General features: G+C 59.2%; 418 protein-coding genes, 6 tRNA genes and 1 riboswitch (2 of these 425 running past the window's edge). Of the genes, 269 read left to right on the forward strand and 155 right to left on the reverse strand.

From position 1 onward, the window contains the following. The 3 genes in view from AC5SEM_RS03115 to pcaC are tightly spaced (at most 13 nt apart) and all read left to right on the forward strand, a layout consistent with a single transcriptional unit that may run on beyond the window. Positions 1-1,302, forward strand: partial view of a 3-carboxy-cis,cis-muconate cycloisomerase gene (locus AC5SEM_RS03115; RefSeq protein ID WP_495472152.1) — the 3' portion only. Its footprint begins 63 nt before the window's first position; 1,302 of the gene's 1,365 nt are visible here — the last part of the coding sequence; the start codon falls outside the window, past its left edge; the stop codon is at positions 1,300-1,302. A gap of 12 nt (positions 1,303-1,314) precedes the next feature. Continuing rightward, positions 1,315-2,103: a 3-oxoadipate enol-lactonase gene (pcaD, locus tag AC5SEM_RS03120; protein WP_212622810.1), complete on the forward strand. Its 789-nt coding sequence runs from the start codon at positions 1,315-1,317 to the stop codon at positions 2,101-2,103. A 13-nt stretch (positions 2,104-2,116) separates the two neighbouring features. After that, positions 2,117-2,509: a 4-carboxymuconolactone decarboxylase gene (gene pcaC, locus AC5SEM_RS03125; protein ID WP_025110738.1), complete on the forward strand. Its 393-nt coding sequence runs from the start codon at positions 2,117-2,119 to the stop codon at positions 2,507-2,509. A 107-nt stretch (positions 2,510-2,616) separates the two neighbouring features. Here the strand turns inward: pcaC and AC5SEM_RS03130 are convergent, their stop codons facing one another. The 5 genes from AC5SEM_RS03130 to AC5SEM_RS03150 form a co-directional block, all read right to left on the reverse strand. Continuing rightward, a complete protein-coding gene (locus tag AC5SEM_RS03130) occupies positions 2,617-3,420 on the reverse strand; it encodes a methyltransferase domain-containing protein (protein WP_495472153.1) in 804 nt (267 codons plus the stop codon). A gap of 293 nt (positions 3,421-3,713) precedes the next feature. Beyond that, entirely contained in the window at positions 3,714-4,973 is a 1,260-nt protein-coding gene (locus AC5SEM_RS03135; protein ID WP_495472154.1) for an OprD family porin, read from the reverse strand. Between the two features lie 417 nt (positions 4,974-5,390). After that, positions 5,391-6,851, reverse strand: coding sequence for an efflux RND transporter outer membrane subunit EmhC (gene emhC, locus AC5SEM_RS03140; RefSeq protein WP_137218055.1), 1,461 nt, complete (start codon positions 6,849-6,851; stop codon positions 5,391-5,393). Then, positions 6,848-9,997 carry an efflux RND transporter permease subunit EmhB gene (gene emhB, locus AC5SEM_RS03145; RefSeq protein WP_016982808.1) on the reverse strand — a complete coding sequence of 1,050 codons (3,150 nt, stop codon included), beginning with the start codon at positions 9,995-9,997 and terminating at the stop codon, positions 6,848-6,850. The genes emhC and emhB overlap by 4 nt, the downstream gene beginning before the upstream one ends. Before the next feature lie 3 nt (positions 9,998-10,000). Next, positions 10,001-11,158: an efflux RND transporter periplasmic adaptor subunit gene (locus AC5SEM_RS03150; protein WP_457465575.1), complete on the reverse strand. Its 1,158-nt coding sequence runs from the start codon at positions 11,156-11,158 to the stop codon at positions 10,001-10,003. 266 nt (positions 11,159-11,424) lie between these two features. Here AC5SEM_RS03150 and emhR point away from each other — a divergent pair, with 266 nt between their 5' ends. Beyond that, positions 11,425-12,057: an efflux system transcriptional repressor EmhR gene (gene emhR / locus AC5SEM_RS03155; RefSeq protein WP_077571468.1), complete on the forward strand. Its 633-nt coding sequence runs from the start codon at positions 11,425-11,427 to the stop codon at positions 12,055-12,057. A gap of 482 nt (positions 12,058-12,539) precedes the next feature. Here the strand turns inward: emhR and AC5SEM_RS03160 are convergent, their stop codons facing one another. The 3 genes from AC5SEM_RS03160 to AC5SEM_RS03170 are packed head-to-tail and all read right to left on the reverse strand — an operon-like array spanning position 12,540 to position 15,121. Then, on the reverse strand, positions 12,540-13,589 hold the full coding sequence (locus tag AC5SEM_RS03160) for an alkene reductase (protein ID WP_077571469.1): 1,050 nt from the start codon (positions 13,587-13,589) through the stop codon (positions 12,540-12,542). 28 nt (positions 13,590-13,617) lie between these two features. After that, positions 13,618-14,784 (reverse strand): MFS transporter, encoded by a 1,167-nt coding sequence (locus AC5SEM_RS03165; protein WP_495472155.1) that lies wholly within the window; start codon positions 14,782-14,784, stop codon positions 13,618-13,620. 34 nt (positions 14,785-14,818) lie between these two features. Next, positions 14,819-15,121: an ArsR/SmtB family transcription factor gene (locus AC5SEM_RS03170; protein WP_007917068.1), complete on the reverse strand. Its 303-nt coding sequence runs from the start codon at positions 15,119-15,121 to the stop codon at positions 14,819-14,821. 170 nt (positions 15,122-15,291) lie between these two features. On the opposite strand from AC5SEM_RS03170, the gene AC5SEM_RS03175 reads away from it, so the two are divergent. After that, a complete protein-coding gene (locus tag AC5SEM_RS03175) occupies positions 15,292-15,876 on the forward strand; it encodes an acyl carrier protein phosphodiesterase (RefSeq protein WP_495472156.1) in 585 nt (194 codons plus the stop codon). 104 nt (positions 15,877-15,980) lie between these two features. Here the strand turns inward: AC5SEM_RS03175 and AC5SEM_RS03180 are convergent, their stop codons facing one another. After that, on the reverse strand, positions 15,981-16,775 hold the full coding sequence (locus AC5SEM_RS03180) for a lysophospholipid acyltransferase family protein (RefSeq protein ID WP_495472157.1): 795 nt from the start codon (positions 16,773-16,775) through the stop codon (positions 15,981-15,983). Next, positions 16,775-17,530 carry an L-ornithine N(alpha)-acyltransferase gene (olsB, locus tag AC5SEM_RS03185; RefSeq protein WP_016982801.1) on the reverse strand — a complete coding sequence of 252 codons (756 nt, stop codon included), beginning with the start codon at positions 17,528-17,530 and terminating at the stop codon, positions 16,775-16,777. Before olsB ends, AC5SEM_RS03180 begins: the two co-directional genes overlap by 1 nt. Positions 17,531-17,683: 153 nt before the next feature. On the opposite strand from olsB, the gene AC5SEM_RS03190 reads away from it, so the two are divergent. The 5 genes from AC5SEM_RS03190 to AC5SEM_RS03210 all read left to right on the forward strand — a co-directional run bounded on the left by AC5SEM_RS03190 (position 17,684) and on the right by AC5SEM_RS03210 (position 22,035). After that, complete coding sequence (locus AC5SEM_RS03190; protein ID WP_495472158.1) at positions 17,684-18,562, forward strand: acyl-CoA dehydrogenase middle domain-containing protein; 879 nt, start codon at positions 17,684-17,686, stop codon at positions 18,560-18,562. Positions 18,563-18,729: 167 nt separating this feature from the next. Then, a complete protein-coding gene (locus AC5SEM_RS03195; protein ID WP_495472159.1) occupies positions 18,730-19,809 on the forward strand; it encodes a serine hydrolase domain-containing protein in 1,080 nt (359 codons plus the stop codon). After that, positions 19,806-20,102: an amidase gene (locus AC5SEM_RS03200; protein ID WP_471896394.1), complete on the forward strand. Its 297-nt coding sequence runs from the start codon at positions 19,806-19,808 to the stop codon at positions 20,100-20,102. Before AC5SEM_RS03195 ends, AC5SEM_RS03200 begins: the two co-directional genes overlap by 4 nt. Positions 20,103-20,285: 183 nt before the next feature. Further along, the gene (locus AC5SEM_RS03205) at positions 20,286-20,876 is read left to right on the forward strand and encodes a YceI family protein (RefSeq protein WP_038358250.1); all 591 of its coding nucleotides are present in this window, start codon (positions 20,286-20,288) and stop codon (positions 20,874-20,876) included. A 1-nt stretch (position 20,877) separates the two neighbouring features. Next, positions 20,878-22,035 (forward strand): phospholipase D-like domain-containing protein, encoded by a 1,158-nt coding sequence (locus tag AC5SEM_RS03210; RefSeq protein WP_123594806.1) that lies wholly within the window; start codon positions 20,878-20,880, stop codon positions 22,033-22,035. Positions 22,036-22,171: 136 nt separating this feature from the next. Here AC5SEM_RS03210 and bglX read toward each other — a convergent pair whose 3' ends face one another. Then, the gene (gene bglX, locus AC5SEM_RS03215; RefSeq protein ID WP_495472160.1) at positions 22,172-24,463 is read right to left on the reverse strand and encodes a beta-glucosidase BglX; all 2,292 of its coding nucleotides are present in this window, start codon (positions 24,461-24,463) and stop codon (positions 22,172-22,174) included. A 261-nt stretch (positions 24,464-24,724) separates the two neighbouring features. On the opposite strand from bglX, the gene AC5SEM_RS03220 reads away from it, so the two are divergent. The 4 genes from AC5SEM_RS03220 to AC5SEM_RS03235 all read left to right on the forward strand — a co-directional run bounded on the left by AC5SEM_RS03220 (position 24,725) and on the right by AC5SEM_RS03235 (position 28,316). Further along, complete coding sequence (locus AC5SEM_RS03220; RefSeq protein WP_116028830.1) at positions 24,725-25,333, forward strand: LemA family protein; 609 nt, start codon at positions 24,725-24,727, stop codon at positions 25,331-25,333. Between the two features lie 13 nt (positions 25,334-25,346). Further along, positions 25,347-26,102 (forward strand): TPM domain-containing protein, encoded by a 756-nt coding sequence (locus AC5SEM_RS03225; RefSeq protein ID WP_137218062.1) that lies wholly within the window; start codon positions 25,347-25,349, stop codon positions 26,100-26,102. Between the two features lie 33 nt (positions 26,103-26,135). Next, a complete protein-coding gene (locus tag AC5SEM_RS03230; RefSeq protein ID WP_007916305.1) occupies positions 26,136-26,753 on the forward strand; it encodes a TPM domain-containing protein in 618 nt (205 codons plus the stop codon). A 345-nt stretch (positions 26,754-27,098) separates the two neighbouring features. Then, positions 27,099-28,316, forward strand: coding sequence for a class I SAM-dependent methyltransferase (locus tag AC5SEM_RS03235; RefSeq protein WP_495472161.1), 1,218 nt, complete (start codon positions 27,099-27,101; stop codon positions 28,314-28,316). Positions 28,317-28,381: 65 nt separating this feature from the next. On the opposite strand, the gene AC5SEM_RS03240 is transcribed toward AC5SEM_RS03235, so the two are convergent. Next, positions 28,382-29,287, reverse strand: coding sequence for a DMT family transporter (locus AC5SEM_RS03240; protein WP_137218064.1), 906 nt, complete (start codon positions 29,285-29,287; stop codon positions 28,382-28,384). Between the two features lie 277 nt (positions 29,288-29,564). Between AC5SEM_RS03240 and AC5SEM_RS03245 the strand changes: the two genes are divergently transcribed. The 3 genes from AC5SEM_RS03245 (at position 29,565) to AC5SEM_RS03255 (ending at position 30,989) form a co-directional block, all read left to right on the forward strand. Continuing rightward, positions 29,565-30,146, forward strand: a complete 582-nt coding sequence (locus tag AC5SEM_RS03245) for a DJ-1/PfpI family protein (protein ID WP_095049176.1) — start codon at positions 29,565-29,567, stop codon at positions 30,144-30,146. Between the two features lie 13 nt (positions 30,147-30,159). Then, a complete protein-coding gene (locus AC5SEM_RS03250; protein ID WP_007916314.1) occupies positions 30,160-30,465 on the forward strand; it encodes a ribbon-helix-helix domain-containing protein in 306 nt (101 codons plus the stop codon). Between the two features lie 179 nt (positions 30,466-30,644). After that, positions 30,645-30,989 carry a YegP family protein gene (locus tag AC5SEM_RS03255; RefSeq protein WP_495472162.1) on the forward strand — a complete coding sequence of 115 codons (345 nt, stop codon included), beginning with the start codon at positions 30,645-30,647 and terminating at the stop codon, positions 30,987-30,989. Between the two features lie 129 nt (positions 30,990-31,118). Here the strand turns inward: AC5SEM_RS03255 and AC5SEM_RS03260 are convergent, their stop codons facing one another. Together AC5SEM_RS03260 and AC5SEM_RS03265 are read right to left on the reverse strand one after the other, a co-directional pair. Next, the gene (locus AC5SEM_RS03260; protein WP_495472163.1) at positions 31,119-32,000 is read right to left on the reverse strand and encodes a dihydrodipicolinate synthase family protein; all 882 of its coding nucleotides are present in this window, start codon (positions 31,998-32,000) and stop codon (positions 31,119-31,121) included. A gap of 22 nt (positions 32,001-32,022) precedes the next feature. Next, positions 32,023-32,805, reverse strand: a complete 783-nt coding sequence (locus AC5SEM_RS03265) for an aldolase (RefSeq protein ID WP_495472164.1) — start codon at positions 32,803-32,805, stop codon at positions 32,023-32,025. Between the two features lie 106 nt (positions 32,806-32,911). Between AC5SEM_RS03265 and AC5SEM_RS03270 the strand changes: the two genes are divergently transcribed. Beyond that, on the forward strand, positions 32,912-33,454 hold the full coding sequence (locus AC5SEM_RS03270) for a helix-turn-helix domain-containing protein (protein WP_495472165.1): 543 nt from the start codon (positions 32,912-32,914) through the stop codon (positions 33,452-33,454). Positions 33,455-33,553: 99 nt separating this feature from the next. Here the strand turns inward: AC5SEM_RS03270 and AC5SEM_RS03275 are convergent, their stop codons facing one another. Further along, the gene (locus tag AC5SEM_RS03275; protein WP_495472166.1) at positions 33,554-34,573 is read right to left on the reverse strand and encodes a DUF4917 family protein; all 1,020 of its coding nucleotides are present in this window, start codon (positions 34,571-34,573) and stop codon (positions 33,554-33,556) included. Positions 34,574-34,729: 156 nt separating this feature from the next. Here AC5SEM_RS03275 and yiaY point away from each other — a divergent pair, with 156 nt between their 5' ends. Continuing rightward, positions 34,730-35,878 carry an L-threonine dehydrogenase gene (yiaY, locus tag AC5SEM_RS03280; protein WP_495472167.1) on the forward strand — a complete coding sequence of 383 codons (1,149 nt, stop codon included), beginning with the start codon at positions 34,730-34,732 and terminating at the stop codon, positions 35,876-35,878. Between the two features lie 37 nt (positions 35,879-35,915). On the opposite strand, the gene AC5SEM_RS03285 is transcribed toward yiaY, so the two are convergent. Next, positions 35,916-36,548 carry a hypothetical protein gene (locus AC5SEM_RS03285; RefSeq protein WP_495472168.1) on the reverse strand — a complete coding sequence of 211 codons (633 nt, stop codon included), beginning with the start codon at positions 36,546-36,548 and terminating at the stop codon, positions 35,916-35,918. 220 nt (positions 36,549-36,768) lie between these two features. Between AC5SEM_RS03285 and AC5SEM_RS03290 the strand changes: the two genes are divergently transcribed. Next, the gene (locus AC5SEM_RS03290) at positions 36,769-38,034 is read left to right on the forward strand and encodes an NHL repeat-containing protein (protein WP_495472169.1); all 1,266 of its coding nucleotides are present in this window, start codon (positions 36,769-36,771) and stop codon (positions 38,032-38,034) included. A gap of 9 nt (positions 38,035-38,043) precedes the next feature. On the opposite strand, the gene AC5SEM_RS03295 is transcribed toward AC5SEM_RS03290, so the two are convergent. The 3 genes from AC5SEM_RS03295 to AC5SEM_RS03305 form a co-directional block, all read right to left on the reverse strand. Further along, the gene (locus AC5SEM_RS03295; protein ID WP_495472170.1) at positions 38,044-39,204 is read right to left on the reverse strand and encodes an MFS transporter; all 1,161 of its coding nucleotides are present in this window, start codon (positions 39,202-39,204) and stop codon (positions 38,044-38,046) included. A 15-nt stretch (positions 39,205-39,219) separates the two neighbouring features. Continuing rightward, a complete protein-coding gene (locus tag AC5SEM_RS03300) occupies positions 39,220-39,414 on the reverse strand; it encodes a hypothetical protein (protein WP_495472171.1) in 195 nt (64 codons plus the stop codon). A gap of 85 nt (positions 39,415-39,499) precedes the next feature. Then, positions 39,500-39,763: a hypothetical protein gene (locus AC5SEM_RS03305; protein ID WP_495472172.1), complete on the reverse strand. Its 264-nt coding sequence runs from the start codon at positions 39,761-39,763 to the stop codon at positions 39,500-39,502. A 234-nt stretch (positions 39,764-39,997) separates the two neighbouring features. On the opposite strand from AC5SEM_RS03305, the gene AC5SEM_RS03310 reads away from it, so the two are divergent. From AC5SEM_RS03310 to AC5SEM_RS03360, 11 genes are all read left to right on the forward strand, one after another. Next, a complete protein-coding gene (locus AC5SEM_RS03310) occupies positions 39,998-40,909 on the forward strand; it encodes a LysR family transcriptional regulator (protein ID WP_495472173.1) in 912 nt (303 codons plus the stop codon). 250 nt (positions 40,910-41,159) lie between these two features. Continuing rightward, positions 41,160-42,353 carry a CaiB/BaiF CoA transferase family protein gene (locus AC5SEM_RS03315; protein ID WP_495472174.1) on the forward strand — a complete coding sequence of 398 codons (1,194 nt, stop codon included), beginning with the start codon at positions 41,160-41,162 and terminating at the stop codon, positions 42,351-42,353. Further along, positions 42,350-43,276 (forward strand): hydroxymethylglutaryl-CoA lyase, encoded by a 927-nt coding sequence (locus AC5SEM_RS03320; protein ID WP_212622787.1) that lies wholly within the window; start codon positions 42,350-42,352, stop codon positions 43,274-43,276. The genes AC5SEM_RS03315 and AC5SEM_RS03320 overlap by 4 nt, the downstream gene beginning before the upstream one ends. A 185-nt stretch (positions 43,277-43,461) precedes the next feature. Next, the gene (locus AC5SEM_RS03325; protein WP_495472175.1) at positions 43,462-44,793 is read left to right on the forward strand and encodes an MFS transporter; all 1,332 of its coding nucleotides are present in this window, start codon (positions 43,462-43,464) and stop codon (positions 44,791-44,793) included. A 351-nt stretch (positions 44,794-45,144) separates the two neighbouring features. Further along, positions 45,145-45,879 carry a PA3715 family protein gene (locus AC5SEM_RS03330; RefSeq protein ID WP_495472176.1) on the forward strand — a complete coding sequence of 245 codons (735 nt, stop codon included), beginning with the start codon at positions 45,145-45,147 and terminating at the stop codon, positions 45,877-45,879. Between the two features lie 37 nt (positions 45,880-45,916). Continuing rightward, positions 45,917-46,633, forward strand: a complete 717-nt coding sequence (locus AC5SEM_RS03335; protein ID WP_495472177.1) for a PA3715 family protein — start codon at positions 45,917-45,919, stop codon at positions 46,631-46,633. A gap of 4 nt (positions 46,634-46,637) precedes the next feature. Further along, positions 46,638-47,054, forward strand: a complete 417-nt coding sequence (fos, locus tag AC5SEM_RS03340; protein WP_331695022.1) for a fosfomycin resistance glutathione transferase — start codon at positions 46,638-46,640, stop codon at positions 47,052-47,054. 60 nt (positions 47,055-47,114) lie between these two features. Continuing rightward, positions 47,115-47,753 (forward strand): LysE family translocator, encoded by a 639-nt coding sequence (locus tag AC5SEM_RS03345; RefSeq protein WP_137218079.1) that lies wholly within the window; start codon positions 47,115-47,117, stop codon positions 47,751-47,753. A 79-nt stretch (positions 47,754-47,832) separates the two neighbouring features. Then, complete coding sequence (locus tag AC5SEM_RS03350) at positions 47,833-49,182, forward strand: sensor domain-containing protein (protein WP_495472178.1); 1,350 nt, start codon at positions 47,833-47,835, stop codon at positions 49,180-49,182. Positions 49,183-49,298: 116 nt separating this feature from the next. Beyond that, positions 49,299-49,454 (forward strand): KGG domain-containing protein, encoded by a 156-nt coding sequence (locus tag AC5SEM_RS03355; protein WP_007911485.1) that lies wholly within the window; start codon positions 49,299-49,301, stop codon positions 49,452-49,454. A 76-nt stretch (positions 49,455-49,530) separates the two neighbouring features. After that, the gene (locus AC5SEM_RS03360) at positions 49,531-50,034 is read left to right on the forward strand and encodes a DUF4142 domain-containing protein (RefSeq protein ID WP_495472179.1); all 504 of its coding nucleotides are present in this window, start codon (positions 49,531-49,533) and stop codon (positions 50,032-50,034) included. An 87-nt stretch (positions 50,035-50,121) separates the two neighbouring features. Here AC5SEM_RS03360 and AC5SEM_RS03365 read toward each other — a convergent pair whose 3' ends face one another. Next, positions 50,122-50,532 (reverse strand): low affinity iron permease family protein, encoded by a 411-nt coding sequence (locus AC5SEM_RS03365; RefSeq protein ID WP_034153113.1) that lies wholly within the window; start codon positions 50,530-50,532, stop codon positions 50,122-50,124. A 164-nt stretch (positions 50,533-50,696) separates the two neighbouring features. On the opposite strand from AC5SEM_RS03365, the gene tam reads away from it, so the two are divergent. Next, the gene (gene tam / locus AC5SEM_RS03370; protein ID WP_495472180.1) at positions 50,697-51,467 is read left to right on the forward strand and encodes a trans-aconitate 2-methyltransferase; all 771 of its coding nucleotides are present in this window, start codon (positions 50,697-50,699) and stop codon (positions 51,465-51,467) included. A gap of 208 nt (positions 51,468-51,675) precedes the next feature. Here tam and AC5SEM_RS03375 read toward each other — a convergent pair whose 3' ends face one another. Further along, positions 51,676-52,404 carry a class I SAM-dependent methyltransferase gene (locus AC5SEM_RS03375; protein ID WP_495472181.1) on the reverse strand — a complete coding sequence of 243 codons (729 nt, stop codon included), beginning with the start codon at positions 52,402-52,404 and terminating at the stop codon, positions 51,676-51,678. Between the two features lie 572 nt (positions 52,405-52,976). On the opposite strand from AC5SEM_RS03375, the gene AC5SEM_RS03380 reads away from it, so the two are divergent. Continuing rightward, entirely contained in the window at positions 52,977-53,339 is a 363-nt protein-coding gene (locus tag AC5SEM_RS03380) for a DUF6124 family protein (RefSeq protein WP_495472182.1), read from the forward strand. Positions 53,340-53,415: 76 nt separating this feature from the next. Here the strand turns inward: AC5SEM_RS03380 and AC5SEM_RS03385 are convergent, their stop codons facing one another. The 9 genes from AC5SEM_RS03385 to AC5SEM_RS03425 all read right to left on the reverse strand — a co-directional run bounded on the left by AC5SEM_RS03385 (position 53,416) and on the right by AC5SEM_RS03425 (position 59,901). Next, positions 53,416-54,675 (reverse strand): type II toxin-antitoxin system HipA family toxin, encoded by a 1,260-nt coding sequence (locus tag AC5SEM_RS03385; RefSeq protein WP_495472183.1) that lies wholly within the window; start codon positions 54,673-54,675, stop codon positions 53,416-53,418. Further along, positions 54,668-54,985 (reverse strand): helix-turn-helix domain-containing protein, encoded by a 318-nt coding sequence (locus AC5SEM_RS03390; protein WP_137218086.1) that lies wholly within the window; start codon positions 54,983-54,985, stop codon positions 54,668-54,670. The genes AC5SEM_RS03385 and AC5SEM_RS03390 overlap by 8 nt, the downstream gene beginning before the upstream one ends. Positions 54,986-55,128: 143 nt before the next feature. Continuing rightward, a complete protein-coding gene (locus tag AC5SEM_RS03395) occupies positions 55,129-55,536 on the reverse strand; it encodes a type II toxin-antitoxin system HicB family antitoxin (protein WP_495472184.1) in 408 nt (135 codons plus the stop codon). A 36-nt stretch (positions 55,537-55,572) separates the two neighbouring features. After that, positions 55,573-55,752, reverse strand: a complete 180-nt coding sequence (locus AC5SEM_RS03400; protein WP_242204587.1) for a type II toxin-antitoxin system HicA family toxin — start codon at positions 55,750-55,752, stop codon at positions 55,573-55,575. Positions 55,753-56,031: 279 nt separating this feature from the next. Beyond that, positions 56,032-56,105: transfer RNA gene (locus tag AC5SEM_RS03405), tRNA-Gly, on the reverse strand. 158 nt (positions 56,106-56,263) lie between these two features. After that, entirely contained in the window at positions 56,264-57,148 is an 885-nt protein-coding gene (locus AC5SEM_RS03410) for an alpha/beta fold hydrolase (protein ID WP_077571505.1), read from the reverse strand. Positions 57,149-57,464: 316 nt separating this feature from the next. Then, positions 57,465-58,157, reverse strand: coding sequence for a pseudouridine synthase (locus AC5SEM_RS03415; protein ID WP_454562583.1), 693 nt, complete (start codon positions 58,155-58,157; stop codon positions 57,465-57,467). Between the two features lie 33 nt (positions 58,158-58,190). Continuing rightward, a complete protein-coding gene (locus AC5SEM_RS03420; RefSeq protein WP_108225318.1) occupies positions 58,191-58,421 on the reverse strand; it encodes a cysteine-rich CWC family protein in 231 nt (76 codons plus the stop codon). Then, the gene (locus tag AC5SEM_RS03425) at positions 58,414-59,901 is read right to left on the reverse strand and encodes a sensor domain-containing diguanylate cyclase (protein WP_495472185.1); all 1,488 of its coding nucleotides are present in this window, start codon (positions 59,899-59,901) and stop codon (positions 58,414-58,416) included. Before AC5SEM_RS03425 ends, AC5SEM_RS03420 begins: the two co-directional genes overlap by 8 nt. A gap of 326 nt (positions 59,902-60,227) precedes the next feature. On the opposite strand from AC5SEM_RS03425, the gene AC5SEM_RS03430 reads away from it, so the two are divergent. The 5 genes from AC5SEM_RS03430 to AC5SEM_RS03450 all read left to right on the forward strand — a co-directional run bounded on the left by AC5SEM_RS03430 (position 60,228) and on the right by AC5SEM_RS03450 (position 68,930). Then, on the forward strand, positions 60,228-60,479 hold the full coding sequence (locus AC5SEM_RS03430) for a hypothetical protein (protein WP_137218092.1): 252 nt from the start codon (positions 60,228-60,230) through the stop codon (positions 60,477-60,479). 180 nt (positions 60,480-60,659) lie between these two features. Continuing rightward, positions 60,660-61,067 (forward strand): hypothetical protein, encoded by a 408-nt coding sequence (locus AC5SEM_RS03435; protein WP_034153134.1) that lies wholly within the window; start codon positions 60,660-60,662, stop codon positions 61,065-61,067. Positions 61,068-61,262: 195 nt separating this feature from the next. Next, entirely contained in the window at positions 61,263-62,507 is a 1,245-nt protein-coding gene (locus AC5SEM_RS03440) for a glycosyltransferase family 4 protein (RefSeq protein WP_495472186.1), read from the forward strand. Between the two features lies 1 nt (position 62,508). After that, a complete protein-coding gene (locus AC5SEM_RS03445) occupies positions 62,509-63,363 on the forward strand; it encodes a hypothetical protein (RefSeq protein WP_495472187.1) in 855 nt (284 codons plus the stop codon). 2 nt (positions 63,364-63,365) lie between these two features. Continuing rightward, positions 63,366-68,930, forward strand: coding sequence for a calcium-binding protein (locus AC5SEM_RS03450; RefSeq protein ID WP_495472188.1), 5,565 nt, complete (start codon positions 63,366-63,368; stop codon positions 68,928-68,930). A gap of 66 nt (positions 68,931-68,996) precedes the next feature. Here AC5SEM_RS03450 and dspII read toward each other — a convergent pair whose 3' ends face one another. After that, positions 68,997-70,109 carry an enoyl-CoA hydratase/isomerase DspII gene (gene dspII / locus AC5SEM_RS03455; protein ID WP_495472189.1) on the reverse strand — a complete coding sequence of 371 codons (1,113 nt, stop codon included), beginning with the start codon at positions 70,107-70,109 and terminating at the stop codon, positions 68,997-68,999. Between the two features lie 132 nt (positions 70,110-70,241). Between dspII and ung the strand changes: the two genes are divergently transcribed. Further along, positions 70,242-70,934 carry a uracil-DNA glycosylase gene (ung, locus tag AC5SEM_RS03460; protein WP_007911441.1) on the forward strand — a complete coding sequence of 231 codons (693 nt, stop codon included), beginning with the start codon at positions 70,242-70,244 and terminating at the stop codon, positions 70,932-70,934. Between the two features lie 127 nt (positions 70,935-71,061). Here ung and AC5SEM_RS03465 read toward each other — a convergent pair whose 3' ends face one another. From AC5SEM_RS03465 to AC5SEM_RS03485, 5 genes are read right to left on the reverse strand one after another with little or no spacing between them, the layout of a single operon-like run. Beyond that, positions 71,062-72,096: an AbrB family transcriptional regulator gene (locus AC5SEM_RS03465; RefSeq protein WP_495472190.1), complete on the reverse strand. Its 1,035-nt coding sequence runs from the start codon at positions 72,094-72,096 to the stop codon at positions 71,062-71,064. Continuing rightward, the gene (locus tag AC5SEM_RS03470) at positions 72,089-73,603 is read right to left on the reverse strand and encodes a tripartite tricarboxylate transporter permease (RefSeq protein WP_007911435.1); all 1,515 of its coding nucleotides are present in this window, start codon (positions 73,601-73,603) and stop codon (positions 72,089-72,091) included. The genes AC5SEM_RS03465 and AC5SEM_RS03470 overlap by 8 nt, the downstream gene beginning before the upstream one ends. A gap of 1 nt (position 73,604) precedes the next feature. Beyond that, on the reverse strand, positions 73,605-74,063 hold the full coding sequence (locus AC5SEM_RS03475) for a tripartite tricarboxylate transporter TctB family protein (RefSeq protein ID WP_007911434.1): 459 nt from the start codon (positions 74,061-74,063) through the stop codon (positions 73,605-73,607). Between the two features lie 56 nt (positions 74,064-74,119). Beyond that, the gene (locus tag AC5SEM_RS03480) at positions 74,120-75,097 is read right to left on the reverse strand and encodes a Bug family tripartite tricarboxylate transporter substrate binding protein (protein ID WP_034153137.1); all 978 of its coding nucleotides are present in this window, start codon (positions 75,095-75,097) and stop codon (positions 74,120-74,122) included. Positions 75,098-75,150: 53 nt separating this feature from the next. Then, positions 75,151-76,440, reverse strand: coding sequence for an OprD family porin (locus tag AC5SEM_RS03485; protein ID WP_495472191.1), 1,290 nt, complete (start codon positions 76,438-76,440; stop codon positions 75,151-75,153). A 236-nt stretch (positions 76,441-76,676) separates the two neighbouring features. Here AC5SEM_RS03485 and AC5SEM_RS03490 point away from each other — a divergent pair, with 236 nt between their 5' ends. Then, entirely contained in the window at positions 76,677-77,348 is a 672-nt protein-coding gene (locus tag AC5SEM_RS03490; protein ID WP_007911422.1) for a response regulator, read from the forward strand. Then, positions 77,341-78,726 (forward strand): sensor histidine kinase, encoded by a 1,386-nt coding sequence (locus AC5SEM_RS03495; protein WP_495472192.1) that lies wholly within the window; start codon positions 77,341-77,343, stop codon positions 78,724-78,726. Before AC5SEM_RS03490 ends, AC5SEM_RS03495 begins: the two co-directional genes overlap by 8 nt. 107 nt (positions 78,727-78,833) lie before the next feature. On the opposite strand, the gene AC5SEM_RS03500 is transcribed toward AC5SEM_RS03495, so the two are convergent. Together AC5SEM_RS03500 and ygfZ are read right to left on the reverse strand one after the other, a co-directional pair. Continuing rightward, positions 78,834-79,655 carry an HDOD domain-containing protein gene (locus tag AC5SEM_RS03500; RefSeq protein ID WP_016984704.1) on the reverse strand — a complete coding sequence of 274 codons (822 nt, stop codon included), beginning with the start codon at positions 79,653-79,655 and terminating at the stop codon, positions 78,834-78,836. 35 nt (positions 79,656-79,690) lie between these two features. Next, positions 79,691-80,632, reverse strand: coding sequence for a CAF17-like 4Fe-4S cluster assembly/insertion protein YgfZ (gene ygfZ / locus AC5SEM_RS03505; protein ID WP_495472193.1), 942 nt, complete (start codon positions 80,630-80,632; stop codon positions 79,691-79,693). A 150-nt stretch (positions 80,633-80,782) separates the two neighbouring features. Between ygfZ and AC5SEM_RS03510 the strand changes: the two genes are divergently transcribed. Continuing rightward, positions 80,783-81,037, forward strand: coding sequence for an FAD assembly factor SdhE (locus tag AC5SEM_RS03510; protein WP_053118052.1), 255 nt, complete (start codon positions 80,783-80,785; stop codon positions 81,035-81,037). Next, positions 81,021-81,473: a protein YgfX gene (locus tag AC5SEM_RS03515; RefSeq protein ID WP_495472194.1), complete on the forward strand. Its 453-nt coding sequence runs from the start codon at positions 81,021-81,023 to the stop codon at positions 81,471-81,473. The genes AC5SEM_RS03510 and AC5SEM_RS03515 overlap by 17 nt, the downstream gene beginning before the upstream one ends. Here the strand turns inward: AC5SEM_RS03515 and nadB are convergent. After that, positions 81,442-83,058, reverse strand: a complete 1,617-nt coding sequence (gene nadB, locus AC5SEM_RS03520; RefSeq protein ID WP_077571525.1) for an L-aspartate oxidase — start codon at positions 83,056-83,058, stop codon at positions 81,442-81,444. The genes AC5SEM_RS03515 and nadB overlap by 32 nt on opposite strands. Before the next feature lie 558 nt (positions 83,059-83,616). On the opposite strand from nadB, the gene rpoE reads away from it, so the two are divergent. From rpoE to AC5SEM_RS03535, 3 genes are read left to right on the forward strand one after another with little or no spacing between them, the layout of a single operon-like run. Continuing rightward, the gene (rpoE, locus tag AC5SEM_RS03525) at positions 83,617-84,198 is read left to right on the forward strand and encodes an RNA polymerase sigma factor RpoE/AlgU (protein WP_003172477.1); all 582 of its coding nucleotides are present in this window, start codon (positions 83,617-83,619) and stop codon (positions 84,196-84,198) included. A 30-nt stretch (positions 84,199-84,228) separates the two neighbouring features. Beyond that, positions 84,229-84,816 carry a sigma-E factor negative regulatory protein gene (locus AC5SEM_RS03530; RefSeq protein ID WP_116028859.1) on the forward strand — a complete coding sequence of 196 codons (588 nt, stop codon included), beginning with the start codon at positions 84,229-84,231 and terminating at the stop codon, positions 84,814-84,816. 8 nt (positions 84,817-84,824) lie between these two features. Further along, complete coding sequence (locus AC5SEM_RS03535; RefSeq protein ID WP_077571526.1) at positions 84,825-85,790, forward strand: MucB/RseB C-terminal domain-containing protein; 966 nt, start codon at positions 84,825-84,827, stop codon at positions 85,788-85,790. 14 nt (positions 85,791-85,804) lie between these two features. Here AC5SEM_RS03535 and AC5SEM_RS03540 read toward each other — a convergent pair whose 3' ends face one another. Beyond that, positions 85,805-85,966 (reverse strand): hypothetical protein, encoded by a 162-nt coding sequence (locus AC5SEM_RS03540; protein WP_176091700.1) that lies wholly within the window; start codon positions 85,964-85,966, stop codon positions 85,805-85,807. A 34-nt stretch (positions 85,967-86,000) separates the two neighbouring features. Between AC5SEM_RS03540 and AC5SEM_RS03545 the strand changes: the two genes are divergently transcribed. Further along, positions 86,001-87,434: a DegQ family serine endoprotease gene (locus tag AC5SEM_RS03545; RefSeq protein WP_116028860.1), complete on the forward strand. Its 1,434-nt coding sequence runs from the start codon at positions 86,001-86,003 to the stop codon at positions 87,432-87,434. Positions 87,435-87,515: 81 nt separating this feature from the next. Here AC5SEM_RS03545 and AC5SEM_RS03550 read toward each other — a convergent pair whose 3' ends face one another. After that, positions 87,516-88,949 (reverse strand): M48 family metalloprotease, encoded by a 1,434-nt coding sequence (locus tag AC5SEM_RS03550; protein ID WP_016984698.1) that lies wholly within the window; start codon positions 88,947-88,949, stop codon positions 87,516-87,518. 98 nt (positions 88,950-89,047) lie between these two features. On the opposite strand from AC5SEM_RS03550, the gene AC5SEM_RS03555 reads away from it, so the two are divergent. Both AC5SEM_RS03555 and AC5SEM_RS03560 read left to right on the forward strand, forming a co-directional pair. Next, entirely contained in the window at positions 89,048-89,287 is a 240-nt protein-coding gene (locus tag AC5SEM_RS03555) for a sulfurtransferase TusA family protein (RefSeq protein WP_007911399.1), read from the forward strand. Between the two features lie 32 nt (positions 89,288-89,319). After that, complete coding sequence (locus AC5SEM_RS03560) at positions 89,320-90,390, forward strand: AI-2E family transporter (protein WP_077571529.1); 1,071 nt, start codon at positions 89,320-89,322, stop codon at positions 90,388-90,390. A gap of 130 nt (positions 90,391-90,520) precedes the next feature. Here the strand turns inward: AC5SEM_RS03560 and AC5SEM_RS03565 are convergent, their stop codons facing one another. Next, on the reverse strand, positions 90,521-90,994 hold the full coding sequence (locus tag AC5SEM_RS03565; protein ID WP_095119107.1) for a peroxiredoxin: 474 nt from the start codon (positions 90,992-90,994) through the stop codon (positions 90,521-90,523). A 10-nt stretch (positions 90,995-91,004) separates the two neighbouring features. Beyond that, positions 91,005-91,565 (reverse strand): glycine cleavage system transcriptional repressor, encoded by a 561-nt coding sequence (locus tag AC5SEM_RS03570; RefSeq protein WP_034153153.1) that lies wholly within the window; start codon positions 91,563-91,565, stop codon positions 91,005-91,007. A 330-nt stretch (positions 91,566-91,895) separates the two neighbouring features. Between AC5SEM_RS03570 and dapA the strand changes: the two genes are divergently transcribed. The 5 genes from dapA (at position 91,896) to AC5SEM_RS03595 (ending at position 95,590) form a co-directional block, all read left to right on the forward strand. Further along, positions 91,896-92,774 carry a 4-hydroxy-tetrahydrodipicolinate synthase gene (gene dapA, locus AC5SEM_RS03575; protein WP_077571532.1) on the forward strand — a complete coding sequence of 293 codons (879 nt, stop codon included), beginning with the start codon at positions 91,896-91,898 and terminating at the stop codon, positions 92,772-92,774. 17 nt (positions 92,775-92,791) lie between these two features. Next, positions 92,792-93,907: an NlpB/DapX family lipoprotein gene (bamC, locus tag AC5SEM_RS03580; RefSeq protein WP_495472195.1), complete on the forward strand. Its 1,116-nt coding sequence runs from the start codon at positions 92,792-92,794 to the stop codon at positions 93,905-93,907. A gap of 6 nt (positions 93,908-93,913) precedes the next feature. Further along, positions 93,914-94,675: an MBL fold metallo-hydrolase gene (locus AC5SEM_RS03585; RefSeq protein ID WP_007911390.1), complete on the forward strand. Its 762-nt coding sequence runs from the start codon at positions 93,914-93,916 to the stop codon at positions 94,673-94,675. 28 nt (positions 94,676-94,703) lie between these two features. Further along, positions 94,704-95,417 carry a phosphoribosylaminoimidazolesuccinocarboxamide synthase gene (gene purC / locus AC5SEM_RS03590; protein WP_077571533.1) on the forward strand — a complete coding sequence of 238 codons (714 nt, stop codon included), beginning with the start codon at positions 94,704-94,706 and terminating at the stop codon, positions 95,415-95,417. Between the two features lie 83 nt (positions 95,418-95,500). Then, a tRNA-Ser gene (locus AC5SEM_RS03595) sits at positions 95,501-95,590 on the forward strand. Between the two features lie 106 nt (positions 95,591-95,696). On the opposite strand, the gene AC5SEM_RS03600 is transcribed toward AC5SEM_RS03595, so the two are convergent. Together AC5SEM_RS03600 and AC5SEM_RS03605 are read right to left on the reverse strand one after the other, a co-directional pair. Then, positions 95,697-96,458, reverse strand: coding sequence for a hypothetical protein (locus AC5SEM_RS03600; protein ID WP_240049793.1), 762 nt, complete (start codon positions 96,456-96,458; stop codon positions 95,697-95,699). A gap of 232 nt (positions 96,459-96,690) precedes the next feature. Beyond that, entirely contained in the window at positions 96,691-96,873 is a 183-nt protein-coding gene (locus AC5SEM_RS03605; RefSeq protein ID WP_495473442.1) for a YegP family protein, read from the reverse strand. A gap of 14 nt (positions 96,874-96,887) precedes the next feature. Between AC5SEM_RS03605 and AC5SEM_RS03610 the strand changes: the two genes are divergently transcribed. Beyond that, positions 96,888-97,061 carry a hypothetical protein gene (locus AC5SEM_RS03610; protein ID WP_495473511.1) on the forward strand — a complete coding sequence of 58 codons (174 nt, stop codon included), beginning with the start codon at positions 96,888-96,890 and terminating at the stop codon, positions 97,059-97,061. Positions 97,062-97,311: 250 nt separating this feature from the next. Further along, positions 97,312-100,812, forward strand: a complete 3,501-nt coding sequence (locus tag AC5SEM_RS03615; protein WP_495472196.1) for a glycosyltransferase — start codon at positions 97,312-97,314, stop codon at positions 100,810-100,812. A 146-nt stretch (positions 100,813-100,958) separates the two neighbouring features. Here AC5SEM_RS03615 and AC5SEM_RS03620 read toward each other — a convergent pair whose 3' ends face one another. After that, the gene (locus tag AC5SEM_RS03620) at positions 100,959-101,150 is read right to left on the reverse strand and encodes a YegP family protein (RefSeq protein WP_016984684.1); all 192 of its coding nucleotides are present in this window, start codon (positions 101,148-101,150) and stop codon (positions 100,959-100,961) included. A 276-nt stretch (positions 101,151-101,426) separates the two neighbouring features. Here AC5SEM_RS03620 and AC5SEM_RS03625 point away from each other — a divergent pair, with 276 nt between their 5' ends. The 6 genes from AC5SEM_RS03625 (at position 101,427) to AC5SEM_RS03650 (ending at position 107,137) form a co-directional block, all read left to right on the forward strand. Continuing rightward, positions 101,427-102,392 (forward strand): glycosyltransferase family 2 protein, encoded by a 966-nt coding sequence (locus AC5SEM_RS03625; protein ID WP_495472197.1) that lies wholly within the window; start codon positions 101,427-101,429, stop codon positions 102,390-102,392. A 3-nt stretch (positions 102,393-102,395) separates the two neighbouring features. Next, complete coding sequence (locus AC5SEM_RS03630; protein ID WP_077571539.1) at positions 102,396-103,106, forward strand: class I SAM-dependent methyltransferase; 711 nt, start codon at positions 102,396-102,398, stop codon at positions 103,104-103,106. Then, positions 103,103-103,489, forward strand: coding sequence for a GtrA family protein (locus tag AC5SEM_RS03635; protein ID WP_137218105.1), 387 nt, complete (start codon positions 103,103-103,105; stop codon positions 103,487-103,489). The genes AC5SEM_RS03630 and AC5SEM_RS03635 overlap by 4 nt, the downstream gene beginning before the upstream one ends. Next, on the forward strand, positions 103,486-105,582 hold the full coding sequence (locus AC5SEM_RS03640) for a DUF6311 domain-containing protein (protein WP_495472198.1): 2,097 nt from the start codon (positions 103,486-103,488) through the stop codon (positions 105,580-105,582). Before AC5SEM_RS03635 ends, AC5SEM_RS03640 begins: the two co-directional genes overlap by 4 nt. An 87-nt stretch (positions 105,583-105,669) precedes the next feature. Then, positions 105,670-106,590 (forward strand): LysR substrate-binding domain-containing protein, encoded by a 921-nt coding sequence (locus AC5SEM_RS03645; protein WP_077571542.1) that lies wholly within the window; start codon positions 105,670-105,672, stop codon positions 106,588-106,590. Between the two features lie 181 nt (positions 106,591-106,771). Further along, complete coding sequence (locus tag AC5SEM_RS03650) at positions 106,772-107,137, forward strand: 5-carboxymethyl-2-hydroxymuconate Delta-isomerase (protein ID WP_077571543.1); 366 nt, start codon at positions 106,772-106,774, stop codon at positions 107,135-107,137. 3 nt (positions 107,138-107,140) lie between these two features. Here AC5SEM_RS03650 and AC5SEM_RS03655 read toward each other — a convergent pair whose 3' ends face one another. Then, positions 107,141-108,076, reverse strand: a complete 936-nt coding sequence (locus AC5SEM_RS03655; protein ID WP_034153164.1) for a LysR family transcriptional regulator — start codon at positions 108,074-108,076, stop codon at positions 107,141-107,143. A 176-nt stretch (positions 108,077-108,252) separates the two neighbouring features. Further along, positions 108,253-109,446: a cyanate transporter gene (locus tag AC5SEM_RS03660; protein ID WP_137218107.1), complete on the reverse strand. Its 1,194-nt coding sequence runs from the start codon at positions 109,444-109,446 to the stop codon at positions 108,253-108,255. 415 nt (positions 109,447-109,861) lie between these two features. On the opposite strand from AC5SEM_RS03660, the gene AC5SEM_RS03665 reads away from it, so the two are divergent. The 4 genes from AC5SEM_RS03665 (at position 109,862) to AC5SEM_RS03680 (ending at position 114,135) form a co-directional block, all read left to right on the forward strand. Further along, the gene (locus AC5SEM_RS03665) at positions 109,862-111,511 is read left to right on the forward strand and encodes a phosphoethanolamine transferase (RefSeq protein ID WP_077571545.1); all 1,650 of its coding nucleotides are present in this window, start codon (positions 109,862-109,864) and stop codon (positions 111,509-111,511) included. 163 nt (positions 111,512-111,674) lie between these two features. After that, positions 111,675-112,808 carry a ribonuclease D gene (gene rnd / locus AC5SEM_RS03670; RefSeq protein WP_077571546.1) on the forward strand — a complete coding sequence of 378 codons (1,134 nt, stop codon included), beginning with the start codon at positions 111,675-111,677 and terminating at the stop codon, positions 112,806-112,808. Continuing rightward, a complete protein-coding gene (locus AC5SEM_RS03675) occupies positions 112,805-113,098 on the forward strand; it encodes a YcgL domain-containing protein (RefSeq protein ID WP_007911350.1) in 294 nt (97 codons plus the stop codon). Before rnd ends, AC5SEM_RS03675 begins: the two co-directional genes overlap by 4 nt. 104 nt (positions 113,099-113,202) lie before the next feature. Further along, positions 113,203-114,135, forward strand: coding sequence for a D-2-hydroxyacid dehydrogenase (locus AC5SEM_RS03680; RefSeq protein ID WP_495472199.1), 933 nt, complete (start codon positions 113,203-113,205; stop codon positions 114,133-114,135). Positions 114,136-114,257: 122 nt separating this feature from the next. Here the strand turns inward: AC5SEM_RS03680 and AC5SEM_RS03685 are convergent, their stop codons facing one another. Beyond that, a complete protein-coding gene (locus AC5SEM_RS03685) occupies positions 114,258-114,851 on the reverse strand; it encodes a nitroreductase family protein (protein WP_212622761.1) in 594 nt (197 codons plus the stop codon). Between the two features lie 278 nt (positions 114,852-115,129). Between AC5SEM_RS03685 and AC5SEM_RS03690 the strand changes: the two genes are divergently transcribed. Together AC5SEM_RS03690 and AC5SEM_RS03695 are read left to right on the forward strand one after the other, a co-directional pair. Next, complete coding sequence (locus tag AC5SEM_RS03690; protein WP_034153170.1) at positions 115,130-115,579, forward strand: YcgN family cysteine cluster protein; 450 nt, start codon at positions 115,130-115,132, stop codon at positions 115,577-115,579. Between the two features lie 35 nt (positions 115,580-115,614). Beyond that, positions 115,615-116,844, forward strand: a complete 1,230-nt coding sequence (locus tag AC5SEM_RS03695) for a hypothetical protein (RefSeq protein ID WP_495472200.1) — start codon at positions 115,615-115,617, stop codon at positions 116,842-116,844. Positions 116,845-116,948: 104 nt separating this feature from the next. On the opposite strand, the gene AC5SEM_RS03700 is transcribed toward AC5SEM_RS03695, so the two are convergent. The 4 genes from AC5SEM_RS03700 to AC5SEM_RS03715 form a co-directional block, all read right to left on the reverse strand. After that, positions 116,949-117,326, reverse strand: a complete 378-nt coding sequence (locus tag AC5SEM_RS03700) for a YgaP family membrane protein (protein WP_007911338.1) — start codon at positions 117,324-117,326, stop codon at positions 116,949-116,951. 81 nt (positions 117,327-117,407) lie between these two features. Continuing rightward, positions 117,408-117,878, reverse strand: a complete 471-nt coding sequence (locus tag AC5SEM_RS03705; RefSeq protein WP_007911337.1) for an RNA methyltransferase — start codon at positions 117,876-117,878, stop codon at positions 117,408-117,410. 192 nt (positions 117,879-118,070) lie between these two features. Then, positions 118,071-118,442 carry a YajD family HNH nuclease gene (locus AC5SEM_RS03710; protein WP_007911336.1) on the reverse strand — a complete coding sequence of 124 codons (372 nt, stop codon included), beginning with the start codon at positions 118,440-118,442 and terminating at the stop codon, positions 118,071-118,073. A gap of 48 nt (positions 118,443-118,490) precedes the next feature. Beyond that, positions 118,491-119,177 carry a spermidine synthase gene (locus tag AC5SEM_RS03715; protein ID WP_007911335.1) on the reverse strand — a complete coding sequence of 229 codons (687 nt, stop codon included), beginning with the start codon at positions 119,175-119,177 and terminating at the stop codon, positions 118,491-118,493. Between the two features lie 80 nt (positions 119,178-119,257). Here AC5SEM_RS03715 and AC5SEM_RS03720 point away from each other — a divergent pair, with 80 nt between their 5' ends. Beyond that, complete coding sequence (locus AC5SEM_RS03720) at positions 119,258-119,542, forward strand: hypothetical protein (protein WP_077571550.1); 285 nt, start codon at positions 119,258-119,260, stop codon at positions 119,540-119,542. Here AC5SEM_RS03720 and AC5SEM_RS03725 read toward each other — a convergent pair. Further along, the gene (locus tag AC5SEM_RS03725; protein ID WP_077571551.1) at positions 119,539-120,012 is read right to left on the reverse strand and encodes a cyclic nucleotide-binding domain-containing protein; all 474 of its coding nucleotides are present in this window, start codon (positions 120,010-120,012) and stop codon (positions 119,539-119,541) included. The two genes, AC5SEM_RS03720 and AC5SEM_RS03725, sit on opposite strands and share 4 nt — an antisense overlap. Before the next feature lie 203 nt (positions 120,013-120,215). After that, positions 120,216-122,270: a S9 family peptidase gene (locus AC5SEM_RS03730; RefSeq protein ID WP_495472201.1), complete on the reverse strand. Its 2,055-nt coding sequence runs from the start codon at positions 122,268-122,270 to the stop codon at positions 120,216-120,218. A 226-nt stretch (positions 122,271-122,496) separates the two neighbouring features. Between AC5SEM_RS03730 and AC5SEM_RS03735 the strand changes: the two genes are divergently transcribed. From AC5SEM_RS03735 to AC5SEM_RS03745, 3 genes are read left to right on the forward strand one after another with little or no spacing between them, the layout of a single operon-like run. Then, positions 122,497-122,994 (forward strand): MFS transporter, encoded by a 498-nt coding sequence (locus AC5SEM_RS03735; RefSeq protein WP_077571553.1) that lies wholly within the window; start codon positions 122,497-122,499, stop codon positions 122,992-122,994. Between the two features lie 15 nt (positions 122,995-123,009). Then, on the forward strand, positions 123,010-123,786 hold the full coding sequence (locus AC5SEM_RS03740; RefSeq protein ID WP_008085906.1) for a class II glutamine amidotransferase: 777 nt from the start codon (positions 123,010-123,012) through the stop codon (positions 123,784-123,786). Positions 123,787-123,798: 12 nt separating this feature from the next. Beyond that, entirely contained in the window at positions 123,799-124,341 is a 543-nt protein-coding gene (locus AC5SEM_RS03745; protein WP_495472202.1) for a DUF2937 family protein, read from the forward strand. 109 nt (positions 124,342-124,450) lie between these two features. Here AC5SEM_RS03745 and AC5SEM_RS03750 read toward each other — a convergent pair whose 3' ends face one another. After that, the gene (locus tag AC5SEM_RS03750) at positions 124,451-125,362 is read right to left on the reverse strand and encodes a LysR family transcriptional regulator (protein ID WP_495472203.1); all 912 of its coding nucleotides are present in this window, start codon (positions 125,360-125,362) and stop codon (positions 124,451-124,453) included. 159 nt (positions 125,363-125,521) lie between these two features. Here AC5SEM_RS03750 and AC5SEM_RS03755 point away from each other — a divergent pair, with 159 nt between their 5' ends. The 5 genes from AC5SEM_RS03755 to AC5SEM_RS03775 all read left to right on the forward strand — a co-directional run bounded on the left by AC5SEM_RS03755 (position 125,522) and on the right by AC5SEM_RS03775 (position 129,905). Beyond that, complete coding sequence (locus AC5SEM_RS03755; RefSeq protein WP_034153180.1) at positions 125,522-126,808, forward strand: MFS transporter; 1,287 nt, start codon at positions 125,522-125,524, stop codon at positions 126,806-126,808. A 62-nt stretch (positions 126,809-126,870) separates the two neighbouring features. After that, positions 126,871-127,623: a 5-oxoprolinase subunit PxpA gene (locus tag AC5SEM_RS03760; RefSeq protein ID WP_495472204.1), complete on the forward strand. Its 753-nt coding sequence runs from the start codon at positions 126,871-126,873 to the stop codon at positions 127,621-127,623. Continuing rightward, the gene (locus AC5SEM_RS03765) at positions 127,620-128,324 is read left to right on the forward strand and encodes a 5-oxoprolinase subunit B family protein (RefSeq protein ID WP_495472205.1); all 705 of its coding nucleotides are present in this window, start codon (positions 127,620-127,622) and stop codon (positions 128,322-128,324) included. The genes AC5SEM_RS03760 and AC5SEM_RS03765 overlap by 4 nt, the downstream gene beginning before the upstream one ends. Then, positions 128,321-129,238: a 5-oxoprolinase subunit C family protein gene (locus AC5SEM_RS03770; RefSeq protein ID WP_495472206.1), complete on the forward strand. Its 918-nt coding sequence runs from the start codon at positions 128,321-128,323 to the stop codon at positions 129,236-129,238. The genes AC5SEM_RS03765 and AC5SEM_RS03770 overlap by 4 nt, the downstream gene beginning before the upstream one ends. A 118-nt stretch (positions 129,239-129,356) precedes the next feature. Beyond that, positions 129,357-129,905: a hypothetical protein gene (locus AC5SEM_RS03775; protein ID WP_495472207.1), complete on the forward strand. Its 549-nt coding sequence runs from the start codon at positions 129,357-129,359 to the stop codon at positions 129,903-129,905. A gap of 62 nt (positions 129,906-129,967) precedes the next feature. Here the strand turns inward: AC5SEM_RS03775 and AC5SEM_RS03780 are convergent, their stop codons facing one another. Next, positions 129,968-131,146: a vWA domain-containing protein gene (locus AC5SEM_RS03780; protein WP_007911295.1), complete on the reverse strand. Its 1,179-nt coding sequence runs from the start codon at positions 131,144-131,146 to the stop codon at positions 129,968-129,970. 12 nt (positions 131,147-131,158) lie between these two features. Next, positions 131,159-132,004, reverse strand: coding sequence for an AAA family ATPase (locus AC5SEM_RS03785; protein WP_007911294.1), 846 nt, complete (start codon positions 132,002-132,004; stop codon positions 131,159-131,161). Positions 132,005-132,293: 289 nt separating this feature from the next. Here AC5SEM_RS03785 and AC5SEM_RS03790 point away from each other — a divergent pair, with 289 nt between their 5' ends. After that, on the forward strand, positions 132,294-132,590 hold the full coding sequence (locus AC5SEM_RS03790; RefSeq protein WP_254846332.1) for a DUF2442 domain-containing protein: 297 nt from the start codon (positions 132,294-132,296) through the stop codon (positions 132,588-132,590). Here the strand turns inward: AC5SEM_RS03790 and AC5SEM_RS03795 are convergent. Next, the gene (locus AC5SEM_RS03795; protein WP_077571561.1) at positions 132,550-133,626 is read right to left on the reverse strand and encodes a DUF748 domain-containing protein; all 1,077 of its coding nucleotides are present in this window, start codon (positions 133,624-133,626) and stop codon (positions 132,550-132,552) included. The two genes, AC5SEM_RS03790 and AC5SEM_RS03795, sit on opposite strands and share 41 nt — an antisense overlap. Positions 133,627-133,753: 127 nt before the next feature. Between AC5SEM_RS03795 and cysK the strand changes: the two genes are divergently transcribed. The 4 genes from cysK to AC5SEM_RS03815 all read left to right on the forward strand — a co-directional run bounded on the left by cysK (position 133,754) and on the right by AC5SEM_RS03815 (position 137,437). After that, a complete protein-coding gene (gene cysK, locus AC5SEM_RS03800; RefSeq protein ID WP_495472208.1) occupies positions 133,754-134,728 on the forward strand; it encodes a cysteine synthase A in 975 nt (324 codons plus the stop codon). Between the two features lie 184 nt (positions 134,729-134,912). After that, a complete protein-coding gene (locus tag AC5SEM_RS03805; RefSeq protein ID WP_495472209.1) occupies positions 134,913-135,851 on the forward strand; it encodes an aspartyl/asparaginyl beta-hydroxylase domain-containing protein in 939 nt (312 codons plus the stop codon). Positions 135,852-136,312: 461 nt separating this feature from the next. After that, entirely contained in the window at positions 136,313-136,477 is a 165-nt protein-coding gene (locus AC5SEM_RS03810) for a hypothetical protein (protein WP_162835961.1), read from the forward strand. A gap of 96 nt (positions 136,478-136,573) precedes the next feature. Beyond that, the gene (locus AC5SEM_RS03815; RefSeq protein ID WP_495472210.1) at positions 136,574-137,437 is read left to right on the forward strand and encodes a DMT family transporter; all 864 of its coding nucleotides are present in this window, start codon (positions 136,574-136,576) and stop codon (positions 137,435-137,437) included. Positions 137,438-137,558: 121 nt separating this feature from the next. Here AC5SEM_RS03815 and AC5SEM_RS03820 read toward each other — a convergent pair whose 3' ends face one another. After that, positions 137,559-138,467, reverse strand: a complete 909-nt coding sequence (locus tag AC5SEM_RS03820) for a DMT family transporter (protein ID WP_123594763.1) — start codon at positions 138,465-138,467, stop codon at positions 137,559-137,561. An 85-nt stretch (positions 138,468-138,552) separates the two neighbouring features. Continuing rightward, on the reverse strand, positions 138,553-140,178 hold the full coding sequence (locus AC5SEM_RS03825) for a methyl-accepting chemotaxis protein (protein ID WP_495472211.1): 1,626 nt from the start codon (positions 140,176-140,178) through the stop codon (positions 138,553-138,555). 399 nt (positions 140,179-140,577) lie between these two features. Between AC5SEM_RS03825 and aceK the strand changes: the two genes are divergently transcribed. The 5 genes from aceK to AC5SEM_RS03850 all read left to right on the forward strand — a co-directional run bounded on the left by aceK (position 140,578) and on the right by AC5SEM_RS03850 (position 148,909). After that, a complete protein-coding gene (aceK, locus tag AC5SEM_RS03830) occupies positions 140,578-142,299 on the forward strand; it encodes a bifunctional isocitrate dehydrogenase kinase/phosphatase (RefSeq protein WP_212622745.1) in 1,722 nt (573 codons plus the stop codon). A 270-nt stretch (positions 142,300-142,569) separates the two neighbouring features. After that, positions 142,570-146,481, forward strand: coding sequence for an ATP-dependent RNA helicase HrpA (gene hrpA / locus AC5SEM_RS03835; protein WP_495472212.1), 3,912 nt, complete (start codon positions 142,570-142,572; stop codon positions 146,479-146,481). 327 nt (positions 146,482-146,808) lie between these two features. Beyond that, positions 146,809-147,930 (forward strand): beta-ketoacyl-ACP synthase III, encoded by a 1,122-nt coding sequence (locus AC5SEM_RS03840; protein ID WP_495472213.1) that lies wholly within the window; start codon positions 146,809-146,811, stop codon positions 147,928-147,930. A 137-nt stretch (positions 147,931-148,067) separates the two neighbouring features. Then, positions 148,068-148,679, forward strand: a complete 612-nt coding sequence (locus AC5SEM_RS03845) for an RNA polymerase sigma factor (RefSeq protein WP_077571570.1) — start codon at positions 148,068-148,070, stop codon at positions 148,677-148,679. Further along, positions 148,673-148,909, forward strand: coding sequence for an anti-sigma factor family protein (locus AC5SEM_RS03850; protein ID WP_077571571.1), 237 nt, complete (start codon positions 148,673-148,675; stop codon positions 148,907-148,909). Before AC5SEM_RS03845 ends, AC5SEM_RS03850 begins: the two co-directional genes overlap by 7 nt. A gap of 145 nt (positions 148,910-149,054) precedes the next feature. Here the strand turns inward: AC5SEM_RS03850 and AC5SEM_RS03855 are convergent, their stop codons facing one another. Beyond that, a complete protein-coding gene (locus tag AC5SEM_RS03855; protein WP_311886132.1) occupies positions 149,055-150,377 on the reverse strand; it encodes a putative porin in 1,323 nt (440 codons plus the stop codon). 283 nt (positions 150,378-150,660) lie between these two features. Here AC5SEM_RS03855 and AC5SEM_RS03860 point away from each other — a divergent pair, with 283 nt between their 5' ends. Continuing rightward, positions 150,661-151,785 (forward strand): GNAT family N-acetyltransferase, encoded by a 1,125-nt coding sequence (locus tag AC5SEM_RS03860; RefSeq protein ID WP_495472214.1) that lies wholly within the window; start codon positions 150,661-150,663, stop codon positions 151,783-151,785. A 112-nt stretch (positions 151,786-151,897) separates the two neighbouring features. On the opposite strand, the gene aqpZ is transcribed toward AC5SEM_RS03860, so the two are convergent. From aqpZ to AC5SEM_RS03885, 5 genes are all read right to left on the reverse strand, one after another. Next, on the reverse strand, positions 151,898-152,593 hold the full coding sequence (aqpZ, locus tag AC5SEM_RS03865; protein WP_077571574.1) for an aquaporin Z: 696 nt from the start codon (positions 152,591-152,593) through the stop codon (positions 151,898-151,900). Positions 152,594-152,893: 300 nt separating this feature from the next. Beyond that, positions 152,894-154,726, reverse strand: a complete 1,833-nt coding sequence (locus AC5SEM_RS03870) for an ABC transporter ATP-binding protein (protein WP_077571575.1) — start codon at positions 154,724-154,726, stop codon at positions 152,894-152,896. A gap of 90 nt (positions 154,727-154,816) precedes the next feature. After that, positions 154,817-155,374, reverse strand: coding sequence for a peptidylprolyl isomerase (locus AC5SEM_RS03875; protein ID WP_495472215.1), 558 nt, complete (start codon positions 155,372-155,374; stop codon positions 154,817-154,819). A 3-nt stretch (positions 155,375-155,377) separates the two neighbouring features. Further along, on the reverse strand, positions 155,378-156,181 hold the full coding sequence (locus AC5SEM_RS03880; RefSeq protein WP_495472216.1) for an alpha/beta fold hydrolase: 804 nt from the start codon (positions 156,179-156,181) through the stop codon (positions 155,378-155,380). 14 nt (positions 156,182-156,195) lie between these two features. Beyond that, positions 156,196-157,119: a PA3225 family LysR-type transcriptional regulator gene (locus AC5SEM_RS03885; RefSeq protein ID WP_007914443.1), complete on the reverse strand. Its 924-nt coding sequence runs from the start codon at positions 157,117-157,119 to the stop codon at positions 156,196-156,198. Between the two features lie 49 nt (positions 157,120-157,168). Between AC5SEM_RS03885 and AC5SEM_RS03890 the strand changes: the two genes are divergently transcribed. The 3 genes from AC5SEM_RS03890 to AC5SEM_RS03900 all read left to right on the forward strand — a co-directional run bounded on the left by AC5SEM_RS03890 (position 157,169) and on the right by AC5SEM_RS03900 (position 159,524). Then, on the forward strand, positions 157,169-157,483 hold the full coding sequence (locus AC5SEM_RS03890; protein ID WP_495472217.1) for a 3-phosphoglycerate kinase: 315 nt from the start codon (positions 157,169-157,171) through the stop codon (positions 157,481-157,483). A 230-nt stretch (positions 157,484-157,713) separates the two neighbouring features. Beyond that, on the forward strand, positions 157,714-158,313 hold the full coding sequence (locus AC5SEM_RS03895) for an FMN-dependent NADH-azoreductase (protein ID WP_495472218.1): 600 nt from the start codon (positions 157,714-157,716) through the stop codon (positions 158,311-158,313). Between the two features lie 344 nt (positions 158,314-158,657). Further along, positions 158,658-159,524 carry a carboxylate/amino acid/amine transporter gene (locus tag AC5SEM_RS03900; RefSeq protein WP_495472219.1) on the forward strand — a complete coding sequence of 289 codons (867 nt, stop codon included), beginning with the start codon at positions 158,658-158,660 and terminating at the stop codon, positions 159,522-159,524. Between the two features lie 110 nt (positions 159,525-159,634). Here AC5SEM_RS03900 and AC5SEM_RS03905 read toward each other — a convergent pair whose 3' ends face one another. After that, positions 159,635-160,933, reverse strand: coding sequence for a mechanosensitive ion channel family protein (locus tag AC5SEM_RS03905; RefSeq protein ID WP_116028895.1), 1,299 nt, complete (start codon positions 160,931-160,933; stop codon positions 159,635-159,637). Between the two features lie 191 nt (positions 160,934-161,124). Here AC5SEM_RS03905 and AC5SEM_RS03910 point away from each other — a divergent pair, with 191 nt between their 5' ends. Beyond that, positions 161,125-162,465, forward strand: coding sequence for a DEAD/DEAH box helicase (locus AC5SEM_RS03910; protein WP_007914470.1), 1,341 nt, complete (start codon positions 161,125-161,127; stop codon positions 162,463-162,465). A 52-nt stretch (positions 162,466-162,517) separates the two neighbouring features. Here AC5SEM_RS03910 and AC5SEM_RS03915 read toward each other — a convergent pair whose 3' ends face one another. The 4 genes from AC5SEM_RS03915 to AC5SEM_RS03930 all read right to left on the reverse strand — a co-directional run bounded on the left by AC5SEM_RS03915 (position 162,518) and on the right by AC5SEM_RS03930 (position 165,058). Beyond that, positions 162,518-163,117 (reverse strand): hypothetical protein, encoded by a 600-nt coding sequence (locus AC5SEM_RS03915; protein WP_495472220.1) that lies wholly within the window; start codon positions 163,115-163,117, stop codon positions 162,518-162,520. Between the two features lie 12 nt (positions 163,118-163,129). After that, complete coding sequence (locus AC5SEM_RS03920; protein WP_371044004.1) at positions 163,130-163,714, reverse strand: papain-like cysteine protease family protein; 585 nt, start codon at positions 163,712-163,714, stop codon at positions 163,130-163,132. Positions 163,715-163,974: 260 nt separating this feature from the next. Next, positions 163,975-164,250: a hypothetical protein gene (locus AC5SEM_RS03925; protein ID WP_016985949.1), complete on the reverse strand. Its 276-nt coding sequence runs from the start codon at positions 164,248-164,250 to the stop codon at positions 163,975-163,977. 73 nt (positions 164,251-164,323) lie between these two features. After that, on the reverse strand, positions 164,324-165,058 hold the full coding sequence (locus AC5SEM_RS03930) for a DUF899 domain-containing protein (RefSeq protein WP_495472221.1): 735 nt from the start codon (positions 165,056-165,058) through the stop codon (positions 164,324-164,326). 176 nt (positions 165,059-165,234) lie between these two features. Here AC5SEM_RS03930 and AC5SEM_RS03935 point away from each other — a divergent pair, with 176 nt between their 5' ends. Beyond that, a complete protein-coding gene (locus AC5SEM_RS03935) occupies positions 165,235-165,627 on the forward strand; it encodes a hypothetical protein (RefSeq protein ID WP_007914475.1) in 393 nt (130 codons plus the stop codon). A 122-nt stretch (positions 165,628-165,749) separates the two neighbouring features. Here the strand turns inward: AC5SEM_RS03935 and AC5SEM_RS03940 are convergent, their stop codons facing one another. From AC5SEM_RS03940 to AC5SEM_RS03950, 3 genes are all read right to left on the reverse strand, one after another. Further along, positions 165,750-166,619: a DUF6279 family lipoprotein gene (locus tag AC5SEM_RS03940; protein ID WP_495472222.1), complete on the reverse strand. Its 870-nt coding sequence runs from the start codon at positions 166,617-166,619 to the stop codon at positions 165,750-165,752. Positions 166,620-166,697: 78 nt separating this feature from the next. Beyond that, positions 166,698-167,414, reverse strand: coding sequence for a TorF family putative porin (locus AC5SEM_RS03945; RefSeq protein ID WP_034153217.1), 717 nt, complete (start codon positions 167,412-167,414; stop codon positions 166,698-166,700). Positions 167,415-167,620: 206 nt separating this feature from the next. Then, positions 167,621-167,809 carry a PFL_1563 family small protein gene (locus tag AC5SEM_RS03950; protein ID WP_016985943.1) on the reverse strand — a complete coding sequence of 63 codons (189 nt, stop codon included), beginning with the start codon at positions 167,807-167,809 and terminating at the stop codon, positions 167,621-167,623. 341 nt (positions 167,810-168,150) lie between these two features. Here AC5SEM_RS03950 and AC5SEM_RS03955 point away from each other — a divergent pair, with 341 nt between their 5' ends. The 3 genes from AC5SEM_RS03955 to AC5SEM_RS03965 all read left to right on the forward strand — a co-directional run bounded on the left by AC5SEM_RS03955 (position 168,151) and on the right by AC5SEM_RS03965 (position 170,670). Further along, entirely contained in the window at positions 168,151-168,987 is an 837-nt protein-coding gene (locus tag AC5SEM_RS03955) for a CvfB family protein (RefSeq protein WP_077571586.1), read from the forward strand. Positions 168,988-169,090: 103 nt separating this feature from the next. Further along, a complete protein-coding gene (locus AC5SEM_RS03960; RefSeq protein WP_495472223.1) occupies positions 169,091-169,495 on the forward strand; it encodes a DUF2177 family protein in 405 nt (134 codons plus the stop codon). Between the two features lie 206 nt (positions 169,496-169,701). Beyond that, positions 169,702-170,670: a DMT family transporter gene (locus AC5SEM_RS03965; protein ID WP_495472224.1), complete on the forward strand. Its 969-nt coding sequence runs from the start codon at positions 169,702-169,704 to the stop codon at positions 170,668-170,670. Here AC5SEM_RS03965 and AC5SEM_RS03970 read toward each other — a convergent pair. After that, the gene (locus AC5SEM_RS03970) at positions 170,615-171,796 is read right to left on the reverse strand and encodes an MFS transporter (protein ID WP_495472225.1); all 1,182 of its coding nucleotides are present in this window, start codon (positions 171,794-171,796) and stop codon (positions 170,615-170,617) included. The genes AC5SEM_RS03965 and AC5SEM_RS03970 overlap by 56 nt on opposite strands. A 104-nt stretch (positions 171,797-171,900) precedes the next feature. Here AC5SEM_RS03970 and ptrR point away from each other — a divergent pair, with 104 nt between their 5' ends. Then, positions 171,901-172,794, forward strand: a complete 894-nt coding sequence (ptrR, locus tag AC5SEM_RS03975) for a putrescine utilization regulator PtrR (RefSeq protein ID WP_137218693.1) — start codon at positions 171,901-171,903, stop codon at positions 172,792-172,794. 142 nt (positions 172,795-172,936) lie between these two features. After that, positions 172,937-173,065, forward strand: coding sequence for a PA1414 family protein (locus AC5SEM_RS03980; protein ID WP_007914492.1), 129 nt, complete (start codon positions 172,937-172,939; stop codon positions 173,063-173,065). A gap of 106 nt (positions 173,066-173,171) precedes the next feature. On the opposite strand, the gene AC5SEM_RS03985 is transcribed toward AC5SEM_RS03980, so the two are convergent. From AC5SEM_RS03985 to speB, 6 genes are all read right to left on the reverse strand, one after another. Continuing rightward, a complete protein-coding gene (locus AC5SEM_RS03985) occupies positions 173,172-173,420 on the reverse strand; it encodes a phosphopantetheine-containing protein (RefSeq protein WP_034153223.1) in 249 nt (82 codons plus the stop codon). Between the two features lie 42 nt (positions 173,421-173,462). Continuing rightward, entirely contained in the window at positions 173,463-174,188 is a 726-nt protein-coding gene (locus tag AC5SEM_RS03990; RefSeq protein WP_495472226.1) for an MBL fold metallo-hydrolase, read from the reverse strand. An 86-nt stretch (positions 174,189-174,274) separates the two neighbouring features. Further along, positions 174,275-175,654: a sodium:solute symporter family protein gene (locus AC5SEM_RS03995; protein ID WP_471895408.1), complete on the reverse strand. Its 1,380-nt coding sequence runs from the start codon at positions 175,652-175,654 to the stop codon at positions 174,275-174,277. Between the two features lie 162 nt (positions 175,655-175,816). Then, on the reverse strand, positions 175,817-177,319 hold the full coding sequence (locus AC5SEM_RS04000; RefSeq protein WP_495472227.1) for a purine-cytosine permease family protein: 1,503 nt from the start codon (positions 177,317-177,319) through the stop codon (positions 175,817-175,819). A 56-nt stretch (positions 177,320-177,375) separates the two neighbouring features. Further along, the gene (locus tag AC5SEM_RS04005; protein WP_495472228.1) at positions 177,376-177,798 is read right to left on the reverse strand and encodes a YybH family protein; all 423 of its coding nucleotides are present in this window, start codon (positions 177,796-177,798) and stop codon (positions 177,376-177,378) included. Between the two features lie 10 nt (positions 177,799-177,808). Beyond that, the gene (speB, locus tag AC5SEM_RS04010; protein ID WP_003222717.1) at positions 177,809-178,759 is read right to left on the reverse strand and encodes an agmatinase; all 951 of its coding nucleotides are present in this window, start codon (positions 178,757-178,759) and stop codon (positions 177,809-177,811) included. 395 nt (positions 178,760-179,154) lie between these two features. Between speB and AC5SEM_RS04015 the strand changes: the two genes are divergently transcribed. Then, entirely contained in the window at positions 179,155-180,048 is an 894-nt protein-coding gene (locus AC5SEM_RS04015; protein ID WP_007956593.1) for a LysR family transcriptional regulator, read from the forward strand. An 18-nt stretch (positions 180,049-180,066) separates the two neighbouring features. Next, on the forward strand, positions 180,067-180,663 hold the full coding sequence (locus AC5SEM_RS04020) for a tRNA-uridine aminocarboxypropyltransferase (RefSeq protein ID WP_495472229.1): 597 nt from the start codon (positions 180,067-180,069) through the stop codon (positions 180,661-180,663). A 114-nt stretch (positions 180,664-180,777) separates the two neighbouring features. On the opposite strand, the gene AC5SEM_RS04025 is transcribed toward AC5SEM_RS04020, so the two are convergent. The 3 genes from AC5SEM_RS04025 to AC5SEM_RS04035 form a co-directional block, all read right to left on the reverse strand. Continuing rightward, positions 180,778-182,139 (reverse strand): HlyD family type I secretion periplasmic adaptor subunit, encoded by a 1,362-nt coding sequence (locus AC5SEM_RS04025; protein ID WP_095119047.1) that lies wholly within the window; start codon positions 182,137-182,139, stop codon positions 180,778-180,780. 10 nt (positions 182,140-182,149) lie between these two features. Beyond that, the gene (locus tag AC5SEM_RS04030; RefSeq protein WP_495472230.1) at positions 182,150-184,309 is read right to left on the reverse strand and encodes a type I secretion system permease/ATPase; all 2,160 of its coding nucleotides are present in this window, start codon (positions 184,307-184,309) and stop codon (positions 182,150-182,152) included. A 157-nt stretch (positions 184,310-184,466) separates the two neighbouring features. Beyond that, entirely contained in the window at positions 184,467-185,825 is a 1,359-nt protein-coding gene (locus tag AC5SEM_RS04035) for a TolC family outer membrane protein (protein WP_077571597.1), read from the reverse strand. 532 nt (positions 185,826-186,357) lie between these two features. Between AC5SEM_RS04035 and AC5SEM_RS04040 the strand changes: the two genes are divergently transcribed. The 4 genes from AC5SEM_RS04040 (at position 186,358) to AC5SEM_RS04055 (ending at position 202,778) form a co-directional block, all read left to right on the forward strand. Continuing rightward, positions 186,358-195,708 (forward strand): retention module-containing protein, encoded by a 9,351-nt coding sequence (locus tag AC5SEM_RS04040; protein WP_495472231.1) that lies wholly within the window; start codon positions 186,358-186,360, stop codon positions 195,706-195,708. A 462-nt stretch (positions 195,709-196,170) separates the two neighbouring features. Beyond that, the gene (locus AC5SEM_RS04045; RefSeq protein WP_495472232.1) at positions 196,171-198,207 is read left to right on the forward strand and encodes a hypothetical protein; all 2,037 of its coding nucleotides are present in this window, start codon (positions 196,171-196,173) and stop codon (positions 198,205-198,207) included. A gap of 130 nt (positions 198,208-198,337) precedes the next feature. After that, positions 198,338-200,269, forward strand: coding sequence for a hypothetical protein (locus tag AC5SEM_RS04050; protein ID WP_495472233.1), 1,932 nt, complete (start codon positions 198,338-198,340; stop codon positions 200,267-200,269). A 223-nt stretch (positions 200,270-200,492) separates the two neighbouring features. Then, on the forward strand, positions 200,493-202,778 hold the full coding sequence (locus AC5SEM_RS04055) for an autotransporter outer membrane beta-barrel domain-containing protein (protein WP_495472234.1): 2,286 nt from the start codon (positions 200,493-200,495) through the stop codon (positions 202,776-202,778). Positions 202,779-202,839: 61 nt separating this feature from the next. Here the strand turns inward: AC5SEM_RS04055 and AC5SEM_RS04060 are convergent, their stop codons facing one another. From AC5SEM_RS04060 to AC5SEM_RS04070, 3 genes are all read right to left on the reverse strand, one after another. Next, complete coding sequence (locus AC5SEM_RS04060) at positions 202,840-207,363, reverse strand: immunoglobulin-like domain-containing protein (protein WP_495472235.1); 4,524 nt, start codon at positions 207,361-207,363, stop codon at positions 202,840-202,842. 248 nt (positions 207,364-207,611) lie between these two features. Further along, positions 207,612-208,007, reverse strand: a complete 396-nt coding sequence (locus AC5SEM_RS04065; protein ID WP_495472236.1) for a YbaN family protein — start codon at positions 208,005-208,007, stop codon at positions 207,612-207,614. A gap of 10 nt (positions 208,008-208,017) precedes the next feature. After that, positions 208,018-208,605: a UPF0149 family protein gene (locus tag AC5SEM_RS04070; protein WP_016984205.1), complete on the reverse strand. Its 588-nt coding sequence runs from the start codon at positions 208,603-208,605 to the stop codon at positions 208,018-208,020. Positions 208,606-208,987: 382 nt separating this feature from the next. On the opposite strand from AC5SEM_RS04070, the gene recQ reads away from it, so the two are divergent. The 3 genes from recQ (at position 208,988) to AC5SEM_RS04085 (ending at position 214,069) form a co-directional block, all read left to right on the forward strand. After that, positions 208,988-211,117 (forward strand): DNA helicase RecQ, encoded by a 2,130-nt coding sequence (recQ, locus tag AC5SEM_RS04075; RefSeq protein WP_495472237.1) that lies wholly within the window; start codon positions 208,988-208,990, stop codon positions 211,115-211,117. Between the two features lie 605 nt (positions 211,118-211,722). After that, entirely contained in the window at positions 211,723-212,157 is a 435-nt protein-coding gene (locus tag AC5SEM_RS04080; protein WP_007919713.1) for a MarR family transcriptional regulator, read from the forward strand. Between the two features lie 127 nt (positions 212,158-212,284). Next, on the forward strand, positions 212,285-214,069 hold the full coding sequence (locus AC5SEM_RS04085) for a motility hub landmark protein FimV (RefSeq protein ID WP_495472238.1): 1,785 nt from the start codon (positions 212,285-212,287) through the stop codon (positions 214,067-214,069). 119 nt (positions 214,070-214,188) lie between these two features. Here AC5SEM_RS04085 and AC5SEM_RS04090 read toward each other — a convergent pair whose 3' ends face one another. Next, entirely contained in the window at positions 214,189-216,378 is a 2,190-nt protein-coding gene (locus tag AC5SEM_RS04090; RefSeq protein ID WP_495472239.1) for a patatin-like phospholipase family protein, read from the reverse strand. A gap of 71 nt (positions 216,379-216,449) precedes the next feature. On the opposite strand from AC5SEM_RS04090, the gene AC5SEM_RS04095 reads away from it, so the two are divergent. Then, entirely contained in the window at positions 216,450-216,737 is a 288-nt protein-coding gene (locus tag AC5SEM_RS04095) for an Rdx family protein (RefSeq protein ID WP_116028916.1), read from the forward strand. On the opposite strand, the gene AC5SEM_RS04100 is transcribed toward AC5SEM_RS04095, so the two are convergent. Next, positions 216,731-217,624 carry a DMT family transporter gene (locus AC5SEM_RS04100; RefSeq protein WP_137218680.1) on the reverse strand — a complete coding sequence of 298 codons (894 nt, stop codon included), beginning with the start codon at positions 217,622-217,624 and terminating at the stop codon, positions 216,731-216,733. The two genes, AC5SEM_RS04095 and AC5SEM_RS04100, sit on opposite strands and share 7 nt — an antisense overlap. A gap of 183 nt (positions 217,625-217,807) precedes the next feature. Continuing rightward, on the reverse strand, positions 217,808-218,572 hold the full coding sequence (locus AC5SEM_RS04105) for an AraC family transcriptional regulator (protein WP_137218679.1): 765 nt from the start codon (positions 218,570-218,572) through the stop codon (positions 217,808-217,810). A 133-nt stretch (positions 218,573-218,705) separates the two neighbouring features. Here AC5SEM_RS04105 and AC5SEM_RS04110 point away from each other — a divergent pair, with 133 nt between their 5' ends. Next, complete coding sequence (locus AC5SEM_RS04110; protein ID WP_007919701.1) at positions 218,706-219,521, forward strand: UDP-2,3-diacylglucosamine diphosphatase; 816 nt, start codon at positions 218,706-218,708, stop codon at positions 219,519-219,521. A gap of 117 nt (positions 219,522-219,638) precedes the next feature. Here the strand turns inward: AC5SEM_RS04110 and AC5SEM_RS04115 are convergent, their stop codons facing one another. Together AC5SEM_RS04115 and AC5SEM_RS04120 are read right to left on the reverse strand one after the other, a co-directional pair. Beyond that, positions 219,639-220,229, reverse strand: coding sequence for an HD domain-containing protein (locus AC5SEM_RS04115; protein ID WP_495472240.1), 591 nt, complete (start codon positions 220,227-220,229; stop codon positions 219,639-219,641). A gap of 14 nt (positions 220,230-220,243) precedes the next feature. Continuing rightward, positions 220,244-220,555: an Mpo1-like protein gene (locus AC5SEM_RS04120; RefSeq protein ID WP_160056702.1), complete on the reverse strand. Its 312-nt coding sequence runs from the start codon at positions 220,553-220,555 to the stop codon at positions 220,244-220,246. Positions 220,556-220,719: 164 nt separating this feature from the next. Here AC5SEM_RS04120 and AC5SEM_RS04125 point away from each other — a divergent pair, with 164 nt between their 5' ends. Next, positions 220,720-221,781, forward strand: coding sequence for an AraC family transcriptional regulator (locus AC5SEM_RS04125; RefSeq protein WP_495472241.1), 1,062 nt, complete (start codon positions 220,720-220,722; stop codon positions 221,779-221,781). On the opposite strand, the gene AC5SEM_RS04130 is transcribed toward AC5SEM_RS04125, so the two are convergent. After that, the gene (locus AC5SEM_RS04130; RefSeq protein WP_064119592.1) at positions 221,738-223,192 is read right to left on the reverse strand and encodes a TrkH family potassium uptake protein; all 1,455 of its coding nucleotides are present in this window, start codon (positions 223,190-223,192) and stop codon (positions 221,738-221,740) included. The genes AC5SEM_RS04125 and AC5SEM_RS04130 overlap by 44 nt on opposite strands. A gap of 121 nt (positions 223,193-223,313) precedes the next feature. On the opposite strand from AC5SEM_RS04130, the gene AC5SEM_RS04135 reads away from it, so the two are divergent. Beyond that, entirely contained in the window at positions 223,314-223,880 is a 567-nt protein-coding gene (locus AC5SEM_RS04135) for a nitroreductase family protein (RefSeq protein WP_495472242.1), read from the forward strand. A 337-nt stretch (positions 223,881-224,217) separates the two neighbouring features. On the opposite strand, the gene AC5SEM_RS04140 is transcribed toward AC5SEM_RS04135, so the two are convergent. The 6 genes from AC5SEM_RS04140 to AC5SEM_RS04165 form a co-directional block, all read right to left on the reverse strand. Next, positions 224,218-225,558 carry a sensor histidine kinase gene (locus AC5SEM_RS04140; protein WP_495472243.1) on the reverse strand — a complete coding sequence of 447 codons (1,341 nt, stop codon included), beginning with the start codon at positions 225,556-225,558 and terminating at the stop codon, positions 224,218-224,220. 174 nt (positions 225,559-225,732) lie between these two features. Further along, on the reverse strand, positions 225,733-226,182 hold the full coding sequence (locus AC5SEM_RS04145; protein ID WP_495472244.1) for a Spy/CpxP family protein refolding chaperone: 450 nt from the start codon (positions 226,180-226,182) through the stop codon (positions 225,733-225,735). 225 nt (positions 226,183-226,407) lie between these two features. Further along, positions 226,408-227,085 (reverse strand): response regulator transcription factor, encoded by a 678-nt coding sequence (locus tag AC5SEM_RS04150; RefSeq protein ID WP_016987937.1) that lies wholly within the window; start codon positions 227,083-227,085, stop codon positions 226,408-226,410. A 7-nt stretch (positions 227,086-227,092) separates the two neighbouring features. Next, on the reverse strand, positions 227,093-227,503 hold the full coding sequence (locus AC5SEM_RS04155; RefSeq protein ID WP_038363742.1) for an SH3 domain-containing protein: 411 nt from the start codon (positions 227,501-227,503) through the stop codon (positions 227,093-227,095). Positions 227,504-227,613: 110 nt separating this feature from the next. Next, positions 227,614-227,913, reverse strand: coding sequence for a YciI family protein (locus AC5SEM_RS04160; RefSeq protein ID WP_016987935.1), 300 nt, complete (start codon positions 227,911-227,913; stop codon positions 227,614-227,616). Position 227,914: 1 nt separating this feature from the next. Beyond that, positions 227,915-228,514, reverse strand: coding sequence for a septation protein A (locus tag AC5SEM_RS04165; protein WP_007919675.1), 600 nt, complete (start codon positions 228,512-228,514; stop codon positions 227,915-227,917). An 87-nt stretch (positions 228,515-228,601) separates the two neighbouring features. On the opposite strand from AC5SEM_RS04165, the gene AC5SEM_RS04170 reads away from it, so the two are divergent. From AC5SEM_RS04170 to rluB, 6 genes are all read left to right on the forward strand, one after another. Beyond that, positions 228,602-229,465: a PHP domain-containing protein gene (locus AC5SEM_RS04170; protein WP_034153247.1), complete on the forward strand. Its 864-nt coding sequence runs from the start codon at positions 228,602-228,604 to the stop codon at positions 229,463-229,465. A 13-nt stretch (positions 229,466-229,478) separates the two neighbouring features. Continuing rightward, a complete protein-coding gene (locus AC5SEM_RS04175; protein ID WP_034153313.1) occupies positions 229,479-230,108 on the forward strand; it encodes an L-threonylcarbamoyladenylate synthase in 630 nt (209 codons plus the stop codon). After that, positions 230,109-230,930 carry a segregation and condensation protein A gene (locus AC5SEM_RS04180; protein ID WP_024012074.1) on the forward strand — a complete coding sequence of 274 codons (822 nt, stop codon included), beginning with the start codon at positions 230,109-230,111 and terminating at the stop codon, positions 230,928-230,930. It begins immediately after the preceding gene. A gap of 11 nt (positions 230,931-230,941) precedes the next feature. Continuing rightward, positions 230,942-231,943: an SMC-Scp complex subunit ScpB gene (scpB, locus tag AC5SEM_RS04185; protein ID WP_495472245.1), complete on the forward strand. Its 1,002-nt coding sequence runs from the start codon at positions 230,942-230,944 to the stop codon at positions 231,941-231,943. Positions 231,944-232,086: 143 nt separating this feature from the next. Further along, positions 232,087-232,278, forward strand: coding sequence for a DUF1289 domain-containing protein (locus AC5SEM_RS04190; protein ID WP_422609200.1), 192 nt, complete (start codon positions 232,087-232,089; stop codon positions 232,276-232,278). Between the two features lie 143 nt (positions 232,279-232,421). Next, the gene (gene rluB / locus AC5SEM_RS04195; protein ID WP_038363752.1) at positions 232,422-233,642 is read left to right on the forward strand and encodes a 23S rRNA pseudouridine(2605) synthase RluB; all 1,221 of its coding nucleotides are present in this window, start codon (positions 232,422-232,424) and stop codon (positions 233,640-233,642) included. 207 nt (positions 233,643-233,849) lie between these two features. Here rluB and AC5SEM_RS04200 read toward each other — a convergent pair whose 3' ends face one another. Beyond that, positions 233,850-234,815: a M29 family metallopeptidase gene (locus AC5SEM_RS04200; protein WP_495472246.1), complete on the reverse strand. Its 966-nt coding sequence runs from the start codon at positions 234,813-234,815 to the stop codon at positions 233,850-233,852. 71 nt (positions 234,816-234,886) lie between these two features. Then, positions 234,887-235,024, reverse strand: coding sequence for a hypothetical protein (locus AC5SEM_RS04205; RefSeq protein ID WP_003222780.1), 138 nt, complete (start codon positions 235,022-235,024; stop codon positions 234,887-234,889). 893 nt (positions 235,025-235,917) lie between these two features. On the opposite strand from AC5SEM_RS04205, the gene AC5SEM_RS04210 reads away from it, so the two are divergent. Next, positions 235,918-237,336, forward strand: a complete 1,419-nt coding sequence (locus AC5SEM_RS04210) for an amino acid permease (protein WP_495472247.1) — start codon at positions 235,918-235,920, stop codon at positions 237,334-237,336. A gap of 68 nt (positions 237,337-237,404) precedes the next feature. Here AC5SEM_RS04210 and glyA read toward each other — a convergent pair whose 3' ends face one another. Next, a complete protein-coding gene (glyA, locus tag AC5SEM_RS04215; protein ID WP_495472248.1) occupies positions 237,405-238,754 on the reverse strand; it encodes a serine hydroxymethyltransferase in 1,350 nt (449 codons plus the stop codon). A 532-nt stretch (positions 238,755-239,286) separates the two neighbouring features. Here glyA and AC5SEM_RS04220 point away from each other — a divergent pair. Beyond that, positions 239,287-239,892 carry a helix-turn-helix transcriptional regulator gene (locus AC5SEM_RS04220; RefSeq protein ID WP_077571669.1) on the forward strand — a complete coding sequence of 202 codons (606 nt, stop codon included), beginning with the start codon at positions 239,287-239,289 and terminating at the stop codon, positions 239,890-239,892. Then, a complete protein-coding gene (locus tag AC5SEM_RS04225; RefSeq protein WP_007919658.1) occupies positions 239,876-240,754 on the forward strand; it encodes a queuosine precursor transporter in 879 nt (292 codons plus the stop codon). The genes AC5SEM_RS04220 and AC5SEM_RS04225 overlap by 17 nt, the downstream gene beginning before the upstream one ends. 53 nt (positions 240,755-240,807) lie before the next feature. On the opposite strand, the gene queC is transcribed toward AC5SEM_RS04225, so the two are convergent. The 5 genes from queC to AC5SEM_RS04250 form a co-directional block, all read right to left on the reverse strand. Continuing rightward, positions 240,808-241,506: a 7-cyano-7-deazaguanine synthase QueC gene (queC, locus tag AC5SEM_RS04230; protein ID WP_007919656.1), complete on the reverse strand. Its 699-nt coding sequence runs from the start codon at positions 241,504-241,506 to the stop codon at positions 240,808-240,810. A 372-nt stretch (positions 241,507-241,878) separates the two neighbouring features. Next, positions 241,879-242,280, reverse strand: a complete 402-nt coding sequence (locus tag AC5SEM_RS04235; protein ID WP_495472249.1) for a hypothetical protein — start codon at positions 242,278-242,280, stop codon at positions 241,879-241,881. A 116-nt stretch (positions 242,281-242,396) separates the two neighbouring features. Continuing rightward, the gene (locus tag AC5SEM_RS04240) at positions 242,397-242,948 is read right to left on the reverse strand and encodes an Imm15 family immunity protein (RefSeq protein ID WP_495472250.1); all 552 of its coding nucleotides are present in this window, start codon (positions 242,946-242,948) and stop codon (positions 242,397-242,399) included. Then, on the reverse strand, positions 242,949-247,526 hold the full coding sequence (locus AC5SEM_RS04245; protein ID WP_495472251.1) for an RHS repeat-associated core domain-containing protein: 4,578 nt from the start codon (positions 247,524-247,526) through the stop codon (positions 242,949-242,951). A 115-nt stretch (positions 247,527-247,641) separates the two neighbouring features. After that, positions 247,642-247,905: a PAAR domain-containing protein gene (locus AC5SEM_RS04250; RefSeq protein ID WP_108225915.1), complete on the reverse strand. Its 264-nt coding sequence runs from the start codon at positions 247,903-247,905 to the stop codon at positions 247,642-247,644. Between the two features lie 455 nt (positions 247,906-248,360). Between AC5SEM_RS04250 and arfB the strand changes: the two genes are divergently transcribed. After that, positions 248,361-248,774, forward strand: a complete 414-nt coding sequence (gene arfB, locus AC5SEM_RS04255) for an alternative ribosome rescue aminoacyl-tRNA hydrolase ArfB (RefSeq protein WP_007920134.1) — start codon at positions 248,361-248,363, stop codon at positions 248,772-248,774. Here the strand turns inward: arfB and AC5SEM_RS04260 are convergent. The 6 genes from AC5SEM_RS04260 to phhA form a co-directional block, all read right to left on the reverse strand. After that, positions 248,771-249,958 carry an MFS transporter gene (locus AC5SEM_RS04260; protein ID WP_176091702.1) on the reverse strand — a complete coding sequence of 396 codons (1,188 nt, stop codon included), beginning with the start codon at positions 249,956-249,958 and terminating at the stop codon, positions 248,771-248,773. The two genes, arfB and AC5SEM_RS04260, sit on opposite strands and share 4 nt — an antisense overlap. Before the next feature lie 114 nt (positions 249,959-250,072). Continuing rightward, positions 250,073-250,255 carry a hypothetical protein gene (locus AC5SEM_RS04265; protein ID WP_025113527.1) on the reverse strand — a complete coding sequence of 61 codons (183 nt, stop codon included), beginning with the start codon at positions 250,253-250,255 and terminating at the stop codon, positions 250,073-250,075. Between the two features lie 69 nt (positions 250,256-250,324). Next, positions 250,325-250,456, reverse strand: coding sequence for a hypothetical protein (locus AC5SEM_RS04270; RefSeq protein ID WP_016987951.1), 132 nt, complete (start codon positions 250,454-250,456; stop codon positions 250,325-250,327). A gap of 272 nt (positions 250,457-250,728) precedes the next feature. Further along, on the reverse strand, positions 250,729-251,922 hold the full coding sequence (locus AC5SEM_RS04275; protein ID WP_077571626.1) for an amino acid aminotransferase: 1,194 nt from the start codon (positions 251,920-251,922) through the stop codon (positions 250,729-250,731). Next, positions 251,922-252,278, reverse strand: a complete 357-nt coding sequence (locus AC5SEM_RS04280) for a 4a-hydroxytetrahydrobiopterin dehydratase (protein WP_003222798.1) — start codon at positions 252,276-252,278, stop codon at positions 251,922-251,924. The genes AC5SEM_RS04275 and AC5SEM_RS04280 overlap by 1 nt, the downstream gene beginning before the upstream one ends. A 117-nt stretch (positions 252,279-252,395) precedes the next feature. Next, positions 252,396-253,187, reverse strand: a complete 792-nt coding sequence (gene phhA / locus AC5SEM_RS04285; protein WP_007920123.1) for a phenylalanine 4-monooxygenase — start codon at positions 253,185-253,187, stop codon at positions 252,396-252,398. Positions 253,188-253,574: 387 nt separating this feature from the next. Between phhA and AC5SEM_RS04290 the strand changes: the two genes are divergently transcribed. From AC5SEM_RS04290 to AC5SEM_RS04575, 58 genes are all read left to right on the forward strand, one after another. Next, positions 253,575-255,134, forward strand: a complete 1,560-nt coding sequence (locus AC5SEM_RS04290) for a sigma-54-dependent transcriptional regulator (protein WP_077571627.1) — start codon at positions 253,575-253,577, stop codon at positions 255,132-255,134. A 311-nt stretch (positions 255,135-255,445) separates the two neighbouring features. Next, entirely contained in the window at positions 255,446-256,186 is a 741-nt protein-coding gene (locus AC5SEM_RS04295) for a flagellar basal body rod protein FlgF (RefSeq protein ID WP_007920119.1), read from the forward strand. A 45-nt stretch (positions 256,187-256,231) separates the two neighbouring features. After that, entirely contained in the window at positions 256,232-257,017 is a 786-nt protein-coding gene (flgG, locus tag AC5SEM_RS04300) for a flagellar basal-body rod protein FlgG (protein WP_007920118.1), read from the forward strand. Positions 257,018-257,069: 52 nt separating this feature from the next. Continuing rightward, a complete protein-coding gene (flgH, locus tag AC5SEM_RS04305; RefSeq protein WP_038363773.1) occupies positions 257,070-257,765 on the forward strand; it encodes a flagellar basal body L-ring protein FlgH in 696 nt (231 codons plus the stop codon). A 27-nt stretch (positions 257,766-257,792) separates the two neighbouring features. Beyond that, on the forward strand, positions 257,793-258,881 hold the full coding sequence (locus AC5SEM_RS04310; protein WP_176091703.1) for a flagellar basal body P-ring protein FlgI: 1,089 nt from the start codon (positions 257,793-257,795) through the stop codon (positions 258,879-258,881). Positions 258,882-258,892: 11 nt separating this feature from the next. Continuing rightward, positions 258,893-260,185, forward strand: coding sequence for a flagellar assembly peptidoglycan hydrolase FlgJ (gene flgJ / locus AC5SEM_RS04315; protein ID WP_495472252.1), 1,293 nt, complete (start codon positions 258,893-258,895; stop codon positions 260,183-260,185). A 24-nt stretch (positions 260,186-260,209) separates the two neighbouring features. Then, complete coding sequence (gene flgK, locus AC5SEM_RS04320; RefSeq protein ID WP_495472253.1) at positions 260,210-262,255, forward strand: flagellar hook-associated protein FlgK; 2,046 nt, start codon at positions 260,210-260,212, stop codon at positions 262,253-262,255. 13 nt (positions 262,256-262,268) lie between these two features. Continuing rightward, positions 262,269-263,837 (forward strand): flagellar hook-associated protein 3, encoded by a 1,569-nt coding sequence (locus AC5SEM_RS04325; protein ID WP_077571631.1) that lies wholly within the window; start codon positions 262,269-262,271, stop codon positions 263,835-263,837. 108 nt (positions 263,838-263,945) lie between these two features. Further along, a complete protein-coding gene (locus AC5SEM_RS04330) occupies positions 263,946-267,539 on the forward strand; it encodes a glycosyltransferase (protein ID WP_495472254.1) in 3,594 nt (1,197 codons plus the stop codon). Positions 267,540-267,899: 360 nt separating this feature from the next. After that, complete coding sequence (locus tag AC5SEM_RS04335) at positions 267,900-269,915, forward strand: type VI secretion system Vgr family protein (RefSeq protein WP_495472255.1); 2,016 nt, start codon at positions 267,900-267,902, stop codon at positions 269,913-269,915. Beyond that, positions 269,908-270,783 (forward strand): DUF4123 domain-containing protein, encoded by an 876-nt coding sequence (locus AC5SEM_RS04340; protein WP_495472256.1) that lies wholly within the window; start codon positions 269,908-269,910, stop codon positions 270,781-270,783. Before AC5SEM_RS04335 ends, AC5SEM_RS04340 begins: the two co-directional genes overlap by 8 nt. After that, complete coding sequence (locus AC5SEM_RS04345; protein ID WP_495472257.1) at positions 270,780-274,178, forward strand: toxin VasX; 3,399 nt, start codon at positions 270,780-270,782, stop codon at positions 274,176-274,178. Before AC5SEM_RS04340 ends, AC5SEM_RS04345 begins: the two co-directional genes overlap by 4 nt. Next, entirely contained in the window at positions 274,171-275,358 is a 1,188-nt protein-coding gene (locus AC5SEM_RS04350) for a hypothetical protein (protein WP_495472258.1), read from the forward strand. Before AC5SEM_RS04345 ends, AC5SEM_RS04350 begins: the two co-directional genes overlap by 8 nt. A 48-nt stretch (positions 275,359-275,406) precedes the next feature. Then, a complete protein-coding gene (locus tag AC5SEM_RS04355; RefSeq protein WP_495472259.1) occupies positions 275,407-276,588 on the forward strand; it encodes a hypothetical protein in 1,182 nt (393 codons plus the stop codon). 279 nt (positions 276,589-276,867) lie between these two features. After that, positions 276,868-277,641, forward strand: a complete 774-nt coding sequence (rfbF, locus tag AC5SEM_RS04360) for a glucose-1-phosphate cytidylyltransferase (RefSeq protein WP_077571633.1) — start codon at positions 276,868-276,870, stop codon at positions 277,639-277,641. After that, positions 277,623-278,705: a CDP-glucose 4,6-dehydratase gene (gene rfbG / locus AC5SEM_RS04365; protein WP_141128962.1), complete on the forward strand. Its 1,083-nt coding sequence runs from the start codon at positions 277,623-277,625 to the stop codon at positions 278,703-278,705. Before rfbF ends, rfbG begins: the two co-directional genes overlap by 19 nt. Beyond that, positions 278,702-279,262: a dTDP-4-dehydrorhamnose 3,5-epimerase family protein gene (locus AC5SEM_RS04370; protein WP_116033117.1), complete on the forward strand. Its 561-nt coding sequence runs from the start codon at positions 278,702-278,704 to the stop codon at positions 279,260-279,262. Before rfbG ends, AC5SEM_RS04370 begins: the two co-directional genes overlap by 4 nt. Continuing rightward, the gene (locus tag AC5SEM_RS04375) at positions 279,259-280,485 is read left to right on the forward strand and encodes a class I SAM-dependent methyltransferase (RefSeq protein ID WP_116033119.1); all 1,227 of its coding nucleotides are present in this window, start codon (positions 279,259-279,261) and stop codon (positions 280,483-280,485) included. Before AC5SEM_RS04370 ends, AC5SEM_RS04375 begins: the two co-directional genes overlap by 4 nt. After that, positions 280,482-281,603 (forward strand): DegT/DnrJ/EryC1/StrS family aminotransferase, encoded by a 1,122-nt coding sequence (locus AC5SEM_RS04380; protein ID WP_116033122.1) that lies wholly within the window; start codon positions 280,482-280,484, stop codon positions 281,601-281,603. The genes AC5SEM_RS04375 and AC5SEM_RS04380 overlap by 4 nt, the downstream gene beginning before the upstream one ends. After that, entirely contained in the window at positions 281,600-282,265 is a 666-nt protein-coding gene (locus AC5SEM_RS04385; RefSeq protein WP_495472260.1) for an acetyltransferase, read from the forward strand. Before AC5SEM_RS04380 ends, AC5SEM_RS04385 begins: the two co-directional genes overlap by 4 nt. Before the next feature lie 29 nt (positions 282,266-282,294). Further along, positions 282,295-283,023: a cephalosporin hydroxylase family protein gene (locus tag AC5SEM_RS04390; RefSeq protein ID WP_495472261.1), complete on the forward strand. Its 729-nt coding sequence runs from the start codon at positions 282,295-282,297 to the stop codon at positions 283,021-283,023. Positions 283,024-283,073: 50 nt separating this feature from the next. After that, on the forward strand, positions 283,074-285,998 hold the full coding sequence (locus tag AC5SEM_RS04395) for a glycosyltransferase family 2 protein (protein ID WP_495472262.1): 2,925 nt from the start codon (positions 283,074-283,076) through the stop codon (positions 285,996-285,998). A gap of 30 nt (positions 285,999-286,028) precedes the next feature. Next, positions 286,029-287,030: a UDP-N-acetylglucosamine 4,6-dehydratase (inverting) gene (pseB, locus tag AC5SEM_RS04400; protein ID WP_116033133.1), complete on the forward strand. Its 1,002-nt coding sequence runs from the start codon at positions 286,029-286,031 to the stop codon at positions 287,028-287,030. Further along, positions 287,027-288,184, forward strand: coding sequence for a UDP-4-amino-4,6-dideoxy-N-acetyl-beta-L-altrosamine transaminase (gene pseC / locus AC5SEM_RS04405; RefSeq protein WP_077571642.1), 1,158 nt, complete (start codon positions 287,027-287,029; stop codon positions 288,182-288,184). Before pseB ends, pseC begins: the two co-directional genes overlap by 4 nt. A 31-nt stretch (positions 288,185-288,215) precedes the next feature. Continuing rightward, entirely contained in the window at positions 288,216-288,836 is a 621-nt protein-coding gene (locus AC5SEM_RS04410; protein ID WP_137219393.1) for a pseudaminic acid biosynthesis-associated methylase, read from the forward strand. Further along, positions 288,833-289,528 carry a pseudaminic acid cytidylyltransferase gene (gene pseF, locus AC5SEM_RS04415; protein ID WP_116033141.1) on the forward strand — a complete coding sequence of 232 codons (696 nt, stop codon included), beginning with the start codon at positions 288,833-288,835 and terminating at the stop codon, positions 289,526-289,528. Before AC5SEM_RS04410 ends, pseF begins: the two co-directional genes overlap by 4 nt. Then, complete coding sequence (gene pseG, locus AC5SEM_RS04420; protein WP_495472263.1) at positions 289,525-291,030, forward strand: UDP-2,4-diacetamido-2,4,6-trideoxy-beta-L-altropyranose hydrolase; 1,506 nt, start codon at positions 289,525-289,527, stop codon at positions 291,028-291,030. Before pseF ends, pseG begins: the two co-directional genes overlap by 4 nt. Beyond that, on the forward strand, positions 291,023-292,075 hold the full coding sequence (gene pseI, locus AC5SEM_RS04425) for a pseudaminic acid synthase (protein ID WP_077571646.1): 1,053 nt from the start codon (positions 291,023-291,025) through the stop codon (positions 292,073-292,075). Before pseG ends, pseI begins: the two co-directional genes overlap by 8 nt. Positions 292,076-292,301: 226 nt before the next feature. Beyond that, a complete protein-coding gene (locus AC5SEM_RS04430; protein ID WP_236429598.1) occupies positions 292,302-293,228 on the forward strand; it encodes a ketoacyl-ACP synthase III in 927 nt (308 codons plus the stop codon). A gap of 87 nt (positions 293,229-293,315) precedes the next feature. Further along, entirely contained in the window at positions 293,316-294,605 is a 1,290-nt protein-coding gene (locus tag AC5SEM_RS04435; protein ID WP_123594711.1) for a motility associated factor glycosyltransferase family protein, read from the forward strand. Beyond that, on the forward strand, positions 294,602-294,868 hold the full coding sequence (locus tag AC5SEM_RS04440; protein WP_116033149.1) for a hypothetical protein: 267 nt from the start codon (positions 294,602-294,604) through the stop codon (positions 294,866-294,868). The genes AC5SEM_RS04435 and AC5SEM_RS04440 overlap by 4 nt, the downstream gene beginning before the upstream one ends. 247 nt (positions 294,869-295,115) lie before the next feature. Next, on the forward strand, positions 295,116-295,967 hold the full coding sequence (locus AC5SEM_RS04445) for a flagellin domain-containing protein (RefSeq protein ID WP_077571650.1): 852 nt from the start codon (positions 295,116-295,118) through the stop codon (positions 295,965-295,967). 73 nt (positions 295,968-296,040) lie between these two features. Next, positions 296,041-296,397, forward strand: coding sequence for a flagellar protein FlaG (locus AC5SEM_RS04450; protein ID WP_077571651.1), 357 nt, complete (start codon positions 296,041-296,043; stop codon positions 296,395-296,397). Positions 296,398-296,479: 82 nt separating this feature from the next. After that, positions 296,480-297,940 carry a flagellar filament capping protein FliD gene (gene fliD, locus AC5SEM_RS04455; protein WP_077571652.1) on the forward strand — a complete coding sequence of 487 codons (1,461 nt, stop codon included), beginning with the start codon at positions 296,480-296,482 and terminating at the stop codon, positions 297,938-297,940. 130 nt (positions 297,941-298,070) lie between these two features. Then, positions 298,071-298,466: a flagellar export chaperone FliS gene (fliS, locus tag AC5SEM_RS04460; protein ID WP_064119541.1), complete on the forward strand. Its 396-nt coding sequence runs from the start codon at positions 298,071-298,073 to the stop codon at positions 298,464-298,466. A gap of 10 nt (positions 298,467-298,476) precedes the next feature. Beyond that, on the forward strand, positions 298,477-298,773 hold the full coding sequence (fliT, locus tag AC5SEM_RS04465) for a flagellar protein FliT (protein ID WP_007920054.1): 297 nt from the start codon (positions 298,477-298,479) through the stop codon (positions 298,771-298,773). A 172-nt stretch (positions 298,774-298,945) separates the two neighbouring features. Next, complete coding sequence (locus AC5SEM_RS04470) at positions 298,946-300,421, forward strand: sigma-54 dependent transcriptional regulator (protein ID WP_007920053.1); 1,476 nt, start codon at positions 298,946-298,948, stop codon at positions 300,419-300,421. Between the two features lie 110 nt (positions 300,422-300,531). Further along, positions 300,532-301,740, forward strand: a complete 1,209-nt coding sequence (locus tag AC5SEM_RS04475) for a sensor histidine kinase (protein WP_116033151.1) — start codon at positions 300,532-300,534, stop codon at positions 301,738-301,740. Between the two features lie 5 nt (positions 301,741-301,745). After that, positions 301,746-303,137: a sigma-54-dependent transcriptional regulator gene (locus AC5SEM_RS04480; RefSeq protein ID WP_371043258.1), complete on the forward strand. Its 1,392-nt coding sequence runs from the start codon at positions 301,746-301,748 to the stop codon at positions 303,135-303,137. 128 nt (positions 303,138-303,265) lie between these two features. Beyond that, positions 303,266-303,595, forward strand: a complete 330-nt coding sequence (fliE, locus tag AC5SEM_RS04485) for a flagellar hook-basal body complex protein FliE (RefSeq protein ID WP_077571655.1) — start codon at positions 303,266-303,268, stop codon at positions 303,593-303,595. A gap of 15 nt (positions 303,596-303,610) precedes the next feature. Next, a complete protein-coding gene (gene fliF / locus AC5SEM_RS04490) occupies positions 303,611-305,398 on the forward strand; it encodes a flagellar basal-body MS-ring/collar protein FliF (protein WP_077571656.1) in 1,788 nt (595 codons plus the stop codon). Further along, the gene (gene fliG / locus AC5SEM_RS04495) at positions 305,391-306,410 is read left to right on the forward strand and encodes a flagellar motor switch protein FliG (protein ID WP_007958288.1); all 1,020 of its coding nucleotides are present in this window, start codon (positions 305,391-305,393) and stop codon (positions 306,408-306,410) included. The genes fliF and fliG overlap by 8 nt, the downstream gene beginning before the upstream one ends. 4 nt (positions 306,411-306,414) lie before the next feature. Continuing rightward, the gene (fliH, locus tag AC5SEM_RS04500; protein ID WP_077571657.1) at positions 306,415-307,221 is read left to right on the forward strand and encodes a flagellar assembly protein FliH; all 807 of its coding nucleotides are present in this window, start codon (positions 306,415-306,417) and stop codon (positions 307,219-307,221) included. Beyond that, a complete protein-coding gene (gene fliI / locus AC5SEM_RS04505; RefSeq protein WP_077571658.1) occupies positions 307,211-308,569 on the forward strand; it encodes a flagellar protein export ATPase FliI in 1,359 nt (452 codons plus the stop codon). Before fliH ends, fliI begins: the two co-directional genes overlap by 11 nt. Positions 308,570-308,575: 6 nt before the next feature. After that, positions 308,576-309,028, forward strand: a complete 453-nt coding sequence (gene fliJ, locus AC5SEM_RS04510) for a flagellar export protein FliJ (RefSeq protein WP_077571659.1) — start codon at positions 308,576-308,578, stop codon at positions 309,026-309,028. Between the two features lie 190 nt (positions 309,029-309,218). Next, complete coding sequence (locus AC5SEM_RS04515) at positions 309,219-309,524, forward strand: STAS domain-containing protein (protein ID WP_331695145.1); 306 nt, start codon at positions 309,219-309,221, stop codon at positions 309,522-309,524. Between the two features lie 5 nt (positions 309,525-309,529). Beyond that, complete coding sequence (locus AC5SEM_RS04520; RefSeq protein ID WP_495472264.1) at positions 309,530-311,233, forward strand: ATP-binding SpoIIE family protein phosphatase; 1,704 nt, start codon at positions 309,530-309,532, stop codon at positions 311,231-311,233. Between the two features lie 31 nt (positions 311,234-311,264). Continuing rightward, entirely contained in the window at positions 311,265-311,612 is a 348-nt protein-coding gene (locus AC5SEM_RS04525; protein ID WP_077571663.1) for an Hpt domain-containing protein, read from the forward strand. 104 nt (positions 311,613-311,716) lie between these two features. Next, a complete protein-coding gene (locus tag AC5SEM_RS04530; protein ID WP_495472265.1) occupies positions 311,717-313,090 on the forward strand; it encodes a flagellar hook-length control protein FliK in 1,374 nt (457 codons plus the stop codon). 480 nt (positions 313,091-313,570) lie between these two features. Next, a complete protein-coding gene (fliL, locus tag AC5SEM_RS04535) occupies positions 313,571-314,074 on the forward strand; it encodes a flagellar basal body-associated protein FliL (RefSeq protein WP_007920033.1) in 504 nt (167 codons plus the stop codon). Positions 314,075-314,083: 9 nt separating this feature from the next. Further along, complete coding sequence (gene fliM, locus AC5SEM_RS04540; RefSeq protein WP_038363850.1) at positions 314,084-315,052, forward strand: flagellar motor switch protein FliM; 969 nt, start codon at positions 314,084-314,086, stop codon at positions 315,050-315,052. A gap of 56 nt (positions 315,053-315,108) precedes the next feature. After that, the gene (gene fliN / locus AC5SEM_RS04545) at positions 315,109-315,558 is read left to right on the forward strand and encodes a flagellar motor switch protein FliN (RefSeq protein WP_007920031.1); all 450 of its coding nucleotides are present in this window, start codon (positions 315,109-315,111) and stop codon (positions 315,556-315,558) included. After that, the gene (fliO, locus tag AC5SEM_RS04550; RefSeq protein WP_077571670.1) at positions 315,559-316,011 is read left to right on the forward strand and encodes a flagellar biosynthetic protein FliO; all 453 of its coding nucleotides are present in this window, start codon (positions 315,559-315,561) and stop codon (positions 316,009-316,011) included. Beyond that, positions 316,011-316,769 (forward strand): flagellar type III secretion system pore protein FliP, encoded by a 759-nt coding sequence (gene fliP / locus AC5SEM_RS04555; RefSeq protein WP_003222895.1) that lies wholly within the window; start codon positions 316,011-316,013, stop codon positions 316,767-316,769. Before fliO ends, fliP begins: the two co-directional genes overlap by 1 nt. Then, positions 316,766-317,035, forward strand: a complete 270-nt coding sequence (fliQ, locus tag AC5SEM_RS04560) for a flagellar biosynthesis protein FliQ (protein ID WP_038363854.1) — start codon at positions 316,766-316,768, stop codon at positions 317,033-317,035. Before fliP ends, fliQ begins: the two co-directional genes overlap by 4 nt. A 3-nt stretch (positions 317,036-317,038) precedes the next feature. Continuing rightward, positions 317,039-317,824: a flagellar biosynthetic protein FliR gene (gene fliR, locus AC5SEM_RS04565; protein ID WP_077571671.1), complete on the forward strand. Its 786-nt coding sequence runs from the start codon at positions 317,039-317,041 to the stop codon at positions 317,822-317,824. A 3-nt stretch (positions 317,825-317,827) separates the two neighbouring features. Further along, the gene (gene flhB, locus AC5SEM_RS04570) at positions 317,828-318,967 is read left to right on the forward strand and encodes a flagellar biosynthesis protein FlhB (RefSeq protein WP_137219401.1); all 1,140 of its coding nucleotides are present in this window, start codon (positions 317,828-317,830) and stop codon (positions 318,965-318,967) included. A gap of 178 nt (positions 318,968-319,145) precedes the next feature. After that, positions 319,146-319,820, forward strand: a complete 675-nt coding sequence (locus AC5SEM_RS04575) for a hypothetical protein (RefSeq protein ID WP_495472266.1) — start codon at positions 319,146-319,148, stop codon at positions 319,818-319,820. Positions 319,821-320,014: 194 nt separating this feature from the next. Here the strand turns inward: AC5SEM_RS04575 and AC5SEM_RS04580 are convergent, their stop codons facing one another. From AC5SEM_RS04580 to AC5SEM_RS04610, 7 genes are all read right to left on the reverse strand, one after another. Further along, positions 320,015-320,374: a DUF6124 family protein gene (locus tag AC5SEM_RS04580; RefSeq protein ID WP_495472267.1), complete on the reverse strand. Its 360-nt coding sequence runs from the start codon at positions 320,372-320,374 to the stop codon at positions 320,015-320,017. 685 nt (positions 320,375-321,059) lie between these two features. Continuing rightward, entirely contained in the window at positions 321,060-324,818 is a 3,759-nt protein-coding gene (locus AC5SEM_RS04585; RefSeq protein WP_495472268.1) for an immunoglobulin-like domain-containing protein, read from the reverse strand. A gap of 271 nt (positions 324,819-325,089) precedes the next feature. Beyond that, positions 325,090-325,449, reverse strand: a complete 360-nt coding sequence (locus tag AC5SEM_RS04590) for a DUF6124 family protein (protein WP_495472269.1) — start codon at positions 325,447-325,449, stop codon at positions 325,090-325,092. Positions 325,450-325,988: 539 nt separating this feature from the next. Beyond that, entirely contained in the window at positions 325,989-332,069 is a 6,081-nt protein-coding gene (locus AC5SEM_RS04595) for a beta strand repeat-containing protein (protein ID WP_495472270.1), read from the reverse strand. Positions 332,070-332,344: 275 nt separating this feature from the next. After that, positions 332,345-332,704 (reverse strand): DUF6124 family protein, encoded by a 360-nt coding sequence (locus tag AC5SEM_RS04600; RefSeq protein ID WP_495472269.1) that lies wholly within the window; start codon positions 332,702-332,704, stop codon positions 332,345-332,347. A 644-nt stretch (positions 332,705-333,348) separates the two neighbouring features. Then, the gene (locus AC5SEM_RS04605) at positions 333,349-333,807 is read right to left on the reverse strand and encodes a hypothetical protein (RefSeq protein ID WP_495472271.1); all 459 of its coding nucleotides are present in this window, start codon (positions 333,805-333,807) and stop codon (positions 333,349-333,351) included. A 215-nt stretch (positions 333,808-334,022) separates the two neighbouring features. Next, positions 334,023-334,382 (reverse strand): DUF6124 family protein, encoded by a 360-nt coding sequence (locus AC5SEM_RS04610; RefSeq protein WP_495472272.1) that lies wholly within the window; start codon positions 334,380-334,382, stop codon positions 334,023-334,025. A gap of 632 nt (positions 334,383-335,014) precedes the next feature. On the opposite strand from AC5SEM_RS04610, the gene flhA reads away from it, so the two are divergent. The 14 genes from flhA (at position 335,015) to AC5SEM_RS04680 (ending at position 349,557) form a co-directional block, all read left to right on the forward strand. Continuing rightward, on the forward strand, positions 335,015-337,144 hold the full coding sequence (gene flhA / locus AC5SEM_RS04615) for a flagellar biosynthesis protein FlhA (protein WP_034151515.1): 2,130 nt from the start codon (positions 335,015-335,017) through the stop codon (positions 337,142-337,144). An 11-nt stretch (positions 337,145-337,155) separates the two neighbouring features. Beyond that, a complete protein-coding gene (flhF, locus tag AC5SEM_RS04620) occupies positions 337,156-338,496 on the forward strand; it encodes a flagellar biosynthesis GTPase FlhF (protein WP_008077677.1) in 1,341 nt (446 codons plus the stop codon). Between the two features lie 116 nt (positions 338,497-338,612). Continuing rightward, positions 338,613-339,443 (forward strand): flagellar synthesis regulator FleN, encoded by an 831-nt coding sequence (fleN, locus tag AC5SEM_RS04625; RefSeq protein ID WP_003222917.1) that lies wholly within the window; start codon positions 338,613-338,615, stop codon positions 339,441-339,443. Then, positions 339,440-340,180 carry an RNA polymerase sigma factor FliA gene (gene fliA / locus AC5SEM_RS04630; protein ID WP_007920004.1) on the forward strand — a complete coding sequence of 247 codons (741 nt, stop codon included), beginning with the start codon at positions 339,440-339,442 and terminating at the stop codon, positions 340,178-340,180. Before fleN ends, fliA begins: the two co-directional genes overlap by 4 nt. 166 nt (positions 340,181-340,346) lie before the next feature. Then, a complete protein-coding gene (locus AC5SEM_RS04635) occupies positions 340,347-340,718 on the forward strand; it encodes a chemotaxis response regulator CheY (protein ID WP_161986607.1) in 372 nt (123 codons plus the stop codon). An 18-nt stretch (positions 340,719-340,736) separates the two neighbouring features. Continuing rightward, complete coding sequence (locus AC5SEM_RS04640) at positions 340,737-341,525, forward strand: protein phosphatase CheZ (RefSeq protein ID WP_034151516.1); 789 nt, start codon at positions 340,737-340,739, stop codon at positions 341,523-341,525. Positions 341,526-341,579: 54 nt separating this feature from the next. Beyond that, positions 341,580-343,844 (forward strand): chemotaxis protein CheA, encoded by a 2,265-nt coding sequence (locus AC5SEM_RS04645; protein WP_495472273.1) that lies wholly within the window; start codon positions 341,580-341,582, stop codon positions 343,842-343,844. Positions 343,845-343,893: 49 nt separating this feature from the next. Further along, positions 343,894-345,042: a protein-glutamate methylesterase/protein-glutamine glutaminase gene (locus tag AC5SEM_RS04650; protein ID WP_495472274.1), complete on the forward strand. Its 1,149-nt coding sequence runs from the start codon at positions 343,894-343,896 to the stop codon at positions 345,040-345,042. Next, entirely contained in the window at positions 345,042-345,782 is a 741-nt protein-coding gene (locus AC5SEM_RS04655; protein ID WP_016987476.1) for a flagellar motor protein, read from the forward strand. Before AC5SEM_RS04650 ends, AC5SEM_RS04655 begins: the two co-directional genes overlap by 1 nt. 12 nt (positions 345,783-345,794) lie before the next feature. Continuing rightward, positions 345,795-346,685: a flagellar motor protein MotD gene (gene motD / locus AC5SEM_RS04660; RefSeq protein ID WP_495472275.1), complete on the forward strand. Its 891-nt coding sequence runs from the start codon at positions 345,795-345,797 to the stop codon at positions 346,683-346,685. A 43-nt stretch (positions 346,686-346,728) separates the two neighbouring features. Continuing rightward, entirely contained in the window at positions 346,729-347,517 is a 789-nt protein-coding gene (locus AC5SEM_RS04665; RefSeq protein WP_008077691.1) for a ParA family protein, read from the forward strand. A 105-nt stretch (positions 347,518-347,622) separates the two neighbouring features. Then, on the forward strand, positions 347,623-348,588 hold the full coding sequence (locus AC5SEM_RS04670; RefSeq protein ID WP_137219124.1) for a CheW domain-containing protein: 966 nt from the start codon (positions 347,623-347,625) through the stop codon (positions 348,586-348,588). 90 nt (positions 348,589-348,678) lie between these two features. After that, positions 348,679-349,164 (forward strand): chemotaxis protein CheW, encoded by a 486-nt coding sequence (locus AC5SEM_RS04675; protein WP_007919980.1) that lies wholly within the window; start codon positions 348,679-348,681, stop codon positions 349,162-349,164. Beyond that, a complete protein-coding gene (locus AC5SEM_RS04680; protein WP_102900473.1) occupies positions 349,165-349,557 on the forward strand; it encodes a DUF2802 domain-containing protein in 393 nt (130 codons plus the stop codon). A 123-nt stretch (positions 349,558-349,680) separates the two neighbouring features. On the opposite strand, the gene AC5SEM_RS04685 is transcribed toward AC5SEM_RS04680, so the two are convergent. Together AC5SEM_RS04685 and fliK are read right to left on the reverse strand one after the other, a co-directional pair. Further along, complete coding sequence (locus AC5SEM_RS04685; protein WP_495472276.1) at positions 349,681-350,010, reverse strand: EscU/YscU/HrcU family type III secretion system export apparatus switch protein; 330 nt, start codon at positions 350,008-350,010, stop codon at positions 349,681-349,683. After that, positions 350,007-351,581: a flagellar hook-length control protein FliK gene (fliK, locus tag AC5SEM_RS04690; RefSeq protein WP_495472277.1), complete on the reverse strand. Its 1,575-nt coding sequence runs from the start codon at positions 351,579-351,581 to the stop codon at positions 350,007-350,009. Before fliK ends, AC5SEM_RS04685 begins: the two co-directional genes overlap by 4 nt. 197 nt (positions 351,582-351,778) lie before the next feature. Between fliK and ccmA the strand changes: the two genes are divergently transcribed. The 12 genes from ccmA (at position 351,779) to AC5SEM_RS04750 (ending at position 359,982) form a co-directional block, all read left to right on the forward strand. Next, positions 351,779-352,414, forward strand: coding sequence for a cytochrome c biogenesis heme-transporting ATPase CcmA (gene ccmA, locus AC5SEM_RS04695; protein ID WP_016987486.1), 636 nt, complete (start codon positions 351,779-351,781; stop codon positions 352,412-352,414). Continuing rightward, a complete protein-coding gene (gene ccmB / locus AC5SEM_RS04700) occupies positions 352,411-353,079 on the forward strand; it encodes a heme exporter protein CcmB (protein WP_103306830.1) in 669 nt (222 codons plus the stop codon). The genes ccmA and ccmB overlap by 4 nt, the downstream gene beginning before the upstream one ends. Before the next feature lie 78 nt (positions 353,080-353,157). After that, positions 353,158-353,913 carry a heme ABC transporter permease gene (locus AC5SEM_RS04705; protein ID WP_016987487.1) on the forward strand — a complete coding sequence of 252 codons (756 nt, stop codon included), beginning with the start codon at positions 353,158-353,160 and terminating at the stop codon, positions 353,911-353,913. Beyond that, complete coding sequence (gene ccmD / locus AC5SEM_RS04710; RefSeq protein ID WP_003222944.1) at positions 353,910-354,086, forward strand: heme exporter protein CcmD; 177 nt, start codon at positions 353,910-353,912, stop codon at positions 354,084-354,086. Before AC5SEM_RS04705 ends, ccmD begins: the two co-directional genes overlap by 4 nt. Then, positions 354,083-354,538: a cytochrome c maturation protein CcmE gene (ccmE, locus tag AC5SEM_RS04715; protein ID WP_034151526.1), complete on the forward strand. Its 456-nt coding sequence runs from the start codon at positions 354,083-354,085 to the stop codon at positions 354,536-354,538. The genes ccmD and ccmE overlap by 4 nt, the downstream gene beginning before the upstream one ends. A 3-nt stretch (positions 354,539-354,541) precedes the next feature. Continuing rightward, positions 354,542-356,530, forward strand: coding sequence for a heme lyase CcmF/NrfE family subunit (locus tag AC5SEM_RS04720; protein WP_495472278.1), 1,989 nt, complete (start codon positions 354,542-354,544; stop codon positions 356,528-356,530). After that, positions 356,527-357,063, forward strand: coding sequence for a DsbE family thiol:disulfide interchange protein (locus tag AC5SEM_RS04725; RefSeq protein ID WP_495472279.1), 537 nt, complete (start codon positions 356,527-356,529; stop codon positions 357,061-357,063). Before AC5SEM_RS04720 ends, AC5SEM_RS04725 begins: the two co-directional genes overlap by 4 nt. Then, positions 357,060-357,530, forward strand: a complete 471-nt coding sequence (locus AC5SEM_RS04730) for a cytochrome c-type biogenesis protein (RefSeq protein WP_137219128.1) — start codon at positions 357,060-357,062, stop codon at positions 357,528-357,530. Before AC5SEM_RS04725 ends, AC5SEM_RS04730 begins: the two co-directional genes overlap by 4 nt. Continuing rightward, a complete protein-coding gene (gene ccmI / locus AC5SEM_RS04735; protein ID WP_495472280.1) occupies positions 357,527-358,729 on the forward strand; it encodes a c-type cytochrome biogenesis protein CcmI in 1,203 nt (400 codons plus the stop codon). The genes AC5SEM_RS04730 and ccmI overlap by 4 nt, the downstream gene beginning before the upstream one ends. Before the next feature lie 25 nt (positions 358,730-358,754). Next, the gene (locus AC5SEM_RS04740; RefSeq protein ID WP_016987493.1) at positions 358,755-359,159 is read left to right on the forward strand and encodes a hypothetical protein; all 405 of its coding nucleotides are present in this window, start codon (positions 358,755-358,757) and stop codon (positions 359,157-359,159) included. 206 nt (positions 359,160-359,365) lie between these two features. Continuing rightward, positions 359,366-359,578, forward strand: coding sequence for a type II toxin-antitoxin system HicA family toxin (locus AC5SEM_RS04745; protein ID WP_077571689.1), 213 nt, complete (start codon positions 359,366-359,368; stop codon positions 359,576-359,578). Continuing rightward, positions 359,578-359,982 (forward strand): type II toxin-antitoxin system HicB family antitoxin, encoded by a 405-nt coding sequence (locus AC5SEM_RS04750; protein ID WP_077571690.1) that lies wholly within the window; start codon positions 359,578-359,580, stop codon positions 359,980-359,982. The genes AC5SEM_RS04745 and AC5SEM_RS04750 overlap by 1 nt, the downstream gene beginning before the upstream one ends. 69 nt (positions 359,983-360,051) lie before the next feature. Here the strand turns inward: AC5SEM_RS04750 and AC5SEM_RS04755 are convergent, their stop codons facing one another. After that, positions 360,052-361,239 (reverse strand): MFS transporter, encoded by a 1,188-nt coding sequence (locus AC5SEM_RS04755; RefSeq protein ID WP_495472281.1) that lies wholly within the window; start codon positions 361,237-361,239, stop codon positions 360,052-360,054. 243 nt (positions 361,240-361,482) lie between these two features. Here AC5SEM_RS04755 and AC5SEM_RS04760 point away from each other — a divergent pair, with 243 nt between their 5' ends. Beyond that, the gene (locus tag AC5SEM_RS04760; protein WP_495472282.1) at positions 361,483-362,094 is read left to right on the forward strand and encodes a hypothetical protein; all 612 of its coding nucleotides are present in this window, start codon (positions 361,483-361,485) and stop codon (positions 362,092-362,094) included. A gap of 239 nt (positions 362,095-362,333) precedes the next feature. Here the strand turns inward: AC5SEM_RS04760 and AC5SEM_RS04765 are convergent, their stop codons facing one another. From AC5SEM_RS04765 to gcl, 8 genes are all read right to left on the reverse strand, one after another. Next, complete coding sequence (locus tag AC5SEM_RS04765) at positions 362,334-363,332, reverse strand: sulfate ABC transporter substrate-binding protein (protein ID WP_016771033.1); 999 nt, start codon at positions 363,330-363,332, stop codon at positions 362,334-362,336. 104 nt (positions 363,333-363,436) lie between these two features. Next, on the reverse strand, positions 363,437-364,261 hold the full coding sequence (locus AC5SEM_RS04770) for an ion transporter (RefSeq protein ID WP_038363916.1): 825 nt from the start codon (positions 364,259-364,261) through the stop codon (positions 363,437-363,439). A gap of 21 nt (positions 364,262-364,282) precedes the next feature. Further along, complete coding sequence (locus tag AC5SEM_RS04775) at positions 364,283-365,197, reverse strand: urea transporter (protein ID WP_495472283.1); 915 nt, start codon at positions 365,195-365,197, stop codon at positions 364,283-364,285. A gap of 136 nt (positions 365,198-365,333) precedes the next feature. Then, entirely contained in the window at positions 365,334-366,749 is a 1,416-nt protein-coding gene (gene pyk, locus AC5SEM_RS04780) for a pyruvate kinase (protein ID WP_495472284.1), read from the reverse strand. Then, positions 366,746-368,020: a glycerate kinase type-2 family protein gene (locus tag AC5SEM_RS04785; RefSeq protein ID WP_495472285.1), complete on the reverse strand. Its 1,275-nt coding sequence runs from the start codon at positions 368,018-368,020 to the stop codon at positions 366,746-366,748. Before AC5SEM_RS04785 ends, pyk begins: the two co-directional genes overlap by 4 nt. Before the next feature lie 154 nt (positions 368,021-368,174). Further along, a complete protein-coding gene (locus tag AC5SEM_RS04790) occupies positions 368,175-369,068 on the reverse strand; it encodes a 2-hydroxy-3-oxopropionate reductase (RefSeq protein WP_007919937.1) in 894 nt (297 codons plus the stop codon). 162 nt (positions 369,069-369,230) lie between these two features. Beyond that, complete coding sequence (hyi, locus tag AC5SEM_RS04795; protein ID WP_077571696.1) at positions 369,231-370,013, reverse strand: hydroxypyruvate isomerase; 783 nt, start codon at positions 370,011-370,013, stop codon at positions 369,231-369,233. 138 nt (positions 370,014-370,151) lie between these two features. Further along, positions 370,152-371,927 carry a glyoxylate carboligase gene (gene gcl, locus AC5SEM_RS04800; protein WP_008083509.1) on the reverse strand — a complete coding sequence of 592 codons (1,776 nt, stop codon included), beginning with the start codon at positions 371,925-371,927 and terminating at the stop codon, positions 370,152-370,154. 268 nt (positions 371,928-372,195) lie between these two features. On the opposite strand from gcl, the gene AC5SEM_RS04805 reads away from it, so the two are divergent. After that, a complete protein-coding gene (locus AC5SEM_RS04805) occupies positions 372,196-372,636 on the forward strand; it encodes a GlcG/HbpS family heme-binding protein (RefSeq protein WP_141130012.1) in 441 nt (146 codons plus the stop codon). A gap of 212 nt (positions 372,637-372,848) precedes the next feature. Further along, complete coding sequence (locus AC5SEM_RS04810; RefSeq protein ID WP_116032405.1) at positions 372,849-373,307, forward strand: REP-associated tyrosine transposase; 459 nt, start codon at positions 372,849-372,851, stop codon at positions 373,305-373,307. Between the two features lie 102 nt (positions 373,308-373,409). Here AC5SEM_RS04810 and AC5SEM_RS04815 read toward each other — a convergent pair whose 3' ends face one another. Beyond that, complete coding sequence (locus AC5SEM_RS04815; protein ID WP_077571699.1) at positions 373,410-374,015, reverse strand: TetR/AcrR family transcriptional regulator; 606 nt, start codon at positions 374,013-374,015, stop codon at positions 373,410-373,412. Between the two features lie 135 nt (positions 374,016-374,150). On the opposite strand from AC5SEM_RS04815, the gene AC5SEM_RS04820 reads away from it, so the two are divergent. Further along, on the forward strand, positions 374,151-375,065 hold the full coding sequence (locus tag AC5SEM_RS04820; RefSeq protein WP_495472286.1) for a DUF808 domain-containing protein: 915 nt from the start codon (positions 374,151-374,153) through the stop codon (positions 375,063-375,065). Between the two features lie 182 nt (positions 375,066-375,247). Here the strand turns inward: AC5SEM_RS04820 and AC5SEM_RS04825 are convergent, their stop codons facing one another. Together AC5SEM_RS04825 and AC5SEM_RS04830 are read right to left on the reverse strand one after the other, a co-directional pair. Continuing rightward, positions 375,248-376,036: an MlaA family lipoprotein gene (locus tag AC5SEM_RS04825; protein ID WP_108226817.1), complete on the reverse strand. Its 789-nt coding sequence runs from the start codon at positions 376,034-376,036 to the stop codon at positions 375,248-375,250. Further along, on the reverse strand, positions 376,029-377,327 hold the full coding sequence (locus tag AC5SEM_RS04830; protein ID WP_064117369.1) for a hypothetical protein: 1,299 nt from the start codon (positions 377,325-377,327) through the stop codon (positions 376,029-376,031). The genes AC5SEM_RS04825 and AC5SEM_RS04830 overlap by 8 nt, the downstream gene beginning before the upstream one ends. Before the next feature lie 224 nt (positions 377,328-377,551). Here AC5SEM_RS04830 and AC5SEM_RS04835 point away from each other — a divergent pair, with 224 nt between their 5' ends. After that, positions 377,552-377,920, forward strand: coding sequence for a hypothetical protein (locus tag AC5SEM_RS04835; protein WP_495472287.1), 369 nt, complete (start codon positions 377,552-377,554; stop codon positions 377,918-377,920). A gap of 107 nt (positions 377,921-378,027) precedes the next feature. On the opposite strand, the gene AC5SEM_RS04840 is transcribed toward AC5SEM_RS04835, so the two are convergent. Next, the gene (locus tag AC5SEM_RS04840) at positions 378,028-379,623 is read right to left on the reverse strand and encodes a glycoside hydrolase family 17 protein (RefSeq protein WP_495472288.1); all 1,596 of its coding nucleotides are present in this window, start codon (positions 379,621-379,623) and stop codon (positions 378,028-378,030) included. A gap of 34 nt (positions 379,624-379,657) precedes the next feature. Between AC5SEM_RS04840 and AC5SEM_RS04845 the strand changes: the two genes are divergently transcribed. The 4 genes from AC5SEM_RS04845 (at position 379,658) to AC5SEM_RS04860 (ending at position 382,970) form a co-directional block, all read left to right on the forward strand. Then, the gene (locus AC5SEM_RS04845) at positions 379,658-379,834 is read left to right on the forward strand and encodes a hypothetical protein (RefSeq protein WP_230669391.1); all 177 of its coding nucleotides are present in this window, start codon (positions 379,658-379,660) and stop codon (positions 379,832-379,834) included. 76 nt (positions 379,835-379,910) lie between these two features. Beyond that, positions 379,911-380,762: a glycine betaine ABC transporter substrate-binding protein gene (locus AC5SEM_RS04850; RefSeq protein ID WP_016987515.1), complete on the forward strand. Its 852-nt coding sequence runs from the start codon at positions 379,911-379,913 to the stop codon at positions 380,760-380,762. Between the two features lie 241 nt (positions 380,763-381,003). Further along, positions 381,004-381,315: a DUF485 domain-containing protein gene (locus AC5SEM_RS04855; protein WP_116032387.1), complete on the forward strand. Its 312-nt coding sequence runs from the start codon at positions 381,004-381,006 to the stop codon at positions 381,313-381,315. Further along, on the forward strand, positions 381,312-382,970 hold the full coding sequence (locus AC5SEM_RS04860; RefSeq protein ID WP_038363942.1) for a cation acetate symporter: 1,659 nt from the start codon (positions 381,312-381,314) through the stop codon (positions 382,968-382,970). The genes AC5SEM_RS04855 and AC5SEM_RS04860 overlap by 4 nt, the downstream gene beginning before the upstream one ends. Positions 382,971-384,002: 1,032 nt before the next feature. On the opposite strand, the gene gltA is transcribed toward AC5SEM_RS04860, so the two are convergent. Continuing rightward, a complete protein-coding gene (gene gltA, locus AC5SEM_RS04865) occupies positions 384,003-385,292 on the reverse strand; it encodes a citrate synthase (RefSeq protein WP_003222994.1) in 1,290 nt (429 codons plus the stop codon). Between the two features lie 363 nt (positions 385,293-385,655). On the opposite strand from gltA, the gene sdhC reads away from it, so the two are divergent. From sdhC to AC5SEM_RS04925, 12 genes are all read left to right on the forward strand, one after another. Then, positions 385,656-386,030: a succinate dehydrogenase, cytochrome b556 subunit gene (sdhC, locus tag AC5SEM_RS04870; RefSeq protein ID WP_017127965.1), complete on the forward strand. Its 375-nt coding sequence runs from the start codon at positions 385,656-385,658 to the stop codon at positions 386,028-386,030. Then, positions 386,024-386,392, forward strand: coding sequence for a succinate dehydrogenase, hydrophobic membrane anchor protein (gene sdhD, locus AC5SEM_RS04875; protein ID WP_003222999.1), 369 nt, complete (start codon positions 386,024-386,026; stop codon positions 386,390-386,392). The genes sdhC and sdhD overlap by 7 nt, the downstream gene beginning before the upstream one ends. A 3-nt stretch (positions 386,393-386,395) precedes the next feature. After that, positions 386,396-388,168 (forward strand): succinate dehydrogenase flavoprotein subunit, encoded by a 1,773-nt coding sequence (sdhA, locus tag AC5SEM_RS04880; RefSeq protein WP_129391065.1) that lies wholly within the window; start codon positions 386,396-386,398, stop codon positions 388,166-388,168. A gap of 11 nt (positions 388,169-388,179) precedes the next feature. Further along, positions 388,180-388,884: a succinate dehydrogenase iron-sulfur subunit gene (locus AC5SEM_RS04885; RefSeq protein ID WP_008077942.1), complete on the forward strand. Its 705-nt coding sequence runs from the start codon at positions 388,180-388,182 to the stop codon at positions 388,882-388,884. A gap of 251 nt (positions 388,885-389,135) precedes the next feature. Then, entirely contained in the window at positions 389,136-391,967 is a 2,832-nt protein-coding gene (locus AC5SEM_RS04890) for a 2-oxoglutarate dehydrogenase E1 component (protein WP_077571705.1), read from the forward strand. A 42-nt stretch (positions 391,968-392,009) separates the two neighbouring features. Next, entirely contained in the window at positions 392,010-393,233 is a 1,224-nt protein-coding gene (odhB, locus tag AC5SEM_RS04895; protein WP_123592697.1) for a 2-oxoglutarate dehydrogenase complex dihydrolipoyllysine-residue succinyltransferase, read from the forward strand. Between the two features lie 108 nt (positions 393,234-393,341). After that, complete coding sequence (gene lpdA, locus AC5SEM_RS04900; protein WP_077571707.1) at positions 393,342-394,778, forward strand: dihydrolipoyl dehydrogenase; 1,437 nt, start codon at positions 393,342-393,344, stop codon at positions 394,776-394,778. A gap of 182 nt (positions 394,779-394,960) precedes the next feature. Further along, the gene (sucC, locus tag AC5SEM_RS04905) at positions 394,961-396,127 is read left to right on the forward strand and encodes an ADP-forming succinate--CoA ligase subunit beta (RefSeq protein WP_007919879.1); all 1,167 of its coding nucleotides are present in this window, start codon (positions 394,961-394,963) and stop codon (positions 396,125-396,127) included. Further along, positions 396,127-397,008 (forward strand): succinate--CoA ligase subunit alpha, encoded by an 882-nt coding sequence (gene sucD, locus AC5SEM_RS04910; protein WP_008082972.1) that lies wholly within the window; start codon positions 396,127-396,129, stop codon positions 397,006-397,008. The genes sucC and sucD overlap by 1 nt, the downstream gene beginning before the upstream one ends. Positions 397,009-397,327: 319 nt before the next feature. After that, positions 397,328-398,641, forward strand: a complete 1,314-nt coding sequence (gene brnQ, locus AC5SEM_RS04915) for a branched-chain amino acid transport system II carrier protein (protein ID WP_495472289.1) — start codon at positions 397,328-397,330, stop codon at positions 398,639-398,641. A gap of 265 nt (positions 398,642-398,906) precedes the next feature. Next, complete coding sequence (locus tag AC5SEM_RS04920; protein WP_077571709.1) at positions 398,907-399,644, forward strand: DUF599 domain-containing protein; 738 nt, start codon at positions 398,907-398,909, stop codon at positions 399,642-399,644. Next, positions 399,644-400,045, forward strand: coding sequence for an MAPEG family protein (locus tag AC5SEM_RS04925; RefSeq protein ID WP_077571710.1), 402 nt, complete (start codon positions 399,644-399,646; stop codon positions 400,043-400,045). Before AC5SEM_RS04920 ends, AC5SEM_RS04925 begins: the two co-directional genes overlap by 1 nt. Before the next feature lie 78 nt (positions 400,046-400,123). Here AC5SEM_RS04925 and AC5SEM_RS04930 read toward each other — a convergent pair whose 3' ends face one another. Further along, positions 400,124-400,360 carry a hypothetical protein gene (locus AC5SEM_RS04930; protein WP_007959016.1) on the reverse strand — a complete coding sequence of 79 codons (237 nt, stop codon included), beginning with the start codon at positions 400,358-400,360 and terminating at the stop codon, positions 400,124-400,126. Between the two features lie 158 nt (positions 400,361-400,518). On the opposite strand from AC5SEM_RS04930, the gene AC5SEM_RS04935 reads away from it, so the two are divergent. The 4 genes from AC5SEM_RS04935 to AC5SEM_RS04950 all read left to right on the forward strand — a co-directional run bounded on the left by AC5SEM_RS04935 (position 400,519) and on the right by AC5SEM_RS04950 (position 404,228). After that, positions 400,519-400,995 (forward strand): PaaI family thioesterase, encoded by a 477-nt coding sequence (locus AC5SEM_RS04935; RefSeq protein WP_123592698.1) that lies wholly within the window; start codon positions 400,519-400,521, stop codon positions 400,993-400,995. After that, positions 400,992-401,444 (forward strand): PaaI family thioesterase, encoded by a 453-nt coding sequence (locus tag AC5SEM_RS04940; RefSeq protein ID WP_495472290.1) that lies wholly within the window; start codon positions 400,992-400,994, stop codon positions 401,442-401,444. The genes AC5SEM_RS04935 and AC5SEM_RS04940 overlap by 4 nt, the downstream gene beginning before the upstream one ends. Positions 401,445-401,526: 82 nt before the next feature. After that, the gene (htpG, locus tag AC5SEM_RS04945; protein WP_034156253.1) at positions 401,527-403,431 is read left to right on the forward strand and encodes a molecular chaperone HtpG; all 1,905 of its coding nucleotides are present in this window, start codon (positions 401,527-401,529) and stop codon (positions 403,429-403,431) included. Between the two features lie 68 nt (positions 403,432-403,499). Further along, the gene (locus AC5SEM_RS04950; protein WP_223025697.1) at positions 403,500-404,228 is read left to right on the forward strand and encodes a dienelactone hydrolase family protein; all 729 of its coding nucleotides are present in this window, start codon (positions 403,500-403,502) and stop codon (positions 404,226-404,228) included. A 349-nt stretch (positions 404,229-404,577) separates the two neighbouring features. Here the strand turns inward: AC5SEM_RS04950 and AC5SEM_RS04955 are convergent, their stop codons facing one another. Continuing rightward, entirely contained in the window at positions 404,578-405,444 is an 867-nt protein-coding gene (locus AC5SEM_RS04955; RefSeq protein ID WP_495472291.1) for a pirin family protein, read from the reverse strand. Positions 405,445-405,505: 61 nt separating this feature from the next. Beyond that, positions 405,506-405,922 carry an OsmC family protein gene (locus AC5SEM_RS04960; protein ID WP_127926352.1) on the reverse strand — a complete coding sequence of 139 codons (417 nt, stop codon included), beginning with the start codon at positions 405,920-405,922 and terminating at the stop codon, positions 405,506-405,508. Positions 405,923-406,051: 129 nt separating this feature from the next. On the opposite strand from AC5SEM_RS04960, the gene AC5SEM_RS04965 reads away from it, so the two are divergent. Then, positions 406,052-407,107 (forward strand): amidohydrolase family protein, encoded by a 1,056-nt coding sequence (locus AC5SEM_RS04965; RefSeq protein WP_495472292.1) that lies wholly within the window; start codon positions 406,052-406,054, stop codon positions 407,105-407,107. Positions 407,108-407,237: 130 nt separating this feature from the next. Beyond that, the gene (locus AC5SEM_RS04970) at positions 407,238-408,863 is read left to right on the forward strand and encodes a methyl-accepting chemotaxis protein (protein WP_495472293.1); all 1,626 of its coding nucleotides are present in this window, start codon (positions 407,238-407,240) and stop codon (positions 408,861-408,863) included. Between the two features lie 402 nt (positions 408,864-409,265). On the opposite strand, the gene AC5SEM_RS04975 is transcribed toward AC5SEM_RS04970, so the two are convergent. The 3 genes from AC5SEM_RS04975 to purM are packed head-to-tail and all read right to left on the reverse strand — an operon-like array spanning position 409,266 to position 411,696. Next, positions 409,266-409,979, reverse strand: a complete 714-nt coding sequence (locus tag AC5SEM_RS04975) for a DUF3108 domain-containing protein (protein ID WP_077571717.1) — start codon at positions 409,977-409,979, stop codon at positions 409,266-409,268. Between the two features lie 8 nt (positions 409,980-409,987). Further along, entirely contained in the window at positions 409,988-410,638 is a 651-nt protein-coding gene (gene purN, locus AC5SEM_RS04980; RefSeq protein ID WP_495472294.1) for a phosphoribosylglycinamide formyltransferase, read from the reverse strand. Then, the gene (gene purM, locus AC5SEM_RS04985; RefSeq protein ID WP_008082936.1) at positions 410,638-411,696 is read right to left on the reverse strand and encodes a phosphoribosylformylglycinamidine cyclo-ligase; all 1,059 of its coding nucleotides are present in this window, start codon (positions 411,694-411,696) and stop codon (positions 410,638-410,640) included. Before purM ends, purN begins: the two co-directional genes overlap by 1 nt. Positions 411,697-412,068: 372 nt before the next feature. Between purM and AC5SEM_RS04990 the strand changes: the two genes are divergently transcribed. The 5 genes from AC5SEM_RS04990 to AC5SEM_RS05010 all read left to right on the forward strand — a co-directional run bounded on the left by AC5SEM_RS04990 (position 412,069) and on the right by AC5SEM_RS05010 (position 416,745). Beyond that, entirely contained in the window at positions 412,069-413,127 is a 1,059-nt protein-coding gene (locus AC5SEM_RS04990; protein ID WP_116032361.1) for a DUF2066 domain-containing protein, read from the forward strand. 31 nt (positions 413,128-413,158) lie between these two features. Next, positions 413,159-414,232, forward strand: coding sequence for an AI-2E family transporter (locus tag AC5SEM_RS04995; RefSeq protein WP_102900818.1), 1,074 nt, complete (start codon positions 413,159-413,161; stop codon positions 414,230-414,232). A gap of 207 nt (positions 414,233-414,439) precedes the next feature. Continuing rightward, positions 414,440-415,144 (forward strand): DnaA regulatory inactivator Hda, encoded by a 705-nt coding sequence (gene hda / locus AC5SEM_RS05000; RefSeq protein WP_007919828.1) that lies wholly within the window; start codon positions 414,440-414,442, stop codon positions 415,142-415,144. 226 nt (positions 415,145-415,370) lie between these two features. Further along, entirely contained in the window at positions 415,371-415,988 is a 618-nt protein-coding gene (locus tag AC5SEM_RS05005; RefSeq protein WP_007919826.1) for a C40 family peptidase, read from the forward strand. A gap of 220 nt (positions 415,989-416,208) precedes the next feature. Continuing rightward, complete coding sequence (locus AC5SEM_RS05010; RefSeq protein WP_095050233.1) at positions 416,209-416,745, forward strand: C40 family peptidase; 537 nt, start codon at positions 416,209-416,211, stop codon at positions 416,743-416,745. A gap of 135 nt (positions 416,746-416,880) precedes the next feature. Here AC5SEM_RS05010 and AC5SEM_RS05015 read toward each other — a convergent pair whose 3' ends face one another. Further along, entirely contained in the window at positions 416,881-418,194 is a 1,314-nt protein-coding gene (locus AC5SEM_RS05015; protein WP_495472295.1) for a PQQ-dependent sugar dehydrogenase, read from the reverse strand. Between the two features lie 66 nt (positions 418,195-418,260). Continuing rightward, positions 418,261-418,845 (reverse strand): hypothetical protein, encoded by a 585-nt coding sequence (locus AC5SEM_RS05020; RefSeq protein WP_495472296.1) that lies wholly within the window; start codon positions 418,843-418,845, stop codon positions 418,261-418,263. Positions 418,846-419,008: 163 nt separating this feature from the next. Continuing rightward, positions 419,009-419,239, forward strand: a riboswitch (cobalamin riboswitch). A gap of 81 nt (positions 419,240-419,320) precedes the next feature. Between AC5SEM_RS05020 and cobO the strand changes: the two genes are divergently transcribed. The 14 genes from cobO (at position 419,321) to AC5SEM_RS05090 (ending at position 430,916) form a co-directional block, all read left to right on the forward strand. Next, positions 419,321-419,932, forward strand: coding sequence for a cob(I)yrinic acid a,c-diamide adenosyltransferase (cobO, locus tag AC5SEM_RS05025; RefSeq protein WP_495472297.1), 612 nt, complete (start codon positions 419,321-419,323; stop codon positions 419,930-419,932). Continuing rightward, the gene (locus tag AC5SEM_RS05030; protein WP_495472298.1) at positions 419,929-421,329 is read left to right on the forward strand and encodes a cobyrinic acid a,c-diamide synthase CobB; all 1,401 of its coding nucleotides are present in this window, start codon (positions 419,929-419,931) and stop codon (positions 421,327-421,329) included. Before cobO ends, AC5SEM_RS05030 begins: the two co-directional genes overlap by 4 nt. Continuing rightward, on the forward strand, positions 421,326-421,976 hold the full coding sequence (bluB, locus tag AC5SEM_RS05035) for a 5,6-dimethylbenzimidazole synthase (RefSeq protein ID WP_495472299.1): 651 nt from the start codon (positions 421,326-421,328) through the stop codon (positions 421,974-421,976). The genes AC5SEM_RS05030 and bluB overlap by 4 nt, the downstream gene beginning before the upstream one ends. Beyond that, positions 421,973-422,881 carry an adenosylcobinamide-phosphate synthase CbiB gene (cbiB, locus tag AC5SEM_RS05040; protein ID WP_371043198.1) on the forward strand — a complete coding sequence of 303 codons (909 nt, stop codon included), beginning with the start codon at positions 421,973-421,975 and terminating at the stop codon, positions 422,879-422,881. Before bluB ends, cbiB begins: the two co-directional genes overlap by 4 nt. Continuing rightward, on the forward strand, positions 422,874-423,866 hold the full coding sequence (cobD, locus tag AC5SEM_RS05045) for a threonine-phosphate decarboxylase CobD (protein WP_495472300.1): 993 nt from the start codon (positions 422,874-422,876) through the stop codon (positions 423,864-423,866). The genes cbiB and cobD overlap by 8 nt, the downstream gene beginning before the upstream one ends. Then, entirely contained in the window at positions 423,863-425,314 is a 1,452-nt protein-coding gene (locus AC5SEM_RS05050; RefSeq protein WP_495472301.1) for a cobyric acid synthase, read from the forward strand. Before cobD ends, AC5SEM_RS05050 begins: the two co-directional genes overlap by 4 nt. Positions 425,315-425,462: 148 nt before the next feature. Continuing rightward, a complete protein-coding gene (cobU, locus tag AC5SEM_RS05055) occupies positions 425,463-425,984 on the forward strand; it encodes a bifunctional adenosylcobinamide kinase/adenosylcobinamide-phosphate guanylyltransferase (protein WP_123592711.1) in 522 nt (173 codons plus the stop codon). Then, positions 425,981-427,036, forward strand: a complete 1,056-nt coding sequence (gene cobT, locus AC5SEM_RS05060; RefSeq protein ID WP_495472302.1) for a nicotinate-nucleotide--dimethylbenzimidazole phosphoribosyltransferase — start codon at positions 425,981-425,983, stop codon at positions 427,034-427,036. Before cobU ends, cobT begins: the two co-directional genes overlap by 4 nt. Then, positions 427,033-427,608 carry an alpha-ribazole phosphatase family protein gene (gene cobC, locus AC5SEM_RS05065; RefSeq protein WP_123592713.1) on the forward strand — a complete coding sequence of 192 codons (576 nt, stop codon included), beginning with the start codon at positions 427,033-427,035 and terminating at the stop codon, positions 427,606-427,608. The genes cobT and cobC overlap by 4 nt, the downstream gene beginning before the upstream one ends. Before the next feature lies 1 nt (position 427,609). Next, positions 427,610-428,341: an adenosylcobinamide-GDP ribazoletransferase gene (locus AC5SEM_RS05070; protein ID WP_495472303.1), complete on the forward strand. Its 732-nt coding sequence runs from the start codon at positions 427,610-427,612 to the stop codon at positions 428,339-428,341. 174 nt (positions 428,342-428,515) lie between these two features. Further along, positions 428,516-428,920: a MarR family winged helix-turn-helix transcriptional regulator gene (locus AC5SEM_RS05075; protein WP_007919794.1), complete on the forward strand. Its 405-nt coding sequence runs from the start codon at positions 428,516-428,518 to the stop codon at positions 428,918-428,920. Positions 428,921-428,973: 53 nt separating this feature from the next. Beyond that, positions 428,974-430,182, forward strand: a complete 1,209-nt coding sequence (locus AC5SEM_RS05080; RefSeq protein ID WP_212622662.1) for an MFS transporter — start codon at positions 428,974-428,976, stop codon at positions 430,180-430,182. Then, positions 430,179-430,301, forward strand: coding sequence for a hypothetical protein (locus AC5SEM_RS05085; protein WP_256587114.1), 123 nt, complete (start codon positions 430,179-430,181; stop codon positions 430,299-430,301). Before AC5SEM_RS05080 ends, AC5SEM_RS05085 begins: the two co-directional genes overlap by 4 nt. Positions 430,302-430,355: 54 nt before the next feature. Then, a complete protein-coding gene (locus AC5SEM_RS05090) occupies positions 430,356-430,916 on the forward strand; it encodes a thioredoxin domain-containing protein (RefSeq protein ID WP_116032318.1) in 561 nt (186 codons plus the stop codon). A gap of 228 nt (positions 430,917-431,144) precedes the next feature. On the opposite strand, the gene AC5SEM_RS05095 is transcribed toward AC5SEM_RS05090, so the two are convergent. The 3 genes from AC5SEM_RS05095 to AC5SEM_RS05105 form a co-directional block, all read right to left on the reverse strand. After that, the gene (locus tag AC5SEM_RS05095) at positions 431,145-432,416 is read right to left on the reverse strand and encodes an OmpP1/FadL family transporter (protein WP_495472304.1); all 1,272 of its coding nucleotides are present in this window, start codon (positions 432,414-432,416) and stop codon (positions 431,145-431,147) included. A 146-nt stretch (positions 432,417-432,562) separates the two neighbouring features. Beyond that, on the reverse strand, positions 432,563-433,045 hold the full coding sequence (locus AC5SEM_RS05100; RefSeq protein ID WP_034156219.1) for a hypothetical protein: 483 nt from the start codon (positions 433,043-433,045) through the stop codon (positions 432,563-432,565). Positions 433,046-433,319: 274 nt separating this feature from the next. Continuing rightward, the gene (locus AC5SEM_RS05105; RefSeq protein ID WP_034156218.1) at positions 433,320-433,544 is read right to left on the reverse strand and encodes a hypothetical protein; all 225 of its coding nucleotides are present in this window, start codon (positions 433,542-433,544) and stop codon (positions 433,320-433,322) included. A 207-nt stretch (positions 433,545-433,751) separates the two neighbouring features. Here AC5SEM_RS05105 and AC5SEM_RS05110 point away from each other — a divergent pair, with 207 nt between their 5' ends. From AC5SEM_RS05110 to AC5SEM_RS05120, 3 genes are all read left to right on the forward strand, one after another. Next, positions 433,752-434,078 carry a hypothetical protein gene (locus tag AC5SEM_RS05110; RefSeq protein WP_495472305.1) on the forward strand — a complete coding sequence of 109 codons (327 nt, stop codon included), beginning with the start codon at positions 433,752-433,754 and terminating at the stop codon, positions 434,076-434,078. 429 nt (positions 434,079-434,507) lie between these two features. Beyond that, positions 434,508-434,831 (forward strand): SEL1-like repeat protein, encoded by a 324-nt coding sequence (locus tag AC5SEM_RS05115; protein ID WP_212622659.1) that lies wholly within the window; start codon positions 434,508-434,510, stop codon positions 434,829-434,831. Positions 434,832-435,006: 175 nt separating this feature from the next. Further along, positions 435,007-436,371: a DNA recombination protein RmuC gene (locus AC5SEM_RS05120; protein WP_187677502.1), complete on the forward strand. Its 1,365-nt coding sequence runs from the start codon at positions 435,007-435,009 to the stop codon at positions 436,369-436,371. 108 nt (positions 436,372-436,479) lie between these two features. Here AC5SEM_RS05120 and AC5SEM_RS05125 read toward each other — a convergent pair whose 3' ends face one another. Together AC5SEM_RS05125 and AC5SEM_RS05130 are read right to left on the reverse strand one after the other, a co-directional pair. Further along, positions 436,480-439,950, reverse strand: a complete 3,471-nt coding sequence (locus AC5SEM_RS05125) for a hybrid sensor histidine kinase/response regulator (protein ID WP_495472306.1) — start codon at positions 439,948-439,950, stop codon at positions 436,480-436,482. 222 nt (positions 439,951-440,172) lie between these two features. Next, on the reverse strand, positions 440,173-440,715 hold the full coding sequence (locus AC5SEM_RS05130; protein WP_123592717.1) for a TetR/AcrR family transcriptional regulator: 543 nt from the start codon (positions 440,713-440,715) through the stop codon (positions 440,173-440,175). 91 nt (positions 440,716-440,806) lie between these two features. Here AC5SEM_RS05130 and AC5SEM_RS05135 point away from each other — a divergent pair, with 91 nt between their 5' ends. From AC5SEM_RS05135 to AC5SEM_RS05150, 4 genes are all read left to right on the forward strand, one after another. Further along, on the forward strand, positions 440,807-441,994 hold the full coding sequence (locus AC5SEM_RS05135; protein ID WP_116032299.1) for an MFS transporter: 1,188 nt from the start codon (positions 440,807-440,809) through the stop codon (positions 441,992-441,994). Between the two features lie 51 nt (positions 441,995-442,045). Next, positions 442,046-442,357 carry a cupin domain-containing protein gene (locus AC5SEM_RS05140; RefSeq protein WP_116032295.1) on the forward strand — a complete coding sequence of 104 codons (312 nt, stop codon included), beginning with the start codon at positions 442,046-442,048 and terminating at the stop codon, positions 442,355-442,357. 105 nt (positions 442,358-442,462) lie between these two features. Further along, positions 442,463-443,614: a TDT family transporter gene (locus AC5SEM_RS05145; protein ID WP_495472307.1), complete on the forward strand. Its 1,152-nt coding sequence runs from the start codon at positions 442,463-442,465 to the stop codon at positions 443,612-443,614. Positions 443,615-443,713: 99 nt separating this feature from the next. Further along, positions 443,714-445,588 carry an MFS transporter gene (locus AC5SEM_RS05150; protein ID WP_495472308.1) on the forward strand — a complete coding sequence of 625 codons (1,875 nt, stop codon included), beginning with the start codon at positions 443,714-443,716 and terminating at the stop codon, positions 445,586-445,588. Positions 445,589-445,685: 97 nt separating this feature from the next. Here the strand turns inward: AC5SEM_RS05150 and sugE are convergent, their stop codons facing one another. From sugE to rdgC, 3 genes are all read right to left on the reverse strand, one after another. Then, positions 445,686-446,000, reverse strand: coding sequence for a quaternary ammonium compound efflux SMR transporter SugE (gene sugE / locus AC5SEM_RS05155; RefSeq protein ID WP_077571744.1), 315 nt, complete (start codon positions 445,998-446,000; stop codon positions 445,686-445,688). Between the two features lie 120 nt (positions 446,001-446,120). Further along, complete coding sequence (locus AC5SEM_RS05160) at positions 446,121-447,086, reverse strand: bile acid:sodium symporter family protein (protein WP_077571745.1); 966 nt, start codon at positions 447,084-447,086, stop codon at positions 446,121-446,123. A 148-nt stretch (positions 447,087-447,234) separates the two neighbouring features. Continuing rightward, positions 447,235-448,155, reverse strand: coding sequence for a recombination-associated protein RdgC (gene rdgC / locus AC5SEM_RS05165; protein ID WP_007919763.1), 921 nt, complete (start codon positions 448,153-448,155; stop codon positions 447,235-447,237). Between the two features lie 159 nt (positions 448,156-448,314). Between rdgC and AC5SEM_RS05170 the strand changes: the two genes are divergently transcribed. The 5 genes from AC5SEM_RS05170 (at position 448,315) to AC5SEM_RS05190 (ending at position 450,412) form a co-directional block, all read left to right on the forward strand. Continuing rightward, positions 448,315-448,390 (forward strand) — tRNA-Val (locus AC5SEM_RS05170). Between the two features lie 19 nt (positions 448,391-448,409). Then, positions 448,410-448,486 (forward strand) — tRNA-Asp (locus AC5SEM_RS05175). Positions 448,487-448,677: 191 nt separating this feature from the next. Next, positions 448,678-448,753: transfer RNA gene (locus tag AC5SEM_RS05180), tRNA-Val, on the forward strand. Between the two features lie 19 nt (positions 448,754-448,772). Further along, positions 448,773-448,849: transfer RNA gene (locus AC5SEM_RS05185), tRNA-Asp, on the forward strand. Positions 448,850-449,053: 204 nt separating this feature from the next. Next, positions 449,054-450,412, forward strand: coding sequence for a hypothetical protein (locus AC5SEM_RS05190; RefSeq protein WP_495472309.1), 1,359 nt, complete (start codon positions 449,054-449,056; stop codon positions 450,410-450,412). Here the strand turns inward: AC5SEM_RS05190 and AC5SEM_RS05195 are convergent, their stop codons facing one another. Continuing rightward, complete coding sequence (locus AC5SEM_RS05195; RefSeq protein ID WP_495472310.1) at positions 450,413-451,576, reverse strand: catalase family protein; 1,164 nt, start codon at positions 451,574-451,576, stop codon at positions 450,413-450,415. Continuing rightward, complete coding sequence (locus AC5SEM_RS05200; RefSeq protein ID WP_495472311.1) at positions 451,573-453,381, reverse strand: di-heme-cytochrome C peroxidase; 1,809 nt, start codon at positions 453,379-453,381, stop codon at positions 451,573-451,575. The genes AC5SEM_RS05195 and AC5SEM_RS05200 overlap by 4 nt, the downstream gene beginning before the upstream one ends. 269 nt (positions 453,382-453,650) lie before the next feature. Here AC5SEM_RS05200 and bamJ point away from each other — a divergent pair, with 269 nt between their 5' ends. From bamJ to AC5SEM_RS05230, 6 genes are all read left to right on the forward strand, one after another. Next, positions 453,651-454,367, forward strand: a complete 717-nt coding sequence (bamJ, locus tag AC5SEM_RS05205; protein WP_007919751.1) for a BamJ family beta-barrel-assembly machinery protein — start codon at positions 453,651-453,653, stop codon at positions 454,365-454,367. A gap of 294 nt (positions 454,368-454,661) precedes the next feature. After that, the gene (locus AC5SEM_RS05210; protein WP_077571749.1) at positions 454,662-455,117 is read left to right on the forward strand and encodes a YkvA family protein; all 456 of its coding nucleotides are present in this window, start codon (positions 454,662-454,664) and stop codon (positions 455,115-455,117) included. Between the two features lie 112 nt (positions 455,118-455,229). After that, positions 455,230-455,571 (forward strand): helix-turn-helix domain-containing protein, encoded by a 342-nt coding sequence (locus AC5SEM_RS05215; RefSeq protein ID WP_495472312.1) that lies wholly within the window; start codon positions 455,230-455,232, stop codon positions 455,569-455,571. Continuing rightward, positions 455,568-455,939 (forward strand): hypothetical protein, encoded by a 372-nt coding sequence (locus tag AC5SEM_RS05220; protein WP_077571751.1) that lies wholly within the window; start codon positions 455,568-455,570, stop codon positions 455,937-455,939. The genes AC5SEM_RS05215 and AC5SEM_RS05220 overlap by 4 nt, the downstream gene beginning before the upstream one ends. Next, entirely contained in the window at positions 455,940-456,347 is a 408-nt protein-coding gene (locus AC5SEM_RS05225; protein WP_495472313.1) for a tetratricopeptide repeat protein, read from the forward strand. A gap of 240 nt (positions 456,348-456,587) precedes the next feature. Further along, positions 456,588-458,506, forward strand: the beginning of a protein-coding gene (locus AC5SEM_RS05230) for an RHS repeat-associated core domain-containing protein (RefSeq protein ID WP_495472314.1). The gene runs 2,839 nt beyond the window's last position; 1,919 of the gene's 4,758 nt are visible here — the first part of the coding sequence; the start codon lies at positions 456,588-456,590; the stop codon falls past the right edge of the window.

The raw sequence follows: 458,506 nt of genomic DNA on the forward strand, positions 1-458,506 counted from the left end.
GTGTTCTGCGATCAGGGCCGTGTGCAGGCGATGCTCGACTTTGAAGCCGCATTGGCCCGGGCCGAAGCGCGGGTTGGTTTGATTCCTTCTTCGGCTGTCGCATCGATTGCTGCGGCGTGTAACGCGGGGTTGTATGACTTCGCGGCGCTGGGCGAGGCGATTGCCACGGCCGGCAATTCGGCGATTCCGCTGGTCAAGGCGTTGGGCAAACAGATTGCCTCCACCGATGCAGAAGCCGAGCGTTATGTGCATTTGGGCGCGACCAGTCAGGACGTAATGGATTCCGGTCTGGTGCTGCAATTGCGTCAGGCACTGGATTTGATCGAAGGCGATCTGGCGCAACTGGCTGACTCTCTCGCTGTTCAAGCACAACGCCATGCGGCGACGCCGTTGGCCGGACGCACCTGGCTGCAACACGCGACGCCGGTGACCCTCGGCATGAAAATCGCCGGATGGCTGGGCGCTGTGACTCGCAGCCGTCAGCGCTTGCGCGAACTCAAGCCGCGTTTGCTGGTGCTGCAATTCGGTGGCGCCTCCGGGACCCTCGCCGCGTTGGGCGAACAGGCCTTGCCGATTGCCGAAGCGCTGGCTGAAGAACTGCAACTGACCTTGCCGGAACAGCCGTGGCACACCCAGCGTGATCGCGTGGTCGAGTTCGGCGCGGTGCTCGGTTTGATCGCCGGCAGCCTCGGCAAATTTGGCCGCGACATCAGTCTGTTGATGCAGACCGAAGCCGCTGAGGTTTTCGAGCCTTCAGCGCCGGGCAAGGGTGGTTCGTCGACCATGCCGCACAAACGTAATCCGGTCGGCGCGGCGGTGTTGATCGGCGCAGCGACGCGGGTGCCGGGTCTGGTCTCGACGCTGTTCAGCGCGATGCCGCAGGAACATGAACGCAGCCTCGGTTTGTGGCATGCCGAATGGGAAACCTTGCCGGAGATTTGCTGCCTTGTTTCCGGTTCGCTGCAACAGGCTCGGTTGTTGGCGCAAGGGCTCGAAGTCGACGCTGAACGTATGTCGCGCAATCTCGAACTGACCCAAGGGCTGGTGCTGGCTGAAGCCGTGAGCATCGTCCTCGCCCAGCGGGTCGGCCGCGACACCGCGCATCATCTGCTTGAGCAATGCTGCAAACGCGCGGTGGCCGAGCAGCGTCATTTGCGCGCCGTACTCGGTGACGAACCGCAGGTCACTGCCGAGCTGAGCAACGCTGAACTCGATCATCTTTTGAACCCCGCCCATTACCTCGGTCAGGCGAAAACCTGGGTCGAGCGCGCGGTGGCCGAACACAACGCATTGTCTGACTGAAAGGAGAGGGCTGTGGCTTTCGTTCAACTCGCCGATGGCGAACTGCACTATCAAATCGAGGGCCCGGTCGATGCGCCGGTGCTGGTGTTGTCCAACTCGCTGGGCACTGATCTGCACATGTGGGACGCGCAGATGCCGGCGTTTACCGAGCATTTTCGCGTGCTGCGCTTCGACACCCGTGGCCATGGCCAATCACTGGTGACGCCGGGCCCATACAGCATTGAGCAATTGGGCCACGATGTACTCGGTCTGCTGGATGCACTGCACATCGAGCGTGCGCATTTCTGCGGACTGTCGATGGGCGGCCTGATCGGCCAGTGGCTGGGGATCAATGCTGGTCATCGTCTGCACAAGCTGATCGTCTGCAACACGGCGGCAAAAATCGGCGATCCGTCGGTGTGGAATCCACGCATCGAAACCGTGCTGCGCGACGGCGCTGCGGCGATGGTTGCCCTGCGTGATGCGTCGATTGCCCGCTGGTTCACACCGGACTTTTCGGCGGCGCATCCGGCGGCGGCCAAGCAGATTACCGACATGCTCGCAGCGACTTCGCCTGAAGGTTACGCGGCCAATTGCGCGGCGGTGCGTGATGCCGATTTCCGCGAGCAACTGGCGTCGATCAACGTGCCGTTGCTGGTGATCGCCGGCACTGAAGATGCGGTGACGCCGCCGTCTGGTGGGCACTTTATTCAGGAGCATGTACGCGGTGCCGAATACGCCGAGTTCTATGCGGCGCATCTGTCCAACGTGCAGGCCGGTGCAGATTTCAGTGATCGTGTTCTGGCGTTTCTAAACGCCTGATAAGGGGATTTTCGTGGACGAGAAACAACGTTACGACGACGGCATGCAAGTGCGTCGCGCGGTGTTGGGTGATGCGCATGTCGATCGCAGCCTGACCACGCTGACCGAGTTCAACTCGGAGTTTCAGGAGATGATCACCCGGCATGCCTGGGGCGATATCTGGACGCGTCCGGGCTTGCCTCGGCACACGCGCAGTTTGATCACTATCGCCATGCTGATTGGCATGAACCGCGAAGGTGAGCTGAAACTGCATCTGCGTGCGGCGGCGAATAATGGCGTTAGCCGTGGTGAGATCAAGGAAGTGATCATGCAGAGCGCGATTTATTGCGGAATTCCGGCGGCGAATGCGACGTTTCATCTGGCCGAGTCGGTTTGGGATGAGTTGGGTGTCGAATCCCGGGAATAGTCGTTGGCCGGGCTGACGCCATCGCGAGCAGGCTCACTCCTACATTTGGAATGCGTTCCCCCTGTAGGAGTGAGCCTGCTCGCGATAGCGGTAGCGGCCGTGACGAATCAAACCGTGGCAACAATAAATATCCGCTTGAACGCAAACAACGTACGCCCATCCCCCTCCTGCGGATAATGCTCATGCACCCGCATCAGGTAGTGATAAATAAACCGCGTCTGTTCCTCTGGACTCAGCGCCTGCATCACCGGCCGTAGCGCCGAGACCTTCACCCAGTCATACACCGGCGATTTGCCGTCGACCACTTGCAGTTGCTCGGTCTCCCAGATATCCAGCGACGTGGTCATGGGCGCGAGCAACCGGTAGTAATCCTCCAGTGCCAACAACGGCCGCGCCGCCATGCGCTGACGCAGTTCAGGTGTGCCCATCGGCGTGCCGCCGGGGCCGCCGTCTTCGAGGGTGTCGAGCATCAACCGATACCACAGCGCATCGCGCCAGTCCGGCATGTGCGCTGCCAGACAACCACCGGGGTTGATATGGACGAGCAGGCGCGGCAGCAAGGTGTCATGGCCATCGATAAAGTGCAGCACGGCGGCAGCGAGCAGCAGATCCGCCGGTTGCTCCGGTTGCCAGTCGAGCAGATCGCAATGTTTCCACAACGCTTTGACCGGCAGACAGCGCGCTTCGTCGAGCATCTGCGCGGAGCTGTCGATTCCCTGCAACTGCGCGCGCGGCCAGCGTTTGGCCAGCAACTGCGTGGCAATGCCGGTGCCGCAGCCGAGGTCGTAAATGCGTTGAGGGTTTTGCAAGTCGACACGGTCGAGCAATTCATTGACCGGGCGTTGCCTGAGACGGAAAAACTGCTGGTACGCCTTGGCGTCCCAGTCGGGTGTTGCGAGACGAGAGATCATTGAGGTGGTCCTCCGGTGATCGTTGGTGTCTTCCGATGACAACCTGGCTCCCAGCTTGAGGACCGACTACGACGACGGAAGCGGAAAGGTGAAGCACCTGAGTCCTTCAGGTTTTGTCACTTTACCTGCCGGCCGGCAAATCACCACTTCTCCTGACCAATGGCGATAACTGCCTGTAGGAGATCAAATGTGGGAGCGAGCCTGCTCGCGAAGGCGCCGTGTCAGTCGGCATATGCTTATCTGACACACCGCTTTCGCGAGCAGGCTCGCTCCCACAGGGGAATATCAGTGTTTTACAACAGGCTGATCGGATAGCTGACGATGAGGCGGTTCTCATCGAACTCGTTATTGCTGAAGTCGCGACGCATGGTCGAGTTGCGCCACCGGACGTTCAGATCCTTCAGCGCGCCGCTCTGCACGGTGTAGCCCAGTTCCGATTCGCGGCCCCATTCCTTGCCGTCGGTGATGGTCCCGGTGTGCACGTTGTCGCCGCTGATGTAGCGGTTCATCAACGTCAGGCCCGGCACGCCCAGCGCGACGAAGTTGTAGTCATGGCGTACTTGCCAGGAACGCTCCTGCGCATTGTCATAACTGGCGTTGTAGCTATCGTTGGCCAGCGTGCCGCCGCTGGTGCCGTTGACGCGCATCCAGGCGCTGTCGCCGGTGAGCTTCTGCAGGCCGACGTAGAAGGTGTTGCCGCCGTACTTCGCCGAGAACATGCCGGACCAGGTCTTGTTGTCGAGATCGCCGGCGCGGGCGCTGCCGTCATCCTTGCCGTAGAAGAAGCCAAGGTTGGCGCCCAGGGTCCAGTCGCCCAGCGGTTGGCTGTGGATCAGGTTGACGTATTGCTGGCTGTAGATGTCTTTGAGTTCAGCATTCCACAGGCCGATCTGCGTGCGTTTTTCGTTGAAAACGTATTCACCGCCCTGGAAGTTGAAGCGATCAGACGTGAACGCCGCTTTGCCGGTCATCGACATGTCGCTCATGCTGCTGTCGTCGCGCGGGCTGTTGGCGCGGAACTGGCCGCCGTAGAGGGTCAGGCCGTCGATTTCCTTCGAAGTGATCTGCCCGCCACGAAAGGTCTGCGGCAGCGAGCGGCCGTCGTCCGAACGCAGGATCGGCAGCACCGGCATCCACTCGCCGACCTTCACTTCGGTCTGCGAAAGTTTGGCTTTGAAGGCGACGTTGGTGCGGCCGAAGTTGTCGGCCGGACGACCGTCTCGATCCAGCGGCAGCAACTGCGTGCCGCCCGTGCCTTTGCCGCCATCAAGCTTTACCGAATACAAACCCAACACGTCCATGCCGAAGCCGACGGTGCCTTGGGTGAAACCGGATTTGGCGTCGAGGATGAAGCTCTGCGTCCACTCTTCAGCCTTGCCCTGAGCTTTGGTCGGATTGGTGAAGTTGCGGTTGATGTAGAAGTTGCGCAGGTTCAGGTTGACCTTGGCCCCTTCGATGAAACCGGCCTCTTCAGCCGCAGCGGGCATTGCCGCGCCGGCCAAGGCCAGGGCGATCAGACCGGGAAATGCGTAAGGCGCAGGGGAGGTTGTCATGGGCTCGGGTCTCTCTTGTTTTTTTAAGGCGAACGGGGGCGCTGCCACCGGTTTTCGGGGTGCAGACATGAAAAGTGTTCAGGGGTGAAACGAAGGCAATCAGCCGGACGGGGCAGGGCGCGGGAGCATGGTATCGAACCTGTTGTTATTGGTTTTGTGGAGCGAATGGTGCGGGGCGCGGATGTTTTGATTCAATTGGTAAAAGCGGGTTTTGGGCGATTATCGAACGCAAGATTCAGTTGGATTTTATGGTGTCTGTGAGGGCCTCTTCGCGAGCAGGCTCGCTCCCACAGGGGATCGCATTCCAAATGTGGGAGCGAGCCTGCTCGCGAAGGGGTCAGCCCAGGCAACACAACTTTCAGGCAGGCAACAAAAAGCCCACCAATCGGTGGGCTCCTTGTGTTCACCTGATGATGATCAGAACAACTTCATCTTCGGTGCTTCTTCTTTCAGCGGTTCGTTCTGCGCGGTTTGCGCATTCCAGCCGCCACCCAGGGCCTTGTACAGGTTGACTGCACTGGTCAGTTGCGCGAGGCGGTCGGTGATCAGCGCTTGTTGCGCGCTGAACAGCTGACGCTGGGCATCGAGGAAGGTCAGGTTGCTGTCGACGCCGATGCGGTAGCGACGCTCGGCCAAGCGGTAGTAATCCTGGTTGGCCTGAACGAAGTCACGCTGCGCTTGCAGCTGCTCGGTGTAGGTCTGGCGGGCGGCCAGGCCGTCGGCGACTTCCTGGAAGGCCGTTTGAATGGACTTCTCGTAGTTCGCCACGCCAATGTCCTTTTGGATCTTGGCATAGTCGAGGCTGGCGCGCAGGCTGCCGGCGTTGAAGATCGGCAGGTTGATCTGCGGCTGGAACAGCCACGTTCCCGAACCACCCTTGAACAGACCGGACAGGTCCGGGCTCAGGCTACCCGCGTTGGCGGTCAGGCTGATGCTCGGGAAGAACGCTGCACGGGCCGCGCCGATGTTGGCGTTGGCCGCTTTCAGGTTGTATTCCGCTTGCAGAATGTCCGGACGACGTTGCAGCAAGTCCGAAGGCAGACCAGCCGGTACATCGCTGAGCAGGTCATCCGCCAGCGGTTTGGCCGCTTGCAGGTTGGCCGGGATACCGGTGCCGAGCAGCAGGGTCAGGCTGTTTTCGTCCTGCGCGACCTGGCGGGTGTAACGCGCCAGTTGTGCCCGGGCGTTTTCCACGGAAGTGCGCGACTGCGCCAGATCCAGCGCCGAAGCCACACCGACTTCGTTGCTGCGGCTGGTCAGCTTGTAGCTTTCTTCAAAGGCACCGAGGGTGTCTTGCGTCAGCTTGAGCAGTTCCTTGTCCGCTTGCCAGGTCAGGTAAGCATTGGCGACGCTGGCGACCAGACTGATCTGGGTGCTGCGGCGTGCTTCTTCAGTGGCGAAGTACTGTTGCAACGCTTGTTCGCTCAGGCTGCGAACGCGACCGAACAGGTCGAGTTCGTAAGCGCTGATGCCGACGGTGGCGGAATACGAACTGCTGATCATCGAGTCGCCAGTCGTCGATGCGCGAGCCGGCAGACGTTGACGGCTGCCGCTGGCGTTGGCCGAAACCGCCGGGAACAGATCGGCACGCTGGATGCGGTATTGAGCCGCGTAAGCATCGATGTTCAGCGCCGCGACACGCAGGTCACGGTTGTTTTCCAGGGACACCTGGATCAGCTGTTGCAGCGCCGGGTCATGGAAAAACTGCTTCCAGCCTTGCTCGGCAGCGGCCTGCGCCGGAGCCTGGGCCGGCGAGTACGCCGGCCCCTGCGGGAACTGACCTGCGACCGGAGCCTCAGGCTGCTGATAGTCAGGTATCAGCGAGCAACCGCTCAGCACGAAGGCGGCGACTGCGATGGAGAGTAGCGACTTGCTCATTGGCCAGCCTCTTTAGGAGTTTCAGTAGCTTCATCCTCGTCAGCGATCTTACGCTGGCCGATGGACGAAACCGTAACGAAGAACAGTGGGACCCAGAAGATCGCCAGGATCGTGGCCGTGAGCATACCGCCAATCACACCCGTACCGATCGCATGTTGACTGCCTGAACCTGCGCCGGTGGAGATCGCCAACGGTACAACACCGAGGACGAAGGCCAGCGAGGTCATGATGATCGGTCGCAGACGCATGCGGCAGGCTTCGATCGCCGCATCACGCAGGCTGCGTCCCTGTTCATGCAGTTCCTTGGCGAACTCGACGATCAAAATGGCGTTTTTAGCCGCCAGACCGATGGTCGTCAACAGCCCCACCTGGAAGTACACGTCGTTGGACAGCCCGCGCAGGCTGGTAGCGAGCAGCGCACCGATGATCCCCAGCGGTACCACGAGCATAACCGCGATCGGAATCGACCAGCTCTCGTACAGCGCCGCCAGACACAGGAACACCATCAGCAGCGACAGGGCGTACAGCGCCGGCGCTTGCGAACCCGACAGACGTTCCTCATAGGACAGACCGGTCCAGGAGATACCGACACCGGCCGGCAGCTTCTTGGCAATCGCTTCGACTTCGGCCATCGCTTCACCGGTGGAATAACCCGGCGCTGGCGAACCGAGCACCTCCATCGCTTCCACGCCGTTGTAACGGGCCAGTTTCGGCGAACCGTAGATCCACTCGCCTTTGGCGAACGCAGAGAACGGCACCATGGTCCCGGCGTTGTTGCGCACGTACCATTTCTTCAAGTCTTCAGGGCTCATGCGAGCACCGGCCTGACCTTGCACGTAAACCTTCTTCACGCGACCACGGTCGATGAAGTCGTTGACGTAGCTACTACCGAAGGAGATCGACAGCGTGCTGTTGATGTCGGTGAGGCTCAAGCCAAGGGCCTGGGCTTTCTCGTCATCGATTTCCAGGTGGTATTGCGGTTCATCGTTCAGGCCGTTCGGACGCACCTGATAGAGCACCTTGCTCTGAGCGGCGAGGCCGAGGAACTGGTTACGCGCTTCCATCAGCTTTTCGTGCCCGATACCGGCGCGGTCCTGCAGGAACACGTCGAAACCGGTGGCGTTACCCAGCTCCAGTACCGCGGGTGGGGCGAAAGCGAACACCATGGCATCGCGGAAACTGAAGAAGTGCTGCTGGGCACGTTGGGCCAAGGCAAACACGCTGTTGTCCGAGTTACGCTCGTCCCACGGTTTGAGCATGATGAACGCCAGACCAGAGCTCTGACCGCGACCGGCGAAGTTGAAGCCGTTTACGGTGAACACCGAGGACACTGCGCCTGCTTCTTTATCCAGCAGGTAGCTGCGCATTTCGTCGATCACCACCTGAGTACGCTCGGCACTCGAACCGGCCGGGGTCTGCACCTGGGCGAAGAGTACGCCCTGGTCTTCTTCCGGCAGGAACGCGGTTGGAATGCGGGTGAACAGCCAGATCATGCCGACCACGATCAGCAGATAGGCCAGCAGGTACGGTGCTTTGCGCGACAGCATGTTGCCGACACCGCGCTCGTAGCTCTGCACACCACGGTCGAAATTGCGGTTGAACCAGCCAAAGAAACCCTTCTTCGGCGTGCCATGCTCGCCTTTCGGAATCGCCTTGAGCATGGTGGCGCACAGCGCCGGGGTGAAGATCAGTGCAACCAGAACCGACAGGGCCATGGCCGAAACGATGGTGATCGAGAACTGCTTGTAGATCACACCGGTGGAACCGCTGAAGAACGCCATCGGCAACAGTACCGCCGACAGAACCAGCGCAATACCGACCAGTGCGCCCTGGATCTGGCCCATGGACTTCTTGGTCGCTTCCTTCGGTGACAAGCCTTCTTCGCTCATCACCCGCTCGACGTTTTCCACCACGACGATGGCGTCGTCCACCAGCAAACCGATGGCCAGCACCATACCGAACATGGTCAGGGTGTTGATGCTGAAACCGAACGCCGCGAGGATGCCGAACGTACCGAGCAATACCACCGGCACGGTCATCGTGGTGATGACGGTGGCGCGGAAGTTCTGCAGGAACAGGAACATCACCAGGAACACCAGCACGATCGCTTCGACCAGGGTTTCAACCACACCTTTGATCGATTCGGTCACCACCGGAGTGGTGTCGTACGGGAACACCACTTCCATGCCTTGCGGGAAGAACGGCTTGAGGTCGTCAATCGTCTTGCGCAGCGCCTTGGCGGTGTCGAGGGCGTTGGCACCGTTGGCCAGTTTTACCGCCAGACCAGAAGCCGGGCTGCCGTTGAACTGCGCGGAAATGCTCGAGTTCTCACCGCCCAGACCGACGTCAGCGACGTCGCCGACACGCACTTGCGAGCCGTCCTGGTTAACCTTCAGCAGAATCGCCTTGAACTGCTCGGCAGTCTGCAGACGGGTCTTGCCGATGATCGTTGCGTTCAACTGCTGGCCCGGCAACGCCGGCAAGCCGCCGAGTTGACCGGAAGACACCTGGACGTTCTGTGCCGAGATCGCGGTGCTGACATCGCCCGGGGTCAGGTTGTACTTGTTCAACTTGGCCGGGTCGAGCCAGATGCGCATCGCGTACTGGGCACCGAAGACCTGGAAGTCACCGACACCGGCGGTCCGCGAGATCGGGTCCTGCATGTTCGACACGATGTAGTTGGACAGGTCGTCCTTGGTCATGCTGCCGTCACGCGATACCACGCCGATCACCAAGAGGAAGTTTTTCACTGCCTTGGTCACGCGGATACCTTGTTGCTGCACTTCCTGCGGCAACAGCGGGGTGGCGAGGTTCAGCTTGTTCTGAACCTGCACCTGCGCGGTGTCGGAGTTGGTGCCTTGCTCGAAGGTCGCGGTGATGGTCATGCTGCCGTCGGAGTTACTTTCCGAGGACACATAACGCAGATTGTCGATACCGTTGAGCTGCTGCTCGATGACCTGGACCACGGTGTCCTGCACGGTTTGCGCCGAAGCGCCCGGGTAGGTCACGGAGATCGCAATGGCCGGCGGCGCAATGCTCGGGTACTGGTTGATCGGCAATTTCAGGATCGAAAGTGCCCCGACCAGCATGATCACCAGGGCAATTACCCAGGCGAAAATCGGACGGTCGATGAAGAATTTTGACATGGATTACTCCCCTTTGCCGCCGGCGGCTTTGTCAGCTGCCTGAGCGGGGGCCGGGTTCTTGTTGCCGACATTGGTGGCTTCGGACGGGTTGACCTGAACACCCGGGCGCACGTATTGCAGCCCTTCGGTGATCAAGCGATCTCCCGCTTTCAAGCCGTCTTCGATCAGCCACTGGCTGCCGACGGTACGGCTGGCCTTGAGCTGACGCAGTTCGACCTTGTTGTCGGCGCCGACGACCAGCGCGGTCGGGGTGCCTTTGAGGTCGCGGGTCACGCCTTGTTGCGGCGCCAGAATGGCCGCAGCGTTGACGCCGGCCTGCAACTGAGCGCGGACGAACATGCCCGGCAGCAGGGTGTGATCCGGGTTCGGGAACACCGCGCGCAGGGTTACCGAACCGGTAGTCGGGTCGACCGTGACTTCGGAGAATTCCAGCTTACCGTCGAGCTTGTACTGGCTGCCGTCTTCCAGGGTCAGTTTGACCGCTGCCGAGTTTTCACCGGATTTTTGCAGGCGGCCGCTTTCCAGCTCGCGGCGCAATTCCAGCAGCTCAACCGAAGACTGGGTGACGTCGACGTAGATCGGGTCCAGTTGCTGGATTGTCGCCATTGCGTCGGTCTGGCCGTTGCTGACCAATGCACCTTCGGTGACCGAAGAACGGCCGATGCGCCCGGAGATCGGCGCGTACACCTTGGTGTAACGCACGTTGATCTGCGCGGTCTGCAGCGACGCTTCCGATTCCATGCGATTGGACACAGCGGTGTCGTATTCCTGACGGCTCACGGCCTGCTCGTCGACCAGTTGCTTGTAGCGATCGGAGATCGACTTGGTCGATCGCAGGTTGGCTTCGGCGCTTTTCAGGGTCGCTTCATAGACCGACGGATCGATCTGATACAGCTGCTGGCCGGCTTTGACATCGCCGCCTTCCTTGAACAGACGCTTGAGAATGATGCCGTTGACCTGCGGTCGAACTTCCGCAACGCGGAACGCACTGGTGCGACCCGGCAGTTCGGAGGTGAGGGTAAAGGCTTGTGGTTGCAGGGTGACGACGCCGACCTGAGGCGGTGGAGCGGCCGGTGCCGCTTCTTCCTTTTTACATCCGCTGAGCAGCGATGCCAGGGCGACGGCAGTGACCAGAGCGGTAACAGCTGGCTTGAATTGCATGAAAATCCTCGGGTCAGGCGCGCAAAGAGCGCACAAGAAGTGTGTAAGGGTAAAAAAAGGATACCGGGTGGATAAGTAGCTTGCTAAGGAATATACTTACGTTCATGGTTGTTTGTAAATACCTTTGCCGCGTACCCAACCCGTTACAAAAGTCGTTGCAAGGTTTGAAATTGTAGGCCGGGGAGCCGATCCGCGAGAGATCGCCCCCTCTTTATTCAGCGGATATTCAGCCATCCCTGAAACATCCTGTTTGAGGTTTTACTGTCATGGTCCGTCGTACCAAAGAGGAAGCTCAAGAAACCCGTAGCCAGATTCTGGAAGCGGCGGAGAAAGCCTTTTATGAAAGGGGCGTCGCCCGTACGACGCTGGCCGACATCGCGACAATGGCCGGTGTTACGCGCGGTGCCATCTACTGGCATTTCAGCAACAAGGCGGATCTGGTCCAGGCCATGCTGGATTCGCTGCGTGAGCCGCTGGATGAATTGGCCAAGGCCAGCGAAAGTGAGGATGAACTCGATCCGCTGGGCTGCATGCGCCAACTGCTGATTCATTTGTTTCATCAAGTTGCGCTGGACCCGAAAACCCGGCGTATCAACGAAATTCTGTTTCATAAGTGCGAGTTCACCGATGAAATGTGCGATTTGCGCCAGCAGCGCCGGGACGTCAGTCTCGATTGCAATGAGCGCATCGCTCTGACGTTGCGTAATGCGGTCAATCGTGGCCAGTTGCCGGAAGATCTCGACACCGCCCGCGCGGCCATCAGTATTCACAGCTATATCGATGGCCTTCTGTATGGATGGCTTCTGGCGCCGGACAGCTTTGAGCTGCATGCCGAGGCCGAGCGTTGGGTCGATACAGGGTTGGATATGCTGCGCCTGAGCCCCAGTCTGCGCAAATGAAACAAAATGCGTAATTGGCACAGCTTATGTCAGTTGGCCTGGCTTTAAATAGCTTCGCAGCGGGGGGAGTTTAAACGTAGCGAGCTGGGCATTTTGTAGGGAATTTGTGTCTGCTGTGTGAATGAGTGTGAGCCGCTTGCCCTCACCCTAGCCCTCTCCCAGAGGGAGAGGGGACTGACCGAGGTGTTCTTTCGAGTTACGCCGACCTGAAATATCCAGCCGAACTCTGGTTTCAAACATCCCCCGATCGGCTCCCTCTCCCGGAGGTAGAGGGGACTGACCGAGGTGTTCTTTCGAGATACGCTGACCTGAGATATCAGGTCGAACTCCAGATTTGAAACGCACACAAATCGGCTCCCTCTCCCTCGGGAGAGGGCTGGGGTGAGGGGCTACGTACGAAAACGCGCAATCGCTCTCCAGGCGAACACAAAAAAGCCCCCGACTCTCACAAGTCGGGGGCTTTCGCGTTTCTGCGTGATGCCTTACAGCGCTGGATAGTCGATATAACCGACCGGGCCTTTGCCGTAGAAGGTTTCCGGGTGCGCATCATTAAGCGGCGCATCCGCCTTCAAACGAGCCGGCAGATCCGGGTTGGCAATGAACGGCACACCAAACGCCACAGCATCAGCCTTGCCGCTGGCCAGCCATTCATTGGCGCTGTCCTTGGTGAATTTTTCGTTGGCAATGTACGGGCCACCGAACGCTTCTTTCAGTTGCGGGCCGAGGCTGTCGGCGCCTTCTTTCTCACGGGAGCAGATGAACGCGATGCCGCGCTTGCCCAGTTCACGAGCCACGTAAGTGAAGGTTTCCGCCAGGTTGTCGTCGCCCATGTCATGGGAGTCGGCGCGCGGTGCCAGGTGCACACCAACGCGACCAGCGCCCCAGACTTCGATCGCGGCGTCAGTCACTTCCAGCAGCAGGCGCGCACGGTTTTCCAGCGAGCCGCCGTAGTTGTCAGTGCGCTGGTTGGTGCTGCTTTGCAGGAACTGGTCGAGCAGGTAACCGTTGGCACCGTGGATTTCCACGCCGTCGAAACCGGCGGCTTTGGCGTTTTCGGCGCCGGTGCGGTAGGCGTCGACGATGTCGGCGATTTCAGCGGTTTCCAGAGCACGTGGGGTTGGGTAGTCGGCCAGTGGACGCACCAGGCTGACGTGACCTTTCGGCTGGATCGCGCTCGGTGCCACCGGCGCTTCACCGTTGAGGTACGACGGGTGCGAGACGCGACCGACGTGCCACAGTTGCAGGAAGATCTTGCCACCAGCGCCGTGGATGGCTTTAGTCACGTTGGCCCAGCCGCGCACTTGATCGTTGGACCAGATGCCCGGGGTGTCCGGGTAGCCAACGCCCATTGGCGTCACCGACGTGGCTTCGCTGAGGATCAGGCCGGCGGAAGCACGCTGTACATAGTATTCAGCCATCAGCGCGTTCGGCACACGGCCTTCGTCGGCGCGGCAGCGGGTCAGCGGGGCCATGATGATGCGGTTGGCCAGCTCGACGTCGCCGAGTTTGATCGGATCAAAAATAGTTGCCATGTCTACAACCCTCGTAAGTGGAAAGTAATCAGTTAGTTGCCGGGGCCAGATCGGCATTGCCGTTCTGACGGAAAATAATCAGGGTCACCAGCAGGGCGAGCACGGCCAGCGCGGCGGCTGCCAGCGGTACGCTGGTCAGGCCGTAGCCGTGGGCGATGACGCTGCCGCCGACCCAGGCGCCGAGCGCGTTACCGACGTTGAAGGCGCCGATGTTCAGGGTCGACACCAGGTTCGGTGCAGCTTTGCCGAAGGTCACCACGTTGACTTGCAGCGCCGGCACGGCGGCGAAACACGCGGTAGCCCAGAGGAACAGAGTGATTTCAGTCGGGATCAGCGCGACGCTGGTCCAGGTCAGTACGGTGGAGACCACGGCCATGGCGATGAACACGCCGATCAGCGTGGCGGCCATGCCTTTGTCGGCGAGTTTGCCGCCGATGATGTTGCCGACGGTCAGGCCCAGACCGATCAGCATCAGCGTCCAGGTCACGCCACGTGGCGACACGCCGGTGACTTCGCCGAGCAGTGGTGCGACGTAGGTGAACAAGGTAAATACCGAAGCGGCGAACAACGCGGTCATGCTCAGCGACAGCCAGATCCCCGCACCTTTGAGGGCGGCGAGTTCGGCGCGCATGTCGAGTTTCTCTTCGTCACGCTTGGCCGGCAGGAAACGGATCAGGCCGATCAACGCAATCACGCCTATGACAGTCACCGCCCAGAAGGTCGAGCGCCAGCCGTATTGCTGACCCAGCGCAGTGCCCAGCGGCACACCGAGGACGTTGGCCAGGGTCAGGCCGGTAAACATCAACGCCACCGCCGACGCACGCTTGTTGGCCGGCACCAGATTGGCCGCCACTACCGAGCCGATACCGAAGAACGCACCGTGACACAGCGCAGTGATCACGCGGGCAAACATCAGCACGTTGTAATCACTGGCAATCGCACACAGCAGGTTGCCGACAATAAAGATGCCCATCAACGCGACCAGTGCTGCTTTACGCGGCAGTTTGGCCGTGGCCATTGCCATGAACGGCGCACCGATCGCCACGCCGAGGGCGTAACCGGTCACCAGCCAGCCGGCGCCGGGGATCGACACACCGAGGTCGGCCGCCACATTGGGCAGCAGGCCCATGATGACGAATTCGGTGGTGCCGATGGCGAAGGCGCTCAAGGCGAGGATGAGGAGCGAGAGGGGCATGCAGGTTTCCTTGTCGGCTGGCTGACGTTAAGGGTCAGAGCTCTTTACTGAGGGTGCTGAGGAACGCCTGGATCACGTCCTCGTTACGTTTGAAAAAGTGCCATTGACCGGCCTTCTGGCTGCTGATCAGACCGGCGCGTTGCAACGTCGCGAGGTGTGCCGAAACGGTCGACTGCGACAGGCCGCAGCGCTGATCGATCTGCCCGGCGCAAATGCCGTACTCGTGGTTGTGCAACTGTTCCGGAAATTCGTTCTTCGGGTCTTTCAGCCAGTTGAGGATGTCTCGCCGTACTGGGTGCGCCAGGGCTTTTATTATTTCGTCGAGGTCGAGGTTCATGGCAGGGTGCTCACAATGTGTACAACGCTATATCGCGATGTGGCGAAATATAAATCGTTAGATCGCGATACACCAATATGATTTTGATCTGACGTCAGCATAAATTGGTATATCGCGTTATAACGATACATGGGTGTATGGCTTATGGGCCGCAGTGCTAAGCTGCGCCCATGAACTATCTCGCACATTTACACCTCGGTGGCCAGCGCCCCGGGCAATTGCTCGGCAGTCTGTATGGCGATTTCGTCAAAGGCCGGCTGCAAGGGCAGTTTGCGCCGGAGGTCGAGGCGGCCATTCAACTGCATCGCCGGATTGACGTGTTCACTGACCGTCATCCATTGGTGGACATCGCGCTGGGGCGATTTTCCGACACGCGCCGGCGTTACGCCGGGATCGTGCTCGATGTGTTTTTCGACCACTGCCTGGCGCGGGACTGGAAGCTGTATGCCGATCAGCCGCTGGAGGTTTTCACCGCTGATGTGTATCGGGTGCTGACCCACGAGCGGCAACTGCCCGAGCGACTGGCGAGGATTGCCCCGCACATGGTTGCCAATGACTGGTTGGGTTCATATCAGGAGTTTGAAGTGCTGGAGCAGGTGTTGCGCGGGATCTCGCGGCGACTGAGCCGGCCGGAAGAGTTGGCGGGAGCAATGGAGGAGTTGCGGCGGTTGTATGAGCCGCTGAGTGACGACTTCCGCTTGTTCTACCCCCAACTCCAGGACTTCGCCCAAAACCCCCAGACACAGAAAATCTAATGTAGGAGTGAGCCTGCTCGCGATAGCGGTGTGTCAGTCGACATTAGTATTGACTGACACAGCGCTATCGCGAGCAGGCTCACTCCTACAGGGGATTTGTGTTTTCAGGCGGCAATCAATTCGCCTGCACGACGCGGTTCGGCCGGTTTCGCCACTTCGCCAAACAACGCCTTCTGCACCGCTTGCTGCGCTTCAAACGCCAACGCCGCACGCTCGCGCCCCTGACAGGCAAGCGGCTTGAGCAGGTGCACTTCAACATCGCCGCAGTCATTGCTGAACAGGCGCATCAGGTGCGACAGCAAATCATCATCACCAATAAACGGCGCCAGCCCATCGATTTCGCCATCGCGCAGATAACGGATCGCCACCGGTTGCAGCATCACCTCGGAATCAATCGCCGCCGCCAGCAAACGGCCGTGAAAGGTGCGCAGCGAGCGGCCATTGGTGGTGGTGCCTTCCGGGAACATCAGCAAGGCGTGATCGGTTTGCAGGTGACGGGTCATCTGCTTGCGGATCAATTGGCTGTCACCTGAACCGCGACGGATGAACAGGCTGCCAGCCTTCGCCGCCAGCCAACCGGCCACCGGCCAGGTGCGCACTTCGGCCTTCGACAAAAACGACAACGGCGTGAGCATGCCGAGCAGCGGAATATCAGTCCACGACACATGATTGCTGACCCACAGCATCGGCTGTTTCGGCAGCTCACCGTGCACGGTCACGCGAAAGGGCAGGGCATTGCTCAGGCGCGCCATGAAGAAGCGCGACCAGCGCTGACGCCGCTCCATCGAATGCGCCAGACCGATGCGTTCAAATACGCCGAACACGCTGGCCATGGTCAAGCCCAGCGACACCACCAGCAGCACCCGCGCGATCCGCGCGTACACCCGCAACCGGCTCATCACACGGCCGCCTTGAAGTGTTTGGCGTAGCGCGGGCAGAGTTCGTCGCGCTTGAGCAGGATGAACACGTCGGCGACCTGGAAGTCTTCGTCCCAGCATGGCTCGCCGCAGATCTTCGCGCCCAGGCGCATGTAGGCCTTGAGCAGCGGCGGCATTTCCGCGATTACGTTCGATGGAATATCCAGCGTCGGCAGCGGATTTTTCGGCTCGGCGCGCAGGTTTTCGGTGCACAGATAACGTTCGCGCAGGCGCTGCATGATCGCGTGGGCCTGAATACCGCCGTCCTGCATCGGGATGCTCGCGCAACCCATCAGATAACTGTAGCCACCCTGATTCAGCACTTCGGCCAACTCGCCCCACAACACGGCGATGGTGCCGCCGTTGCGGTACGCCGGGTCGACGCAGGTACGGCCGATTTCCAGAATCGGGCCTTGCAGATGCGCGAGGCCGTGCAGGCTGAATTCTTCTTCGCTGTAGAACTTGCCGAGGCTGCTGGCGGCGGTGTGATCGAGCAGACGCGTGGTCGCCACCAGACGGCCGGTGTTCAAATCACGCACGCCGATGTGGCTGCAGTGAACATCATAATCATCCATGTCCAGACCCAGTTCCGCGCCTTTCAGTTTGGCGTTGAACTCGCCGCTGAAGACGTTGAAGCGCAAGGCCTGGGCTTGCTGCAAGGCCTCGGCGCCGATCAGGCGTTCGGCTTGCAGGCGGCGTTCATTGCCGGTGTCGCTGATGCGGGCGATCTGAGTCATGTGAATCTCCGTACGGGCCTTTAACCCGTCGTGGGTTGCAGCCGATCGACTTTCTTTATGCAGCCGTGTTGTGCAAAGTCAGGCTATGTAGCCCCGGTGTCATCGCCATGAACGTTCGGTGATGCTTATATGACAGCCCACAAGGAGCCTCCTATGTCCTGGCCAGATCTGCTGCACAGCCGTGAACGATTGCCCGCCGTTGCTGACCTGGCCGAGGGTTTTGCGACGTTGTTGCAGCAACTGGGCAACGTCACACCGTTCGAATTGGCGGTCGCGGGCGGGCGGCGGATGGCGACGCCGGGGCTGGCGTTTCTGGTTGGTTATCAGGCGGCATTACGCATGTTGTGGCCGAGCGCGCCGCTGAGCCTCGGTGCGTTGTGTGCGACCGAACAGCGCAGTTTGCGTCCGGCTGATATGCAGACGCGGCTCATCGATTTACGCCTGAGTGGGCGCAAGGATTTCGTCACCGCCGGCGATGCGGCGGATTGGCTGTTGATCGCTGCGCGCAGTGAAGAACCCGGCGAAAGTCCGCGTCTGAGTCTGGCGGTTGTGTACCCCGGCGAGCCTGGCGTAACCGTAGAGAAACTGCCAGCGCTGCCGTTGATGCCGGACATCAGTCATGGCCGGTTGCTGCTGGATGGCGCGTTGTGTGAGTTGCTGGCGGGGGATGGCTGGGATGCTTACGTCAAACCGTTTCGCACGCTGGAAGATGTCTATGTGCTGAGCGCGATGACCGCGTGGCTGTATGGCGTCGGACAGGACAGCGACTGGCCGCAAGCGCTGCAATTGCGTTTGCTGGCGCTGTTGGCCGGGTGCGCGGAGGCGAGTCGGCAACCGCCGAACAATCCCGCCGGGCATGTGTTGCTGGGTGGGTTGTTTGCGCAGTTTGAGGCGCTGGAGGGGGAGGTGAGTCAGGCGTTGGCTGACGGGCCGGCAGAATGGGCCCAGATGTGGCAGCGGGATCAGGGGGTGATGCAGTTGGCGGCGGGGGCCAGGGCAAAGCGGTTGGCCAAGGCTTTGGCGGCGGGCTGAAGGGGGCTAATCGCGAGCAGGCTCACTCCTACAGTTGATCGAGTTTCGTCAGTTGAAATGCGATCCCTTGTAGGAGTGAGCCTGCTCGCGATAGCAATCTAAATAACACCGCATACTTGTCATCAACCCCGACTAGTCTCAGCAGGTTCATTCCCAGAGCCCTCACCATGCGCAAAGGCCTGTCGCTGTTTCTGCTGCTGATCTGCTGCACCGTTCAGGCCGAACCATGGCCCGCTGAACAATGGTCAACCGGCCCGAAGGTCACCGGCCCGACCGTTGAGGCGCTGGATAATTACGCCTTCCCACCCCGCGACGACGCCACCCGCCAAGGCATCCGCACCGATGCCCTGCTGATCATCCGCGACGGCCAGATCATCTACGAGCGCTACGCCGGCCCGACCACAGCACAAACCCCGCACCTGACCTGGTCAATCAGCAAAAGCCTGATGGCCAGCGTGCTCGGTGTGGCCTACGGCGAGGGGCTGTTCAAACTCGAAGATCCGGCCACGAAGTTTTACCCGCCACTGACCAAACACCCGGCGATAAAAATCGCCGACCTGCTGCACTGGGCCTCCGGTATCGATTGGCAGGAAGACTATGAATACGCCCCGCTGAAATCCTCGGTGGTGGCGATGCTCTACACCCGTGGCCATCGCGACATGGCTGCATTTACCGCCGATCACGATGCCTACGCCGAACCGGGGCGGGCCTTCCGCTATTCCAGCGGCGACAGCAACCTGCTCGCGGCCGCGTTGAAAAATATCGTCGGCCCGCAGCGTTATGCGGATTATCCATGGACGGCGTTGTTCGAGCCGCTGGGCATCCGTCACGCCGTGTGGGAAACCGATGTCAGCGGCACGTTTGTCGCTTCTTCTTATGTCTATCTCACTGCGCGGGATCTGGCGCGAGTCGGATTGCTGATGGCCCGTGACGGGCGCTGGAACGATCGGCAATTGCTGCCCAAGGACTGGGTCGACTTCAATCGGCAGCCCTTCGCCGGCTACAAGGCTCATCAGGACGAAGCGGTGCCCGGCGGTCAATGGTGGCTCAATCGCCCGGCCGATGGCGCCTTGTCACCGTGGCCCGATGCACCGCCCGACACCTTCGCCGCGCTTGGCCATTGGGGCCAGGCGCTGTACGTAATCCCCAGCGCCAACCTGGTGATCGTGCGCTACGCCGATGACCGCGACGGCAGTTATCGACACAACGAACTGCTCAAACGCGTGCTGAAGGCGGTGCAGCCATGAAGCGCTTTTTGCTATTGCTGCTTGTTTTGTTGCTCGGCTGGGTCGTTTACGAGCGCGAAAATCTGTGGGCCTTCCCCGACATCATCAGCGCCTACACCGCCAAGGAATATTGTTCGTGCCGGTATGTGATGAACAACGACGCCGAGTATTGCCGTGGTTATGTGAAGCAGTGGCTGCCGACCAGCCAGTTCACCGATGACCCTGCCAGCAAAACCATTACCGTCAGCGGCATGGGCCGCAGCAATCGCGCCCAGTGGCAAAGCGAACGCCAAGGCTGCCGCCTGAATCCCTGAAACACCCGATGGTTTTTTGTGGGAGCGAGCCTGCTCGCGAATGCAATAGCAGACGCACCTACTCTGTTGAGGCCGATGACGTCTTCGCGAGCAGGCTCGCTCCCACCGGGTGCGATCTTCAGTTTGCAATAACGGCGGGGGCGGTTAAGGTTCGTGCAGGTTTATCGGCCCCACGAGTGTTCAATGTTCAACCGCTCCCTCTGTGCAACCCTGTCCAGCCTGTTGCTCGCCGCCGTCGCGCTGCCGGCACAGGCCAATTGGTACCTGGACGGCGAGTCGTCGCGGCTGTCGTTCGTCAGCACGAAAAACGCCAATGTCTCCGAAGTGCAGCGCTTTCTGGTGCTGCACGGCAAGGTCGACCCTAACGGTCGCGCCGAAGTCGAAGTCGAGCTGGATTCGATCAACAGCGGTATCCCGCTGCGCGATGAGCGCATGCGCAAGGAGCTGTTCCAGATCGAGCAATTCCCCGAAGCGACCATCACCACCCAGATTGACCTGCGCCCGATCAACGATCTGGCCCCCGGTGCGCAGCTGGAGTTGCGTCTGCCGCTGACCGTCAACCTGCACGGCAAGCAACATGAATATCCGGCCGAACTGCTGGCGACGCGTCTCGATGACCGGCGCTTTCAAGTGGTCACGCTAGAGCCGCTGGTAATCAACGCCGAGGATTTCGATCTGCTGCCAGGGCTGGAAAGCCTGCGCAAACTCGCCGACTTGTCGGCGATCAGTCTGTCGGTGCCGGTGGGTGCGGTGCTGATCTTCACGGCGCGCTGACATGCGCGGCGCGGTGTTCCCGTGGCGGGACGGCAACCGGTTCGAGCTGTTGATCGACGGCCCGCAATTCTTCCCGCGCATGCTCGAGCAGATTGCTGGTGCGCAGGAGCAGATTGAACTGGAGTTGTATCTGGTCGAGGCTGGCGCCTGTGCCGAAACCATCGTGCAGGCGCTGGTGCTGGCGGCCGAACGTGGTGTGCGTGTGCGCTGCCTGTTCGATGATTACGGCAGCCTCGCGTTCACCCTCAATCTGCGCCAGCGTTTGACTCATGCCGGGGTCGAACTGCGTTTCTACAATCGGCTGAACTGGCGGCGCTGGGTCGGTAATTTCTATCGTGATCACCGCAAATTGTTGCTGGTCGATCAGCGTCTGGCGGTGGTCGGCGGTACTGGCGTCACTGATGAGTTCTGGACGCCGGGCCACGATAGCAGCGAGTGGCACGAAGTGATGGTCGAGATTAGCGGCCCTTTGGTGATCGACTGGCAATTGCTGTTTGATCGTCAGTGGATTGCCAACCGCTATCGCCGCGCCTGGCGCCCGGCCGCGCATTTTGGTCTGCCGCGTTTGCCTCGGGTGCCGGACAAGGGCGAGGGCATGGGCCGTGTGGCTTACGCCGATGCCCGCCAGCACCGCGACATTCTGCAGTCGTTGTTCCGCGCCTTGAACAGTGGGCAAAAACGCATCTGGATGGCCACGCCGTATTTCCTGCCAACGTGGAAAATCCGCCGCTCCCTGCGCAAGGCGGCGGCGCGCGGAGTCGACGTGCGACTGCTGCTGACCGGGCCGCGTACCGATCATCCGTCGGTGCGTTACGCCGGGCATCGCTACTACCCGCGATTGCTCAAGGCCGGCGTGCAGATCTTCGAATACCAGCCGTGCTTTCTGCATTTGAAAATGGTCTTGGTGGACGATTGGGTGAGCATTGGTTCGTGCAACTTCGATCACTGGAACCTGCGCTTCAATCTGGAGGCGAATCTGGAGGCGCTGGACCCGTCGTTGACGGCAGCGGTAGAGGCGAGTTTCGTGAAGGACTTCGGGCTGAGTCAGCAGGTGAGTCTGGAAGAGTGGCAGCGCCGACCGTTGTGGCGACGGGTCAAGCAGCGGGTTTGGGGCTGGGTCGATCGAGTGGTCGTCAACATACTCGATAGACGCGGCTAGTCGCTCACCGTTGATCGTTCCCACGCTCTGCGTGGGAATGCAGCCCGTGACGCTCCGCGTCACTGGACGCGGAGCGTCCCTTGAGGCATTCCCACGCGGAGCGTGGGAACGATCAGCAAGGGGACTGCGTTGTCAGTTACAGCAACTCAAAGCTCTGCTGCGTGACGTCCTGCGAATCCAGGCCGATCTGCACGTTGAACTTGCCAGGCTCGGCGGCGTATTTGAGCTGGGCGTTGTAGAACTTCAGGTCATCCTCAGTGATGGTGAAGTGCACGACTTTCTGTTCGCCGGCCTTGAGCATGATTTTCTGGAAGTTCTTCAGTTCCTTCACCGGTCGGATCATCGAACCGGTGACGTCCTGGATGTACAACTGCACCACGGTTTCGCCGTCACGCTTGCCGGTGTTTTTCACCATGACACTGGCGTCGAGCTTGCCGGTGGCGTTGAGGGTGGTCGACGACAGCGCCATGTCGCTCAGGGCGAATTGCGTGTAGCTCAGGCCATACCCGAACGGGAACAGTGGCCCGGTGGTGTCATCGAAATACTGCGAGGTGTAGTTGCCCGGTTTGCCCGGCGTGAACGGCCGGCCAATGCTCAGGTGGTTGTAGTAAGTCGGGATCTGGCCCACGGAGCGCGGGAAGGTCACCGGCAATTTGCCCGACGGGTTGTAGTCGCCGAACAGCACGTCGGCGATGGCGTTGCCGCCCTCGGTGCCGCTGAACCAGGTTTCCAGAATCGCGTCAGCCGACTGGTTCTCTTCGAGAATGGTCAGTGGACGGCCGTTCATCAACACCAGCACCAGCGGTTTGCCGGTGGCTTTCAACGCGCGGATCAGCTCACGCTGGTTTTCCGGGATGTTCAGGTCGGTACGGCTGGAGGATTCGTGGGACATGCCACGGGATTCACCTACCGCTGCAACGATCACGTCAGCGTCTTTTGCAGCTTTCACTGCTTCGTCGATCAGCACGTTGGCCGGGCGCGGGTCATCGACCACTTCCGGCGCATCGAAGTTGAGGAAGTTCAGGTAATCCAGCACTTTCTTGTCGCTGGTGATGTTGGCGCCACGGGCGTAGATCAGGTTCGCCTTGTTGCCGATCACCGAGCTCATGCCATCGAACAGCGTCACCGATTGCGCAGGCTTACCCGCTGCAGCCCAGCTGCCCATCATGTCGATCGGTGCTTTGGCCAATGGGCCGACCAGTGCGACTTTTGCGTCTTTCTTCAGCGGCAGGGTTTCGTTCTGGTTCTTCAGCAGCACCAGACTGCGGCGCGCCACTTCGCGGGCCTCGACACGGTGCAGACGGCTTTCGGCGTAGGTGTCGGCCGGATCATTCTCAGCTTTGCCGATGCGCAGGTACGGGTCCTTGAACAGGCCCATATCGTACTTGGCGGCGAGCACTTCGCGCACCGCGTTGTCGATGTCTTTCTGCTCGATCTCACCGGACTTGAGCAGGCCCGGCAGCTCCTTGCCGTAGAGGGTGTCGTTCATGCTCATGTCGATGCCGGCCTTGATCGCCAGCTTCGCCGCTTCCCGACCGTCGCGGGCGACGCCGTGCTTGATCAGTTCGAAGATCGCGCCGTGGTCGCTGACCGCCAGGCCTTTGAAACCCCAGTCGCGGCGCAGCAGATCGTTCATCAGCCAGGTGTTGGCGGTGGCCGGAATGCCGTTGATCGAGTTCAACGCAACCATCACACCACCGGCGCCGGCATCAATCGCGGCGCGGTACGGCGGCAGGTAATCCTGATACATCTTCACCGGACTCATGTCGACGGTGTTGTAGTCGCGACCGCCCTCGACCGCGCCGTACAGAGCGAAGTGCTTGACGCTGGCCATGATGCTGTCGGCGGCGCTCGGGGTGGCGCCCTGATAGGCACGAACCATGACGCTGGCAATGCGCGAGGTCAGGTAGGTGTCTTCACCGAAACCCTCGGAGCTGCGGCCCCAGCGTGGGTCGCGGGAGATGTCGACCATCGGCGCGAAGGTGATGTCGAGGCTGTCGGCAGCGGCTTCCTTGGCGGCAACGCGGCCGGACTGGCCGATGGCGTCCATGTCCCAGCTCGAGGCGAGGGCCAGCGGAATCGGGAAAATCGTACGGTGACCGTGGATCACGTCGTACGCAAAAAACATCGGAATCTTCAGCCGACTGCGCATGGCCGCGTCCTGCATCGGACGGTTTTCCGGACGGGTGATCGAGTTGAACGTGCCGCCGATATTGCCGGCAGCGATCTCTTTGCGGATCAGCTCGCGAGGCATTTCCGGGCCGATGCTGATCAGGCGCAACTGGCCGATCTTTTCATCGGGGGTCATTTGCTTCATCAGGTTGCTGATGAACGCGTCCTTGTTTTCCAGGGGTACCGGGGTCGTGGCGGCCAATACTTGATGACTGGCCAGGCTGACGAACAGACCCAGCAAACACAGCTTCTTCATGAATATTTTTCTCAAGGGCCCAAGCGGCAATGCAACGCCGGCCAGCCAAAATTTAGGGAGCGACTATTGTTGTTCGGGTACAGGCTCAAAGAAACAGAGCCAAAAACGGCAGCCGACACTTGCCAGCATGATCACGCAGGGCACTTTTTAGCCCATTGCCCCGTCGTAATCCAGCGACGCGGCCGATTATGCCCCAAGAGCCCGCTGAGAATGTTTCGCGCTCGGTTTTTATAATGATATGTGCCAAGGAGCATCACCGCGATGAATGTAAGCCCAACCAATCGCTCGCGTTTGCAGGTCGCCACGCTGCTGGTGCTGGCCACGCTGTTGACTGCGTGCGGCATCAACAATATCCCGACCCTCGACGAACAGGCCAAAGCCGCATGGGGGCAGGTGCAGAACCAGTACCAGCGCCGCGCCGACCTGATCCCCAATCTGGTGGAAACGGTCAAGGGTTACGCCAAGCATGAAGAGGAAACCCTGACGGCAGTGATCGAGGCGCGGGCGAAAGCGACGTCGATCCAGGTCGATGCCAGCACCCTCGACAATCCCGAGAAGCTCAAACAGTTCCAGCAGGCGCAGGATCAGCTGACCGGTGCGTTGAGCCGCTTGATGGTGGTCTCCGAGCGCTATCCGGATCTGAAAGCCAACCAGAACTTCCTCGCCCTGCAATCGCAACTCGAAGGCACGGAAAACCGCATCGCCGTGGCGCGTCGCGATTTCATTCTGGCGGTGCAGAAATACAACACCGAGATCCGCACTTTTCCCGGTCGTCTCTGGCACAGCGTGATGTACAGCGACCTGCCGATCCGCGAAACCTTCGAAGCCACCACGCCCGGCGCGGAAAAAGCCCCGCAAGTGAAGTTCTGATTCGAGGTTGTCCATGCGCGTGTTGAAAATGGGTCTGGTGCTGATGCTGTGGTTGTTCGCCCTCAGCGCCCGGGCCGAGTTGACGTTCCCGGCGCTGAGCGGCCGGGTGGTGGATGAAGCGCAGATGCTCGAGCCGTCGGTGCGCGCGCAACTGAGCCAGCAATTGCAGGCCCATGAGCAGGCGACCGGCGAGCAATTGGTCGTGGTTACCGTGCCGGATTTGCAAGGTACGACCATTGAGGACTTCGGCGTTCAGCTCGGTCGACATTGGGCCATCGGGCAAAAGGACAAGAACAACGGCGCGCTGCTGATCGTTGCCCGTGACGAGCGCAAACTGCGCATCGAAGTCGGTTATGGCCTCGAAGACCGGCTGACCGACGCGCAGACTTCAGTGATCATCCATCAAGTCATCACGCCGGCGTTCAAGGCTGGCAACTTCAGCAAAGGCATCAGCGATGGCGTCGCGGCGATGCTGGTGGTGCTCGGCGGTAATCCGCTCGACGAGCCGTCGACGGTGTATGAGTCCAGCGGTGATCCGTCCGATGATTTCATCTCGCGGCATCCGGCATTGTTCGTGTTTTTGGTGATGTTGTTCATCCTGACGGTGTTTGTCTGCCAGATGCTCGGTATCCTGCCTGCCGGCCGTGGCGGCTCCGGAGGAGGGGGCGGCTTTGGCGGTGGTGGCGGATTTGGCGGCGGCGGTGGAGGCGGAGGCTTCAGCGGCGGCGGGGGCAGTTTCGGCGGCGGTGGTTCGTCCGGCGGCTGGTGATATCAGAAGAATAATGAGCAGGCACTTTTCAACATGGCACTACTGACCGAACACGAACAACGCAAAGTCGCCGAGGCGATCGCCCGGGTCGAGCGCGACACCGACGCCGAACTGGTGACGGTGCTGGCCGCCCGCGCCGACGATTACGCGTACATCCCGCTGTTGTGGGCGAGCCTCTTGGCACTGGTGGTGCCGGGCGTCGTGCACTACCTGACCGGGTGGCTGACCCTGCGCAGTCTGCTGTTGGTGCAGTGGGGTGCGTTTATCGTGCTGTGCCTGCTGTTTCGTTTGCCGAAAATCACCACCCATCTGATTCCGCGCCGCGTGAGGCATTGGCGCGCGTCGAACCTGGCGCGGCGGCAGTTTCTCGAACAGAACCTGCATCACACGGTGGGCAGTACGGGGATGCTGATTTTTGTTTGCGAGGCTGAGCGGTATGTGGAGATTCTGGTGGATGAGGGGATTTCCAAACGGCTGGACAATAAATCCTGGGATGCGATTGTTGCGGCGTTTACCGAGCAGGTGCGGCAGGGGCGCACGCTTGAGGGGTTTGTCACTTGCATCGAGGCGTGTGGGGAGTTGCTGAAAGTGCATGTGCCGGTGACGCAGGTGAGGAATGAGTTGCCGAATCGGTTGGTGGTGTTGGGCTGAAGTACTTTCTTCCTGTTCTAGATCCAAACCCTCACCCCAGCCCTCTCCCAGAGGGAGAGGGGGCCGACCGAGGTGTCTTGTGCTCGACGTCGACCTGAAACACCGAGTCGATTATGGATTAACAGATGATCGTTTGATTTGATGCTTTTAATACCTGAGTTCGGCTCGGTATTTCAGGTCGGCGTAACTCGTGAAAACACCTCGGTCAGTCCCCTCTCCCTCCGGGAGAGGGCTAGGGTGAGGGCGCTTCTAACAACCGTTGGGTAAATAAGAGCGTGTCCCCAACCCCCATCCCCCCTAAAATACCCGCCATTCCCGATATCGCCCGTCCGAGGCCGCTTTTTCATGTCCGTTACTGCCCCTGCCAGCAAGCCTGCGCCCGATCACCACGCCCAGTTCATCGAGCTGCTGCAAACCAGCCTCGAACAGAACGGCTTCATCAAACTGGTGCTGGCCAAGTACGTCGGTGAAGAGGCGGATCTGCAGCGGGTCATCATCAAACCGGTAACGGTCAAGGCGCAGCCGAATCTGTCGTTCGTCTATCGCTACAAAACCCGTGACATCACCAAAAACCTGCCCTTGGTTGACGGTGTGACGGCGATTGCCGAGTTGTTGCCTGCCGCGTTCAAAAATGCCCATTTGCTCGCGGTGACTGATGAAGCGCAGCTCGAATACAGCAAAAAGGGCAAGAGTTCGCTGTTCAAAAGCAAACCTCAGCAATTGCGTGAAGCTCCGTCCGCTGAGCACAATCGCGAGAAAAACCGCTTCCTTGAGCTGAGCCGACCGTTCCTCAAGGACCTCGGCGTGACCAATGCGCAGCACGAGCTAATTCCGGCGATGTCGCGAAAGTGGAAGCAGATCAACAAGTTCATCGAAGTGTTCAGCCACGCCCTGACCTCGTCGCCGCTGGCGCTGGACAAACCGGTGCGGGTGGCGGATTTCGGTTCGGGCAAGGGCTATCTGACGTTCGCTATTCACGATTACCTGCGCAACACGCTCAAGGCTGAAGGCGAAGTCACTGGCGTCGAACTGCGTGAAGAAATGGTCAACCTGTGCAACGCCGCGGCGGCAAAACTCGATCATCCGGGGCTGCTGTTCAAGTGCGGTGACGTACGCAGCGTGGCGCCGAGCGAACTGGACGTGATGATCGCCCTGCATGCCTGCGACATCGCTACCGATTACGCGATCCACACCGGCATCCGTTCCGGCGCGTCGATCATCATGTGCTCGCCGTGCTGTCACAAACAGATCCGCCTGCAGATCCAGAGCCCGGCGTTGCTCAAACCGATGCTGCAATATGGTTTGCACCTCGGTCAGCAAGCTGAAATGGTCACCGACAGTTTGCGTGCGCTGTTCCTTGAGGCCTGCGGTTACGAGACCAAGGTCTTCGAGTTCATCTCGCTGGATCACACCAACAAGAACAAGATGATTCTGGCAGTGAAGCGCGCCGAGCCGGTGGACCCGGCTCAGCTGTTGGTGAAGATCGAAGAGTTGAAAGCCTTCTACAACATCAGCGAGCACTGCCTGGAAACCCTGCTGCGCGCCGACGGTTTCCTGGCCTGACCTAGACCCTGTGGGAGCGAGCCTGCTCGCGAAAGCGGACTGACAGTCAACGATGATGTTGGCTGTTACGGACCCTTCGCGAGCAAGCTCGCTCCCACATTTGATTTCACCGCAGTCTTGCGGCCGAGCATGACGGTGGCAATCACGCCACACGCAAACACCCAGGTAATCGGCTCGACATGTTCGCCAAAGAACAACGCCGAAAACGCGATGGTGAAGAAGATCTGCAACAACTGGATCTGACTGACCCGGGCGATGCCACCCATGGCCAGCCCGGCGTACCAGGCAAAGAAGCCGAGAAACTGCGAAAACAGCGCCACATACCCGAACGCCCACCAGGCCTTGGCCGACACCGCGCCCTGATGTTGCAGCGCCAGATACAGCACCGGCCCGATCAACAACGGCGTCGACAGCACCAGCGCCCAGCAGATCACCTGCCAGCCGCCCATCTCCTTGGCCAATCGGCCGCCTTCGGCGTAGCCCAGCCCCCCGACGGCAATCGCGCCGAGCATCAGCAGATCACCTGCTTGAATACTGCCGGCTCCGGTGTACAACGCATAACCGAGCACCAATGCACTGCCCAACGCCGCGCAGGCCCAGAAGGCTTTTGACGGCCGCTCGTGGGACAACCATGCGGCATATAGCGCCACGCACAGCGGTTGCAGCCCGTTGACCAAGGCACCGTGCGACGCCGGCAGCGTTTGCATGGCCCATGCCGACAACACCGGAAAACCCAGAATCACCCCGGCGATCACCAGACTCAGGCCTTTGACTTGCTGCCACGTCGGCCATTTCTCGCGGCGCCATAACAACAGCGCCGCCGCCGGGATCGCCGCGAACAACGCGCGGCCCAAACCGTTGAGCAGCGGATGCAGTTCCTGCACCACGATGCGAGTGAAGGGCAGGGTGAGGCTGAAAATCACCACGCCGAGCAGGCCGAGGGCCATGCCGGTGTTTTCGCGCGAGGACATGATGGGAACCGGAATTGAAGGTGGTTGGGAATGACCTTCATCAAGCCATAAACCGGGCGGTTCGGGCTGTTACAGCTAGGCACAGACTTAGGCGTACAGTTTGAGGGCCTCTTCGCGAGCAGGCTCGCTCCCACAGGGGAATGCATTTCAAATGTGGGAGCGAGCCTGCTCGCGAAGAACGATGACACGGTCTCAGGTAGTAGCCGGTTGTTACCCGACCTCGCGGATAAGTTCTACCTTGAACACTCCCAAGCGTTCCCCCAGAGGAGTCCTCCCCATGGCCGCGAAAAAGATCCTGATGCTGGTCGGCGATTACGTCGAAGACTACGAAGTGATGGTGCCGTTCCAAGCCCTGCAAATGGTCGGTCACACCGTCCACGCCGTGTGCCCGGACAAGGCTGCCGGCAAGACTGTGCGCACCGCGATCCATGATTTCGAAGGCGATCAGACCTACAGCGAAAAGCCCGGTCACCTGTTCGCCCTCAACTTCGACTTCGCCAAGGTCAGCGAGGCCGATTACGACGCGCTGCTGATCCCCGGCGGCCGTGCCCCGGAATACCTGCGCCTGAACGAAAAAGTCCTCGATCTGGTGCGCGCCTTCGACAAGGCCGGTAAACCGATTGCCGCCGTCTGCCACGGCGCACAACTGCTGGCAGCGGCGGGCGTGCTTGAAGGTCGCGAATGCAGCGCCTATCCGGCCTGTGCGCCGGAAGTGCGACTGGCGGGCGGTACGTACATCGACATTCCGGTGACGGACGGCCACGTTCAAGGCAATCTGGCCACTGCACCGGCGTGGCCGGCGCATCCGAACTGGCTGGCCGGTTTCCTTGGCTTGCTCGGCACCAAAATCACCCTGTAACGAGGATCCGCCGATGTGCGAGCTCTACGTCAAGGCTGACCCGATTCTCTACGAGTCACGCTCGCGCTCGCTGCGCATCTGCGGCGTGGTGACCACGTTACGCCTGGAGAATCAGTTCTGGGACATCCTCAGCGAAATCGCCGAAGTCGATGGCATGACCACCAACCAATTGATCGCCAAGCTGTATGAAGAGGTGATGGATTATCGCGGGGAGGTCGTGAACTTCGCCTCGTTCCTGCGGGTGAGTTGTATGCGCTATCTGAGTCAGCGGCGGGTGAGTGCGCCGGAGTTGTCGGTGGTGCGGGCGGTGGTGAAATAGCCGGCACCGAGTTGCCTCATTCGCGAGCAGGCTCGCTCCCACAGTAGTTCTTCAGTGAACACTCAGTATCCAGTGTGGGAGCGAGCCTGCTCGCGAAGGGGCCGGTACAGGCGACAGATAATCAGGACTGGTCTTTACTCTGAAGCGCGAAATCTCTCAATCGCCAAGGAGCAACGAGCATGTCCGGATGGTACGAACTCAGTAAAAGCAGCAACGGCCAGTTCAGGTTCGTGCTGAAAGCGGCAAACGCCGAAACGATTCTGACCAGCGAGCTGTACACCACTCGCGCAGCGGCCGACGGCGGTATCGCTTCGGTGCAAACCAACAGCCCGCTGGATGAACGCTACGAGAAGAAGTCGACGAAGGACGGCCATCCGTACTTCAATCTGAAAGCGGCCAATCACCAGGTCATCGGCAGCAGCGAAGCGTATTCATCGGATGCGGCGTGCGATAAAGGCATTGCCAGCGTCAAGGCGAACGGGCCGAGCAAGGTGATCAAGGACAAGACTTTGCCGGTCCTCTAAATTCACCACATCCCCCTGTAGGAGTGAGCCTGCTCGCGATAGCGGTGGGTCAGTCGATACATGCTCAGCTGATCCACCGCTATCGCGAGCAGGCTCACTCTTACATTGTTTTTTGTGGTGTCAGTAAGATCAGCGCAGGGTTTTCAGGATCGTTTGCAGCTGAGTCTGGCCCGCTTCACTCAGCGGAAATACCGGCAAACGTGGATCGCCCGATTCAAGCCCGGTCTGCCGCAACCCGGCCTTGATCGTCGCCGGCAACCCACCCTTGAGAATGAAATCCAGCAGCGGCAATTGGCGGTAGAACAGATCCCGTGCCCGATCCAGATCGCCCGCCATGGCCGCCTCATAAAGATCCAGGTTCAACTGCGGAATAAGGTTCGGCGCCGCTGTGCACCAGCCCTTCGCCCCGGCGGCAAACGCCTCCAGCGCCAGCGGATTGCAGCCGTTGTAGAACGGCACCTGGCCTTCGCCGAGCAATTGCAGCTTGTGCATGCGCTGAATATCGCCGGTGCTCTCCTTGACCATGGTCACGTTTTCCACGCCATTGACGATGCGTAGAATCAAATCCACCGACATGTCGGTGCCGCTGGTGGCCGGGTTGTTGTAGAGCATGATCGGCACGCCGATGCTCTCGCCGATGGCGCGGTAGTGCGCGAGGATTTCCGCTTCAGTAAGTTTCCAGTACGAAGCCGGCAGTACCATCACCACGTCGGCACCATGGGCTTCAGCAAAACGTGCGCGGCGTACGGCTTTGGCGGTGGTCAGGTCGGAAACGCTGACGATGGTCGGTACGCGTCTGGCCACGTGCTTGATGCTGAATTCGGCGACCTGATCCCACTCCGCATCGCTCAGGTAAGCGCCTTCGCCGGTGCTGCCCAATGGCGCGATGGCGTGGACGCCGCTGGCGATCAGGCGATCGATCGATTGACCGAGAGCGGGCAGATCCAGCCCTTCGCCGTTGGCGCCGAACGGGGTGATGGTGTAGCCGATGATGCCGTGAATAGTGGACATGGGAATCTCTCCGTAACAGGTTTCAGTTCAGGCAATCGGCGTGTTGGCGCAGGTTCTGCCGGGCGTAGTAGTTGAAGGCGGCGGCGTGGCGTTTCGGCTTGGCGATCCAGTCATGAGCTTCGCGGCCCAGTTCGGGAATGATCGGTTTGATCGTGCCCGCCGCCATCGCCAGCAGTTGCAGCTTGGCCGCGCGTTCGATCAATTGGGCGATGACACACGCCTCTTCAATCGTTGTGCCGGTCGACAGCTGACCGTGGTGCGAAAGCACAATCGCGCGTTTGTCGCCCAGTGCACCGGCAATCAACTCGCCTTCTTCGTTACCCACCGGTACACCCGGCCAGCCTTCGAGAAACGCGCAGTCGTCGTACAGCGGGCACAGATCCATGTGGGAAATCTGCAGCGGCACCTCCAGCATCGACAGCGCAGCGACGTGGGTCGGGTGAGTGTGGATGATGCAGTTCACATCCGGACGGGCGCGGTACACCCAGCTGTGGAAACGATTGGCCGGGTTGGCCATGCCGTGACCTTCGAGGACTTCCAGGTCTTCGTTGACCAGCAGCAGATTGCTTGCAGTAATTTCGTCGAAACCCAGGCCCAATTGCTGAGTGTAATAGGTGCCGGGTTGCGGCCCACGGGCGGTGATTTGCCCGGCCAGACCTGAGTCGTGACCGTTCTCGAAGAGAATCCGGCAGGTCAGGGCCAGCTTTTGCCGATCGGTCCACGTATTATCCACGAGGCTTTTTTGCATCTGGGTCAGCGCTTGCTTGACCAGTTGGTCTTTGGGTAGTGCTAATGTCTTGGCCATGTCTGTGTCCTTTGGGTGATTGCAAATGACACGAAAGAGTCTATATGACACAAAGTGTCATTGGCAAGCACAAATCGTCGCTTCCTTGCTGGAATAACCGCTGCGCATGTCTATCCGTTTGAAATTATTGAGAAAAAAACTTGGCGTTACTCTTGAGGCACTGGCCGAAAAATCCGGCATGACCAAGAGTTATCTGTCCAAAGTCGAACGCGGGCTGAACACCCCGTCGATTGCTGCTGCGTTGAAACTGGCGAAAGCGCTGAATGTGAAAGTCGAGGAATTGTTCTCCGAAGACAACGTCAGCCTCGACAGCTACAGCCTGGTGCGCAGCCACGAGCGTCAGTCATTGGCGGCGAATGATCAAAGCCCGGGGTATGCCGTGCTGGCGCATCAGGTCAGCGAGCGCAACCTGCTGCCGTTCATCATCTACCCGCCAAAAGAGTTCAGCGACAAGACCTTCAAGGAGCATTTGGGCGAGGAGTTTCTGTTCGTCCACGAAGGGCAGGTCGAAGTGGATTTCATGAACGAGAAGGTGCTGCTGGAGCGCGGTGATGCGCTGCATTTCAATGCGCAGAAACCGCACCGGATCAGATCGGTGGGGGATGTGCAGGCGCAGTTGCTGGTGGTGGTGCATAGCGCTGAAGATTGAGGCGCGCCCAAAAGCTTCGCGAGCAGGCTCGCTCCCACAGGGGAATGCGATCCAAATGTGGGAGCGAGCCTGCTCGCGAAGGCGTCAGTCAGGCCTGCATCAAACCTCGACGGGCACCGACAACTTCGGATTCCCCAATGCATGGCTCTTCGCATCAAAAAACCGCAACTCAACCCCCGTCCCCTCAAACACCTGCGCGTAATGCCGCTTCTGATGCTGAACAAACGCCGCACTGCGCGGGTAAATCGAGATCGCCACCGTCGCAGGTTTCGCCAAGCGCAGCGCCCGAACGATATGCGCATCCTGCTCGCCCAACGCATGGCCAAAAATGCACAGACTGCCGCCATGCCCGAGCAATTGCTCATAACAGAACGACAGATAATCCGAACTGCGAATGGTCTTGAGCTTGTCTGCACTCGGCCCTTCGGTAACGAACAGCGGCACGTCATCCAGCGTCTTGATCGTATTGTTGATCGCGAAACTGCCGAGCAGCGTGCCTTCGGTCGAGGTCAGCTTGCGCGCGGTGCCGTCCTGGTTGCGCACCAGATGCAGACCACCGTGCAGGTACAGCAGGCGCGGTTGGTCGGTGGCCGTTTCGCTCAGATCGAAACTCGCATTGGCGCCGTTGAACAGATCGTCGATGGCATCGCTTTGGTGTTGCAGCGCCCAGTAGTTGAGCAAGTCGTAATTGGTGGTGAACACCGTGCGATAGCGCGCCAGTTCTTCGTTCAACGTCGCCAGCGTCGAAGGCTTCACCAGTCGCCAAGGAATGTGCACCGCGTGCACGGTGTTGATCAGCGCTTCCTTGATCGCGTAATAGCGGTTGCGCGGCGCCGCTGAGCTGATGGCCAACGCCTTGTTGACCCGGCTGGTGGTTTTCAGCGCGCCGAGGACCTGCTCGAAGCTGCGCGTCTGCATCGCGTCGAACACCGCCAGTTCCGACGGGCTCAGTGGTTTTTCTTCCACGGTACGGGCGTTTTCGAACAGCGAGTCGTAGCCGAAATCGTCCCACACCGCACGACTGGCACCATTGCCCACCAGCAAGCCGTTGAAGTCGGTCGCGGCGCGCAGGGTGTTCCAGTCTTCAAGGCTGGCGTCGACATCGAGAAAATCGGTCATTGCGTAGGCGGTCTCAAAACAAAGGGGCTGATGGGCGGCGACTTTATCACGAGCGGGCATTGAGCCAGATCAACATCGCTCGTGACCGATCGGTCGATGCTGTGTCTATCCGCCGAACCGGAGCAGTCGATTCGGCCCCAGTCAGGAGACGCGCGCATGACCAGTACCTTTTTCATTCCGGCGGTAAACATCATGGGCAATGGTTGCCTCGACGAAGCCATGGTTGCCATTCGCAACTATGGTTTTCGCAAGGCGCTGATCGTCACCGACACCGGGCTGGCCAAGGCCGGCGTGGCAACCATGGTCGCAGAGAAACTGGCGATGCAGGACATCGATTCGGTGATCTTCGACGGCGCCAAACCCAATCCGAGCATCGCCAATGTCGAGTCGGGCCTGGGGCTGCTCAAGGAAAGTCGCTGCGATTTCGTCGTGTCGCTGGGCGGCGGTTCGCCCCACGACTGCGCCAAGGGTATTGCGCTGTGCGCGACCAACGGCGGTGAGATTCGCGATTACGAAGGCGTCGATCAATCGAGCAAACCGCAATTGCCGCTGATCGCGATCAACACCACCGCCGGCACCGCCAGCGAGATGACCCGGTTCTGCATCATCACCGACGAATCGCGCTACGTGAAAATGGCCATCGTCGACCGCAACGTCACGCCGCTGTTGTCGGTCAACGATCCGGAACTGATGGTCGCCATGCCCAAAGGCCTGACCGCCGCCACCGGTATGGATGCGTTGACCCACGCCATCGAAGCCTACGTCTCGACCGCTGCCAACCCGATCACCGATGCCTGCGCGCTGAAAGCCATGACCCTGATCAGCAACAACCTGCGCCTGGCCGTGCGTGACGGCAGCGACCTCGCCGCGCGGGAAAACATGGCGTACGCGCAGTTCCTCGCCGGCATGGCGTTCAACAATGCCTCGCTCGGTTACGTGCATGCGATGGCGCATCAGTTGGGCGGGTTTTACGACTTGCCCCATGGTGTGTGCAACGCCGTGCTGCTGCCCCATGTGCAGACGTTCAACGCGCTGGTTTGCGCCGATCGCCTGACCGATGTCGCTCACGCCATGGGCGCTGATATCCGAGGTTTCAGCCCGGAGGAGGGCGCGCAAGCGGCGATCACTGCGATCCGTTGCCTGGCCAAAGATGTCGAGATCCCCGGTGGCCTGCGTGAACTCGGCGCCAAGCTCAGTGACATTCCGTTGCTCGCCACCAATGCGCTGAAAGACGCCTGCGGTTTGACCAATCCCCGGGCGGCGGATCAGCGCCAGATCGAGGAGATTTTTCGCAATGCGTTTTGAGCGAGTTTGGCTGGGTGAACGGCCTTAGCGGGGCAGTTCACCCTTTTTTTTGTACAGCGACAACCGTGAATGTGCGGACACGTGCCCAGTCTGATTTTTTGCCGTTGGCACGGTGGATGGCTGAAATTCGATGCTCGCCGAGGGAAAAGCTTACGGGTTTTTCTGTGGCCCAATGTCCCTTCGCGTTGACCACTGCGTAAGCAATCCAGAGGTCCCTGTCCAGATCAAGGATGTCGACCATGCCACCGGGTTGTTGCACGTCTCCTTTGAGAATCACATGTTGACCCAGCGCTTCACCCTCTCGGGGTTCTGCAATCGCCGGCACGTCAAGCCCCGTCTCAAGATCCACGGCGAATGAGCGATCTTCACTCCAGGACGACGCAACGTCATTGTAGGTCTGGCGGGCCTTGATCACATGTAGCCCTACCGCCAGGTCACCGCTGACGCTGAATGCCCAGCGCCCGTTTTTGTTGATTTTACCTTTGCCGTGTAATTGGGTTTCGTCGCTGCTCCAGACCTCGACATCGGCCTCAGGGATACCGCTGCCGAGCAGAAGTGTTGACGGTTTGCGGGTTTCTCCCTGTTCGGGATAGGTCATGTACGGTGCGGGCCACGGCTCGACAGGCGCTTGCGCTTCCAGTTGCATTTTACTCTTTTTGCTCACGTTCATGTCCGCCTCCTGTTACAGACTGATTTGAAGGGAAAGACTGGCATGGGTTTCTTTATTTCGAACCTGTAAAAACTACTAGTTTTTTAGCTTTTTTTGCTTGGTAGGTAATTTCATTTTTGTCTAAAAAACTGTCATTTCTGTCAGTTGTCTAGCGTGGCTTCCTGGGATCGAATGCTCTGACAACGGAGGGCGACTCCGGTCCTTTGAGGAGCACATGAACATGCCGAAAGCCAACGCACGTAAAGCACAATCAGCGGGAGAGTTGGACAGCTCCTTTGGTCTGCGAACACTGAAATTTCCAGGAGCGAGCAAGACCATTGGCACAGCTGTGGCGACGACGCCGTCGGGACAGATTCTGGTCAGCGCAACCGTTGAGGAAGCGGGCCATGCGTATTACGGTCTGGCACGTCTGGATGCCGATGGAAATCCAGACCCGACCTTTGGCAATGCCGGCTACCGTCAGGAGCAATTCGGCAACGGCGTGCCTTCACAGGGCGGACCGTTGATCGTCGACAACAACGGCCGAATCTGGATGTGTGGCCTGATCAACAGAACCGCCACCGATTACCAACAGGTCATCGCTCGATTCAAGCCTGACGGCTCCCTCGATCCTGAGTTTGGTGATGACCAGACAGGCTATAAAATCGTGCCCATGCGTATTCCTGCGCTGACCAATGCGTTTAAAAGCAGCCTGGTTCTGGCAAAATCCGCCCCACAGGTGGCAACGCCAGATCGGTTGCTTTTCGTCACATCCAGAGGGGGCGGCGGGTTACTGACGCGGTTCTTTCTTGATGGTGCGGAAGACGTTGCGTTTGCTGGCAAAGGCTGGATTCATCTGACGCTTCCTGATGTGGCAATTACGTTGCATGGCGTCACGCAGTTGAGCGACGGGGGAATTCTGGTACATGGCAAGACATTAGGGATCAACCAAGGGTTGGTCATGGCTTTTGACAGCGCTGGGGAGGTTGCCAGGTCGTTTGGCCAGAACGGTACTTTGCTGCTGAATTTGCGCCATGCCGGCGCACCGCTCGAAAGCTCGGTGAATCGTATCGTTGGGCAATCGGCGCAGCGTTTGTTGTTGATCGGATCTGCCGTCGAGTCGTCCGCCGGGGAAAAGCGTCAGCATGGCTTCATCAGCGGGATCAACCTCGATGGTCAGTCTGATCCAGCTTTCAATCTCGGCTTGCCGGTGATTACCCCAGCGACGCAGCCACTGGATCTGAAAAGCTGGAGCGCAGGGTTTGCGCTGGATGACTTCCCCGGGCCGCGAATTGTCACGGTCGGCCAGACCTCGGACGGCGAACGACGCTTACTCACGGGCGGCTTTTTGGTCGATGGTGCCGTGGATCCGGCATTTGCTGTCGAAGGCGCCGCCGGTATCGAGTGGATTGCGCAGGACGCCTGTCTGCAGGGTTCGTCAGTGCTGGTGCTGGGGCAGAGAAATGAAGCCGCTCACCTGGTGCGATTGCTGACAGCGGCGAGCTGACCGGTAGGTTCATCGCATTTGCGGCGCCAACCGCACGCAGAGCATCGTACCGACAGCCAGCAACGTACACAGCAGCGACAGGGGCCAGGCTTGTGGGCTGGCGATCAGACTGGCTATCGCACCGATGATCGCTGCCATCAATTGATGAATGAACCCGCTCAGCGCCATCGCATAAGCCCCGGCAATCGGCGCGCCATCGTTGGCGCGGGACAGGCTGATCGGGTAGTTCAATGATTGGCCAAACACCGCCACGCAATACGGTAGCCAAAACAGTAACGCGATGGAACTGGCTGTCAGACTGCCCAGCAACATCACGCTGCTACCTGCCAATACCAAACCTGCGCCGACGGTCATCAACCACGCCTGACCGGTACGCAGCACAAAGTGGTTGACCGCCAGCGCGCCGAGAAAATAGGCAGCGCTGATCGGCCAGCCGAGCAGGCCGTAATCCACCGACGACCACGCGAACGGCCCCTGCAGAATCAGTGGTGCCGCCGTGTTGAAAGCGATGATTACGCCGTAGCCCAAACCACCGGCCAGAGCTGGCAGCAGAAACGCCCGGTGCAAAAAAATCTGCCGATAAGCTGACCACGATGAGGCGCTGGCCGGTTCGTCAGCCATCGCCGGGAAAGCGATTCGCGACACAATCAACGCCATCAACAGGCACGTCACGCCGAGCAAATGGAAAATCGCCTGCCAACCCAGTGTCGCCTCGATGAGCGAACCCACATATTGGCCGATGCCCAGCGCAACCACGAAGGAAATCGAAATCCACGACAACGCCTTGGCCAGCAGATCGCCGCGAAAGCTGTCGCGGATCAGCACCCGCGCCATCACCGAAATACCGCTGGCACCGACGCCTTGTAACAGGCGCAACAGCAAAAACGATTCAAGCGTCGAACCTCGCGGCAACGCCAGATTGGCCAACCCGTAAATGACCAGCGCTGCCAATAACACCGGTTTGCGTCCGATGCGCTGAGCCAGACTGCCCCAGAACAACATCGGCAGCGCCATGCCGATCAGGTACAGCGACAACCCCCACGACACCTGTGCAGGTTCCGCACCCAGGTAAAGGGCAATCTCCGGCAACGCCGGCAAATAAATACTCATGCCCAACTGGGCGAGGAAAACCGTGCAGCAGGTGATCAGGAGGGTGACGCTGGCGTTCATGAGTCGTCCCTGTTTTCAGTCGTCGAGATCGCAACGGTGGGCGCGTAACAGACTGGTGATCACCTCACAGAAGCGCCGGATCAGTGCCGGCTGCATGTCCGCGCGCAGCGTAATACGGATGGCTGCCTTGCCTTGTGCGACCACCGGGAAAAAGACCGCGCTGGCGAAAAATCCCTGTCCGGCCAATTCACTGGCAATGCGATTGGCCACGGCAGCCTGTCCGCATTTGATCAACCGAATGGCCATGTTGCTGTGGCATTGATCGGTGGCGATCAGACTGTCGAAGAGGCGAATATTAACCTGAAGAGCTGCCTTTTACGCGCAGGGCGGTGATGGCGCCTTCGAGCAGGGCGGGGTGATGATCGAGCCCAAGGTATGAGGTCGTACAGAAATGGTGAAACTCACGTCCGTACTGATCAAGCAGGTGGTTGGGACTCTGCACTGCAACATTGAGACCGGCGACGTTGCTCTGTTCGGCGATGTCCCAATCGAAGTCGGCCAGGGCGATGATTTTGCGAAAATTGGAATACAGATCGGGCGTGTGCAACGGAAGATTCACAGGCGACAGTCCTTGAGTGTAGCGATCCATAGGGTGTTGCAATTTGTGTGTGTTGCCAGACTTTACAGAGCGCAAAGTCCGGCAAAAATCGGCTGTTTCCGCGAATCCTGAGAGGCGACGGAGTTTTGTTTGTAGGGCGAAGCCTCGAAAATCTGTCGAGCAATCATCTGTCTGACTTGGCTGAAAATCGGGCTATCCTGCCGATACTGACCAACCCAAGTCATTGAGCCTCCCATGCTGCAAAAAAGCCTGATCCGCCGCCTCGACCTGATCACCCTGCAACTGTTTGTCGCCGTCCACGAAGAGGGTACGCTGACCCGCGCGGCCTCGCGCGAAGCCATCGCGGTGTCGGCGGCCAGCAAGCGCCTGATGGAGCTGGAAGAGGCGCTCGGGATCAGCCTGTTCGTGCGCCAGGCCAAGGGCATGACGCTGACCCCGGCCGGGGAAACCTTGCTGCATCATGCCCGGCAGATGCTGTTCAACGTCGAGAAAATGGGCCTGGAACTCGGCGAACACAGCCACGGTGTGCGCGGTTATGTGCGCATGCTGGCGAACCTGTCGGCGATCATTCAGTTTCTTCCCGAAGACTTGCGCGACTTCTCCGCGCAGCACCCGCAGGTAAAGACCGACCTTGAAGAGCGGCCCAGCGCCGGAGTGATTCAAGGCGTGCTCGATGGCGTGGCAGATCTCGGTATTTGTTCCAGCGACAGCGACACCAAAGGCCTGCACAGCGTGTTGTACCGTCAGGACAAACTGCTGGTGGTGATGCTGCCGGAACATCCGTTGGCGGCGCGCGAGTCGGTGGCGTTCGCTGAAACGCTCGACAGCGACTACGTCGGACTGCATGCCGCCAGTTCGATCAACATGCGTACTCACGCGGCGGCGCGACAGGCCGGCAAAGTCCTGCGCATTCGCATTCATGTGCCGGGGTTCGATGCGGTGTGCCGGATGGTTCAGGCCAACATGGGCATCGGCATCTTGCCGCAGCGTGCTTATGAACTGTTTGGTCAGGCGTTGGGGTTGCACGCGGTGCCGTTGACGGATGACTGGTCGGATCGCGCGTTGATTGTGGTGGTGCGCGATGAGGCGGGATTGTCGCCGGTGAGCCGGATGTTGTTTGAGCATTTGCGGGGGCAGGGCGCATAGATCTTCAGTGAATGTCCCGGCCTCTTCGCGAGCAGGCTCGCTCCCACAGTGGATATGTGTTGAGCACAGAATCTGCAGCCGCCACGAAACCCTGTGGGAGCGAGCCTGCTCGCGATGACTGACTTGAATTCACCACATCACCTTTGAGCGTTCGCATTTGGCGAACGCCCATTGCCGAGAGACGGCTGGATTGCCCGATCATCGTTCCTCTAGCCTTGGCGCATATTCCAAGAACAAGAGGTACCCCGCGATGACTGCCCCTTTGAGTGCGATCAAAGTGATCGAGATCGGCACGCTGATTGCCGCGCCGTTTGCCGCGCGCATGCTCGCCGAGTTCGGCGCCGAGGTGATCAAGATCGAAGCCATGGGTCAGGGCGACCCGCTGCGCAAATGGCGCAAGCTGCACCAAGGCACGTCGCTGTGGTGGTACCTGCAATCACGCAACAAGAAATCGCTGGCACTCAATCTGAAATCCGCCGAAGGCATCGAGTTGGTCAAGCAACTGGCCAGCGATGCCGACGTCATCATCGAAAACCTACGCCCCGGTGCGCTGGAGAAACTTGGCCTCGGCTGGGACGTGCTCCACGCGCTGAACCCCAATCTCACCCTCGTGCGCATTTCTGGCTATGGCCAGACCGGCCCGTACCGCGATCGCCCTGGTTTCGGCGCGATCGGCGAGGCCATGGGCGGCATTCGTTACACCACTGGCACCCCCGGTTCGCCACCGGCACGGGTCGGCGTCAGCCTCGGCGATTCGCTGGCCTCGCTGCACGCGGTGATCGGCGCGTTGATGGCGCTGCTGCGGGTCAAGACCGGGCAGGGCGGCGGGCAGATTGTCGATGTGTCGCTGGCCGAAAGCGTGTTCAACGTCATGGAAAGCCTGGTGCCGGAATACGACATGCTTGGCCATGTCCGCGAACGCAGCGGCGGCGCCTTGCCAGGCATTGCACCGTCGAACACTTACCTCACGGCGGATGGCGCTTACGTGGTGATCGCCGGCAACAGCGACCCGATCTACAAACGTCTGATGCAAACCATTGGCCGTGATGACCTGGCGCAAGCAGCAGAATTCGCTCACAACGATGGCCGTGCGGCCAAGAGCGGTTTGCTCGACGCCGCGATTACCCATTGGACCAGCAGCCTGCCGATCGACGACGTGCTCGCGGCGCTGGAGGCCGCTGAAGTGCCGGCCGGGCGCATTTATTCGGTGGCCGACATCGTTGCCGACCCGCACTATCAGGCACGGGACATGCTGCTCAACGCCGAACTGCCCGGCGGTGCAACAGTGAAGATGCCCGGCATCGTCCCGAAACTCTCGGAAACCCCCGGCGGCGTGAACTGGTCGGGGCCAAAACTCGGCCAGCACACCGACGGTATTCTTGCCGGCCTCGGCCTGACTGAACTCGACATCGAACGCCTGAAAAGCCAAGGGGTGGTGCAATGATCACGGACTATTCGCAAACCCTGATCGTCCAGGAAGTCTCGCCGCGCGATGGTTTGCAGATCGAGCCGACCTGGGTGGAAACCGCTGACAAGATCGCCCTGATCGATCAGCTGTCGCTGGCCGGTTTCAGCCGGATCGAAGCCGGCTCGTTCGTCTCGCCGAAAGCCATTCCGGCGCTGCGTGACGGCGAGCAAGTCTTCACTGGCATTCAACGACAGTCGGGGGTGATTTACGTCGCGCTGATTCCCAACCTCAAAGGTGCGCAGCGTGCGTTGGCGGCGGGTGCCGATGAACTGAATCTGGTGATGTCCGCCAGCCAGACGCACAACATGGCCAACATGCGCATGCGCTGCGAGGATTCGCTGGCGGCGTTTGCAGAGATTGTCGCGTTCGCCAGCGGTTCCGGCGTGCGCCTCAACGGCAGTATCGCGACGACGTTCGGTTGTCCGTTCGAAGGCCAGATCGACGAGGATCGCGTACTGCAAATCGTCGATGCTTATCAGGAACTCGGCATTGCCGGCATCACCCTCGCCGACACCACCGGCATGGCCAATCCGCGTCAGGTGGATCGCCTGGTGCGGCGGGTGTTGCAGCGGGTTTCACCGGCTGATCTGACCCTGCATTTCCACAACACCCGTGGTCTGGGTCTGTGCAATGTGCTGGCGGCCTATGAGGCGGGGGCGCGGCGTTTCGATGCGGCGCTCGGTGGTCTCGGTGGCTGTCCGTTTGCGCCAGGCGCGTCGGGGAATATCTGCACCGAAGATCTGGTGAACCTGTGCGATGAGATCGGTATTCACACCGGCATCGATTTGCCGCTGCTGCTGAAACTCTCGCGTGGCCTGCCGGATCTGCTGGGCCACGAAGTCCCCGGCCAACTGGCCAAGGCCGGACGCAACTGCGACCTGCACCCGATCCCCACCTGACAACACCAATCCACTGTGGGAGCGAGCCTGCTCGCGAATGCGTCGCGTCAGTCGACATCAAAGGTGAATGACACATCGCCTTCGCGAGCAGGCTCGCTCCCACAGAAAAGCGCTCCACAGTGAGTGTGAAAACCAGACAACAAAAACAATCGGACGCCCACCGGCAGTCCGTCTGGAGAAAAGCCATGAGCCTCAATGTAATGGAGGCGGGCGCAAGTCCGTCCGTCGATCACGACGCCGAAAAAGCCCTGGTCAGCAAAGTCGCCTGGCGCCTGATGCCGCTGATCATGGTCTGCTACCTGTTCGCCTTTTTCGACCGCATCAACATCAGCTTCGCCAAGTTCCAGTTGCAGACCGACCTGAGCCTGAGCGACACCGCGTACGGCCTCGGCGCTGGGCTGTTCGTGGTCGGTTACGTGCTGTTCGAAGTGCCGAGCAACATGATGCTGTACAAGGTTGGCGCGCGCCGCTGGATTGCCCGAATCATGATGTCCTGGGGCGTGGCGACGGCGGCGATGGTGTTCGTCAACAGTGAATGGCAGTTTTACGCGCTGCGCTTTGTGATTGGCGCAATGGAAGCCGGGTTTGCCCCAGGTGTGCTGTATTACCTGACGCTGTGGTTTCCGCAGCACTTCCGTGGCCGCATCACCTCAATGCTGTTTCTGGCTTCGGCGTTTGCCGGGCTGGTCGGCGCGCCGTTCTCCGGGCTGGTGCTGGAGCACCTCGACGGCGTGCTGCAAATGCGCGGCTGGCACTGGCTGTTCCTGCTCGGCGGCGTACCGTGCATCGGTCTCGGTTTTCTGGTGCTGATGCTGCTCAAGGATCGTATCGAGGATGCGCACTGGCTGACGGCTGACGAGAAAAAATTGCTCTCCAGCCGCATCGCCCAGCATGAGCCGCACAAGAGTGGTGGTTCGTTGCTCGCGGCGTTGAAGATTCCCGGTTTTCTGACCTTGGGTCTGATCTACTTTCTGATTCAGGTCGCGTCCTACGGTTTGAATTTCTGGGCGCCGCAATTGATCCGCAGCGCCGGCACCGAGAGTCCGGTGATGATTGGTCTGCTGACGGCGATTCCGTACATTTGCGGGGCGATCAGTATGGTGGTGATCGGGCGTTTGTCGGATGCCACCGGTGAGCGGCGCAAGTTTGTCGCCGGGTTGGTGATCGTCGGCGCGATCGGCTTTTTCAGTGCGGGAATTTTCGCCAGCCACACGACGTTTCTGATCGTCGCTCTTGGCTTGCTCGGCGCCGGGATCATTGCCTCGATTCCGAGCTTCTGGACCTTGCCTCCGAAGTTGCTCGCCGGTGCTGGCGCTGGTGCGGCGGGCGGGATTGCGGTGATCAACACCCTTGGGCAATTCGGCGGAATTGTCAGCCCGGTGATGGTCGGGCGGATGAAGGATCTGACCGGTAGCACCACGCCGGCGCTGTATGTGATTGGCGTGGCGGCGCTGATTGCGGCGGCGTTGCTATTGTGGGGATTGCCGCAGAAATTGCGCACGCTAGACAAGTTCTGATATTTGCGGCGCCTGCAATGACGCTTTCGCGAGCAGGCTCGCTCCCACATGTGATCGCATTTCTCCAGTTGGAATTCGGCCCCTGTGGGAGCGAGCCTGCTCGCGAAGACTGACTTCCAGACACTGATAAATCACGGATTGATTCCATCAGTTAACAGCCACCCCATTTTTCTCAAACACACGAATCGACACCACCCTGGCAATCGCCAACATCGCCAACATCGCCCGCAACGCCGTCAACGACTTCTCGCTACCAAGCGGGAAATGCACTTTGGTTTACTGATGATTCGGTTGAAAGGGCCGATACAGCAGGGGATAGTGCGCGGCTGAAAAGTGCTCAAGGAGCGGGAAGTGACAGTGAAGTCTGGCTGGATCGGGTGTGCGGTATTGTGCGGGTGGTTGCTGGCGGGGCAGGCTTTGGCCGATTGCACGCCACCAGCGGTGTCTGGAAACTGGGACTTTGGCCAGTGCAAGGATTGGCCTGCTTATCCAGGGCTGACCATTTCTTCGCTATTGAAGTTTGAGCCGGATCCAGTTGACGCCGATGGCGATAAGATTGGCTCTTACGATTTAGGTTTATCCGTTTTATCGGCAGACGACCCAACCCCCATCGCCACTTACCATCAACCTGCTGCATTTTTTTCTGATGCGTTCGCGCTGGATAGCGTGCAGATCGACACCGCGCGTTACAAACTCACGCCTGAACTTCGTGCGTTTGGTATTCGGGCAAATTTCAAAGGCTCGTCTCGCGTTAATCCATTGGATGAAACCGTGCTGTCGCTCTATGTGAAAGAGGGAAGCAAACTGCGTCCTGTGTTGGATCGATTAGTGGTTTACCGCTTCAGTGGTGAATGGGACGGCAATTGCGCGGGAGAACGCGCGACCACTGTTCGCACGCTCGAAATGGGTAAAACCAGCTCTCATGGTTTTGCCGACCTTGTCGTTAAATCAGTCACCACCGGTCTCGTCGGAGAAGGATCGCCTGACAATTGCGAAATGAAGACTACGACCGACAAACCCGTGCTGACCACGTTCCGCTACGACGGAAAAGCTTACGTCCTGCCGCAAAGCTTCAAAGGCTTGTAATCGGCCTGCTCAACACGACTTTTATCAAGGAAGAACAATGCTCACTCCAACCAGACTTCTGATTTCCCTTGGTTTGCTGGCCATCACCACCCAAACCCAAGCCGCTTGCACCACCCAGGGTTTTGACGGCAAATTCATGTCGCGTTGCAATGTCTGGCCGGCTTTCCCGAGTCAGGCGATTTCGGTCAAGTCCACCTACCTGGCTGATGCCGGCGGGGACGATGCCGGAGCCTTCGATCTGGATCTGGCAATCCTCAATGCCAGCGACGCCAGACCCATCGCTACTTATCGTAAGCCGGGCGCCTACAACTCCGATGCCGTGCGTCTTGAGGATGTGCGCATTGATACGGCTCGCTACCGTCTGACGCCGGACGTCCGGGCCTTTGGTCTGCGCTCAAAGTTTTCTCACAGTTCCCACGCCATTCCCTACGAGAAAACCGACCTGGCACTGTACATTCGCGAAGGCAATGAACTGCGTCCGGTGCTGGAGGGCTTGGTGGTTGCCAAGAGCAACGGTGAGTTCATGAATGATTGCGAAGGCTACACAAAGACGATTCGCCGAACCGTCGAGATCGGCCCTTCCAGTCATCATGGTCTGGCCGATTTGATCGTCACCACCAACGGCAACAAAATGAAAAACACGCAGTCGGGTAAAGAGTGTCTTTCCAAGACCACCCGCCTGAAGCAGAAACAGATCACCCTGACCTACGACGGCCAACAATACATCGTCCCCGAAGACCTCAGAGGCTACTGACCCGATGCTCACCGGCCTCAACCACCTGACACTCGCGGTCAACGATTTGCAGCGCAGCCTGGCGTTCTATTGCGATGTGTTGCAGTTGCGCGTCGAAGCCACGTGGGACGCCGGTGCCTACCTGTCGCTGCCGGGGCTGTGGTTGTGTCTGTCGCTTGATCCGCTGCGCTCGAGTCAACCGTGCGCCGATTACACCCATTACGCGTTCAGCCTCAATGCAGCCGATTTCTCCACGTTCGTAGCAAAGCTAAAAGCGGCGAACGTGCAGGAATGGCGCGATAACCGTAGCGAAGGTGCCTCGTTCTACTTTCTCGATCCCGACGGCCACAAGCTCGAAGCGCATGTCGGCGATCTCACTTCACGACTGGCAGCGTGTCGGCAAAAACCGTACGCCGGCATGCGTTTTTACGACGAGTCATGATCAGACACATTTGTCTGTTATAGACTGGCGGCCACGCGTTCTGGCGCTTGCAGGTTTTCCATGACTCCATCGTTGCTAATGGCCGTGCTGGCCTCGGGTTTCATTTACGGGATAACGCCCGGGCCGGGTGTACTGGCGGTGTTCGGCATCGGCGCAGCCCATGGGCGGCGGGCCGGGGCGGGGTTTCTTTGCGGGCATCTGCTCGGCGATGTGGTCTGGTGCAGCACGGCGCTGATCGCGATTGTCGGCGCCCGGGAAATCGGCAGCACTGCGTTTGATGTCCTCGGTGTGCTCAGCGGCTTGTACCTGTTCTGGCTCGGCTGGCGCGCGGTGCGGGCCCAGCGTCGCAATGGTGACGAACCCCAGGGCGCGGCGCGCAATCCGTTCTGGCACGGCATTCTGTTCGGCTTGACCAACCCCAAGGCCTATCCGGTGGCGGTCGCAACGTTCACCGCGCTGCTGTCGAGCCGCGCCGAACTGCTCAACTGGTCGATGCTGCCGGCGCTGATTGCGCTGAGTTTCCTCGGTGGCTTGCTGGCCTACGCTATTCTGATTGGCGTGGTTGGCGCGCAGCGGGTTCGGACCCTGTATCAGCGTCATGAGCTGCTTATCACTCGTTTGTGCGGCGTGATGTTCATCGGTTTTGCCATCAACGCGCTGCTGCATGCGCTGCCGGGGCTGATGCCAAACAAGGCTTGAAGATGTGCGCAGGGATGCGCAATCAAGAGGTCAGGGACGGTTGATCAGTGCTGCATTGCCCGGACACCCACGCTGAACCATGGAAAGCCGAAATTCTGCGCCGTTGGCGAGTTTTATCGACCTCTTGCTGGACGCTGTTTGCGCGGTCGACAAGCAGGGTCGTTTCGTTTTTGTCAGTGCCGCCTGCGAACGGGTTTTCGGTTATTCGCCTGAAGAGTTGATCGGCCGGCAAATGATCGAGCTGGTGCACCCGGCGGATCGTCAACGCACCCTCGCCGCCGCCAACGAAATCATGGGCGGCGAACCCAAGCTCAACTTCGAAAACCGTTACCTGCGCAAGGATGGCAGCGTCGTGCATATCCTCTGGTCGGCGCGCTGGTCGGAAGTCGATCAACTGCGTATCGCCGTGGCGCGCGACATCACCGAACGCAAGCAGGCCGAATCGCGCCAGGCTGCGCTCTATGCGATATCCGAAGCGGCCCATGCCGCAGAAGATCTGCTGGCGTTGTTCAAGCGCATCCACCTGATCATCGGCGAATGGCTGCCAGCGATGAATTTTTCCGTGGCGCTTTACGATGAGCACTGCGCACAACTGAATTTCCCCTATCACGTCGACGATCACGAATTGCAGCCCGAGCGACCGGGCACCGTCACCGGACGTCTGTGTGCGGAAGTGATCCGTAGCGGCCAGCCGATTCTTCTGACACCGGACAGTGCGGATTCACCAGCCGATTTCGCCGAACTGGTGGCCGGGCAGAACGCGCCGTGCTGGCTCGGCGTGCCGTTGAATTCGAAAAACGGCACCATCGGCGCCTTGATCGTCAAAAGCCTTTCCGGCGGCGAGCGCTACACCGAGCAGGACAAGGAACTGCTGCAATACGTTTGCGCCCAGGTCGCCACGGCCATCGAGCGTCAGCAATTGCACGCCCGGCTGCGACGCATGGCGCAATACGATCAACTGACGCAACTGCCCAATCGAGAGTTACTGCGTGATCGCTTGAAGGCTGCGTTGGCCGGCGCTCGCGAGCAATCCGGACACATGGCCTTGTTGTATGTCGACCTGGATCGCTTCAAACAGGTCAACGACACCTTCGGTCATGCCGTCGGCGACATGCTTCTGCAAACCGTGGCCAACCGTCTCAAGGGCTGCGTGCGGGAAACCGACACCGTGGCTCGAATTGGCGGTGATGAATTTGTCGTGCTGCTGCACAGCGTTCAGGCCTCGGAAGATGCTGACAGCGTGGCGGAAAAAATCCGACAGGTGCTGGTGCAACCAATGCGCCTCGATGGGCACAACCTGTACATCGAACCGAGCATAGGCGTCGCCCGCTATCCAGAGCACGGCCGTGAGGAACAACAACTGTTCCGCCATGCCGATCAAGCTATGTATGCCGCCAAACGTTTGAGTCAGCTCTCGCTCAGTAGTTGATCAGACGGCGCCGTTCGTCGCGACAACTGCAACTTTTCTAAACCTTTGCCCGCCATAAAATTCTCAATCTAGGCGGGCACCTGCTCGCCACGATCATTACCAAGAGGTAGAGAATCATGCCTAATTCAAGAAACTCGAACTCGGGAAACTTCGCCAACGATCGAACCAAGGCCTCTGAAGCGGGTCGCAAAGGTGGGAAAACCACCACAACGACCGTCGACAAAGAGCCAAAACCAGACATGGGCCGCAAGCCCGCTCAGAAATCGAAGTAGTCGGTGAAGGTAGTTTTGATTGAGAGGCGGGGGCGTAAGCTCCCGCTTGAATTTCGCAAGTAAGGAGGGCGCGACCATGAGCCGGATGGCCACCCGTATACGCACCATGAGTTTTGCATCGCTGTTGGGCCTGTGTGCCAGCAGTGCTTTTGCCCAGTCGCCCGCCGATTTCATCAACGATGCCTCGGCCAAAGGCATGGCCGACATCGAGGCCAGTCGTCTGGCCCACAGCAAGGCCGAATCGAAAGAGGTCAAGGACTACACCATCATCGTCATCAACGACCGCACCACCGCCAACCAGCATCTGGCGAAAATCGCCAAGAAGCTCGATCTGCCGATTGCGCCGCGCGAGGAACTGGCCGGCAAGGCTAAAGAATTGATGCCGCAAGTAACAGAAGGCGCATCCTTCGATCAGGCCTACGCTGCCAGTCAGGTTAAAGCCACCGAAGAGGCCATCGAGCAGATTCAGCAGGAAGCGCAGACCACCGACGTGCCGGAGATCAAAGCCTTCGCCGACGAGACACTGCCGAAGCTGCAGAGTCATCTGGAAAGGGCTCGCCAGTTACAGGCCAGTCGCTAATCAAGATCAAAGGATCGCAGCCTTCGGCAGCTCCTACACCTGTTTCTGCAGGAGCTGCCGAAGGCTGCGATCTTTTGATTTCAATCCTCAACACTCATTCAAATCCTGCTTGGTCTTGCTCTTCTCGCCCAACCCCTCAAGATTAAAAACCTCACCCTCGCCCAACGAACGGTAGTGCCTGCGCAACGCCTCCAACTGCTTCAGATCCAGCGCCTCCAGCCCAAGCATCGCGTTCTGCGCCTCTTTGGTCACCAAGAGCAATTCATCGATTTTCAAATGGAGAATATCGGTATCGCGGTTCTGCGTGTTCTGGATCAGGAACACCATCAGGAAGGTGATGATGGTAGTCGAGGTGTTGATGATCAGTTGCCAAGTGTCGTTGTAATGAAAAATCGGCCCGCTCAAGCCCCACAGACCGATCAGGATCAATGCGCCCATGAAGGTCTTGGGACTACCGGCCACCATCGCGAGCTTCTGGGAGATTTTTGCGAATTTCATAGCGGTGTTCCTTATTGGGAAGAGTCTTGAAATTCAGACATCTGTGGCTGGTGGAAAATTCTAATTACAAATCCGCCCACGTCACCGGACGTTGGTAGGGCAGGCAGGCGCGCTAGATCGCGGTATCGTGTCGAGCCGCCAAAATGTCCCGACAGGAGAACGCAATGAGTTGGTCCGCCAAACAATACGTCGCTTTCGAAGATGAACGCTCCCGCCCGGCCCGCGATCTGCTGGCGGCGATTCCCACGCCTGAAGCGCGAACAGTGGTCGATATCGGTTGCGGTCCCGGCAATTCGACGGAGCTGCTGGTGCAGCGTTTTCCTGGGGCGAAGGTCAGCGGGCTGGACAGCTCGGCAGACATGATCGACGCGGCTCGCAAGCGCTTGCCGGATTTGCGCTTCGCTGTCGCCGAGATTGATAAATGGGCCGATGCCGGGCCGTTTGATGTGATCTTCGCCAACGCCGTGTTGCAGTGGGTGCCGGATCACGCGATGTTGTTGCCGGCGTTGGCCCGCAAGTTGTCGGCAGGCGGCAGTCTGGCGATCCAGATGCCGGATAACCTCAATGAACCGTCTCACCGTTTGATGCGTGAAGTCGCTGCGAATGGTCCGTGGGCGAGCAAGCTTTCCGGCGCTGCGGGGCAGCGCACCGACATGGCGAGTGCCAGCGATTATTTCTCGATGCTGCGACCACACTGTACGCGGGTCGATGTGTGGCGTACGACCTATCACCATCAACTGTCAGGCGGGGCGGCGGGGGTGGTGGAGTGGTTCAAGGGCAGCGGGTTGATTCCGTTTTTGAGTCCGCTGACCGAGGCGGAAAAGGCGCAGTACCTGGAGCAGTATCTGGCGGAGGTTGAGAAGGCTTATCCGGCGCTGGCGGATGGTTCGGTGCTGTTGCCATTTCCACGCTTGTTTATCGTTGCGACTCGCTGAAATAAATTGGACCATTGTTCGGCTGGAGATTTTGGGTGCGGTTGCGGACTCCCCCTCACCCCAGCCCTCTCCCGAGGGAGAGGGAGCCGATGCGTGTCGCTTCCAAAACCTGAGTTCGCCTCGATTTCGCACGTCGGCGTAGATCGTACTGACACTGCGGTCAGTCCCCTCTCCCTCTGGGAGAGGGCTAGGGTGAGGGGCTTTAAGGTCACCGCTGCACCGCCACCAACATCATCATCGGCCGCTCCCGCTCTTCCGCCAGCGCAGGTTGCGCCGCGACCTCCGCTTCGCTCGGCCCCCATTCATTGACATGTCGAATCGAGAACCCCGCATCGATCAGCGAATTGAGCAATGTCCCGACCGTACGATGCTGCTTGATCACGCCCTCAGCCAGCCAGTTCGTCACCCGCTCACCCTCCAACTGATAACTGTCCAGCGGCCAACGCTTGTTACCTTCACTATCCACAAGCCAACCCGGATTACGCGGCGCCATAAAGATTGGATGCTCAATGGAAAACACAAAGTGCGAACCCGGTTTCAGCGCCGCGTACAGGTGCGCAAACAGCGCCGGCAGATCCTTGATGTAGTGCAGCGCCAGTGAGCTGTAGGCCAGATCAAAACTGCAGGCTGACAGATCGAGCTGTTCCAGATCGGCGCGCTCATAGCGAATATTCGCCGCCGTCGTGGTTTCCCGCGCGCGCCCCAGCATTTTCTCCGAGACATCCAGCCCCAAGACACTGGCCGCGCCATTCTCAATGGCCCAGCGACTGAACCAGCCATAACCGCAGCCCAGATCCACCACGTTCAAGCCGTGCATGGATGGCAACAGCGCCTTGAGCGCCGGCCACTCCGGCGCCGCGTCGAGGCCGCCGATGGAGCGGTTCATCTGGCTGTAGCCCTGGAAAAACTCGGGATCGTCGTAAATGTTTTGCGTCATGGTGAAGTGCTCTTTTGAGTTCGATCGTCAGCGGCAACGTGGCCGCGATTGGAATCCCTCGAAAGTGATGGCGCGTATTCGTCGATGGCCGCGCAGGGGGAGGGTGGTGGCTGATAGGGAAATGCTAGTCGGTCGAGAGGAAGGTGAAAAACGATGGAGTGTTGTGGATCTGTAATGTCAGAAAATGCTGCAAGGTTTTTGGTTGCTTAAACGCATTCGGTGGCCAGTGTTTATAAGTGTTCGGTGTTACGTCCTGAAGCCTACAAATCCTTGCGCCGTTGCCTACCGCTACGCCAGAATCCGCCGGCTTGTGCGCTTTAGGAGCGGTCGGTAACTTGGTTCGCGTCACTGATTTCCAGTGATCGGGTTTAGTAGCCCGGAATCCCCCCTAAATGGCTGCACAAGTACCATTCAAACAGGCAATGCTTGTACTCGATGGTGGCTGTGCGCATGGCGCCCTCGGGTGCGCCGGATTTAGGGTTTGGGGTCCGGTCTACTAACTTGCGCACAGCTGCCTCCCATCCGTTTAGTAGCGAGATTGGTTGCGGCCCCTATTGATAGGTACCAAGCCCATGTTCAAAGTAACGCCAAATCCGCCGGAAACCGATCCGGCATCCCCCTACGAATCACCCAACTCAAAGAAATTCCACGAAGCCGCCGAACGCGCCCTCGACCACTATCTCAGCCCTACGGCCAGAATCATGGGTTCCACCCACGAACCCGAACCGATGTACCTCGCCAACCCGAAATACGACACCGAATCCCTGTTGGCCAACGCCAGCGAAACACTCGGCTCGGCCACCACCATGCTCAACAACTTCGCCGCGCTGCTCGACACCTCACACCGCAAGACTGCACTCGGCATCGCGCAGGTGGTCATGTTGGGTGAATTAGCGGTGAATCAGGCACTGGATAAGATTGTGCCGGCGGATTAACCCTAACGCTTTAAGAAGCCAAAGAAACCGGCCAATTAGCGCCGGTTTCTCGAGACTGCAACGTGGCAGCACGAATTCAGGCAAGTAGCCCGATGTTTTGGTCGATGCGTTGTTGAATGGTGCGCAAGGTTTCCTGGGTGATCACACCCGGATACAAACTTTCAGCCATGGCTGAGAATCGGCTAGCTACCTCGCAAAATCTGTCAATGATGTCGGCGGCCGTAGCGGCGTTTACTTCAGCCTCCACTGCAAGGTTGAGCAGGTTTTTTCTGCCAATTTCCAAGGCTTCACCCATCACGTCCATCTGGTGATAGCCTCCCGGCCCCTCGCAGAACGTGACGTCATAGGCCGGCGCTAATTTCCAGTCTCCGCCTGGCGACATGATGTAAGCAAAATTCTTTGGATGGTCGTCTCGGTTGTTGAATGCGACATTGAAGACGACCCGCTCAAACGCTGCGGCTTTCTCTCGTACGTCATTGCTGCACTTATGAGTCGCACGCAGGAAGTTGACGTAGTCCAGCGCCCCGGGGGATCTGAAATCCGCACCGGTAAAGGCTGCAAGACTCTGCATGGGCACCCGCAAGTCGTTTTGTCGGTCAAAGCGTTTGGTGGCAAAAGCGGCCATTCCCTCAGACAGACTGAAATAACGAGTGTCAGGAGTCTGGATACCGCACAAGCGTAAACATTCGGCATAGACCATTTCGATGGCGCACACCTCGGGATGTTCTTGCTGAGCCGGAAACTTCACCAACCAGGCTTCGAAACCGGGAGTGGCAGCCGTAGTAAAGGCGTCAGTGTGCGGATCGCGATACACCAGCGCTTTGGGTCGGGCGCCCTGTGGAGAGCCTCCGATCAGTAGCAGTTTCTGGAGAAGCTCTCCACCTTTACCTTTGAGTACCTCCTGCACTTCGCACGCAAGCAACTCGATGGGAACATGCATTTGCGGTTCCAGCGCCTCGGGTGCAACAGGTTCAAACGACATGGCCCCCATGGCATTGTTGCCAATGTAGGCTAGCCGCTCCAAGGGGCCTACGCGCGCGGGGTTGAGGCCTCGACGTTTGAACAATCGGTCCATCAGTAACATGCCCCAGCCATCCGGCAGCGAGTCATAAACCGGCCCAGGCAGTCCCAACTGATGTGACGGGAAATCCCGGTTTAACCTGGCTCCCTGTAATGGAAGCCTCAAGGACGAGAGTTCCAGCCCTCTGTTTTTTGCCTCATCGCTGTACTCAAACATGACCTGCGGGCGACCGGTCAGGGCTTTCGTCGTAGCAAGAGTGCCCCACCGCCAACGTTCACCCCAGCCCGCGTAGTAGACGTCAACTTGTTCAAGCATTGTCGGCTTTCCTTTTGATGCGATGACGCTTGGCCGTTTTTTCGTAGCGAATGATATCGTCCAGAGTTTCGAGCCTTGGCAGAAACAACCCTTCGAGTTCCTTTTCGCGCCCGAGAACCATCGCCACTCGCACCATGTTGTCGAAACTCACATTACGACCGGCTTCAAGGTTTGACACCGTATTCGTCGCAATGCCCGCGCGAGCGGCCACGTCTGCTTGTGTCATCTCCAAGGCCAATCGTTCTGTGCGCAGGCGTTGGCAAATCCGTTTGACGATCTCGCTCGCGGTAGTGAGGCTTACATCCAGCATGTCGTGTGTACCGTCGGCGTTCAGTTTTGATTACCAGTACACAATATACTGTGGATTAAACCTAAAAATACCATTTAACTCACAGGGAAATGTAATTAGGGTTAATGGGTAGGATAGGCCAGCACGGGTTGACGCGCCAAGGTTCAACCCTGCTGCAAAACTTTCAGAGCCGCCGACGCCAGAAAGCCCGAGCGGCTTTTTTCTTCCGGGTGATGCAACACATATTCATCAATGCGGTTGAGCAAGTGCCCCGGCAGGGTGATGTTGAGTTTCTGGGCTTTGCCCAAGTACTTCACGACATCTATATCGACCACGGCCCATGCACAACCGGCGTATTTCGGGTTGGCCACGTGCAGGCTCAGCTTGCTGGCCGCTGGAATGGGAGCGCCGTCGTCCGCGAGAATCTCGAAATGACCTTCGATGGCTTCGCGAGCCATGGCGACGGCATCATCCAGATCATCGCCAGCCGAAAAGCAGCCCGGAATGTCCGGCACCTCCACGCCCCAGGCGTGTTCCTCATCACCTATTGAAATCGCAATCGGGTAGAGCATATTCGTTTCCTCCATCGCGCCGATGACCTGAACAAGTCAGAGCAGCGCTTGTTGCAAAATACTGATGGCCGTTTTCTTCAACAGATCTTTCTTCGGATGCGGCACAGTGACCAGTCCAGGCTTGACCGGGTGTTTGAAGTGATGGTGGCTGCCTCTGACTCGCACTAAATACCAACCGTCTGCGACGAGTTGGCCGATTAAAAAACGGCTATTCACAACACCTCCTTGTGGTGTGCTTGGTGGGTACTATACCTACTTGGCTTTTGCGATCAACACTATAACCACCAAGTGGTCATCGTCCGTCATTCGGCTCAGCGGTGTGAATCAGTCTAGATAGGGAGGCAGCGCAGGGATTCAGAGTGTGTTGCAGGTTTTTGCATTGTTTCGAAATGCAGCATCGGATTTTTTCAGGCACAAAAAAACCGGCCATCAAGGCCGGTTTTTTCTGTTCCTGCATCCCCCGTCAAAAAAACACAACGTGAGACAAAAATTGAGTGGAGCGGGTAGAGGGGATCGAACCCTCGTCGGAAGCTTGGGAAGCTACTGTTCTACCATTAAACTATACCCGCTCAGAGCGGCTGACTTTGTACCAGACTCGGCCACGGATTTGAAGTTTTTCTTTTACTCATGAACGCTTTGAATCACTGAAAACGGTCAATCGCGGGCGAGCACTGCGGTGCGTAAAGCAGAATCTCAACCCCACAGCCTCGCTCGCGACGACACCCTTTCAAATAGCCAATGCATGTTGATCCTGAACAAACGAGTAACGCGTTCGGCTGGTCTGCTGCGCCGGTTTCAGAAAACCGAGCAAGGCGTTCTGGCTATCGCGGCACGCCGCCTTGTGTTCCATGTCGAGAAAGTGCCCGGTGGCTTGCAGCGTGGTGAACGTGCTCTGCGCCACATGATTGCCAAACAGGCGCGCGTCTTCGGCTGCGGTGTATTCGTCCCATTCGCCGTTGAGAAACAGCACCGGCACGTTGATCTTTTTCGCCGCATTCAAGTAGCACTGCCGATCGCTGTGCAGTACGTCGCTGATGTGGAAGTGCATCTGCCCGTATTCGTGCTCGGCGAGGCTGCTGACGTGGCGATAGTTGAAGCGTTTGAACAGTGACGGCAGGTGTTTGCCGATAGTGTTGTTGACCAGATGGCCGACGCGGTCGCCGTCGCGCTGACCGAGGTAGTCGACGCCGCGTTCGAGGTAATCAAGCATGTGCGCGTTGATCACCGGCGAGAACGAGCTGATCACCGCCCGTTCGATGCGCCGTGGCTGCTGGGCGAGGGCGACCAGGGTCGCGGCGCCGCCCCAGGAGAACGACAGCACGTGTTCGGCGGCGAAGTGGTCGATCAGCTCGAGCAGAATCTGCCCTTCGACGTCCTTCGTCAGATGTTTCTCATGGCGGTTGTGGGCTTTTGACCGACCCGCGTAGGGCTGGTCGTAGCAGACCACGTTGAATTGCGGGTGCAGGTTTTTCACAGTCTGTGCAAACGACGCAGTCGTGGCCATCGAGCCGTTGACCAGGATGATGGTCTTTTCTGCGGCGTCTGCGCGATAGAACTCCGTGTAAACCCGATACTGACCCTGTATATCCAGCACAGCGATTTCTGGCCTCATGTCATAAGACTCCTGGCAAGCAAGCGGGTATGCGCGCAAATAGAGATTGCACGAGCTTTGTGACAGGTAGGCATACGCCTGGAATTTGCTTGGCCCATGTCGATCCATGACTGCGGTCGACGGGTATTGTTATTGGCGGGCAGTCTGCCGGCTGAGGCGGAGCCTTGAAGGCTCTCTACCGGCAAAAAGTTTCTTGGATGTCTATTGTGACTCATCGGTCACAATCTGGCCGACGTCCTGATTCAAGCAGGGGAGTCGGGATCGCGCAAGTGCCGTTGGTAAATTGTTCGACAACTTCTGCTGAGCGGTCGCCGGCTTAGAACAAATGGATCTCTTCGGTGCGCAAAGCGCGGTACTCGCCCGGTTTTAGCGCGTTATCGAGCAGCAGCGGGCCCATCGATTCGCGGTGCAGACGCAGGACTTTGTTGTTGAAGAAACCAAACATGCGCTTCACCTGATGGTAGCGCCCCTCGACGATGCTCAACCGCGCCGACCGTGGCCCGAGCAGCTCCAGTTGCGCCGGCTGCGTGGTCAGGTCCTCGAAGGCGAAGTAGATGCCCTCGGCAAAAGTGCTCGCATATTGCGCGCCAATCTCTTGCTCGGTCTCGACGTAGTAGACCTTCGGCAGTTTGGTCTGCGGCTGGGTCAGGCGGCGCGACCACGCGCCGTCGTTGGTGATCAGCATCAGGCCGGTGGTGTTGAAGTCCAGGCGTCCGGCGATGTGCAGGTCATCCTTGTCCGGTTCATCGATCAGGTCGAGCACCGTCGGATGTTGCGGATCGCGGGTGGCGCTGACGCAGCCCGGCGGCTTGTGCAGCATGAAGTAGCGCGCCGCTTTGCCGACTTGTAGCACTTCGTCATCGACTTCGACACGGCTGAATTCCAGCACTTCGCTGTGCGGATCGCTGACGACTTTTCCGTCAATTCGCACGCGCTTTTCCACCAGCAACAGACGAACCTGCTGACGGTTGTAGCGGGGCAGGTTGCTGAGGAAACGGTCGACGCGCATGTTCAGGTTTCAGTGAGTGGCGGGGCGCGCATCTTACGGGATCGGCCGCCTGGCCGCTTGCAGTTGCGCCTCGACCTGCGCGCAACGCGGGCACAGGCAGGATTGGTTTCGCAGTTCTGGCGGCAGCGCTTCAAGCACGGCCGGGTCGATGCTCACGCCATAGCACCAGCATTCGCGGTCGGCGGTGCGCGGGTCGGCGAGGCTGCAGTCGTTGCGGGCGCCGCAGGCCGGGCAATGGTCGGGTTTAACGTCGGAGTCAGGCATAAGTCGAGTGAGGCATTTCCACGCAGGTGCGGTTGCGGCCGGTTTGTTTGGCTCGGTACATCGCATGATCGGCCCGCGACAGCAGGCTGTGCAAGGTGTCATCGCGTTGCAGGGTGGTGGCGCCGATGCTTACCGTCAGATTGAGGCGGTGGCCGTCGTAGGCATATTCGTGTTGTTCGACGTGTTGGCGGATCTTCTCGGCAATTTTCTGACCGGTGTCGCCGTCGGTGTCCTTCAGTAAAACGATAAATTCCTCACCGCCCCAGCGGCAGACAATGTCGGCATGGCGCAGGCAACTTTGCAGGTCGCGGGCAAAACCGATCAATACCTGATCGCCGGCCATGTGTCCGTAGGTGTCGTTCAACACCTTGAAATGATCGAGGTCGAGCAGCAACGCCGTCAGCGGTTTGGTTTCGCGTTGCGCTTCGTGCAGGGCCTGTGCGGCGAGAATGTCGAAGCCTCGGCGATTGGGCAGTTCGGTGAGGCTGTCGAGAGTGGCCTGCGCCTGGATTTTGCTTTGGTAGCGTTTGATTACGCGGTTGAGCAACGCCAGCACAATCAGCGTCACCAGTAGGCAAATCAGCAGATTCAGGTACAGCGACTGACGGATTTCACTCAGCGCGCCGTCTTCGCGTTTATCGACAAACAGGTACCAGTTCAGCTCCGGGATAAACCGCACGTTGAGGAAATGCCCCTGACCGTGGGCAGAATATTCGTAGCTGCCGCTGTGCGGTTTCGGCAACTGGCTGACCAGACTTTTCATGCTATCGAGTTCGCCGAGACTCTTGCCGATTTGCGCACCTTCCGGACCGCCCTCGGCGCCGGTCAATACCAGTCGACCGAAGGTGTCGACGAAATACACGCTGCGTTGATAGCGCTGTTGATACTTGTCGATCAGCTTGATCACCGCGTCCACGGTCAGACCGACGCCCGCCGCACCGATGAAGCGGTTGTGGTAGTCGTACACCTTGTAGTTGATGAAGAAGGTCAGGTTGTCCTTGTTGGCCAGATCCGGATCGACGTTGATTTCGTACGGATCCTTCATGTCACGCACGCGGAAGTACCAGGCATCGCGCGGTTCGTCGACCTTGACCTGCTTGAGCACGCCTTTGGCGTGGTAGTAGGTGTGCGTGCTGTTGGAGACGAAGAACGCGGTGTAGGCGCCGTAATGGGTCATGACTTCGTCGAGGTAGCGGGTCATCTGCTCGGGATTTTGTTCGCCATTGACTACCCAGTCGCGCATGAAGGTGTCGCGGGACATCATCGAGGAAATCAGGATCGGTCTGACGAGGTCTTTCTGGATTTCCGAGTAGACCGTGTCGGATGTCAGCGGCAGTTCGGTGTTGACGATGTTGTCGCGGATCGACGCGCGGGAGGCGTAGTAGCTGAGCAACGACGTGGCGAGAAACCCGGCGCCGAGCAGGGCGATCAGCGTCAGGACCAGCGAGCGTTGCGAGTACAGGGGAGAACGAAGCGGCATGGCAGTTCCGTTGGCAGTGGCCCGATGGCATGCATTCTAGTGGCACTGCCTGGAAATAACTGCACCATGTGCGGCGCGAATGATCGTTCCTGACGCAAAGCCAACCTTGTAGGAGTGAGCCTGCTCGCGATTGCAGTGTGACATTCAGTGAAGATGTGGCTGATACACCGTCATCGCGAGCAGGCTCACTCCTGCAAGGTTTTTCGATGGGCTGAACACCGCTGATCTGAAGCCAAGCGGGACTTGGCACTTGATTGATCCGCGCCAGTCAAACGTGTGTCGGCTGCTCTGTTCCGTTGCGGCCGTGGGTCTTTCAGGAGGCCGCCATGCGTGTTCACAAAGTGTTGCTCGGTGCAGTTCTGGTTTTCGGTATTTCCGGCTGTTACTACTACGCCGGTCCCTACGATGCTTATCCCGCCACCTACTACTCTCCCGGCTATTACTCACCCTATTACTACGGCGGATATTACGGTCCGCGCTATTACGGCGGTGCGCGTTATTACCATGGTGGCTACGGCTATCGAGGCGGTTACGGGCGGGGTTATCACGGCGGCGGATATCACGGTGGCCACCATTAATCAGCGGCTGAATGACAGCGTTTTCCAAATGAACAGGATTTCATCAATCACTTGTTTCAACTTGTTGCAGGAACGCACCAGATGCCGAAAACGCTGTCTGATTTTTCGACAGTCACCGATTAAATGACTGTCGCCTGCCAGCGTCGCTGGTGTGGCCAACCCGCGGTCCAGGAGGCCGCCATGTATAGACGAATTCTTCTACTTGCTGCGTTGATGTTTTCCGTTGCCGGTTGCGTCCCGTACTCCTACGCGGACTCGTATTACAGCTCAGAGGTCTACACATCACCCGCACCGGCCTACTACAACACGGGCGGCACGTATTACAACGGTGGCAGCACGTATTACGCGCAGCCACGCTACTACCAGCCAGCCCCGCGGTATTACCAGCAACCGCGCTATTACCAATCGGCGCCGCGTTACTATCAACCGGCCCCGCGCTATTACGAAAGCCGTCGCTGGCACGACAACGATCGCGGACGCTGGGATGGCCACCGTCGCGGCGGTTGGGATAACGACCACCGCGGTCGTGGCAACTATGACCGACACAGTGGACGCGGCGACCACAATGGACGTGGCAACCGCTGGTAAATCCACGCAAATGAAAGCGGCGCAATTAGCGCCGCTTTTTTATGCCCGTCGAAAAATCGTCCCATTAGCCATCTCCTAGGGCATTCCCAGACGCTTCCTACAGTTTCATTTCCTTGCATTTGTTAGCGTCTGTTCGTGCCGATCAAGGTGAGCAAAACTCAGTTCAACAGCGGCGAATAAAAGGACGATGCCGCTATGAAGCTTCTTGTTATTCACCAAAACTTTCCGGGCCAGTTCCGTCATATGGTGCTGGCGGCGATTGACAGGCGTTATGAGGTTTTGGCGATAGGTCGGGATACGGCGCCGGGTATCGCAGGGGTGAAAATATATCGATACCGCGCTGCCAGCCGAGCACCGGGCGGTATTCACCCCTACCTGACCCGTTACGAACAAGCGGTGACTGATGGACAGAAGGTTTTTGAAATTCTGAGCCGGCTGAAACATTCGGGTTATCGGCCGGACGTGATTCTCGCTCATCCCGGATGGGGGGAAACGCTCTTCGTCAAGGATGTCTATCCTGACGCGCCGCTTATTCACTATTGCGAATATTACTATCGGGCGCAGGGCGCAGATTCCGGGTTCGACCCTGAATTCCCGCGCGCCACAAGAGAGTCATCAAGGCTGCGAGTGCTCAATTCGCTGCATCTTTTGAATCTCGAGCAATGTGACATTGCCATTGCGCCCACGCGGTGGCAGCGCAGTCTGTTTCCGGCCGCTTATCAGTCGGCCATTCGGGTTATTCACGAGGGCGTCATTCAAGGTTCTTGCTTGGCGAAAGTTGGGGGCGTCAGGTTGCCCAATGGCGTCGAACTGAGAGCCGGGCAGCCGATCGTTACTTATGTCGCGAGGAATCTTGAGCCTTATCGCGGGTTTCACAGTTTTATGCGAGCGATCCCACATATTCAGGCTGAGTGTCCCGATGCGCAGATAATCATAGTGGGCGGTGATGACGTCAGTTATGGGGGTAAGCCGGTTGGCTATGCAAATTGGCGCAGCAGGATGGAGGCAGAGGTAAGTTTCGATCATTCCACCGTTCATTTCACAGGGAAGCTTCCTTACCGGACTTACCGGGCAGTTCTGGAATGTTCGAAGGTTCATGTTTATTTGACGTATCCGTTTGTTTTGTCGTGGTCGTTACTGGAGGCGATGGCGTCTGGGTGTGTGGTAGTAGCGTCGGATACGGCTCCGGTAAGGGAGGTGATCGTTGATGGTCACAATGGGTTGCTGGTGGACTTCTTCGATCATCACGGTATTGCCAAACGTATTGCCAGGGTTCTTGATTCCGTTGATGAGTACGACTGCCTTCGCAGCGCCGCGAAGTTGACGGCGAGCAGATTTGATGTGGAGTACGGCACGAAACAATACTTTGAGGTATTTGAAAGCGCGACGTCCGGGCATCTGAAGAAACAGCCTGCTCCTCAGTTTGACAGGGAGATTTGAAATGCTCTGGATGTCGCGTAAGCAATGGGTTAAATGGTTTAAGAAGTTGTTGAAATACGGCTTGTTTATTTATGTCTGTTATTGCGTGGTGGATTTTTATATCCGTGAAGAAGAAGTGGCCGAGGCGATGGCAATCTATTACGCGGATCAGGAGGCCTGTCAAAAGAAGCTGGCGAGCATGAAGCAGGTGCCCATACTGGGCGGCAGCTATGTGGATAAGACTCTGGTGCCGGAGTTTTATGTGGGCATGCCTGAATTGTCGAATAAGAAATCGTGCCTTGCCAATACGCTCAAGGGACATTTCTGGTGGACCGGGACGGGTTTGCACCGGTACCAGGATCAGAGCCTGAAGTCGATCCCGGAAAGTTGGCGTCTTTATAAAGTTACCGCCGGGCTTTATACAAGAAAAGAGACTGCCGAGCCCCATGAGCGGGGTTATCGGCACGTCAACTGGCCGGATGAGTTGATTGTGAAGTTGACTAATTATCCGGGGTTAGAGATTTGGCTGGATGCTCCGCCGCCGCATTTCAAGAATGTGGATTCCGTCAGAACGTTTGTCATTACTGGCTGGCCGCGGCGTGATGGCACCCCTCGGTTGATAGGCTGTGGCGGTTTGATTCGCCCGGCTTCCGAGGAACAACTGACTGACGAGAAATTGGCAAGACTCAGCAGAGCAGAATTGGAAAATCTGGATTTCGGCAAGTTGAACTTTTTCTGCACTGTCAATCTGGATAGCTTTGACTTTACTGGGGGGCACGGCAGCGTAGACCTCGGTCTATCGTCATTACGCGAAGCACCTGAGATGCTCAAGTTTCTCAGTGATTATCTTTCACGCTCAGTTATTACAAGGAAGTAACGATGAGTTATGTTTTTAGCGATGTGGAAAAAACAGCGATCTTTAACGCAGCCAATATTTGCAAAGGTATGAGGCTTCTCTCAAAAAAAATTGAGTACGAGGCACTGGGAATAGTGGGGGCTAGCTGCGCTCCCCTGTATCAAAAGCTATTCGATATTATCGGCAGAAGAGTTTCTGAGGTTACCGTTGTCGATTATGAAGCGGGGAAAATTCTGAAAAGCGCCAGGCTCTGGCTTGCCGTGGCCATTGATGCCAACGGTGGAAACGGTGCCTACTCCGCCCTGATTCGCGGCTACACCTCGCGGCAAGGTGAACTGAGATTGAATAAAATCTTCAGTGAAAACCTGATGCAGCTGTCATCGAATCAGGTCGCCGCCAATTTCATCAATACCTTGATCGACGGATCCCTCGCGGGTCGGCTGGCACCCTGGACGGTTCCATCCATCAGCCAGATTGCAGAGATTGATGCCAGTGCGATCGGCAAGGCACTGTTTAGTGAGACTTGCGGAGAGAAGGATACAGCCGTGAGCCATAACGCCGGCTGGTCAGGGACAGTCGGATTCAGCCTGTTGGGTGGAGCCCCGCCCTATGAAACCTGGAGACTGATCTCCGCTGGTGATTCGCAAGGGGAAGATGGCGGCCCGCCGACTCAAGCAAAAGCCAACAGGCTCGATGACTATAAAAATATTCTGTTCGCCATCGATTCATACAGTGTCGGCCTGCGAGCGGCGCTCAGCAATTTCGGCGTCAGTCCATTGCAAAGTCTGCTTTCCGTCGTACCGGAGCAAATCAATATCGCGCTCGCCAGTGGCAGCCTGAATCCGCTGATTCAGCATGTGGTCAAAGGCACGCCGATTTCCGTCGTGGTCGACCTGATATTGCGCTATGGCCAGAATGAATTCCTGGACATGTTCAAGCGCACCTACGACGGCGATTCAGCAGCGTCACCTACCACCGATGAAACCTTCGCCTCCAACGCCTACGCATTCTTCTCGGCATTTTCACCAGAGCAGTCCCAAAGCATCGTCACCCGATCAATAGGTGAATACGGAAACGCGAATTCATGGGCAAAACTGGCTGGCGAGTCGACACCCATCGGCCTGGCGCTGCGCAATTCCCTTAAGCAGCTCAGTGAAATCGTCATAGAACGCGATGACGGTTATCCCGGACGCGGACTGGAGCTCTACGATCCGCTGACCGGCGAAGGTTTCATCACCGCGCAATGGCTCGCCGATCGTGCGCAGATGTTGGCCCGGTTGATTGCTCGAACCCAGGGCACGTTTGGAGAACACTCGCTGCAGAAGTTTTCCTACTCCGATCTCGCCTCAGCCAAACAGGCGCTGATGACCACCGGTGTGTTGAACCCGCTGGTGATGTTCGGTGATGACGGCGCGCGGTCTTTCGCGGGCGGTGCGAACACGGATCATCTGTATGGCGGCGCGGGCAATGACACGATCAACGGGCTGGCAGGTCACGATGTCATCGAGGGGGGACGCGGCAACGACTTGCTTGCCGGAGGCGACGGCAATGATGCGTTGCACGGAATGGCCGGTGATGATGTTTTGCTCGGAGGAAAGGGTAACGACACTTTGATCGGTGGCGAAGGCAGCGACCGCTATGAGTTTTCCAGCGGTGATGGGATCGATGAAATCTTCGACGCCAACGCCAATGGGCAGCTGTGGATCAACGGCGCGCCGATTCCTTCACTCAAACGCCGCGCCCCTTTGAGCGATATATGGTCGACCGAGGATCAGGCCATTACCTTGACCCTCATCGAGGAACTCACTGAACCCACGCTCAACATCAAATATGGCCTGAACGATCTCGTCGTTATCAAGAACTTCCGCCCCGGGATGCTGGGTATCCGACTTCCTGAACACCAAGCCCCTACGTTCTCTGCTGCCGATCTGGTTCTCCAGGGCGACTGGAAAGCGAAAGATATCGACCCCAATGTTCCCGGTGATCAGTTCTCATACGATGAGTTGGGCAACGCCTTGCTATTGGCCAACGTAAAACAGAGAAACAAGGCCGATGTGCTTTACGGCTCTGTAAAAGACGATGTCATTCTCGGACTTGGCGGATCAGACCGATTGTTCGGTAAGGACGGAAACGATCAGTTGTTTGGGGACAAACAGACGACGCTCGAAAAAGCCATGGCCGCTGGCGACTCTAAAGGGAAAGCAACTCGCGGCGATTGGCTTGATGGTGGTGCTGGTCACGATTTGCTCATCGGTACGGCATCCCAGGACGTGCTTCTAGGCGGTAACGATAGGGATACGCTGATTGGAGGTGCGGGGGATGACATTTTATCAGGGGATGAAACGACCGGCGCGCTGGAGCAGAAATGGGGATTCACACGCGTCAAAGTGCTTATAGACGGTGGTGTCACCAGTCACCGAACTGTCTTTTCAAAGGCCTCCTTCAATAGTTCGACGGAGGGCGATAACGATGTTCTCTACGGCCAGGGCGGTCGCGATGTTCTCAATGGCGGATGGGGTGACGATCTGCTTGATGGTGGAACTGAAGATGATCTTCTTGGAGGGGATGGCGGGAATGACACGCTGGCCGGAGGAAGTGGTAACGACACAATGATGGGCGATAACCTCGATTGGGGCGGGGGACTGCAAAGCAAACACCATGGCAACGATGTATTGGACGGTGGCAGTGGCGATGATTGGCTCGCTGGTAACGGTGGAGCCGATGCGATTTATGGTGGCTCTGGCAATGACACTCTCCACGGGGATGACGATGTACTGAACGGCGTTGCCGGTGACGCCGCCCACTTTTTTGGAAATGACCTGCTGGACGGTGGTGCGGGAGACGACACACTTTTGGGGGGCGGGGCGGATGATCTGCTGTTCGGAGGTGAAGGTAACGACGCGCTGGCCGGGGACAATGCTGAGCATCCGGTTCGTTATCACGGTAATGATTTACTTGATGGTGGAGCGGGCGATGACACACTTCAGGGAATGGGTGGCTCCGATACTCTGATCGGCGGGGCAGGAGCTGACGCGATGGATGGCGATGTGTCCAACCTGCAGTCAGGTGGAATCAACAATGATTACCTTCAAGGCGATGAAGGAAACGATACCCTTTTGGGCGGCTTGGGCGCCGACACGCTTTATGGCGGCGCTGATGATGACATTTTATCCGGCGACTACGCGCAGACAGCCGAAGCCGAACATGGCGCAGATTATCTGGACGGTGGTTCAGGCAACGATACCTTGCTCGGCGGTGGTGGCAACGACACGTTGTTGGGCGGGGAGGGTGTAGACCATCTTCGTGGCGATTCCGGGAATAACGTTTTTGATGGCGGGGCCGGTAACGACGTGATGGAGGGCCATGACGGCGCTGATGTTTACTATTTCGGGGTGGGTGATGGGCTTGACGTTATCACCGATTCCGGTGGCTGTAATGCCATCAAGTTCGGTGCCGGGTTCTCTGCGGAAAGTTTGAAAGCCGACATTATTGATGTTTCCGTAGGCCGGGTATTGCGGCTGTTCAATGGTGAGGGGGACGCCATCCTTATCAGGAATTATGAAGAATGGAAGAATTCAACGTTCACGTTTAGCGATGGTGTCATTCTCGGCTATCAAGAGGTCATGAAAAAAACGCTGCCAGCTGTAGAGATCATCGAGCCGCCAGCAGGGGATGGAGTGCTGGCCAAAGAAGAAGATAAAGACATTATTGCAGACGAAGAACAGGTTGCTGTTCCGGACCAATCAGGGATCGTTGTTCCTGGCGAGGAACGAAGTAATGCCATTGATCATGATGTTGGCTGGACAGACAGGTTCCTGGCGGAGCTCAAAGCAAAGCGCTCCGCAAGCAGGCATGCAACAGGCTTTACCTTGAGCAAACCAGGTGTCTGGGTTCGTAACCATATAACCACCAACGATACGGGTTATATCACCCACACTGATGTGATCGATGAAAGCATCGAAACGGGGGTATTGTCTGAAACGCCTCAATGGATGGGGTCTGCCACTGGCGATGCGGTATTTAGCGAAAGACAGTCAAGCTCTACATCCCAATCCAGTTTTCGAGAGGTAAAGAAAGAGGGCATTACGTCGCCGTTATTACTGGAGCCACGTTATTTTCGATCTGGCACTGCCAGCGGTTTTTCATTCAAAGTCGGCGACGTAATTATTGCAGATAGAACAGATTCAGGTGCTATCGAAGGATGGTACATCTATCCTGCTGAAAGTTTCACGGCGGGCGAAACTGTCCGCAAGGAATTTCGGCGGGATGTCACAACTGAAGCGATCAAACATAAAGTTGTCCACGGCGACGATGTCGGTGGGCGAGTTAATGTCGAAGTCGGCAATCTTTTCCAGGGTGGTGCAGGCGATGACCTGATCGTCGCCTATTCTGGTGTTCTACTTGATTACGACTATATTAATGACAGGATACCGGGTGCCTTTCTGTCCGCCGGGGCGGGCAACGATACCCTGCTCGGTTCTGAAGGCGCTGATTATTTATTGAGCGGCGCTGGGGATGACTACCTGTACGGTGAAAACGGTGCCGATACTTACATCGTGCAGGCACATGTTGGCGCAACGACCATTATCGCGGATGTGCTGAATCCGGTTTTTCTCCGACCTGAAGTAGGTGTTGCCGGATGGAAGGACGAGTATGGATTAGTCGATCAAGATACTGTCGTGCTTCCAGAGGACGCGACGCAGGAGAATTTGCAGCTCAGTTGGGGCGCAACACTCATTGAAACAGTGAATGTTGAGTTGGCACCTGATCCGCGTCGTGATGCCTATCGCCATCCGCCTCGGGCGCAAATGCTCTATTCGACACTTGATATTAATTGGGGTGGGGCGCAGAAGATTCGTATTGTTCTACCCAATGCCGGAGATATCGAGGGTTCCGGTATCGAGGTTATAAAGTTTGCAGATGGCTCAAGCCTTACTCTCAAAGAACTGTTTGGCTCCAGTCAGCTGGGTCCTGCCCCGGATACTTATCACAATGGTCTCTTGGTCGATAATGCGGCCAGTGCCAAATCCATGAGAGATGGCCAAGCGCTCCCACTGGTGGGAAGTCACGGTAATGACACGCTAAGCGGCGCAGGTGAAATCAGAGGTATGCAGGGACATGATGTGCTGATGGGGAGTGTCGACGATGATGTGCTGCTCGGGGGTCCCGGTAATGACACATTGTCTGGTGGTGCTGGCAACGATCTCTATAAATACGATGGTCTTGGAAGAGACTTGATTGACAACACCGGGGGTGGAATCGATGGAATCGATTTTTCTGGTGTGGATCTACCTATTGAACAATTAAGGTTTCATCGCGATCAGGATGATCTTGTCATAGTGGTCAGTTATGGCATGGGCCCCAAGATTCGAGTGGCTAATCATTTTTCTGGAGGCGAAAGCGCGATTGGGTTCATAAGGGTTAGCGGTGAAGGAAAGACAGTTCAAGACTACACCGCAATGCAAATTGCCGAACGACTGCATCCTCTTCCGCCACTGCGTGATGTGGAGGATATTCTAGTAAAAGAAAATGAAGAGTCGCGGCTCGCGTTGGCCGAGATAATTCAGTTCTACGAACTGAACATGTGACCGCAATAACTTCAGATTGAGGGAACCGCGATGGGACCAAGAGGTGATCATCGCGGGCAATCAATCTCAATACTGCGTCAAATCCGCCAACGGATGCCGCCCCTCCCAAACCTTGTGAAAGTGCGCCTCGACCACCGCATCCGGCACGTTGCTGACGTCCGGCCAGTGCCAGTGCGGTTTCTGATCCTTATCGATCAACCGCGCGCGAACCCCTTCGCTGAACTCCGGATGCCGGCAGCAATTGAGGCTCAGGGTGTATTCCATCTGAAAAACTTCGGCCAGCGACATATGCCGGGCACGGATGATCTGTTCCCACACCAGATGCGCCGTCAGCGGCGAGCCTTCGCTCATGGTTTTCGCCGCGCGGGCGATCAACGGATCACTGCTGTCGCGTTGCAGGCTGATGGCCTTCCAGGCGCAGGCCACATCGCTGACGTCGAGCAGTTCGTCGATCTGCTGACGACGCGGCAGCCACTGCGCCTCGGGCATCTGCGCTACGGCTTCCTGTTGCAGCGCTTTGAGCAGGCTATTGAGCTGCCTGTCGGTCTGCTCCTGCCAATTCAGCTGCAACAGGCCTTCGATCAATTGTGGCTGCTGTTCGTCGAGCAGGAAGCGGTCGGCCAGATCCAGATCGATTGCATCACGAGCGTTCATATGTGCGCCGGTCAGGCCCAGAAACAAACCGAGCTTGCCCGGCAGCCGCGCGAGAAACCAACTGGCGCCGACGTCGGGATACAGACCGATGGTGATTTCCGGCATCGCCAAGCGGCTGCTCGGCGTGACGATCCGCGTACTGGCACCTTGCAGCAAACCCATGCCGCCGCCGAGCACGTAACCATGACCCCAGCAGATCAACGGTTTTGGATAGGTGTGCAGGCTGTAATCCAGGCGATATTCCGCGCTGAAAAACTGCGCGGCCAGCGGTGGTACTTCGCCGGGGTGAGCGCGACAGGCTTCCACCAGGCTGCGCACCTCGCCGCCAGCGCAGAAGGCCTTGGCGCCGTTGCCGCGCAGCAGCACGCAGACGATTTGCGGATCCTTGGCCCAGGCGTTCAGCTTGTCGCTGAGGGCGTTGATCATCGGCAGGGACAGCGCATTCAGCGACTTTTCAGCATCCAGGCTGGCGATACCGATGCGGGCGCCGTCGGTGCCGGTGAGTTCTTCGAAGTGCAGATTCATCGTGACCTCGATCGGGAATTTGAACGATCAGTATGATCGTTGTGTGGGAAAGTGCCGGATCTGCGTCAGATCAATTGACAAGCGTGGTCGGCTTTCCTAGGGTTCGCCCCATTGTTTTTGCCGGGTATGACCATGACTGCTGACGACCGTATCAAACTCGAACCGAGCTGGAAGGAGGCACTGCGTGCTGAATTCGACCAGCCTTACATGGCAGAGTTGCGCCAGTTTCTGCAGCAGGAGCGGGCGGCCGGCAAGGAAATCTATCCGCCGGGACCAATGATTTTCAATGCGCTGAACTCGACGCCGCTGGATAAAGTGAAGGTGGTGATCCTCGGCCAAGACCCGTATCACGGCCCGGGGCAGGCGCATGGTTTGTGCTTCTCGGTGCAACCGGGTGTGCCGGCGCCGCCGTCGCTGGTCAACATCTATAAAGAGTTGAAGCGCGATCTGAACATCGATATTCCCAATCACGGTTACCTGCAGAGCTGGGCCGATCAGGGCGTGTTGATGATCAACACCACCATGACCGTCGAGCGCGCCAACGCCAATGCGCACAAGGACAAGGGCTGGCAGTTTTTTACGGATCGGATCATTGAGCTGGTCAGTGAGCGCCAGCCGCATCTGGTGTTCATGCTCTGGGGCGCCCATGCGCAGAGCAAGCAGAAGCTGATCGACGCGACCAAGCACCTGGTGCTGACGTCGGTGCATCCGTCGCCGCTGTCGGCCTATCGCGGGTTTTTGGGTTGTGGGCACTTTAGCCGCACCAACAAGTTTCTTGAGCAGAATGGCGAGACGCCGATCGAGTGGCGTTTGCCGCCGATTTGATGGGCTGACTGAACCGGCCCCTTCGCGAGCAGGCTCGCTCCCACAGGGTTTTGAGGTGTACACATAATCTGTGGCACCCACAAGAACCTGTGGGAGCGAGCCTGCTCGCGAAAAGGGCGACGCGGTCTCACTCCGGATTACGATTCCAGTACTTGAACAACGGCTCCGCCAGAAACAGCACAAACAGCAACCGCATCACCTGCATCGCTGTCACCAGCGGCACCGACAATTGCAGGGTCTCCGCCGTCAGACTCATCTCGGCAATCCCGCCGGGCATCATGCCGAGCGTTAGCGAACGCAAATCCAGATGGGTCAAAGCACTCAGCCCCAACGCCGCCAACGTCGCGATCAACATGGTCAACGCCGTGCCGATCAACGTCCGTCCCATGAATGAAGGCGCGCGGCGGAAAAACTGCCGGTTGAAGTGACAACCCAAACCACTGCCAATCAACCACTGGCCAATCTGACTGCCACCATTGGGCAAACCAATGTGCAGATCCCAGCCAATGCTCACCGCCGCACTCACCAGCAACGGTCCGAACAGCCACGGATTGGGTTGGCGCAAACGCTGCCAGAGCCAGGCGAGCAGACCGCCCGCCGGAAACAGAATCGCCAGCCAGCGCCAATCGACGCTGCCGGCATGAGAAATCGGATTGCCATCGCCGAGCAGATACTTGAACGCCGCTGGCACACACAGCACCACCACCAGAACACGCAAACTTTGCCCCGCCGCGACGTGGCTAAGCATCGCGCCATTACGCGCACCGAGGTTGACCATCTCCCCGGAACCGCCGGGCATGCTCGAGAAAAATGCGGTGGCGCGATCCTCACCGGTGCGGCGCATCAACCACACGCCGACCACTGCCGACAGGCTAGTGACCAGCGCACCAAAGAAGATCAAACCAAAATGACTGAGCACCTGCTCCATCACCACCGGGGTGAAGTGCAGGCCGATGCCGATGCCGACGATCCACTGGCCGCACTTGCGGCCGCCAGGGATTTCCGTGAGTTGCCACGGGGTCAGGCAGCGCACGAGGATGATCGCCAGCAACGAGCCGACCATCCACGGCAGTGGCCAGCCGATCTGGCTGGCGATGTAGCCGCCGAGCAGACCGACCAGCGGGGTTCCCCACCAGGATTTCAGTGAGGCGCGATCAAACATCGGCGATGGCGCGACGCGCGACCGAACGTTTGCGCCAGATGCGCAGCAGCGGCATCAGCAGCATGATCGCGGTCAGCACCCAGACACCGAAGGTGATAGGGCTCGACCAGAGGATCTCCAGCGCACCGTTGGAAATCGACAGTGCCCGACGCAGGTTCTGCTCCATCAGGCCGCCGAGGATGAAGCCCAGCAGTACCGGCGACAACGGGAAGTCGAGCTTGCGCAGGATGTAGCCGAAGATGCCGATGCCGACCATCAGGAACAGGTCGAAGGTGGTGGCGTGCACCGCGTAGACGCCAATCCCGGTGATGATCGCGATCACCGGCACCAGTGCCCAGTTCGGCACGGCGAGGATGCGGGTGAAGATGCGGATCATCGGAATGTTGAGGATCACCAGCATGATGTTGGCGATGAACAACGAGGCGATCAGGCCCCAGACGATGTCCGGTTGTTGCTGGAACAGCAGTGGGCCCGGGGTGATGTTGTACAGCGATAGAGCGCCGATCATCACCGCGGTCGTGCCCGAACCTGGAACGCCGAGGGTCAGCATTGGCACCAGTGCGCCACAAGCCGAAGCCCCGATGGCAGTTTCCGGCGCGGCGAGGCCACGGGCATCACCCTGACCGAATTTGCCACTGGCACCGGCGATGCGTTTTTCGGTCATGTAGGCCACGGCGCTGGCCAGCGTCGCGCCGGCACCCGGCAGCACGCCCATGATGAAACCGAGCAGGCCGCAACGGATGTTCACCACGAACACCGACGACGCTTCCTTGAAGTTGAACATCATCCGCCCGGTGGCTTTCACCGCTTCCTGGCCGCGATGGGTTTTCTCCAGCAGCAACAGAATCTCACTGACCGAGAACAGACCGAGCACCAGCACAACGAATTGAATGCCGTCAGTCAGGTGGATGTTGTCACCGGTGAAGCGGTACACGCCGCTGTTGGCGTCGATGCCGACACTCGACAGGAACAGGCCGATCAACGCCGCGATGAAGGTCTTCAACGGTCGATCACCGGCCATGCCGCCGAGGCAGACAATCGCAAACACCATCAACACGAAGTATTCCGCCGGACCAAAGGCAATCGCCCATTTCGCCAGCAGCGGGGCGAACAGGACCATGCCGCAGGTGGCGATAAACGCACCGATAAACGAGCTCCACGCCGACAGCGACAGCGCCACACCGGCAAGGCCTTTACGGGCCATCGGGTAACCGTCGAGGGTGGTCATCACGGTGGATGCTTCGCCGGGAATGTTCAGCAGGATCGAACTGATCCGTCCGCCGTATTCACAGCCCAGATACACCGCTGCCAACAGAATCAACGCCGACTCCGGCGGCAGGCCGAGAGCAAAAGCGATCGGAATCAGCAGGGCCACGCCGTTGATCGGGCCGAGGCCCGGCAGCAGGCCGACGACAGTGCCGATCAGTGTGCCAGTCAGGGCCGTAACCAGGTTGTACGGGCTCAGCGCGACGCCGAAGCCTTGACCCAAATAACCGAGGGTATCCATATCAGTTCTCCAGCACGTCGAGCAGGCCAAGGGGCAGCGGAACGTCCATCACACGGTCGAACAGCAGGTACAGACCGATGGCCATCAGCGTGGTCACCACGATGCTCGGCATCCAGCGACCGCCATACAGGCGCGCCATTGGAATACCGATAAGGATGCTGCTGAGGATGAAACCCAGCGGTTCGAAGAGACCGGCGAACACCAGCAGCAGTGCGACGCAAATGGCGATTTTGGTCAGGGTTTCGCGATCCAGTGGCGGCTCGTCTTCACTGTGTTTGATCGGCGCCGGGCGAAACACCATGTACAGCAGCGCCGCGCCCATCAGGCCGAGCATCAGCAGAGGGAAGGCACGCGGGCCGACCGGTTCGTAGGAAAAGGCCGCTTGGTACGGCCACGCCATCAGTGCCAGGCCGGCGCAAACCAGCAACAGCACGGAGGCGAAAATGCGTTGAATAAGCATGGGAGCTCCTGTGCCGCGTCCCCGCAAACGGGAACGCAGCCGCTAGACAGAGGCGATCACTGGATCAGGCCGAACTCTTTGGCCAGCACTTTGTAGTCCGCTACCTGTTTCTTCACGTAGGTGTCGAGTTCCGGGCCGGTCATGGCGAACGGGAACAGTTCACGCTGATCGCGCAGCTTGGCGAACTCGTCGGAGGCCAGCAGTTTGTCGAACGAGTCTTTCCACCAGGCGTAGTCTTCGTCGCTGACTTTTGGCCCCAGGTAGAAGCCGCGCACCACCGGCCAGACGATGTCGTAGCCTTGCTCGCGAGCGGTCGGGATGTCTTTCATTTCCGGCTCGTCGAGACGCTTGTCGGCGAACACTGCGAGCAGACGCATGTCACCGCTCTGGATGTGCGGCATGGAGTCGGAGATGTCGGTACTGCCGACCTGGATGTGACCGCCGAGCAGGGCGGTGGCGATTTCGCCGCCGCCTTCAAGCGCAACGTAACGCAGGTCACGCGGGTTGATTCCGGCAGCCTTGGCGATCAGTGCGGTTTGCATCCAGTCCTGGCTGCCAACGGTGCCGCCGGAACCGATCACCACGGAGCTTGGATCTTTCTTCAGTGCCTGAACGAGATCGTCGAGGGTCTTGTAGGGCGAATCGCTTTTCACCGCGATGGCACCGTAGCTGGTGCCGACCGCTGCCAGCCAACGCACGTTGGTCTCATCGAAGCGACCGAACTTGCCCTGGGCCAGGTTCAACAGCGAACCGCTCGACCACGCCACCAGCGTGCCGGCATCCGCCGGACGTTGCGCGACCACGGCGTTGTAGGCCACCGCGCCGACTCCGCCGGGCATGTAGGTCACACGCATCGGTTTGCTCAGCAGTTTCTGATTGACCAGTGCGCTCTGCACCAGTTTGCAGGTCAGGTCGAAACCACCGCCGGGGGAGGCCGGGGCGATACATTCCGGACGTTTCGGTTCAGCCATCAGTTGGCCGGCAAACAGGATGCAACTGGCGGCCAGTGCAACTTTACGCAGTGACAGGTTCATTCGATTCTCCACGGGCATTGTTGTTATTCGACGTGTTTTTCACTTACGGGCATTTACCAAAGGGCAACGCTGTAGCTCACCAGCAAACGCACTTCGTCTGCATCGCGAGCCGAGTAGTTGGAGCGGTAAGTGGCATTGCGTAAACGCACGGCGACATCCTTCAAGGCGCCGCTTTGTACTACATATTTGATCTCGGTGTTGCGTTCCCACTCTTTGCCTTCTTCACCGTTCTTGAGCTTGATGTTGTCACCGCTCAAGTAGCGACTCATGAAGCTAAGACCGGGGATGCCGAGTTTGGCGAAGTCGAAGTCGTAGCGAGCCTGCCAGGAGCGCTCTTCAGCGCCGGCGAAATCGTTGATCTGCACGAAGTTGACCAGATACGGGTCGCTGCCATCGACATACGGGAAGGCGCTGTCGCCGGACATGTGCTGATAACCGGCGCTGAACTTGTGCCCGCTCAGCGCGTAGCTGACCAGACCGTTGAGCGAGCGGTTGTCGATCTCGCCGCCACGGGCCGCGCCTTGGTCATCGCTGACGGCAAAACGCAGATCGGTGGCAAACGTGCCCGGGCCCATCGGCCGCGAGGCGACCAGGCCGAAGAAGTGCTGGTTGTAGACTTCGTCGAGTTGGGCGAAGTGGTAACTGCCGGTGATCTTGTCGGTGAACTTGTAGTCCACACCGCCAAAGTCAAAGTGCTTGCCGGCAGCGGTGCCAGCGAAACGGCTGTTCTTGTTGTTGAGGGCGATGTCTTCGAAATCGGTGCTGTCGCGATCCTTGGCTTTCTCCAGACGGCCGCCGGTGAAGGTCAGGTTCTTGATCTCTTTGGAGGTCAGCAAACCCCCTTCAAAGGTCTGCGGCAGGATGCGCCCGTCGTTGGGTTTGAGGATCGGCAGTTCAGGAATCAGGCTGCCGATTTTAAGTTCGGTGGCAGAGATTTTCACTTTGCCGGTCAGGCCGACTTTCGAGTACTCGTCCGCCGCGCGTCCGTCATCGTGGGTCGGCAGCAGGCCGGTGCCGGTGCGGTCAGGGCTTGAATCGAGTTTGACGCCAAGCATGCCTAAAGCATCGACACCGAACCCCACGGTGCCGTCGGTGTAACCCGATTGCAGATTGAGCATGAAGCCCTGAGCCCATTCGTCACGCTTGGATTGCTGGGCGCTGGTGCCATCGCGAAAGTCGCGGTTGAAATACATATTGCGGGTTTCGAAGGTGGCGCTGCTGTCCTCAATGAAGTCGGCAAAACTCAACGGCGAAAAACCGGCAAGGGCGGCACTGACGAGGGCGGTGTGGCTGAAACGGGAAGGGCGAACAGGCGTGGACGCCTGAGGCTGCATGGACGGCATGCGGGTGTACTCCGTTTATTGTTCTTATTGGTCGAAAACGCTTCGAGGCGTTTTTCTTTGCGCTGTGTGGCATCAGCGACGGCAGTCGGAACTGTCCGTGGGCTGACTGTAACGAGCTAACCTTTCGCTAACCTTTCAGCAGACTTTCAAGGTTTTCGGGCTTCACAGCGGCGGTTGCGGCTGTAAACTCCGCGGCAAAGCGTGGCGTTGGCCATCCCTGAACGAGGTAAAAATCCATGCGTGTCCTGCTCGTCGAAGACCATCTGCAACTGGCCGAAAGTGTCGCTCAGGCGCTCAAGAGCACCGGTCTGACCGTGGATGTGTTGCACGATGGCGTGGCCGCCGATCTGGCGCTGGGCAGTGAGGAATACGCCGTGGCGATCCTCGATGTCGGCCTGCCGCGCATGGATGGTTTCGAGGTGCTGGCGCGTTTGCGCGCTCGCGGCAAGAATCTGCCGGTGCTGATGCTGACCGCGCGCAGCGATGTGAAGGATCGCGTCCATGGCCTCAATCTGGGCGCCGACGATTACCTCGCCAAACCGTTCGAACTGACTGAACTGGAGGCGCGGGTCAAAGCCTTGCTGCGCCGCAGTGTGCTCGGCGGCGAACGCCAGCAACGTTGTGGCGTGCTGGCCTATGACCTCGACACCCGGCGCTTCACCCTTGGCGAAGAATTGCTGACCCTGACATCCCGCGAGCAAGCGGTGCTGGAAGCACTGATCGCCCGGCCGGGGCGGGTCATGAGCAAGGAACAACTGGCGTCCCAGGTGTTCGGTCTCGACGAAGAAGCCAGCCCCGACGCAATCGAAATCTACGTCCACCGTTTGCGCAAGAAACTCGACGGCCAACCGGTGGCGATCGTGACCTTCCGCGGCCTCGGTTACCTGCTGGAAAGCCGCGATGCATAAGCCCAGCAGCCTGCGCTGGCGCTTGCTGTGGAATCTCGCATTGCTGCTGGTGGTGTTGATGCTCGCCAGTGGTTTGAGCGCTTACTGGAACGGTCGCGAAGCCGCCGACACCGCGTATGACCGCACGTTGCTGGCCTCGGCGCGGACCATCGCCGCGGGTCTGTCGCAACGTGACGGCACATTGAGTGCCGATGTGCCTTACGTCGCACTCGATACCTTCGCTTATGACAGCGCCGGGCGGATTTACTATCAGGTCAATGACATCCATCAGAAGCTGATTTCCGGCTATGAAAACCTGCCCGGGCCGCCGCCGGGGACGCCGCGCACCGACAGTTATCCCGCGTTGGCGCGGTTCTACAACGCCACCTACAAAGGGCAGAACGTGCGCGTGGTCAGCCTGCTGAAAGCAGTGACCGAACCGAACATGAACGGCATGGCGGAAATTCGCGTCGCCGAAACCGACGAAGCACGGGTGAGCATGGCGCGCAGTCTGGCGGCCGATACTTTGCTGCGCCTGGGCATGTTGGCGATCGGAGCGTTGCTGCTGGTGTGGTTTGCGGTCAGTGCTGCTTTGCGCCCATTGGAGCGTTTGCGCACAGCAGTGGAAGAACGTCAGCCCGATGACTTGCGGCCGCTGCCATTGGTTGAAGTGCAGCATGAGCTGTGGCCCTTGGTGCGTGGACTTAACCATTTCACCGAGCGCTTGCGTGGTCAGTTCGAACGGCAGGCGCAGTTCATCGCCGATGCAGCCCATGAGTTACGTACGCCCTTGGCGGCCCTGAAAGCGCGACTTGAATTGGGCCTGCGTTCGAACGAGCCCGAGACGTGGCGCATGACATTGGAATCCTCGGCGCAAAGCACCGATCGCCTGACCCATCTGGCCAATCAGTTGCTGTCGCTGGCGCGCGTCGAAAACGGTGCCCGGGCGATTGCCGAGGGCGGCGCACAGTTGCTCGATCTGAGTCAGTTGGCCCGGGAACTAGGCATGGCCATGGCGCCATTGGCACACAAGCGCGGGGTGGCGCTGGCGCTGGAAGCGGATGAGCCGGTGTGGTTGCGCGGTGAACCGACGTTGCTCAACGAGTTGCTGAGCAATCTGGTGGACAACGCTTTGGCGCATACGCCGCCGGGCGGCAATGTGATTTTGCGGGTAACCGCGCCGGCAATACTTGAAGTGGAAGATGACGGGCCGGGCATTCCGCTGGAGGAGCGCGATCGGGTGTTCGAACGTTTCTACCGGCGCAATCAGCAGGTGGCGGGTTCTGGATTGGGTCTGGCGATTGTCGGTGAGATCTGCCGGGCGCATCTGGCCCAGATCAGTTTGCATGATGGCGAGCAGGCGGGGTTGAAGGTGCGGGTCAGTTTTATCGCCGGGTGACTTGCAGTGTTTTTGTTGGCCTCATCGCGAGCAGGCTCACTCCTACACTGGAACGCGTTCTCCTGTAGGAGTGAGCCTGCTCGCGATGGCCACAATAAGGTCTCGGATCAGTAAAACATCGTCCGCGACTCTTCCAGATCTTCACACAGCGCTTTGTTCTCAGGATCAATCCCGAGCTTTCTGAACGCCGGAACTGTCATTGGATCAATCCGCGCAAAAGGGTGATCGGTGTCCTTGTGGCAATACAGGCTCGCCACCTGCACCAGATCGACATAGTCAATTGCAGTCGAGTCGCGCTTGAAGTCCTGATAGCGCCCCGGCAATTCCACCAGTCGCTCCGGGAACTCCCAGACGCGCAGCAACTTGTCACCCAGTAGCGGATGAATGTGATCGATCACATGGTTGAGGCTGACCGGGTCCGACAGCAGTTCATAGTGGTCTTCGGCATAGGTCAGAATCGGCAACACGCCGATCTGGTGCACCAGCCCGCCGAGCGCTGCCTGATCGGGCTTGAGCTGCGTGTAGCGGCGGCACAGCGCATAACTGACCCCGGCAATTTCCAGGCTCTTGCGCCAGACTTCGCGCATCTTTTGTTCGACCACCTCGGAGCGGGCGTGGAAGATCTGCTCCATCACCAGACCGATCGCCAGGTTGCTGCTGTAGTTGATGCCCAGCCGGGTGATGGCCGTGTGCAGGTCGGTGACTTCCTGTGCGGCGCGCAGCAACGGGCTGTTGACCACTTTGATCAGGCGCGCCGACAGCGCCGTGTCACGGCCGATCACTTTGCTCAGGTCGCTGACGCTGATCTCCGGGTCTTCAGCGGCCTTGCGAATCTGCAAGGCCACTTCCGGCAACGTGGGCAGAACCAGGTCATCGTTATCGATGGCCTCAACCAAATCCTGTTGGACTTTTTCCGCCAGTTCGCTCATTTAAACTCTCTAGGGTGTTGCAACAAATGCTGCGATCAGCGCTGGATTTCGCGGTCGCGATCCAGTTCATAAGGCAGGTCGAGCAGATGCAGCGCCGGGCCTTCAAGAGCGCCCAAATGCAAATCACCGGCTTCGGCAGCTTCGGCCTGCAGCACCGCCAGGAGTTCAATGTTTTGCCCGGTCTTGGCGGCCAGCACCACTTCACCAATGGCGCTGTTGTGGCTTGGCGCAAACAGTTGTGTGCCAGGCTCCGGCAAGTCAGCGGCGTCCAGGCTCAAGCGATACAGACGACGCTTGAGTTTGCCCAGGTACTGCATGCGCGCAACGATTTCCTGGCCGGTGTAGCAGCCTTTCTTGAAACTCACGCCGCCGACGGCTTGCAGGTTGAGCATCTGCGGGATGAACAGCTCGCGGGTGCTCGGCATGACCTGGCCGATACCGGCGCGGATCTGGCCCAGCAACCATTGATTCAGCTCGGTTTCAGGCAGGGCCGCGGACAATTTTGCTTTGATCGCGTCAGCCTGATCGGCCGGTACCCAGAGTTCGGCGCGATCCGGCGAGACGCGAATCGCAATCAGGCCTTCGTGACGCACGACGCTGTCGGTTTCTGCTGGCAACTCCAGGCCGAGGCTGGTCAAGGCGTTGTCGCCATGGGCCAGACCGAAGCGCACCCAAGCGGCACTTTCGTCGGTCAGTTTCGATTTGGAGAACACCGCGTACTTTTTCAGGTCCGCCAGTTGCGGCTCCAGCAGCTCACTGGCCATCGCCAGAACCACACCGTCACTTTCGAGCAGAATGCGGAAGCTCGACTGCATCCGGCCCTTCTGCGTGCAACGGGCGCCAAGGCTGGCACGGTTGTCGCTGAGGTAATTGAGGTTGCAGGTCAACTGGCCTTGCAGGAATTTTCCGGCATCCGCGCCGCGAACCGCGAGAACGCCTTCATGAGACAGGGTGCAGAAAAAAGCAGAATCGGCCATGGGTCATCGCAGGGTAAATAGACTGGGGCACATCATAAGGGCGCGTTGTTGAAATGGGTAGTTGATAAAGGATCGGTGGTCCCCGACCAAAGCCGACTGTGCGACCCGCCTCGGGCCTGTATACTTGCCGCCAAATTTGAGGAGGGCTCCATGGTCGAACAAGTTGAACTGAATCGCCTCTTTTGGCACAGCCGTCGCGGCATGCTTGAGCTTGACGTGTTGCTGGTGCCGTTCGTGAAGGAGGTCTACGCGACGTTGAACCAGGTGGATCGCGATCTGTATGTGCGTCTGCTGACGTGCGAGGATCAGGACATGTTCGGCTGGTTCATGGAGCGCAGCGAGTCTGAAGATCCGGAACTGCAGCGCATGGTTCGCATGATCCTGGACCGTGTCCAGCCCAAGTAACACGTTCGAATGCCGCTGGCATGCCTCACGGCAGTTGCTGGCGGCTTATCTGTTGGCCCAGGCGTTCGCGCTGGGCGCTCTGTTTCTGCTTTCGATTCCACTCTGGGCCAGCGTGCTCGGGGCTTTTGGCTGTCTGCTGCATGGCTTTTGGGCGTTGCCAAGGCAGATTCTGTTGAATCATCCCAAGGCGTTTCGTGGATTGCGTCGGGACGTCGATGGTTGGCAGGTGTGGAATCAGGCTGATGGTTGGCAAGCGGCGCAGTTGCGTCCGGACAGCCTTGCGCTGCCATTGATTGTGGTTCTGCGTTTTCGCTTGCGCGGCGAATGGTGTGTCAGATCGATCTGCGTGCCGCGAGACTCACAGACGGCCGACTTGCACCGGCGCCTGCGAGTACGGCTCAAGTTCAGCCGACGTAGGTGGGCGGCACCAGAATAGTGTCGAGCGCCTCGGGCAGCATGTCTGGATAGTCGAGGGTGTAATGCAGGCCGCGACTTTCCTTGCGTTCCATGGCTGAGCAGATCATCAGTTCGGCGACTTGCGCCAGGTTGCGCAGCTCGATCAGGTCACGGCTGACTTTATAGTTGCTATAGAACTCGTCGATCTCGTCCAGCAGCAGGCGCACGCGGTGTTGCGCCCGTTGCAGGCGCTTGTTGGTGCGCACGATGCCGACGTAGTCCCACATGAACCGCCGCAGTTCATCCCAGTTGTGCGCGATGATCACGTCTTCGTCGGAATCGGTCACCTGGCTGGCGTCCCACGCGGGCAGGGCGTTTGGCGCGGTGACATCGTCCAGTTGCGCGAGGATGTCCGCCGCGGCCGAGCGCGCATAAACAAAACATTCCAGCAGCGAGTTGCTGGCCATGCGGTTGGCGCCGTGCAGGCCGGTGAAGCTGGTTTCACCGATGGCGTACAGGCCGGGCACATCGGTGCGGCCATTCTGATCGACCATTACGCCGCCGCAGGTGTAATGCGCGGCCGGTACGACCGGGATCGGCTGCTTGGTGATGTCGATGCCGAAACCGAGGCAGCGCTCATAAACAGTCGGGAAGTGACTTTTAATGAACGCTTCGGGTTTGTGGCTGATATCGAGATAAACGCAATCGACACCCAAGCGCTTCATTTCATGGTCGATGGCGCGGGCGACGATGTCGCGCGGCGCCAGTTCGGCGCGCTTGTCGAAGCGGGACATGAAGCGTTCGCCATTGGGCAGCTTCAAATGCGCGCCTTCGCCGCGCAGGGCTTCGGTGATCAGAAAACTCTTGGCCTGCGGGTGATAGAGGCAGGTCGGGTGGAACTGGTTGAATTCCAGATTCGCCACCCGGCAGCCCGAGCGCCAGGCCATGGCGATGCCGTCACCGCAGGCGCCATCGGGATTGCTGGTATAGAGGTAGACCTTGGCGGCGCCGCCCGAGGCCAGAATCACAAAGCGTGCGCCGTAAGTGTCGACTTCACCGGTCTTGCGGTTGAGTACGTAGGCGCCGAGGCAGCGCTCGCCGTCCATGCCCAAGCGTCGTTCGGTGATCAGATCAACGGCAACTCGCTGCTCCAGCAACTCGATATTCGAACGCTCTTTGGCCTGAGTCAGCAAAGTTTTGAAGATTGCGGCACCGGTAGCATCGGCCGCATGGATGATGCGACGGTGGCTGTGACCGCCTTCGCGGGTCAGATGGAATTCGAACCCGCCATCTTCAGTGCCGGATTGATCGTCGCGGGTGAACGGAACACCTTGGTCGATCAGCCACTGGATGGCTTCGCGGCTGTGCTCCACGGTGAAGCGCACGGCATCTTCATGGCACAGACCGCCACCGGCGTTCAGGGTGTCCTCTACATGGGATTCGACAGTATCGGTGTCGTCGAGCACGGCGGCAACGCCACCCTGGGCCCAGAAAGTCGAACCGTTGGCGAGATCGCCTTTACTCAATACGGCAATGCGCAAATGACCCGGCAGGGTCAGCGCGAGACTCAAACCGGCAGCACCGCTGCCTATGACCAGAACATCATGTTGGAATTGTTGGCTCATTACAGGATTCCGCTCAAAGCGACCCGGGTCGGGGGTGGCGCAAGACAGCTGGATCGGCGAGTCAAGACAGCCACACAGCCCACTAGTATATAGAGGGGTGGGGCGGCACAATAGCCGGGCCGATATGGCATTGTGAAACTACTGTGAAGGGAAAAAACGGGTGCTTCGTCGGAAGTTTTTTTCCTCCGTTTGGGGAAAAGGCGACTGTATCGGCGCTGAAACAGACTTTTTCAGCACAGGGTTGCCCAATGTCGGGTGGTGGCGACTATAAATAATTGGAACTTTTGCCAAAGGCCCAAGATCAATAGTCGGTGCCAGAGATAAGGGACAGTGTCGGCTTCAGTGCGGAATCTGCGGTTGGATTCCTGCCGGCGAAACCGATGACAAGATTATTCGCGCAGCCGGTTTATCCCGAGCTGCGTTTTTCGTGCGTGCCAAATCAGAGCCCGCAGGAAACTTGCCTTGAGGGGGAGAACTTTTGCGAAAAGCCCGAGTCTATGTTTGCAAGTCTGGTCGTTTAGTTATGCAAGTCTCCTCCGGGCTTATCGAGGAGTGTTCATGCTAACCCAGGAAGAGGATCAGCAGCTGGTCGAGCGCGTTCAACGCGGCGACAAGCGAGCTTTCGATCTGTTGGTGCTGAAGTATCAGCACAAGATTCTCGGGTTGATCGTGCGTTTTGTGCACGACACCCATGAAGCCCAGGACGTGGCTCAGGAAGCCTTTATCAAGGCGTATCGAGCACTTGGAAACTTTCGCGGCGACAGTGCGTTTTATACGTGGCTGTACCGTATTGCCATTAACACGGCGAAGAATTACCTGGTTTCACGCGGCCGCCGGCCGCCGGATAGCGATGTAAGTTCCGAAGACGCAGAGTTCTACGATGGCGATCACGGCCTCAAGGATCTCGAGTCACCAGAACGTGCACTGCTGCGGGATGAGATCGAAGGCACCGTCCATCGAACCATCCAGCAACTGCCAGAGGATTTGCGTACGGCTTTAACTTTACGTGAATTCGATGGTCTGAGTTACGAGGACATTGCGAGCGTCATGCAATGTCCGGTGGGTACCGTGCGCTCCCGGATTTTCCGCGCTCGGGAGGCCATCGATAAAGCCCTGCAGCCGTTGTTGCAGGAAAACTGAGACAGCGGCGACAGCCAAGAGAGGAACGCCATGAGTCGTGAAGCCCTGCAGGAATCGCTGTCCGCAGTGATGGATAACGAAGCGGACGAACTGGAATTGCGTCGAGTGCTTAATGCACTGGATGATGTTGATACCCGTGAGACCTGGGCTCGTTACCAGATCGCTCGGGCAGCCATGCACAAGGATCTGCTGCTTCCACGTCTGGATATCGCTGCGGCAGTGTCTGCTGCACTGGAAGACGAAACGGCTCCGGCCAAAGTATCTCGCAGCCCATGGCGCAACCTCGGCCGTCTGGCTGTTGCTGCCTCGGTGACTGTTGCCGTTCTGGCCGGTGTTCGCCTGTACAACCAGGACGAAATCGCTGGCGTCGAACTGGCTCAGCAATCCAGTCAGACAACCCTGGCGACCCCGCAGGTCAAAGGTCCGGCTGTTCTGGCAGGCTATAGTGAGAGTTCGGAAGCCACTGGCCCTATGGCCAACGGCGTACTGCAAGGTCAGCCAGGCTGGCACGATCAGCGTCTGCCAGGTTACCTGCGCCAGCACGCTCAACAGGCTGCACTGAAAGGCACTGAAAGCGCACTGCCATACGCACGTGCAGCAAGTCTGGAAAACCGTTAAGGAGGATCATGCGCGCCATACCTCTACTTTCGCTTCTGCTCAGTGGCTGGTTCATTGTTCCAGCCCACGCTGATGAGGCCCAGGACTGGTTGACCCGTCTGGGCCAGGCCGAGCAACAGCAAAGCTTTCACGGCACATTCGTTTACGAGCGTAACGGTAGCTTTTCTACCCATAACATCTGGCATCGCGTCCAGAATGGCCAGGTCCGCGAGCGTTTACTCCAGCTCGACGGTTCGGCGCAGGAAGTCGTGCGCATTGATGGACACACTCAATGCGTCAGCGGCACCCTGATTGCCGGGCTGGGGGATTCTCCCAACTCAGCCGCTCGTCCTCTCGATCCGCAAAAGCTGAAAAACTGGTATGACCTTGCCGTCATCGGCAAATCGCGCGTGGCTGGGCGAGACGCAGTGATTGTATCGCTGACGCCTCGCGATCAGCATCGTTACGGGTTTGAGCTGCATCTGGACAAGAAAACCGGCTTGCCGCTGAAGTCGTTGCTGCTGAACGACAAGGGGCAGTTGCTTGAGCGCTTCCAGTTCACCAGTCTTGATACTGATGAAGTCCCTTCGGACAAGGACTTGCAGGCCGACGCTGACTGCAAGGCAATTACGCTGGACAGTGACAAGGCTTCGGCGGTCAAGACCGCTCAAGTCTGGCACTCGGACTGGCTACCGCCGGGTTTCGAGCTGACCAGCAGTAACTCGCACAAAGATCCGGAAACCAAGACTCAGGTCAGCAGCTTGCTATATGACGACGGTCTGGCGCGTTTCTCGGTTTTCCTTGAGCCATTGAACGGCGCAACCGTCACCGACACTCGGACTCAATTGGGCCCGACCGTTGCCGTTTCACGCCGCCTGACCACGCCTCAGGGCGAAATCATGGTGACGGTGGTCGGCGAAATCCCGATTGGCACCGCCGAACGAATTGCTCTGTCGATGCGTAACACTGATGGCACTGCAACCAGCAAGCAGTGAGCTGATTTCAGTCATTACCACTTCTTCGTCGAGACGTAGATGAAATGTTTGCTGAGCATTTTCATTTGCAAATACCCCGGAAATTTTTTATAGGTCAGAGCCTCACGGCTCTGGCCTTGTTTGTTTTTGCCGGAACAAAAATGCCGGTCGGTGGTTTCCGGCGTTCCTTGCTCCATATCGCTTAACCCTGCTCGTCGTAACGGGAGCTGTATGTCGATACCAAGTTTGAAATCTTATCTCTCCATTTTCGCCACCGTGCTGTTGCTCGGTCAGGCAGTCCCTGCTGCACAAGCGGCCGATCTGCCTGACTTCACCCAATTGGTCGAACAGGCGTCGCCAGCCGTGGTGAACATCAGTACCACGCAGAAACTGCCGGATCGCAAAGTGAACCAGCAGATGCCTGATCTGGAAGGTCTGCCGCCGATGCTGCGCGAGTTCTTCGAGCGTGGCATGCCGCCTCAACAGCGCTCGCCGGGCGGTGGTGGTCGTCAGCGTGAAGCGCAGTCGCTGGGCTCGGGCTTCATCATCTCTCCGGATGGCTACATCCTGACCAACAACCATGTGATCGCTGATGCTGACGAGATTCTCGTGCGTCTGGCTGATCGCAGCGAAATGAAAGCCAAGCTGATCGGCACCGACCCGCGTTCCGACGTGGCCTTGCTGAAAATCGAAGGCAAAGATCTGCCGGTGCTCAAACTCGGCAAATCCCAGGACCTGAAGGCCGGCCAGTGGGTCGTGGCAATCGGTTCGCCGTTCGGCTTCGACCACACCGTGACCCAAGGCATCGTCAGTGCCGTCGGCCGTAGCCTGCCCAACGAAAACTACGTGCCGTTCATCCAGACTGACGTGCCGATCAACCCGGGCAACTCCGGTGGTCCGCTGTTCAACCTGAACGGTGAAGTGGTCGGCATCAACTCGCAGATCTACACGCGTTCGGGCGGCTTCATGGGCGTGTCGTTCGCGATCCCGATCGACGTGGCGATGGATGTGTCCAATCAGCTGAAGAGCGGCGGCAAGGTCAGCCGTGGCTGGTTGGGCGTGGTCATCCAGGAAGTGAACAAGGATCTGGCCGAGTCGTTCGGTCTGGATAAACCAGCCGGCGCGCTGGTTGCCCAGATTCAGGATGACGGCCCGGCAGCCAAAGGTGGCCTGCAAGTCGGCGACGTGATCCTGAGCATGAACGGCCAGCCGATCGTCATGTCTGCGGACCTGCCACATCTGGTCGGTGCACTGAAAGCTGGCGCCAAAGCCAATCTGGAAGTGATTCGTGAAGGCAAGCGCAAGAACGTCGAGCTGACCGTTGGCGCCATCCCGGACGAAGACAAAGAACTGGATGCACTGCCGAAGTCCGGCGCTGAAACCACCAGTAACCGTCTCGGTGTTGCCGTGGGTGAGCTGACCGCCGAGCAGAAGAAAACCTACGACCTCAAAGGTGGTGTGGTGATCAAGGAAGTGCAGGACGGTCCTGCGGCCCTGATCGGTCTGCAGCCAGGTGACGTGATCACGCACCTGAACAACCAGGCCATCGGCTCCACCAAGGAGTTCGGCGAGATCGCCAAAGCGCTGCCGAAGAATCGTTCGGTGTCGATGCGCGTTCTGCGTCAAGGTCGCGCCAGCTTCATCACCTTCAAACTGGCTGAATAACCCAGCGCAAAGGTAAAAAAGAAACCGCCTCTAGAGAGGCGGTTTTTTTATGCCTGAAGCTTTTGTCCCGGTGGGTAACGATCAGCCCATCATGTCCTTGATCATCCGCTCCTGCTCCATCAGCTCACGCTGGCGGGCATCGATTCGCGAGGATAGCGGGAAGTTGCTGCCAGCCTTGCGCTTGGCAAAATCGAGCTGCTGGATCGCCTGACGATAATCGCCAACCAATGCAAAGTACTCGGCGCGCGCCTGATGCAGGCCGATGATATTGCCGGACAAGCCACGGGTTTCGGCGACCTGATACCAGACGTCCGGGTCATCCGGGCGGGATTTGAGTAACGCTTCCAGGGCCTTCTCGGCATCCGGCGCGCGATTCTGTTTCAGCAGCAGATCCACACGAACCTGATTCAGCGGATAGTTGCCGGGATATTGCGTAAGCATCCGGTCAACCCGCGATTGCGCATCCGGCAGGCGATTATTGGTGATGTCCAGATCGACCTGGGCGAGGTTGTAGATGATTTCGTTAGGCGATGTTGCCAGCAATTGCTTGAGGTTCTCGCGAGCCTCGTTCAGCTGGCCGCCCTTGATCTGAGCGATCGCCAGACCGTAACGCGCCACATCGTTTTTCGGGTTCTCGTCCAGTTGCGCACGGAAACGCTTGGCGCCCAGGCCAGGGGTTTCTTCATAGATCAGCTGCACGCGCGCGCGGATCAACTGATAGCGCTTGGAGTCTTCAATACCGCCCGGTTTGGCCTGTTCGGCACGGTTGCGGGTGTCGGCGATACGCGATTCGGTCACCGGGTGAGTCAGGAGGAATTCCGGTGGCTTGGCGTCGAAACGATATTGACGCATCAGACGCTCGAACATGGTCGGCATCGAGCGCGGGTCATAACCGGCCTTTTCCAGATTGAGGATACCGATGCGGTCGGCTTCCTGTTCGTTCTGTCGGGAGAAGGTCCGTTGCGATTGAATCGCCGCTGCCTGCGTACCGGCAATTGTTGCGATGCCAGCGTCACCGCCACCGGCCGCCGCGATAACGATCCCGGCCAGCAGCGCAGCCATCATCGGCACCTGCATCCGCTGCGAAGCCTCGACGCCGCGAGCGAAGTGGCGTTGTGACAAGTGCGCCAATTCGTGGGCGAGTACCGAAGCGTATTCGCCCTCGGTCTGCGCATTGAGGAACAAGCCACCGTTGACCCCGACCACGCCCCCCGGCGCCGCGAAGGCGTTGAGCTGCGGGCTGTTGATCAGAATGAACTCAAGACGCCGGTCAGTGACCTGGCTGGTCTCCACCAGCTTGTACACGCTGGATTCGACGTAGTCCTTGAGCTGCGGATCGTTGAGCTGGGAAACCTGGCTGCGCAGCATCGCCAGCCAGGCGCGGCCGAGCTGGTATTCCTGTTGCGGCGAGACAATGGCAGAACTGGCGTCGCCGAGTGACGGCAGATCGTCGGCAAAGCCTGGTGAGGCGAGCAGGCAAGCGAGCGTCAGCAGGGTAGGGCGCAGAAAAGTCATGCACAAAGCCTTAGAAGACAAAGACCTTACTGTAGCCGGACACCGGAGCTGCGACCAGATATTCTAGGCAGCTCGACGACCCGAACCGGAGTGACGCAATGACTGACGCTGTAGCCCATGACGTGGAACTGGACGCCAGTGGCCTGAATTGTCCGTTGCCGTTGCTCAAGGCAAAAATGGAACTCAACAAGCTCCAGAGTGGCGCCGTCCTCAAGGTCATCGCGACCGATGCAGGCTCGCAGCGCGACTTCCGCACCTTTGCCAAATTGGCCGGTCATACCCTGCTGCGCGAAGAAGACGAAGCAGGTGTTTACCGTTACTGGTTGAAAAAGGCCTGAAACCGACAGCGTAAAAGACCTAAGGATTATTGATGTTCAAAGTGTTACGCGACTGGATTCAGCGCTACTTCTCCGATGAAGAAGCCGTGGTGCTGGCGGTGCTGCTGTTTCTCGCCTTCACCGCAGTGCTCACCCTTGGCGGCATGCTCGCGCCGGTGCTGGCGGGGATGGTGCTGGCGTATCTGATGCAGGGCCTGGTGGTCACGCTGGAACGCCTGCGCGTGCCGGGTGGGGTGGCGGTGGGGTTGGTGTTCGCGCTGTTCATGGGCGTGCTGATGCTATTTATCGTCGTGGTGTTGCCGTTGCTCTGGCATCAGTTGATTACCCTGTTCAATGAACTGCCGGGCATGCTCGCCAAATGGCAATCGCTGCTGCTGTTACTGCCGGAGCGCTATCCGCATCTGGTGTCCGACGAGCAGGTGTTGCAGGCGATCGAAGCAGCACGGGGCGAGATCGGCAAGTTCGGCCAATGGGCACTGACATTCTCGTTGTCGAGTCTGCCATTGCTGGTGAACATCATGATCTATCTGGTGCTGGTACCGATTCTGGTGTTCTTCTTCCTCAAGGACCGGGTCATGATCGGCGAGTGGGTGCGTGGCTACTTGCCGCGTGAGCGTGCATTGATCACCCGGGTTGCGCAGGAAATGAACCGACAGATCGCCAATTACATTCGCGGCAAGGTCATTGAAATCGTTATTTGTGGTGGCGTGACCTACATCGCTTTTGTGGCGCTCGGACTGAATTATGCGGCGCTGCTGGCGTTGCTGGTCGGCGTCTCGGTGGTGGTGCCGTACGTTGGCGCGGTGGTGGTGACCGTGCCGGTGTTGCTGATTGCGTTGTTTCAGTGGGGCTGGAGTGATCAGTTCATCTATTTGATGGCGGTCTACGGAATCATCCAGACACTGGATGGCAACGTGCTGGTGCCGTTGCTGTTCTCGGAGGCGGTCAACCTGCACCCGGTGGCAATTATCTGCGCGGTGCTGTTGTTTGGCGGGTTGTGGGGATTCTGGGGCGTGTTCTTTGCGATCCCGCTGGCGACGCTGTTCAAGGCTGTGCTGGATGCGTGGCCGCGCCAAGAGCCTGCGGTGGCGCCACTGCTGTAGCGGCTGAGCCAGATTTTTATGAAGGCTATTCGCGAGCAGGCTCGCTCCCACATTGGATCTGTGGCGTTCACAAGTTCAATGTGGGAGCGAGCTTGCTCGCGAAGGCGTCAATGAGGGCGACGCAAAACCATCAAGCTTTATTCAGATCCTGAGCAGCAGCCAGAACCGCATCCACATGCCCCGGCACCTTCACACCGCGCCATTCCTGACGCAGCACACCGTCCTTATCAATCAGGAACGTGCTGCGATCAACGCCCAGGTATTCCTTGCCATACAGCTTCTTCAACTTGATCACGTCGAACAATTGGCAGACGGCTTCGTCCTTGTCGCTGATCAGCTCAAAGGGAAACTCCTGCTTGCACTTGAAGTTCTCGTGGGACTTCAGGCTGTCGCGGGAGATACCGAAAATCTCGGTATTGGCGGCCTTGAACGCGGCGTATTGATCACGAAAGCCCTGACCTTCTGTAGTGCAACCCGGGGTGCTGTCCTTCGGATAGAAATAGATCACCACTTGTTTGCCCTTCAGGGCAGACAGGCTGACGGTCTGCCCGCTGGTGGCAGGTGCTTCGAAATCCGCAACCGGTTGGTCGATGACAACGGCCATGAAAGCTTCCTTACATTGGGTTTTGTGGGCGCCAAGGCTCGATCAGTGCATCGAGGTTCATCGCGTCGGAGAAGTCGAGGAACTGGTCGCGCAGCCAACTGATCTGGGTGCCGGCCGGCAGGGTCACGGTGAACGTGGCGTTGAGCATGGTGCCGCCGGTCTGCGGCGCCTGATACGTGTCGCAGGTCAGGTTTTCCAGTTCGACGTTGTGATCCATGAAGAACTGGCACAGCTCATTGATGATGTCCGGACGATACGCCGAGCTGACATAGGCCACGTACGGCAGCGCCTGCGGACGATTTTCCAGCGGCGCGCTACGCACCACGTTAGCCGTGAAGGCATGTTTCTTGGCCAGGCCTGGCAGGCTGCCCTCCAGGCGGGCGAGGGCGTCCCAGCTGCCGGAGACCTCAAGGACCAGCGCACTGCACTCGCCGTGGCGAGTCAGGCGCGAAGTAACCACGGCGCAGCGATTTTCATGGCTGGCGCGGCACAGGACGTTAGTCAGCTCCATGGGGTTGGCGCCAAGGGCACTGATAACAAGGAATTGTTCGCGAACTGTGGGGGTGGACATGCAGCATTCCTAAAGCGATGAGCGGTCGGTAGGGTTACGGGCATTGGCTGCCGGGGAGTGCCTGTTCTGGCTGTCCATAAAAAGAGGCCCGGCCAGCGCTCGCGGCTCGCTCCACTATAGCGGGAGCGCGTCGATGCGACGCAGGAACGGGGTCTGGGAGGCCGTAAAGGGAGGCTGGAACCCGGCGTACAAGCTGATCAGTACCGATCAAAGTCTGAAGGGTAGCGAAAAGCGGCGCCAAGGGGAATGGCGGCAGCGCAGTACTTCGCTTGTGCAAGCATCTTGGCGCCAGTACCATTACCGCTCTCTTTTTCCGGCAGGAGCGGTTTCATGATTGCGGGCAGTATGGTGGCACTGGTCACTCCCATGGATGCACAAGGGCGTCTTGACTGGGACAGCCTCAGCAAACTCGTGGACTTCCATCTCAAGAACGGCACCCATGCCATTGTCGCGGTCGGTACTACCGGCGAGTCGGCAACCCTTGATGTCGAAGAACACATCGCCGTCATCAAAGCCGTGGTCAAACAGGTTGCCGGGCGCATTCCGGTCATCGCCGGCACTGGCGCCAACTCGACCCGCGAAGCCGTCGAGCTGACCCGCAACGCCAAAGAAGCCGGCGCCGATGCCTGCCTGCTGGTTGTTCCGTACTACAACAAGCCGACTCAGGAAGGCTTGTATCAGCACTTCAAACACATTGCTGAATCGGTCGACATTCCACAGATTCTCTACAACGTTCCGGGCCGCACGTCGTGCGACATGCAGGCCGAAACCGTGATCCGCCTGTCCACGGTGCCGAACATCATCGGCATCAAGGAAGCCACTGGCGACCTGAAACGCGCCAAAGCAATCATCGATGGTGTGAGCAAGGATTTCATCGTGCTGTCCGGCGATGATCCGACCGCCGTTGAACTGATCCTGCTGGGCGGCAAAGGCAACATCTCCGTGACTGCCAATGTTGCGCCACGCGAAATGGCTGATCTGTGCGAGGCCGCGCTGAAAGGCGACGCCGACACCGCACGGGCGATCAACGAAAAACTGATGCCGCTGCACAAAGACCTGTTCATCGAAGCCAACCCGATTCCGGTGAAGTGGGCTTTGGTTGAAATGGGCCTGATGCACGAAGGCATCCGCCTGCCACTGACCTGGCTGAGCACACCTTGTCATGAAACGCTGCGCTCGGCTCTGCGCCAGTGCAACGTCCTGGTTTAATTGAGGAAGTACAACGCATGAAGCGAATGGCCGGACTTTCCGCACTTGCCTTGATTATCTCCAGCACCAGTGGCTGCGGATGGGTCTGGGGCCCGGAAGGTTATTTCCGTGACCGTGGTAGCGATTACCTGGAAGCGCAACAGACTGCACCGATGCAACTGCCACCGGAGGTCAGCACCTCCAAGCGTCTGGATCCGCTGTTGCCGATCCCGCGCAACGTCGCTGATGACACCGCCAAGGGCGAATACATTGTGCCGCGTCCTCAGCCGCTGTCGGCCGTTGCCGATGCCAGCGATTACTCGCTGCAGAAGAGCGGTGATTCGCGTTGGGTCGTGGCCCAGCACCCACCGGCCGAAGTCTGGCCAGTGGCGGTGCAATTCTTCCAGGACAACGGTTTCCGTCTGGACGAGCAGCGCCCGCAAACCGGCGAATTCACCACCACCTGGCAGCATTCCGATGAACTGTCCGCGTCCATGGCCAAGCGCCTGAGCGCAGCCGGCATTGCCAGCGACAGCGAAACCCGTGTGCGTGTTCGCATCGAGCCGGGCGTGCAGCGCAACACCAGTGAAATCTACGTGGTCAGCGCCGAGCGTCCTGCCGGCACCACGGCCGACGTGGCCTTCACCAACCGTTCGGTCAACACTGGCCTGGACGCAGCGCTGGTCGACGACATGCTCGCGAGCATGAGCCGGATCTCCGAGAAGGGTGGTTCGGTGTCGATGCTCGCTTCGCGTGATTTCGATACGCCGAGCCGTGTCAGCCTCAGCGAAGACGGCAGTGGTAACCCGGTGTTGAACGTCGGTACCGATCTGGACCGTGCCTGGTCGAGCGTTGGCCGTGCACTGGAACAAGGCGAATGGCGCGTTGAAGACATCAACCGCAGCCTCGGCCTGTACTACATCAACCTGGCCGAAAAAGCCGAGAAGAAAGACGACAAGCCTGGTTTCTTCAGCAGCCTGTTCGGCAGTGCGCCGAGCAAGGAAGAAGTTGAAGCCCGTGCCGAGCGTTATCAGGTTCGCCTGAGCAAGGTTGGCGAGAACATTCAGGTCACCGTCGAGAAAAACATCAACACCGTCGCGCCGGCTGAAGTGGCACGCAAAGTGTTGAGCGTGATTCAGGACAACCTGGGCTGATCAACCATGCGTTTTGCCGTTCTCGGCAGCGGTAGCCAAGGGAACGGCACGCTGATCGCCAGTGCTGATACGTATGTGCTGGTGGATTGTGGTTTTTCCCTGCGGGAAACCGAAAAACGCCTGTTGCGCCTGGGTGTGAACCCGGCGCAACTGAGCGCGATACTCGTAACCCACGAACATGCCGACCACGTGCATGGCGTGGGTTTGCTGTCTCGGCGCTACAATCTACCGGTCTACCTCAGTCGCGGCACACTGCGCGGGATGCGCAAACCGATCGAACCCGCAGGCTTTCTGGCTGGCGGCGAGCAACTGCAGATCGGTGCACTGAACATCGGGGTCATTGCCGTGGCCCATGATGCGCAGGAACCGACCCAGTATGTCTTCAGTGATCACGAGCAGCGGCGCTTCGGCCTGCTGACCGACCTGGGGTCCTACTGCGAGCGGGTGCTGGACGGTTATCGGGACCTCGATGCTTTGATGATCGAGTCCAACCATTGCCGCGACATGCTGGCCCGTGGTCATTACCCGTACTTTCTCAAGCAGCGGGTGGGCGGCGAGCTGGGACATTTGAACAACCATCAGGCGGCATTCCTGGTGTCCGAGTTGGGCTGGCAGGGTTTGCAACACCTGGTTCTGGCCCATCTGAGCAGCAAGAACAACCTGCCGCAGCTGGCCCGGCAATGTTTTGTCGACACCCTCGGGTGTGACCCGGACTGGCTGCAACTGGCCGATCAAGATTCAGGGCTCGACTGGCGCCACATCGCCTAGCCCACCTACTTAGCAAGCGGAGCCCATCATGGAAAAACGTGAAGAACTCTACCGCGGCAAAGCCAAATCGGTTTACAAGACCGACGACGCTGACCGCTTGATCCTGCTGTTTCGCAACGACACCTCGGCGTTCGACGGCAAGCGCATCGAGCAGCTCGACCGCAAAGGCATGGTCAACAACAAGTTCAACGCCTTCATCATGCAGAAACTCGAAGCGGCCGGCATTCCGACCCAATTCGACAAACTGCTGGCCGACAACGAAGTCCTGGTGAAGAAACTCGACATGATCCCGGTCGAGTGCGTCGTGCGTAACTACGCTGCCGGCAGCCTGGTCAAGCGTCTGGGCGTCGAAGAAGGCCTGAAGCTCAATCCTTACACCTTCGAACTGTTCCTCAAGGACGACGCCAAGGGCGACCCGTTCATCAACGAATCCCACGTTGTGGCATTCGGTTGGGGCACTGCCGAGCAACTGGTTCGCATGAAAGAACTGTCGCTCAAGGTCAACGAAGTCCTGAGCAAACTGTTCGACGACGCCGGCCTGCTGCTGGTCGACTTCAAGCTTGAGTTCGGCGTGTTCAGCGACGGCTCGATCGTCCTCGGCGACGAGTTCAGCCCGGACGGCTGCCGTCTGTGGGACAAGGACACCAAGAAGAAGATGGACAAAGACCGCTTCCGTCAGGGCCTCGGTGACGTCATCGAAGCCTACGAAGAAGTCGCCAATCGTCTGGGCGTACCGCTTTAATCGACGCAAGCATCTGATAGCACGAAGAAATTTTCGAAAGAGGGTTTGCTTTCGGTAAAAGTGTTGTTATGATGCGCGCCGTTGGAGAGATGCCAGAGTGGCCGAATGGGACGGATTCGAAATCCGTTGTACCTTCACCGGTACCTAGGGTTCGAATCCCTATCTCTCCGCCATTACATAGAAAAAGCCCCGTAGCTGAGAAGCTACGGGGCTTTTTTGCATCCGCTCGATTGTCTCAGCCAGCCGAGCGAAAATTTGATGATGTAGGTACCGACAGCATCAACGCATGTCGATCTCGCTGAATTTGAGGGTGAGGGGCTCATCATTCAAATCCTTGAATACGAGCTTGATGGCAGGGGTCTTGGTCAGCTTGTCGTTGCTTTGCTGAAAATTCAAAGTGACGCGCGTAGGGAGATTGCGGATAAGTTGGAATCTTGCCCAAGGGCGATCTTCCACCTGGCCTACTCGAATCGATTCAAATTTCAGAGGTCCTCCCGATTCATCGAACAGGCGTGTGCTCTCATCGAAACGGAAACTGCGATCCACATTCAGGTTTGTCAGTTCAAATGTGCACGTAGGCAATCGACCGATATTTTCGCAGCCATCCAGCTCAATACGAACGTTGTCCAAGACTTCCAAGCGCTTGCCGAGCAGATTGCTCCCTTCGTTCTCAACGATTTTTGCCTGGAGTTTTGCAAATTCGAATGAGGGTTTGGCGTACTCAGTACCCAGGATAAAAAAGCCGAATGACATCCCGGCGATGATGAGAAACTGCAAGCTGCCTCTAAGCAAGGGCGTGAAATGTCGAATTTGCCATTGGATCGAAACCGCACCGAGAAACATAAAGGTGCTGACCAGCAAGACCACGTTTTTCCAACTGATGAAACTAAAGCCAAACACGCTAGGGTCTGGCACTGCGTAGGTGATCAGTGCCCACATGGCGCCTAGCAGAACACCAAGCCCGGCCATGCCTCGCGTTATCAGGGTAGTGAACTTCTGTGTCCGGGAAAGGGGAGCTGTTAAATCCTGCGAAGGGGTCAAAGTTACGAACTCCTTGTTTCGTAGCCTGATCATGTATCCATGATGGTGAATGTCGGGCCGATAGGATGAGAATCCCTGGATTCAGGGACTGGCGAATTGTGGCAGGTTGCCATTATCCATCTGCGAAGGTCTGGGTAAAGCCGTATGTTGATTGCCGACTAGTCTGACGGGGCGGGTTTCAGAGGTTTTACGACTGGATGCTGCCTATATCCATAGTCAGCATGTTCATTTGTTAAATCTCCTTGGCCGGCGTCTCCCCAGCCTTGATCAGCCCGATCACATGCAAGCAATCCGCCTTGTTCACATAAGACTCGCCATTGGCGATGGTCTCGTGGTTACCCGCCCTCAGTCTCCAGCGCCACTGCCCTTTGCCGGTGCTCGGGGTGCATTTGGATTGCCTGGACGAGGAATGGATGAGGAATGCGAGGTATGGGACAGATTTATTTTCATCTGATTTCTCTTTCTCCGCCATTACATGGAAAAAGCCCCGTAGATGAAAATCTACGGGGCTTTTTCGTTTCTGCGAATCCAGTCTTCGTGGCGATAGCAAAGGCGCTGAAGCGTGTCTTGCACGGTGAGGTCATCGGCATAGAGGCAATTTAAGTAAGCACAGCCTCTGCCGACATTAGAGAAACGACGCTCACAGAACTCGCCGACCCATTGAATGCCGTGCTCGCAGAGTAGAGGCTGTCATTATTGGCAGCAATCAGCCGCCAGATCGCCCCTGTCGTCGTTTATCCTCTGTCCAGCCAAGAGGCCAGCGCTCTCACTAAAGTGGATACTTGCTCACCTCGGCTGCGAAAGGCGCATCCAGCGAGTTCCAGCCTCGCTTCCTATTTGAATTGGTTTGAACATGATAATTCCACCATCAGCCCAAGGTGCTCACCGCGTTTCTGAACGTCAGTCCGTCAAGTCAGGCAGCAGCGCCGCTCCCCACGTCGACGGGTGCGAAGTACTGGTTGCGCAGCCGCCAGTATTCGAGGATGGCGAGCCGCCAGTCGGCGTGGTTATCCATGCGTATTACCCCGAAGTGCTGCAAGATATCCTGCGCCGTTTGATCAAACTGCCTGAACGCCTGCATCTCTACGTAACCTGCGTAGCCGGTCGTGACGATGCGGTCTGTGCTCAGCTGACGGCCAGTACATTGAGTTTTTCGCTATACCGGGTGCCGAACCACGGCAGGGACGTTTTGCCGTTTCTGCGGGTGCTGCCGTTCTTGCGTGCCGATAATATCCACACGCTGGTCAAGCTGCACACCAAGCGTTCGCTGCACTTGGGCGGGGAGAACGACTGGGGCGTTGAACTGTTCGATGATCTGCTGGGCCCGGTACGATTCAGTCGAGCACTGGAGCATCTTGCCGACCCGGTGCACGTTCCAATGCTGGGTCCCCAGCGATACCTGCTGCCAGTCACCCGATCCCTCAGCGAAAGCAGTCGCGCCTTGCTGGTCACTCTGGCCGAGCGTGGCGGCATTGATCCGCAAGGCATCAACGAAGCGGATTATTTTGCCGGCACCATGTTCTTTGCGCGCACTGAAGTGTTTGCCCCACTGGAGCGGATGCAACTCACGGGCAACGATTTCGAAGCGGAAAGCGGCCAGCTCGACGGCACCCTCGCACACACCCTGGTGCGATTTTTCGGTGTTCTGGCGAATGTTGGCCGTCAGCAGCGCAATCTCGACCTTTATCAGCGCTGGCTGGCGAGTCGGCAACTGGCTGCTGTCGAGGTCGAAGGTTTACCCGCGCGACTGGCGAGCTGGCCACGGCAACCGGACGTGTTGTTGGTGTTGACCGACACTGCGGGTGACATCGGACTGTTGCGTTCCAGCCTGGCAAGCATCGATCGTCAGCTTTATCAGGCGGCGGCCATCGTGGTGCTCTCCAACGCCGAACCTGTTGGTGTGACACCGGCGGCCAATCTGGTCTGGCTACCGCTGGCTGAATCCTGGCCGAGCCAGCTCAATGAGCTGTTGCAGGAGATCGAGGTTGACTGGTGGTACCTGTTAAGGGGCGGAGACGAACTTGATCCCCACGCGCTGCTTTTGCTCGCCGAAGGCATTGCACTGAATCCCGGTGTCAGCGCTTGCTACAGCGATGAAGACTCACTGACCGCGGAAGGCTGCCAGGGTCCGGTATTCAAGCCGGATTTGAATCTGGACATGTTGCGCAGTTATCCGTATGTCGGCCGCGCACTGTCCTTCAGTCGCGAGGCCGCGCTGTCTGCTGACGGCTTTGATCCTGCCTTCAGCGAACTGGCGCCCCACAATTTGCTTTTTCGGCTGATTGAAACTCACGGTCTGGGTACTGTCGGGCACCTCGCGGATGTGCTGGTGCATCAGGCCATCAATTTCCCCCAGTGGCTCGGTGAACCCCAAGTCATCGCGAACTCGGCAGCCATCGTCGGGGCGCACTTGCAGCGCCTGGGCGTGGCTCATGAACTGCAGGCCGGACCTTTGCCAATGGCTAACCGTGTGGTCTACCGACATGTGGAGCAGCCGCTGGTCTCGATCCTTATTCCCACCAAGGACTGCCTGCCGATGCTGCTGCGCTGCATCGAAAGCATCATGGAGAAAACCAGCTATACGAATTACGAACTGATCATCGTCGACAACAACAGCGAAACCGACGAAGCCCGGGACTGGTTCAACGGTATGGAGCTGTTGAACGACCCCAAGGTGCGCATCCTGCGTTATCCGCACCCGTTCAACTATTCGGCGATCAATAATTTTGCCGCCAGCCATGCCCGCGGCGATTACCTGGTGCTGCTCAACAATGACACGGCGATCATCGATGGCGACTGGCTTGGTGCGCTACTGCATCACGCCCAGCGGCCAGAAGTGGGGATAGTGGGCGCCAAGCTGTTATTCCTCGACGGAACTGTTCAGCATGCAGGCGTGGTACTCGGGTTGCGCGGCGTTGCAGACCACCCGTTTATCGGCGATTCAATGCAGTCCAACGGCTACCTTCACCGCTTGCATCTTGATCAGAACTACAGCGCGGTCACCGCCGCCTGCCTGATGATCAGCACCGAGCTGTACCAGCAAGTGGGTGGAATGGACGAGGTCGGCCTGGCCGTTTCCTTTAACGATGTGGATCTGTGCCTGAAAGTCGGCCAGGCTGGACGGCTGATTGTCTGGACGCCTTATGCGCTGCTCGTTCACGAAGCCAGTGTGAGCCAGACCAACGTCGACACGACCAAGGAGCAAGCCAAGCGTAAACGGTTCAAGGGCGAACAGTCGGTGATGTACCAGCGTTGGCTTGCGCAAATCGCCAACGATCCGGCCTACAATCGCAACCTGACCCTGGAGGGCAGTGGCTTCTCCTCCAAATACCGCACCGATACTGACTGGCACCCGTTTGCCCGTCGTGAGTTGCCACACGTGCTGTGTCACCCCCTCGACTCTTTCGGCAGCGGACACTACCGCGTGCGTCAGCCTTTCGCTGCCCTGAAAGCCGCGCAGCTGATCGGCGGAACGGTGAGCGACGAGGGACTGCAACCGACAGAGCTGGAGCGCATTGCTCCGGACACGATCATTTTTCAGGGGCAGCACACAACGCCTCATCTGGAGTACATGCAGGACACCAAGGCGTTCTCCAGGGCGTTCAAGGTTTACGAGCTGGATGACTATATTCTTGACGTGCCCGCTGGCAACTTGAACCACGAATTGCTGCCCAAAGACATCACCAAACGCTTGAAGAAAGCGGTAGGGCTGTGCGATCGCTTGGTGGTGTCGACCGAGCCGCTGGCCAATGCGCTGAAGGGGTTCAGCGCCGATATCCGGGTGATGGAAAACCGTCTGCCGAGCCATTGGTGGAGCGACCTGACCAGCCAGCGCCAGCAAGGCCGCAAGCCTCGGGTTGGCTGGGCCGGCGGCTCGAGTCACAGCGCCGACCTGCAAGTCATCGCCGAAGTGGTTCGTGCGCTGGAAGGCGAAGTTGAATGGGTGTTCATGGGCATGTGCCCACCAGCACTGCGCCCCTATGTCCATGAGTTCCATAGAGGGGTGAGTATCGAAAAATACCCGCAAAGACTGGCCGGCCTGAACCTGGACCTGGCTTTGGCTCCTCTGAAAGACAACTTTTTCAACGCCTGCAAAAGCAATTTGCGCTTGTTGGAATATGGCGCCTGTGGTTTCCCCGTGATCTGCTCGGATATCGTTTGTTATCAGGGTGATTTCCCGGTGACGAGGGTCAGGAACCGTTCGCAAGACTGGATTGCCGCTATTCGCGAGCATCTTGCTGACGCCGATGCCAGCGCCAAGGCTGGAGAGGCCCTGCGCAGCGTTGTCCTCGATCACTGGATGCTCAAGGACGAACATCTGTTGGCGTGGCGAAACGCCTGGCTGGCGGACTGAACAACAAGCCTGCTTTGCAGGCGGGTCTTTGAGGTTTTTCACGCGGTCGCGCAAAGCGCCCAGGCTTGTTCGATACCGGCCCGAAAAAAGCCTCACAGTCTCTGAACTGTGGGGCTTTTCCATTTTCGCAGGGTCGTGCAGAGCGACTAAATCTCCTTGACCGGCGTCTCTCCCTGCACAGCCTTGATCAACCCGATCACATGCAAACAGTCCGCCTTGTTCACATAAGACTCGCCACTGGCGATGGTCTCGTGGTTACCCGCCCTCAGTCTCCAGCGCCATTGCCCTTTGCCAGTGCTCGGGGTGCCTCTGGATTGCCTGTAAATCTCGAAATACATTCAGTTCGCTCCATGCGATTCATTGTGCGACAGCCTGTGTGGCGCATGCTCGCAAGCCTAGCGCAGACGGTTTTTTTGGCTATCGGACATTTGTTTCCAATCGTTCGCGGATGTTTCTGAAGGGCGCGGGCCAGAGCGTGTGGATAGGCCTCTGGATTGGCCAATATGACGCCGTCTGCACCTTGCAACGCCGTCGACGCTCCTGCTTAATACGGGACGGCTCATGGCGTCGAATATCGTTCGGCGACCGACAAACACTATAAGAAGAGCACTCCTTTGACTGAGCACGGAACGCAACAGGCCGGGCAGGTGACGTTATCGCTGGTGGTCCCCGTTTTTAACGAGGAGGACAGCCTCGACACCTTTTTGCGGCGCATCAATGAAGTCTTTCAGGCACAGGCGTTGATCGATCTGGAGCTGGTGTTCGTCAACGACGGCAGCACAGACGCGACCCTCGAACGCCTGCTCGAACATCAGCATCAGGATGTGCGCCTGCGTATCGTCGACCTGAGTCGTAACTTCGGCAAAGAAGCGGCGCTGTCCGCCGGTTTGCAGATCGCGACCGGACAGATCGTGGTCCCGATCGATGCTGACTTGCAGGACCCGCCGGAGGTCATTTTGCAGATGATCGAGCGCTGGCGAGAAGGCTTTGAAGTGGTGCTCGGTCACCGCATCAGCCGTCGCAGCGACACCTGGGCCAAGCAGACGTCCGCTCACTGGTTCTATCGCCTGCACAACAAGATTGCCGAACAGCCTTTGCCCGAGAACGTCGGCGATTTTCGTCTGATGGATCGCTGCGTGGTCGACGCCTTGCTGACCTTGCCCGAATCCCGGCGCTTCATGAAGGGCCTGTTCGCCTGGGTCGGCTTTCGTACGACCCACGTCGATTACGAACGCCCGGAGCGGGTGGCGGGGCAGAGCAAGTTCAATGGTTGGCGCCTGTGGAATTTCGCGCTGGAAGGCATCACCAGTTTCAGCACCGAGCCGTTGCGGATCTGGACGTATGTCGGCGCATTGGTGTCGCTGGTGTCCTTTGCCTTCGCCATGTTCATTGTCTTGCGTACGTTGATCCATGGGGTCGACATGCCCGGTTACGCCTCGCTGATGGTGGCCGTGACCTTTCTCGGCGGCCTGCAATTGATTGGCATCGGGGTGCTCGGTGAGTACCTGGGCCGCACCTATATCGAATCCAAACGCCGGCCGGTTTTTCTGGTGCGTCGCGTCTACGACCCCAAGGACTGATACATGGATCTCAAGGAAACCGACATTCTCGGCGACAGCATCGGCGAGCATTGGTATTACTGCTCGAAAGCCGCAGCCACCACGCGGTTGCTCGGTGCGGCACCGATCACACGGATCCTCGATGTCGGCGCTGGCTCGGGGTTTTTCTCCCACCATTTGCTGACGCATACCGATGCAAGGGAAGCGTGGTGCGTGGATATCAGCTATCCCGCCGACTCCAGCGCGACCACCGCCGGCAAGCCGGTACATTACCGTCGCGGGATCGAAACCATCGATGCCGATCTGGTGTTGTTGATGGATGTGCTTGAGCATGTCGATGACGACCTCGGTCTGCTCAAGATGTACGTTGATAAAGTGCCATCGGGTAGTCGATTTCTGATGACAGTGCCGGCGTTCCAGTTCTTGTGGAGCGGGCACGATGATTTTCTCGAGCACAAGCGCCGCTACACGTTGGCGCAATTCGAAACACTGGCGCACGATGCCGGTTTGACGGTGCAGCGCGGAGCCTACTATTTCGGTGCAGTGTTTCCGATTGCGGCGGCGTTGCGCTTGTTGCCGCAAGGCGCGCAAGCGCAACCGCCGCGTTCGCAGCTCAAGCGTCATCATCCCCTGGTGAACACGCTGCTCAAGACACTTTGCAGCCTGGAGCTACCGTTGATGGGCATGAATCGTCTGGCGGGTTTGAGCGTTTTTGTGCTGGCGCAAAAACCGTGACTTCAGCCGAGAAATCAGCGCTGATCCAGCGCGGTGTGCGTTTCGCCGTGACCGGGCTGTTCGTTACGGCCCTACATGCACTGGTCGCGGTTTTGTTCATCAACTTCATCAGTCCGCTACCGCCCCTCGCCAACGGCGTGGCTTTTGCCGTGGCGACGCTCGTGTCGTATGTGATCAACACCACCTGGAGCTTCTCGGCACGATTGCAAGGCCGAACCCTGCTGCGGTTTCTGCTGGTTTCGGTCTGTGGGTTTTGGCTGGCGATGTTCGTCGCCTGGGCTGCGCAAATAGCGGGTTTCCACTATTTGCTGGGCATCGCTGCGGTGGCGCTGACGATCCCGGCATTCACCTTCGTACTGCATAACTTCTGGACGTACCGATGAGGGAATTGAACAAGCACCCAGCCCTCGCGCTGCTGCCGTTGTTGTTGGGTGTGCTGGCGTTTTTTCTGGTAATCGGACCGCGAGCGCTGGATCCGCAGAACATCGCCTGGCTCAAGGAGGGGGATCCGGCGACGCACTATCTGGGCTGGTTATATTTTCGGCATGCGCCCTGGGCGTTTCCGCTCGGACTCAATCCGTCTTATGGACTGGAGCTGGGCAGTGCGGTGATTTTTTCAGACTCCAATCCGCTGCTGGCACTGCTGTTCAAACCGTTTAATGGCTGGTTGCCGCAAACGTTCCAATATTTCGGCTTATGGCTGCTGGCCTGTTTTGTTTTGCAAGCCTGGTTTGCCTGGAAACTGCTCGGCCTGATTACCGATAACCCTGTGCTGCGCTTATTGGGTACCGGTTTGCTGGTGTTTTCGCCGCCGATGTTTTTGCGCACCGGCGGGCACCTTTCCCTCGCCGGACACTTCCTGATCCTCGCTGCCCTCTATCTGGCCCTGCATCCGGCGCTTGCGCGGCGACGGCGGGCATGGGGCGTGTTGCTTGCAGCTACGGCGCTGGTGCACGCCTACCTGCTGGTCATGGTGGCTTTGCTCTGGGTTGCCGACCTTTTTGCCAAAGTCATGATCGGCAAGCTGACCCGTCGTCAGGGGCTGATCGAGTTCGGCAGCCTGTTTGCCCTGGTCAGCTTGTGTTGCTGGCAGGCGGGTTATTTCAGCATTGTCGACGGAGCGGGAGGGGGCGGTTTCGGTTGGTATCGGATGAATCTGGTCTCGCTGTTCGATGCGGATGGATGGTCATTCGTCTTGCCAGGTTTTGCCAAGGGCGGTGGAGACTATGAAGGTTTCAACTATCTGGGCCTCGGAGTGCTGCTGCTGGTGCCGGTGGCGGGTTTCGCCATGTTGCGCGGCAATATTCGCGTCAAGGCGTTGCTGAGTCGTTGGCCATGGCTACTGTTGGCGATGGTTGGGCTGAGCCTGTTTGCGTTGTCCAATCAAATTGGTCTGGGCACACAGACGTTCAGTTATCCGCTACCGAAGACGGTCGAGGGACTGGCAAGCATCTTCCGCGCCTCGGGCCGTATGTTCTGGCCGGTGTTCTACGCCATCGTTTTGCTGATTACGTTTCTGGTGGTGCGTGGCTATCGACCGCAGATCGCCATGGGGCTGCTGGCAGTGGCGCTGACGGCCCAAGTCATCGATACCCGCATTGCCTGGGCGGGCTTGAGAGCGGCAAAAATGGTTACGCAAACTTCGACCTGGGCAAGCCCCATGCACGATCCGTTCTGGAGCAGCGCGGCGGCGCACTACAAGAACATCCGTGCGTTGATCCCCAAAAATCAGGCGGACCAGTGGCAAGTCATTGCCGACTTTGCTGCCGTTCATGGCATGAAGACCGATGCTGTTTATATGGGGCGCATGAGCCCCAAGGCGCTAGACATCGCTCAACGTGACGCGCAACGCCGGCTGAGTTCGGGGCAATACGAGGCCGATTCGCTGTACATCCTCGACGATGATTCGCTGGACCTGGCCATCAGGAACGTTCACAGCGATACCGACCTGCTGACCAGAGTCGACGACTTTGTCGTACTGGCACCAGGCTGGAAACGCTGTGATCAATGTCTGGCGATGGTTGATGAGGGGCGCTCAATGTCAGCTGTTCCCTTGAGCCAGCCGGGGCGGGTGCAAGCGTTCAATCGCAAGAGCCGACAGTTGGTCAAAGGTTGGGCCGCTCCGGAAACCTGGGGTACCTGGAGTGAAGGGCAGGACGCGGAAATTGCGCTGCGGGTTGCGCCACAAGCCTCTTCGATCGTGATCGATGTTCTGGCGTTCGTCATGCCGCCCAAGTTGACGCAACGGGTCATCGTCAGCATCAATGGCGTTGAAGTCTTGTCGACGCGGTTGACGCAGGTTGAGGGCAATCTGCTGGAAATCCCGCTCGATGCGGCCGTGCGCGAAACACTGGTCGATGGCCGGGTGTTGAGTATCCAGGTGCATTTGCCTGACGCCACCAGCCCACGAAATCTGGGCTTGAACGATGATGCGCGAGTGATGGGGTTGGGGTTGAAATCGCTGACCGTTCGCTAAGACCTCGCTCGGCGCTGCAAAGGTTGATGGACGCCAGCCCCAAGGCCTTTCTACACTGCCGGTATTCCGGGGGGCAGGGGGCAATGGATGAACCGCAATGAACTTCGCAAGGCCGACATCAACCTGATGGTGGTGTTCGAGACCTTGATGCTCGAGCGCAACGTGACCCGCGCGGCCGAGAAGCTGTTTCTCGGCCAGCCAACCATCAGTTCGGCGCTCAATCGCTTGCGCACGATGCTCAACGATCCGCTGTTTATCCGCGTCGGCCACCGCATGGAGCCGACCGCCCGCGCCGAAGATATTTTTCGCCATCTCAAGCCTGCGCTGGACTCGTTATCGGTGGCGCTGAGCCTGACCCGCGACTTCGACCCGGCCGTCAGCACCATGACTTTTCGCATCGGCCTGTCCGATGACGTCGAGTTCGGTCTGCTGCCGCCGCTGTTGCGTGCGCTGCGCCAGGAGGCGCCGAACGTGGTGTTTGTGGTGCAACATGTCGATTACTGGCGCATTCCCGATCTGCTCGCGGCGGGCGACATCACGGTCGGCATCAGCCAGACCCGAGGCCTGCCGGCCAATGCCAAGCGCAAACTGCTGCGGCATATTCAGCCGAGCATCCTGCGCGCCGACGCCAGTGATACGCCGCTGACGCTGGATGAATATTGCGCGCGCCCGCACGTACTGGTTTCGCACACGGCCAATGTCAGTGGTTTCGCTGATGAGTGGCTGGCGGAGCTCGGTCGCACTCGTCAGGTGGTGCTGTCGGTGCCGCAATACAGTGCGTTGCCGGCGCTGCTGGCCGGCACCGACCTGATTGCCAGTCTGCCGGATTACACGGCGGCGGCCATGGCCACTTCGGGGCTGCTGTTCAAGGAACCCTTTCCGTTCAAGACCCCGACGCTGGATTTGTCGATGGTCTGGCTTAGCCATGTGGACAGCGATCCGGCGGAGCGCTGGTTGCGTTCGCGGCTGGAGCAATTCATGAGCGAACGGCCATTGACCGCAGCCTGATGAGCATCACATACCGTGTGGGAGCGAGCTTGCTCGCGAAAGCGGTGTATCAGGCACCTTAAGTGTCGCTGAACGACCGCATTCGCGAGCAAGCTCGCTCCCACATTGGAAAGTCACCGGGAGGGTTGGACAGAGCTGTGCTATATGTACGACCTTTCTGCCAACTCATCGGGGATCTGCAATGCCACACCTGCACATGGAATACACCGCCAATCTGCCGCAGTTGAACGCCGACGTCGCGTTGATCCGCCTCAACAACACCCTGGTGGGCTCCGGTCAGTTCGCGGCGGAGTTCGATATCAAAAGCCGTGCAATTAAAGTCGAGACCTTCAAGGTCGGCACCGCCATGGCCGAGCGCGCCTTCGTCTATGTGAAGCTGGCGCTGCTCAGCGGGCGTTCGCCGCAGATCAAGAAGCAGTTGTCAGAAAGCCTGTTGGCGGTCTTGCAGGACCTGTGCGAATGGCCGGCCGGCGTCGAAGTGCAGCTGTGTGTCGAACTGGTCGATATGGATCGCGAGTCCTACAGCAAAACCGCGATTGGTGTGTAGGACTCAGGCCGCTTCGAGTTCGCTGCACACCTTGACCACTTGCTCGCGTAACCAGAGGTTGGCGCTGTCCTGATCAACGCTCTGGCTCCACTGCATGTCGAGGGTAAAGCCCGGCAAGCCGTTCGGCGCCTCACAGTGATTGAACACCGCCTCGTTGGTCAGCAAGCGCTGGATGCGGCGGGGCAGGGTGAGGATGAAGTCGGTCCCGGTGATCATTTTCAATGCCGCGCTGTAGCTGTTCGAGCGCGCGACGATCTGGCGCTTCTGCGCCTGCCGCGCCAGCCAGCCATCGACCATGTTGGTGGTTGACGTCCACGGTGTCGGGAACACATGTCGGCGTTCGGTAAAGGCCTGCAGGCTCAGGCGCGGCTCCAGTGGCGTGGCGCGTTTGTCGAAGACGCAGACCAGATCATCCTCCAGCAGCATCCGCGATTTCAGGTCAGTGTGATGGCGGTGGAAGTTGGGGCCGAAACTGATCACCAGATCGAGGCTGCCGTCGCGCAGCTCATCCGCCGGGACGTCGGTCTCGAACTTGTGCATGTTGACCATCACCGGCAAATCATCGAAATCGAAACGCTTCAGCAGGCGCGGCAGAATCAGTTGCTCGAAGTATTCCGGGGCGCAGATGTTGAAGGTGACGGCTTGTTGGGTCGGGTCGAACGTAGGGGCGCCGGCGTGGCACAGGTTGATGCTTTCGAGGATCTTCTGCACATGGCCGTACATGGTGCTGGCCTTGTAGGTCGGACGCATGCCGGTGCGGGTGTTGATGAACAGTTCGTCTTCGAAACTGGTGCGCAGTTTTTTCAAACAGTAACTGACGGTGGACTGGCTGACGAACAGGGTTTCTGACACATCGGTGACGCTGCTTTGCTCATAAACGGCGATAAACACCATGAGATCCTGCATGTCGAGCTTTCGAAGCAAGTTACTGTTCAGCATCCGTACTGTCTCGCTGTGCTTCTTGCGCTGAATCCGCGCAAACGTGTGCGAACGATCGTAGCGGAACGATGGTGCCAGGACAAAGCCCTGTAGGACGTTTCACAGTCAGTTGTGGGACAGAAAGTTTTACGAACACGACGTCGCCGACAAAACCGCCGAAAAGTGGCCAGAAGCCTTTATCTCGACGAGTGAAAGTGTCGGGCGTAATGCCTGGGATCGAAGTGCCACACCATCAACAGCATCACTCCCATCACAGCGGTCAGCGACCACCAGGCCCACTCGAAACTCCCGAGCCAATCGCGGATCATTCCGGCCAGCAGCGGCGAAAGGCCGGCGATCAAGTAACCAATGCCCTGCACGAACGCGGTCAGCCCACCGGCGCGTTGCGGGTTGTCGAGGTGATCGAGCGAGACGATCAGGCTCATCGGAAACAAACCGCCAATGCCCAGCCCCAACAGGCACGGCCACAGCAGGCTGAGCTGTTGTGGGCTGAGGATCAGGCCGCAAAATCCGGCGATGATCAGCATCAGTAACACCATCAGAATCACGCGTCGATCGCGGCTGCGATTGGCGATTGCGGGAACCACCAAGCCGGAAATCACCTCCATGGCCGTCAGAAAACCCAACAACAGCCCGGCGTTTTGTTCGCTCCAGCCTTTTTCCACGTAGTACGGCGCGAGCCAGGCCAGCACGCAGGTGTAGGACGCTGTCCCCAAACCAAAGAATATTGCCAGTAACCAGGCGCGGGAATTGGCGAAGAACGAATCTTTTCTGGCTGCCGTCATCTCCGCGGAGGGTTGCTGGCGGCGTTGGAACCACCAGAACACAAACGCGAGTAAAGCCAGAATCGCCCAGAAGGCCAGACCACTGCGCCAGCTCCCGGTTTGCACCATCACCAGCGGCGCGAGCGACGCGGCAAGTGCAGCGCCACCCATGATCGACGTGACGTATAGACCCATGCACAAGGCGACGTTGTCAGCGAAGCGCGATTTGATCAGCGCCGGCATCAGCGCCTGAATCAGTGCTATGCCGATGCCGGCCAGCACGGCGCTTGCAATCAATTGGGCAGCAGAGTCGATAAACAGTCGTGACAACGTCGCCAGACCGATGATCAGCAAGGACAGCAATACCGTCCGTTGCTCACCCAGCCGTTGACTGATGCCTATGCCGAAAAACATCGCCAGCCCCATCGCCATCACTGGCAGCATGGTCAGCAGTGAAGCGACAGTGAAGCTCAGCGGGATGTCGCCGCGAATGGCCGACAGTAACGGACCGACCGCCGCCATCGACGGACGCAGATTGAGTGCGACGAGAATGATTGCGAGCATCAACCAGACGGCGGGGCGAGCGGTGGTGCGAACGTTTTCCATCATCAGACCTTTGGGCTGGGCGGATGATTAAGCGCGAAGCGGTCCAGTCCGGGCAAACCAGAAAATCCACAGCCCTTTTTAAAAAGTCGATAACCCCGCCATCCCCTGTGGGAGCGAGCCTGCTCGCGAAAGCGGATTGTCTGTCACCAAAAATGTTGAATGTGCCGGCCTCTTCGCGAGCAGGCTCGCTCCCACAATATACAGCCGAGTTGTTTTTACTGAATCAAAGCTGAACCATTCTCAAATACTTCACAAGTTTCATCACATTGCCAACGGCCAACTAATCGTTGGCGTCTTTTTCACAAAAAATTGATGGTTGCCTGCTTAAAGTTTGTCATGCCTTGGTTAATGAAATTTTCACAATTGAATTTTCTCTCATTGACCGAGGCTCTTCTTTTCAGGAATCGCCCTTTCTATGTTGAAGTTAAAAGCCGTGCGCCCGGAATGGGTGACGTTGATCGCCAGCGCCTTTCTTTTAATCGGCTGCAATGTTGTCCTCTGGCAGCACCTGTTCGAGATCACTGCCGCCGATGGCAAGGGCATCGCCATGCGCGTGGCTTTCGGGGTGATGATCCTTGCGGCATTCAATATCGTGCTGACGGTTCTGGCTTTTCGTCCGTTGCTCAAACCGCTGTTGACGCTGATATTTCTGATCAGCGCCGGGGTGGCTTACTTCATGAGTCAATATGGCGTCATGATCGATGCCGGCATGTTTCGAAACCTGGCCGAAACCAATGCAACGGAAGTGCGTGATCTGCTCTCGTTGAAGTTGTTTGCTTATATTCTGTTGCTCGGTGTCTTGCCATCATTTTTGTTGTGGAAGTTACCGATTAATTATCGTCGCTGGCACCGTGAGTTGTTCAGTAAAGTTATTGTCAGTGTCGCCTCGGCAGCGGTAATCGGCGGCGTGGCCCTGGCCAACTATCAGGGCTTGTCTTCACTGTTTCGCAACCATCACGAAATTCGCCTGATGTTGGTGCCGAGCAACTACATCGGTGCGTCGGCCGGCTACCTGCGTGAGCAAGTGGTTTCGGCGCAGCAACCGTTCGTCAAGATCGGCGAAGACGCCCAGCGCAATCCCGATCTGAAACTCCAGCCACGCAAATCCCTGACCGTACTGGTTGTGGGTGAGAGCGCCCGTGCGGAGAATTTCGGCATCCTTGGCTACAACCGCGATACGACGCCACAACTCGACAAGGAAACCGGGTTGATCGCCTTTACCGATGTACATTCCTGCGGCACGGAAACGGCTGTTTCGGTGCCGTGCATGTTCTCCAACATGGGTCGCAAGAATTACGACGCCAGCAAGGCGAAGAATGAAGAAGGTTTACTCGATGTGCTCAAGCGTGCCGGTATCGACGTGATCTGGCGTGACAACCAGTCTGGCTGCAAAGGCACCTGTGATCGAGTCACCCTGCAGGATGTCAGCAACCTGAAAGACCCTGCGCTGTGTGCCAACAGCGAGTGCCGCGACGAAATCCTCCTGCAAGGCCTGCAAGGTTTTATCGACCACTTGGACAAGGACACTGTTTTAGTCCTGCACCAGATGGGCAGTCACGGCCCGGAATACTTCAAGCGTTATCCGAAGGAATACGAGCACTTCACCCCGGTGTGTGAAAGTAACGCGCTGAACAATTGCAGCCGCGAAAGTATCGTCAACGGGTACGACAACACACTGGTGTATACCGACCATGTGCTGTCGAGCCTGATCGATGTATTGCGCAGCAATCAGGACAAAGTCGATACCGCCATGTTGTATCTGTCGGACCACGGCGAGTCGCTGGGCGAGTACAACTTGTTCCTGCACGGTACGCCTTACATGCTGGCGCCTGAGCAACAAAAGCATGTAGCGATGCTGGCATGGTTTTCCGATAACTATCAGAAGGCTTATTCGGTCGACACCCATTGCCTGCAGATGAGCCGCGACAAACCCCTGAGTCAGGACAACCTGTTCCACTCGATGCTTGGCCTGCTCGAGGTCAAGAGCAAGGTCTATCAGCCGGGTCTGGACATGTTTGCCGGTTGCCGTGGCGCGGTGATCGACGGCGTGCTGGCCAAGGACTGAGGCCAATCGGCTCCGTCGTTCTGACGCGACGGGGTCGTCTGTTTCCTCTGTAAGACTATTCTTGTCCTTTGGCAGGACATTTCGTTACAGCTCTTGCCCTTCGCAGGCGCGTAAATCGCCGGTGGCGATATATACTGCGCGCCATTCTTCAAGGGAGAGCCGTGTGGCCATCGATATTCACTGGATTCGCGACAACGAAAGCCTCGCGCAGTTTTGCGCCGAGTGGCAGCAGCTGCCGTTCGTTGCCCTCGACACCGAATTCATGCGGGTCGACACCTTCTACCCGATTGCCGGCCTGCTGCAGGTGGGCGACGGCAAACGCGCCTACCTGATCGATCCGCTGACCATCAACGCCTGGCAACCGCTGGCCGCACTGCTGGAAAACCCGGCGGTGCTGAAAGTCCTGCATGCCTGCAGCGAAGACCTCGAAGTGCTGTTGCGCCTGACCGGTAGCCTGCCGGCGCCGATGTTTGACACGCAACTCGCCGCCGCTTACCTGAACCTCGGGTTCTCGATGGGCTATTCGCGACTGGTGCAGGAAGTGCTCGGCATCGAGCTACCGAAGGGCGAGACCCGTTCCGACTGGTTGCAGCGCCCGTTGTCCGACACGCAAATCAGCTACGCCGCCGAAGATGCGGTGCATCTGGCGGAAGTTTTCGTACAACTGCGGCCGAAACTGTCTGACGACAAATTCGCCTGGGTGTTGGAGGACGGTGCCGAACTGGTTGCCAACCTGCGCCGCGAAACCGACCCTTACGAGGTCTATCGCGAGGCCAAACTGGCGTGGAAACTGTCCCGTGCGCAACTGGCCGTTCTGCGTGAGTTGTGCGCCTGGCGTGAAAAAGAGGCCCGTGCCCGCGATCTGCCGCGCAACCGTATCGTTCGTGAGCATTCGCTGTGGCCGCTGGCCCGCACGCAACCGGACAACCTTGCGGCGCTGGGCAAGATCGAAGACATGCACCCGCGTACCGTGCGTCAGGACGGCCAGTTTCTGCTTGATCTGATCAAGCGCTCTGGCAGTGTGGGCCCTGATCAATGGCCGCCCGCCGTAGCGGAGCCATTGCCGATCGAAGCCGCTGCGTTGATCAAACAACTGCGCGCATTGGGCCAGGCTGAGGCCGAGCGCCTGGGCATTGCCCCGGAACTGATGCTGCGCAAGAAAACCCTCGAAGCCCTGGTCAAAAGCGGCTACCCCGAGGGTCCTTACCAATTGCCTGAGTCGCTGCGTGGCTGGCGCCGCGAACTCATGGGTCAGAAGCTGCTCGACAGCCTGGCCACCGCCGGAGAACAGCCTTGAAACGTATTTGTTCCATCTACCAAAGCTCCAAGCGCAGCGGCATGTACCTTTACGTGCTCAAGAGTGATGCGCTGGAGCGCGTGCCGGAAGCGCTGATGCTGGCCTTCGGCAAGCCGAAGCATTCCTTCGATCTGGTGCTGTCGCCTGAGCGCAAACTGGCCAGTGAGGACATCGTCGTGGTCCTGGAAAACCTCGACAAGCAGGGCTATCACCTGCAAATGCCGCCGGCCGAGGACGAGTACATCGAGCACTTGCCCGAAGAGTTGCTGCGACGCAACGACCCGGTCTGATCGGCGAGACTCTGTTCTGAGTCTCGATTTACCCTGGAACGGTTTTTACCGCGATGGCCGCCCGAATCCGGCGGCCGTCTGCACGGTTTGCGAAAGGTTTGAAGATGCGCGTTCTGATTGCTGAACACGACCACGCGATATACGCCCGGCTGCTGCGTCAGGCAGCGCCCGAGGTTGAAGTACTGACCAGCGGCGACTCCGCCGAGCTGGCCCGTCAGGCCGCCGATTGCCCGGTGTGGCTCGGCCAGCCCGATCTATTGGCGACCCTGCTGCGTCAGGGTCATCAACCACAGTGGCTGCAATCGACCTGGGCCGGCATCACGCCGTTGCTCGCTGACGGTTTGCGCCGCGATTACCGTTTGACCCGTGCGGTGGGGATTTTCGGTCAGGTGATGGCCGAATACGTACTGACCTACATCCTCGGCCATGAGCGCGAAGTGCTCGCGCGACTGGTCAGCCAGGTCGAACGCAAATGGGACAACCGCAGTGGCCAGAGTCTGGTCGGGCGCAAGGTGTTGATCGTCGGCACCGGTGACATTGGCCAGAGCGTGGCGCAGTTCCTGCTGCCATTTGGCATTGAACTGTACGGCATCGCCAGCAGTGCCCGCGAGCAGGCGCCATTTGTCGAAGTCGGTTCGGTGGCCGATCTGCCGCGTCTGGTGGGCGAGGTGGATTACGTGGTCAACCTGCTGCCGAACACCGAGCACACCCACGATATCTACGACGCGGCGCTGTTCAAGCAATTCAAGCCGACCGGGTTGTTTATCAACGCCGGACGCGGGGTTGCGGTGGTCGATGCCGATCTGGTGGACGCGTTGAAGGAAGGCCATCTGGCGGGGGCGGTGATTGACGTTTGCCGTCAGGAACCACTGCCACAGCGCCATCCGTTCTGGACCGCGTGGGGTTTGCTGCTGACCGGGCACAGCTCGGCACCGACGTCGCCGGCGTTGATGGTGCAGCTGTTTGTCGAGAACCTGAAGGCGTATCAGGCGAGCGAAGCGTTGCGCGGGGAAGTGGATTTCAACCGCGGGTATTGATACACCGCAATCAATGTAGGAGTGAGCCTGCTCGCGATAGCGGTGTGTCAGACAGTATTAATGTCGACCGACACACCGCTATCGCGAGCAGGCTCACTCCTACAGTTGTTTTACGGTGTGGCTTAGAGGGTGAAGTCGCCTTCCGCGGTCAGTTCGTTCAGCGGGCGACGCGGGCTCGGCTCTTCGCGAGCCTGCAGGTATTCAGCCAGCGTTGCCTTGTCACCGAGTTTGCCGACTGCCACCGCCGCGTGCAGCGCATAACCTTCAGGAATATTCAGCTCCTTGCGCGTCAGCTCCTGATCGAAACCCGCCATGCCGTGGGTGTGCCAGCCACTGATGCTCGCTTGCAGCGCCAGATGGCCCCACGCCGAACCGGTGTCGAAGGTGTGCCACAACGCCGGGGTTTCTTCGGTTGCACCCGGTGCGGTGAACGTGGTTTTCGAAATCACGATCACCAGCGCCGACGCATGCTGCGCCCAGCTACGGTTGAACTCATTGAGCAGACCCAGATAACGCTCCCAGTTCGGCGTATCGCGACGCGCATAGAGGAAACGCCACGGCTGCGAGTTGTACGCCGAAGGCGCCCAGCGCGCGGCTTCGAAGAAGCTCAGCAGGGTTTCTTCCGGGATCGCTTCGCCGGTGAAGGCACGCGGCGACCAGCGGTCGGTGAATTGCGGGTGAATGGCGTAATCGGCAACGCGAGGGTTGGCACTCATGGAGAGATTCCTTGCTACGGTTGAGTCAGGGATTTGCATGAAAACCCGGCGGGATCAGTTGCGCTGAACGATGGGGTTTTCCGAGCCTGAGGGTTCACCACAATGCAACGCGGTCGAGCGTTATGGCTTGCGGGCAAGGCTCCTTGCGACTGGCAAAGCTACGCGCCGCCACAAAAACTGACAAGTCCCGCACAACCGGCAGTCGCCAACGCTTGGCCCGCCGGGCCTTGGGCACTAGACTGGCGGCCTTTTCACCACCTGATGTTGATGCTTGAGCCATGGCCGCCAAAGTCGAACCGTTCTGGATACGCAAAACCCTCGATCAACTGGATCACCAGGAATGGGAATCGCTGTGCGACGGCTGTGGTCTGTGCTGCCTGCAGAAACTCGAGGATGAAGAGGACAACAGCGTTTATTACACGCGCATCGCCTGCAAACTGCTCGACCTGAAAACCTGCCAGTGCAGCGATTATCCGAATCGCATCAAGTTTGTCCCGGACTGCATCCAGCTCACCCCGGGCCAGGCCGAAGAGTTCAAATGGCTGCCGCCGACCTGCGGTTATCGGCTAGTCAGTGAGGGCAAGGATCTGCCGTTGTGGCACCACCTGGTGTGTGGCGATCGCGACGCGGTGCACCATGAACGTATTTCCCAGTCCGGGCGCATGCTTGCCGAAGGCAGCGTGCCGGAAGATGACTGGGAAGATCACCTGATTTTCCGCGCGGGCTGAGCGTCCGCCGAATCAAGCTTTACCAAGGAGTGCGTATGGCTGTCGGATTGCCGCAAGCGCTGATGGTTGCGCTGCTGGCGTTGAGCGTGCCGGCATGGGCGGCGAAGAAAGTCGATCTGGATTATCACGTGCGCCTGTTGCCGCAAAGTGATCAGGCCGAGGTGCGCCTGACCTTGGCCAAGGGCGAAGCGGTGCGCAGTCTCGATTTCGATCTTGGCGACGGCAGCCATTACAGCGACTTCAAGGCTGACGGCCAGTGGCTGCTGAGCCCGGGCAAACAGGCGCGCGGGGTCTGGCGCCCCGCCAGCGAAAAGTCCAGCCTGACCTACCGCGTGCGCATCAGCCACGGCCGCAAGAACGGCAGCTTCGACACACGCATGACCCCGACTTGGGCGTTGATGCGTGGCGACGAACTGGTGCCGCCAGCCAAACTCGATCAACAGGACGGCACCGAACTGGTCGCGCGTCTGCAATTCGAATTACCCGACGGTTGGAAGAGCATCGAAACCGCTTGGCCGCGCATCGGCAAAAACAAATTCCGCATCGACAATCCTTCGCGGCTCTTCGATCGACCGACCGGGTGGATGCTCGCCGGACACCTCGGCAGCCGCCGCACCCGGCTGGGCGAAACCGAAGTCACCGTGGCCTCGCCGCAAGGGCAGGGCATGCGGCGCATGGACGTGCTGACGTTGCTGACGTTCGTCTGGCCGCAGGTGCAGGCGGTTTATCCACGCCATCCGGCCAAACTGTTGATTGTCGGCGCCAACGATCCGATGTGGAGGGGCAGCCTCGGTGCGCATGAATCCATTTACGTGAATACGCGATTGCCGCTGGTCAGCGAAAGCGGTAGCAGCGCGCTGGTGCGTGAGCTGGCGCAGGTGTTCGGGCGGATCAACGACGAGCAGCGCAGCGACTGGATCAGCGAAGGTTTTGCCGAGTATTACGCGATCGAACTGGTGCGCCGCGCCGGTGGCATGAGCGATGAGCGTTATCAGGCGCTACAGGCGAAATTGGCCAAGGACAGCCAGAAGGTCACGACGTTGCGCGGCGAGCAGATCAGCCCGGCGCAGGTAGCGAAAGCAGTAGTTGTGTTGCAGGAACTCGATCGCGAGATTCGCTTGAAGACGCGCAACAAGCGTTCGCTGGATGATGTGTTGCGTGGGGCGATGCATCTGGGGACGGTGAGTACCAAGGCGTTTGTGCAACTGGCCGAGAGCGTTCTTGGCGAGTCGTCCAAAGTCCTTGATACCGGGTTACTTCAGTAATACCGCTATTCGCGAGCAGGCTCGCTCCCACAGGGGAATGCATTTCAAAAGGTGGGAGCGAGCCTGCTCGCGAAGGGGTCATTAGCCCCACCGCAAATCTCGGATCAAACCCCGGCTTTCGGCGATTTCACCGAATCATTGCCGGTCACGGTGGCGGTGCTGGTCGCCGCCTCGGCATTGGCTTTGAGCTTGCTCAACTCTTCCCCGGCCCGCTCGATCTTCGCCCGCACGTTATTCATGTCCTGACGGCTCTTCTCGATCAGGCTTTTCACCGAACTGTGTCCGGTAATCCCGCGCGCCATGGCCACGCCGCCGATCGCCACCTGAATCAACCCGAACACACCGCCACGGCGCAGGCCTTTGCCGACCATGATCACGCCGCCCGCGAGCGAGCCGATGCGTTCCCAGCCTTCGACGTTCTGCTCGGAACGACTCTGGAACGGGGTGGATTCGATACGTTCGACACGTTTGAGCTCGGTCATGATCTTTCTCCAGGCAATGAGTAATCGATAAACAAGCTGACTGCCAGAGCGGTCAGCTTGTTCCATCGGATGTGCGACGCTTTAGCGGAATTTTGGCCCGGAGCGGGTGTTCAAGCCCTTGGCCATGCGGTCGTAGAGCACGACATTGACCGTGGCGGCGAGGTTCATGCAACCGGTGGTCGGGATGTACACGACGTCTTCGCACCAGTCGCGGATCTCTTTATCCAGCGAGCCGTCTTCTGGGCCGAAGATGTACAGGGCGCGATCCGGGTGAGTGTATTCCGGCAGCGGGCGGGCGCCCTCGACCAGTTCCACGGCGACCGGCACGCAGTTGAGCGGGAGGATCTTTTTCAGATCGTCGATGCCGATCAGCGGGATGTCGTAGTGCACGCGTTTGGTGTCGGTGACGAAGTCGGCGGCGCGTTCATAACGCTTGCCGGTGTAGAACACCGACGCCACGCCATAGCAGCCTGCGGCGCGCATCACCGAACCGACGTTCTCCGGTGATTTGGGGTTATACAAACCAATGCAGCTGTACCGTTTGTCTGCCACGAGCGGGGTGCCTTCGGGAAAAAGAGCGCGATTATACGGGGATTGGGAGAGGGCGGGCAGATTCGAGATATGTGGTGTCTGGCCGGCCGCCTTCGCGAGCAGGCTCGCTCCCACATTGATTTCGTGTACACCACCAATCAAATGTGGGAGCGAGCCTGCTCGCGAAGGGGCCAGTTCAGGCGCTGAAGATCATCAGTCTTCTTTTTTCATCAACCCGGCCAGCGCGGCAAACGGGTTGTGCGTTGCCTTGGCAATCTTCGGCGTGCTCAGCGAGCCTTCGCTGAAATACTGCTGATCGGTATAGCGCGAGTGTTCGTTGTCGTGGCAATACAGGCACAACAATTCCCAGTTCGAGCCGTCCTGCGGGTTGTTGTCGTGGTTGTGGTCGCGATGGTGCACGGTCAGTTCGCTCAGGCGTTTGCCGGAAAACTCACGGGTGCAGCGGCCACAGACGTGCGGGTACATCTTCAGGGCCTTGTCGCGGTAGCCCATTTCCTTGTCGCGCTGGTTGTCGGCGAGGATGCGATCCAGCTTCGACGTGTTGGTTGGGGTGGACGAACTCATGGGTTCACCTTTGTAAAAGACTAATGACGGTTATGCGCAGAGTTTAGCTCAGCCCTTGAGCTTCTCGGCAATCCAGATCGTGTGGCGGGTGCCCTTGTTGCCGTGGGCGAAGACCTGGACTTCTTCGGCCTTGAAACCGGCCTTCTTCAATTTGTCGGAAAACAGCCGGTCGGCGCTGGCCGACCACACCGCCAGCACGCCTTTCGGGCGCAGGGCTTTGGCGCAGGCATTCAGACCGGCGGCCGAATACAACCAGCTATTGGCCTTCTGGGTCAGGCCTTCGGGGCCGTTGTCGACGTCGAGCATGATCGCATCGAAGCCGTTCGGTTCGCTTTGCAGCACTTTGGCCACGTCTTCCTGACGGATCACCGTGCGCGGATCGAGCAGCGGTCGACCGGACTTCTCGCCGAGCGGGCCACGGTTCCACTCGACCACGCCGGGCACCAGTTCCGCGACTACCACTTCGGCAGTCTTGCCCAGATGTTTGAGCGCCGAGGCGAGGGTGAAACCCATGCCCAGACCGCCGATCAGCACCCGCGAATCCGGCCGCCCAGCGACCTTGCGGCACGGAATCTCGGCCAGTGCATCTTCGGAACCGTGCATGCGCGTGTTCATCAATTGTCCGCCGTCGCCGCCCTGGATCTTGATGACAAAATCCTCGCCATATTCGAACAGGCACAGGGCACCGCCGCTTTCAGGGATCGGGGTGGTGTCGAGCAGAACGAAACGTTTCATGGAAATCTCTACAAGGGGGAAGGCAAGCAGGCCCGTTGGGAGTAGCCTGAGCGCAGACTAGAGGCCAAACGGAGCCCTTGATGAAGCGCACCATTCTAACGGTCATTGCCCTGGCCGCGCTCTCGATTACTGCAGTGCAGGCGCAACAGATAATTCCGGTCAGCCCGGCGCCGCAACCTGGCTCGCCCGGGACAGCGACACCGACGCCTTATCCGCAGATCACGCCGATCAACATTCCCAAGTCCGGTGCCGGCAGTGGCAGCCCGCCGCTGGTGCCGATCGAAATGCCTAGCCCGCCGAGCAAGGATCAGCCGGTGCCGGGTATCGAACCGACCGGCACCAAGGCAAAATCTCCCGGCGGTTAAACCTGTTGCGCCGCCAGTTGACCGTCGGCCATGCGCAGGCGTTTCGACAGCGATACGGCGAGGGCGCGGATGATTTTCGCGGCGATCTTCGGCGCGTCGTTGAGCATTTTTTCCAGCGAGTCCTTGCCGAGGTTCAATAGCTGGCAGTTAGTCGCAGCGACGCAGGTGGCCGAGCGGCGTTCACCGTCGAGCACGGCCATTTCGCCGAACGCCCGACCGCTGCGCAAGGTGGCCATGGTGATCACCTGACCATCGGGCCCGGTTTTTTGCACGGCGACCTGGCCGGTGTGGAGGATGCACATGAAACTGCCGGCATCGCCCTCGCGGAAAATCGCCTCGCCTTCAGCCACGGTGCTGATGCTGAAGTAGCCGGAAGCGGCCGCAAAGTCGGCCAGCTGCAATTGATCGAACAGGCCGCAGTCCATCAGCCAGTCGCGGATTTCGTTGTTCAGTAAGGTCGGTTCTGACATGTCGTCACGGTCTTTTTGTTTTCACTGTTTCAGGCTTCACACGGTCCCTTGTAGGAGTGAGCCTGCTCGCGATAGCGGTCGGTCATTCAAATCATCTTTAACTGACATACCGCTATCGCGAGCAGGCTCACTCCTACAGGATATCTGTGGGGATATCGGCCTCTTGGGTCTGCAATTAAGACCCAAGTGACCGACGGAGTTCCTCAGGCCAGGCCCAAAACCTTGAAAACAAATGCGTATTCGAGTGCTACGTCACGTAATTCCTGATAACGCCCGCTCATCCCGCCATGCCCGGCGCCCAGTTCAGTCTTGAGCAACAGCACATTGTCGTCAGTCTTGGTCGCGCGCAGTTTCGCCACCCACTTGGCCGCTTCCCAGTACTGCACGCGGCTGTCGTTGTAGCCGGCGATCACTAGCGTCGCCGGATAATCCTGCGCACTGACGTTTTCGTACGGCGCGTACGCCTTGATTCGCTCGTAAACCTCCGGCTCTTCGGGATTGCCCCATTCGTCATATTCGGTGACGGTCAGTGGCAGCTCCGGGTCGAGCATGGTGTTGAGCACGTCGACGAACGGCACTTCGGCAATCGCCACGCCGAACAGATCCGGGCGCTGGTTGAGCACCGCACCAATCAGCAAACCACCGGCGCTGCCGCCACTGATCGCCAGTTTTTCAGCGGTGGTGATGCCGTTAAGGATCAAGAACTCGGCGCAGGCAATGAAGTCGCTGAAGGTGTTGTGCTTGTGTTCCTGCTTGCCGGCGCGGTACCAGGCTTCGCCCAATTCACCGCCGCCACGCACGTGAGCAATGGCGAAGGCCATGCCACGATCCAGAAGGCTCAGGCGCGCGTGGGAGAACCACGGATCAAGGCTCGAGCCGTAAGCGCCGTAGCCATACAGATACAGCGGCACCGCTTTGCCAACCATTTCGCGTTTCATCACCAGACTGATCGGCACTTGCGTACCGTCCGGCGCCGTCGCCCACAGGCGCTGGCTGACGTAGGCGTCGGCGTCGAACGGGCCGAGCACCGGGGTTTCTTTCAAAACGGTTTGTTCGCCGCTCGCCAAGATCAACTGGCGCACCTGTGCCGGGCGATTCAACGCTTCGTAACGTAGACGAATACGGTCGCTCTCGAACTCCAGGCTGTTTTGCACATACAGGCTGTAGGCCGCGTCCGGCAATTGCACGCGATAAGGCGTCAGACCGTGTGGGTGAACTTCGATGATCGGCAGGCCACCCTCGCGCAGGCTCAGGGTCATGGCCTCGGTGTTGAGGCTGACGCCATCGAGCATCACCGTGTCGCTGTGGGGGATCAGGTTTTGCCAGTCGGCTTCGGACGGCGCGGTGCCGGTGTCCGGGGCCTGATACAGGGCGTAGTTGATGCCGTCACGATTGGTGCGGATGAACCACGTCCACACGCCATCGAGCAGACCGTGATCGACATCGTATTCATGATCCTCGACCCGTGGCGCCAGGCAGGTGAACGGCAGGTGCGGCTGATTGGCATCCAGCGCCCAGACTTCACTAGTGGTCTTGCTGCCCAGCGACAGCAGCAATTGCTGCTCGGAGCTGGAACGGTAGCAGTGCAGGAAGAAACGCCCGTCCGGCTCGTGGAACACCTCTTCGGCAGCGGTGCCATCGAGGCGATAGCGGAACAGTTTGTGTGGGCGATGGGTGTCGTCGAGTACGCCGAAAAACAGCGTCAGGCTGTCGTTGGCCCAGGTCATGCTGCCGTCGCAATCTTCGAATTCCAGTTCGCTGACTTTGTCGTTGGCCAGTTCCTTGACGAACAGCGTGTAGATCTCATCGCCCGAGGCGTCGACGCTGTAGGCCAGGCGCTGATGATCGGGGCTGATGCTGAACGCACCAAGCGAGAAGAACCCGCCGTTGGCCAGCACATTCGGGTCGAGCAGCAATTGTTCGCGGCTTTCGTCGAGGCTCAGGCTGTCGTCCGCCGGGCGTGGGCAGCGGTAGTGCCGGGCGTATTCGTCGCCCGCCGTGGTGCGCGTGTAATACAGGTACGGGCCCCACGGCGAGGGCAGGGACAGGTCGGTTTCCAGAATCCGGCCCTTGATCTCTTCGAACAGGTTTTCACGCAATTCAGCCTGATCGGCGGTTTGCGCTTCCTGGTAGGCGTTTTCGGCCTTTAGGTAATCGAGCACCGCGTCGGTGTCGCGCTCCTGCAGCCAGGCATACGGGTCGGCGCCGGCGGCCTTGTGGGCAATCGGGGCACTGATGACGTTGGCGGATTGGGGCATGGAAGGCTCTCGGACAATGTACGGAATAAGGGTTTTCGCAGCGCTTGAAACCGCCGCAGACCCTGTAGGAGTGAGCCTGCTCGCGATAAGGCCGGCACATTCAACATCAATGTTGTCAGGCTGTCCGTCATCGCGAGCAGGCTCACTCCCACAGGTCGCATGTCTATTGGGACAAGCCGCACGGGCGAAAAGTCGTTACTATAAGCGCCTCTTTGCCTGCCTTGCCATGGACACCATGACCGAGAACGACTATCTGATCGCCTGGGGCCTCTACGCCTTTGCCGCTGTGGGCTGCCTGTTGGTATGGATGCGCCTGACTACCTGGATGTGGCGCTGGTTGCGCGAACCGCTGCGCGTGCTGATGGCGGTGTTGCTGTTCAGCCCGACCATCATTGATCCGGTGAAAGCCAAGGTTGCGCCGTCCATTGCCATCACCGCGCTCGACCTGGCCTTCAAGGTCGGCAACAACGCCTGGCGGGCAGTCTCCGATCTGTTCATGTACGGCATGATCGCTTTCGCGATCTACCTGATTTTCGTGGCGATCCGCTTCCCGATCGAGCGTGCTTCGCGTGCGCGTCGTGAACAGGCCGAAGCCGCCAAAGCCGCCGCTCGCGCCGATGATCGCGATGACGATCAACCGTTTGGCGGCGCCGGCGATGACCGCTACGGTCGTCCTCCATTGCCGAATAATCCGCAGCGCATGCGGGTCGAGCCGCGCCTGTAACCCGAGAGTCCGCACATGTGTGAATTACTGGGCATGAGTGCCAACGTGCCGACCGATATCGTGTTCAGCTTCACCGGCCTGATGCAGCGCGGCGGCCGCACCGGCCCGCACCGCGACGGCTGGGGCATTGCCTTCTATGAAGGCCGTGGCTTGCGCCTGTTTCAGGACCCGGCCGCGAGTTGCGAGTCGGAAGTCGCCAATCTGGTGCAGCGCTATCCGATCAAGAGCGAAGTGGTCATCGGCCACATCCGCCAGGCCAACGTCGGCAAGGTCTGCCTGTCCAATACCCATCCGTTCGTCCGCGAGCTGTGGGGGCGCAACTGGTGTTTCGCGCACAACGGCCAGCTCGCCGATTTCACCCCGATCAAAAGTTTCTACCGCCCGGTCGGCGATACCGACAGCGAAGCGGCGTTCTGCGATTTGCTTAACCGTGTGCGTGCAGCATTCCCGGAGCCGGTCGATATAGAAGCGCTGCTGCCGGATCTGGTCGCCGCCTGCGCCGAATACCGCAGCAAAGGCGTATTCAACTGCCTGCTCAGCGATGGCGACTGGCTGTTCTGCTATTGCTCGACCAAACTCGCACAGATCACCCGCCGCGCACCGTTCGGCCCGGCGCGTCTGAAGGATGTCGACGTGATCGTCGATTTCCAGGCGGAAACCACGCCCAACGACGTGGTCACCGTGATCGCTACCGAGCCTTTGACCGAAAACGAAACCTGGACCCGCTACGAACCGGGCCAATGGAGCCTGTGGCGACGCGGCGAATGCGTCAGTCAAGGCAAGACCGAATAAGGATCTACCCCGATGTTGCTCAGTTATGTACGGCTGGTGTTGTTTGCGGCGGGCCTGTTGATCGGTGTCCAGGTGCCGGGTTTCATCAATGATTACGCCAAACGCGTCGAGGCGCATCTGATTGAAGCGCAGACCGGTCTGCGCGGTTTTCAGGGCACCGCCGAGCAGTTTTTCAAGGGTGATATGCAGGCGCTGGTCGCGCATTACCGCGCCAGTGAAGATCTGGTGTTTCGCAGCGATGCCGACAGCCTGAGCACTTTGCTCAGCCGTCAGATCGCGCTGGACAAGCAGTTCCAGGCGATGCAAGGCCCGTGGTACATCCGCTTCCTGCAAGTGGTGCTGGCCGCTGACCCGGATATTCGCAAGGAAACCTGGAACGGCTACAGCTACCAGATCCTGCTGACCCCGGAAGCGATGATCTGGGGCATGAGCGGCGCGTTGCTGCTGTCGTTCGGCATTGAATGCCTGTTCCGCTTGATCGATTGGGTCGTGCTGGGTGGCCGACGTCTGCGCCAGAGCCGGCCGATTGAAGACCGCGACGTGCGTGGCCTCTGATGATCGTTCCCACGCTCCGCGTGGGAATGCCTCAACGGACGCTCCGCGTTCGGCTTTCGAGGGACGCGGAGCGTCCCGGGCTGCATTCCCACGCGGAGCGTAGGAACGATCAACTTAAAACGATGTAGTCCTTGCCCACCTTGATCGCATATCCCTCCAGCACCTGCTGACACAACGTCACAATCTCCTCGACCCACTCAACGCCCACCCGCCACGACACCACCACCTGCAAGTTCGGTGGCCGTTGATCAATGTCCAGCAAGGTCAATTCACCCCGCGCCAGTTCCTCCGCCACCAACACCGGCGGCAGTACACCAATCCCGAATCCATCACGCAATAACCGGGTAATCGCCGACACCGAATTCACGCAGTTCAAGCGTGGCGCCAGCACCCCGTTGGCCTGCATCAGTGCCAGAAGATCCTGATGCGGTCGGGAGTTTTTCGAGTAGGTAATGATCCGTTCCTGCGCCAGTTCGGTGAGGTCGGCGTAGTCGCGGTTGTAGATCGAATTACTGGCAACAATCCAGCCCAGCGGATGGCTGGCCAGCTCCAGACTGCGCACGCTTTCATGGCGCACCAGATCGGTTTGCAGAACGATATCGAGAAAGCCTTTTTGCAACTGATCGCAGAGGTTCAGCGAAGTATCCGCCACCAGCTCGATTTCCACCCGTGGATACAAGTCGGTCATTTGCGCCACCAACGGGCTGAGCCAGGTGTGGATTACCGTGTCCATCACGCCAATGCGTACGCGCCCGACCTTGCTCGAGCGGGTCTCAATCGACTGTTTCAGCGCTGACATCGTGTCGAGCATCTGCTCGGCATATTCCAGCACTTTCAACCCTTCGGGCGTCAGGCTGACACCGCGTGAATCGCGCAAAAACAGCTTCACCCCCAGCTCACCTTCCAGCACCGCGATGCGGCTGGAAATCGACGCCTGGGTGGTGAACAGCTTGTCGGCGGTCAGGCGAAAACTCTTCAGGCGGGCGACCCAGACAAAGGTCTCGAGAAACTTCAGGTTCATGGGCAAGGCTCGGGTGACAAATTTTTCTTATGGCTAAGGCGGGTTTTTATTCGTTGGACGCAGCAGGGCCGCGCGACGAAAAATCGACGCATCCGGTCCCCACGATAGGCGTCGTCGGGGCTACGAACAAGACCAATAAAAAACCTGCGGAGATAAGCCATGCGTGCTCCCGACACCCTAGAAGTACCCAAGGCAACGGCGCGTCCGGGGCCGTTTGACTGGTATCGCAACATCAACCAGCAGGAGCGCCGAACGTTCTGGAGCTGCAAGATCGGCTACGGTCTGGACGGCATGGACACGCAGATGCTCAGCTTCGTCGTGCCGACACTGATTGCGATGTGGGGCATCACCACCGGCGAAGCGGGGTTGATTCATACCAGCACGCTGATTGCTTCAGCGATTGGCGGTTGGGTTGCCGGGATTCTCTCTGACCGCATCGGTCGTGTGCGCACCCTGCAACTGACCGTACTGTGGTTCGCCTTCTTCACCTTCCTCTGCGGCTTCGCGCAAAACTACGAACAATTATTGATCGCTCGCACCTTGATGGGCTTCGGTTTCGGCGGCGAATGGACCGCCGGTGCGGTGCTGATCGGTGAAGTGATCCGCGCCAAGGACCGTGGCAAAGCGGTGGGCATGGTGCAATCCGGGTGGGCGTTGGGCTGGGGACTGACGGCGATTCTGTATGCGTTGCTGTTCTCGGTATTGCCGCCGGAAGATGCCTGGCGGGCGCTGTTCATCCTCGGCATCGTGCCGGCAATTTTCGTGATTTTCGTCCGTCGTCTGGTCAAGGATCCGGAGATCTATCGCGAGGCCAAGGCCCAACAAACGCCGGAGACTCAGTCGAAGTTTTACGAGATCTTCGCCCCCGGCATGCTCTTCACCACGTTCCGCGCTTCGCTGCTGACTACCGGTGCTCTGGGCGGTTATTACGCGATCACTTCCTGGCTGCCGACCTTTCTGAAAAACGAACGCGGCTTGAGCGTACTCGGCACCGGCGGCTATCTGGCGATGGTGATTGTCGGCTCCTACGTCGGTTACGTGATCAGCGCCTACCTGACTGACCTGCTGGGGCGGAAAAAGAACTTCATCCTCTTCGCGGTCGGCTCGTTCACCATCGTTCTGCTCTACACGCAGCTGCCAGTGAGCAACGGCGTGATGCTGTGGCTGGGCTTCCCGCTGGGCTTCTTTGCTTCAGGGATTTTCAGTGGCATGGGCGCGTTTCTGACCGAGCTGTTCCCCACGCGAATTCGCGGTTCGGGGCAGGGCTTTTGCTACAACATCGGTCGGGCGCTGGCGGCATTGTTTCCGCTGCTGATTGGTCTGCTCAGCCAGAAAGTACCGTTGAGCGTAGGCATTGGTGCCTTTGCCGCAGTGTCTTACGGCGTGGTGATTATCGCGGCGCTGAGCCTGCCGGAAACCCGTGGCAAGCAACTGGACGCGCAGTAACTGATAACCTGCGCAGCACAGTCCTACAGATAAAAAGACAAGCACCTACAGGAGTGTTCACCGTGAGCCGCCTGCTATTGAATTGCGACATTGGCGAGAGCTTCGGCAGCTGGACCATGGGTCTGGACGCCGAGGTCATGCCCTTCATCGATTGCGCCAACGTGGCCTGCGGTTTCCACGCCGGTGACCCGAGCATCATGCGCAAGACCGTCAGCCTGGCGTTGAGCCATGGCGTGCAGATCGGCGCACACCCGGCTTACCAGGATCTGGTCGGTTTCGGTCGCCGCTCCATGGCGTATTCGGCGCAAGAGCTGCAAGACATCCTGCATTACCAGATCGGAGCCCTCGACGGCATTTGCAAAGCCCAGGGCGGGCGCGTCAGTTACGTCAAACCCCACGGCGCGATGTACAACGACATGATGGCCAACCCGGCGCAACTGCGTGCGGTGATTCAGGCCGTGGCCGCTTACGACCGCAGCCTGCCGCTGATGCTGATGGCTACTCGCGACAATTCGGCTGCGCAGCAGATTGGCGATGAGTACGGCGTGACGTTGTGGTTCGAAGCCTTCGCTGACCGCGCTTACGACAGTGTCGGCAAACTGGTTTCACGACAACTGCCGGGCGCGGTGCATCACGACCCCGAGAAGATCATCGAGCAAGCGTTGACCATCGCCCGTGGCGACAGCCTCAGCGCCAGCGACGGCAGCGCCTTGCTGCTGCACGCCAATACCCTCTGCGTGCACGGCGACAACGCCAGTTCGGTCGCCGCCGTGCAACGCATTCGCGAGGCCTTGAATCAGCAGAGCGCGCCATGAACCCAAGGATTGAAGTGGTGGCACTGGATTGCCTGATGCTGCGTCTGTTCGATGAAATCGCCGAAACCAACATGCCGTGGATGCTCGCCGCCAGTGAGCGCTTGCGTACGGCATTCGGTGAGCAACTGATCGATCTGGTGCCTTCCTATACGACGCTGATGGTGCATTACGATTTGACTGCACTGAGTCCGGGTCAGGCGCGGGAATTGATCGCCGAAGCGTTGATCGACCTGTCGCCAAATGCGCGAACGGCTGGCCAGTGCCATGTGCTGCCGGTCTGGTATGACTTGAGCGTCGGCCCTGAGTTGAGCTTGCTCGCCGAGCGCAGCGGTCTGGCGGTGACGGAGGTGATCCGGCGCCACAGTGCGCGGGAGTATCAGGTGTTCGCCCTGGGTTTCGCACCGGGGTTCGCCTTTATGGGACTGGTAGAAGAGATTCTGGCCGCGCCACGTCTGAATACCCCACGAAAAAAAGTTGCTGCAGGCAGCGTCGGGATTGCCGAACGGCAAACGGCGGCCTATCCGGTAGTGTCCCCCGGTGGCTGGAACCTGATCGGTCGCACGCCAGCGAAATTGTTCGACCGCAATCGCGATGGTTACAGCCTGATGCAACCGGGCGACACGGTGCGATTCGAAGTGGTCAGTCACGCCGAATTCGTCAATCTGGGCGGCGATGACACGCCACTGGAGGTGCAGGCATGAGCCGACTGACGATTGAAGCGAGTACACCGCTCTGTCTGTTGCAGGATGCAGGACGTTTCGGCGTGCGCCATCTGGGCGTTACCCAGGGCGGCGCGGCGGACTGGTGCTCAATGAGCTGGGCCAACTGGTTGCTGGGCAACGGACTGGATGTGCCGGTGATCGAAATCACCCTCGGCGGCTTTGCCGTCATCGCGGAGGAGGACTGCTTGCTGGCGCTGGCCGGAGCTGATCTTGGCGCGCAGATTGAGGGGCAACCGCTGGCGCCGTGGCGCAGTTTCAAGTTGGGTAAAGGACAGAAGTTGCTGTTCACGCAACCGTTGCTCGGTGCCCGGGCTTATCTGGCGGCGCCCGGTGGCTTCGAGGCCCCCAAGGTCTTGGGCAGCAGCGCGACAGTGGTGCGCGAAGAGCTCGGTGGTCTGGATGGCCTGGGTTTGCCGCTGGCCAAGGGGGCAGGGCTGAGCTATCGCGGTGAATCGCTGTCGCTTCGCGAAGTGCCTTTGGCATTACGGCCTGATTTGAAATCGAATGCAGCGCTGGATCTGGTACTCGGCGCGCAGATCGGCCAGTTCAGCGGGCAGAGCCTGTTTGATGTGTTCAATACATCCTGGTCACTGGACAGTCGCGCAGATCGCATGGGCATTCGCTTGTTGGGCAGCGCCTTGCACTATCAAGGGCTCCCGATGATTTCCGAAGGCATTCCACTCGGCGCAGTGCAGGTGCCGCCGGACGGGCAGCCGATCGTCTTGCTCAATGATCGCCAGACCATTGGTGGTTATCCACGCTTGGGCGCGTTGACGCCGTTGGCGCTGGCGAGGCTGGCGCAGCGTCTGCCGGGTGACAAGGTGCGCTTCACACCTGTCATGCAAGAGCGTGCATGGCTCGACCATATCAACTACCTGAAGTCCTACTTGTAATTGACCGTATTTCGGACTGAAGACCGAGACGTTTCCTGACGCTTTGGTAAGTCGCCCTACATCATGCGTCGAGGAGGTGTGGAACTATCGGTCTTCATCTTTTACAAGGAAGTTACAGATGCGTTTTATGAAAGTGATGGCCCAGTCAGAGGGCGAGTGTGCGGACCGTGTCGATGGGCACATTGTCGGTTTTTATGAGGATGTGGGCAGCGTGCCGGTTTATCGGGCGAGCGTCGATCGTTTCTACAATGTGCAACGACTGGACGCCGAATATGCCGGTCATCAGGACATCGTTGCGCGTATCGAGACATTCATGTCCACCGCAACCGTCGACATGATGCGAATGTTTCACTGGAATCACCGCACAGAGGCAGGTGGTCAATCCATGGAACTGATTGCCGAGGGGAACAACAGTGAAACGGAGGCGACCCGGGTCAGGTTTCGTTTTCTGTCGCCAGAGGGCGAGATGAAGAGTGAAACGACCCTGAGTTCTGAAACGGATATTGAGAAAGCTCGTAGGGTAGAGCTGGCAAACGGCGGGACGAAAGTGGTCGCCAAAGGGAAAACGAGACGTCGCGGGCAAAAAACCGCCTCTGTCGGGCCGGCGATTCAGGACACCGTCTTTATGGACAGGCTCTGCAATTCCTATCTCGCAACAGGTTGGTAAAACGGCCGCCGATTCCGTACGGAATTGAGGGTTCCCACGCTCACGTGGGAACCCTTTGGCCGTTATTTGGACAAAAACCGCATCCCTTCCTCAAGCCCGCGCAACGTCAACGGATACATCTGATCCTCGATCAAGTCCCGCACGATATTGGTCGATGAGGTATAGCCCCAGGTATCTTTCGGATACGGGTTGATCCAGATGAGCTTCTTGTACTTCTCCATGAAGCGCTGCATCCACACGTAGCCCGGCTCTTCGTTCCAGTGCTCGACACTGCCGCCAGCCTGGGTGATTTCATACGGCGCCATCGCCGCGTCACCAATGAAGATTACCTTATAGTCAGCGCCGTACTTGTGCAGCAGATCCTGGGTCGACGTGCGCTCGGAGGTGCGGCGCATGTTGTTCTTCCACACCGATTCGTAAACGAAGTTGTGGAAGTAGAAATACTCCAGATGCTTGAACTCGGTCTTGCAGGCCGAGAACAGCTCCTCGCAGATCTTCACGTGGGCGTCCATCGAACCGCCGATGTCGAACAGCAGCAACAGCTTCACCGTGTTGCGGCGCTCGGGGCGCATCTGGATGTTCAGCAGGCCGGCGTCCTTGGCGGTGTGGTCGATGGTGCCGTCGATGTCCAGCTCTTCTGCCGCGCCTTGGCGGGCGAATTTGCGCAGTCGGCGCAGGGCGACTTTGATATTGCGCGTGCCCAGTTCCACCGAATCGTCGAGGTTCTTGTACTCGCGCTGATCCCAGACTTTTACCGCTTTGCCCTGGCGCTTGCCAGCATCGCCGACCCGAATGCCTTCCGGGTTGAAACCACCGGAGCCGAACGGGCTAGTGCCGCCAGTGCCAATCCATTTGTTGCCACCGGCGTGGCGTTCCTTCTGTTCTTCCAGACGTTTCTTGAACTCTTCGATCAGCTTGTCCAGACCGCCGAGTGACTGGATCTGCGCGCGTTCCTCGTCGCTTAATGAGCGCTCGAACTCCTTGCGCAGCCAATCTTCGGGAATCAGCGCCTGCAAGTGGTCATCGAGCTTTTCGAGGCCATTGAAGTAGGCGCCGAACGCGCGGTCGAACTTGTCGAAATGGCGTTCGTCCTTGACCAGAATCGCCCGCGACAAGTAATAGAACTCGTCCATGTCGGCGAAGGTCACGCGCTGTTTCAGCGCGTTGATCAGGTCGAGCAACTCGCGCACCGACACCGGCACCTTGGCGGCACGCATTTCATTGAACAGGTTGAGCAACATGGCATCAGCCTCTTAGCGGGTGCCGCGACGGCTCATGAACGCCAGGCGCTCAAGCAGCTGCACGTCCTGCTCGTTCTTCACCAACGCGCCGGCCAGCGGCGGAATCGCTTTGGTCGGATCGCGCTCGCGCAGCACCGCTTCGCCGATGTTGTCGGCCATCAGCAGCTTCAGCCAGTCGACCAGTTCCGAGGTCGACGGCTTCTTCTTCAGGCCCGGCACCTTGCGCACATCGAAGAACACGTCCAGCGCTTCGCTGACCAGATCCTTCTTGATGTCCGGGTAGTGCACGTCGACGATTTTCTGCAGGGTGGTGCGGTCGGGGAAGGCGATGTAGTGGAAGAAGCAACGGCGCAGGAAAGCGTCCGGCAGCTCTTTTTCATTGTTGGAGGTAATGATGATGATCGGGCGCTTTTTCGCCTTGATGGTCTCGTCGATCTCGTAAACGTAGAACTCCATCTTGTCGAGTTCTTGCAGCAAGTCGTTGGGGAACTCGATGTCAGCCTTGTCGATTTCGTCAATCAACAAAATGACCCGCTCTTCGGACTCGAACGCTTCCCAGAGCTTGCCTTTTTTCAGGTAGTTGCGCACGTCGTGGACTTTTTCATTGCCCAGTTGCGAGTCGCGCAGGCGGCTGACCGCATCGTACTCGTACAGGCCCTGATGGGCCTTGGTGGTGGACTTGATGTGCCAGGTGATCAACTTGGCGCCGAACGATTCGGCCAGTTGCTCGGCGAGCATGGTCTTTCCGGTGCCCGGTTCGCCCTTGACCAGCAGCGGCCGCTCCAGGGTGATGGCGGCGTTGACCGCCAGCTTCAGGTCATCGGTGGCGACGTAGGCCTGGGTGCCTTCGAACTTCATCTGCTAATCCTCGAACGGTAACGCCGACCTGAACGGGCAGGGCGGGGGCGAAATAATCGGATGCCCGACTATAACGCGCAGGCCGGTCGACTGTGAACGCAGACGGCTTATTCAGTCTCTGAATGGGGCGTCACATGTTGACTCAGTCTCGGCCGATGGCCAGTATTCAGGCCTCGTTGATTTGACGATAGCCTTCAGGATGTCCACTGAATCTGTGGCGAGGGAGCTTGCTCCCGCTGGGCTGCGAAGCAGTCCCCATGTGCCCGGAGGCGCTGAATTGATGCTATCCATGAAACGACCACGCTTGGCGGCTGTTACTGCACTCTCTGATTGCCGGCTTGCACTGGACTTTGTTGATGGTCGAGCGCTGACACTCGATTTGAGTCGAGATATTCAAACGTGTAAGCAGTTGCAGCCCTTGCTTGATCCCCAAGTCTTTGCGACTGCCATCTTGGGCGATAAAGGTTGGACCGTTGAATGGCCGGCCCCGGATATTCAGATTGGCGCCGATACTCTATATCTGGATGCTTTTCCAGAGATGAACTCTAACCCGCGTCCGGCTTCGGCCGCTCATACCGGGCATTGAATGCCTGTACGAAACCATTGCGCAAAATCTGCAAAAACGCTTCGAATGCGCTGATATTTTGCTGATGGACGTTGCCGCTGAGTTCGACCTTGGTGGCGAACTGGTTTTTCGCCTGGTTCTTCAGCACGGTTTCCGAGCCGCCGACGATGGCCTCCCAGACCGAGCGGAAGATGCTCTTGTTCTTGTTTTCCACATCTTGCTGCCAGTTGAACACTTCGACGTCGCGCAGCAGCGGCTTGATGTAACCGTTGACCTGGGCCTTTTTGGCCTGGGCTTCGATCACCACGTCACCGTGGCCGGCGTTGAAGTCGAACTTGCCGTAAGCCGAGGCGAAGTCGTTCATGCTTTTGAGTTCGATGTCTTTGGCGCGCAGGCGGAACTGGAAGTCTTCGAAATTACTCAGCGGATCGAAGGTGGCAGTGGTTTCCAGTGGGGCATGCCCGAGCAAAAGCGCTTTGCCCTCGAAACGGGCGTCACGTTTGCCCTGCTTGTCGACCACATTGGTCAGGTTGTAGATGCTCGCGTCGACGTTGGTGGCGTTCATGTTGACCGGCGGTTTTGAATTGAAATTGCGGAAGCTGATCTTGCCGTCGTGAATCTGCACTTCATCGAGGGTAATCGGCAGCAACTTGCCCAGTTGCGCACGCCAGTCAGTGCCCTGACCGGTCTGGGAGTTCTGCTTGTTGGCCCCGCCATCGACGAAATTGATCTCGGGATTGACGAATTTCACTTGCGCCACGACCGCATGGTCGTACCACAGCGAATGCCAGCTGACCGCAAGATCGATCAGCGGTGCATTGACGAACGGCACCGGCACTTTGCCGTCGACCTTGACGATTTTCAGACCGTTGATTTTGTAGGCGCCGCGCCATAGGGCCAGATCGACATCAGTGATCTGACCCCGGTAGTCACCCATGTCCGCCAGTTTGCCGTTCAGATAGTCGCGCACCATGTAGGGCAGGGCGATGTGCAGCGCGATCAACAACACAACGACGACGGCGAAAATCCCTAGTGGCCAACTGTAGCGACGCTTCATGACGGCAATTCCCAGACGATGTAAGCGATTGACTGTTACGCCGCGCAGACGTTCGACCCGACTGGACTGCGCCAGGCAACAGGCATACCTTGGAAGGCTGAATTCAATGCTGCATAAGGACCCAGCCATGAGCCGTATTTTTGCTGACAACGCCCATTCCATCGGCAACACGCCGCTGGTGCAGATCAACCGTATCGCGCCGCGCGGCGTGACTATCCTGGCCAAGATCGAGGGGCGCAACCCCGGTTACTCGGTCAAGTGCCGGATCGGCGCCAACATGATCTGGGACGCCGAAAGCAGCGGCAAACTCAAACCGGGCATGACCATTGTCGAGCCGACGTCGGGTAACACGGGGATCGGTCTGGCATTCGTCGCCGCCGCTCGTGGTTACAAATTGATGCTGACCATGCCGGCCTCGATGAGCATCGAGCGTCGCAAGGTTCTCAAGGCTCTGGGCGCCGAACTGGTTTTGACCGAGCCGGCCAAGGGCATGAAAGGCGCAATCGAGAAGGCGGCCGAAATCGTTGCCAGCGATGCTGACAAATACTTCATGCCATCGCAGTTCGATAACCCGGCCAACCCAGCCATCCATGAAAAGACCACCGGTCCGGAAATCTGGAACGACACTGACGGCGCCGTCGATGTACTGGTAGCGGGCGTTGGCACCGGCGGAACCATCACCGGTGTTTCGCGGTATATCAAGAATACCCAGGGCAAACCGATTCTGTCGGTGGCAGTGGAGCCGATGTCATCGCCAGTAATCACCCAGGCGCTGGCCGGTGAAGAGATCAAACCGAGCCCGCACAAGATTCAAGGGATCGGCGCCGGGTTTTTGCCGAAGAACCTGGATCTGTCGATGGTCGACCGGGTCGAGCAGGTCACTGACGAAGAGTCCAAGGCCATGGCCCTGCGTTTGATGCAGGAAGAGGGGATTTTGTGCGGTATCTCCTGCGGTGCCGCAATGGCGGTAGCGGTGAGACTGGCAGAGACGCCGGAGATGCAGGGCAAGACCATCGTCGTGATTCTGCCGGACTCCGGTGAGCGTTATCTGTCGAGCATGCTGTTCAGCGATCTGTTCACTGAGCAGGAGACTCAGCAGTAATCCAGTTGATTCAGGTCAGCCAGGGTTCAGGATCGTTATGCTAATAAATGCTTTGTTGCGCAATTCTTAACACTGAATCTTGTGTAAGGCGGGTTTTGCCCGGCGCCGGTAGTGTTTATCATGGCCGGCTGCCATGCCGGGTAAAGGGCATTGCGCAGCGTTGTCTTTATTCAAGGAGTCGTTGATGACCTTTTCGTTAGCCGCCAAGATATTGGTGCTGCTGCTGTTTGTGGGCAGCATCCTGTATGTGCATTTGCGCGGCAAGGCGCGTTTGCCGGTTCTGCGCCAGTTCGTCAACCACTCGGCGCTGTTCGCCCCGTACAACGCCTTGATGTACCTGTTCTCCGGCGTACCGTCCAAGCCGTACCTGGATCGCAGCAAATTCCCGGAACTGGACGTACTGCGCGACAACTGGGAAACCATTCGCGACGAGGCCATGCACCTGTTCGACGAAGGCTATATTCGCGCGGCGGAAAAGAACAACGACGCCGGTTTCGGCTCGTTCTTCAAGAAGGGCTGGAAGCGTTTCTACCTCAAGTGGTACGACAAACCGCTGCCGTCGGCTGAAACCCTGTGCCCGAAAACCGTGGCGCTGGTCAGTGCGATTCCCAACGTCAAAGGTGCGATGTTTGCGTTGCTGCCGGGTGGCAGTCACCTGAACCCGCACCGCGATCCGTTTGCCGGCTCGCTGCGCTATCACCTCGGTTTGTCGACGCCAAACTCCGATGATTGCCGGATCTTCGTCGATGGTCAGGTGTACGCCTGGCGTGACGGCGAAGACGTGATGTTCGACGAGACCTACGTGCACTGGGTCAAGAACGAAACCGACCAAACCCGCGTGATCCTGTTCTGCGACGTCGAGCGTCCGCTGAGCAACCGCCTCATGACTCGCATCAACCGCGCGATCAGCGCCTGGCTTGGCCGTGCCACCGCACCGCAAAACCTTGATGACGAACGCGTCGGCGGGATCAACCAGGCCTATGCCTGGAGCAAGAACTTCAGCGACAAGTTCAGCGGCGTGGTCAAACAGTGGAAACGTCGTCATCCGAAAGCCTACCGCGTGATGCGGCCGGTGCTGGCGGTGGTGGTGTTGACGTTGTTGGGGTATTGGCTGTTTGGTTAAGGCTGGATGTTGTAATAAAAAACTGCTCCTTGTGAGCGGTTTTTTATTATGAAGAGAAGGTGAACGAGGCGCCAGCGAGGACGCCTCCTGGCTCTTCCGCGGCTGGATTCACCAATGCTTCTCTGATTCGGTGCAACTCCCGTTCAGACAACCTTCCGGAGGAGCGTTTTCTATCAGCTTTTATCGATCTGGCGCCTGGCGCCTTTTTTTCAACGGCAGCCTTCATGGTGTCTCCGGCATTGATCATTAAATGAGCAGTTGTCCGATACTAGTCTTACCAAATTAGCCCTTGTCCCCCATGGTTGGGTGTCGCGATTGCAATCCAGCCTATTCACCTTGCGGCCAACTGTCCCTGCTGGCCCTTTGTCCAAATCATTGCAATCCATGTCTCACGCTGGTTATAGTCGGCGCTCGTGAGTCGTATGCCTCACCTTCCACCCTCTCAAAAAAGATCTGCGCAAATGCCTGCATCCCTCATCAACGCGGTAGTCGATTCAGCGGTCAACGCTGGCGTCGTGCCGTGCGGGAATCAGCAGCCCAAGCAGATCAGTCATTACCCCCCACCTGTCAGTAGCACGCCGGTGTGCGCAGTCGTATCACCGCCGGGCGTTGGCGTTTCGGGCTGATCAGCACTGTCTGCTGAGTCCTGCCGCCCGCCAGAAAAACCTACTGAATTTCAGCTTCGGCTGAGTTGGCTTCTTGCCTGACTACAGGTGGTATTCATGTTTGTCCTGTCGAAAAAATCCGCGCTCGCGGCGACGTCCACGAGCCTGTTCGTTCTGCTGTGGAGCAGCGGGGCGATCTTCTCCAAATGGGGTTTGGCCCACGCTTCGCCGTTTGCCTTTCTGTTGATTCGCTTTGTGATCGCCTTGTGTGGGCTGATGCTGTTGGCGCCGCTGCTGAAGCTGAAGCTGCCCAAGGGCGGCAAACCGGTGATGTTTGCGATTGCCACGGGTGTGGTGTTGTTGGGGGCCTATCAGATCTTTTATCTACTGGCCCTGAACAGCAAAGTCACTCCAGGCGTGATGGCGACCATCATGGGCGTGCAGCCGATTCTCACCGTGGTGTTGATGGAGCGGCAGCGCTCGGCGAGTCGGATGTTCGGTCTGGCCTTGGGATTGGCGGGGCTGATCATGGTGGTTTACCAAGGCATCGGTCTGGCCGGGATGTCCTTGGTGGGAATGCTGTTTGGTCTGCTGGCGCTGGCGAGCATGACGCTGGGCTCGATCATGCAGAAACGCATCACCGACAATCCCCTCGGCACACTGCCGGTGCAATATCTGGCCGGGCTGTTGTTGTGCGGGATCTTCGTGTCGTTTCAGCCGTTCCATTTTGAACACAGCACAGGTTTTATCGTGCCGGTGTTGTGGATGGGGCTGGTGGTCTCGGTGCTGGCGACGTTGTTGCTGTATCGGCTGATCGCGCGGGGCAATCTGGTGAATGTCACCAGTCTGTTTTACCTGGTGCCAGCGGTGACGGCGGTGATGGACTATCTGATTTTCGGCAATCGCCTGGCGGCGTTGAGTGTGCTGGGGATGTTGTTGATTGTGGTCGGCTTGGCATTTGTGTTTCGTGAAAGGGGGTAACAGATCGTCAGGTGGCGGCTTTTAGGCCGCCGATCGCGAGCAGGCTCACTCCTACAGGGGAACGCATTCCAATTGTAGGAGTGAGCCTGCTCGCGATAGCCATTTCAGCAGCGCCAGAAGTCTAGCGGGCTGTTACCTGCGAAGGTTTCACTACCGCCGGCTTCAACACCAACCACAACGCCGCAGCAATCAACACCCCGCCATAAATGTGCGCCATCGACAACGGCTCATCCAGCAGCAAAGCCCCCCACAGCACCCCGAACGGCGGAATCATGAAGGTCACGGTCATCGACTTCACCGGACCGATCGAGCTGAGCAGGCGGAAGTAAATGATGTAGGCAAACGCCGTGCAGCCCAGACCCAGGCCCAACAGCGACAACCAGACATTCCAGCCGCCCCAACTGACCGGCGGTGACGTGATCACGCTGTAGCCGAACAACGGCAACAGGAACAACGTCGCACCGAGCATGCTGCCCAGCGCCGACAATCGGCTGTCCAGTCCACCGGCCTGATCCAGCCAGCGACGCGCGAGGAAACCGGCAAAACCATAACAAGTGGTCGCCAGCAAGCAGGCGAGGGCGCCCATCAATAGCTGCATGTCAAATGCCACGGGACCGGCGCGGGTCAGCACGCCAACACCGAACAGGCCGAGGAACACCCCGCCGAGTTTGGCTGCGGTGAGTTTTTCACTGAAGAACAACCCGCCAATCAGCACGCCCATCAGCGGCGTGGTGGCGTTGAAAATCGCCGAATAGCCGGCTGGCAGTACTTGGGCGGCAACCGAATACAGCGTCGCCGGAATGCCCGAGTTGATCACGCCCAGCAGCATCACGGTTTTCAGTTTGCCTTTGAAATCCCAGCGCACGCGCATCAGACCGAGGATCACCAACAGGCCGGCGGCAGCGATGGACACGCGAAAAAATCCGGTCGGAATCGTGCCGATCACTGGCGCAATAATGCGCATGAACAGAAAACTTGCGCCCCAGATGGCCGCCAGCGACAACATACGGAAAATATCGACAGGGCTCACGGCGGGTCTCCTTCCTTGATCGGGACGAGAGTGTTGCCGAGCGCCCTGACGAAGGCAACCGCTATTCGGGCATGCAACTTATCGGTCAGATCGCAAAGCGTGTCACCAGATCGTTGAGATCGACCGCCAGACGCGACAGTTCCTGGCTTGCAGCCGAGGTCTGAGTGGCGCCAGCGGCGGTTTGGGTCGAGAGGTCACGGATGGTCACCAGATTCTGATCGACCTCACGCGCCACCAATGCCTGTTGCTCGGCCGCGCTGGCGATCACCAGGTTGCGTTGGTTGATCTGCGAGATCGACGCGGTGATTTTTTCCAGTGCCTGACCGGCACTGTTGGCGCGGCGCAACGTCTGACCCGCCTGCTGGGCACTGCTCTGCAAAGCGCCAACGGTTGCCCCGGTGCCTTGCTGGATGCTGCTGATCATCAGCTCGATTTCTTCGGTGGAGTTCTGCGTGCGTTGCGCCAGCGAACGCACTTCATCGGCGACCACGGCAAAACCGCGCCCGGCTTCACCGGCGCGTGCCGCTTCGATCGCCGCATTGAGCGCCAGCAGATTGGTCTGCCCGGCAATCCCGCGAATCACCTCCAGCACTTTACTGATGTCCTGCGCCTGAGTGGCCAGGCCCTCGGCTTGTGCGGAAGCACCGAGTACCGCATCGACCAGCTCCTGAATCGAACTAATGGTTTCGCTGACCTGCACGTGGCCGTGCTTGCTGTCCTCGTTGGATGCGGCAGACGCCTCGGCGCTGGACACCGCATTGGCCGCGACTTCGTCCACCGCCGTGCTCATCTCGGTGACCGCGGTGGCGGCTTGTTCAATCTGATCGTTCTGCTGCTGCAGGCCGCGGGTGCTTTGCTCCATCACCGAACTCATTTCCTCGGCAGCGGAAGCCAGTTGCTGTGCCGATTCGCTGATACCGCGAATGGTCGAGCGCAGATTGCCCTGCATCTCGGCGAGGGCTTCGAGCAACTGCGCGGCTTCATCTTTACCGCTACTGATAATTTCGCCACTGAGATTGCCGGCAGCAATGCGCCGCGCGACATCCAGTGCCTGATTGATCGGGGTGGTGATGCTGCGGGTCAGCAGCCAGGCCAATAGCAAGGTGGCAATCAGGGCGACCACGATGATCGACGCGACGATCCACAATGCCCGTTCATACATGGCTGCGGCGGCATCGGCGGCGTCGTCTGCACCTTGTTGATTGAGGCTGATCATCTGCTCCAGCGTCTTGTCGAGCACTGTGCCCTGCGGTGCCAGTTCGTTGCTCAAACGCGTGGCAGCCTGCTCGTTCTGCCCCGCGTCAATCTGGCTGACAATCTGGTCGAGAATGCTCAGGTATTTGCCGACGGCCGCGTTCAAGCCGTCGAGCATCGCCTGTTCCTGATCACTGGCGATCAAGGCTTTGTGGTCGTTGAGGCGTTTGAGCAACTCCTCGCGTTGCGCCTTGAGGATGCCTTTGCTTCGGTCGCGCACCGCAGGCTGGGAGTTAGTGATCAGACGCAACGATTCGAGGCGGATGCTGGCGATGTTCGCCGCCGCGTCATGAATGCTCTCGATGCTGGGCATCCATGATTCTTCGATCACTGCCGCACTTTCGCGCAGGGTTTTCATCTGGCCCAGACCGAACAGGCCGACCACCACCAGCAGACTGGCCAAAACGGCAAAGCTCAAACTGGCGCGCAAACCTATGCGCAGATTCCGGATAGACATCAGTGTGCTCCTTGATCTTTGAGGGGGAGAGGTCGTCCTCGTGGACCGAGGATCTTGTTGTGAGGCGGGTGATGGCGGGCTATATATCAAAGTGCCACTATTTTGGTAAGACCAATCTGGCGTCGTCGCTGAGGGTGCGTGAATTTGCAGCAAAGCCACGGCCTAGACGCGTCTGCTTTCTATTGGATCCGAAGCCCAGAGAATTCGCGGGCTGGCGCAGGATGAGAGGCAGCACCGCTCAGGCGCTTAACTGACCGAACGGTCGATTAAAAAAACTTTGCAAAAACGCTGTTGGCGTACAACCCCGGCGCAGATTTGGCAGAAATTGCACTTCACCTGTGCGCGCATCCGTAGCTAAGCTCAGGCACAGATTTCCAAACGCACGCCGAGGTCTTATCTATGCCGCAGCAATGGCCAGCCACCGACATCGCCCGCATGATCCTCGATGGCTTTGACGATTACCGCGAGCATTTCCGGCGCATCACCGACGGCGCCCGGGAGCGTTTCGAGCAGGCGCGCTGGCAGGAGACGCAAACCGCGTCGGCAGCGCGGATCAACCTCTACGAAGACAAGGTCGGCGAAACCATCGCCCGTCTGCGCGAATACTTCGACGACGAAACGCTGATGAATGTCAGCTGCTGGCCGCTGGTGAAAAGTGCCTACATCAGCGTCATCGACCTGCGATTCGACGATGAGCTGTCCGAGACCTGGTACAACTCGATTTTCTGCGGGCTGTTCAGCCATGACCTGATCAGCGACGGCTGCATGTTCATCCACACCACGCGCCCGAGCCTGCGCCGCGCCCGCGCCGCGCAAACCCGTACCTACAAACCGCAAGGGCAATTGTCGGGGATGCTCGCGAGCATTTTTGCCGACTACCGTTTCAGCGAGGATTACGCCGATCTGCCCGGCGACTTGCTTCGCCTCGAAGCGCAGCTGCGCGAGAACCTGCCGGACTGGGTGTGCAAAGATCCTGAGCTCAGCGTCGAGCTGTTTTCCTCGGTGCTGTACCGCAACAAGGGCGCGTACCTGGTCGGGCGCATTTACACCCGCGACGAGCAATGGCCGCTGGTGATCCCGCTGCTGCACCGCGAAGGGCGCGGGATCCAGATCGATGCGCTGATCACCGACGAAGCCGATGTGTCGATCATCTTCTCGTTCACCCGTTCGTACTTCATGGTCGATGTGCCGGTACCGGCGGAATTCATCGGTTTCCTGCGACGCATCCTGCCGGGCAAACACATCGCCGAGCTGTACACCTCGATCGGCTTCTACAAGCACGGCAAGTCCGAGTTCTACCGCGCACTGATCAACCATCTGGCCAATACCGATGACCAGTTCATCATGGCCCCGGGTGTGCGTGGCATGGTCATGAGCGTGTTTACCCTGCCGGGTTTCAACACCGTGTTCAAAATCATCAAGGACCGTTTCTCGCCTTCGAAAAACGTCGACCGTGCCACGGTGATCGAGAAGTATCGATTGGTGAAAAGCGTCGACCGGGTAGGGCGTATGGCCGATACCCAGGAGTTCGCCGACTTCCGTTTTCCGCTGAGCAAATTCGATCCGGCGTGCCTTGAGGAATTGCTGGAAGTCGCGCCATCGACGGTTTCAGTCGAGGGCGACACCGTGTTGATCCGGCACTGCTGGACCGAACGGCGGATGACCCCGCTCAATCTGTATCTGGAAAACGCCAACGATGCGCAGGTACGTGAGGCGCTGGAGGATTACGGCCTGGCGATCAAGCAATTGGCGGCGGCGAACATCTTTCCCGGTGACATGCTGCTGAAAAACTTCGGCGTCACCCGGCACGGGCGGGTGGTGTTTTATGACTACGACGAAATCTGCTTCCTGACCGAGGCCAACTTCCGTCACATTCCCGCGCCGCGTACGCCGGAAGACGAAATGGCCTCCGAACCGTGGTATTCGATCGGGCCGCTGGATGTGTTTCCTGAGGAGTTTCCGCCGTTCCTGTTTGCCGATTCGGGGCAGCGCAAGTTGTTCGATCAGTTGCATGGCGAGTTGTATAACGCCGATTACTGGAAGAGCCTGCAAGAGGCGATTCGTGCCGGCAAAGTCATAGACGTCTTTCCCTATCGGCGTAAAGGGTTGGATAACGAGTAAGGCCTGAAACCCTCACCCCAGCCCTCTCCCAGAGGGAGAGGGGGCCTACCGAGATGTCTCAAGTCAAACGCCGACCTGAAAGAGCTTGGCGATTATGGATTCGGCAAAGCTCTTTCAGGTCGATGTACCTTTGAAGCATCCCCCAATCGGTCCCCTCTCCCTCCGGGAGAGGGCTAGGGTGAGGGCAGCAATCCCCCAGACACGCCACAAATCCGCCAAATCTGCGACAATCCGCCCCCTGCATAAATAGACGACCGAATTGCCTACCCGATGACCGACGAATCGCCCTCCATCGACAAACTGCTGAAAAACCTCGATCACGCCATGCTCGCCGACCGTCACCGGCTGCGGCGGCAGTTGCTTGAGCTGCGCAAGAAACCCGACGAGGCCAAACTGGCTCAGTGGGTGACGCGCATGCAGGCGTCCTGTGATCAAGTGCTGGCGCGCAAGGCCAGCCTGCCAGTGATTCGTTACGACGACAGCCTGCCGATCGCGGCCAAGCGCGCCGAGATCAAAAAGGCGCTGGAAAAACACCAGGTGCTGATCATCGCCGGCGAAACCGGCTCGGGCAAAACCACCCAGTTGCCAAAAATCTGTCTGGAAATCGGTCGCGGTCAGCACGGTCTGATCGGCCATACGCAACCACGCCGAATCGCTGCTCGCAGCGTCGCCAGCCGCGTCGCCGAAGAACTCGGCACGCCGCTCGGTTCGCTGGTCGGCTATCAGGTGCGTTTCGAAGATCAGAGCGATTCCAACACCCTGATCAAACTGATGACCGATGGCATCCTGCTCGCGGAAACCCAGAACGATCGCTACCTCGAACGCTACGACACGATCATCGTCGACGAAGCCCATGAACGCAGCCTCAACATCGATTTCCTGCTCGGTTACCTGAAAACCCTGTTGCCGCGTCGCCCGGATCTGAAAGTCATCATCACCTCGGCGACCATCGATCTGGAGCGTTTCTCCAAGCACTTCGATGATGCGCCGATTGTCGAGGTGTCCGGTCGCACCTTCCCGGTGGACACCTGGTATCGCCCGCTGACCCTGGAGCAGGACGAAGAGGGCAACCGCGTCGAGGATGACCTGACCGTCGATCAGGCGATCCTCGCTACCCTCGATGAAATTGCCGCTTACGAACGCAGCGAACGCCGCAGCCCCGGTGATGTGTTGGTGTTCCTGCCCGGCGAGCGTGAGATTCGCGACGCCGCTGACATGCTGCGCAAGGCCCAGATCAAACACACTGAAATCCTGCCGCTGTACGCGCGCTTGTCGCCCGCCGAGCAGCAGCGGATTTTCCAGTCGCACCCGGGCCGTCGCGTGGTGCTGGCAACCAACGTTGCCGAGACTTCGCTGACCGTACCGGGCATCCGTTACGTGATCGACAGCGGCACCGCGCGCATCAGCCGCTACAGCTATCGCGCCAAGGTGCAGCGTCTACCGATCGAAGCGATTTCCCAGGCCAGCGCCAATCAGCGTAAAGGCCGTTGTGGTCGGGTCGAGCCGGGCATTTGCATTCGGCTGTACAGCGAAGAAGATTTTAACGGCCGCCCGGAATTCACCGATCCGGAGATTCTGCGCACCAACCTCGCCGCCGTAATCCTGCAGATGCTGCATCTGCGCCTCGGCGAGATCACCGCATTCCCGTTTATCGAGCCGCCGGATGGCAAGGCGATCAGTGACGGTTTCAACCTGCTGCAAGAACTCTCGGCGGTGGATCGCAACAGCCAGTTGACCCCGCTCGGTCGCCAACTTGCGCGCCTGCCGGTCGACCCGCGCATGGGCCGCATGTTGCTCGAAGCGGCCAAGCTCGGCAGCCTGCAGGAAGTGCTGATCGTCGCCAGTGCCATGTCGATTCAAGACCCGCGCGAGCGTCCGCCGGAACGTCAGCAAGCGGCCGATCAGGCTCACGCACAGTGGAAGGATGTCGATTCGGATTTCGCCGGTTTGGTAAATCTGTGGCGTGGTTTTGAAGAGCAACGCCAGGCGCTGACTGCGAGTCCGCTGCGCAACTGGTGCCGGAAGAACTTCCTCAATTATCTGCGTCTGCGCGAGTGGCGTGATTCCCATCGCCAGTTGAGCCTGATCTGCCGCGACATGCAGTTGAACCTGAATAAAGAGCCGGCGGATTACCCGAAACTGCACAAAGCCGTGCTGGTCGGTCTGCTCAGCCAGATCGGCCAGAAAACCGAGGACGGCGATTACCTTGGCGCGCGTCAGCGACGCTTCTGGATTCATCCGTCGTCGGGCATCGGCAAAAAACGCCCGCAATGGCTGATGACCGCCGAACTGGTGGAAACCACCAAGCTATACGCGCGCATGGTCGCCAAGATCGACGCCGACTGGATCGAGCCGCTGGCCGGGCACCTGATCAAGAAAAACCATTTCGAACCGCACTGGGAGAAGAAGCGCGGCCAGGTCGTGGCGTTCGAACAGATCACCCTGTTCGGGCTGATCGTGGTCGGCCGCCGGCCGGTGCATTACGGCCCCGTGGACCCGGTGGGTTCCCGCGAGCTGTTTATCCGCGAAGGTCTGGTGCGTGGCGAGATTCAGTCGAAAGCCAAGTGTCTGAGCGCCAACAAACAACTGCTGGAACAGCTCGACGAACTGGAAGCCAAGGCTCGTCGCCGCGACATTCTCGCCGACGAAGAAACCTTGTACGCGTTCTACGATGCGCGGCTGCCGGCGGAGATTCATCAGACCGCGACCTTCGACAGCTGGTACCGCATCAACAGCCAGAAGAACCCGCAATTGCTGATCATGCGCGAAGAGGACGTGCTGGCCCGCGAGGCCAGTGAAGTCACCGCGCGCGATTACCCGGACACGTTGCACATCGGTGATCTGGAACTGGCGCTTACCTATCACTTCGAACCCAATCACCCACGCGACGGCGTGACCCTGCGCGTGCCGGCACCGCTGTTGCCGATGCTGCCGCCGGAGCGCTTGGAGTGGCTGGTACCGGGGCTGATCGAGGCCAAGTGCATCGCCCTCGTGCGCAACCTGCCGAAAGCGCTGCGCAAGAATTTTGTGCCGGTGCCGGACTTCATCAAGGCTGCCTTGCAACGCATGACCTTGGCCGAAGGCTCGTTGCCGCAAGCGCTGGGCCGCGAATTACTGCGCATGACCGGCGCGCGGGTCAGCGATGAGGCGTGGGCAGAAGCCGAGCAAGGCGTCGAAGGGCATCTGCGGATGAACCTGGAAATCGTTGATGGCCAGGGCAAATTCCTCGGTGAAGGTCGCGATCTGGCCGAGCTGACCGCGCGGTTTGCCGAAGCCAGTCAGGCCGCACTGGCCGTGCCGCAAAGTGCGAAAAGCCAGCAACCGGTGGAGGCGAAGGTCTTTGCGCCGGTGGCGGAAAAGACTCAGCAGAAGATCGCCGGGCTGTCGATGACGGTGTATCCGGCGCTGGTCGAAGAGGGCGGAACGGTCAAGGAAGGGCGCTTCTCGACCCCGGCCGAGGCCGAGTTCCAGCATCGTCGTGCCTTGCAGCGCTTGTTGATGCAGCAACTGGCGGAGCCGGCCAAGTTCCTGCGCAGCAAGTTGCCGGGGCAGACCGAACTGGGCTTGCTCTATCGCGAGCTGGGCCGCGTTGATGCGCTGGTTGAAGACATTCTCCTGGCGAGCCTCGACAGCTGCATTCTCGAAGGCGGAGACCCTTTGCCCCGCGACGGCGCCGGGTTGGCGGCATTGGCCGAGCGCAAACGCGGCAACTGGACCGAGCATGCCGAGCGCGTGGCCCGGTTGACGCTGGAGATTCTCAAGCTCTGGCACGGTCTGCAAAAACGCTTCAAGGGCAAGATTGATCTGGCGCAAGCCGTGGCGCTGAATGACATCAAGCAGCAAATCAACAATCTGGTGTATCCGGGTTTTGTCCGCGAGACGCCGATGCAGTGGCTCAAAGAGTTGCCGCGTTACCTGAAAGCGGTCGAGCAGCGTTTCGAAAAGCTCGGTGCGCAGGTGCAGAAGGATCGCGTCTGGAGCGGCGAACTCGCCGGCCTCTGGGCGCAATACCAGACCCGCGCGGCGAAACATGCGCAGGAAGGCAAACGCGATCCGCAGCTTGAGCTGTATCGCTGGTGGCTCGAGGAATACCGGGTGTCGCTGTTCGCCCAGCAGTTGGGCACGAAAACGCCGATTTCTGACAAACGCCTGAACAAGCAGTGGACTCAGGTCGAGCACTGACCTTGAGCCATACGCAATCCCCTGTAGGAGTGAGCCTGCTCGCGATTGCGGTGTGTCAGTCACATTATCACTGGCAGACAGACCGCTATCGCGAGCAGGCTCACTCCTACAGGGGGATCGCGTTTAGCAGGAGAAAGGCGCCAAAAGTCCACGTTTATGGCAAACTTCGCGACCATAAACGCCGGTTTCGCGACCCAGAGCCTTCGGCCAGGTCGCGCGACGGAATAAAGCGATGCCAGGTTTGCGTCCCCCGGATGGGAATAGACCCTTTGTGTGTTGGTACGACGGTTCCAGCACTTTCTGCCTGAACAGATTAGAGAAACGACCATGCATAACGTCGTCATCAGCGGCACCGGCCTGTACACCCCGGCCAACAGCATCTCCAACGAAGAGCTGGTGCAGTCTTTCAATACCTACGTCGCCCAGTTCAACGCCGACAACGCCGACGCGATCGCCAGCGGCGAAGTCCAGGCCCTGACCGAATCCAGCGCTGCGTTTATCGAAAAGGCTTCCGGCATCAAGAGCCGCTTTGTCATGGACAAGGACGGCATCCTCGATCCACAACGCATGGCCCCGCGCCTGCCAGAGCGTTCCAACGACGAATGGTCGGTGCTCTGCCAGATGGCCATCGGCGCTGCCGAACAGGCCCTGCAACGCGCCGGCAAAACCGCCGCTGACATCGACGGCGTGATCGTCGCCTGCTCCAACCTGCAACGTGCCTACCCGGCCATCGCCATCGAAGTCCAGGAAGCTCTGGGCATTCAGGGTTTCGGTTTCGACATGAACGTCGCTTGCTCCTCGGCGACCTTCGGCATTCAGGCCGCGGCCAACAGCGTGCAACTGGGCCAGGCCCGGGCGATCCTGATGGTCAACCCGGAAGTCTGCACCGGTCACCTGAACTTCCGCGACCGCGACAGCCACTTCATCTTCGGCGATGCCGCGACTGCGGTGATCATCGAGCGTGCTGACACCGCGACGTCCAAGCACCAGTTCGATGTAGTCAGCACCAAACTGCTGACCAAGTTCTCCAATAACATCCGCAACAACTTCGGCTTCCTCAACCGCGCGGCTGAAGAGGGCGTCGGTGCACGCGACAAGCTGTTCGTGCAGGAAGGCCGCAAGGTGTTCAAGGATGTCTGCCCGATGGTTGCCGAGCTGATCGGTGAGCATCTGCAAGAGAACCAGCTCAACGTCGGCGACGTGAAGCGCTTCTGGCTGCATCAGGCCAACCTGAGCATGAACCACCTGATCGTGCGCAAGCTGCTGGGCCGTGACGCCACCGAAGAAGAAGCGCCGGTGATTCTCGACACCTACGCCAACACCAGCTCCGCAGGTTCGGTGATTGCTTTCCACAAATATCAGGACGATCTGGCTGCCGGTTCGCTGGCGGTGTTGAGTTCGTTCGGTGCTGGCTATTCGATCGGCAGCGTGATTCTGCGCAAGCGTTGAAAAGAGGTTTAATTTCCTCTTAATCGCGCCGACCTTTCCTACATCCGAATCGGCTCAAACGCTGTAATTTTTCGGAAATGGCGGCAGGTGAGGACCTGCCGTCGTCATTTTCGAAATCGGCACAAGGAAATTTTTGGATGGCGGCTGACGACACCCAACTGCTTGCGCGCCTGCTGGCCGGTGAGCAACAGGCTTTCAAGGAACTGGTGACGACGTATCAGAGCGCCATGCGCGCCGTAGCGTATGCGATTGTCGGGCAGCGCCATGTCGAAGAAGTGGTGCAGGACGCCTGGCTTTCCGTGGTGCGCCATATCGCCAGCTTCGAGGGGCGTTCCAGTCTCAAGACCTGGCTGTTGACCATCACTGCCAACTCGGCAAAAAGTCGCTACAAGCAAAATCGCCGGGAAGTGTTGATGGATGATTTGCCATCGCCCCATGGCACCATCGATGACGACCGCTTTTCTCCCGGTGACGGCCATTGGCTGGTCGCCCCGTTCGCCTGGCACCAGGACACCCCTGAAGCCCTGCTCACTGAAGACGAATTGCGCGAGTGCCTGGAGCATACGCTGCTGAGCCTGTCAGAACTGCAGAGCAGTGTTTTGCTGTTGCGCGAACGGCAGGGGCTGGAGCTGGAGGAGATCTGTAATCTTCTGGAGATCTCGCTCTCCAATGTCCGTGTGCTGCTGCATCGTGCGCGGCTGAAAGTCTTCGCGACCGTGGAGCATTTTGAGGAGACCGGAGAATGTTGACCTGCAAGGAGCAAGTGGCACGCTCCAGCGATTATCTCGATGACCAATTGAGCTTTGGTGAAAAGTGGATGGTGCGTCATCACCTGATGTTTTGCCCGAACTGCCGGCGTTTCATTCGTCAGATGCGTTTGATGCAAGCCACCTTGAAGGCGATGCCGGAGAAACCGGAGGACGGGGTGGATGCGCTGGCTGAGCGTCTGGCGGCGCAGCGGCGGGACGATAGCCCGTGAAAAAACACAGCCCGATACAGCGCCAGCGAACGGATGATGGGGATCGCTGTAACTGGACCGGGCTGCAGGAAAATCAGCTTCGATCGACAAGTCGCAAGGGGAGCGGTGACTTGCAGCTTGTCGCTCGAAGCTTGTAGCTGTTTTCTTAGAACTTGGCTTCCGCATCCAGCTGCAAGGTGTTGGCATCAGCGTCACGCTGGGTACGGCTGGCGAAGTCGGCCTTGGTCAGGAAGTACGTGGCACCGATAGCGAAGTTCTTGTCGATGTCGTAACCGACCTTGAACTTGTGGCCACGGGAACCAGTGGTGCCGTTGGCGAAGTCGGAGTCGGTGAAGGCGCCGACCACGGCATTACGCTGCACGTCACGATAGTTGTAATCGAGGTTCAGGCCGAAGACTTTCGACTTGGCGCCCAACAGCCACGCAGTGTCCTGATCGGTCACGGCGTCGTTGTTCTTCACGTACTGACCGTAGAACGACAGTGGCATCGGCAGACCGCCGATGTCGACCTGGCTGAACCCTTCATACAGACGGAATTCGTTGTTGGCCGAGTTGCCGTTGACCGCCAGCGCACACGGTGTGGAAGTGCCGGTGCAGCGGCTGTCTTCGTCGTTCTGGTAGGCGTAGACACTGCCGCCCACAGTCACTTTCAGGTTGTCGGTGATGTTGAAGCGGCTACCCAACTGGCCAGCGGTCAGACGCAGGTCGTGACGGAATTGCACGCCATCGCCGTCAACGTTGTCCTTGAGGTTGTAGTTACCCAGGCTGCCGAACAGTTCGGCGCTGCTGCCCAACGGGTATTTGTAGGTCACGGCCAGACCTTCCGGGTTGATGTCGCTGTCCCAGATCACGTCGCCCATGCTGACCCACGGCTGAAGCATTTTGCCGCCGATGATGTGCAGGTTCTTGATCTGATCCGGGTGGTAGTCGATGTAACCCAGGTCGAGCCAGATCTGCTTCTTGTCGAAGTAGTTGTCCTGGTCCTGGTTGGTCGAACGGGCATCGTCGCCGCCGCCGGTGGCGATACGGATGCCGGTGTCGACCTGTGGGTTGATCTCGGTGTAGGCGCCCAGACGGGCACGGATGCGCTGACGATCCTTGTCGCGGCCGCCGTTGTTCGGTTCGCCGTCGATCTTGATGGTTTCCTGACGGATACGCACATCGCCTTTGAACTGGGTCTTGGCCGCCCAGGCGAGTTTCTGGTCGAAGACGCTTTGTTCGTTGGTTTTCTTCGCAACAGCGGCGACTTGTTCGTTGGTCTCTTGCTGCGCCTGCTGCGCGATTTGCTGAGCCTTCTGATCCTTGGCCAGTTCAGTTTGCAGTTCGATGTACTGCGCCTGGGAAATGGAACCGTTAGCCTTGAGCATGTCGAGCAGTTTGGCGTCGACTGCAGCACTGGCCGGAACACTCATGGCCAGCAACAAGCCACCGCACAGGGCCGCCGCAGTTTTCGTGGAAGCAAGACGCATAGCAATCTCCGAAGATGAGAGGGGATGGCACAGCCATCCGGGGCACAACCGACGATTCGAGCGTCGGAAAACAGTGTCCGGGTAGAACCCGGCGCTCTAAAAACAGGCGCCAGTATCGCGATGGTTTATGACAGAGCAGTGGCACAGTGATGGCAGGTTGATGACGATATCGATTCGCCCTGAACTATTGATCTAGAGCGCTGTCGGCCGATTGCGGGTGTGCAATGCCGCGCAATCGGCGATACTCGCCGGGCGCTGAAGTCCTGTTGTGGAGAGCTTGTTGATGCCGTTGCAACGCCTGCAAAACCTGTCGGAAATTGCCCCGGCAAGCTGGGATGCGCTAGTGCCTGAAAGCCAGCCATTTTTGCGCCATGCCTTTCTCAGTGCGCTGGAAGACAGCGGCAGCGTTGGCCCTCACACCGGCTGGCAACCTGAGCATTTGCTGCACATCGAAGAGGGGCGTCTGATCGCCGCGTTACCCAGTTATCGCAAGTGGCATTCCTACGGCGAGTACGTGTTCGATCACGGCTGGGCCGACGCCTGCGCCCGCGCCGGCATCGATTACTACCCCAAGCTGTTGACCGCTGTGCCATTCAGTCCGGTCAGCGGCCCGCGCTTGTTGGCGGCCAATGTCGAAGACGGTTTCGAACTGCTCAAGAGCCTGCCGGGCTACCTGGAGATCGAAGGGCTTTCCAGCGCGCACATCAATTTCACCGACGCTTTCACCGATGCTGCGATGGCCGAACAGCCGGGCTGGCTGCAACGCATTGGCTGTCAATATCACTGGCAGAATCGCGGTTATCGCGACTTTCAGGATTTCCTCGACGTGCTCAGTTCGCGCAAGCGCAAGCAGATGCGCAAGGAGCGCGAGCAGGTGGCGGGGCAGGGCTTTGAGTTTGAATGGCTGGAAGGGCGGAAGCTGGACGAGGCACAGTGGGATTTTGTCTACGCCTGCTATGCCAATACCTATGCGGTCAGGCGCCAGACGCCGTATTTGACGCGGGAGTTTTTCAGTCTGCTGGCCGAGCGCATGCCCGAGGCGATTCGCGTGGTGCTGGCGAAACAGGGCTCACGGCCGGTGGCGATGGCCTTCAGTCTGGTCGGGGGCGACAGTTTCTACGGCCGCTATTGGGGGTGTCTGGCGGAGTTTGATCGACTGCACTTCGAGACCTGTTTTTATCAGGGGATGGATTATGCGATTGCCCAGGGTTTTCAGCGTTTCGACGCTGGCGCCCAAGGCGAGCACAAGCTGATTCGCGGGTTCGAACCGGTGATCACCCACTCGTGGCACTACTTGCTGCATCCGGGGCTGAAAGCAGCGGTGAAGGATTTCCTGCAACAGGAACGGGCCGGCATCCTCGCCTACGCCGAAGAAGCAAAAACAGCCTTGCCCTATCGCCAAACATAAGTCCCTGTGGGAGCGAGCCTGCTCGCGAAGGCGTCGTGTCAGACGACATATACGTTACTGACACAATGTCTTCGCGAGCAGGCTCGCTCCCACAAAGGGATTTCATACGCCCTCAGGTTTCTTCCTTGCCCAGCCATCGATAGATCCCGCCACCGACCACCGCGCCAATCAGCGGTGCGACCCAGAACATCCACAGCTGCGCAATCGCCCAGCCGCCGACCATCAGCGCCGGCCCGGTGCTGCGTGCCGGGTTCACCGAGGTGTTGGTGACGGGAATCGAGATCAGGTGGATCAACGTCAGGCCCAGGCCGATGGCGATGGGTGCCAGCCCGGGTGGTGCGCGTTTATCGGTGGCGCCGAGGATGATGATCACAAACATCGCGGTCATCACGAACTCAGTGACAAACCCCGCCGCCATCGAGTACTTGCCTGGCGAATGCTCACCATAACCGTTGGATGCCAGGCCTGTGGCGATGTCGAAGCCCTCCTTGCCGCTGGCGATGTGGGCGATCAGCGCCGCCGCGAGAATCGCGCCGAGCACTTGGGCAATGATGTAAGCGGGTAACTCCTTGGCCGGAAACCGACCGCCGACGAACAGACCGACCGAGACGGCCGGGTTGAGGTGACAGCCGCTGATGTGGCCAATGGCGAATGCCATGGTCAGCACCGTCAGACCAAACGCCAGGGCCACCCCCAGCACCCCGATTCCCAGTGGTGAAGACGCGGCGATCACCGCGCTGCCGCAACCACCCAATACCAACCAGAACGTACCCAACAACTCAGTGACTGAACGTTTGAACAGAGACATGAGAGGCGTCCTTGATAGCCCTGCTATCGAGACTGCATCGCGTTGTGCATCCTTGCAGACTTACGACAGGCTCCCTTCCGGAACCTTGGCTGAGTACAGCAGGCTTTTGGTGGATTTCCAGCGGCCACAAAAAAACCGCCAGCGCCCGTGGTTGGCGGGTTGTGGCGGTGATCGTTCCCACGCTCTGCGTGGGAATGCTTCAAGGGACGCTCCGCGTCCAGTGACGCGGAGCGTCACGGGCTGCATTCCCACGCAGAGCGTGGGAACGATCTTGGACAGGTTTCGCGTTGGGCAGAACTGTCAATCGATGCCGACAAACCCCCCGGTCTGGTGCGCCCACAGCCGTGCATACAAGCCACGGTGAGCCAGCAATTCAGCATGGGTGCCGCTCTCGGCAATCTTGCCGTTCTCCAGGACCACCAGCCGATCCATGCGCGCGATCGTCGAGAGACGGTGCGCAATCGCGATCACGGTTTTCCCCTGCATCAACGTTTCCAGGCTTTCCTGAATCGCTGCCTCGACTTCCGAATCCAGCGCCGAAGTCGCTTCGTCCATGATCAAAATTGGCGCGTCCTTGAGCAGCACCCGCGCAATCGCAATGCGCTGACGCTGACCACCGGACAATTTCACCCCACGCTCACCGACATGCGCATCGAAACCGGTGCGGCCCTCAGCGTCCGACAACAGCGGAATGAACTCATCGGCGCGCGCCTTGTGCACCGCGTCCCACAACTCGGCATCAGTCGCATCGGGTTTGCCGTACAGCAAGTTGTCGCGGATCGAACGGTGCAGCAGCGAGGTGTCCTGGGTGATCATGCCGATCCGCGCGCGCAGGCTTTCCTGACCGACTTCGGCGATGTTCTGGCCGTCGATCATAATCCGTCCGCCTTCGACGTCGTACAGGCGCAGCAGCAGGTTGACCAGCGTTGATTTGCCGGCACCTGATGGCCCGATCAAACCGATTTTCTCGCCCGGTTTGATGTTCAGGTTGAGGTCGCCGATGATCCCGCGCTTCTTGCCGTAGTGAAAATCCACGTGCTCGAAGCGCACTTCGCCACGGGCCACTTCCAGCGGTCTGGCTTGCTCGTGATCGGTGACGCTGACCGGTTGCGAGATGGTGCGCAGACCGTCCTGAACCATGCCGATGTTTTCGAAAATGCCAGTGACCACCCACATGATCCAGCCGGACATGTTGACGATGCGGATCACCAGTCCAGTAGCCAGGGCAATTGCGCCGACGGTAATCAACGACTGCGTCCACAGCCACAGCGCCAACGCGGTCGTGCCGACGATCAGCAGGCCGTTCATGGCAGTGATCGCCACGTCCATGCTGGTGACCACGCGACCGGCCATTTGCGCTTTGACGGTCTGTTCTTCGATGGCTTCCTTAGCGTAATGCTGTTCGAAGTTGGTGTGGGCAAACAGCTTCAGCGTGGCGATGTTGGTGTAGCCGTCGACGATGCGGCCCATCAGTTTCGAGCGCGCGTCGGAGGCTTCCACCGAGCGCTCTTTCACCCGCGGTACGAAGTAATACAGCGCGCCGATGTAGGCGACAATCCACGTCAACAGCGGGATCATCAAGCGCCAGTCAGCCTCGGCGAACAACACCAGCGAACTGATCGCGTAGATCACCACGTGCCACAGCGCATCGACCGCTTGCACCGCCGAATCACGCAGCGAGTTGCCGGTCTGCATGATGCGTTGGGCGATGCGCCCGGCGAAGTCGTTCTGGAAGAAATTCAGGCTCTGTTTGAGCACGTAGCTGTGGTTCTGCCAGCGGATCATGCTGGTCATGCCTGGGCTCAGGGTCTGATGCACCAGCAAGTCGTGCAGGCCGAAGAAGATCGGTCGCAGCACCAGGGCAACCACCAGCATCCACGTCAGTTCGAGGGCGTGGTCGCTGAAGAAATTCGGGTTGGGTGTGCCTTGGGCCAGGTCGATGATGCGGCTCAGGTAACTGAACAGCGCCACTTCGATCAGCGCGGCGAACAGGCCGACGACGAGCAGGGCGGCAAAACTCGGCCAGACCTGCTTGAGGTAATAGGTGTAGAAGGGGAGAACGCGGTCCGGCGGAGACGCCGTCGGGGCTTCACGGAATATGTCGATCAGTTGTTCGAAACGGCGATAGAGCATCAGATAACCGCCCGGAGTACGGGCTCTCCTTTTATCGGTGTGAGCGGCGCGCGGGATCAGGCCGGCGCCGCTCGATACGCCCTGTACAGCTTAGTCGATGACTTTGGCCGACTTGATGAACACAGGGTCGGAAGGCACATTTTGCATGCCTTGTTTGGTGGTGGTCGGCGAGTTGACGATGATGTCGACCACGTCCATGCCTTTGACCACTTTGCCGAATACTGCGTAGCCATCGCCCTGGTCGAGGAAGTCGTTGTCCTTGACGTTGATGAAGAACTGGCTGGTCGCCGAATCAGGTACGGAAGTGCGAGCCATGGACAAGGTGCCACGAACGTTAGCCAGACCGTTTTTGTGTTCGTTCTTGATTGGCGCCTTGGTTTCTTTCTGCTGCATCTGTTGGGTGAAACCGCCGCCCTGAGCCATGAAGCCCGGGATCACACGGTGGAAAATCGTGTTGTTGTAGAAGCCGCTGTTCACGTAATCGAGAAAGTTCTTGGTACTGATCGGCGCTTTGACCGGATCCAGCTCGATTTCGATTTGGCCGTTGGTGGTGTCCAGCAGCACGTGCGGTGCCTTGGCCGGCGTGGCAGCCATCAGGTTGGCGGCAAACAGCACAGTACCAGCGGCGAGGGCGAGTTTTTTCAGCATGGGTCAGTGATCCTGAGATTGAGTATCGGCTGCGGCGAGAAACTCCAGCAGCGTTTGATTGAAGCGTTCGGGTTGATCGAGCGGGGTGGCGTGGCGCGAATCGGCGATTACCACCAGCCGCGCATCGGGCAGCAGTTTTACATAGGTTTCTTTCAGTGCCACCGGTGTGTAATCACGGTCGGCGCTGATGACGAGCGTTGGACAGGTCACCCGGGAAAGTCGTTCCTGAACGCCCCAGCCAACAATCGCATCGAAGCTGGCGAGATAAGCACGTTTGTCGTTTTTTGCCCAGCGTTTGGCCATTTTCTGCCGCAGATCGGCTTGTTCCGGCTTGGGAAAAAGTTTGCCGCCGAGGGCTTTGCCAATGGTCGCGAGACTCAGCACGCGCATCAGGCTCCAGCGTTTGAACCACTGCCAATAATCGTCGCGGCTGCGGATTTTGACTTCGGGCGCGCTGTTGACGATGGTCAGGCTCTTGAGCATTTGCGGATGATCGACGCCGAACTGGAAGCCGATCATGCCGCCCATCGACAGTCCGACGTAATGTACCGGGCCGAGGTTCAAGTGCTCGATCAGCGCCAGCAGGTCGGCACTGAAACCGGCAATGCTGTAGCGCTCGCGTGGTTTGTCCGAGCGCCCGTGGCCACGGACATCCGGGACGATCACCCGGTAATGCGCGGCCAGTGCCGGGATCTGCATTTCCCAGTCCAGCGTGCTCGAACCGAGCCCGTGAACCAGTAGCAACGGCGTACCGTGGCCATATTCCTCGTAGTGCAGGTTGCAACCATCGTGCTCGAAATACGCCATCGGTGAACTCCGTGTCAGGCTTGTTCAGGGGCGGCGAACGGTGCGTCCAGCGGCAAGGTGTCGAAGGTACGCAGCAGTTCGATGAGGATTTGCGTGGCCGGGCCCAAGGGTTTGTCCTTGTTCGAATACAGATAGAAACTGGAGTTGCGGTTGCCGCCCCTGTCCAACGGTAGCAGCTTGAGCGAGCCATCCTTCAGTTCCCGCTCGATCATGTGCCGGGGCAGCCAGGCAAAACCGAGCCCGCTGCTGACAAACGTAGCGGCCGTGGCGAGGCTGCCGACGGTCCAGCGCTGTTCGGCGCCGAGCCAGCCGACGTCCCGTGGTTGCTGGCGGCCGGAGTCGCGAATCACCACTTGCATCTGGGTTTCCAGATCCTGAAAGCTCAATTCGCGATTGAGCCGATGCAGCGGGTGATCGGGGTGGGCGACAGCGACGAACTCGACGTCGCTCAGTTCCGCACCAAGGTAACCGGGAATGCTCAGACCGGTGATGGCCAGATCAGCCACGCCTTCGAGCAGCACTTCCTCGACCCCCGACAATACCTCCTCACGCAGACGCACGCGGCAGCCGCGACTCTGCGGCATGAACGCGGTCAACGCGCGGACGATGCGCGCACTCGGGTAAGCAGCGTCAACCACCAGCCGCACCTCGGCTTCCCAACCTTGCTCCATGTGATGGGCAAGGTCTTCCAGTTGACTGGCCTGTTTCACCAGTTGCCGCGAACGGCGCAGCAATACGCCACCGGCTTCGGTGAGCACGGCTTTGCGCCCGTCGATGCGCAGCAACGGCACGCCGAGCTGGTCCTGCATGCGGGCGACGGTGTAACTCACCGACGATTGCGAACGGTGCAAGGCCTCGGCGGCCTGGGCGAATCCGCCGTGGTCGACCACGGCCTGCAATGTTCGCCATTGATCAAGGGTCACGCGGGGCGCTTTCATCAATAGCTCCTCTTGTCCTAAGCTGGCCGTCCCTCATGGAGACTGCCGAATGAAAAAATTCTGTTGTGTGCTGCTGGCGCTGCTTCCGCTGACTGCTTTTGCGTACCCGATCGATGTGCAGAAAGACCTCAACGGCATGAAGATCGATTACGAGACCTTCGACACCGATAACGACATCGGCTCGATTCGGGTGGCCAACTACGGTGATGTCGATGCGACGTGCAAAGCGGTGTTCAGCAATGGCCCGGAAGCACCACGCACCCGCACGATCGATGTACCGGCCGGCAAACACAAAAACGCCACGGCCAAGTTCACCCGCGAGATCATCAAGCTGCGCATCAAACTGAGCTGCACCCCGAAATAATACCGATCCCCTGTAGGAGTGAGCCTGCTCGCGATAGCGGTGTGTCATATACATCTGTGTTAACTGACACACCGCTATCGCGAGCAGGCTCACTCCTACAGGGGTATGCAACAGCATCTAAACGAATTATTCGATACTTTGCAGCAATTATTTGCGCTTTTTCATCGATTAGACTCTGTTTAACCTTCACTCCATCGACCTACAACATTCTCGGATGGAGGCTACACACCATGTCCCGCGTTCTGATCATCGAAAGCAGCGCCCGCCAGCAAGACTCGGTATCCCGTCAACTGACCCAGACCTTCATCAGTCAGTGGAAAGCGGCGCACCCTGCCGATCAGATCACCGTACGTGACCTCGCCACGAACCCGGTGCCACACCTGGACAGCAACCTGTTGGGCGGCTGGATGAAACCTGCGGAGCAGCGCAACGCCATCGAGCAAGCGTCGCTGGACCGCTCCAACGAACTGACTGATGAACTGCTCGCCGCCGACGTGCTGGTGATGGCAGCGCCGATGTACAACTTCGCCATCCCGAGCACCCTCAAGGCCTGGCTCGACCATGTGCTGCGTGCCGGCGTGACCTTCAAGTACACCGAAACCGGCCCGCAAGGCCTGCTCAGCGGCAAACGTGCCTACGTGCTCACCGCTCGCGGCGGCATCTACGCCGGCGGCCCGGCGGATCATCAGGAACCGTACCTGCGTCAGGTCATGGGTTTCATCGGCATCAACGACGTGACATTCATTCACGCGGAAGGCATGAACCTCGGTGGCGACTTCCAGGAGAAGGGCCTGAATCAGGCCAACGCCAAGCTCTCCCAGGTCGCTTGATATGTTAATCGCCAGATAATCGCCGATTGTTTAAGTGACCTGGCGCAACCCCTTCAAGGCTCTACGCGCATCGAACCTCCCTTTGCACTTGTTGCTCCTGAGTGCTGTAGCCCGATTGAACGCATTAGCGAGATCGGGCTTTTTTTTGCCTGTGATTCACAGAACGACGTAGATCCCTGTAGGAGTGAGCCTGCTCGCGATAGCGGTGTGTCAGTCAATGCTGATGTGTCTGAACAACCGCTATCGCGAGCAGGCTCACTCCTACAGGGGATTTGTGTTGTTGGAGGGTTCGCGGTCTTGCGCAAAAACCGCTATCGTCGCCGCCATTCGATTTCGAGGCGAGCATGGGCTATCTACTTTTTGTCACGCTGATCCAGGCGTTTTCCTTCAGTCTGATCGGCGAATACCTGGCCGGTCACGTCGACAGTTATTTCGCGGTGCTGGTGCGCGTCGTGCTGGCGGGGCTGGTGTTCATTCCGTTGACCCGCTGGCGGTCGGTGGAACCTTCGTTCATGCGCGGCATGCTGGTGATCGGCGCGTTGCAGTTCGGCGTGACCTACGTCTGTCTGTATCTCAGCTTCCGCGTGCTGACGGTGCCGGAAGTGTTGCTGTTCACCATCCTCACGCCGCTGCATGTGACGCTGATCGAAGACGCGCTGAACCGGCGCTTCAATCCGTGGGCACTGATCGCTGCGCTGGTCGCAGTGGGCGGGGCGGCGGTGATTCGCTTCGACAGCGTCAGTCCGGATTTCTTCATGGGCTTCCTGCTGCTGCAACTGGCCAACTTCACCTACGCCGCCGGCCAAGTGATGTACAAGCATCTGGTGGCCAAGCACCCGAGCGACCTGCCGCATTACCGGCGTTTCGGCTTCTTCTATCTCGGCGCGCTGGCGGTGGTGCTGCCGGCATTCCTGATGTTCGGCAAAGCCAACTTCCTTCCGGAAGCGCCGCTGCAATGGGGCGTGTTGCTGTTCCTCGGCCTGGTCTCGACCGCGCTGGGCATGTATTGGTGGAACAAGGGCGCGTGCATGGTCAACGGCGGCACGCTGGCGGTGATGAACAATCTGCATGTGCCGGTGGGGTTGCTGCTGAATCTGCTGATCTGGAATCAGCATGAGGAGCTTGGAAGATTGTTCCTCGGTGGCAGCGTCATCCTTGCCGCTGTATGGATCAGCCGGTTGGGCATCCGCAAATCCCCGGTCACTGCATAACCCCCTGTAGGAGTGAGCCTGCTCGCGATAGCGGTGTATCAGTCAATATGGATTTGTCTGATACACCGCTATCGCGAGCAGGCTCACTCCTACAGTTTTGATCGGTGGGGTTACATGAGGTGTTTCTGTGGTTCGGGAATGCTCGCCGCGCCGAGCACCGCCGGCAACAGGCCAGAGCGCAAATCCCCGCCACTCGGCTGCTGATACAGGCTCAGCCCAAACTCCGGCAACACCGCCAGCAGATAATCGAAAATATCCCCCTGAATCCGTTCGTAATCGGCCCACACCGTGGTGCGGGTGAAGCAGTAAATCTCCAGCGGAATACCCTGCGCCGTGGTCTGCATCTGCCGCACCATACAGGTCATGTTCGGCTGAATCTCCGGATGGCTCTTCAGATACGCCAGTGCGTAGGCGCGAAACGTGCCGATATTGGTCATGCGTCGGCGGTTGGCTGACATTGCCGCGACATTGCCCTGCGCCTCGTTCCACGCCTTGAGTTCGGCTTTCTTGCGGCTCATGTAGTCGGTGAGCAGGTGCACCTGGGAGAGCTTTTCCTCTTCGTCATCGCGGATGAAACGCACACCGCTGGCATCGATGAACAGGCTGCGCTTGATCCGCCGTCCGCCGGATTGCTGCATGCCGCGCCAGTTCTTGAACGACTCGGACATCAGGCGCCAGGTCGGGATCGAGACGATGGTTTTATCAAAATTCTGCACCTTGACCGTGTGCAGAGTGATGTCGACCACGTCGCCATCGGCGCCGACCTGCGGCATCTCGATCCAGTCGCCGACGCGCAGCATGTCGTTGCTGGTCAGTTGCACGCTGGCGACAAACGACAGCAGTGTGTCCTTGTAGACCAACAGAATCACCGCCGACATCGCACCCAGACCGGAGAGCAGCAACAGCGGTGAACGGTCGATCAACGTCGCGACGATGATGATCGCGCCGAACACATACAAGACCATTTTCGCCAGTTGCACGTAGCCTTTGATCGAGCGCGTGCGTGCATGCTCGGTGCGCGCATAGATGTCGAGCAGGGCATTGAGCAGGGCGCTGACCGAGAGCAGCAGGAACAGGATGGTGAACGACAACGCCACATTGCCGAGGAAGGTCATTGCGGTTTTGCTCAGTTCCGGCACCAGATGCAGGCCGAACTGTATCACCAGCGACGGCGTCATCTGCGCCAGACGCTGAAACACCTTGTTGTGGCGAAAGTCATTGATCCAGTGCAGCGCCGGCTGGCGGCCGAGCATGCGGCTGGCGTGCAGGATCAGGTATCGCGCCACTCGTCCGAGCACCAGCGCGATGACCAGCAGCAGCGTCAGGGCGAGGCCGGCCTGCAAAAGTGGATGCTGTTCGAGGGTGCCCCAGAGGTCCTGGGCGTTGAGCCAGAGCTGTTTGAAATCCATATGAGCAACGATTCTTCTGTAAGACGCGATGGGTGATTAGAGCATTTAAGCCGCCGTGTATTACCGTTGGAGACAAATCGAGCAACAAAAAAGCCACTGATTACGTCCGTTTGTATAAAGAAACTCGGCCTGAGCGCTCGAAACCGGTAACCTATGCAGCTGTTTTTTTGCATATCTTCGAGGTAGCACCCGTGTTTTCCCAATTCGCCCTGCACGAACGCCTGCTTAAAGCTGTGGCCGAGCTGAAATTTGTCGAGCCGACGCCTGTGCAAGCCGCGGCCATTCCGCTGGCGCTCCAAGGGCGTGATCTGCGGGTGACGGCGCAAACCGGTAGCGGCAAAACCGCCGCTTTCGTTCTGCCAATCCTCAATCGCCTGATCGGCCCGGCCAAGGTTCGCGTCAGCATCAAGACGCTGATCCTGCTGCCGACCCGCGAGCTGGCCCAGCAGACGCTGAAGGAAGTTGAGCGCTTTTCGCAGTTCACTTTCATCAAGTCCGGCCTGATCACCGGCGGTGAAGACTTCAAGGTCCAGGCAGCGATGCTGCGCAAAGTGCCGGACATCCTCATCGGCACCCCAGGCCGGATGATCGAGCAACTCAACGCCGGCAACCTCGACCTCAAAGAAGTCGAAGTGCTGGTGCTCGACGAAGCCGACCGCATGCTCGACATGGGTTTCGCCGAAGACGTGCAGCGTTTGGTTGACGAATGCCCGAACCGTCAGCAGACCATGCTGTTTTCCGCCACCACCGGCGGTTCCGGCCTGCGCGACATGATCGGCAAGGTGCTGAACAACCCTGAGCACTTGCAGCTCAACGCGGTCAGCCAGCTGAACTCGACCACCCGTCAGCAAATCATTACTGCCGACCACAATCAGCACAAAGAGCAGATTGTGAACTGGCTGCTGGCCAACGAGACCTATCAGAAGGCCATCGTCTTCACCAACACTCGCGCCATGGCCGACCGTATCTACGGCCGTCTCGTGGCTCAGGAATACAAAGCGTTCGTACTGCACGGCGAGAAAGACCAAAAGGATCGCAAACTGGCGATCGACCGTCTGAAGCAGGGCGGCGTGAAGATTCTGGTCGCTACCGACGTCGCGGCCCGTGGTCTGGACGTCGATGGTCTGGATCTGGTGATCAACTTCGACATGCCCCGCAGCGGCGACGAATACGTTCACCGCATCGGTCGTACTGGCCGTGCCGGTAACGATGGCCTGGCGATCTCGCTGATCTGCCACGGCGACTGGAACCTGATGTCGAGCATTGAGCGCTACCTGAAGCAAAGCTTCGAGCGCCGCACCATCAAGGAAGTCAAAGGCACCTACGGCGGACCGAAAAAGGTCAAGGCTTCGGGCAAAGCCGTTGGCGTGAAGAAGAAAAAGACTGACGCCAAGGGCGACAAGAAGAAAACCGCTGCCAAGACGCCAACCAAGCGCAAGAGCGCCAACCGTCCGAAACCGGACTCGTTGGTAAGCAGCGACGGCATGGCGCCGCTCAAGCGTCGTAAGCCGGCAGAGCCTGCGGCTGAGTAAGTTTCAAGCGCGCATAAAAAACCCGGACAGTGTCCGGGTTTTTTTTCGTCCATCAGTTGCCGAGCTGACCACTGGTGTCGGCGTCAAAGCGCCGCTTGGCCTGATCGGCCGCCGGCTTCAATGCTGTGAGCAAGGCTGCCTCGCTGTACAACCGAGTGGTCGCCAGATCCTTCGGCGTTGGTTCAATCGGGATCAATACATCCTCTCCGTCGGCATGCAGCCAGATTGCGACAACGTGCAGTGCCGAGACAAACAGCACGCGCAGTTCAACGGTTTTGCCCTGAAGTTGCGGCGCTTGTTCTGCGAGTTTCAGCGCACCCACCGTAGCAGCGGCGTGATCGCCGTGATTCAACGAGGCGAACTCGACATGCCCGCGCACCTCGGCCAATTGCGCATCGGCAATCGTCACGCCGTCGGCAAATACCAGGTAATGCCAGTCGCCGAGGCGGGCATCTTTCAGACCTTTGCCGCTGCTCAGGTCATCCAGACTTAGCGAATAGCCCCGGTAGGCTTCGCTGAGGCTGATCTTCGCAGGTGCTGCGTTGGCGAATTGGCGATTAGCGCCAAAGCCCTGGGTTTGCAGTGCGGCTTGCAGCGCCGGGCGCAAAGTCTGAACGCCGTTGGAAGGCGCCTTTGGATAAGTCAGTTGCATGATGTCGCCCTCCTAGTTTTTCACAGTGAAGTAAGTGTGGGTCCAATTGCCGCCGCCGTTGTAGGCGCGGGGGAAGGCGTTTAGTGCGCGGGTCGAATAGCCGTAGATCGAGTCCGCGACCAACAGGTAATCGCCATTGGTGCCGTAGATCGTCAGGAAATGCGCCCCACCGCCGTACCAGGCGCAGCGCAAGCCGACCGGGCGGCCCATGCTGATCTGGTTCTGGATGGCCGACATCTGCAGCGAGCCCTGATTCATACCGTTGTAGCTACGGGTGGTTTGCAGGGCCGAATCCAGATAGCCGTAAACGTTGCACGGTCCCGGCTGATTGCAGCAGTTGCGGTCGAGCTGGGTGCTGGCGACACCGCACTGCGTCCAGTTGCCGGTGCCGTAATAGTTGCCGACCGAGGCGGAAACGGCGGCCCAGCACCAGTTGGTCTGGGTCTGTTTCTGCATGTTGAAGTTGAGGCTGCCGGCGGCGAGGGCACTGAGTTGTTCAGCGGCTTCGACTTCGGCGAGTTGCGGGTCGAGCAGGTGACCGGCCAGGCACCTTGGCAGTGATTCGCCGGTGAATTGTGTTGCTGCTGTGGTTAACATTTTTCAATCCTCCATGAGTGAAAACAAGCGTCCAGCTTGTGTGGGTGTAGCGGTGTTGCCGAGCGATCGGTGCTTAACGGTTGCCATCTTCTGTGGCCGGTTCCGATCTCCTTGCTCGAGGTAACCCTAGTCAGAGATATGCATTAATGCAAATAAATAATGCATTAATGCAATTTCAGTGGCAAAAGATCGCAGCCTTCGGCAGCTCTACAGGGGTTTATGTAGGAGCTGCCGCAGGCTGCGATCTTTTGATCTTGCTGTTAGCCCTCGGTCTTCTTCTCGGCAGAATTCAGTTCTTTCAACCGCTGATCAATCAACTGGCACTTGTCCGGCAGATCCTTGCTAGCCGTGCCCAGATCCATCTTCTGCAATTCGGCATTGATCTCTTTGGCCTTGGCCGGATTCTGCTCGGTCAGCTTCGAGACTTCCTTGGCCAATTGTTCGCGCTTGGCGGTGGCTTCTTCCGGCGTGCAGGCCCAGACGGGCAGGGCGCAGGCCAGGGTGGCGGCGAGGGTGAGCTTGATCAGGGTTTTCATCGGGGCAGGCCTCAGTTCCGGTTAAGGCGGTTAATCGGTTGAGGCCTTGAGCGGGAGAAAAGTTCATTGCTCATCACTCAGAGTGGCAGCAGCTCGACCTGGAATAGCCTTCATAACGATCATGATGCCGCACCCATTCCATGATTTCGTCCTCATTCCTGCCCTTGGGCGTGAGGTCTAGATAGTTGTAGGCACCGACCAGCATGTCGAGACCACGCGCATACGTTGAATAGGTGTGGAAGATGTCGCCATTCGTGTCGCGATAAAACACGCTCAGCCCGGGCATTTCTTCCTCGGCGCTGTCAGTCTTTTCGTAGTTGTACGTAGCCTTTCCCGACGCGACATCCTCAGCCCGTGCGCAAACGCCGAAGTCATAGTTGAAGTCGCAACCCTCTGATGACACCCAGTCAAACTTCCAGCCCATGCGCCGTTTAAAGTCCTGGAACTCGTTGAAGGGGGCGTGAGAAACAGCCACAACGGCGATGTCGTGATGCGCCAGATGCTGATTGGCACCGTCGATATGGTCGCTGAGGAAAGAGCAACCCTGGCACCCTTCCTCCCAATCCTTGGCAAACATGAAGTGGTAAACCACCAATTGGCTGTGTTTGCCGAACAGGTCAGCCAGCTTCAATCTGCCGTTGGGCCCCTGAAAGTGGTAGTCCTTGTCGACCTTTACCCACGGCAGCGCGCGACGTTCAGCGCTGAGGCGGTCGCGTTCCTTGGTGAAGGCTTTTTCGTCGGCGAGGTGTTGCTTACGGGCGGCGAGCCATTCTTCGCGCGATACAACCGGATGATTCTCAACGTTCATGATGATTTCTCCTGCGGGGGTTGAAACCGTCTGTTTCAGACTAGTCGTTTAACCCTGCTGGAAATCGACAGACCGCCGGTCGGTCGCTGCGGGAAATGCGGCTGAACGGCTGCGAGCCACTCCGGTCACAACCTATGAACGCGCCATTAATCACGCGCACCGGAGGTTGTATCAGGATGACGACTTATAACTGGGATTTGATTGAACGCTTGCTCCATGAAGTGCAGAACAGCGCCGGCCATAGCTTTGCCCCTCGCGCCTACGCCGAAGACTATGCGGCGGCGAAGGCCAGCGCGGGCGAGCCGATCGAGAACCTTGATCACCTGAAAACGCTGGCGTGCGACTATGAAAGGTTGTTGCTCCTGCGCGGTTACATTGCACCGCGCCCGGATGAGGAGGGCAGCACCGGAAACAATTTTGTCCTGACCCCACGCGGTTCCAGCTTGTTGAGCCTGATCGACAGCAGCATTCCCGGCAATGATCACCCGCGTCAGGTGCTGGATGAGCAGGAGGATGCGCTGGCCGAGGCGACGTTTGATGAAGTGGCTTCCAAAGCCCAGATCGCCTGAGTTTACGTAGATCCCCCTGTAGGAGTGAGCCTGCTCGCGATAGCGGACTTCCAGTGACATCAATGTTGACTGGAAGACCGCTATCGCGAGCAGGCTCACTCCTACATTGGATTCGGGTATGTTCAGGTTTTTTGCGCGGCCTTGAGGCACTTGAGGTCGTTGAAGTCTTTACGCACACCCTCGATCTTTTTCAACAACCGCTGACGCTGTTGCGGCGTACTTTCGGCGATCAAATCCACCGCCAGAGAGCGTCCCTGCGCTTCAGTATCGGCGAAGGCCTTGCGGTAATCCGCTGTCCATAAACTCTCGCGATTGACCAGAAGCGTCTCGATTCTCTGTGGGAATTCGGGACTTTTGCGTTGTGCGACGGCGGCACTGAATTGCTTCTGCCAATGGGCGCGGTTGGCAATCCATTGCGTGTACTGATCGCCCAGCGCGGTCGACCACGCCATGACCCGCTGTTCCTGGGTGGCGCTCAAGGGGCCGAGCCAGTCATTCAAGCGTTTAACCATTCGTGCGCCACGCTCGGCAATTTGTTGATCAAGCGGTGGTTTCAGGTATTCCTGCTGACGCTTGCGCAGATCCTTGGCAAACGCGTCATTCATTTCGGCGACCTGTTTGTCATCCAGCCCTTGCAGCAACTCGATCGCCGACGGGGTGATCTCTCGAGCGGTTTCGGCAATGGCCTGCTTGGCTTCCGTAGTGCGCGCCTGCAACGCGGCATCGGTGATCTGATTGGTTTCGACCATGGTCTGTAGGCGATCAAGCCAGTCCAGATAGCCCGGCAATTGCGTGGTGCAATGCCAGCTCAGGTGGTCCTTGAGGCGCTCGTTGAACCAGTCTTTCTGCTCGCCGTTCATGTCCAGATAGTCGCCGAGCGTCCACGGAATGATCACGTCGAGATTGCGATAGGCCAGGCCGACGCGACTGCAAGCGCCGAGGGCGAGGGTGAAAATCAGTAGGGCGGCGATGTGCTTGAACCAGCGAGACATGGGCGAATCCTTGCGTGAGCCTGGCTTCGAGGGACTGATTCCTATGTGAACGCAGAATGAACCCGGCAGTTCAGCCGATCAATAGAACGCGCGGGCAGCCTTGAGGGTGACGAGACCGTCGCACTCGCTGTTGTGCCCGGAATAGGCTGAGCAATCACTGCCGCTGAGGCTGGAGTTGCTGTAGATCAGGTCGAGATCGACACCCATGAACGGCCGGGACAATTTCACCGACCAATCGGTGAAACTGCCGACATAACCACCGTCCACGGCGACGGGCGTGTTCAGTTGGTGGGTGGTGTATTTCATACTGACGCCGATGCCGAATGGCTGGTTGCCGCCAAGATCGGCAAACAAGGTGTTGTTCTGTTTGTCCGGGTCGTTGCTGAAGGCCACGCCGAAACGACTGCCGAGCAAGGTCAGGCCACCGAACAGCTCCTGGCTGTCGAGAGTATCTACCTTGGGATAGCTGTAGTGGATCATGCCGACTTCGTAGCCAAGGGTCTGATCGAAAGGCTGTTTAAAGCCGACGTAGGAGTCGATCTCGAGGTTCTTGCCAGGGCTGATGCCCATACTCGGTGCGTACTGGCCGACATAGAGGCCGCTGTCGTGGCTCAGGTCGAGGCCGCCGTGGAACGAGCCGACGGCTGCCGGTTTGACCAGACCCTGGGCCATGCTGCGCGTCGGTGTGGTGCCGAGTTTGAGATCGAAGTCGCCCAGTTCACGCTGGAAAATCTGTGCGTGCGCGGTCGAGCCGGCCATCAGGCTTGCGAGCAATAAACAGGAAGATTTGCGCATGCGTCACTCCATGAACGGCGAGCGCAGGACGGCGGGCCTGCTGAAACGCTTGATCTAGACGCGTGCAAGGATACCGGCGAATGATCGGCATTGAAGGCCGTTCGTCGATTTACAAGGATTTTTGTTTAAAAGGGAGGGATGTTGCGCGGTGCCAGTCCAGACGCTTCGAAGCTCAAAGCGCCTCTGGACGGGTGTAAAACCGGGTGTTACTTCTTGCCCAGGCTGATCTGCTTGGACGGGCCGAATGTCTGGCCACTGACGCCTTTGGCAATTTGCTGGATCTCGCCACCAGACTTGAGGAACGCTGCGATCTGATCGTTGATCGATTCGCTGGTTTCAACGGCTGGAGCTGGCTTTGCTTTGCTGGTGGATGCTTTTACACGCATGGCGGCCATTAACCTGTAGAAAAGTAACTCGGCCAGGCATCGTACAGGAATAACTTGACAATTGCTTGGTAAATATCCCCGGGAATAACCCAGCGCTGCACTGCATTATTCTCGATTGAATATTCGATATATCCGCCTAACCTGCTGTTTTAAATAAGAACATTTAGTCGCCGGCGCATTGAATTGTTCCACCGCTAGCGTGAGTGCCTCCCTGACGAGCGGCACCTCAGCCCAGCCGCACACAAGGAAAATCAAGGCGTTGCGCAGAATTCCGACGCGTGCGGATCTGCCGCCCGACGGCCAGCACAAAAACGGGTAGAATGCCGCCCACGCAATGAGGGTTTCGGAAAATGGCTTTAGTCGGGCGTTACAACAGTTTGCAAGTGGTTAAACACACTAACTTCGGTTTATATCTGGACGGCGGTGCCGACGGCGAGATTCTTTTGCCTAATCGGTATATCCCGAAAGATATTCCGACCGAAGATGAAGATTGGCTCAACGTATTTGTTTATCTGGACAGCGAAGACAAACTTCTCGCTACCACGGAAAAACCGAAAGTTCAGGTCGGCGAATTTGCCAGTCTGAAAGTCGTTGAAGTCAACAGCATCGGTGTGTTCCTCGATTGGGGGCTGCCGAAGGATCTGTTGCTGCCGTATTCCGAAGAAAAGCGCCAGATGACCGCCGGCGAATACTGCGTGGTGCATGTCTACCTCGACAAGCACACCCGCCGCATCACCGCTACCGCGCGTCTGGATCGCTACCTCGACAAGACCCCGGCCAACTACAGCCAGGGCCAGGAAGTTGATCTGCTGGTTGCCGAAGCCACCGACATGGGCTTCAAGGCGATCATCAACAACAAGCACTGGGGTTTGATTCACAAAAATGAAATCTTCAAGTTCATGCGCGCCGGCATGATCGAGAAGGGCTACATCAAGGAAGTCCGTGCCGACGGCAAGATCGCCCTGAGCCTGCAACCGGTTGGCCAGGAAGCGGCCAGCAGTCTGAACTCGAAGATCCTCGCCAAGTTGCGCGACAACAGCGGCACGCTGCCGGTCAGCGACAAGAGCGATCCGGCGCTGATCAGCAGCCTGTTTGGCGTCAGTAAAGGCAACTTCAAGAAGGCCATCGGTGCGCTGTACAAGGAAGGCAAGATCGTCATTCATGCTGATCGCATTGAACTAACCTGAGACACCGCTGGCCCCATGTAAGAGCTGCCGCAGGCTGCGATCTTTTGACTTTGAAGATCAACAGATCGCAGCCTGCGGCAGCTCCTACATGAGGGCGGGTGTGATGAAGAAGTCTCTGGTTGCCTATGTTGCGACGCTGATTGCGTTTCTGTTGCTCGACGGTCTCTGGCTCGGCCTGTTGATGGCGCCGACCTATCGCGAACTGCTCGGTCCGCTGATGCTCGAAAAACCGCTGCTGGTTCCGGCAGCGGTTTTTTATTGCCTGTATGTTTTTGGCTGCGTGGTGTTTGTGGTGACGCCGGCCGTGACATGGCAATGGGCGGCGAAGCGGGGCGCGTTGTTAGGGCTGATAGCTTACGGCACCTATGACCTGACCAATTGGGCGACGTTGCGCGGGTGGTCGGTGCAGGTGACGCTGATGGATTGGGCGTGGGGGACGTTTGCTACTGCTGTGGCTTGTATTGTCGGGTTTTTGGTGAGCAAAAGGTTTGGCAAGTCTGCTCGGTAATGTGAGTTGGCAGTGCCGGCCTCTTCGCGAGCAGGCTCGCTCCCACAGGGGAACGCACTCTAAAGTGGGAGCGAGCCTGCTCGCGAATGGCGGCGCAGCCGATAGCCATTCACCATTGCCGCCACTGAAGCACTAAATGTCTTTTCCAGACGCCTTTTTTCCGCCCGACTGATTGATAATCTCCAGCACTGTTTTCTGACCATTGGATGGCCTGCCATGTTGTGTGTGTTCGAGGTGTTGCGGTGATTGTCGAGCGGCGCAATGCCGACAGTTTTGCCTTGCAGGTGATGATCGGCCTCTGCCTGATCTGGGGCGTGCAGCAAGTGATGATCAAATGGGCGGCGCCGGACATCGCGCCTGTCATGCAAGCGGCCGCGCGCTCGGGGATCTCTGCGTTGCTGGTGGCGTTGCTGATCTGCTGGAAGGGCGGCTGGGATCAGGTCGGCAACACTTGGCGCGGCGGCTTGCTGGCCGGTGCGCTGTTCGGTCTGGAATTCCTTTTTATCGCTGAAGGTCTGCAACTGACCACGGCTGCACACATGTCGGTGTTCCTCTACACCGCGCCGATTTTCACCGCGTTGGGCGTGCATTTTCTGCTGGCCAGTGAGCGCCTGCGACCGCTGCAATGGCTGGGTATTCTGCTCGCGTTCATCGGCATTGCAATTGCCTTCGCCGGCGGTGTGTCGTGGGACAACCTCGACCGGCGCATGCTGCTCGGCGATGCCTTTGGCGTGTTGGCTGGCGCCTGTTGGGGCGCGACCACGGTGGTGGTGCGCGCCTCACGGCTGTCGGAAGCACCGGTGACGCTGACCTTGTTCTATCAGTTGATCGTCGGCTTCCTCGGCCTGCTGCTGATTGCGCTGTTCAGCGGCCAGATCACCCACGTCAGCCTGACCCCCGTGGCGGTGGCCAGCGTGCTGTTCCAGGGCCTGGTGGTGTCGTTCTTCAGCTACCTGATCTGGTTCTGGCTGCTGCGCCGTTATCTGGCAGCCAACCTCGCGGTGTTTTCGTTTATGACGCCGCTTTTCGGCGTGACCTTTGGCGTATTGCTGCTCGGCGAACAATTGACGGTTAACTTCGTCCTCGGCGCCGTGCTGGTGCTGCTCGGCATCACGTTTGTCAGCGCCGAGCAGTGGCTGCGTCGGCGTTTGCGCAAAGCGCTGGGTCAGCGTTAGTCGATTGCATCGCCAGACCGCCGGCAATCAATAAACCGCTGCCGGCGATCACCAGCGCCGGATGCAGGCCACCGCTGAAATGGCTGCTCAGCGCTGCCAATAGAGGGCCGCTGAGTTGGCCGACGGCGAAGCAGGCGGTAAGCATCCCGGCATTGCGTTGCGTGGCATGTGGCGCCAGTTCCCGCGAGCGCTGCATGACTAATTGCATGCAAGCCAGAAATGGCGTGCCGCAGAGGATCACCCCCAGCGCGAGGCCGAGGCCGCTGCCCAGCAGGCAGCAAAAGACGCCGGCCGCTTGCAGCCACAGCGTCGCCATCAACCAGTGACGGGTGGTTTCTGGATCGTGACGCCGCAAGCTCACCAGCAACACGCCGAGCGCGGCGGCCAGACCGAAGCAAGGCCAGAACAGATCGGCCTGCCACTGCCCATGAAACTGCGCATTGGCCATTTGCGACAGGAAGGTCGCCGGAATGATGTAACCGACGCCGTACAGCGCATAAATCACCGCCAACCGCCCGATACCCCGATTCGATGGACTGACCGGCGCTGCAACCACCGTCGCCGTTGCGACAGGCGTTGGCAGCAGTCGCCAGACCCCCAGCATCATCACCAACGCAGCCGCGGCATAAATCAGCCACAACGTCGCGGACGTCTGATTCAGCAGATGTGAGACCAGCGCCAACAACCCCGTCAGAAAAATCCCCAAACCCGGTCCGGCAAATACCAGAGCGCCCAATCTCGGACGACCTGCTGCCGCCGCCAATGGTTGACTCAACGAAGTGATCATCACCAGTACCCAGGCACTTGCTACCCCGGTGCCGAAGCGCAGCAGCAAGTGCGACCAGAAGCCATTGGCCCAGAACGACGCCAGTGTCAGCAGCACGCACAACCACAGTCCGCCGTGCAGGCGCCGCTGAACCTGATGCGGGCGATGGGCGAACATTGCGTCCACCGCGCCGAGCAGGTAGCCGAGGTAGTTGGCCGCCGCAATCAGACCGGCGGCCGTCAGGTCGATCTGGCCTTCGCTGAGCAGGTGCGGCATTTGCGGGGTGAGGGCGAAACGCCCGATGCCCATGGCCATCATCAAGGCAACGAAGCAAGCGGATAAGCGAATCAGAGGCGACATGGTCGGGATTCCTTGGAAGGATCAATGACCGTCAGGCTAGGACTGATTGACTTTCTTTAAAATTGAATAATAGTGAGCAACTTGTTCTGTTATGGAGAAGGGTTGTGGAATTCAGCCAACTGAGGATCTTTCAGGCCGTGGCCGAGGAGGGTTCGATTACCCGCGCCGCCGAACGCCTGCACCGGGTGCCGTCGAACCTGTCGACCCGGCTCAAGCAGCTTGAGGAACAACTCGGTGTCGAACTTTTCGTCCGTGAGCGTCAGCGTTTGCAGCTATCGCCTGCGGGAAAAGTCCTGCTGGACTACACCGGCAAACTCTTCGCCCTGCGCGATCAAGCCAGTGCCGCGGTAATGGGTGGCAAACCGGCCGGCGACTTCGCTCTGGGCACCATGTACAGCACGGCGGCGATCCATTTGCCGGCGCTGCTGGCGCAGTATCACAAGCAGTATCCGGCAGTGAATCTGCAGGTGCAGTCAGCGCCCAGTGGAGAGTTACTGGAAGGCTTGCTCACCGGTCGTCTTGATGCCGCGTTGGTCGATGGCCCGCTGGAACTGGCCGGGCTCGACGGCGTGCCGTTGTGCGAGGAGCGCCTGGTGCTGATCACTGAAATCGATCATCCGCCGGTACGCAGTGCCCGGGATGTCGAAGGGCGGTCGGTGTTTACCTTTCGCCGGGGTTGCTCCTACCGGATGCGTCTGGAGGCGTGGTTTTCGCACTATCAAGCGACCATGGGCCGGGCGATGGAGATCGAGTCGTATCAGGGCATGCTCGCCTGCGTGATTGCCGGCAGCGGCGTGGCGCTGATGTCGGAGTCGATGCTGGCCAGTCTGCCGGGCCGCGACAGCGTGGCGATGCATCCGTTGGCCGAGCCATTTGTGGGTGCGACAACGTGGCTCATGTGGCGCAAAGGTATGCTGGGCGCCAACCTTAATGCGTGGATCGAGGTGCAGCAGGCTGTCTATCCCGCGGCTCAGATCGAAACCCGGGAAACAGCTTGAACCACTGTCCGCGAACTCTGTTCAATTCAGTAACAGATCATTGCGGATTTGGCCGAGCATTGCGTAGGACTTCGGACTATTATCAGTGCGAAGCGGCCTCAGAATTCCGGCCGCTCAGCACCACCCTGAAGGGGGCATGACGATGAAAGAGAAAATTCAAAATTGGCTGCACGATTTGGGTGTTGCCCTCGGTTTGATCGAACCGCCTCTGCAACCTGTACCGATCCGCACCGATGACGAGCAGCGCCGCCGTCAACAACGGCGCCGGTAACGCCCCCGATCCGAGATCAACGGATTCAAGATCAAGAGATCGCAGCCTTCGGCAGCTCCTGCATAAAACAGTGTAGGAGCTGCCGAAGGCTGCGATCTTTTGATTTTCAGTGCCGCCCGATTTCCAGCAAAAACCGGCTCAAGTCATTCGCCGTCTTCGCGGTCTTGAGCATGCGGTCTTCCTCGGCGGTGAACGCCGTCAGCCCGAATTCATCTTCCAGATGAAAGATCAGATCCTCGATGTCGGCTTTCTCCAGGCCCAACTGCACCAGACTGGTGTTGTCGTTGAATTCGCGGGTTTCCAGCAGACGCCGGATATATCGATGCACGGCGGCACGTACGGCAGCTCTTCTCATGGCAGATTTTTCTGATTGTTGTCTGCTTGAGTGAAGCAGGCCTCAGGCGTGGCCGCGCAACCACTGGTCAATCATCGAGCGCAAATGCTCCCCGGAAAAACTGCCGAAATGCCCGCCATGCACGGTGCGGATCGGCAACGCCTGCAAACGTCGCAGACTGGCGGCGTAATCCTCAAGATTGGAGTGGTAGGCGTCTTCGATCAGCGGCCCGTCGTAGATGATGTCGCCGCTGAACAGGGTTTGCGTCGCCGCCTCATACAGGCTGATCCCGCCCGGCGAATGCCCCGGCGTGTGCAGCACTTGCAGCGTGCGATTGCCCAGATCGAGCACATCACCGTCCTCGACAAACCCGGTGGCCGGCGCGGCTTTCACCCGGTATTCGGCGTAGCACAACGGGCAATCCGGATGCGCTTCGAACATGTCATCGCCGACGAACGCGCGGCTCAAATCATTCTCGCCATCCGGCGCCGCCAGAATGTCAGCCTCGGCGGGATGCACCAGCCGTTCAGTAAATTCGTGATGCCCGGCGATATGGTCGAAATGGCAATGACTGGCCACCGCCACCAGCGATCGCTCGGTGATCCACGGCAATTGTTCGCGCAGGCTCACCAGCCCCGAACCGCTGTCCAGCAACAGGTCTTTGTCGCGACCCTGAATGTGCCACAGGTTGCAGCGGTAGAACGGCCGGATATACGGTTCATGAATCAGCCGAATACCGTCACTCAAGTGCTGCACTTCAAACCACTGATCGCGAGAAACGATCTTCATCAGTCATTTTCTCCAGACGTAAAAAAACGGGTGTGGCAACCGACGCCACACCCGTCGAAGAAAGCATCAAGTCGTTACATCAGAGCTTAGATCGCACTCGCCACCGTCGCCGGGCGAGGGGAGACCAGACTCACCACCACAAAACTCACCAGACCCACGGCCAGGCTGTAGTAGATCGGCGTGTTGGCATCCAGACCGTCTTTGAACATGAACAGCAGCGCGGTGGCAAAACCCAGGCCCATGCTGGCGATGGCGCCGGCGGTGGTCGCGCGTTTCCAGAAAATTGCACCCATCAACGGAATCAACATGCCGCCCACCAACAGGTTGTAAGCGAGAGTCAGCGCACTTATCACGTCGTTGACCACCAGCGCGATACCCAGCACGACAATACCGGTGAGCAAGGTGAACAGGCGGTTGATGCCCAGGCTCGACGGTTTGCCGCCACGCAGCTTCGGCAGCAGGTCTTCAGTCAGAGTAGTGGCCGCAGCAAGGAGGCCGGCGCTGGCGGTGGACATCATCGCCGCCAGTGCAGCCGCGATCACCAGACCCCGGATGCCGTCCGGCAGCGACAGTTTGACGATGGCGGCGAAGGCGTTGTTGACGTTGTCCAGATCCGGGATCAGCACGTGCGCGGCCATGCCGATCAGCGCGCAGGCCAGGCCGTAGACGATGCAGTAGATGCCGGCGATGCTGCCGGCGTATTGCGCGACTTTGGCGGTCTTGACGGTGAACACCCGTTGCCAGATGTCCTGACCGATCAGGATGCCGAAGAAGTAGATCATGAAGTAGGTGATGATCGTGTCCCAGCCGATGGTGGTGAAGCTGAAGGCGGTCGCCGGCAGTTTCAGCACCAGTTCGTCCCAACCGCCGACGCGGTACAGGCAGATCGGCAACAGGATGAACATCAGGCCCACGGTCTTGATGATGAACTGGACGATGTCGGTCAGGGTCAGCGACCACATGCCGCCAATCGCCGAGTAGATCACCACCACGCCACCACCGACGAGTACCGAAACCCAGAATGGCAGGTCAAACAGCACTTGCAGGACGGTGCCGATCGCGAGGATCGAGGTCACGCCGATCATCAGTGCGTAGGCCAGCATGATTGCCGCGCTCGCCGAGCGGGCCATCGGGTTGTAGCGTTTTTCCAGGACCTGGGTAACGGTGTAGATCTTCAGTTTCAGCAGCGGTTTGGCGAGGAACAGGTTCAGCGCGACGATGCCGCAACCGAGTGCCGCGCACAGCCAGAAACCGGAGATGCCGTGCACGTAGCCCAGACGTACGGTGCCGACCGTGGACGCGCCACCGAGCACGGTCGCGGCCATGGTGCCCATGTACAGGCTTGGGCCGAGGTTTCGACCGGCCACGAGAAAGTCCTCGTTGGTCTTAGCCTTGCGCATGCCGAAGTAGCCGAGCAAGAGCATGCCGGCGGCGTAGATGAGGACGACGAATAAATCCAAAGCCATGATGGCGTGTCTCCGATTGTCTTTTTTATGTTGAAACAAATTTGGTTCAGCAAGGCTGCCCACTGTGGGAGCGAGCCTGCTCGCGAAGGCGTCAGCACATTCAACAAAGACGTGACTGACAGATTGCTTTCGCGAGCAGGCTCACTCCTACAGGGATCGGCGTCAGGCGGCCTGGCGCAGTTCAGGTTTTTCCACGATTTGGCTGCGTGCATCCTTCGGACCGAACACTTCGCGCGGTTCCGGGAACAGGCTCAGCAGCGTCAGGTACACCACCGAAGCCAGGCCCAGGGTCACCGGCAAACTGATGTCGATGCCACCGGCCATTTCACCCAGCGGGCCGACGAACTGCCCCGGCAAATTGACGAAGCACAGGCCAACCGCCGCGCTCGGGATCCATGCACCCAGACCGCGCCAGTTCCAGCCGTGGCTGAACCAGTAGCGTCCGCCCTGTTCGCCGCGCGTGAACACTTGCAGGTCATCCGGGCAATAGAAGCCGCGACGCATCAACAGGCCGATGATCATGATCACCATCCACGGCGTGGTGCAGGTGATGATCAGCACAGCGAAGGTCGACACGCTCTGCACCAGGTTCGCGGCAAAACGGCCGATGAAGATGAAGGCAATCGACAGCACGCCGATCAGCAGCGTCGCTTTTACGCGCGACAGCACCCGCGGAAACACGCTGGACATGTCCAGCCCGGTGCCATACAGCGAGGTGGTGCCGGTGGACATGCCGCCGATTACCGCAATCAGGCATACCGGCAGGAAGAACCAGCTCGGCGACACCGCCAGCAAACCACCGACATAGTTGTTCGCCGCGATGTAGTCCGGCGCCTTGATCGCGACGATGGTCGCGGTGCTCAGGCCGAACAGGAACGGGATGAACGTGGCGATCTGCGACAGCACAACGGCGGCCATGATGCGTTGCTTGGAGGTGTCACGCGGGATGTAGCGCGACCAGTCGCCGAGGAACGCGCCGAAGGAAATCGGGTTGCTCATCGCCACCAGCGCAGCGCCGATGAACGCGGCCCAGAAGCCCGGATGACCGAGGCTCACCGTACCGGCGTAGTTCACATCGAAAGGACCGGCGAAGGCGAAGATGCCCAGCAGGAACAACAGGCTGGCGCTCCACACGGCGATCTTGTTCACCCACAGCAAAAAGCGGAAGCCGTAGATGCACACGGTCAGCACCAGAATCGCGAACAGACCGTAGGCTAGGCCCAGGGTCAGGTCGGTTTCCGGCAGACCGATCAGGCGTTTTGCACCACCAATCAGCGCATCGCCCGAACTCCACACCGAGAGCGAGAAAAACGCGATAGCGGTCAACAGCGACAGGAACGAACCGACGATCCGCCCGTGCACGCCGAAGTGCGCACCGGACGACACGGCATTGTTGGTGCCGTTGAGCGGGCCGAACAGGCCCATCGGTGCGAGGATCAGCGAGCCGAGCAGCACGCCCAGCACAATGGCCCAGACGCCGGCCTGAAATGACAGACCGAACAGTACGGGGAAACTGCCGAGCACGGCGGTGGCAAAGGTATTCGAACCGCCGAAGATCATCCGGAACAAGTCCGTCGGGCCAGCAGTGCGTTCGTGGTCCGGGATCTGTTCGACCCCGTGGGTTTCAATCTGCGTAAGGCTTTGGTCGTTGTTGTTGTTATTCATGATCTGCTCCGATCATAAAGGCGCGCCTCATCGTGCGTGAGGCGTCACCTGTTTGGCTAAGGGGATGGCAGCCCTTCCGGCATTGCGGACAAATGTTCGTGGCAGGCCAGCCAAAGGCCTTGTTGTTCTAGGCTCGACGCTTGTTTCTTGAAAACAATCGTCTCGCGCTCCTGGCTGAAGTGTTGCTCCCCTTGCATGCGCAGCTCGGTGGCCACGTCATGGATGAAAATCGCTACGTCACCTTGCAGGCTGACGAAGGCGTTGCTCGACGTGCACGAGAGCACTTCGAAGCCATCCTCGGCGCGCCAGTTGTCCCACAAGGCCTGATAGGCATCGCGCGACAGCAACGGCTGTTCGAGGGTGTAGAAGACGAAACTCGCATCGGCGCTGAACGCGCCGAAGTAAGCCTCGCGATCGTTACGGGCGAAGGCGGCCACCAGCTCGGCGGCCGCTTGCAAAACCTGATCACGTTCGTTCATGACCCGACCCTCAGCGATGGACCACGCCAGGCAGTACGCAGAGCATTTCGTACAGCAGGTTGGCGGCCAGCAGCGAGGTGTTGCCGGTGGTGTCATAAGCGGGCGAGACTTCTACCAGATCGCAACCGATCAGGTCGAGGCCTTGGCAGCCACGGACGATTTCAATCGCCTGAATGGTCGTCAGACCACCGATTTCCGGGGTGCCGGTGCCAGGTGCCCAGGCCGGGTCGATGCCGTCGATGTCGAAGCTCAGATACACCGGGCCACCGCCGACTTTCTCGCGCACTTCGGCCATCAGTGGCGCCAGCGACTTGTGCCAGCACTCTTCAGCCTGAACCACGCGGAAGCCCTGATCGCGGCTCCAGTTGAAGTCGTCAGCGGTGTAACCCTGTGCGCGCAGACCGATTTGCACGACGCGGTCGCAGTCCAGCAGACCTTCTTCGACGGCGCGACGGAAGGTGGTGCCGTGGGCGATCTTCTCGCCAAACATGTGATCGTTGACGTCAGCGTGGGCATCGATGTGCACCAGACCGACCTTGCCGTGCTTCTTGTGAATCGCCCGCAGGATCGGCAGGGTGATGGTGTGGTCGCCACCCAGGGTCATCGGGATCACGTTGTGCTCGAGGATGTTGTCGTAGGCTTCTTCGATGATGCGCACGGCGTCGAGCAGGTTGAAGGTGTTGATCGCCACGTCACCGATGTCGGCAACCGACAGCGAGTCGAACGGCGCAGCGCCGGTGGCCATGTTGTACGGGCGGATCATCACCGATTCGGTGCGGATGTCGCGCGGCCCGAAGCGGGTGCCGGGGCGCAGCGAAGTACCGATGTCCAGGGGCACGCCAACGAAGGCAGCGTCCAGGCCGGCAGCGGTCGGTACATGGGGGAGTCGGAGCATGGTGGCGATGCCGCCGAAGCGCGGCATTTCGTTGCCGCCCAGTGGTTGGTGAAGAATCTTGTCCACGGGTAAGGCCTCATCGTCTTTGTTTTATTTATGTCGGCGCGCCGTGGAGCAGGGGGGCGGGCGCCGCTGTGGGGCCGATGATGCGAAATGTAGTGCGGCGGAAGAATCGCTACGGGCAAAAACTTAGTTCAGATTTTTCTAAACTAATGGGCGAGGGGCGATTAGACTTTGTCGTGTTCGGGTCGTGTGATCGGCAGGAGATCGTTGCCCTCACCCCAGCCCTCTCCCTCAGGAGAGGGGGCCGATCTCCATTGCTTTTTAATTTTGAGTTCGACTCGATATTGCAGGTCGGCGTAAATCCTCATAACCGCTCGGTAGGCTTCCTTTCCCTCGGGGAGAGGGCTGGGGTGAGGGGCTTTTCCCACAGACACACAGTTGCAAAGCCCGGAGTAGACATGGCCAACGCTTTACCCGACCTGAAACTATTACGCATTTTCGTCAGCGTCGTGCGTCATCAGGGTTTCGCCAACGCCCAACAGGAACTCAACCTGTCGACCTCGGCGATCAGCACCTACATGAGCCAGCTCGAAGCCGCACTCGGCCTGGTGCTGTGCCATCGCGGGCGCGGCGGCTTCAGCCTGACCAGCAAGGGCGAGCTGTTCCATCAGGAAACCCTGCGCCTGCTCGCCGAACTCGAAGGTTTCGAGCAATACGCCGCCGCGCTCAAGGGCGAACTGCGCGGCACGCTCAACCTCGGTGTGATCGACTCCACCGTCAGTGACAAGGCCTTGCCGTTCGCCGAAGCCATCGGCGCCTACAGCCAGGAACACCCGGCGGTGCATTTGCATCTGTCGGTGATGAGCCCGTACGAACTGCAACTCGGCGTGCAGGACAACCGCCTCGATCTGGCCATCGGTGCGTTTTCCACGCGCATGAGCGGTCTGGTCTACATGCCGTTGTACCGCGAGCAGCACTGGCTGTATTGCAGCAGTCGTCACCCGTTGTTCAACGAACGGCGCATTCCCGAGCAAGTCATCACCCAGCAACGCATGGTCGGACGTGGTTACTGGAGTCAGGCCGAACTGGCGCGCCACGGCTTCAAACACAGCGCGGCGACGGTGGAAAGTATGGAGGCGCAGCTGATTCTGGTGCTGTCCGGCGCCTACATCGGTTACTTGCCAGAACACTACGCTCAGGCGTGGGCCGACAAGGGTGACCTGCGCGTGCTGCTGCCGGCGACCTTCGGTTATCAGGCGCCGTTTTCGATGATCATGCGTCGCGGCCGTAGCCGCGAACCGCTGATCCAGACCTTCCGTGATTTGCTCAAAGCTCAGCTCAATCAGGCGTAGCTGGTAGGGAAAAGAAGTATGTCCAGAATTCAATGCCCGCGCTGCCTGCGCCCCCAAACCCATTGCCTTTGCCCGCTGATCCCCAGCCTCGACAGCCGCACGCGAGTGTTGCTGTTGCAGCATCCGAGTGAGGTTAATCATGCGTTGAATACCGCACGGTTGGCAGCGTTGGGGCTGAGCAATGCCGAGCTGATTGTTGGTGAAGTATTCGAGGATTTACCGGCGCTGTTGAACCGGCCGGGCTATCGGGCACGGTTGTTGTTTCCGGCTGATGATGCGCAACCGATGCAGGCTTATGGCGAGTCCGATGAACCACTGTTGCTGGTCGTTCCGGATGGCACCTGGCGCAAGGCGCGCAAGATGTTGCACCTCAATCCGCTACTGGCGGCGTTGCCACGGGTGACGCTGGCCGAAGGTGGCGTGTCGCGCTATCGCTTGCGCAAGGCACCGGGACCGGGGGCGTTGTCGACCATCGAGGCGATTGTGCAGGCGTTGCAGACGCTGGAGGCACCGGCGTCATTCGAGCCGTTGCTCAAACCGTTCGAGGCGTTGATCGAGGGGCAGATTGCGGCGATGGGGGAAGAAACCTTCCAACGTAACCATGGCCACAAATGATCGTTCCCACGCTCCGCGTGGGAATGCATCCAGTGACGCTCTGCGTCACAGTCGCAAAGGGACGCGGAGCGTCCCGGGCGGCATTCCCACGCGGAGCGTGGGAACGATCATCGGCTAGCGTTCGCGCATCGCCTCGGTCCGGGCTTTCAGCACTGGCTTGAGCAGGTAATCCAGCACACTTTTCTCCCCGGTAATAATGTCCACCGTCGCCACCATCCCCGGAATAATCAGCAACGGTTTCACATCCCCGCCCAAGTGGTTTTTATCGGTGCGCACCTGAATCAGGTAGAAGCTGTTGCCCTTGTCATCGGTAATCGTATCCGCACCGATCAGCTCAAGCTTGGCGCTCAGCCCGCCGTAAATCGTGTAGTCGTAAGCGCTGAACTTGACCATGGCTTTCTGGCCCGGATGCAGGAACGCCACATCCTGCGGCCGCACTTTGGCTTCGATCAACAGGTTGTCTTCCAGCGGTACGATTTCGACCATGTCGCTGCCCGGCTGAACCACGCCGCCGATGGTGTTGACCTTCAATTGTTTGATCACCCCGTGCACCGGTGAAGTCACCGTAGTGCGGGTGACGCGGTCGTCGATAGCGATGCTGGTCGCGGTGATTTTCGACAGGTCGGTGCGTTTCTCGTTCAGCTCTTTCGCCGCCTCCGAACGGAAGGTTTGCTCGGACTCGTCGATCTTGCTGCGGATCTCGGCAATCGCCGATTCGGCGCGGGGGATAGCCAGCGTTGTCGCGTTCAATGAGCCGCGGATTTCTACCGCGCTGCGTTTGAGTCGGAGGATTTCCACCGGTGATACCGCACCGGTTTTTACCAGCGGTTCGGACATGTTCATTTCTTGCTGCAGCAGCGCCAGACTGGAACTGAACTGGCCTTGCTTGGAGCGAAACTCGGCGAGTTCCTGAGTCTTCTGCCGCAGTTGTTCGCTCAACGTGCGCTGCTCGCTGGCCAGCCGGCGCTGACGTTGTTCGTATAGCGAACGCTCGTCTTCGGCGACTTGCGGCGCTTTGGCGATGACTTCATCGGAGAGCTTGAACGGCCGGCCCTCGGCCTCCGCCGACAGCCGTTCGACCTGCGCGGTCAACGCATAGCGATCCGCCTCGCTCTCGCCTTTGTTCGAGCGAAAGCGTGTGTCATCCAGACGCAGCAGCGTGTCGCCCTTGTTCACCATCTGCCCTTCACGAAAGAAAATCTCGGTGACGATGCCGCCCTCAAGGTTCTGGATCACCTGAATCTTGCTCGACGGAATCGCCTTGCCTTCGCCCATGGTCACTTCTTCGAGTACGGCGAATTTGGCCCAGACCACCGCGCTGATCAGCAGCGCCGCCGCCAGCCACACGGTGATCCGCGACCAGCGCGGCGAATCCTGCAAGGACGCGCCGGCGGTTTCCGGCATGAATTCGGCTTCGGCGCTTTTGCCGAAACTGTCGAAGTAGCCGCGCTCTTTGCTATCGGAGGAAGCAGACATGGGGCAACTCCTAGACCGCCGCCGAGCCGACACGGCCCTTGCGCAGTGCATCGATGACCGCTTCTTTCGGACCGTCGGCGACGACCCGGCCGTTGTCCAGCACCAGCAAGCGGTCTACCAGGCTCAGCATCGAAGTGCGGTGGGTGACCAGCAGCAAGGTCTTGCCTTGCACCCAGCCGTGCAGCTTCTGCCGCAGTTGGTCTTCGCTGCTGTTGTCCATGGCGCTGGTGGGTTCGTCGAGCAGCATGATCGGCGGATCGAGCAACAGCGACCGCGCCAGCAACACCGCCTGACGTTGGCCGCCGGAGAGCAATTGCCCGCGTTCGCCCACCGGACGGTCGAAACCTTGCGGATGTTGGCGAGCGAGTTCGGTAACGCCGGTCAGTTCGGCCACTTCGAGCATGCGTGAATCGCTGATGTAGCGTGCGCCAAGGGTCAGGTTGTCGCGCAAACTGCCGGCCAGCAGCGGCAAGTCGTGGGCGACATAACCGATTTGCTGACGCAGGTCGGCGACGTCGAGTTGGCGCAGGTCGAGGCCGTCGAGCAACAGCTGGCCTTCCTCGGGTTCATAAAAGCCCATGACCAATCGCGCCAACGTGCTTTTGCCCGAACCGCTACGACCGATGATGCCGACCCGCTCACCCGGTTTCAGACTGAAGCTGACATTGCTCAGCGCCGGCGCATTCTGGCCGTTGTAATGAAAGGTCACGCCGCTGACGTCCAGCGCACCTTGCAGTTGAGTGCGCTCCAGCGGCCGCTGTTTGCCGTCACGCTCTTGTGGCAGGGCCATCAGTGCATCGGTGCTTTTCATGGTCAGTTGCGCTTGCTGATAGCGGGTGATCAGCCCGGCAATCTGCCCCAGCGGCGCGAGCACGCGGCTGCCGAGCATGTAGCTGGCGACCAGCGCACCGACGCTGAGGTTGCCGGCGATGATGCTGTAAACCCCGGCAACAATGGTCGCCATCCCCGAGAATTGTTGAATGAACAACGTGCCGTTAGTGGCCAGCGCCGACAGATTGCGTGCGTGGCTGTCGAGGCGGGTGAGGGCGCCGTGGGTGCTTTCCCATTTGTGCTGGCGCTCGCTTTCGGCGCTACAGGCCTTGAGGGTCTCCAGGCCACCGAGGGTTTCAATCAGCACCGCTTGACGTTCGGCGCCTAGGCTCAGGCTCTTTTGCACGGTGTCCCGCAGGCGCACCTGAATGATCATCGCGAAGACGATGGTGATCGGAAACGCCAGCAGCGGAATCACCACCAGCCAGCCGCCGAGCAGGCCGATCACCACCAGCATCAGCACCACGAAGGGCAGGTCGATCAGGCTGGTCAGGGTTACTGCCGTGAGGAATTCACGCAGGCCCTGAAAGTCATGAATGCTCTGGGCGAAACCGCCGATGGTCGCTGGCCGCGCCTTCATCGACATGCCGGTGATGCGTTCGAACAAAGTCGCGGAAAGGATCACATCGGTTTTCTTGCCGGCGGTGTCGAGCAGGTGCGCACGCACCACCCGCAAGACCAGTTCGAAACCGGTGCCGATCAACAGTCCGATCGACAGCACCCACAGGGTCGACGTCGCCTGATTCGGCACCACGCGGTCGTAGGTCTGCATGACGAACAGCGGCACCATCAGGCCTAAAAGGTTGATCAGGAAACTGGCGAGAATCGCATCGCTATACAACCATTTCGACAGCTTCAGGGTGTCGCGAAACCACGCATGCACCCGTGGCACCAGCGGTGATCGCAGGTCTTCGAGTTCATGGCGCGGACGGGCGAACAAGGCCTGGCCGCTGTAGTGTTCAGTGAGTTCGTCGCGGCTGATCCATTGCTCACCGCCATCGGCTTCGCTGGGCAGGATCAGCGCTTTGCCGTCGTCACCGAAGCGCCGTAAAACAGCAGTGCGACCGTCGTTGAGCAGCAGCAGAATCGGCAGGTTGAGTGGTGAGATGTCTTTCAGCTCGCGGCGCAGAACCCGCGCCTGTAACCCGGCCCGGGCAGCGGCGCGCGGCAGCAAGTCGAGGCTCAGGCGTTGTTTGTTCAGCGGCAGCCCGGCACTCAGGCTGGCGCGACTGACCGTTGCGCCATGCAGTTTGCAAAGGATCAACAGACCGTCGAGTAACGGATCATCGAAGCTCAGCCGCGGATCGATCCCGGTGTGGCCGGGTTCCATGCTGGTCATATTGATCGCCTCTGTTGAACGGGCACGGGAATCCACACATTGATCGTTCCCACGCTCCGCGTGGGAATGCAGCCCGGGACGCTCCGCGTCCCAAAGCGGACGCAGAGCGTCCATTGAGGCATTCCCACGCAGAGCGTGGGAACGATCAACAGGGGACTTATTTCAGCTCGGGCAAGCGCGCTTCGTTTTTGACCTCAGTCGCAGCGATCGCATCGGCTGGCAGCACCACCCGTTGTTTGCTCAACAACTGGCCCATGTTCGCCAGCACGCGGTACATCGAATACTCCTCGGTGTAGCGGATTTCGGTGTAGCGACGGTTGGCGTTGTACAGCTCGTTTTCACTGTCGAGCAAGTCGAGCAAAGTCCGTTGACCAAGGCCGAACTGATCCTGATACGCGGCACGCACGCGTTTGGTGGTTTCGGCGTATTCGCGGGCAGTCGGGGTCTGCTTCTTCGCGTTAACCATAGCGTTCCAGGCCAGACGGATGTTCTCGTTGAGCTGGCGCAGGGCGTTGTTGCGGATGTCCATTGCCTGGTTGATCTGGTGCGCATCGGAGGCCAGGCGCGCCTTGTCGCTGCCGCCGCGGAACAGGTTGTAGTTCATCACCACCCCCACGCGCCATTCGTTGTCGTGGCCTTCATCGCCCTGCACATTGTTGTTCGCACCGACGGCCGCTTCCGCGTCGAAGCGTGGATAGAACGGCGACTTGGCGACTTCGTACTGGCTCTCGGCCGATTGCACGTCAGCCTGGGCGGACTTCAGATACGGGTTGTTGTCGACCATGCTCTGTTGGGCTTCACGCAATTCGGTCGGCAGTTCGCCGCGGGTCGAGGCTGGGGTTTCCAGCTCATCGGGCATGCGCCCGACCACGCTGTAGAAGTTGGCTTCGGCGTCGGCCAGATCGACTTCGGCGGTGTCGAGGTTGTTTTGCGCCAAGGCCTTACGGGCTACCGATTGGTCGGAGTCAGCGGTGCTGCCTACGCCACGCTCGGTACGCAGGCCGATCTGGTCGTTGACGCGCAAGTGCGCCTGCAGGTTGTTCTTGGCCAGAGTCACCAGCTCGCGACGTTTGAGCACTTCGAGGTAGACCTCGATGGTGCGCAGGGCCAGATCCTGAGCGGTGCCTTGCGCGTAATATGCGCGGGAATTGGACACGCCTTTGGTGCGCTCGACTTCGTTGGCGGTGTTGAAGCCGTCGAACAGCATTTGTCGCAGGCGCAGCTCCGACTGGGTGTAATTGAGGATTTCGGTGTGGTGATTACCGAAGGCCCGGGTGTTGGTGTTATCGCTGTAGCCACGGCCATACGCGGCGTTCAAATCGACGGACGGATAGAAGCCGCCCTTGGCCACTTTGACTTGTTCATCAGCGGACAGGCGCGCGTCCACGCGCGAGGCCAGTTCCGGGTGAGTGGCGATGGTGCTTTGAATGGCCTCGGTGAGGTTCATGGCCTGGGCTTGGGAAGTGCAAGCCATGGCCAGCAAAACCGCGCTGCAGAGGGGGGTTAGAACGCGCATGGGTGCATCTCCCTGAGTCCTGATGGTATGTTACTGTCGCCAAATATTTGACGATATTTTTAGGTGCAAGCGTTTCACTCTTGTAACAACAGAGCTAAGAACATCCTGAAGCGTAGCTAAGAAAAAATTTTCATAAGGCTTATGCCGAAAAAAACTTATGCGCTTTGCAAAAACCGGCACATTGTTCAGCACGAAAGCCTTTGTTTTATGCGCTTTAGGGAGCGCAGGAAGGCTTGAGGAAAGTTCCACTCACTTTGCGACATACGGCGAAGTACTGCTGAAGGGGAGGGACGCGTAGCAGCTGATGGGTGACATTTTTTTGTCACTCGAGTGATTCATCAGCGTTACGTAGCGTTAGTGGGCGTATTGCTTTGATCGGGATGCGGAAGTGCTTGATAGCACTGAAGTTTCCGAAAGAAGCTACCTGCGAAACGAACTGTTGAAGGTGCGAGCGTCGCCTCCAACAACCCGATTGAGCCATGGGCTGCTTCGCTTACCAGTGCCGACGGTGGTCGGCAGCGGAGGATTTCACATGGCAACGCTCATCGGCACAGTCACTAAAGTCATTGGCCAGGTTTTCGCCCAGTCAGCCGACGGTACCAAACGCGCATTGGTTGAGGGGGATCGCCTGTATGCCGGCGATCAACTGATCACCGGCGCAGAGGGCGCCGTCGCCGTCCATCTGCAAAACGGCCAGGAACTGACCCTCGGACGCGGCAGCAGCATGACCATGACCGGTGAACTACTGGCGGGTCAGGCGGTGCATGTAAATGCCGCTGAGGCAGTGACTCCGAGCGACGCGCAACTGACCGACGTCGAGCAGATCCAGAAAGCCATTGCCGCCGGTGACGACCCGAGCAAAACCGCTGAAGCCACCGCGGCCGGTCCGAATGCCCCGGGCGGTGCGCCCGGAGAGGCGGGCGGCGGCCACAGTTTTGTCCTGCTGACGGAAGTTGGCGGCCGGGTTGATCCGATCATCGGTTTCCCTACTGCCGGATTCGGCGGTATTCCCGAATTCCCTGAAGAACGCCACAACGCGGTGATCGACAGCGGCGATGACACCCCGGCTGCCGTGGTGCCGCCACCGGTGAACAATCCCGTGACCCTCACAGGCCTGAACGTGGCTGGCGGCGAACTGAACCTCAGTGAAGCCAATCTGCCTGACGGCTCGGCGGCCAATCCTGGTGCACTCACGCAAAGCGGCAGCTTTACCGTGTCGGCGCCGGACGGTCTGACCAGCCTGAGCATCGGTGGCATCAACGTTATCGTTGGCGGTGTGCCGATCGGCTTCCCGCAATCGATCACCTCGCAGTTGGGCAACACCCTGACCATCACCGGTTACAACCCGGCGACTGGCGTTGTCAGCTACAGCTACACCCTCAACGGCAACGAAAGCCACGCGGCCGGTGACGGCGCCAACAATCTCAGCGAACAGTTCACGGTGATTGCCGGCGACAGCAATGGCGACACCGCGACCGGCACGCTCGACGTCAACATCACCGACGACGTGCCCAAAGCGTTTGATGACAGCAATGGCACCGCATCGGAAACCCTGCTGACGCTGACCGGCAACGTCCTGACCAATGACGTGCAAGGCGCTGATCGCGTGCCAACCGGTCCGGTAACCCCGGGCACTTTCACTGGCACCTATGGCACCTTGGTTCTGAATGCCGACGGCACGTACACCTACACGCTGAACACCAGCGACGCGGACTTCAAAAACCTCCATGGAGGCGGCAACGGTACCGAGACCTTCGCCTACACGATCACTGATTCGGACGGTGATACCAGCACTGCCAACCTCGTCCTGCAGATCCACAACAACGATGATCCGGTGGTCATCAATGGCCTGAACGTCGAAGGCGGCGAGCTGACGGTTTACGAGAAAAACCTCAGTGACGGCAGCGCGTCGGACTCCACTGCGTTGACCCAAAACGGCACGTTCACCATTACCGCTCTGGACGGCGTCACCACCCTGACCGTCGGCGGCATCGCCGTGGTCACCAATGGTGTAGCCGCAGGCTTTCCGCAATCGGTCACCACGCCATTGGGCAGCACACTGACCATCACCGGTTTCAACGCCACCACCGGCGTAGTCAGCTACAGCTACACCCTGGTCGACAACGAAGCGCATCCAACCGCCAACGGCGCGAACAATCTGCCTGAGCAATTCGCCGTCACCGTGGTCGATGACAACGGCACCACTGCCAACGGCACCCTCGACGTAAACATCGTCGACGACCTGCCAAAAGCCGTGGATGACAGCAACACCGGTACCGCGTCGGAAACCTTGCTGACACTGAGCGGCAACGTCCTGACCAACGATGTACAAGGCGCTGACCGCGTACCGACTGGGCCGGTAACCCCAGGCACTTTCACCGGTACTTACGGCACGTTAGTGCTGAACGCCAACGGCACCTACACCTACACGCTGAACACCAACGACGCAGATTTCAAAAACCTCCACGGCGGTGGCAACGGCACGGAAACTTTCGCCTACACCATCACCGATTCCGACGGTGATACCAGCACGGCGAATCTGGTGCTGCAGATCCACAACAACGACGATCCGGTGATCATCAACGGCCTCGACGTGAATGGCGGCGAACTCACCGTTTACGAAAAAAACCTCAGCGACGGCAGCGCAGCGGATTCCTCCGCGCTGACTCAGAGCGGCACGTTTACCATCACCGCACTCGATGGCGTGACGACCCTGACCGTCGGCGGCATCGCCGTCGTCACTAATGGCGTAGCAGCAGGTTTCCCCCAATCGGTCACCACCCCGTTGGGCAGCACGCTGACCATCACCGGTTTCAACGCCACCACCGGCGTGGTCAGCTACAGCTACACACTGGTCGACAACGAAGCGCACCCCACCGCCAACGGCGCGAACAATCTGCCTGAGCAGTTCGCCGTCACCGTGGTCGATGATAACGGCACCACTGCCAACGGCACGCTCGACGTGAACATTACCGACGACGTGCCCAAAGCCGTTGATGACAGCAATGGCACGGCGTCTGAAACGCAACTGACACTGACCGGCAACGTGCTGACCAACGACGTGCAGGGCGCGGACCGCGTGGTGACCAATGAAAGTGCCGGGCCGATCACCGCCGGCACATTCACCGGGACTTACGGCACCTTGGTGCTCAACGCCAACGGCACCTACACCTACACGCTGAACACCAACGACGCCGACTTCAAAAACCTCCACGGCGGTGGCAACGGCACGGAAACTTTCGCCTACACCATCACCGATTCCGACGGTGATACCAGCACGGCGAATCTGGTTCTGCAGATCCACAACAACGACGATCCGGTGATCATCAACGGCCTTGACGTCAATGGCGGCGAACTTACCGTTTACGAGAAAAACCTCACTGACGGCAGCGCACCGGACTCCACCGCGTTGACCCAAAGCGGCACGTTCACCATCACTGCACTCGATGGCGTCACCACGCTGACTGTCGGCGGCATCGCCGTGGTCACCAATGGTGTAGCCGCAGGCTTTCCGCAATCGGTCACCACGCCATTGGGCAGCACACTGACCATCACCGGTTTCAACGCCACCACCGGCGTGGTCAGCTACAGCTACACCCTGGTCGACAACGAAGCGCACCCGACCGCCAATGGCGCGAACAACCTGCCTGAACAGTTCGCCGTCACCGTGGTCGATGACAACGGCACCACTGCCAACGGCACCCTCGACGTAAACATCGTCGACGACCTGCCAAAAGCCGTGGATGACAGCAACACCGGTACCGCGTCGGAAACCTTGCTGACACTGAGCGGCAACGTCCTGACCAACGATGTACAAGGCGCTGACCGCGTACCGACTGGGCCGGTAACCCCAGGCACTTTCACCGGTACTTACGGCACGTTAGTGCTGAACGCCAACGGCACCTACACCTACACGCTGAACACCAACGACGCAGATTTCAAAAACCTGCACGGCGGTGGCAACGGCACGGAAACTTTCGCCTACACCATCACCGATTCCGACGGTGATACCAGCACGGCGAATCTGGTGCTGCAGATCCACAACAACGACGATCCGGTGATCATCAACGGCCTTGACGTCAATGGCGGCGAACTTACCGTTTACGAGAAAAACCTCACTGACGGCAGCGCACCGGACTCCACCGCGTTGACCCAAAGCGGCACGTTCACCATCACTGCACTCGATGGCGTCACCACGCTGACTGTCGGCGGCATCGCCGTGGTCACCAATGGTGTAGCCGCAGGCTTTCCGCAATCGGTCACCACGCCATTGGGCAGCACACTGACCATCACCGGTTTCAACGCCACCACCGGCGTGGTCAGCTACAGCTACACCCTGGTCGACAACGAAGCGCACCCGACCGCCAATGGCGCGAACAACCTGCCTGAACAGTTCGCCGTCACCGTGGTCGATGACAACGGCACCACTGCCAACGGCACCCTCGACGTAAACATCGTCGACGACCTGCCAAAAGCCGTGGATGACAGCAACACCGGTACCGCGTCGGAAACCTTGCTGACACTGAGCGGCAACGTCCTGACCAACGATGTACAAGGCGCTGACCGCGTACCGACTGGGCCGGTAACCCCAGGCACTTTCACCGGTACTTACGGCACGTTAGTGCTGAACGCCAACGGCACCTACACCTACACGCTGAACACCAACGACGCAGATTTCAAAAACCTGCACGGCGGTGGCAACGGCACGGAAACCTTCGCCTACACCATCACCGATTCCGATGGCGATACCAGCACCGCGAATCTGCTGCTGAACATCCACAACAATGATGATCAGGTCTACCTCAATGGCCTCGACGTCAATGGCGGCGAACTGACGGTCTACGAGAAAAACCTCAGTGACGGCACCAGCCCCGACACCCCGGCGCTGACCCAAAACGGCACCTTCACCGTCACCGCGCTCGATGGCTTGCAAACCCTGACCGTGGGCGGTATCAGCGTGGTGACTGGTGGCGTGGCCGCAGGCTTCCCGCAATCGATCGTCACGCCGCTCGGCAGCACGTTGACCATCACCGGTTACAACCCGGCGACCGGCGTGGTCAGTTACAGCTACACGTTGGTCGACAACGAAACCCATCCAAACGCCAACGGCGCCAACAGCATCACCGAGAACTTCAACGTCGTCGCCACCGACACCGATGGCAGCACCGCCAGCGGCCAGATCAACGTCAACATCGTCGATGATTTGCCGAGCGCCCACCCTGACGCCGCATCGGTGGCGGAGGGCGGCACGGTCAGCGGCAACGTGCTGAACAACGACATCGGTGGCGCTGATGGTCCGGCCGTAACCGGCGCGGTGGTCGGCGTGCGCGCTGGCTCCGATACCTCGACCTCGGCCATCGGCGGCCTCAACAGCAACATCAACGGCACCTACGGCTACCTGACCCTGGACGCCAACGGCAACGCCGTCTACCACAGCAATCCCAACGTCGTGAACGGCCCGGGCGCAGTGGATGTGTTCACCTATACCGTGCGCGATTCCGACGGTGACGAAAGCACCACCACCATCACCATCGATGTCGCCAACAGCAAGCTGTGCGCGACCAGCGACACCGACGTCACCGTCTTCGAGAAAGCCCTCGACCTGACCAAGGACGGCGCGGATCTGGCTCCCGGTACAGTCACTGGCAGCGACCCGACCAACACCGGCGAAACCGCGTCCGGCACCCTGGTCGGTTCGGTCACCGGGGCGGTCGGCGCGATCAGCTATGCACTGGTCGGCAGCGCCACCGGCAACTACGGGCAGATTGTCCTCAACCCCAACGGCACGTACACCTACACGCTGACCTCGCCGGCGAGCACCACGCCGCATGCCGACGACGGCGCCAACACTCTGACCGAAACCTTTACCTATCAGGCCACTGATTCACTGGGCAACATCGTCACCAGCACCATCGTCGTCAGCATCGTCGATGACGTGCCGAAAGCCGTGAACGACAACAACGCCAACAGCGCTTCGGAAACGCAACTGACCTTGACCGGCAATGTGCTGAGCAACGATGTGCAAGGTGCTGATGTGGTCGCGACCGGACCGAATGCCGGGCCGATCACCGCAGGCACCTTCACCGGTACTTACGGCACGCTGGTGCTCAACGCCAACGGTACTTACACCTACACGCTGAACCCCAACGATGCTGACTTCAAAAACCTGCACGGCGGCGGCAACGGCACCGAGACATTCACCTACACGCTGACTGATGCCGATGGCGACACCAGTACCGCCAACCTGGTGCTGAATATCCACAACAATGACGATCCGGTGCTGCTCAATGGCCTCGACGTCAATGGCGGCGAACTCACCGTTTACGAGAAAAACCTCAGCGACGGCACCAGCCCCAACAACCCGGCGCTGACCCAAAGCGGCACCTTCACCGTCACTGCGCTCGATGGTCTGCAAACCCTCACCGTCGGTGGCATTGCCGTGGTCACTAATGGCGTGGCCGCAGGCTTCCCGCAATCGGTGGTTTCGCCGCTGGGCAGCACCTTCACCATCACCGGTTACAACCCGGCAACCGGTGTCGTCAGCTACAGCTACACCCTGGTCGACAACGAAACTCACCCGAACGCCAACGGTGCCAACAGCCTCACCGAGAACTTCAACGTCGTGGCGACGGACACCGATGGCAGCACCGCCAACGGCCAGATCAACGTCAACATCGTCGATGACCTGCCGACTGCCAAACCCGACACCGGCTCGGTGGCGGAGGGCGGCACGGTCAACGTCAGTGTGCTGGGCAATGACGTCAGCGGTGCCGATGGCGCGGCGACGGTGGTCGGCGTGCGCGCCGGCAGCAACACTGGCACTTCGGCCATCGGCGGCCTCAACAGCAACATCAATGGCAACTTCGGTTACCTGACCCTCGATGCGGCGGGCAACGCTGTCTATCACAGCAACCCGAACTCGGTGAGCCCACCGGGCGCCACCGACACTTTCACCTATACGATCCGCGACAGCGACGGTGATGAAAGCACCACGACCATCACCATCAACGTCGCCGACAGCAAACTGCTGGCCTCGGTCGATCAGGACGTGACGGTCTATGAAAAAGCCCTCGACCTGAGCAAGGACGGCGCGGATCTGGCCCCCGGTACGGTCACCGGCAGCGATCCGAGCAACACCGGCGAAACCGCCACCGGCACGCTGGTCGGCGCGGTCACTGGCGGCACAGGCGCGATCACCTACACCCTGGTCGGCAGCGCCACCGGCACCTACGGGCAGATCCAGCTCAACGCCGACGGCACCTACACCTACACGCTGACCTCGGCGCCGAAAACCTCGCCGAGCGCCAACGACGGGGCGAACACTCTGAGCGAAAGCTTCACTTACCAAGCCACTGACGCGCTGGGCAACAGCACTACCAGCACCCTCGTGGTCAACATCGTCGACGACGTGCCAAAAGCGGTGGCGTCGGATCGTTCGGTGGCGGCGGTGGAGATCGATTCCAACATCCTCATCGTCCTCGACATCTCCGGCAGTATGGCCGACGCCTCCGGCGTACCGGGCCTGTCGCGACTGGCGCTGGCCAAACAGGCCATCAGCGCCTTGCTCGACAAGTACGATGACCTCGGCGATGTCAAAGTGCAGCTCGTCACCTTCAGCAGCAACGCCACCGACCGGACGACGGTGTGGGTCGATGTGGCCACGGCCAAGACCCTGCTGGCCGGCCTCACCGCTGGTGGCGGTACTAACTACGACGCTGCCGTGGCGACCATGTACAACGCGTTCAACACCTCGGGCAAACTCACCGGGGCGCAGAACGTCGGTTACTTCTTCTCCGATGGCAAACCCAACGAGGGCGATATTGGTACTGCCGACGAAGCGACGCTCAAAGCCTTCCTCGATGCCAACAACATCAAGAACTACGCGATTGGCCTGGGCAGCGGCGTGAGCAACGCCAACCTCGATCCGTTGGCTTACGACGGCATCAGCCACACCAACACCAACGCGGTGGTGGTCACCGATCTCAACCAGCTCAACTCGGTGCTGTCGGGCACCGTGCAGGGCGCGCCGGTCACCGGTTCGTTGCTGGGCGAGGGCGGCACCTTTGGCGCCGATGGCGGTTTCATCAAGTCCATCGTGGTTGACGGCACCACTTACACCTACGACCCGAAAGCCCTCAGCGGCCAAGGCTCGTTGACGCCAAGTGGCGGCATCAATCACGGCACCTTCAACACCGCCAACAACACCTTGAGCATCGCCACCAATAATGGCGGCACATTGCTGATCAACCTCGACAGCGGCGACTACACCTACACCTCGCAGAAAACCACGGCCGTGGTCATCACCGAGAACATCGGCTTCACCGTCAGCGACAACGACGGCGACCTCGCCAGTTCGACGCTGACCGTGAAAGTGATCCCCAACGCGCCACCCGTGGCAGTCGACGATCACGTCATCACCAACGTGCTGTCGGGCAATATCGTCGTGCCGGGCGAACTGCTGCTGGCCAACGACACCGATCCGAATGGCGACACGCTCAACGCCACGCCGACCACCTTCAACACCGGTTGGATAGCGAAGGGCGCGGACTTCACCGGTACCGGCGCGATCACGTTCAACGGCAACAACAACACCGCCGCCAACCAGACCCTGGCCGATGTGCGCAATGCGTTCGCCGCCAACACCGCAGCGATGACCGCCGTGCTGGTGATCAGCGGCTACCTCGGCGCGGTGACCAACGCCAATGCCAATGATGAAGACCTGATCACGGTCAAACTGAAACAGGGCGAAACGCTGAACCTGGATCACAACCTGGCAGCCGGGCACATCACTCTGGAGTACTCGCTCAACGGTGGCGCGTTCGTCGCGATTGCCGATGGTGGCACGATCACTGCCAGCGCCGATGGCACCTACCAGATCCACGTCACCAACATCGCCAATCCCAGCGGCGGCGGTAACCCCAACGCGGCGGAAAACTATCAACTGACCATGACGGTCAACTACGCCGGGGCCCACGATGTCACCCCGGACTTCCACGGCACTTACACCGCCAACGACAACCATGGCGGCAGCGACACGGCCAATGTGAGCATCAGCTATCAGGATGGCCACACCCTCACTGGCACCTCGGGAGATGACGTGCTGGTGGCCGGCAGCGGCGACAACATCCTCAACGCTGGCGATGGCAATGATGTGCTCAGCGCAGGCTCAGGCAACAACGAGATGCACGGCGGCGCCGGCAATGATTTGCTGTATAGCGGCCCGGGCAATGACCTGCTCGATGGCGGCACTGGCATCGACACCGCCAGCTATGCCCACGCCACCGCCGGGGTGACGGTCAACCTCGGCCTGCTCGGTGCACAAAACACCCTCGGCGCCGGCACTGACACCCTGACCGGCATCGAAAACCTCGTCGGCTCGAACTTCAACGACACCCTGACCGGCGACAACAATAACAACGTGATCAACGGTGGCCTCGGTAACGACATCCTCAACGGTGGCGGCGGTGACGACCTGCTGATTGGCGGCATGGGCAACAACACCATGACCGGCGGCTCAGGGGCCGACACCTTCCAGTGGCTCAAGGGCAACAGCGGCCATGACCTGATCACCGACTTCACCCCCGGCACCGACAAACTCGACCTGTCGCAACTGCTGCAGGGCGAGAACGGCACCACGGCGTCGCTGGATGACTACCTGCACTTCACTGTCAGCGGCAGTGGCGCTTCGGTGCTCACCAGCATCGACGTCAGCGCCATGGCCGGCGCAACGCCGAACCAGACGATTGATCTGGCCGGCGTCAATCTGGCCAGCCATTACGGCGTGACGCCGGGGGCGGGCGGGGTGGTGGCTGGCGGGCATGACACGGCGACGATCATCAGCGGCATGTTGAATGATCATTCGTTGAAGGTGGATACGGTGTAAGCGACGCCTGAAACGACAAAACCCGCCGTCCCGTTCAACCGGGGCGGCGGGTTTTGTCTGCCTGAAGGCAGGGCGTTGTTCTTCCGGCGCTTTCGCGAGCAGGCTCACTCCCACATTGGAGCGCGGTTAACCGTGGGAGCGAGCCTGCTCGCGAAGCGCCGGATCTGACTCCGAATAACTCAGCGGTTGATCACACCTGTATCAACCCGGCGGATTCTGGCGTAGCTGTAGGCGATGACGCGAGATCGTGTAGCTCGATTTTTTGCCTGCACGTTTTTGATAAACGCACATGATTAAGCCCCCTGCGTACGAGCATTGATTCCGACGAACGGTAGCAAAACCTGTAATTTCTGACAGTAGGCAGCGCCCGCCTTTGCGCATTAAATCGAACCCATGCAGCGGCGGTATCACCCTGTTGATACCGCACACCAACGTTTGGTTAATTGTCGCGGAGCGTCCTCCATGCAGCCCTCGGAACACACACAAGGCCCGCACAGTGCAAATCCGCAACCATCAGGAGTCACCGCTTTGCCGGTTCCGCAAGTGCCGGTCATTCTCAAGGACGAACACGGTGCAGAAAGTCCCGACGGGCTGTTGCCGCGTACGGAGTTGAACCGTGATCTGCAGTTGATTGTTCCAGCGTGGAACTTCACGACCGATCCTGATCTCGGGCCGGACATTGTCAAAGTGGGATTTCGCCCGCTTGGGGATGCCTTTCGCGAAGTCAATGAATTTAAGTTCCCTTTTCCCATCGAACCTGGGGACAAGTATGTATCAGTCCCCAGGGACTATCTGGACAATGGCATCTACGACCTGTCTTACATCCTGATCCAGGGGGGCAACCCTGCTGAGTCCGAAAAAAAACGTATTACTGTGGACAGGGTGGCCCCGGATGATGGTCAGGAACCCGCCTTGCTGGAAATGCTCGATGTCGTCGGCGCTATCACCGACGACTACTTGAAGGAACATGGACAGGTTCGTTTTCAAGTGCGCAGTTATGTGGGAATACAAGCCCGGGACAGAGCCATTTATTTCTGGACCGATACGGATAAACCTTCCGACTCGGAAACCGAGATTGATGAACAGGAATTCAGTCAGACAGACATTGACCTTGATGAACTGTTTATCACCATGCGCGAACAGGACATTCGTGATCGGGGTGAGGGGCCCCGTTATATCTACTACCGTCTACGAGACTGGGCGGGTAATAAAGGCCCCAGATCAGAACTGTTGCAACTGTTTGTCGATCTGCTCCCGGCGCCCGGAAATCTCAAACCGCCTCGCGTGCCGTTGTCGGACCGAGGGTTGATTGACCGCCAGCATGCCCGTGAAGGTGCGGTGGCTCAGGGTGCCGTGACGGTAGAAATCGATCGTTATGACAATCCAGGTAGTGACAACGAAATTCTGCTCGACTGGTATGACACACTGCTAGCGCCGGTGCCGGTTGATCCTTCCCGCTTTCCCGTGGTCGTGCCAGTGCCTTGGTCAGCCCTGACAGCTAAGGGGCTGGGGCCCTTGACGGCGTCGGTGACTTACAAAGTGCGACGTCCTTCAGGCACCACACAACCTTCTCTGGGAACCCGGGTCGCCGTGGATCTGACCCTCGCAGGGCAGGACCACGCCAATGCCCCGGCATTACTCAACCCTGATCTGGCAAAAGTAGAAATATACGGCGTCAATTCGAAACGCCTCAACACGCTGACGTCGGATGATTTTGGCGAGCCTGCCGAAGGGATTCTCGCGCTGTTTGATGCGCCACTTGCCGGGCAGACAATCAGACTGTTCTGGGGAGCAATCGCCACCCCTGCAGCACAATATATCGTCCAGCCCGGTGATGTAGCCGGTAAGCAAGTGCCGTTCACCATTCCTTGGTCGATCATTGACCAGGACCGGGAGAACCCTGCATTACCGGTCTATTACACGACCAGCAACAACGTCAATCTGCAACAGGCTCTGACAACATCAGTCAATGTATCGATTGTGGTGATCGAAAACCTGAAGGAGCCATCCTTTCCGCATGCGAACAAAAATGGTGTTCTTGACTGTTGTGCATGTCCGCGACTGTGGAAAGGGGTCTGGGTGAAAATCGACGGGAATGCCGCCTTCGACAAAGATGATGAAGTGACTCTGCATTGGCAAGGATGTAAAGGACTGAATGGTTCTGAACCTATTCCCGGAGTGACAGACAAGTTCCCCACGATATTGAGTGACGCGCAAGCGCGTGATGGTTTTGAAGTGCATGTCGCGGACTTTGAACGTTTGATTGCCCCTATGGTGGATGACGGCTCTGCACTGTGTCATTACACACTTAAGAAAGCCAAGGGCGGCGTGGGCAGTTCAAAAGAGGAATTCGTCATTATTAATAGAACCCTGCCCAGCGGTATTGTCTGCTCCGATAAGGAGGGCGAGGATTACTGCGGTTCGCCCTGCGAGAATTCCGGATGGGGTCAAAAGTTTGCAGAACACTTGTCTGCGAAGTTGCCAGGCTTGTTGAAATAAGCAGTTCCTGAATTTCACGTTTCTCGTGTCTGACTCAAGTAATGCCTTTCAGTGACAAGAAGTTTAACCAGTGCCAAACGTATGCCTGCGTGGTTGCGTATGCGTGGGCGTCCTCTCCAGGAGCGATAAAATGACCGTTTATAAAAAACTCAACTCTGCACAGCAAAGTCGACTGGATTACATGAGAATCCGCCTTGCAGCCCCGCAGATGGATGCAGAGCCCCCTCAAATACACCCTGATAATCCCTTGCTGCCGAATCAAGATGGTGATGGCAAGAATCAGGTTCCGCTTTCATTACAGGGCTTGGTATTGAAAGTAAATGTGCCTCGGCCTCCACGAGCAGGTGATACGCCCTCCGTGTCGGGGCTTATTGATCTGATGTGGAATGGCACGAGGTTGCCACAAACGCGATATAGCTACAGCACGCCTCTTGACTCTGCCATTCTCTTGATCCCTATGACGCTGCCGGCCAACCTGACCGACAAAGAGGGTAAACATGAATTGAGCTACTACCTCAGTCAAGGCGGGAACATCGGTGTCGTAACACCCGTTGAGATTAATGTTGACAGAACTGCGCCGCTGCCGATAACAGAGGTCATTGTTCCACCCGAAGTAGAGCGTGACGGTATCACTAAAAAATATCTCGACGATAATGGTCATGTGCTGATAACTATTGAGGAATATGCCGGCAACATGCTCAATGATAAGGTTGATTGTTTTATTGGCACTTCCGTACCTTTGCCGACGTTGATTGGATCCCTTACGCGTACGGATCTGACTACGCCTCTGGAATTTCGACTGACCGCGGCAATGCTGGACGATGAAGAGGGAGTAAGGGCTATTTATTGGCAGGTGACGGATCGCAAGGGCAATAAAAGCCTTCATTCACCTTATAAACGCTTGAACGTCACGCTGACAGATCCTCCTGCAGATTTGCGGCCGCTGGATATTCCCCTGTATAGCGACAACCTGATTGATCTGGAAGATGCTCAGCAGCCGATTGGCGTCGGGATTAAAGATAAATACACCAACTTCATTGATGGCGATCAGTTGGAAGTCACTTGGGATGGCCAGTTACAGTCGGCTATCACGATTCCCGGGTTTCCTTTTTATGTCAATGTGCCCTTCCGCGATGTCTTCAACGGCAATGCCGGCCTGAAGACTGTTAAAGCCAGTTATCAGATACGGCGCAAGGGTGTCGCTCATCCTCTTGTTCCGGTCGAGCTGAACAACATTAGCGTGGATTTGCGCAAGCCAGGCGCGCCAATAGATCCAGACAAGCCAGGCAACCCTAACCCTGATCTGCCAACAGTGTCAGTACAAGGCGCCGCTGGCGGGGCTCCCAATCAGTTGAGGGAGGCTGATAACACCGGCCCGGTAAGTGTAAAGGCTGCGCTCTACACCGGGGCCAAGGAGAATGACAAGGCACAACTTTACTGGAAAGGTGAGCCGGTAAGCGAGTTAGACGGCGGGGTTGTAACAATCGGTGCTCCGCCTCCAGCCGAATTGGAATGGACTGTTCTATGGAGGGTTTTCGAGGACGCAGGTAACGGTAATCCGATCAAGACCCATTATGTAATCAGCCACGATGTAAACGATAACGTGGATGTTTCGCTCGCGACGGATGTTGATGTACTCATTCGTGACGGTGTCGTCCCGGAGGTGAAGTTCCAACACCTCGATGACGACTTCGGCTTGCTGAATTGCTTGTCTTTGCGAAGGGATAGCGTTGCCGGCGTTGTAGTAGAAGTGTTGGTCGCGGGGGGCGAGCCTCAATTGGCAGATCAGGTATTGACGTTCACTTATCAAGGCTACAGTGACAACGGAAGCACAACTAAACCCGGTACCGAAGCCAAAGTTACCTACACCCCCTCCAGTCAGGAAGCAACCGCCGGGTTCATTGTAAAGGTTCCCTATGATCCGGCGATCCTGACCACGGAAAACGCGTGGGGAGGCATAAGCTACTCGGCTGTTATTGATGGGCGCGACACACCGTCTGCAGAACATGTGGTAAGGGTTTATATGGTTGATCCGGCGGGTGGTTCATGCCCCCTGCCTTAAGAAGGTGCTGAAGTCGCAAGGGAAGGTACTGCATGTACCTTCCTTTTTAAATATGTAACGAGTAGCCAGTGGAAATGGTTACTATTTTTTTAAGGACTTTTACCCTGTGAACTTCAGAAAAATCCTACGTTGGTTGGGTTGTGGCAATCGGTATCGTTCGACGCTGAATTGTCTGGCGGGTAAACAAATTTGCCGGAGTTAATTAATCGAAGGATAGTCAATCATGAAACCCGAAGTCTTTTCATTCTGCAGAATCGCTTCCAGCGGAAGCTTTCGAATGCTGGTAGCGATACCGGCATTTTGTATGTTGGGGTCACCTGCGTTCGCGGTCATCGTCGATAACAGTACGCTGGATGTGGACTCGACAGTGCCGCCCACTGATTACCTGGTGCGCAATAACGGAGTACTGAATCTTGCCCAGGCCATGACTCATACCCTGAATGTGATTTCCGGATCGACGCTGAACATCAATGGCGCCACGGTGAATGCTGAAAGTGGCATTGAGGGGATTTCCATCACGGCCAGTCGAGGCAATCTTGTGCAGGCCGATGTCACCAGCGACTCGATAGCAATGATGGTCAATCGATCTTTCTCTTCGACGCAAGGGTCGACTGTCACCGCGACTGACAGTCAATTCAGGGGGGGCGAAGCCGGGATACAGATAACCGCGTTAAGCAACCTGACACTGATCGACAGTGAAGTGACGGGACAGGCCGCGGGCAGTGTCGGCCTGAATATGATCGGCGGTGAAGTGCACGCTACAGACGGTACTCGTATCAGCGGCGACCGGGCGGGTGTGCGGATGGTCAATGACTCGTCCGTTTCAGGCAGCAATACGCTGGTACTGGACGGTGCCAGTGTAGAGGGGCGCAATGGGCCGGCGATAGAGGTTGCCGGTGGTGCAAACGTCATCATCGAGGTGCTGAACAACTCCACTTTGCAAGGTAGCGCTAATCAATTGCTGGCGGTTCAAGAGGCTTCGACCGCCGCTGTAAAGGTTGGCAACAGTACGTTGATTGGCAACTTTTCAGTGACGGGTGCCAGCACGGCTGATTTCATTTTCGACCGAGGCCATATGACCGGAGACATGCTGGTTGAGGACGGCTCGACGGCCAACGTCACCCTGCAGAACCAGTCGCAATTCACCGGTCGCCTGGACAAGGTCGCCAGCGTCAACATCAATGACAATTCAAACTGGACCCTGACTGGCGATGACTTTGTTGGCGCAATGCGCCTGGAGGGCGGTCGGGTTGTTTTCGGCGCAGCGCAGGCACCCGCGACGTACTTTGAACTGACGGTCGGCTCACTCGCCGGTACCGGCACGTTTGAGATGAAAGGTGATTTTGCCAGCGGGCAGAGGGATTTCCTCAATGTCCTTGGTCAGTCAGAGGGGCAGTTCGATCTCGCTGTGCAGGCTTCGGGGCTGGATGCGGCGTCGCCTCAGCAATTGACGCTGGTGCGTACTGGTACAACCGATGGAGCGAATTTTGCGCTGGCCGGCGATCAGAGAGTGGATGTCGGCACATGGTCCTACGGCCTGGCCAGTCGGGAAATCGAGGGAGGCGCGAAGGAGTGGTTTCTCGACCCGACCACCGAAGTCATCAGCCCCGGCGCGCGCTCGGTACTGGCCTTGTTCAACACAGCCCCGACCGTCTGGTACGGCGAGTTGAGTTCGTTGCGCAGCCGCATGGGCGAATTGCGTTTCAACGGTGGCCAGGCCGGCGGCTGGATCCGCACCTACGGTAACAAGTACAACGTTGCCGATGGCTCGGGCGTGGGTTATCAGCAGACGCAACAGGGTTTGTCCCTTGGCGCCGATGCCCGGGTGGGCGAAAGCCAGGTGCTGGTCGGGGTGCTCGCCGGCACGAGCGAGTCCGATCTGGACCTCAATCGCGGTACGTCGGGAACGGTGAAAAGTTACTACGTCGGGCCTTATGTCACCTGGCTCGACAGTGATACCGGTTATTACTTTGACGGCGTGCTCAAGTTCAACCGCTTTCGCAACGAGTCCAAGGTCAACCTGAGCGACGGCAGCCGCACCAAAGGTGATTACGACAACTGGGGGGTAGGCGGTTCCGCCGAGTTCGGTCGGCATATCAAACTGGCGAACGGCTACTTCGTCGAACCGTCCGTGCAACTGTCGGCCGTGCAGATCCAGGGCAAACACTACACGCTGGACAACGACATGGACGCCGACGGTGATCGCATGCGCTCACTGCTCGGCAAGGCCGGTGCTACATTCGGGCGTAACTTCGGTTTCGCTAACGGCGCAGTCGCCCAGCCTTATGTGAGCGCGGCGGTTGCTCATGAGTTCGCGTCGAACAACGAAGTGAAGGTCAACAACAACGTGTTCAATAATGACCTGTCAGGTTCCCGGGCGGAGTTTGGTGCGGGGGTGGCGGTGGCGATGTCCCAGCGGTGGCAGATGCACTTCGACCTGGATTATGCCAAGGGGAAGCATATTGAACAGCCTTACGGGGTGAATCTGGGGTTGCGGTACTTTTGGTAAAAAAGCCATCAGGGTGCTCCCTGATGAATGCGCCTCACGATTTGTGAGGCGTTTTTCATTTCTAAGGGTCAATGCCAACTCCCAGGCATGATCCATTGAACTGGTGGTGCCCTTCTTCTCCATTGACCAGATTTTTGAACCAGTACCGAGGCCATGGCCAGCCACCTGCGGAGTCAGCGGCCCAGTACCAATAGTTCCCCATCGGCCAACGGCCACCCCAAGCGTTATGGATTTCCCGCAACTCACCCATTGACGGCAATCGCTTTCCTCGGGCTGCTGCCCTGTCTCTGATGGTGTTCCAGGTTCCACCGTCCAGTCCCACAACGAATTTCACCCCTGTGACATGAACGTTGTAGCCCTTGGACTGGCTTGCGTTGTCTATGACAGTGATCGTTGCGACCCCATTACCTCTGACAGTCACCAACCCTGAACCGTCTTCTACTGCAGCGACATTGTTGTTACTCGACGAGTAACGATAGGGGGGGACGCCGCCGTTTGCCGTGTGCTGTACATATGTGCCCGGACCAAAATTTGGATATGCATTCCAGCCAGGAATGAGGTAACACCTGCCACTCAATGTCACGCTGGCCGTATTGAAATTCAGCGGCGGAATCGGCGAGATCACAGTGAAGTTCCGCGTATTGGAGTCCTGCTGAGTACTCACCGCTCTTACTTTCACCGCATGCCCGTGCAAACCCACCGACAAGGTAGTGTTCCAGGCGCTGCCCACGGCAGTCACCGTGTGCCTTGGGCTGTTGTTGTCGTAAATCTGGACCTGATGATTCGGGGTGACCGTACCGCGCAGGGTCACCGAAGTGCTTTTGGTTTGCCCGCCATTGCCGATTTCACTGATGCCGTCATGCACAGACGTCAACGTCGGCGCGATGTGCGCGGCGACTTTGAAGTCTCGCGCCGGGCTTTCCACCGGAACCGCGGCATACAAGGCCCGGGCCTTGAGGCTTTGGTCGCCGATCGTCAAACCAGTGACAGACGCCGTCCATTGTTTATCGGCATTGACGTTGACCGGCGAACCGACGGCAGTGCCTTTGTTGTACATCTGGATCTGCTCGCGCGGGGTGGCTTCGCCTTTGACGGTGACCGCGTTGTCATAAGTCGTTTCATTCGGCCCCACCGCGCCGACCGAGTCTGTGACCGTGGTAATCGTCGGTGAAACAAAGGCTGCAACAGAAAAGACTCTGGGCGGGCTGGACTCTGGATTGCTGCCATAGTCGCCCCGCGCGGTGAGGCGGTAAGTGGTCGACGGGCTCAGGTTATTGAAAACGTATCCCCAATCGCCGCTGCCGGTGACATCTATCGTATCGATGGCCGTGTCGGCGTTGCGCAGAATAATCTTTTCATTCGGACTGGCCTTGCCCGTCAGGGTGACGGTTCGGTAGTAAGTGGTGCCATTGAGGGCGATTTCACCGCGGATATCACTGACCCTGGAAATCGTCGGCGTAACCGCTTGTGCCACGTTGAATGTTCGCGGCGGGCTCAGCGCGGGATCGATATCGTATAAAGCCTTGGCAACGATGCTGTAGGGCTGCACTTTGAGGTTGTTGAAGCGGTGGTTCCAGTTGCCCTTGTCACCGACATCAAGGGTTGGGCCTGGCTGATTATTCTCCTGTAACTGAATCTGCAGGTTTGGCGTCGCGCTGCCAGCCACCAGGACACTGTTGTCATAGGTGGTCGCCCCTTCAGCGACGGTTCCTCGCGAGTCAGTAACCGAGAGAATTTCCGGGGTCTGGGCGAATTTGACGGTGAACGTTCTGGGCGGGCTGGACACCGGGTCGGCGTCATACAGGGCCTTGGCGGTGATGCTGTAGGGTTTCTCGGTCAATGCACCGATCTCGCGGCGCCAGATACTGTCGGCTCCCACCAGCGCGGTGCCCATTGATACCGTCGCATTATCGAACAGCTCGACCGATTCGCCCCGGGTGGCCGTGCCGGTGACGGTGACCTTTTCATCGCGGGTTTTGCCGGCTTCTTCGACATCGCCCCGCGAGTCCGTCACGCCGGTGATGACCGGTTGCACGTAGTCGTAGCGGGTTCTGATGGTCAAGGGCAGTTGTGGAAAGATGCAGGCGTTGTCCTCCTTGATATCGCCATCGAAGGCCACTTTGCAGATCACGTTGGCGGGTGTGGAATGGCCCAGTTTCATCAGCTCGCTTCTAAGCAAGGTCTCGCTCAATCCGTTGCTGACTTGCGTCGGGGTTATTTCCAGACCGGTGATCAGTGGGAGAGTCAGTGGGGCGCCTGAGGTGGTTTGTCCTGTCAGGTAGAACCAGAGGCGCTGTTTCAATGCAATGTAGGGCCATGTCGCGAGCAGTGCTTTTGCATCCCCGCTGAAGGTCATCAGATCGAGGACATTGTTCTGTGCCTGAGGTATTTGCGGGTGGGGCAGTTCGTTTTCGGGGTCCTGGAAGTCTGAAACATACAAGTCCAGCATTTGCGAAGGCGTTGTGATGGTGTATCGCGTTACTTCATATTCAACTGACACTCTTCTACCAATATTGGCGCCGACCACCGAATGGGGTAAATGGAATTGAACGGTGCCAGTGGCACTGCCCGGCAACTCCAGATCATCAGAGGTGCCTGCGCCGGGCGTTCCTAACCACTTTAAACGGATCGTGTCCCGGTCCGGGTTCATGCTGGAGTAACTGGCGTTGATGTCTACGCCATTCAACCCGTCCATTGGGTTGAGCGTCTTGTCGGGTGCCTGTACCACCTCGGGCGGCGGCAACTCGCCGACGAGTTCGCCTATGAGCAAATTGAGCGTGTCCGAGTACTCGTACTGTTTGTTCGAGGCACGCAATAACACGTAGCGCACTTTCACGTATTGGCCGATATTGTTCGCCACAAACTCTGCATCCACCGGAAACCGTACCGGTTGACCAGCAGTGACTGTGGTGATGGGCAACCAGTCGCTGGTACTGGCAAAGGGATTGAGACTGCGCCAGTAATAAGTCAGTACATCACCTTTGAGGGTGTTCGCTTCGGCGATCAGTACATGGACAATATCGAACACCTTCGACGGATCCAGTACATCCGGCGGATCGGCCTCCTCGACGACAGGTTTGGGCAGCGTCGCCCGGATCTTATCGACCTTGGCCAGCAGCCGTTCGGATTCCCGGATGTCGAGGAGGCCGGGTGCATCGTTCGCGACCACGTAGTAAACGTCGAGCCTGCCTTTATCAAGCACGATGATGTGCTCGGCATCGATGTAGAACGTGACCAGGCCTTCCTTGGCTTCGTTGTCGCTGACGATATGCGGAACTTCATGCAGATAGTCATCGCCATTGGACTTGATGCCGGTCCATCTCAGACAGATCAAGTCGCCATTTTTCATGTCGTAGCGCACTTCGACAGTGGCGTAAAGCTCGTCCGGTTCGAGGGTATCGCCTATCAATTCTCGAATGCTCGGTTCCGGGAGGATGTTGACGTCGCCGTCTACATCCGCAAAGGCGCGCTTGGAAGACAGCGGGTCGCCACCGGCCTTTTTGTAGAGGATATACGACGCATCGGCGCGACCCCGGGCGATGGCCCTGATCAACTCATAGGGCACCGGGATTTCCATCACCGAGGGGACGTTGTCAATGACGCGGGTTTCTCTGCAGATGATCGGCTCAGCGTTATTTGGCGGCGTGCCGATGAAGGTCATTTTCACGCTGTCGCCCACAGCGAATTCCGGGCTGCTGACAGGGATCTGGATCGTCACCGGCAGTTTGTTCAAATCCCTGATGGTAATGACGCCGTTGACGGCGTCCTTGATGATGGGGGCCTCCAGGCGCCAACCGCCCGCGTCCACCTCGATGGAGGTGCGTTTTGAGTGGCGGTCGGCCCAGTTCCAGACTTCGTCATTGATGAAGTATTTGATTTCCCGTTCGAGACCGTCGCCGGCCCCGAGAATGGCGTCTTGATCGATGAGGATTTCGATCGGTTGCTGGCCTTCGGCTTGCGCCTGCGTGATGCGGTGCGCGGGGAGCCAGTAGTCGCCCAACTGTAAACGGACCTGATCGTTGCGCGTGCTAAACACATAATGAGGGATTGTGGCCCGCACACCTCTTTTGGCCCATTCGGCGTCTATCACGTCCTGTTGGACCAGCTCGGGCGGCAGTTGCACGATGGCCAGCCGTGAATGGCCGTCGGGATCTTGCGGGTCCCTGTCGAAGTCACCCGGCTTGTAAAGCTTGACCCATATCCGCAAGGCCGCCGAGGGCGGGTCGGGTACAGTTGTGCCCACGCGGGTCAGCACATAGTGGCAGTTTTCAAGCCACCCCGATTCTGTGGGCGTCGGTAGATGGAAGAACACCCGCTGGTTGACTTCGTCGGCCTCGACGAATCGTTCGCACACTTTCGTGCCGTTGCAATAAATCTCGAGTTTGTCACCCTCGCTCATGGGGTGCCCATAAGGGTTGATGACGCACTGCAAGCCGTCAGGGTCGCTGGTGGCGGTCTGGATATTGATACCGCCATCGCCATCCTGCACCGGCTCGTGCATTCCTGGAATCAGCAGGGGACGGAGTGCCAGTGTTGTGTTGCTTTCCGTGAGGGGAGGGAAGCGGAAATTCTTGTGAGAAGGCATCAGGCAAGTCCTCTTGAAGGGAATTCAGGCGTCGCGTGGGGACGACCGCTGAAGTCAGGCTCAGTGAGGATCAGAGCGCTTTCAGGCTCGGGGGCGTTGGCGAACATGGAAATGCACTCCAGTCGGTTGATGGAGTGATTGAACCTGTGTGGATCGATTTGCGCACCTGTCAGATCTGACAGGTGCGTGGGGGAATCAGACGAGTGGTATCAACCAGGCGCCGTTTTCCGCTCGCCATTCAGCGGCGTTCAAGGCTTGCGAAGTGTCTTTTGCCGCACGATATAAACCGTCACCAACACCGCGCTGGTCAACATGAACCCCCGCGCCCACGGCAGTGGCACCAGGTAACACGAGAGCAGAATGCTCGCCCACATCAGCCCGATCGCGTAGACCTTGCCCTTGAGCGGAATGCCGTTGCCATCGAGGTAATCGCGGATCCATGGCCCGAGTCGTGGATGCTCGACCAGCCATTGATAAAAACGCGGAGAGCTGCGCGCGAAGCAGGCTGCGGCGAGCAGAAGGAAAGGGGTGGTGGGCAGGACGGGCAGGAAAATCCCGATCACCCCCAATGCCACGCTGAGCCAGCCGACGGCCAGCAAGAAGTAGCGCAACATCAGGGGGCGGTTGCCTATGGGGTTGTCCATAGGCTGGATCTTAGTGGTGACGTGGCTTGAGGATCGCCGGTTTTTCGTCAGGCGCCTGGCACAGCAGGTACAGCGCGGTGAGGGCTTCCGGGATCTGCACGATCATGTCGTCCATCAGGTTGGCGTCTTTGGCGATGTCTTCGAATTCCGGCTGTTCGTCGAACAGGCCCGAACCGACCATGATCGGCAGGAGCATTTCGCTGACTTCTTCTTCGGCGGTTTCGAACCAGGCCGCTTCACGCAGGAACACGCCTTCCATGAAACCGATGCACCAGCCGCGCAGTTCGGAATCGTCCGGCTCGTCGCCCAGATCCAGTTCGCATGGCAGCTCGAATTCTTCATCCGAGGCCAGTTGACGGGCGATGTGCGCCTTGAGGCCGATCAGGGTGGCTTCGATCTCTTCGCGCTGGGCGTCGCTGCTGTAATGCGGCTCTTCGGCGAACAGGGCGTCGATCCACTCACGCTCCGGTACGTCTTCAGCGCAGATCGACAGCGCGGTCAGGTAGCCGTGAGCGGCCACGTAATCCAGCGCCTCGTCATGCAGCTCGTCGGCGTCGAGGAAAACTTGCAGGCGGGTCAGTTGCTCAGCGAAGGACATTACGGGGCTACCTTGGGGAATAAACAATGCGGGAATTCTAGGCCTTCTTGCGCGCTCAAGCCAGCCGCATGGCAGATTTGCCGCAATTGCCGGGCTGCATACAAATCCTGTGGGAGCGAGCCTGCTCGCGAAAGCGGCGTATCAGGCAGCTTTGTCTTGACTGACCCAGCGTATTCGCGAGCAGGCTCGCTCCCACAGGGGATTTATCTGTGTCTTATCAGCGGCACCCTGCGCAGGGGAGGCCTCGGGTATACTGCCGCGTTTTGCGATCCCTGCCCGCATTACGCGTGTCACGTAATGCGTTCTTACGTTTTGTTTAAGCAGCCCCGGCTGTTCTGAACCAGCCTGCGCAGGGATGTATCGGTAGATTTTTGGAGTTTTTATGCTCGAACAGGCTCAACGCGTCCTCAAGGACATCTTCGGCTACGACAGTTTCCGTGGCCGTCAGGGTGCGATCATTGAGCGCGTGGCCAGCGGCGGTGATGCGCTGGTGCTGATGCCTACCGGTGGCGGCAAGTCCCTGTGCTTTCAGGTGCCGGCGCTGTTGCGCGATGGCCTCGCGGTGGTGGTGTCGCCACTGATCGCGCTGATGGACGATCAGGTCGCTACCCTCGAAGAACTGGGTGTGGCCGCTGCCGCGCTGAACTCCACCTTGAGCGCCGAACAGCAGCGCGACCTCGCCGCACGGATCAAGCGTGGCGAAGTGAAAATGTTGTATCTGGCGCCGGAGCGCCTGGTGCAGCCGCGCATGCTGTCGTTCCTGCAAGGTCTGAACATCGCCCTGTTCGCCATCGACGAAGCGCACTGCGTGTCGCAGTGGGGCCACGACTTCCGTCCGGAATACCTGCAACTGGGCCAGTTGGCCGAGATGTTTCCCGACGTGCCGCGCATCGCCCTGACCGCCACCGCCGACAAGCGCACCCGCGAAGAAATCGTCACCCGCCTGCATTTGCAGAATGCCGAGCGCTTCCTGTCGAGCTTCGACCGCCCGAATATCTTTTACCGCATCGTGCCCAAGGAGCAGCCACGCAAACAGTTGCTGGCGTTTTTGGCCGAGCGGCGCAGCGATGCCGGCATTGTCTATTGCCTGTCGCGCAAGAAAGTCGAAGAAGTCGCAACGTTTCTGAGCGAGCAGGGCTTCCCTGCGCTGCCGTATCACGCCGGTCTGCCCAACGATCTGCGTGCCTTCAACCAGAAGCGCTTCCTCAACGAGGAAGGCCTGATCATGGTCGCCACGGTGGCCTTTGGCATGGGCATCGACAAGCCCAACGTGCGCTTCGTCGCTCACCTTGATCTGCCGAAATCCCTTGAGGCGTATTACCAGGAAACCGGGCGCGGCGGCCGTGACGGGCTGCCGGCGGATGCGTGGATGGCCTACGGTCTGCAAGACGTGGTGATGCTCAAGCAGATGCTGCAGAACTCCGAAGGCGACGAGCGGCATAAACGTCTGGAACAGCACAAGCTCGACGCCATGCTGTCGCTGTGCGAAGAAACCCGTTGCCGTCGTCAGACCCTGCTGGCGTACTTCGATGAAGACATGACTGAGCCGTGCGGCCATTGCGACAACTGCGTCGACGGGGTGCAGACCTGGGACGCTACCGAACCTGCACGTCAGGCATTGTCGGCGATTTTCCGCACCGGTCAGCGTTATGGCGTCGGCCATCTGGTCGATGTGCTGTTGGGCAAGGAAAACGAAAAAGTCCGCAGTTTCGGCCATCAACACCTGTCGGTGTACGGCGTCGGCAAAGCATTGAGCGAAAGCGAATGGCGCTCGCTGTTCCGGCAATTGGTCGCGCGCGGTCTGGCGGATGTCGACCACGAAGGCTATGGCGGTTTGCGTCTGAATGATAGTTGCCGGCCATTGCTCAAGGGCGAAGTCACGCTGGAACTGCGCCGCGACCTCAAACCGCAGGTCACCGCCAAAACCGCCAGCAAGAGCCCGGCCAGCCAACTGGTGCGTGGCGAAGAGCGCGAACAGTGGGAAGCCCTGCGCGCGCTGCGCCGCAAACTGGCCGAAGAGCATGGTGTGCCACCGTACGTCATCTTCCCCGACTCGACGCTGCTGGAAATGCTCCGCAGCCAGCCAACCTCGCTGGCGGAGATGGCCCGGGTCAGCGGTGTCGGCGCACGCAAGCTGGAACGCTATGGCGATGCCTTCCTCGAAGTGCTTGGCGGCGAAGTCGAGGCACCGAAAGCGGTGGCCGACGTGCGCCACGAACTGATCACCCTGGCTCGCGCGGGCATGACCCCGCTACAGATCGCCGGTCAGTTGCAGTGTTCGGAAAAGAACGTTTACACCATGCTCGCCGAGGCGATCGGCAAGCAGCAGTTGTCGTTGGAACAGGCGCTGGATTTGCCTGAAGAGTTGATGGGTGAAGTGCAGGACGCGTTCCTCGATGGCGAAGGTGAGTTGCCTTCGGTCGCCGAAGTGGCCGAGCTGTTTGCCGGGCGGGTGCCGGAGGGCGTGCTGTATTGCGTGCGGGCTGCATTGCAGTCGGAATTCGAGATGTAATTGGCGGCCTACCCTCACCCCAGCCCTCTCCCAGAGGGAGAGGGGGCCGACCGAGGTGTCTTGCGCTATACATCGACCTGAGAACCCGAGTCGATTATGGATTCACCAAAGCACGTTCAAGTCGCTGAATATCCCGAGCATCCCCCCATTCAGTCCCCTCTCCCTCTGGGAGAGGGCTAGGGTGAGGGCCTGCCAATTCTGGATTCAGCAAAGCACTCCCAAGTCGCTGAATATCTAAAGCATCCCCCATTCAGTTCCCTCTCCCTCTGGGAGAGGGCTAGGGTGAGGGCCTGCCAATTCTGGATTCAGCAAAGCACTTCCAAGTCGCTGAATACCTAAAGCATCCCCCATTCAGTTCCCTCTCCCTCTGGGAGAGGGCTAGGGTGAGGGCCTGCCAATTCTGGATTCAGCAAAGCACTTCCAAGTCGCTGAATACCTAAAGCATCCCCCATTCAGTCCCCTCTCCCTTTGGGAGAGGGCTAGGGTGAGGGGGGCCTCGAGATGTAACGATTCAGTACAGACCGCCACTTGCCTATAACTGCAGCTCATGCTTAGCTGGCTAATAATTAGATTTTCTTTATTTTCAGTCTAACCGTGAGTGTTTTATGCCGTTAACCGATCAACACCGCTTTGGCATGCAACTGGCCCAGATGTCCCGTGGCTGGCGTGCCGAACTGGATCGCCGACTGGCCGGGCTGGGGCTGTCCCAGGCGCGCTGGCTGGTGCTGCTGCATCTGGCGCGCTTTGAAGAAGCGCCGACCCAACGTGAGCTGGCGCAGAGCGTCGGCGTCGAAGGTCCGACCCTTGCGCGCTTGCTCGATAGTCTGGAAAGCCAGGGTCTGGTGCAACGCCAGTCCGTGATGGAAGACCGTCGGGCGAAAAAAATCGTCCTCTGCGCACCGGCCCTGCCGCTGATCGAGCAAATCGAAACCATTGCTACACAACTGCGTCACGAGTTGTTCGAAGGTGTCGACGAGGCGGATTTGAAGGTATGCATGCGGGTTCACGGGCACATTCTGGCCAACCTGGAAAAATCTTGAGGCACATCCACGTGCCGTATCTTTGAGAGATCACGCTGAGCCGACTATAAGAACTACTGGGCAATATCGTGTTCGTACCGGATGTGCGAACGCATAGAAGTCGGTTTTGCTTATTTAAGGGATGCTCATGCTCGCAAGTCGGCACGTGGTACTGCACGGTGGCGCCAAATGGCTGCTGGTCGCCGGTGTTTTCAGCTATTCGGCCTGGTCGATGGCCTTGGGGCTGGGTGACATCACTGTTCATTCAGGCCTCAATCAGCCACTCAAGGCTGACATCGCTTTGGTCGATGTCGGCGGGCTGACGCAAAACGATCTGGCGGTGCGTCTGGCCACGGCGGATGAATTCGCCGAGGCCGGCGTCGAGCGGGTGTTCTTCCTCAACGACCTCAAATTCGTCCCGATCCTGCATGGCAATCGTCAGATGATCCGGGTGACCTCCAGCAAACCGGTCAACGAACCGTTCCTGAATTTTCTCGTGCAGCTCGATCAGCCCAACGGCCGGTTGCTGCGTGAGTACACGGTGTTGATCGATCCGCCCGGTTCGCCGGGTATTGTGCCGGCCACCGATGAGCCGGATCCACGTGCGCAATCATCCGCGTTTCCTACTGTAGAGCCTGTCGTGGCGGCACCACAGGCGCCTCAAGCCAAGCGCGATACCGTGCCAGCGCCGACGCCGGCAACTTCGCCCGTCAACGATGCACTGGCCGAACAATTGGCGGCCAGTGTTCTGCTCAATCAGCAACAGCAGAAGACCATCGATGAACTGAACGCAAAACTGCAGACACAGGATGTGCAGATTGCCGACGGCAAAAAGCAGATCAGTGACCTGCAAACACGCTTGGTCGAGCTGCAGAAAACGCCGCCACCGACCGTGGTGACCCCGGCACCGGCACCGGTATCGACTCCTGCGCCGGCTGTGGCGTCAGCCGAATCCAGCGATGACGGTTTGAACTGGCCATTGCTCGGCGGCCTGTTGCTGTTGTCGGGGGCGTTGGTCGGGTTGTTGCTACACCGTCGACGGCAGCAACAGCAGCAAGTGGCCGAGCCGCTGCTCCAGTTGCCGCAAGGCAATGAGGTGGACGTCGCTGAGGCAGAGAACGCCGATCCCGTCAGATCCCACGCTTCAGCCGAACACCGGGAAGAGCCGGCGGCTGGCGATGTGCTGGAGGCGGTGGGGATCTATCTGGCCTATGGTCGACTGGGCGAAGCGGCGGGTTTGCTGCGCGATGCCTTGCACAAGCAGCCGGAGCGCAGCGATATCGGATTGCAGTTGCTTGAAGTGCTGGGGCGCCAAGGTGACAGCGCCGCGTTTGAGCAACAGGAAAGCCATTTGCGTGAGCAGGGCGTGGATGCCCAGGCGTTGCAGGATGTTCGCGCGCGGCATCCGAAACTGGCGGTTGCGGCACCGTTGGTCGCGGTGCCGCCGATTATTGCAGCAGCCCCGCTGGTCGCTGCCCAACCGGCACCTGAAGATGATTTCGAGCTGAATCTGGGCGAGCTGTCGATGGATTCCAATTGGGATCTGGAAGACAGTCGCCCGACTTCCGATGAGCCACAGACAGACACCTCGGCGCTCGGCTCCGGGCTGCAAGTCCTGCCTCAGGATTTCGAATTGCCCGAGTCCAGCGAAGTCGCCGAACTCGAGTGGATCCCTGAATCGGACACCGAGCCGCTGGATGAGGATTTTCTCAATGAGTTTGCTGATCCCGAGCCATCACTGGCGCTGCAACCACTGGATTTGCAGACACCAGAGCCAGTCCACGACGAAAATTCCGGCAAGCTCGAACAGGCGCAGACGTGCATTGATGACGGCGATATCGACAGTGCGATTGCGTTGCTCAATGAATTGCTCAAGGAAGGGGATGAGCCGTTGAAGCAAACGGCGCGGACGTTGCTGGCGGGGATTCGCTGAACCCGATGGTTTTGCGGTGTATTTTATGCCGCTATCGCGAGCAGGCTCACTCCTACAGGGGAACGCATTCCAATGTAGGAGTGAGCCTGCTCGCGATAGCGGATTGTCAGGCGCCGTGATCAGAAGGTCTGCCCCAGATTCAGATAAACCGCCTGCTCATTCGCATCGTTCAAGCCATAACTGAAATTCAACGGCCCCAGTGGCGTGTCAAAACCGATAAACACGCTCGCGGCGTTGATGTAGCCACTGTCGAACTCATTGTCGTTGTTCCATGCCCGTCCACGCTCCAGCGAGGCGCCGGCGTACAGCGGAAAATCCAGCGGCAGGTACGAACGTGGCGTCAACCGGCGGTAGTACACCGCGCGCATCAGGCTGATGTTCTGTCCGGAAATCGCGTCTTCACGGAAACCCGAGAGCTGCCGCGCACCGCCGAGCAGGAAACTCGATGTCACCACGTTGGCGTCGTTCAGCGTGCGCCCGTAGCGCCCGCCGAGAATCAGCGTATCCGGGCCATGGCTCATGGCTTTATCGATTTTCAGATCCCACTGTCGATAACGCGTGTCCGACCCCAGCCCCGGTTCGAATTGCATCAGCGTCAGGCTGACGTCCTTGCCTTCGTGAGGGAAATACACGTTATCCAGCGAGTCGTACGAATACTTCAGCGCGTAGAAGCCTTCGTTGAAGTTTTCACTCGGCAGGTCCTGATCGCCAATCCGTACATCGGCCTTGCCCCAGGCCTCGCCGACACCGAAACGCACCTCGCCGTTGTTGCCGATCTGGCGGCCGAAGTTGAGGCCGAAACCGTAGCGCTCGACGCGATACTGCGCGATCGGGTCGTTGTCGAGCACCGCTTCAACGTTCTGCGCTTCGAACGAGGCGTATGGCGCGACGAAGTAACGCGAACCGACGTCCAGCGGTTGATAGAACTCGGTGTACAGCTCTTGTTTGTCGCCAATCTGCGCACGGGTCAGCCATTCCGCGCCGAGGCGGTTGATGCCGTTGATGCGGTAGCTGGCGCCGAGGTTGAAGGCGCTGTCGCCGCGCATGTCGTCCGACAGGTTGAGGCCGACCCGCAAGTAATCGGTGCCGCTGCGCTTGCCCCGAGCACTGATCACCAGTGTGTGATCCTGGCCCTTGTGCACCACGCGGTATTGCACCTGCTCGAAGTAGTCGAGGCCATACAAGGTGCCCATGTCCGAGTGCAAACGCCCCAGATCCAGCGGCTCGCCGATGTGCTGGCGGATGTAATAGCGAATGATATCGTCGTCGACCTTCGAGTCGTTCTCGACGCGGATCGCGGTGATGACCGGCGTACGCTGCCCCGGTGAGCGCGCGGCGTTCAGCTCGGCGTCCTGAGACTCGACGAGTTTGAGCTGCGCGAGGCGCGCGTCGAGGATGCGGGTGGCGCGGTAACCGGCGTCGATCATCTCCTGAGCCTTGCCGAAATCGGTGACACCGAACGCTGCCAGCGCGGGCTGAATCAGTACGTCGGAGGATTTCAGCGCGGCCAGTTGTTCTTCGGAGTTACTGCGGGTCATCAGGGTGATCGACTGGTTCAGCACATCGACCACGGTGGTCAGTTGCTTGCGATTACGCAGCGGTGTGCCGATATCGACGACGATGGCCACGTCGACGCCCATTTCCCGCGCGACATCGAGGGGAATGTTGTCGGTCATGCCGCCGTCCACCAGCAGCCGGCCATCAAGTTCGACCGGGGCGAACACCGCCGGGATCGACATGCTGGCGCGGATCACCTGAGGCAAGTGGCCTTTGCGGAACACCACTTTTTCGCCATTGGAAATGTCGGTGGCGACGGCGCGGAACGGGATCGGCAGTTTGTCGAAGTCGCGGGTGTCGCTGGTATGCGCCAGCAGGCTTTCCAGCAGCAGCGCGAGGTTCTGCCCCTGAATCACGCCCAGTGGCAGGCCGAGACTGCCGTCGTCGCGAAAGCTGAGTTTCTGTTTCACCAGAAAATCGCGGTCATCCTGTTTGCGCCGAAACGGCACGTCTTCACGCGGCGGGGCGTCGGACAGCGCAGCTTGCCAGTCGATGTTCAGCGCGAGTTTTTCCAGCTCATCGATCTTGTAACCCGAGGCGTACAGGCCACCGACCACCGCGCCCATGCTGGTGCCGGCGATCGCATCGATCTTGATGCCTTGCTCTTCCAAGGCCTTGAGCACGCCGATATGCGCCAGCCCGCGCGCGGCACCGCCGGACAGCACCAGGCCGACTTTCGGTCGTGACGCCTCACTGGCATGGACAAGCAGAGGAAGGAAACCAAGCAGCAGGCAGAACAGCAGACGGCGCATTGTGAGTCTCGGGGCAAGCGTTAAAGCCGGCTATTATAGCGGCGCCCTCTGTCTCAGGAGTTTCAGCGAACATGACTGTCGCAAAAGCAGAAGTTGTCATCACTTATTGCAGCCAATGCCAGTGGCTGTTGCGCGCCGCGTGGCTGGCGCAGGAGCTGCTCAGTACCTTCGGCGATGACCTCGGCAAAGTCTCGTTGGTGCCAGGCACCGGCGGGGTATTTCACATCACCTGCGCCGGCGTGCAGATCTGGGAACGCAAGGCCGACGGCGGTTTTCCCGAGGCCAAGGTGTTGAAGCAGCGGGTTCGCGATCAGATCGATCCTGACCGCGATCTCGGTCACAACGACCGCACTCAGTGAGACGTGGCCTCGGCGGCGACGGTTTTCTTGTCGGCATGGCCGGACATCCGCGCTGACACAACGATGGCGACAATGATCAACGCACCGCCGATCAACATCTTCGGCGTCGGGTTTTCATTGAACAACAGCCAGGCGACGGTGATGCCGTAGACCGGCTCCAGCGCAAACACTACCGCCGCCGTACGCGCCTTGATCACCGCCAGACTTGCCACAAACAGGCTGTGCGCGACGCCGGTACAGAACACCCCGAGCAGCGCAATCCACAGCCAGTCGAGTGCGCGCACTTCGCTCAGTTGCGGTGCTGCAACTGGGAGTAGACACAGCGCCACCACGACGTTCTGGCACAGCGCCGCTTGCACCGCCGGAATCCGCCCGGAGCTGGCGCGGTTGGTCAGTGACAACAGCGAGAACAGCAGTCCCGACAGCACCGACCAAAGCAAACCGATGGTCGCGCCGCTGCCCAGGTCGAAGGCCGGGGTCACCAGAATCAGGCCGATGCTGACCAACACCACCAGCACAATTTCATTGGCACGGATGCGTTCGCGGAAAATCAGCCCTTCGAGAATCACCGTGAAGGCCGGGAAACTGGCAAAGCCCAATGTTGCGATGGCGACACCGGCGATCTTCACCGACAGGAAGAAACTCACCCAGTGCCCGGCCAGCAACACGCCGCTGAGGGCCAGGCGCCGCCAATCCACGGCCTGAAGTTTCTGCCAGCCGTGCTGACTGGCAAAACGGGCGAAAAATGCCAGGGCGAGCACGGCGAACGCGGCGCGACCGAAGACGATCACGGCGGGGGACGCGGCAGCGAGTTTGCCGAACACGCCGGTCAGGCCAAACATCAAAGCACCGATATGCAGAGCGCCGAGGGCGGTACGCGGAGTCATTGCAATCCTTAATCCAGACACGGTTTCTTGTGATTGATCGTTCCCACGCTCTGCGTGGGAATGCCTCTAGGGACGCTCTGCGTCCAGTGACGCGGAGCGTCACGGGCTACATTCCCACGCGGAGCGCGGGAACGATCAATAAGTCCATTGAACCCTGTATCGGCCTACAAGTCTGTCGGCGGACTATCGTCTTTTGTCGCAGGAGTCGCGACGAAGCTGCCCGGGCGATGCGCTGAACTCACGTAGGATCGCGGCCGAGAAAGCACTCTGCGAGCTGTAACCGACGCGACTGGCAATTTCACCCATCGGCAACAGCGTGTCGCGGAGCATTTGCACGGCCAGATGCAAGCGCCGGCTGCGGATGTAATCCATCGGCGTCTGCCCGCATTCGGCCATGAAGCGTGCATGCAGGCGCGCGCTTGAGAGCCCGGCAACCCGCGCCAGATCGGCGACTTGCAGCGGATAAGCGGCGTGTTGTTCGATGTGCGCATCCAGCGCGGCATAGGGCAGGCGTCGGGCCGCCAGCTCGGCCGGCCGCGCCTGATTGAGGCTGGCCAGGAGCAACACTGAACCTTGCTGGGCGATCAACGGATCGCTGACCGGGCTGTTCGCCAGCCAACTGACCAACTGACTCTGCCCGGAATCCAGCGACAGGCGCGCGGGCTGATCAAGCAAGCGGCGGCTGGCGTCGGCATGATCGCCCAACGAGTCGACCAGCCATTGCCCGTCAGGAATATCCATCACCAGACAGCGGCTGCCATCGGGACTTCCGCAAGCGTGATGCGCACCCGAAGGGATCACCACAAAACTCTGCTGACGTATCTGGCTGCCACAACCCTCGACCTCGAAATCCAACGCACCGGACAGCCCGAACACCAGTTGCGCGTGGTCGTGGCTGTGCACGATCAGATCGTGGGTGTACTGACGCAGGGTGAGAATCGGGCGCATGAACAAGTCTCCGGGCAGGGCTGCAGTCTACACCGACCCGCATCGGGTGCGTTGTCACACGACTGACTCACGCTTGTCATGGTCGATTAACCGGACAAGCGCACTCTGGCGAAAACATCGCAGAGGGTTGCCCATGACCAGCGCCGAGCTCGCCAGACCCAGTCGCAAACAACGGGTGCGAACCCTGTGGATCTCCGACGTGCACCTGGGCACACGGGATTGCCAGGCCGAGCACTTGTCGCAATTTCTCAAGGGCTACCATGCCGACAAGATTTACCTGGTCGGCGACATCATCGACGGCTGGAAACTGCGCGGCGGCATGTACTGGCCGCAGGCGCATACCAATGTGATCCGCCGCTTGCTGACCATGAGCAAGCGCGGCACCGAAGTGATCTACGTCACCGGCAACCACGACGAATTCCTGCGGCGATATTCGAAGCTGATTCTGGGCAATATCCAACTGGTCGACGAGGCGGTGCATGTCACCGCAGACGGGCGGCATCTGCTGGTGATTCACGGCGATCAGTTCGATGTCATCACCCGCTATCACCGCTGGCTGGCCTTCCTTGGCGACTCCGCCTACGAATTCACCCTGACCCTCAATCGCTGGCTCAACCACTGGCGTGCGCGCTATGGTTACGGCTATTGGTCGCTGTCGGCGTACCTGAAACACAAGGTGAAAACCGCGGTGAGTTTCATCAGCGACTTTGAAGAAGCCATCGCCCATGAATGCGTGAAGCGCGAGTTGCATGGCGTGGTCTGCGGGCACATTCACCATGCCGAGATCCGCAAGGTGGGGGAGGTGGATTACCTCAATTGCGGTGATTGGGTGGAGTCGTGCACGGCGCTGATCGAGCATTGGGACGGCACGATCGAGTTGTATCGGCTGGCGGATGCGCAGGCGCGCGAGGCGGAGCTCAAGGCTGCCAAAGTCGCTGAACTCGCATAACGCTCTGGTGATTGAGAGGGCCTCATCGCGAGCAGGCTCACTCCTACAGGGGGTACGCATTTCAACTGTAGGAGTGAGCCTGCTCGCGATGAACCGCGCAGCGGTTCCCGAGGATGATTACGCTGGCGAGTGTTCCTCCATCGCCGCCTTGTAAATCGAGTTCTTCGGCTGCGCAAACAACCGTTCCATCATCGGCTCAAAGAAACTCAACGGCAGCGTGTCATAGCCAGGATCAAACGCCGCCGCATCATATTTGGCACAGAACTCGGCGGTCGCCTGAAACTGCGGATGCTCCTTGAACTGCTCACGCAGATGCCGATCCATGCCCAGGTGATGAAAGAAGTAGTACCCCTGAAACACCCCATGCTTCTCGACCATCCACAGATTCTCGGCACTGACGAACGGCTTGAGAATCGCCGCAGCAATGTCCGGATGGTTATACGAACCGAGCGTGTCACCAATGTCATGCAGCAACGCGCAAACCACATATTCCTCGTCGCGCCCGTCACGAAAGGCGCGGGTCGCGGTTTGCAGCGAGTGGGTCAGGCGATCCACCGGGAAACCGCCGAAATCGCCTTCGAGCAATTTCAGGTGCGCCAGGATCCGTGAGGGCAACTGTTTGGCGTAGGCACTGAAGTCGGCGGCGATGATCGCCCAGTCTTCCTGCGTACCGTCCTTCATATGGGTGAAGCGGGCATTGGCATTCATTGGCTGACCCTCATTCAGAACGCCACGCGACCCAGAATCATGTCGCGGTACATGACGAAGTCGCCGAGCAGGCTGTACAGCGGATGCTGGAAAGTCGCCGGGCGGTTCTTTTCAAAGAAGAAGTGCCCGACCCAGGCGAAGCTGTAACCGGCCAGCGGCACCGCCAATAACAGCAGCCAGGCGCCCTTGGCGATGGTCATTGCCAGTATGAAAATCACCAGTGTGGTGCCGATGAAATGCAGGCGCCGGCAAGTGCTGTTGCTGTGTTCGCTGAGGTAATACGGATAGAACTCAGCGAAGCTGTTGAAATGCTTGATGTTTTCCACGACCGCGTTCTCTGTGGTTATTGTTCTGGCGACGAGTTGTTCTGCGGGTAGCTTATTTGAGTCTAGAGTGATCATTGGCGTGGGCCAGTGACAATCGGCGCCACTTTAGTATCCTTCGCAAATCAGGCCGTAACATGCGGCCCCTCATGTAAAAGAAAAACGCCATGAGCGAACGAACGACTTCTGCAAGCTGGGCGATGGGGATTGTCAAAGCATTGGAGATGGACGGCCTGGATTGCCGGGTTCTGTTCAAGCAACTGGGGCTCGATTACACGGCTCTGGATGATCCGGATGCGCGCTTTCCGCAAGATTCCATGACCCGACTCTGGCAACGGGCGGTCGAACTGTCCGGCAACCCGGCGATTGGCCTGAACATGGGCAAGGTGGTGCGACCGGCGTCGTTTCATGTCGCCGGCTATGCACTGATGTCGAGCAATACGCTGGCCGAAGGCTTCCAGCGGCTGGTGCGTTATCAGCGCATCATCGCCGAAAGTGCCGACCTGAGCTTCCGTCTGCTGGAAGAAGGTTACGCGCTGATTCTGACCGTACACGGCGACCACCTGCCGCCGACCCGGCAAAGTGCCGAAGCCTCGCTCGCCTGTGCGTTGGGACTGTGCGGCTGGCTGACCGGGCGCACGCTGCATCCGGTCAAAGTGCTGGTGCAGGGTGATCAGCCGGAAAATCTGCAACCCTACAAACAAGCCTTCCACGCGCCGTTGGTGTTCAACGCGCCGTACGATGCGCTGATCTTCGAACGCGCCGACATGGAGGCGCCGCTGCCCACCGCCAACGAGGCGATGGCGCTGTTGCATGACCGGTTCGCCGGGGAATATCTGGCGCGGTTTTCCGAAAGTCGTGTGACCCACAAGGCGCGGCAGGTGCTGTGCCGGTTGCTGCCACAAGGCGAACCGAAGCGCGATACCGTCGCGCAGACCCTGCATTTGTCGCAGCGTACTTTGCAGCGCCGCTTGCAGGAGGAGGGCACGAGTTTTCAGCAGTTGCTCGATGACACCCGTCGCGAACTGGCCGAGCAGTATCTGGCGCAACCGAGTATGACCTTGCTGGAGATTGCCTATCTGTTGGGCTTTGCCGACCCGAGCAATTTCTTTCGCGCGTTCCGCCGCTGGTTTGACACCACGCCCGGTGATTACCGGACGCGGTTGTTGCAGGCGCCGGGTGCCGTCAGTGACGCCAAAAGGCCGGAATACACAGCACAAACACCGTAATGATCTCCAGTCGGCCGAGCAGCATGCCGAACGACAGGATCCACTTGGCCGCGTCCGGCAGGGTGGCGAAGTTACCCGCCGGGCCGATGGTTTCGCCCAGGCCCGGGCCGACGCCGGACACAGTGCTGGCGGCACCGGTCAGTGCGGTCATCCAGTCGACGCCGAGCAGCGACAGCAGCAGCGCGATCACGCAGATGGTAATGGCGAAGAAAAACGAGAACGTCAGAATCGAGCGTACGATTTCTTCGTCGAGGCGGTGGCCGTTGTACTTCTGCTTGATCACCGCGCGCGGATGAATCAGCTGATTAAGGTTGGCCTTGAGCAGGATGTAGGCGACCTGGAAACGGAAGATCTTGATCCCGCCCGCCGTCGACCCGGAACAGCCACCGACAAAGCCCAGATAGAAAAACAGCATCAGCGAGAAGTTGCCCCACAGGCTGTAGTCGCCGAGGGCAAAACCGGTGGTGGTGACCACCGAGGTCACGTTCAGCGCCACGTGGCGTAGGGCGTCCAGCCAGTGCAGGTTAGTCGTCCACCAGTACCACGTGCCGAGCACCAGCCAGGTTACCAACAACATCCCGAGCAAACCCTGCACCTGCTGATCCTTGATCAGCGCCTTGCGGTTGCCGCGCAACGTCGCCACGTACAGGGTGAACGGCAGGCTGCCGAGAATCATGATGACCACCGCGACCCAGTGCACCGCCGGTTGCGTCCACTTCGCCAGCGACTGATCAGAGGTCGAGAACCCGCCGGTGGAAATCGCCGACATGGCGTGATTGATCGCATCGAACGGGCTCATCCCGGCCCACCAGAACGCCAGGCTGCCGAGGATGGTGATGCCGACGTAGGCCGCCACGATCAGCCGCGCCACCATGTGCGAGCGCGGCATGACCTTTTCCGAGCGGTCCGAGGATTCGGTCTGGAACAGGCGCATGCCACCGATGCGTAGCAACGGCAGAATCGCCACCGCCATCCCGATAAAGCCGATGCCGCCGATCCAGTGCAGCAGCGAGCGCCACATCAGAATGCCCGGAGACATGGTGTCGAGGCCGTTGAGCACGGTTGAGCCGGTGGCGGTGATGCCGGACATGCTCTCGAAAAACGAGTCGGTGTAGCTGATGTGCTGGGTCAGCAGAAACGGCAACGCGGCAAAAATACACACCACCAGCCAACTGCTGACAGTCAACAGGTACATGTCGCGCGGGCGCAGGTGAATGTGTTCCGGGCGGCCGGGAATCACCAGTGCTAGGCCGGCGACGAAGGTGATCATGCTCGCCCAGAGGAACGACGGCAGGTCGCCGGTGCGTTCGAAAATCACCAGGGTGGCCATGGGCACGACCATGGCGACAGCCAGGGTGATCAGGAAGATGCCGATGATGAAACCAATGATCCGTAAGGTCGGCAACGCCATGAAGTCCGCTCGGGCTGATGTGAGAAGGGCGCCATTCTACCCGTGAGGCAGGGCATGTAAACCGGCATCCTGTTGGCAGATACCGCTAGAATAGCCGCACATATTTTTCAGGAGGTGGCCGATGCAGGCTCTCGACGCGTTGCTCAACCGTGTTTCCGTTCCACGTCTGGTCGAACCGGCCCCCACTGCCGAGCAGCGCGAAGCTCTGTTTGGCGCCGCATTGCGCGCGCCGGATCACGGGCATTTGCAGCCGTATCGCTTCCTGACCATCGAAGGTGCGGCACGCGAGCAAATGGGCGAGTTGCTGGCCGAGGCTGCAAAGATGCAGGAAGGCGAAGTCACCGAAGCGATGATCGACAAGGCCCGCAACGGCCCGCTGCGGGCACCGCTGGTGGTTGTGGTGATTGCCAGATTGCAGGAGCACGTTAAATATCCGAAAGCCGAGCAGTTGCTGGCGGCGGGGTGTGCGGCGCACGGGATTTTGTTGGCGGCGTATGCGCAGGGGATTGGTGCGGTTTGGCGTACGGGGGATTTGGCTTATTCCGAGCATGTGGCCAAAGGTTTGGGCTTGGCGGAGGGTGAAGAGGTGATTGCGTTCCTTTACCTCGGCACGCCGCAGAAAGAACCGCGTGTGGCGGAGAAGGTTGATCTGGCTGAGTTCGTCAGCGCTTGGCCCGGTAAGGCGTAAAGCGAAGAGCCCCTCACCCTAGCCCTCTCCCAGAGGGAGAGGGGACTGATTGGGGGGATGCTTTAAAGGTACGCCGACCTGAAAGTGCTCAGCTGAATCCAGAGTCGATAACGGCTCCAGTGCATTTCGAGCTCGGAGTCGATAACGGTTCCGATGCATTTCGAGCTCGGAGTCGATAACGGTTCCGATGCATTTCGAGCTCGGAGTCGATAACGATTCACGTGCCTTCCGGGCGCATAATCAACTCGGTTCTTCAGGTCGATGTATGACGCAAGACACCGCGGTCGGCCCCCTCTCCCTCCGGGAGAGGGCTGGGGTGAGGGTAGCTTTTAGGCTCTTAAAGTTGCACCACAGCTCCCGGTACAAGCGGCAATTCCAGACTCGCAACAAACCCGCCCTGCGGATGATTGGCCAGCGTCAAACTCCCGCCATGCCGTTCCGCCGCCCGCCGCGCAATCGCCAGCCCCAAGCCATGCCCTGCCGCCGTCTGCCCCGGAGCGCGATAAAACGGCTCGCCCAACTGACTCAAATGTTCAGCCTGCACCCCCGGCCCATGGTCGCGCACGCTGACGATGATTTTTTCACCCTGACGCGAAGCCTGCATCTCAATCGCCTGACCCTCCGGGTTGAAGCGCTGGGCATTGCGCAACAGGTTATCGACGGCGCGCTCGATCATGGTCGGCCAACCCTTCAGATTCAGCTGCGGTTCGGCATCAAGACGCACCATCTGCTCGGGCGATGCAAGTTTCGCATCCTTCTGCAGCGTGCCGAGCAGGGCATTCAAATCCACGTCTTCAGCGCTGGCGTTGTCGGCATCAACCCGCGCCAGCACCAGAATTTCACTGATCAACGCTTCCAGCCGATCACACTCGCGGGTCAGCCGTGGCCAGAGTTTCTCGCGTTCCTCGGGGTTGGCCCGTTCCGCCAACGCCAAGGCAATCCGCAACCGCGCCAGTGGTGAACGCAACTCGTGGGAGACATCACGCAGCAACTGGCGCTGGCTGCCAATCAGGCTTTGCAAACGCGCGCCCATGCGATTGAAGTCATTGGCCAGTACGCCGAACTCATCGCGCCGGTTGGCCAGTTTCGCCAGGCTGTTTTGCTGATAGGTAGTCTGCCCGAGGTCATGCACCGCGCCGCGCAAACGGCTGAGCGGGCGGGTGATGGAGAAGGTCACCAGCAGACTGAAGAGGGTCAGCACCACCAGCGCGATGCCCAGCGCGCTCAGTGGCCAAAGCAGACTTTCGCGGTGCCAGGCGTCGAGTTCCGGGTGTGGGATGCGGTAGATGAACAGGTAGGTGTCACCGGTTTTTTCACTGGTGAATTCGTCGGTCAGACGCCGCCATGGCAGACGTCGGTCATCATTGTTCTGCCGCGCTTCGAAGGCGGCGGCGCGACGCGGGAAGGTGCCGCGCACCACCGGGTCGCCGGATTCGTTGAGCACCTGAACGTCGATGTGATATTGGCGTTTGCGCTGTTCGAGGATGTCCTGGGCGGCTTCTTCGCCCTGCGCTTCATAGGTTTGTGTCCATTCGCCGGCGAGGCTGTTGAGGCCCGGATGGCGGCTGAGGATCCACGCGTCCTGGTTAAGCATGTGCCCGAGCAGAATGGACAACCCGGCCACCAGCGCGATGGCCAGCCAGAAGCTTGCGAGAATACGCCAGAACAATGAACGCACAGAAAATCCTCAATCAAACACAAATCCCTGTAGGAGTGAGCCTGCTCGCGATAGCGGTGAGTCAGACAAGTATCCGTTGACTGACACACCGCTATCGCGAGCAGGCTCACTCCTACATTGGATCGGTGGAAAAAGACCCGGCGGTGTTTAGCCGTCGGGTCCGGGGTCAGAACATTATTGCGCCTTTTGCGCCTTTTGCGCCTTCCACGCCTTGAACTCGGCCCATTCGGCGCGACGTTCGGCCTGTTTCTTCTGGATCTCGTCGAATTTCTTCTGTTGATCCGGTTTCAACACGGCGCGCACATCGGTTTCGGCTTTCTTGTGGTTGGCCGCCATCTCGTCTTTCATGGCTTTCTGGTCAGCCGGCGAGAGTTTTTCCAGGTACTTGTCGACCACTTGCTTACGCTCGTGCATCTGCTCGCCCATGATCTTGCGGATCTGCTCGCGCTGTTCGCGGGACAGGTCGAGTTGGCTGTACGGGCCTTTGCCGTGCATGCCGTGCATCTGACCGCCGTGGCGTGGGCCGTCGAGCGGACCACCCATCGGGCCGCCGTCTTGCGGCATGGCCATGGCGACGGTTGGCAGAGCGGCAGCGAACATCAGAGCGATAAGAGTCTTGCGCATGGTGTATCTCCTTGTCTCGTTCCCGGTACGTTCCGGATGAGTTCAGATTACGGAGATCAAGGTCAGCGGCGGTCAGCACTGCGTAAATCTTCGGTAAAGACACTCGAGCGCGGACCTGACAAACACACCCTGAGTGAGCCTGCTCGCGATAACGGTGTATCTGGCAAGAACATCTCGACTGACACACTGCTATCGCGAGCAGGCTCACTCCTACAGGTGGGAGGTTCAGAGGCTATAGAAGTAACCGCGGCTACGCAGGGCAACGATGCGTGGACGGCCGTCGGGGTGCGGGCCGATCTTTTTGCGCAGATTACTGACGTGCATGTCGAGGCTGCGGTCGTACAGGGTCAGCTTGCGACCGAGGGCGAGCTGCGCCAGTTCCTGTTTGTCCAGCGGCTCGCCCGGCTGTTTGAGCAGGGCTTCGAGCAGGCGGCTTTCGGAAACGGTGAGGGTCAGTTCTTTCTCGTCGATGCTGACCACGCCGCGCACCGGACTGAAACTGAGGTCGCCCAGTTCAAGCTGCGTCGAGACGGCCGCCGGATGGCTGCGACGCAATACGGCGCGCAGGCGGGCGGTCAATTCGCGCGGGTCGCACGGTTTGGCCAGGTAATCGTCGGCACCCAGTTCCAGGCCGAGGATGCGATCCAGCGGTTCGCCACGGGCCGAGAGCATCAGCACCGGCAGGTCGGCGTGGTCGTTGCGCAATTGCTTGAGCAGTTCCAGACCACTGCCATCGGGCAGCATCACGTCCAGCACCACTGCCGCCGGGGCCGTTTCGGCCAGCGCCTTGCGGGCGCTCTGGCCATCGTGGCAGGCGCGCACATGGAAGCCTTCCTGGCTCAGCCAACTACTCAGGAGTTCGCACAACTCCTGGTCATCATCAATCAGTAACAGCTCGCTCATGACTCACTCAATTTAGCCATTGCCGACGTTTTCGGCTTGCTCCACTGGCAAAGATACCGCAGAGCAGCGCCAATAGCGCTACTCCGGCGCCCGTGACGAACCACTGCTGCTGATCGGTCAACAGACGCGGCAGCGGGCTGGCCTGGGCTTCCTTGAGTTGCAGCTTCAGGCGCTGGTTCTCCTGGCGCAACCGGGCAAGCTGGGCGCTTTCGCGGGTATTGTCGGCATTTTGCAGTTGTTTGCTCAGTTCTTCCCGTTGCTGCTCGCTGGCCTTGAGGCGCTGCTGCAACTCGGTGATCTGGCTGCCGGCGCTTAACGACAATGGCGTGGAGCTGCCGCCTTCGGTGGTTTCCTCACCATGGGCGGGCGCCATGATCGACAACGTGACCAACATCAGACACAACGGACCCTTGCGCATCGCGACACCTGTTTCCAAATGGATATTGGGCAGGTTGTCGGCAGGCAAACGAGAATAATGAGCGATTGAGAACGCGATGAACCGAGAAGGTTCATCGCGTGGGGATAGCGTTACGGCAGGACTTGCTTGAACGGCTTGACGATCACATTGGCGTAGACGCCAGCGGCAATGTACGGATCGGCATCGGCCCATGCTTGCGCAGCACTCAGCGAATCGAATTCGGCAACGATCAGGCTGCCGGTGAAACCCGCTGCGCCCGGATCATTGCTGTCGACGGCCGGGTGCGGGCCGGCCAGTACGATGCGGCCTTCGCCCTTGAGCGCTTGCAGGCGTTCCAGATGCGCCGGGCGCGCGGCCAGGCGTGCTTCCAGCGAGTTGGCGACGTCGGTGGCAATGATGGCGTAGAGCATGTCAGTCCTCGGTTTTTGGTGTTGTTGTGGTATCGGCATCGTGCAGGTGACGCGACAGGTAAATGCCCTGTGCGACCAGGAACACCAGAGTCATGCCCAGGCTGCCGAACACCTTGAAGTCCACCCAGTAGCTCTGGAACGTGAAGGCGACGAACAGGTTGGCAGCGCCGCAGAACAGGAAAAAGGCGATCCAGGCGATGTTCAGGCGGGTCCAGACCGGATCCGGCAGGGTCAGCGCGTGGCCCATGATGCGTTTGATCAGCAGACGGTCACCGATGAAGTGACTGCCGATGAAGGCCACGGCGAACAGCCAGTTGACCACCGGCGCTTTCCACTTCAGGAAGGTCTCGCTGTGGAAGGCCAGTGTCAGGCTGCCGAACACCAGGCAGGCGATCAGGGTCAGCCATTGGCTCTTTTCCAGCTTGCGCTGTTTGATGAACAACGCGCCGTACACCACCAGGGAACTGATGATCAGCATCGCCGTGGCGCTGTAAATACCGCCTACAGTCACTTCATGGCCAGCGATGTCGACGACCCGTGGATCAAGTTTGTAAACGATGAAGAACAGCAGAAGCGGGATGAAATCGATGAATTGTTTCACAGTGAGAGCCAGAAGCTGGATGTGGCGGCATAATAACAAACATATGGGCGCGCGATAGCGCCAGCTGATTTGAGGTTACAACTCCCCGTGAATGTTGATTTGCACTGCCATAGCACGGCCTCCGATGGCGCCCTGGCGCCTGCGGTTCTGGTTGCGCGTGCGTTCGAGAACGGCGTGCGAGTCCTGGCGTTGACCGACCACGACACCCTTGAAGGTCTCGCCGAAGCGCGCACGGCGGCCAACGAGTTGGGCATGCAACTGGTCAACGGCGTCGAATTGTCCTGTACCTGGGGCGGCGCGACCATTCATGTGTTGGGCTACGGCTTCGACGTCAATGCGGCACCGTTGGTCGAGGCGATTGCCAAATTGCACGATGGTCGCTGGCTGCGGTCGGAAGAAATAAGCCGCAAGCTCGCCCTTAAAGGCATGCCCGGTGCCCTCGACGGCGCGCGGAAAATCCAGCAGGAACTGGGCGACAGCGGCAATGCGCCGGCCCGTCCGCATTTCGCCGACTGGATGGTGCGTGAAGGGTTTGTAAAGGATCGAGCCGAGGCATTCCGCAAATGGCTTGGCGCCGGCAAGCTGGGTGACGTCAAGTTGCACTGGCCGACGCTGGAAGACACCGTCGGCACGCTGCGCGCCGCCAATGCCTGGGTCAGCCTGGCGCATCCCTGGCACTACGATTTCACCCGCAGCAAGCGCCGAAAGCTGATTGCCGACTATATTCAAGCAGGCGGGCATGCAATCGAGGTGGTCAATGGCCATCAGCCTGCGGAACAGGTCGGCAGCCTGGCAATCCTTGCCCGTGAGTTCGGTCTGCTGGTCAGCGCCGGCAGTGACTTCCATGGCCCTGGCGGCTGGTCCGAGATCGGCCAGTACCGGCCGGTTCCCGAGGACCTTCCACCCCTGTGGTGTCGGTTCAAACATGACACAGATATTGCCGCCGTCTGAACAGGTAGAGAATGTGAGTCAATTTTTCCAGATACATCCGGAAAACCCGCAAGCGCGCCTGATAAAACAGGCGGTCGAGATCATCCGCAAGGGCGGGGTGGTGATTTATCCCACGGACTCTTCCTACGCGATCGGTTGCCAGATCGGCGATAAAACCGCGATCGAGCGCGTGCGTCGCCTGCGTCAGCTCGATGAAAAGCACAACTTCGCGCTGATCTGCAGCGACCTGTCGCAACTGGGCAATTACGCCAAGATCGACACCGGCACCTTCCGCATTCTCAAGGCGCATCTGCCGGGGCCGTACACCTTCATTCTCAACGCCACCCGCGAAGTGCCGCGTCTTTTGCTGCATCCGAAGAAGCGCACCATCGGCCTGCGTGTGCCGAGTCATCCGATTGCGCTGGCGCTGTTGGCCGAACTCGGCGAGCCGCTGATGAGCGTGACCCTGATCATGCCCGGCGATGAAGACCCGCTGAGCGATCCGTACGAAATGCGCCAGTTGCTCGAACATCAGGTGGACTTGATCGTCGACGGCGGCTTCGGCGGCATCAAGGCCTCCACCGTGATCGACTTGACCGGCGACGACCCGGAAGTGGTCCGCGTCGGTTGCGGCGATCCGACGCCGTTCATGGTCGAGGCCTGAATGTCCGCAGTGGAAACCGTTGTCGATCCCCAGGCCGGCGCTCAGCAAGAGCTGCCGTTTGCCATGGTCTATGGCCAGGCGGTCATGGAAATGCCGCTGGACCTGTACATCCCGCCGGATGCGCTGGAAGTCTTTCTTGAAGCGTTTGAAGGCCCGCTCGACCTGTTGCTGTACCTGATCCGTAAACAGAACATCAACATCCTCGACATCCCGGTGGCGGAAATCACCCGCCAGTACATGGGTTATGTCGAGTTGATGCAGTCGGTGCGTCTGGAGCTGGCCGCCGAATATCTGGTGATGGCCGCGATGCTCGCCGAGATCAAGTCGCGCATGCTCCTGCCACGCGCCGAAACCGTCGAAGACGAAGAGGACGACCCGCGCGCCGAACTGATCCGCCGCTTGCAGGAGTACGAGCGCTTCAAGGCTGCCGCTGAAGGCATCGACGGCTTGAGCCGGGTTGGCCGCGACGTGATCGTGCCCAAGCTCGACGCCCCGGAAGCGCGGGCGCGCAAGCTGTTGCCGGATGTCGCGCTGGAAGAGATTTTGATGTGCATGGCCGAAGTGCTGCGCCGTGGCGATATGTTTGAAAGCCACCAGGTCAGCCGTGAGGCGCTGTCCACCCGCGAGCGCATGAGTGATGTGCTGGAACGGCTCAAGGGCGGCGGTTTTGTGCCATTTGTCGAACTGTTCACCGCCGAAGAGGGCAGGTTGGGTGTGGTGGTGACCTTTATGGCGATCCTTGAACTGGTCAAGGAATCCTTGGTCGAGCTGGTGCAGAATGAGCCGTTCGCTGCGATCCACGTGCGAGCCCGAGCCGAATAACGAGTCGAAACATGAACCTGACTGAACCCCGCGAGCTGGCACCCCTGCTTGAAGCCTTTCTGTTGGCCTCGGGAAAGCCGCAATCCCTTGAGCGCCTGTTTGAACTGTTCGAAGAAGGCGAGCGGCCCGAGCCTGCGGTCTTCAAGAAAGCCCTGACCCTGTTGGGCAAGTCCTGCGAGGGCCGTGCCTTCGAGCTCAAGGAAGTCTCGTCGGGCTATCGCTTGCAGATTCGCGAGAAGTTTTCGCCATGGGTTGGCCGACTCTGGGAAGAACGCCCGCAGCGTTACTCCCGTGCTTTGCTGGAAACCATCGCGCTGATCGCCTATCGCCAGCCGATTACTCGGGGCGAGATTGAAGACGTGCGCGGTGTGGCGGTGAACAGCAACATTGTCAAAACCTTGCTGGAGCGTGAGTGGATTCGCGTCGTTGGCTACCGCGACGTGCCGGGCAAACCAGCAATGTTTGCCACCACCAAGATGTTTCTCGATCACTTCAACCTGAAGAACCTCGAAGACCTGCCGCCGCTGGCCGAACTGCGCGAAATGGAAACCGACCCGGTGCTCGATTTCGACGACGCGCCGGTGCCGCAAGGCTTGCAGGAACTCGCCGATGCCAGCGCCGAGCCGGAGGAGGAGAAGGAAGAAACCAGCTTCCATACGTTGTTGCTGGAACTGGACAGCATGGAGGAGGGGATCAAGACCGACTTCGACGATTTACTGCGGGATGCGGCTGATGGTGAAGTGCCGACGGTTGATGCAGAAACCGAGACTGAGCCTGAACCTGAGCCGCAGATCGCCGAGCCAACCATCGAAGTTGAACTTGAAGCTGAGCCAGAAGCCGAACCGGAAGAGGACATTCTTGGCGTCGCCGAAGCCCGCGAAAAGCTGTTGGCCGCCGTCGCCGCCCTCGAACAACCGGCGCCAGAACCCGAACCGGAGCTAAGCGAAGAAGAAGCCGAAGCCCGCGCCCTGGCCGAAGCCATCGAAGCCGAACGCCGCGAATTCGAAGACTGACCCGCCCTCAAAACCACCGCGATCCCCTGTAGGAGTGAGCCTGCTCGCGATAGCGGTGTATCTGCCAAGAAGATGTTGACTGACACACCGCTATCGCGAGCAGGCTCACTCCTACAGGGATTTGTGTGTTTCTGGAGACTGCGATGAGTTCCACCAAAGACCCGTGCATCAGCCTCTGCAAATTCAGCGACGACATCTGCCTCGGCTGCGGCCGCAGCAAGCGCGAAATCAAAGCCTGGAAGAAACTCGACAAGGACGACAAGCGCAGCGTACTGGCCGAAGCCGCGTTGCGCCTGATCAAACTCGGCGGCGCCGGTCGGCGGAAAAACAAATAACTGTCGATCGATCAGCTAGTCTCTGATGCGCGACGGCGCACATCCGCGTATGATTCGCGACCCTTCGCCGATCCCTTCGGCTGAGTACCCAGATTTCAATGCTTCAGGCGCCGCCTGAACAGACCACACCGGGAGGTGCCCAGATGAGCGACATCATTCAGAAAGACGACCAGGAAATCGGCCCAGCAGGCGAAAAGCTGCAGAAAGTCCTCGCCCGTATCGGCGTCGGCTCGCGCCGTGACGTGGAGTCCTGGATCAGCCAGGGCCGGATCAAGGTCAATGGCAAAGACGCCACCCTCGGTCTGCGCGTCGACATGCACGACGCCATCACCATTGATGGCAAGGTGATCAAGCGCGAAGAGGCGGCCGAATCGGTACGCCGCGTGATCATGTACAACAAACCCGATGGCGAGATCTGCACCCGTGACGACCCGGAAGGCCGTCCGACCGTGTTCGACAAGCTGCCGCGTCCGAAAGAAGGTCGCTGGATCAACATCGGTCGTCTCGACATCAACACCACCGGTCTGCTGATGTTCACCACCGACGGTGAGCTGGCCAACCGCCTGATGCACCCGTCCTACGAGATGGACCGTGAGTACGCCGTGCGCGTACGTGGTGAAGTCGACGACGAAATGATCGAGCGTCTGAAGGCCGGCGTGGTGCTGGAAGACGGCCCGGCCAAGTTCACCGACATCAAGCAGGCACCAGGTGGCGAAGGCTTCAATCACTGGTATCACTGCGTGGTGATGGAAGGCCGTAACCGTGAGGTTCGTCGTCTGTGGGAATCGCAAGGTCTGGTGGTCAGCCGTCTGAAGCGCGTGCGTTTCGGTCCGGTGTTTCTCAACTCCGACCTGCCGATGGGTCGCTGGCGCGAAATGAGCCAGTACGAAGTCGACATCCTCAGTGCTGAAGTCGGCCTCACGCCGGTTGCCATGCCGCAGCTGAACGCCAAGAGCAAAGACAAGCTTGAGCGTATGCAGCGTAAATCGTCGCGTCCGATGGGCAAGACCGAGCGCGTACGTACGCTGCGTCCAGCCGCTGGCGCGCCGACCGGCCCACGCCCAAGCCGTGAGCCGCAGATCGAAGGCGAGCGTCCAGGTCGCAAGCCGGTTGCCCGTGATGGCGAGCGCGCTCCGCGTCCAGCCAACGGTCGTACTGAACGTGGCGAGCGTGGCGCGCCTGCCGGTCGTGGTACGCCAGTGGCGGATCGTCCAGCGGACACCACCAACAAGCGCCCGGCCAAGCCTGCGCCGAAGCGTCCGGGGATCAAGCTGGTTGACGGTGACAAGCCGTCGGGCAAGCGCCGTGGCGCGCCGGCCGGTTCCGGTCAGCGTCCGGGTTTCGGTCGCAAGAAACCGGAATAAGGCAGCTGTGAGCTTCTAGCGGCAAGCTTCAAGCCAAAGCAGAAACGCCAACCTCAGGGTTGGCGTTTTTTTTTCGTCTGGCGAAAGAGTTGTGGTGGTTGAGAGATTGCTATCGCGAGCAGGCTCACTCCTACATTTGAAATGCGTTCCCCTGTAGGAGTGAGCCTGCTCGCGATGACGTCGGTGGCATCAACACAAAGCTTAAAGTCAGAACACAAACCGTCCATCAAACACCGGCTTGTCATCCAGCGCCAACACCCCGCCAGAAAAGATCAGATCCAGATGATGACTACCCTTGGCGCCACCACCCAACCCAAGGTGCAAACCACAATGCCGTTCCTCAAACCCGGCATTGCGCGCATACAGATCCTTCACACCTTCGTTGGTACCAATCCCCAACTCCTCAATCCGCCGGTTCGACGGATTCGCATCCAGGTACTTGTTGAAATCATGCTCCAGCCCCGGCACCTCGGTGGCGATGCGGCTGATGGTCGAGTTCTCGATCCACAGTTCCAGCGGTGATTCCAGCACGCCATATTTGCGCGCAAACGGGATGGTGCTGAGGAACGTGCCCTTGAATTTCACATGGCCGTTGATGGCTTCGCTGTGCGTGGCGATTTCGCCGGGCGCGAGGTCGAAGTTGCCGACACCGTTGATGTCGGTCCACTTCTTGATGCTGCTCAGCGGTGTTTCAAACCATGAGCCGTTATCGTCCTTGAAACTCAGCGTGGTCGCCTGGGACATGCGCTGAATCAAGTGACTGTTGAGCCCGGCAATCCGCTGCGGGGTGACGCTGAAGGTGTCGTAGAAATACTCGCCGTAATCTTTGAACAGCAGCGACTTCTTCCAGTTTTCTGCCATCACGCCTTGCAGCGCGCGGACGAATTCCGGGCCGTCGGGGCGTGGGTTGGGCAGGGTAGAAGAGTCGTAGAAGAAAATGTACAGATCGCTGTCGGTGATTGCCGAGGTCAGCGTTGCGGTGCTTTCCAGGTCCAGACGTAGGGCGCTGAACTGGAAACGAGGATGATCGCCGGCCTGTTCGGCGATGGCGCCGGTCAGCGCTTGGTAATCAGCCGTGTGGCCGAGCAGTACCTTCGCCGAGTCGAGGCCGGCAAGGGCAGGGTGGTGTTCGAGGTAGTAAAGGAAATGCGAGATCGCGCGGGGCTTATCCATGAGTCCTCCCTGACTGACCGTGAAGAAAGCGGCAGGCACGACCGGCCGGATCGTGCCTGCCCGGGGATGTCTTACAGAGGCCACATCGCCGTGCCGAACGGAACCACCGCGTCGGCTTGCATCATTTCTACAGCCGCCTCGTGGGTCGGTGCTTCAAACCATTCGTCCAGTTGCAGTTCGGTATCCAAGTCTTTTTCCAGTGCTTGCATGGTCGATCTCCTAGATGACTTTCACGGTTGTGACTGGCCGGTCGAGGTGGCCGGCAAGACGTGAAGAACCTAGTTCACGGATTTTTGTAATGCAAAAAATTATTCATTTAATTTTTAAATAGACTTTTTATTCTGTTTTTTCACTGGGTTTTTCTTATTTGAAAACAAAAAACTAAGTCGTGTTTTTCATTAGCAAGCTAGCGACCGTCAATTTGCAGACGTCTGACAGATATTTCTGAAATGGAAACTCTGCGTTACGCATCGTAAAGAAATATTTACGAAAAACCCGATAAAACCGAGTGAAACCAACCCGTCATGCCCGCTGTAAGGAAAAGCTGCCGAAGCCTGCTCCGCCGCGGGCCGGGCAGGGCTCTGGCACGCTTGTTTCAGCGCCGTTTGCAGGGTGAGATGCGCCCCATGCCTGTCGTGCAGGTGCATAACAAGAAGGAGGCGCAATGAACGCCGTGACTGATCTCCACCTCTCTCCGTGGGACGGTTTTTTCCTCGTCCACGCCGATGGCCTGCAAAGGCCTGACTCAATTTTTGCAGCCGCTCGAGTATCTCGAGGCGGACACACGCAATCCCGGCAACCATCACGCTGATCCAGCGGGGTCTGGCAGCAGGGGGTTAGCGGTGTACAATGCGCCGCGTTTTAACTGTGACCCTCTGCGTAATCGCGCAAATCTCAAGGCTATCCGCCTTGTTCACTCCGTGGCGCCACAAGCGTTTCGGGTTCGATTTCGTCACAGATAAAAACAAACAGGTGACGCATGACCGTTGTAAACAAGCTGAACTCCTGGTGCCTGCGCTGGGGTTTGATCGGGGCTGCCTGAAATCGCAACCTTGCAGCAACGTCTACTGAACACCATCAAACCTTGCGTGAGACCTTTTTCATGAGTGGACAACCCTCGCAATCAGGCGAGCTGAAACGCGGCCTGAAAAATCGCCACATTCAACTGATCGCCCTCGGTGGCGCGATCGGTACCGGATTGTTCCTCGGCTCGGCCGGGGTACTGAAATCCGCCGGCCCGTCGATGATTCTCGGCTACGCCATCTGCGGCTTCATCGCCTTCATGATCATGCGCCAGCTCGGCGAGATGATCGTCGAAGAGCCGGTGGCCGGTTCCTTCAGCCATTTCGCGCACAAGTACTGGGGCGGCTTTGCCGGCTTCCTGTCGGGCTGGAACTGCTGGATTCTGTACATTCTGGTGGGCATGTCGGAGCTGACTGCGGTCGGCAAATACATCCACTACTGGGCCCCGGACATCCCGACCTGGGTCTCTGCGGCAGTCTTCTTCGTGCTGATCAACGCGATCAACCTGGCCAACGTCAAAGTCTTCGGTGAAGCCGAGTTCTGGTTCGCGATCATCAAGGTCGTGGCGATCGTCGGCATGATTGCGCTCGGCAGCTACCTGCTGGTCAGCGGCAACGGCGGCCCGCAAGCGTCGGTCACTAACCTGTGGTCGCACGGCGGGTTCTTCCCGAACGGGGTGAGCGGTCTGGTGATGGCCATGGCGATCATCATGTTCTCCTTCGGCGGTCTGGAAATGCTCGGTTTCACCGCCGCTGAAGCCGACAAGCCGAAAACCGTGATCCCGAAAGCGATCAACCAGGTGATCTACCGGATCCTGATTTTCTACATCGGTGCACTGGTGATCCTGCTGTCGCTGACCCCATGGGACAGCCTGCTGGAAACCCTCAACGCGTCCGGCGATTCGTACAGCGGCAGCCCGTTCGTGCAAGTGTTCTCGATGCTCGGCAGCAACACCGCCGCGCACATCCTCAACTTTGTGGTCCTGACCGCAGCGTTGTCGGTGTACAACAGCGGCACCTACTGCAACAGCCGTATGCTGCTGGGCATGGCCGAGCAGGGTGATGCGCCGAAAGGTCTGGCGAAGATCGACAAGCGCGGCGTGCCGGTGCGGTCGATCCTGGCTTCGGCTGCAGTGACACTGGTTGCGGTGCTGCTCAACTACCTGATCCCGCAACACGCGCTGGAACTGCTGATGTCGCTGGTGGTTGCAACGCTGGTGATCAACTGGGCGATGATCAGCTTCTCGCACTTCAAGTTCCGTCAGCACATGAACAAGACTCAGCAGACGCCGCTGTTCAAGGCGCTGTGGTACCCGTACGGCAACTACATCTGCCTGGCGTTTGTTGCGTTCATCCTTGGTGTGATGCTGCTGATCCCGGGCATTCAGATCTCGGTGTATGCGATTCCGCTGTGGGTCGTGTTCATGTGGGTCTGCTACGTGATCAAGAACAAGCGCGGTGCGCAGCAGGCCGTGCACACGGCAGGTGCTGCCAAGTAAGCGCTGACGCAGAAACACAAAACCCGGCCTGAGCGCCGGGTTTTTTTATGGCTGCAAATGTTGAAGCGCTATTGATAGTCGGCCAGAGGATAGTCCCTGCACAGGGTTTCGACCTCTGAGCGAAACTGCGTGAGGAGCAGCGGTTCCAGGGTGTAATCCTGTTCGCCGAGCGGCGCTACCGTATTCAGAATCCGCACGATCAAATCGACGATCTGGCGGCTGCCGTGGACATCGACCCGGCGTTGCGCCAGCGCGCCCGTGCCGATACGCATCCCGCTGGTAACCAGTGCCGAGCGGGGATCCTCGGGTACGCGATGTTTGTTGACGATGATCCCGCAGTGCCCCAGCGCTGCCTCCGCGATAGCGCCGGTCATGCCGCCACGCAAGCGAACCAGCACCGTGTGGTTCTCACTGCAGCCGCCGACCACTTCATACTCCTTGGCCTGAAACGCTTTGGCCATTTCATCCGCCGTACTGCGGATCTGTGCCATGCAGGCATCGAATGCTGCGGACATTGCGTAACCCAGCGCGGCAGCCTTCGCAGCGATCATGTTGGCAGCAGGCGCGCCTTGCATTCGCGGGTAAACGGCTTGATCCAGCAGGCGACTGAAGGTGGTCCGCAAACCGGGAATCTTGGTGTTCGCATCAGCACCGCTGAGAATCACGCCACCGCGAGGCCCGGCGAGTTGCTTGTGCGTGCAGGTGACTGTGACATGGGCGGCGTCGATCGGACTTGGATGGCGCCCGGTGGCGACCAGCCCGGCGATATGCGAAATGTCGGCGAGCAGGATGGCCCCGGCTTCATCGGCAATTTCGCGAAACCGCTTGAAGTCCACTTCGCGCGAATAGGCGCTGGCGCCGCAGAGGATGACGCGTGGGCGATGGGCGAGTGCGAGCAGGCGTACCTTGTCGTAATCGATCAGGCCGTCTGCTGTCGTGCCGTACTGGATCGCCTTGTAGTAGGCGCCGGAAAACGCGGCGAGGCTGCCATGCGTGAGATGACCGCCGTGTTCCACCGCCATGCCCAGCAAGGTATCGCCGGGCTCAAGCAAGGCCGTGAGCACTTGGTAAACGGCGTTCGACGCTGAGTGTGGCTGCACATTGGCGTATTGCGCGCCGAACAGTTGCCGCGCCCGGCGGATGGCCAGCGATTCGACCAGCTCGACATTTTCGCACCCAGCGCTGTGACGCTTGCCGGACATGCCTTCAGCGGTCACGTTGACCAGCACGGAAGCGGAGGCCGCCAAGGTTCGCGGCTGGACTGCGCAGGAGGAGGAGACCAGTGAAAGCGTGTGCTGTTGACGCGTGACTTCAGCGTCGAGAATCGCCGCCAGTTCGGCGTCTTCTGCGCGAAGATCCGCCAGGCCGCGTCGCAGCAAGTCAGCCTGGTTCTTGAGCGGTTCAGTAATGACTGCCATTGCTTGATTCCTTCCCTGGTTTTGCGTGATTTGCGCATGTCCTTGCTTGCCAGATCTGTACAGGCGAATCCGTGTTTTGGCCGCTGTGCGTGCAAAACTAAACCCTGTACAGGCCTCCCGGTTTTTCGTTATTTCACTCTTGAGAATGCGACGCCGGATTGACGCATCATAGATTTTTCAGTGAGGAACGCCACAGAATTAATCAAAAAAATGAACATTCTTCAAAGAAAATGATTCTTTTTGTGGTCGCGTCGGGTGTAAAACAGGCACTGCCCGGGGCCGATTTTCAGGCCAGGGGTGGAAGTCGACAGGAACTGACGAGTCATTAGCGAGGCTGAAATAGCCCCGCATGTTGGCGGAAGCAGCCTGTGAAAGCTGACTTTTTATACCGATCCCAGGGAGGGAGAATGCTATGATCCTGCGCGGCACTGACAGGGATATAACTGCAATTTCCTACCTCACTTGTGTATGTCCGGAATGATCATTCGGGACGTGACATTGATTGCAGTTAAAAATGGATGATAAGCATGTGATGCACAGAAGAGAAAGATCGGAGAATCTGAAGAACAACATCAAATATCTGATAAAGAGTCGCGGGGAGACGCAACTGTCCTTGTGCAACTCCAGTGGTTTGACCCGAACGACCATCTACAACATCCTTGAAGGCAAGGTGGTCAATGTCCAGCAGTCCACTGTGCGCAAGATTTCTGATTTCTTCGGCGTGTCTTACGAAGAAATAGAGACGATTGATTTTGAAGAGAAGGAAATCATCGAAAGCAGTATTTCGCCACAGGGGAACATGAATCCGGCGGCGGTGCCTGTCATCAAGGAAAGTATGCTGCTGCAAAGTCTGGATAAAAGAATTGGCGAGTTGGCCACGATCCATCCACTGACTTACTATTTTGGCGCGTCCTTTAACCTGATTGGCGTGTTGCTGGAAAACGAAATCAGCGGCATGAATGAACCCGGCGATCTATTGATCGTGCAGAAAGGAGCATCGACCAGCGACAGGGAAAAGCTGGTGTATGACAAAATCACAGCGAAGTTATCTATAAGCCATGAAGGCAGCTTTGATACGGATCGTGTATGCGTGATCGGAGATGTAATCGAGGAACGATTTAATGGATTGCAGTGTTGAGTTGGAAAACAGCAAGTACAAGTTGCTGGGGTTCGAAAATGGAAAAAGCCTGGCCGTCATCATGGTCATCGCGACAGGCAAAATAATTAAAATAAAGCTAAGTGAAGTGTTGAATAGTGAGATTATGGATAATCTGAATAAAATCGAAGTGAAAAACCTCTACAAGAAGTTTTACTCCCAGGGCGGAGCACTCACCGCTTACGAAATAAATGACCGTCATGAGAGTTCCTGGATGATCTACATCATCCTGAACCTGATGCTGTTCACGCTTTATATTTTCACCAGTATTGCTGCGACAAAACCGATCTATCTGGAATATTTCGATATTGTCGTAACGCCGGGTACCTTCCTCTATCCGCTGACGTTTCTGATCGTTGACTTGCTCAACGAAACGTTTGGCCTGAGGCTCGCGCGAAAAGCGATTCTGTTCGCGTTCATCAGCAACGCCGCGATCATCATTCTGCTGGCCATTACGACCCATCTTCCGGGGCTGCCGGGCTGGAAGCTCGATGGTGCTTACAATGATGTTATCAGTCAGTTGTCCGCAGTTCTGGTAGCGTCTTCTATATCGTTTCTGGTTTCCGAGAACATAAACTCGTACCTGTTGTGCAAGATTAAAGAACTCACAAACTCCAGGTTTCTGTTTTTGCGAGTGTTTTTAAGCACATTGTTTGCCGTGATCATCGACAGTTTTCTGTTCTGCTACATCGCTTTTTACGGAACGATGGAAAATAGCGCGATACTGGGCATGATCTACGTTCAGATCGCAATCAAGGTAGGTTTTGCCTTCTTTAATATCTTGCCGGCCTACGGCGCAAGATCATTGTTCAAGAAATACCTGACGGGTGCGCAGACGCAATAAAGAGGGGAGGGCGCTCACTCGGCATGCTTGAGTGAGCGCATCTTGTTGAAGTATTACTTTAAGCCAAGTTTCTCTTTCAAACGTTGAGTCACCTGTACTTTATTGTTCAGGAATTCATTCAAGCCTTTTGCGCGAAGATTGCAGGCATCACAATCGGAACATCCAGTGCCTTTGATGCCGTTGTAGCAAGTCAGTGTTTCTTCGCGAACCAGATCCAGTTGATGGTGGTAATCAGCCAAGGCCCAGGTTTCTGCCTTGTTCAGCCACATCAATGGCGTATCCAGTTGCAGCTTGTAATCCATGCCTAACTCAAGGGCTTTATTCAAGGCCTTGACGAACTCATCCCGGCAATCGGGATAGCCGGAGAAGTCGGTTTCACAGACACCGGTAATGACCGTTTTGGCCTGGACTTGATAGGCATAGATAGAAGCCAGCGTCAGAAACAGAATGTTCCGTCCCGGAACAAAGGTGCTTGGCAGACTCTCGCCGGAGCTGTTAACGGTCGGGACCGGAATGTTATCGCGGGTCAGGCTGCTGATGGCTAGCTCATTGAGCAAGGACACATCCAGCGTTTTATGCACGGTCACGCCGAGCTTTTTCGACAGCTGCTGCGCCACTTCAATTTCCGCATGATGACGCTGACCATAGTCAAACGTGATGCAGTGGACTTCATCGTAGTGGGTCAGGGCGTGGATCAAGCACGTGGTGGAGTCCTGCCCGCCGCTGAATACGATAACTGCTTTGTTGGTCATGGTTATGCTTCCTGCATTGAGGTCTTGAGGGCAAAGGGGGAGATGATACTCGAAATAGGGATGGAGTTCGGTGCCGAGTCCAGATGCGCTCGTGAGTCCGTGAGCGGCTATCTTAAGGTGGTGTGAGGCTAGTCCCCGAGGATTTCCTCTCCTTGCAGGTGCTCAAAGGTGCAAACGCTAGATCGCGGTTAGCGCGTCCCGTGGCGGATGCTCACGCGGGATGAAGTTCCGCAATGGTTCGATATAGCTGACAGGCCAACCGGCGGCCAAGAACATTGGGACGCGCTTAGGCGTAGGCAGCTTTGATGGAATATAAACATGGAACGCTTTACCAAAATTTTAGGTTGGGAGCAATGTGGTCTTATCCCTCTGCTAAAGTTGGGAAATATCAATTTTGTTTTTACTGAGAATTAATGACATGTTCTCTATGAACTTCGCTGGTAGATCAGTTGGTGCGCCATACAAATCAACTATCCCGACCTCGACTGCGCTATCCACAATCTGGCAAAAATCGTCAATATCTTGTGGTGGTATCGATTGAGTAAGGTCTGATGGCATATCATCGCCCCTCCCATTAAGTGGCAACAAAGCGCCAATTTTTTCCCATTCATTCAGGTTATGGGTTTCAGGATAATTGTTCAGGTGTGCTATCAAATTGTTGATGGCGCAGTGCTGAAAAGACTTGGCTGTGCAATAAGTCTGCAAAAGTTTTGACGCATAAAGTTGTAGGTCTCTCGGGGAGAACATGGAAAGTTCGCTTGAAATCTCTGACATCAATATCTCCCTCCGCAGTCTTTGAAAAAACTCAAGACCGTTCCCATTGTAAGAAAAAATCTAGCTTCGCGACTACTCGCCGCGCTTTCAGAAACCAACTATTGGTAAATGGCTTCTTAAGGCTCGGAGCTTAAAGAGTTTGACTCTTTAATTTTACTGCTCGATATTTTTGGGACGGCAAAAATCCTAACAATTTCATCTTTGGATGCGGAGTCATAAAACCTGCTTTCATGAAAGTCAAAAACAGTCTCAAAACCTAACATATCAAAGATCTTTTTTACTTCTTTCATTTCTCGTGACACTGCTTTTATTTTTTTTACGCGTATCTTATCCACAAACCCGTTTGAAGCAGGCCCTGGATAAACAAAAATATTTGGGATAATGACATCGCCCACATCCAGTCCATCAAAATCGGTGAAAGTAATGGCGTAGAAATCTGGCTTGTCTGTTGGCCCCATTATTTTTATAGAATTCATTAAAAAGATAGCGGTGCTCACTAGGAGCTCCGAAACTTTATCGTTATTCATTTCCTCTTTTAAAAAATCCAATCGGCTGTATCTGGATACGATCGGTATCTCTTCGAAGTTTTCGTAGCTTTCAAAGAATACGTTCATATTGTTGTACGGTTCTTTACTTATGATTTTGTTATAAAGTTCAACCAGCTTCATTTAAGGAATACTCCATCCATGATCGTTTAGCCATTCTTTTGTTTTCTTGGAAAAAGTCACGTCCCCTTTTCCTTTATCATGTATTGACCCATCAAGATTGTATCCGGACCCGCACTTGCAGTGTGCATGCCATTGGCTGCTAGGTACACTCTGTTCAGGCTCGTCAATTCGAGTAATCTCCGCAGGTGCTTGGCCTCTTCTAACCTTTGATTGAGCCTGTTTGGGTGTGCCTCCAGATTGAGAGCCTTTTTTAGCCAATCCTAATGGATCGACCCAGTTCGAAGGATTCGGAGCGTACTCGAAGAGGTTCAATCCTCCTGCGTAGCCAATCGGGTCTTGGCTGATAAAACGACCTACGCTTGGATCGTAATAACGATACCGATTGTAATGCAGCCCCGTCTCATGATCGTGATACTGCCCCTGGAACCGTATCGGGTTCATCACGCCATGCTGCCGCGCCCATTCCGAGCGCTGTTCCGTCACCTGCCCCCACGCCTTGTACTGCGCGGTCCAGGCAAGGTTGCCTTGCGAGTCCGTCAATTCCTGCGGCGTGCCGAGGTGATCACATTGGTACCACGCCAACGCATCAAACGGTAATGCCGTTGCCTTGTGATTCCACACCGGATCTTCATCAAGGCTGTATTCACCACTGTAATCCGGCAAACCGATCAGATCGATTGGCGCATGCCGCACAGCCTGAGCGATCGGGACGAAGGTGTCTGGCTCGTAGACATAATGAACCGTGCGGCCGGGCTCGCCATCGCTTTGCGCTGGGCTGCTTTCCCAGGCGAGGTTGTCGCCATCCCAGCCGTACAAGGTGAAGCCGCAACCCAGCTCGCGCTGTTTGCGCGCGTGTTCGTTTCTGTTCCAGAGAGAGCCTGCTTCAGGACGCTGTTTGTAATGCGCGCGCGAGTTTTTGTGCAGGCGGCGTCCCAGTGCGTCGTAGGCGAAGTCAACGCTCAGACGCGGGTCTTCGAAATGCACCAGTCGATCAAACAGGTCCCAGCGCAGGTCGCTGCGTTGGCCGTTGTGCCAGCGCTGGATCTGGTTGCCGCGTTCGTCGTAGTCGTAGTGGGTGCCGGCGTATTCGCGCAGCAGGTTGTCAACCAGTTTGCTGCGCGGTGGTGTCAGGTCCAGCGGGCGGCGAATTTCTGTCGCTTTGTCGTCGAGCAGGTTGCCGGCCGGGTCGAAGGCGAAGGTTTCCACGCCTTGACGTGTGGTGGCGCTGAGCAGTCGACCGACCGGATCGTAGCGATAGGCGAGCGGCCCGCGACGGCTGTCGTTGATGTCGGTCAGTTGGCCGGCGGCGGCGTATTGGTACTCGCGTTTGAGCAGCGTGGATTTGTCGTCGCTGCGTCCCAGCAACTGTTCCTGCAAACGGCCGGCTGGGTCCCAGCTCTGGGTTTGCAGCAGGTGGTTGCCTTGATGGCGGGCGACTTCGCGGTGCAGGTCGTCGCGTTCGTAGCCGATCAGTTCGTGTTCATCGAGGCGCAGGCCGAGCAGGTGGCCGCTGCCGTAAGTCAGCCAGCTGACGCGGTGGCCGTCGGGGCGCACGCTGGCGACTCGTTGGTTGAGCACGTCGTACTCGTGCTGCCAGATCGCGACGGTGGGTTTTTCCAGGCCGAGATAATGCTGGTGTTCGCGCAGCAGATTACCGGCCGGGTCATGGAACCATTGCAGGCGGCTGTCGGCGTTGTCGGCCAGCACCAGGTTGCCGTTGCCATCGTAGGCGAAGGTTTCGCTTTGCGACTGGTCGCCCAGAGTGGCGCGACGCTCGGTCAAGCGGCCCATCGGGTCGAAGCTCAAAGAGATGACGCGTTGGCCATTGATCGATTGCGCGAGGCGGCCGGTGAGTGGGTCGTACTGATAGCGCGTGCTGCGGCCGTCGAAACCGCGTTCCTCGAGCAGACGACCGACCGGGTCGTAGTGGAAGTGCGCGCGTTGTTCGTTTTCGTTTTCCAAAGCCGTTAACCGTCCGAGACGGTCCCAGCGGTAGCGCAGGGTTTGTTCGGCTGCGTCGATACGTTCGGCGATCAAACCAGCCGCGCTGTAGCTCCACGTGGTGCAGCGATCGAGAGCGTCGACATGCGCCAACAGCCGACCTTCGGCGTCACGATCAAAGCGTTCTTCGGTCTTGTCCGGGTGCTTGATCAGCACCAGTTGGCCGGCCTTGTATTGGTATTCGGTGGCGTTGCCGGCGGCGTCGGTGAAGCAGACCATTTGCCCGAGTTCGTTGTACTCCCACGCGCTGGTTTTGCCCGAGCAATCGACGTATTCCACCAGTTGCCCAGCATCGTTGTAATCGAGGGTTTTTTCGTTGCCGTTGGCGTCCTTGATCGCGGTGGGCTGGCCGGATTTGTTGTAGGCGTATTCGGTTTTGTTGCCCAGCGGATCGAGCGCTTCAACCAGATTGCCTTGGTCGTCATAGGCGCGCTGCCATTGTCCGCCCTCCGCATCGCTGATCTTGATCAGCAGATCCTGATCATCGTAGGCGTAATGCATCACCGTGTGATCGGCGCGAATGTGTTCGAGCAGGTTGCTGCGTTCATCGTAGCTGTAGCGATCCGTGCTGCCATCGGCATTCACGCGACGCACGATATTTTTCGCCTCGTCGCGGAAGAACCATTCCGAACGCTCGTCGGCGTAGCGGATGCGGTAGGTGTAGCCAAGGATGTCGTAGTAGTGCCAGGTCTCGTTGCCGAGCGCGTCGGTGACGTAGGTCAGACGAATGTTCTCGTCCCACTCCAGACGCGTGTCGAAGCTGCCGTCATCGGCCCATTCGCGCACGGCTTTGGCCTTGGCGCTCTGGCCATCCCACTGCAGATTCATGCCACGCCCGGTGCGGTCGGTGTAGCGGGTGATCAGGTGATGCTCGAACTGATACGACCAGACGGCGCCGTTCTCGTCTTGTGCCTGAATCAGGTCGCCATAGGCGTCGTACTGATAGGCGCAGAGCTGGCGCAGCGGTTCGCCGTCAACGATCTGCCAGAGGCCGATAAACCGGCCGTGATCGTCGATCATCGTGCCCAGGTGCAAATGGACTTTGGTGAAGTCGTTTTCCTGATAGGTGATCAGGTCGGAGAGCAGCGAGTGTTCGCCGTGACGATGCTCGTAATGCAGCATCACTCCGGCGCCGTTGCGCAGCGAAATATTGCTCAGCACAAAACGCTGACCACGGCGGACATAGTTTTCCTTGCGCTCGAAACCACGGCATAGCAACAGCTGATCTTCGCTGTTGCGGACCAGGGTGATGTCTTCGATGGCGTCGTAGTGGAACAGGCCGACTTTTGGCAGTGGATAGCTGTGGTCGCGGCCGTCAGCGCCGTAGAACGTCAGTCCATCGTCCACGCAGTCGAAACGCGTGGTGAATTCGTTGATCCAGCGAGCGCCGAGTTCGCTCTGATCGTAGGCGTCGAGGCGTGAGTTGTAGGTGCGCGTCCATTCGATCGGGAAGGGGCCGGGCAGGCTGAAATCGGTATGGCTGAGGCTTTCCGAACCCAAGGCAAAATTGATGCTGAATTCAGTGGCGCATTTACAGGGACCTTTCTCCGGATTGGGCGCACTTTTCGCTGGAACTTGCTTGTTGTTAGCGCCCAACTCGCCCTCCGCAGCCGTGTGGGTCGCCTTGCCGGTCTTCTCCGTATGGACCGCGGCGTTCTGGCCATGGGCATTGCGCTTGCGCCACAGGGTCACGGCGCTGGAGAGGATCTGCAGCAGCCAGCCGATGGAGTTCTGCACATTTTTATCGTCGAGCTTGCTCAACTGCGTGCGCAGTTCCGGGCCCATCGCGCGCAGTTTGCCGGTCTCGGTGGTGATCTGTGTCTGTAACTTGGTCGACACCAGATTCTGCGCGACGCTGTTGGCCAAGCCCTTGCCTGCCGCTTTCAAGGCGCTGTTGGCGGCCGCTAAAAAGTTGTCGGCCGTCGCGAGGGGGTCGTTGAGCAGTTGGCCGCGGCCGACGCTGGCTCTTGCGCTGGCTTCCTCCAGATCGCCCTTGGCATCCAGCCGGCCAAGGGCCGTTGTTTCGATACCGGTGGCAATCTCGTTGATGATTTGTTCGCCGAGCTTGCCAGCGTCCGCCAGAATCCCCGGCAACTTGCCTTTGGCTTGCTCAACAAAGTCATCGAGGGTGCCGATAATCGAGGCGTTCAGGTGACCGACCAGCACCTCGATCACGGAGGTGCTGAGCAACAACTTGCTGCTGGCTCTCATCTCCTGACGCACCAGAAACAGCGTCGGCCGCAGGGTCATGCGCGCTGCGGCCATCGACGGTGGCAACGGCAAGACGCCGATCAGGTTGATGCCAAGGCTGGCCCACGTGAGCAAGTCGCGTTGCTTGGCGTCCGACAGGGTGACGATGTCACTCAGTGCATCGACCAGTGCCATGATGTTGCCGACCACCGGCAAGAAACCGGCGTAGTTCTTGATTCGATCAAGCGTAACCACACCATCGGTGGCGGATTGCAGCCAGGCATCGAAAGCCGCCGCACTGCTGGCGACGTCCTGAACGTCGATGGCATTGAGTGGAACGATGGCAGCTTGGGGCTCACGTTTTGCGACAGCAGTTTCAGTGGTCATCACGGCATCTCACCCGCCAACAAGGGCCGGGCTTTGCGGGCAAAAATTGAAGACCTCAACGAGCGGGCGACAACAAGCCGCCTCTCGGAGGTACGCATCAAAATCAAAAACGGGATTAGCTGACGACAGCGCCTTTCGGGCCACTGGCGATCAGTGCGGCGCCGCAGGCGGTTTTCATGCCGTCCAGTGCGATGGGGGTGCCATCGACGGTGTAGGTGCTGCTGCCCTCGGCAATCGGGAAAACCCCTTTGCACAGCGGGCAGCTGACCTTGTGCCCGACCCCGGCAATCGGCTTGCCGTTGAGGTCGGTCTGGGAGAAGGCTTCGAGGACTTTGCCACCGTGAGTGGTGGAGTCGCCCAAGCGAATTGCGTCTTTCATTGCGTCATTCCTTTGACCGAGGGTGGCTGGCTCGGCGAGCGACCCTGTCGTTCCTGCCTGCGTTCAGCAGGCGTTAGTGCCGATTTGATATCAAAATCCGTGCCAGCCACTATATGGCCATTACTCAGTAAGGGTTTGCGCCGGATGCCTGTGGGATAAATCGATTTTTACTGGGGAAACCGCGTCAAAGTGCGCAAGAAGTTGCGCAGTGCTGTGCAACTTCTTGCGCACTCGGCTACAGGGCCCGTGTGACGTGGGCTGCAGGCGATTGGCGGGCGCTTTTTCGAAGGCAGGTGCGCAAGAAGTTGCGCACTTGGGCGGCTGATCGATTTCTGCCAAATCGATGGCGATTGCACTGACCTCAGCGTGAACAGGCGAAGGTCTGCAGTGGATCTTCAGCAGGTTGTGGGTCTGTTTCGCGGTATCCTGCGCGTTCTGATTACGGACGTTTTTCCATGCTGGTGATTTCCAACAACGTGCATCTGCCGGATGCCGAGATCGAACTGACCGCCATCCGCGCGCAAGGCGCCGGTGGGCAGAACGTCAACAAGGTCTCCAGCGCCATGCACCTGCGCTTCGACATACCGGCCTCGTCGTTGCCCGAGTTCTACAAGGAGCGGTTGCTGGCGCTGCGTGACAGTCGCATCACCAGCGACGGCGTGTTGATCATCAAGGCCCAGCAATACCGCACGCAGGAAGCCAACCGTGCCGACGCGCTGGAGCGTCTGGTCGAGCTGATTCTCAGCGCGACCAAAGTCGAAAAGAAACGCCGTCCGACCAAACCGACCCTCGGCTCAAAGAAGCGCCGACTCGAATCGAAAACCAAGCGCGGCAGTATCAAGGCCGGGCGCGGCAAGGTGGATTTCTAGTCTTCGCGATACTTGGCGGTGTGCTTGTACAGATACACGCTCAGCGCCAATCCGCTTAGCGAGGCGAGGGCAGCGAAGAGGAAGATCGAGGCGAAACCGAAGCCCGCCGCAATCGCCCCGGCCAATGGCCCGGTGATCCCCAGCGACAAGTCGATGAACAGCGAGTAAGCGCCGACGGCTGCGCCGCGACTGGAGGCCGGCACCAGATTCACCGCTTCCACGCCCAGCGCCGGGAACACCAGCGAGAAACCAAACCCGCTCAATGCCGCTCCGGCCAGCGCCCAATGTGCGTCCGGCGCCAGCCACAACAGCAGCAGACCAAGGGTTTCCACCGACAGACAGGCAATCGCCACACGAAAGCCGCCGAGGCGGTTGATCAGGTTGCCGAACAACAGGCGCGCACCGATGAAGCTGGCGCCGAACAGGCTCAGGCACAGTACGGCGTTGTCCCAATGCTGGGTCGCGTAATACAGGGTGATGAAGGTGGCGATGGTGCCGAAGCCGATCGAACCCAGCGCGAGACCGCAGCCATGGGGAAACACTTTACCGAGCACATGCATGAACGGCAGACGCTCGCCGGCGACAATCGGTGCCGGCGTTTTCGGCCAGGCTAGCAACAGGCCCAGCGCGGCGAGCAGGATGATGCTGACGCCCATGCTCCACAGACCCAACTGGCCGACCAGCCACACACCGAACGGGGCGCCGACCGCCAGTGCGCCGTAACTGGCGATGCCGTTCCAAGAAATCACCTTGGCGGTGTTTGCTGCGCCGACCCGGCCAATGCCCCAGCCGATCGAGCCGGAGCCGACAAGGCTTTCCGCGCTGCCCAACACCAGCCGGCCGATCAACAGACTGATCAAACTGAGCATCGGCATGCTCGGTGTCCACGCCGAAATCAGCATGAACACACCGCTCAAACCACACCCGGCGAGGCCAATCATCACCGCGCGTTTGCTGCCTTGGTTGTCGATGATCTTGCCGGCGTACGGGCGGCTGAGCAGGGTGGCGAGGTATTGCACGCTGATCACCAGACCGGCAATCACCGCACCAAAGCCCAGATCACTGTGCACATAACCCGGCAACACCGCGAGCGGAATGCCGATGTTCAGGTAACCGATAAAGGTGAAGAGGACGATGGAAACGACTTGCAGCGTAACCGCCAGGGGGCGCTGGGGTTCTGGCATAGAGGATGACATGGGTAACGATCCACGGGAGCGGCAGATTAGATAGGCTGCTTATGATACCGGCGCGGACGGATCTGGGGCGGGAAAAGTAAAACTATTTGCCGGGAGGCTACTTCAGGATTTGGCCGGGGCAACCAGTTGTGTGGTGACCAGCGCCGCCAGGGCATTTTCTTCGCTGCCGAAACGGGCGAGCAGGGCGGCTTGTTTCTCGGGCGAGAGACGGTTCCAGATCTCGATCATTTTCTCGGTGGCGCCGATCAGTACGGCAGCTTGGCTTTCGGAGAATTCGTCGGTCATGGCGGGCTCGGGTTCAGGCAGTGTGGAAAGCGCATGTTAGCGCTTTCCACACGGTCTGTACGACGGGTCTTACTCTTCGTTGTCGGCCGGGCGGCTCTCAACGGCTTCTTTCGGCTCGGGCTGCCCCGCGCCGGCTTGTTGCGTGGTCGTCTGCTCAGGTACGTGCAGGCTTGGGAAGGGGAGATTAGGAATCTCGTGCATGGTTGCGCTCCTCGCTAAGTCTGTTGATAGATCTGGTAGATCCGCGCTTTTAGAAAGCCTGCGCAGGATACAGCAGGAAAAATGACAATCAGACTTTTAATTCAAATTAATGCGACAGATGGCCGCAGGGGGCGCAAAAACGAAAGGTCACCACAAAACAAATGTAGGAGTGAGCCTGCTCGCGATAGCGGTGTATCAGTCAACTAAGATGCTGGCTGATACACCGCTATCGCGAGCAGGCTCACTCCTACAGGGGTACTGCGGTGCTTTGACTATTTGCAGACGCTGGCGATGGCTTCGGCCAGCAGCGCGAGGCGGGTGGCGTCGATACCGGCGACGTTCGCCCGGCCCGAGCTGACCATGTACACGCTGTGATGCTCGCGCAGTTGCTTCACTTGCTCCGGCGACAGGCCGGTGTAAGAGAACATGCCGCGCTGCACACCAATGTGTGCAAAACGCTCGCGCAGGCCATGCGGTTCCAGCGCTTCAACCAGGCCGCTGCGCAGTTGCGCAATGCGCAGACGCATGGCTTCCACTTCATCGGCCCAGCGCGCTTTCAGCTCCGGGTCGGCGAGGATGGTCGCGACCACTGCCGCGCCGTGATCCGGCGGCGTCGACCACAGGTTGCGGGCGATGTTGGCCAGTTGGCTGCGGATGTCGATGAGCTTGTCGGCGGTTTTCGCGCAGACGATCAGCGCACCGGTGCGGTCGCGGTACAGGCCGAAGTTCTTCGAGCAGGAACTGGTGATCAGCAGCTCAGGCACCTCGGCCGCGAACAAGCGGGTCGACCACGCATCCTGCTCCAGACCGTCGCCAAAACCCTGGTAGGCAAAGTCGATCAGCGGCAGCAGGTTGCGGCTGCGCACCACATCGAGCACACGCTGCCAGTCGTCATGGCTCAAGTCAAAACCGGTCGGGTTGTGGCAGCACGCGTGGAGCAGCACCACATCACCTTTCGGTACTTCGTTGAGTACGGCGAGCATGGCGTCGACGTCGAGGCGGTTGTCACTGCCCACGTACGGGTAGTGACTGACCTTGACCCCGGCCGCGGCGAAAATGGTTTCGTGGATCGGCCAGGTCGGGTTGCTCAGCCATACGCCTTTGCCCGGCAGGCACTGGGCGATGAAGTCGGCAGCCAGACGCAGGGCACCGGTGCCGCCCGGGGTCTGGGTGGCGCCGGCGCGCTGTTCGGCGATCAGCTTCGAGTCGGCGCCAAGTACCAGCTCATTGATGACTTTGCCGAACAGCGGGTTGCCGTGGCCACCGATGTAAGTCTTGGTGTCCTGGCTTTCGACGAGGCGCGCTTCAGCGATTTTCACCGCTTCCGGGATCGGCGTCAGGCCCTGGGCGTCCTTGTAGACGCCAACGCCCAAGTCGAATTTGCGCGGGTTGCTGTCCTGCGCATACGCCTCCATCAAGCCGAGGATCGGGTCGCCGGGTACCCGGCCGATGGCGTCGAAATGCATTACTTGCGTCCTTCTGCAGTCTTGGCCACTTCGTCAGTGCGCGCGGCCATGATGAAGTCGTTGCGGTGCAGGCCTTTGATCGAGTGGCTCCACCAGGTCACGGTGACTTTACCCCACTCGGTCAGCAGGCCCGGATGGTGACCTTCGGCCTCGGAGATCTCGCCGACCGCGTTGGTGAAGGCCAGCGCGTGCTTGAAGTTCTTGAACAGGAAGACCTTCTCCAGTTGCATGATGCTGTCACGTACTTCGATGTTCCAGTCAGGGATCTGCTTGATCAGAATCGGCAGTTCCTCGTCGCTGACTTGTGGCGCATCGGCGCGGCAGGCTTCGCAGTGGGCTTGGTTCAAAGTGGACATGGTGTATTCCTGAAATCGAGTGTGTTTTTTTTATTAAAGCGTTTGAGCCGTCAATGCCGTCACGCTAAACCAAAGTGGCGGCGACTGACAGGCTCAATTGTCAGCAAAAGTCGCGGTTCACGCGGCTTTCGGTTTCGGCGGAAATTTCGGTGCGTGCAGGCCCAGCTGCATGCCTTGGCGAACCATGGCCATGATGTCTTCATGGGCCACGTCGAACAGACGCTTGAGGTTCGGCAGGACAAAGTACAGCGGTTGCAGGATGTCGATGCGATACGGCGTGCGCATGGCTTCGAGCGGGTCGAAGGCCTGATGTTCAGGCTCGTCCGACAGCGAATAAACGGTTTCTTTCGGCGAGGACAGGATGCCGCCACCGTAGATGCGTTTGCCCTGCGGGGTGTCGACCAGGCCGAACTCGATGGTCATCCAGTACAGACGCGCCAGATAAACGCGTTCTTCCTTGGTGGCCTGTAGGCCGAGCTTGCCGTAGGTGTGGGTGAATTCGGCGAAGTACGGGTTGGTCAGCAGCGGGCAGTGACCAAAGATCTCGTGGAAAATATCCGGCTCTTGCAGGTAGTCCAGCTCTTCGCGGGTACGAATAAAGGTCGCGACCGGAAATTGCTTGCTGGCCAGCAGTTCAAAAAACGTCTGGAAGGGGATCAGTGCCGGAACGCGGGCGACCTGCCAACCGGTGGTTTCGCCGAGCACCTTGTTGATCTCGCCGAGTTGCGGAATGCGGTCGTGGGGCAGACCGAGTTTTTCGATACCGTCCAGGTACTCCTGGCAGGCACGCCCTTCGATCACTTTCAACTGGCGAGTGATCAGCGTGTTCCACACCGCGTGTTCTTCGGCGGGGTAGTCGATAAAACCTTGCGCATCGGGCTCGCGGGCCACGTATTGCGTCTGCTTCATACTGCTCTCCTGCTAGGGGAATTCGTTCTTGTTATGTCCAGCGATGGATTCAGAATTACCTGAGAGCGGGTTGATGTGCAGCAGGTTGAATGGCCTGTGCGTAGGAAATTTCTCTGTAATTCGTAAAGTTATCGTTACGGTTTGACCGCCGTCGCGCATTTTCGGTGATTTTCAGGTTTGAAAAGCCTGGTGCCTGTCACATAATCTTGACAACTATCTACGCGCCTCGGCAGAAAAGTCGTGGCGCTATCCCTTGTGCGAGCGAGCCTGCTCGCGAATGCGATTTGTCTGACACATTAATGTTGAATGTGCCGCCGTCTTCGCGAGCAGGCTCGCTCCCACAGGTTTTGTATTTAACCTTATGACTGGTTTAGCGGGTTTTCTCCTATGCGCATCAAAGTCCACTGCCAGAACCGCATCGGCATCCTGCGCGACATCCTCAATCTGTTGGTGGCGTACGGGATCAACGTCGCGCGCGGTGAGGTCGGTGGTGAGCACGGCAATGCGATCTACCTGCACTGCCCGAATCTGATCAATATCCAGTTCCAGGCGCTGCGACCGAAATTCGAGGCGATCGCTGGGGTGTTCGGCGTCAAGCGGGTAGGGCTGATGCCCAGCGAACGACGGCACATGGAGTTGAACGCCTTGCTCGGCGCGCTGGAGTTTCCGGTGTTGTCGATCGACATGGGCGGCTCGATCGTCGCCGCCAACCGCGCGGCGGCGCAGTTGCTCGGTGTACGGGTCGATGAAGTGCCGGGGATTCCGCTGTCGCGTTACGCCGAGGATTTCGATTTGCCAGAGCTGGTGCGCGCCAACAAATCGCGAATCAACGGCATGCGGGTCAAGGTCAAGGGCGACATCTTTCTGGCTGACATCGCGCCACTGCAATCGGAGCACGACGACAGTGAAGCGATGGCCGGCGCGGTGTTGACCTTGCACCGCGCCGACCGCGTAGGCGAGCGCATCTACAACGTGCGCAAGCAGGAGCTGCGTGGCTTCGACAGCATCTTCCAGAGCTCCAAAGTCATGGCCGCCGTCGTGCGTGAAGCGCGGCGTATGGCCCCGCTGGATGCACCGCTGTTGATTGAAGGCGAAACCGGCACCGGCAAGGAATTGCTCGCGCGTGCCTGTCACCTCGCCAGCCCGCGCGGGCAGTCGCCGCTGATGGCGCTCAACTGCGCAGGCCTGCCGGAGTCGATGGCCGAGACCGAGCTGTTCGGCTACGGCCCCGGCGCCTTCGAAGGGGCGCGGGCCGAAGGCAAGCTCGGCCTGCTGGAATTGACGGCGGGCGGCACGCTGTTTCTCGATGGTGTTGGCGAAATGAGCCCGCGCTTGCAGGTGAAGTTGCTGCGCTTTCTACAGGACGGTTGTTTCCGTCGCGTTGGCAGTGATGAAGAGGTTTACCTGGATGTGCGGGTGATCTGCGCCACCCAGGTGGACTTGTCCGAACTGTGCGCACGCGGCGAGTTTCGCCAGGATTTGTATCACCGCTTGAACGTGCTCTCGCTGCACATCCCGCCGCTGCGCGAATGCCTCGACGGACTGACGCCGCTGGTCGAGCACTTTCTCGATCAGGCCAGTCGGCAGATCGGTTGCTCGCTGCCGAAACTGGCACCGGCAGCGATGGATCGGCTCAGTCATTACCACTGGCCGGGCAACGTGCGGCAGTTGGAAAACGTTTTGTTCCAGGCGGTTTCACTGTGCGATGGCGGCACGGTGAAGGCCGAACATATTCGGCTGCCGGATTACGGCGTGCGTCAGCCGCTTGGTGATTTTTCGCTGGAAGGTGGCTTGGACGAAATTGTCGGGCGCTTCGAGAAAGCGGTGCTGGAGCGGTTGTATTCCGAGCATCCGAGCAGTCGGCAGTTGGGTAAGCGACTTGGGGTTTCACACACCACCATTGCCAACAAGCTGCGTGAATATGAAGTCGGCAAAACCGAGTCGTAGCCCAAACATGTGTGGGTAGTGATGGCCTCTTCGCGAGCAGGCTCGCTCCCACATTTGAAATGCATTCCCCTGTGGGAGCGAGCCTGCTCGCGAAAGCGATAGTCCAGGCAACACCAGCGCCAGACTTTGCCACCTACCGGCATAACACCGCCGGTTTTTCGACTTCGATACATTTCCAATTCCCCCGCAAGATCCTCCAAGTCCTTTGTTTACCGGGTCTTTGTGCGCCAGAAAAAAGTTGGTCTGCAAATTGCTTATGGCTCAGCAGTACAGCGGTGGGCGGCAAACGTCCGGCATGCAGAGGAAAGAGTGTGGACAAGTACCTTTATGTGGCAATGACCGGCGCCAGCCAGAACGCACTGGCGCAGAAGGCTCATGCCAACAACCTGGCGAACATCTCCACCAACGGTTTTCAGCGCGACCTGGAGCAGGCGCGTTCGATGCCGGTGTTCGGTGACAGCTTTCCGGCGCGTGCGTTTGCCATGAGCGAACGGCCCGCCACTGATTTCACCCCAGGCTCGCTGGTGCAGACCGGTCGTGATCTCGACGTCGCCGTGACCGGCAACGGTTTCATTGCCGTGCAGAACCCGAACGGCGGCGAAAGCTACGTGCGCACCGGCAGCCTCAACGTTGACGCCCTCGGCGTTCTGCGCGCCGGCAACGGCATGCCGGTGATCGGCAATGGCGGTCCGATCGCCGTGCCGCCCGAGCAGCAGATCGAAGTCGGTGAAGACGGCACCATCAGTATTCGTGCGATGGGCGAAGGCCCGCGTGTCATGGCGGAAGTCGACCGGATCAAACTGGTCAACCCGGACATCAAGAACATGAACAAGGGCCTCGACGGCTCGATCTACACCAAGGACGGCCAGCCGGCGCCGGCCGATGCCAACGTCAAACTGGTGTCGGGTTTCCTTGAGTCGAGCAACGTCAACGCCGTCGAAGAGATGACTTCGGTGCTGGCATTGGCCAAGCAGTTCGAGTTGCACGTCAAGATGATGAACACCGCCAAAGACGACGACCAGGCCATGGCTCGGGTCTTGCAGATCAGCTAATTATCAGAACGTCGCGCCGAAAATCAGGCGCACGAGGAGAATCGAATGCTTCCGGCTCTATGGGTTGCCAAAACCGGTCTGTCCGCCCAGGACACCAACCTGACCACCATTTCCAACAACCTGGCGAACGTGTCGACCACGGGTTTCAAACGTGATCGCGCCGAGTTCCAGGACTTGCTCTATCAGATCAAGCGTCAGCCAGGCGCTCAGTCGACCCAGGACAGCGAACTGCCGTCGGGTCTGCAACTGGGTACTGGTGTGCGCATCGTCGGCACTCAGAAAAACTTCACCGCCGGCAGTCTGCAAACCACCGAGCAGCCGCTGGATATGGCCATCGACGGTCGCGGTTTCTTCCAGATTCTGCAGCCGGACGGCACCACGTCCTACACCCGTGACGGTACCTTCCACCTCGATTCCAACGGCCAGATCGTTAACGCCAGCGGTTTCGCTCTGGAACCGGCCATCGTCATTCCGAACGATGCCCAGACCTTCACCGTCGGCCGTGACGGCACGGTGTCCATCACTGTCGCTGGCAACGCCGCGTCGCAGGTGATCGGCAACCTGCAAACCGCCGACTTCATCAACCCGGCCGGTCTGCAAGCCGTGGGCAACAACCTGTTCCTGGAAACCGCCGCTTCCGGCGCGCCGCAAGTCGGCACCCCGGGTCTGGCCGGTTTCGGTACCACCCTGCAGAACACCCTGGAAACCTCCAACGTCAGCACTGTTGAAGAGATGGTCAACATGATCACCACTCAGCGCGCTTACGAGATGAACTCCAAGGTGATCTCCACCGCTGACCAGATGCTCTCGTTCGTAACGCAGAATCTGTAATCAAGTCTATGAGGCGGCCATGAGGTCGCCTGCAACACCGTGAGGTAGGGTCATGAATCGCTTTGTATCTGTTCTGGCATTGAGTGGGGTCGTCTCGCTCGCGGGCTGCGTCGCCCCGACGCCCAAGCCCAATGACCCTTACTACGCCCCGGTGTTGCCGCGCACGCCGTTGCCGGCTGCGGCCAATAACGGCTCGATCTATCAGGCCGGCTTCGAGCAGAACCTGTACAGCGACCGCAAGGCTTTCCGGGTCGGTGACATCATCACCATCACCCTGAACGAGCGCACGCAGGCGAGCAAGAACGCCAACTCGCAGATGGACAAGAACAGCGACAACAAGGTCGGTCTGACCTCGTTGTTCGGCTCCAGCCTGACCACCAACAACCCGATCGGCGGCAACGACCTGAGTCTGAACGCCGGCTACAGTGCCGACCGCTCGACCAAGGGCGACGCCAAGTCCGGGCAGAGCAACAGCCTGACCGGTTCGATCACCGTGACCGTCGCTGACGTGCTGCCCAACGGCATCATCGCCGTGCGTGGCGAGAAGTGGCTGACGCTGAACACCGGTGACGAACTGGTGCGCATCGCCGGTCTGGTGCGCGCCGATGACATCGCCACGGACAACACTGTGTCGTCGACCCGGGTCGCCGATGCACGCATCACCTACTCGGGTACCGGCGCGTTTGCCGATACGAGTCAGCCAGGCTGGTTCGACCGTTTCTTCCTCAGCCCGCTGTTCCCTTTCTAGGTGGCTACGTTGAATTTCAAGAGCCTCATGCTGGCTGCGGCGTTGATGTCCGCAGCCTTTGGTGCCCACGCCGAGCGGCTGAAAGATATCGCCAGCATTTCCGGCGTGCGTTCCAACCAGTTGATCGGTTACGGCCTGGTGGTCGGGCTTAACGGCACCGGTGACCAGACGACGCAAACCCCGTTCACCCTGCAGACCTTCAACAACATGCTCTCGCAGTTCGGCATCAAGGTGCCGCCGGGATCGGGCAACGTGCAGTTGAAAAACGTCGCGGCAGTGTCGATCAGTGCTGACTTGCCGGCGTTCGCCAAGCCTGGTCAGCAGGTCGACATCACGGTGTCCTCGATCGGTAACTCCAAGAGCCTGCGCGGCGGCACACTGCTGCTGACCCCGCTCAAGGGTATCGACGGCAACGTCTACGCGGTCGCTCAGGGCAACCTGGTGGTTGGCGGTTTCGACGCCGAGGGCCGTGACGGTTCGAAGATCACCGTCAACGTTCCGTCGGCCGGTCGCATCCCTGGCGGTGCTTCGGTGGAGCGTTCGGTGCCGAGCGGTTTCAATCAGGGCAACAGCCTGACGCTGAACCTCAACCGTTCCGACTTCACCACGGCCAAACGTATCGTCGACAAGATCAACGACATGCTCGGCCCTGGCGTTGCGCAAGCCATCGACGGCGGTTCGATCCGGGTCACCGCGCCGCTCGATCCGAGCCAGCGCGTCGACTACTTGTCGATCCTGGAAAACCTTGAAGTCGATCCGGGTCAGGCAGTGGCGAAAGTCATCATCAACTCGCGTACCGGCACCATCGTCATCGGCCAGAACGTGAAAGTGTCGCCAGCCGCCGTGACCCACGGCAGCCTGACCGTGACCATCACCGAAGACCCGATCGTCAGCCAGCCCGGCCCTCTGTCCAATGGTCAGACCGCTGTCGTGCCGCGCTCGCGGGTGAATGCCGAGCAGGAAGCCAAGCCGATGTTCAAGTTCGGCCCGGGTACCACCCTCGACGAGATCGTCCGTGCGGTGAACCAGGTCGGCGCGGCACCGGGTGACTTGATGGCGATCCTTGAAGCTCTGAAGCAGGCCGGCGCGTTGCAAGCCGACCTGATCGTGATCTGAGGCCGACCCTTATGGACATGCGCAAAAGCGGTCTGGTCAGCAGCAGCGATTCGGGTTCCTACTCGGACCTCAATCGCCTGAACCAGCTCAAGGTCGGCGACAAGAACAGCGATGCGAACCTGCGCAAAGTGGCGCAGGAATTCGAATCGCTGTTCCTCGGCGAGATGCTCAAGTCGATGCGCTCGGCGACCAACGCCTTGGGTGAAGACAATCCGCTGAACACGCCGGCGGCCAAGCAGTATCAGGAAATGTACGACCAGCAACTGGCCGTTTCCATGTCCCGCGAGGGCGGTGGTATCGGTCTGGCCGACGTGCTGATGCGGCAGATGTCGAAGAACAAACCGCTGGCACCGGGTGAGGCTGCGGCCGCGTCCGCTGCCAAGCAGGAAGAGGCCAAGGCGAAAGCTGCGGCCGTGGTCACACCGGTTGCCGCTGGCACCGTTGCTACCAACGGCTCGTTGTCGCGTCTCAATGGCGAGCGCCCGTTGTGGGCATCGCGTTCGGTGAACGCGCCGAACACGCAACTCGCTCATCGCAATGACATGGAAATGATCAACCAGCGTCGTCTGGCCTTGCCACCGAAACTGGCCGATCGTTTGCTTGCCGGGCTGGTGCCCTCAGCTACGCCGGCAGCCGCCACGCAGTTGCCGCCGCGCGCGACCACCGCCGCCACCACCGGCGCCGGCCCGTTGTACAACGGCGACTGGCTGGCGCGCGCCGAGGGCGAAAAAGCCTCGGGCGCACAGATGCAGGTCTACGGTCGCGCCATGGCGCAGATTCCGCTGGCACCGGCGAAAAAAGCCTTCAGTTCCGCCGACGAATTCGTCAACACCATGCTGCCGATGGCCAAGGAAGCGGCCGACCGTATCGGCGTCGATCCGCGTTATCTGGTGGCGCAAGCGGCGCTGGAAACCGGTTGGGGCAAGTCGGTCATGCGTGCCCAGGATGGCAGTAGCAGCCACAACCTGTTCGGCATCAAGGCGAGCAGCAACTGGAAGGGCGATTCGGCCCGGGCGATCACCAGCGAGTTCCGCAATGGCGAGATGGTCAAGGAGACGGCCGAGTTCCGTTCCTACGCCTCGTACAAGGACAGCTTCCACGATCTGGTGACTTTGCTGCAGTCCAATAATCGCTATCAAGATGTCGTGAAGTCTGCCGATAACCCAGAACAGTTTGTACGCGAGTTGCAAAAGGCCGGTTACGCCACCGACCCGAACTACGCAAGCAAGATTTCGCAGATTGCCAAGCAGATGAACAGTTTCCAAAACTACGCTGCGGCGGGTGTCTCCACCACGCCTTTATAAGGCACAAGGTATAAGGTCTGAACCATGAGTTTGCTCAATATCGGGATGTCGGGACTGACGGCCAGCCAGTCCTCTTTGGCTACGACAGGCAACAACATTGCCAACGTCGACACCGCCGGTTATTCACGCCAGCAAACCGTGCAGGGCACCAAATCCTCGCAGCAGTACGGCACCGTGTTTATCGGCACCGGCACGACCCTGGCTGACGTTCGCCGGGTCTACAACTCTTACCTGGAATCCCAGCTGCACACGGCAACTTCGCTCAACAGCGAAGCAGCGTCATACCTCGCGCAGGCGACGCCGCTGGACTCCACGTTGTCCGACACCAACACCGGCCTGACCGGTGTGCTGCAAAAGTTCTTCACGACGATGCAGGGCGTGTCGACGTCTGCGACCGATGACACCTCGCGTCAATCGGTGCTGACCGGTGCGCAAGCGCTGACCAGCCGCTTCAACTCCATCGCCAAACAGCTCAACGACCAGAACACCACCATCAACGGCAGCCTTGGCGACATGGCGGCCCAGGTGAACAAGCTGGCCACCTCGATTGCCAACCTGAACCAGAAGATCGGTGAGATCTCCACCAGCGGTGGTGCGCCGAACGATTTGCTCGACAGCCGTAACGAAGCCGTGCGCCAGTTGTCCGAGCTGACCGGCGCGCAGGTCGTCGAGCGCGGCAGCAGCTTCGACATCTACGTCGGTAGCGGCCAGCCCCTGGTCATTGGCAACTCCGCCAACTCCCTGAGCACTGTGCCGCTCAAGGATGATCCATCGCGCATGGGCATCCAGATGGATCGCGGCTCGAGCACCATCGACATCACCTCGGTGATCAGCGGTGGCGAAATCGGTGGTCTGCTGACTTATCGCAAAGAAGTTCTCGATCCGTCGCTCAATGAGCTGGGCCGTGTGGCCCTGGTGATCGCTGATCAGGTCAACAGCCAGCAAGCCCAGGGCATCGACAAGAACGGTGACTTCGGCGCAGCGCTGTTCAACAACATCAACAGTGCCGCGCTGATCAGCCAGCGCAGCATCGCGAAGGATGGCAACAGCGCAGGTTCGGGCAACCTCGATGTGACCATCAAGGACAGCGGCAAGCTGACCACCAGCGATTATCAGGTCACGTTCACCAGCGCCACCGACTACTCGGTCAAGCGCTCCGACGGTACCGATCTGGGCACCTTCAGCACCACCACCAATCCGCCGCCAGTGATCGACGGTTTCACCCTTGCGCTCAAGGGTGGGGCGTTGAGTGCCGGTGACAGCTTCAAAGTGACGCCGACCCGCAATGCGGCCGCGAGCATCCAGACGGTGCTCACCGATCCGAAGAAAATTGCTGCGGCCGGTCCGTTGACCGGTGTGGCCAGCGCCAACGGTCTGGGCAATTACACCCAGCCGACACTCAGCTCCAAAATCGATATCTACAACCCGACTGCCCAGGCTGACATGCAGGCGGCGCTGAAAAACTCGACGCCGGTCAAACTGGTGTTCGGTGCGGTCTCCGGGGGCAGCCAGTCTTACACTTTTGTGGATGCCAAGGGCGGCCTCATCAGCAGCGGCACCATCGTTCCCGGTCAATCGAACACGCTGGACCTGAAAGTCGGCATCGTCGATGCCAGCGGCAACCCGGTACTGGACACCAGCGTCACGCCGAACGTGCAGAAAACCTTCTCGGTGCAGACCACCGTTGGCGGCACGCCGAAGCCGGGCGAAACCTTCACCATGAACCTGACCGGTGCGGCGTCTTCGGACAACCGCAACGCGCAAGCGCTGGTTGGCCTGCAAACTGCGCAGACCGTCGATACCGGTTCGGCGAGCAAGGGCATCAGCCTGACCGACGCCTACAACAAGCTGGTGACCAACGTCGGTACCAAAACCGCTCAAGGCAAGTCCGACAGCACCGCGACCACAGCGATACTGGATAACGCCAAAGGCGCGCGCGACTCGCTGTCCGGGGTCAACCTGGATGAAGAAACCGGCAACCTGGTCAAATACCAGCAGTACTACACAGCGTCCTCGCAGATCATCAAAGCTGCGCAGGAAACTTTCGCCACGCTGATCAACAGCCTTTAAGGAGTCGTAATTCATGCGCATTTCCACCGCCCAGTATTACGGCACGCAAGCGTCGGACTATCAACGTAACTTCAACAAGGCTGTGGCTACCGCCAGCGAGGCGAGCAGTCTGCAGCGCATCACCAACGCCTCCGATGATCCGATCGGCGCCGGTCGGTTGCTGCAACTGGGCCAGCAGGCCGCGATGCTGGATCAGTACAAGACCAACGTCGACACCACCAAGAATTCGTTGAATGTGCAGGAGTCCACGCTGGATTCCATCACCACCGCACTGGCGCGCGCCAAGGAACTCGCCCTGGCCGCCAACACCGGCACGCGTACCGACAAGGATCGCCAGGCTTACGCTGCGGAACTGAGTCAGATCCAGCAACAAGTGCTGGGCCTGATGAACTCCAAGGATGCCAACGGCAACTACATGTTCTCCGGTTCGAAGACCGATACCGCGCCGTACTCACAGAATGCCGACGGCACTTACACCTACAACGGTGACCAGACCACGATCAACCTGGGCATCGGCGACGGTATGACGGTCGGTACCAACACCACCGGTTGGGATGCCTTTCAGCAGACCATCAACACCGGCCGCACCAGCACCAACATGACGGCTCCGGCAGTGGATGACGGCCGTGTCGTGCTGTCCAGCGGTACCGTTGGCAATGTTGCCACGTACAACTCCAAGTTCTCCGGTGGTCAGCCGTACACCGTTAGCTTCGTCAGCAGCACCCAGCTGCAAATTACCGACGCGCTGGGTAACGACGTGACGGCCGAAGCCAGCCAGAATGGCGCGATCGTCAACACCACCGGCACCAACCAGACGGTCAGTTTCCGTGGTGTCGACCTGAAGCTGAACATCAACCTGAAAGCGGGTGACACCAACCCGGACGCGGTCATTGCCGGACACAGCTTCCAGTTGTCGACCCAGCCGGATTCGTTCACCACCGCGCGCAGCCCGGGTAACCCGTCTACTGCGGTGATTACCGGTTCGACCATCACCGACCAGTCGGCCTATACAAACGCCTTCCCGCAAGGCGGCGCGGTGCTCAAGTTCACCAGCGCCACGGCGTTCGATCTGTATGCGGCGCCAGTCACTGCGGACAGCAAACCCGTGTCGTCCGGCACCGTGGCTGGCGGCAACGCGACCGCTGCGGGCGTGACTTTCGCGCTGGGCAACACGCCGGCCGCTGGCGATCAGTTCTCGATCCAGCCGAACAATCACCAGACCCAGAACGTGCTCGACACCCTGGGCCAGATGATTACGGCGTTGAATATGCCGATCGACGGTGATGATGTTGCCAAGCAGAAGTTTCAGGGTGTCATGGAGTCGGGTCTCGGCAACATCGACGCCGCCACCAACCAGATTGGCGCTTCTGTCACCACCATTGGTGCCCGTGGCCAGGCGCTGGAGATGCAAACCGCGACCAACCAGAGCCTGAGCACGGCGAACACCACGACCCAAGGCTCGATCCGTGATTCGGATCCCGCCGAAGTCATGACCCGCCTGACCCTGCAGCAGACCATGTTGCAAGCCGCGCAGTTGGCGTTCAGCAAGATCAGCCAGTTGGGTCTGTTCAACAAGATCTGACGGTTAACGGGCGTGTGAGCGCCCGTTTGCTCTATCCCTCAAGTAATGTTTTTTGCGGTTTCAAGGGCTCGCTTTACCGAGCGGGCTCGTACCGCCTGTGAGCCCGCCGTGAATTCACTCCCTCTCGTCAGCCTTGTCATTCCCGCCTTCAATCCACGCTTTTTCGAGCGTGCGTTGCGCAGCGCCGTCGGCCAAGGCTATGGCCATCTGGAAATCATCGTTTGCGATGACAGTCGTGGCATCGAGATTGAAACCATCGTCTCGAATGTCGGCGAGGAGACCGGCGTCGCCGTGCGTTATGTACGCAACCCGCGCACGTTGGGACTGGTCGGCAACCTGAAAGCCTGCCTGGATCAGGCGCAGGGCGAATTCATCAAGTTTCTGTGTGACGATGATCTGCTCTATTCCGCCTGTATCGAGCAGCAGGCGCACGAGATGCGCCGCGCCGAGGTCAGTCTGGTGCTGGCCCAGCGACTGCTCTGGGACGCGAACGACATCATCCTGCCTGCGCGTCTGGAAAACACTTCGCTGTCGCCGGTCAGTGGCCTGTTCAAGGGTGACGATCTACTGGCGATATTCGAAAAATTCCCGGTCAACGTTCTCGGCGGATTCAGCAACGCGCTGTTTCGCCGCGCGGACGTCGCCGAGCTGCTGCCGGCATTGACCGAGGAGGGCGGCTGCTTCGTCGCGAGCCTGGATTTCGCCTTGTATATCTGCCTGCTGCGCCGCGGCAACCTGGCGGTGTCGAACAATGTACTGAGCGCCGAGCGCCTTTATCCGGAGCGGCTGAGTGCGCAACAACCGATGAAGGACGCGATGGACGTCGAGCGCGAGTGGCTCTCGCAAATGCTCAAAGTCCGCAACGGTGAGTCGGCGCCGGCGCCAGGCTGGGTGCGTTACATCCCGCTGGCAAAGGCTGATGAGTCGCCAAGGGTTTGGGATGAGCTGCCGTTGAGTCGCACCCTGGGTTCCCGGCAGAGCCGCCAGGAGTGTGGCGTCGGGGTGGACAGCCTGAGTTTCGGCGAGCTTTATGCGCAATGGCTGGAGTGCCGGGTGCTGACCGAAGGGCAGCGCAAGATGCTGCCGGAAACCATCGCCGGTTGGTCGCACCAGCCGCGAATCGTGCCGGTCATCATCGACGACAAAGGCAGTCGCGCCGGTGTAGAGCGTACGCTGGAGGCCCTGGCCAATCAGGATTACCCGGCGGAACTGGTGCTGGTACTGTCCGCCTCCTGCTCCGAAGCGGAGCTGGATGGCCGTGTGTTTCGACTGCCGCTGCAAGACGACGGGCTGGAGCAGCTCAACACCTTGCTGCCGCAACTGGAAGGCGCCGACTGGTTCTACCTGCTGCAACCCGGTGATCGCCCGGTGGCTACGGCGTTGCTGATCATGGCTGACCGGATCGCGCATTCGCGGACTTTCACTTGCCTGTACAGCGACGAAGGCAGTCTGCGCAATGGCGAGTCGGCAGAGCCTGCGTTCAAGCCGGATTTCAACCTCGACCTCATGCGCAGCTACCCCTACGTCGGGCGGGCGCTGGCGTTCAAGCGCGAGCGGGTTCTGGAGTTGGGAGGGCTGGCGTCTGACTTTGCCCAACTGGCGCCTCACGACCTGCTCTGGCGGATGGTCGAGAACGACGGCACTCAGGTGGTCGGGCATATCGCCGAAGTGTTGCTCGAATCGAAATTCGATCTGTCCCAATGGCTCACCGATGCGGGTGTGCTGGAACAGAATCCACGGCTGCTCGATGCGCATCTGCAGCGTTTGGGGATTGCCTACGAGACCCGGCGTGAGGGCCGTGAGCTGCTCAATCGGGTCGATTATCGTCACGCCCGCCGCCCGTTGGTCTCGGTGATCATCGTCGCTCAGGATCAGACGGCAGCCTTGCAGCGTTGTGTCGAAACGCTGCTGGAAAAAACCGCTTACACCGAGTACGAAATTCTCCTGGTCGATAGCGGTAGTGAAACCGCCGAGGCGCGGGCCTGGCTCGACGGCATGGGACAGTTGGGCGGTGAGCGGATTCGTGTGTTGCGCTGCCTGCAAAAGAACAACCCTGCCGCCATTCACAACTTTGCCGTGAGCCAGGCGCGTGGCGAGTACGTGTTGCTGCTCAACGCTTTTGCGGTGATCACTCAAGCCGATTGGCTCGACGAATTGCTCAATCATGCGCAGCGCCCGGAAGTCGGAGTGGTCGGCGCCAAGTTGTTCGATCCGGACGGCGGGATCTTGCATGCCGGCCTGATTCTCGGTTTGCAGGGGCCGGCCGGGCTGCCGTTCCTGGGGCAACCGATGCAGTCGGAGGGCTATATGTTCCGACTGCAGGCGGTGCAGGATCTGAGCGCCGTCGGCGGTGACTGCCTGATGGTTCGCAAGTCGGTCTTCGAGGAGGTCGCGGGGCTCGACGAGCAGGACTTGAAGATCGCGTACAACGTCGTGGATCTGTGCCTGCGTATCGGCCGCGAAGGTTACCTGGTGGTGTGGAATCCGCATGCCAGGCTGGCGCTGGGCACACGCCCGAGCGCCGTGGCAACGAGCGAAGAGCAACAACAGCACGAGCGCGAGCAGGATACTTTTTACCAGCGCTGGTTGCCGCTGATTGCGCGCGATCCGGCCTACAACGTCAACCTTGCGCTACAGGGGATCGGGGCCACCAACTTCAGTCTCGAACCGGGTCTGCTGAGCGGCTGGCGTGCGTTTTCCAAGTCGAGTCTGCCCAACGTGCTCGTGGTACCGATCAACGCCTCTGCCATCGGCCATTACCGCATGAGTCAGCCGATGATCGAGCTGGAGGCGGCCAACCGGGTCGAGGGGCGCATCTGTTACGGCTTGCCGTCGATCGTCGACATTGAGCGTCAGGCGCCCGACGTGATTGTGCTGCAGGGGCGCTACTCGGAGCACGCCATCGATGAAATCCCGCCCCTGAAGAAGTATTTCAGCGCCCGGCGTATTTTCGAACTGGATGACTATGTCATCGACGTTCCTCATCGCAATGCCCACATCCGCAACATGCCGAACAAGCAGGACATGGAGCGCATGGTGCGTCGAGCGATCGGCCTCTGCGATCGGGTGGTCGTGTCGACGCAGCCACTGGCCAATGCGCTGTCGGACATGCACCACGACATTCGTGTGGTGCCGAACATGCTCGCCAAAGACCTCTGGAGCAACCTGCGCAGCCAGCGGCGTACGTCGAAAAAGCCACGGGTCGGTTGGGGCGGTGGTACCAGTCACCACGGCGACCTGGCCGTGATTGCGGAGGTGGTTCGCGAGCTGGCCAATGAAGTCGACTGGGTGTTCTTCGGCATGTGCCCGGATGACCTGCGTCCGTACATGCATGAATTCCACGGGGTGATCCCGCTTGACGTGTATCCGGCGAAACTGGCCAGCCTCAACCTCGATCTGGCCCTCGCACCGCTGGAGTTCCACATCTTCAACGACTGCAAGAGCAACCTGCGGCTGCTGGAGTACGGCGCTTGCGGCTACCCGGTGATCTGCACTGACACCGAAGCCTATCGCGGCTACCTGCCGTGTACGCGGGTCAAGACCAACACCACCGATGAGTGGCTGCAGGCGATCCGCATGCACCTGGCCGATCCGGATGCCAGCTATCGCATGGGCGACGAGTTGCGTGAGGTGGTGTTGCGCGATTACGTGCTGCGTGGCGATAACCTGCGCTATTGGGAAAATGGCTGGCTGGCGGACTGATCCGCCCGCAGGTATCAAAAACTCGACCTTTAAAGTGAATGCCAGTCAGCCTGTCTGACTGGCATTTTTGTTTCTGATCGGACGCTTCTGTGCTTTTAACCGGATGGCCGAGGGTACGCACGCTCCTCACATCGGTGCACAGCACTTGAGACCTTGGTGTGCTGAGTGGCTCATTCCGATAGTCATCACAAATCGCTTTTATTGCGCAGGCGTAATCAGCGACCCGTCTTACAGGTACCAGAGATGCGCCTTACATAAAATCATCGACCCTCTTGATAGCGTGCTGGCAAGTTCTCGCGAGCACAGACCAAGGACGGTTTGAACGCCGCGCTTTTTTCCTCTTTGCTTAAGGATAAGCGTATGTTCCGGTCGGCCAATGCGGCGCATTTTGCGTTGCACATTCCTGCTATCCGTCACGACTTCAAGGTGCTGGCCTTCAGCGGCACCGAAGCGATCAGCACCCTCTACGGCATTCACATTGAACTGGTCAGCGAATATCCGGATTTCGATTTGGAGAGCTTGCTCAGCCAACCGGCGTTTCTGCAATTTGGCCACAACGGTGAAGGCATTCATGGGCGTATCGAAGACGTCCTGGTCGGTGAGGCCGGCAAGCGCCTGACCCGCTATCACCTGACACTGGTGCCGGCGCTGTATTACTTGCAGTTCAGCCACGATCAGCGGATTTTCCAGCAGCGCACGGTGCCGCAGATCATCGCGCAGGTGCTCAAGAAACATGGCATTCAAGGTGATGCATTCACCTTTCACGTTACTGCGAACCTGCCTCGTGATTACTGCACTCAGTACGCGGAATCAGATTTTGAATTCATCCAGAGGTTATGCGCGGAGGACGGCATCGCCTGGCATCACCAGCACTCGGCGGACGGCCATTTGCTGGTGTTCACCGATGATCAAGTGTTCCTGCCCACACTCGGTGCCACGCCCTATCAACAAGACTCCGGCATGGTCGCCGAGCACTCGGTGGTCAGCCGCTTCAGTGTGCGAACCAGCACCCGCACCAGCACCATCACCCGTCGCGACTATGACCTCAAACGCCCGAGTCTACTGCTCGAAAGTAGATTCACCGCCGACTTCACTCCGGCGCTGGAGGACTACCGATACCCGTTACTGATCGAGAACGAAAAGCGCGGCAAGCAGTTGGCCCGGCAGGCGCTGGAGCGCCATCGCAGCGACTATGAATTGGGCGAAGGTCAAAGCGATCAAGCGAACCTGCGTAGCGGGCACTTATTCGAACTGACCGAACACCCGCGTAAAAGCTGCAATGATTTATGGCTCTTGCTCAGCGTTACCCACGAGGGCCGACAGCCCCAAGTGCTGGAAGAGTCCGTCACCAGCGACGTCAAAGCCGCCGATGGTTTCACTCAGGGTTATCGCAACACCTTCAGCGTGATTCCCGCCGAGGTGGTGTTTCGCCCACCGTTGCCAGCACCACGTCGGTCGCTGGTCTGCCAGACGGCAAAAGTGACGGGGCCGCCCGGCGAAGAAATCTACTGCGATGAATTTGGCCGCGTGAAGTGCGAGTTCCATTGGGATCGCGCCGAACTCAACAGTGAAAGCAGCAGTTGCTGGCTTCGGGTTTCGACGAGTTGGGCGGGTGAAAGCTTCGGTTCGGTGACTGTTCCGCGCATCGGCATGGAAGTGCTGGTGACCTTTCTTGAAGGCGATCCCGATCAACCGCTGATCACTGGCTGCATCGCCAACAAGGTCATGGCCACGCCGTACACCTTGCCCGAGCACAAGACCAGAGCCGTACTGCGCAGCCACAGCTCACCACACACCGGCGGCTACAACGAAGTGATGATCGAAGACCGTGCCGGCCAGGAAAAAATCTACCTTCGCGCCGAGCGTGATTTCGAACAACTGATCCTCAATGACAGCCACAGCCTGATCCGTCATGACCGCATCGAACAGGTCGACAACCACAGCACCAGCCTGATCAAGGCTGATGAACGGCACACCACTGAGGGTATGCGTAACACCGTCATCGGCACCGACGACGTGCTCAGCATCAGTGGCAATAGCAGCACCACGGCGGACGGCACGCTGGTGATTCAGGCTGGCCTGCATGCACGCGTTACGGCCAGTCATGTGGTGATTGATGCCGGTACGAGCCTGACGCTGTCGGCCGGCGGTCATCACATCGTGATCAATTCGGGCGGGATCTTCAGCAGTGTCGCCATCGTCGAGGGCGGGGCGCCAGTGGTCGGAGTGGCGGCGTTGTCTGCGCTGCCAACTGCCGCAATCACCCCTCAAGCCCCCGTATTAGTGCAATCGCAGCGTCTGGCCCTGTTGGCCAAAAGACCGATCTGCGCTGTTTGCGAAGCCGCTCAACAACAGCGCGGAGATGCCGATGCTTGAATTTCCTTCCTTACCCGATGATCTGCCATGGTCGGTGCCGGCTTACTTGCTGCTGGATGGGGTCAGTGTCCCCAACCTGCCGCAATGCCTGCGCCGCTGGGACAACCCGGTTTATTGCCTCTACCAAGGCACACGCTGGCAGGAGCTGGCAGATATCTCGCCGTACTTGATCACGCTCAAAGGCGCAGACGATCCGCTGCTGACGTACTTTCAGGAAAACGCCGCGCTGGAATGGGGCTTTCTGCTATTCAGCGATGTCGATGCGCTAACGCTCTGCAAACACTGGCGTCGTCTGCTCACCGTCAAACATCCGAGCACAGTGGAAGTCATGCTGCGCGTTGCGGATCCAGCGGTCATGCATCCATTGCTCGACCTTGCGCAGCAGGTCAACAGCGCACGCTGGTTTGGTCCGGTCCAGCACCTGTGTCTGCCCGATGGGCTTCAGGCCATCTGGCTTCAACATCAACGTGCAGATCATGCAGCTTCCGACACCTGCGATATCTATCAGTTGACCGAACAGGAACTCACCGCTCTGGGAGAGGCGCAGTTTCATCAGTCGGTGCTCAGCCTCAACAATCACTTGCAGCGGTATTTCCCCGGATTCATGGCGTCCTGCTCAGCCCGGAAGCGCCTTCGATTTGCCGAAAAAACAGCACAGGACGCCTATCAACAAGGCTTCACCTCAGAACAGGAAGTCACTCTCTACGCCAATGTATTGGGCTATCTGGCCGGGCAACCCTTGCAGAACCATCCGGACATTGTCGAGCTGCTGACAGTGCCGTCACCGCAATCCTCGATGAGCCGCGTGCAACGCGCTGCCGAGCTGGCGCATGAGCGCTCGATTCAGCAGCCGGGAGACTTGCCATGACAGCCGCCGCCAATATCGCTGCCCTCACCAAAAGCGCCCAAGACATCCGCTCACCCATGGGCCAATGTTCCTTGATGAGCGAAAAAGTGCAGTTGCTGCCGCTGCGCTACGGTCTGGTTGAAAACCTCGATGCCTCAGCCGAACTGAACGTACCGCTCAAGCTCGACAGCCAGCCTTTGGGCATACGGCTGCTGCGTGACGGTTACCTGTACATCATCGATAGCGGCAGCGGTTATCTACATGAATACCGCATTGAACAAGGGCAAATCAGCAAACTGGTGTGGAAAGGCCAGGAAGTGGCCAGCGACACACGCACCACGTCGGTTGGCGAGCCGCAATTGGTTTTCCCCCGGCAAGACACGTTGTTCGCCAGCTATTCGGAAATTCAGTGGACGGCCTACAAATGTTCGCAAGTGCTCAAGGACGCTACTGAGCGTGAGCACTGGATGCAACGCGTTGAACTGGCGAGTGCCTGTCCGGACAAGGGCGGCACGAACCTGCTGAGCCAGCGTCAGACGAAAACCTGGCTGGCCGAGGTCGCTGAAAAACCCGCGACAATCGATCTGCCCGAAGGCGCCAACCCACAAGAGCGCCAGCCCTACGTCTGGGAGGACACACCACTGTTCAAGGGCACGGCAATAGAAACCCTCACCAGCCAGGTGCTGGGGGCTTATCAGAACGATTACCTGTTTCTGGTTTTGCGCGACGACTTCGGCGTGATGCGTGATCTGGCCAGCGCCCAGCTGAACGTCGCGGACTGGCTCGATCAATGGAGCAGCGATGATGCCGCCCAGCGCCAGTACCTCACTGGCGCCTACATTCAGTCGTTGTACGAAATGAGCCCGGCACGCCTTGAAGCGCTGGCCAGCACCGACCCCGATGTCAAAGCCCTGAAGGATGAAACCAACGCTGAGCAGCAGGCGGCCGTTCAGGACTACCTGCGGGCCAAGCGTGACCATGCCGGGCCGCCAATCTTTGGCGACGAGGCTCATTGGCGAAAAGCGGCGATGAGCGATCCGTACGCCCGCGCCGCCGTCGACCTGCAGGACGCATTAGGTCAAGTGCTTTGGCAAAAACACCAGGGCACGATCACCGCACTGCACTTGCAAACCTGGGAGGCGCTGTTCGGCAGGGAAATCGGCCAGCGTGGCATCGACCACCTGATCAACCGCAGCGACATGCAGGCGTTCGTCAGCCGGCAGCAGACGCTGCTGAGCCATTGGCACAAGCGCCTGCAGGCCATTCGTGACGATCGCCTGAACATGATCGTCGCCGGCCACTTTCATCGAGCGGCGTGGTACTACGACTTTCACAACGACGAGCAGATCCGCCATCGCCTCGAAACCGAATTCCTCTGCGTGGCCGCGCTGTGCTGGAACCGCGAAGCCACGGAAAAACTGGCGATCTATCTGGAAAGCAACCTGCTCACCGTCGTGCCGGGGCTGGAGACCCTGACCCTGGCTGATCAGATGGATGTGAGTAAAAAACTCATGGACCTGAGTAACTTCTCGATCAAGGCCGCGACCGCACCGGACAGCCTGGCCGCTGTGGAGGTGCTGACCAACCAGTTCAGGATTTTGATGAATGAGCGGTTGCCGAACTTTGCGGATTTGAATACGCGGTTCAGTGGGCTGCAGAGTTTGTTGGATGGGGCGTATAACCCGGCGAGGCAGCTCAGCATTTCGGACGAGTTGGACACGGCTCATACAGCATTCAGGCAGCGACAAAACGTCGACCCCAACAGCTTCATCCGTGGCCTTGGCATTTCAACGCGCCTGCAACTGTTGCGCGAGTTTTCTCGTAGCGGCTTGACCCTGCGGGCGGCGTCGGCGTCCGAATTCCAGGCGTTCAACCAGACCCGTGATGCTGCGCTCGACCTGCGTCGTCAGCTCAAGGACAGCTACAAACTGCGTCAGCGCGAGTTGTCGCGGCAAATCCACGGCCTGGCCCCGCCCGGCAGCGAGCAAGTGCACAACCAGCGCATCAATCAGCTCAGGGTCGCGCTGGTGCCGCTGGAGGAAAACCTCAGCCGCGCCCTGACCGTCGGCTCCAGCGGGCCGGGGCAAATCGGCACGGTGATCGATGGCATGGCCCCGGCGTTGCGTGAAGAAATGCAGCGTACCGTGCGTGATTTCCGCGCGACGGGGACGTTTGGCAAGCCGATGGCGAGTGCGCTGAAATCCAAGGGCGACGGGATTGCGTTGTTGCTGTTTGTTTATCAGGGGCAGAAGTTTGTTGAGGCGCTGAGTTCAATACTGAAAAAGGATGATCGTTCATTAGCTGATAAGGCGGTTTTCGCTGAATCCTTGATTGGAGTGTCGGCGGCAGGTTTTGCGGCGGTACAGGGGCTGTCGGTGACGATCCTTCAGGCGCATATCGAGCAAATGGACAGTGCCGCTGGAAAACTCAACACCATGAGCCGTCTGGGGCGTTGGGCCGGTATAACCGGCGACGCTGCCTTTATAACAGGTGGTCTGGCTGCGATCTTCGACCTTGGTAAACACTCCTTGCAATGGACCAAAGCATTGGCTGATGGCAACCATCAGGTTCTCGCGGCAACAACCTTGCAAATCGCCGGTGACGGCGTTCTTGTGGGCACCAACACTTGGGGGGCCAAGCACACAACGTCGATTATCAGCGAGATACTTAAAAAACCTACTGAGCTGCGGGCGTTAGCTTGGGCCGAAGCCAGCCCTCGGCTGTTGAGCATCGCCGCGCAAGCCAACCTCGTAGGCTTGATCGGCACCGCCCTGCAACTGCTTGGCGAAGGGCTATATAACTACTTCCATCTGGATGCCCTGCAAAAATGGCTACAAGCCAGTGCTTGGGGTACGGCCAACCTGCGACGTAGCCTGCCAGAGGACTGGAGTGCATTGGCAACGGTGGTCCAACAACCGACCTGCGAACTGATTCGCGAGGGGAAGCGTACTTTCTTGCAACTGAGATTACCCGGCGTGCGCACCCGTGAAATGGACAGCCGCAAAATGCAACTGTTGGCCTATCAGCAAACCCGCGGGACACTGATCCCCGGCCCCTACAACAGCCAGTTGTCACCCCGGCGCTGGCAGGAGTGCAGCGCCGCATGGGCCGCAGTCGCCGTGGTCGTCAGTCAGGAAGACGAGGCACTCACCCTGCAGTTGCCAATCGCCGATGCCTTGCAAACGACGGACTTCGCTCTGGCCCTGAATATTGGATACCAGTTGGAAGCCGAGCGTGATCTGATCCATCGCACTTGTTTTGTCCTGCGTGATCTGCGCATCGCCACTGAGCGTGGTGTACGGTTGCCGGCCCAAGGGCGGTTTACACTCGACCCTGTTGAAACCTTGCCCAACGGATTCAGCAAGACCCCGTACTGGTTGTTCACCCGAGACGAAATGGCGACTGTCGATGTTTAGCAAACTGTTCAAACGCAAAAACAAACCAGAAACCACAAAGCCGGCGCCGGACATTCGCAGCCAGCGGCCCAGTGCTGGAGAGTTAAGGGTTAAAGGTTTTAATGAAACGTTGTTCCTTGCGCCGTTGCCGGTTTACACCGGACAAGCGCAAGTGTCTCGGCGTAATTTTTCGGAGATGAATGAGACTTTTCTGGAGTTGGGGGGAAGCAACTGCGGAATGGTTGAGTTAGGGAAGAGATTGGCGATTCAAATCTGGCTTGTATTGTTTATCGCCTTTATAGCACCGAGCCTGCTCGTCATGTACGGGGCGCTCTTTTATCCAGAAAACTTCAGGGACCCTGTTCATGAGCTACTAACTTTCTTTCAAGTTGGCGTCGTGGTTTGCCTTTTATCCATGATCCCCCTTGGTGGCTTCATCTACGGCATGCTGTCCAACGTCCGCACCCTAGCCAAAAGCTATCCGGTGCGCTTCAACCGCCAACGCCGCGAAGTCTGCTACATCGACGACACCACCCATCGCGTCCTCATCGTGCCGTGGGAAAGCGTGGTGGCGTGGGTCGCTCGCAGTCAGGGTGTCACCAGCTACGGCGCCACGCGCGATTACACTTTCGGCATGGGGTTGGAGGACGACGAGCACGACACCGTACAATTCATCCTCTCGGCCCAACCCAGTGACGCGCATGCACTGGGCATGTGGACGTCGATTCGCAATTACATGGAAGACGGGGAGTTGGTGGATACACCAAACCCCATGCTCGCGGCGCTGGGCATCACTTTGAGCGAAGACGAACTCAAACCGTATGAAGGGTTGCATACGTTTGAAATCGAACGCCTCGACGCCAGAGCATTGGGTCGATTGGACGACGGCGGTGGGCACCTGACTGCCGAAGAACGAAAGCGTTGGGGCTACTCCAAGCGCACGCCATGGCCCCTGCGCTGGTGGTACGTCCGCCGCGTGCTGACGTTCTGGAAAATGCCCTACCTGATCGCCGAGTGGGCCCACCGAAAGGGCCGCCCGACCCTGCCGCAAAGCGTGCAAGCCTGGTCGCAACCCCTGCCGCCCGAGCAATGGGCCAAACCCAGCGCGGCCCTGCAAAAAGCCAACGCCCAAGTCAAAACTGCCATGGATAAAAAGGGTGTCAACTTCGTCGATGCCTGCAAAGCGGCCGGGTTGCATTGAGCAAGGCCCCGTACTGATTGTTCACCCGCGACGAAATGGCGACTGTCGATGTTTAGCAAACTGTTCAAACGCAAAAACAAACCAGAAACCACAGAGCCGGCGCCGGACATTCGTAGCCGACGGCCGAGTGCGGGCGAACTGCGGGTCAGGGGCTTGAACGAAACACTGTTTCTGGCGCCGTTGCCGGTTTACACCGGGCAGGCACAGGTGTCTCGTCGTACTTTCTCGGCGATGAACGAGATCTATCTGGAGCTAGGCGGAAGTAATTTCGGAATGGTTGAGTTGGGAAAGAGATTGGCCATCCAAATATGGTTCGCCTTCGCCTTAGCTTTTATCGCGCCTGTACTCATTTGTTTATGGCTCGTTATTGCAAGTCCTCCAGAGATTGACCGTAAGTTTTTCGACATTATTTGGGATGTAGCACAAGTGTTCGCGACAGGTTCGCTTTTACTCATCATTCCCATCGGCGCCTTCATCTACGGCATGCTCTCCAACGTCCGCACCCTAGCCAAAAGCTACCCCGTGCGCTTCAACCGCCAACGCCGCGAAGTCTGCTACATCGACGACACCACCCATCGCGTCCTCATCGTGCCGTGGGAAAGCGTAGTGGCGTGGGTCGCTCGCAGTCAGGGTGTCACCAGCTACGGCGCCATGCGCGATTACACCTTCGGCATGGGGCTGGAGGACGACGAGCACGACACCGTGCAATTCATCCTCTCGGCCCAACCCAGTGACGCGCATGCACTGGGCATGTGGACGTCGATTCGCAATTACATGGAAGAAGGGGAGTTGGTGGATACGCCAAGCCCCATGCTGGCGGCGCTGGGCATCACTTTGAGCGAAGACGAACTCAAACCGTATGAAGGGCTGCACACGTTTGAAATCGAACGCCTCGACGCCCGATTTATGGGCGATCTCGATGACGGCATGGATGATGACTATCGCAAGCGTTATGGATACCCACAACCCACGAGATGGCCCCTGCGCTGGTGGTACGTCCGCCGCGTTCTGACGTTCTGGAAAATGCCCTACCTGATCGCCGAGTGGGCCCACCGCAAGGGCCGCCCGACCCTGCCGCAAAGCGTGCAAGCCTGGTCGCAACCCCTGCCGCCCGAGCAGTGGGCCAAACCCAGCGCGGCCCTGCAAAAAGCCAACGCCCAGGTCAAAACTGCCATGGATAAAAAGGGTGTGAATTTCGTCGATGCCTGCAAAGCGGCAGGGTTGCATTGAGCAAGGCCCCGTACGGGTTGTTTCAATCGCTCAACGCCCATGGCGTGGCTCAATGAAAGGAATGAATCCACCGCCGGATTCATTCTTTTTTTTGCTTCATCTTCCGCTGACACAATACCTGTCGAGCTGGCGCGTTTCCTGCAAGTCCCCCTCAAATCGCCATAAAACGAGCGCTCGCGGTCATTGCCCCTGCGCCCGAAACGGCAGAAAGGTTTAGCCAGAAGGCCGCAACGCTCAAGAAAGCGACGCGCAGCGCTGTGACGAACGAGAGGGGAGAGGATGAAGGCAGTTATTTTGGCGGGTGGTCTGGGCACGCGCATCAGTGAAGAGTCGCACCTCAAGCCCAAGCCGATGATCGAGATTGGCGGCAAGCCAATTCTCTGGCACATCATGAAGCAGTACTCCGCCCATGGGATTCACGACTTCGTGATTTGCCTGGGCTACAAGGGGTACGCGATCAAGGATTTCTTCGCCAACTACTTCCTGCACACCTCCGATGTGACCTTCGACATGCGTGAAAACCGCATGGACGTTCACCAGAATTACAGCGAGCCATGGCGTGTGACGCTGATCGATACCGGTGAAGAAACCATGACCGGTGGCCGCCTGGGGCGAGCCGCGCGCTATCTGGAAGATGAGGAAGCCTTCTGCTTCACCTATGGCGACGGCGTTTCCGATTTGAACATCAGCGCGTTGGTCGATTTCCACCTGACTCACGGCAAACTGGCCACCGTCACCGCCGTACAACCGCCGGGACGCTACGGTGCGCTGGATCGCGAAGGCGACCGGGTGCTGGGTTTCACCGAGAAGCCACGCGGCGACGGAGGCTGGATCAATGGCGGCTTTTTCGTGCTGTCACCCAAGGTCCTGCCGCTGATCGAAGGCGATTCGACCTCTTGGGAATCCGGTCCACTGGACGGCCTGGCCGCCCGCGGTGAGCTGATGGCGTTTCAGCACGACGGTTTCTGGCAACCCATGGACACCCTGCGCGACAAGAACCACCTCGAAGCCCTGTGGCAGAGCGGGGAGGCCCCATGGAAGCAATGGGACTGAGCGCGGATTTCTGGCGCGGCAAACGCGTTCTCGTCACCGGACATACCGGTTTCAAAGGCAGCTGGCTGACCCTGTGGCTGCAAAGCCTCGGCGCGCAAGTCAGCGGCTTTTCTCTGGATCCGTCGACCGAGCCGAGCCTGTTCGAACTGGCGCGGGTGCACGAAGGCATCAACGATCAGCGCGGTGATCTGCGAGATCTCGGCGCCTTGCTGGAAATCATCGCCGACACCGAGCCGGAGATCGTTCTGCACCTGGCCGCGCAGCCGTTGGTGCGCGAAGGCTATCGCGATCCGCTCGGCACTTACTCCAGTAACGTCATGGGCACGCTGAACCTGCTCGAAGCGATTCGTCAGGTCGGTTGCGTGCGCGCCTGCGTGCTGGTGACCACCGACAAGGTCTACGCCAACAAGGAATGGCTGTGGCCGTACCGCGAAGACGAAGCCCTTGGTGGCCACGATCCTTACAGCAGCAGCAAGGCCTGCTGTGAACTGCTCGCACAATCCTATGCCGCGTCGTTTTTCCCAGCGGACAAGTACGCCGAACACGGTCTGGCCCTGGCCACCGCGCGTGCCGGCAACGTCCTCGGCGGCGGCGATTTTGCCCCTGAGCGACTGATTCCCGACGTGCTCAAAGCGTGGACCGCCGACGAGCCGGTGACCTTGCGCTACCCGCAGGCCGTGCGCCCGTGGCAGCACGCGCTGGAGCCGCTGGCCGGTTATCTGCAACTGGCCGCCGGCCTCTACGAACAAGGGCCGGAGTACGCCGGGGCGTGGAACTTCGGCCCAGGCGAGGCGGACATGTGCAGCGTTGGCGAAGTGGTCGAACTGCTTGCCAGCCGCTGGCCGCAGGCGCGCGGTCTGCGCATCGAGAAAAGCGAACTGCACGAAGCGGGACTGTTGCGTCTGGACAGCAGTCGCGCGCGCCAAGTGCTTGGCTGGCAGCCACGCTGGACCTTGCAGGCCTGTCTGACCCAAACCCTCGACTGGCACCTGGCGTGGCAGAACGGCGATGACATGCGCACCGTCACCCTCGGCCAATTGAACCTGTACCGAGGCGCGCTGTGAGCGAGTTTTCCCTGAAGGCGTTGCCGCTGGCCGGACTGTTCAGCGTTCAGCACAAGCGTTTCGAAGATCAGCGCGGGCACTTCGCCCGGCTGTTCTGCGAGGGCAGTCTGAGTGCGTTCGGCAGTGAATTTCATATCCGTCAGATCAACCATTCCTGCACCCGCGAGAAGGGCAGTGTGCGTGGCCTGCATTATCAGAATGGCAACGCCCCGGAAGCGAAACTGATCACCTGCCTGCGCGGTGAAGTGTGGGACGTGGCGGTGGATTTGCGCCCCGACTCGGAAACGTTTCTGCACTGGCACGCCGAGCATCTGAAGGCCGGTGACGGTCGCAGCCTGTTGATCCCTGCCGGGTTCGCCCACGGTTTCCAGACCCTCACCGAAGATGCCGAATTGCTTTACCTGCACAGCGCCGATTACGCACCCGAGCACGAGGGCGGTCTGTCGGTGAACGATCCACGGCTGGCGATTGCCTGGCCGTTGCCTGTCAATAATTTGTCAGCGCGTGATTCCAGCCATCCCGCGCTCGATCAACACTTTGCTGGAGTGCGTCTATGAACTGCCGTGGGTGCGCCGCACCGCTGAGTCTGCCGCTGATCGACCTCGGCACCTCGCCGCCGTCCAACGCCTACGTCCACGCTGATCGCCTGGAGCAGGCCGAGCAGTGGGTGCCGCTGAAAGTCGCGGTGTGCCAGCAATGCTGGCTGGTACAGACCGAGGATTACACCAGCGCCGACAGCCTGTTCGACGCCGAGTACGCTTACTTCAGTTCGTTCTCCAGCACGTGGCTGGCCCATGCCGAGCGCTATGTCGCCGAGATGGTCGAGCGCTTCGGCCTGAGCGCCGACAGCCGCGTGGTGGAAGTCGCCGCCAACGACGGCTACCTGCTGCAATACGTCGCCGCGCGTGGCATCCCGTGCCTGGGTGTCGAGCCGACCCGCAGCACCGCACAGGCAGCGCGGGAAAAAGGTCTGCAGATTCGTGAGCTGTTCTTCGGTCGCGACACCGCCGCGCAGTTGCAAAGCGAGGGCTGGGGCGCTGATCTGATGGCAGCCAACAACGTGCTCGCGCATGTGCCGGACATCAACGATTTCCTCGGCGGTTTCGCGACGCTGCTCAAGCCGACCGGCGTGGCCACGTTCGAATTCCCGCAACTGCTGACGCTGATGGCGGGCGCGCAGTTCGACACGCTCTATCACGAGCACTATTCCTACCTGTCGTTGACGGCCGTGCAGACCCTGTGCGAGCGCAATGGTCTGGAAGTGTTCGACGTCAGCCAGCTACCGACGCACGGCGGCTCGCTGCGGGTGTTCGTGCAGCGCAAGGACGGCCAGCGTCGCCCGGTGCAAGCGGCGGTGCAGCAGCAACTGCAGGCCGAACTCGCTGCCGGGGTGAAAACCGCTGAGTACTACGCCTCGCTCGCCCCTGCGGCAGAAAGCATCAAGCATCAATTGCTGCGCTTTCTGTTACAGGCCAAGGCTGAAGGCAAGCGTGTGGTCGGTTATGGCGCTGCCGCGAAGGGCAACACCTTGCTCAATTACGCTGGGGTCAAAGCGGATTTGCTGGCCTGGGTGGCCGATGCCAACCCGCACAAGCAGGGCAAGTTCCTGCCGGGCAGCCGCATCCCGATTGTTGCGCCTGAGCGGATTGCCCAGGAGCAGCCGGACTACATTCTGGTGTTGCCGTGGAACCTGTTGAGCGAAGTGACGCAGCAACTGTCTGCGGCCAAGGCATGGGGCGCACGCTTTGTCGTCGCCGTTCCGGAGTTGAGCATCCAATGAGCAGAATTCATTACACCAAACCCAGCGTTGGCGAACTCGAAGCGCAGTACGCCCTGGACGCCGTGCAGAACGGTTGGGGCGCACGTTGCTACGAATACCTGACACGTTTCGAGCACGGCTTTGCCGAGCATCTGGGCGCCACCTACGCCATCGCCACTTCCAGTTGCACCGGTGCGCTGCACATGGGCATGGCCGCGCTGGGTGTCGGCGCTGGCGACGAAGTGATCCTGGCCAACACCAACTGGATTGCCTCGGCGGCACCGATCACTTACCTGGGCGCCACGCCGGTGTTTGTCGATGTACTGGCGGACAGCTGGTGCCTGGACCCGCAGATGGTCAGAAAGGCGATCACCCCGCGCACCAAGGCGATTCTTGCGGTGCATCTGTACGGCAATCTGTGTGACATGGACGCGCTGCTCGCCATCGGTCGCGAGTTCGGCATCCCGGTGATCGAAGACGCGGCGGAAGCCATCGGCTCGCAATGGCGCGGCAAGGCTGCCGGTTCGCTGGGGGCTTTCGGCGCTTTTTCGTTTCATGGCACCAAGACCATGACCACCGGTGAGGGTGGCATGTTCGTCACCTCGGACAAGGCTTTGTATGAGCGGGTCCTGACCCTGTCCAACCATGGTCGTGTGGCAGGTTGCACCAAGCAGTTCTGGCCGGAGTTCGTCGGCTTCAAATACAAGATGAGCAATCTGCAGGCCGCTGTCGGCTGTGCCCAGGTCGAGCGAATCGATGAGTTGATCGAACGCAAACGGGCGATTTTTGCCAACTACGCGCGGGCGCTCGAAGGCGTACCGGGTGTGTCGCTCAATCCCGAACCGGCCCATGGCCGTAATGGCTACTGGATGCCGACCGTGGTGTTCGATGCCGACACCGGTATCCATCGCGAGCAAATGATCGCCGCCTTCCAGGCCGCCGACATCGACGCGCGGGTGTTTTTCTGGCCGCTGTCGTCGCTGCCGATGTTCAGCGCATACGCGGTCGACACGCCGCTGGCGTTTGCCTTGCCGGAGCGCGCCTTCAACCTGCCGAGCTATCACGACATGACCGACGCCGATCAGCAGCGTGTGGTGCAAGTGGTGCTGGATCTGCTGGCTCGCGGGCACACAGTGTGAAGCTGTATCTGCTGGGGGCCGCCAACCCGGAAGCGGTGCGCATGCTGCACGCCGTCAAGCGCAGCTCGCCGAACGTCGAATTCGCCTTCCTCGACAACGATCCGCGCAAGCACGGCACGCTGTTTCATGGGGTGCCGGTGCTCGGTGGTTGCGAACTTGTCGGCGAGCTCAATGGCGAGGACGTGCGCTTCGTCAATCTGATCACTGGCAGTACCCGGTTACGCTACGAAACCACCTGTCAGCTGGTGGATGCCGGTGCGTGCCTCGGTCAGTTCGTTCATCCGGGGATCGACCTGAGCATGATCCGCATGGGGCAGGGCAGTTATCTGCAGGAAGGCGTGCTGATGCAGGCTGAAGTGACACTGGGCGACAACACCAGCATCAGCGCCGGCAGTGTCGTGGGGCATGAAGGGCAGATCGGCCACTCGGTGTTCATGGCGCCGGGTGTGTGTATCGCCGGTTGCGTGGAAATCGGCGACGGGACCTTTATCGGCACCAACGCCACGATCCTGCCGCGCCTGCGCATCGGTCGCTGGGTAACCATCGGTGCCGGTGCGGTAGTGACCAAAGATGTTCCGGATTTTTCGGTCGTGGTGGGCAATCCCGCCAGGATCATCAAGACCAATGCAGTGCCTTACCCGGATGCCAGGGTGTTCAGGTAAGCCGTTTCCCGAATTTTTGGAGAGTTGCAATGAATCCGCATGAACAGTTTCGCGAAGAAGTAAAAGCCAACATCGAAGGCCTGCAGAAAGACAAGGCCTTGCAGACCGAGTCTCTGAACTGGGTCGGCACCACGGCCAAGCACAAGTACACCTACAACTTCAGCTGGATGGGCCGGCCGATCATTCAGTTCCCGCAGGACATGGTCGCGATGCAGGAAATCATCTGGAACCTGCGTCCGGACGTGATCGTCGAGACGGGTATCGCGCACGGCGGTTCGCTGGTGTTCTACGCCTCGATCCTGGAACTGATCGGGCATGGCGAAGTACTGGGTATCGACATCGATATTCGCGAGCACAACCGCGAAGCCATCGAAGCGCACCCGATGTTCAAACGCATCAGCATGATCCAGGGTTCGAGCATCGATAACGCCATCGTCGATCAGGTGCGCGAGCGCGTGCAGGGCAAAAAAGTGCTGGTGGTGCTGGACTCCAACCACACCCACGAGCATGTCCTCGAAGAACTGCGTCTGTATGCACCTTTGGTTTCGGTGGACAGCTATTGCGTGGTCATGGACACCGTGGTCGAAGACATGCCGGCCGATGCGTTCCCGGATCGTCCGTGGGGCAAGGGTGACAACCCGAAAACCGCGGTCTGGGCTTACCTGGAAGAGAATCGCGATTTCGAGATCGATCAGGCGATTCACAGCAAATTGCTGATCACAGTCGCGCCGGATGGTTATCTGCGTCGCGTGCGTTAATCGACACAACAACGATGAGTTTTCGGCGACGCGCCGTTTGTGGGGAATATATGCAAGGCAAGAACACTTCAGGAACCGATCTGGCACTCAACGAACAGTTGACCGTCGTGCTGATCTCCCACGAACGCCCGGCGTTTTTGCGTAGAGCCATTCGCTTCTACAGCAGTTTGCCGTGCAGGATTCTGGTGCTGGATTCGTCGGCGGTGGCGCTGACGGGCATCCCTGCCGAATTCACCCACGTGGATTATCAGCACTTGCCGCAGTTCGGCTACTGGGGGATTCGCGCCAAGCTGGCTTACGGTGTCGAGCAGCTGCAAACGCCTTACATGGTGTTTGCCGCCGACGACGACTTCCTGGTGCATGATGCCCTGCACGAAGCCGTGGCATTCATGGAGGCCAACCCCGATTACAGCCTGTGCCACGGCTACAGCCTGATGTATCTGGCATTCGCCAACAGCGTCAATTACTTCCGGCGGGACAAGAAAGTCTGCGAAGACTACTCCGCCGATCAGGCCGAGGAGCGTCTGCTCGATTACATGCATCAGTACCTGCCGCCGTTCTATGCCGTGCAGCGTACGGCGATCTTGCGCGACTGGTACGCAGCCATGCCGCAAGACACGATCTTCCAGTGGCAGGAAGTCGGTCACACCTTTTACATGCTGGCTCGGGGCAAGGTGCGGATTCTGCCGATTCCTTATGTCGTGCGCGAAATCAACTATGGCCAGTCCGATCACAACACCGAGATTTATCACACGCTGGCCTATATGGACGCCAAGAGCGTGGCCGGACGTGAAGCGTTTGCCGAATTCCTCGCAGGGTTGCCGACCCAGCTCCAGCATCAGGATCCACAGCAGGGCAAACAGTTTGCTCTGAAGAGTTTTGCCACGCTGGCCGACAGCCTGAAGAACTATCGGGCACTCACCGCCGAGTTGATTTTCGAGTCGACCTGGGTCGATATCGCGACGGACCCGCAGCGTCGGTTCGGTCCGAAGCAATACGTGGAAATGCCGTTCTACAATCAGGTGTTTTTCGATCAACTGACGCAATTCGAGTTTCTGTTGCACGCGATGCCTGCCGGACGCGTTCAGCTCCAGGAACTGGAAGGTATCTGGGCTCGCCAGCAGAGCCTGATGCTGGCACGCAACAATGACACCCCGCAAAGCGTGCTTGACCGCTTGTGGCAGGCGCACGACGCCAACGTGTTCAATCGCGCGGTGATCAAGCAACTGATCGCGCAATTGCAACCGCTGGACGAGGAAGACGACGTGCCCGTCCTGCGCGACTGGGTCGCGCGTCTGGACACGGTGTTGCTCGAAGGTCATCAGCCGACATTCGCCAAGATGCTCACCGGCCGACTGCTCGAGTGGCTCGCTGCACGTGAGCCGGATACCGAGCAGGCCGCGGCGATTGCCGGTCACCTGGCAGACAATGCCGGTGGTCCGCAGTTCGGCATTTTCCTGCTCGATCTGGATAACGACATCGACAAGTTGCAGATCACCCTGGACAGCTTGCTCGAAGGTCACAGCAAAGCCTTCAAGGTTGTGGTCTTCACCACGGGCGAACCGCCGGCGGCAACCACTGCACAAAATACCCTGCACTTTGTGCGCGTGACCCAAAGCAACTTCGTCGACAAGCTCAACCAGAGCGTTAATCAGTCGACCAGCGACTGGCTGCTGCTGGCTGAGGCGGGTGAAGAGTTCACGGCTGCCGGCCTGCTGCGGGCCAGTCTCGAACTGATGGCTGCGCCGGGTGTGCGTGCGGTTGCCACGGATGAGATCCAGCGCCAGGAAAATGGTGCGCTGGTGGATATGTTCCGCCCGGGCTTCAACCTCGATCTGCTGCAGAGCGTTCCGTCACTGATGGCCCGGCACTGGTTGATTCGTCGTGAAGTGCTGACGGGGCTCGGCGGTTATCAGGCCGATTTCAGCAAGGCGCTGGAACTGGATGTGCTGCTGCGCATCATCGAGCAGAGCGGCCTCGATGGCCTCGCCCATCTCGATGAACCATTGCTGATTACCCGGGCGCCGGAGCTGGCAGAAAATCCTCACGAGCGTCAGGCGCTGCTGCGGCACTTGGGCAATCGTGGTTACAAGGCTCAAGTCACCTCGACGCAGCCTGGCACCTGGCAGATCGACTATCGCCATGTCGAGCGGCCGCTGGTCTCGGTGATCGTGCCCGCTGGCGACGATCTTGGCGCATTGCAACGTTGCCTGGATGGCGTGCTGCTCAGAACCCGTTACACCCGCTATGAGTTGCTGGTGGCGGTCAACCCGAATCAGTCGGCCGAGATCAATGACTGGCTGGGAACGCTGCATAACGCCAAAGTGCGGGTGCTGCATGCTGATCGTCCGCTTGACCCCGTGGCGCTGTACAACGCGGCCAGCCAAGAGGCGCAGGGCGAATATCTGGTGCTGCTGGCCACCGACAGTGAAGTGGTCAACCCGAACTGGATCGAGTCGTTGCTCAATCACGCGCAGCGTCCTGAGGTCGGCATCGTTGGTGCCAAACTGGTGGACCGCGACGGCAAGATCGCCCAGGCAGGTTTGATTCTCGGGCTGAATAACGGTGTGGCTTCGGCCTTCATCGGCGAGAAACACACTAACGCGGGTTACATGCAGCGCCTGACGGTCGAGCAGAACTATTCGGCGGTGTCGAGGGTGTGCCTGATGGTGCGCAAAGAATTGTTCAACGCACTGGGTGGCCTGGACGAAGTGACCTTCGCCGACGGCTTCAGTGACGTTGATCTGTGTCTCAAGGCCGGGCAGGCCGGTTACCTCACCGTGTGGACGCCGCTGGTGCAGGTGTTGCACACCGGCGAGTTGCCGCAAACCCCTGAAGCATTGGCTGCATTGCGTGAGAAGTGGAGCGCGGCTTTTGCCCAGGATCCGGCGTACAACGCCAACCTGGCGCTGACCGGCAAAGGTTTTACCTTGGGCGAAAGTGCCCCGATCAATTGGGCGCAATTGCTCGGCTAAGCGTGGCGAACAGGACACAGGAATTCAGACATGTTCAACGGTAAATCGATTTTCATCTCCGGCGGCACCGGCTCGTTCGGGCGCAAATTCATCGCCCGACTGCTGGAGCAATACCAGCCCAAACGCGTGGTGGTGTTCTCCCGTGACGAGCTGAAACAGTACGAGATGCAGCAGACGTTCAATGCGCCGTGCATGCGTTACTTCATCGGTGACGTGCGCGATGCTGATCGCCTGCGGCAGGCCATGCGCGGCATTGACTACGTGGTGCATGCCGCCGCGTTGAAGCAGGTGCCGGCAGCGGAATACAACCCGACTGAATGCATCCGTACCAACGTCAACGGCGCGGAAAACATCATTGCCGCCGCCATCGACAACGGCGTGAAGAAAGTCGTGGCACTGTCGACCGACAAGGCGGCCAGCCCGATCAACCTGTACGGCGCGACCAAGTTGCTCTCGGACAAGTTGTTCGTCGCCGCCAACAACATTGCCGGCGAGCAGCAAACCCGTTTTGCCGTGGTGCGCTACGGCAACGTGGCGGGCTCGCGTGGCTCGGTGGTGCCGTTCTTCAGCAAGCTGATTACCGATGGCGCTACGGAGTTGCCGATCACCGACGAGCGCATGACGCGGTTCTGGATCACCCTCGACCATGGCGTGCAATTTGTCCTCGACAGCTTCGCGCGCATGCACGGTGGTGAAGTGTTCGTGCCGAAAATTCCGTCGATCCGCATCGTCGATCTGGCGCGGGGCATGGCCGAGCATCTGCCGCACAAGAACGTCGGCATTCGTCCAGGCGAGAAGCTGCATGAATTGATGGTGCCGCTGGACGATGCGCGGATGACCCTTGAGTTTGAGGATCACTACACCATCCAGCCATCGATCCGCTTTACCAGCGTCGATGTCGATTTTGCCGTCGACAATCTTGGCGAGCAGGGGCGTGCCGTGAGCGAGGATTTCGAATACCGCTCCGACACCAACCCGCACTTCCTCTCGGTCGGACAGATCACTGACCTGCACGCGAAGCTCTCGGTATGATTCCCTACGGTCGGCAAAGCCTCGATCAGGCAGACATCGATGCGGTTGTCGAGGTGCTGCAATCAGACTGGCTGACCCAAGGGCCGACCATCGAGCGCTTCGAGCAGGCGATGGCCGAACGTTGCCAGGCGGACTTCGCCGTCGCGGTGTGCAACGCCACGGCGGCGCTGCACATTGCCTGCCTGGCCGCGGGCCTGGGGCCGGGCGATCGTTTGTGGACAACGCCGAACACCTTTCTCGCCTCGGCCAATTGCGGGCGTTATTGCGGCGCCGAGGTCGATTTCGTCGATATCGATCCGCTGACCTGGAACCTCGATGCCTTCGCCCTAGAAGCGAAACTCGATCAGGCCGAACAGGACGGCAACCTGCCGAAAGTGCTGGTGGCGGTGGCGTTCTCCGGGCAGAGCTGCGACATGCGCCGCATTGCGCAACTGGCCGAGCGCTACAACTTCACCGTGATCGAAGATGCTTCTCACGCGGTCGGTGCGTCGTACGCGGGACGCCCGGTGGGGTGCGGCGAGTTTGCGGCGATGACGGTGTTCAGCTTTCACCCGGTGAAGATCATCACCAGCGCTGAAGGCGGCATGGTGTTGACCAATCGCCCGCAACTGGCTGAGCGCCTGCAGCGTTTGCGCAGCCACGGCATGACCCGTGATGCGCAGCAGATGACCGAGCCGAGCCACGGCCCGTGGTATTACCAGCAGATCGAGCTTGGCTTCAATTACCGCATCACTGATTTGCAGGCGGCGTTAGGCCTGTCGCAACTCGGCAAACTGGACGATTTCATCGCCCGTCGCCGCGAACTGGCGGCACGCTACGAGCGCTTGCTGGCGTACTTGCCAGTGACGTTGCCCAGCCTTCAGCCGGAGGCAGAATCAGCTTGGCACCTGTACGTGATTCGCTTGCAGACTGATCGCATCAGTCTCAGTCACCGGCAGGTCTTCGAAGGCTTGCGCGCGGCGGGCATCGGCGTGAACCTGCACTATATTCCCGTGCATCTGCAGCCGTACTATCGCGACCTGGGCTTCGCCGAGGGCGACTTCCCCGAAGCCGAGCGTTATTACGCTGAGGCGATCAGCCTGCCGATGTTCCCGCTGCTGAGCGATGAACAACAGGATTACGTGGTCGAGCAATTGCGTCGGCTGACCGAATAATTGCCGCTGCGGCGATGGATGGGTATCTGCAATGCGTGATCTGAGTGAGCAGGAAAAATTCTGGCAGGGCGATTTCGGTAACCAATACGTTGAGCGCAATATCGGTCAGCCGCTGGTGGCCGCCAGTCTGGCGATGTTCGCCAAGGCCCTGAGCCGCGCCGGGCGCATCGACAGCGTGGTGGAGCTGGGCACCAATGCCGGTAACAACCTGCAAGCGTTGCATCAACTGTTGCCGCAAAGTGAACTGTTCGGCGTCGAGATCAATGAAAGCGCCTGCGCTCAGGCCCGGGCGCTGGGCATTGCGCAGATCTGGCAGGGCTCGTTGTTCGACTTTCCCCGCGAGCGAACCTACGATTTGAGCCTGAGCAAAGGCGTGCTGATTCATCTGGCGCCGGAGTTGCTGGCGACTGCGTACGCGCAGTTGTATGCGCTGAGCCGGCGTTACATTCTGATCGCCGAGTACTACAACCCGGCACCGGTGGAAGTGCCTTATCGCGGCAACAGCGGCAAGCTGTTCAAACGCGATTTCGCTGGCGAGATGCTCGATCGCTATGCCGATCTGCACCTGCTCGATTATGGTTTCGTCTATCACCGCGATCCGCAATTCCCGGCGGACGACATCACTTGGTTCCTGCTGGAAAAACGCCCTTGAGCAACGTCGCAATCATCCCGGCCCGTGGCGGCAGCAAACGCATCCCGCGCAAGAATCTTGCGCTGTTTGACGGTGTGCCGATGATTGTCCGTTCGATTCGCACCGCGCTCGACTCCGGGTTGTTCGATCAGGTGGTGGTCAGCACCGACGATGCCGAGATTGCCGACGTTGCGCGAGCGCACGGTGCGCAGGTGCCGTTTATGCGCCCGGCGGCGCTGGCCGATGATTTCACCGGTACCGCAGCGGTGATCGTGCACGCCCTGCAGCAATTGCCTGGCTTTGATTACGCCTGTTGTGTGTATGCCACGGCGCCGCTGTTGCAGGCACGTTATCTGCGCCAGGGCATCGAGTTGCTGGAGCAACGTCCAGACAAGTCATTCACGTTCTCCGTGTGCGGTTTTGGTTTTCCGGTGCAGCGCGCATTGACGCTGGATGCGCAGGGCGCCTTGACGGCGTTGTATCCCGAATTTCGCAACACCCGTTCGCAGGATCTGCCCGAAGCGTTTCAGGACGCCGGCCAGTTTTACTGGGGGCGCAGTGACGCATGGTTGCGTGGCGAAGTGCTCTATTCGCCAGCCAGTCTGCCGGTGATTCTGCCCCGACATCTGGTGCAGGACATCGACACCCTTGAAGACTGGAAACGCGCCGAATATCTGTACGCCGCGCTCAAGGCCGGTGGAGAGCTGCAATGAGAGTGCTGATTCGTGCCGACGCCTCGCCAACCATCGGCAGCGGCCACATTGCCCGCTGTCTGACGCTGGCGCGAGTGTTGCGCGGGCAGGGCAGCCACGTCGCGTTTGCCTGCCGCTGTCTGCCGGGGCATCGCCTTGCTGCCTTGCGCGCCGAGGGCTTCGAGACTTTTGCGCTGCCTGAGCGCTATACCGCGGAAGACCCACAGCAGGCCATCGAATCGATGCTGCCGTGGCAGGCCGACATCGACGCGTTGGCGGCGGTGCTCGAGGGGCACGCCGAATTCGACTGGGTCATCGTCGATCACTACGGCCTCGATCACCAATGGCAAACGGCTGCTCGACAGTGGGCGCCACGGATTGCGGCAGTGGATGATCTTGCTACGCGGCGCTACAGCGTCGATCTGCTGCTCAATCAGAATCTCTCGGGCCTGCACGAAAATTATCGGCCGCTGTTGCCGGCAGGGTGTCGCACCTTGCTCGGCCCACGCTATGCCATGTTGCGTGAAGAATTCCGCTGCCCGGCCATCGAGATCAAACCCACGGCGCGAAGGGTATTGGTCAATTTCGGCGGTTTCGATGCCGCGATGCAAACCCATCACGCGATGCTCGCGCTGGCGGATTTTCCCGAGTTGCAGGTGGACTTCGTCGCTGGCGCCGATAACCCGGCATGGGCGCAGATGCAGGCCTTGTCCGAGACACCGCCGAACTGGCGTCTGCACAGTTTTGTCAGCGACTTCTACCAGCGCATGACCGAGGCTGATCTGTTTATCGGCGCCGGGGGCGGCACCAGTTGGGAGCGGGCGGCGATGGGGCTGCCGACGATCTGTATTGCCGTGTCGAACAATCAGCAGGCCAACGGCGAAGTCATGGCGGCAGCAGGCGCGCATGTGTTCATGGGCGCCCGTGAACAGGTCAGTGTCGAGCAATTGCGCGACGCTATCGGCTTTGTCACCGGCAATCGTTATTTGCGCCAGAGCCTGGCCGAACGCTCGCGACGACTGGTCGACGGGCGGGGTGCCGAGCGAGTTGCGGTGGCACTGGCCGGTGCGGTGCTCAAGGTGCGCGCGGCGACCCTGGACGATGCGCAGTTACTGTTCGATGGGCGTAATGCCGAAACGGTACGGCGCTGGTCGCTGGACGGCGGCGTGATCGACTGGCCGCAGCACCTGAACTGGCTGACGGCGAGTTTGCGCAATCCGCAGCGCCTGTTGTTGATCGCCGAGGCGGACGACGGCGCGGTCGGCGTTGTGCGTTATGACCTGCGCGGGTTTGAAGCCGAAGTCTCGATCTACCTGCTTGAAGGGCGGATGGGCCTGGGGTGGGGCAGGGCGCTGTTGGCCCATGGTGAGGCGTTTGTTGCTACGCACTGGCCGCAACTGCAGGTCATCACCGCTCAGGTGTTGCCGGACAATCGTCCCTCGTTGAATGTGTTTCGTGACGCCGGGTTCACTCAGAGTGCCTGTGCGTTCACCCGTGTTTTGAAGGATCACCCGCATGACTAGTTTCAAGATCGGCAACCGCTTGATCGGCGCCGACGCGCCGCCATTCATCATTGCCGAGATGAGCGGCAACCATAACCAGTCGCTGGACGTCGCCCTGCAAATTGTCGAGGCAGCGGCCAAGGCCGGGGCGCATGCCTTGAAACTGCAAACCTACACCGCCGAAACCATGACGCTGGACCTGGCTGAAGGCGAGTTCTTCATCAAGGATCCGGGCAGTCTGTGGGCCGGCACTTCGCTTTATGCTCTGTATGAAAAGGCCCATACGCCGTGGGAATGGCACGCGCCGATTTTCGCCCGAGCGAAAGAGCTGGGCATGCTCGCGTTTTCCACGCCATTCGACGACAGCGCCGTGGACTTTCTCGAAAGCCTCGATGTGCCGGCCTACAAGATCGCCAGTTTTGAAAACACCGATCTGCCGCTGATCCGTCGCGTCGCGGCCACCGGCAAACCACTGATCATCTCCACCGGCATGGCCAGCATCGCTGAACTGGATGAAGCCGTGCGCGCTGCCCGCGAGGCGGGGTGCAAGGATCTGGTGCTGCTCAAATGCACCAGCACCTATCCGGCGACACCGCTCAACAGCAACGTGCGCACGATCGCGCATCTGCGTGAGCTGTTCGGCTGCGAAGTGGGGCTGTCGGATCACTCGATGGGCGTCGGTGTGTCCGTAGCTGCCGTGGCGCTCGGCGCGACGGTGGTGGAAAAACACTTCACCCTCGACCGTTCAGCAGGTGGCGTCGATGCGAGCTTCTCGCTGGAACCAGCGGAAATGGCCAGTCTGGTGGTGGAAACCGAGCGCGCCTGGCAAGCCATGGGCCAGGTGCATTACGGCGTCACAGAGGCTGAGCGCAAGTCGCTGGTCTATCGCCGCTCGCTGTACGTCACCGCCGATATGGCGGCCGGTGACACCTTTACCGGGGACAATCTGCGCGCCATTCGCCCCGGCCTCGGTCTGCCGCCCAAGCACACCGACGCCGTCCTCGGCCGCCGCGCGCGCGCGCCGATCAAGCGTGGCACGCCGCTGGACTGGTCGTTGGTCGAATAAGCCGATCTGCACCGATTCGGCAAAATAGCGTGACCTGCGAGTCATAACGCGCATCTTCACTGTATTGTATTGATCGGGGAGATGGCGCCTGGCTCGTTTTCGATTCCAGTGATAGCCCTTTGCGCTCCCCGTGGCTGCCCGTTGTGGCGGCCGTTTTCTGTTTGTCGGCGCCCCTCGAAATCCTTGCGAGCGGTGGTCTTGGGCTGTTTTTTATTGGGAAGCCGTAATGATTGGCATAAAAAGCATTGCGAGCTACGTTCCTGTAGCCGGCGTGGACAATTACGCACAAGGTGCAAAATTCGAGAAGGATGAAGAATTCATCCTTGGCAAGATCGGCTCGGCGTTCCTGCCGCGCAAAGACGCTGAACAAGAAACTTCCGATCTGTGCGTGGAAGCGGCCAATGCGCTGTTTGCCAGTAACCCTGGACTGAAACGTGAATCGATCGACGCCTTGATCGTCGTCACCCAGAACGGTGACGAAGAAGGCCTGCCGCACACCGCCGCGATCGTGCAGGACAAACTCGGTCTGCCGACCAACGTGGCGGCGTTCGACATTTCCCTGGGCTGTTCCGGTTATGTCTACGGCATCTACGCGATCAAGGGCTTCATGGAAGCCGCCGGCCTGAAGAACGGCCTGCTGATTACCGCTGACCCGTACTCGAAAATCGTCGACCCGGAAGACCGCAACACCACCATGCTGTTCGGCGATGCCGCGACCGCTACGTGGATGGGCGAAGATCCGGTCTGGGCGCTGGGCAAGGCCAAGTTCGGCACCGACGGTTCGGGTGCACCGCACCTGAAAGTCACCGATGGCGTGTTCTTCATGAACGGTCGTCAGGTGTTCAACTTTGCGTTGCTGAAAGTCCCGGCACACTTGCACGAGTTGCTTGATGACTCCGGTCTGAAGGCCGATGATATCGATGCCTTCTGCATCCACCAGGGCAGCGCGGCAATTGTCGACGCCGTGGCGCGGCGCTTCGAAGGCGAGCCGGAGAAGTTCATCAAAGATATGGTCGAGACCGGCAATACCGTGTCGTCGAGCATTCCGTTGCTGCTGGAAAAACACGTCATCGATTCCGATTGGCAGCGTATTGCGCTGAGCGGTTTTGGTGTCGGTCTGTCGTGGGGCTCGGCGATCATCTACCGCCCTTGAGCCAGAGCAAAAACGGCGGATACAAAAATAGCGTTCAAGGTTAACCTTGAACGCTATTTTTTTGCCTGTAAGGGAGCGCGAGGCGCCATGAGCGAGTTTTTCCAAGCCAATGCCGAGGTGTTGCAGCGGCGCTGGCCGGCGCTGTTTGCACGATTGCTGGCTGAAGACACTTCGGTCATTCACGCCGAGCTGGTGCAAGGCCTGGGCTCTACGCTGAGTGTCGACGGGATTCAACTGACCAGTCGTCACGACCGGATCCACGAGGCCCGGGTCCAGGCAGCCAGCCTGGCGGAAAAACCTCGGTTGCACGTCTACGGCACCGGCCTTGGCGACCTGCCGTCGGTGTTGCTGGAGCGCGCTGCACTTGAGCGGTTGTACGTGCACATCCTCAACGGCGCCTTGTTTGCCCTGGTTCTGCAGTTGCTCGATCAGCGGCAATGGCTTGAAGACCCCAGAGTCGAGCTGATGTATGCCGGCGATCATGCAGATATCTACACGCCGTTTTTTGCGCTGCCCGCGGAAATGCTCCTGGCCGATGACTTCAGCGCGAAGATTCGTGATCGGCTGGTCAATGAGGTTCACCTGAGTTTCAACAATCGCGAGTTCGATCCGCAATTGCCGGCGATCCAGCAGCGCTTGCGCGATAGCCTGGAGGTGCTGCTTGCCGATGATGACGTGGCGCGACTGTTTGGTACCTGTGTCGGCCGCGAAATCTATGTGATCGGCACCGGGCCGAGCCTGGAAGGCCATTTTGAACGACTGGCGGCGGTCCGCGCTCAGGCCGAGCGGCCGCTGTTCATTTGTGTCGACACGGCTTATCGGCCTTTGCGTCAGCACGGGATCATCCCCGATCTGGTGGTGACGATCGATCGGTTGATCAGCTTTCGGCACTTGCCTTTCGAGGAGTCGGACGGCATCCCGCTGGTGTACCTGCCCATGAGCTCGCCGACGGTGTTGAAGGCCTGGAAGGGCAAACGCTATGGCGCCTATACCGCCAGCCCCGTCTACGCCACGTTGCGTCAGCAACACCCACGAGCCGAATTGAATGCCGGCGGCAGCGTGATTCACCCCGCCGTGGATCTGGCCGTGAAAATGGGCGGCACGCGCATCACGCTGTTCGGCGCCGACTTTGCCTTCCCGATGAACAAGACACATGCCGGCTGGGACGATGGCGATCTGGGGCCAGCGCTGGAGCAGGCTCGGCACTGGGTGCGTGACGGCAATGGCGAACGTGTCCGGACGCAGTTGAATTTTCGTGGCTACCTGTGCGTGCTGGAGCGTTATATCGCGTTGCATCCAGAAGTCAGCTTCCTTAACAGCAGTCGGGCGGGCGCGATGATCGTGGGCACACAATTCAATCCGGAGTTTGTGCAATGAGTGCGCAAGTGAATTGCATCAGCGCCTGCCGGCAATGTGCGGGATTGTTTCGTTTGGGCCGTGATGTCGAAGCGGCGCTGACCATGGTCGATGTGTTCGATGAGGCGCAGCAGTTTTTTTCGCTCGCCCGTGAGGATGTCCAGCAGTCGTGGGCACAGGTGCTGACACACATCCTGGCGTGTCAGGAACGCCAGGATTGGCTGGGGCTCGCCGATTTCATCGAGTATGAGCTGATTGAATTGCTGGACGGTGCGCAGCGCTGAGGGCGGGGGGGGCGACCGCTCTGGCACAAGGGTTGTTGGTGTGGGCAGTTTTATGGCGTCATTTTTTCGTGGGCGGGGCGCGCTAAGCCCTTGTTTTTTTGGGAGTGGCAGGGTGATGGCAAATTTTTTTCAAAAAGCCCTCAAGCAACCTGCAAACCCGACGATAACTATTACGAAGGTTCTCTAGGCCATACCCGGCGGTTGCCAGGGCCGGAAGCCGCAGTACCCAACCAACGAGGAATTCGTCATGGCTTTAACAGTAAACACCAACACCACGTCGTTGAACGTTCAGAAAAACCTGAACCGCGCTTCCGACGCTCTGTCGACTTCGATGCAGCGCCTGTCTTCCGGCCTGAAAATCAACAGCGCTAAAGACGACGCCGCTGGCCTGCAGATCGCTACCCGTATGACTTCCCAGATCCGTGGTGGCAACCAGGCGATCCAGAACGCCAACGACGGTATCTCCGTTGCTCAGACCGCTGAAGGCGCTCTGCAAGCTTCGACCGACATTCTGCAGCGTATGCGTGAACTGGCTGTTAAAGCCCGTACCGGTACCAACGGCAGCATCGACCAGAAAGCAACGAACGACGAATTCGCCCAGATGTCGGACGAACTGACCCGTATCTCTGCTTCCACCAACCTGAACGGCAAAAACCTGCTGGACGGTTCGGCTGGTACTGTGACCCTGCAAGTGGGCGCAAACACCGGTTCGGCTAACCACATCGACCTGGTACTGAGCTCCAAGTTCGACGCCGTCAGCCTGTCCGTAGGTAGCGGTACTGTAGTTCTGACCGGTGCAAGCGTATCGGGCGCTGCTGCCAACATCGACAACGCAATCACCGCGATCGACGCTGCAATTGCCGCGATCAACAGCACTCGTTCGAGCCTGGGTGCTTCGCAAAACCGTCTGACCAGCACCATCTCCAACCTGCAGAACATCGTTGAGAACACCACCGCTGCTCAGGGTCGTGTACAAGACACCGACTTCGCCGCAGAAACTGCTAACCTGACCAAGCAGCAAACTCTGCAGCAGGCTTCGACCTCCGTTCTGGCTCAAGCCAACCAACTGCCTTCCGCTGTACTGAAGCTGCTTCAGTAATATCGGAACAAGTTTGGGCGGGAGGGTGCGCTGGTCGTGCTCTCTCGCCTTTTTACGTTAGGAGGTGATGAGCATGGACATGAGCGTCAAGCTTAACCAGTCTTATCCGGCTCCCAAGCCAGTAGCGCCGGTTGCTGACAAACCGTCAGAAACGCCTAAGGTTGCCAAGACTGAAGCTCCGGCCACTGCCAAGAGTCAGGATACGGACGATGCCAAGTTGAAGCTGGCCGTGCAGGAGATCGAGAAGTTTGTTCAATCGATCAAGCGCAATCTGGAGTTCTCTATCGACGAGCATTCCGGGAAGGTCATCGTCAAGGTGATCGCAAGCGAGACGGGTGAGGTCGTTCGACAGATTCCCTCCGCAGAAGCTCTCAAGCTGGCAGACAGCCTGGCCAATGCAAGCCACGTGTTGTTCGACGCCAAAGTCTGATAGCTGGCATGAATAATGTTTGTCCATTCTCAGGACGCGGGTAACGGTCAAAAGAATGGCAACAATCTGAAGGGAGATGCAAATGGCAAGTCCAATTCTACCGGGTTCCGGACTGGGTTCCGGCCTGGACATCGGTGCGATCGTCACTGCGCTGGTCAACGCCGACAAGGCGCCGAAGCAGACGCAGATCGATACCGCGACCAAAGCCAATACGCTGAAGATTTCCGGCGTCGGTTCGCTGAAGAGTGCATTGACCACGTTCCAGACGGCGATGACCAATCTGGGCAGCAAGACCAATCCTGCCTTTGCCGGCTTCACCGCGACTTCGAGCAATACCAATCTGAGCGCGACGTCCGACAGCACCGCAGTGACGGGCAATTACAACGTCGTTGTCAGTCAATTGGCCACTGGCTCGAAAATCGCCAGCGCCTCTTTCGCCGGCGGTGCCGCCAGTGCCATTCCGAGTGGTACCCTGAAAATCAGTCAGAATGGCACTGATTACAATGTCGACATTCCGGCAAATGCCACGTTGCAAACCACCCGCGACGCCATCAACAAGGCTCAGGGCGCCAACGGGATTTCCGCCAACATCGTGACCGACAGCTCCGGTTCGTCGCGCCTGGTGATCAGTTCGAGCAAGACCGGCGAAGGCTCTGACCTCAAAGTCAGCGGTATTGCCGGTCTGGAAATCGATGGCACCCAGAAGATGGGCGCTAGCCCGGCTGCAGGCGCTTCAGGCGCTGTCAACGACGTTGCGGGAAACGCCAAGCTGACCATCGATGGCCTTGAAGTCACCAGCAAAAGCAATACGGTGACCGGTGCAATCAGTGGCTTGACCCTGAATTTGACGACTGTCAGTCCTGTCGTGGGTAATGCTGCGACGCCGACTGTGGTCAGCGTGGACGCCAACACCAAAGGCCTGCAGACATCGATTCAGTCGTTCGTCGACGCTTACAACACGTTGAAGACCACCATCGATACGCTGTCCAAGGCGACGCCGGATGCCGATGGCAAGCTGACCGTGCAAGCGGCGTTCACCGGCGACGCGATGCCGCGTGCACTGATTGCCGATATTCGTGAACAGTTGACGGCAACAGGCGCTGGCGGCCCGTTGTCGGTGCTGTCGCAGTTGGGTGTGATGACCGACCGCGACACCGGTAACCTGAAGTTTGATACCGCTGCTTTCACCAAAACCATGGCGCAGCCAGGCATGACCGGCCAGGTTCAGCAGTTGTTTACCGGCACCGACGACACCAATGGTCTGCTGACGCGCATGAGCAAGGTGGTTGATCCGTATCTCAAGCCGCCAGCGGGTAGCATTAACGGCGTCGGCTTGCTTGATCAGCGCATGGCCATTCTCACTAAAAACACCAGAAACCTGACCGACCAGCAAGCGGCGCTGGACCTGCGTGTCGAGAACCTGACCAAGACGTTGACTGCCAAGTACAACGCCATGGACTTGCTGGTAGGCCAGATGAAGGCGACGGCGAGTAACATTACGTCGTTCTTCAGCTCGCTGAACGCTCAGCAGTCCGCGAAGTAACAGACAGGCACGACAAAAACCCGGCTACGCTTTATCGGCGTGTGCCGGGTTTTTGTCTTTTTGATCTAAAGTTCTCTGATTCGTTGGCGATACACTGGTTATACGAGTCAATGTGGCAATGAGGTAGAACATGAATCCGATGTTAGCCCTTCGGCAATACCAGAAAGTCGGCGCACATGCACAGACGTCCGAAGCGAGCCCGCACCGCCTGGTGCAAATGTTGATGGAAGGTGGCCTGGGGCGTATCGCTGAGGCCAAGGGCGCGATTGAGCGCAAGGACATTGCTGCCAAGTGCACGGCCATCAGCAAGGCCGTGGGCATCATTGGTGGCTTGTGTGAAGGTCTGGATCTGGAAAACAGCGCCGATTCGGTTGCTGAGCTCAACCAGCTCTACATCTACATGATGAAGCGACTGGCTGAGGCCAACATCAAGAGTGATCCGAAGATTCTCGACGAAGTTGCCGGGCTGCTGCGCACCGTGAAGGAAGGTTGGGACGGCATTGCTCCGCCAGGCCCCCAGTTTTAAGGAGATCACCATGAGTCTTGTATTGCAGCGAATCGCCGATACCCGTGAAGCGTTGGTCACAGCCCTGGCCGAACGCAATTGGGAAGCCATTGGCGAGCTGGATCTGGCTTGCCGTTCCTGCATGGAAGACGTCATGGCTGAAGCTGCACTGGATGAAGACGCGTTGCGCAACAATCTTGAGGAGTTGCTCCATGTCTACAAGGAGCTTCTTGAGGTGGCGATGGGTGAGCGGCAGGCGATAGCCAACGAGATGTCGCAGATCACCCAAGCGCAAAAGGCGGCAAAGGTTTACCATCTGTTTGGTTAATTAACCTCCAGTTAATCCAGACATGTGCGCCATAAATTTGACTGTGCACGGTTTTTTGACTTAACTAGTGGCTGTTTTCAGATTTCAGGCGTCTACAGGCACATGGTGTCCTGCAAGCGTCTCGCTTGCCCCTTATTTTGGGCATTGAGTTGACTAGGGAAGTTGCTATTGCATGTGGCGTGAAACCAAAATTCTGCTGATCGATGACGATAGCGTCCGCCGCCGCGACCTGGCGGTGATTCTAAATTTTCTTGGCGAAGAAAATTTACCCTGCGGCAGCCATGACTGGCAGCAGGCAGTCGGCTCTTTGTCGTCTAGTCGTGAGGTCATTTGCGTACTGATCGGGACGGTTAATGCTCCTGGTGCGCTTTTGGGCTTGCTAAAGACACTCTCAACCTGGGATGAGTTCCTTCCGGTTTTGTTGATGGGCGATAATTCTTCCGTTGACCTGCCTGAAGATCAGCGTCGCCGCGTGCTTTCGACCCTCGAAATGCCACCCAGCTACAGCAAATTGCTCGACTCCCTGCACCGTGCCCAGGTCTATCGCGAGATGTATGACCAGGCCCGTGAGCGCGGTCGTCATCGCGAACCCAATCTGTTCCGCAGCCTCGTCGGCACCAGTCGTGCGATACAGCACGTGCGCCAGATGATGCAGCAAGTGGCCGACACCGACGCCAGCGTGCTGATCCTCGGCGAGTCCGGGACCGGCAAGGAAGTGGTTGCGCGCAACCTGCATTACCACTCCAAGCGTCGCGATGCGCCATTCGTGCCGGTCAACTGCGGGGCGATCCCGGCAGAGCTGCTCGAAAGCGAATTGTTCGGCCACGAGAAGGGCGCCTTCACCGGCGCTATCACCAGCCGTGCCGGCCGTTTCGAACTGGCCAATGGCGGTACGCTGTTTCTTGACGAAATCGGCGACATGCCGCTGCCGATGCAGGTCAAACTGCTGCGCGTCCTGCAGGAGCGCACCTTCGAACGCGTGGGCAGCAACAAGACCCAGAGCGTCGATGTGCGCATCATTGCCGCAACGCACAAGAATCTCGAAAGCATGATCGAGATCGGCACCTTCCGCGAAGACCTCTACTATCGCCTGAACGTGTTCCCGATCGAGATGGCGCCGCTGCGTGAGCGCGTCGAAGACATTCCGTTGTTGATGAACGAGCTGATCTCGCGCATGGAGCACGAGAAGCGCGGTTCGATCCGTTTCAACTCGGCGGCGATCATGTCGCTGTGCCGTCACGGCTGGCCGGGCAACGTCCGCGAACTGGCCAACCTGGTGGAGCGCATGGCGATCATGCATCCGTACGGGGTGATCGGCGTGGTCGAGCTGCCGAAGAAATTCCGCTACGTCGATGACGAAGACGAGCAAATGGTCGACAGCCTGCGCAGCGATCTCGAAGAGCGTGTGGCGATCAATGGCCATACGCCGGACTTCACCGCCAATGCCATGCTGCCGCCGGAAGGCCTGGACCTGAAAGACTACCTCGGCGGTCTGGAGCAGGGCCTGATTCAACAGGCGCTGGACGATGCCAATGGCATTGTCGCGCGTGCCGCTGAGCGTCTGCGTATCCGTCGTACCACCCTGGTCGAGAAGATGCGCAAGTACGGCATGAGCCGCCGCGATGGAGATGAACAGGCGGAGGATTGACGCCTGTTTTTCAACCGCTTCATTTATAAGCGGTTTTTTTTAGGCACGGGTATTGCTACAGCCCTCGCAACGTTCCGTTTAACTGACGGTCAGCCAAGCGAGAAAGCACAATGCCCCAAGCCCAGATGTCTTCTGCCTCCAGTCCCGAGGGGCAACCGTCCTCCGTAGAGCAGGCAAGCCGACAGGGCCTTGAGCAGGCATTCGAGCTGTTCAGCCAGATGTCCAGCCAACTGACAGATTCCTACAGCATGCTTGAAGCACGGGTGACCGAGCTCAAGGGGGAGCTGGCGGTGGTCAGCGCCCAGCGTATGCAGGAGCTGGCGGAAAAAGAACGTTTGGCCAACCGTCTGCAAAACCTCCTTGATCTGTTGCCCGGTGGCGTCATCGTCATTGACGGTCACGGCATGGTGCGTGAAGCCAATCCGGCCGCCATCGAACTGCTCGGTCTGCCGCTTGAAGGCGAGTTGTGGCGCCAGGTGATTGCGCGCTGCTTCGCCCCGCGTGAAGACGACGGTCATGAAATTTCCCTGAAAAACGGTCGACGCCTGTCGATTGCCACCCGCTCGCTGGATGCTGAGCCGGGGCAATTGGTGCTGCTCAACGACCTGACAGAAACCCGTCATCTGCAAGACCAACTGGCGCGCCATGAGCGTTTGTCCTCACTGGGCCGCATGGTCGCCTCGCTGGCCCATCAGATCCGCACGCCGCTGTCTGCCGCTTTGCTCTACGCCAGTCATTTGACTGAGCAGGAATTGCCGGTGGCCACTCAGCAGCGTTTCGCCGGACGCCTGAAAGAACGTCTGCATGAGCTTGAGCATCAAGTACGCGACATGCTGGTGTTCGCTCGCGGTGAATTGCCGCTGACCGATCGCCTGACCCCGAATGCCTTGATGCAGGCGCTGCAAGCGGCGGCGTTGACCCATGTGCAGGATCTGCCAATCCGCTGGCAGTGCGACAGTCATGCCGGTGAATTGCTGTGCAATCGCGACACGCTGGTCGGCGCGCTGTTGAATCTGATCGAGAACGCGATTCAGGCGAGTGCCGGCAACGTCCGTCTGAAAGTCCATTGCTACACCCGCGACAACAGCCTGCGCTTGAGCATCAGCGACAGTGGCAGCGGCATCGAGCCGGCGATTCTGGCGCGGCTCGGCGAGCCATTTTTTACCACCAAAGTCACCGGCACCGGTCTGGGCCTGACCGTGGTCAAGGCAGTGGCCCGGGCGCATCAGGGAGAATTGCTGCTGCGTTCGCGGGTCGGGCGCGGCACGTGCGCGCAGGTGATCCTGCCGCTGTTTTCCGCTGTACACGGAGCTGAGTAAAAGACATGGGCATCAAGGTTTTGCTGGTCGAGGATGACCGCTCATTGCGCGAGGCGCTGGCCGACACGTTGTTGCTCGCCGGTCACGATTACCACGCGGTCGGGAGCGCCGAAGAGGCGCTGACGGCGGTGGCGCGCGAAGCGTTCAATCTGGTGGTCAGTGACGTCAACATGCCCGGCATGGACGGTCATCAATTGCTCGCCCTGCTGCGCGCCCGCCAACCGCAATTGCCGGTGTTACTGATGACGGCGCACGGTGCGGTCGAGCGCGCGGTCGATGCGATGCGGCAGGGCGCGGCCGACTATCTGGTCAAACCGTTTGAACCCAAGGCTTTACTGGATCTGGTGGCGCGGCATGCGCTGGGCAATCTTGGCGTGAGCGACAGTGAGGGCCCTATCGCCGTCGAACCGGCCAGTGCGCAATTGCTCGAGTTGGCGGCGCGGGTGGCGCGCAGTGATTCCACGGTGCTGATCTCTGGCGAATCCGGCACCGGTAAGGAAGTGCTGGCGCGCTACATTCATCAGCAGTCCCATCGCGCCAGTCAGCCGTTCATTGCGATCAACTGTGCGGCGATCCCGGACAACATGCTCGAAGCCACGTTGTTCGGCCACGAAAAGGGTTCGTTCACCGGCGCCATCGCGGCGCAGGCCGGCAAGTTCGAACAGGCCGACGGCGGCACGCTGCTGCTCGACGAAATCTCCGAAATGCCCCTCGGTCTGCAAGCCAAACTGCTGCGTGTGTTGCAGGAGCGCGAGGTCGAGCGCGTGGGTGCGCGTAAACCGATTGCTCTGGATATTCGCGTGGTCGCCACCACCAACCGTGATCTGGCCGGCGAAGTGGCGGCGGGACGTTTCCGCGAGGACCTTTTTTACCGTCTGTCGGTTTTCCCCCTGGCCTGGCGTCCACTTCGCGAGCGCACTGCCGATATCCTGCCGCTGGCCGAAAGGTTGCTGGCCAAACACGTCAATAAAATGAAGCACGCCGCGGCGAAACTTTCGCCTGATGCGCAAGCGTGTCTGACCGCGTACCCGTGGCCGGGCAATGTGCGTGAGCTGGATAACGCCATTCAGCGTGCGCTGATCCTGCAGCAGGGCGGTTTGATTCAGCCGCAGGATTTCTGTCTGGCCGGTCCCGTGACGTACACCGCGATGCCCGTCGCCGCGCCGCTGTCATCGGTGATTCGCGAGGTGGAAATCGAAGCGGATTCGGCCGGCGCACTGGGCGATGACCTGCGCCGCCGGGAGTTTCAGATGATTATCGACACCCTGCGCGCCGAGCGCGGCCGACGCAAGGAAGCGGCGGAAAAGCTCGGTATCAGCCCGCGCACCCTGCGTTACAAGCTGGCGCAAATGCGCGATGCCGGGATGGACGTCGAAGGTTATCTGTTCGCCACCTGACGTCTGGTGCAACGATTTGAAAACGCTTTTCTGAAAGGGGTGCCCATGAGCTGGCACCCTTGTTGCTAATACCTGTGTACCCGCCGAGTGAGTGTCAAAAAATTGCGGGCCGCCCAAGAGAGTAGACCATGAGCCAAGGTATTGAATTTAATCGGTTGATGATGGACATGAAGGCCATGAAAATGGACGCCATGTCTGCACCGAAATCGACGACCGCTGTCCCTGAACTGGCGGGCAGCAGCTTTTCCGACATGCTCGGTCAGGCGATCAATAAGGTCAGCGATACCCAGACCGCGTCGACTCAGTTGGCCAACGCATTCGAAGTGGGCAAAAGCGGCGTCGATCTGACGGATGTGATGGTCGCTTCGCAAAAAGCCAGCGTGTCGTTCCAGGCTCTGACCCAGGTGCGCAACAAGCTGGTTCAGGCTTACCAAGACATCATGCAGATGCCGGTTTAAGGACGAGATTGAGTCATGGCAGAAGCAGTCGCCGATAACGTTCCGGCCAAGGCCACCCCGATAGACGGCAAACCGCCGTTGTTCGGCCTGTCCTTCCTGGAAAACCTCTCCGAGATGACCATGCTGCGTCAGGTGGGCCTGTTGGTCGGCCTGGCTGCGAGCGTGGCGATTGGCTTTGCCGTGGTGCTGTGGTCGCAGCAGCCGGATTACCGTCCGTTGTACGGCAGCCTTGCCGGCATGGACGCCAAACAGGTCATGGACACCCTGGCCGCCGCCGACATTCCTTACAACGTCGAACCGAACTCCGGTGCCTTGCTGGTCAAGGCCGATGACCTGTCCCGTGCGCGGATGAAACTCGCCGCTGCTGGTGTCACTCCCAGCGACGGCAATATCGGTTTCGAAATCCTCGACAAGGAACAGGGTCTGGGCACCAGTCAGTTCATGGAAGCGACGCGTTATCGTCGCGGCCTCGAAGGTGAACTGGCGCGGACCATTTCCAGCCTGAACAACGTCAAGGGTGCCCGCGTGCATCTGGCGATTCCGAAAAGCTCGGTGTTCGTCCGTGACGAACGCAAGCCAAGTGCTTCGGTTCTGGTTGAGTTGTACTCCGGTCGTTCGCTGGAGCCGGGTCAGGTGATTGCGATCATCAACCTGGTGGCGACTTCCGTTCCCGAGTTGAGCAAATCGCAGATCACCGTCGTCGACCAGAAGGGCACTTTGCTCTCCGATCAGGCGGAAAACTCCGAAATGACCATGGCCGGCAAGCAGTTCGATTACAGCCGCCGCATGGAAAGCATGCTCACCCAGCGCGTGCACAACATTCTGCAACCGGTGCTGGGCAACGATCGCTACAAGGCGGAAGTTTCCGCTGACATCGATTTCAACGCTGTCGAGTCGACCGCCGAGCAGTTCAACCCGGATCAACCGGCGTTGCGCAGCGAACAATCGGTCAACGAACAACGCACCGCCAGCAATGGCCCGCAAGGTGTGCCGGGTGCCCTGAGCAACCAGCCGCCGTCGCCAGCCTCGGCACCGCAAACCACCGGTGGTGCCGCAGCGCCAGCCGCCATGGTGCAGCCAGGTCAGCCGTTGGTTGATGCCAACGGTCAGCAGATCATGGACCCGGCCACCGGCCAGCCAATGCTCGCGCCGTACCCGGCCGACAAGCGTCAACAATCGACCAAGAACTTCGAACTCGACCGTTCCATCAGCCACACCAAACAGCAGCAGGGTCGCCTGAATCGTCTGTCGGTGTCGGTGGTTGTCGACGATCAGGTCAAAGTCAACGCGGCCAACGGCGAAACCACCCGTGCGCCATGGAACGCCGACGAATTGGCGCGCTTCACCCGTCTGGTTCAGGACGCCGTCGGTTTCGACGCCAGCCGTGGCGACAGCGTCAGCGTGATCAACATGCCGTTCTCCGCCGAGCGCGGTGAAGTGATTGCCGATATTCCGTTCTACTCCCAGCCATGGTTCTGGGACATCGTCAAACAAGTGCTGGGTGTGTTGTTCATTCTGGTGCTGGTGTTTGGTGTGCTGCGTCCGGTGCTCAACAACATCACCGGCGGCGGCAAAGGCAAGGAGCTGGCCGGTCTTGGCAGCGACGTGGAACTCGGCGGGATGGGCGGCCTGGACGGCGAACTTTCCAACGACCGCGTGAGCCTCGGTGGTCCGCAGAGCATTCTGTTGCCGAGCCCAAGTGAGGGTTATGACGCGCAACTGAATGCAATCAAGAGTCTGGTGGCAGAAGACCCGGGTCGCGTGGCCCAGGTCGTGAAAGAGTGGATTAACGCAGATGAGTGATAACCGAGCCGCTGTCGCTAAACTGTCCCGGGTCGACAAAGCCGCAATTCTGCTGCTGTCCCTGGGTTCGACCGATGCTGCGCAAGTGCTGCGCCACATGGGCCCGAAAGAGGTTCAGCGTGTGGGTGTGGCCATGGCCCAGATGGGCAACGTCCATCGCGAACAGGTCGAGCAGGTCATGAGCGAGTTCGTCGACATCGTCGGCGACCAGACCAGCCTCGGCGTCGGTTCCGACGACTACGTGCGCAAAATGCTCACCCAGGCATTGGGCGAAGACAAGGCCAACGGCCTGATCGACCGCATCCTGCTCGGTGGCAACACCAGTGGCCTCGACAGCCTGAAATGGATGGAGCCGCGCGCCGTTGCCGACGTGATCCGTTACGAACACCCGCAGATCCAGGCAATCGTGGTCGCGTACCTCGACCCGGATCAGGCCGGTGAAGTGCTGGGCAACTTCGACCACAAGGTGCGTCTGGACATCATCCTGCGCGTCTCGTCGTTGAACACCGTACAGCCAGCGGCATTGAAAGAGCTCAACCAGATTCTCGAGAAGCAGTTCTCCGGCAACTCGAATGCCTCGCGCACCACCCTGGGTGGCATCAAGCGTGCGGCGGACATCATGAACTTCCTCGACAGCTCGATCGAAGGCCAGCTCATGGACTCGATCCGCGAAGTCGACGAAGACCTGTCCGGTCAGATCGAAGACCTCATGTTCGTGTTCAACAACCTTGCCGATGTCGACGACCGTGGCATTCAGGCGTTGCTGCGCGAAGTGTCTTCCGACGTGCTGGTGCTGGCCCTCAAGGGTTCGGACGAAGGCGTCAAAGAAAAGATCTTCAAGAACATGTCCAAACGTGCCGCCGAACTGTTGCGCGACGACCTCGAGGCCAAAGGCCCGGTGCGCGTCAGCGACGTCGAAACCGCGCAGAAGGAAATCCTCACCATCGCCCGCCGTATGGCCGAAGCCGGAGAAATCGTCCTCGGTGGCAAGGGCGGCGAGGAAATGATCTAAGCCCATGGACAAGCACGACGACGATGTGACGGATCTGATCCGTGCCCGCGATGTCCGTGGTTTCGAATCCTGGGCCATGCCCAGCTTCGACCCGCCGAAGCCGGAACCCGAGCCCGAGCCGGAACCCGAACCGCCGGAAATGGAAGAAGTGCCGCTGGAAGAAGTCCAGCCACTGACTCTTGAAGAACTCGAAAGCATCCGTCAGGAGGCTTACAACGAGGGCTTCGGCATCGGCGAAAAAGAAGGTTTTCACAGCGCCACGCTCAAGGTCCGTCAGGAAGCTGAAGTGGCGCTGGCGGCAAAACTTGCCAGTCTTGAGCAGTTGATGGCGAACCTGTTCGAACCCATCGCTGAGCAAGACACGCAGATCGAAAAATCGCTGGTCGACCTCGTGCAGCACATCACCAAACAGGTGATCAAGCGCGAACTGGCCATCGATTCCAGCCAGATCGAACACGTCATGCGCGATGCGCTCAAGCTGTTGCCGCTGGGTGTGGAAAACGTGCGTCTGTACGTCAATCCGCAGGACTTCGAACAGGCCAAGGCCTTGCGCGAACGTCATGAGGAAACCTGGCGCATCGTCGAAGATGAATCGCTGTTGGCGGGTGGCTGCCGGGTTGAAACCGAGCACAGCCGCATCGACGCCAGCATTGAAACCCGCGTCGCTCAGGTCATGGCGAAATTGTTCGATCAGTTGCACGAACAGGCTTTGCACCCGGCTGAAGCGGATCTGAGCCTGGACATTCCAGAAGACGTAAAACCGGCGGCCGCACCCGAAGAGCCGCTCGCGGACGACCCCGATGCGCCTTGAACGCACCAGTTTCGCCAAGCGCCTGAGCACTTACGCTGAGGCCACCGAGATTGCCGGCGCGCCGATTCTCGAAGGCCGCCTGCTGCGCATGGTCGGCCTCACCCTTGAAGCCGAAGGCTTGCGCGCGGCCATGGGCACGCGCTGCCTGGTGATCAATGACGACAGCTATCACCCGTCGCAGGTGGAAGCGGAAGTCATGGGTTTTTCCGGCAGCAAAGTCTTTCTGATGCCGGTCGGCAGTGTTGCCGGCATCGCCCCCGGCGCCCGCGTGGTGCCACTGGCTGATACCGGTCGTTTGCCGATGGGCATGAGCATGCTCGGTCGCGTGCTCGATGGCGCCGGACGTGCGCTGGACGGCAAGGGCGGCATGAAGGCCGAAGACTGGGTGCCGATGGACGGCCCGACGATCAACCCGCTCAACCGTGACCCGATCAGCGTGCCGCTGGACGTCGGCATCCGTTGCATCAACGGTTTGCTGACGGTCGGTCGTGGTCAGCGTCTGGGTCTGTTTGCCGGTACCGGTGTCGGTAAATCGGTACTGCTGGGCATGATGACGCGGTTCACCGAGGCCGACATTATCGTCGTTGGTCTGATCGGTGAGCGGGGTCGAGAAGTTAAGGAATTCATCGAGCACAGTCTCGGTGAAGAAGGCCTCAAGCGTTCCGTCGTGGTTGCTTCGCCGGCGGACGATGCGCCGTTGATGCGTCTGCGCGCAGCGATGTACTGCACGCGCATCGCCGAATATTTCCGCGACAAGGGCAAGAACGTCCTGTTGCTGATGGATTCGCTGACCCGTTTCGCTCAGGCGCAGCGGGAAATTGCTCTGGCCATCGGCGAGCCACCAGCGACCAAAGGTTATCCGCCATCGGTATTCGCCAAATTGCCGAAACTGGTGGAACGCGCTGGTAACGCGGAGAAGGGCGGTGGTTCGATCACCGCGTTCTACACCGTACTGTCCGAAGGCGATGACCAGCAGGACCCGATTGCCGACTCGGCCCGAGGCGTACTCGACGGCCACATCGTGCTGTCCCGGCGCTTGGCCGAAGAGGGACACTATCCGGCCATCGACATCGAAGCGTCGATCAGCCGGGTAATGCCTGCCGTGGTCTCGCCGGACCACATGCAGCGCGCGCAATACTTCAAGCAGTTGTGGTCGCGTTATCAGCAGAGCCGCGACCTGATCAGCGTCGGCGCCTACGTTGCCGGTGGCGACCGCGAGACCGATCTGGCGATCTCCCTGCAACCGCAGCTGGTCCGGTACCAGCGTCAGGGCCTCAACGACAAAATCAACATGGGCGAAAGCCAGGCTTACCTCGAAACCCTGTTCGCCCCTGCGGCGGGCGGCTAACCGCTCATGGCCGCCGTCAGTCGAGCCGCGCGTCTGGCGCCGGTGGTGGACATGGCCGAACAGGCCGAGAAAACTGCCGTACAACGGCTGGGCTATTTTCAGGGCCAGGTGAAGGTCGCTGAAAGCAAACTGGCCGACCTCAATGCCTTTCGTCTGGATTACTCGCAGCAATGGATCGTGCGCGGCAGCACCGGCGTGAGCGGGCAATGGCTGCTCGGTTTTCAGGGCTTTCTGGCGCAGCTCGACACCGCCGTCGACCAGCAGCGGCAGAGCCTGGTCTGGCACCAGAACAAGCTCGACAAGGCCCGTGAGGAATGGCAACAGGCGTTTGCCAAGGTCGAAGGCCTGCGCAAACTGGTGCAGCGTTATCGCGAAGAGGCGCAACGCCTTGAGGACAAGCGCGAGCAGAAATTGCTTGATGAGTTGTCCCAGCGTTTGCCACGACAGAATCCCTTCTAAAACGCACCGCCAGACCCTGTGGGAGCGAGCCTGCTCGCGAATGCATTCGGTCAGTTGACTCAATTGTTGACTGGCACGACGCCTTCGCGAGCAGGCTCGCTCCCACATTTGTTCCTGCGTTGCGCCTTGCTGCAACCCTGTGCAAGTGCTAAACCTTGTACAGGTTCGTCAATGACAAGGAAGCCAGTCAATGTCAGTCGTTACAGAAGTCTCTCCAGATGGTCAAAAACTGACGATTTCGGTCAGGGGGCGGTTTGATTTTGGTCGCCATCAGGAATTTCGCGAGTCCTATGAGCATCTTGCCAAGAAGCCTGACTCCATCGTGGTCGACCTGAAAGAGGCCACCTACCTCGACAGCTCCGCACTGGGCATGCTGCTCCTGCTGCGCGATCACGCCGGCGGCGATAGCTCGGACGTGCGCGTGGTCAACAGCAATTCCGACGTGCGCAAGATCCTCGCCATCTCCAATTTCGACAAGCTCTTCGACATCAGTTGACGGCCATGCTGGCTCAAGAGCCGCTGACCATCCTGATCGCCGAAGACAGTGCTGCCGATCGTTTATTGCTGTCGACCATCGTCCGCCGCCAGGGTCACGAAGTCCTGACGGCGGCCAACGGTGCCGAAGCGGTCGAGCTGTTTCGCCGGCAGCAACCCGATCTGGTGCTGATGGACGCGCTGATGCCGGTGATGGACGGCTTCGAGGCTGCGCGGCAGATCAAGGCGCTGGCGGGCGAAACCCTGGTGCCGATCATCTTCCTCACCTCGCTGACCGAAAGCGAAGCGCTGGCCCGTTGTCTTGAGGCCGGTGGTGACGACTTTCTGGCGAAGCCTTACAACCAGGTGATCCTCGCCGCCAAAATCAAGGCGATGGATCGCTTGCGCCGCTTGCAGGCAACTGTCTTGCAACAGCGCGACTTGATCGCTAAACACCATGATTACCTGCTCAACGAACAGCGCGTGGCCAAAGCCGTGTTCGATAAGGTCGCCCATTCCGGTTGCCTGAGTGCGCCGAACATTCGCTACCTGCAATCACCTTATGCGCTGTTCAACGGTGACCTGCTGCTGGCAGCCTACACGCCGGCCGGTGACATGCATGTGCTGCTCGGCGATTTCACCGGTCACGGGCTGCCGGCAGCAGTGGGCGCCATGCCGCTCGCCGAAGTCTTCTACGGCATGACTGCCAAGGGCTACGGCCTCGCCGAAACCCTGCGCGAGATGAACGCCAAGCTCAAACGCATCCTGCCGGTGGACATGTTCTGCTGCGCCACGCTGCTGTGCCTGAGTTTTCAGCGACGCTCGGTCGAAGTGTGGAACGGCGGCATGCCTGACGGCTATCTGCATCGGATTGCCACGGGCGAGCGTGTGCCGCTGGCGGCGCGGCATTTGCCGTTGGGCGTGCTGAGCGCGCAGGCGTTCGACGACCGTACGGAAGTGCATCCGATGGCCGTCGGTGATCGGGTGTTCGTATTGTCCGACGGGGTGATCGACACCAGCGATGCCAGTGATCAACTGTTCGGTGTCGAGCGTTTGCAGCAGGTATTCGCCACCAACCGCGAGCCTGATCGCTTGTTCGAGGACATTGAGCAGGCACTGCGGGATTTTCGCGGCGAGGCGCGCGACGACGTGAGCATGGTCGAGGTCAGCCTGCTGGAGCCGGCGCAGGTCAAGCCGTCGGCGCCGGTGTATTCCGACAGCGGCCAGTCGTGTCCGCTCGACTGGTCGGTGAGCTTCGAATTCCGTGGTGCCACGCTCAAGCGTTTCAATCCGTTGCCGTACCTGTTGCAGTTGCTGCTTGAGGTGCATGGGCTGCGGGCGCAGAGTGGTGCTTTGTACAGTGTGCTGGCCGAGTTGTATTCCAATGCGCTGGAGCACGGCGTGCTGGGTCTGGATTCCAGCCTCAAGCGCGATGCGGCGGGTTTCGCTCGCTACTATCAGCAGCGCAATGATCGGCTGGAGGCGCTGCAGGACGGTTTCGTACGCGTGCATTTGCAGGTGCAGCCACAAGGCGAGGGCGGTTGTCTGGTGATTCGTGTCGAAGACAGCGGCAAGGGTTTTGATGTGGCGCGGGTCATGGAGCGGCCGCTGGACGGTGTCCGTTTGTCGGGGCGCGGCGTCAGTCTGGTCCGGCAATTGGGGCGCAACGCCAGTTGGTCGGACGAAGGTCGTAGTGCCCGCGTGGAGTTTTCCTGGGAGGTTGAGGCATAATCCGCGCAATTCTTGATCAAGGAGTGAACAAGTGACTGACAAACATATTGATCGCGAGACGCTGAGCGTACTGCGCGAAGTCATGGAGGAGGGTTATCCGGAGCTTCTGGACACCTTTCTGACGGATTCCGAAAGTCGCTTGGGCGAGTTGCAAAAGACCTCTGATGCCAAGGTGTTGTCGGAAGTTGCCCATAGTTTCAAGGGCAGCGCCAGCAACATGGGAGCTGTCCGCTTGGCGGCGCTCTGCCAGGAACTCGAATCGGACGCCAAAGACAAGAGCCCGGCGGAAATAGTCAAACTGGTCGCTGAGATCAGTGGCGAATTTGCTCAAGTTCGCCCGGTTTACGAAAGCGAAAAACATCCCGCTCACACTCACTGATCCCGCCGTCCGGCGCTTTTCTGAGGCGCCGGACAAAACTGGCCCGGCACTTGCAGATATCTCCGCAACTGTACCTACGATCCCAGTGCAGCGGAGACCGTTTCATGCCTGCGACCCCCAACATCCTTCTTCAGAATGCCGCTCAGGCCAAGGCGCAAGCTGCCTCTGCCAAAACGTCGGCCATGGCCGTAGACACCGGGGATAAAGCCTCAAGCTTCGCGAAAGTGTTCGCCGATCAGGGATCGAGCAAGCCTGTTGCGGCTGCGGACAATTCGCCCAAGGCGTCGCGCGACAAGGTCGCAGACAACAGTGGCAAAAAGGATGTTGGCAAGGATCAGTCTGCCGCTGCGCAGCCGGCGGTTGCCGATAGCGGCAACGACTTGCCTGCCGACAAAACCGCCGCGACCGATGACACCACCGCCGCCAGCAGCGACGACAGCACCGACACTCCTCAGACCCCAGTGGTTGATGCCGCGCCGGTTGACCCGGCGCTCGATCCGGCGTTGGCCGTCGCTGTGCAGCCGGTGGTCGCGGCCCCCGTGGCGCAGGCCTCGGCTGCGGTTGCCCCGGCCCAGCCAGAAACCGAAACCCCGGCACTTGCCGCATTGCCGGGTGTGGTCAAAGATCCGACGCCGACCACCGACAGCGATTTCGACCCTTCGGCTGATCCCCTCGACTCGATGCCGGCCGTGCGCATGGCGATGGAGCAGGGCGGGCACATTTCCGCCGCCAGCCAGGCGCAACCGAAGGCTTCGCCGGCTCAGGCTCAGGCCGACGGCGAATTGACTGCAGCGCAAAACTTCGCCGCCGGCATGGCCAGCATGCTCGACGTGCAAGCCGATAAGGACAGCACCAGTCAGGGCGGCGACAAAGCCTTCAGCGGCTTGATCGACGACGGCCTCAAAGACCTTAAAAATGCGACCAGCGATACCCGCGTGGATGACTTCGCCAACCGTCTGGCGGCCCTGACACAAGCTGCCACGCCGAAGACTGCAAACGCGGTGCCGGTGAACCAGCCGATCGCCATGCATCAGAGCGGCTGGACTGAAGAAGTGGTCAACCGCGTCATGTATCTGTCGAGCGCCAATCTCAAGGCGGCGGATATTCAGTTGCAACCGGCCGAACTGGGGCGTCTGGATATCCGCGTCAACATGGTTCCGGATCAACAGACGCAAGTGACGTTCATGAGTGCACACCCGAGCGTGCGTGAAGCGCTGGATGGGCAGATGCATCGTCTGCGCGAGATGTTCAACCAGCAGGGCATGGGCCAGGTCGACGTCAATGTCTCCGACCAGAGCCGTGGCTGGCAGGGTCAGCAGGGTCAGGAACAGGCGCAGCAGGGCCAGAGTGGTCGCACCCGCGCTGCCGGCGGTCGCCTCGATTCGGCGGATGAAGAATTGGCGCCTGCCACCATTGCTGAAGCCGCTGCGCAAACCACCAGCGTGATTGGCAGCAGCGCGGTCGACTATTACGCCTGATCAAAATCAAGAGCCCCTCACCCTAGCCCTCTCCCGGAGGGAGAGGGGACTGATTGGGGGATATTGGAGATTTACACCGACTTGAAATAGCGTCTGTGAATCCATGATCGCCAAGACTTGATGGAGGACTCCCTAATCGACGCGGTCTTTCAGGTCGATGTTTGACGTCTGACACCTCGGTCGGCCTCCTGAAAACCCTCACCCTAGCCCTCTCCCAGAGGGAGAGGGGACTGATTGGGGGATGCTCGCGAGTTACGCCGACCTGATGCTTGTGCTGTGAATCCATAATCGACTCGGTCTTTCAGGTCGACGTATCACGACAAAGCAACTCGGTCGGCTCCCTCTCCCTCCGGGAGAGGGCTGGGGTGAGGGTGCCTTTGACTTTAGCAATGTCTCCACCATCACCGACACTTCTGGCATAACACTTGCTCTTGCCTTGCCGTGCGACTGTGAAAACCCGAATAGTGACGGATTATTGGCATGGCGAAGAGCGAAACCGCAGCAGTGAAAGACCCCGCAACCAAAGGCAAACTCAAGCTGATCATTGTGATCGTGCTGGCGTTGCTGCTGGCCATTGGTGCATCCGTGGGGGCGACCTGGTTCTTCATGCACAGCGCCCAGAGCAAGCCTGCCGAGGCCGCCGATGCGGCGCCTGTCGGCAAGCAGCCAGCGATTTTCGAGCCGATGGCGCCGGCGTTTGTCGCCAACTACAACCAGAATGGCCGTCAGCGCTACATGCAGGTGAGCATCACCATGCTGGCGCGTAATCAGGCCGATCTGGAAGCGCTCAAAGTGCACATGCCGGTAATCCGCAACAACCTGGTGATGCTCTTCTCCGGTCAGGATTTCGCCACCTTGGCGACCCCGGTCGGCCAAGAGATGTTGCGCCAGAAGGCCACAGCCAGCGTCCAGGAAGTGGCGCAGAAAGAGCTGGGCAAAGTGGTGATCGAACAGTTGCTTTTCACTAATTTCGTACTGCAGTAGGAACACGACATGGCCGTGCAGGATCTGCTGTCCCAGGATGAAATCGACGCGCTGTTGCATGGCGTCGACGATGGTCTGGTACAGACCGATAACGCTGCCGAACCCGGCAGTGTCAAAAGCTACGACCTGACCAGCCAGGATCGCATCGTCCGTGGACGCATGCCGACTCTGGAAATGATCAACGAGCGTTTTGCCCGTTACACCCGCATCAGCATGTTCAACATGCTGCGCCGCTCGGCAGACGTTGCCGTCGGTGGCGTGCAGGTGATGAAGTTCGGCGAATACGTGCACTCGCTGTACGTACCGACCAGCCTCAACCTGGTCAAGATCAAACCGTTGCGCGGCACCGCGCTGTTCATCCTCGACGCCAAACTGGTGTTCAAGCTGGTGGACAACTTCTTCGGCGGTGACGGCCGTCACGCCAAGATCGAAGGGCGTGAATTCACCCCGACCGAACTGCGCGTGGTGCGCATGGTGCTGGAGCAGGCCTTCGTCGATTTGAAGGAAGCCTGGCAGGCGATCATGGAAGTCAATTTCGAGTACATCAACTCGGAAGTGAACCCGGCCATGGCCAACATCGTCGGCCCGAGCGAAGCGATCGTGGTCTCCACCTTCCACATCGAACTCGATGGCGGTGGCGGCGATCTGCACGTGACCATGCCGTACTCGATGATCGAGCCGGTGCGCGAAATGCTCGACGCCGGTTTCCAGTCCGACCTCGACGATCAGGACGAGCGCTGGGTCAACGCCCTGCGCCAGGACGTGCTCGATGTCGACGTGCCGATTGGCGCCACTGTGGCTCGCCGCCAGTTGAAGCTGCGCGACATCCTGCACATGCAGCCGGGGGATGTGATCCCGGTCGAGATGCCGGAAGAAATGATCATGCGCGCCAACGGCGTGCCGGCCTTCAAGGTCAAGATGGGCTCGCACAAAGGCAACCTCGCGTTGCAGGTGATCGAGCCGATCGAGCGTCGCTGAAGCGGCGCTCCAACCCCCAAGCATTTAACTGAATTTTTGCCCGCCGAGGACAAATGATGAACGACGATATGAACGCCCAGGACGACCAGGCACTGGCTGACGAATGGGCTGCTGCCCTGGAAGAAACCGGTGACGGTCAAGCTGACATCGACGCCCTGCTGGCCGCCGACGCAGCCAGCGGCTCGCGTCTGCCGATGGAAGAGTTCGGCAGCGTGCCGAAGAACAACGATCCGGTGACCCTCGACGGCCCGAACCTGGACGTGATCCTCGACATCCCGGTATCGATCTCGATGGAAGTGGGCAGCACCGACATCAACATCCGCAACCTGCTGCAACTCAACCAGGGTTCGGTGATCGAGCTCGATCGTCTGGCCGGCGAGCCGCTGGACGTGCTGGTCAACGGCACGCTGATCGCGCACGGTGAAGTGGTAGTGGTCAACGAAAAGTTCGGCATCCGCCTGACTGACGTGATCAGCCCAAGCGAACGCATCAAGAAGCTGCGCTGAGTGAAACGGTTTCTCTGGGCTTTGCTGGCCTTGCCGCTGAGCGTGCTGGCCGCCGAACCGTCGACCGCCACCACCGTGCCCGCCGCGACCGCGCCGATGGTTAGCAGCGGCGTGGCCGGGCAACTGACGCAACTGGTGTTCGGCCTGTTGCTGGTGCTGGGGTTGATCTTCTTCCTCGCCTGGCTATTGCGCCGGGTGCAGCAGGCAGGTCCGGCCGGCAAAGGCCAGGTGATCGAACTGATCGGTTCGCGCGCGCTCGGTCCGCGTGACCGTTTGCTGCTGGTGCAGGTTGGCAACGAGCAGATTCTGCTGGGCCTCAGCCCCGGCACGATCACCGCGCTGCATGTGCTCAAGGAACCCGTGCCGGTGCCGCACACCAGTGAAAAAGCCACTCCGGATTTTGCCCAGCAGTTGCTGAAGATACTCGGCAAGGATCAGAAGGATACGAAGTAATGGGTGCGTTACGCATCGTCTTGACGCTGGCCCTGATGCTGGCCGCGCCGCTAGCGTTCGCCGCCGATCCGTTGTCGATCCCGGCGATCACGCTGGGCACCAACGCCGATGGCGCGCAGGAATATTCGGTCAGTCTGCAGATCCTGCTGATCATGACCGCCCTGAGCTTCATTCCGGCGGCCGTGATTCTGATGACCAGTTTCACCCGGATCATCATCGTCTTCTCGATCCTGCGTCAGGCCCTTGGCCTGCAACAGACGCCGTCGAACCAGATCCTCACCGGCATGGCGCTGTTCCTCACCATGTTCATCATGGCCCCGGTGTTCGACCGGGTGAACAACGATGCGCTGCAACCGTATCTGGCGGAAAAACTCACCGCCCAGCAAGCGGTAGAAAAAGCTCAAGTGCCAATCAAGGACTTCATGCTCGCCCAGACCCGCACCAGCGATCTGGAGCTGTTCATGCGCCTGTCCAAGCGCACCGACATCGCCACGCCGGATCAGGCGCCGCTGACCATTCTGGTGCCGGCGTTCGTCACCTCCGAACTTAAAACCGCGTTCCAGATCGGCTTCATGATCTTCATTCCGTTCCTGATCATCGACCTCGTCGTGGCCAGTGTGCTGATGGCGATGGGCATGATGATGCTGTCGCCGCTGATCATTTCGCTGCCATTCAAGATCATGTTGTTTGTGCTGGTCGATGGCTGGGCGCTGATCATCGGCACCCTGGCCAGCAGTTTTGGAGGTGTCTCGCCATGACGCCGGAAGTTGCGGTCGATATCTTTCGTGAAGCCCTTTGGCTGACCACATTGATGGTCGCGATTCTGGTGGTGCCGAGCCTGTTGGTCGGCTTGCTGGTGGCGATGTTCCAGGCCGCCACGCAGATCAACGAACAGACCCTGAGCTTCCTGCCGCGTCTGCTGGTGATGCTGGTCACGTTGATCATCGGTGGTCCGTGGATCGTGCAGACGTTCATGGAATACATCATTCAGTTGTACAAAAACATCCCGATGGTCATCGGCTAAGCCATGCAATCGCTGCTTCAGCTGACCGACACCCAGATCAGTACCTGGGTGGCGTCGTTCATGTTGCCGCTGTTTCGCGTCGCCTCGATGCTGATGGTGATGCCGGTGTTCGGCACCACGCTGATACCGCGCCGTGTGCGCCTGTATTTCGCCGTGGCGATCACCGTGTGCATTGCGCCGAGCCTGCCGCCGATGCCGGCGGTCAGCCCGCTCGACCTGAGTGGCTTGATGTTGATTGCCGAACAGATCCTCGTCGGCGCCGTGCTCGGGTTTTCCCTGCAGCTGTTTTTCCAGGCGTTTGCCGTCGCCGGGCAAATCGTCGCCATTCAGATGGGCATGGGTTTCGCTTCGATGGTCGACCCGGCCAACGGCGTCTCGGTGGCAGTGATCGGGCAGTTCTTCACCATGCTGGTGACGCTGTTGTTCCTGTCGATGAATGGCCACCTGGTGGTCTTCGAAGTGCTCACCGAAAGCTTCACCACGCTACCGGTCGGCAGCGGTCTGATGACCGCGCACTACTGGGAGCTGGCCGGCAAACTTGGCTGGGTCCTTGGTGCGGCGTTGCTGCTGGTATTGCCGGCGGTCACCGCGCTGCTGGTGGTCAACATCGCCTTCGGGGTGATGACCCGCGCGGCGCCGCAACTGAACATTTTCTCCATCGGTTTTCCTTTGACCCTGGTGCTCGGCCTGTTCATTGTCTGGGTCGGTCTGGCGGACATTCTCAACCAGTATCAGCCGCTGGCCACTGAAGCCTTGCAGCTGTTACGCGAACTGGCACGGGCGCGCTGAGTCATGGCAGAGAGCGAAAGCGGTCAGGACAAAACAGAAGACCCCACGGAGAAACGTAAAAAGGACTCCCGTGAGAAGGGCGAGATTGCCCGTTCCAAAGAACTCAACACCCTGGCCGTGACCATGGCCGGTGCCGGTGCGCTGCTGGTGTTCGGCGGCATGCTGGCCGAAGACCTGATGGAACTGATGCGCCTGAACTTCACGCTGTCGCGCGAAGTGATCATGGATCAGGGTTCCATGGGCGCGTTTCTGTTGCAGTCGGGCCAGATGGCGCTGTTGGCGATCCAGCCGATCATGATCACCCTGTTGCTGGCGGCGCTGATCGGGCCGATTTCCCTCGGTGGCTGGCTGTTCGCGGCGGGCTCCATGGCCCCCAAGTTCAGCCGGATGAACCCGGCGGCAGGCCTGAAACGGATGTTTTCGTTCAAGTCAGTGATCGAGTTGCTCAAGGCGCTGGCCAAGTTTCTGATCACTTTGGGTGTGGCGTTGGTGGTGTTGTCGGCGGACGTCGATGACTTTCTGCGGATCGCCCACGAGCCGCTGGAAATGGCGATCATCCACAGCGTCACGCTGGTCGGCTGGAGCACCTTGTGGCTGGCCTGCGGCCTGATCATCATCGCCGCTGTCGACGTGCCGGTGCAGCTCTGGGAAGCACACAAGAAACTGCTGATGACCAAGCAGGAAGTGCGCGACGAGCACAAGGATCAGGAGGGGCGCCCGGAAGTCAAACAGCGCATCCGCCAGACCCAGCGCGAGATGTCCCAGCGGCGCATGATGGCGGCGATTCCCGACGCCGACGTGGTCATCACCAACCCGACCCACTACGCCGTCGCGCTCAAGTACGACTCGGAGAAGGGCGGCGCGCCGATGCTGATCGCCAAGGGCAGCGACTTCCTCGCGCTGAAAATCCGCGAAATCGCCGTGGCCAACAACGTCATGCTCCTCGAGTCGCCGGGGCTGGCGCGCTCGATCTACTACTCCACCGAACTGGATCAGGAAATCCCAGGTGGGCTGTACCTGGCAGTTGCTCAGGTCTTGGCCTACGTCTACCAGATCCGCCAGTTCCGTGCCGGCAAGGGCAAGCGCCCAGATCCGCTCAAGGATGATTTGCCGATTCCGCCGGATCTGCGCCGCGATACCTGATGGTTACCGTCTGTCTGGAAAACCTCTGAACCTGTCAAGTCTGACAGTAGACGGCTGTGCCCATCGGCGCTCTCATTGCCATGGGAATTCTCCCGGCATTTCCCTGCATTGGTCGCTCTGATCATCTGAGACGAGTACCAGGGATCGGCGCCTGCATAAGGTTTCAGAGGAAGCAATCATGGCAGACCAGCCCTACAGAAAGTTGCAAGGTATGGAGGTTGAATTCGTCTCGGGAGTGTTGGAGCAGCGCACAGCCGATCGCGCAATCGGTTACACCGTGACTTTCAAGTTGATGCTGGACTTCACCCATTTCAAGCAGATGGCCAACGCCTACAGCGCCAATTATCTGGAAGTGTCGAGCAACGCGATTCGGCCGGAGCTGGAGGGTTTGGCGTACCACAATAACTACAGTGAGATTGGTGGTTCTGCAGGAAAAATCGTCTCCAGCGCGATGCTTTTCGAACTCTTCACCGACCCGGATTTGTACCTGGATGGCTGGATCAACAATGAAATGGAGAGGCGATTTGGCAAACCGGAATTCGTCATCGAGGGAGATGCGCTTTTGATAACGGCGCGGCAGGACTTTCGTTGGGAAGATCCGCAGCGCGAAATCAAGATCGAAGATCTCCCCATCATTTGGTTTGATTGGGCTCTCACCCTCATAGAGCAGCGGACAAAAGTGTCTTGGGGGCTGCCGGAGCGTACGACGCCGGTATCGGTGGTGACGTTTATGTACCCGCAGGACGAGGTCGTTGTTATTGAGGGTAAGGAGCTGCTCAAGGGCGCGCGCTATATCAACGGCAAGGAGCTCAGTTTCGGCCCGATTACGCCTGAGCAGGTTTTAACGGCGTAGTGATCTGCAACCCGCCGCCCCGATTGAAACGGGGCGGCGGGTTTTTCTGCTTCAAGCTTTGTGTTGCTGGTGAGCCAGTCTTCGCGAGCAGGCTCGCTCCCACTCTGGAATCCGCTCAACGGTGGGAGCGAGCCTGCTCGCGAAGGCGTCAGAATTGACCCTGGATCAATCAGCAGGTGTCCCCAGTGCCTGCGTCAACCCGGCAACTCCAGATTATCCATCACCCGATTCACCGCCAGCTCGCCGAGCATGATCAGTTGCGCGATCCCCAACAGCGTCCTGCGCTGCGACGTGGGGATGAGATGGGCGAAGTCATGGGCGATGGTTCTGGCGGAGGCGAGTGTTTCGCTGGCATCGGCCAGCAGCTCCTCGTTTTTGAAGTCTGCGGTGACGGCGTACATCCGGCGGGTCTTGCGTGGAGGTGGTGTGGAGCCGGGTGGGCAGAGGTAGTGATCGAGGGCGCGGTCGGCGGCGTCGTGGAGTTTTTTGGAATCGAGGGATTCGTAGGGGGAGGTGGGGTCGGTTTCGGGTGGGTTGGGTGTTGGTTTGATCATGGTGAGACTCCTTTGAAGTGGAGCCGCTACAACCTGTCGCTAAACAGGAGGGGTGGCGGCTGTACGCAGGTTAGCGAACCGGTCAAAGGCACCCGGCAGACCCGAGGGTCTCCCGCATACAGCCACCATGACGAAATCGCGAAAATACAGATCCGCAACGAAGCCTGGAACGCTGATGCACCTTTGACTTGAATTCGAGTCGCTAAACCCGATCGCTGATTCGTCAGCGACCGCACCACAATAGAACCCGCCCCCAAGGCGCACAAGCCGGCGGATTCTGGCGTAGCTGTAGGCAATGGCGCAAGAATTTGTAGCCTGAAAGGCGTGTCTGGAGGTGTCTTTTAAACACCTGAGTTTAAAAGGCAATTTTCACTGACTTCACTGGCCCCTTCGCGAGCAAGCTCGCTCCCACATTTGGAATGCATTTCCCTGTGGGAGCGAGCCTGCTCGCGAAGGGGCCGCTTCGGCCAGTAGAAAACTCACGGGTAAAACCCCTCTGTTTAAAACTGACAAAAACTGGAAAGCTTATTGCGGTAGCCGTGAGCTTGCTCTGGGCGTCAAAAGTTTGCTTAAACGGAAGGGGGTGGTAAATAAATGCGTCCCCTTTATCCTTTCCGTCCCCTTTATCCTCTTATCCTCGGTGTCGTCCCCTTTTCTGTCTATCAAAGCACCTCGGCTCGACTGTTTATGATGGCAAACAGATTATGGGGAGTAAGTCCGCGGAAGTGGGGGATCCTCCAGATTGGAATCCTATAAAGGGGTGTGTGTTGGGGGGGGTGTTAGCTCGGAACATGGCATGCAGGTTGAGTGCGGTGTGTCGGCCTGCGTGAAAATGCTGTTGTTGACCGTTCGCTTTGTATTTTTGGCTTAAACTTGCTGCGATCGTGGGTCCGGTTTCCTGGTTTATACGCACTCCGTGGGCGTCGATCCATTGCATGGCTAGAATGTGGTGGGTTCGTGAGGGTTGGATGAGCAATCGGGTCACGTTGGTGCATGTGACCCGGATGGTTTTTGATTGACCCAGAGTGTCGGATACGGTGATGACGGCCTCTCCATTACCTTCGCTTCGGATACATCCTGCACAGTCGACTGACGCGATTACGGGTGCGCTTGTGGTGAATGAGTAGGGTGGTACGCCTCCGCTCACTGTCCGGGTTTCTGACGTGCTCGCTGGATCGCTTTCGGTCCTCAACCAACCGAGTGCTACGTGGTCGATTGAGTAATTCTGTCCGTTTAAAATGATAGGCGTCGTATCTACGATCAGCCCGCTGATCACTGTCACATGACGCACATTCGAAAGGACTGAACCGCTGTGATACAGGGACTTTGCATACAGTCGGTGTGCAAGCTCCTGCGCTCCAACTTCGATGTCCCATACCCAATCACCGTTAACGTCAACCGAAGCGATGCCTTTGGACACCGCGCTTGCTTCGTCACCATCGAAAATCTCGACCTTCTGGCCGTAGCTTGCCGTGCCCTTGAGTTTCAACTGGGTGCTGACGGTGGATTGACGATCAGGCACCTCGATGCCTTTGTCATCCTGCACGCTGTCCAGCGTCGGCACTACCGATGCCACCACGACAATATTCCAGGTATTGGACAGCGTGCCGTCCTTGCGTCTGGCGCTCAGGCTGTAGGTAGTTCCGGCAATCAGAGCAGTCAGTGTGAAAGTCCATTCTCCCTTTGAATCTACTTGAATTTCGGTATTCGGCATCAGCGTGCCGTTATTGGCCAGATCGATTTTTGTGTCTGGAGTGGCCGTGCCCGACAGGATAATGGTCGTTTCTACGGTCTGGCCGCCGGCGGGAATGTCTTCATTGCGGGATGAGCCTTTGACTGAGTCAATGGTCGGGAGCACCTCTACGAGGTTTTTAACGGTATAGGTCTGCACCGGAAAACTCAGCGCCAGGCTTTCTTCCGTGCTGCGATCCGGAGTGGCCTTGAAGGTCACCGTCAATGGGCTTTGATCCTTCAACGACTGCAGATCAGCCAGTGACAAGGTTGCATCGAGATAGCCCTGCGATATCCAGAGGGCATTCACGGCATTGTTCGGGCCTTGCCACACTTCGCGCTTGTACTCGGTACCGTCTTTTTTAGTGCCTGACACGACCATCCATACGCGCTGGTTGACGGCAATGTGCGGCCAGAAACCGCCGCGAAGGGTGGCCGGTCCGGTGAGCGTGGAGACATCCAGTTCATTGCCGTCACCCCCGTTGGCGGCTTGGGTGATCTTCGGTGAGTGGGCAAGCACCACGCGCAATTGCAACACTGCCAGCGTGCGCGGCGGCGACTCTTTCGGTTCCTGACTGCCACGTGTCACGGTACAGCTCAACGTGATTGACTTGACGAGGTTGAAGGGGATCACCGACACGGCCAATGGAATTTCTTGCCGGCCAAGGGTGGTGACCGGCCATGGCGCGGTGGTGTGCGAGCCGGCGGGGAGCGAGCCGGGAGCGCCGGTCCACGTGACGATAATCGTGTCGCCGAGGAGCAGGCCTGCGGAGTCAACCACGGCTGTCAGTGCGCTCTGGGCATCGAGCGGGTCAAGGCTGGTGTCGTTCGGTGCATCTTTGATCTTCGGCGCTTGCAGATCCAACGCCACCCCGACACTGAACTTCAACGGCTCGGCATAACTCATCCTCCCGTCCGCACGCTTGATTTCGTATCGGGCGGTCACCGTTCCGCCTTCATTGCCCTTGATCACCGACGCCGGAATGGTGAACGGCACTCTCTGGCCGGCGGTGAACTCGTTCAGTTTGATCGAATCGGGGTATTCGCCGGTGATCGAGCCGACCCAGAACATGAACACTTCATCGTCTTTGACCGTTTCGATGTACGGCACGGTCAGGGTGGTGCCGGCGGTGTCGGCAGGCAGGACGCCGTCCACCACGCCGGCCACTTCCGGCTCGGGCAGTTCCAGGCGAGTTTCGCCGACTTGCAGGATGGCGGTGTGGATCGACTCGCGGATTGCGCGCGAGGCCTCAAACGGGTCCAGCGTGGCGAGCACCGCCTCGGCAATCAATTGCTGGTAGTAGAACTCCGCGGTGCCACCGTTGACCGGGGCCAGGTGTTTGCCGTCGATGTTGTACAGCAGTGGTTGTGCTGCGACGATGTCGTTGTGGGTGATGGGGCGCGTTGGCAGAACAGGCAGGTACGGCTTCAGGCCGGGGGTGGTGCCCAGCATGATTGGCTGGAGGACCTGGCCTTCGGAAAAGGATTTGTCGAATGGGATTTTCAGGCGTACCTGGGCCAGCGTGGGGTCCAGTGCGCCGGAATCTTCGTCCAGCATGATCGGCGCGGCCAGCCGCTGAACTTCGCCGATGGCGCGGATGAACTGGCTTTTGGAGCGCAGATCGGCGGAGCCGTCGGCTTTTTCCAGGCGGTAGGACAAGGTGATCTGGGACTTGGCCAACTGGCGCAGCACGGCGTTGGGGGCCTTGAGTTCAATAACGCTCGGCACACTGGTCAAAGCAGTACCTTTTACTTCCAGATCAATCGGCGCACCTTCGACCGGCGTGCCCTTGATCTTGATGAACGGGATGTCACCGATTTTGAAGTGGGTCGTGTCTGTGGCGATGATTTGCACGGTGCCGTCGGCGTCGCCCAGTTTGTCGACGTCGAGTACGTTGTTCTGCGTTTCCTTGAGCAATGGCGCGATCAGCCGGGTCGCATCCACCGCCACCACCACACGCTGTTCGGGGCTCCAGTCTTCAGAGCGGTTGAAGACCTTGTCGAACACCTCGAACACCACGGCCACACCGGGACTTTCCGCATCACCGGCCTCACGAATGATTGCTTCGGTGATGGCCACGATGATCGGCGTCTTGCCTTCGGCCTGCTCCTGGGTCAGCGGACTACTGGACACGAAGATCCCGCCCCAACTCATGCGACAAACATCGCCGGCTGCGGCGTAGGGATAGGGCGGCGTGCCGTCGGCCTTGCCAATGCTGATCTTCACGCCTGCGCCCACGTTCTCCTGGTGGATGCCACCGTCAAGAATGTCCTGGGGAATGCTCATGATCAGCTTGGAATGCCCGCCGTCCCCGTTGTCATCGTGCCCGCCCGGGCGAGTCAGTTTCACCAGCACCTGCATGACGTCGGACGGTTGATCTGTGCCGCCCAACGGCTTGACGACATAGGACACCGCGAACCGGCCATCGACCATGTGCTTGAAAGGCACGAACATATGCAGTTGCGTGTTGACCTCGGTCTTGTCGACGGTCTCTACCCAGACGTTCTGCCCGCTGCCCCAAGAGATCCTCAGCGTGTCGCCAATCGCCATGTTCCCCCACGGCCCCGCCCGGCACAGCAGGCCATGAAGCGGAAAGTTGCCCAGCGCCGCGGCGATGTTGATACCCCAGATTATGGGATTGTTCGACACCGGGCCGGTCCGCCCGGGGATGTCGAGTTCCTTGAGTGCTACGGGGGTGTTTGGGGTGGACATGGCAACGACTCCGGTCGGGAAGGTGACGGAGTGATTGAACGGCTAAATAGCGATTTGCGCACCTGTCAGATCTGACAGGTGCGGGCCGAAATCCGACGGGTGGTGATTTTGGGAGAGGTCGAGTCGAAGCTGAAAAGCCTTAGAGATCGATCGTTCCCACGCGCAGCAAAGGAATGCAGCCCGGGACGCTCTGCGTCACTTCAAAAGCCGAACACGGAGCGTCCGTTGAGGCATTCCCACGCGGGAGCGTGGGAACGATCATCGCGTGTCGCTACTGCGGCAACTCCAGATTATCCATCACCCGATTCACCGCCAGCTCGCCGAGCATGATCAGTTGCGCGATCCCCAACAGCGTCCTGCGTTGCGACGCGGGTATGAGATGAGCGAAGTCATGGGCGATGGTTCTGGCTGAGGCGAGTGTTTCGCTGGCATCGGCCAGCAGTTCCTCGTTTTTGAAGTCCGCGGTGACGGCGTACATCCGGCGGGTTTTACGCGGCGGTGGCGTGGAGCCGGGTGGGCAGAGGTAGTGATCGAGCGCGCGGTCGGCGGCGTCGTGGAGTTTTTTGGAATCGAGGGATTCGTAGGGGGAGGTGGGGTCGGTTTCGGGTGGGTTGGGTGTTGGTTTGATCATGGTGAAGCTCCTTTGAAGTGGAGCCGCTACAACCTGTCGCTAAACAGGAAGGGTGGCGGCTGTACGCAGGTTAGCGAACCGGTCAAAGGCACCCGGCAGACCCGAGGGTCTCCCGCATACAGCCACCATGACGAAATCGCGAAAATACAGATCCGCAACGAAGCCTGGAACGCTGATGCACCTTTGACTTGAGTTCGAGTCGCTAAACCCGATCGCTGATTCGTCAGCGACCGGACCACAATAGAACCCGCCCCCAAAGCGCACAAGCCGGCGGATTCTGGCGTAGCTGTAGGCAATGGCGCAAGAATTTGTAGCCTGAAAGGCGTGTCTGGAGGTGTCTTTTAAACGCCTGAGTTTAAAAGGCGATTTGCGCTGACTTCACTGGCCCCTTCGCGAGCAGGCTCGCTCCCACATTTGGAATGCGTTTCCCTGTGGGAGCGAGCTTGCTCGCGAAAGGGCCATCCCGGTCAGCAGAAAAATCTCGATCAAGCCCCGCTGTTTAAATCACTGCTTAAATAAATCCGTCCCCTTTGTAGTCGTTAAGGGGCTCCGACGATCTCGAACCCAAAATTGTTGTTGCCACTTAGGCTATTGTCGTACGCTTCAGCGTAAAGGATGGGGGCGAAACTAGGGGCAATGTCTCGAGTGGGCGGAGCGGCGATTCGCCGCCGCCCGCCCCCTGAGACGAGGATCGTTCCGGTAAAATTGTATCCCGCAGGTATATTTTTTACCTCGACCATCAAAGGCCGGTTCGCGGGTCCGTCGCCGAATTCTACTTCCACCTCGAACGTGACGCTGCGCTGCTTTAGTACATTCTGCCCCGCTATCATCAACACACCGTTCGCATATACACCCACGATTTTGGGACGCGTTAAAGTTGCCAGGGTCAGCCTCCTAGCTGCCGATGTTGCGCCCGAGCCATACAAGGCTTTGGCAGTAAAGCTGTTGTCGCCGAGGGTCAACCTGGTGGTCAGCGTCCAGATCCCGGTTGCTGGATCGGCGGTGGGTTCTCCTTTGGGCGTTGTGCCGTTGAGCACCTCTACTTTCTGACCTTTGGCGGCCACGCCGCTTAATGTCACATCTATTTCAAATGTGCGACCACCGTCGGGAATTTCGACACCGCTTGGCGATCCCTTCACAGAAGTCAGTGTCGGTGCGGTGGCGGCTGTGACGGTCAGTGTCCTGGCGGCCGACACGGCGCCAGAGCCGTACAATGCCTTGCCGGTAAAGCTGTGCGCTGCCACGGTCAGGGCACTGACGAGCAACGTCCATACACCGGTTGTGGCATGTGCAGTTGCCTGCCCTTTGGAGGCAGTGCCGTCAAAGATTTCGACCTTCTGGCCTTTGGCCGCGACGCCGCTTAGGGTGACGGCTGTTTCCACCGTGACCCCGCCTTGGGGGATTTCGACACCGCTGGGTGAGCCTTTGACGGAGGTCAGCGTCGGTGCGGTGGCGGCTGTGACGGTCAGTGTTCTGGCGGCCGACGTCGCGCCGGAGCCGTACAACGCCTTGGCGGTAAAGCTGTGTGCTGCCACAGCCAAAGCACTGACGAGCAACGTCCAGACACCGGTTGTGGCATGTGCCGTTACCTGACCTTTTGAGACGGTGCCGTCAAAGATTTCGACCTTCTGGCCTTTGGCCGCGACGCCGCTCAGGGTGACAGCCGTTTCTACTGTGCTCCCGCCTTGAGGGATTTCGACACCGCTGGGAGAGCCTTTGACCGATGTCAAAGTGGGAGCGGTGGCGGCTGTGACGGTCAGTGTTCTTGCCGCCGACACGGCACCCGAGCCGTACAAAGCCTTGGCGGTAAAGCTGTGTGCAGCCACAGCCAGGGCACTGACGAGCAACGTCCAGACACCGGTTGTGGCATGTGCCGTTGCCTGACCTTTGGAGACTGCGCCGTCAAAGATTTCGACCTTCTGGCCTTTGGCCGCGACGCCGCTCAGGGTGACGGCTGTTTCCACCGTGACCCCGCCTTGGGGGATTTCGATACCGCTGGGAGAGCCTTTGACCGATGTCAAAGTGGGAGCGGTGGCGGCTGTGACGGTCAGTGTTCTTGCCGCCGACACGGCACCCGAGCCGTACAAAGCCTTGGCGGTAAAGCTGTGTGCAGCCACAGCCAGGGCACTGACGAGCAACGTCCAGACACCGGTTGTGGCATGTGCCGTTGCCTGGCCTTTTGAGACGGTGCCGTCAAAGATTTCGACCTTCTGGCCTTTGGCCGCGACGCCGCTCAGGGTGACGGCTGTTTCCACCGTGACCCCGCCTTGGGGGATTTCGATACCGCTGGGAGAGCCTTTGACCGATGTCAAAGTGGGAGCGGTGGCGGCTGTGACGGTCAGTGTTCTTGCCGCCGACACGGCACCCGAGCCGTACAAAGCCTTGGCGGTAAAGCTGTGTGCAGCCACAGCCAGGGCACTGACGAGCAACGTCCAGACACCGGTTGTGGCATCCGCAGTTGCCTGGCCTTTTGAGACGGTGCCGTCAAAGATTTCGACCTTCTGGCCTTTGGCAGCGACGCCGCTGAGGGTTACGGCCGTTTCCACTGTGCTCCCGGCTTGGGGGATTTCGACACCGCTGGGAGAGCCTTTGACGGAGGTCAACGTCGGTGCGGTGGCGGCTGTGACGGTCAGTGTTCTGGCGGCTGACGTCGCGCCGGAGCCGTACAACGCCTTGGCGGTAAAGCTGTGTGCTGCCACAGTCAAGGCGCTGATGAGCAACGTCCAGACACCGGTTGTGGCATGTGCCGTTGCCTGACCTTTGGAGACCGTGCCGTCAAGGATTTCGACCTTCTGGCCTTTGGCCGCGACGCCGCTCAGGGTGACGGCTGTTTCCACCGTGACCCCGCCTTGGGGGATTTCGATACCGCTGGGAGAGCCTTTGACCGATGTCAAAGTGGGAGCGGTGGCGGCTGTGACGGTCAGTGTTCTTGCCGCCGACGTCGCGCCCGAGCCGTACAACGCCTTGGCGGTAAAGCTGTGTGCTGCCACAGCCAAAGCACTGACGAGCAACGTCCAGACACCGGTTGTGGCATGTGCCGTTGCCTGACCTTTGGAGACTGCGCCGTCAAAGATTTCGACCTTCTGGCCTTTGGCCGCGACGCCGCTCAGGGTGACGGCTGTTTCCACCGTGACCCCGCCTTGGGGGATTTCGATACCGCTGGGAGAGCCTTTGACCGATGTCAAAGTGGGAGCGGTGGCGGCTGTGACGGTCAGTGTTCTTGCCGCCGACACGGCACCCGAGCCGTACAAAGCCTTGGCGGTAAAGCTGTGTGCAGCCACAGCCAGAGCACTGACGAGCAACGTCCAGACACCGGTTGTGGCATGTGCCGTTGCCTGGCCTTTTGAGACGGTGCCGTCAAAGATTTCGACCTTCTGGCCTTTGGCCGCGACGCCGCTCAGGGTGACGGCTGTTTCCACCGTGACCCCGCCTTGGGGGATTTCGATACCGCTGGGAGAGCCTTTGACCGATGTCAAAGTGGGAGCGGTGGCGGCTGTGACGGTCAGTGTTCTTGCCGCCGACACGGCACCCGAGCCGTACAAAGCCTTGGCGGTAAAGCTGTGTGCAGCCACAGCCAGGGCACTGACGAGCAACGTCCAGACACCGGTTGTGGCATGTGCCGTTGCCTGACCTTTGGAGACTGCGCCGTCAAAGATTTCGACCTTCTGGCCTTTGGCCGCGACGCCGCTCAGGGTGACGGCTGTTTCCACCGTGACCCCGCCTTGGGGGATTTCGATACCGCTGGGAGAGCCTTTGACCGATGTCAAAGTGGGAGCGGTGGCGGCTGTGACGGTCAGTGTTCTTGCCGCCGACACGGCACCCGAGCCGTACAAAGCCTTGGCGGTAAAGCTGTGTGCAGCCACAGCCAGGGCACTGACGAGCAACGTCCAGACACCGGTTGTGGCATGTGCCGTTGCCTGACCTTTGGAGACTGCGCCGTCAAAGATTTCGACCTTCTGGCCTTTGGCCGCGACGCCGCTCAGGGTGACGGCTGTTTCCACCGTGACCCCGCCTTGGGGGATTTCGATACCGCTGGGAGAGCCTTTGACCGATGTCAAAGTGGGAGCGGTGGCGGCTGTGACGGTCAGTGTTCTTGCCGCCGACACGGCACCCGAGCCGTACAAAGCCTTGGCGGTAAAGCTGTGTGCAGCCACAGCCAGGGCACTGACGAGCAACGTCCAGACACCGGTTGTGGCATGTGCCGTTGCCTGACCTTTGGAGACTGCGCCGTCAAAGATTTCGACCTTCTGGCCTTTGGCCGCGACGCCGCTCAGGGTGACAGCCGTTTCTACTGTGCTCCCGCCTTGGGGGATTTCGACACCGCTGGGAGAGCCTTTGACCGAGTCGAGGGTCGGGAGCACCTCTACGAGGTTTTTAACGGTATAGGTCCGCACCGGAAAACTCAGCGCCAGGCTTTCTTCCGTGCTGCGATCCGGAGTGGCCTTGAAGGTCACCGTCAATGGGCTTTGATCCTTCAACGACTGCAGATCAGCCAGTGACAAGGTTGCATCGAGATAGCCCTGCGATATCCAGAGGGCATTCACGGCATTGTTCGGGCCTTGCCACACTTCGCGCTTGTACTCGGTACCGTCTTTTTTAGTGCCTGACACGACCATCCATACGCGCTGGTTGACGGCAATGTGCGGCCAGAAACCGCCGCGAAGGGTGGCCGGTCCGGTGAGCGTGGAGACATCCAGTTCAGTACCGTCACCACCGTTGGCGGCTTGGGTGATCTTCGGTGAGTGGGCAAGCACCACGCGCAATTGCAACACCGCCAGCGTGCGCGGCGGCGACTCTTTCGGTTCCTGACTGCCACGTGTCACGGTACAGCTCAACGTGATTGACTTGACGAGGTTGAAGGGGATCACCGACACGGCCAATGGAATTTCTTGCCGGCCAAGGGTGGTGACCGGCCATGGCGCGGTGGTGTGCGAGCCGGCGGGGAGCGAGCCGGGAGCGCCGGTCCACGTGACGATAATCGTGTCGCCGAGGAGCAGGCCTGCGGAGTCAACCACGGCTGTCAGTGCGCTCTGGGCATCGAGCGGGTCAAGGCTGGTGTCGTTCGGTGCCTCTTTGATCTTCGGCGCTTGCAGATCCAACGCGACGCCGACTTGCAGGATGGCGGTGTGGATCGACTCGCGGATTGCGCGCGAGGCCTCAAACGGGTCCAGCGTGGCGAGCACCGCGTCCGGGAGCCATTGCTGGTAATAGAACTCCACCGTACCACCGTTGACCGGGGCCAGATGTTTGCCATCGATGCTGTATGCCAGCGGTAGTCCGGCGACGATTTCGTTGTGGGTGATGGGACGTAAAGCCAGGTCAGGCAGGTAGGGTTCGAGGCCAGGCGTGGTGCCGAGCATGAATATCTTGAGAGCCTGGCCTTCGGCAAAGGATTTATCGAATGGAATCTCCAGGCGTATCTTGTCCAGTGCGGGGTCCAGTGCTCCGGAGTTCTCGTCCAGCACCTTCGGCGCGGCCAGCCGCTGGACTTCGCCGATGGCGCGGATGAATTGGCTTTTGGAGCGCAGGTCGGCGGTGCCGTCGGCTTTTTCCAGGCGGTAAGACAAGGTGAACTGGGACTTGGCCAACTGGCGCAGCGCGGCGTTGGGGGCCTTGAGTTCAATAACGCTCGGCACACTGGTCAAAGCAGTACCTTTTACTTCCAGATCAATCGGCGCACCTTCGACCGGCGTGCCCTTGATCTTGATGAACGGGATGTCACCGATTTTGAAGTGGGTCGTGTCTGTGGCGATAATTTGCACGGAGCCGTCGGCGTCGCCCAGTTTGTCGACGTCGAGTACGTTGTTCTGCGTTTCCTTGAGCAATGGCGCGACCAGCCGGGTCGCATCCACCGCCACTGCCACACGCTGTTCGGGGCTCCAGTCTTCAGAGCGGTTGAAGACCTTGTCGAACACCTCGAACACCACGGCCACACCGGGACTTTCCGCATCACCGGCCTCACGAATGATTGCTTCGGTGATGGCCACGATGATCGGCGTCTTGCCTTCGGCCTGCTCCTGGGTCAGCGGACTACTGGACACGAAGATCCCGCCCCAACTCACGCGACAAACATCGCCGGCTGCGGCGTAGGGATAGGGCGGCGTGCCGTCGGCCTTGCCAATGCTGATCTTCACGCCTGCGCCCACGTTCTCCTGGTGGATGCCACCGTCAAGAATGTCCTGGGGAATGCTCATGATCAGCTTGGAATGCCCGCCGTCCCCGTTGTCATCGTGCCCGCCCGGGCGAGTCAGTTTCACCAGCACTTGTATGACGTCGGACGGTTGAGCTGTGCCGCCCAACGGCTTGACGGCATAGGAGACCGCGAACTGGCCATCGACCATGTGCTTGAAAGGCACGAACAGGCGCAGTTGCGTGTTGACCTCGTCCTTGAGGACGGTCTTGCTCAGCACGTTTTGCGCGAGGCCCCAAGAAATCGTCACCCCGTCGCCAATCGCCATGTTCCCCCACGGCCCCGCCTGGCATAGCAGGCCGTGCAGAGGAAAGTTGCCCAGCGCGGCGGCGATGTTGATGCCCCAGATTATGGGATTGCTCGACACCGGGCCGGTCCGTCCGGGGATGTCGAGTTCCTTGAGGGCCACGGGGGTGTTTGGGGTGGACATGGCAACGACTCCGGTCAGGAAGGTGACGGAGTGATTGAACGGCTAAATAGCGATTTGCGCACCTGTCAGATCTGACAGGTGCGGGCCGAAATCCGACGGATGGTGATTTTTGGAGAGGTGGAGTCGAAGCTGAAAAAGCCTTAGAGATCGATCGTTCCCACGCGCAGCAAAGGAATGCAGCCCGGGACGCTCTGCGTCACTTCAAAAGCCGAACGCGGAGCGTCCGTTGAGGCATTCCCACGCGGGAGCGTGGGAACGATCACCGGGGGGACGTGCTACTGCGGCAACTCCAGATTATCCATCACCCGATTCACCGCCAGCTCGCCGAGCATTATCAGCTGCGCAATCCCCAGCAGCGTCCTGCGTTGCGACGCGGGTATGAGGTGGGCAAAGTCATGGGCGATGGTTCTGGCGGAAGCGAGTGTTTCGCTGGCATCGGCCAGCAGCTCCTCGTTTTTGAAGTCGGCGGTGACGGCGTACATCCGGCGGGTTTTACGGGGCGGTGGCGTGGAGCCGGGTGGGCAGAGGTAGTGATCGAGCGCGCGGTCGGCGGCGTCGTGGAGTTTTTTGGAATCGAGGGATTCGTAGGGGGAGGTGGGGTCGGTTTCGGGTGGGTTGGGTGTTGGTTTGATCATGGTGAAGCTCCTTTGAAGTGGAGCCGCTACAACCTGTCGCTAAACAGGAAGGGTGGCGGCTGTACGCAGGTTAGCGAACCGGTCAAAGGCACCCGGCAGACCCGAGGGTCTCCCGCATACAGCCACCATGACGAAATCGCGAAAATACAGATCCGCAACGAAGCCTGGAACGCTGATGCACCTTTGACTTGAGTTCGAGTCGCTAAACCCGATCGCTGATTCGTCAGCGACCGGACCACAATAGAACCCGCCCCCAAAGCGCACAAGCCGGCGGATTCTGGCGTAGCTGTAGGCAATGGCGCAAGAATTTGTAGCCTGAAAGGCGTGTCTGGAGGTGTCTTTTAAACGCCTGAGTTTAAAAGGCGATTTGCGCTGACTTCACTGGCCCCTTCGCGAGCAGGCTCGCTCCCACATTTGGAACGCGTTTCCCTGTGGGAGCGAGCTTGCTCGCGAAAGGGTTAACCCGGTCAGCAGAAAAACCTCGATCAAGCCCCGCTGTTAAATAACGGGTTAAATAAGTCTGTCCATTTTCGCCCTCTTTTCGCCTGATTGAAACGTGTTTCACTGGGCAAAAGTGAAGGCGATTGAACTGCGTATTAAGAGACATGTAAAAGTCGGTTGTGCTTGATTGCGATTGTGCGGGGTCATCTTTTTGGCTTTACCTTGATTTCATGTATGGCCATTGCCGCTCCTGATGGGGGTGTATGGATGTTTATTCGCAATGTGCTCTCTTGGTTCGGTGCTACCGTAAATTCACCACTGAGTTCAATAACGTTCACAGAATCTATTAAGGTTGGAGGGGTGATGTCTATGTCGTTGACGTTCAATACCACAGTACTTGGATTGCCGGCAGTTTCTTGACCGATATTGATGCTGAAAATATAGGTCGCGTCACGTAGTGTGAAATATTTGTATGTTCGGATAAAAGCAGTTCCGCTTATTGTTTCTTTTGGGTTTGGGTCAATATTAAGCCGGTCGTTGTATGTATAAATATGCCAGTTCTTTTCTGGAGTGCCCAGCCTCCAGGTAGGCCAATTTTCATGTGGTATTTCATTTTCAAACGTAAGTGTTTCCTCGAAGTCTGCTCCGCTTGTTGCATTCATGATGAATCTCCATGTTTCGGGAAGAGGCAGTTCATAAAAACAGGTTAATGCAGAACGCACACCTGTCAGGTCTGACAGGTATAAAGAGATATCCGACGAGCGGTTCTGATGCAGTACAGTTGATTGAAATACCTGTATTCGGCATACGGATCCCAATACCCGCACTCACCATATGTTGATCGTTCCCACGCTTTGTATGCTTCAGCCGGCCTGCATCAGCCCGGCAACTCCAGATTATCCATCACCCGATTCACCGCCAGCTCGCCGAGCATGATCAATTGCGCGATCCCCAACAGCGTCCTGCGTTGCGACGCGGGTATGAGATGAGCGAAGTCATGGGCGATGGTTCTGGCTGAGGCGAGTGTTTCGCTGGCATCGGCCAGCAGTTCCTCGTTTTTGAAGTCCGCGGTGACGGCGTACATCCGGCGGGTTTTACGCGGTGGTGGGGTGGAGCCGGGTGGGCAGAGGTAGTGATCGAGCGCGCGTTCGGCGGCGTCGTGGAGTTTTTTTGAATCGAGGGATTCGTAGGGGGAGGTGGGGTCGGTTTCGGGTGGGTTGGGTGTTGGTTTGATCATGTGAAGCTCCTAGAGTCATTGGAGCTGCCAACGTTCGCTGCGAGACGAATGAGGGTGGCAGCTATACGCGGGTCGCAGACCGGGACTCTAGAACCGGCAGACCTGAAGGTCTCCCACGTACAGCCGCCATAAAAAAGCGGGTGTTGTGCGTCCAGAGATCGACGGGCTGCGAGACCCGATCGCTGATTCGTCAGCGACCGACCCACAATAGAACCCGACCCCAAGGCGCACAAGCCGGCGGATTCTGGCTTGGCTGTAGGCAATGGCGCAAGGATTTGTAGCCTTGAGACAGTGTCTGCAGGTGTCTTTTAAACAGCTTCGTTTAAATCGAAAAAATTGTGCCGGACATAAGGGCCCCTTCGCGAGCAGGCTCGCTCCCACAAGAAACTGCATTCCAAATGTGAGAGTGAAATGCACACCAAATGTAGGAGTGAGCCTGCTCGCGATAGCGGAGTGTCAGTTGACGAATTTTTTGGATGACACGCCGCTATCGCGAGCAGGCTCACTCCTACAGGGGGCATGTTTTCTCTCCCGATTTCACTCCTTGGCAAAAGTTGGAAAGCTTCTTGCAGTACCCGCCGTGAGCCCGCTCTGGGCGTCAAAAGTTTGCTTTAAAGGAACGGGGAAAACCGGTGGATCGCTCTCAGTTATTCAACACTGCTCGCACAAACGTTGCCGACCTCAGTCGAGGCAATCTGGGCGTGCCGTTGTTGCTGCTGGTCATGCTGGCGATGATGATGTTGCCGGTGCCGCCGTTCCTGCTCGACGTGTTTTTTACCTTCAACATTGCCCTGTCGATTGTCGTCCTGCTGGTCTGCGTGTATGCGCTGCGACCGCTGGATTTCGCCGTGTTCCCGACGATTCTGCTGGTCGCGACGTTGTTGCGGCTGGCGCTGAACGTGGCCTCGACGCGGGTGGTGATGCTCCACGGTCAGGACGGCCACGCCGCTGCCGGTAAGGTGATTCAGGCCTTCGGTGAGGTGGTGATCGGCGGTAACTACGTGGTCGGTATCGTGGTCTTCGCGATCCTGATGATCATCAACTTCGTCGTAGTGACCAAGGGTGCCGGGCGGATTTCCGAAGTGAGCGCGCGGTTCACCCTCGATGCGATGCCCGGCAAACAAATGGCGATCGACGCCGACCTCAACGCCGGTCTGATCGACCAGAACCAGGCCAAGGCGCGTCGTCAGGAAGTCGCCCAAGAGGCTGAGTTCTACGGTTCGATGGACGGTGCCAGCAAGTTCGTTCGTGGTGACGCCATCGCTGGCCTGCTGATTCTGTTCATCAACCTTATCGGCGGTATGGCCGTGGGTATCTTCCAGCACAACATGAGCTTCGGTGATGCCGGTCGGGTTTACGCCTTGCTGACCATCGGTGACGGTTTAGTGGCGCAATTGCCATCACTGTTGTTATCGACAGCGGCAGCGATCATGGTGACCCGTGCTTCCGGTTCTGAAGACATGGGCAAGCAGATCAATCGTCAGATGTTCGCCTCGCCGAAAGCGCTGGCGGTGGCGGCCGGTCTGATGGCGGTGATGGGCCTGGTGCCGGGCATGCCGCACTTCTCGTTCCTGAGCATGGCCGCGCTGGCCGCTGGCGGCGCGTACCTGTTCTGGAAGAAGCAGAACGTCGCCAAGGTCGTGGCACTGGAAGAGGTCAAGCGCCAGCAGGAGCTGCTGCCGTCGCCGGCTCGCGCCATGGAAACCAAAGAGCTGGGCTGGGACGACGTGACGCCCATCGACATGATTGGTCTGGAAGTCGGCTATCGCTTGATTCCGCTGGTGGACCGCAATCAGGGCGGGCAATTGCTGGCGCGGATCAAGGGCGTGCGCAAGAAGCTCTCGCAGGATCTGGGCTTCCTCATGCCGACCGTGCACATTCGTGACAACCTCGATCTGGCGCCAAGCGCCTATCGCCTGACCCTGATGGGCGTGATTCTGGCCGAAGCCGAGATCTACCCGGATCGCGAACTGGCGATCAACCCGGGCCAGGTCTACGGCACGCTCAACGGTATCAACGCCAAAGATCCGGCTTTCGGCCTGGAAGCGGTGTGGATCGAAATCAGCCAGCGTGCGCAGGCACAATCGCTCGGTTACACCGTGGTCGATGCCAGCACCGTGGTCGCGACCCACTTGAACCAGATTCTGTACAAGCACTCCAGTGAGCTGATCGGTCACGAAGAAGTGCAGCAACTCATGCAATTGCTGGCCAAAAGCTCGCCGAAACTGGCTGAAGAGCTGGTGCCGGGCGTGGTCTCGTTGTCGCAGTTGCTCAAAGTGCTGCAAGCGCTGTTGGCTGAACACGTGCCGGTACGCGATATCCGCAGCATTGCCGAAGCCATCGCCAACAACGCCGCGAAGAGTCAAGATACCGCCGCGTTGGTGGCTGCGGTGCGGGTTGGCGTATCCCGTGCAATCGTCCAAAGCATTGTAGGCACTGAGTCCGAGCTGCCTGTGATCACCTTGGAACCAAGGTTGGAACAAATATTGCTCAATAGTCTGCAGAAGGCAGGACAAGGCTCGGAAGAGGGTGTTCTGCTGGAGCCAAGCATGGCCGAGAAGCTGCAGCGTTCGCTCATCGAAGCGGCGCAGCGTCAGGAAATGCAAGGTCAGCCAGTGATCCTTTTGGTCGCTGGCCCGATCCGCGCGATGCTCTCGCGCTTTGGCCGCCTCGCAGTCCCTGGATTGCATGTGCTGGCCTACCAGGAAATACCGGACAACAAGCAAGTGACCATCGTTGCGACAGTAGGGCCCAACGGCTGAGGTAGTGGTTTATGCAAGTTAAGCGTTTCTTTGCCGCCGATATGCGTCAGGCCATGAAGCTGGTTCGTGATGAGCTGGGCGCTGATGCCGCCATCATTGGCAATCGCCGCATTGCCGGCGGTGTCGAGCTGACGGCGGCACTGGATTACAAATTGTCGGCGCTGGCGCCACGGGTTCCGAACATGGAACTCGAAGACGAGCTGCGCAAGACCCAGTCGCGCATCGTCACCGCTCAGGCCGAGTTGAGCCTGCGTGGCGAAGCTGATGGCAATAGCAATCGCCAGATCTTCGCCGGGCTGCCGTTGACGGCTGGCCTGCCGCTGACCGCTGCCGAACCGCTGAGCGAGCCGACTTACGCCGCACCGGCGCGTCCGGCCCCGGCGCCGGCGCAGTCTTCCGGCGGCGTTGATCCGCGTGCACTGGATTCGATGCGTTTTGAATTGAACAGCCTGCGCGAGCTGATGGAAGTTCAGCTCGGCACCCTGGCCTGGAATCAACTGCAAGGCAGCCGTCCGGCGCAAGCCAATCTGTATCGCCGTCTGCAACGTATCGGCCTGTCCGGTCCGTTGTCGCGCGATCTGCTGGCGATGATCACTGATATCGAAGAACCCCGTCAGGCCTGGCGCATGTTGCTTGCGCACCTGGCGCGGATGATTGCCGTACCGGAAGTCGAGCCGCTGGAAGAGGGCGGTGTGATTGCCATGGTCGGCCCTGCCGGCATGGGCAAGACCACCACGCTGGCCAAGCTCGCCGCGCGTTATGTGCTGAAATACGGCGCGCAGAATGTCGCGCTGGTGAGCATGGACAGTTTCCGTATCGGCGCTCAGGAACAACTGAAGACGCTGGGCCGCATTCTCAATGTGCCAGTGACTCACGTCGATCCGGGCCAATCGCTGGTGCAGGCGCTGGATCCATTGCTGCGCAAACGCGTGGTATTGATCGATACTGCCGGCCTCCAGGCCAGCGATCCTGCGCTGCGCATGCAGCTGGAAAGTCTGGCCGGACGTGGCATTCGTTCAAAAAATTATCTGGTCTTGGCAACCACCAGCCAGAAACAGGTTCTAACCGCCGCTTATCACAGTTACAAGCGTTGCGGGCTAGCCGGGTGCATCCTGACTAAACTGGATGAAACGGCCAGCCTTGGCGAAGTGTTGAGCCTGGCGATCAGTCATGAATTGCCGGTCGCGTACCTGACCGATGGCCCACGGATTCCGGATGATTTGCATCTGCCGCGCCGTCATCAACTGGTCAGCCGCGCCGTCAGCGTGCAAATGCAGGAAGAACCCAGCGAAGAAGCCATGGCTGACATGTTCGCTGATATCTATCACAGCCCGACCAAGCAGGTAGGCTGAGGTATTCATGAACAGTTTTTGTACCTACATCGATGGTCTGCCATGCATTGTTCCGGTTGTGAACGCGCAGCCAGTAATGTGGCCTCCGTCTATGCAAGACAAGGTAAAGAAATAACATGGGCAGCATGCATCCCGTACAGGTGATCGCGGTGACCGGCGGCAAAGGTGGCGTCGGCAAGACTAACGTGTCAGTGAACTTGTCGCTGGCGCTGGCAGAGCTTGGCCGTCGGGTCATGCTGCTGGACGCCGATCTGGGACTGGCGAACGTCGACGTTTTGTTGGGTCTGACCCCTAAACGCACACTGGCCGACGTGATCGAAGGCCGTTGCGAATTGCGCGACGTGCTGTTGCAAGGCCCCGGTGGCATCCGCATCGTCCCGGCCGCGTCCGGCACGCAAAGCATGGTGCACCTGAGCCCGGCGCAACATGCCGGTCTGATTCAGGCGTTCAGCGACATCGGCGACAATCTCGACGTGCTGGTGATCGACACCGCTGCGGGTATTGGTGACTCGGTAGTCAGTTTTGTACGCGCCGCGCAAGAAGTGTTGCTGGTGGTCTGCGATGAGCCGACTTCCATTACCGACGCCTACGCACTGATCAAACTGCTCAACCGCGATTACGGCATGAACCGCTTCCGCGTGCTGGCCAACATGGCGCAGAGCCCGCAGGAAGGGCGCAACCTGTTCGCCAAGTTGACCAAGGTCACGGATCGTTTCCTTGACGTCGCTCTACAATACGTCGGCGCCGTGCCTTACGACGAAAGCGTGCGTAAAGCGGTGCAGAAGCAGCGTGCGGTGTACGAAGCCTTCCCGCGTTCCAAGTGCGCGCTGGCGTTCAAGGCGATCGCGCAGAAGGTCGACACTTGGCCGCTGCCCGCCAACCCGCGTGGCCACCTTGAGTTTTTCGTCGAGCGCCTCGTGCAGCAAACGGCAGGGCCCGTGCTATGACCGCAAGCGGTATGAACTACTACAAGAAGTCGGCACGTGACGCGCAGTACGAACTGATCGAGCGTTACGCGCCACTGGTTAAACGCATTGCCTACCACTTGCTGGCGCGCTTGCCGGCGAGTGTGCAGGTCGAAGATTTGATCCAGGCCGGAATGATCGGCCTGCTCGAAGTCTCGACCAAATACGACGCCAGCAAAGGCGCCAGTTTCGAAACGTACGCGGGCATACGAATCCGCGGCGCGATGCTCGACGAAGTGCGCAAAGGGGACTGGGCGCCACGCTCGGTTCACCGCAATACCCGGATGGTCAGCGACGCAATTCGCTCAATTGAAGCTAAAACCGGCCGTGATGCTAAAGATCACGAGGTTGCGGCCGAACTCCAATTGAGTCTCGACGATTACTACGGGATTTTGAATGACACCTTGGGCAGCCGCCTGTTCAGTTTCGACGACCTGCTGCAGGACGGCGAACACGAAGGGCTGCACGAGGATGGCGCGAGTGCTCATCTTGAGCCGTCACGCGATCTGGAAGATGAACGTTTCCAGGCGGCGTTGGCGGACGCGATTGCCAATTTGCCGGAGCGTGAGCGACTGGTGTTGGCGCTGTACTACGACGAAGAGCTGAACCTCAAGGAGATCGGTGAAGTCCTTGGCGTCAGTGAATCGCGGGTCAGCCAGTTACACAGCCAGTGCGCGGCCCGTTTGCGGGGGCGTTTGGGGGAGTGGCGAGCGCGCTGAAGGCAGTGTGGGGACACTGCGAACGAGGCTGGTGCGGTGATGAACGGCACCGGTCTTGCTCTGTTGTGCTCCAGACAGTCTTCGAGTGCTGCGCCGATTGATTGAAGTGGCGCGTCCAGGTGCTGGGCGCGTTTAAGACTGCTTGGAGGTCGAATTGAACAAAGACATGAAAATCCTCATCGTTGATGACTTCTCAACGATGCGGCGGATCATCAAGAACCTGCTGCGCGATCTTGGGTTCACCAACACCGTCGAGGCTGACGATGGCGTGACTGCCATTCCAGTGCTCAACAGCGGCAGCATCGACTTTCTGGTAACGGACTGGAACATGCCGGGCATGACCGGTATCGACCTGCTGCGTCACGTGCGTGCCGATGAAAAACTCAAGCACCTGCCAGTGCTGATGGTGACTGCAGAAGCCAAGCGCGAGCAGATCATTGAAGCCGCTCAGGCCGGTGTAAACGGCTACGTAGTCAAACCTTTCACGGCTCAGGCGTTGAAAGACAAAATCGAGAAGATTTTCGAACGCATCGGCTGATGAACGCGCGGGGGAGCTATGGAGCATAACGAATCTTCACAGGGCGATTTCGAGTCGACCCTGAAAAAACACGCGGTCGAACTGGTCGAAAGCCTTGAAAAAGGCAGGTTCGGCGACGCTGTGCAACTGATCCATGAGCTCAATCAGACCCGTGACCGTGGCCTGTACCAGGAAGTGGGCAAGCTCACACGTGAACTGCACAGTGCGATCGTCAACTTCCAGATCGACCCGAACATGCCGCAGGCCGAGGAAGTGTCGCAAATCACCGACGCCACCGAACGCCTGGGCTATGTGGTCAAGCTGACGGAAGCCGCGGCCAACCGCACCATGGATCTGGTGGAAAGCGCTACGCCGGTGGTCAATGGTCTGGCTGACGAAGCCCAGACTTTGAGCGCCGATTGGGGTCGCTTCATGCGTCGCGAGGTCGGGGCTGAAGAGTTCCGTGAACTGGCGCGCCGGGTCGACGGTTTTCTGTCACGCAGCAGCACGGACAACCGTGCGGTGTCGAGCAATCTCAACGACATCCTGCTGGCCCAGGATTACCAGGACCTGACCGGTCAGGTGATCAAGCGTGTGACCCAACTGGTCACCGAAGTCGAAAGCAATTTGCTCAAACTTGTGCTCATGGCCAGTCAGGTCGACCGCTTTGCGGGCATCGAACATGACCGCGCCGCGATGCTTGCAGAAAAAGATCCACAAAAACATCTCTCGCAGGGTGAAGGTCCGCAGATTCATGCCGATAAACGAGAAGACGTTGTGTCCGGTCAGGACGATGTGGACGATTTGTTATCCAGCCTCGGGTTCTAGAGTTTTGGAATTTTAGGTTTTTTGGGTTTTTAGACCTGTAGGAGCACCCCATTAATGAGCTTCGGCGCCGATGAAGAGATCCTTCAGGATTTCCTGGTTGAGGCCGGCGAGATTCTTGAGCAACTGTCCGAACAACTGGTCGAGCTGGAAAGCCGTCCGGATGACGCAGATCTGCTCAACGCAATTTTTCGCGGTTTCCACACTGTAAAAGGGGGCGCCGGCTTCCTTCAGCTCAATGAGCTGGTGGAGTGCTGTCACATCGCCGAAAACGTGTTCGACATCCTGCGTAAGGGTGAGCGTCGCGTTGATGCAGAACTGATGGACGTTGTCCTCGAAGCACTGGACGCGGTGAACAGCATGTTCACTGAGGTTCGTGAGCGTGCTCCGATCACCGCCGCCACCCCGGAACTGCTGGCCGCCCTGGCGCGTCTGGCCGAACCGCAATCGGCGGACGCAGCCCCGGCTTCGCCGGTGGCCGAGATGATCGAAGAACTGGTCGTCGAAGGCGACTCGGGCGACATCACCGATAACGAATTCGAACAACTGCTGGATTCGCTGAACGCCGTCAAGGCTGAAGCTGAAGCCCCGGCCGCTGCTGCGCCTGCGCAAACGGCCGCTGAAGCAGCGAGCGATGAAATCACCGATGCCGAGTTCGAGTCGTTGCTCGATCAACTGCACGGCAAGGGCCAGTTCGCGGTGGACGCGGTTGCGCCAGCGGCGGCAGCCCCTGCGGCTCCGGCCAAGGGCGACAGCTCTGACATCACCGACGACGAATTCGAAGCTTTGCTCGATCAGTTGCATGGCAAGGGCAATTTTGCCGTGGATGCGCTGGAGTCGGCGATTGCTTCGGCACCGGCGCCGGCTGCTCCAGCGGCCGCCGCTGCCGGCAGCGACCTGATCAGCGATCACGAGTTCGAATCGCTGCTCGACGAATTGCACGGCAAAGGCAAGTTCACCGAAGTCGGCACTGCCGCTGCTGGCAGTGCTTCGACCGTCGCCACACCGGCTGCCAAGGCACCGGCCGCTGCTGCAGCGCCCAAGCCTGCCGCCAAGCCTGAGCCAAAAGCCGAAGCGCCAAAACCGGCTGCTGCTGCACCGGCTCCGGCCCGTGCGCCGGCGACACCGCCACCGGAAAAACCGGCGAGCGAAGCCGAAACCACCGTGCGCGTCGACACGGCACGTCTCGACGAAATCATGAACATGGTCGGCGAGTTGGTGCTGGTGCGTAACCGTCTGGTGCGTCTGGGCCTGAACAGCGGCGATGAAGCCATGCAAAAGGCCGTGTCGAACCTCGACGTGGTCACGGCTGACTTGCAGACCGCCGTAATGAAGACGCGGATGCAGCCGATCAAGAAGGTCTTCGGGCGCTTCCCGCGTCTGGTTCGAGATCTGGCGCGTCAGCTCAAGAAAGAAATCAACCTGGAACTGGTGGGTGAAGAAACCGACCTCGACAAAAACCTTGTCGAGGCCCTGGCCGACCCACTGGTCCACTTGGTGCGCAACGCGGTCGACCACGGCATCGAGTCGCCGGAAGAACGCGAAGCGTCGGGCAAGGCCCGTGGCGGTCGCGTGGTACTGGCGGCCGAGCAAGAGGGCGACCATATCCTGCTGTCGATTTCCGATGACGGCAAAGGCATGGACCCGAATGTCCTGCGCGCCATCGCGGTAAAACGCGGCGTGATGGACAAGGACGCGGCCGATCGCCTCAGCGATACCGAGTGCTACAACCTGATTTTCGCCCCGGGTTTCTCGACCAAGACCGAGATCTCCGACGTCTCCGGACGCGGTGTCGGCATGGACGTGGTGAAGACCAAGATTTCCCAGCTCAACGGTTCGATCAACATCTACTCGACCAAGGGCCAGGGCTCGAAGATCGTCATCAAGGTGCCGCTGACCCTCGCGATCATGCCAACCCTGATGGTCATGCTCGGCAATCAGGCGTTTGCGTTCCCGTTGGTCAACGTCAACGAAATCTTCCACCTCGACCTGTCGACCACCAACGTCGTCGACGGTCAGGAAGTGGTGATCGTGCGGGACAAGGCGCTGCCATTGTTCTACCTCAAGCGCTGGCTGGTCAGCTCCGCCGCTCACGAAGAGCAGCGTGAGGGCCACGTGGTGATCCTTTCGGTAGGCACTCAGCGGATCGGCTTCGTCGTCGATCAACTGGTCGGTCAGGAAGAAGTGGTCATCAAGCCATTGGGCAAAATGCTGCAGGGCACTCCGGGCATGTCCGGCGCCACCATTACCGGTGACGGCCGCATCGCGCTGATTCTCGATGTTCCAAGCATGCTCAAGCGTTACGCCGCACGGCGTATTTGAATCCGGGGCGGCGGGGCGACAACGTCCCGCTGCACCTAATGGAGTGTTTATGGCAGTCAAAGTCCTGGTGGTGGACGATTCGGGTTTTTTCCGCCGCCGCGTCTCGGAAATTCTTTCAGCGGATCCGAGCATTCAGGTGGTCGGCACCGCTACCAACGGTAAAGAGGCGATCGATCAGGCCCTGGCACTCAAGCCGGACGTGATCACCATGGACTACGAGATGCCGATGATGGACGGCATCACGGCAGTGCGGCACATCATGCAGCGCTGCCCGACCCCGGTGTTGATGTTCTCTTCGCTGACCCACGAAGGCGCCCGGGTGACCCTCGATGCGCTGGACGCCGGCGCGGTGGATTTCCTGCCGAAGAATTTCGAAGACATCTCGCGCAACCCGGAGAAGGTCAAGCAGTTGCTGTGCGAAAAGGTCCATAGCATTTCGCGCAGTAATCGTCGTTTCAGTGCTTATAGCGCGCCGGCTCCAGCCGCAGCGCCAACGCCTGCACCGGCTTCGGCGCCATCCAGCTTCAGCAGCCACAGCACCAGCGCACCGGCACGTCCGGCACCCGCGCCTGTGCATGCACCTGCTCCAAGCCGTGCTCCGGCTGCCAGCGCGTCGTCGCCGGCACCGAAACGCAAAGCCTACAAACTGGTTGCCATTGGTACCTCGACGGGCGGCCCGGTTGCCTTGCAGCGCGTGCTGACTCAGTTGCCAGCGAACTTTCCGGCGCCGATCGTGCTGATCCAGCACATGCCGGCAGCGTTCACCAAGGCGTTTGCCGAGCGTCTCGACAAGCTCTGCCGCATCAGCGTCAAGGAAGCCGAGGATGGCGACATCCTGCGTCCGGGCCTGGCGTTGCTCGCACCGGGTGGCAAGCAAATGATGATCGATGGCCGTGGCGCGGTGAAAATCCTCCCGGGCGACGAGCGTCTGAATTACAAGCCGTGCGTGGACATCACCTTCGGTTCGGCGGCGAAATCCTACGGCGACAAAGTTCTGGCGGTGGTGTTGACCGGCATGGGCGCCGACGGCCGTGAAGGCGCGCGTCTGCTCAAGCAGGGCGGTAGCGCCGTGTGGGCGCAAGACGAAGCCAGCTGCGTGATCTACGGCATGCCGATGGCCATCGTTAAAGCCGACCTCGCCGACGCGGTGTACAGCCTCGACGACATCGGCAAGCACATTGTCGAGGCGTGTATCTGATGGATGTTTTAAGCCTTATCGGGATCATCATGGCGTTCGTCGCCATCATCGGCGGTAACTACCTTGAAGGTGGTCACCTCGGTGCGCTGGCCAACGGCCCGGCGGCATTGATCGTACTGGGCGGCACCATCGGTGCCGCACTGCTGCAATCGCCGATGAGCGCGTTCAAACGCGCCATGCAGATCCTTGCCTGGATTCTGTTTCCGCCACGGGTCGATCTGGCCGGTGGCATCGATCGCGTCGTCAACTGGAGCCTCACCGCACGCAAGGAAGGCCTGCTGGGTCTGGAAGGCGTGGCGGATGCCGAACCCGACAATTACTCGCGCAAAGGCCTGCAACTGCTGGTCGACGGTGCCGAGCCGGAAGCGATCCGCAGCATCCTCGAAGTGGATTTCTACACTCAGGAAGCGCGCGATATCGAAGCGGCGAAAGTCTTTGAAAGCATGGGCGGCTACGCGCCGACCATCGGCATCATCGGTGCGGTAATGGGCCTGATCCACGTGATGGGCAACCTGGCTGATCCGACGCAGTTGGGCAGCGGTATCGCCGTAGCCTTCGTCGCGACCATTTACGGCGTGGCCAGTGCCAACCTGGTGTTGCTGCCGATCGCCGCCAAGCTGAAGTCAATCGCGTTGCGGCAGTCGCGTTATCGCGAAATGTTGTTGGAAGGGATCCTGTCGATCGCCGAAGGTGAAAACCCTCGCTCCATTGAGTTGAAGCTGCAAGGCTTCATGGATTAAGGGAATAACCTCATGGCCCGTCGTCGCCACCAGGAAGAGCATGTAAACCACGAACGCTGGCTGGTTTCCTACGCTGACTTCATCACGTTGCTGTTCGCGTTCTTCGTGGTCATGTACTCGATTTCGTCGATCAACGAAGGCAAGTACAAGGAGATTTCCGAAGCGCTGGTCGGGGTCTTCAAGGACTCCGACCGCGCGCTCAAACCGATCCCGATCGGCGACGAGCGACCGAAAACCGTGACCCCGGCCAAACCGCTGGTCAAGGACGCCGAGCAGATCGACGCCGGTATCGCCGGCGCCAGCGATCCGCTGAAAAGCATCGCCGATGACATCAGCGCCGCGTTCGGTGACCTGATCAGTTCCAACCAGATGACTTTGCGCGGCAACGAGCTGTGGGTCGAGATCGAACTCAACTCCAGCCTGCTGTTTGGCAGTGGCGACGCCATGCCGAGTGACATTGCGTTCAACATCATCGACAAGGTTGCAGCGATTCTGAAACCGTTCGACAACCCGATTCACGTCGAAGGCTTCACCGACGACCAACCGATCCGCACCGCGCAGTACCCGACCAACTGGGAACTGTCTTCGGCGCGTTCGGCGAGCATCGTGCGCATGCTGGCCATGCAGGGCGTAAACCCTGGCCGATTGGCATCGGTGGGTTACGGCGAGTTTCAACCGGTGGCCAACAACGCTACCGCTGAAGGCCGGGGGAAAAATCGCCGGGTGGTTCTGGTGGTCTCGCGCAATCTCGATGTACGTCGCAGCCTCACGGGCACCGGAACCGCCAATGCGCAACCGGACGCTGCATTGAAGCGGGCTGGCACACAAACTGCACCGACCCCGGTCAAGACGCCGGGACGCGAGAGTGCCGTCAATTCTCCGTCACCCGCATTAACACGCTGAGCTATGTCTCGGTCGAGCATATCGGCCGGGAGGAACGAACTGAATGAGAGTCTGGGCAGTCGCCAATCAAAAGGGTGGTGTCGGTAAAACCACATCTTCCATCGCTTTAGCCGGATTGCTGGCCGAGGCGGGCAAGCGCGTGGTCGTGGTCGATCTCGACCCGCACGGCTCGATGACCAGCTATTTCGGCTACGATCCCGACAGCCTGGAACACAGCAACTACGATCTGTTTCTGCACAAGGGCAGCGTGCCGCAAGGCCTGCCGGGGCAGTTGCTGTTGTCGACCAGTGACGAACGCATTTCCCTGCTGCCATCGAGTACCGCGCTGGCAACCCTTGAGCGGCAGTCGCCGGGGCAGAGTGGCTTGGGTCTGGTAATCGCCAAGAGTCTGGCGCAGTTGTGGCAGGACTTCGATTACGCGGTGATCGACAGCCCGCCGTTGCTCGGCGTGCTGATGGTCAACGCCCTCGCGGCGAGCCAGCAACTGGTGATCCCGGTGCAGACCGAACACCTGGCCGTCAAAGGTCTGGAGCGTATGGTCAACACCCTGGCGATGATCAACCGCTCACGCAAACAGGCGCTGCCGTTCAGCATCGTGCCGACCCTGTTCGATCGCCGCACACAAGCATCGATGCATACCTTGCGCGTGCTGCGTGACAAATTTCCCGACGAGATCTGGCAGGGTTACATCCCGGTCGATACCCGTCTGCGCGACGCCAGCCGAGCCGGTGTCACGCCTTCGCAATTCGACGGCAAGAGCCGTGGCGTGCTGGCCTATCGCGCGCTGCTCAAGCACCTGTTGGCGCAACAACTTGTTCCGCAGGTGGCTTGAGATGAACCTGTCCCGATCACGCCTGCCTGACTTGCACAAATCCTGTGGGAGCGAGCCTGCTCGCGAAGCAGGCGACGCGGTTTCCCTGTCCGGCGCTGTTGACCGATGAACCGCCCAGTCAAGCTCACATCGCGTCCGCAATTGGCGCTGCAGTCTTATCTGGATAATTTGCTGCTGGAAATGCCTGAAGAGCTGCCGCCGGTCATTGAGGCGCAGCCTGAAGTTGTGGAAAGCAGCGAGGCGCTTGACGAGTTCCAGGCTGCGGTGCTGGAAGAGCAGGCGCGTGATGCGCAGAAGGCTGCCCGGCCTGCTGCGCCGGTTGCCGCGCCTGCCGCCGCAGCGGTGACCAAGGCACCGCTGGCATTGATCGAAGAAGCCGAGCCGGTTCGCGCATCGGTGTCGACACTGGCACCGCTGCTGCAAACCCAATTGCTGAAAACCGCGCCGGAACCGGCCGTGGTCGAACCGGCTCCAGCACCTGCTCCAGTTGCACCCGCACCCGTCGAGCAGACGCTGGTGCCGCCATTGGTCGAAGTGCATCTGCCGCCGAACAACACGCCGCCACCGGTGGAAACCGATGGTCGCCCGGCCTGGGCCTCGGAAGCCTTCGAATGCCTGCTGTTCGATGTCGCTGGCCTGACGCTGGCGGTGCCGCTGGTGTGCCTCGGCTCGATCTATTCGCTGGCCGGCCACGAGCTGACGCCGTTGTTCGGTCAACCGGAATGGTTCCTCGGGATCCTGCCGAGCCAGGCCGGCAACCTGAAAGTCTTGGACACCGCGCGCTGGGTCATGCCGGATCGCTATCGCGATGACTTCCGTCAGGGCTTGCAGTACGTGATTTCGGTACAAGGTTACGAGTGGGGCCTGGCGGTGCATCAGGTCAGCCGCTCGTTGCGTCTGGACCCGAATGAAATCAAATGGAGAAGTCACCGGGGTCAGCGGCCATGGCTCGCCGGCACCGTGATTGAGCACATGTGTGCATTGCTTGACGTTTCCGCACTGGCCGAGTTGATCGCCAGCGGTGGGGCAAAGCACCTCAGCGGCCACAAGCCGCTACATAAACCGACATAGCAGCCGACATAACAATCAGGCGACGGCATTGTTGAATGCCGCCACACAGAACACACACCGCCCAGAGCGGTTTTTTCGAGGGGTCAGGGTATGAGTAGTCAGGCGACGAATGCAAAAGGTTCTGAAGATCCGATCCTGCAATGGGTAACCTTCAAACTGGACAACGAAACCTACGGCATCAACGTGATGCGCGTTCAGGAAGTGCTGCGCTACACCGAGATCGCTCCGGTGCCGGGCGCGCCAAGCTACGTGCTGGGTATCATCAACCTGCGCGGTAACGTGGTCACCGTGATCGACACCCGTCAGCGCTTCGGCCTGAACAGCGGCGAGATCAGCGACAACACCCGTATCGTCATCATCGAAGCCGACAAGCAAGTCGTCGGCATCATGGTCGACAGCGTGGCCGAAGTGGTTTACCTGCGTCAGTCGGAAATCGAGACGGCGCCGAATGTCGGCAACGAAGAGTCGGCCAAGTTCATCCAGGGCGTGTGCAACAAGAACAACGAGTTGCTGATCCTGGTCGAGCTGGACAAGATGATGAGCGAAGAAGAATGGTCGGACCTGGAGAATATCTGATTGATTCTCGAGGTCGCGGTCATTGTCCTGTTCCTCTTCTGGGCAGGCACGCTGGCAATGTTTGTGTCGTACATCAAGGCGCAGCGGGTAATCGCTGCGCAACAGGCTCAGGGCGATGCGCTGCGTGATCAGCGCATCAAGGACCTGGCCAAGCGTGTCGACGATTACCAGAACGGCAACGTGCGCATGGGCGAAGCCCTGCACGAGCTGCGCGCGGTAGTCAGTCCGTTGCCGGACAAAATCGTTCAGTTGGAACAGCGCGACCCGTCGAGCCTGTCATTCGCCCAAGCGGCGAAACTGGTGGGGATGGGCGCAAGCGTCGATGAACTGACTCAGTCCTGCGGGTTGACCCAGGCTGAGGCGGAGTTGATGCGCAAACTTCACAAGAACTGATTGTCGTACCGGGATCGTTCCTACGCTCTGCGTGGGAATGCATCTTGGGACGCTCCGCGTTCCGCCTGTGAAATGTGACGCAGAGCGTCACGGGCGGCATTCCCACGCAGAGCGTGGGAACGATCAGTAATCATCCCCGCGATCGGTGACGTCCCTCTCGACCATCGGCGCATTCGGATCCTGTCCCTCGGGAAATTTTCCCTTCAGATTCCACGCAAACGCGATGATTTCGGCGATGGTGCGATACAGCTCCTCGGGAATACTGTCGCCCAATTCCATCCGCGCCAACAGCCGCACCAATTCGGCATTTTCGTAAATCGGCACTTCGCAATCGCGAGCGATGCGCAGGATTTCTTCGGCCAGTTCGTCATCACCTTTGGCGGTGAGGGTCGGGGCGTGGTTGCCGTCGTATTTGAGCGCGATGGCCTGGCGTGGGGCAGTGGAATCGTTCATGCGGTTTCGTCGACCCAGCGGTGTTCGAGACGGGTTTGGTTGCCCTGCGGCGGGGTGCCGAGGTGGCAGTCGATGTCGCCGACGTTGAGCCCGCGATCAAGGAGGCGCTGGCGCAGGGCGAACAGGTTGTTTTCGATCAGGTCTGCGGTGTACGGCCGTTCGGCCCACAGTTGGCTGGACAGGCTGCCAGCGATCAACTGCGCCTGAATCTGCATCGGCCCGAGCGGCTCCATGTCGAATGCCAGATCGACGCGCCACAGTTGCTGTTTGGGCTCGCGCTCATCACGACGTTCGTTCGGTTGCGGCTCTCGCTCCGGCGCCTCTTCACGCTGGAACTTGACCTGCAACGGCACGATGTCCTGCAGGTTGCGCATGGGGATTTCCAGTTGCCAGGTGCTGAGCAGGCGTCCGTCGTCGGTGACGCCGGTCTGTTCCAGGCTCGACAGTTGATGGCTTTGCAGACGCGAAACGGCGGCAGCAGCGAGGCGCAACAACTGTTCCAGATCGCCTTCGCCGTCCAGGCTTTGCAGCAGGCGGTCGGGCAGCGGGAAGCTGCTCGGTACCGGTTTCGCGCTGACCTGGCCGAGCATGCCGAGGGCGTTGCGGACGAAACTCGGCAGCGCTTGCGCCAGGGTGTTGGCGGCGATGATCGCGTTGAAACTGGTGCTGCTCGGCAGGCCCGGGGTCAGTTGCGCGATCAGCTTGAGCAGGTCGGCTTTCATGTCCGGAGCCAGCGTCGGGTTCTGGCCGGTCAACAGTTTGGCTTCGAGGAACGCGCCGCTGTTGGCCAGCGCCAGTGCCACGCCCTTGGCGGTGCTCAGTTGTTGCACGTCCGGCAGGCTGGCGAGCAGTTTGTCGACCACGGCGCGCAAATCCTGCGATGTCTGATCGCTATCGCTCGGCAGATTTTGCAACGCGTTCAGTAACCCCGTCAGGGACGCCTGACGACTTTGCTGGCCAACCAGTTGCTGACTCACGGCGAGTTGTTCCTGGCGGCTGCTCATCGGCAGGAACTTGAGGGTTTGAGCGTCTTCCACCAGCGCCGAAAGCAGGGTGCCGATGCGTAGTGGCTGCGGGCTGTCGATGGTCAGTGTGCTGCCGCTCTGTGCGGTGTTGAGCAGAGTGACCAACGAACGGAATACCGCCGCTTGCCCGGGCGTCTGCGGCAGCGCCTGCGAGGTCAGCACCTTGCCTTGCAGCAGCGTGCCGACCGGCAATTGTGCGGTGTCGATGCGGGTGAGGGCGGCGACGCTGCTGGCGATGGCCTGCTGCACGGTAATCGCCAGATTGCCCGCCGATGGCTGAGTGATCGCCAGGCTGGTGCCTTGCGGCAGCGGCAGATTGCTGGTCGCCTGCACGGTGGTCTGGCGGCCGCCATCGACGGTCACCTTGAGCAATAACTGAAAAGTCTGATCCGCTTGTTTGAGCGACAACACCTCGGCTTTGGCGCTTTGCCCGGCGCCGATCAGGCCTTCGACCGGGGTCAGCAGCTTGAGCAGCTCACCGACCTGCGGGCGAACGGTCGCCGGGGTGGTGGGCGGGAGCGGGAGGATGTTCATTTCGCCTGTCATACGCGGACACAACCTGAGGAAAATGCACTCTTGAGAGTAAGGCACGGCATGTATAATGCCGCCCGTCTTGCGCTTCGTTCAAAAAACATAGCAATTGTTTGACCCAGCTCTCTAGATCGAGCCGTCAATGCATCTATGCTGCATCTCTTTAACGGCCGCGCCAGAGCCGACTTGAACCGTATAAGGCCCGTGATCCCTTGACCAGTCCTGTCCTGCAAACCGTTGCCCTCGCGTGTGAACGTGATCTGCGGCTGCTCTTCGAAAATCTCGAATTGAGACTGGCCAGTGGCGATATGGTGCAGATCAGCGGCCCCAACGGCAGCGGTAAAACCAGCCTTTTACGCCTGTTGTCCGGTTTGATGCAGCCGACCGCCGGGCAAGTCCTGCTCAATGGCCAGCCGCTGACCGAACAACGCAGCGAACTCGCCCGCAACCTGCTGTGGATCGGCCACGCCGCCGGGATCAAGGATTTGCTGACCCCGGAAGAAAACCTCTCCTGGCTCTGCGCCTTGCATCATCCCGCCGAACGCGAGGCCATCTGGCAAGCGCTGGCAGCTGTAGGATTGCGCGGTTTCGAAGATGTTCCCTGCCATAGTCTGTCCGCCGGTCAGCAACGCCGTGTGGCGCTGGCGAGGTTGTATCTCGACAGCCCGCCGCTGTGGATTCTCGATGAGCCGTTTACCGCGCTGGACAAGCAGGGCGTAGCGCAGCTCGAAGAACACCTGGCCGGGCACTGCGAACGCGGCGGTCTGGTGGTGTTGACCACGCACCACACGCTGAGCCGGATGCCGGCCGGTTATCGCGACATCGATCTGGGGAACTGGGCAGTATGAGTGTGTTTGGCCTGCTGGTTGCCCGTGAATCCCGACTGCTGTTTCGCCGCCCGGCGGAGCTGGCCAATCCGCTGATTTTCTTCGCCATCGTCATCGCTTTGTTCCCGCTGGCCGTCGGCCCGGAAACTCAGGTGTTGCAAAACCTGTCCCCCGGGTTAGTCTGGGTGGCGGCGCTTTTGTCGGTCCTGCTCTCGTTGGACGGGCTGTTCCGCAGTGATTTCGAAGATGGCTCGCTGGAGCAGTGGGTCCTTTCGTCGCACCCGCTGCCACTTCTGGTCTTGGCCAAGGTACTGGCACACTGGCTTTTCTCCGGTCTGGCACTGGTTCTGCTCTCACCGCTGCTGGCGTTGATGCTCGGTTTGCCTACCGCCTGTCTGCCGGTTTTGCTGCTTTCGTTACTGCTGGGAACACCGGTGCTGAGCTTGCTCGGCGCGGTGGGCGCGGCGCTGACGGTCGGTTTGAAGCGTGGCGGCCTGTTGCTGGCGCTGCTGATTCTGCCGTTGTACATCCCGGTGTTGATCCTCGGCAGTGGCGCCTTGCAGGCCGCCTTGCAAGGCATGCCGGCGACCGGGTATCTGCTGTGGCTGGGTAGCCTGACCGCCCTGGCGATCACCCTGACACCTTTTGCAATAGCTGCTGGCCTGAAGATCAGCGTCGGCGAATAATGAGGTCTGGTTAAAATTTAACCAGCAAAGACCCTGAGACTGCTCACACCGATGAGCGGCACCCGTGATGGAAACAGTATGAACTGGACCTGGTTTCACAAGCTCGGCTCGCCCAAGTGGTTCTACGGCATCAGCAGCAAGTTCTTGCCCTGGCTGAGCATCGCAGCGTTGCTGCTGATTGGCGTCGGCGTGGTTTGGGGCCTGGCCTTCGCGCCGCCGGATTATCAGCAAGGCAACAGCTTTCGCATCATCTATATTCACGTGCCTGCCGCGATGCTCGCTCAGTCGATCTACGTGATGCTGGCGGTGTGCGGTGTGGTCGGGCTGGTGTGGAAGATGAAACTGGCCGACGTCGCTCTGCAATGCGCCGCTCCGATTGGCGCGTGGATGACCGCTGTAGCGCTGGTCACCGGGGCGATCTGGGGCAAACCGACCTGGGGCTCGTGGTGGGTCTGGGACGCGCGCCTGACCTCGATGCTGATTCTGCTGTTTCTGTATTTCGGTGTGATCGCGCTGGGCAATGCCATCAGCAACCGCGACAGCGCCGCCAAGGCCTGCGCGGTGCTGGCCATCGTTGGTGTGATCAACATCCCGATCATCAAATACTCGGTGGAGTGGTGGAACACTCTCCACCAGGGCGCGACCTTCACCCTCACCGAAAAACCCGCGATGCCGGCGGAAATGTGGCTGCCACTGCTGCTGACGGTGCTGGGTTTCTACTGTTTCTTCGGCGCCGTGCTGTTGCTGCGCATGCGTCTTGAAGTGCTCAAGCGTGAAGCCCGCGCCAGTTGGGTGAAAGAAGAAGTGCAGCACAGTCTGGAGGCCGCTCGATGAGTTTTGCTTCATTCGGCGACTTCCTCGCCATGGGCCATCATGGCCTGTATGTCTGGTCGGCCTACGGCATCTGTCTGGCGGTGCTGATCCTCAACGTGGTGGCGCCGATCGCGGCCCGCAAGCGCTATCTGCAACAAGAGGCGCGTCGTCTGCGCCGGGAGAACGGCAAGTGAATCCGCTGCGCAAGAAACGTCTGATCATCATTCTGGCCATTCTGGTCGGGGTCGGCGCTGCCGTCGGCCTGGCCCTCAGCGCCCTGCAGCAGAACATCAATCTGTTCTACACACCGACCCAGATCGCCAATGGCGAGGCGCCGCAAGACACGCGCATCCGCGCCGGCGGCATGGTCGAGAAGGGTTCGCTGCAACGCTCGCCGGATTCCCTCGACGTCAAATTCGTCGTCACCGACTTCAATAAATCCGTGACCATCGCCTATCGCGGCATCCTCCCGGATCTGTTCCGCGAAGGGCAGGGCATCGTCGCCCTCGGCAAGCTCAACGCTGACGGCGTGGTGGTGGCCGATGAGGTGCTGGCCAAGCACGACGAGAAGTACATGCCGCCGGAAGTGACCAAAGCCTTGAAAGACAGTGGTCAATCCGCCCCAACGCCTGCGAAGGAGGGTTGATCGATGACCTCGGCGATTTTTATTCCTGAGTTGGGCCACCTGGCGATGATTCTGGCGCTGTGTTTTGCGCTGGTGCAGGCCGTGGTGCCATTGGTCGGTGCCTGGCGCGGCGACCGTTTCTGGATGAGTCTGGCCCAGCCAGCGGCGTGGGGGCAGTTTGCTTTTCTGCTGTTCGCGTTCGGCATTTTGACCTACGCGTTCATGACCGATGACTTCTCCGTCGCCTATGTCGCGAACAACTCCAACACCGCGTTGCCGTGGTATTACAAATTCAGCGCGGTGTGGGGTGCCCACGAAGGGTCGTTGCTGCTGTGGGCGCTGATTCTCGGTGGCTGGACCTTCGCGGTGTCGGTGTTCTCCCGGCAGTTGCCGCAGGTGATGCTCGCCCGCGTGCTGGCGGTGATGGGCATGATCAGCACCGGTTTCCTGCTGTTTCTGATCCTCACGTCCAACCCGTTCAAACGCATCCTGCCGCAAATACCGAGCAATGGCGCCGACTTGAACCCGTTGTTGCAAGACATCGGCCTGATCGTTCACCCGCCGATGTTGTACATGGGCTACGTCGGCTTTTCGGTGGCGTTCGCCTTCGCCATTGCCGCGTTGATGGGCGGTCGCCTCGATGCTGCGTGGGCGCGCTGGTCGCGTCCATGGACGATCGTCGCCTGGGCCTTCCTCGGCATCGGCATCACCCTTGGTTCGTGGTGGGCGTACTACGAACTCGGCTGGGGCGGCTGGTGGTTCTGGGACCCGGTGGAAAACGCTTCCTTCATGCCTTGGCTGGTCGGCACCGCGCTGATTCACTCGCTGGCAGTCACGGAAAAACGTGGCGTGTTCAAGAGCTGGACGGTGTTGCTGGCGATTGCCGCGTTCTCGCTGAGCCTGCTCGGTACGTTCCTCGTGCGCTCCGGCGTACTGACTTCGGTGCACGCGTTTGCCTCTGATCCTGAGCGCGGCGTGTTCATTCTGATCTTTCTGCTGTTTGTGGTCGGTGGCTCGCTGACGTTGTTCGCCCTGCGTGCACCGGTCGTGAAAAGTCAGGTCGGCTTCAACCTGTGGTCGCGGGAAACCCTGCTGCTGGGCAACAACCTGGTGCTGGTGGTGGCGGCGTCGATGATTCTGCTCGGCACGCTGTACCCGCTGATTCTCGATGCCCTGAGTGGCGCGAAGATGTCGGTCGGCCCGCCGTACTTCAACGCGCTGTTCATTCCGTTGATGGCGTTGCTGATGATGGTGATGGCGGTCGGTGTTATCGTCCGTTGGAAAGACACCCCGGTGAAATGGCTGGCCGGCATGCTCACGCCAGTGCTGCTTGGCAGCGTCGCGCTGGCCGTGGTGGCCGGTGTCGCTTACGGCGATTTCAACTGGGCGGTGATCGCGACTTTCCTGCTGGCCGCGTGGGTGTTGCTCGCCGGTGCGCGCGACATCGTCGACAAGACCCGTCACAAAGGCCTGATCAAAGGCCTGCCGACGTTGACCCGCAGCTATTGGGGCATGCAGATCGCCCACCTCGGAATTGCTGTTTGCGCGCTGGGCGTGGTCTTGTCGAGCCAGAACAGTGCCGAACGCGATCTGCGTCTGGCGCCGGGCGAGTCGATGGACCTGGCCGGTTATCACTTCATCTTTGAAGGCGCCAAGCACTTTGAAGGGCCGAACTTCACGTCTGACAAAGGCACCATTCGGGTGATCCGCGACGGCAAGGAAATCAGCGTACTGCACCCGGAAAAACGCCTGTACACCGTGCAAAGCTCGATGATGACTGAAGCCGGTATCGACGCTGGTTTCACCCGTGACCTCTACGTTGCCCTCGGTGAACCGCTGGACAACGGCGCGTGGGCGGTGCGCGTGCACGTCAAACCGTTCGTGCGCTGGATCTGGTTCGGCGGCTTGCTCACTGGTTTTGGTGGATTGCTGGCGGCGCTGGATCGACGTTATCGGGTCAAGGTGAAAGCCAAGGTGCGTGAAGCGCTGGGCATGACGGGAGCGGCGGCATGAGACGTTGGTTGATGCTGGTGCCACTGGCGGTTTTCCTGCTGGTGGCGGTGTTTCTTTATCGCGGTCTGTACCTCGATCCGGCGGAGTTGCCGTCGGCGATGATCAACAAGCCGTTCCCGGAGTTTTCCTTGCCCAATGTGCAGGGCGACAAGAGCCTGACCAAGGCTGACATCCTCGGCAAACCGGCGCTGGTCAACGTCTGGGGCACCTGGTGCATTTCCTGCCGGGTCGAGCATCCGGTGCTGAACAAACTCGCCGAGCGCGGTGTGGTGATCTACGGCATCAACTACAAGGACACCAACGCCGATGCCTTGAAATGGCTGGCCGAATTCCACAATCCGTATGCGCTGGATATTCGTGACGACGAAGGCTCGCTGGGCCTCAACCTCGGGGTTTACGGCGCGCCGGAAACCTTCTTCATCGACGCCAAGGGCATCATCCGCGACAAGTATGTCGGCGTGATCGACGAGCAGGTCTGGCGCGAAAAACTCGCTGCCAAGTATCAGGCGCTGTTCGATGAGGCCAAGCCATGAAGCGTTTTTTAGCCGCTGTGGTGTTGGGCTTGAGTCTGGTCGGTGTGGCCCATGCCGCCATCGACACCTACGAGTTCGCCAAAGAAGGCGACCGTGAGCGTTTCCGCGAACTGACCAAGGAACTGCGCTGCCCCAAGTGCCAGAACCAGGACATCGCCGACTCCAACGCGCCGATTGCTGCTGACCTGCGCAAAGAGATTTTCCGCATGCTCGGTGAGGGTAAGGACAACCAGCAGATCATCGACTTCATGGTCGATCGCTACGGTGATTTCGTCCGCTACAAACCGGCGCTCAATGCCAAAACGGCGTTGCTGTGGTTCGGCCCGGCCGGTCTGTTGCTCGGTGGTGTTGTGGTGATCGCGGTGATCGTCCGCCGTCGTCGCGGCCAGCGCGCCGAGACTCCGCAAGCGCTGTCCACCGAAGAGCGTCAGCGCCTCGACCAACTGTTGGATAAAAACCAAGAATGATTGATTTCTGGCTTGCCGCAGGGCTGTTGCTTCTGGTCGCCCTGAGTTTTCTGCTGATCCCGATTTTGCGTGAACGTCGCGCCCAGCGTGAAGAGGATCGTACTGCCCTGAACGTTGCGCTGTATCAGGAGCGTGTCGCCGAGTTGCAATTGCAACAGGCTGAGGGCGTGCTCGACGCTGCACAAATGGACAGTGGTCGTGCCGAGGCGGCGCGTGAGTTGCTGGCGGATACCGAAGGCGTCAGCGCGCCACGGGTTTCCCGACTGGGTAAACCGTTGCCGCTGTTGGCCGCTGTGCTGGTGCCGGTGTTGGGCCTGGGTCTGTATCTGCATTTCGGCGCTGCCGACAAAGTCGAACTGACCCGCGAATTCGCCCAGGCACCGCAGTCGATGGAAGAAATGACCCAACGTCTGGAACGCGCCGTCGCGGCGCAACCGGATTCTGCCGAAGGCCTGTATTTCCTCGGCCGTACCTACATGGCGCAAGAGCGTCCGGCGGACGCGGCGAAGATGTTCGAACGCGCCGCCAATCTGGCCGGTCGCCAGCCGGAACTGCTCGGCCAGTGGGCCCAGGCGCAGTATTTTGCGGATGGCAAAAAGTGGTCGGCGAAGATTCAGACGCTGACCGACGAAGCACTGAAGGCGGATCCGAAAGAAGTCACCAGCCTCGGTCTGCTCGGCATCGCTGCGTTTGAAGGCGAGCGTTATCAAGAAGCCATCGATTACTGGAACCGTCTGCTCGCTCAACTACCGCCGGAGGACAACTCCCGCGCCGCACTGCAAGGCGGGATCAAGCGTGCCGCCGAACGCCTGGAAGCCAGCGGCGGCAAAGTCGCTCAGGCACCGGTAGCCGCGAAAGCCGCGCTGTTGAAAGTCAGCGTCGATCTGGCCAGCGAACTCAGAAGCAAAGTGCAACCGGGCGACAGCGTGTTCATCTTCGCTCGCGCCACCTCCGGCCCACCGGCACCGCTGGCAGCCAAGCGCCTGACCGTGGCCGATCTGCCAGTGACTGTCGAACTGGGCGATGCCGATGCAATGATGCCGCAGTTGAAACTGTCGAACTTCCCTGAAGTCCAACTGGTTGCGCGCATCTCACGGGCAGGTCAACCGACCGCTGGTGAGTGGGTCGGTCGCAGCGGCCCTCTGGCCAGCAGCACCACTGCGCTCCAAAAACTGACCATCGACAGCCCGGACCAATAGCCGGACACAACAGGAAAGCACCGCCATGCACACCATCGCCCGAATCACAGTCCTCACACTGGCCCTGGGCTTGAGTGCATGTGCGGTGCAACGACCGGAACCGACCACCAACCTGCCGCCGATTCCGCCGTCGCAACCAAGCCCGACCCCATCGACCTCACCAACACCGGGAAAAAGCATCCCGGCGAAACCAGCCAAACCAGTTCCGCGCACCTCGGCCAGCTTCGCACCGCCACCGGGCGGCAACAGCCACTGGGATCAGAAACTCGGCGTCTACGTCCTCGACGACCAGACCAACACCTTCTACCGCCAGCGTACCTACTACCGCTGGAACAACGGCTGGAGCCGGTCCGTCAGCCCGAACGGCCCGTGGGAAGACACCAACATCCACGGCGTGCCGCCGGGGTTGGGTAAGCAGTTCGGGCAGTGAATGAAACGGCGATCTTTGGATCGCCGTTTTGCTGTGTGCCTGTTGGGGTCGCACGGAAATTGCTCAAGGAAATGCTGCGCAAAGCTCAGGGTCTAGCGTTTCAATCACACTCTGTAAAACAACCGGGCGTCGCTTCCAGAATTTCTGTGCTTGAGCAAAGGTAACTCTAGAGTTATTTTTATGAGGCCCAGGCAAGGAGGCGGTTGGTGCAGAGCAGGCAATTGATCAAGGAGTTGGAGGAGGCGGGCTGGACGCTGGATCGGGTCACTGGCAGTCATCACATTTTCAGGCACCGTTACAACCCTTACACGATTCCCGTTCCTCATCCGAAAAAGGATTTGCCGTTGGGGACGGTCAAAAGCATCAGGAGGCGTGCCGGGTTGTACAACCCGCCAGCCAGTTATGAAGGAGATCCGTAATGCAATATCCAATCTGCATCGAATGGGGTGACGAAAATACCGCCATCGGTATTCAGATCCCCGATATTCCCGGCGCCGTTACTGCAGGGGATAGCTTTGAAGATGCCTACAAGGCGGCGGTCGAAGTCGCCCACATCATGCTGCAGGAGATTGCGGCGGACGGGGAGTCGATTCCTATGCCGACTTCGGCATCCGCTCATCGCAGTAATCCGGACTTTGCCGAGATGGGCTGGGGCATGCTTGAGCTGGACATTTCGCCCTATCTCGGCAAAACCGAAAAGGTCAACGTAACGCTGCCCGGTTATGTGATTCAGCGAATCGATCGTTATGTGCGCGAGCACAACGTCAAAAGCCGCTCCTCCTTTCTGGCGGATGCGGCGATGGAGAAACTGGTTCGTTATTAAGCTTCCTCGCTCCCCCAGGCTCAGTGAATAGCCTGTGGGAGCGAGCCTGCTCGCGAAGTTTTTGACGCCTTACGCCGCTGCCAATGAACCACGCTGCGAAACACTCAAAAACCGCAACAATGCCAACAGCGGAAACACACTCCCCACAATCACGATCCACAACCAGCCGCCATGCTCATACACCGCACTGGCCACCGACGAGCCGAAGGCGCCGCCGATGAAGATGCTGGTCATGTACAGCGCGTTCAGCCGGCCACGGCTTTTTGCGTCCAGCGAGTAGACCGCGCGCTGGCCGAGGACCATGTTCATCTGTACGCAGAAGTCGAGCACCACGCCGGTCACGGCCAGGCCGATGACGCTGTAAGCCGGGTGGATGAAGGCGGGCAGGAAGCTCAGGCTGGCGAACAGCATCGCCAGCAGCGAGGCGATGCGGGTGTGGCCGGCGTCAGCCAGACGTCCGCTGATCGGCGCGGCGATGGCACCGATGGCGCCGACCAGGGCGAAGATGGCGATTTCGCTTTGCGACAGACCATGGTTGCGCGCCAGTTCCAGCGGCACCGCCGTCCAGAACAGGCTGAACGTGGCGAACATGCAGCCCTGATAAAACGCGCGTTGGCGCAATACCGGTTGTTGGCGCAGCAATGTCCACAGTGAGCCGATCAATTGGCCATAAGTAGCGCTGTGATCAGGCTGCCGCTTGGGCACGGTCAGCGCCAGCACCACGCTGATCGCCGCCATCAGTGCGGCGGCAATCATGAACATCGCGCGCCAGCCGAGATGGTCAGCGACCACGCTCGACACCGGTCGGGCCAACAGAATACCCAGCAATAAACCGCCCATGATCCCGCCGACCACACGACCGCGAGACTCTTCCGGCGCCAGATGCGCGGCCAGTGGAATCAGGATCTGCACCGATACCGAACTGAAGCCCACCAGCAACGAAATCAGCAGGAACACATTGGGCTGATCGGTAAACGCCGCCGCCAACAGACTGGCAATCGCCACTACCGTGGTGATGATCATCAATCGGCGGTTCTCCAGCAGATCGCCCAACGGCACCAGGAAGAACAGGCCCAGCGCATAACCGATCTGCGTCAGCGAGACGATGAAGCTGGCCATGGTGTCGGAGAGACCGATGTCCGGCGCGATCAGACCGATGATCGGCTGTGCGTAGTAGATGTTGGCAACGATGGCGCCGCAGCAGAAGGCGAACAGCAGCACCATGCCTCGGGTCATTGCGTGAGTGGTTGTGGTCATAAGGTTTCTCGATCCAGCGAAAGGGAATGCGGTGAGGCTATGGGACAAACCCGATGGGCAGAAGGCACCTTCGGTTGATATCAGTTATTCCGTTGCGGAATGACCGGGTGCTATCGGTTTGTCATCCATCGGCAGACCTTGCGTCCGACCGTTGGGGGTCGATGATACATTCACTTACATCCTGTTCGATAGCGTGCTTATGTTTGTATTGGCTTGTTCAACATTCATGACCGGAGGATTGCAATGAAGCTTCGTCTTATCGCAACGATTGTCCTGACTAGCCTGCTCGGCGCGATGAGCGTGCAGGCCGCCGACGCACCGGGGATGCGCCTCGGCGTGCGCGGCGAGATCACCGGGGTCAGCGCCGAGACCTTGAAAGTCCACGTCAACAGCGGCGAGAACGTGGTGATCCAGTTGACCGGCGACACCAAGGTCCGCGCGGTCACCCTGGCCAATATCGAAGACATCAAACCCGGCAGCTACATCGGTTCGGCGGCGATACCGCAGGAGGATGGCACGCTCAAGGCGCTGGAAGTGCATGTGTTCCCGCCGGAACTGGCGGGCAGTGGTGACGGGCATCGACCGTTCGATCTGGCCAAGGGCAGCAGCATGACCAATGGCAGTGTCGGCGATCTGGTGGTGAGCAACGGGCGGGTGCTGACGGTGAACTACAAGGGTGGGCAGCAGAAGATACTGGTGCCGGAGGATGTGCCGATTGTGAATTTGGTGCCGGGGGATCGGAGCTTGCTGAAGGTTGGGGTGAAGATCGTTACGTTCGTCACGCAGAGTGCGGATGGCACGCTGACGGCGCAATCGATTTCTGCGGGGAAGGATGGCGTCACTCCGCCGATGTAAAAGCCCCTCACCCTAGCCCTCTCCCGGAGGGAGAGGGGACTGATTGGGGGATGCTTCAGAGGTACGCTGACTTGAACGTGCTTTAGTGAATCCATAATCGATGCAATCTTTCAGGTCGATGTTTGACCCGAGACACCTCGGTCGGCCCCCTCTCCCTCTGGGAGAGGGCTGGGGTGAGGGTAAAGCGGCCACAAAAAAAGGCGACCTTAGTAGGTCGCCCTTTCATACCTGCTTAAACCTTACTGCCCGCTATAAATCTGATCGAAAACCCCACCATCATTAAAGTGAGTCTTCTGCACCGTACGCCAGTCACCAAAGGTCTTCTCAACCGACAAGAAATCAACTTTCGGGAAGCGATCGGTGTACTTCGCCAGCACCGCCGGATCACGCGGACGCAGGTAGTTCGCCGCCGCAATCTCCTGACCTTCCGGTGACCACAGGTACTTCAGATATTCATCAGCCGCCGCACGCGAGCCTTTCTTGTCGACGACTTTATCGACCACGGACACCGGCGGCTCAGCTTCAGCAGAAACGCTCGGATAGATCACTTCAAACTGATCACGACCAAACTCGCGGGCAATCATTTCCGCTTCGTTTTCGAAGGTCACCAGCACGTCGCCGATCTGGTTGGTCATGAACGTGGTGGTCGCTGCTCGGCCACCGGTATCGAGCACCGGCGCTTGCTTGAACAGTTTGCCGACGAAGTCCTTGGCCTTGTTTTCGTCGCCACCATTCTTCAGCACATAACCCCAGGCCGAAAGGTAGGTGTAGCGGCCGTTACCCGAAGTTTTCGGGTTTGGCACGATCACTTGCACGCCGTCCTTGAGCAGGTCCGGCCAGTCTTTCAGGGCTTTCGGGTTGCCTTTGCGCACGATGAATACGGTGGCCGAGGTGAATGGCGCGCTGTTGTTCGGCAGACGCGTAACCCAGTTGTCCGGGACCAGTTTGCCGTTGTCGGCGAGGGCGTTGATGTCGGTGGCCATGTTCATGGTGATGACGTCAGCCGGCAGGCCATCGATCACCGAGCGCGCTTGCTTGCTAGAGCCACCGAAGGACATCTGCACGGTGATGTTTTCGTTGTGCTCGGCTTGCCAGTGTTTCTGGAACGCAGTGTTGTAGTCCTTGTAGAAATCGCGCATCACGTCGTAGGAAACGTTAAGCAGCGTCGGGGCTGCCTGAGCGATGTTGGCCAAGGCCAGGCCGGCGGCGAGAAGTGAGGCGCCAAAGAGTTTTTTCACTGCGCATTCCTTGTTTTATCTGTGTAGGAGCAGGGGGTGATGTTCAATTGCCACTGACTATAACGGGGCGCGCATAGTCGTTTAAAGATTAAAAAGCTCTGTGCTTATTCCAATTTCTTGAACAACGCATTGCCACATCGCGAGCAAAACGCCGCGCCGTGTTCATGGCTGTTTTTCTTGCACACCGGGCAGTCGTGTTGCAGCTGTTCGCCGCGCATGGCGTTGGCCAGCTCGGCGGTGAAAATCCCGGTCGGCACGGCGATGATCGAGTAACCGGTGATCATCACCAGCGACGAAATCACCTGGCCCAGCGGCGTCTTCGGCACGATGTCGCCGAAGCCCACGGTGGTCAACGTGACGATCGCCCAATAGATGCCTTTGGGAATGCTGGTGAAGCCGTGTTCCGGGCCTTCGATCACATACATCAAGGTGCCGAACACCGTCACCAGGGTGCAGACGCTGACCAGAAACACGACGATTTTCTGCTTGCTGCCACGCAGCGCCGACATCAAGTAATTGGCTTGTTTGAGATACGGGCTGAGCTTGAGCACGCGGAAAATCCGCAACATGCGGATGATCCGGATGATCAGCAGGTACTGCGCATCGCTGTAATACAGGGCGAGGATGCCGGGCACGATCGCCAGCAAATCCACCAGCCCGTAAAAGCTGAAGGCATAACGTAACGGCTTCGGTGAGCAATACAGACGCAGGATGTACTCGCCGAGAAAGATGATCGTGAAGCCCCACTCGATGTAGGCCAGCACGTTCGCGTAGTTCTGGTGAATGCTGTCGATGCTGTCGAGCATCACGATCACCAGACTGGCGAGGATGATCAACAGCAGGATGCCGTCGAAGCGACGCCCGGCGCGGGTGTCGCTCTGGAAAATCATCACGTAAAGCCGTTCGCGCCAACTGTTGCTGCTGTCCATGGATAACGCCTGAATCGAAGATCAGCGCAGCCTAGGTTGATTCTCCCCGTGAGCGCAAGGCGCACGCTCGACGACGGCTTTGCCGAGCATCTGAATCCCGGCGCGGATCAGCCAGCCCGCGAGGATGAACGGCGCGGTCAAAGTAGCGAGGCCGACTGCGTCAAACAGTGGCGTGACCAGCAGCGCCAGCACGATGCCGAGCAGTGGCAGCCACGGTTGTTGGCGTTGCGCGGAGAAGGCAAGGGCGGCGAGCACGGCGTTATAGCTGCCGAGACCGAGCAAAGCGGAGCCGCTTTCGTGATGCAGCAGGCTGGAGCCGAGGCCGATTGCCGAGGCGAGCATTGCCCAGCAAAACGCCCGGCGATCAGCGATCAACAGACCGATGGCGATCAACGCGCCGGCCAGTGGATGACCCAGAAACATTACCTGGCCCAGACCGCGCAGTTCAGCGGCGAGCAGGTTCAGCGTGTTCATCTCGATGTGTGCCATCGGCGCCGACGGTTCGGCGAACAACAGCAGGATCCAGCTCAGCGCCACGAACGGCGAGGTGTAGGCCGGAATCGAGCGGCTGCGGTACACATGTTTGAGCCATTGTTGCGTGGCCATCGCGCTCAGTCCGCCGGCTGCGAGAATCAGCGGCGGCAACAAGGGTGACCAGGGGAAATACAGGCTCAGCAGCAAGCCGAGCAAGATGCCGTTGTAGCTGAACAACCCAGCCTGGCGATCAGCCTTGGCGTAGTTGCGCCGTTGCGCGGTGAGCAATCCGGCGACGGCACCGAGCAGCGCACCGGCGAACAGCACCGGTGCGGTCAGCAGGATCGCCAACAGACACAGCAGGCCGCACAGCGGATGGCGCTGGAGGAATATTTGACTGAAACCGTTGAGCAAAGCCTCGGCCCAGTCGGGGCAGTGGGTGTTGAAATGATTGGCAGGCATGGCAAGTCATTCGGTACTGATCGTTCCCACGCTCTGCGTGGGAATGCCTCAAAGGACGCTCTGCGTCTGCTCTTGGGACGCAGAGCGTCCCGGGCCGCATTCCCACGCAGAGCGTGGGAACGATCATGGTAGGCGGTTAGATCAATGTTTCGATCCGCAGCGAGTTAGTCGATCCGGGCTGCCCGAACGGCACACCCGCAGTAATCAGCAGCGTGTCACCACGCTCGGCCATACCCTGCGCCTGGGCGATTTCCAGCGCGGTCGAGCAAACCTCATCAACCTGACGCAGGCGATCGTTAACCACCGAGTGGATCCCCCACGCCACGCTCAAACGCCGCGCGGTTTGCAGGTTCGGTGTCAGGTTGAGGATCGGCGCTTTCGGCCGTTCCCGCGCCGCACGCAGACTCGATGCACCGGACTCGCTGTAGTTGACCAGCACCGCCACCGGCAGCACGTTGCTGATGCGACGGATCGCGCAACTGATCGCATCGGAAACGGTCGCTTCAGCTTTCGGCCGACTGACGTCGAGCTGAGTCTGATAATCCGGGCCGTTTTCCACCTGACGAATGATTTTGCTCATCATCTGCACGGCTTCCAGCGGGTACTCACCGGAGGCAGTTTCTGCCGACAGCATCACCGCATCGGCGCCTTCGGCCACGGCGTTGGCAACGTCGGTCACCTCGGCGCGGGTCGGGGCAGGGGAGAAGCGCATCGATTCCAGCATCTGCGTCGCCACCACCACCGGTTTGCCCAGTTCGCGGCAGGTGGTGATGATGTTTTTCTGAATCTGCGGCACGCTCTCGGCTGGCACTTCGACGCCGAGGTCGCCACGCGCCACCATGATCGCGTCGCTCAGTTCAGCGATTTCACGCAGTTGTTCAACCGCCGAAGGCTTCTCGATTTTCGCCATCAAAAAGGCTTTGTCGCCGATCAGTGCGCGGGCTTCGATGATGTCTTGCGGACGCTGTACAAACGACAGCGCGACCCAGTCCACACCCAGCTCCAGACCGAAGCTCAGGTCGCGGCGATCCTTGGCGGTCAGCGGGCTGAGGTCGAGCACCGCTTGCGGCACGTTGACGCCTTTGCGGTCCGACAGTTCGCCGCCATTGAGCACGGTGGTGTCGATCGCATCGTCGTACTTGGTGACCACGCGCAGACGCAGTTTGCCGTCGTCGAGGAGCAGATCCATGCCCGCTTCCAGCGCGGCAATGATTTCCGGATGCGGCAGATTCACCCGGCGCTCATCGCCCGGTGTCGCGTCCAGATCCAGGCGGAAGGCCTGACCGCGGTGCAGTTGCACCTTGCTGTCAGCGAACTTGCCGACGCGCAGTTTCGGCCCCTGCAAGTCCATCAGAATGCCCAGCGGATAGTTGAGCTGGTGCTCGACTTCGCGGATCCACTGATAGCGCTTGGCGTGGTCGGCGTGATCGCCGTGGCTGAAGTTCAGGCGGAAGATATTCACCCCGGCCTCGACCAGTTCACGGATGTCTTCGATGCCATCGACGGCAGGCCCGAGGGTGGCGAGGATTTTGACCTTTTTATCAGGCGTCATGATTTGCAGCTCTCAAGGATCAGAATGGCGCGGAAGTCGTTGACGTTGGTGCGGGTCGGCTCGGTGACGATCAGCGCGTCGAGCACCGCGAAATAGCCGTAGCCGTTGTTGTTATCCAGCTCGTCGCTGGCGCTCAAACCGAGGGCGGCGGCGCGGGCGTAGCTGTCCGGGGTCATGATCGCGCCGGCGTTGTCTTCCGAGCCGTCGATGCCGTCGGTGTCACCCGCCAGGGCATAGACGCCGGGCTGGCCTTTGAGATTTTCGGTCAGGCTCAGAAGGAATTCGGCGTTGCGTCCGCCACGGCCATTGCCGCGCACGGTCACGGTGGTTTCGCCGCCGGACAAAATCACGCACGGCGCTGCCAGTGGCTGACCGTGGTTGATGATCTGGCGGGCGATACCGGCGTGGACTTTCGCCACTTCGCGCGATTCACCTTCGAGGTCGCCGAGGATCAGCGTGCTGAACCCGGCCTGACGGCATTTCACCGCCGCAGCGTCCAGCGATTGCTGAGGACGGGCGATCAACTGGAAGTGGCTGCGCGCCAGGGACGGATCACCGGGTTTGACGGTTTCCGACTCAGGGCTTTGCAGCCAGTTGCGCACCGACGCCGGAATGTCGATGCCGTAGCGCTTGATGATTGCCAGCGCCTCAGCGGAAGTGCTTGGGTCGGCCACGGTCGGGCCGGAAGCGATGACCGTGGCGAGGTCGCCCGGTACATCGGAAATCGCGTAGGTATAAACAGTGGCGGGCCAGCAGGCCTTGCCCAGTCGTCCGCCCTTGATCGCCGAGAGGTGCTTGCGCACGCAGTTCATCTCGCCGATGGTTGCGCCGGATTTCAGCAGGGCTTTGTTGATCGATTGTTTGTCGGCGAGGGTGATGCCTTCGGCCGGCAGGGCCAGCAGGGCAGAGCCGCCACCGGAGAGCAGGAAGATTACGCGGTCGTCTTCAGTCAGGTTGCTGACCAGTTCGAGCACGCGTTTGGCCACGGCCAGACCGGCAGCGTCCGGGACGGGATGCGCGGCTTCGACCACTTCGATTTTTTCGCACCGGGCGCCGTGACCGTAACGGGTCACCACCAGGCCAGACACTTCACCTTGCCAGCTGCGCTCGACCACTTGCGCCATCGCGGCAGCGGCTTTGCCGGCACCGATGACGATCACCCGGCCGCTGCGGTCGGCGGGCAAATGGGCTTCGAGGACTTGGTGCGGATGGGCCGCGTCGATGGCTGTGGCAAACAGCTCGCGCAGCAGTTGTTGCGGATCGACCGACATGGCGGGCTCCCGGAATTCTTGTTATTCGAAAGGGCAACTCGGAACCCTTGTGGGAGCGAGCCTGCTCGCGAAGGCGGTGTGTCAGCCAACATGGATGTTGAATGTGCAACCGCTTTCGCGAGCAGGCTCGCTCCCACAGGGTTTGGTGCAGGGCTTATTTGTTGTCGCGAATCGAGAAGTTGGCCATGTGTTCCAGACCTTTGATCAGCGCCGAGTGGTCCCAGTTGCTGCCACCGATCGCTGCGCAGGTGCTGAACACTTGTTGGGCGTTGGCGGTGTTCGGCAGGTTGATGTTCAGCTCTTTGGCGCCTTGCAGGGCCAGGTTCAGGTCCTTCTGGTGCAGGCTGATGCGGAAGCCTGGATCGAAAGTGCCTTTGATCATGCGCTCGCCGTGCACTTCAAGGATCTTCGAGGAGGCGAAACCGCCCATCAGTGCTTCACGCACCTTGGCTGGATCGGCACCGTTTTTCGAAGCGAACAGCAGGGCTTCAGCAACGGCCTGAATGTTCAGGGCGACGATGATCTGGTTGGCGACTTTGGCGGTTTGACCGTCGCCATTGCCACCGACCAGGGTGATGTTCTTGCCCATGGCCTGGAACAGCGGCAGAGCGCGTTCGAAGGCATCGGCGTCGCCACCGATCATGATGCTCAGGGTCGCGGCTTTGGCGCCGACTTCACCGCCGGAAACCGGGGCATCGAGGTATTGCGCGCCTTTCTCGTTGATCTTCGCTGCGAACGCCTTGGTCGCGGTCGGCGAGATCGAGCTCATGTCGATGACGATTTTGCCTTTGCTCAGGCCGGCGGCAACGCCGTCGGCGCGGAACAGCACGTCGTCGACCTGTGGGGTATCCGGGACCATGACGATGATGAATTCAGCTTCCTGCGCGACTTCGCGCGGGTTGGCCAGGGCGACGGCGCCAGCGGCTACCAGGTCGGCCGGGGCGGCGTCGTGGTGCGCCGACAGGAACAGGCTGTGACCGGCTTTCTGCAGGTTCGAAGCCATTGGGTGGCCCATGATGCCGGTGCCGATAAATCCGATTTTAGCCATGAGAAAATCCTCTTGTTTTTATTGCTGCTTCAAGCAAAAAGGGAGCTGCTTTTATGTGGGAGCGAGCCTGCTCGCGAATGCGATATGCCAGGCGCCACTGATGGTGAATGTGCCGGCCTCTTCGCGAGCAGGCTCGCTCCCACAGGGTTTTTGCAGTGTTCTTTAGATTGCGTTGTGGGTTTTCAGCCAGCCGAGTCCAGCCTCGGTGGTGGTCAGCGGCTTGTATTCGCAACCCACCCAACCCTGATAACCGATGCGATCGAGGTGTTCGAACAGGAAGCGGTAGTTGATTTCACCGGTGCCTGGTTCGTTACGGCCCGGGTTGTCCGCGAGCTGCACATGGTTGATCTCGCCAAGGTGCGATTGCAGGGTGCGGGCCAGATCGCCTTCCATGATTTGCATGTGATAGATGTCGTATTGCAGGAACAGGTTGGCACTGCCGACCTGCTCGCGAATCGACAGGGCTTGCGCCGTGTTGTTCAGGTAGAAACCCGGGATGTCACGGGTGTTGATCGCTTCCATCACCAGTTTGATGCCCGCTGCCTGCAGCTTGTCGGCGGCGTATTTCAGGTTGGCGACGAAGGTCTTTTCCACGGTGGCATCGTCAACGCCTTGCGGACGAATACCGGCCAGGCAGTTGATCTGGGTGTTGCCCAGCACTTGTGCGTAAGCGATGGCCAGATCGACACCGGCGCGGAACTCTTCGACCCGATCCGGCAGACACGCGATACCGCGTTCGCCCTTGGCCCAGTCACCGGCCGGCAGGTTGAACAGCACTTGGGTCAGACCGTTGGCGTCGAGCTTGGCCTTGATTTCGGCAGAGCTGAAATCGTACGGGAACAGGTACTCGACACCGCTGAAACCGGCCTTGGCGGCGGCGTCGAAACGGGCAAGGAAATCCTGTTCGGTGAACAGCATGGACAGGTTGGCTGCGAAACGCGGCATGGTGGTCTCCCGTTCTAGATTCTCGTTCCCACGCTCTGCGTGGGAATGCCTCAATGGACGCTCTGCGTCCGCTTTGGGACGCAGAGCGTCCCGGGCTGCATTCCCACGCAGAGCGTGGGAACGATCAGCAGTCAGCAATCAATCAAGCAGCGAAATCGCCGTTGGCGCATCGTTGCCGACCAGCGCCAGGTCTTCGAATTCGTTGACGGCGTTGATCTCGGTACCCATGGAGATGTTGGTCACACGCTCCAGAATGATCTCGACGATCACCGGCACTTTGAACTCTTCGATCATCTGTTCGGCCTTGCGCAGGGCAGGGGCGATTTCCGAGGGTTCGAACACACGCAGCGCTTTACAGCCGAGGCCTTCAGCCACTGCGACGTGGTCAACACCGTAACCGTTGAGTTCCGGCGCGTTGAGGTTATCGAAGGACAGCTGCACGCAGTAGTCCATTTCGAACCCGCGCTGGGCCTGACGGATCAGACCCAGGTACGAGTTGTTCACCACGACGTGGATGTACGGCAGTTTGAACTGAGCGCCGACCGCCAGTTCTTCGATCATGAACTGGAAGTCATAGTCCCCCGACAGGGCCACGACTTTGCGGTTCGGATCGGCCTTCACCACGCCCAGCGCTGCCGGAATGGTCCAGCCCAACGGGCCGGCCTGACCACAGTTGATCCAGTGACGCGGCTTGTAGACGTGCAGGAACTGCGCGCCGGCAATCTGCGACAGACCAATGGTGCTGACGTAGCAGGTGTCCTTGCCGAACACCTGGTTCATTTCTTCGTAAACGCGCTGTGGTTTTACCGGCACGTTGTCGAAGTGGGTCTTGCGGTGCAGGCTGGCTTTGCGCTGCTGGCAGTCTTGCAGCCAGGCACTACGGTTTTTCAGCTTGCCGGCGGCTTGCCATTCACGCGCCACTTCGATGAACACGGTCAGTGCTGCAGCGGCGTCGGAAACGATGCCCAGATCCGGGGTGAACACACGACCGATCTGCGTGCCTTCGATGTCGACGTGAATGAATTTGCGGCCTTCGGTGTAAACGTCAACCGAACCGGTGTGGCGGTTGGCCCAACGGTTACCGATGCCCAACACCACGTCGGATTTCAGCATCGTCGCGTTGCCGTAACGGTGCGAAGTCTGCAGGCCAACCATGCCGACCATCAGCGGGTGATCGTCCGGGATAGTGCCCCAGCCCATCAGGGTCGGGATCACCGGAATGCCGGTCAGCTCAGCGAATTCAACCAGCAGATCGCTGGCGTCGGCGTTGATGATGCCGCCGCCGGCCACCAGCAGTGGACGCTCGGCCTGATCGAGCAGCGCCAGAGCCTTCTCGACCTGCACGCGGGTCGCGGTCGGCTTGGCCAATGGCAGCGGCTGGTAGGCGTCGATGTCGAATTCGATCTCGGCCATCTGCACGTCGAACGGCAGGTCGATCAGCACCGGGCCTGGACGGCCGGAGCGCATTTCAAAGAACGCTTTCTGGAACGCGTAAGGCACTTGGCCCGGCTCCAGAACAGTGGTCGCCCACTTGGTCACTGGCTTGACGATGCTGGTGATGTCGACCGCCTGGAAGTCTTCCTTGTGCATACGGGCGCGGGGTGCCTGGCCGGTGATGCAGAGGATTGGAATCGAGTCGGCCGAGGCGCTGTAGAGCCCGGTGACCATGTCGGTACCGGCAGGGCCGGAAGTGCCGATGCACACGCCGATGTTGCCGGCCTTGGTGCGGGTGTAGCCCTCGGCCATGTGCGAGGCGCCTTCAACGTGGCGAGCAAGGACGTGATCGATGCCACCGACCTTCTGCAAGGCGGAGTACAGCGGGTTGATGGCAGCGCCCGGGATGCCAAAAGCGGTATCAACCCCTTCACGGCGCATCACCAGAACGGCGGCTTCGATTGCTCTCATTTTGCTCATGGTTTTGTGCCTCTTTACGTTTTGTAATTGTATACAAGTGGCTTTGCGCAGAGTGTATTCACGGCGGACGGCGCAGGTCAATCCATTTTCTCAAGCGCCTGTTTCATTCGTCGGAAGCCTGTCTGACTGTGGCTTTTCGTCGCATGTGGCGCTTTTCGATAATTATTGTATACAAAAAAATAACTCATTGTGTTCTATTTGTTGCATCGGCCTGCGGCAGAAAAGCGCAGTCCCACGACTTTCCCTATAACAAAATGAGGACGGCACCATGAGCGCTTTAACCTTGAAAGTCGCAGTCAACCTGGTCAACGAAGCCATCAACGCAGGGCGCGGCATCAACGCCGCGCCGCTGACCATCGCGGTACTCGATACCGGCGGCCACCTGATCACCCTGCAACGTGAAGATGGCGCCAGCCTGCTGCGCCCGAACATCGCCATCGGCAAAGCCTGGGGCGCGATCGCCCTAGGCAAGGGCTCACGCCTGCTGGCACTCGACGCGCAACAACGCCCGGCGTTTATTGCCGCACTCAACAGCATGGGCCAGGGCAGCGTCGTGCCGGCACCGGGTGGTGTGTTGATTCGGGATCAGGCGGGGAACGTGCTGGGCGCGATCGGCATCAGCGGCGATCTGTCGGATATTGATGAGCAGGTGGCGATCAGGGCGGTGGAGGCGTTGGAGTTGAAGGCGGATGCGGGGGTGGCTGCTTGAATCTGCGTTGATTGAATAACCGCTATCGCGAGCAGGCTCACTCCTACAGGGATTTGTGTTCAGACACAAAATGTTTGAACACCCCAGATCCCCTGTAGGAGTGAGCCTGCTCGCGATAGCTATCTACCAGACACATCCTGCCAACAGTTGACCGCTCCATTTGTCTTTCCCGGTACTAGCCTTGTCATGACCTGATCACAGAGGGCAAAGGAATGCCGGATCTACCTGCTGCACATAAATTGAGAGTCGGGCGCTATACCGAAGTCAGTCGAATCTATCTGTTAACCAGCACCACTTATCAACGAAAGCCGATTTTCACGAATTTTGCCTTGGGAAAACTGGTCGCTGATCAATTTCGACACGCGCAAGATTCGGGGCTGGTGAGCTCATTAGCCTGGGTAGTGATGCCAGATCATTTCCATTGGCTGATTGAATTGCGACGAGGTTCATTGAGTGAGGTGATGCAAAAAACCAAATCGCTGAGCACCAAGGCTGTCAGGCAAGCTTCCAGTGGAAACAGCGTTCTCTGGCAGAGAGGGTTTCATGACCGCGCGCTGAGGCGGGAAGACGATTTGGTGAAAATGGCGCGATATGTCGTGGCCAACCCGTTGCGGGCCGGGCTGGTGGAGAAGCTTGGCGACTATCCGCTGTGGGATGCTATTTGGGTTTGAGCTGAAACCGAGTTGCCTCGATCGCGAGCAGGCTCACTCCTACAGGGGAACGCATTCCAAATGTAGGAGTGAGCCTGCTCGCGATGGCGTCTCTACGGTGTTTCAGTCCGGCTCACACCCCTTCAACACCAACCGGATAATCGTCTGCGCCGCCGCTTCATAATCCGCTTCGTCCAGCTTGTCCTTCCCCGTGATCGCAGAAATCTGCCAGTCGAAGTCGGCGTAGGTCTGGGTCGCGGCCCAGATGCTGAACATCAGGTGATTAGGGTCGATCGGGGCGATCTGGCCGCGGTCGATCCAGCTCTGGATGCAGTCGATGTTGTGCTTGGCCTGGCCGTTGAGCTGCTCGACCAGGTCGGCGCTCAGGTGCGGGGCGCCGTGCATGATTTCGCTGGCGAATACTTTCGAGGCGAAGGGCAGGTCGCGGGAGATGCGGATCTTCGAGCGGATGTAACCGCTCAGCACTTCGCTCGGTACGCCGTCCGGATTGAACGGGGTCGAGGCCTGCAAAATCGGCACGATGATGCTTTCCAATACCTCGCGGTAGAGGTTTTCCTTGGACTTGAAGTAGTAGTAGACGTTGGGCTTGGGCAATCCCGCCTTGGCGGCGATGTCGCTGGTTTTGGTCGCAGCGAAGCCCTTGTCGGCAAACTCCTCACTGGCGGCACGCAGGATCAGTTCTTTGTTGCGCTCGCGGATTGTGCTCATAAACCCGGTGGTTCCTTGCCTGTTCTGGCGGTTGCGCATGGTAGCACCGGCCTCGCGCGGCGCTCAAGAATGCCCCGCGTGGTCTAAGGTCGCGTTATGCTTCGCAACATTCATACATAAAAGGAAACAGGATTCATGGCAGGAAGCAGTTTGCTGGTGCTGGTCGACGATATTGCCACCGTGCTGGACGACGTGGCGTTGATGAGCAAAATGGCCGCCAAGAAGACCGCCGGCGTACTCGGCGATGATCTGGCGCTCAACGCCCAGCAGGTCTCCGGCGTGCGTGCCGAACGGGAAATCCCCGTAGTCTGGGCCGTGGCCAAGGGCTCGTTCGTCAACAAGCTGATTCTGGTGCCATCGGCGCTGGCGATCAGTGCATTCGTGCCGTGGCTGGTGACGCCGTTGTTGATGGTCGGTGGTGCGTACTTGTGTTTCGAGGGCTTCGAGAAGCTCGCGCACAAGTTTCTGCACAGTGCGGCTGAAGATGAAGCCGAGCATGCGCAGCTGACTGAGGCGGTAGCTGATCCGGCGACCGATCTGGTGGCGTACGAGAAGGACAAGATCAAAGGCGCGATTCGCACCGACTTCATCCTCTCGGCAGAGATTATCGCGATCACTCTGGGCACCGTGGCAACTGCCTCGCTGACTCAGCAAGTGATTGTCATGTCCGGCATTGCGATTGTGATGACGGTGGGCGTTTATGGCCTGGTGGCGGGTATCGTCAAACTCGACGATCTCGGTTTGTGGCTGACCCAGAAGCCTGGGCAGTTCGCCAAGAAAGTCGGCAGCGCCATTCTCAGCGCCGCGCCATACATGATGAAAACCTTGTCGGTGGTTGGTACGGCGGCGATGTTCCTGGTCGGCGGCGGCATCCTCACTCACGGCGTGCCGGTGGTGCATCACTGGATCGAAGGCGTTGGTGCCGCGGCCGGCAGCGTCGGGTTTGCGGTGCCGATGTTGCTCAATGGTGTGGCGGGGATTATTGCCGGGGCAGTGGTGTTGGCGGTTGTTTCCGTTGTCGGCAAGATCTGGAAAGCCGTGAAAAACTGACATTCAACACAAAACCCTTGTAGGAGTGAGCCTGCTCGCGATAGCGGTGTGTCAGCCCCACAAGCGTCGCCTGACACACCGCTATCGCGAGCAGGCTCACTCCTACAGTTTGATCTTTGTTGTGCCGTGAAAAAGGGCCATTCGACTCGCATCGAATGGCCCTTTTTTGTACCTGCCGAAAACTACTCGGCGATCTGCAACTTACGCGCTTCGGTATACACGTAGCGCACCTTCTCGTACTCGAACGGCGAGTTCATCTGACCGTAGCGGAAGCTGGTCTGATAACGCTTGTCGACTGCACGCAACGCCCAGATTTCCGGGTGGTTGGAGCTGACTTCCGAGACGTTGAGGAAGTTGATCGCCGATTCGGCCGTGTAATCGACGGCCAGGCCTGCAGTGTCGCGGATGTTCGACGGGCCGAAGATCGGCAGTACGAAGTAGGCGCCGCCCGGTACACCGTAGAAGCCCAGAGTCTGGCCGAAGTCTTCGCTCTGACGCGGCAGGCCCATGGCGGTGGCCGGGTCCCACAGGCCGGCGATGCCGATGGTGGTGTTGAGCAGCAGGCGCGCGGTGGTTTCCATCGAGCGCTGGCCTTTGAACTGCAACAGGCTGTTGACCAGGTTCGGCACGTCACCGAGGTTGTTGAAGAAGTTGCTCACCCCGGTACGCACGAAGCTTGGCGTGATGTAACGGTAGCCATCGACCACCGGCAGGAACACCCATTGGTCGAAGCGATAGTTGAAGTGGTAAACCCGGCGGTTCCACGATTCCAGCGGGTCGTAGACGTTCAGCGCGTTGAGCGTTGAGCGCTCGAATTCGCGCTGATCCAGCCCCGGGTTGAATTTGAGTTTGGACAGCGGCTCTTTGAAGCCGTCGCTGTCGACGACCACCGGCGCGTTGGCTTTACTGTTGTCGGCCTGGGCCACGCCTGCGCAGAGGAGCGCTGCCATCAGCAGGAGATATTTAGCCACGGAAGAACTCCAGCATGGCGTCGCTGTTGACGCGGTAGTTAAGGTTGCCGCAATGGCCGCCCAGTGGATAAACGGTCAGGCGATCACCGAAGGTCTTGCGCAGGAAACCGAGGTCGCCCGGGCCGAGGATCACGTCGTCGGCGTTGTGCATCACGGCGATTTTCGGGCTGTCATGCAGGTAATCCTTGAGTGCATACAGGCTGACCTGGTCGATCAGTTGCAGCAGGCTGCCGCCATCGGTGCGCGCACGCCACATCGGAATCACCTGATCGGTCAGGTAGCAGTCGAAGTCGCACTGCAGCGCACGCTTGAGGAACGGCGTAAGGCTGGTGCCTTCGGTGATCGGGAATTTCGGTGGGGTGATCAGGCCGCGACGGTTGATCAGGTCCGAGGTGAACGCAATGTCGGCGGCCGAGAAGCGGAACGAGGTGCCGATCAGCATCGCCATCTGTTCGTTGGTCAGGTGCTGCTTGGACTGTTGGAAGTCGTAGAGCAGCGCATCGTTGAGGTCGATGTAGCCTTTCTGCTGGAAGTAGCGGGTCAGCTTGGACAACACCAGCTCATAGAACGTGGTGCTGTTGTTGATGCCTTTAACTTCGGTTTGCACCAGTTTGTCGAGGTTGGTCACCGAGGTGTAAAGGTTGACCGGCGGATTGAGCAGCAGCACTTTCTTGAAGTTGAAGCTGCGGCGCGTCTCGTCCAGATGCGCAACGAACGCGGCATCCAGAGCACCGAGGCTGTAACCGGTCAGGTAATACTCGGTGACTGGCAGCTTGGGATTCTGCGCGCGCACGGCCTGCATCACCCGGTACATGTCTTCGGCGTCTTCCTTGGTTACGCCCGGGGTGGCGAAACGCGAGGCGGCGCTGATGAAGTCGAAACTGGTTGGCGACGACAATTGCACGACGTGGTAGCCGGCCTTGTAGTAGAGCTTTTTCAGGTATTCGTTGAGCGTGCTGTCATAGCGCGCGCCGGTGCCGGCGATCAGGAAGATCAGCGGTGCTGGTTTGTCCTGGGTGGCGATGCGGTAGGTGAGCTTTTTCACCGCCCAGAAGTTGTCCGGCAGGATGAACTCTCGCTCCGGGCGCAACGTCAGGCTGCGGTCCGACTGATTGATGTCATCGTCCAGCGGCAATTCCGGGCGCAAGTCCGGTGGCGTCGTGGCGATGGTCGCCTCGAACGGGTTGGTCAGGGGGTAGCCATAACTGGCGGCGTCGATATCCACCGCCAGTGCGGACGCACTCAGAATAAGGCCGCTGAACAGCGCGGCGAAGCGCAAGGAACGGAGCATGACTAGATCCCTTAGAGGAAGGTGCCGAATGAAGTTCGCAGGCTATGACCACCGGGTTTGCGCCAAAGTGCCATGCTGCGGCACCAAACAGGCAGAATTCGGAGTAATAGTAGCTGGACGATACACTTTGCACTGCCTGAATGAACAGTTAACAGTTGTTAGTTCTTGCACACGGCTGGCGGCAGATTAAGCTGGCCGCCGATTTCCGAAGATTGGAGTGTTTCATGTCCCGCCGCTTGCCCGTGATTGTGCTGCTCGTTCTGTTGCCGTTATGGCTGGCCGCCAGCTATGGCGCGCGCTATGGCTTTATGGAGGACGGAAAATGGGTGGGCATCTGTGTTGATGAGGCCAGTCGCTGGGAATGCCAGGTGCGTTCCAACCTTGGATTGATGATTCATTTCAAGGTGTTGGGCTGGACGGCGCTGGGCGCGGCGCTGATCGGTTTTGTCGTGCCCGGGCGGGCCGGGTGGTGGCTGGCGGTACTGGCGCTGGTGTTCGGCGTGCCGGCACTGGCGTTATACAACACCACGTTGGCGGTGTTTGCGCTGGTGATTGCCGGGTTGCGTCTGGTCCGCGAGTCCCGCAGCGCCTGACAGGCAGTCTTCGCGAGCAGGCTCGCTCCCACAGGGGATTTGTGAACGCCACAGATCCAATGTGGGAGCGAGCCTGCTCGCGAAGAGGCCTGATGCCACTCTGAAGATCAGAGGCTGCGAACCCGCAGGCAGCGCCAAAGGGCAGCCACCATCAAACCACTCACCAACGCCCAACCCCACGCCTGCTGATTCTGCAGACCTTCCTGATACAACTGTGGCGCAATCCCCGCGCCGACAATAAACGTCAGCAACGCAATCTCGCGGCGCGGCACACTGACCGGACGGCACAGATAAACCAGCGCCGGCAGCACGAACGCCATGCTCGTAAAACTGCGATAACGCGGATCGAAGACCATCTCCAGCATCATCACTGCCGCGGCAAAGCCTGCTGCCGCGACCAGCCAGCCGGCGCGGCGCTCAAGCAGATTGAATGCCCGCTCACGCCAGCCAGCACAGGCGCTCAACGTCAACGCAGCGTGTGCCAACACCAACAGATTCAACGTCGTCAGCAAACCGACCCACAGCCACTCACTGGCAAACCGCGTAGTCACCCGCGCCAGATCACCCCAGGCGCCGATGGAGCAGGCGGCGAGGGCGCCCAGCAGCGGCAGCAGCAGCGCCGAACGCGTGGTGCGAACCCGCCCGCCAAGGATCAGCGTGCCGAGGAAGATCAGTCCACCGACCGCCAGCCATTCCTTCCAATACGGCACGTTGGTCACCGGCCCGGCCAGCACACCCTTGTCCTGACGATCGGCGTCAAACAAGCCCCAATAGCCACCGACTGCGCCTTCACTGCCGCGCTTCCACGGCTGGTCGAAGGCTTCGATCAGGTTGTAATGCCAGCCTTCCTTCTCGGCCATCGCGACAAAACCACGAATGAATTTGGCTTCATTGACCCGACTCGGCAGGGCGGTCTCGCGCTGACGGCCTTCGCTCGGCCAGCCGGTTTCGCCGATCATTACGTCTTTCGGCGCGAACTTATTGCCGAACACTTGGCGCACATCCGCGACATGCTGCAGGGCGACGTCGATGTTCGACGGATCATCTTCCCAGTACGGCAGCAGGTGAATGGTCAGGAAGTCCACCGCCGGCGCGATTTCCGGATGCTTGAGCCAGAACTCCCAGACATCGGCATAGGTGACCGGTTGCTTGACCTGGCTCTTGACCTTATTGATTAGCTTCGCCAGTTGCGCGCCGGTGACTTCTTTGCGCAGCAGCGCTTCGTTGCCGACGATTACCGCGCTGACCACGTCCGGGTTGGCGTTGGCCGATTTGATCAGCAGATCGACTTCTTTCTCGGTGTCCACCGGATTGCTGTTGACCCACGCGCCGATCATCAATTTCAAGCCGTGTTTGCGCGCCAGATCCGGCAGCGCTTCCAGGCCCGTCATCGAATAAGTGCGAATGCACTCAAAGCGTGTCGCCAGCAATGCGAGATCGGCGTCCATGCGTTCGGGGCGCAGTTTGAACGGCACGTCGAACGGCGACTGATCTTTATCGAACGGGGTGTAGGAGGCGCACTGCAATTTATGCGTTGGGGTCGCTGCGTCCGGCAGGATCACCGGTTGGCCGAGGCCGTACCAGAAGCCACTCAGTGCAAACAGCCCCAGCAGGCAGGCGAAGAGATAAGGCAGAAAGGGAAAACGGGAAGTCGCGGACATGGTCAGGCCGAGTGGCTGCAAAGCGACGCATGTTACCTGCATTTATAGAGGGGTTGGTGGCCCGCATGATTTTGACATGCAAAGTTCGGGCGGATTATTTGGCGTCATTTATATAGTCGCGATTAATGGCCTTCTGATGTCGTTTCTCGTTGCCTTGAGGTCGCTGACAGAGCAGGTCGCTGCGGGCGTCAGGTTGATGATCGAAACCATCAGTGCTCCGCTGATGTTCGAGCGAGTTTGCGGTCAGGCGTGATGGGGGCGCCGTGCACCATAACAATACGTTGACGCCGCCCGTCATCCGTCGGGCGCAGCATTTCGGGGAAGTAACGATGAAGATGCGACGACTTTTAGGCGCAAGTGCTGCTCTGGTGCTTGCGATGAGTTCCACGTTCGCCAGTGCAGAAAAACAGACCCTGAACATCGGTTACGTTGACGGCTGGTCCGACAGCGTCGCGACCACCCACGTGGCGGCCGAAGTGATCAAACAGAAACTCGGCTACGACGTGAAGCTGCAAGCCGTCGCCACCGGGATCATGTGGCAGGGCGTGGCCACCGGCAAACTCGACGCCATGCTCTCGGCCTGGCTGCCAGTGACCCACGGCGAATACTGGACGAAGAACAAGGATCTGGTCGTCGATTACGGCCCGAACTTCAAGGATGCGAAAATCGGCCTGATCGTGCCGGAGTATGTGAAAGCCAAGTCGATCGAAGACCTGAAAACCGATGACACCTTCAAGAATCGCATCGTCGGTATCGACGCCGGTTCGGGCGTCATGCTCAAGACCGATCAGGCGATCAAGGATTACGGTCTCGACAAATACAGCCTCAAAGCCAGTTCCGGCGCCGGCATGATCGCCGAGCTGACCCGTGCCGAGAAGAAAAACGAATCCATCGCCGTGACCGGTTGGGTGCCGCACTGGATGTTCGCCAAGTGGAAACTGCGCTTCCTCGACGACCCGAAAGGCGTGTACGGCGCAGCTGAAACCGTGAACAGCATCGGCAGCAAAGAACTGGCAACCAAAGCGCCGGAAGTGGCCAAGTTCCTGAAGAACTTCCAGTGGGCGTCGAAAGACGAAATCGGCGAAGTCATGCTGGCGATTCAGGACGGTGCCAAGCCTGACGCAGCGGCCAAGGATTGGGTCGCCAAACACCCGGATCGCGTGGCTGACTGGACTAAATAACCGCCACACCGCCGTACCCCTGTAGGAGTGAGCCTGCTCGCGATAGCGTCCTGTCAGTTGATGAAAATGTCGACTGATACGACGCCATCGCGAGCAGGCTCACTCCTACAGTTGTTTTGTGTGTACCGGAAATTGGCAAAAGTGTCATGGCGTTCTACTACTAAGGTCGTCTGTTACCGCTCCCGCAGCCGCATACATTAGCTATGTTCCAACAATAATCTGTGCTGCGAGGATAAAAACAATGAACGACAGCATTTACCTCTCGATTCAAAACAGTCCCCGATTCAAGGAGCTGGTTCAGAAAAGGGAAAAGTTCGCCTGGATACTCTCGGCGATCATGCTCGGGCTTTACTCTGGCTTCATCCTTTTGATCGCTTACGGGCCGCATATTCTGGGCGCGAAACTCAGTCCTGAGTCCTCGATTACCTGGGGTATTCCAATCGGTGTCGGACTGATTCTTTCGGCATTCATCCTCACCGCTATCTACGTGCGCCGCGCCAATGGCGAGTTTGACGACCTGAACAATGCGATTCTCAAGGAGGCTCAGCAATGATCCGGCGTCTACTGGCTTTATTGAGTGTTGCGGCTTTCGCGCCGGGTGTCTGGGCGGCTGACGCACTGACGGGGGAGGTGGCCAAACAGCCGCTGAACATTCCGGCGATCCTGATGTTCGTGGCGTTCGTCGGTGCGACGCTGTACATCACCTACTGGGCCTCGAAGAAAAACAACTCGGCGGCCGACTACTATGCGGCGGGCGGCAAGATCACCGGTTTCCAGAACGGTCTGGCGATTGCCGGTGACTACATGTCGGCGGCGTCCTTCCTGGGGATTTCCGCGCTGGTGTTTACCTCCGGCTACGATGGCCTGATCTACTCGATCGGCTTCCTGGTGGGCTGGCCGATCATCCTGTTCCTGATCGCCGAGCGTCTGCGTAACCTGGGTAAATACACTTTTGCCGACGTGGCGTCCTACCGCCTCGGGCAAACCCAGATCCGCACCCTGTCTGCCTGTGGTTCGCTGGTGGTGGTGGCGTTCTACCTGATTGCGCAAATGGTCGGTGCCGGCAAGCTGATCCAGCTGTTGTTCGGTCTGGACTATCACGTCGCGGTGATTCTGGTCGGTGTGCTGATGTGCATGTACGTGCTGTTCGGCGGCATGCTGGCGACCACTTGGGTGCAGATCATCAAGGCTGTGCTGTTGCTGTCCGGTGCCTCGTTCATGGCGCTGATGGTCATGAAGCACGTAGGCTTTGACTTCAACACGCTGTTCTCCGAGGCGATCAAGGTTCACGCCAAAGGCGAAGCGATCATGAGCCCGGGCGGTCTGGTCAAGGATCCGATTTCGGCATTCTCGCTGGGTCTGGCGCTGATGTTCGGTACGGCTGGCCTGCCACACATTCTGATGCGCTTCTTCACCGTGAGTGACGCAAAAGAAGCTCGCAAAAGCGTGCTCTACGCAACTGGCTTCATCGGTTACTTCTACATTCTGACCTTCATCATCGGCTTCGGCGCGATCCTGCTGGTCAGCACTAACCCGGCCTTCAAAGATGCTGCTGGCGCGCTGTTGGGCGGCAACAACATGGCGGCGGTGCACCTGGCCAACGCAGTAGGAGGCAGTATCTTCCTCGGCTTTATCTCGGCGGTGGCGTTCGCGACCATTCTGGCGGTTGTTGCCGGTCTGACGCTGGCGGGTGCTTCGGCGGTTTCTCACGACCTGTATGCCAGTGTGATCAAAAAGGGCAAGGCGAACGAGAAGGACGAGATTCGTGTCTCGAAGATCACCACCATTGCCTTGGCGGTGCTGGCGATTGGCCTGGGCATCCTGTTCGAAAGCCAGAACATTGCGTTCATGGTTGGTCTGGCGTTCTCGATCGCGGCGAGCTGTAACTTCCCGGTGCTGTTGCTTTCGATGTACTGGAAGAAGTTGACCACTCGTGGTGCGATGATTGGCGGCTGGTTGGGGCTGGTCAGTGCCGTTGGTTTGATGATCCTTGGGCCGACCATCTGGGTGCAGATTCTGCATCATGAGAAGGCGATCTTCCCTTACGAGTATCCGGCGTTGTTCTCGATGATCATTGCCTTTGTCGGGATCTGGTTCTTCTCGATTACCGACAAGTCGGCGGCTGCGGACAAGGAGCGGGCGTTGTTCTTCCCGCAATTTGTGCGTTCGCAGACGGGGTTGGGGGCGAGTGGGGCGGTTTCGCATTGATCGCTTGATGCTTGTTTAAATGTTTGCTGAATGCCCCGGTTGAGAGATCGGGGCATTTTTTGTGGGCGGTTATCGGGCGGGGGCTTCGTGTTTGGTGCTTATTGAGTACATATCCGTTGCTGCGGTAACGGCTTCTTAGGGTTCCGCCCTTACGGCGGGTCACTTTTTCCAGACGCCGAAAAAGTAACCAAAAAGGCTTGCTCCTACGTCCGGCCCGCTCGCTGGGGCTCGGGGTTCCTTCGCTGCGGGATCGATCCGGGCGCAGCGCCTACGGTTTGCTTCGCTGCACCTCCTCTCGCTGTGTTTGGCTTCGCCAAACGGTCGCTGCGCTCCCACGCCCGGATCAATCCCTCCACTCAGCCTTCCGACGTCGCCTTACAGATCAAAAGCTGCAGCCGAGCTAACGCTCATCCTGTTGAGTGGTGAAGAGCATGCGGTCGGCTTTTGTTCGGTATTGGATTCGCCCCTCACCCCAGCCCTCTCCCGAGGGAGAGGGAGCCGATGGTGGGCCTCTCAAAATTTGCGTTCAACTCGGTATTTCACGTCGCCGTATCTCTCGCAATCACCTCGGTCAGTCCCCTCTCCCTCCGGGAGAGGGCTAGGGTGAGGGGCTCTTGATCTGGCTTTGGATTTGGATTTGGATTTGGTTTTGGCTTTTGATCTTTTGCCCCTTTCGGCAGGCCGAGCGTAGGTGTTCATCAGGGGGTTGGCGCGCAGCGCCGTGCGGCGTAGCCGCATACATCGAGAGGAGGTGCAGCGAAGCAAACCGTAGGCGATGCCCCCTGATGGACGCCGTAGCGAGGGAACACTGAGCCTCAGCGAAGTGCCGTACGCCAGGGGCAAAGCCTTTTGCTTACTTTTCGGCGTCTGGAAAAGTGAGTCGCTGTAAGAGCGAAACCGCCAGCGGCAACACCCGCAGCAACGGATATGCCCCCAATCCCAAAACCCAAAACCCCAGGCAAACAAAAACGGCCCCTATATAAATAGAGGCCGTTCCCGGTACAACTTCAAGACGTTATCGCAAGACAGGTCTTATTTGCGGTCTTCCAGCTTGGTAATGTCACGCGACTCGTAGCCGGTGTACAGCTGGCGCGGACGGCCAATCTTGTACGGGCTGGAGAGCATCTCTTTCCAGTGCGAAATCCAGCCAACAGTACGTGCCAGCGCGAAAATCACGGTGAACATGCTGGTTGGAATGCCGATCGCCTTGAGGATAATCCCCGAGTAGAAATCGACGTTCGGGTACAGCGAGCGTTCGATGAAGTACGGGTCAGTCAACGCAATCTCTTCCAGGCGCATGGCCAGTTCGAGTTGCGGATCGTTGTTGATGCCCAGTTCCTTCAGTACTTCGTCGCAGGTCTGCTTCATTACAGTCGCGCGAGGGTCGCGGTTCTTGTAAACGCGGTGACCGAAGCCCATCAGTTTGAACGGATCGTTCTTGTCCTTGGCCTTGGCGATGAACTTGTCGATGTTCGACACATCGCCAATCTCGTCAAGCATGGTCAGCACGGCTTCGTTCGCACCACCGTGGGCAGGGCCCCACAGTGCGGCGATACCGGCGGCGATACAGGCGAACGGGTTGGCACCCGAAGAACCGGCCAGACGTACGGTGGAAGTCGACGCGTTCTGCTCGTGGTCGGCGTGGAGGATGAAGATCCGGTCCATGGCCTTGGCGAGTACCGGGCTGATCGGTTTGATCTCGCACGGGGTGTTGAACATCATGTGCAGGAAGTTTTCCGCGTACGTCAGGTCGTTGCGCGGGTACATCATGGGTTGGCCCATGGAGTACTTGTAAACCATCGCTGCCAGGGTCGGCATCTTGGCAACCAGACGGATCGCGGAAATTTCGCGATGCTGCGGGTTATTGATGTCGAGGGAGTCGTGGTAGAAGGCCGAGAGGGCGCCGACTACACCGCACATGACGGCCATCGGGTGGGCGTCGCGACGGAAACCGTTGAAGAAGGTTTTCAGCTGCTCGTGAACCATGGTGTGGTTTTTCACGGTGCTGACGAACTGGGCCTTCTGCTCTGCGGTCGGCAGTTCGCCGTTGAGCAGCAGGTAGCAGGTTTCCAGGTAGTCCGATTTTTCAGCCAGCTGTTCGATCGGGTAGCCGCGGTGCAACAGAATGCCGTTGTCGCCGTCGATATAGGTGATCTTCGATTCGCACGAGGCGGTCGACATGAAACCCGGGTCGAAAGTGAAGCGGCCCGTGGCCGTCAGGCCCCGAACATCGATTACATCGGGACCAACGGTGCCGGTTAAAATGGGCAGCTCGACGGGGGCTGCGCCCTCGATGATCAACTGCGCTTTTTTGTCAGCCATGTGGCCTCCTATTTATGCTTGAACCATCAGACAGACCCCCCACGCAGGGCCCGCACCACTATAGTGAGATAAATTCGAATGTCAATTTGCCTAAAGTCTTGCTCCAGAAGGCTTTAAGCGCACTTTTTCCTCGAAATTGACTGCCATTTACGCCTTTTATACGACTTGTGCAATCAGCTATTTGGGGTAGGTGATTGCGTTGTCATTAGTAGCCTAACTGTCTATACTCGGCCACCGACCGCCAAGGGCTTTTGGGCTTGCTTTCATTGGGGGTCGCATCCCTGGGTGGTGGTTACCTGACCAGTGCACTCCCCAACAACTTTGCCCTGATTGTTAGGGGCTCTTCAGTGTGAAAAAAAAGCCGTGAAAAGCCAACGACCTGTAAACCTAGACCTAAGGACCATCAAACTCCCAGTCACTGCTTACACGTCCATTCTTCACCGTATCTCCGGTGTCATCCTCTTTGTCAGCCTGGCCATCATGCTTTACGCATTGGACAAGTCGCTGAGCTCCGAGGAAGGCTTCGGTCAGGTGAAAGCGTGTCTGACCAGTCCGCTAGCCAAGCTAGTGATTTGGGGCATCCTGTCCGCTCTGCTGTATCACCTGGTAGCCGGTGTGCGCCATTTGATCATGGATATGGGCATCGGTGAGACGCTGGAAGGCGGCAAACTGGGCTCGAAAATCGTTATCGCCGTTTCCGTGGTGGTAATCGTTCTGGCAGGAGTTTGGATATGGTAACTAACGTCACGAACCTGTCGCGTTCGGGCCTCTATGACTGGATGGCGCAACGTGTGTCTGCGGTCGTTCTCGCGGCTTACTTCATCTTTCTGATCGGATACGTCGTGGCCCACCCTGGCCTCGAGTATGCCCAGTGGCATGAACTGTTCGCCCACAACGGGATGCGTATTTTCAGCCTCCTGGCCCTTGTTGCTCTCGGCGCTCACGCCTGGGTCGGCATGTGGACCATCGCGACTGACTACCTGACGCCAATGGCGTTCGGCAAGTCCGCAACGGCGATACGTTTCCTTTTCCAGGCAGTATGCGGCGTTGCGATGTTCGCTTACTTCGTCTGGGGTGTGCAGATTCTCTGGGGTATCTGAGTCATGGCTAACATTCCAACGATTTCTTTCGACGCCATCATTATTGGTGGTGGCGGTGCCGGCATGCGCGCTGCGCTGCAACTGGCACAGGGCGGTCACAAGACTGCCGTGATCACCAAGGTTTTCCCGACCCGTTCGCACACCGTATCCGCTCAGGGCGGCATCACGTGCGCAATCGCGTCCGCTGACCCGAACGATGACTGGCGCTGGCACATGTACGATACCGTCAAGGGTTCCGACTACATCGGTGACCAGGACGCTATCGAATACATGTGTCAGGAAGGCCCGGCTGCTGTTTATGAGCTGGACCACATGGGCATGCCGTTCTCGCGTACCGAACAGGGCCGAATCTACCAGCGTCCGTTCGGTGGTCAGTCCAAGGACTACGGCAAAGGCGGGCAGGCTGCCCGTACGTGCGCCGCTTCCGACCGTACCGGTCACGCGCTGCTGCACACCCTTTATCAGGGCAACCTGAAAGCCGGTACCACGTTCCTGAACGAGTACTACGCTGTCGACCTGGTGAAAAACCAGGAAGGCGACTTCGTCGGTGTGATCGCGATCTGCATCGAAACCGGCGAAACCACCTACATCCGCGCCAAGGCCACCGTATTGGCTACCGGCGGTGCAGGTCGTATCTACGCTTCCACCACCAACGCCCTGATCAACACCGGTGACGGCGTCGGCATGGCTCTGCGTGCTGGCGTGCCGGTACAAGACATCGAAATGTGGCAGTTCCACCCGACCGGCATCGCCGGCGCCGGTGTACTGGTGACCGAAGGTTGCCGTGGTGAAGGTGGTTACCTGATCAACAAACACGGCGAGCGTTTCATGGAGCGTTATGCTCCGAACGCCAAAGACCTTGCCGGTCGTGACGTGGTTGCTCGCTCGATGGTTAAAGAAATCATCGCCGGCAACGGTTGCGGCCCGAATGGCGACCACGTACTGCTCAAGCTCGACCACCTGGGCGAGGAAGTACTGCACAGCCGTCTGCCAGGCATCTGCGAACTGTCGAAGACTTTCGCTCACGTTGACCCGGTTGTTGCGCCGGTTCCGGTTGTTCCGACTTGCCACTATATGATGGGCGGCGTTGCCACCAACATTCACGGCCAGGCGATCACCCAGAACGCCGAAGGCGTGGATCAGATCATTCCTGGTCTGTTCGCGGTCGGTGAAGTGGCTTGCGTATCGGTTCACGGTGCCAACCGTCTGGGCGGCAACTCGCTGCTCGACCTGGTGGTATTCGGCCGCGCTGCTGGCCTGCATCTGGAAAAAGCTCTGACCGACGGCATCGAATACGACGACGCTACCGAAGCCGACATCGAAGCTGCCCTGTCGCGTCTGAACGCGCTGAACAGCCGTACCGACGGTGAAGACGTGGCAACCCTGCGTCGCGAGTTGCAGAACTGCATGCAGAACTACTTCGGTGTATTCCGTACTGGCGAATACATGCAGAAAGGTATCGCTCAGCTTGCTGACCTGCGTACCCGCATCGCCAATGTGAAAATCAACGATAAGTCGCAGGCGTTCAACACTGCCCGTATCGAAGCGCTGGAACTGCAAAACCTGCTGGAAGTGGCTGAAGCTACCGCCATCGCCGCTGAAGTCCGCAAAGAGTCGCGCGGTGCTCACGCCCGTGAAGACTTCGAAGACCGTGACGACGAAAACTGGCTGTGCCACACCCTGTACTTCCCGGGTGACAAGCGCGTCACCAAGCGTGCCGTGAACTTCTCGCCGAAGACTGTTCCGACTTTTGAACCTAAGATTCGGACTTATTAAGGGTGGCCGCCATGTTGCAAGTCAGCGTTTATCGTTACAACCCTGATCAGGACGCCGCGCCGTTCATGCAGGAATTCCAGATCGATACCGGTGGTAAAGATCTGATGGTGCTGGACGTACTGGCCCTGATCAAAGAGCAGGACGAAGGTTTCTCCTATCGTCGCTCTTGCCGTGAAGGCGTTTGTGGTTCCGACGGCATGAACATCAACGGCAAGAACGGTCTGGCGTGCATCACGCCGCTGTCTGCGGTTGTAAAAGGTAACAAGTTGGTTGTTCGTCCACTGCCAGGTTTGCCGGTTATCCGTGACCTGGTTGTCGATATGAGCATCTTCTACAAGCAATACGAGAAGGTGAAGCCTTACCTGCAGAACGACACGCCGGCTCCGGCCATCGAGCGTCTGCAGTCGCCAGAAGAGCGTGAAAAGCTCGACGGTCTGTACGAGTGCATCCTGTGCGCTTGCTGCTCGACTTCGTGCCCGTCCTTCTGGTGGAACCCGGACAAGTTCCTGGGTCCAGCTGCACTGCTGCAAGCTTATCGCTTCCTGGCAGACAGCCGTGACACCAAGACCAACGAGCGTCTGGCTTCGCTCGATGACCCGTTCAGCGTTTTCCGCTGCCGGGGCATCATGAACTGCGTCAACGTATGTCCGAAAGGCCTGAACCCGACTAAGGCCATCGGTCACATCCGTAACATGTTGCTCTCGAGCGGCGTGTGATTCAGCTGCTGTAACCGCTGTACCGTAGAGGCTGTGGCGCGGGCTTCAACCCGCGTCATGGCTATAACCAGAGCAGTAGCCACAAGCTGCCGCTCTTATTTTGAAGAAATGAGACAAGCAGGGGCATCCGGGCTGGTACCCGGACTATCAGTGTGATCCTAAGTGGCTTGTTTTAGTCGCTGCATTCGGACTTCTGCAAGTTTGCTCGGTGTCGACATCGATGGTGTTCCCCTAACCGAGGGTGACCAAGCATGCAAGAAAGCGTGATGCAGCGCATGTGGAACAGCGCCTACCTTTCAGGTGGAAACGCTGCCTATGTGGAAGAGCTTTATGAGCTCTACCTGCACGACCCTAACGCTGTGCCAGAAGAGTGGCGCACCTACTTTCAGAAGTTGCCTGCCGACGGCAACTCTGCCACTGATGTTTCGCACTCCACAATTCGCGATCATTTCGTGCTGCTGGCAAAGAACCAGCGCCGCGCTCAACCGGTTTCCGCCGGGAGCGTGAGCAGTGAGCACGAGAAGAAGCAAGTTGAAGTGTTGCGATTGATCCAGGCCTACCGTATGCGTGGCCACCAGGCAGCCCAGCTTGACCCGCTGGGGCTGTGGCAGCGTCCTGCACCTGCAGACCTGTCGATCAATCATTACGGCTTGACCAATGCCGATCTTGATACGACCTTCCGTGCCGGCGACCTGTTCATCGGCAAAGAGGAAGCGAGCCTACGCGAAATTCACGAAGCGTTGCAGCAGACATATTGCCGCACCATCGGCGCTGAATTTACGCACATCACCGATTCCGAGCAGCGCCAGTGGTTCCAGCAGCGTCTGGAAAGCGTGCGTGGTCGTCCGACGTACTCCGCCGACATCAAGAGCCACCTGCTTGAGCGCGTGACCGCCGGTGAAGGCCTGGAAAAATACCTGGGCACCAAATACCCGGGCACCAAGCGTTTCGGTCTGGAAGGCGGCGAAAGCCTGATTCCGATGCTCGACGAACTGATCCAGCGTTCCGGTTCCTACGGCACCAAGGAAGTCGTCATCGGCATGGCCCACCGTGGCCGTCTGAACGTGCTGGTCAACACCTTCGGCAAGAACCCGCGCGAGCTGTTCGACGAGTTCGAAGGCAAGAAGAAGGTCGAGCTGGGTTCCGGTGACGTTAAGTATCACCAGGGCTTCTCGTCCAACGTGATGACCGCCGGCGGTGAAGTTCACCTGGCCATGGCGTTCAACCCGTCTCACCTGGAAATCGTTTCCCCGGTGGTAGAAGGTTCGGTGCGCGCCCGTCAGGATCGTCGTAACGACCCGACCGGTGAGAAGGTTCTGCCGATCTCCATCCACGGTGACGCTGCATTCGCAGGTCAGGGCGTGGTCATGGAAACCTTCCAGATGTCGCAGACCCGCGGTTTCAAGACCGGCGGTACCGTGCACATTGTGATCAACAACCAGGTCGGTTTCACCATCAGCAACCCGCTGGACTCGCGTTCCACCGAGTACGCCACCGACGTTGCGAAGATGATCCAGGCGCCGATCCTCCATGTGAATGGTGATGATCCGGAAGCCGTGCTGTTCGTGACCCAGCTGGCCATCGACTACCGCATGCAGTTCAAGCGTGACGTGGTGATCGACCTGGTCTGCTACCGTCGTCGCGGCCACAACGAGGCCGACGAGCCAAGCGGTACCCAGCCTCTGATGTATCAGCAGATCACCAAGCAGCGCACCACCCGTGAGCTGTACGCTGATCGTCTGACCCAGGGCGGTGTGCTCGACGCAGAGCGTGTTCAGGCGAAAGTCGACGAATACCGCAACGCGCTGGACAACGGTCTGCACGTCGTGAAATCGCTGGTCAAAGAGCCGAACAAAGAGCTGTTCGTGGACTGGCGTCCTTATCTGGGCCACGCCTGGACTGCGCGTCACGACACGCGTTTCGATCTGAAAACCCTGCAAGAACTGTCCGCCAAGCTGCTGGAAATTCCGGAAGGCTTCGTGGTGCAGCGTCAGGTCTCGAAGATCTACGAAGACCGTCAGAAGATGCAAGCCGGCGGCCTGCCGATCAACTGGGGTTACGCTGAAACCATGGCGTACGCGACCCTGGCGTTCGAAGGTCACCCGATCCGCATGACCGGTCAGGACATCGGCCGCGGTACGTTCTCGCACCGTCACGCTGTGTTGCACAACCAGAAAGACGCAGGCACCTACATTCCGCTGCAGCACCTGTACGACGGTCAGCCACGTTTTGACCTGTACGACTCGTTCCTGTCGGAAGAAGCGGTACTGGCGTTCGAATATGGCTACTCGACCACCACGCCGGATGCGCTGGTGATCTGGGAAGCCCAGTTCGGCGACTTCGCCAACGGTGCACAGGTTGTAATCGACCAGTTCATCACCAGCGGCGAGCACAAGTGGGGCCGTCTCTGCGGTCTGACCATGTTGCTGCCACACGGTTACGAAGGTCAGGGCCCTGAGCACAGCTCGGCACGTCTTGAGCGTTACCTGCAACTGTGCGCCGAGCACAACATTCAGGTAGCGGTACCGACCACGCCAGCACAGATCTACCACTTGCTGCGTCGTCAGGTGATTCGTCCGCTGCGCAAGCCGCTGATCGTGCTGACTCCAAAGTCGCTGCTGCGCCACAAGCTGGCCATCTCGACCCTGGAAGATCTGGCCGAAGGTTCGTTCCAGACCGTGATCCCGGAAATCGATACCCTGGACCCGAAAAAGGTCGAGCGTGTTGTTCTGTGTAGCGGCAAGGTCTACTACGACCTGCTGGAAAAACGCCGTGCCGAAGGCCGTGAAGATATCGCCATCGTGCGTATCGAGCAGCTGTACCCATTCCCTGAGGACGACTTGAAAGAAGTCCTGGCTCCATACACCAACGTCAAAAATGCCGTTTGGTGTCAGGAAGAGCCGATGAACCAGGGCGCCTGGTACTGCAGCCAGCACCACTTGCGTCGCAGCATCGGGAACCTCGACAAGTCTCTCGTACTTGAGTACGCGGGCCGTGAGGCTTCTGCTGCCCCAGCTTGTGGTTACGCATCGATGCACGCCGAGCAGCAGGAAAAACTCCTGCAAGACGCGTTTACCATTTAACGCCTTCGCGCACCTGAAACCGAATTTAAGGAACTACAGATAATGGCTATCGAGATCAAAGCCCCCACTTTCCCGGAATCGGTTGCCGATGGCACCGTTGCCACCTGGCACAAGCAACCGGGCGACGCCGTCAAGCGTGACGACCTGATCGTCGACATCGAAACTGACAAAGTCGTACTGGAAGTTCTGGCTACCGCCGACGGCGTGCTGGGCGCAATCGTCAAGAACGAAGGCGACACCGTTCTGTCCGACGAAGTGCTGGGCTCCATCGAAGCGGGCGGCGCTGCTGCCGCTGCTCCAGCCGCCGCTGCTGCTCCGGCCACTGCTGCCGCTGCACCGGCTGCTGCCGAAGGCGAAGACGATCCTGTTGCTGCTCCTGCTGCGCGCAAGCTGGCTGAAGAAAACGGCATCAACATCGCTTCCGTTGCCGGCACCGGCAAAGGCGGTCGTGTGACCAAGGAAGACGTGGTTGCTGCTGTTGCTGCCAAGAAAGCCGCTCCGGCTGCCGCGCCTGCCAAGGCTGCTGCTCCTTCGGCTGCCGCTCCTGTGTTCGCTGCTGGCGACCGCATCGAGAAGCGCGTACCGATGACCCGCGTTCGTGCCACCGTGGCCAAGCGTCTGGTTGAAGCACAGTCGAACATGGCGATGCTGACCACTTTCAACGAAGTCGACATGACTGAAGTCATGGCCCTGCGTTCGAAGTACAAGGACCTGTTCGAGAAGTCCCACAACGGCGTACGCCTGGGCTTCATGTCGTTCTTCGTCAAGGCTGCTACCGAAGCGCTGAAACGCTTCCCGGCTGTCAACGCGTCGATCGACGGCGGCGACATCGTTTACCACGGCTACGCGGACATCGGCGTTGCCGTTTCCAGCGATCGTGGCCTGGTGGTTCCGGTTCTGCGTAACGCCGAGCTGATGAGCCTGGCTGAAATCGAAGGCGGCATCGCCACTTTCGGCAAGAAAGCCCGTGACGGCAAATTGTCGATGGACGAGATGACCGGTGGTACCTTCACCATCACCAACGGTGGTACCTTCGGTTCGATGATGTCGACCCCGATCGTCAACCCGCCGCAGGCAGCGATTCTGGGCATGCACAACATCATCCAGCGTCCTATGGCCATCAACGGTCAGGTCGTTATCCGTCCGATGATGTACCTGGCGCTGTCCTACGATCACCGTCTGATCGATGGCAAAGAAGCTGTGACCTTCCTGGTGACCATCAAGAACCTGCTGGAAGATCCGGCTCGTCTGTTGCTGGATATCTAAAAAACAGCTGCAAGCTTCAAGTTTCAAGCCACAAGTTCAAAGCGAGCGGGGTGGCTGGAAGCTTGTAGCTTGCGGCTTGTAGCTTTATTGCTAAAGAGGATTTTTTGAATGTCGCAGAAATTTGACGTAGTAGTGATCGGTGCTGGCCCTGGTGGCTACGTGGCTGCCATCAAGGCCGCGCAGCTGGGTCTGACCACTGCCTGCATCGAGAAGTACACCGACGCAGAAGGCAAGCAAGCCCTGGGCGGCACCTGCCTGAACGTGGGCTGCATTCCTTCCAAGGCGCTGCTCGACAGCTCCTGGAAATACAAGGAAGCGAAAGAAAGCTTCAACGTTCACGGTATCTCGACTGGCGAAGTCAAAATGGACGTCGCTGCGATGGTTGGCCGCAAGGCTGGCATCGTCAAGAACCTGACCGGCGGCGTTGCCACCCTGTTCAAGGCCAACGGCGTTACTTCGATTCAGGGCCACGGCAAACTGCTGGCTGGCAAGAAAGTCGAAGTCACCAAGCCAGACGGCTCGGTTGAAGTCATCGAAGCTGAAAACGTGATCCTGGCTCCAGGTTCGCGTCCGATCGACATTCCGCCGGCTCCGGTTGATCAGAAAGTCATCGTCGATTCGACTGGCGCACTGGAATTCCAAAGCGTACCTAAGCGTCTGGGCGTGATCGGCGCTGGCGTGATCGGTCTGGAACTGGGTTCTGTCTGGTCGCGTCTGGGTTCGGAAGTGGTTGTCCTGGAAGCACTGGACACTTTCCTGATGGCAGCGGACACCGCTGTTTCCAAGGAAGCGCTGAAAACCCTGACCAAACAAGGTCTGGACATCAAACTGGGCGCTCGCGTAACCGGCTCGAAAGTCAACGGCGACGAAGTCGTTGTGAACTACACCGATGCCAACGGCGAACAGACCATCACTTTCGACAAGCTGATCGTAGCCGTTGGTCGCCGTCCGGTGACCACTGATCTGCTGGCTTCCGACAGCGGCGTGACCCTCGATGAGCGCGGTTTCGTGCACGTTGACGATCACTGCGCGACCACCGTACCGGGCGTTTTCGCCATTGGTGACGTGGTTCGCGGCATGATGCTGGCTCACAAAGCTTCGGAAGAAGGCATCATGGTTGTCGAGCGCATCAAGGGCCACAAAGCCCAGATGAACTATGACCTGATCCCTTCGGTTATTTATACTCACCCGGAAATCGCGTGGGTTGGCAAAACCGAGCAGGCCTTGAAAGCTGAAGGCGTTGAAGTTAACGTCGGCACCTTCCCGTTCGCCGCTTCCGGCCGTGCCATGGCCGCCAACGATACCGGTGGTTTCGTCAAGGTCATCGCTGATGCCAAGACTGACCGCGTATTGGGCGTGCACGTGATTGGCCCGAGCGCTGCAGAACTGGTTCAGCAGGGCGCGATCGGTATGGAATTCGGCACCAGCGCTGAAGACCTGGGCATGATGGTTTTCTCCCATCCGACCCTGTCTGAAGCCTTGCACGAAGCTGCTCTGGCTGTGAATGGCGGCGCCATCCACATTGCCAACCGCAAGAAGCGTTAAGACACAATAAGAAACCACGGCGGTAACGGCCCGTCGTGAGCCTTGCGAGCAAGTCTCACCGCGGAATGTCCGCTGGACGCAGTCTTGCGTAGCTTAGCTACGCAAGCAGCAGTCACAGGTGGCGCGGCACTCAAACGAGCGCAGCGCCGAATGCGCAGTACCTAACGAAGACGGTAAAAAGCATGAATCTTCACGAGTATCAGGGTAAGCAGCTGTTCGCTGAATACGGCCTGCCAGTTTCCACTGGTTACGCAGTAGACACCCCGGAAGCAGCAGCAGAAGCTTGCGACAAAATCGGCGGCAGCGAGTGGGTTGTCAAAGCCCAGGTCCACGCCGGTGGTCGCGGTAAAGCGGGCGGCGTCAAGCTGGTTCGCAGCAAAGAAGACGCCAAAGCCTTCGCACAGCAGTGGCTGGGCAAGCGTCTGGTGACTTACCAGACTGACGCCAATGGCCAGCCAGTCACCAAGATCCTGGTTGAATCGTGCACTGATATCGCTAAAGAGCTGTACCTGGGCGCTGTCGTTGACCGTTCGAGCCGTCGCATCGTGTTCATGGCTTCCACCGAAGGTGGCGTGGACATCGAGAAAATCGCTCACGACACTCCAGAAAAAATTCTCAAGGCCACTATCGATCCACTGGTTGGCGCTCAGCCATTCCAGGGTCGCGAGCTGGCATTCCAGCTGGGTCTGGAAGGCAAGCAGGTTGCTCAGTTCGCCAAGATCTTCGTAGGTCTGGCCAAACTGTTCAAGGATCACGACCTGGCTCTGCTGGAAGTGAACCCGCTGGTGATCAAGGCTGACGGCGATCTGCACTGCCTGGACGCCAAGATCAACATCGACGCCAACGCCATGTACCGTCAGCCTAAGCTGAAGACTTTCCACGATCCGTCGCAAGACGATCCGCGCGAAGCGCACGCTGCCAAGTTCGAACTGAACTACGTAGCACTGGAAGGCAACATCGGCTGCATGGTCAACGGTGCTGGCCTGGCCATGGGTACCATGGACATCGTCAACCTGCATGGCGGCAAGCCAGCCAACTTCCTCGACGTAGGTGGTGGCGCTACCAAAGAACGCGTAACTGAAGCGTTCAAGATCATCCTGTCCGACACCAACGTCGCTGCAGTACTGGTCAACATCTTCGGCGGCATCGTTCGCTGCGACATGATTGCCGAAGGCATCATCGGCGCTGTGAAAGAAGTCGGCGTGAAAATCCCGGTTGTTGTTCGCCTTGAAGGCAACAACGCTGAGCTGGGCGCTAAAGTACTGGCAGAAAGCGGTTTGAACATCATCGCTGCTACCAGCCTGACCGACGCTGCTCAACAAGTTGTCAAAGCTGCGGAGGGCAAATAATGAGCGTCCTGATCAATAAAGACACCAAAGTTATCTGCCAGGGTATTACCGGTTCGCAAGGTAGTTTCCACACCCAGCAAGCCATCGAATACGGCACCAAGATGGTGGGTGGTGTTACTCCTGGCAAAGGCGGCACCGAGCACCTGGGTCTGCCAGTGTTCAACACCGTTAAAGACGCAGTAGAAGCCACTGGCGCTACCGCTTCCGTGATCTACGTTCCGGCTCCTTTCTGCAAAGATTCGATCCTGGAAGCGGCATTCGGCGGCATCAAGCTGATCGTCTGCATCACCGAAGGCATTCCTACCCTGGACATGCTGGACGCTAAAGTTAAGTGCGACGAGCTGGGCGTAGTCCTGATCGGCCCTAACTGCCCAGGCGTTATCACTCCGGGCGAGTGCAAGATCGGCATCATGCCAGGTCACATTCACTTGCCAGGCAAGGTCGGTATCGTTTCGCGTTCCGGCACCCTGACCTACGAAGCTGTGAAGCAGACCACTGACGCCGGTTTCGGTCAGTCGACTTGCGTCGGCATCGGTGGTGACCCGATCCCGGGTTCGAACTTCATCGACATCCTGAAGCTGTTCCAGGAAGACCCGAAGACCGAAGCGATCGTAATGATCGGTGAGATCGGCGGTTCGGCTGAAGAAGAAGCGGCTGCCTACATCAAGGCACACGTGACCAAGCCGGTTGTCTCCTACATCGCTGGTGTGACTGCTCCTCCGGGCAAGCGCATGGGCCATGCTGGCGCAATCATCTCTGGCGGCAAAGGCACTGCAGACGAGAAATTCGCTGCACTGCAAGACGCAGGCGTTAAAACCGTGCGTTCGCTGGCAGACATCGGCAAGGCCCTGGCCGAGCTGACTGGTTGGGCTGTCAAGTAAGCCTCGCGCTTAGCTGACGCTTCACCAAACAAAGGCCACCTTCGGGTGGCCTTTGTCGTTTCTGGCATTCGCTGATTTATAGGCTTGCCCCCAATTACATGCAAAAACGCGACACGGAAACGTCGCGTATCGGATAGTTCGCCCTCTAACAGTGCGTTTACACGCCAAATTCGTTAGGCTAGCAGCCATTTTTGCGTCTGCCGCCCACAAGGCATGCAACGCGCTTTAAGGGTCAGTCCCATACGGATCGACAGCATTTCCCTAATTACACAGGGCAATCCCCCTCTAAATTCCGATTCAGTAGTGTGGTATTACCTTAATGAAAGTTTTGAAAGGTCAGGACATCCTGGCACTTGGTTTTATGACGTTTGCCCTGTTCGTCGGGGCTGGCAACATCATTTTCCCGCCTATCGTTGGCTTGCAGGCCGGACCTCACGTCTGGATGGCCGCGCTGGGCTTTCTGATCACCGCAGTGGGTTTGCCGGTGATCACTGTCGTTGCACTGGCCAAGGTCGGTGGGGCGATGGATGCGCTGAGCAGCCCGATCGGCAAGATCGCTGGCGGCATTCTCGCGGCTGCGTGCTACCTGGCAGTCGGCCCGTTGTTCGCCACCCCGCGTACCGCAACCGTATCCTTTGAAGTAGGCTTGGCGCCGTTGACCGGCGAAAGCCCGTTGGCACTGTTCCTCTACAGCTCGGTGTACTTCCTGCTGGTGTTCTTCATCTCGCTCTACCCTGGGCGTTTGCTGGACACTGTCGGCCGTTTCCTCGCGCCGCTGAAAATCATCGCGCTGGCAGTCCTCGGCATCGCTGCATTCGCCTTGCCGGCGGGTGACATCGGCCACGGTACGCCGGAATACGTGGCGGCACCGTTTTCTCAAGGGTTCATCAATGGTTACTTGACCATGGATACCCTCGGGGCGCTGGTGTTCGGCATCGTTATCGTTAACGCGATCCGCTCCCGTGGCGTCGAGTCGCCGGCGCTGATCACCCGTTACGCGATCATCGCTGGCCTGATCGCCGGTGTCGGTCTGGCGCTGGTGTATATCAGCCTGTTCCGCCTCGGTTCCGGCAGCCACGAAGTGGCCGTGGGCGCGACCAACGGCGCGGCGGTACTGCACGCGTATGTGCAACACACCTTCGGTTCGCTGGGCAGCGGTTTCCTCGCGGTGCTGATCTCGCTGGCGTGTCTGGTGACGGCGGTCGGTCTGACTTGTGCGTGTGCCGAATACTTCAGCCGTGTGCTGCCACTGTCCTACAAGACCCTGGTGATCATTCTGGCGGCGTTCTCGCTGCTGGTATCCAACCTGGGCCTGACCAAGCTGATTGCCTTCTCGATTCCGGTGCTGACCGCAATCTATCCGCCGTGCATCGTGCTGGTGGCGCTGAGCTTCTGCAAAGACTTCTGGCATGAGCACGGCCGCATTCTCGGCCCGGTGATGCTGGTGTCGTTCGTCTTCGGCTCCATCGACGCGTTGAAAGGCGCCGGTCTGGCCGACTGGATGCCATCGCAAATGTCGCACCTGCCACTGAGCGAGCAGGGCCTCGCGTGGCTGGTGCCGTGCGTGATGACCCTGGTGGTTGCGGTGGTTTGCGATCGCCTGCTGGGCAAGCGCAGCGAAGCGGTTGCCTGACGTTGTCTGACCCGCCAAAAGCGGGTCTTCAACGCTTAAACAGAAATGCCCCGTATCAATCGATACGGGGCATTTTTTATGCGCGTCAGGCAGTGTCTTTTTCCCTGAGCTAACGTCGAAGGGTTGCCGAAATCTCAATGTGGGAGCGAGCCTGCTCGCGAAAGCGGCGTATCGCGCAACATTGATGGCGGCTGACACACCGCTTTCGCGAGCAAGCTCGCTCCCACAAGTAATCAGTGCGTGTACACACCTCACAAGGAATTGCATGTCGTTCATCCAAGCCAACCTGATCCACCTGCTCGCGGCCGTCTGGTTCGTCATCTGCTGGGGCGGTTATACCCGTTATGCCTCCTGGAAGGGCCGCGATACAGCGTGTCTGGCGAGCGTGCTGCACCTGTACCGCGAAGACTGGATGCGCCGCATGTTGCTGCGTGACAACCGCATCGCCGATGCCAGCGTGATCGGGAATCTTGAGCGTAACGCCTCGTTCTTCGCCTCGAGCACGCTGATTATTCTCGCCGGTATTCTCACTGTGCTTGGCGCGTCGGAGCGGGCAGTGTCGTTGCTGGCAGATATTCCTATGGTGCAACAGGCGTCGCAGGGCATGTCGGAGATCAAGTTGTTGTGTCTGGCGATGGTGTTCGTCTATGCCTTCTTCACCTTTAGCTGGTGCATGCGTCAGTACAATTTTGCGGCGGTTTTGGTCGGCTCGGCGCCAATGATCGGTGAGCGACATGTTTCCGAACAGGAGCGCAAGGCGTTCGCTGCGCGGGCGGCGCGAGTGATTTCGATGGCGGCCAACCAGTTCAACTTCGGGCTGCGCTCTTACTACTTCGGCATGACCATGCTGGCGTGGTTCGTCAGCCCATGGTTGTTCATGCTGATGAGCGCCGGTGTGGTATTGGTTCTGTACCGCCGCGAGTTTCATTCCGACGTTCTCGATGTCATGGTCTATACCCCTACAGAAGCCCCCCTTCCCGAAACAAACAAAGAGGTCGCTTGATGAGTATTCCGTTCTGGTGTGTGTTTATCACTGCGTTGTTGATTTACATCGCGCGTATGCCGGTGGGCAAGGCGATGAAAGAGCAGGGCGGTTACAACAACCACTTGCCGCGCCAGCAACAAGCGCAACTGACCGGCTACGGCGCGCGGGCGCTGGCGGCGCATCAGAATACGATTGAAGCGTTCATGTTGTTCGCGGTCGGTGTGCTGATGGCGCATACCACCCAGACGGCAGGATGGCTGATCGATACGTTGGCGATCATTTTCGTGATCGCACGGATCATCTACTTGTGGTTCTATCTCGCCGATCTTCCCAAGCTGCGCAGTCTGGCCTGGGTAGTTGGCATAGTGTGTTCGCTGTTGTTGATGATTAGTCCGACTTTTAGAACGGTCTTGCTCTAAGGCGACCTTGTCACTAAATGACAGGCAAAAGAAAACCCGCACTTGGCGGGTTTTCTTTTTTCTGCAGCAAAAAGCGAATTATTGCTTCTTGGCAGCTTCTTCTTGCGCGGCAGCGTTCGATTCAGCCTGAGCTTTGGCAGCTTCGGCGTTTTCTTTCGCAGCGTCGTTCACTTTATCCTGAGCTTTGTTCATGTCTTGCTGAGCTTGTTCAGCATGTTGGTTGGCATCTTGAGCTTTGTCCTCGGATTTTTTATCGCAGGCAGCGAGACCGAGGGAAGCGGTCAACATCAAGGCAATAGCTAAAGTCTTACGCATGGGGTGTTTCTCCTTATGGAAAATAACTACTGGCCTTAAGAGCTTGGCGCTACAGGTTAAGTTCCTCATTTGTTTCAGATATATAAGTTTGTTTTGCTACGGAACTTTTGGTCTGTTCGCTACTACTGGCCAATGGCTTTAACGAGAGTAATTATCATATGGCTGAAAACCCCGTTTTTGAGCGCGCGACGCGATTTCTTTCAGCGTTAAGACACTGCCAGGTACTTGGTTTGCGAGTACATGAAGCCTCCAGCGAAGGGCTCACGGTGATCCTGCCTTATAGCCCGCAAATCGTCGGTAATCCGCAGACCGGGGTCATTCATGGTGGCGCAATTACCTCGTTAATGGACACCGCTTGCGGGATGTCGACGCTCTGTGTGTTGCCGGAATTCGAAGTCTGCCCGACCCTCGATTTGCGCATTGACTATATGCACGCCGCCGAACCGAACAAAGACGTCTATGGTTTCGCCCAGTGCTACCGGGTAACCACCGATGTGATCTTCGCTCGTGGTTTCGCCTATCAGGACGATCCCGAACAACCCATCGCCCACGTCGTCGGTACGTTCATGCGCATGGGCAAGGGCCTTAAAGGCACCAAAGGCTTCGGCGGCGCGATCAAGGGAGCAGGGCAATGAGCGATGATCTGAAACAGCAGTTGCGACTCGCTCACGCTCAAGGTGATTACGCGCCACTGTTGAAACTGATTCCCTATGCAGGTTTGATCGGCATCGAATGCTCACGCGTCGGCGATGAATTGCTGTTCAAGCTGCCGGCCAACAAAGACAACATTGGTAACCCTTTACTGCCCGCGATCCACGGCGGTGTCATTGCCGGGTTCATGGAACTGGCCGCCGCTCTGCATTTGCTCATCTTCACCGAGACCCCGGGCGTGCCAAAGATCATCGATTTCTCCCTTGATTACCTGCGCGCCGGGCAGTTTCGCGATACCTGGGCCAAGTGTCAGGTCTGCCGCCAGGGCCGACGCGTCGCCAATGTCGCCATCACGGCCTGGCAAAGTACCGAAAGCGAACCGATTGCCACCGCGCGTGCACACTTCAAAATCGATGAGCCCTTGAAATCCTGAACAGCGCCCCAAACTCACAAGACAACCCGCCGCCGACCATTTCGGGTCGCGGCCACTGCCATCTGATTGGAGTTTGATGACCATGAGTGTGGAAACTCAAAAGGAAACCCTGGGCTTCCAGACCGAGGTAAAGCAGCTGCTGCACCTCATGATCCATTCGCTGTATTCCAACAAGGAAATTTTCCTTCGCGAATTGATCTCGAACGCCTCTGACGCTGTCGACAAGCTGCGCTTCGAAGCCCTGGCCAAGCCAGAGTTGCTCGAAGGTGGCGCTGATCTGAAAATCCGTGTGAGCTTCGACAAGGACGCCAAGACCGTCACCCTCGAAGACAACGGTATCGGCATGAACCGTGACGATGTGATCACCCACCTGGGGACCATCGCCAAATCCGGCACCGCTGATTTCATGAAGAATCTCTCGGGCGATCAAAAGAAAGATTCGCACCTGATCGGCCAGTTCGGTGTCGGCTTTTACTCCGCCTTCATCGTTGCCGACCAGGTTGACGTGTACTCCCGTCGCGCCGGCACCCCGGCCAGCGAAGGCGTGCACTGGTCGTCGAAAGGCGAGGGCGAGTTCGAAGTCGCCACCATCGACAAACCGGAGCGCGGCACCCGCATCGTTCTGCACCTGAAAGCTGCAGAAGACGAGTTTGCTGATGGCTGGCGTCTGCGCAACATCATCAAGAAGTACTCCGACCACATCGCTTTGCCGATCGAGCTGCCGAAAGAAGCTGCAGCTGCCGAAGGCGAAGAGGCTCCGGCCGTTGAATGGGAAACCGTCAACCGCGCCAGTGCTCTGTGGACCCGTCCGCGCACTGAAGTGAAGGACGAGGAATACCAGGAGTTCTACAAGCACATCGCTCACGACTTTGAAAATCCGCTGGCCTGGAGCCACAACAAAGTCGAAGGCAAGCTCGAATACAGCTCGCTGCTGTACGTGCCGGCCCGCGCACCGTTCGACCTGTACCAGCGTGAAGCGCCGAAAGGTCTGAAGCTGTACGTGCAACGCGTGTTCGTGATGGATCAGGCCGAGTCGTTCCTGCCGCTGTACCTGCGCTTCATCAAAGGCGTGGTCGATTCCAACGATCTGTCGCTGAACGTGTCGCGCGAGATCCTGCAGAAAGACCCGATCATCGATTCGATGAAGACCGCGCTGACCAAGCGCGTGCTCGATATGCTGGAAAAACTGGCGAAAAACGAGCCTGAGCAATACAAAGGCTTCTGGAAGAACTTCGGTCAGGTCATGAAAGAAGGCCCGGCTGAAGACTTCGCTAATAAAGAGAAAATTGCCGGTCTGCTGCGTTTCGCATCGACCAACGGCGACGACGGCGAGCAGATCGTTGGTCTGGCTGACTACCTGGCACGCGCCAAGGAAGGTCAGGACAAGATCTACTACCTCACCGGCGAAACCTACGCGCAGGTCAAGAACAGCCCGCACCTGGAAGTCTTCCGCAAGAAAGGCATCGAAGTGCTGCTGCTGACCGACCGCATCGACGAGTGGCTGATGAGCTACCTCAGCGAGTTCGACGGCAAGACGTTTGTCGACGTGGCACGCGGTGATCTCGATCTGGGCAATCTGGACTCGGAAGAGGACAAGAAAGCCGCAGAAGAAGTCGCCAAGTCCAAAGAAGGTCTGGTTGAGCGTCTGAAAACCGCGCTGGGCGATTCCGTGGCGGAAGTCCGCGTATCGCATCGTCTGACCGATTCGCCGGCCATTCTGGCCATCGGCGAGCAGGATCTGGGTCTGCAAATGCGTCAGATCCTCGAAGCCAGCGGGCAGAAGGTTCCGGATTCGAAGCCGATCTTCGAATTCAACCCAAGCCACCCGCTGATCGAGAAACTCGATGGCGAGCAGAGCGAAGAGCGTTTTGGCGACTTGTCGCACATCCTCTTTGATCAGGCTGCGCTGGCGGCTGGTGACAGCTTGAAGGATCCGGCTGCTTATGTGCGCCGTCTGAACAAGCTGCTGGTTGAGCTGTCGGTTTAACCAAGTCGTAGAAAAACCCGCTTCGGCGGGTTTTTTCATTCTGGTGTTTAGCAAATCAGGAGTCAGAAATGAGCCAAGTCACTGTACGTTCCGTGGTCTATCAGATTGACGGCCAGCCCTATGAAGGTCGCTTGGCGTTCGACGCTGAGCACAAAGGCGCGCGTCCGGGTTTGTTGATGGCGCCGAACTGGATGGGCGTCAGCGCCGGTGCCGAAGAAATCGCCAAATCGGTGGCGGCCAAGGGCTACGTGGTGTTGATTGCTGACGTTTACGGTCAGGCTGTGCGTCCACAGAACGCCGATCAGGCTGGCGCGGCGATGATGCCGTTGAAGGACGACCGTGCGTTGCTGCGCACGCGTATGCAAGCGGCGTTCGAGCAGTTGCAGAAGCAGGGTGAGGCGGCGGTTGATACGTCGAAACTGGCAGTGTTCGGTTTCTGCTTTGGCGGTTGCTGTGCGCTGGATCTGGCCCGCACGGGGGCGCAGGTGAAGGCGGCGGTGTCGTTCCACGGTACGTTGGATTCGCCGAATCCTGCTGATGCGCAGAACATCAAGGGCTCGGTGTTGGTGTTGCACGGTGCTGCTGATCCATTGGTGCCGAAGGAGCAGTTGCCGGCGTTTGAAGACGAGATGAATGCGGCGAAGGTCGATTGGCAGTTGCTCAGCTACGGCGGTGCGGTGCACTCGTTTACTGATCCGCATGCGAATGTGCCGGGCAAGATGATGTACGACGCGAAGACCGCCAAGCGCGCGTTCAAGTCTATGCATGATTTGCTGGATGAAGTGTTCAAGGGCTAAAGCCTGAAAAGCAAAAGCCCCTCACCCTCACCCTAACCCTCTCCCGGAGGGAGAGGGGACTAAATGGGGGATGCTTGGGAGTTACGCCGACTTGAAAGGGCTGTGCTGAATCCATAGTCGCCAAGACTTTTCAGGTCAGCGTATAACCTGAGACATCTCGGTCGGCTCCCTCTCCCTCTGGGAGAGGGCTGGGGTGAGGGTACTGATGGTGGGTGCTCAACCAACGCGTCGACCTGAAGGTGTCTTGGTGAATCCATAATCGCCAAGATTTTTCAGGTCGATGTATGACGCAAGACACCTCGGTCGGCTCCCTCTCCCTCTGGGAGAGGGCTGGGGTGAGGGTAAAGGCTTAACCTGGTAATTCAATCCGTTCGACTTCCCCCGGTACCGTCGGCCATTCCCCGGCCGCCCATTTGCGCCGCGCCTCATCAATTGCCGCCGGGTCGCTCGCCACAAAATTCCAGTTGATCCGCCGAGGCCCGTCCAATGGCGCGCCGCCAAATACCACCGCGTGCACATCACTGTCGGCAAACAAACTCATCTCTTCCCCAGCCGGCAACACGACCAGCGCATGCGGCTCAATCGCCTCGCCATTCAACTGCGCATCCCCACTCAACACATACACCGCCCGTTCTTCATGCTCGGTCGGAATCAGCAGGGTAGTCGCGGTTTGCATCTGCACTTCGGCATACAACGTAGGAGAAAGCACCGGCACCGGCGATTCCAGGCAAAAGCCTGACCCGGCAATCATGCGAATCTGTACGCCGAGGTTATCGCTGACCGGCAGTGTCGCCGCCGGGTGATGGCTGTAATGCCCGGGACCTTGTTCATGATCCTTGGGCGAGGCCAGCCAGATCTGCAAGCCGTGCATGGTGAAGCTCTGGTCCCACAACGGTTCCGGCGTGCGCTCGACGTGTGCAATCGCGCTGCCGGCGGTCATCCAGCTGACATCTCCAGCGCTGACCACCTGGTCCGAGCCAAGGCTGTCCTTGTGCAGGAGTTGGCCTTCAAACAAATAGGTGAGTGTCGACAGACCGATGTGCGGGTGCTGTCGGATGTTCATGCCTTTGCCCGTCGGATAAACCGTCTCGAGCATGTGATCAAAAAACACGAAAGGCCCGACGCTGCGGCATTTGGCTGACGGCAGCGGGCGCAGAATCGGCTGGCCTTCGACGTCTTCGGCGCGCGGGCGAATGATCAGAGGTTGCGTGTCCATGGTGCATTCCAGGCTGAGCGGGTGATGCCAGAAGCATAACCCGCCGCTGGCATCAGGAGGATTACTGGCTATCGAAGCCTTGCGGGGCGTGGGTTTCGATGCTGACGTCGGTGGTGGTCATCAGCTTGTGAATCGGGCAGCGATCGGCGACGCGCAGCAGTTCCTCGCGCTGGGCGTCGGTGAGCACGCCTTTCAGGGTGAGGGTGACGTGCAGGACGTATTTACCTTTCTGCTCTTCGCTGTTGTCGCGTTTGACATCGACCCCGACGCCGGTCAGCGGGATGTCTTTCTTCTTCGCGTACATCTTCAGGGTCAGGGCTTTGCAGGCGCCGAGGGCCGCATCGAAATAGTCGTGTGGCTCAGGTGCCGAGCCTTCGCCGCCGGCCGTTTTTGGTACGTCGGCAAACAGTTCGTGGTCATCAATCTGTACGGTGTGACGAAAACCTTCAGCGGAGACGGTATTGACGGTAACGGTCATGGGAACCTCACTGGCAGTAGGAAAAGTCGCTTCGATCAAAAAAGACCTTGCAGTTATAGAGCATTCCCACCGGTACGCGTTCCACTTTCCTGCGGGATGAACCCTTGTCGTCAGGGCAGGGTCTAGGCTATGCCTACTTCCTGGAGATTACTTGTGTCCCTGTATCGTTTGAGTCTTGCCTGTTTGTTGGTATTTGCCGGCAACGTCAGCGCCCGCGAATACATCTACAGCGATGCGCACCTGCATTACGTGGATTTTTTCCAGGAAAGCGCTGGCATGGCGAAATTGCTGACGGCGATGAAGGACGGTTCCGTCGAGCATGTGATGATTTCTGGCATTCCGGTCGCTAAGAAGTGGCATGAGGACGAACCCAAGCGCCCGCGCTATTACGCCGGGGATGACGCCGATGCTTACTGGTATAGCGCGACCGACGTGATTGTCGCCGACGCGGTGCAAAAACTGAGCGCAGAACAACGCCCATACTTTCATCCGTTTCTTTCCGGATTCAACCCGAACGACAAGAACTCCGCCACACACATCCAGCGCATGCTCGATCTGTACCCGGGACTGTGGCAGGGCATCGGCGAAGTGTTCACTCGTCATGACGATCTCACGGCGCTGACGTCCGGCGACACGCCGCGCGCCAACAACGAAGCGATGACAAAGATCTATCACCTCGCAGCCGAGAACGATCTGCCGGTGATGCTGCATTCCAACATCACCTCCAAGCGTGAGAAAAATCCGCTGTACCTGAAGGAAATCGAAGAACCGCTGCGTCATCACCCGCACACGCGATTCATTTGGGCGCACGCCGGCACCAGCGCTGAAATCCATCGGCATCAGACCCAGCTGACTTTCCTGTTGCCTACGCTGACGCGCATGCTTGAGGCGTATCCGAATCTGTTCATCGACTTGTCATGGAGCATGCTCACGCCGTACCTGCTGGACGAGCAAGGCAAGCCGCGAGCGGAATGGCTGGCGCTGGTCGAGAAATACCCCGAGCGCTTCATGCTGGGTTCAGACGTTGTTGGGCGATTCAACAAACTCGGTGAGGAAATGCACAGCTTCAAGCCATTCCTCGATGCGTTGCCCGAGGACGTTGCGAAAAAAGTCGCTCGGGATAACTTCCTGGCGATCTTGCCGCGAACGGTGCTCAAGTCCGAGAAAACTACGCTGAATCGTTAATGCCAACGGTTCGAAGGATCAAGGCCTTTTGATATCGCCTTTTCGTCTTACGCATTTTTCCGCGGGGCCGATACCTTCTAAAGCAACCAGCTGCAGGGTTGATGCAGCGCTTTTGGAAGGAACCAGAGCAATGAGTATCCGTAGTCTCAATATTGCCCCGCGCGCAGGCCTCGGTTTTGGTCTGTTGGCGCTGATGGTATTTGCCCTTGGGGCGTTCGCTTTATTGCAAATGTCGAACATGCGCGCGCAGTCCGACGAGGTTGATAACAATTGGCTGCCGAGTGTGATGGCGGTCGGTGAGATGAGTCAGGACATGTTGCGCCTGCGGGCGTTGACCATGCGCCTGTTGCTCAATCGCGATCCGCAGGCGCTCGAGCAGAACGTTGCCAAACTCAATGAATTACGCGGTGTGCTTAGTGAAGCGCAGCAGCGTTATGACGTGCTGATCGTACTGCCCGAGGAGCGCAAGCTGTTCGATCGCTTCAAGGTTGCCGAGCACCAGTATCTGGAGTTTCAGGCACAGGTCATGCAGTTGTCGGCGCAGAATCGGGTCGAGGAGGCCGCGACCATTCTCAATGGGCAGATGAGTCCCTTGGCCGATGAAATCGCAGTGCTCTTACGCGAGCTGGTTGAGCTGAATAAACACAATGCCAATCTCGCCACCGAAGCAGCGCGGCTGGTGTTTACCAGTTCGCGGGTGTGGGTCGGCGTGATGATCGGTGTCACTGCGCTGATCACCATCGGCCTGGCCCTGCTGCTGACGCGCAGCATCGTGCTGCCGCTGGCGCAGTCGTTGGGTGTCGCCGAGGTAGTGGCTGGAGGTGATCTGACCGGCGATATCAACATCAGCGGCAAGGACGAACCGGCGCGACTGCTGCACGCGCTCAAGAGCATGCAACACAACCTGCGTGACACGATTCGGCAAATCTCCGAGTCCTCCAGCCAGTTGGCCTCGGCGTCGGAGGAATTGAGTTGCGTCACGGAGGATGCCACGCGCGGGTTGCACCAGCAGAGCCTGGAAATTGAACAGGCGGCCACGGCGGTCAATCAGATGACGGCTGCAGTGGAGGAGGTTGCCAGCAATGCCGTGGCCACGTCCGAGGCCTCTCGTGAATCCGATCGTATTGCCCAGCATGGCCGGGAACAGGTGCATCAAACGGTGTTGTCCATCGAATCGCTTGCTGATGATGTGACGGCCAATGCCAGCCAAGTAGAAGATTTGGCGCAGAAGGTCTACAGCATCAGCAAAGTGCTGGACGTGATTCGTTCGATTGCCGAGCAGACCAATCTGCTCGCTTTGAATGCTGCGATCGAGGCAGCGCGGGCCGGGGATGCCGGGCGCGGATTTGCGGTGGTGGCCGATGAGGTGCGCGCCCTGGCGCATCGCACGCAGCAGTCGACGCAGGAGATCGAGCAGATGATTGGCGGGATTCAGCAGGGCACTGATTCGGCGGTCAGTTCGATGCAGCAAAGCAATGTGCGCGCGCGCTCGACGCTGGAGTTGGCCAAGGCTGCAGGGACTGCACTTGAAGAGATCGCCTCGGCGTTCACGCTGATCAACGAGCGCAATCTGGTGATCGCGAGTGCTTCAGAGGAGCAGGCAGCGGTGGCGCGTGAGGTAGATCGTAATTTGATGAACATTCGTGATCTGGCGATGCAGACCTCGGCGGGGGCCAATCAGACCAGTGCGGCGAGTCAGGAGTTGTCGCGGTTGGCGGTGGATTTGAACAGCATGGTGGCGAAATTTTCGGTTTGAGTGTGTGGTGAACCTGAGGCTGCCCTCACCCTAGCCCTCTCCCGGAGGGAGAGGGGACTGAACGCGGGAGATTGGCGAGTTACGCCGACCTGAGTGTTCTTTGGTGAATCCATAATCGACTCGATCTTTCAGGTCGATGCACAGCGTCAGACATCTCGGTCGGCTCCCTCGCCCAAGGGAAGAGGGGGCTGACCGTGGGAGATTAGAAAATTACACCGACCTGATCTAATCCATAATCGACTCGGTCTTTCAGGTCGATGTAGCTGGTGAGACATCTCGGTCGGCTCCCTCTCCTTCGGGAGAGGGCTGGGGTGAGGGGTGAAGGTGACACAAAAGGTCGGGCTAAAGCGCAGACTAAAAAAAAGCCCCGCATTTCGCGGGGCTCTTTGTTCTTGCGGCGGATCAGCTGCCTTTAACGGTTTTGCCGTTGACCGTGCCGTCCTGGAGCATGATGTTGTACTCCTTGCCGTCGGTTTCAACCTGTTGCAGGCGGACCAGCAGGTAATCCCAATCCTTGGCGAACCAGAGGACGGTGGTGCGCTTGCTTTGTGTCGGGTCGCGTACGCGCTCGACCTTGATCGCGTCGATCTTGCCAGCCTTGGTTTCGACTTTTTCCGGACCCAGCACGCGGAAGTCATAGGTATCGACTTCGCCGTCATCGACCACTTGATAGCTCATGGTCTTTTTGCCAGCAGCCACATCATGTTGCAGCGCCAGTTGATAGGTGGACTTGTCGACCATGCCGCGGTTCAGCGGGATTTTCACCGCGTCGCCACGGTCGGTGCCGGTGACCATTTTGCTGTTCCAGTCGAAATCCAGATCAGCCTTTTTCGCTTTGCCCAGGCCACCACGTTCAAAGTGGTAGGACTGCGGCAGCAAGGTGTCCTTGTCCAGGGTCAGGGTGCTTTCTTCAGTCAGGCTGGCGATCATCATCGAGGCCTTGAAGCTGAGCTTCCAGACACCATTCGCTTCCTTGACCAGACTGCGCTCGGCGGTGCCGCTCATGGGCAACTGCTTCCAGTCGGCGGTGTAGCTGGCGGAGAACGGTTGAAGTTCCGCTGCCTGCGCGAAGGGCAGGGCGAGCAGAGCGCAAGCGAAGAGCAGGGCGCGACGCATAATATCTCCTAGTGTCGAATCAAGTGGCCGCTGGCCGCGAGTAACTGGCCATCCAGTAAAGCACCGTGTTCACCGAGTGCCAGTCTGCCTTCGGCAAACCAGCGAACTGCCATCGGGTAGATCAGGTGTTCCTGAACGTGAACTCGCTGCGCAAGACTCTGCGGCGTGTCGTGCAACTCTACCGGTAATACTGCCTGTACGACCAGTGGTCCGCCATCGAGTTCCTCGGTGACGAAGTGCACGGAGCAGCCGTGCTCAGTATCGCCGGCCTCCAGCGCGCGCTGATGAGTGTGTAACCCTTTGTATTTGGGCAGCAGCGACGGGTGGATGTTGAGCAGGCGACCCTGGTAGTGGCGAACGAAATCAGCGCTGAGAATGCGCATGAAACCGGCCAGTACCACAAGTTTCGGATTGAATTCGTCGATCAGTTCGATCAGAGCAGCATCGAAGGCCTCGCGACCTTCGAATGCCTTGTGATCCAGTGAGCGGGTGGCGATACCCGCGTCACTGGCGCGTTGCAGGCCGTAGGCGTCGGCGCGATTGGAAATCACTGCAGCGATGCGGACCGAGCTGTCGCCGGTCCGCGTGCTGTCGATCAGAGCCTGCAAGTTACTGCCGGTGCCGGACAACAGCACCACGACATCACAGGTTGCGGACATTAATGAGCCTTAAGGTTCTGCAGATCAACCTGAGCAGCGCCTTCGGCAGCGGCAGCGATCTGACCGATGACCCAAGGCTGTTCGCCGGCGTCACGCAGGGTGTTCAGCGCAACTTCTACGTGTTCCTGAGCCACGCAGATGACCATGCCAACGCCGCAGTTCAGCACGCGGTGCATCTCGGTCTCGTCGACGTTGCCCTTCTCTTGCAGCCAGTCGAATACCGCCGGGCGAGTCCAGCTAGCCACGTCAACCACAGCCTGAGCGCCTTTTGGCAGAACGCGCGGGATGTTGTCGAGCAGGCCGCCACCGGTGATGTGGGCCATGGCTTTGACGGCGCCGGTGTCTTTGATCAGCTTGAGCAGCGGCTTGACGTAGATGCGGGTCGGGGCCATCAGCAGGTCGGTCAGCGGTTTGCCGTCGAGCTGGATGTTTTCGATGTCGGCACCGGAGACTTCGATGATCTTGCGGATCAGCGAGTAGCCGTTGGAGTGCGGGCCGGACGATGGCAGCGCGATCAGCGCATCACCGGTGGCGACTTTCGAGCCGTCGATGATTTCAGCCTTTTCCACGACGCCGACGCAGAAGCCGGCCAGGTCGTAGTCTTCGCCTTCGTACATGCCTGGCATTTCAGCGGTTTCGCCGCCAACCAGCGAGCAACCCGACAGTTCGCAGCCAGCGCCGATGCCGGTAACGACTTGGGTCGCGGTCTCGACATTCAATTTGCCGGTGGCGTAGTAGTCGAGGAAGAACAGCGGCTCGGCGCCGCAAACCACCAGGTCGTTGACGCACATGGCAACCAGGTCGATGCCGATGCTGTCGTGCTTGTTCAGGTTCAGCGCCAGACGCAGCTTGGTGCCAACGCCGTCGGTGCCGGAAACCAGCACGGGCTGCTTGTAGCCGGCCGGGATTTCGCAGAGGGCGCCGAAACCGCCCAGGCCGCCCATGACTTCCGGGCGCGCAGTGCGCTTGGCGACGCTCTTGATGCGTTCGACCAATGCTTCACCGGCGTCGATGTCTACACCGGCGTCCTTGTAGCTCAGGGAGGGTTGCTTGCTCATGATCCAGGCCTTTAGGGGAGGGGATTCAGGGGTAACGACCGAGTTCAGCGGGAACTTCGAAATCGACGGGGCGATGGCCTCACGCGAGTTTCGAGGTGCCCGGCTGTTGCCGGTCTGCGAAGGCGCGCGATTTTATCAGGCTTGAGGGGCAGCGGCCATCCTCGCACCGACGGGCAGGGCCATATCAGCGGAAATTTTTGCAATTGAGCCGTATGAACGCCTGTATAAAGTGTGGCGATTAACCGTCTATCGTTATCACTGTGCAAAATTTTACCGCTGTCGTGTGAATGTTTAGTGCTGGCAGATTGTCACAGCCTTGCTTAACCGGTTCACGCGGCCTGTTCCAGCCGCTCCTGTCGACGGGAATTCTCCATGCGTTTGTGTAAATTGTTGTTTGTGGGTTGTTTGTCTCTGATCAGCCTGGCGAGTCACGCCGAAAATCTCAAAGGCCTTTATCAAGTGCGTGAGCCGGTCAATGGCCAGGCGCCGGAAGAGCGTGATCGCGCCACGCAGGCGGCGCTCGACACGCTGGTGTTGCGTCTGACCGGCGATCCGAAAGCTGCGCAAAACCCGGGGCTGGCGGCGATTCGCAAGGATCCGCAGCAAATCATCAGTCAATTCGGTTTCGACGCCGGGCCGCCGGAGGTGCTGAAGGTCGATTTCGATCCGGCGACCACCGAGCAGGCGCTGCGGCGTGCCGGGCTGTCGTTGTGGGGGGCCAGTCGGCCGTCGATCCTGAGTTGGTGGCTGAACGATTCGGCCGAGGGTTCGAGTCTGGTCGGTGATGGTCAGGCCGCTGCGGCGCCGTTGCGTACGGCCGCGCAACATCGCGGCTTGCCGTTGCGTTTGCCGCTGGCGGACTTGAGCGAGCAACTTGTTGCCACGGCGCCAGCGCTGGAAGGCACGGATCCGGCACCGTTGCGCGGCGCCTCCGAACGCTACAACGCTGACGCCTTGCTGGCGGTGCATGCGCGCGAAGAAGGCGGGCAGTGGCAAGCCAAGTGGCACTTGTGGCTGGGCGATCAGAAAGAGGCGGGCAGCGTGCAGGGCGCCGATCAGGCCGCTGTGGCCGATGCGGTAATGCTCGCAGTGGCCGAGCGTCTGGCACCACGTTTCGTGGCCAAGCCCGGCGCTTCGGGGCAGCAGACTCTGGAAGTGCAGGGCATGAATCTGGAGCATTACGCGGCGCTGTTGCGGTTACTCGAACCGTTTGGCGTGCGTCTGCAAAGTGTTGACGGTGATCGCATCGTCTATCGGGTCAATGGCAGCGCCGATCAAATGCGCGCGCAGCTGTCGCTGGCGAAGTTGCAGGAGTTGCCGGCCGAGGCGCCGGCGCAGGTTTCAGCGCCACAGCCAGTGGCTAGCGGCGCAACACCTGTCGCGGCGCCAGCCCCGATCCCGGCAGCACCGTCGTTGCGGTTTCGCTGGTAAGTCTTTCCTTATATAGAAGCAGGAGTGGTACATGGCCGATACGCGGCGTTGGTTCTGGCTCGGTGGGGTAGTCCTGCTTTGCGCGTTTGTATGGTTGCTGCACCCGATTCTCACGCCGTTCCTGGTGGCGCTGCTGCTGGCTTATCTGTTCGATCCGTTGGTGGATCGCCTGGAGCGGCTTGGTTTATCGCGTACCTGGGGCGTGATCGCGGTGTTTGCTCTGTTCACCTTGATCGTCACCGCGCTGATGCTGGTGCTGGTGCCGATGCTCGCCAAGCAGTTGCTGCGTTTGTACGAACTGGCGCCGCAAATGCTCGATTGGCTGCAGCACACTGCAGTGCCGTGGGCGCAGTCGAAGCTGGGGTTGTCGGACGGTTTCTGGAAGTTCGATAAGGTCAAGGCTGCGATCAGCGAGCACATGGGTCAGACCACCGACATTGTCGGCGTGGTGCTGAGTCAGGCAACGGCCTCCAGTCTGGCGTTGATCGGCTGGCTGGCCAATCTGGTGCTGATCCCGGTGGTGAGTTTCTACCTGTTACGCGACTGGGACGTGATGATGGCCAAGATCCGCAGCCTGCTGCCGCGTGATCGGGAAGAGACCATCGTATCGTTGGCCGGTGAATGTCATGAGGTACTGGGCGCGTTTGTGCGCGGTCAGTTGCTGGTGATGGTGGCGCTGGGCGTGATCTATGCGGCAGGCCTGATGATTGTCGGACTGGAGCTGGGGCTGTTGATCGGTTTGATCGCCGGACTGGCTGCAATCGTGCCGTATATGGGTTTCGTGATCGGTATTGGCGCGGCACTGATTGCCGGGCTGTTCCAGTTCGGCGGCGATCTGTATCCGATGGTCGGGATCGTTGCGGTGTTCATGGTCGGTCAGGCGCTGGAAGGTATGGTGCTGACGCCGTTGCTGGTGGGCGATCGTATCGGTCTGCATCCGGTGGCGGTGATCTTTGCGATTCTGGCTGGCGGCGAACTGTTCGGTTTCACCGGCGTGCTGCTGGCATTGCCGGTGGCGGCGGTGATCATGGTGCTGGTGCGCCATGTGCACGACTTGTACAAGGATTCCGACATCTATAGCGGCGTTGACGATCCGCAGTTGTAATGGCACAGGGGCGGCCCGGCGAATCGCCGGGTTGGCCCGCGTCCTGCGGGTGGTGGCGCCAAAGAATCTGTCATAAAACCAGTGCGTTAACGCAAACCTTTGATTTTGCTTGGACTCTGTCGCATTGTGCGCTCGGCTTCACGGGTATAAACTTCGCAAACTTTACACAGAGGCCACTAACGGTTCCTTGAGAACTGTTCAGTCAGCATGAAACCGATTCAGCTGCCCCTAGGTGTGCGTCTGCGTGACGACGCCACCTTCATCAACTACTACCCAGGCGCCAATGCCGCTGCACTCGGCTATGTCGAGCGTCTATGCGAAGCCGACGCCGGCTGGACAGAAAGCCTGATCTACCTGTGGGGCAAACACGGCGTAGGGCGTACGCATCTGTTGCAGGCGGCGTGTCTGCGATTCGAGCAGATGGGCGAGCCGGCGGTGTACCTGCCGTTGGCAGAGTTGATGGATCGCGGTGTCGAAATCCTCGATAACCTTGAACAGTACGAACTGGTTTGCCTGGATGATTTGCAGGTGATCGCCGGCAAGGCTGACTGGGAAGAGGCGATGTTTCATCTGTTCAACCGTCTGCGTGACAGCGGTCGGCGCTTGCTGATTGCCGCTTCCACCTCTCCGCGTGAACTGCCGGTCAAACTGGCTGACTTGAAATCGCGCCTGACCCTGGCGCTGATTTTTCAGATGCGTCCGCTTTCCGATGAAGACAAATTGCGCGCCTTGCAATTGCGCGCGTCGCGTCGTGGTCTGCACCTGACTGACGAAGTCGGGCATTTTATTTTGACTCGCGGCACCCGCAGCATGAGTGCGCTGTTTGACTTGCTTGAGCAGCTCGATCAGGCCTCGTTGCAAGCGCAGCGCAAGCTGACTATTCCGTTTCTGAAAGAAACCCTCGGCTGGTAGCCATCCCTTTGGTTCTGCGGCTTTCAGCGTGTCTCGGCATATTTCAGGCGCCAGAAAATCCGCTTTCCTGCAGGGTGTGCAGGGCGCGTATCGGTTCAAATGGGCTTAAGCGCTTAGATGTAAACGAGAAACCGAGAAGTCACAAAAAGATCGATTGAATTTGCAAATGAGGTTGATAGCGGGCATAGTCTCGGCTTCTTTACAACTATCAGCCACGGTCGTGCCCATGCTAAAGCGCTTCGCACCCCTCGTGCCTCTCGCACTCGTCACCCTGTTGTACGGTTGCGCTGCTCATTCTCCAGTTCAAGAGCAGCCTCAACAGGTTAAAAATTCTGCCACGGCTCAGTCTTCCGTTATTTACCAGGAAGAGTTGGATACCGAAAAAGAACTCAACGAATTCAATGGCAAGAAGCCTTATCAGCTTCCTGTTCTGGCCGACAGCATCCTCGAACGCGGCATGTCCCTGATCGGTACCCGTTACCGTTTCGGCGGTACCTCTGAAGCCGGTTTCGATTGCAGCGGTTTCATCGGTTATCTGTTCCGCGAAGAAGCTGGCATGAACCTGCCGCGCTCGACACGCGAAATGATCAACGTCGATGCGCCGCTGGTCTCGCGCAGCAACCTTGAGCCGGGCGATCTGCTGTTCTTCGCCACCAACGGTCGTCGCGGTCGTGTCAGTCACGCCGGGATCTACCTCGGTGACAACCAGTTCATCCACTCCAGCAGTCGTCGCAGCGGCGGTGTTCGCATCGACAGCCTGGGTGACAGCTACTGGAGCAAGACTTTCATCGAAGCGAAACGCGCATTGGCCAACGCTCCGACTGTAGTTACTGCTCGCAAGTAATTCCCTTGATGTCGCTGCGTTCGCGGCGACAATCAGGCTTCCGGCAACGGAGTAGACGTATACTTTACAAGGTGAAGTTAAAGTCTTACTTGAAGTTTGCCGCGTAGCCGCTAGAATCCTGAATCTATATTGATGGCAAACCGCCTGCGTGCTCACGCAGGCGGTTTTCTTTTCTGTCCATCGGCAGAAAAAGCCGCAGCCAGATCAGGATGTTCTGCTTATGACGATGACGGCCCGCCTCACATTGATCTTCTTCGCAGCGCTGCTCAGCGCCTGCGCCAGTCGCACACCGCCTCCTGCGCCGGTGGTTCGCGCGCCGGTCGTGTTCGGCCCCTCCCAGGCTTTTTCACCGGCTGCTGAAGACGTGCTGTTTCGCGCGCTTGGCCTGGTGGGCACGCCTTATCGCTGGGGCGGCAATACGCCGGATTCGGGGTTTGATTGCAGCGGGCTGATCGGTTTTGTCTACCGTGATGCGGCGGGCATTTCTTTGCCACGTTCGACGCGTGAGTTGATCGTCATGCAGGCACCGAATGTCGGCAAGGAAGGCTTGCAGACTGGCGACCTGATTTTCTTCGCCACCAATGGCGGTTCGCAGGTCAGTCATGCGGGGATTTACGTCGGCGAAGGGCGCTTTGTGCATGCGCCGGCCACGGGTGGCACGGTGAAACTGGACAGTCTGTCGAAGGCGTACTGGCAGAAAGCTTATCTGAGTGCCAAGCGGGTGTTGCAGCCGGAGCATCTGGCGCATAACCCTTAATTCAAGCCGCACACAATCCAATAATGTAGGAGTGAGCCTGCTCGCGATAACGGTCATTCAGTTAACGATGATGTCGACTGATATGGCGCTATCGCGAGCAGGCTCACTCCTACAGTTGTTTGTGCATGGCGAAAATTATTTGCTGGCCGACACTCGCCACACCTTATTGCCAACATCATCCGCCACCAGCAAGCCACCTTGCTGATCGATCACCACGCCCACCGGGCGGCCCAATGCATTCTCGTCCTTGTCGAGGAAACCGGTCAGCACATCCACCGGTTTGCCGCTCGGCTTGCCACCGGTAAACGGCACGAAAATCACTTTGTAGCCACTGTGCGGTTTGCGGTTCCACGAGCCGTGCTGGCCAATAAACGCGCCTTCCTTGAACTGCGCCGGCAGGTTGTTGCCCTCGGCGAACGTCAGGCCCAAAGACGCAGTGTGCGGCCCGACTGCATAATCCGGGGCGATAGCTTTGGCCACCAGGTCCGGATTTTGCGGCGACACACGCACATCGACATGCTGGCCGTAGTAACTGAACGGCCAGCCATAGAAGCCACCGTCCTTCACGGAAGTGATGTAGTCCGGCACCAGATCACTGCCGATCTCGTCGCGTTCGTTGACCGCTGTCCACAGCGCGCCACTTTTCGGCTCCCAGGCCAGGCCATTGGGGTTGCGGATGCCCGAGGCGAAGATGCGGTGATTGCCGGTCGCCCGATCGACTTCCCAGATCGCGGCGCGGCCTTCTTCCTTATCCAGACCATTTTCGCCGACGTTGCTGTTCGAGCCGACCGTGACGTACAGCTTGCTGCCGTCCTTGCTGGCGATGACGTTTTTCGTCCAGTGGTGATTCAGCGTACCGCCGGGCAAATCGACAACCTTGATTGGCTGTGACTTGATCTCGGTCGCGCCGGGTTCGTAGTTGAAGCGCAGCAGGCGATCGGTATCGGCGACGTACAGGTCATTGCCAACCAGCGTCATACCGAACGGCGAGTTGAGGTTCTGCAGGAACACCGTGCGGGTTTCTGCGACACCATCATGATCGGCGTCACGCAGCAAGGTGATGCGGTTCGGACTCGGCACGCCCGCGCCAGCCTTGCCCATGACCTTTTTCATCACCCAGCCACGAATGCCGCTGCTGTCATCCGGTTTTGGCGGGGCATTGGTTTCCGCTACCAGCACATCGCCATTGGGCAAGACATAGAGCCAGCGCGGATGGTCGAGGCCTTCCGCGAATGCAGCGACTTGCGTGCCAGTCGCTGCCGTCGGTTTAGCGCCCTCCGGCCAGCCGATCGCCGGGGCAATGTTCACCGTCGGAATCAGGGTCTTGTTTGGTTCAGGCAATTTCGGTGACGGGCCGGTGCCGTCGGAGACTTGCAGGCTGGAGGTCTCACCGCAGGCGGCGAGCCCTCCGGCGAAGGCGATGACAAAAACGAGCTGGGGCTTGCGCATTGCTGATCTTCCCTATGAATGCATTCCTAATCATAGAGGAGGGCGCAAGCCCGATGGTTCAACTGCTCAGCCGCGGGCTTCCTTGAACAGCACGGCGATGCCCGGGTGATAATTGCCGGCTTCGCTGCGCAACTTGCGGTAGGCGTAAGGGAAATACCAGGCGACCGCGCAGGTGTGTTCCTTTTGCAGGTCGTCGACCATGTCCTGCAACTCTTCGGGGCTGGCGCTGTGCTGGGCTTTTTGCGGCGCGACAAACAGGCAGCCGAGCTTGAGATCGCTGGCATAGCTGATGCGTTTGGCGTCGTTGGTGATGTCCAGCAGGGCTTGAGTCAGATTCAGGTTGGTAACCTTTGGCCAGCGCTGGGTGGCCTGGATAAAGGCGCGGTCTTCGGCGCTGGCCAGAAACAGATCGGCGCGAGCGTTGCGCTCGCCTTCTTCGTTCTGCTTGCGCGTGGCAGTTTCGTTCAAGGTAACCAGCTCAGCCATCCAGGCTGCGGCCGAGAGCAGTCCGAGATTGGCTTTCTCGTCATGCCAGTAAGGCGTGTCGCTGTCGCCGCGCACCGCGTTGTAGCGGTCGATACAGTCAAACCAGCGTTCAAGCACCGGGCGCAGGAATTCCAGGCGCGGGTTGCTGATGATCATGCCTTGCATCGTCATCATCCTTTATTGTTGTAGTGGGCTTTTCGGAAAAAGCATGGCTCTTTGATATCATTTGTATCAGTGTGGCACAAGATTGGCGGCAGAGAATTGATCAGCGGCAGTTATTCGCCCGATGGCCGCCTCTTTAATTGACGCTCCACCCCCAACCCTCTAACCTTCGCGGCTTGTTTCAGGTGCTCTGTGACCTGCGTCGACAGAGTGAAACAGGGAAGCCGGTGAGGGTTGTCTTCAAGCGAAGAACCACCACGATCCCGGCGCTGCCCCCGCAACGGTAAATGAGTAAAAACTGCGCCTTGAGCCACTGCCTCGAAAGAAGCGGGAAGGCGCGCAGTCAGGCGAAACGCCGCTCATGAGCCCGGAGACCGGCCTGATCCATCCAGCGGCATCACGGTGGGCGATGCCAGGCTTTTTGCCGTCTATTCTTGTGCCTGCCCGCCGTTATCCAGCCTCAACGGAGAGCTCCCCCATGACTGATTCCCCCGAGCGCGACGAACGCCATCTGGCGCGTATGCAGCGCAAAAAAGCCGTGATCGACGAACGCATCGCCAACTCACCCGACGAGTGCGGTCTGGTGCTGGTGCTGACCGGCAATGGCAAAGGCAAAAGCAGCTCGGCGTTCGGCATGCTCGCCCGCGCCATGGGCCACGGCATGCAGTGCGGTGTGGTGCAGTTCATCAAGGGCCGCAATAGCACCGGCGAAGAGCTGTTTTTCCGCCGCTTCCCTGAGCAGGTTCGCTTCCACGTGATGGGCGAGGGCTTCACCTGGGAAACCCAGGATCGTCAGCGCGACATCGCCGCTGCCGAAGCCGCGTGGGCGGTTTCCCGTGAGCTGCTGCGCGATCCGTCGATCGGTCTGGTGGTGCTCGACGAACTGAACATCGCCCTCAAACACGGCTACCTCGATCTCGATCAGGTGCTCAGCGATTTGCAGGCGCGTCCGCCGATGCAGCACGTGATCGTCACCGGTCGCGCGGCCAAGCAGGAAATGATCGAAATGGGCGACACCGTGACTGAAATGGGCATGCTCAAACACGCCTTCCAGGCCGGCATCAAAGCGCAGAAAGGCGTCGAACTTTGAATCAACCACGTCACTGCCCGGCGGTCCTCATTGCCGCGCCGGCCTCCGGTCAGGGCAAGACCACCGTCACCGCCGCACTGGCCCGTTTGCATCGCAATCAGGGACGCAAAGTGCGCGTGTTCAAATGCGGCCCGGACTTTCTCGACCCGATGATTCTCGAGCGCGCCAGCGGTGCGCCGGTGTATCAATTGGACATGTGGATGGTCGGCGAGCAGGAAAGTCGTCGTCTGTTATGGGAAGCCGCTGCCGAGGCGGATCTGATTCTGATTGAAGGCGTGATGGGCCTGTTCGATGGCACGCCGTCCAGTGCTGATCTCGCGCGGCATTTTGGTGTACCGGTGCTCGGAGTTATCGACGGCACGGCGATGGCGCAGACCTTTGGTGCGCTGGCGCTCGGCTTGGCCAAGTATCAGCCGGATCTGCCGTTTGCCGGTGTGTTGGCCAACCGCGTTGGCACTTTGCGTCATGCGCAATTGCTCGAAGGCAGTCTCACGGAAGGTTTGCGCTGGTACGGCGCATTGTCCCGCGAGACCGGCATCGAATTGCCGAGCCGCCATCTCGGTCTGGTCCAGGCCAGTGAACTGAATGATCTGGATGTGCGCCTCGACGCCGCCGCCGATGCATTGGCCAGCAGTTGCGAGGTAGCGCTGCCACCGGCCGTGGAGTTCGCCGCGCCGGACGTCATTGCGGTAGAGCCGCTGCTGAAGAATGTGCGAATCGCCGTCGCCCGTGATGAGGCGTTTGCCTTCACTTATGGCGCGAGTCTGGATCTGCTGCGCGCGATGGGCGCCGAGTTGAGTTTCTTCTCGCCGATTCGTGATTCGCAATTGCCTGAGGCGGACAGCCTGTATTTGCCCGGTGGGTATCCGGAACTGCACCACGTTGCGTTGTCGCAGAACACCGTGATGCTGGAGGCGATTCGTGCGCATCATGCGGCGGGGAAACCGTTGCTCGCTGAATGTGGCGGGATGCTTTATCTGCTGGATTCTTTGACTGACGTTGAAGGCACTCGCGCTGAGTTGGTTGGGCTGCTTAAGGGCGATGCGGTGATGCAGAAGCGTCTGGCGGCACTGGCCCTGCAAGCGGTCGATCTGCCGGAAGGTTCGCTGCGTGGGCACACTTATCATCATTCGCTGACGACTACCGAACTGGCGCCGATTGCACGGGGTTTGAGCCCGAATGGTGGGCGTGGGGCCGAGGCGGTTTATCGGGAAGGGCGGATGACGGCTTCTTATGTGCACTTTTATTTCCCGTCGAATCCGGCGGCTGTCGCTGCACTGTTTGCGCCTGACTCCGAAGTCGCTTTCGCGAGCAGGCTCGCTCCCACAGTTGAAACAGTGGTGACTGAAGCAATGCAATCCCCTGTGGGAGCGAGCCTGCTCGCGAAGAGGCCATGACCAACAACGCATTCTCCGAAGCCGAGCGCCAAGCCGTCTATAAAGCCATCGCCGAACGCCGCGACATGCGCCACTTCACTGGCGGCACGGTCGAGCCGGATCTGCTGCGCCGACTCTTGGAAGCCGCCCACCAGGCCCCAAGCGTCGGCCTGATGCAGCCTTGGCGCTTTATCCGCATCAGCGACCGCAACCTGCGCGGGCAGATCCAGAACCTAGTGGAAGAAGAACGCATCCGCACCGCCGAAGCCCTCGGCGAGCGCAGTGACGAGTTCATGAAACTCAAGGTCGAAGGTATCCATGACTGCGCCGAAGTGCTGGTCGCCGCGTTAATGGACGATCGCGAAAAACACATCTTCGGTCGCCGCACGCTGCCGGAAATGGACATGGCCTCGCTGTCCTGCGCGATCCAGAATCTTTGGCTGGCCTCGCGCGCCGAAGGTCTGGGCATGGGCTGGGTTTCACTGTTCGAGCCACAGGCACTGGCTGATCTGTTGAAGTTGCCCGAAGGTGCAAAACCTCTGGCGGTTTTATGCCTGGGTCCGGTCAAGGAATTCTATCCGGCGCCGATGCTGGTACTCGAAGGGTGGGCGCAAGCGCGTCCGCTCAATGAGTTGCTGTACGAAAATTATTGGGGAGTGAGTCAATGAGTGTGGCGTTGTTGAGTGTCGCCGCAGTGGCGCTGGATGCGCTGCTCGGTGAACCGAAACGCTGGCATCCGCTGGTGGCGTTCGGCAATTTTGCCGGGCGCATCGAGCAACGTTTCAACGCCGGTGGCCGGGGCTGGCGCAGCCATGGCGTCACTGCGTGGGTGATCGCGGTGCTGCCGTTGACCTTGCTCGCCACGGCGCTTTCCTGGGCGCCGTACGTGGGCTGGGTCGTCGAAATTCTTGCGTTGTATTGCGCCCTCGGCATGCGCAGCCTCGGCGAACATGTCGCGCCGGTGGCCGCTGCTTTGCGCGCAGATGATCTGGACGAGGCACGCAAGCGTGTTGGCTACCTGGTCAGCCGCCAGACCGATGAACTCGACAGCACTGCCGTCGCTCGCGCTGCCACCGAGTCGGTGCTGGAAAACGGCAGCGATGCGGTGTTCGCCGCGCTGTTCTGGTTTGTCGTGGCGGGTGCGCCGGGCGTGGTGCTCTATCGCTTGAGCAACACGCTCGATGCGATGTGGGGCTATCGCAACGAACGTTTCGAACGATTCGGCTGGGCCGCAGCAAAAATCGACGACGTGTTGAACTACATTCCTGCGCGTCTGGTGGCATTGACCTATGCGCTGCTGGGCAAAACCCGACTCGCGCTGAAGTGCTGGCGCACACAGGCGCCGAAGTGGGATAGCCCCAACGCAGGTCCCGTGATGGCGGCCGGTGCCGGTGCACTGGGCGTGGAGTTGGGTGGGCCGGCGATTTACCACGGCGAACTTCACGACCGTCCGCAGCTTGGCGAGGGCGCAGCGGCTGACGCAGATTCCATCGACCGTGGCTGGCAATTGGTCCAGCGCGGCGTATGGTTATGGTTGCTGATTCTCTGCGTGGGGGCTGAATTCTATGCTTGAGCACGGTGGCCGGCTGCGCAAGGCGGCACTCGATTACGGCATTGCCGAGGCTGACTGGCTCGACCTGTCCAGCGGCCTCGCGCCGTGGCCATTCCCGATCCCGGAAATCCCGCTGCGTGCCTGGGCGCGCCTGCCGGAAACCGATGACGGTCTGGAGCAAGCCGCGTGCGATTACTACGGTGCCGCGCAAGTGCTGCCGGTGGCCGGTTCGCAAATGGCCATTCAGTTGCTGCCGCGCTTGCGCCGGGCCGGCAAAGTCGGCGTGTTGTCACCGTGTTATGCCGAGCATGCCGAAGCCTGGCGCCGTAGCGGTTACATCGTGCGTGAAGTGCTGGAGCAGGAAGTCGAATTTTTTCTCGATAGCCTCGACGTGCTGGTGGTGGTCAATCCGAACAATCCGACCGGCCTGAGCCTGACCCCGGCACGCCTGCTTGACTGGCATGCGCGGCTCGCCCGGCGCGGTGGCTGGCTGGTGGTCGATGAAGCTTTCATGGATAACACGCCGCAACTGAGCCTGGCCCCGCATGCCCATCAAGTCGGGCTGATCGTGTTGCGTTCGTTCGGCAAGTTTTTCGGGCTGGCCGGGGTGCGTCTGGGCTTTGTCCTGGCCGAGCGCAGGTTGCTCAAACTGCTCGCCGAACAGGTCGGGCCTTGGGCGGTGAGCGGGCCGACGCGGGTGCTCGGGCAGGCGTGTCTGCAAGACACCGAAGGGCACACTCGCCAACGGATTCGCAGCGATGAAGCCAGTGAGCGGCTGGCGGCGTTGCTTGAGCGCTACGGCTTCAAGCCGCATGGCGGTTGCGCGTTGTTCCAGTGGCTGATCACCGAGCATGCCGAAGTGCTGCACGCATTCATGGCCCGTCGCGGCATTCTCCTGCGCCTCTTCACCCAAAACAGCAGTTTGCGCTTTGGCCTGCCCGCCGATGCGGCTGAAGAGGCGCGTCTCGAACACGCTTTAAGCGCTTTTGCCAAGGATCACCCATGACCACCCTGATGGTGCAGGGCACCACTTCCGATGCCGGTAAAAGCACACTGGTGACGGCGCTGTGCCGCTGGGCAACCCGGCAGGGCGTGGCAGTCGTTCCGTTCAAGCCGCAGAACATGGCGCTCAATAGCGCGGTAACGGCAGACGGTGGCGAGATCGGCCGCGCGCAAGCGGTGCAGGCGCAGGCCGCATTTCTCGAACCGCACACCGACATGAACCCGGTGCTGCTCAAGCCGAACAGCGACACCGGCGCGCAAGTGATCATTCATGGTCGCGCGGTGACGTCGATGAATGCCGTGGCGTACCACGACTACAAAGCCATCGCGATGCAAGCTGTTTTGGCTTCTCACGAGCGACTCAGCGTCGCGTATCCGCTGGTGATGGTCGAAGGCGCGGGTTCGCCGGCCGAGATCAATCTGCGCGCCGGCGACATCGCCAACATGGGCTTTGCCGAAGCCGTGGATTGCCCGGTGCTGCTGATTGCCGACATCAACCGTGGCGGGGTTTTCGCCCATCTGGTCGGTACCCTGGAGTTGCTCTCGCCGAGTGAGCAGGCGCGGGTCAAAGGTTTCATCATCAACCGTTTTCGCGGTGACATCGCCTTGCTGCAACCGGGCCTTGACTGGCTGGAACAACGCACTGGCAAACCGGTGGTGGGCGTGCTGCCGTACGTGATGGATCTGCACCTTGAGGCCGAGGACGGCATCGACCAGCGCCAGACCGACAAGGCCGAACAAGTGCTGAAAGTAGTGGTGCCGGTGCTACCGCGCATCAGCAACCACACCGACTTCGATCCACTGCGTCTGCATCCGCAGGTCGATCTGCAATTTGTCGGGCCGGGGCAGGCGATTCCTGCTGCTGACCTGATCATCCTGCCGGGCTCGAAAAGCGTGCGCAGTGATCTGGCCTATTTGCGTGCCAATGGCTGGGATACGGCGATCTCTCGGCACTTGCGTTACGGCGGCAAAGTGCTGGGGATTTGCGGCGGTCTGCAGATGCTCGGCGAGCAGGTTCATGACCCGCTCGGCCTCGAAGGTGCGCCGGGCACGAGTGCCGGTTTGGGCTTGCTGGCGTTCGAAACCACACTTGAAGCCGAGAAGCAGTTGCGCAATGTGCGTGGACGGTTGGCGCTGGACGATGCCGACGTCAGCGGTTATGAAATTCATGCCGGCGTGACCAGCGGACCGGCGTTGGAAAACGCTGCGGTGCATCTGGATGATGGCCGTTGCGACGGTGCACAGAGTGTTGATGGGCAGGTGTTCGGCACGTATCTGCATGGCCTGTTTGAATCGCCGGCGGCGAGTGCGGCGTTGCTGCGCTGGGCCGGGTTGAGCGATGTGCAGCAGGTGGATTATCACGGCTTGCGCGAGCGTGATATCGAGCGGCTGGCGGATCTGGTGGAGAAGCATCTGGATACTGGGTTGTTGCGTCGGCTCTGTGGGATTTGAATTGCCTGTACGGGCCTCTTCGCGAGCAGGCTCGCTCCCACAGTGAATGCGGTTAGCCATACATTTTGAGTACAACTCATAACCCTGTGGGAGCGAGCCTGCTCGCGAAAGCGGCGCTTGCCTCACTTGAATTTTCCTGGATGAACCCATGCTCCAACTGATCCTCGGCGGCGCCCGCTCCGGCAAAAGTCGCCTGGCCGAAAAACTCGCCAGCGATAGCGGCCTGGCCGTGACTTACATCGCCACCAGCCAACCCCTGGATGGCGAGATGAGCGACCGCGTCGCCCATCACCGCGCCCGCCGTCCCGTCGAATGGGCACTCATTGAAGAACCCTTGGAACTGGCCCGCGTTTTGCGCGAAAGCGCCAGCGCCGAGCGTTGCCTGCTGGTCGATTGCCTGACCCTGTGGCTGACCAATCTGCTGATGCTCGATGACGCCGAACGCCTCGCTGCCGAGCGCGAAGCCTTGCTCGACTGCCTGGCGTCTTTGCCGGGAGAAATCATTTTTGTCAGCAACGAGACCGGAATGGGTGTCGTGCCGCTGGGCGAATTGACTCGCCGCTACGTCGATGAAGCCGGTTGGCTGCATCAAGCTCTGGCCGAGCGTTGTCAGCGTGTTGTCCTGACCGTCGCCGGCCTGCCCCTGACTCTGAAAGGACCTGCGTTATGACTCAAACCTGGTGGCTGAACCCGTGCAAACCGGTCGATCTCAACGTCGTTGCACAAGCGGCGGCGCGGCAGCAGCAATTGACCAAACCGGCGGGGTCGCTTGGTCGTCTCGAATCGGTGGCCGTACAACTGGCCGGCCTGCAAGGCCAGGTCAAACCGACGCTGGCGCAAGTGTGGATCGCGATTTTTGCCGGTGATCACGGCGTGGTTGCAGAAGGGGTTTCGGCGTTCCCGCAGGAAGTCACCGGGCAGATGCTGCTCAACTTCGTCAGTGGCGGCGCGGCGATCAGCGTGCTGGCACGTCAGCTTGGCGCGCAGTTGGAAGTGGTCGATCTGGGCACCGTGAATCCAGCGCTGAACCTGCCGGGTGTGCGTCATTTGAACATTGGCGCGGGTACGGAGAACTTCGCTCAGGGTGCGGCGATGACTCAGGCCCAGGGCGAACTCGCCTTGCAGGCCGGTCGCGACAGTCTGCTGCGAGCGAAAGCGGCGGGCGCGCAGTTGTTCATCGGTGGCGAAATGGGCATTGGCAACACCACGGCAGCCAGTGCGCTGGCCTGCGCCTTGCTCGATTGCCCGGTGGCGCATCTGACCGGTCCCGGTACCGGGTTGAATGCCGAAGGCGTCAGCCATAAAGCGCAAGTGATCGAGCGCGCGCTGGCGTTGCATGCAGCGCAGCGTGGCGATGTCTTGCAGACCCTGTTCAATCTGGGCGGTTTTGAAATCGCCGCACTGGTCGGTGCGTATCTGGCGGCGGCTCAAGAAGGCGTTGCGGTGCTGGTCGACGGTTTTATCTGCACGGTCGCGGCGCTGGTCGCGGTGCGTTTGAATCCGGCTTGCCGCGAGTGGTTGTTGTTCGGTCATCGCGGTGCCGAGCCGGGCCATCGTCATGTGCTGGAAACCCTCGCTGCCGAGCCGTTGCTGGAACTCGGTTTGCGTCTGGGCGAGGGCAGTGGCGCGGCGCTGGCGGTGCCATTGTTGCGTCTGGCCTGTGATCTGCACGGGCAGATGGCGACATTCGCCGAAGCAGCGGTGGCGGATCGTCCGGCATGACCTTGCATCTGGATCTGCTGCGCCATGGTGAGACTGAGCTCGGTGGTGGTTTGCGCGGCAGCCTCGACGATGCGCTGACCGAAAAGGGCTGGACGCAAATGCGTGCGGCGGTGGTCGAGGGCGGGCCGTGGGATCGGATCGTCAGTTCGCCGTTGCAACGTTGCGCGCGGTTTGCCGCAGAGCTGGGTGAGCAACTGAACCTGTCAGTGCATCTGGACAAGGATCTGCAGGAACTGCATTTCGGTGCGTGGGAAGGGCAGAGCGCGGCAGCGTTGATGGAGACCGATGCTGAGGCCTTGGGGTTGTTCTGGGCCGATCCGTATTCGTTTACGCCGCCGCAGGGTGAGCCGGTCAGCGAGTTTTCCGCTCGGGTGTTGGCAGCGGTTGCGCGCCTGCACAGTGCTTACGCCGGTGAGCGAGTGTTGCTGATCAGTCATGGCGGCGTGATGCGTTTGTTGCTGGCGCAAGCACGCGGGTTGCCACGCGAGCAGTTGCTCAATGTCGAGGTCGCTCACGGCGCGTTGTTTGCGCTGACGATCGAGGCTGACGGTTCACTCAAGGAAGGTTGCTGACATGTTGCCGCTGTGGATCGCCCTGCAATTTCTCAGCAGCCTGCCGATTCGTTTGCCGGGGATGCCTGAGCCGGAGCAACTGGGGCGGTCGCTGCTGTTTTATCCGTTGGTGGGGCTGCTGTTCGGGGTGATCCTGTGGGCGCTGAATCTCGCCTTGAGCGGCGCGCCGTTGTTTCTGCATGCGGCATTGCTGTTGACGGTTTGGGTGCTGCTCAGCGGTGCACTGCACCTTGATGGTCTGGCCGACAGCGCCGATGCCTGGCTCGGCGGTTTTGGTGATCGCGAGCGTACGTTGACCATCATGAAGGACCCGCGCAGCGGGCCGATTGCGGTGGTCACGCTGGTGTTGGTGTTGTTGCTCAAATTTGCTGCGTTGCTGGCGTTGATCGAGCAGGGGCATGGGCTGGCGTTGATCATCGTGCCATTGCTCGGACGGGCGGCGTTGCTCGGGTTGTTTCTGACTACACCGTATGTGCGCGCGGGCGGGTTGGGGCAGGCGTTGGCGGATCATTTGCCGCGCAAGGCCGGGTGGTGGGTGTTGGGCGCAAGTGCGCTGGGCTGCTTGCTGATCGCCGGTTTTAGCGCGGTTGCCGCGTTGCTGATCGCTGTCGGGGTGTTTGTCTGGCTGCGGCAGGTGATGATGCGGCGGTTGGGCGGGACGACCGGTGATACGGCGGGGGCGTTGCTGGAATTGCTGGAGATGGTGGTGCTGGCTGGATTGGTTTTGGTCTGATGGATTTCTACTGGTCATGCCGGCCTCATCGCGAGCAGGCTCACTCCTACAGTTGGCCGCGCTCCCCTGTAGGAGTGAGCCTGCTCGCGATAGCGGTGTGTCAGGCGCCACAAATGTTATGGGTAAACTCATCTGTAACTTGATTTAACACAGTCGCGGGTATATACACGCATCATGCTTCCTTCTCAGTGTTTGTGCACCAACCTGCGTCGCGCCGCTCGTGGCGTCAGCAGGCATTACGACGGCGCTCTCGACGGCTTCGGGATCAACGTTGCCCAGTATTCTTTGCTGTGCAACCTGCAACGTCTGGATCAACCGAGCATCTCGGAACTCGCCGAAGCTATGGGGCTGGATCGCAGCACCCTCGGGCGCAACTTGCGGGTGCTGGAAGGCGAGGGGCTGGTGGCGCTGGCCGAGGGCGAGGACATGCGTAACCGCATCGTCAAACTCACCGAGACTGGCGTGCAACGCCTGGCAGCGGCACTGCCGGCCTGGGAAGCGGCACAGCAGCGGTTGATCGACCGACTGGGTGCCGAGAAGCGTGAAACCTTGCTCAGATTGCTGGATGAACTGGCCTGAGGCCGGTTTTTTCCAAACTCAAGCGGGTATATACCCGCAAGCGGAGAACAACAATGACATCGATGTGGCGTACGTGCGGTTGGGTGTTGGTCGGGAGTGCGCTGATTCTCGCGTTGTCATTGGGCGTGCGGCACGGTTTCGGCTTGTTCCTGTCACCGATGAGCGCGCAGTTCGGTTGGGGGCGTGAGGTGTTCGCCTTTGCCATTGCTCTGCAGAACTTGATCTGGGGCCTGGCGCAACCGTTTACCGGCGCATTGGCTGACCGCTTTGGCGCGGCAAAAGTGGTGCTGATCGGTGGGGTGCTCTACGCGGTGGGTCTGGTGTGCATGGGTCTGTCTGATTCGGCGGTGACGCTGTCGCTGAGCGCCGGTCTGCTGATCGGTATTGGCCTTTCTGGTACTTCGTTCTCGGTGATCCTCGGTGTCGTGGGCCGGGCCGTGCCGCCAGAAAAACGCAGCATGGGTATGGGCATTGCCAGTGCCGCCGGTTCTTTCGGCCAGTTCGCCATGTTGCCGGGCACGCTGGGCCTGATCGGCTGGCTCGGCTGGTCGGCGGCGTTGCTGGTGCTGGGCCTGCTGGTGGCGCTGATCGTGCCGCTGGTGAGCATGCTCAAGGACAAGCCGTTGCCGGTGCTTGGGCATGAACAGACGCTGTCCGAAGCGCTGCGCGAAGCCTGCTCGCATTCGGGTTTCTGGTTATTGGCATTCGGCTTTTTCGTCTGCGGTTTTCAGGTGGTGTTCATCGGCGTGCACCTGCCTGCGTATCTGGTCGATCAGCATCTGCCAGCCAGCGTTGGTACGACGGTGCTGGCGTTGATCGGATTGTTCAATATCTTCGGCACTTACACTGCCGGTTGGCTCGGTGGGCGCATGTCCAAGCCGCGTCTGCTGACAGCGTTGTACTTGTTGCGTGCGGTGGTGATCGTGCTGTTTCTGTGGCTGCCGGTGACGACCTCATCGGCCTACCTGTTTGGCATGGCGATGGGTTTCCTGTGGCTGTCGACGGTGCCGTTGACCAACGGTACGGTGGCAACCTTGTTCGGCGTACGAAATCTATCCATGCTCGGTGGCATCGTGTTTCTGTTCCATCAGCTGGGTTCGTTCCTCGGCGGCTGGCTGGGCGGGGTGGTGTATGACCGAACCGGGAGTTATGACTTGATCTGGCAAGTGGCGATACTTTTGAGCCTGCTGGCGGCCGCGCTGAACTGGCCGGTGCGCGAACGGCCGGTCGCGCGCCTGCAAGCCGCTGCGAGCGCCGCATGAGCCGACTCTGGCCACGTATCGTCATCGCCGCACTTGGCGCCGCATTGCTGGCGCTGGTGTGGTGGGGCTGGCATCAGGGCGGACTGGCGTTGATGCAGTTGGGCATGAGCATTTGCTAGAAACAAGCATGGCGAGTAACGTCAAACTCTGACGACTGCTCAAGGATGTTCGACATGCTGATGCGCTGGTGTGCTGTTCCCGCGTTGCTGATGGCGTTGACTGGACTGGCTCAGGCCGCTGACTGTCCCGAATTGCTGCAAGGCTCGCTGCCCAAGCTGCGAGCCAAGGAATCCATCGATCTGTGCAAGCAGTACGCCGACAGGCCGTTGGTGGTGGTCAATACCGCGAGCTTCTGCGGTTTCGCGCCGCAGTTCGAAGGCTTGGAGGCGCTGCATAAGCGCTACGAAGGTCAAGGGCTGCAAATGCTCGGCGTGCCTTCCAATGACTTCAAGCAGGAGTCCAAGGACAGCGCCGAGACTGCCAAGGTCTGCTACGCCAACTACGGCGTGACGTTCAACATGACCGAGCCGCAAAAGGTTCGTGGTGATGACGCTACGCATCTGTTTCAGGTGCTGGCGGCACAGAGCAGCGCACCGAAGTGGAATTTCTACAAATACGTAGTCGATCGCCAGGGCAAGGTGATCGCCAATTTTTCCAGCCTGACCAAGCCTGATGATCCGGAGTTTATTGCTGCGATTGAAAAGGCTATTGCCTCGAAACCGCTGAAACCCTGATGCACTGAGTTTTTTGTGGGAGTGAGCCTGCTCCGGGCGGCGTTCCGACGAAAGCGGTCTGCCAGTCGACATGTGTATTGATTGATACACCGCGTTCGCGAGCAGGCTCGCTCCCACATGGGAATTGTGTTGTGGTGGTGAGCGAAATCAAGGCATCAAAAAAGCCCCGCTTTCTGCAAAGAGAGCGGGGCTTTTTTGTGGGCGAGGAATTAGCCTCGCCGCGCAGCATCAGAAGCGGTAAGTAGCGCCGACACCGAAACCGTTTGCCGAGTTTTCATACTTGGCGTCGTAGCTCTGGCCACGGTTGTTTTCGTTGCGGATCTTCACCGACTCTTCCTTCAGGTACGAGTAAGCGACGTCGATGGTCAGGTCGTCGGTCGGGCTCCAGCCGGCACCGATACTGAAGATGGTGCGGTCGCCAGTCGGAATGCGTGGCGAGCGGTCTTCGTTATTGGTCGGCGACTGGTCGAAGGTCAGACCGGTACGCAGTACCCATTCCTTGTTCAGCTGGTACGAAGTACCCAAGGCATAAGCCCAGGAGTCGTGCCAGTTCTGGTCTTCGGTGATTTCACCGAATTGACCGGCCAGCAGCGGCTGCACACCGGAGTTCTTGACGGTGATTTTTTCCAGCTGGCTCCAGCGGGTCCAGGTCGAACCGGCATACACGTTCCAGCGATCGTTGATCGCCTGGGTGACCGAGAAGTCGACGGATTCAGGCGTGGTGATCTTCAGCGAAGCATCGTACTTCTGGTTGGCGCCCAGACCGATTGCACCCAGTACACCGTAGTTGACCTTGGTGTTGCCTTCGAGCTTGTAGTCGACTTTCGAGTGGTAAGTCAGACCCAGGCGAGTGGTGTCAGTGGCTTGTACCAGCACGCCGATGTTGTAGCCCAGCGCGGTGTCGTCACCCTTGATCTTGACCTTGCCATCCGGCGCGGCCTGAGTGATCGACAGGTTGGATTCCAGCGTGCCGTCGATGCGGTTGATGGTCGGACCAAAGCCGATCGATACCTTGTCGTTGAAAGCGTAGCTGACGGTTGGCTGGAAAGTGATGACCTGAACTTCGGACTTGCTGCCGAAATAACGGCCGGCAAAGTTGTTTTCGTAGTCGGTAATCAGGCCGAACGGCACGTAAACGCCGAGACCGAATGCCCAATGATCATCGATCGGTTTGACGTAGAAGCCCATAGGTACGGAGGTGAAGGGCACCATGTCGCCTTTGTTGCTGCCGCCGTTAGGGCTGGAGCTGGCGTCGCTGATATCGGTTTTTGCATCGAGGAATGCAACACCGCCAGTGACTTGTTCGCGCTTGAGGCGCGACATGCCGGCAGGGTTGCCATAAACAGTGCTTGCATCGTCGGCAGAAGAAGATCGCCCAGCGTAACCGGTGCCCATCCCGCTGATACTGTGTTCGTTGATGGCAAAGCCAGCTGCGAAGATCTGGGTGGATGCCATGGTAACGGCGAGGCTAAGGGTGGTTTTGAGCATGACTTTTTTCATTATTAGAACTCCTGGTGATCACCGGGGCGAAAATTACCAACATTTTCGTCCCAGCGCTATAGTCCGTATGCCTTGAGTTAGAGCGGTTTTGTAGGACAATCCGACCAGAATCGCGTCCTGTTGGGCGATCTTCTGAAACCGGTCGGTCAGCAAGCGACCTGATTCACCGTTGAAACACAGGTGTGCCAAGCGTAAGTGAAGTCGCGCAGGCGACCTTGGGGTTGAAAGGTCTGGCGCCAGATACGCGCCATTCCCAGCAAATCGTTGCAATCGGGGAGGGTGGGGTTTTGTTCTTCCACCAGCAGCCAGGCAATGGCCGTGGCGTAACGCAGATTGACCGTCAGTTCCAGGTGCGGGCCGGTCAGGAACGCATGCTGGCTGGCGAGGCCGCGAACCAGGCTGGCACGTTCGGGATCGAGTGCCAGGTAATCATCCCAAAGGGCTTGATGGCGATGCTCGGCAATGCGGTAGAGGCCGTGGCCACGGCGGTCATGCAGGGCGGAACCCAGGGCTGACTGACTGGCGGCGATGCCCAGCAGCAGAGATTCGGCAGTCGCGCTGTGGCGTCCCAGATAGATCAACGTAGGACGGATCACGTAGCGGCACAGTTCGCTGGCAGCGATACCCATAAAACCCTCGGTTCTTGTTATTAATGGCGAGTCCTGAAGGGGGGCTTGGCAGCTGTGGATCGGTTCAGGCTCGCCGCAAGCGGATTACGCCGCTTGAGTTGAAGTGTAGTGTCATATTCGCGACGTAAAGGCCTGTTTTTAAAATATTTCCGGCTTCGAGTTATAACCGTTATATCCGTTGGTACTTAAGCGCCAACGGCTAAAAGTGAAACATCGGGCAATAAAAAGCCCCGCATTTTGTGCGAGGCTTTTGCTTTTGCAGCCTTTTCGGCTCTCAGGCAATCAATGCCTGACGGGTACGATCGATCACGGCCTGCAGCGGTTCAGCGCTGGAGTATTGATCGGGGTACAGACGCTCGCTGTGGCGGGCGATACCGTGTTCGTTGACCAGTGTGAAGCTGAAGCAGCCTTTGCGAGCGGCCATGATCAGGCAGTTCATTGGTGCAAAAGCGTTGGTTAGGGTGCGAATGGCATCCTGAGTATGGATTTGAGTAGACATAGTTATTAGGTGTTCCTACAAATGACACGGATAAGAACCGTGCAACGTTAAAACGTTCCAGTAACGTCGACCACCATTGGTCGAACGAAGAACCCGACTGGAACAAAGCAGCCAGTTTGAAGCGCAATTAAGTTGGCGCGCTTGGGCTGGCAGGTAGGTACTTAGGAGGGCAGGCAACACATCAAGGGCAAAGGTTCTGGGCCCGGGGTGAAGATCCTGATCAATTTGCAGGTTGGTTCGGTCAGAGTAAGTGGTCTTCGCAACACCCTTCGCATCATTCGAAGGCAGTGTCGTCGCAAGGTTTACCTGGAAACCATCGAGGGGTCGTTCCCGCTTTTTTCGGTAGGGCTTCTTGGTAGAAGGCTGACCGTGGGGATGTGTTCGACCGGAATTGACTTTCAGCTTGGTACTAACGCCGCGGATACTAACGGATCGAAATGGGTAAAGCAAACTTCGCGCAAAAAAAGATTGCAGGCACAGACTCAGCCTGCTTTGCCCTTTGCTGAAATTGCCCGTAATTGGCGCATTTCATAACCGTCGGTCGCTGAAGAAATGTTGATCAACCCTGGGGCCTGGCCGTTTTATTCCCAGTCCGACGGCTAAAACGACCCGAAAAAGCGCATCGATATAACCGGGTAACAGGTACTTGTGCACATTAGTTGCGCAGGCTGTAACGGCGCTGTCACATCATTCCTGACTCCAGTGGCTGCCTGCATCGAAAGTTTAAGTCAATGAAAAACATCGCTTTTTTTTGTTGGTGAAAAAATCGTCAGTTTGACTGCGAGCCCCATTCCATAAGGCTTTGCGAGGGTTGGAGGACGGTTGTCCACTGAGTTATCCACAGCTTCTGTGGATTGTCCCGAGCGCTTGCTCTAGGACGGGCGTGCCGGGTTGTTTTTCGACTTTACCTGTAAGAAAAAGAGAGTAGAGTGGCGCGCCTTCCGATTTGTCCCACAGTGCTTTATGAAGTTTCGCTCAGTATCAGACTCTGTTACCTCACAAACTCCTCCTGTTATCCCGCCCAAGCGCTTTTCCGTTCGCGTTGCCGAATGGCTGCTCGACAGCCCGCGCCTGAGCGACAGTCACAACGCCAAACACCTCGCTGGTCGCCTGCTCAAACAACCGGCGCGTGATGGCGTGGTGGTTGCGCAAAGCCGCCTCGGCCAATTGATGTGCCGCGAGTGCGGTAACGCACGGGACCGTCGCATCGGTCAGGATCTGCTGCGCCAGGCCGCCCGCGCCGGCGACCGTCGCGCGCAACAGGAACTCGGTCTGCTCGAAGACTGAGCTGTCCAAGACCTGACACCTTGGTTAACCTTCAGGCTTTATAAGATCGGCGGGAATGGCTATGGCGATGGACTTGACCAGCGTATTGCTGGGGCTTGCAGGGGCGGGATTGCCACTGCTGGCATTGGCCTGGCAACTGCAACGCCGGGCGAGCAATGGGCAGGCCGAGGTCGCCCTGCTCGAAGAACGCCTGGCCATGGCACAACTGGCGCAGGATGGGCTTAACGCGCAGCTCGACGCCAGCCGCGATGAAGTTGCCGATCTCGGCCAGGCCAATGCCGCCAAGCAGGCGGATCTGGCCGCTCTGCGCCGGGAAGTCGAACTGCTGCAGATCGAGCGCGACGACGCCCGCGATGCTTCCCACGCCTGGAACCTCGAACGCGCCAACAAGGAAGCTGAACTGCGCCGCCTCGACGCACAGGCTGCTTCACTGAACGCCGAACTGCGCGAGCAACAGGAAAGCCACCAGCAACGCCTCGACGACTTGCAAGGCTCGCGCGATGAACTGCGCGCGCAGTTTGCCGAGCTGGCCGGGAAGATCTTCGATGAGCGCGAGCAGCGCTTTGCCGAGACCAGCCAGCAACGCCTCGGTCAGTTGCTCGACCCGCTCAAGGAACGTATTCAGTCCTTCGAAAAACGTGTCGAAGAAAGTTATCAGGCCGAGGCCCGCGAGCGTTTCTCGCTGGCCAAGGAGCTGGAGCGCTTGCAGGCGCTCAACCTGCGTCTGAGCGACGAAGCCACCAACCTCACCCGTGCCCTCAAAGGCCAGAAAACCCAAGGCAACTGGGGTGAGCTGATTCTCGAACGGGTGCTCGAACACGCCGGTCTGGAGAAGGGCCGCGAGTACCAGACTCAGGTCAATCTCAAAGGCCCGGATGGCGAGCGCTTCCAGCCTGATGTGATCATTTACCTGCCGGGCGACAAGCAGGTGGTGGTGGACTCCAAGGTGAGCCTCACCGCGTATCAGCAATACGTGGCTGCCGACGACGACACTCTCGGGCAGATCGCAATCAAGCAGCACGTGCTGTCGTTGCGCAATCATGTCAAAGGCCTGGCCGGCAAGGACTACAAGCGTCTGGAAGGCTTGCACAGCCTTGATTTCGTTTTGCTGTTCGTGCCGATCGAAGCGGCGTTTTCGGCGGCGTTGCAAGCCGAACCGAGCCTGTTCCAGGAAGCCTTCGACCGCAACATCGTCATCGTCAGCCCGACGACATTGCTGGCGACGTTGCGGGTGATCGACAGTCTGTGGAAGCAGGAGCGCCAGAGTCAGAATGCTCGGGAAATCGCCGAGCGCGCCGGGTGGCTGTACGACAAGTTCGTGCTGTTTATTCAGGATCTCGACGAGGTTGGCAATCGACTGCAACAGCTGGATAAAGCCTACAGTTCTGCGCGCAACAAGCTGACAGAGGGGCGCGGTAATCTGGTCAGTCGCAGTGAACAGCTGAAATTGCTTGGTGCGCGGGCGAGCAAGAGTTTGCCGGCGGACTTGCTGGAGCGGGCGATGACCGATGTCGATGGCCTCGTCGAACTCCCTGAATAACCCGAATAACCCGAAAAGCTTCGCGAGCAGGCTCGCTCCCACAGTGAAATGCATTCCAAAGGTGGGAGCGAGCCTGCTCGCGAAGAGGCCGCTGCAGTAAACACATCTTTAAAGCGGCAAGTACCGACTCAACAACGCCCGCAACGCCGCCGGCTTCACCGGTTTCGGCAGATAATCCAGCCCCGCCGCATGCACCTGCGCAACCATCTCCGGTCGCCCGTCAGCACTGATCACCACCCCCGGCACCGGCTCGCCCAACGTGGTGCGCAACCACGCCATCAACTCGGTGCCGGTATCGCCGTGGTCGAGGTGATAGTCGACCAACGCCAGTTGCGGTCGCACGCCGTCACTCAGCAGCGCCGCGCATTCCTCACGGTTGCGCGCCGTCCACACCTGACAACCCCAGCGGCTCAGCAGGCTGTTCATGCCGATCAGAATGCTGTCTTCATTGTCGATGCACAGCACCTGCGCGCCGCTCAGCAATTTGCCATTCAATTCAACGGCGGCGCTCGCCGGCACGGCTTGTGAGCGAGCCAGCGGCACGCTGACGCTGAACACACTGCCGCGCCCCGGCCACGAACGCACACGCAAGGTATGCCCGAGTACACGGCACAAACCATCGGCAATTGCCAAACCCAGCCCGAGGCCTTTTTCGGCGCGGGTCTGATGGCTGTCGAGGCGTTTGAATTCCTCGAAAATCACCTGTTGTTTATCTTCTGGAATACCCGGTCCGCGATCCCACACTTCCAGGCACAGTTCGCCGCCATGTCGACGCACACCCAGCAGCACCGGACCTTTGGCGTAACGGAAGGCGTTAGTAAGGAAGTTCTGCAGAATCCGTCGCAGTAATTTGATGTCGCTGTCGATACGCAAATGACTGCCGCGCACACGGAAGGTCAAACCTTGTTCCTGGGCCAGCGCCTTGAACTCGGCACCGAGAATGTCGAACAACTCATTGACGGCGAACGGCTTGCGATCCGGATTGATCTTGCCGTTTTCCAAGCGGGAAATATCCAGCAGATCGCTGATCAAGTCCTCGGCCGAGCGCAGCGAACTGTCGAGGTGTTGCACCAGTTTCTGCGCCTCGCTGCTCAAACCGTCGTCCTGGTGGGAGAGGGCGGCGGAGAACAGTCGAGCGGCGTTCAGCGGCTGCATCAAGTCATGGCTGACTGCCGCGAGGAAGCGGGTTTTCGACTGGTTGGCCGCCTCGGCAGTGCCCTTGGCTTCAGTCAGTGCGACGTTGAGTTGCGACAGTTCCTGGGTGCGTTCGCTGACGCGTTGCTCCAGCCCTTCGTTGGCCTCGGTCAGCGCTTGTTCGGCTTCGCGGAACGCGGTGATGTCGGTGAAACTCATGACGAAACCGCCACCCGGCATCGGGTTGCCGATCAGCTCGATCACCCGGCCGTTGGGGAACAAACGTTCAGAGGTATGCGCGCGGCCCTGACGCATCCAGTGCAAACGCCGGGCAACGTGGACTTCCGCTTCACCGGGGCCGCACAAACCGCGCTCGGCGTTGTAGCGGATGATGTCGGCAATCGGTCGGCCAACGCTGATCAAACCGTCCGGGTAGTTGAACAGTTCCAGATAGCGACGGTTCCAGGCCACCAGTTTCAACGACTGGTCGACCACGCTGATGCCTTGGGTGATGTTCTCGATCGCCCCCTGCAGCAAGGCACGGTTGAACTGCAGTACCTCGGAAGCTTCGTCGGCGATGCGGACTACATCCTCCAGTTGCATTTCCCGACCTTCGATGGCGGCTTTTACCACGGCGCGCGTCGAAGAAGCGCCAAGCACACCGGCCAGCAAGCGCTCGGTATGGGCGATCCATTCGCCGTCGGCATTCTGGTTCGGGTTGAAGCCTTTGCCCTGGCGATAGGCGAAGCGAATGAAGCTCTGGCGCGCACGTTCCTCACCGACAAAACGCGCGGCCAGTTGCAGCAAGTCGTCGATCTGCACCGCCAGCATCGACCGCGCACTTGGCCGTGCGCTGATCTCCTGCCCGATGAAGCGCCCGGCCTGCCAATGCTCAGACACCCGCGTACGCGACAGCACCGAGACCCAGGCAAACAGCGTGAAGTTACCCGCCAGCGACAGCACCACACCTTGGGTCAGCGGGGTAATCGGCAGGTTCAGCGGATTACTGTGCAACCACGCCAGCCCCGGAAAACTGCTTAGCGACCAGCCAAGGCTGTGCGCGGCAATCGGCAGGATCAACGTGTAGAACCACAGGAATGTACCCGCGGCCAACCCGGCGAAAACACCACGGCGGTTGGCCTGCTTCCAGTACAAGGCTCCGAGCATCGCTGGTGCCAATTGGGTCACCGCAGCGAAGGCGATCTGGCCGATGGTCGCCAGACTCGCGGTCGAGCCGAGCAGGCGATAGCTGACGTACGCCAGCAACAGAATCACCACGATGCTCACGCGCCGCACCGACAGCATCCACTGGCGGAACACTTCGAACGGGCGCTCGGCGTTATTGCGGCGCAGCAACCACGGCAACAGCATGTCGTTGGAAACCATGGTCGACAACGCCACGCTGGCGACAATCACCATGCCCGTGGCCGCTGACGCGCCGCCAATAAACGCCAGCATCGCCAGCGCCGGATGCGCCTGCGCCAGTGGCAGGCTGATCACGAAAGAGTCGGGCAGCACGTCGCTGGGCAGCAGCATCTGACCGGCCAGGGCGATCGGGACTACAAACAGCGCTGCCAAAGCGAGATAAGCGGGAAACACCCATTTGGCCAGACGCAGATCCTGCGGATCGATGTTCTCCACCACGGTGACGTGAAATTGCCGGGGCAGGCAGATGATCGCCATCATCGCCACGCCGGTTTGTACCACCATCGACGGCCAGTTAATGGTTTCTTTCCAGTATTCCTCGAGGCGCGGGGCGAGCATGGCCTGGTTGAACAGGTCATCGAAACCGTCATACAGGCCATAGGTGACGAAGGCGCCGACGGCGAGAAACGCGAACAGTTTGACCAGCGACTCAAAGGCAATCGCCAGCACCATGCCCCGGTGGTGCTCGGTGGCGTCGAGGTTGCGCGTACCGAAAACGATGGTGAACAGCGCCAGCACCAGCGACACGATCAGCGCGGTGTCCTGGGCGCGAGTGCCCATGGCGTCGGCACCGGCACCGATCAACAGGTTTACGCCGAGGACGATGCCTTTGAGTTGCAGGGCAATGTAGGGGAGGACGCCGACCAGACAGATCAGCGCCACGACCACCGCCAGCGATTGCGATTTGCCGTAGCGTGCAGCGATGAAGTCAGCGATGGAGGTGATGTTCTCCTGTTTGCTGATCATCACCATTTTTTGCAGAACCCACGGCGCGCCCACCAACAGCAGGATCGGCCCGAGGTAAATCGGCAGGAATGACCACAGTTGTTCGGCCGCCTGACCGACTGCGCCGAAGAACGTCCAGCTGGTGCAGTAAACCGCCAGCGACAGGCTGTACACCCAGGCACGCATGCGCGGCGGCAACGGCGCGCTGCGGCGGTCGCCGTAGAAGGCGATGGCGAACATGATGGCCATATAGGCCAGGGCGACGGCGGCGATCAGCCCGGTGGACAGCGACATGCAACACTCCCGACAAAAGACTCCCCGGCACTCCTGCCCGGGCGGACAGTCTCGCATGCGCGGGGCGGTTAGTCAGTGTCGACCAAGGTCGTGGCGTGGCGGGGTGTCGCAGGGGCGGAACCGGGTGGTTTTGGTGGTGACTCTTGAGGCCCCATCGCGAGCAGGCGAAGGCCTACATTTGAAATGCATTCCCCTGTAGGAGTGAGCCTGCTCGCGATGGCGTCAGTCCAGCCGCAGCGCGATATCGATCAGATAATGCAATTCTTCCACTTCCAGCGCCGCCGCCGAAAACAGAATCCGAAACACCACCGGCGCGACCACCAGATTGATCAACCGATCAACACTCGGCGCCGCCTCATCGGGATGTCGCTCGATGATCGTCTGCAATTGCGCACCAATGATCGTCACGCAATACCCCGGCGTAGCGCTGGCCTGCACGTCGCGCATCATGTTGCGCCCAGGCTCGGAGCTCATCTCATCGAGATACTGCTCGGCCCACGCGCGAATATCACTGCGCAAGCTGCCGGTTTGCGCCGGCTCGCTGTCGGGGCGCATGCGGGCGAGGGCGACGTCGGCCAATAACGCCGAAAGATCACCCCAACGTCGATAGATCGTCGACGGTGTAACTCCTGCGCGAGCGGCGATTTGCGGGACGGTCACGGTCGAGCGCTCCTGTTCTTGCAGAAGCGCGTGGACTGCCGAATGAATCGACTCTTGCACCCGGGCACTGCGGCCGCCGGGGCGTAAACCTTCTTTAATAGCCATGCGGCAGACCTTAACACAAAGAATTTGCTTTAAGCGTTGAGCAGTAGCACACTCCGCAAAAGCAAAAAATTAGCTTTTGCGGAGTGTGCACATGAATAGCGCTGTTTCACATCGTTCGAATCTGTGGTTTCTGGCGATCACCTTACTCAGTTTTCTCGCCGCTTCCACTGCGCCGACGCCGCTGTATCACTTGTATCAGGATCAACTGCATTTCTCGGCAACGGTGCTGACCCTGATTTTCGGGGTCTACGCCCTGAGTCTGCTGGCGGCGCTACTGACCGTCGGTTCGCTGTCGGATCACCTCGGGCGCAAACCGGTGATCTTCACTTCGGTGCTGCTCAACGCGTTGGCGATGTTGCTGTTCATTTATGCCGACAGCGTCAGTGGGTTGATCGCAGCACGCGTACTGCAAGGCTTCGCTACTGGCATGGCCACCGCCGTTTTGAGTGCCACGTTGCTGGACACCGATCGTCAGCAAGGACCGCTGATCAACAGTGTCGCGCCGTTGCTGGGCATGGCGCTGGGTGGCATGGGCTGCGGATTGCTGGCCGAGTTCGCCCCCGCGCCGTTGCAACTGACTTACTGGCTGCTGCTGGCGCTGTTTGTATTGCAGGCGTTATACGTTTGGCGTCTGCCGGAAAGCGTTACGCCGCAAGCCGGAGCGTGGGCATCGTTGAGGCCGACTTTGCATGTGCCGGTGCAGGCACGTTCAACGTTGTGGCGCGTGTTGCCGCTGAATACGGCAACCTGGGCGCTCGGTGGTTTCTACGCCTCCCTCGCGCCATCGCTGGTGCGCACCGCCACCGGTTCGACTTCCAATCTGATCGGCGGCGCAACCGTGGCAGCCTTGACGGTGACCGGAGCATTGATGATTTTCACGCTGCGCAATCGTCCCGCGACAAGGGCATTGCAGTTGGGCGCGAGCCTGTTGCCGATCGGCCTGGTGTTGATTCTGCTGGGTGTGCACAGCGCCAGCCTGGCGTTGTTTTTCCTTGGCACGCTGGTGGCCGGTTGCGGCTTTGGCTCGGGATTTCTCGGTGCCGTGCGCAGTCTGGTGCCGCTGGCCTTGGCCCATGAGCGCGCGGGGTTGATGGCGGCGTATTACGTGCTCAGTTATCTGGCGTTCTGCCTGCCGGCGTTGCTCGCCGGGCACTTGTCGCGCAGCTACGGTTTGCTGGCGACCACCGATGGTTACGGTGCGGTGTTGATTGTGCTGGCCGTCGGCGCGTTGTTGCTCAGCCTGCGTCCTGCGCCGGCCAAAGTGTGCCGCGCTCCATAATCGCTGCGGTTTCGGTTAGCCTTGGCCAGCCTTCTTCTCACGGATCGACTCATGAAGATTATCCGCAGCAAGACCTTCACCGCCGAGCGCGCCTGGGGCGCGCTGGACATCGCCAACATGAACGGCATCACCACACGCCTGCACTGGACGGATCAGCCGTACAAATGGCATGTCAATGACGGCGAGGAAGTGTTTGTGGTGCTCGATGGCCAAGTGCTGATGCATTACCGCGAGCAGGGCGAAGAAAAACAGGTGCAACTTGATGTCGGCGACATCTTCTATGCGAGCGTCGGCACTGAGCACGTCGCCCATCCGCAAGGCGCAGCGCGGATTCTGGTAATCGAGAGCGAAGGCAGCGTCTGACTTCTTATTGGTAAAACAGATAACAGTTAGAGATATTACCCGTTATATAGATATTCGATTCGGTTCTACCATGGACTCAACCTCACCAGAGGACAGGAGTTCATGATGATTTGCCCCAACAGCGCCAAACCCGGCATCAAGCCGTTCAGCCAGCTTCAGCATCCGCGCGAAGTGATCCGCCAGTTCACCCCGAACTGGTTTGCCGCCACCATGGGCACGGGTGTGCTGGCGTTGGCGCTGGCGCAACTGCCCTTGGCCATTCCAGGCCTGCACGCTATCGCTGAAGGTTTGTGGCTGTTCAACATTCTGTTGTTCAGCGTGTTTACCGCTGCCTACGCTGCGCGCTGGATCTTGTTCTTCGATGAAGCGCGGCGGATTTTCGGCCACTCCACGGTGTCGATGTTCTTCGGCACCATTCCCATGGGCCTGGCAACGATTATCAACGGTTTTCTGCTGTTCGGCCTGCCACGTTGGGGCGACGGCGTGATTCATCTCGCCGAAGTGTTGTGGTGGGTCGATGTGGCCATGTCGCTGGCCTGTGGTGTGTTGATTCCGTACATGATGTTTACCCGCCAGGAACACAGCATCGACCAGATGACTGCGGTTTGGCTGCTGCCGGTCGTGGCAGCAGAAGTGGCGGCGGCCAGCGGTGGTTTGCTTGCACCGCATCTCACCGATGCTCACTCACAACTGGTGGTGCTGACGACGAGCTACGTGCTCTGGGCCTTTTCCCTGCCGGTAGCGTTCAGCATTCTGACGATCCTGCTGCTGCGCATGGCCCTGCATAAACTGCCCCACGAAAACATGGCAGCCTCGAGCTGGCTGGCTCTCGGCCCGATCGGCACCGGTGCGCTGGGCATGTTGCTGCTCGGTGGAGATGCGCCTGCGATCTTCGCGGCGAATGGTCTGCCAAGCATCGGTGAAATCGCCTCGGGTCTTGGGCTTATTGCAGGGATCACCCTGTGGGGTTTTGGTCTGTGGTGGATGTTGATGGCGTTGCTGATCACCGTGCGCTACCTGCGCGACGGCATTCCGTTCAACCTCGGCTGGTGGGGCTTTACCTTTCCGTTGGGCGTGTATTCGCTGGCAACCCTGAAACTGGCGAGCACCCTGAACCTGACGTTTTTCAGCGTCGTCGGCACGCTGTTGGTGATGTTGCTGGCGGTGATGTGGCTGATCGTCGGTAAACGCACAGTGCAAGGCGCCTGGCGTGGCGAGCTGTTCGTCTCGCCGTGCATCGCAGGTTTGAAGAAATAACCTGAAAGTTTTAGGTAAGGTGTGGCCTGGATCGCGCTTCGGGATTCCAATAAGCAGTACCCAGGCCTCTCTACCTTAAACATCAGGGAAACACGGAAGATGAGTCACCCCTCACAGTTCAACCTGCTGCGCACCCGGCGCTTCTTGCCGTTCTTCATCACGCAGTCGCTCGGTGCGTTCAACGACAACGTGTTCAAGCAGTCGCTGATCCTCGCCATTCTCTACCGGCTGACCATCGAGGGTGACCGTTCGATCTGGGTCAACCTGTGTGCGTTGCTGTTTATCCTGCCGTTTTTTCTATTTTCGGCACTGGCCGGGCAGTTTGGTGAAAAGTTCGCCAAAGACGCGCTGATCCGTCTGATCAAACTCGCGGAAATCGCGATCATGGCCGTAGGATCGGTCGGTTTCCTCTTTGATCACTTGTCGCTGATGCTGGTGGCACTGTTCGCCATGGGCACGCATTCGGCGTTGTTCGGGCCGGTGAAGTACTCGATCCTGCCGCAGGCACTGCGCGAGGATGAGTTGGTAGGCGGTAACGGCCTGGTGGAGATGGGCACGTTTCTGGCGATTCTCGCCGGGACGATTGGCGCCGGGGTCATCATGTCTTCGAGTCACTATGCGCCGTTGGTGTCCTGCGCGATCGTCGGGATTGCCGTGCTGGGCTATCTGGCCAGCCGCAGCATTCCGCGCGCGGCGGCGTCCTCCCCGGAAATGCGCCTGAACTGGAATATCTTCAGCCAGTCGTGGGCCACATTGAAGCTCGGTCTGGGCCAGACCCCGGCGGTGTCGCGCTCGATTGTCGGCAACTCGTGGTTCTGGTTTGTCGGGGCGATTTACCTGACGCAGATTCCGGCCTATGCCAAGGAATGGATGCACGGCGATGAGACCGTGGTCACCCTGATTCTCACCGTATTCTCGGTTGGTATCGCGCTGGGTTCGATGCTTTGCGAGAAGCTGTCCGGGCGCAAGGTCGAGATCGGTCTGGTGCCGTTCGGCTCATTCGGTCTGACCGTGTTTGGTCTGCTGCTGTGGTGGCATTCCGGGGGAATCCCCGACAGTGTCACCGGCCACAGCTGGATTGAAGTGCTGGGCTTTGTGCACACCTGGGCAGTGCTGATTGACATCTTGGGCCTCGGCGTTTTCGGCGGTTTCTACATTGTGCCGCTGTATGCCTTGATCCAGTCGCGCACCGCCGAGAACGAGCGCGCGCGAGTGATTGCCGCCAACAACATTCTCAACGCGTTGTTTATGGTGGTCTCGGCCATCGTCTCGATCGTGTTGTTGAGTGTGGCCAAGCTGTCGATCCCGCAGTTGTTCCTCGTGGTGTCGCTGCTGAACATTGGCGTTAATGCCTACATCTTCAAGATCGTCCCCGAGTTCAGCATGCGTTTCATGATCTGGCTGCTCAGCCATTCCATGTACCGCGTCGAGCACCGCAACCTTGAGGCGATCCCCGATGAGGGCGCCGCGCTATTGGTGTGCAATCACGTGTCGTTCGTCGATGCCTTGCTGATTGGTGGTGCAGTGCGTCGGCCGATTCGCTTTGTCATGTACTACAAAATCTACAACCTGCCGGTGCTGAACTTTATCTTCCGTACCGCGGGGACAATTCCGATTGCCGGGCGTAACGAAGACATCCAGATCTACGAAAAGGCCTTCACTCGGATTGCTCAATATCTGAAGGACGGTGAGCTGGTGTGCATCTTCCCGGAAGGCAAGTTGACTGCCGATGGCGAGATGAACGAGTTCAGAGGCGGGCTGACGCGGATTCTGGAAGAGACGCCGGTGCCGGTGATTCCGTTGGCATTGCAGGGGTTGTGGGGGAGTTTCTTCAGTCGCGATCCGAATAAAGGTGTGTTTCGGCGGTTGTGGTCGCGGGTGACGTTGGTGGCGGGTGCGCCGGTGGAGGTTGTTGCGGCGGAGCCGGCGAAGTTGCAGGCGTTGGTGGGGGAGTTGCGCGGCGCTGTCAGATAGTCGGCGATTTTAAGGGCCTCATCGCGAGCAGGCTCACTCCTACATTTGAAATGCGTTTCCCTGTAGGAGCGAGCCTGCTCGCGAAAGCGGTAGTGGCTTAAGCGCTGACCTTAAGGCCAATCAATCCGGTAATGATCAGCGCCACACTGGCCAGCCGAATCAACGCCATCGACTCGCCAAACAGCAAGATCCCGGCTATCACCGTGCCCACCGCACCGACACCGGTCCAGATCGCATAAGCCGTGCCCAGCGGCAATTCCTTCATCGCCAGACCCAGCAGACCCAGACTGATAGCCATGGCCGCAACGGTCAGTACGGTGGGCAGCGGGCGGGTGAAACCGTCGGTGTATTTCAGGCCGACGGCCCAGCCGACTTCGAACAGGCCGGCGAAAAACAGAATGATCCAGGACATGAAAGACCTCCATCGATTGACGGGGTCGTCCCCAGATTAATGACTCGTTCGAGCCGCAAGGTCGTCCCCGCGTTGCGCGCTAGTTTGACCAGCATTAACCCGGGGATCAAGTTTTCGAGGTCAGTCAGCCGCTCGCTGCGCCAGTGTCTCGCGATCTTCTTTTTCACTCATGCGCCGGAAGTACGTCGACAGCAGTGCGCCGGAAATATTGTGCCAGACGCTGAACAGCGCACTCGGCACCGCCGCCAATGGCGAAAAATGCGCACTGGCCAATGCCGCACCCAACCCCGAATTCTGCATTCCCACTTCCAGTGCCAACGACTTGCGCTGGGCCAGCGGTAACTTGAACAGGCGCCCGGTGAAGTAGCCCAGCAAATAACCGAAGCTGTTGTGCAGCATGACCACGGCCATGATCAACAGACCGGATTCGGCGATTTTCGCCTGACTGGCGGCCACCACGGCGGTGACGATAATGACGATGCTGACCACCGAAACCAGCGGCAACACATCCACCGCGTGGCGCACTTTGTCGCCGAGCAAACGCTGGGCAACTACGCCGAGAATGATCGGCAGCAACACCACTTGCAGGATCGACCAGAACAACTCCATGAACGACACCGGCAGCCACGCCGAGGCCAGCAGCCAGATCAGCGCCGGGGTCAGCAGCGGGGCGAGGAGGGTGGTGACGGCAGCAATGGCCACCGACAACGCCAGATCACCACGGGCCAGCCAGGTCATGACGTTGGACGACGTGCCGCTCGGGCAGCAGCCGACCAGAATCACCCCGACGGCGATTTCCGGCGGCAGGTGGAACACTTGGCAGAGCAACCACGCCACACCGGGCATGATCACGAAATGCGCGACTACGCCCAGCGCCACGCGCCACGGATGGCGGGCAACGGCAGCGAAGTCGTCGAGTTTGAGGGTCAGGCCCATGCCGAACATCACCAGCCCGAGCAACGGTACGATCGCGCTTTTCAGGCCGAGGAACCACGCCGGTTGCAGGAACGCAATCACCGCGAAAATCAGAACCCAGTAAGCGAAGGTATTGCCGACAAAGCGGCTGAGTGCAGCCAGTGCGCGCATGGCCTGATCCTTATTATTAAATGAACAACACAAAACCAATGTAGGAGTGAGCCTGCTCGCGATAGCGATCTTTCAATCAACACATAAGTTGAATGTCAGTCCCTCATCGCGAGCAGGCTCACTCCTACAGTTTGGACATCACACGGCTTTAGATGCCTTGAGGAGTCTCTTCCCCACCCAACGCTTCCACCAACGCCGGCAGGAAGTCGCCAAACGTCAGCATCATCAGGGTGAAGCTGGCATCCAGTTGACCCAGCGCTTCATCACCACCGTCCTGTTCCGCCTGATCCTGCAACAGATCTTCGAACTTCAGACGTTTGACGGTCATCTTGTCGTCGAGCATGAACGACAGCTTGTCCTGCCAGGCCAGCGACAATTGAGTGACCACTTTGCCGGTGCTCAGGTGCAGCTGGATTTCTTCGCTGGTCAGGTCCTGACGCTTGCAACGCACGATACCGCCGTCTTCGTGGGTGTCGCGCAGTTCGCACTCGTCGAGTACATAGAAGTCGTCGGCGGCTTTCTGTGTGGTGACCCATTCGGTCATGGTCGCGGTTGGCGACATTTTCACGGTCAGCGGACGAACGGGCAGGGTGCCGATCACTTCACGCAGGGTCGACAGCAGGTCTTCAGCGCGTTTCGGGCTGGCCGAGTTGACCAGGATCAGGCCCTGTTTCGGCGCGATGGCGGCGAAGGTCGACGAGCGACGGATAAAGGCGCGCGGCAGGAAGGCCTGGATGATTTCATCCTTGATCTGATCGCGTTCCTTCTTATAGACCTTGCGCATCTGCTCGGCTTCGATCTCTTCGACCTTTTCCTTGACCGCGTCACGCACGACGCTGCCCGGCAGAATGCGTTCTTCTTTACGCGCAGAAATCAGCAGGAAGTCACCGCTGACGTGCACCAATGGAGCATCTTCGCCTTTGCCGAACGGCGCGACGAAACCGTAGGTGGTCAACTCCTGGCTTGCACATGGACGCGCCAGTTTGGTGGCCAGTGCAGTTTCCAGCGCCTCGGCATCGACAGGCAGGTCTTGGGTCAGGCGATAGATAAGCAGGTTTTTGAACCACATGGGGTGAGTCTCTCCTTTATACAAAGGGGGGCATTATTGTCTTCGCCGTCTCATAGGCCAACCCTTCTCTAAGCCTTTGGAAGGCCTGAGAAAATTATTTAAAAAAGTGCTTGCCAGAGGTTGGGTCGCTCCGTAGAATGCGCGCCACACCGAAGCGAAGGGTGATTAGCTCAGCTGGGAGAGCGTCTGCCTTACAAGCAGAATGTCGGCGGTTCGATCCCGTCATCACCCACCATTCGTTTCAAGTGTTTAGCGCAGCGGTAGTTCAGTCGGTTAGAATACCGGCCTGTCACGCCGGGGGTCGCGGGTTCGAGTCCCGTCCGCTGCGCCATATTCGGTAACCTGGACCACTGAACGCCAGGTCACCACGGAAAAACCCGCCAAGGCGGGTTTTTTTCTGCTCCAAGGTTGTACCCGCGGGATGTGTCGTTTCACCTGTTTTCGGATTTATTTGAAAAAAACTTCAATTAAATCAACACATTACGAAAACTTGTGGCATAATGCGTCCCGTAACGAAGCGAAGGGTGATTAGCTCAGCTGGGAGAGCGTCTGCCTTACAAGCAGAATGTCGGCGGTTCGATCCCGTCATCACCCACCATTCGTTTCAAGCGTTTCGCGCAGCGGTAGTTCAGTCGGTTAGAATACCGGCCTGTCACGCCGGGGGTCGCGGGTTCGAGTCCCGTCCGCTGCGCCATATTCGGAATCTGGAACACTGAACGCCAGATTCCACAGAAAGCCCGCCTGGTGCGGGCTTTTTGCTGTCTGGCGTTTGAGTATTTTTCGCTGCATATATCTATGTAGTGCCTGCCAGCCAAGCCGCTTTCGGACAATGGGCAACGTTGTTCATGACTCTTTTCGAGTCATGAATTGATTCATTGCCTACCGAGAGACCGAGCGCATGGATACTTCCCCTTCCGAAGAAGCCACAGAAGAGTCGCAAGACAAAATATTCCGGGCGTACAACCCGTCCTTCCTGACCTGTGATGATGCAGCAGCTTGCCTGCACGACGTGTTGATTTTTCAGCGCGGGACCGAACTTCGCTGGTTCATCCTCAAAGACGAAGATGGTCGGTTTTTCTTCGCCGAAGCCGCAGAACACAGTGCTACGCCTACTGAAGAAGCTGAGGACGACGAACAACCTGAACCGCTGATTTCACTCGTCGTATCCGTGAGTGCAACCGGTCAACTGAGCGTTCCGCAAGGCTATACGGTCGAAGCCGTGTTCCGCATGCATTCCGCGAGCGATCAAGGCGTCGGAGAAACGGTGTCGGAGTGGAGCCAGCGCAACCGCTTTTTCTCTATATCCGACCTGTCTGACGTTATGAGTTCACGTCGACAGTACACCAGGTGCTACCTGTCAGTAGACGGTAACTTGCTTTCGTACACCTCAACGAATTCGGTATTTGAACAGGAGTTGGCACCCCGAATTGCCAGAGACCGCAGTGGTGCAGTGCGAATGTTTGAAAATATGTATGGGCGAGGCCAGTTGCCGAGCAGTATCTGGATTCTATTGGCTGTTACGGCGGGTGAGGTTGTCACGGTTGTGTCGGGTGTCCTTTGGCGCAAACGGGGAGTGATCAAAGCCAGTTGGCGCTCGGACATCTTTCAGGAAACACCCTCCAATCCGCAGATGCCGATCTTTGGCCAGGTCTGCCAGGACGCCCGGGAAGTCGCATATCACCTGCGCCTTCGACACCGGGAGACGTCGGCCGGTCGGCAATCGATGGGCTTTATCCTCAAGCACAAAATCCAAGACGTGTTCGTCGCCACGGCACCGAGTTTCAGCCAGTACGTCGATTTTGACCGGGCGACGCTTTTTCCCAAGGATCAGCATGGTAATCCGATGCTGCCCAGAGACTTTCGTGTGCATGGCATCTATCACTCGACCCAACCATTCGTGGCTGACATTTTGCAGGGTGAGGGAGACGAGCACTTTTTCTCCCCTGCCGACCTCAAGGTCGGGCTCAACCGACTATTGGCAGCCCCCCATCAGCGTTTGTTTCTTGTTACTTCGGATGGGGCTGTGTTGCGCTTTGCCAAGTCTGAAACGTCTCTGATAACAGGGTTGCTAGCGGAGTTCGACGAAGGGCTGGAGCAGAAAATAGTCTCGGGTCAGATAACCCCGCAAATGTTTATCGACAAAGTTGCGGCTGTCGGGTCCTTGGGTGTCATGGTCCCGAGCAAGACATGGCCGGATGTCGGACGGATCAGGCCGTCTGGCGAGGTAGTAGCGGTGATTGCCGAGCGGGCAGAGTGATCATTTGTCATTACGCAGGTGACGATAATCACTGACTGCCTCGTAAACCGCTTTACGCAAGCGGTTGATCCCACCGATCGGTCGATGCGGTTCAATGCCAAACCAAGGGTTGAACGACAGGTTATCGCATTGCAGATTCAACGCCGGGGTATCGAAATCCTGCGGCGGCAGGGTGACCCGCGCCACGGTTTCGAAGGGCGAATCCTGCTCGCGCCATTCAATGCTGGTGTCCTCGATCGGCATGTATTGATGGGCATCCTGACGCTGAATCTGCAGCACGAAGCAGGCGGGTACACGATCCGTCGACAGCTGCTGATTCAACGCGCTGCGCAGGAAGTTCGGCAGGTCGTGATTATGTTTGGGCAATGTGTACGCGGGGCAATTGTCCGGATCCGGCGCGACCCGGAATTTCGCATTCGCCTCACCGAATTTGTAGGGCGAAACCGAAAAGTAGGTCGTCGCCGTCGGGCTATCCGGCGGCGGCGACAAGGTTGCCAGCGCGATAAACAAATGGCGGATCTGCCAGGTGCGCGGGTCCCATCCGGGGAAAAACGCCATGACCTTTTTGCCGTCAGCCTGCGCTGCCACATTCTGACGGTACTCGGCGACATCGCTGACAAAAAAGTTCGGGTGGCTGAACATCACGAAATCCTGTTCAGGCTGTGCCTGGCGGTTGCCGAGCAGCTGTTTTCCCGAAACATCCAGCAGTTTGATTGCCATGCCTCTGGCGTCGCGGATGCTGTCGAACTGTGGGTAGGCATTGCCGTTGGACAGGCGAATCATCGCTTGCCAGGTTTTGCCGGGCTCACTGAACACGCCCTGTCGCAGCGACTGCGCCAGTTCCGGCAACACCTGCACCTGCGCCTTCACGCAACCATGAGCCTTGGCGTGTGCGTCGCGCAGATAGCGTGTGCCTTCGCGGTGCTGATCAACGATGCGCACGGCGGTCTGAATCACGTCTTGAGTCATCGCGGCTTCGCCGGGTGGAATCTGTTCCAGCGCTGAAACCGGGCCACGGTGTTGCCAGGCAAACCACGCCGTGGCGATGGCCCAGCCGAGCAGGCCGATGGCGGCCACAATCAGCAGCGTTTTGCCAAGCAAACGTCCTAGCCATAACCAGATTCTGGCCGACAACGGCAATTCTTTCTTGAAGGTCGAGATCATGGCAGTTGCGCCTCCAGTGGGCCGCCGAGGACTTTCAGGTACTCAAGAAGTGCCCAGCGTTCTTCGGGCTGCAATAGCCGACCAATCACGCCATTGCCGCGTTCGCCGGCACGAAACTCATGACCGCTGTTGTGGTTGCCAGTGATATGCGTGTCGAACAGGAAGCCATTGGTAAACGCTTCGGTGCGATAACCCAGATGGCGCGGATCGTACTCGAAGGTGCCTTTGAAGAAGGTTGTGGCGCGTTCATCCTGCGGCGACAGCAACTGATAAATGCTCGGCACCGAACCGTTGTGCAGAAACGGCGCAGTGGCCCAGACACCGGCCAGTGGGCGCGCCTTGTAAGCGACTTTTTCGCGTACGCCGATGGGCAGGCCGAAACCGTCCAACTGCGGTTTCTCCTGCGGCGTGACGTTGGCTTCGCGGTAGGCACGATCTTCGACGAAGGCGGTGACGTAAGCCAGGCCTTTGGCCACTGACAACTGGCTCAGATCCAGAGGTTCCTTGGGCGTCGGATGCAGTTTGACGTCCATGGTTTCGAGTTCTTTCAGATCCCATTGCAGGGCAGTCAGATCGAAACGGTGGCTGGCGATATTATTGGCGGCGGTCGGGTCGGTGCCGATGACATCGATCGGTAGCATGTGCAAATGCTGCACCCAGCGCTCACCTTCCTGCGTCTGGCGCGGTACGTGACAACCGGCGCAATTCTCGGCAAACAGCGTGCGCCCCTTGGCTGCCAGTGGTTTATCGATGGCGCCAAGCAGCTCCTCTGGCCAGGCGGGCGCCTTGAGCTTTTGCAGGGTTTCTTCGATCTTGTGCAAATCACGCACGCGCACGCTGGAGGCATAGCGTGCAGTGCCTTGCAGCGGCTGACCGTTGGTATCAAAAAAATTCAGGGTGGCGCCGACGCCCAATGCTTCGCCGATGTTGCGTGCCATCGGCTGCTGTGCGGAGCCGTTCCACTGCACCCAATCGAACGTCCACATGTCCCAGAGCTGCGGATAATCCACCGGGGCATTGGCCACGCGGTAGTTGGCGGGGGAAATCGCATCGCCAAACGTCGCATTGGCAATGCGTCCGAAGGCGTCGGCGCGGCCGGGACCTTCTTCGGTCGGATAGAGGCCGCGATGGGTATCGTTCCAGGCGACCTTGAGGAAGGTGTTCAGAGAGGTTTTGAAGTCTTTGCGCAATTGCTCGTGGCGCGCATTGTATTCGTCGCCCAACACGGTTCTGGCAAAGCGTTCGAATTTCCATGGGTTGTAGTAGGTCGAGGTCAGACTTGCCACCAAAGCCTGTCCGAAACTGCCGCCGCGTAAAGTAGGAACACTGGAAGGCAGCACATGTTGTGCAGTACCGCCGTCAATCCGTACGGCCTGGCCTTTGAAGCGCAATTCGCCGGTGTGGCAAGCGGCGCAAGTGATGTCCAGATATTGCTCGGAGCTGCCGGGATTCTGGTGCCGGGCAAAACCGACGGGGAGGTTACCCGGATTTTTCGCTGAGGCTTTCTGCTGCGGATCAATCAGAAAACCGAAACGCGCGAGGTAATCGGGTGAGGCGAAACGTCGCTCCGAGAAGGGCAGTTCCAACGCTTGGAACCACTCATAGCGCAGGCCTTTGACCTGCGTGCCCTGAGGCGTGAAATAGTAGGTTTGCCGGTCTTCGTCACTCCACTGATCGAGGTAATGCACCTGCTCGGCGGGGGAGTAGAAGGGCAATTTCGGGTTGGCGACGTAGTACAGCACCACTGCGAGGACGAGTCCCAGCAGCACGACGATCAGAATCAGCACACGGAATAGAAGGCGCAAGATAAACATCCTTGTCAAATTGTTCCGCTGTTATGCCTGAGCCTGCCCTATGCGGCAAGTGGCCATTACGCCAGATGATGCAAGAACAAACGACGCTGATTGTCGGGACAAGATGACAGAAGCTTCATCGTCGCTTCGCCGCAATGCGTTTTAATCCCTGAACTTATCGGAAGATTCCTGCTCTCATGCCGGTAGCCATTGGTCGTGGCGGCCTGATAAGCTCGCGGCTTTACTCGATTGCCCTTTCGGCGCATGAACAAGGAAATAGCATGAAACAGCATCGGTTGGCGGCGGCGGTTGCCCTGGTTAGCCTGGTCCTCGCGGGTTGTGATTCGCAGACCAGCGTAGAGCTGAAAACCCCGGCGCAAAAAGCTTCCTACGGTATCGGCCTGAACATGGGCAAGAGCCTGGCTCAGGAAGGCATGGATGATCTGGACTCCAAAGCGGTAGCCCAGGGCATCGAAGATGCCGTCGGCAAGAAAGAACAGAAGCTGAAAGACGAAGAACTGGTCGAAGCTTTCGCCGCGCTGCAAAAGCGTGCTGAAGAGCGTATGGCCAAGATGAGCGAAGAGTCGGCTGCGGCTGGCAAGAAGTTCCTCGAAGAAAACGGCAAGAAGGCGGGTGTAACCACCACCGCTTCCGGCCTGCAATACGAAGTGGTCAAGAAAGCTGACGGCCCACAGCCTAAGCCGACTGACGTAGTGACTGTTCACTACACCGGCAAGCTGACCAACGGCACCGTATTCGACAGCTCCGTCGAGCGCGGCAGCCCGATCGATCTGCCGGTAAGCGGCGTGATCCCGGGTTGGGTTGAAGGTCTGCAACTGATGCACGTTGGCGAGAAGTACAAATTGTACATCCCTAGCGATCTGGCTTACGGCGCTCAGTCGCCAAGCCCGGCAATCCCGGCCAACTCGGTTCTGGTCTTCGACCTGGAACTGCTGGCCATCAAGGATCCAGCCAAAGAAGCTGCTGCTGCCAAGTAATTGGCAAAGGCTTCAACAACAACGCCTCGCTTATGCGGGGCGTTGTTGCATCTGGAGTCTGGCAAGGGTAAACAGAGCGAACCGATGGCAGCCGGGAGAGTCATAGCCAATGAGACTGCCATCGCTAGCCGCCCTGAGCAGCCAAGTCAATGAAATATTGGGGTTTTTTATGTGAGTAAAAAACGCCCGATCTGAGCGCAGCCCTTATGAAACGGGGCTTCCAGCGCTGAAATGCAGCTCTGTTCACAAGGTTATCCACAATTTGTGTGGATAACATTTCAACGGGAGGAATAGATGAAAGCTCCGTGGAATTTTGCTCGATTCCTGCCCTTGGCCGGCCGCCTGCTGGCGCGCGGGCGTTTGCCGACCTTGCTGTTTGCGGTCGCCAGCAAAGGCGCCGCGCAAGGCAATCGTCTCGGTAAACTTAAGGATGATTTACGTTTGCTCCAGGCGCTGTGCCTGGCTTATTGGCGCGGCGAGTATCGGGCCATCAGTGGCAAGGCACTGGTTTCGGTGGTGGCGGGTTTGATGTACTTCCTCAGCCCGGTGGATGCGATTCCGGATTTCATCCCTGTATTCGGCATGCTCGACGACATCGCCGTCCTCGCCTGGCTGATGAAAACCCTCGACGATGAACTCAATGCCTTCCGCCTCTGGCGCAATCGCCAGCAACCGGAAAAACTCGCGGTGGTCGAACGGCTGCCCGATACCCCTGAACAACTGCAACTTCAGGGGCCGAAAAAGCCCTGATTCATTCAGTCTGCCTGTAGATAGATACCCCCCGCGACCTTGGCCGCTGTTAGGATTACACTTCTAGGGAAAAGTGCCGACTCGCTAAGTGTTGTTGTCCTACGGGGTAGTCATGGATATTCAGATAATTGCACGCGATGGCGAACCCGAATACGCGGTTCTGCCGTGGGCTCAGTATCAGGCTCTACTAAAAGCAGCAGGCATCAACGAAGCACCGTCGCGTCCGGCAGCCACGCCGATCGCGGCCTCACCAGACACGATTCTTCCGGGTCTGGATCAACTACGCAGTTTGCGCGAAGGGAAGGGCATCGCCATTGAGGCGTTGGCCCGCACGGTAGGCATCAGCCCGTCATATCTGGCCATGATCGAAAGTGGCGAGCGTCGGCCCGACGCCGCGATTCGCCGCAGCCTGGCCTGGGAATTGACGGTGCCAGGGTGGAGGGATGAATCGTGAGCGTACGCATCAGTCGTCAACATTGGGACGGATTGCTCGGAGAACTGGATCAGGCGCGCCGCCAGCGCCATCTGCTGACTTATCGGGCCTTGCTCGAGCGGTTGCAATTGCCGACACCGGCCATGCAAACCTTGACTGCCGCGCTTGAGCATCTGGCCGCGCTGGATGCCAAGGCCGAACAACCGTTGCGCAGTTCACTGGTGATCAGCCAAGGCGCGAGTCGCCTGCCACGCACCGGTTTCTTTGAATGTGTTGAACGTCTGGGGCGTTTTCACGGGCCGTCTGATGGCGTTGCCGCCGCCTCTTGGCACGCCTCGGAAGTCGTCCGGGTTTTTGAATACGAGTACCCGGAATCGGCGGAGGCCTGAGTGTTTTTACGACTCAAGGCGCGGGTCAGTTACTGGCTGGCCCGCAGGCTGTTTCACTGGTCATGGTTTGTTCGCCAACCGCGCGGCTGGCGCTGGCTCGAAGGTCAGTTTGCGCGTATGGCCAACCTCGGCGATGTCGATGCGCAAAGCTTCTATGGGCATATCCTGACCTTTCGTGGCGTCGGCCTGGGCGCACGTGAAGAAGGTGTGCGCCTGTTGCGGCTGGCGGCCCTCGCGGGTGATGGCAAAGCGGCTTACCAGGTCGGAGTGATCAGCCTGACCGGGACACCGAGCAAACCGCCGGATCCTGTTGAAGCCGCACGCTGGTGGAGCATCGCTGCCAAGGCGGGGCACCCGTTGGCTGAGCTCAAGTTGAAAGAGCTGAGTACTCGCGACTCAACACTGTAAATCCTGTTATGTCTGCTCAAATAAACGCGGCGTGAGGTTTTCCTCACGCCGCGTTTGCGTTTGTGTGCACCTGTTTATCTATGAGTGATTTATTACAGACAAGTCCTACAGTCATCGCCTACTTGCCTGACTTCTTTCCTGATTGATCCCCCGCACAGTTCCCGCGCCTAATTTTTTGCGCGAGGGAACGCTCATGTTTGATCCGCTTATTCAGTCCACTTCGCACACCCGCGTGCGCTGATGGAAGCCGTCACCCGCATCGAGCAAGCACTCGACAGCTTTCCCGCCACCCTCAGTATTTACCGTGAACAGCTCAGGCATTGGGCCAGTCGAGCGGCGGACAAGGTCAGCCACGCCGCAGATCTGCCGTCACTGATGGGTATGGAGCGGATCATTCGCTTCGGCTCCGATAGCACTGTCGTCAGCAGCACCGACAACGAGTTTTTCTCCGGCGTCGTCCAGTGCCCGAAGGGCGGGGTGATGGAGATCGAGAGCAAGTTTGAATCGGTATACGACATTGCGCTGGGCAACATCGTGGTCGATGTGATCGCCATGGATGGTGGTGAAACCACCCCCATCACCCTTGATGCGCAAGGCAAGGGCTCTTTCAAAGGAGTACCTGGAAAGTTCTATCGGGTGCTGGTGCACAGCGATGTCACTGAGAGTCAGGTCGAGGATCTTTTCAAAGCCTATGACGGTCTGACCGCTGAGCTGGATGGCTGGCTGCGCAGTGAGTGGCAGGGTTTCAAACCGCAGTGGTCGCAGTCGGTGGCGACGGCGGCGGGCAACGGCATGCTCGCCGGGAGCTGGGCGGCGATCGAGGGGGTGTGGGACAGCATTGGCCTGCTGTCGGACATTCTCAAGGATCCCGGAGCGTTCGCCGAGCGGCTGGGTGAGGGCGCCACGCAGTTGATGGCGCTGGCGGCGACCGCCCCCGACGTCATGGAAAAGCTTCAATTGCTGGTCAGTGACGAAGCTGCACTGTGTTTATTGCTGCGCACGGCCAGCCTTTGGCTGGAGATGCTGCCACCCAGTGAGGTCGCCGGTAAAACCGCTGAAGCGGCATCGATGATGATGGTGCAGTTGCTCATCGATGTGCTGATCAGCGTCGTCTTGACGTTCGTCAGTGGTGGCGCAGGCATCGCTTATCTGACGCTGCGTCTGGCGGATCGCGCCGTGCAGTTGCTGTCGGCGGTGAAGCGTTTGGTGAAGGCGATGTTCGGCATCGTCGAAGGGTTCATCAAATACGTCGATCAATACAAAGCCGTTGCCGCCCGCGGAATCGCGGCGGGTGTGAAAAAGGGCCGGATGCAATTGCGCTGGAATGCGCAGCGCAACACCTTGTTGAAGAAAGACGAACATCACGACGACTCGCCGGATCAGGCGAAAAACCCCAACGGCGACAGCGCTGATTGTGTGCCGCGTACCTGCACCAACGGTTGTCCGGTGTCGATGGTCACCGGTGAAGAACTGCTGACCCTGAACGATGCGCTGCTCGATGGCGTGTTGCCGTTTGAGTTCACGCGGTTGTATCGCTCGAGCGCCGTCGAGATTGATGACGGGCTCGGGTTTGGCTGGAGTCATTCGCTGGCGCATCGGCTGGTCTTTGAAGGCGACTTTGTGGTCTGGGTCGATCACGAAAACCGCCGTACGCGGTTTCCGTTGCCGAGTATTGAACGGCCGGCGATTCACAACAGCCTGTCGCGGGCGGCGATTTTCCTGGGTGATGAACCGGAGGAACTGATCCTCGCGCTGGCCGGGGAAACGGCGCGGTTCTATCACTTTCGCGCAGGACGGCTGACGGCGATCAGCGATGCCTATGGCAATCGTCTGACGGTGCAGCGCGATCGCTCTGACCGGGTGCAACGCCTGGATAACGGCGCCGGGCGCTCGCTGCTGTTGCGCTATGACCGTGCGCAGTTGCTCGGCGTGGATTATCAGGTGTTTCGCGACGGCGCCTGGAGTACCGAGCAAGCGCTGGTCAGTTATCGCTACGACGCCTATCAGCACCTGATCGAAGCGAGCAACGCCGTCGGTGACAGCGAGCGTTACGACTACGACGACGCCCACGTGATCCTGCAGCGGCAACTGGCCGGCGGCGCGAGTTTTTTCTGGGAGTGGGAGCGGTCGGGGAAATCCGTGCGTTGCGTGCGTCACTG

The sequence above is a fragment of the Pseudomonas sp. CH61 genome, assembly GCF_059429415.1.

Excerpts from the sequence above, each read along its gene's own strand:
- AC5SEM_RS03130 (WP_495472153.1), bottom strand. The coding sequence starts at position 3,420 with ATGATCTCTCGTCTCGCAACACCCGACTGGGACGCCAAGGCGTACCAG.
- AC5SEM_RS03135 (WP_495472154.1), bottom strand. The coding sequence starts at position 4,973 with ATGACAACCTCCCCTGCGCCTTACGCATTTCCCGGTCTGATCGCCCTG.
- emhC (WP_137218055.1), bottom strand. The coding sequence starts at position 6,851 with ATGAGCAAGTCGCTACTCTCCATCGCAGTCGCCGCCTTCGTGCTGAGC.
- emhB (WP_016982808.1), bottom strand. The coding sequence starts at position 9,997 with ATGTCAAAATTCTTCATCGACCGTCCGATTTTCGCCTGGGTAATTGCC.
- AC5SEM_RS03150 (WP_457465575.1), bottom strand. The coding sequence starts at position 11,158 with ATGCAATTCAAGCCAGCTGTTACCGCTCTGGTCACTGCCGTCGCCCTG.
- emhR (WP_077571468.1), top strand. The coding sequence starts at position 11,425 with ATGGTCCGTCGTACCAAAGAGGAAGCTCAAGAAACCCGTAGCCAGATT.
- AC5SEM_RS03160 (WP_077571469.1), bottom strand. The coding sequence starts at position 13,589 with ATGGCAACTATTTTTGATCCGATCAAACTCGGCGACGTCGAGCTGGCC.
- AC5SEM_RS03165 (WP_495472155.1), bottom strand. The coding sequence starts at position 14,784 with ATGCCCCTCTCGCTCCTCATCCTCGCCTTGAGCGCCTTCGCCATCGGC.
- AC5SEM_RS03170 (WP_007917068.1), bottom strand. The coding sequence starts at position 15,121 with ATGAACCTCGACCTCGACGAAATAATAAAAGCCCTGGCGCACCCAGTA.
- AC5SEM_RS03175 (WP_495472156.1), top strand. The coding sequence starts at position 15,292 with ATGAACTATCTCGCACATTTACACCTCGGTGGCCAGCGCCCCGGGCAA.
- AC5SEM_RS03180 (WP_495472157.1), bottom strand. The coding sequence starts at position 16,775 with ATGAGCCGGTTGCGGGTGTACGCGCGGATCGCGCGGGTGCTGCTGGTG.
- olsB (WP_016982801.1), bottom strand. The coding sequence starts at position 17,530 with ATGACTCAGATCGCCCGCATCAGCGACACCGGCAATGAACGCCGCCTG.
- AC5SEM_RS03190 (WP_495472158.1), top strand. The coding sequence starts at position 17,684 with ATGTCCTGGCCAGATCTGCTGCACAGCCGTGAACGATTGCCCGCCGTT.
- AC5SEM_RS03195 (WP_495472159.1), top strand. The coding sequence starts at position 18,730 with ATGCGCAAAGGCCTGTCGCTGTTTCTGCTGCTGATCTGCTGCACCGTT.
- AC5SEM_RS03200 (WP_471896394.1), top strand. The coding sequence starts at position 19,806 with ATGAAGCGCTTTTTGCTATTGCTGCTTGTTTTGTTGCTCGGCTGGGTC.
- AC5SEM_RS03205 (WP_038358250.1), top strand. The coding sequence starts at position 20,286 with ATGTTCAACCGCTCCCTCTGTGCAACCCTGTCCAGCCTGTTGCTCGCC.
- AC5SEM_RS03210 (WP_123594806.1), top strand. The coding sequence starts at position 20,878 with ATGCGCGGCGCGGTGTTCCCGTGGCGGGACGGCAACCGGTTCGAGCTG.
- bglX (WP_495472160.1), bottom strand. The coding sequence starts at position 24,463 with ATGAAGAAGCTGTGTTTGCTGGGTCTGTTCGTCAGCCTGGCCAGTCAT.
- AC5SEM_RS03220 (WP_116028830.1), top strand. The coding sequence starts at position 24,725 with ATGAATGTAAGCCCAACCAATCGCTCGCGTTTGCAGGTCGCCACGCTG.
- AC5SEM_RS03225 (WP_137218062.1), top strand. The coding sequence starts at position 25,347 with ATGCGCGTGTTGAAAATGGGTCTGGTGCTGATGCTGTGGTTGTTCGCC.
- AC5SEM_RS03230 (WP_007916305.1), top strand. The coding sequence starts at position 26,136 with ATGGCACTACTGACCGAACACGAACAACGCAAAGTCGCCGAGGCGATC.
- AC5SEM_RS03235 (WP_495472161.1), top strand. The coding sequence starts at position 27,099 with ATGTCCGTTACTGCCCCTGCCAGCAAGCCTGCGCCCGATCACCACGCC.
- AC5SEM_RS03240 (WP_137218064.1), bottom strand. The coding sequence starts at position 29,287 with ATGTCCTCGCGCGAAAACACCGGCATGGCCCTCGGCCTGCTCGGCGTG.
- AC5SEM_RS03245 (WP_095049176.1), top strand. The coding sequence starts at position 29,565 with ATGGCCGCGAAAAAGATCCTGATGCTGGTCGGCGATTACGTCGAAGAC.
- AC5SEM_RS03250 (WP_007916314.1), top strand. The coding sequence starts at position 30,160 with ATGTGCGAGCTCTACGTCAAGGCTGACCCGATTCTCTACGAGTCACGC.
- AC5SEM_RS03255 (WP_495472162.1), top strand. The coding sequence starts at position 30,645 with ATGTCCGGATGGTACGAACTCAGTAAAAGCAGCAACGGCCAGTTCAGG.
- AC5SEM_RS03260 (WP_495472163.1), bottom strand. The coding sequence starts at position 32,000 with ATGTCCACTATTCACGGCATCATCGGCTACACCATCACCCCGTTCGGC.
- AC5SEM_RS03265 (WP_495472164.1), bottom strand. The coding sequence starts at position 32,805 with ATGGCCAAGACATTAGCACTACCCAAAGACCAACTGGTCAAGCAAGCG.
- AC5SEM_RS03270 (WP_495472165.1), top strand. The coding sequence starts at position 32,912 with ATGTCTATCCGTTTGAAATTATTGAGAAAAAAACTTGGCGTTACTCTT.
- AC5SEM_RS03275 (WP_495472166.1), bottom strand. The coding sequence starts at position 34,573 with ATGACCGATTTTCTCGATGTCGACGCCAGCCTTGAAGACTGGAACACC.
- yiaY (WP_495472167.1), top strand. The coding sequence starts at position 34,730 with ATGACCAGTACCTTTTTCATTCCGGCGGTAAACATCATGGGCAATGGT.
- AC5SEM_RS03285 (WP_495472168.1), bottom strand. The coding sequence starts at position 36,548 with ATGAACGTGAGCAAAAAGAGTAAAATGCAACTGGAAGCGCAAGCGCCT.
- AC5SEM_RS03290 (WP_495472169.1), top strand. The coding sequence starts at position 36,769 with ATGCCGAAAGCCAACGCACGTAAAGCACAATCAGCGGGAGAGTTGGAC.
- AC5SEM_RS03295 (WP_495472170.1), bottom strand. The coding sequence starts at position 39,204 with ATGAACGCCAGCGTCACCCTCCTGATCACCTGCTGCACGGTTTTCCTC.
- AC5SEM_RS03310 (WP_495472173.1), top strand. The coding sequence starts at position 39,998 with ATGCTGCAAAAAAGCCTGATCCGCCGCCTCGACCTGATCACCCTGCAA.
- AC5SEM_RS03315 (WP_495472174.1), top strand. The coding sequence starts at position 41,160 with ATGACTGCCCCTTTGAGTGCGATCAAAGTGATCGAGATCGGCACGCTG.
- AC5SEM_RS03320 (WP_212622787.1), top strand. The coding sequence starts at position 42,350 with ATGATCACGGACTATTCGCAAACCCTGATCGTCCAGGAAGTCTCGCCG.
- AC5SEM_RS03325 (WP_495472175.1), top strand. The coding sequence starts at position 43,462 with ATGAGCCTCAATGTAATGGAGGCGGGCGCAAGTCCGTCCGTCGATCAC.
- AC5SEM_RS03335 (WP_495472177.1), top strand. The coding sequence starts at position 45,917 with ATGCTCACTCCAACCAGACTTCTGATTTCCCTTGGTTTGCTGGCCATC.
- fos (WP_331695022.1), top strand. The coding sequence starts at position 46,638 with ATGCTCACCGGCCTCAACCACCTGACACTCGCGGTCAACGATTTGCAG.
- AC5SEM_RS03345 (WP_137218079.1), top strand. The coding sequence starts at position 47,115 with ATGACTCCATCGTTGCTAATGGCCGTGCTGGCCTCGGGTTTCATTTAC.
- AC5SEM_RS03350 (WP_495472178.1), top strand. The coding sequence starts at position 47,833 with ATGGAAAGCCGAAATTCTGCGCCGTTGGCGAGTTTTATCGACCTCTTG.
- AC5SEM_RS03355 (WP_007911485.1), top strand. The coding sequence starts at position 49,299 with ATGCCTAATTCAAGAAACTCGAACTCGGGAAACTTCGCCAACGATCGA.
- AC5SEM_RS03360 (WP_495472179.1), top strand. The coding sequence starts at position 49,531 with ATGAGCCGGATGGCCACCCGTATACGCACCATGAGTTTTGCATCGCTG.
- AC5SEM_RS03365 (WP_034153113.1), bottom strand. The coding sequence starts at position 50,532 with ATGAAATTCGCAAAAATCTCCCAGAAGCTCGCGATGGTGGCCGGTAGT.
- tam (WP_495472180.1), top strand. The coding sequence starts at position 50,697 with ATGAGTTGGTCCGCCAAACAATACGTCGCTTTCGAAGATGAACGCTCC.
- AC5SEM_RS03375 (WP_495472181.1), bottom strand. The coding sequence starts at position 52,404 with ATGACGCAAAACATTTACGACGATCCCGAGTTTTTCCAGGGCTACAGC.
- AC5SEM_RS03380 (WP_495472182.1), top strand. The coding sequence starts at position 52,977 with ATGTTCAAAGTAACGCCAAATCCGCCGGAAACCGATCCGGCATCCCCC.
- AC5SEM_RS03385 (WP_495472183.1), bottom strand. The coding sequence starts at position 54,675 with ATGCTTGAACAAGTTGACGTCTACTACGCGGGCTGGGGTGAACGTTGG.
- AC5SEM_RS03390 (WP_137218086.1), bottom strand. The coding sequence starts at position 54,985 with ATGCTGGATGTAAGCCTCACTACCGCGAGCGAGATCGTCAAACGGATT.
- AC5SEM_RS03395 (WP_495472184.1), bottom strand. The coding sequence starts at position 55,536 with ATGCTCTACCCGATTGCGATTTCAATAGGTGATGAGGAACACGCCTGG.
- AC5SEM_RS03410 (WP_077571505.1), bottom strand. The coding sequence starts at position 57,148 with ATGAGGCCAGAAATCGCTGTGCTGGATATACAGGGTCAGTATCGGGTT.
- AC5SEM_RS03415 (WP_454562583.1), bottom strand. The coding sequence starts at position 58,157 with ATGCGCGTCGACCGTTTCCTCAGCAACCTGCCCCGCTACAACCGTCAG.
- AC5SEM_RS03420 (WP_108225318.1), bottom strand. The coding sequence starts at position 58,421 with ATGCCTGACTCCGACGTTAAACCCGACCATTGCCCGGCCTGCGGCGCC.
- AC5SEM_RS03425 (WP_495472185.1), bottom strand. The coding sequence starts at position 59,901 with ATGCCGCTTCGTTCTCCCCTGTACTCGCAACGCTCGCTGGTCCTGACG.
- AC5SEM_RS03430 (WP_137218092.1), top strand. The coding sequence starts at position 60,228 with ATGCGTGTTCACAAAGTGTTGCTCGGTGCAGTTCTGGTTTTCGGTATT.
- AC5SEM_RS03435 (WP_034153134.1), top strand. The coding sequence starts at position 60,660 with ATGTATAGACGAATTCTTCTACTTGCTGCGTTGATGTTTTCCGTTGCC.
- AC5SEM_RS03440 (WP_495472186.1), top strand. The coding sequence starts at position 61,263 with ATGAAGCTTCTTGTTATTCACCAAAACTTTCCGGGCCAGTTCCGTCAT.
- AC5SEM_RS03445 (WP_495472187.1), top strand. The coding sequence starts at position 62,509 with ATGCTCTGGATGTCGCGTAAGCAATGGGTTAAATGGTTTAAGAAGTTG.
- AC5SEM_RS03450 (WP_495472188.1), top strand. The coding sequence starts at position 63,366 with ATGAGTTATGTTTTTAGCGATGTGGAAAAAACAGCGATCTTTAACGCA.
- dspII (WP_495472189.1), bottom strand. The coding sequence starts at position 70,109 with ATGAATCTGCACTTCGAAGAACTCACCGGCACCGACGGCGCCCGCATC.
- ung (WP_007911441.1), top strand. The coding sequence starts at position 70,242 with ATGACTGCTGACGACCGTATCAAACTCGAACCGAGCTGGAAGGAGGCA.
- AC5SEM_RS03465 (WP_495472190.1), bottom strand. The coding sequence starts at position 72,096 with ATGTTTGATCGCGCCTCACTGAAATCCTGGTGGGGAACCCCGCTGGTC.
- AC5SEM_RS03470 (WP_007911435.1), bottom strand. The coding sequence starts at position 73,603 with ATGGATACCCTCGGTTATTTGGGTCAAGGCTTCGGCGTCGCGCTGAGC.
- AC5SEM_RS03475 (WP_007911434.1), bottom strand. The coding sequence starts at position 74,063 with ATGCTTATTCAACGCATTTTCGCCTCCGTGCTGTTGCTGGTTTGCGCC.
- AC5SEM_RS03480 (WP_034153137.1), bottom strand. The coding sequence starts at position 75,097 with ATGAACCTGTCACTGCGTAAAGTTGCACTGGCCGCCAGTTGCATCCTG.
- AC5SEM_RS03485 (WP_495472191.1), bottom strand. The coding sequence starts at position 76,440 with ATGCCGTCCATGCAGCCTCAGGCGTCCACGCCTGTTCGCCCTTCCCGT.
- AC5SEM_RS03490 (WP_007911422.1), top strand. The coding sequence starts at position 76,677 with ATGCGTGTCCTGCTCGTCGAAGACCATCTGCAACTGGCCGAAAGTGTC.
- AC5SEM_RS03495 (WP_495472192.1), top strand. The coding sequence starts at position 77,341 with ATGCATAAGCCCAGCAGCCTGCGCTGGCGCTTGCTGTGGAATCTCGCA.
- AC5SEM_RS03500 (WP_016984704.1), bottom strand. The coding sequence starts at position 79,655 with ATGAGCGAACTGGCGGAAAAAGTCCAACAGGATTTGGTTGAGGCCATC.
- ygfZ (WP_495472193.1), bottom strand. The coding sequence starts at position 80,632 with ATGGCCGATTCTGCTTTTTTCTGCACCCTGTCTCATGAAGGCGTTCTC.
- AC5SEM_RS03510 (WP_053118052.1), top strand. The coding sequence starts at position 80,783 with ATGGTCGAACAAGTTGAACTGAATCGCCTCTTTTGGCACAGCCGTCGC.
- nadB (WP_077571525.1), bottom strand. The coding sequence starts at position 83,058 with ATGAGCCAACAATTCCAACATGATGTTCTGGTCATAGGCAGCGGTGCT.
- rpoE (WP_003172477.1), top strand. The coding sequence starts at position 83,617 with ATGCTAACCCAGGAAGAGGATCAGCAGCTGGTCGAGCGCGTTCAACGC.
- AC5SEM_RS03530 (WP_116028859.1), top strand. The coding sequence starts at position 84,229 with ATGAGTCGTGAAGCCCTGCAGGAATCGCTGTCCGCAGTGATGGATAAC.
- AC5SEM_RS03535 (WP_077571526.1), top strand. The coding sequence starts at position 84,825 with ATGCGCGCCATACCTCTACTTTCGCTTCTGCTCAGTGGCTGGTTCATT.
- AC5SEM_RS03540 (WP_176091700.1), bottom strand. The coding sequence starts at position 85,966 with ATGGAGCAAGGAACGCCGGAAACCACCGACCGGCATTTTTGTTCCGGC.
- AC5SEM_RS03545 (WP_116028860.1), top strand. The coding sequence starts at position 86,001 with ATGTCGATACCAAGTTTGAAATCTTATCTCTCCATTTTCGCCACCGTG.
- AC5SEM_RS03550 (WP_016984698.1), bottom strand. The coding sequence starts at position 88,949 with ATGACTTTTCTGCGCCCTACCCTGCTGACGCTCGCTTGCCTGCTCGCC.
- AC5SEM_RS03555 (WP_007911399.1), top strand. The coding sequence starts at position 89,048 with ATGACTGACGCTGTAGCCCATGACGTGGAACTGGACGCCAGTGGCCTG.
- AC5SEM_RS03560 (WP_077571529.1), top strand. The coding sequence starts at position 89,320 with ATGTTCAAAGTGTTACGCGACTGGATTCAGCGCTACTTCTCCGATGAA.
- AC5SEM_RS03565 (WP_095119107.1), bottom strand. The coding sequence starts at position 90,994 with ATGGCCGTTGTCATCGACCAACCGGTTGCGGATTTCGAAGCACCTGCC.
- AC5SEM_RS03570 (WP_034153153.1), bottom strand. The coding sequence starts at position 91,565 with ATGTCCACCCCCACAGTTCGCGAACAATTCCTTGTTATCAGTGCCCTT.
- dapA (WP_077571532.1), top strand. The coding sequence starts at position 91,896 with ATGATTGCGGGCAGTATGGTGGCACTGGTCACTCCCATGGATGCACAA.
- bamC (WP_495472195.1), top strand. The coding sequence starts at position 92,792 with ATGAAGCGAATGGCCGGACTTTCCGCACTTGCCTTGATTATCTCCAGC.
- AC5SEM_RS03585 (WP_007911390.1), top strand. The coding sequence starts at position 93,914 with ATGCGTTTTGCCGTTCTCGGCAGCGGTAGCCAAGGGAACGGCACGCTG.
- purC (WP_077571533.1), top strand. The coding sequence starts at position 94,704 with ATGGAAAAACGTGAAGAACTCTACCGCGGCAAAGCCAAATCGGTTTAC.
- AC5SEM_RS03610 (WP_495473511.1), top strand. The coding sequence starts at position 96,888 with ATGGGACAGATTTATTTTCATCTGATTTCTCTTTCTCCGCCATTACAT.
- AC5SEM_RS03615 (WP_495472196.1), top strand. The coding sequence starts at position 97,312 with ATGATAATTCCACCATCAGCCCAAGGTGCTCACCGCGTTTCTGAACGT.
- AC5SEM_RS03620 (WP_016984684.1), bottom strand. The coding sequence starts at position 101,150 with ATGTATTTCGAGATTTACAGGCAATCCAGAGGCACCCCGAGCACTGGC.
- AC5SEM_RS03630 (WP_077571539.1), top strand. The coding sequence starts at position 102,396 with ATGGATCTCAAGGAAACCGACATTCTCGGCGACAGCATCGGCGAGCAT.
- AC5SEM_RS03640 (WP_495472198.1), top strand. The coding sequence starts at position 103,486 with ATGAGGGAATTGAACAAGCACCCAGCCCTCGCGCTGCTGCCGTTGTTG.
- AC5SEM_RS03645 (WP_077571542.1), top strand. The coding sequence starts at position 105,670 with ATGAACCGCAATGAACTTCGCAAGGCCGACATCAACCTGATGGTGGTG.
- AC5SEM_RS03650 (WP_077571543.1), top strand. The coding sequence starts at position 106,772 with ATGCCACACCTGCACATGGAATACACCGCCAATCTGCCGCAGTTGAAC.
- AC5SEM_RS03655 (WP_034153164.1), bottom strand. The coding sequence starts at position 108,076 with ATGCTGAACAGTAACTTGCTTCGAAAGCTCGACATGCAGGATCTCATG.
- AC5SEM_RS03660 (WP_137218107.1), bottom strand. The coding sequence starts at position 109,446 with ATGGAAAACGTTCGCACCACCGCTCGCCCCGCCGTCTGGTTGATGCTC.
- AC5SEM_RS03665 (WP_077571545.1), top strand. The coding sequence starts at position 109,862 with ATGTTGAAGTTAAAAGCCGTGCGCCCGGAATGGGTGACGTTGATCGCC.
- AC5SEM_RS03680 (WP_495472199.1), top strand. The coding sequence starts at position 113,203 with ATGCGCGTTCTGATTGCTGAACACGACCACGCGATATACGCCCGGCTG.
- AC5SEM_RS03685 (WP_212622761.1), bottom strand. The coding sequence starts at position 114,851 with ATGAGTGCCAACCCTCGCGTTGCCGATTACGCCATTCACCCGCAATTC.
- AC5SEM_RS03690 (WP_034153170.1), top strand. The coding sequence starts at position 115,130 with ATGGCCGCCAAAGTCGAACCGTTCTGGATACGCAAAACCCTCGATCAA.
- AC5SEM_RS03695 (WP_495472200.1), top strand. The coding sequence starts at position 115,615 with ATGGCTGTCGGATTGCCGCAAGCGCTGATGGTTGCGCTGCTGGCGTTG.
- AC5SEM_RS03700 (WP_007911338.1), bottom strand. The coding sequence starts at position 117,326 with ATGACCGAGCTCAAACGTGTCGAACGTATCGAATCCACCCCGTTCCAG.
- AC5SEM_RS03710 (WP_007911336.1), bottom strand. The coding sequence starts at position 118,442 with ATGAGTTCGTCCACCCCAACCAACACGTCGAAGCTGGATCGCATCCTC.
- AC5SEM_RS03715 (WP_007911335.1), bottom strand. The coding sequence starts at position 119,177 with ATGAAACGTTTCGTTCTGCTCGACACCACCCCGATCCCTGAAAGCGGC.
- AC5SEM_RS03720 (WP_077571550.1), top strand. The coding sequence starts at position 119,258 with ATGAAGCGCACCATTCTAACGGTCATTGCCCTGGCCGCGCTCTCGATT.
- AC5SEM_RS03725 (WP_077571551.1), bottom strand. The coding sequence starts at position 120,012 with ATGTCAGAACCGACCTTACTGAACAACGAAATCCGCGACTGGCTGATG.
- AC5SEM_RS03730 (WP_495472201.1), bottom strand. The coding sequence starts at position 122,270 with ATGCCCCAATCCGCCAACGTCATCAGTGCCCCGATTGCCCACAAGGCC.
- AC5SEM_RS03735 (WP_077571553.1), top strand. The coding sequence starts at position 122,497 with ATGGACACCATGACCGAGAACGACTATCTGATCGCCTGGGGCCTCTAC.
- AC5SEM_RS03740 (WP_008085906.1), top strand. The coding sequence starts at position 123,010 with ATGTGTGAATTACTGGGCATGAGTGCCAACGTGCCGACCGATATCGTG.
- AC5SEM_RS03745 (WP_495472202.1), top strand. The coding sequence starts at position 123,799 with ATGTTGCTCAGTTATGTACGGCTGGTGTTGTTTGCGGCGGGCCTGTTG.
- AC5SEM_RS03750 (WP_495472203.1), bottom strand. The coding sequence starts at position 125,362 with ATGAACCTGAAGTTTCTCGAGACCTTTGTCTGGGTCGCCCGCCTGAAG.
- AC5SEM_RS03755 (WP_034153180.1), top strand. The coding sequence starts at position 125,522 with ATGCGTGCTCCCGACACCCTAGAAGTACCCAAGGCAACGGCGCGTCCG.
- AC5SEM_RS03765 (WP_495472205.1), top strand. The coding sequence starts at position 127,620 with ATGAACCCAAGGATTGAAGTGGTGGCACTGGATTGCCTGATGCTGCGT.
- AC5SEM_RS03770 (WP_495472206.1), top strand. The coding sequence starts at position 128,321 with ATGAGCCGACTGACGATTGAAGCGAGTACACCGCTCTGTCTGTTGCAG.
- AC5SEM_RS03775 (WP_495472207.1), top strand. The coding sequence starts at position 129,357 with ATGCGTTTTATGAAAGTGATGGCCCAGTCAGAGGGCGAGTGTGCGGAC.
- AC5SEM_RS03780 (WP_007911295.1), bottom strand. The coding sequence starts at position 131,146 with ATGTTGCTCAACCTGTTCAATGAAATGCGTGCCGCCAAGGTGCCGGTG.
- AC5SEM_RS03785 (WP_007911294.1), bottom strand. The coding sequence starts at position 132,004 with ATGAAGTTCGAAGGCACCCAGGCCTACGTCGCCACCGATGACCTGAAG.
- AC5SEM_RS03790 (WP_254846332.1), top strand. The coding sequence starts at position 132,294 with ATGAAACGACCACGCTTGGCGGCTGTTACTGCACTCTCTGATTGCCGG.
- AC5SEM_RS03795 (WP_077571561.1), bottom strand. The coding sequence starts at position 133,626 with ATGAAGCGTCGCTACAGTTGGCCACTAGGGATTTTCGCCGTCGTCGTT.
- cysK (WP_495472208.1), top strand. The coding sequence starts at position 133,754 with ATGAGCCGTATTTTTGCTGACAACGCCCATTCCATCGGCAACACGCCG.
- AC5SEM_RS03805 (WP_495472209.1), top strand. The coding sequence starts at position 134,913 with ATGACCTTTTCGTTAGCCGCCAAGATATTGGTGCTGCTGCTGTTTGTG.
- AC5SEM_RS03810 (WP_162835961.1), top strand. The coding sequence starts at position 136,313 with ATGCCTGCATCCCTCATCAACGCGGTAGTCGATTCAGCGGTCAACGCT.
- AC5SEM_RS03815 (WP_495472210.1), top strand. The coding sequence starts at position 136,574 with ATGTTTGTCCTGTCGAAAAAATCCGCGCTCGCGGCGACGTCCACGAGC.
- AC5SEM_RS03825 (WP_495472211.1), bottom strand. The coding sequence starts at position 140,178 with ATGTCTATCCGGAATCTGCGCATAGGTTTGCGCGCCAGTTTGAGCTTT.
- aceK (WP_212622745.1), top strand. The coding sequence starts at position 140,578 with ATGCCGCAGCAATGGCCAGCCACCGACATCGCCCGCATGATCCTCGAT.
- hrpA (WP_495472212.1), top strand. The coding sequence starts at position 142,570 with ATGACCGACGAATCGCCCTCCATCGACAAACTGCTGAAAAACCTCGAT.
- AC5SEM_RS03840 (WP_495472213.1), top strand. The coding sequence starts at position 146,809 with ATGCATAACGTCGTCATCAGCGGCACCGGCCTGTACACCCCGGCCAAC.
- AC5SEM_RS03845 (WP_077571570.1), top strand. The coding sequence starts at position 148,068 with ATGGCGGCTGACGACACCCAACTGCTTGCGCGCCTGCTGGCCGGTGAG.
- AC5SEM_RS03850 (WP_077571571.1), top strand. The coding sequence starts at position 148,673 with ATGTTGACCTGCAAGGAGCAAGTGGCACGCTCCAGCGATTATCTCGAT.
- AC5SEM_RS03855 (WP_311886132.1), bottom strand. The coding sequence starts at position 150,377 with ATGCGTCTTGCTTCCACGAAAACTGCGGCGGCCCTGTGCGGTGGCTTG.
- AC5SEM_RS03860 (WP_495472214.1), top strand. The coding sequence starts at position 150,661 with ATGCCGTTGCAACGCCTGCAAAACCTGTCGGAAATTGCCCCGGCAAGC.
- aqpZ (WP_077571574.1), bottom strand. The coding sequence starts at position 152,593 with ATGTCTCTGTTCAAACGTTCAGTCACTGAGTTGTTGGGTACGTTCTGG.
- AC5SEM_RS03870 (WP_077571575.1), bottom strand. The coding sequence starts at position 154,726 with ATGCTCTATCGCCGTTTCGAACAACTGATCGACATATTCCGTGAAGCC.
- AC5SEM_RS03875 (WP_495472215.1), bottom strand. The coding sequence starts at position 155,374 with ATGCTGAAAAAACTCGCCCTCGCCGCTGGTACTGTGCTGTTTGCCGCC.
- AC5SEM_RS03880 (WP_495472216.1), bottom strand. The coding sequence starts at position 156,181 with ATGGCGTATTTCGAGCACGATGGTTGCAACCTGCACTACGAGGAATAT.
- AC5SEM_RS03885 (WP_007914443.1), bottom strand. The coding sequence starts at position 157,119 with ATGAAAGCGCCCCGCGTGACCCTTGATCAATGGCGAACATTGCAGGCC.
- AC5SEM_RS03890 (WP_495472217.1), top strand. The coding sequence starts at position 157,169 with ATGAAAAAATTCTGTTGTGTGCTGCTGGCGCTGCTTCCGCTGACTGCT.
- AC5SEM_RS03895 (WP_495472218.1), top strand. The coding sequence starts at position 157,714 with ATGTCCCGCGTTCTGATCATCGAAAGCAGCGCCCGCCAGCAAGACTCG.
- AC5SEM_RS03900 (WP_495472219.1), top strand. The coding sequence starts at position 158,658 with ATGGGCTATCTACTTTTTGTCACGCTGATCCAGGCGTTTTCCTTCAGT.
- AC5SEM_RS03905 (WP_116028895.1), bottom strand. The coding sequence starts at position 160,933 with ATGGATTTCAAACAGCTCTGGCTCAACGCCCAGGACCTCTGGGGCACC.
- AC5SEM_RS03915 (WP_495472220.1), bottom strand. The coding sequence starts at position 163,117 with ATGCAACTGACTTATCCAAAGGCGCCTTCCAACGGCGTTCAGACTTTG.
- AC5SEM_RS03920 (WP_371044004.1), bottom strand. The coding sequence starts at position 163,714 with ATGTTAACCACAGCAGCAACACAATTCACCGGCGAATCACTGCCAAGG.
- AC5SEM_RS03925 (WP_016985949.1), bottom strand. The coding sequence starts at position 164,250 with ATGAAAACCCTGATCAAGCTCACCCTCGCCGCCACCCTGGCCTGCGCC.
- AC5SEM_RS03930 (WP_495472221.1), bottom strand. The coding sequence starts at position 165,058 with ATGAACGTTGAGAATCATCCGGTTGTATCGCGCGAAGAATGGCTCGCC.
- AC5SEM_RS03935 (WP_007914475.1), top strand. The coding sequence starts at position 165,235 with ATGACGACTTATAACTGGGATTTGATTGAACGCTTGCTCCATGAAGTG.
- AC5SEM_RS03940 (WP_495472222.1), bottom strand. The coding sequence starts at position 166,619 with ATGTCTCGCTGGTTCAAGCACATCGCCGCCCTACTGATTTTCACCCTC.
- AC5SEM_RS03945 (WP_034153217.1), bottom strand. The coding sequence starts at position 167,414 with ATGCGCAAATCTTCCTGTTTATTGCTCGCAAGCCTGATGGCCGGCTCG.
- AC5SEM_RS03950 (WP_016985943.1), bottom strand. The coding sequence starts at position 167,809 with ATGGCCGCCATGCGTGTAAAAGCATCCACCAGCAAAGCAAAGCCAGCT.
- AC5SEM_RS03955 (WP_077571586.1), top strand. The coding sequence starts at position 168,151 with ATGGCTTTAGTCGGGCGTTACAACAGTTTGCAAGTGGTTAAACACACT.
- AC5SEM_RS03960 (WP_495472223.1), top strand. The coding sequence starts at position 169,091 with ATGAAGAAGTCTCTGGTTGCCTATGTTGCGACGCTGATTGCGTTTCTG.
- AC5SEM_RS03965 (WP_495472224.1), top strand. The coding sequence starts at position 169,702 with ATGGCCTGCCATGTTGTGTGTGTTCGAGGTGTTGCGGTGATTGTCGAG.
- AC5SEM_RS03970 (WP_495472225.1), bottom strand. The coding sequence starts at position 171,796 with ATGTCGCCTCTGATTCGCTTATCCGCTTGCTTCGTTGCCTTGATGATG.
- AC5SEM_RS03980 (WP_007914492.1), top strand. The coding sequence starts at position 172,937 with ATGAAAGAGAAAATTCAAAATTGGCTGCACGATTTGGGTGTTGCCCTC.
- AC5SEM_RS03985 (WP_034153223.1), bottom strand. The coding sequence starts at position 173,420 with ATGAGAAGAGCTGCCGTACGTGCCGCCGTGCATCGATATATCCGGCGT.
- AC5SEM_RS03990 (WP_495472226.1), bottom strand. The coding sequence starts at position 174,188 with ATGAAGATCGTTTCTCGCGATCAGTGGTTTGAAGTGCAGCACTTGAGT.
- AC5SEM_RS03995 (WP_471895408.1), bottom strand. The coding sequence starts at position 175,654 with ATGGCTTTGGATTTATTCGTCGTCCTCATCTACGCCGCCGGCATGCTC.
- AC5SEM_RS04000 (WP_495472227.1), bottom strand. The coding sequence starts at position 177,319 with ATGAATAACAACAACAACGACCAAAGCCTTACGCAGATTGAAACCCAC.
- AC5SEM_RS04005 (WP_495472228.1), bottom strand. The coding sequence starts at position 177,798 with ATGAACGAACGTGATCAGGTTTTGCAAGCGGCCGCCGAGCTGGTGGCC.
- AC5SEM_RS04015 (WP_007956593.1), top strand. The coding sequence starts at position 179,155 with ATGGCCAACGCTTTACCCGACCTGAAACTATTACGCATTTTCGTCAGC.
- AC5SEM_RS04020 (WP_495472229.1), top strand. The coding sequence starts at position 180,067 with ATGTCCAGAATTCAATGCCCGCGCTGCCTGCGCCCCCAAACCCATTGC.
- AC5SEM_RS04025 (WP_095119047.1), bottom strand. The coding sequence starts at position 182,139 with ATGTCTGCTTCCTCCGATAGCAAAGAGCGCGGCTACTTCGACAGTTTC.
- AC5SEM_RS04030 (WP_495472230.1), bottom strand. The coding sequence starts at position 184,309 with ATGACCAGCATGGAACCCGGCCACACCGGGATCGATCCGCGGCTGAGC.
- AC5SEM_RS04035 (WP_077571597.1), bottom strand. The coding sequence starts at position 185,825 with ATGCGCGTTCTAACCCCCCTCTGCAGCGCGGTTTTGCTGGCCATGGCT.
- AC5SEM_RS04040 (WP_495472231.1), top strand. The coding sequence starts at position 186,358 with ATGGCAACGCTCATCGGCACAGTCACTAAAGTCATTGGCCAGGTTTTC.
- AC5SEM_RS04045 (WP_495472232.1), top strand. The coding sequence starts at position 196,171 with ATGCAGCCCTCGGAACACACACAAGGCCCGCACAGTGCAAATCCGCAA.
- AC5SEM_RS04050 (WP_495472233.1), top strand. The coding sequence starts at position 198,338 with ATGACCGTTTATAAAAAACTCAACTCTGCACAGCAAAGTCGACTGGAT.
- AC5SEM_RS04055 (WP_495472234.1), top strand. The coding sequence starts at position 200,493 with ATGAAACCCGAAGTCTTTTCATTCTGCAGAATCGCTTCCAGCGGAAGC.
- AC5SEM_RS04060 (WP_495472235.1), bottom strand. The coding sequence starts at position 207,363 with ATGCCTTCTCACAAGAATTTCCGCTTCCCTCCCCTCACGGAAAGCAAC.
- AC5SEM_RS04065 (WP_495472236.1), bottom strand. The coding sequence starts at position 208,007 with ATGGACAACCCCATAGGCAACCGCCCCCTGATGTTGCGCTACTTCTTG.
- AC5SEM_RS04070 (WP_016984205.1), bottom strand. The coding sequence starts at position 208,605 with ATGTCCTTCGCTGAGCAACTGACCCGCCTGCAAGTTTTCCTCGACGCC.
- recQ (WP_495472237.1), top strand. The coding sequence starts at position 208,988 with ATGCTCGAACAGGCTCAACGCGTCCTCAAGGACATCTTCGGCTACGAC.
- AC5SEM_RS04080 (WP_007919713.1), top strand. The coding sequence starts at position 211,723 with ATGCCGTTAACCGATCAACACCGCTTTGGCATGCAACTGGCCCAGATG.
- AC5SEM_RS04085 (WP_495472238.1), top strand. The coding sequence starts at position 212,285 with ATGCTCGCAAGTCGGCACGTGGTACTGCACGGTGGCGCCAAATGGCTG.
- AC5SEM_RS04090 (WP_495472239.1), bottom strand. The coding sequence starts at position 216,378 with ATGCGCCGTCTGCTGTTCTGCCTGCTGCTTGGTTTCCTTCCTCTGCTT.
- AC5SEM_RS04095 (WP_116028916.1), top strand. The coding sequence starts at position 216,450 with ATGACTGTCGCAAAAGCAGAAGTTGTCATCACTTATTGCAGCCAATGC.
- AC5SEM_RS04100 (WP_137218680.1), bottom strand. The coding sequence starts at position 217,624 with ATGACTCCGCGTACCGCCCTCGGCGCTCTGCATATCGGTGCTTTGATG.
- AC5SEM_RS04105 (WP_137218679.1), bottom strand. The coding sequence starts at position 218,572 with ATGCGCCCGATTCTCACCCTGCGTCAGTACACCCACGATCTGATCGTG.
- AC5SEM_RS04110 (WP_007919701.1), top strand. The coding sequence starts at position 218,706 with ATGACCAGCGCCGAGCTCGCCAGACCCAGTCGCAAACAACGGGTGCGA.
- AC5SEM_RS04115 (WP_495472240.1), bottom strand. The coding sequence starts at position 220,229 with ATGAATGCCAATGCCCGCTTCACCCATATGAAGGACGGTACGCAGGAA.
- AC5SEM_RS04125 (WP_495472241.1), top strand. The coding sequence starts at position 220,720 with ATGAGCGAACGAACGACTTCTGCAAGCTGGGCGATGGGGATTGTCAAA.
- AC5SEM_RS04130 (WP_064119592.1), bottom strand. The coding sequence starts at position 223,192 with ATGGCGTTGCCGACCTTACGGATCATTGGTTTCATCATCGGCATCTTC.
- AC5SEM_RS04135 (WP_495472242.1), top strand. The coding sequence starts at position 223,314 with ATGCAGGCTCTCGACGCGTTGCTCAACCGTGTTTCCGTTCCACGTCTG.
- AC5SEM_RS04145 (WP_495472244.1), bottom strand. The coding sequence starts at position 226,182 with ATGCGCAAGACTCTTATCGCTCTGATGTTCGCTGCCGCTCTGCCAACC.
- AC5SEM_RS04150 (WP_016987937.1), bottom strand. The coding sequence starts at position 227,085 with ATGAGCGAGCTGTTACTGATTGATGATGACCAGGAGTTGTGCGAACTC.
- AC5SEM_RS04155 (WP_038363742.1), bottom strand. The coding sequence starts at position 227,503 with ATGCGCAAGGGTCCGTTGTGTCTGATGTTGGTCACGTTGTCGATCATG.
- AC5SEM_RS04160 (WP_016987935.1), bottom strand. The coding sequence starts at position 227,913 with ATGCTCTACGCCATCATTGCCACCGACGTCGCCAACTCGCTGGAAGCA.
- AC5SEM_RS04180 (WP_024012074.1), top strand. The coding sequence starts at position 230,109 with ATGTCCGCAGTGGAAACCGTTGTCGATCCCCAGGCCGGCGCTCAGCAA.
- scpB (WP_495472245.1), top strand. The coding sequence starts at position 230,942 with ATGAACCTGACTGAACCCCGCGAGCTGGCACCCCTGCTTGAAGCCTTT.
- AC5SEM_RS04190 (WP_422609200.1), top strand. The coding sequence starts at position 232,087 with ATGAGTTCCACCAAAGACCCGTGCATCAGCCTCTGCAAATTCAGCGAC.
- rluB (WP_038363752.1), top strand. The coding sequence starts at position 232,422 with ATGAGCGACATCATTCAGAAAGACGACCAGGAAATCGGCCCAGCAGGC.
- AC5SEM_RS04200 (WP_495472246.1), bottom strand. The coding sequence starts at position 234,815 with ATGGATAAGCCCCGCGCGATCTCGCATTTCCTTTACTACCTCGAACAC.
- AC5SEM_RS04205 (WP_003222780.1), bottom strand. The coding sequence starts at position 235,024 with ATGCAAGCACTGGAAAAAGACTTGGATACCGAACTGCAACTGGACGAA.
- AC5SEM_RS04210 (WP_495472247.1), top strand. The coding sequence starts at position 235,918 with ATGAGTGGACAACCCTCGCAATCAGGCGAGCTGAAACGCGGCCTGAAA.
- glyA (WP_495472248.1), bottom strand. The coding sequence starts at position 238,754 with ATGGCAGTCATTACTGAACCGCTCAAGAACCAGGCTGACTTGCTGCGA.
- AC5SEM_RS04220 (WP_077571669.1), top strand. The coding sequence starts at position 239,287 with ATGCACAGAAGAGAAAGATCGGAGAATCTGAAGAACAACATCAAATAT.
- AC5SEM_RS04225 (WP_007919658.1), top strand. The coding sequence starts at position 239,876 with ATGGATTGCAGTGTTGAGTTGGAAAACAGCAAGTACAAGTTGCTGGGG.
- queC (WP_007919656.1), bottom strand. The coding sequence starts at position 241,506 with ATGACCAACAAAGCAGTTATCGTATTCAGCGGCGGGCAGGACTCCACC.
- AC5SEM_RS04235 (WP_495472249.1), bottom strand. The coding sequence starts at position 242,280 with ATGTCAGAGATTTCAAGCGAACTTTCCATGTTCTCCCCGAGAGACCTA.
- AC5SEM_RS04240 (WP_495472250.1), bottom strand. The coding sequence starts at position 242,948 with ATGAAGCTGGTTGAACTTTATAACAAAATCATAAGTAAAGAACCGTAC.
- AC5SEM_RS04245 (WP_495472251.1), bottom strand. The coding sequence starts at position 247,526 with ATGACCACTGAAACTGCTGTCGCAAAACGTGAGCCCCAAGCTGCCATC.
- AC5SEM_RS04250 (WP_108225915.1), bottom strand. The coding sequence starts at position 247,905 with ATGAAAGACGCAATTCGCTTGGGCGACTCCACCACTCACGGTGGCAAA.
- arfB (WP_007920134.1), top strand. The coding sequence starts at position 248,361 with ATGCTGGTGATTTCCAACAACGTGCATCTGCCGGATGCCGAGATCGAA.
- AC5SEM_RS04260 (WP_176091702.1), bottom strand. The coding sequence starts at position 249,958 with ATGCCAGAACCCCAGCGCCCCCTGGCGGTTACGCTGCAAGTCGTTTCC.
- AC5SEM_RS04265 (WP_025113527.1), bottom strand. The coding sequence starts at position 250,255 with ATGACCGACGAATTCTCCGAAAGCCAAGCTGCCGTACTGATCGGCGCC.
- AC5SEM_RS04270 (WP_016987951.1), bottom strand. The coding sequence starts at position 250,456 with ATGCACGAGATTCCTAATCTCCCCTTCCCAAGCCTGCACGTACCTGAG.
- AC5SEM_RS04275 (WP_077571626.1), bottom strand. The coding sequence starts at position 251,922 with ATGCATTTCGACGCCATCGGCCGGGTACCCGGCGACCCGATCCTCGGC.
- AC5SEM_RS04280 (WP_003222798.1), bottom strand. The coding sequence starts at position 252,278 with ATGTCCACTTTGAACCAAGCCCACTGCGAAGCCTGCCGCGCCGATGCG.
- phhA (WP_007920123.1), bottom strand. The coding sequence starts at position 253,187 with ATGAAGCAGACGCAATACGTGGCCCGCGAGCCCGATGCGCAAGGTTTT.
- AC5SEM_RS04290 (WP_077571627.1), top strand. The coding sequence starts at position 253,575 with ATGCGCATCAAAGTCCACTGCCAGAACCGCATCGGCATCCTGCGCGAC.
- flgG (WP_007920118.1), top strand. The coding sequence starts at position 256,232 with ATGCTTCCGGCTCTATGGGTTGCCAAAACCGGTCTGTCCGCCCAGGAC.
- flgH (WP_038363773.1), top strand. The coding sequence starts at position 257,070 with ATGAATCGCTTTGTATCTGTTCTGGCATTGAGTGGGGTCGTCTCGCTC.
- AC5SEM_RS04310 (WP_176091703.1), top strand. The coding sequence starts at position 257,793 with ATGCTGGCTGCGGCGTTGATGTCCGCAGCCTTTGGTGCCCACGCCGAG.
- flgJ (WP_495472252.1), top strand. The coding sequence starts at position 258,893 with ATGGACATGCGCAAAAGCGGTCTGGTCAGCAGCAGCGATTCGGGTTCC.
- flgK (WP_495472253.1), top strand. The coding sequence starts at position 260,210 with ATGAGTTTGCTCAATATCGGGATGTCGGGACTGACGGCCAGCCAGTCC.
- AC5SEM_RS04325 (WP_077571631.1), top strand. The coding sequence starts at position 262,269 with ATGCGCATTTCCACCGCCCAGTATTACGGCACGCAAGCGTCGGACTAT.
- AC5SEM_RS04335 (WP_495472255.1), top strand. The coding sequence starts at position 267,900 with ATGTTCCGGTCGGCCAATGCGGCGCATTTTGCGTTGCACATTCCTGCT.
- AC5SEM_RS04340 (WP_495472256.1), top strand. The coding sequence starts at position 269,908 with ATGCTTGAATTTCCTTCCTTACCCGATGATCTGCCATGGTCGGTGCCG.
- AC5SEM_RS04345 (WP_495472257.1), top strand. The coding sequence starts at position 270,780 with ATGACAGCCGCCGCCAATATCGCTGCCCTCACCAAAAGCGCCCAAGAC.
- AC5SEM_RS04350 (WP_495472258.1), top strand. The coding sequence starts at position 274,171 with ATGTTTAGCAAACTGTTCAAACGCAAAAACAAACCAGAAACCACAAAG.
- AC5SEM_RS04355 (WP_495472259.1), top strand. The coding sequence starts at position 275,407 with ATGTTTAGCAAACTGTTCAAACGCAAAAACAAACCAGAAACCACAGAG.
- rfbF (WP_077571633.1), top strand. The coding sequence starts at position 276,868 with ATGAAGGCAGTTATTTTGGCGGGTGGTCTGGGCACGCGCATCAGTGAA.
- rfbG (WP_141128962.1), top strand. The coding sequence starts at position 277,623 with ATGGAAGCAATGGGACTGAGCGCGGATTTCTGGCGCGGCAAACGCGTT.
- AC5SEM_RS04375 (WP_116033119.1), top strand. The coding sequence starts at position 279,259 with ATGAACTGCCGTGGGTGCGCCGCACCGCTGAGTCTGCCGCTGATCGAC.
- AC5SEM_RS04380 (WP_116033122.1), top strand. The coding sequence starts at position 280,482 with ATGAGCAGAATTCATTACACCAAACCCAGCGTTGGCGAACTCGAAGCG.
- AC5SEM_RS04390 (WP_495472261.1), top strand. The coding sequence starts at position 282,295 with ATGAATCCGCATGAACAGTTTCGCGAAGAAGTAAAAGCCAACATCGAA.
- AC5SEM_RS04395 (WP_495472262.1), top strand. The coding sequence starts at position 283,074 with ATGCAAGGCAAGAACACTTCAGGAACCGATCTGGCACTCAACGAACAG.
- pseB (WP_116033133.1), top strand. The coding sequence starts at position 286,029 with ATGTTCAACGGTAAATCGATTTTCATCTCCGGCGGCACCGGCTCGTTC.
- pseC (WP_077571642.1), top strand. The coding sequence starts at position 287,027 with ATGATTCCCTACGGTCGGCAAAGCCTCGATCAGGCAGACATCGATGCG.
- AC5SEM_RS04410 (WP_137219393.1), top strand. The coding sequence starts at position 288,216 with ATGCGTGATCTGAGTGAGCAGGAAAAATTCTGGCAGGGCGATTTCGGT.
- pseG (WP_495472263.1), top strand. The coding sequence starts at position 289,525 with ATGAGAGTGCTGATTCGTGCCGACGCCTCGCCAACCATCGGCAGCGGC.
- pseI (WP_077571646.1), top strand. The coding sequence starts at position 291,023 with ATGACTAGTTTCAAGATCGGCAACCGCTTGATCGGCGCCGACGCGCCG.
- AC5SEM_RS04430 (WP_236429598.1), top strand. The coding sequence starts at position 292,302 with ATGATTGGCATAAAAAGCATTGCGAGCTACGTTCCTGTAGCCGGCGTG.
- AC5SEM_RS04435 (WP_123594711.1), top strand. The coding sequence starts at position 293,316 with ATGAGCGAGTTTTTCCAAGCCAATGCCGAGGTGTTGCAGCGGCGCTGG.
- AC5SEM_RS04440 (WP_116033149.1), top strand. The coding sequence starts at position 294,602 with ATGAGTGCGCAAGTGAATTGCATCAGCGCCTGCCGGCAATGTGCGGGA.
- AC5SEM_RS04445 (WP_077571650.1), top strand. The coding sequence starts at position 295,116 with ATGGCTTTAACAGTAAACACCAACACCACGTCGTTGAACGTTCAGAAA.
- AC5SEM_RS04450 (WP_077571651.1), top strand. The coding sequence starts at position 296,041 with ATGGACATGAGCGTCAAGCTTAACCAGTCTTATCCGGCTCCCAAGCCA.
- fliD (WP_077571652.1), top strand. The coding sequence starts at position 296,480 with ATGGCAAGTCCAATTCTACCGGGTTCCGGACTGGGTTCCGGCCTGGAC.
- fliS (WP_064119541.1), top strand. The coding sequence starts at position 298,071 with ATGAATCCGATGTTAGCCCTTCGGCAATACCAGAAAGTCGGCGCACAT.
- fliT (WP_007920054.1), top strand. The coding sequence starts at position 298,477 with ATGAGTCTTGTATTGCAGCGAATCGCCGATACCCGTGAAGCGTTGGTC.
- AC5SEM_RS04470 (WP_007920053.1), top strand. The coding sequence starts at position 298,946 with ATGTGGCGTGAAACCAAAATTCTGCTGATCGATGACGATAGCGTCCGC.
- AC5SEM_RS04475 (WP_116033151.1), top strand. The coding sequence starts at position 300,532 with ATGCCCCAAGCCCAGATGTCTTCTGCCTCCAGTCCCGAGGGGCAACCG.
- AC5SEM_RS04480 (WP_371043258.1), top strand. The coding sequence starts at position 301,746 with ATGGGCATCAAGGTTTTGCTGGTCGAGGATGACCGCTCATTGCGCGAG.
- fliE (WP_077571655.1), top strand. The coding sequence starts at position 303,266 with ATGAGCCAAGGTATTGAATTTAATCGGTTGATGATGGACATGAAGGCC.
- fliF (WP_077571656.1), top strand. The coding sequence starts at position 303,611 with ATGGCAGAAGCAGTCGCCGATAACGTTCCGGCCAAGGCCACCCCGATA.
- fliG (WP_007958288.1), top strand. The coding sequence starts at position 305,391 with ATGAGTGATAACCGAGCCGCTGTCGCTAAACTGTCCCGGGTCGACAAA.
- fliH (WP_077571657.1), top strand. The coding sequence starts at position 306,415 with ATGGACAAGCACGACGACGATGTGACGGATCTGATCCGTGCCCGCGAT.
- fliI (WP_077571658.1), top strand. The coding sequence starts at position 307,211 with ATGCGCCTTGAACGCACCAGTTTCGCCAAGCGCCTGAGCACTTACGCT.
- fliJ (WP_077571659.1), top strand. The coding sequence starts at position 308,576 with ATGGCCGCCGTCAGTCGAGCCGCGCGTCTGGCGCCGGTGGTGGACATG.
- AC5SEM_RS04515 (WP_331695145.1), top strand. The coding sequence starts at position 309,219 with ATGTCAGTCGTTACAGAAGTCTCTCCAGATGGTCAAAAACTGACGATT.
- AC5SEM_RS04520 (WP_495472264.1), top strand. The coding sequence starts at position 309,530 with ATGCTGGCTCAAGAGCCGCTGACCATCCTGATCGCCGAAGACAGTGCT.
- AC5SEM_RS04530 (WP_495472265.1), top strand. The coding sequence starts at position 311,717 with ATGCCTGCGACCCCCAACATCCTTCTTCAGAATGCCGCTCAGGCCAAG.
- fliL (WP_007920033.1), top strand. The coding sequence starts at position 313,571 with ATGGCGAAGAGCGAAACCGCAGCAGTGAAAGACCCCGCAACCAAAGGC.
- fliM (WP_038363850.1), top strand. The coding sequence starts at position 314,084 with ATGGCCGTGCAGGATCTGCTGTCCCAGGATGAAATCGACGCGCTGTTG.
- fliN (WP_007920031.1), top strand. The coding sequence starts at position 315,109 with ATGAACGACGATATGAACGCCCAGGACGACCAGGCACTGGCTGACGAA.
- fliP (WP_003222895.1), top strand. The coding sequence starts at position 316,011 with ATGGGTGCGTTACGCATCGTCTTGACGCTGGCCCTGATGCTGGCCGCG.
- fliQ (WP_038363854.1), top strand. The coding sequence starts at position 316,766 with ATGACGCCGGAAGTTGCGGTCGATATCTTTCGTGAAGCCCTTTGGCTG.
- fliR (WP_077571671.1), top strand. The coding sequence starts at position 317,039 with ATGCAATCGCTGCTTCAGCTGACCGACACCCAGATCAGTACCTGGGTG.
- flhB (WP_137219401.1), top strand. The coding sequence starts at position 317,828 with ATGGCAGAGAGCGAAAGCGGTCAGGACAAAACAGAAGACCCCACGGAG.
- AC5SEM_RS04575 (WP_495472266.1), top strand. The coding sequence starts at position 319,146 with ATGGCAGACCAGCCCTACAGAAAGTTGCAAGGTATGGAGGTTGAATTC.
- AC5SEM_RS04580 (WP_495472267.1), bottom strand. The coding sequence starts at position 320,374 with ATGATCAAACCAACACCCAACCCACCCGAAACCGACCCCACCTCCCCC.
- AC5SEM_RS04585 (WP_495472268.1), bottom strand. The coding sequence starts at position 324,818 with ATGTCCACCCCAAACACCCCCGTAGCACTCAAGGAACTCGACATCCCC.
- AC5SEM_RS04590 (WP_495472269.1), bottom strand. The coding sequence starts at position 325,449 with ATGATCAAACCAACACCCAACCCACCCGAAACCGACCCCACCTCCCCC.
- AC5SEM_RS04595 (WP_495472270.1), bottom strand. The coding sequence starts at position 332,069 with ATGTCCACCCCAAACACCCCCGTGGCCCTCAAGGAACTCGACATCCCC.
- AC5SEM_RS04600 (WP_495472269.1), bottom strand. The coding sequence starts at position 332,704 with ATGATCAAACCAACACCCAACCCACCCGAAACCGACCCCACCTCCCCC.
- AC5SEM_RS04605 (WP_495472271.1), bottom strand. The coding sequence starts at position 333,807 with ATGAATGCAACAAGCGGAGCAGACTTCGAGGAAACACTTACGTTTGAA.
- AC5SEM_RS04610 (WP_495472272.1), bottom strand. The coding sequence starts at position 334,382 with ATGATCAAACCAACACCCAACCCACCCGAAACCGACCCCACCTCCCCC.
- flhF (WP_008077677.1), top strand. The coding sequence starts at position 337,156 with ATGCAAGTTAAGCGTTTCTTTGCCGCCGATATGCGTCAGGCCATGAAG.
- fleN (WP_003222917.1), top strand. The coding sequence starts at position 338,613 with ATGGGCAGCATGCATCCCGTACAGGTGATCGCGGTGACCGGCGGCAAA.
- fliA (WP_007920004.1), top strand. The coding sequence starts at position 339,440 with ATGACCGCAAGCGGTATGAACTACTACAAGAAGTCGGCACGTGACGCG.
- AC5SEM_RS04635 (WP_161986607.1), top strand. The coding sequence starts at position 340,347 with ATGAAAATCCTCATCGTTGATGACTTCTCAACGATGCGGCGGATCATC.
- AC5SEM_RS04640 (WP_034151516.1), top strand. The coding sequence starts at position 340,737 with ATGGAGCATAACGAATCTTCACAGGGCGATTTCGAGTCGACCCTGAAA.
- AC5SEM_RS04645 (WP_495472273.1), top strand. The coding sequence starts at position 341,580 with ATGAGCTTCGGCGCCGATGAAGAGATCCTTCAGGATTTCCTGGTTGAG.
- AC5SEM_RS04650 (WP_495472274.1), top strand. The coding sequence starts at position 343,894 with ATGGCAGTCAAAGTCCTGGTGGTGGACGATTCGGGTTTTTTCCGCCGC.
- AC5SEM_RS04655 (WP_016987476.1), top strand. The coding sequence starts at position 345,042 with ATGGATGTTTTAAGCCTTATCGGGATCATCATGGCGTTCGTCGCCATC.
- motD (WP_495472275.1), top strand. The coding sequence starts at position 345,795 with ATGGCCCGTCGTCGCCACCAGGAAGAGCATGTAAACCACGAACGCTGG.
- AC5SEM_RS04665 (WP_008077691.1), top strand. The coding sequence starts at position 346,729 with ATGAGAGTCTGGGCAGTCGCCAATCAAAAGGGTGGTGTCGGTAAAACC.
- AC5SEM_RS04670 (WP_137219124.1), top strand. The coding sequence starts at position 347,623 with ATGAACCGCCCAGTCAAGCTCACATCGCGTCCGCAATTGGCGCTGCAG.
- AC5SEM_RS04675 (WP_007919980.1), top strand. The coding sequence starts at position 348,679 with ATGAGTAGTCAGGCGACGAATGCAAAAGGTTCTGAAGATCCGATCCTG.
- AC5SEM_RS04685 (WP_495472276.1), bottom strand. The coding sequence starts at position 350,010 with ATGAACGATTCCACTGCCCCACGCCAGGCCATCGCGCTCAAATACGAC.
- fliK (WP_495472277.1), bottom strand. The coding sequence starts at position 351,581 with ATGACAGGCGAAATGAACATCCTCCCGCTCCCGCCCACCACCCCGGCG.
- ccmB (WP_103306830.1), top strand. The coding sequence starts at position 352,411 with ATGAGTGTGTTTGGCCTGCTGGTTGCCCGTGAATCCCGACTGCTGTTT.
- AC5SEM_RS04705 (WP_016987487.1), top strand. The coding sequence starts at position 353,158 with ATGAACTGGACCTGGTTTCACAAGCTCGGCTCGCCCAAGTGGTTCTAC.
- ccmD (WP_003222944.1), top strand. The coding sequence starts at position 353,910 with ATGAGTTTTGCTTCATTCGGCGACTTCCTCGCCATGGGCCATCATGGC.
- AC5SEM_RS04720 (WP_495472278.1), top strand. The coding sequence starts at position 354,542 with ATGACCTCGGCGATTTTTATTCCTGAGTTGGGCCACCTGGCGATGATT.
- AC5SEM_RS04725 (WP_495472279.1), top strand. The coding sequence starts at position 356,527 with ATGAGACGTTGGTTGATGCTGGTGCCACTGGCGGTTTTCCTGCTGGTG.
- AC5SEM_RS04730 (WP_137219128.1), top strand. The coding sequence starts at position 357,060 with ATGAAGCGTTTTTTAGCCGCTGTGGTGTTGGGCTTGAGTCTGGTCGGT.
- ccmI (WP_495472280.1), top strand. The coding sequence starts at position 357,527 with ATGATTGATTTCTGGCTTGCCGCAGGGCTGTTGCTTCTGGTCGCCCTG.
- AC5SEM_RS04740 (WP_016987493.1), top strand. The coding sequence starts at position 358,755 with ATGCACACCATCGCCCGAATCACAGTCCTCACACTGGCCCTGGGCTTG.
- AC5SEM_RS04750 (WP_077571690.1), top strand. The coding sequence starts at position 359,578 with ATGCAATATCCAATCTGCATCGAATGGGGTGACGAAAATACCGCCATC.
- AC5SEM_RS04755 (WP_495472281.1), bottom strand. The coding sequence starts at position 361,239 with ATGACCACAACCACTCACGCAATGACCCGAGGCATGGTGCTGCTGTTC.
- AC5SEM_RS04760 (WP_495472282.1), top strand. The coding sequence starts at position 361,483 with ATGAAGCTTCGTCTTATCGCAACGATTGTCCTGACTAGCCTGCTCGGC.
- AC5SEM_RS04770 (WP_038363916.1), bottom strand. The coding sequence starts at position 364,261 with ATGGACAGCAGCAACAGTTGGCGCGAACGGCTTTACGTGATGATTTTC.
- AC5SEM_RS04775 (WP_495472283.1), bottom strand. The coding sequence starts at position 365,197 with ATGCCTGCCAATCATTTCAACACCCACTGCCCCGACTGGGCCGAGGCT.
- pyk (WP_495472284.1), bottom strand. The coding sequence starts at position 366,749 with ATGACGCCTGATAAAAAGGTCAAAATCCTCGCCACCCTCGGGCCTGCC.
- AC5SEM_RS04785 (WP_495472285.1), bottom strand. The coding sequence starts at position 368,020 with ATGTCGGTCGATCCGCAACAACTGCTGCGCGAGCTGTTTGCCACAGCC.
- AC5SEM_RS04790 (WP_007919937.1), bottom strand. The coding sequence starts at position 369,068 with ATGGCTAAAATCGGATTTATCGGCACCGGCATCATGGGCCACCCAATG.
- hyi (WP_077571696.1), bottom strand. The coding sequence starts at position 370,013 with ATGCCGCGTTTCGCAGCCAACCTGTCCATGCTGTTCACCGAACAGGAT.
- gcl (WP_008083509.1), bottom strand. The coding sequence starts at position 371,927 with ATGAGCAAAATGAGAGCAATCGAAGCCGCCGTTCTGGTGATGCGCCGT.
- AC5SEM_RS04805 (WP_141130012.1), top strand. The coding sequence starts at position 372,196 with ATGAGCGCTTTAACCTTGAAAGTCGCAGTCAACCTGGTCAACGAAGCC.
- AC5SEM_RS04810 (WP_116032405.1), top strand. The coding sequence starts at position 372,849 with ATGCCGGATCTACCTGCTGCACATAAATTGAGAGTCGGGCGCTATACC.
- AC5SEM_RS04815 (WP_077571699.1), bottom strand. The coding sequence starts at position 374,015 with ATGAGCACAATCCGCGAGCGCAACAAAGAACTGATCCTGCGTGCCGCC.
- AC5SEM_RS04820 (WP_495472286.1), top strand. The coding sequence starts at position 374,151 with ATGGCAGGAAGCAGTTTGCTGGTGCTGGTCGACGATATTGCCACCGTG.
- AC5SEM_RS04830 (WP_064117369.1), bottom strand. The coding sequence starts at position 377,327 with ATGCTCCGTTCCTTGCGCTTCGCCGCGCTGTTCAGCGGCCTTATTCTG.
- AC5SEM_RS04835 (WP_495472287.1), top strand. The coding sequence starts at position 377,552 with ATGTCCCGCCGCTTGCCCGTGATTGTGCTGCTCGTTCTGTTGCCGTTA.
- AC5SEM_RS04840 (WP_495472288.1), bottom strand. The coding sequence starts at position 379,623 with ATGCAGGTAACATGCGTCGCTTTGCAGCCACTCGGCCTGACCATGTCC.
- AC5SEM_RS04845 (WP_230669391.1), top strand. The coding sequence starts at position 379,658 with ATGCAAAGTTCGGGCGGATTATTTGGCGTCATTTATATAGTCGCGATT.
- AC5SEM_RS04850 (WP_016987515.1), top strand. The coding sequence starts at position 379,911 with ATGAAGATGCGACGACTTTTAGGCGCAAGTGCTGCTCTGGTGCTTGCG.
- AC5SEM_RS04855 (WP_116032387.1), top strand. The coding sequence starts at position 381,004 with ATGAACGACAGCATTTACCTCTCGATTCAAAACAGTCCCCGATTCAAG.
- AC5SEM_RS04860 (WP_038363942.1), top strand. The coding sequence starts at position 381,312 with ATGATCCGGCGTCTACTGGCTTTATTGAGTGTTGCGGCTTTCGCGCCG.
- gltA (WP_003222994.1), bottom strand. The coding sequence starts at position 385,292 with ATGGCTGACAAAAAAGCGCAGTTGATCATCGAGGGCGCAGCCCCCGTC.
- sdhD (WP_003222999.1), top strand. The coding sequence starts at position 386,024 with ATGGTAACTAACGTCACGAACCTGTCGCGTTCGGGCCTCTATGACTGG.
- sdhA (WP_129391065.1), top strand. The coding sequence starts at position 386,396 with ATGGCTAACATTCCAACGATTTCTTTCGACGCCATCATTATTGGTGGT.
- AC5SEM_RS04885 (WP_008077942.1), top strand. The coding sequence starts at position 388,180 with ATGTTGCAAGTCAGCGTTTATCGTTACAACCCTGATCAGGACGCCGCG.
- AC5SEM_RS04890 (WP_077571705.1), top strand. The coding sequence starts at position 389,136 with ATGCAAGAAAGCGTGATGCAGCGCATGTGGAACAGCGCCTACCTTTCA.
- odhB (WP_123592697.1), top strand. The coding sequence starts at position 392,010 with ATGGCTATCGAGATCAAAGCCCCCACTTTCCCGGAATCGGTTGCCGAT.
- lpdA (WP_077571707.1), top strand. The coding sequence starts at position 393,342 with ATGTCGCAGAAATTTGACGTAGTAGTGATCGGTGCTGGCCCTGGTGGC.
- sucC (WP_007919879.1), top strand. The coding sequence starts at position 394,961 with ATGAATCTTCACGAGTATCAGGGTAAGCAGCTGTTCGCTGAATACGGC.
- sucD (WP_008082972.1), top strand. The coding sequence starts at position 396,127 with ATGAGCGTCCTGATCAATAAAGACACCAAAGTTATCTGCCAGGGTATT.
- brnQ (WP_495472289.1), top strand. The coding sequence starts at position 397,328 with ATGAAAGTTTTGAAAGGTCAGGACATCCTGGCACTTGGTTTTATGACG.
- AC5SEM_RS04920 (WP_077571709.1), top strand. The coding sequence starts at position 398,907 with ATGTCGTTCATCCAAGCCAACCTGATCCACCTGCTCGCGGCCGTCTGG.
- AC5SEM_RS04925 (WP_077571710.1), top strand. The coding sequence starts at position 399,644 with ATGAGTATTCCGTTCTGGTGTGTGTTTATCACTGCGTTGTTGATTTAC.
- AC5SEM_RS04930 (WP_007959016.1), bottom strand. The coding sequence starts at position 400,360 with ATGCGTAAGACTTTAGCTATTGCCTTGATGTTGACCGCTTCCCTCGGT.
- AC5SEM_RS04935 (WP_123592698.1), top strand. The coding sequence starts at position 400,519 with ATGGCTGAAAACCCCGTTTTTGAGCGCGCGACGCGATTTCTTTCAGCG.
- AC5SEM_RS04940 (WP_495472290.1), top strand. The coding sequence starts at position 400,992 with ATGAGCGATGATCTGAAACAGCAGTTGCGACTCGCTCACGCTCAAGGT.
- htpG (WP_034156253.1), top strand. The coding sequence starts at position 401,527 with ATGAGTGTGGAAACTCAAAAGGAAACCCTGGGCTTCCAGACCGAGGTA.
- AC5SEM_RS04950 (WP_223025697.1), top strand. The coding sequence starts at position 403,500 with ATGAGCCAAGTCACTGTACGTTCCGTGGTCTATCAGATTGACGGCCAG.
- AC5SEM_RS04955 (WP_495472291.1), bottom strand. The coding sequence starts at position 405,444 with ATGGACACGCAACCTCTGATCATTCGCCCGCGCGCCGAAGACGTCGAA.
- AC5SEM_RS04960 (WP_127926352.1), bottom strand. The coding sequence starts at position 405,922 with ATGACCGTTACCGTCAATACCGTCTCCGCTGAAGGTTTTCGTCACACC.
- AC5SEM_RS04965 (WP_495472292.1), top strand. The coding sequence starts at position 406,052 with ATGCCTACTTCCTGGAGATTACTTGTGTCCCTGTATCGTTTGAGTCTT.
- AC5SEM_RS04970 (WP_495472293.1), top strand. The coding sequence starts at position 407,238 with ATGAGTATCCGTAGTCTCAATATTGCCCCGCGCGCAGGCCTCGGTTTT.
- AC5SEM_RS04975 (WP_077571717.1), bottom strand. The coding sequence starts at position 409,979 with ATGCGTCGCGCCCTGCTCTTCGCTTGCGCTCTGCTCGCCCTGCCCTTC.
- purN (WP_495472294.1), bottom strand. The coding sequence starts at position 410,638 with ATGTCCGCAACCTGTGATGTCGTGGTGCTGTTGTCCGGCACCGGCAGT.
- purM (WP_008082936.1), bottom strand. The coding sequence starts at position 411,696 with ATGAGCAAGCAACCCTCCCTGAGCTACAAGGACGCCGGTGTAGACATC.
- AC5SEM_RS04990 (WP_116032361.1), top strand. The coding sequence starts at position 412,069 with ATGCGTTTGTGTAAATTGTTGTTTGTGGGTTGTTTGTCTCTGATCAGC.
- AC5SEM_RS04995 (WP_102900818.1), top strand. The coding sequence starts at position 413,159 with ATGGCCGATACGCGGCGTTGGTTCTGGCTCGGTGGGGTAGTCCTGCTT.
- hda (WP_007919828.1), top strand. The coding sequence starts at position 414,440 with ATGAAACCGATTCAGCTGCCCCTAGGTGTGCGTCTGCGTGACGACGCC.
- AC5SEM_RS05005 (WP_007919826.1), top strand. The coding sequence starts at position 415,371 with ATGCTAAAGCGCTTCGCACCCCTCGTGCCTCTCGCACTCGTCACCCTG.
- AC5SEM_RS05010 (WP_095050233.1), top strand. The coding sequence starts at position 416,209 with ATGACGATGACGGCCCGCCTCACATTGATCTTCTTCGCAGCGCTGCTC.
- AC5SEM_RS05015 (WP_495472295.1), bottom strand. The coding sequence starts at position 418,194 with ATGCGCAAGCCCCAGCTCGTTTTTGTCATCGCCTTCGCCGGAGGGCTC.
- AC5SEM_RS05020 (WP_495472296.1), bottom strand. The coding sequence starts at position 418,845 with ATGCAAGGCATGATCATCAGCAACCCGCGCCTGGAATTCCTGCGCCCG.
- cobO (WP_495472297.1), top strand. The coding sequence starts at position 419,321 with ATGACTGATTCCCCCGAGCGCGACGAACGCCATCTGGCGCGTATGCAG.
- bluB (WP_495472299.1), top strand. The coding sequence starts at position 421,326 with ATGACCAACAACGCATTCTCCGAAGCCGAGCGCCAAGCCGTCTATAAA.
- cbiB (WP_371043198.1), top strand. The coding sequence starts at position 421,973 with ATGAGTGTGGCGTTGTTGAGTGTCGCCGCAGTGGCGCTGGATGCGCTG.
- cobD (WP_495472300.1), top strand. The coding sequence starts at position 422,874 with ATGCTTGAGCACGGTGGCCGGCTGCGCAAGGCGGCACTCGATTACGGC.
- AC5SEM_RS05050 (WP_495472301.1), top strand. The coding sequence starts at position 423,863 with ATGACCACCCTGATGGTGCAGGGCACCACTTCCGATGCCGGTAAAAGC.
- cobU (WP_123592711.1), top strand. The coding sequence starts at position 425,463 with ATGCTCCAACTGATCCTCGGCGGCGCCCGCTCCGGCAAAAGTCGCCTG.
- cobT (WP_495472302.1), top strand. The coding sequence starts at position 425,981 with ATGACTCAAACCTGGTGGCTGAACCCGTGCAAACCGGTCGATCTCAAC.
- cobC (WP_123592713.1), top strand. The coding sequence starts at position 427,033 with ATGACCTTGCATCTGGATCTGCTGCGCCATGGTGAGACTGAGCTCGGT.
- AC5SEM_RS05070 (WP_495472303.1), top strand. The coding sequence starts at position 427,610 with ATGTTGCCGCTGTGGATCGCCCTGCAATTTCTCAGCAGCCTGCCGATT.
- AC5SEM_RS05075 (WP_007919794.1), top strand. The coding sequence starts at position 428,516 with ATGCTTCCTTCTCAGTGTTTGTGCACCAACCTGCGTCGCGCCGCTCGT.
- AC5SEM_RS05080 (WP_212622662.1), top strand. The coding sequence starts at position 428,974 with ATGACATCGATGTGGCGTACGTGCGGTTGGGTGTTGGTCGGGAGTGCG.
- AC5SEM_RS05085 (WP_256587114.1), top strand. The coding sequence starts at position 430,179 with ATGAGCCGACTCTGGCCACGTATCGTCATCGCCGCACTTGGCGCCGCA.
- AC5SEM_RS05090 (WP_116032318.1), top strand. The coding sequence starts at position 430,356 with ATGCTGATGCGCTGGTGTGCTGTTCCCGCGTTGCTGATGGCGTTGACT.
- AC5SEM_RS05095 (WP_495472304.1), bottom strand. The coding sequence starts at position 432,416 with ATGAAAAAAGTCATGCTCAAAACCACCCTTAGCCTCGCCGTTACCATG.
- AC5SEM_RS05100 (WP_034156219.1), bottom strand. The coding sequence starts at position 433,045 with ATGGGTATCGCTGCCAGCGAACTGTGCCGCTACGTGATCCGTCCTACG.
- AC5SEM_RS05105 (WP_034156218.1), bottom strand. The coding sequence starts at position 433,544 with ATGTCTACTCAAATCCATACTCAGGATGCCATTCGCACCCTAACCAAC.
- AC5SEM_RS05115 (WP_212622659.1), top strand. The coding sequence starts at position 434,508 with ATGAAGTTTCGCTCAGTATCAGACTCTGTTACCTCACAAACTCCTCCT.
- AC5SEM_RS05125 (WP_495472306.1), bottom strand. The coding sequence starts at position 439,950 with ATGTCGCTGTCCACCGGGCTGATCGCCGCCGTCGCCCTGGCCTATATG.
- AC5SEM_RS05130 (WP_123592717.1), bottom strand. The coding sequence starts at position 440,715 with ATGGCTATTAAAGAAGGTTTACGCCCCGGCGGCCGCAGTGCCCGGGTG.
- AC5SEM_RS05135 (WP_116032299.1), top strand. The coding sequence starts at position 440,807 with ATGAATAGCGCTGTTTCACATCGTTCGAATCTGTGGTTTCTGGCGATC.
- AC5SEM_RS05140 (WP_116032295.1), top strand. The coding sequence starts at position 442,046 with ATGAAGATTATCCGCAGCAAGACCTTCACCGCCGAGCGCGCCTGGGGC.
- AC5SEM_RS05145 (WP_495472307.1), top strand. The coding sequence starts at position 442,463 with ATGATTTGCCCCAACAGCGCCAAACCCGGCATCAAGCCGTTCAGCCAG.
- AC5SEM_RS05150 (WP_495472308.1), top strand. The coding sequence starts at position 443,714 with ATGAGTCACCCCTCACAGTTCAACCTGCTGCGCACCCGGCGCTTCTTG.
- sugE (WP_077571744.1), bottom strand. The coding sequence starts at position 446,000 with ATGTCCTGGATCATTCTGTTTTTCGCCGGCCTGTTCGAAGTCGGCTGG.
- AC5SEM_RS05160 (WP_077571745.1), bottom strand. The coding sequence starts at position 447,086 with ATGCGCGCACTGGCTGCACTCAGCCGCTTTGTCGGCAATACCTTCGCT.
- rdgC (WP_007919763.1), bottom strand. The coding sequence starts at position 448,155 with ATGTGGTTCAAAAACCTGCTTATCTATCGCCTGACCCAAGACCTGCCT.
- AC5SEM_RS05190 (WP_495472309.1), top strand. The coding sequence starts at position 449,054 with ATGGATACTTCCCCTTCCGAAGAAGCCACAGAAGAGTCGCAAGACAAA.
- AC5SEM_RS05195 (WP_495472310.1), bottom strand. The coding sequence starts at position 451,576 with ATGATCTCGACCTTCAAGAAAGAATTGCCGTTGTCGGCCAGAATCTGG.
- bamJ (WP_007919751.1), top strand. The coding sequence starts at position 453,651 with ATGAAACAGCATCGGTTGGCGGCGGCGGTTGCCCTGGTTAGCCTGGTC.
- AC5SEM_RS05210 (WP_077571749.1), top strand. The coding sequence starts at position 454,662 with ATGAAAGCTCCGTGGAATTTTGCTCGATTCCTGCCCTTGGCCGGCCGC.
- AC5SEM_RS05215 (WP_495472312.1), top strand. The coding sequence starts at position 455,230 with ATGGATATTCAGATAATTGCACGCGATGGCGAACCCGAATACGCGGTT.